The 461,373-nt window shown below is 35.2% G+C and carries 409 protein-coding genes, 1 tRNA gene, 1 pseudogene and 1 riboswitch (2 of these 412 cut by a window edge); of the genes and pseudogenes, 221 read left to right on the top strand and 190 right to left on the bottom strand.

All coding sequences use genetic code 11. From position 1 onward, the window contains the following. From BMY56_RS02520 to BMY56_RS02490, 7 genes are all read left to right on the top strand, one after another. Positions 1-259 carry the 3' portion of a GNAT family N-acetyltransferase gene (locus BMY56_RS02520; protein WP_091619414.1) on the top strand. Its footprint begins 188 nt before the window's first position, so the window shows 259 of its 447 coding nt (coding positions 189-447); the start codon falls outside the window, past its left edge; it ends in the stop codon at positions 257-259. Between the two features lie 13 nt (positions 260-272). Continuing rightward, entirely contained in the window at positions 273-947 is a 675-nt protein-coding gene (gene trmD, locus BMY56_RS02515) for a tRNA (guanosine(37)-N1)-methyltransferase TrmD (protein ID WP_091619412.1), read from the top strand. Positions 948-1,082: 135 nt separating this feature from the next. Further along, positions 1,083-1,433: a 50S ribosomal protein L19 gene (gene rplS, locus BMY56_RS02510; RefSeq protein WP_091619410.1), complete on the top strand. Its 351-nt coding sequence runs from the start codon at positions 1,083-1,085 to the stop codon at positions 1,431-1,433. 620 nt (positions 1,434-2,053) lie between these two features. After that, a complete protein-coding gene (locus tag BMY56_RS02505) occupies positions 2,054-4,270 on the top strand; it encodes an NADP-dependent isocitrate dehydrogenase (RefSeq protein WP_091619408.1) in 2,217 nt (738 codons plus the stop codon). Between the two features lie 113 nt (positions 4,271-4,383). Next, the gene (locus BMY56_RS02500; RefSeq protein WP_091619406.1) at positions 4,384-6,780 is read left to right on the top strand and encodes a TonB-dependent receptor; all 2,397 of its coding nucleotides are present in this window, start codon (positions 4,384-4,386) and stop codon (positions 6,778-6,780) included. 3 nt (positions 6,781-6,783) lie between these two features. Beyond that, entirely contained in the window at positions 6,784-7,701 is a 918-nt protein-coding gene (locus tag BMY56_RS02495; protein ID WP_091619404.1) for a DUF4249 domain-containing protein, read from the top strand. After that, a complete protein-coding gene (locus BMY56_RS02490) occupies positions 7,688-7,927 on the top strand; it encodes a DUF6095 family protein (RefSeq protein WP_079513915.1) in 240 nt (79 codons plus the stop codon). The genes BMY56_RS02495 and BMY56_RS02490 overlap by 14 nt, the downstream gene beginning before the upstream one ends. Here BMY56_RS02490 and BMY56_RS02485 read toward each other — a convergent pair. Then, entirely contained in the window at positions 7,924-8,613 is a 690-nt protein-coding gene (locus BMY56_RS02485; RefSeq protein ID WP_091619401.1) for a DUF4294 domain-containing protein, read from the bottom strand. The two genes, BMY56_RS02490 and BMY56_RS02485, sit on opposite strands and share 4 nt — an antisense overlap. 104 nt (positions 8,614-8,717) lie before the next feature. Between BMY56_RS02485 and BMY56_RS02480 the strand changes: the two genes are divergently transcribed. Then, the gene (locus BMY56_RS02480; RefSeq protein WP_091619399.1) at positions 8,718-9,809 is read left to right on the top strand and encodes a M42 family metallopeptidase; all 1,092 of its coding nucleotides are present in this window, start codon (positions 8,718-8,720) and stop codon (positions 9,807-9,809) included. A gap of 48 nt (positions 9,810-9,857) precedes the next feature. Beyond that, positions 9,858-10,406: an NUDIX hydrolase gene (locus tag BMY56_RS02475; RefSeq protein ID WP_091619397.1), complete on the top strand. Its 549-nt coding sequence runs from the start codon at positions 9,858-9,860 to the stop codon at positions 10,404-10,406. On the opposite strand, the gene hisS is transcribed toward BMY56_RS02475, so the two are convergent. From hisS to rpsF, 5 genes are all read right to left on the bottom strand, one after another. Next, positions 10,398-11,777 (bottom strand): histidine--tRNA ligase, encoded by a 1,380-nt coding sequence (gene hisS, locus BMY56_RS02470; protein WP_091619396.1) that lies wholly within the window; start codon positions 11,775-11,777, stop codon positions 10,398-10,400. The genes BMY56_RS02475 and hisS overlap by 9 nt on opposite strands. 81 nt (positions 11,778-11,858) lie before the next feature. Beyond that, on the bottom strand, positions 11,859-12,335 hold the full coding sequence (locus BMY56_RS02465) for a DUF6495 family protein (RefSeq protein ID WP_091619394.1): 477 nt from the start codon (positions 12,333-12,335) through the stop codon (positions 11,859-11,861). A 136-nt stretch (positions 12,336-12,471) separates the two neighbouring features. Continuing rightward, positions 12,472-12,924, bottom strand: coding sequence for a 50S ribosomal protein L9 (gene rplI / locus BMY56_RS02460; protein ID WP_091619392.1), 453 nt, complete (start codon positions 12,922-12,924; stop codon positions 12,472-12,474). A 13-nt stretch (positions 12,925-12,937) separates the two neighbouring features. Continuing rightward, entirely contained in the window at positions 12,938-13,234 is a 297-nt protein-coding gene (rpsR, locus tag BMY56_RS02455; protein ID WP_027067300.1) for a 30S ribosomal protein S18, read from the bottom strand. Positions 13,235-13,239: 5 nt separating this feature from the next. Then, positions 13,240-13,584, bottom strand: coding sequence for a 30S ribosomal protein S6 (rpsF, locus tag BMY56_RS02450; RefSeq protein WP_079513901.1), 345 nt, complete (start codon positions 13,582-13,584; stop codon positions 13,240-13,242). A 228-nt stretch (positions 13,585-13,812) separates the two neighbouring features. Between rpsF and BMY56_RS02445 the strand changes: the two genes are divergently transcribed. Continuing rightward, positions 13,813-14,505, top strand: a complete 693-nt coding sequence (locus BMY56_RS02445; RefSeq protein ID WP_091619390.1) for a LytR/AlgR family response regulator transcription factor — start codon at positions 13,813-13,815, stop codon at positions 14,503-14,505. Positions 14,506-14,558: 53 nt separating this feature from the next. Here BMY56_RS02445 and priA read toward each other — a convergent pair whose 3' ends face one another. The 4 genes from priA to nadC are packed head-to-tail and all read right to left on the bottom strand — an operon-like array spanning position 14,559 to position 19,281. After that, a complete protein-coding gene (gene priA / locus BMY56_RS02440; RefSeq protein WP_091619388.1) occupies positions 14,559-17,015 on the bottom strand; it encodes a replication restart helicase PriA in 2,457 nt (818 codons plus the stop codon). A 2-nt stretch (positions 17,016-17,017) separates the two neighbouring features. Continuing rightward, complete coding sequence (locus BMY56_RS02435) at positions 17,018-17,458, bottom strand: DUF2147 domain-containing protein (protein WP_091619386.1); 441 nt, start codon at positions 17,456-17,458, stop codon at positions 17,018-17,020. Next, positions 17,455-18,423 (bottom strand): YihY/virulence factor BrkB family protein, encoded by a 969-nt coding sequence (locus BMY56_RS02430; RefSeq protein WP_091619384.1) that lies wholly within the window; start codon positions 18,421-18,423, stop codon positions 17,455-17,457. Before BMY56_RS02430 ends, BMY56_RS02435 begins: the two co-directional genes overlap by 4 nt. Next, positions 18,424-19,281 carry a carboxylating nicotinate-nucleotide diphosphorylase gene (nadC, locus tag BMY56_RS02425; protein ID WP_091619382.1) on the bottom strand — a complete coding sequence of 286 codons (858 nt, stop codon included), beginning with the start codon at positions 19,279-19,281 and terminating at the stop codon, positions 18,424-18,426. A gap of 64 nt (positions 19,282-19,345) precedes the next feature. Here nadC and rlmH point away from each other — a divergent pair, with 64 nt between their 5' ends. Further along, positions 19,346-19,819 carry a 23S rRNA (pseudouridine(1915)-N(3))-methyltransferase RlmH gene (rlmH, locus tag BMY56_RS02420; protein ID WP_091619380.1) on the top strand — a complete coding sequence of 158 codons (474 nt, stop codon included), beginning with the start codon at positions 19,346-19,348 and terminating at the stop codon, positions 19,817-19,819. A gap of 30 nt (positions 19,820-19,849) precedes the next feature. On the opposite strand, the gene BMY56_RS02415 is transcribed toward rlmH, so the two are convergent. The 6 genes from BMY56_RS02415 to BMY56_RS02390 all read right to left on the bottom strand — a co-directional run bounded on the left by BMY56_RS02415 (position 19,850) and on the right by BMY56_RS02390 (position 25,529). Further along, positions 19,850-20,668 (bottom strand): type IV pili methyl-accepting chemotaxis transducer N-terminal domain-containing protein, encoded by an 819-nt coding sequence (locus tag BMY56_RS02415; protein WP_091619378.1) that lies wholly within the window; start codon positions 20,666-20,668, stop codon positions 19,850-19,852. A 176-nt stretch (positions 20,669-20,844) separates the two neighbouring features. Further along, entirely contained in the window at positions 20,845-22,737 is a 1,893-nt protein-coding gene (gene serA, locus BMY56_RS02410; protein ID WP_091619376.1) for a phosphoglycerate dehydrogenase, read from the bottom strand. A 136-nt stretch (positions 22,738-22,873) separates the two neighbouring features. Continuing rightward, a complete protein-coding gene (locus BMY56_RS02405; RefSeq protein ID WP_091619374.1) occupies positions 22,874-23,662 on the bottom strand; it encodes an alpha/beta fold hydrolase in 789 nt (262 codons plus the stop codon). 11 nt (positions 23,663-23,673) lie between these two features. After that, on the bottom strand, positions 23,674-24,369 hold the full coding sequence (locus BMY56_RS02400) for a DUF3307 domain-containing protein (protein WP_091619372.1): 696 nt from the start codon (positions 24,367-24,369) through the stop codon (positions 23,674-23,676). A gap of 1 nt (position 24,370) precedes the next feature. Beyond that, positions 24,371-24,976 (bottom strand): SatD family protein, encoded by a 606-nt coding sequence (locus BMY56_RS02395; RefSeq protein ID WP_091619370.1) that lies wholly within the window; start codon positions 24,974-24,976, stop codon positions 24,371-24,373. Between the two features lie 100 nt (positions 24,977-25,076). After that, on the bottom strand, positions 25,077-25,529 hold the full coding sequence (locus tag BMY56_RS02390; RefSeq protein ID WP_091619368.1) for a methyltransferase family protein: 453 nt from the start codon (positions 25,527-25,529) through the stop codon (positions 25,077-25,079). Between the two features lie 60 nt (positions 25,530-25,589). On the opposite strand from BMY56_RS02390, the gene BMY56_RS02385 reads away from it, so the two are divergent. From BMY56_RS02385 to BMY56_RS02365, 5 genes are all read left to right on the top strand, one after another. Next, positions 25,590-26,177, top strand: coding sequence for a non-canonical purine NTP diphosphatase (locus BMY56_RS02385; protein ID WP_091619366.1), 588 nt, complete (start codon positions 25,590-25,592; stop codon positions 26,175-26,177). After that, positions 26,164-26,808, top strand: coding sequence for a DUF4337 domain-containing protein (locus BMY56_RS02380; RefSeq protein ID WP_091619364.1), 645 nt, complete (start codon positions 26,164-26,166; stop codon positions 26,806-26,808). The genes BMY56_RS02385 and BMY56_RS02380 overlap by 14 nt, the downstream gene beginning before the upstream one ends. A gap of 159 nt (positions 26,809-26,967) precedes the next feature. Beyond that, positions 26,968-28,809, top strand: coding sequence for a DEAD/DEAH box helicase (locus BMY56_RS02375; protein ID WP_091619362.1), 1,842 nt, complete (start codon positions 26,968-26,970; stop codon positions 28,807-28,809). 75 nt (positions 28,810-28,884) lie between these two features. After that, positions 28,885-29,655, top strand: a complete 771-nt coding sequence (locus BMY56_RS02370) for a carboxypeptidase-like regulatory domain-containing protein (protein WP_091619360.1) — start codon at positions 28,885-28,887, stop codon at positions 29,653-29,655. A gap of 51 nt (positions 29,656-29,706) precedes the next feature. After that, positions 29,707-31,398, top strand: a complete 1,692-nt coding sequence (locus tag BMY56_RS02365; RefSeq protein WP_091619358.1) for an alpha-amylase family glycosyl hydrolase — start codon at positions 29,707-29,709, stop codon at positions 31,396-31,398. 12 nt (positions 31,399-31,410) lie between these two features. On the opposite strand, the gene BMY56_RS02360 is transcribed toward BMY56_RS02365, so the two are convergent. Genes BMY56_RS02360 through BMY56_RS02350 form a run of 3 tightly spaced genes read right to left on the bottom strand, consistent with a single transcriptional unit; the run spans position 31,411 to position 33,004 of the window. Then, positions 31,411-31,776: a VOC family protein gene (locus BMY56_RS02360; protein ID WP_091619356.1), complete on the bottom strand. Its 366-nt coding sequence runs from the start codon at positions 31,774-31,776 to the stop codon at positions 31,411-31,413. Next, positions 31,773-32,306: an SRPBCC family protein gene (locus tag BMY56_RS02355; protein WP_091619354.1), complete on the bottom strand. Its 534-nt coding sequence runs from the start codon at positions 32,304-32,306 to the stop codon at positions 31,773-31,775. Before BMY56_RS02355 ends, BMY56_RS02360 begins: the two co-directional genes overlap by 4 nt. Before the next feature lie 41 nt (positions 32,307-32,347). Next, complete coding sequence (locus tag BMY56_RS02350) at positions 32,348-33,004, bottom strand: TrmH family RNA methyltransferase (RefSeq protein ID WP_091619353.1); 657 nt, start codon at positions 33,002-33,004, stop codon at positions 32,348-32,350. 48 nt (positions 33,005-33,052) lie between these two features. On the opposite strand from BMY56_RS02350, the gene BMY56_RS02345 reads away from it, so the two are divergent. Then, positions 33,053-33,739 (top strand): SIR2 family NAD-dependent protein deacylase, encoded by a 687-nt coding sequence (locus BMY56_RS02345; protein ID WP_091619351.1) that lies wholly within the window; start codon positions 33,053-33,055, stop codon positions 33,737-33,739. Here BMY56_RS02345 and BMY56_RS02340 read toward each other — a convergent pair. Then, positions 33,708-34,181 (bottom strand): heme-binding domain-containing protein, encoded by a 474-nt coding sequence (locus BMY56_RS02340; RefSeq protein ID WP_091619349.1) that lies wholly within the window; start codon positions 34,179-34,181, stop codon positions 33,708-33,710. The genes BMY56_RS02345 and BMY56_RS02340 overlap by 32 nt on opposite strands. 34 nt (positions 34,182-34,215) lie before the next feature. Here BMY56_RS02340 and BMY56_RS02335 point away from each other — a divergent pair, with 34 nt between their 5' ends. Both BMY56_RS02335 and purB read left to right on the top strand, forming a co-directional pair. Continuing rightward, a complete protein-coding gene (locus tag BMY56_RS02335) occupies positions 34,216-34,782 on the top strand; it encodes an adenylosuccinate lyase (protein ID WP_091619347.1) in 567 nt (188 codons plus the stop codon). A gap of 128 nt (positions 34,783-34,910) precedes the next feature. Then, a complete protein-coding gene (gene purB / locus BMY56_RS02330) occupies positions 34,911-36,254 on the top strand; it encodes an adenylosuccinate lyase (RefSeq protein ID WP_091619345.1) in 1,344 nt (447 codons plus the stop codon). An 81-nt stretch (positions 36,255-36,335) separates the two neighbouring features. On the opposite strand, the gene BMY56_RS02325 is transcribed toward purB, so the two are convergent. The 6 genes from BMY56_RS02325 to BMY56_RS02300 all read right to left on the bottom strand — a co-directional run bounded on the left by BMY56_RS02325 (position 36,336) and on the right by BMY56_RS02300 (position 40,071). After that, complete coding sequence (locus BMY56_RS02325; RefSeq protein ID WP_091619343.1) at positions 36,336-37,145, bottom strand: mechanosensitive ion channel family protein; 810 nt, start codon at positions 37,143-37,145, stop codon at positions 36,336-36,338. Positions 37,146-37,313: 168 nt separating this feature from the next. After that, positions 37,314-37,853, bottom strand: coding sequence for a DUF4252 domain-containing protein (locus BMY56_RS02320; protein ID WP_091619341.1), 540 nt, complete (start codon positions 37,851-37,853; stop codon positions 37,314-37,316). Between the two features lie 67 nt (positions 37,854-37,920). Further along, positions 37,921-38,463, bottom strand: coding sequence for a DUF4252 domain-containing protein (locus BMY56_RS02315; protein WP_091619339.1), 543 nt, complete (start codon positions 38,461-38,463; stop codon positions 37,921-37,923). A 117-nt stretch (positions 38,464-38,580) separates the two neighbouring features. Then, positions 38,581-39,135 (bottom strand): DUF4252 domain-containing protein, encoded by a 555-nt coding sequence (locus tag BMY56_RS02310; RefSeq protein WP_091619337.1) that lies wholly within the window; start codon positions 39,133-39,135, stop codon positions 38,581-38,583. Between the two features lie 5 nt (positions 39,136-39,140). Next, complete coding sequence (locus BMY56_RS02305) at positions 39,141-39,575, bottom strand: hypothetical protein (RefSeq protein ID WP_091619335.1); 435 nt, start codon at positions 39,573-39,575, stop codon at positions 39,141-39,143. Next, a complete protein-coding gene (locus BMY56_RS02300; protein WP_091619333.1) occupies positions 39,562-40,071 on the bottom strand; it encodes an RNA polymerase sigma factor in 510 nt (169 codons plus the stop codon). Before BMY56_RS02300 ends, BMY56_RS02305 begins: the two co-directional genes overlap by 14 nt. A 218-nt stretch (positions 40,072-40,289) precedes the next feature. On the opposite strand from BMY56_RS02300, the gene BMY56_RS02295 reads away from it, so the two are divergent. Together BMY56_RS02295 and BMY56_RS02290 are read left to right on the top strand one after the other, a co-directional pair. Next, complete coding sequence (locus BMY56_RS02295) at positions 40,290-41,813, top strand: S41 family peptidase (protein ID WP_091619331.1); 1,524 nt, start codon at positions 40,290-40,292, stop codon at positions 41,811-41,813. Between the two features lie 27 nt (positions 41,814-41,840). After that, positions 41,841-43,310, top strand: a complete 1,470-nt coding sequence (locus BMY56_RS02290; RefSeq protein ID WP_091619329.1) for a S41 family peptidase — start codon at positions 41,841-41,843, stop codon at positions 43,308-43,310. 49 nt (positions 43,311-43,359) lie between these two features. Here BMY56_RS02290 and BMY56_RS02285 read toward each other — a convergent pair whose 3' ends face one another. Beyond that, positions 43,360-45,231, bottom strand: a complete 1,872-nt coding sequence (locus BMY56_RS02285) for a TonB-dependent receptor plug domain-containing protein (RefSeq protein ID WP_091619327.1) — start codon at positions 45,229-45,231, stop codon at positions 43,360-43,362. A 70-nt stretch (positions 45,232-45,301) separates the two neighbouring features. Continuing rightward, positions 45,302-45,558: riboswitch (cobalamin riboswitch) on the bottom strand. A gap of 70 nt (positions 45,559-45,628) precedes the next feature. Between BMY56_RS02285 and BMY56_RS02280 the strand changes: the two genes are divergently transcribed. The 6 genes from BMY56_RS02280 (at position 45,629) to BMY56_RS02255 (ending at position 51,152) form a co-directional block, all read left to right on the top strand. After that, the gene (locus BMY56_RS02280; RefSeq protein ID WP_091619325.1) at positions 45,629-46,777 is read left to right on the top strand and encodes an ABC transporter substrate-binding protein; all 1,149 of its coding nucleotides are present in this window, start codon (positions 45,629-45,631) and stop codon (positions 46,775-46,777) included. Beyond that, positions 46,778-47,809 carry a FecCD family ABC transporter permease gene (locus tag BMY56_RS02275; RefSeq protein WP_091619323.1) on the top strand — a complete coding sequence of 344 codons (1,032 nt, stop codon included), beginning with the start codon at positions 46,778-46,780 and terminating at the stop codon, positions 47,807-47,809. Between the two features lie 18 nt (positions 47,810-47,827). Next, positions 47,828-48,610 carry an ABC transporter ATP-binding protein gene (locus BMY56_RS02270; protein ID WP_091619321.1) on the top strand — a complete coding sequence of 261 codons (783 nt, stop codon included), beginning with the start codon at positions 47,828-47,830 and terminating at the stop codon, positions 48,608-48,610. Between the two features lie 113 nt (positions 48,611-48,723). Then, the gene (gene rmuC / locus BMY56_RS02265) at positions 48,724-50,073 is read left to right on the top strand and encodes a DNA recombination protein RmuC (RefSeq protein ID WP_091619319.1); all 1,350 of its coding nucleotides are present in this window, start codon (positions 48,724-48,726) and stop codon (positions 50,071-50,073) included. 124 nt (positions 50,074-50,197) lie between these two features. Next, positions 50,198-50,563 (top strand): 6-phosphogluconate dehydrogenase, encoded by a 366-nt coding sequence (locus BMY56_RS02260; protein WP_091619317.1) that lies wholly within the window; start codon positions 50,198-50,200, stop codon positions 50,561-50,563. Positions 50,564-50,606: 43 nt separating this feature from the next. Further along, entirely contained in the window at positions 50,607-51,152 is a 546-nt protein-coding gene (locus tag BMY56_RS02255; RefSeq protein WP_091619315.1) for an acyl-CoA thioesterase, read from the top strand. Here BMY56_RS02255 and pgl read toward each other — a convergent pair. Continuing rightward, positions 51,133-51,858 (bottom strand): 6-phosphogluconolactonase, encoded by a 726-nt coding sequence (pgl, locus tag BMY56_RS02250; RefSeq protein ID WP_091619313.1) that lies wholly within the window; start codon positions 51,856-51,858, stop codon positions 51,133-51,135. The two genes, BMY56_RS02255 and pgl, sit on opposite strands and share 20 nt — an antisense overlap. A gap of 29 nt (positions 51,859-51,887) precedes the next feature. After that, on the bottom strand, positions 51,888-53,420 hold the full coding sequence (zwf, locus tag BMY56_RS02245) for a glucose-6-phosphate dehydrogenase (RefSeq protein ID WP_091619311.1): 1,533 nt from the start codon (positions 53,418-53,420) through the stop codon (positions 51,888-51,890). A gap of 183 nt (positions 53,421-53,603) precedes the next feature. Here zwf and gndA point away from each other — a divergent pair, with 183 nt between their 5' ends. From gndA to BMY56_RS02215, 6 genes are all read left to right on the top strand, one after another. After that, a complete protein-coding gene (gndA, locus tag BMY56_RS02240; RefSeq protein WP_091619309.1) occupies positions 53,604-55,004 on the top strand; it encodes an NADP-dependent phosphogluconate dehydrogenase in 1,401 nt (466 codons plus the stop codon). 10 nt (positions 55,005-55,014) lie between these two features. Next, the gene (locus BMY56_RS02235; RefSeq protein ID WP_091619307.1) at positions 55,015-55,554 is read left to right on the top strand and encodes a DUF3124 domain-containing protein; all 540 of its coding nucleotides are present in this window, start codon (positions 55,015-55,017) and stop codon (positions 55,552-55,554) included. Between the two features lie 45 nt (positions 55,555-55,599). Continuing rightward, entirely contained in the window at positions 55,600-55,935 is a 336-nt protein-coding gene (locus BMY56_RS02230) for an avidin-fold protein (RefSeq protein ID WP_091619305.1), read from the top strand. Between the two features lie 16 nt (positions 55,936-55,951). Next, positions 55,952-56,758: an SDR family NAD(P)-dependent oxidoreductase gene (locus BMY56_RS02225; protein WP_091619303.1), complete on the top strand. Its 807-nt coding sequence runs from the start codon at positions 55,952-55,954 to the stop codon at positions 56,756-56,758. A gap of 72 nt (positions 56,759-56,830) precedes the next feature. Beyond that, positions 56,831-57,181, top strand: a complete 351-nt coding sequence (locus BMY56_RS02220) for a ribose-5-phosphate isomerase (RefSeq protein ID WP_091619301.1) — start codon at positions 56,831-56,833, stop codon at positions 57,179-57,181. Between the two features lie 222 nt (positions 57,182-57,403). After that, positions 57,404-59,032 carry a long-chain fatty acid--CoA ligase gene (locus BMY56_RS02215; protein WP_091619299.1) on the top strand — a complete coding sequence of 543 codons (1,629 nt, stop codon included), beginning with the start codon at positions 57,404-57,406 and terminating at the stop codon, positions 59,030-59,032. A 46-nt stretch (positions 59,033-59,078) separates the two neighbouring features. Here BMY56_RS02215 and carB read toward each other — a convergent pair whose 3' ends face one another. Together carB and rpmH are read right to left on the bottom strand one after the other, a co-directional pair. Then, positions 59,079-61,931 (bottom strand): carbamoyl-phosphate synthase large subunit, encoded by a 2,853-nt coding sequence (gene carB, locus BMY56_RS02210; RefSeq protein WP_091619297.1) that lies wholly within the window; start codon positions 61,929-61,931, stop codon positions 59,079-59,081. Positions 61,932-62,020: 89 nt separating this feature from the next. Continuing rightward, positions 62,021-62,188 (bottom strand): 50S ribosomal protein L34, encoded by a 168-nt coding sequence (gene rpmH / locus BMY56_RS02205; RefSeq protein ID WP_027067351.1) that lies wholly within the window; start codon positions 62,186-62,188, stop codon positions 62,021-62,023. Between the two features lie 254 nt (positions 62,189-62,442). On the opposite strand from rpmH, the gene BMY56_RS02200 reads away from it, so the two are divergent. Next, the gene (locus tag BMY56_RS02200) at positions 62,443-62,958 is read left to right on the top strand and encodes a hypothetical protein (RefSeq protein ID WP_091619295.1); all 516 of its coding nucleotides are present in this window, start codon (positions 62,443-62,445) and stop codon (positions 62,956-62,958) included. Between the two features lie 2 nt (positions 62,959-62,960). On the opposite strand, the gene BMY56_RS02195 is transcribed toward BMY56_RS02200, so the two are convergent. Both BMY56_RS02195 and BMY56_RS02190 read right to left on the bottom strand, forming a co-directional pair. After that, entirely contained in the window at positions 62,961-63,917 is a 957-nt protein-coding gene (locus BMY56_RS02195) for a lytic transglycosylase domain-containing protein (protein ID WP_091619293.1), read from the bottom strand. 64 nt (positions 63,918-63,981) lie between these two features. After that, complete coding sequence (locus tag BMY56_RS02190; RefSeq protein WP_091619291.1) at positions 63,982-64,644, bottom strand: alpha/beta hydrolase; 663 nt, start codon at positions 64,642-64,644, stop codon at positions 63,982-63,984. 175 nt (positions 64,645-64,819) lie between these two features. Between BMY56_RS02190 and BMY56_RS02185 the strand changes: the two genes are divergently transcribed. Beyond that, positions 64,820-65,116, top strand: coding sequence for a GNAT family N-acetyltransferase (locus tag BMY56_RS02185; RefSeq protein ID WP_091619289.1), 297 nt, complete (start codon positions 64,820-64,822; stop codon positions 65,114-65,116). A gap of 34 nt (positions 65,117-65,150) precedes the next feature. On the opposite strand, the gene mtaB is transcribed toward BMY56_RS02185, so the two are convergent. The 3 genes from mtaB to BMY56_RS02170 form a co-directional block, all read right to left on the bottom strand. Further along, positions 65,151-66,479, bottom strand: coding sequence for a tRNA (N(6)-L-threonylcarbamoyladenosine(37)-C(2))-methylthiotransferase MtaB (gene mtaB / locus BMY56_RS02180; protein WP_091619287.1), 1,329 nt, complete (start codon positions 66,477-66,479; stop codon positions 65,151-65,153). Between the two features lie 77 nt (positions 66,480-66,556). Further along, on the bottom strand, positions 66,557-67,732 hold the full coding sequence (locus tag BMY56_RS02175; RefSeq protein ID WP_091619285.1) for a GlmU family protein: 1,176 nt from the start codon (positions 67,730-67,732) through the stop codon (positions 66,557-66,559). 151 nt (positions 67,733-67,883) lie between these two features. Next, positions 67,884-68,171 carry a type B 50S ribosomal protein L31 gene (locus tag BMY56_RS02170; RefSeq protein ID WP_091619283.1) on the bottom strand — a complete coding sequence of 96 codons (288 nt, stop codon included), beginning with the start codon at positions 68,169-68,171 and terminating at the stop codon, positions 67,884-67,886. 192 nt (positions 68,172-68,363) lie between these two features. On the opposite strand from BMY56_RS02170, the gene BMY56_RS02165 reads away from it, so the two are divergent. The 7 genes from BMY56_RS02165 to BMY56_RS02135 all read left to right on the top strand — a co-directional run bounded on the left by BMY56_RS02165 (position 68,364) and on the right by BMY56_RS02135 (position 75,089). Next, the gene (locus BMY56_RS02165; RefSeq protein ID WP_091619281.1) at positions 68,364-68,891 is read left to right on the top strand and encodes a DUF4199 domain-containing protein; all 528 of its coding nucleotides are present in this window, start codon (positions 68,364-68,366) and stop codon (positions 68,889-68,891) included. A 47-nt stretch (positions 68,892-68,938) separates the two neighbouring features. Beyond that, positions 68,939-69,901 carry a glycosyltransferase family 2 protein gene (locus BMY56_RS02160; RefSeq protein ID WP_091619279.1) on the top strand — a complete coding sequence of 321 codons (963 nt, stop codon included), beginning with the start codon at positions 68,939-68,941 and terminating at the stop codon, positions 69,899-69,901. A 37-nt stretch (positions 69,902-69,938) separates the two neighbouring features. Then, entirely contained in the window at positions 69,939-71,648 is a 1,710-nt protein-coding gene (locus tag BMY56_RS02155; protein WP_091619277.1) for a phospho-sugar mutase, read from the top strand. Then, on the top strand, positions 71,648-73,474 hold the full coding sequence (locus tag BMY56_RS02150; protein WP_091619275.1) for an ABC transporter ATP-binding protein: 1,827 nt from the start codon (positions 71,648-71,650) through the stop codon (positions 73,472-73,474). The genes BMY56_RS02155 and BMY56_RS02150 overlap by 1 nt, the downstream gene beginning before the upstream one ends. 102 nt (positions 73,475-73,576) lie before the next feature. Beyond that, positions 73,577-74,119, top strand: coding sequence for an RNA polymerase sigma factor (locus BMY56_RS02145; protein WP_091619273.1), 543 nt, complete (start codon positions 73,577-73,579; stop codon positions 74,117-74,119). Positions 74,120-74,152: 33 nt separating this feature from the next. Next, on the top strand, positions 74,153-74,659 hold the full coding sequence (locus BMY56_RS02140) for a hypothetical protein (RefSeq protein ID WP_091619271.1): 507 nt from the start codon (positions 74,153-74,155) through the stop codon (positions 74,657-74,659). Continuing rightward, positions 74,652-75,089 (top strand): hypothetical protein, encoded by a 438-nt coding sequence (locus BMY56_RS02135; RefSeq protein WP_091619268.1) that lies wholly within the window; start codon positions 74,652-74,654, stop codon positions 75,087-75,089. Before BMY56_RS02140 ends, BMY56_RS02135 begins: the two co-directional genes overlap by 8 nt. Before the next feature lies 1 nt (position 75,090). Here the strand turns inward: BMY56_RS02135 and BMY56_RS02130 are convergent, their stop codons facing one another. Continuing rightward, a complete protein-coding gene (locus BMY56_RS02130) occupies positions 75,091-76,113 on the bottom strand; it encodes a WD40/YVTN/BNR-like repeat-containing protein (RefSeq protein WP_091619266.1) in 1,023 nt (340 codons plus the stop codon). Positions 76,114-76,268: 155 nt separating this feature from the next. Between BMY56_RS02130 and BMY56_RS02125 the strand changes: the two genes are divergently transcribed. Beyond that, the gene (locus BMY56_RS02125) at positions 76,269-77,483 is read left to right on the top strand and encodes an RsmB/NOP family class I SAM-dependent RNA methyltransferase (RefSeq protein WP_091619264.1); all 1,215 of its coding nucleotides are present in this window, start codon (positions 76,269-76,271) and stop codon (positions 77,481-77,483) included. A gap of 123 nt (positions 77,484-77,606) precedes the next feature. Here the strand turns inward: BMY56_RS02125 and BMY56_RS02120 are convergent, their stop codons facing one another. Next, positions 77,607-79,199 (bottom strand): zinc-binding metallopeptidase family protein, encoded by a 1,593-nt coding sequence (locus tag BMY56_RS02120; RefSeq protein WP_091619262.1) that lies wholly within the window; start codon positions 79,197-79,199, stop codon positions 77,607-77,609. A gap of 172 nt (positions 79,200-79,371) precedes the next feature. Then, on the bottom strand, positions 79,372-79,737 hold the full coding sequence (locus tag BMY56_RS02115) for a winged helix-turn-helix transcriptional regulator (RefSeq protein WP_091619259.1): 366 nt from the start codon (positions 79,735-79,737) through the stop codon (positions 79,372-79,374). Positions 79,738-79,999: 262 nt separating this feature from the next. Here BMY56_RS02115 and purL point away from each other — a divergent pair, with 262 nt between their 5' ends. The 7 genes from purL to BMY56_RS02080 all read left to right on the top strand — a co-directional run bounded on the left by purL (position 80,000) and on the right by BMY56_RS02080 (position 93,807). Next, positions 80,000-83,716 (top strand): phosphoribosylformylglycinamidine synthase, encoded by a 3,717-nt coding sequence (gene purL, locus BMY56_RS02110; RefSeq protein WP_091619257.1) that lies wholly within the window; start codon positions 80,000-80,002, stop codon positions 83,714-83,716. A 442-nt stretch (positions 83,717-84,158) separates the two neighbouring features. Next, a complete protein-coding gene (locus tag BMY56_RS02105; RefSeq protein ID WP_091619255.1) occupies positions 84,159-85,928 on the top strand; it encodes an AMP-dependent synthetase/ligase in 1,770 nt (589 codons plus the stop codon). Between the two features lie 373 nt (positions 85,929-86,301). Further along, entirely contained in the window at positions 86,302-86,754 is a 453-nt protein-coding gene (locus BMY56_RS02100) for a MarR family winged helix-turn-helix transcriptional regulator (RefSeq protein WP_091619253.1), read from the top strand. Between the two features lie 15 nt (positions 86,755-86,769). After that, positions 86,770-89,175 carry a 3-hydroxyacyl-CoA dehydrogenase/enoyl-CoA hydratase family protein gene (locus tag BMY56_RS02095; protein ID WP_091619251.1) on the top strand — a complete coding sequence of 802 codons (2,406 nt, stop codon included), beginning with the start codon at positions 86,770-86,772 and terminating at the stop codon, positions 89,173-89,175. A 4-nt stretch (positions 89,176-89,179) separates the two neighbouring features. After that, positions 89,180-90,370, top strand: a complete 1,191-nt coding sequence (locus BMY56_RS02090) for an acetyl-CoA C-acyltransferase (RefSeq protein ID WP_091619249.1) — start codon at positions 89,180-89,182, stop codon at positions 90,368-90,370. Between the two features lie 81 nt (positions 90,371-90,451). Beyond that, positions 90,452-92,263, top strand: coding sequence for an acyl-CoA dehydrogenase family protein (locus tag BMY56_RS02085; RefSeq protein WP_091619247.1), 1,812 nt, complete (start codon positions 90,452-90,454; stop codon positions 92,261-92,263). 101 nt (positions 92,264-92,364) lie between these two features. Next, a complete protein-coding gene (locus BMY56_RS02080) occupies positions 92,365-93,807 on the top strand; it encodes a pyridoxal phosphate-dependent decarboxylase family protein (protein ID WP_091619245.1) in 1,443 nt (480 codons plus the stop codon). Between the two features lie 109 nt (positions 93,808-93,916). On the opposite strand, the gene BMY56_RS02075 is transcribed toward BMY56_RS02080, so the two are convergent. From BMY56_RS02075 to BMY56_RS02065, 3 genes are all read right to left on the bottom strand, one after another. After that, entirely contained in the window at positions 93,917-94,804 is an 888-nt protein-coding gene (locus tag BMY56_RS02075) for a PorP/SprF family type IX secretion system membrane protein (protein WP_091619243.1), read from the bottom strand. Positions 94,805-94,828: 24 nt separating this feature from the next. Further along, the gene (locus BMY56_RS19015) at positions 94,829-98,317 is read right to left on the bottom strand and encodes a thrombospondin type 3 repeat-containing protein (protein ID WP_091619241.1); all 3,489 of its coding nucleotides are present in this window, start codon (positions 98,315-98,317) and stop codon (positions 94,829-94,831) included. Positions 98,318-99,186: 869 nt separating this feature from the next. After that, positions 99,187-100,989 (bottom strand): glycoside hydrolase family 15 protein, encoded by a 1,803-nt coding sequence (locus BMY56_RS02065; protein WP_091619239.1) that lies wholly within the window; start codon positions 100,987-100,989, stop codon positions 99,187-99,189. 103 nt (positions 100,990-101,092) lie between these two features. Here BMY56_RS02065 and BMY56_RS02060 point away from each other — a divergent pair, with 103 nt between their 5' ends. The 8 genes from BMY56_RS02060 to BMY56_RS02025 all read left to right on the top strand — a co-directional run bounded on the left by BMY56_RS02060 (position 101,093) and on the right by BMY56_RS02025 (position 111,816). Beyond that, positions 101,093-103,306: a bifunctional alpha,alpha-trehalose-phosphate synthase (UDP-forming)/trehalose-phosphatase gene (locus tag BMY56_RS02060; protein ID WP_091619237.1), complete on the top strand. Its 2,214-nt coding sequence runs from the start codon at positions 101,093-101,095 to the stop codon at positions 103,304-103,306. 25 nt (positions 103,307-103,331) lie between these two features. Further along, a complete protein-coding gene (locus BMY56_RS02055) occupies positions 103,332-104,855 on the top strand; it encodes a nuclear transport factor 2 family protein (RefSeq protein ID WP_177170907.1) in 1,524 nt (507 codons plus the stop codon). Position 104,856: 1 nt separating this feature from the next. After that, positions 104,857-106,026, top strand: a complete 1,170-nt coding sequence (locus tag BMY56_RS02050; protein WP_091619233.1) for an MFS transporter — start codon at positions 104,857-104,859, stop codon at positions 106,024-106,026. Positions 106,027-106,255: 229 nt separating this feature from the next. Next, positions 106,256-107,587, top strand: a complete 1,332-nt coding sequence (locus BMY56_RS02045) for a M28 family peptidase (RefSeq protein WP_091619232.1) — start codon at positions 106,256-106,258, stop codon at positions 107,585-107,587. A 60-nt stretch (positions 107,588-107,647) separates the two neighbouring features. Next, complete coding sequence (locus BMY56_RS02040; protein WP_091619230.1) at positions 107,648-109,258, top strand: M1 family metallopeptidase; 1,611 nt, start codon at positions 107,648-107,650, stop codon at positions 109,256-109,258. An 89-nt stretch (positions 109,259-109,347) separates the two neighbouring features. Then, positions 109,348-110,463, top strand: coding sequence for a DUF2914 domain-containing protein (locus tag BMY56_RS02035; protein WP_091619228.1), 1,116 nt, complete (start codon positions 109,348-109,350; stop codon positions 110,461-110,463). 183 nt (positions 110,464-110,646) lie between these two features. Next, positions 110,647-111,252, top strand: a complete 606-nt coding sequence (locus BMY56_RS02030; RefSeq protein WP_143057769.1) for a YkgJ family cysteine cluster protein — start codon at positions 110,647-110,649, stop codon at positions 111,250-111,252. A gap of 93 nt (positions 111,253-111,345) precedes the next feature. Next, positions 111,346-111,816, top strand: a complete 471-nt coding sequence (locus BMY56_RS02025; protein WP_091619224.1) for a GAF domain-containing protein — start codon at positions 111,346-111,348, stop codon at positions 111,814-111,816. Between the two features lie 78 nt (positions 111,817-111,894). Here the strand turns inward: BMY56_RS02025 and BMY56_RS02020 are convergent, their stop codons facing one another. Beyond that, complete coding sequence (locus BMY56_RS02020) at positions 111,895-115,290, bottom strand: ThuA domain-containing protein (protein WP_091619222.1); 3,396 nt, start codon at positions 115,288-115,290, stop codon at positions 111,895-111,897. 125 nt (positions 115,291-115,415) lie between these two features. On the opposite strand from BMY56_RS02020, the gene BMY56_RS02015 reads away from it, so the two are divergent. The 4 genes from BMY56_RS02015 (at position 115,416) to BMY56_RS02000 (ending at position 119,624) form a co-directional block, all read left to right on the top strand. After that, positions 115,416-115,997: a YdeI/OmpD-associated family protein gene (locus BMY56_RS02015; RefSeq protein WP_091619219.1), complete on the top strand. Its 582-nt coding sequence runs from the start codon at positions 115,416-115,418 to the stop codon at positions 115,995-115,997. A 136-nt stretch (positions 115,998-116,133) separates the two neighbouring features. Further along, entirely contained in the window at positions 116,134-116,901 is a 768-nt protein-coding gene (locus tag BMY56_RS02010; RefSeq protein WP_091619217.1) for a CDP-alcohol phosphatidyltransferase family protein, read from the top strand. Positions 116,902-116,992: 91 nt separating this feature from the next. Continuing rightward, positions 116,993-118,366, top strand: coding sequence for an amidohydrolase family protein (locus tag BMY56_RS02005; RefSeq protein ID WP_245737119.1), 1,374 nt, complete (start codon positions 116,993-116,995; stop codon positions 118,364-118,366). A 13-nt stretch (positions 118,367-118,379) separates the two neighbouring features. Further along, the gene (locus BMY56_RS02000; RefSeq protein WP_091619213.1) at positions 118,380-119,624 is read left to right on the top strand and encodes a metal-dependent hydrolase family protein; all 1,245 of its coding nucleotides are present in this window, start codon (positions 118,380-118,382) and stop codon (positions 119,622-119,624) included. Between the two features lie 75 nt (positions 119,625-119,699). Here the strand turns inward: BMY56_RS02000 and BMY56_RS01995 are convergent, their stop codons facing one another. From BMY56_RS01995 to BMY56_RS01955, 9 genes are all read right to left on the bottom strand, one after another. Further along, a complete protein-coding gene (locus BMY56_RS01995; protein ID WP_245737130.1) occupies positions 119,700-120,239 on the bottom strand; it encodes a DUF998 domain-containing protein in 540 nt (179 codons plus the stop codon). 138 nt (positions 120,240-120,377) lie between these two features. Beyond that, on the bottom strand, positions 120,378-121,277 hold the full coding sequence (locus BMY56_RS01990; RefSeq protein WP_091619209.1) for a sterol desaturase family protein: 900 nt from the start codon (positions 121,275-121,277) through the stop codon (positions 120,378-120,380). 39 nt (positions 121,278-121,316) lie between these two features. Next, on the bottom strand, positions 121,317-121,724 hold the full coding sequence (locus BMY56_RS01985; protein ID WP_091619207.1) for a VOC family protein: 408 nt from the start codon (positions 121,722-121,724) through the stop codon (positions 121,317-121,319). Between the two features lie 51 nt (positions 121,725-121,775). After that, positions 121,776-122,321: a pyridoxamine 5'-phosphate oxidase family protein gene (locus BMY56_RS01980; RefSeq protein WP_091619205.1), complete on the bottom strand. Its 546-nt coding sequence runs from the start codon at positions 122,319-122,321 to the stop codon at positions 121,776-121,778. Between the two features lie 100 nt (positions 122,322-122,421). After that, a complete protein-coding gene (locus tag BMY56_RS01975) occupies positions 122,422-122,865 on the bottom strand; it encodes a hypothetical protein (RefSeq protein ID WP_091619203.1) in 444 nt (147 codons plus the stop codon). A gap of 245 nt (positions 122,866-123,110) precedes the next feature. After that, positions 123,111-123,557 carry a nuclear transport factor 2 family protein gene (locus BMY56_RS01970; RefSeq protein ID WP_091619201.1) on the bottom strand — a complete coding sequence of 149 codons (447 nt, stop codon included), beginning with the start codon at positions 123,555-123,557 and terminating at the stop codon, positions 123,111-123,113. 381 nt (positions 123,558-123,938) lie between these two features. Further along, positions 123,939-124,601, bottom strand: coding sequence for a CPBP family intramembrane glutamic endopeptidase (locus BMY56_RS01965; protein WP_177170906.1), 663 nt, complete (start codon positions 124,599-124,601; stop codon positions 123,939-123,941). Between the two features lie 125 nt (positions 124,602-124,726). Next, positions 124,727-125,563 carry a LytR/AlgR family response regulator transcription factor gene (locus BMY56_RS01960; protein ID WP_091619199.1) on the bottom strand — a complete coding sequence of 279 codons (837 nt, stop codon included), beginning with the start codon at positions 125,561-125,563 and terminating at the stop codon, positions 124,727-124,729. A 118-nt stretch (positions 125,564-125,681) separates the two neighbouring features. Next, positions 125,682-128,912 carry a S41 family peptidase gene (locus BMY56_RS01955; RefSeq protein ID WP_091619198.1) on the bottom strand — a complete coding sequence of 1,077 codons (3,231 nt, stop codon included), beginning with the start codon at positions 128,910-128,912 and terminating at the stop codon, positions 125,682-125,684. A gap of 157 nt (positions 128,913-129,069) precedes the next feature. On the opposite strand from BMY56_RS01955, the gene BMY56_RS01950 reads away from it, so the two are divergent. Next, a complete protein-coding gene (locus BMY56_RS01950) occupies positions 129,070-129,666 on the top strand; it encodes a methyltransferase domain-containing protein (RefSeq protein WP_177170905.1) in 597 nt (198 codons plus the stop codon). 21 nt (positions 129,667-129,687) lie between these two features. Here the strand turns inward: BMY56_RS01950 and BMY56_RS01945 are convergent, their stop codons facing one another. Further along, a complete protein-coding gene (locus tag BMY56_RS01945; protein ID WP_218144542.1) occupies positions 129,688-130,725 on the bottom strand; it encodes a glycoside hydrolase family 43 protein in 1,038 nt (345 codons plus the stop codon). 211 nt (positions 130,726-130,936) lie between these two features. On the opposite strand from BMY56_RS01945, the gene BMY56_RS01940 reads away from it, so the two are divergent. From BMY56_RS01940 to BMY56_RS01910, 7 genes are all read left to right on the top strand, one after another. Then, positions 130,937-134,173, top strand: coding sequence for a WD40/YVTN/BNR-like repeat-containing protein (locus tag BMY56_RS01940; RefSeq protein WP_245737118.1), 3,237 nt, complete (start codon positions 130,937-130,939; stop codon positions 134,171-134,173). Positions 134,174-134,191: 18 nt separating this feature from the next. Further along, entirely contained in the window at positions 134,192-134,917 is a 726-nt protein-coding gene (locus BMY56_RS01935; protein ID WP_091619194.1) for a DUF2490 domain-containing protein, read from the top strand. 28 nt (positions 134,918-134,945) lie between these two features. After that, positions 134,946-135,587 (top strand): YceI family protein, encoded by a 642-nt coding sequence (locus BMY56_RS01930; protein ID WP_091619191.1) that lies wholly within the window; start codon positions 134,946-134,948, stop codon positions 135,585-135,587. 150 nt (positions 135,588-135,737) lie between these two features. Beyond that, positions 135,738-136,325, top strand: a complete 588-nt coding sequence (locus BMY56_RS01925) for a superoxide dismutase family protein (protein WP_091619189.1) — start codon at positions 135,738-135,740, stop codon at positions 136,323-136,325. A 74-nt stretch (positions 136,326-136,399) separates the two neighbouring features. Beyond that, positions 136,400-136,936 carry an RNA polymerase sigma factor gene (locus BMY56_RS01920; protein WP_091619187.1) on the top strand — a complete coding sequence of 179 codons (537 nt, stop codon included), beginning with the start codon at positions 136,400-136,402 and terminating at the stop codon, positions 136,934-136,936. A 1-nt stretch (position 136,937) separates the two neighbouring features. After that, positions 136,938-137,732, top strand: coding sequence for an anti-sigma factor (locus BMY56_RS01915; RefSeq protein ID WP_091619185.1), 795 nt, complete (start codon positions 136,938-136,940; stop codon positions 137,730-137,732). 68 nt (positions 137,733-137,800) lie between these two features. Further along, complete coding sequence (locus BMY56_RS01910; protein ID WP_091619183.1) at positions 137,801-137,986, top strand: hypothetical protein; 186 nt, start codon at positions 137,801-137,803, stop codon at positions 137,984-137,986. A gap of 14 nt (positions 137,987-138,000) precedes the next feature. Here BMY56_RS01910 and BMY56_RS01905 read toward each other — a convergent pair whose 3' ends face one another. Beyond that, the gene (locus BMY56_RS01905; RefSeq protein WP_091619181.1) at positions 138,001-139,050 is read right to left on the bottom strand and encodes a VOC family protein; all 1,050 of its coding nucleotides are present in this window, start codon (positions 139,048-139,050) and stop codon (positions 138,001-138,003) included. Then, complete coding sequence (locus tag BMY56_RS01900; RefSeq protein ID WP_091619179.1) at positions 139,043-139,747, bottom strand: glycosyltransferase; 705 nt, start codon at positions 139,745-139,747, stop codon at positions 139,043-139,045. Before BMY56_RS01900 ends, BMY56_RS01905 begins: the two co-directional genes overlap by 8 nt. 213 nt (positions 139,748-139,960) lie before the next feature. Here BMY56_RS01900 and BMY56_RS01895 point away from each other — a divergent pair, with 213 nt between their 5' ends. Continuing rightward, entirely contained in the window at positions 139,961-140,749 is a 789-nt protein-coding gene (locus tag BMY56_RS01895; protein ID WP_091619177.1) for a DUF547 domain-containing protein, read from the top strand. Positions 140,750-140,984: 235 nt separating this feature from the next. Further along, complete coding sequence (locus tag BMY56_RS01890; RefSeq protein ID WP_177170904.1) at positions 140,985-143,141, top strand: efflux RND transporter permease subunit; 2,157 nt, start codon at positions 140,985-140,987, stop codon at positions 143,139-143,141. A gap of 341 nt (positions 143,142-143,482) precedes the next feature. Here BMY56_RS01890 and BMY56_RS01885 read toward each other — a convergent pair whose 3' ends face one another. The 3 genes from BMY56_RS01885 to BMY56_RS01875 all read right to left on the bottom strand — a co-directional run bounded on the left by BMY56_RS01885 (position 143,483) and on the right by BMY56_RS01875 (position 146,418). After that, on the bottom strand, positions 143,483-144,760 hold the full coding sequence (locus tag BMY56_RS01885; RefSeq protein WP_091619173.1) for a tetratricopeptide repeat protein: 1,278 nt from the start codon (positions 144,758-144,760) through the stop codon (positions 143,483-143,485). A 130-nt stretch (positions 144,761-144,890) separates the two neighbouring features. Further along, complete coding sequence (locus BMY56_RS01880) at positions 144,891-145,685, bottom strand: DUF4331 family protein (RefSeq protein ID WP_091620045.1); 795 nt, start codon at positions 145,683-145,685, stop codon at positions 144,891-144,893. Between the two features lie 22 nt (positions 145,686-145,707). Next, a complete protein-coding gene (locus tag BMY56_RS01875; protein ID WP_091619171.1) occupies positions 145,708-146,418 on the bottom strand; it encodes a DUF4331 family protein in 711 nt (236 codons plus the stop codon). 216 nt (positions 146,419-146,634) lie between these two features. Between BMY56_RS01875 and BMY56_RS01870 the strand changes: the two genes are divergently transcribed. After that, the gene (locus BMY56_RS01870) at positions 146,635-147,840 is read left to right on the top strand and encodes an LETM1-related biofilm-associated protein (RefSeq protein WP_091619169.1); all 1,206 of its coding nucleotides are present in this window, start codon (positions 146,635-146,637) and stop codon (positions 147,838-147,840) included. Between the two features lie 28 nt (positions 147,841-147,868). Here BMY56_RS01870 and BMY56_RS01865 read toward each other — a convergent pair whose 3' ends face one another. From BMY56_RS01865 to BMY56_RS01820, 10 genes are all read right to left on the bottom strand, one after another. Beyond that, the gene (locus tag BMY56_RS01865; RefSeq protein WP_091619167.1) at positions 147,869-148,633 is read right to left on the bottom strand and encodes a LytR/AlgR family response regulator transcription factor; all 765 of its coding nucleotides are present in this window, start codon (positions 148,631-148,633) and stop codon (positions 147,869-147,871) included. 27 nt (positions 148,634-148,660) lie between these two features. Beyond that, on the bottom strand, positions 148,661-149,026 hold the full coding sequence (locus BMY56_RS01860; RefSeq protein ID WP_091619164.1) for a 2TM domain-containing protein: 366 nt from the start codon (positions 149,024-149,026) through the stop codon (positions 148,661-148,663). Position 149,027: 1 nt separating this feature from the next. Continuing rightward, complete coding sequence (locus tag BMY56_RS01855) at positions 149,028-149,366, bottom strand: 2TM domain-containing protein (RefSeq protein WP_079513674.1); 339 nt, start codon at positions 149,364-149,366, stop codon at positions 149,028-149,030. Continuing rightward, positions 149,357-149,647 carry a 2TM domain-containing protein gene (locus BMY56_RS01850; protein WP_091619162.1) on the bottom strand — a complete coding sequence of 97 codons (291 nt, stop codon included), beginning with the start codon at positions 149,645-149,647 and terminating at the stop codon, positions 149,357-149,359. The genes BMY56_RS01855 and BMY56_RS01850 overlap by 10 nt, the downstream gene beginning before the upstream one ends. A gap of 18 nt (positions 149,648-149,665) precedes the next feature. Next, positions 149,666-149,950, bottom strand: a complete 285-nt coding sequence (locus tag BMY56_RS01845; RefSeq protein WP_091619160.1) for a 2TM domain-containing protein — start codon at positions 149,948-149,950, stop codon at positions 149,666-149,668. A 267-nt stretch (positions 149,951-150,217) separates the two neighbouring features. After that, complete coding sequence (locus BMY56_RS01840; RefSeq protein WP_091619158.1) at positions 150,218-150,670, bottom strand: pyridoxamine 5'-phosphate oxidase family protein; 453 nt, start codon at positions 150,668-150,670, stop codon at positions 150,218-150,220. A 20-nt stretch (positions 150,671-150,690) separates the two neighbouring features. Next, complete coding sequence (locus BMY56_RS01835; protein WP_091619156.1) at positions 150,691-152,013, bottom strand: 2TM domain-containing protein; 1,323 nt, start codon at positions 152,011-152,013, stop codon at positions 150,691-150,693. A gap of 206 nt (positions 152,014-152,219) precedes the next feature. Beyond that, positions 152,220-153,350: a Gfo/Idh/MocA family oxidoreductase gene (locus BMY56_RS01830; RefSeq protein ID WP_091619154.1), complete on the bottom strand. Its 1,131-nt coding sequence runs from the start codon at positions 153,348-153,350 to the stop codon at positions 152,220-152,222. Between the two features lie 9 nt (positions 153,351-153,359). Beyond that, on the bottom strand, positions 153,360-154,220 hold the full coding sequence (locus tag BMY56_RS01825) for a sugar phosphate isomerase/epimerase family protein (protein ID WP_091619152.1): 861 nt from the start codon (positions 154,218-154,220) through the stop codon (positions 153,360-153,362). Positions 154,221-154,246: 26 nt separating this feature from the next. Then, positions 154,247-157,741, bottom strand: a complete 3,495-nt coding sequence (locus tag BMY56_RS01820) for a PVC-type heme-binding CxxCH protein (RefSeq protein WP_091619150.1) — start codon at positions 157,739-157,741, stop codon at positions 154,247-154,249. A 170-nt stretch (positions 157,742-157,911) separates the two neighbouring features. On the opposite strand from BMY56_RS01820, the gene BMY56_RS01815 reads away from it, so the two are divergent. The 5 genes from BMY56_RS01815 (at position 157,912) to BMY56_RS01790 (ending at position 163,732) form a co-directional block, all read left to right on the top strand. Then, positions 157,912-158,781 carry an AraC family transcriptional regulator gene (locus BMY56_RS01815; protein WP_091619148.1) on the top strand — a complete coding sequence of 290 codons (870 nt, stop codon included), beginning with the start codon at positions 157,912-157,914 and terminating at the stop codon, positions 158,779-158,781. A 161-nt stretch (positions 158,782-158,942) separates the two neighbouring features. After that, a complete protein-coding gene (locus BMY56_RS01810; protein WP_091619146.1) occupies positions 158,943-159,263 on the top strand; it encodes a hypothetical protein in 321 nt (106 codons plus the stop codon). Between the two features lie 318 nt (positions 159,264-159,581). Beyond that, complete coding sequence (locus tag BMY56_RS01805; protein ID WP_091619145.1) at positions 159,582-160,337, top strand: YoaK family protein; 756 nt, start codon at positions 159,582-159,584, stop codon at positions 160,335-160,337. 158 nt (positions 160,338-160,495) lie between these two features. Continuing rightward, positions 160,496-161,455, top strand: a complete 960-nt coding sequence (locus BMY56_RS01800) for a leucine-rich repeat domain-containing protein (RefSeq protein WP_091619143.1) — start codon at positions 160,496-160,498, stop codon at positions 161,453-161,455. Positions 161,456-162,580: 1,125 nt separating this feature from the next. Then, positions 162,581-163,732, top strand: a complete 1,152-nt coding sequence (locus BMY56_RS01790; RefSeq protein WP_091619139.1) for a hypothetical protein — start codon at positions 162,581-162,583, stop codon at positions 163,730-163,732. Positions 163,733-164,293: 561 nt separating this feature from the next. On the opposite strand, the gene BMY56_RS18790 is transcribed toward BMY56_RS01790, so the two are convergent. Continuing rightward, positions 164,294-164,506 carry a hypothetical protein gene (locus tag BMY56_RS18790; RefSeq protein ID WP_245737117.1) on the bottom strand — a complete coding sequence of 71 codons (213 nt, stop codon included), beginning with the start codon at positions 164,504-164,506 and terminating at the stop codon, positions 164,294-164,296. Here BMY56_RS18790 and BMY56_RS18785 point away from each other — a divergent pair. From BMY56_RS18785 to BMY56_RS01770, 4 genes are all read left to right on the top strand, one after another. Further along, positions 164,480-165,013 (top strand): integrase core domain-containing protein, encoded by a 534-nt coding sequence (locus BMY56_RS18785; protein ID WP_262493763.1) that lies wholly within the window; start codon positions 164,480-164,482, stop codon positions 165,011-165,013. The two genes, BMY56_RS18790 and BMY56_RS18785, sit on opposite strands and share 27 nt — an antisense overlap. Positions 165,014-165,076: 63 nt before the next feature. After that, positions 165,077-165,850: a DUF6090 family protein gene (locus tag BMY56_RS01780; protein WP_091619135.1), complete on the top strand. Its 774-nt coding sequence runs from the start codon at positions 165,077-165,079 to the stop codon at positions 165,848-165,850. An 18-nt stretch (positions 165,851-165,868) separates the two neighbouring features. Continuing rightward, a complete protein-coding gene (locus BMY56_RS01775; protein ID WP_091619133.1) occupies positions 165,869-166,642 on the top strand; it encodes a DUF6090 family protein in 774 nt (257 codons plus the stop codon). 150 nt (positions 166,643-166,792) lie between these two features. Further along, positions 166,793-167,665, top strand: coding sequence for a DUF6090 family protein (locus tag BMY56_RS01770; protein ID WP_143057768.1), 873 nt, complete (start codon positions 166,793-166,795; stop codon positions 167,663-167,665). 156 nt (positions 167,666-167,821) lie between these two features. Here BMY56_RS01770 and BMY56_RS01765 read toward each other — a convergent pair. After that, positions 167,822-168,595 (bottom strand): annotated as a pseudogene (locus tag BMY56_RS01765) (IS110 family transposase). Positions 168,596-168,993: 398 nt separating this feature from the next. Between BMY56_RS01765 and BMY56_RS01760 the strand changes: the two are divergent. After that, positions 168,994-169,737 carry a DUF6090 family protein gene (locus BMY56_RS01760; RefSeq protein WP_177170903.1) on the top strand — a complete coding sequence of 248 codons (744 nt, stop codon included), beginning with the start codon at positions 168,994-168,996 and terminating at the stop codon, positions 169,735-169,737. A gap of 180 nt (positions 169,738-169,917) precedes the next feature. Here BMY56_RS01760 and BMY56_RS01755 read toward each other — a convergent pair whose 3' ends face one another. Continuing rightward, positions 169,918-170,391: a transposase gene (locus BMY56_RS01755; RefSeq protein ID WP_143057767.1), complete on the bottom strand. Its 474-nt coding sequence runs from the start codon at positions 170,389-170,391 to the stop codon at positions 169,918-169,920. A gap of 333 nt (positions 170,392-170,724) precedes the next feature. Here BMY56_RS01755 and BMY56_RS01750 point away from each other — a divergent pair, with 333 nt between their 5' ends. From BMY56_RS01750 to BMY56_RS01740, 3 genes are all read left to right on the top strand, one after another. Further along, on the top strand, positions 170,725-171,915 hold the full coding sequence (locus BMY56_RS01750) for a PQQ-dependent sugar dehydrogenase (RefSeq protein WP_177170902.1): 1,191 nt from the start codon (positions 170,725-170,727) through the stop codon (positions 171,913-171,915). A 292-nt stretch (positions 171,916-172,207) separates the two neighbouring features. Beyond that, positions 172,208-173,065 (top strand): hypothetical protein, encoded by an 858-nt coding sequence (locus tag BMY56_RS01745; RefSeq protein ID WP_091619123.1) that lies wholly within the window; start codon positions 172,208-172,210, stop codon positions 173,063-173,065. A gap of 51 nt (positions 173,066-173,116) precedes the next feature. After that, on the top strand, positions 173,117-174,082 hold the full coding sequence (locus BMY56_RS01740; protein WP_091619121.1) for a carbon-nitrogen hydrolase family protein: 966 nt from the start codon (positions 173,117-173,119) through the stop codon (positions 174,080-174,082). A gap of 126 nt (positions 174,083-174,208) precedes the next feature. Here BMY56_RS01740 and BMY56_RS01735 read toward each other — a convergent pair whose 3' ends face one another. Continuing rightward, positions 174,209-175,222 (bottom strand): LLM class flavin-dependent oxidoreductase, encoded by a 1,014-nt coding sequence (locus BMY56_RS01735; RefSeq protein ID WP_091619119.1) that lies wholly within the window; start codon positions 175,220-175,222, stop codon positions 174,209-174,211. A gap of 48 nt (positions 175,223-175,270) precedes the next feature. Continuing rightward, positions 175,271-175,540 (bottom strand): ArsR/SmtB family transcription factor, encoded by a 270-nt coding sequence (locus tag BMY56_RS01730; RefSeq protein WP_091619117.1) that lies wholly within the window; start codon positions 175,538-175,540, stop codon positions 175,271-175,273. A gap of 91 nt (positions 175,541-175,631) precedes the next feature. On the opposite strand from BMY56_RS01730, the gene BMY56_RS01725 reads away from it, so the two are divergent. The 4 genes from BMY56_RS01725 to BMY56_RS01710 all read left to right on the top strand — a co-directional run bounded on the left by BMY56_RS01725 (position 175,632) and on the right by BMY56_RS01710 (position 180,440). Further along, positions 175,632-175,916: a hypothetical protein gene (locus BMY56_RS01725; RefSeq protein ID WP_091619115.1), complete on the top strand. Its 285-nt coding sequence runs from the start codon at positions 175,632-175,634 to the stop codon at positions 175,914-175,916. Between the two features lie 362 nt (positions 175,917-176,278). Then, positions 176,279-177,811, top strand: coding sequence for a M28 family peptidase (locus BMY56_RS01720; RefSeq protein WP_091619113.1), 1,533 nt, complete (start codon positions 176,279-176,281; stop codon positions 177,809-177,811). Between the two features lie 364 nt (positions 177,812-178,175). Next, the gene (locus BMY56_RS01715; protein WP_091619111.1) at positions 178,176-178,787 is read left to right on the top strand and encodes an alpha-ketoglutarate-dependent dioxygenase AlkB family protein; all 612 of its coding nucleotides are present in this window, start codon (positions 178,176-178,178) and stop codon (positions 178,785-178,787) included. Between the two features lie 102 nt (positions 178,788-178,889). After that, positions 178,890-180,440 (top strand): NAD(P)/FAD-dependent oxidoreductase, encoded by a 1,551-nt coding sequence (locus tag BMY56_RS01710; protein WP_091619109.1) that lies wholly within the window; start codon positions 178,890-178,892, stop codon positions 180,438-180,440. 128 nt (positions 180,441-180,568) lie between these two features. Here BMY56_RS01710 and BMY56_RS01705 read toward each other — a convergent pair whose 3' ends face one another. Beyond that, positions 180,569-180,805 (bottom strand): hypothetical protein, encoded by a 237-nt coding sequence (locus BMY56_RS01705; RefSeq protein ID WP_091619107.1) that lies wholly within the window; start codon positions 180,803-180,805, stop codon positions 180,569-180,571. Positions 180,806-181,195: 390 nt separating this feature from the next. On the opposite strand from BMY56_RS01705, the gene BMY56_RS01700 reads away from it, so the two are divergent. After that, positions 181,196-182,491, top strand: a complete 1,296-nt coding sequence (locus BMY56_RS01700; RefSeq protein WP_091619105.1) for a DEAD/DEAH box helicase — start codon at positions 181,196-181,198, stop codon at positions 182,489-182,491. Between the two features lie 100 nt (positions 182,492-182,591). On the opposite strand, the gene BMY56_RS01695 is transcribed toward BMY56_RS01700, so the two are convergent. The 3 genes from BMY56_RS01695 to BMY56_RS01685 form a co-directional block, all read right to left on the bottom strand. Then, a complete protein-coding gene (locus BMY56_RS01695; RefSeq protein ID WP_091619103.1) occupies positions 182,592-183,386 on the bottom strand; it encodes a hypothetical protein in 795 nt (264 codons plus the stop codon). Positions 183,387-183,549: 163 nt separating this feature from the next. Next, positions 183,550-184,284, bottom strand: coding sequence for a LytR/AlgR family response regulator transcription factor (locus BMY56_RS01690; RefSeq protein WP_091619101.1), 735 nt, complete (start codon positions 184,282-184,284; stop codon positions 183,550-183,552). Further along, positions 184,284-186,245, bottom strand: coding sequence for a sensor histidine kinase (locus BMY56_RS01685; protein WP_245737114.1), 1,962 nt, complete (start codon positions 186,243-186,245; stop codon positions 184,284-184,286). The genes BMY56_RS01690 and BMY56_RS01685 overlap by 1 nt, the downstream gene beginning before the upstream one ends. Before the next feature lie 186 nt (positions 186,246-186,431). On the opposite strand from BMY56_RS01685, the gene BMY56_RS01680 reads away from it, so the two are divergent. From BMY56_RS01680 to BMY56_RS01555, 26 genes are all read left to right on the top strand, one after another. Beyond that, positions 186,432-186,968: an ester cyclase gene (locus tag BMY56_RS01680; RefSeq protein ID WP_091619100.1), complete on the top strand. Its 537-nt coding sequence runs from the start codon at positions 186,432-186,434 to the stop codon at positions 186,966-186,968. An 81-nt stretch (positions 186,969-187,049) separates the two neighbouring features. Continuing rightward, a complete protein-coding gene (locus BMY56_RS01675) occupies positions 187,050-187,745 on the top strand; it encodes a Type 1 glutamine amidotransferase-like domain-containing protein (RefSeq protein WP_091619098.1) in 696 nt (231 codons plus the stop codon). Between the two features lie 316 nt (positions 187,746-188,061). Then, positions 188,062-188,583, top strand: a complete 522-nt coding sequence (locus tag BMY56_RS01670; protein WP_091619096.1) for a hypothetical protein — start codon at positions 188,062-188,064, stop codon at positions 188,581-188,583. 291 nt (positions 188,584-188,874) lie between these two features. After that, complete coding sequence (locus tag BMY56_RS01665) at positions 188,875-189,285, top strand: nuclear transport factor 2 family protein (protein ID WP_091619094.1); 411 nt, start codon at positions 188,875-188,877, stop codon at positions 189,283-189,285. 24 nt (positions 189,286-189,309) lie between these two features. After that, the gene (locus BMY56_RS01660) at positions 189,310-189,828 is read left to right on the top strand and encodes a RidA family protein (protein WP_091619092.1); all 519 of its coding nucleotides are present in this window, start codon (positions 189,310-189,312) and stop codon (positions 189,826-189,828) included. A gap of 758 nt (positions 189,829-190,586) precedes the next feature. Then, positions 190,587-190,922: a hypothetical protein gene (locus BMY56_RS01655; RefSeq protein ID WP_091619090.1), complete on the top strand. Its 336-nt coding sequence runs from the start codon at positions 190,587-190,589 to the stop codon at positions 190,920-190,922. A 367-nt stretch (positions 190,923-191,289) separates the two neighbouring features. After that, positions 191,290-194,913: an ATP-binding protein gene (locus BMY56_RS01650; RefSeq protein ID WP_091619088.1), complete on the top strand. Its 3,624-nt coding sequence runs from the start codon at positions 191,290-191,292 to the stop codon at positions 194,911-194,913. Next, the gene (locus BMY56_RS18460) at positions 194,910-198,554 is read left to right on the top strand and encodes a two-component regulator propeller domain-containing protein (RefSeq protein WP_177170901.1); all 3,645 of its coding nucleotides are present in this window, start codon (positions 194,910-194,912) and stop codon (positions 198,552-198,554) included. The genes BMY56_RS01650 and BMY56_RS18460 overlap by 4 nt, the downstream gene beginning before the upstream one ends. Positions 198,555-198,560: 6 nt before the next feature. Continuing rightward, positions 198,561-202,169 (top strand): ATP-binding protein, encoded by a 3,609-nt coding sequence (locus BMY56_RS18455; RefSeq protein WP_143057765.1) that lies wholly within the window; start codon positions 198,561-198,563, stop codon positions 202,167-202,169. Positions 202,170-202,222: 53 nt separating this feature from the next. After that, the gene (locus BMY56_RS01635; RefSeq protein ID WP_091619086.1) at positions 202,223-202,597 is read left to right on the top strand and encodes a response regulator; all 375 of its coding nucleotides are present in this window, start codon (positions 202,223-202,225) and stop codon (positions 202,595-202,597) included. Between the two features lie 4 nt (positions 202,598-202,601). After that, positions 202,602-203,642, top strand: a complete 1,041-nt coding sequence (locus BMY56_RS01630; RefSeq protein WP_091619083.1) for an adenylate/guanylate cyclase domain-containing protein — start codon at positions 202,602-202,604, stop codon at positions 203,640-203,642. Between the two features lie 27 nt (positions 203,643-203,669). Continuing rightward, positions 203,670-204,296: a Pycsar system effector family protein gene (locus BMY56_RS01625; protein ID WP_245737113.1), complete on the top strand. Its 627-nt coding sequence runs from the start codon at positions 203,670-203,672 to the stop codon at positions 204,294-204,296. Positions 204,297-204,556: 260 nt separating this feature from the next. Beyond that, the gene (locus BMY56_RS01620) at positions 204,557-206,062 is read left to right on the top strand and encodes a M28 family peptidase (protein ID WP_091619081.1); all 1,506 of its coding nucleotides are present in this window, start codon (positions 204,557-204,559) and stop codon (positions 206,060-206,062) included. A gap of 26 nt (positions 206,063-206,088) precedes the next feature. Next, on the top strand, positions 206,089-209,370 hold the full coding sequence (locus BMY56_RS01615; RefSeq protein ID WP_091620033.1) for a S41 family peptidase: 3,282 nt from the start codon (positions 206,089-206,091) through the stop codon (positions 209,368-209,370). Between the two features lie 90 nt (positions 209,371-209,460). Further along, positions 209,461-210,642, top strand: a complete 1,182-nt coding sequence (locus tag BMY56_RS01610) for a dipeptidase (protein WP_091619079.1) — start codon at positions 209,461-209,463, stop codon at positions 210,640-210,642. Positions 210,643-210,685: 43 nt separating this feature from the next. Beyond that, complete coding sequence (locus BMY56_RS01605) at positions 210,686-211,438, top strand: DUF6090 family protein (protein ID WP_091619077.1); 753 nt, start codon at positions 210,686-210,688, stop codon at positions 211,436-211,438. Next, positions 211,431-211,643, top strand: a complete 213-nt coding sequence (locus tag BMY56_RS01600; RefSeq protein WP_091619075.1) for a hypothetical protein — start codon at positions 211,431-211,433, stop codon at positions 211,641-211,643. The genes BMY56_RS01605 and BMY56_RS01600 overlap by 8 nt, the downstream gene beginning before the upstream one ends. A gap of 66 nt (positions 211,644-211,709) precedes the next feature. Continuing rightward, complete coding sequence (locus tag BMY56_RS18740; RefSeq protein WP_091619073.1) at positions 211,710-211,919, top strand: hypothetical protein; 210 nt, start codon at positions 211,710-211,712, stop codon at positions 211,917-211,919. Positions 211,920-211,928: 9 nt separating this feature from the next. Continuing rightward, positions 211,929-212,135 carry a hypothetical protein gene (locus tag BMY56_RS01590; RefSeq protein WP_091619071.1) on the top strand — a complete coding sequence of 69 codons (207 nt, stop codon included), beginning with the start codon at positions 211,929-211,931 and terminating at the stop codon, positions 212,133-212,135. A 76-nt stretch (positions 212,136-212,211) separates the two neighbouring features. Continuing rightward, on the top strand, positions 212,212-212,721 hold the full coding sequence (locus BMY56_RS01585; protein ID WP_091619070.1) for a hypothetical protein: 510 nt from the start codon (positions 212,212-212,214) through the stop codon (positions 212,719-212,721). Between the two features lie 237 nt (positions 212,722-212,958). After that, positions 212,959-214,899, top strand: a complete 1,941-nt coding sequence (locus tag BMY56_RS01580) for an adenylate/guanylate cyclase domain-containing protein (RefSeq protein ID WP_177170900.1) — start codon at positions 212,959-212,961, stop codon at positions 214,897-214,899. 377 nt (positions 214,900-215,276) lie between these two features. Beyond that, positions 215,277-216,320 carry a methyltransferase gene (locus BMY56_RS01575; protein WP_091619066.1) on the top strand — a complete coding sequence of 348 codons (1,044 nt, stop codon included), beginning with the start codon at positions 215,277-215,279 and terminating at the stop codon, positions 216,318-216,320. Positions 216,321-216,348: 28 nt separating this feature from the next. Beyond that, positions 216,349-217,110: a hypothetical protein gene (locus tag BMY56_RS01570; RefSeq protein ID WP_091619064.1), complete on the top strand. Its 762-nt coding sequence runs from the start codon at positions 216,349-216,351 to the stop codon at positions 217,108-217,110. Positions 217,111-217,403: 293 nt separating this feature from the next. Then, positions 217,404-217,787 (top strand): hypothetical protein, encoded by a 384-nt coding sequence (locus BMY56_RS01565; RefSeq protein ID WP_091619062.1) that lies wholly within the window; start codon positions 217,404-217,406, stop codon positions 217,785-217,787. 2 nt (positions 217,788-217,789) lie between these two features. Then, positions 217,790-219,325, top strand: coding sequence for a GMC oxidoreductase (locus BMY56_RS01560; protein WP_091619060.1), 1,536 nt, complete (start codon positions 217,790-217,792; stop codon positions 219,323-219,325). Between the two features lie 292 nt (positions 219,326-219,617). Continuing rightward, a complete protein-coding gene (locus tag BMY56_RS01555) occupies positions 219,618-220,838 on the top strand; it encodes a PQQ-dependent sugar dehydrogenase (protein WP_091619058.1) in 1,221 nt (406 codons plus the stop codon). 202 nt (positions 220,839-221,040) lie between these two features. Here BMY56_RS01555 and BMY56_RS01550 read toward each other — a convergent pair whose 3' ends face one another. The 3 genes from BMY56_RS01550 to BMY56_RS01540 all read right to left on the bottom strand — a co-directional run bounded on the left by BMY56_RS01550 (position 221,041) and on the right by BMY56_RS01540 (position 222,754). Beyond that, a complete protein-coding gene (locus BMY56_RS01550; RefSeq protein ID WP_091620030.1) occupies positions 221,041-222,027 on the bottom strand; it encodes an SDR family oxidoreductase in 987 nt (328 codons plus the stop codon). Positions 222,028-222,074: 47 nt separating this feature from the next. Beyond that, positions 222,075-222,455, bottom strand: a complete 381-nt coding sequence (locus BMY56_RS01545; protein ID WP_091619056.1) for a glyoxalase superfamily protein — start codon at positions 222,453-222,455, stop codon at positions 222,075-222,077. A gap of 98 nt (positions 222,456-222,553) precedes the next feature. Beyond that, positions 222,554-222,754: a hypothetical protein gene (locus tag BMY56_RS01540; protein ID WP_091619054.1), complete on the bottom strand. Its 201-nt coding sequence runs from the start codon at positions 222,752-222,754 to the stop codon at positions 222,554-222,556. A 164-nt stretch (positions 222,755-222,918) separates the two neighbouring features. On the opposite strand from BMY56_RS01540, the gene BMY56_RS01535 reads away from it, so the two are divergent. Further along, positions 222,919-224,946, top strand: coding sequence for a S9 family peptidase (locus BMY56_RS01535; RefSeq protein ID WP_091619052.1), 2,028 nt, complete (start codon positions 222,919-222,921; stop codon positions 224,944-224,946). Between the two features lie 8 nt (positions 224,947-224,954). Continuing rightward, the gene (locus BMY56_RS01530; protein ID WP_245737112.1) at positions 224,955-225,791 is read left to right on the top strand and encodes an endonuclease/exonuclease/phosphatase family protein; all 837 of its coding nucleotides are present in this window, start codon (positions 224,955-224,957) and stop codon (positions 225,789-225,791) included. A gap of 88 nt (positions 225,792-225,879) precedes the next feature. Here the strand turns inward: BMY56_RS01530 and BMY56_RS01525 are convergent, their stop codons facing one another. After that, complete coding sequence (locus BMY56_RS01525) at positions 225,880-226,713, bottom strand: alpha/beta fold hydrolase (RefSeq protein ID WP_091619050.1); 834 nt, start codon at positions 226,711-226,713, stop codon at positions 225,880-225,882. A gap of 127 nt (positions 226,714-226,840) precedes the next feature. On the opposite strand from BMY56_RS01525, the gene BMY56_RS01520 reads away from it, so the two are divergent. Further along, positions 226,841-227,449: an FMN-binding negative transcriptional regulator gene (locus tag BMY56_RS01520; RefSeq protein ID WP_091619048.1), complete on the top strand. Its 609-nt coding sequence runs from the start codon at positions 226,841-226,843 to the stop codon at positions 227,447-227,449. Positions 227,450-227,826: 377 nt separating this feature from the next. After that, the gene (locus tag BMY56_RS01515; protein WP_091619046.1) at positions 227,827-228,321 is read left to right on the top strand and encodes a CIA30 family protein; all 495 of its coding nucleotides are present in this window, start codon (positions 227,827-227,829) and stop codon (positions 228,319-228,321) included. Between the two features lie 50 nt (positions 228,322-228,371). Here the strand turns inward: BMY56_RS01515 and BMY56_RS01510 are convergent, their stop codons facing one another. Next, a complete protein-coding gene (locus BMY56_RS01510; RefSeq protein WP_091619044.1) occupies positions 228,372-229,424 on the bottom strand; it encodes an NAD(P)-dependent alcohol dehydrogenase in 1,053 nt (350 codons plus the stop codon). Positions 229,425-229,659: 235 nt separating this feature from the next. Between BMY56_RS01510 and BMY56_RS01505 the strand changes: the two genes are divergently transcribed. From BMY56_RS01505 to BMY56_RS01495, 4 genes are all read left to right on the top strand, one after another. After that, positions 229,660-230,166 (top strand): DoxX family membrane protein, encoded by a 507-nt coding sequence (locus BMY56_RS01505; RefSeq protein WP_091619042.1) that lies wholly within the window; start codon positions 229,660-229,662, stop codon positions 230,164-230,166. Positions 230,167-230,203: 37 nt separating this feature from the next. Next, positions 230,204-230,443, top strand: coding sequence for a hypothetical protein (locus BMY56_RS18780; protein WP_245737111.1), 240 nt, complete (start codon positions 230,204-230,206; stop codon positions 230,441-230,443). A gap of 40 nt (positions 230,444-230,483) precedes the next feature. Next, positions 230,484-230,690 carry a DUF2141 domain-containing protein gene (locus tag BMY56_RS18775; protein WP_245737129.1) on the top strand — a complete coding sequence of 69 codons (207 nt, stop codon included), beginning with the start codon at positions 230,484-230,486 and terminating at the stop codon, positions 230,688-230,690. Positions 230,691-230,772: 82 nt separating this feature from the next. Beyond that, the gene (locus BMY56_RS01495) at positions 230,773-231,708 is read left to right on the top strand and encodes a LysR substrate-binding domain-containing protein (RefSeq protein WP_091619040.1); all 936 of its coding nucleotides are present in this window, start codon (positions 230,773-230,775) and stop codon (positions 231,706-231,708) included. A gap of 480 nt (positions 231,709-232,188) precedes the next feature. Here BMY56_RS01495 and BMY56_RS01490 read toward each other — a convergent pair whose 3' ends face one another. After that, entirely contained in the window at positions 232,189-232,386 is a 198-nt protein-coding gene (locus BMY56_RS01490) for a hypothetical protein (RefSeq protein ID WP_091619038.1), read from the bottom strand. 139 nt (positions 232,387-232,525) lie between these two features. Here BMY56_RS01490 and BMY56_RS01485 point away from each other — a divergent pair, with 139 nt between their 5' ends. After that, entirely contained in the window at positions 232,526-233,794 is a 1,269-nt protein-coding gene (locus BMY56_RS01485) for a D-alanyl-D-alanine carboxypeptidase/D-alanyl-D-alanine-endopeptidase (RefSeq protein ID WP_091619036.1), read from the top strand. On the opposite strand, the gene BMY56_RS01480 is transcribed toward BMY56_RS01485, so the two are convergent. After that, entirely contained in the window at positions 233,795-234,295 is a 501-nt protein-coding gene (locus BMY56_RS01480; protein WP_091619034.1) for a peptide-methionine (S)-S-oxide reductase, read from the bottom strand. 23 nt (positions 234,296-234,318) lie between these two features. Further along, entirely contained in the window at positions 234,319-234,900 is a 582-nt protein-coding gene (gene nudK, locus BMY56_RS01475) for a GDP-mannose pyrophosphatase NudK (RefSeq protein ID WP_091620024.1), read from the bottom strand. Between the two features lie 262 nt (positions 234,901-235,162). Between nudK and BMY56_RS01470 the strand changes: the two genes are divergently transcribed. After that, complete coding sequence (locus BMY56_RS01470) at positions 235,163-236,890, top strand: amidohydrolase (RefSeq protein ID WP_091619032.1); 1,728 nt, start codon at positions 235,163-235,165, stop codon at positions 236,888-236,890. A 7-nt stretch (positions 236,891-236,897) separates the two neighbouring features. Here BMY56_RS01470 and BMY56_RS01465 read toward each other — a convergent pair whose 3' ends face one another. Continuing rightward, positions 236,898-237,494, bottom strand: a complete 597-nt coding sequence (locus BMY56_RS01465) for a gluconate 2-dehydrogenase subunit 3 family protein (protein ID WP_091619030.1) — start codon at positions 237,492-237,494, stop codon at positions 236,898-236,900. A gap of 3 nt (positions 237,495-237,497) precedes the next feature. Next, entirely contained in the window at positions 237,498-239,198 is a 1,701-nt protein-coding gene (locus BMY56_RS01460) for a GMC oxidoreductase (RefSeq protein WP_091619028.1), read from the bottom strand. Positions 239,199-239,531: 333 nt separating this feature from the next. On the opposite strand from BMY56_RS01460, the gene BMY56_RS01455 reads away from it, so the two are divergent. Continuing rightward, on the top strand, positions 239,532-241,103 hold the full coding sequence (locus tag BMY56_RS01455) for a M81 family metallopeptidase (RefSeq protein ID WP_091619026.1): 1,572 nt from the start codon (positions 239,532-239,534) through the stop codon (positions 241,101-241,103). On the opposite strand, the gene BMY56_RS01450 is transcribed toward BMY56_RS01455, so the two are convergent. From BMY56_RS01450 to BMY56_RS01440, 3 genes are all read right to left on the bottom strand, one after another. Beyond that, complete coding sequence (locus tag BMY56_RS01450; RefSeq protein WP_091619024.1) at positions 241,104-241,757, bottom strand: DUF2461 domain-containing protein; 654 nt, start codon at positions 241,755-241,757, stop codon at positions 241,104-241,106. Between the two features lie 99 nt (positions 241,758-241,856). Continuing rightward, positions 241,857-242,654, bottom strand: a complete 798-nt coding sequence (locus BMY56_RS01445) for a TIGR00266 family protein (protein ID WP_091619022.1) — start codon at positions 242,652-242,654, stop codon at positions 241,857-241,859. 162 nt (positions 242,655-242,816) lie between these two features. Next, positions 242,817-243,272, bottom strand: a complete 456-nt coding sequence (locus BMY56_RS01440; protein WP_091619020.1) for a DUF4442 domain-containing protein — start codon at positions 243,270-243,272, stop codon at positions 242,817-242,819. Positions 243,273-243,466: 194 nt separating this feature from the next. On the opposite strand from BMY56_RS01440, the gene BMY56_RS01435 reads away from it, so the two are divergent. The 8 genes from BMY56_RS01435 (at position 243,467) to BMY56_RS01400 (ending at position 250,228) form a co-directional block, all read left to right on the top strand. Beyond that, positions 243,467-243,949, top strand: a complete 483-nt coding sequence (locus tag BMY56_RS01435) for a DUF4870 domain-containing protein (protein WP_091619018.1) — start codon at positions 243,467-243,469, stop codon at positions 243,947-243,949. Further along, a complete protein-coding gene (locus BMY56_RS01430; RefSeq protein WP_091619016.1) occupies positions 243,949-244,401 on the top strand; it encodes a nuclear transport factor 2 family protein in 453 nt (150 codons plus the stop codon). The genes BMY56_RS01435 and BMY56_RS01430 overlap by 1 nt, the downstream gene beginning before the upstream one ends. 163 nt (positions 244,402-244,564) lie before the next feature. After that, positions 244,565-244,900 (top strand): PadR family transcriptional regulator, encoded by a 336-nt coding sequence (locus BMY56_RS01425; protein WP_068484071.1) that lies wholly within the window; start codon positions 244,565-244,567, stop codon positions 244,898-244,900. A 2-nt stretch (positions 244,901-244,902) separates the two neighbouring features. Next, the gene (locus BMY56_RS01420; protein ID WP_091619014.1) at positions 244,903-246,690 is read left to right on the top strand and encodes a PspC domain-containing protein; all 1,788 of its coding nucleotides are present in this window, start codon (positions 244,903-244,905) and stop codon (positions 246,688-246,690) included. A 96-nt stretch (positions 246,691-246,786) separates the two neighbouring features. Next, entirely contained in the window at positions 246,787-247,518 is a 732-nt protein-coding gene (locus BMY56_RS01415) for a head GIN domain-containing protein (protein WP_091619012.1), read from the top strand. A gap of 88 nt (positions 247,519-247,606) precedes the next feature. Continuing rightward, on the top strand, positions 247,607-248,617 hold the full coding sequence (locus BMY56_RS01410) for a dipeptide epimerase (protein ID WP_091620022.1): 1,011 nt from the start codon (positions 247,607-247,609) through the stop codon (positions 248,615-248,617). Continuing rightward, entirely contained in the window at positions 248,617-249,663 is a 1,047-nt protein-coding gene (locus tag BMY56_RS01405; RefSeq protein ID WP_245737110.1) for an aminotransferase class I/II-fold pyridoxal phosphate-dependent enzyme, read from the top strand. The genes BMY56_RS01410 and BMY56_RS01405 overlap by 1 nt, the downstream gene beginning before the upstream one ends. 118 nt (positions 249,664-249,781) lie before the next feature. After that, positions 249,782-250,228: a hypothetical protein gene (locus BMY56_RS01400; RefSeq protein WP_091619008.1), complete on the top strand. Its 447-nt coding sequence runs from the start codon at positions 249,782-249,784 to the stop codon at positions 250,226-250,228. A 70-nt stretch (positions 250,229-250,298) separates the two neighbouring features. Here the strand turns inward: BMY56_RS01400 and trxB are convergent, their stop codons facing one another. Beyond that, positions 250,299-251,282 (bottom strand): thioredoxin-disulfide reductase, encoded by a 984-nt coding sequence (trxB, locus tag BMY56_RS01395; RefSeq protein ID WP_091619006.1) that lies wholly within the window; start codon positions 251,280-251,282, stop codon positions 250,299-250,301. Positions 251,283-251,510: 228 nt separating this feature from the next. Here trxB and BMY56_RS01390 point away from each other — a divergent pair, with 228 nt between their 5' ends. Then, positions 251,511-252,206, top strand: coding sequence for a LytR/AlgR family response regulator transcription factor (locus BMY56_RS01390; RefSeq protein ID WP_091619004.1), 696 nt, complete (start codon positions 251,511-251,513; stop codon positions 252,204-252,206). A 14-nt stretch (positions 252,207-252,220) separates the two neighbouring features. Here the strand turns inward: BMY56_RS01390 and BMY56_RS01385 are convergent, their stop codons facing one another. The 5 genes from BMY56_RS01385 to BMY56_RS01365 form a co-directional block, all read right to left on the bottom strand. Beyond that, a complete protein-coding gene (locus tag BMY56_RS01385) occupies positions 252,221-253,354 on the bottom strand; it encodes a formylglycine-generating enzyme family protein (RefSeq protein ID WP_091619002.1) in 1,134 nt (377 codons plus the stop codon). 53 nt (positions 253,355-253,407) lie between these two features. Next, the gene (locus BMY56_RS01380) at positions 253,408-256,602 is read right to left on the bottom strand and encodes a beta-galactosidase, LacZ type (protein WP_091619000.1); all 3,195 of its coding nucleotides are present in this window, start codon (positions 256,600-256,602) and stop codon (positions 253,408-253,410) included. A 209-nt stretch (positions 256,603-256,811) separates the two neighbouring features. Continuing rightward, entirely contained in the window at positions 256,812-258,374 is a 1,563-nt protein-coding gene (locus tag BMY56_RS01375; RefSeq protein WP_091618998.1) for an arylsulfatase, read from the bottom strand. Between the two features lie 99 nt (positions 258,375-258,473). Beyond that, positions 258,474-259,607 (bottom strand): amidohydrolase, encoded by a 1,134-nt coding sequence (locus BMY56_RS01370; RefSeq protein WP_091618996.1) that lies wholly within the window; start codon positions 259,605-259,607, stop codon positions 258,474-258,476. Between the two features lie 94 nt (positions 259,608-259,701). Beyond that, on the bottom strand, positions 259,702-260,268 hold the full coding sequence (locus BMY56_RS01365; RefSeq protein WP_091618994.1) for a hypothetical protein: 567 nt from the start codon (positions 260,266-260,268) through the stop codon (positions 259,702-259,704). Positions 260,269-260,848: 580 nt separating this feature from the next. Between BMY56_RS01365 and BMY56_RS01360 the strand changes: the two genes are divergently transcribed. After that, complete coding sequence (locus BMY56_RS01360) at positions 260,849-262,027, top strand: right-handed parallel beta-helix repeat-containing protein (RefSeq protein ID WP_091618992.1); 1,179 nt, start codon at positions 260,849-260,851, stop codon at positions 262,025-262,027. Between the two features lie 158 nt (positions 262,028-262,185). Here BMY56_RS01360 and fsa read toward each other — a convergent pair whose 3' ends face one another. Further along, positions 262,186-262,839: a fructose-6-phosphate aldolase gene (fsa, locus tag BMY56_RS01355; RefSeq protein ID WP_091618990.1), complete on the bottom strand. Its 654-nt coding sequence runs from the start codon at positions 262,837-262,839 to the stop codon at positions 262,186-262,188. A 25-nt stretch (positions 262,840-262,864) separates the two neighbouring features. Further along, positions 262,865-264,895: a transketolase family protein gene (locus BMY56_RS01350; protein ID WP_091618988.1), complete on the bottom strand. Its 2,031-nt coding sequence runs from the start codon at positions 264,893-264,895 to the stop codon at positions 262,865-262,867. A 400-nt stretch (positions 264,896-265,295) separates the two neighbouring features. Here BMY56_RS01350 and BMY56_RS01345 point away from each other — a divergent pair, with 400 nt between their 5' ends. Further along, on the top strand, positions 265,296-266,225 hold the full coding sequence (locus BMY56_RS01345) for an alpha/beta hydrolase family protein (RefSeq protein WP_091618986.1): 930 nt from the start codon (positions 265,296-265,298) through the stop codon (positions 266,223-266,225). 7 nt (positions 266,226-266,232) lie between these two features. Here BMY56_RS01345 and BMY56_RS01340 read toward each other — a convergent pair whose 3' ends face one another. The 4 genes from BMY56_RS01340 to BMY56_RS01325 all read right to left on the bottom strand — a co-directional run bounded on the left by BMY56_RS01340 (position 266,233) and on the right by BMY56_RS01325 (position 269,411). Next, complete coding sequence (locus BMY56_RS01340) at positions 266,233-266,922, bottom strand: VIT1/CCC1 transporter family protein (RefSeq protein ID WP_091618984.1); 690 nt, start codon at positions 266,920-266,922, stop codon at positions 266,233-266,235. Between the two features lie 3 nt (positions 266,923-266,925). After that, positions 266,926-267,603 carry a ribose-5-phosphate isomerase RpiA gene (gene rpiA, locus BMY56_RS01335; RefSeq protein ID WP_091618982.1) on the bottom strand — a complete coding sequence of 226 codons (678 nt, stop codon included), beginning with the start codon at positions 267,601-267,603 and terminating at the stop codon, positions 266,926-266,928. A 163-nt stretch (positions 267,604-267,766) separates the two neighbouring features. Beyond that, positions 267,767-268,639, bottom strand: a complete 873-nt coding sequence (locus tag BMY56_RS01330) for a universal stress protein (RefSeq protein WP_091618981.1) — start codon at positions 268,637-268,639, stop codon at positions 267,767-267,769. Between the two features lie 82 nt (positions 268,640-268,721). Then, a complete protein-coding gene (locus tag BMY56_RS01325) occupies positions 268,722-269,411 on the bottom strand; it encodes a Crp/Fnr family transcriptional regulator (protein WP_091620019.1) in 690 nt (229 codons plus the stop codon). A gap of 122 nt (positions 269,412-269,533) precedes the next feature. Between BMY56_RS01325 and BMY56_RS01320 the strand changes: the two genes are divergently transcribed. From BMY56_RS01320 to BMY56_RS01275, 10 genes are read left to right on the top strand one after another with little or no spacing between them, the layout of a single operon-like run. Next, a complete protein-coding gene (locus BMY56_RS01320; protein WP_091618979.1) occupies positions 269,534-271,930 on the top strand; it encodes a heavy metal translocating P-type ATPase in 2,397 nt (798 codons plus the stop codon). 3 nt (positions 271,931-271,933) lie between these two features. Beyond that, a complete protein-coding gene (locus BMY56_RS01315) occupies positions 271,934-272,362 on the top strand; it encodes a hypothetical protein (RefSeq protein WP_091618977.1) in 429 nt (142 codons plus the stop codon). A gap of 59 nt (positions 272,363-272,421) precedes the next feature. Beyond that, the gene (gene ccoS / locus BMY56_RS01310) at positions 272,422-272,616 is read left to right on the top strand and encodes a cbb3-type cytochrome oxidase assembly protein CcoS (RefSeq protein ID WP_091618975.1); all 195 of its coding nucleotides are present in this window, start codon (positions 272,422-272,424) and stop codon (positions 272,614-272,616) included. 16 nt (positions 272,617-272,632) lie between these two features. Next, the gene (gene ccoN / locus BMY56_RS01305; protein WP_091618973.1) at positions 272,633-274,831 is read left to right on the top strand and encodes a cytochrome-c oxidase, cbb3-type subunit I; all 2,199 of its coding nucleotides are present in this window, start codon (positions 272,633-272,635) and stop codon (positions 274,829-274,831) included. 5 nt (positions 274,832-274,836) lie between these two features. After that, positions 274,837-275,025: a CcoQ/FixQ family Cbb3-type cytochrome c oxidase assembly chaperone gene (locus tag BMY56_RS01300; RefSeq protein WP_091618971.1), complete on the top strand. Its 189-nt coding sequence runs from the start codon at positions 274,837-274,839 to the stop codon at positions 275,023-275,025. A 2-nt stretch (positions 275,026-275,027) separates the two neighbouring features. Further along, a complete protein-coding gene (locus BMY56_RS01295) occupies positions 275,028-275,984 on the top strand; it encodes a cbb3-type cytochrome c oxidase N-terminal domain-containing protein (RefSeq protein WP_091618969.1) in 957 nt (318 codons plus the stop codon). Positions 275,985-276,030: 46 nt separating this feature from the next. Further along, positions 276,031-277,449, top strand: coding sequence for a cytochrome c oxidase accessory protein CcoG (ccoG, locus tag BMY56_RS01290; RefSeq protein ID WP_091618967.1), 1,419 nt, complete (start codon positions 276,031-276,033; stop codon positions 277,447-277,449). Between the two features lie 17 nt (positions 277,450-277,466). Further along, positions 277,467-277,913, top strand: a complete 447-nt coding sequence (locus BMY56_RS01285; protein WP_091618965.1) for a FixH family protein — start codon at positions 277,467-277,469, stop codon at positions 277,911-277,913. Between the two features lie 7 nt (positions 277,914-277,920). Beyond that, a complete protein-coding gene (locus BMY56_RS01280; RefSeq protein ID WP_091618963.1) occupies positions 277,921-278,625 on the top strand; it encodes a sulfite exporter TauE/SafE family protein in 705 nt (234 codons plus the stop codon). A gap of 27 nt (positions 278,626-278,652) precedes the next feature. Continuing rightward, positions 278,653-279,144 (top strand): GTP-binding protein, encoded by a 492-nt coding sequence (locus BMY56_RS01275; RefSeq protein WP_091618961.1) that lies wholly within the window; start codon positions 278,653-278,655, stop codon positions 279,142-279,144. Positions 279,145-279,319: 175 nt separating this feature from the next. Here the strand turns inward: BMY56_RS01275 and BMY56_RS01270 are convergent, their stop codons facing one another. Next, on the bottom strand, positions 279,320-280,141 hold the full coding sequence (locus BMY56_RS01270) for a universal stress protein (RefSeq protein WP_091618959.1): 822 nt from the start codon (positions 280,139-280,141) through the stop codon (positions 279,320-279,322). 52 nt (positions 280,142-280,193) lie between these two features. Next, the gene (gene hemN / locus BMY56_RS01265; protein ID WP_091618957.1) at positions 280,194-281,555 is read right to left on the bottom strand and encodes an oxygen-independent coproporphyrinogen III oxidase; all 1,362 of its coding nucleotides are present in this window, start codon (positions 281,553-281,555) and stop codon (positions 280,194-280,196) included. Between the two features lie 184 nt (positions 281,556-281,739). Here hemN and BMY56_RS01260 point away from each other — a divergent pair, with 184 nt between their 5' ends. The 9 genes from BMY56_RS01260 to BMY56_RS01220 all read left to right on the top strand — a co-directional run bounded on the left by BMY56_RS01260 (position 281,740) and on the right by BMY56_RS01220 (position 289,355). Further along, the gene (locus tag BMY56_RS01260) at positions 281,740-282,129 is read left to right on the top strand and encodes a DUF983 domain-containing protein (protein ID WP_091618955.1); all 390 of its coding nucleotides are present in this window, start codon (positions 281,740-281,742) and stop codon (positions 282,127-282,129) included. Between the two features lie 7 nt (positions 282,130-282,136). Continuing rightward, entirely contained in the window at positions 282,137-282,769 is a 633-nt protein-coding gene (locus BMY56_RS01255; RefSeq protein ID WP_091618952.1) for a Crp/Fnr family transcriptional regulator, read from the top strand. A gap of 68 nt (positions 282,770-282,837) precedes the next feature. Next, positions 282,838-283,638 carry a sulfite exporter TauE/SafE family protein gene (locus tag BMY56_RS01250; RefSeq protein ID WP_091618951.1) on the top strand — a complete coding sequence of 267 codons (801 nt, stop codon included), beginning with the start codon at positions 282,838-282,840 and terminating at the stop codon, positions 283,636-283,638. Positions 283,639-283,718: 80 nt separating this feature from the next. Beyond that, the gene (locus tag BMY56_RS01245) at positions 283,719-285,134 is read left to right on the top strand and encodes an MBL fold metallo-hydrolase (RefSeq protein ID WP_091618949.1); all 1,416 of its coding nucleotides are present in this window, start codon (positions 283,719-283,721) and stop codon (positions 285,132-285,134) included. Between the two features lie 132 nt (positions 285,135-285,266). After that, entirely contained in the window at positions 285,267-286,676 is a 1,410-nt protein-coding gene (locus BMY56_RS01240) for an MBL fold metallo-hydrolase (RefSeq protein WP_091618947.1), read from the top strand. A 206-nt stretch (positions 286,677-286,882) separates the two neighbouring features. Then, positions 286,883-287,545, top strand: coding sequence for a peroxiredoxin (locus tag BMY56_RS01235; RefSeq protein WP_091618945.1), 663 nt, complete (start codon positions 286,883-286,885; stop codon positions 287,543-287,545). An 83-nt stretch (positions 287,546-287,628) separates the two neighbouring features. Continuing rightward, on the top strand, positions 287,629-287,973 hold the full coding sequence (locus BMY56_RS01230; RefSeq protein WP_091618943.1) for a rhodanese-like domain-containing protein: 345 nt from the start codon (positions 287,629-287,631) through the stop codon (positions 287,971-287,973). 101 nt (positions 287,974-288,074) lie between these two features. Beyond that, positions 288,075-289,082 carry a c-type heme family protein gene (locus BMY56_RS01225; protein WP_091618941.1) on the top strand — a complete coding sequence of 336 codons (1,008 nt, stop codon included), beginning with the start codon at positions 288,075-288,077 and terminating at the stop codon, positions 289,080-289,082. Between the two features lie 3 nt (positions 289,083-289,085). Beyond that, on the top strand, positions 289,086-289,355 hold the full coding sequence (locus BMY56_RS01220) for a cation transporter (RefSeq protein ID WP_091618939.1): 270 nt from the start codon (positions 289,086-289,088) through the stop codon (positions 289,353-289,355). A gap of 36 nt (positions 289,356-289,391) precedes the next feature. On the opposite strand, the gene BMY56_RS01215 is transcribed toward BMY56_RS01220, so the two are convergent. Next, a complete protein-coding gene (locus BMY56_RS01215) occupies positions 289,392-290,267 on the bottom strand; it encodes a sterol desaturase family protein (RefSeq protein ID WP_091618937.1) in 876 nt (291 codons plus the stop codon). A 238-nt stretch (positions 290,268-290,505) separates the two neighbouring features. Between BMY56_RS01215 and BMY56_RS01210 the strand changes: the two genes are divergently transcribed. Together BMY56_RS01210 and BMY56_RS01205 are read left to right on the top strand one after the other, a co-directional pair. Beyond that, positions 290,506-290,712: a YgaP family membrane protein gene (locus tag BMY56_RS01210; RefSeq protein ID WP_091618935.1), complete on the top strand. Its 207-nt coding sequence runs from the start codon at positions 290,506-290,508 to the stop codon at positions 290,710-290,712. A 146-nt stretch (positions 290,713-290,858) separates the two neighbouring features. Further along, the gene (locus tag BMY56_RS01205) at positions 290,859-292,169 is read left to right on the top strand and encodes an NAD(P)/FAD-dependent oxidoreductase (RefSeq protein ID WP_091618933.1); all 1,311 of its coding nucleotides are present in this window, start codon (positions 290,859-290,861) and stop codon (positions 292,167-292,169) included. 53 nt (positions 292,170-292,222) lie between these two features. On the opposite strand, the gene BMY56_RS01200 is transcribed toward BMY56_RS01205, so the two are convergent. Both BMY56_RS01200 and BMY56_RS01195 read right to left on the bottom strand, forming a co-directional pair. After that, complete coding sequence (locus BMY56_RS01200) at positions 292,223-293,560, bottom strand: OprD family outer membrane porin (RefSeq protein ID WP_177170899.1); 1,338 nt, start codon at positions 293,558-293,560, stop codon at positions 292,223-292,225. 4 nt (positions 293,561-293,564) lie between these two features. Beyond that, positions 293,565-294,602 (bottom strand): c-type cytochrome, encoded by a 1,038-nt coding sequence (locus tag BMY56_RS01195; protein ID WP_091618928.1) that lies wholly within the window; start codon positions 294,600-294,602, stop codon positions 293,565-293,567. 207 nt (positions 294,603-294,809) lie between these two features. On the opposite strand from BMY56_RS01195, the gene BMY56_RS01190 reads away from it, so the two are divergent. Both BMY56_RS01190 and BMY56_RS01185 read left to right on the top strand, forming a co-directional pair. After that, the gene (locus BMY56_RS01190) at positions 294,810-295,337 is read left to right on the top strand and encodes a DsrE family protein (protein WP_091618927.1); all 528 of its coding nucleotides are present in this window, start codon (positions 294,810-294,812) and stop codon (positions 295,335-295,337) included. A gap of 11 nt (positions 295,338-295,348) precedes the next feature. Beyond that, positions 295,349-295,942: a class I SAM-dependent methyltransferase gene (locus tag BMY56_RS01185; RefSeq protein ID WP_091618926.1), complete on the top strand. Its 594-nt coding sequence runs from the start codon at positions 295,349-295,351 to the stop codon at positions 295,940-295,942. 35 nt (positions 295,943-295,977) lie between these two features. Here the strand turns inward: BMY56_RS01185 and BMY56_RS01180 are convergent, their stop codons facing one another. Continuing rightward, the gene (locus tag BMY56_RS01180) at positions 295,978-298,278 is read right to left on the bottom strand and encodes a TonB-dependent receptor (RefSeq protein WP_091618925.1); all 2,301 of its coding nucleotides are present in this window, start codon (positions 298,276-298,278) and stop codon (positions 295,978-295,980) included. An 85-nt stretch (positions 298,279-298,363) separates the two neighbouring features. Continuing rightward, complete coding sequence (locus BMY56_RS01175) at positions 298,364-298,741, bottom strand: hypothetical protein (RefSeq protein WP_143057761.1); 378 nt, start codon at positions 298,739-298,741, stop codon at positions 298,364-298,366. 245 nt (positions 298,742-298,986) lie between these two features. Here BMY56_RS01175 and BMY56_RS01170 point away from each other — a divergent pair, with 245 nt between their 5' ends. From BMY56_RS01170 to BMY56_RS01105, 15 genes are all read left to right on the top strand, one after another. After that, complete coding sequence (locus BMY56_RS01170; RefSeq protein ID WP_091618921.1) at positions 298,987-299,466, top strand: Dps family protein; 480 nt, start codon at positions 298,987-298,989, stop codon at positions 299,464-299,466. Positions 299,467-299,663: 197 nt separating this feature from the next. Beyond that, positions 299,664-301,019, top strand: coding sequence for a cytochrome ubiquinol oxidase subunit I (locus tag BMY56_RS01165; RefSeq protein ID WP_091618919.1), 1,356 nt, complete (start codon positions 299,664-299,666; stop codon positions 301,017-301,019). 9 nt (positions 301,020-301,028) lie between these two features. Continuing rightward, positions 301,029-302,066 carry a cytochrome d ubiquinol oxidase subunit II gene (gene cydB / locus BMY56_RS01160; protein WP_091618917.1) on the top strand — a complete coding sequence of 346 codons (1,038 nt, stop codon included), beginning with the start codon at positions 301,029-301,031 and terminating at the stop codon, positions 302,064-302,066. Positions 302,067-302,487: 421 nt separating this feature from the next. Beyond that, complete coding sequence (locus BMY56_RS01155) at positions 302,488-303,942, top strand: NAD(P)/FAD-dependent oxidoreductase (protein ID WP_091620016.1); 1,455 nt, start codon at positions 302,488-302,490, stop codon at positions 303,940-303,942. Positions 303,943-303,985: 43 nt separating this feature from the next. Next, complete coding sequence (locus BMY56_RS18560; RefSeq protein WP_177170898.1) at positions 303,986-304,126, top strand: hypothetical protein; 141 nt, start codon at positions 303,986-303,988, stop codon at positions 304,124-304,126. A gap of 315 nt (positions 304,127-304,441) precedes the next feature. Continuing rightward, positions 304,442-305,086 (top strand): DUF2202 domain-containing protein, encoded by a 645-nt coding sequence (locus BMY56_RS01150; RefSeq protein ID WP_091618915.1) that lies wholly within the window; start codon positions 304,442-304,444, stop codon positions 305,084-305,086. Positions 305,087-305,287: 201 nt separating this feature from the next. Continuing rightward, positions 305,288-305,950 (top strand): DUF6799 domain-containing protein, encoded by a 663-nt coding sequence (locus BMY56_RS01145; protein ID WP_091620013.1) that lies wholly within the window; start codon positions 305,288-305,290, stop codon positions 305,948-305,950. A 69-nt stretch (positions 305,951-306,019) separates the two neighbouring features. Continuing rightward, positions 306,020-306,928: a hypothetical protein gene (locus BMY56_RS01140; protein ID WP_245737109.1), complete on the top strand. Its 909-nt coding sequence runs from the start codon at positions 306,020-306,022 to the stop codon at positions 306,926-306,928. A 292-nt stretch (positions 306,929-307,220) separates the two neighbouring features. Then, entirely contained in the window at positions 307,221-308,525 is a 1,305-nt protein-coding gene (locus BMY56_RS01135) for a TolC family protein (protein ID WP_091618914.1), read from the top strand. Between the two features lie 58 nt (positions 308,526-308,583). Further along, positions 308,584-309,666 (top strand): efflux RND transporter periplasmic adaptor subunit, encoded by a 1,083-nt coding sequence (locus tag BMY56_RS01130; protein ID WP_091618912.1) that lies wholly within the window; start codon positions 308,584-308,586, stop codon positions 309,664-309,666. A 125-nt stretch (positions 309,667-309,791) separates the two neighbouring features. Next, positions 309,792-313,025, top strand: coding sequence for an efflux RND transporter permease subunit (locus BMY56_RS01125; RefSeq protein WP_091618911.1), 3,234 nt, complete (start codon positions 309,792-309,794; stop codon positions 313,023-313,025). Positions 313,026-313,035: 10 nt separating this feature from the next. After that, positions 313,036-313,341 (top strand): hypothetical protein, encoded by a 306-nt coding sequence (locus BMY56_RS01120; protein WP_091618909.1) that lies wholly within the window; start codon positions 313,036-313,038, stop codon positions 313,339-313,341. A 17-nt stretch (positions 313,342-313,358) separates the two neighbouring features. Then, complete coding sequence (locus BMY56_RS01115) at positions 313,359-313,544, top strand: YgaP family membrane protein (RefSeq protein ID WP_091618908.1); 186 nt, start codon at positions 313,359-313,361, stop codon at positions 313,542-313,544. Positions 313,545-313,810: 266 nt separating this feature from the next. Next, positions 313,811-314,371 carry a YeeE/YedE family protein gene (locus tag BMY56_RS01110; RefSeq protein ID WP_091618907.1) on the top strand — a complete coding sequence of 187 codons (561 nt, stop codon included), beginning with the start codon at positions 313,811-313,813 and terminating at the stop codon, positions 314,369-314,371. Between the two features lies 1 nt (position 314,372). Next, positions 314,373-314,786 (top strand): DUF6691 family protein, encoded by a 414-nt coding sequence (locus BMY56_RS01105; protein ID WP_091618905.1) that lies wholly within the window; start codon positions 314,373-314,375, stop codon positions 314,784-314,786. 1 nt (position 314,787) lies between these two features. On the opposite strand, the gene BMY56_RS01100 is transcribed toward BMY56_RS01105, so the two are convergent. The 14 genes from BMY56_RS01100 to BMY56_RS01035 all read right to left on the bottom strand — a co-directional run bounded on the left by BMY56_RS01100 (position 314,788) and on the right by BMY56_RS01035 (position 334,853). Beyond that, the gene (locus BMY56_RS01100) at positions 314,788-316,542 is read right to left on the bottom strand and encodes a hypothetical protein (protein WP_091618903.1); all 1,755 of its coding nucleotides are present in this window, start codon (positions 316,540-316,542) and stop codon (positions 314,788-314,790) included. Next, positions 316,535-318,754, bottom strand: coding sequence for a tryptophan-rich sensory protein (locus BMY56_RS01095; RefSeq protein WP_091618901.1), 2,220 nt, complete (start codon positions 318,752-318,754; stop codon positions 316,535-316,537). The genes BMY56_RS01100 and BMY56_RS01095 overlap by 8 nt, the downstream gene beginning before the upstream one ends. Beyond that, on the bottom strand, positions 318,754-320,049 hold the full coding sequence (locus BMY56_RS01090; RefSeq protein ID WP_091618899.1) for a BatA domain-containing protein: 1,296 nt from the start codon (positions 320,047-320,049) through the stop codon (positions 318,754-318,756). Before BMY56_RS01090 ends, BMY56_RS01095 begins: the two co-directional genes overlap by 1 nt. A gap of 1 nt (position 320,050) precedes the next feature. Next, on the bottom strand, positions 320,051-320,950 hold the full coding sequence (locus BMY56_RS01085; RefSeq protein WP_091618897.1) for a DUF58 domain-containing protein: 900 nt from the start codon (positions 320,948-320,950) through the stop codon (positions 320,051-320,053). 95 nt (positions 320,951-321,045) lie between these two features. After that, the gene (locus BMY56_RS01080) at positions 321,046-322,050 is read right to left on the bottom strand and encodes an AAA family ATPase (RefSeq protein ID WP_091618895.1); all 1,005 of its coding nucleotides are present in this window, start codon (positions 322,048-322,050) and stop codon (positions 321,046-321,048) included. 10 nt (positions 322,051-322,060) lie between these two features. Continuing rightward, on the bottom strand, positions 322,061-322,681 hold the full coding sequence (locus BMY56_RS01075) for a DUF4159 domain-containing protein (RefSeq protein WP_091618892.1): 621 nt from the start codon (positions 322,679-322,681) through the stop codon (positions 322,061-322,063). A 92-nt stretch (positions 322,682-322,773) separates the two neighbouring features. After that, positions 322,774-324,090, bottom strand: a complete 1,317-nt coding sequence (locus tag BMY56_RS01070) for a TldD/PmbA family protein (protein ID WP_091618890.1) — start codon at positions 324,088-324,090, stop codon at positions 322,774-322,776. A 27-nt stretch (positions 324,091-324,117) separates the two neighbouring features. Beyond that, positions 324,118-325,758: a TldD/PmbA family protein gene (locus BMY56_RS01065; RefSeq protein ID WP_091618888.1), complete on the bottom strand. Its 1,641-nt coding sequence runs from the start codon at positions 325,756-325,758 to the stop codon at positions 324,118-324,120. Between the two features lie 373 nt (positions 325,759-326,131). After that, positions 326,132-326,881 (bottom strand): LytR/AlgR family response regulator transcription factor, encoded by a 750-nt coding sequence (locus tag BMY56_RS01060; protein WP_091618886.1) that lies wholly within the window; start codon positions 326,879-326,881, stop codon positions 326,132-326,134. 6 nt (positions 326,882-326,887) lie between these two features. Then, positions 326,888-329,920: a sensor histidine kinase gene (locus tag BMY56_RS01055; protein ID WP_177170897.1), complete on the bottom strand. Its 3,033-nt coding sequence runs from the start codon at positions 329,918-329,920 to the stop codon at positions 326,888-326,890. A gap of 41 nt (positions 329,921-329,961) precedes the next feature. Further along, positions 329,962-330,993, bottom strand: coding sequence for a hypothetical protein (locus tag BMY56_RS01050; protein ID WP_091618882.1), 1,032 nt, complete (start codon positions 330,991-330,993; stop codon positions 329,962-329,964). 9 nt (positions 330,994-331,002) lie between these two features. Then, positions 331,003-331,893 (bottom strand): SH3 domain-containing protein, encoded by an 891-nt coding sequence (locus BMY56_RS01045; protein WP_091618880.1) that lies wholly within the window; start codon positions 331,891-331,893, stop codon positions 331,003-331,005. Between the two features lie 21 nt (positions 331,894-331,914). After that, positions 331,915-332,478 carry a hypothetical protein gene (locus BMY56_RS01040; protein ID WP_091618878.1) on the bottom strand — a complete coding sequence of 188 codons (564 nt, stop codon included), beginning with the start codon at positions 332,476-332,478 and terminating at the stop codon, positions 331,915-331,917. Positions 332,479-332,696: 218 nt separating this feature from the next. Further along, positions 332,697-334,853 (bottom strand): VIT and vWA domain-containing protein, encoded by a 2,157-nt coding sequence (locus tag BMY56_RS01035; protein ID WP_091618875.1) that lies wholly within the window; start codon positions 334,851-334,853, stop codon positions 332,697-332,699. Between the two features lie 196 nt (positions 334,854-335,049). Between BMY56_RS01035 and BMY56_RS01030 the strand changes: the two genes are divergently transcribed. Beyond that, positions 335,050-335,511: a pyridoxamine 5'-phosphate oxidase family protein gene (locus BMY56_RS01030; RefSeq protein ID WP_091620007.1), complete on the top strand. Its 462-nt coding sequence runs from the start codon at positions 335,050-335,052 to the stop codon at positions 335,509-335,511. A gap of 77 nt (positions 335,512-335,588) precedes the next feature. On the opposite strand, the gene BMY56_RS01025 is transcribed toward BMY56_RS01030, so the two are convergent. Then, entirely contained in the window at positions 335,589-336,347 is a 759-nt protein-coding gene (locus BMY56_RS01025) for an RNA polymerase sigma factor (RefSeq protein WP_091618873.1), read from the bottom strand. 155 nt (positions 336,348-336,502) lie between these two features. Between BMY56_RS01025 and BMY56_RS01020 the strand changes: the two genes are divergently transcribed. Further along, positions 336,503-339,004, top strand: coding sequence for a cation-translocating P-type ATPase (locus BMY56_RS01020; protein ID WP_091618871.1), 2,502 nt, complete (start codon positions 336,503-336,505; stop codon positions 339,002-339,004). Positions 339,005-339,016: 12 nt separating this feature from the next. Here the strand turns inward: BMY56_RS01020 and upp are convergent, their stop codons facing one another. The 4 genes from upp to BMY56_RS01000 all read right to left on the bottom strand — a co-directional run bounded on the left by upp (position 339,017) and on the right by BMY56_RS01000 (position 341,692). Further along, on the bottom strand, positions 339,017-339,670 hold the full coding sequence (gene upp, locus BMY56_RS01015) for a uracil phosphoribosyltransferase (RefSeq protein WP_091618869.1): 654 nt from the start codon (positions 339,668-339,670) through the stop codon (positions 339,017-339,019). Between the two features lie 112 nt (positions 339,671-339,782). Then, entirely contained in the window at positions 339,783-340,544 is a 762-nt protein-coding gene (locus tag BMY56_RS01010; protein WP_091618867.1) for an SDR family NAD(P)-dependent oxidoreductase, read from the bottom strand. Between the two features lie 17 nt (positions 340,545-340,561). Continuing rightward, positions 340,562-341,188, bottom strand: coding sequence for a WG repeat-containing protein (locus BMY56_RS01005; protein ID WP_091618865.1), 627 nt, complete (start codon positions 341,186-341,188; stop codon positions 340,562-340,564). Between the two features lie 102 nt (positions 341,189-341,290). After that, positions 341,291-341,692 (bottom strand): hypothetical protein, encoded by a 402-nt coding sequence (locus BMY56_RS01000; protein WP_091618863.1) that lies wholly within the window; start codon positions 341,690-341,692, stop codon positions 341,291-341,293. A 90-nt stretch (positions 341,693-341,782) separates the two neighbouring features. Here BMY56_RS01000 and BMY56_RS00995 point away from each other — a divergent pair, with 90 nt between their 5' ends. The 5 genes from BMY56_RS00995 to BMY56_RS00975 all read left to right on the top strand — a co-directional run bounded on the left by BMY56_RS00995 (position 341,783) and on the right by BMY56_RS00975 (position 346,664). Further along, the gene (locus BMY56_RS00995; RefSeq protein ID WP_091618860.1) at positions 341,783-342,934 is read left to right on the top strand and encodes a PAS domain-containing sensor histidine kinase; all 1,152 of its coding nucleotides are present in this window, start codon (positions 341,783-341,785) and stop codon (positions 342,932-342,934) included. After that, the gene (locus tag BMY56_RS00990; RefSeq protein ID WP_091618858.1) at positions 342,934-343,983 is read left to right on the top strand and encodes a response regulator; all 1,050 of its coding nucleotides are present in this window, start codon (positions 342,934-342,936) and stop codon (positions 343,981-343,983) included. The genes BMY56_RS00995 and BMY56_RS00990 overlap by 1 nt, the downstream gene beginning before the upstream one ends. A gap of 95 nt (positions 343,984-344,078) precedes the next feature. Next, positions 344,079-344,924 carry a universal stress protein gene (locus tag BMY56_RS00985; protein ID WP_091618856.1) on the top strand — a complete coding sequence of 282 codons (846 nt, stop codon included), beginning with the start codon at positions 344,079-344,081 and terminating at the stop codon, positions 344,922-344,924. A gap of 17 nt (positions 344,925-344,941) precedes the next feature. After that, on the top strand, positions 344,942-345,784 hold the full coding sequence (locus BMY56_RS00980; RefSeq protein ID WP_091618854.1) for a universal stress protein: 843 nt from the start codon (positions 344,942-344,944) through the stop codon (positions 345,782-345,784). Positions 345,785-345,821: 37 nt separating this feature from the next. Continuing rightward, on the top strand, positions 345,822-346,664 hold the full coding sequence (locus tag BMY56_RS00975) for a universal stress protein (protein ID WP_091618853.1): 843 nt from the start codon (positions 345,822-345,824) through the stop codon (positions 346,662-346,664). Between the two features lie 43 nt (positions 346,665-346,707). Here the strand turns inward: BMY56_RS00975 and trxA are convergent, their stop codons facing one another. Continuing rightward, the gene (gene trxA, locus BMY56_RS00970; protein WP_091618851.1) at positions 346,708-347,007 is read right to left on the bottom strand and encodes a thioredoxin; all 300 of its coding nucleotides are present in this window, start codon (positions 347,005-347,007) and stop codon (positions 346,708-346,710) included. A gap of 112 nt (positions 347,008-347,119) precedes the next feature. Here trxA and BMY56_RS00965 point away from each other — a divergent pair, with 112 nt between their 5' ends. The 6 genes from BMY56_RS00965 (at position 347,120) to BMY56_RS00940 (ending at position 353,243) form a co-directional block, all read left to right on the top strand. Further along, positions 347,120-347,956, top strand: coding sequence for a universal stress protein (locus BMY56_RS00965; protein WP_091618849.1), 837 nt, complete (start codon positions 347,120-347,122; stop codon positions 347,954-347,956). A gap of 805 nt (positions 347,957-348,761) precedes the next feature. Beyond that, on the top strand, positions 348,762-349,601 hold the full coding sequence (locus tag BMY56_RS00960) for a universal stress protein (protein ID WP_091620004.1): 840 nt from the start codon (positions 348,762-348,764) through the stop codon (positions 349,599-349,601). 22 nt (positions 349,602-349,623) lie between these two features. Beyond that, positions 349,624-350,034, top strand: coding sequence for a hypothetical protein (locus tag BMY56_RS00955; RefSeq protein WP_091618847.1), 411 nt, complete (start codon positions 349,624-349,626; stop codon positions 350,032-350,034). Between the two features lie 250 nt (positions 350,035-350,284). Continuing rightward, positions 350,285-351,130 (top strand): ATP cone domain-containing protein, encoded by an 846-nt coding sequence (locus BMY56_RS00950; protein ID WP_091618845.1) that lies wholly within the window; start codon positions 350,285-350,287, stop codon positions 351,128-351,130. Between the two features lie 4 nt (positions 351,131-351,134). Then, positions 351,135-352,505 (top strand): MBL fold metallo-hydrolase RNA specificity domain-containing protein, encoded by a 1,371-nt coding sequence (locus tag BMY56_RS00945; RefSeq protein ID WP_091618843.1) that lies wholly within the window; start codon positions 351,135-351,137, stop codon positions 352,503-352,505. A 99-nt stretch (positions 352,506-352,604) separates the two neighbouring features. Then, positions 352,605-353,243, top strand: a complete 639-nt coding sequence (locus tag BMY56_RS00940) for a hypothetical protein (RefSeq protein WP_177170896.1) — start codon at positions 352,605-352,607, stop codon at positions 353,241-353,243. A gap of 9 nt (positions 353,244-353,252) precedes the next feature. On the opposite strand, the gene cls is transcribed toward BMY56_RS00940, so the two are convergent. The 5 genes from cls to BMY56_RS00915 form a co-directional block, all read right to left on the bottom strand. Then, a complete protein-coding gene (cls, locus tag BMY56_RS00935) occupies positions 353,253-354,659 on the bottom strand; it encodes a cardiolipin synthase (RefSeq protein ID WP_091618839.1) in 1,407 nt (468 codons plus the stop codon). 208 nt (positions 354,660-354,867) lie between these two features. Then, a complete protein-coding gene (locus BMY56_RS00930; protein ID WP_245737108.1) occupies positions 354,868-357,132 on the bottom strand; it encodes an alpha-L-fucosidase in 2,265 nt (754 codons plus the stop codon). A 184-nt stretch (positions 357,133-357,316) separates the two neighbouring features. Then, a complete protein-coding gene (locus BMY56_RS00925; protein ID WP_091618837.1) occupies positions 357,317-357,991 on the bottom strand; it encodes an ABC transporter ATP-binding protein in 675 nt (224 codons plus the stop codon). Positions 357,992-358,002: 11 nt separating this feature from the next. Then, complete coding sequence (locus BMY56_RS00920; protein WP_091618835.1) at positions 358,003-359,265, bottom strand: ABC transporter permease; 1,263 nt, start codon at positions 359,263-359,265, stop codon at positions 358,003-358,005. Beyond that, a complete protein-coding gene (locus BMY56_RS00915; protein ID WP_091618833.1) occupies positions 359,262-360,344 on the bottom strand; it encodes an efflux RND transporter periplasmic adaptor subunit in 1,083 nt (360 codons plus the stop codon). The genes BMY56_RS00920 and BMY56_RS00915 overlap by 4 nt, the downstream gene beginning before the upstream one ends. Positions 360,345-360,906: 562 nt before the next feature. Between BMY56_RS00915 and BMY56_RS00910 the strand changes: the two genes are divergently transcribed. Both BMY56_RS00910 and BMY56_RS00905 read left to right on the top strand, forming a co-directional pair. After that, a complete protein-coding gene (locus tag BMY56_RS00910; protein ID WP_091618831.1) occupies positions 360,907-362,583 on the top strand; it encodes an ABC1 kinase family protein in 1,677 nt (558 codons plus the stop codon). A gap of 18 nt (positions 362,584-362,601) precedes the next feature. Beyond that, positions 362,602-363,876, top strand: coding sequence for an MgtC/SapB family protein (locus BMY56_RS00905; protein ID WP_091618829.1), 1,275 nt, complete (start codon positions 362,602-362,604; stop codon positions 363,874-363,876). Between the two features lie 274 nt (positions 363,877-364,150). Here the strand turns inward: BMY56_RS00905 and BMY56_RS00900 are convergent, their stop codons facing one another. The 12 genes from BMY56_RS00900 to BMY56_RS00845 form a co-directional block, all read right to left on the bottom strand. After that, positions 364,151-365,974 (bottom strand): AMP-dependent synthetase/ligase, encoded by a 1,824-nt coding sequence (locus tag BMY56_RS00900; protein WP_091618827.1) that lies wholly within the window; start codon positions 365,972-365,974, stop codon positions 364,151-364,153. A gap of 82 nt (positions 365,975-366,056) precedes the next feature. Then, entirely contained in the window at positions 366,057-366,521 is a 465-nt protein-coding gene (locus BMY56_RS00895; protein ID WP_091618825.1) for a MaoC family dehydratase, read from the bottom strand. An 11-nt stretch (positions 366,522-366,532) separates the two neighbouring features. Continuing rightward, entirely contained in the window at positions 366,533-367,270 is a 738-nt protein-coding gene (locus tag BMY56_RS00890; RefSeq protein WP_091618823.1) for an SDR family NAD(P)-dependent oxidoreductase, read from the bottom strand. Positions 367,271-367,305: 35 nt separating this feature from the next. After that, complete coding sequence (locus BMY56_RS00885; protein ID WP_091618821.1) at positions 367,306-368,280, bottom strand: NADPH:quinone oxidoreductase family protein; 975 nt, start codon at positions 368,278-368,280, stop codon at positions 367,306-367,308. Positions 368,281-368,320: 40 nt separating this feature from the next. Next, the gene (locus tag BMY56_RS00880; protein ID WP_091618819.1) at positions 368,321-369,325 is read right to left on the bottom strand and encodes an NADP-dependent oxidoreductase; all 1,005 of its coding nucleotides are present in this window, start codon (positions 369,323-369,325) and stop codon (positions 368,321-368,323) included. Between the two features lie 17 nt (positions 369,326-369,342). Beyond that, entirely contained in the window at positions 369,343-370,113 is a 771-nt protein-coding gene (locus tag BMY56_RS00875) for an enoyl-CoA hydratase/isomerase family protein (RefSeq protein ID WP_091618817.1), read from the bottom strand. Positions 370,114-370,122: 9 nt separating this feature from the next. Beyond that, positions 370,123-370,878, bottom strand: a complete 756-nt coding sequence (locus BMY56_RS00870; protein WP_091618815.1) for an SDR family NAD(P)-dependent oxidoreductase — start codon at positions 370,876-370,878, stop codon at positions 370,123-370,125. A 19-nt stretch (positions 370,879-370,897) separates the two neighbouring features. Beyond that, on the bottom strand, positions 370,898-371,296 hold the full coding sequence (locus BMY56_RS00865) for a hypothetical protein (RefSeq protein ID WP_091618812.1): 399 nt from the start codon (positions 371,294-371,296) through the stop codon (positions 370,898-370,900). Positions 371,297-371,298: 2 nt separating this feature from the next. Beyond that, positions 371,299-372,378 (bottom strand): phosphotransferase family protein, encoded by a 1,080-nt coding sequence (locus BMY56_RS00860; RefSeq protein WP_091618810.1) that lies wholly within the window; start codon positions 372,376-372,378, stop codon positions 371,299-371,301. A 1-nt stretch (position 372,379) separates the two neighbouring features. After that, on the bottom strand, positions 372,380-373,597 hold the full coding sequence (locus BMY56_RS00855; RefSeq protein ID WP_091618808.1) for an acyl-CoA dehydrogenase family protein: 1,218 nt from the start codon (positions 373,595-373,597) through the stop codon (positions 372,380-372,382). A 12-nt stretch (positions 373,598-373,609) separates the two neighbouring features. Beyond that, the gene (locus tag BMY56_RS00850; protein WP_091618807.1) at positions 373,610-374,386 is read right to left on the bottom strand and encodes a glucose 1-dehydrogenase; all 777 of its coding nucleotides are present in this window, start codon (positions 374,384-374,386) and stop codon (positions 373,610-373,612) included. A 58-nt stretch (positions 374,387-374,444) separates the two neighbouring features. Further along, positions 374,445-376,256, bottom strand: a complete 1,812-nt coding sequence (locus tag BMY56_RS00845; protein ID WP_091618805.1) for an acyl-CoA dehydrogenase family protein — start codon at positions 376,254-376,256, stop codon at positions 374,445-374,447. A 220-nt stretch (positions 376,257-376,476) separates the two neighbouring features. Between BMY56_RS00845 and BMY56_RS00840 the strand changes: the two genes are divergently transcribed. Continuing rightward, positions 376,477-377,427 (top strand): S41 family peptidase, encoded by a 951-nt coding sequence (locus BMY56_RS00840; RefSeq protein ID WP_091618803.1) that lies wholly within the window; start codon positions 376,477-376,479, stop codon positions 377,425-377,427. A 263-nt stretch (positions 377,428-377,690) separates the two neighbouring features. Continuing rightward, positions 377,691-378,350, top strand: a complete 660-nt coding sequence (locus tag BMY56_RS00835; RefSeq protein WP_091618801.1) for a lysoplasmalogenase family protein — start codon at positions 377,691-377,693, stop codon at positions 378,348-378,350. A gap of 191 nt (positions 378,351-378,541) precedes the next feature. Here the strand turns inward: BMY56_RS00835 and BMY56_RS00830 are convergent, their stop codons facing one another. The 5 genes from BMY56_RS00830 to BMY56_RS00815 all read right to left on the bottom strand — a co-directional run bounded on the left by BMY56_RS00830 (position 378,542) and on the right by BMY56_RS00815 (position 381,555). Continuing rightward, positions 378,542-379,141 (bottom strand): Crp/Fnr family transcriptional regulator, encoded by a 600-nt coding sequence (locus BMY56_RS00830; RefSeq protein ID WP_091618799.1) that lies wholly within the window; start codon positions 379,139-379,141, stop codon positions 378,542-378,544. A gap of 147 nt (positions 379,142-379,288) precedes the next feature. Beyond that, entirely contained in the window at positions 379,289-379,471 is a 183-nt protein-coding gene (locus BMY56_RS18440; RefSeq protein WP_245737107.1) for an Arm DNA-binding domain-containing protein, read from the bottom strand. A gap of 217 nt (positions 379,472-379,688) precedes the next feature. Next, a tRNA-Pro gene (locus BMY56_RS00825) sits at positions 379,689-379,762 on the bottom strand. Between the two features lie 66 nt (positions 379,763-379,828). Further along, positions 379,829-380,740 carry an alpha/beta hydrolase gene (locus tag BMY56_RS00820; RefSeq protein WP_091618797.1) on the bottom strand — a complete coding sequence of 304 codons (912 nt, stop codon included), beginning with the start codon at positions 380,738-380,740 and terminating at the stop codon, positions 379,829-379,831. A gap of 14 nt (positions 380,741-380,754) precedes the next feature. Continuing rightward, complete coding sequence (locus BMY56_RS00815; RefSeq protein WP_245737106.1) at positions 380,755-381,555, bottom strand: M15 family metallopeptidase; 801 nt, start codon at positions 381,553-381,555, stop codon at positions 380,755-380,757. A gap of 78 nt (positions 381,556-381,633) precedes the next feature. Here BMY56_RS00815 and BMY56_RS00810 point away from each other — a divergent pair, with 78 nt between their 5' ends. Further along, positions 381,634-382,758 carry a glycoside hydrolase family 130 protein gene (locus tag BMY56_RS00810; protein ID WP_091618795.1) on the top strand — a complete coding sequence of 375 codons (1,125 nt, stop codon included), beginning with the start codon at positions 381,634-381,636 and terminating at the stop codon, positions 382,756-382,758. A 36-nt stretch (positions 382,759-382,794) separates the two neighbouring features. Next, complete coding sequence (locus BMY56_RS00805) at positions 382,795-384,582, top strand: arylsulfatase (RefSeq protein ID WP_091618793.1); 1,788 nt, start codon at positions 382,795-382,797, stop codon at positions 384,580-384,582. 7 nt (positions 384,583-384,589) lie between these two features. On the opposite strand, the gene BMY56_RS00800 is transcribed toward BMY56_RS00805, so the two are convergent. The 5 genes from BMY56_RS00800 to BMY56_RS00780 form a co-directional block, all read right to left on the bottom strand. Beyond that, on the bottom strand, positions 384,590-386,206 hold the full coding sequence (locus BMY56_RS00800; RefSeq protein WP_091618791.1) for a sulfatase family protein: 1,617 nt from the start codon (positions 386,204-386,206) through the stop codon (positions 384,590-384,592). Between the two features lie 94 nt (positions 386,207-386,300). Then, on the bottom strand, positions 386,301-387,122 hold the full coding sequence (locus tag BMY56_RS00795; protein ID WP_091618789.1) for a sugar phosphate isomerase/epimerase family protein: 822 nt from the start codon (positions 387,120-387,122) through the stop codon (positions 386,301-386,303). A gap of 14 nt (positions 387,123-387,136) precedes the next feature. Continuing rightward, positions 387,137-387,859, bottom strand: a complete 723-nt coding sequence (locus BMY56_RS00790) for a gluconate 2-dehydrogenase subunit 3 family protein (RefSeq protein WP_091618787.1) — start codon at positions 387,857-387,859, stop codon at positions 387,137-387,139. A gap of 3 nt (positions 387,860-387,862) precedes the next feature. Further along, positions 387,863-389,584: a GMC family oxidoreductase gene (locus BMY56_RS00785; protein WP_091618784.1), complete on the bottom strand. Its 1,722-nt coding sequence runs from the start codon at positions 389,582-389,584 to the stop codon at positions 387,863-387,865. A gap of 131 nt (positions 389,585-389,715) precedes the next feature. Beyond that, entirely contained in the window at positions 389,716-391,095 is a 1,380-nt protein-coding gene (locus BMY56_RS00780) for a sialate O-acetylesterase (RefSeq protein WP_091618782.1), read from the bottom strand. Between the two features lie 142 nt (positions 391,096-391,237). On the opposite strand from BMY56_RS00780, the gene BMY56_RS00775 reads away from it, so the two are divergent. Further along, positions 391,238-392,611: a Gfo/Idh/MocA family protein gene (locus BMY56_RS00775; protein ID WP_091619997.1), complete on the top strand. Its 1,374-nt coding sequence runs from the start codon at positions 391,238-391,240 to the stop codon at positions 392,609-392,611. A 1-nt stretch (position 392,612) separates the two neighbouring features. On the opposite strand, the gene BMY56_RS00770 is transcribed toward BMY56_RS00775, so the two are convergent. The 7 genes from BMY56_RS00770 to BMY56_RS18555 all read right to left on the bottom strand — a co-directional run bounded on the left by BMY56_RS00770 (position 392,613) and on the right by BMY56_RS18555 (position 401,439). Then, positions 392,613-393,629 (bottom strand): LacI family DNA-binding transcriptional regulator, encoded by a 1,017-nt coding sequence (locus tag BMY56_RS00770; protein WP_091618780.1) that lies wholly within the window; start codon positions 393,627-393,629, stop codon positions 392,613-392,615. Between the two features lie 158 nt (positions 393,630-393,787). Continuing rightward, positions 393,788-395,104, bottom strand: a complete 1,317-nt coding sequence (gene xylA, locus BMY56_RS00765; RefSeq protein WP_394332489.1) for a xylose isomerase — start codon at positions 395,102-395,104, stop codon at positions 393,788-393,790. A gap of 10 nt (positions 395,105-395,114) precedes the next feature. Next, positions 395,115-396,602, bottom strand: a complete 1,488-nt coding sequence (locus tag BMY56_RS00760; protein WP_091618776.1) for a xylulokinase — start codon at positions 396,600-396,602, stop codon at positions 395,115-395,117. Between the two features lie 237 nt (positions 396,603-396,839). Then, positions 396,840-397,481, bottom strand: a complete 642-nt coding sequence (locus BMY56_RS00755; RefSeq protein WP_091618774.1) for a response regulator transcription factor — start codon at positions 397,479-397,481, stop codon at positions 396,840-396,842. A gap of 675 nt (positions 397,482-398,156) precedes the next feature. Further along, positions 398,157-399,845, bottom strand: a complete 1,689-nt coding sequence (locus BMY56_RS00750) for a PorP/SprF family type IX secretion system membrane protein (protein ID WP_091618772.1) — start codon at positions 399,843-399,845, stop codon at positions 398,157-398,159. A 68-nt stretch (positions 399,846-399,913) separates the two neighbouring features. After that, positions 399,914-401,140 carry a TolB family protein gene (locus tag BMY56_RS00745; RefSeq protein ID WP_091618770.1) on the bottom strand — a complete coding sequence of 409 codons (1,227 nt, stop codon included), beginning with the start codon at positions 401,138-401,140 and terminating at the stop codon, positions 399,914-399,916. A gap of 155 nt (positions 401,141-401,295) precedes the next feature. After that, positions 401,296-401,439 carry a hypothetical protein gene (locus tag BMY56_RS18555; protein WP_177170895.1) on the bottom strand — a complete coding sequence of 48 codons (144 nt, stop codon included), beginning with the start codon at positions 401,437-401,439 and terminating at the stop codon, positions 401,296-401,298. A gap of 241 nt (positions 401,440-401,680) precedes the next feature. Between BMY56_RS18555 and BMY56_RS00740 the strand changes: the two genes are divergently transcribed. From BMY56_RS00740 to BMY56_RS00730, 3 genes are all read left to right on the top strand, one after another. Then, positions 401,681-402,133: a ferritin-like domain-containing protein gene (locus tag BMY56_RS00740; protein ID WP_091618768.1), complete on the top strand. Its 453-nt coding sequence runs from the start codon at positions 401,681-401,683 to the stop codon at positions 402,131-402,133. A 139-nt stretch (positions 402,134-402,272) separates the two neighbouring features. After that, positions 402,273-402,737, top strand: a complete 465-nt coding sequence (locus BMY56_RS00735) for a (2Fe-2S)-binding protein (RefSeq protein WP_091618766.1) — start codon at positions 402,273-402,275, stop codon at positions 402,735-402,737. A gap of 51 nt (positions 402,738-402,788) precedes the next feature. Continuing rightward, the gene (locus BMY56_RS00730; protein WP_091618764.1) at positions 402,789-404,993 is read left to right on the top strand and encodes a xanthine dehydrogenase family protein molybdopterin-binding subunit; all 2,205 of its coding nucleotides are present in this window, start codon (positions 402,789-402,791) and stop codon (positions 404,991-404,993) included. Between the two features lie 370 nt (positions 404,994-405,363). On the opposite strand, the gene BMY56_RS18735 is transcribed toward BMY56_RS00730, so the two are convergent. The 10 genes from BMY56_RS18735 to BMY56_RS18430 form a co-directional block, all read right to left on the bottom strand. Beyond that, positions 405,364-405,468: a malate:quinone oxidoreductase gene (locus BMY56_RS18735; protein ID WP_143057759.1), complete on the bottom strand. Its 105-nt coding sequence runs from the start codon at positions 405,466-405,468 to the stop codon at positions 405,364-405,366. A gap of 147 nt (positions 405,469-405,615) precedes the next feature. Further along, positions 405,616-406,941 carry a DUF3570 domain-containing protein gene (locus tag BMY56_RS00725; protein WP_091618761.1) on the bottom strand — a complete coding sequence of 442 codons (1,326 nt, stop codon included), beginning with the start codon at positions 406,939-406,941 and terminating at the stop codon, positions 405,616-405,618. Between the two features lie 17 nt (positions 406,942-406,958). Continuing rightward, positions 406,959-407,171 carry a DUF4266 domain-containing protein gene (locus BMY56_RS00720; protein WP_091618759.1) on the bottom strand — a complete coding sequence of 71 codons (213 nt, stop codon included), beginning with the start codon at positions 407,169-407,171 and terminating at the stop codon, positions 406,959-406,961. Continuing rightward, entirely contained in the window at positions 407,168-408,148 is a 981-nt protein-coding gene (locus tag BMY56_RS00715) for an FAD:protein FMN transferase (protein WP_245737105.1), read from the bottom strand. The genes BMY56_RS00720 and BMY56_RS00715 overlap by 4 nt, the downstream gene beginning before the upstream one ends. Before the next feature lies 1 nt (position 408,149). Then, the gene (locus tag BMY56_RS00710; protein WP_091618755.1) at positions 408,150-408,590 is read right to left on the bottom strand and encodes a thioredoxin family protein; all 441 of its coding nucleotides are present in this window, start codon (positions 408,588-408,590) and stop codon (positions 408,150-408,152) included. 99 nt (positions 408,591-408,689) lie between these two features. Next, positions 408,690-409,832 carry an efflux RND transporter periplasmic adaptor subunit gene (locus BMY56_RS00705; protein ID WP_091618753.1) on the bottom strand — a complete coding sequence of 381 codons (1,143 nt, stop codon included), beginning with the start codon at positions 409,830-409,832 and terminating at the stop codon, positions 408,690-408,692. A gap of 10 nt (positions 409,833-409,842) precedes the next feature. Beyond that, complete coding sequence (locus tag BMY56_RS00700; protein ID WP_091618751.1) at positions 409,843-414,180, bottom strand: CusA/CzcA family heavy metal efflux RND transporter; 4,338 nt, start codon at positions 414,178-414,180, stop codon at positions 409,843-409,845. 77 nt (positions 414,181-414,257) lie between these two features. Further along, positions 414,258-414,656 (bottom strand): hypothetical protein, encoded by a 399-nt coding sequence (locus BMY56_RS00695; protein WP_091619995.1) that lies wholly within the window; start codon positions 414,654-414,656, stop codon positions 414,258-414,260. Between the two features lie 72 nt (positions 414,657-414,728). Then, a complete protein-coding gene (locus BMY56_RS00690; protein WP_091618749.1) occupies positions 414,729-415,673 on the bottom strand; it encodes a L,D-transpeptidase in 945 nt (314 codons plus the stop codon). A gap of 174 nt (positions 415,674-415,847) precedes the next feature. Beyond that, positions 415,848-416,081, bottom strand: a complete 234-nt coding sequence (locus BMY56_RS18430; RefSeq protein WP_143057758.1) for a hypothetical protein — start codon at positions 416,079-416,081, stop codon at positions 415,848-415,850. A 231-nt stretch (positions 416,082-416,312) separates the two neighbouring features. Between BMY56_RS18430 and BMY56_RS00685 the strand changes: the two genes are divergently transcribed. From BMY56_RS00685 to BMY56_RS00645, 9 genes are all read left to right on the top strand, one after another. Further along, positions 416,313-417,116 carry an MlaE family ABC transporter permease gene (locus tag BMY56_RS00685; RefSeq protein ID WP_091618747.1) on the top strand — a complete coding sequence of 268 codons (804 nt, stop codon included), beginning with the start codon at positions 416,313-416,315 and terminating at the stop codon, positions 417,114-417,116. Between the two features lies 1 nt (position 417,117). Beyond that, positions 417,118-417,915, top strand: coding sequence for an ABC transporter ATP-binding protein (locus BMY56_RS00680; protein WP_091619992.1), 798 nt, complete (start codon positions 417,118-417,120; stop codon positions 417,913-417,915). A gap of 4 nt (positions 417,916-417,919) precedes the next feature. Further along, a complete protein-coding gene (locus BMY56_RS00675) occupies positions 417,920-418,897 on the top strand; it encodes an MlaD family protein (protein ID WP_091618744.1) in 978 nt (325 codons plus the stop codon). Positions 418,898-419,102: 205 nt separating this feature from the next. After that, positions 419,103-421,196 (top strand): phosphate acetyltransferase, encoded by a 2,094-nt coding sequence (gene pta / locus BMY56_RS00670; protein WP_091618742.1) that lies wholly within the window; start codon positions 419,103-419,105, stop codon positions 421,194-421,196. 12 nt (positions 421,197-421,208) lie between these two features. Beyond that, the gene (locus tag BMY56_RS00665; protein WP_091618740.1) at positions 421,209-422,393 is read left to right on the top strand and encodes an acetate/propionate family kinase; all 1,185 of its coding nucleotides are present in this window, start codon (positions 421,209-421,211) and stop codon (positions 422,391-422,393) included. A 204-nt stretch (positions 422,394-422,597) separates the two neighbouring features. Continuing rightward, positions 422,598-422,927, top strand: a complete 330-nt coding sequence (locus BMY56_RS00660; protein ID WP_079512682.1) for a YtxH domain-containing protein — start codon at positions 422,598-422,600, stop codon at positions 422,925-422,927. A gap of 5 nt (positions 422,928-422,932) precedes the next feature. Beyond that, positions 422,933-423,277, top strand: a complete 345-nt coding sequence (locus BMY56_RS00655; RefSeq protein WP_091618738.1) for a phage holin family protein — start codon at positions 422,933-422,935, stop codon at positions 423,275-423,277. 2 nt (positions 423,278-423,279) lie between these two features. Continuing rightward, positions 423,280-423,537, top strand: coding sequence for a DUF6327 family protein (locus BMY56_RS18770; protein ID WP_091618736.1), 258 nt, complete (start codon positions 423,280-423,282; stop codon positions 423,535-423,537). A 134-nt stretch (positions 423,538-423,671) separates the two neighbouring features. Beyond that, a complete protein-coding gene (locus BMY56_RS00645; protein ID WP_091618734.1) occupies positions 423,672-424,490 on the top strand; it encodes a patatin-like phospholipase family protein in 819 nt (272 codons plus the stop codon). 72 nt (positions 424,491-424,562) lie between these two features. On the opposite strand, the gene BMY56_RS00640 is transcribed toward BMY56_RS00645, so the two are convergent. The 11 genes from BMY56_RS00640 to BMY56_RS00590 form a co-directional block, all read right to left on the bottom strand. Continuing rightward, positions 424,563-425,648, bottom strand: coding sequence for a site-2 protease family protein (locus tag BMY56_RS00640; RefSeq protein WP_091619989.1), 1,086 nt, complete (start codon positions 425,646-425,648; stop codon positions 424,563-424,565). A 332-nt stretch (positions 425,649-425,980) separates the two neighbouring features. Further along, the gene (locus tag BMY56_RS00635; protein WP_091618732.1) at positions 425,981-427,285 is read right to left on the bottom strand and encodes a TolC family protein; all 1,305 of its coding nucleotides are present in this window, start codon (positions 427,283-427,285) and stop codon (positions 425,981-425,983) included. A 1-nt stretch (position 427,286) separates the two neighbouring features. Then, positions 427,287-430,367 (bottom strand): efflux RND transporter permease subunit, encoded by a 3,081-nt coding sequence (locus tag BMY56_RS00630; RefSeq protein WP_091618730.1) that lies wholly within the window; start codon positions 430,365-430,367, stop codon positions 427,287-427,289. Continuing rightward, positions 430,367-431,446, bottom strand: a complete 1,080-nt coding sequence (locus BMY56_RS00625; RefSeq protein WP_091618728.1) for an efflux RND transporter periplasmic adaptor subunit — start codon at positions 431,444-431,446, stop codon at positions 430,367-430,369. Before BMY56_RS00625 ends, BMY56_RS00630 begins: the two co-directional genes overlap by 1 nt. Positions 431,447-432,022: 576 nt before the next feature. Then, complete coding sequence (locus BMY56_RS00620; RefSeq protein WP_091618726.1) at positions 432,023-432,433, bottom strand: response regulator; 411 nt, start codon at positions 432,431-432,433, stop codon at positions 432,023-432,025. Between the two features lie 144 nt (positions 432,434-432,577). Then, entirely contained in the window at positions 432,578-432,976 is a 399-nt protein-coding gene (locus BMY56_RS00615) for a DUF7793 family protein (RefSeq protein WP_091618724.1), read from the bottom strand. Positions 432,977-433,042: 66 nt separating this feature from the next. Then, positions 433,043-433,384 (bottom strand): hypothetical protein, encoded by a 342-nt coding sequence (locus BMY56_RS00610; protein ID WP_091618722.1) that lies wholly within the window; start codon positions 433,382-433,384, stop codon positions 433,043-433,045. A 200-nt stretch (positions 433,385-433,584) separates the two neighbouring features. Continuing rightward, complete coding sequence (locus BMY56_RS00605; RefSeq protein ID WP_091618720.1) at positions 433,585-436,941, bottom strand: sigma 54-interacting transcriptional regulator; 3,357 nt, start codon at positions 436,939-436,941, stop codon at positions 433,585-433,587. Between the two features lie 3 nt (positions 436,942-436,944). Then, the gene (locus BMY56_RS00600) at positions 436,945-437,316 is read right to left on the bottom strand and encodes a response regulator (RefSeq protein ID WP_091618718.1); all 372 of its coding nucleotides are present in this window, start codon (positions 437,314-437,316) and stop codon (positions 436,945-436,947) included. A 92-nt stretch (positions 437,317-437,408) separates the two neighbouring features. Next, positions 437,409-440,078, bottom strand: coding sequence for a PAS domain-containing protein (locus BMY56_RS00595; RefSeq protein ID WP_091618716.1), 2,670 nt, complete (start codon positions 440,076-440,078; stop codon positions 437,409-437,411). Between the two features lie 278 nt (positions 440,079-440,356). Next, complete coding sequence (locus tag BMY56_RS00590) at positions 440,357-442,087, bottom strand: APC family permease (protein ID WP_091618714.1); 1,731 nt, start codon at positions 442,085-442,087, stop codon at positions 440,357-440,359. A gap of 219 nt (positions 442,088-442,306) precedes the next feature. On the opposite strand from BMY56_RS00590, the gene BMY56_RS00585 reads away from it, so the two are divergent. From BMY56_RS00585 to BMY56_RS00575, 3 genes are read left to right on the top strand one after another with little or no spacing between them, the layout of a single operon-like run. Then, positions 442,307-443,692: an MBL fold metallo-hydrolase RNA specificity domain-containing protein gene (locus BMY56_RS00585; protein WP_091618712.1), complete on the top strand. Its 1,386-nt coding sequence runs from the start codon at positions 442,307-442,309 to the stop codon at positions 443,690-443,692. Between the two features lie 39 nt (positions 443,693-443,731). Next, positions 443,732-445,234 (top strand): thymidine phosphorylase family protein, encoded by a 1,503-nt coding sequence (locus BMY56_RS00580; RefSeq protein ID WP_091618710.1) that lies wholly within the window; start codon positions 443,732-443,734, stop codon positions 445,232-445,234. 5 nt (positions 445,235-445,239) lie between these two features. Further along, positions 445,240-446,139, top strand: coding sequence for a ribose-phosphate pyrophosphokinase (locus BMY56_RS00575; protein WP_091618707.1), 900 nt, complete (start codon positions 445,240-445,242; stop codon positions 446,137-446,139). Between the two features lie 156 nt (positions 446,140-446,295). On the opposite strand, the gene BMY56_RS00570 is transcribed toward BMY56_RS00575, so the two are convergent. Further along, positions 446,296-448,230, bottom strand: coding sequence for an amylo-alpha-1,6-glucosidase (locus tag BMY56_RS00570; RefSeq protein ID WP_091618705.1), 1,935 nt, complete (start codon positions 448,228-448,230; stop codon positions 446,296-446,298). A 1,081-nt stretch (positions 448,231-449,311) separates the two neighbouring features. On the opposite strand from BMY56_RS00570, the gene BMY56_RS00565 reads away from it, so the two are divergent. The 3 genes from BMY56_RS00565 to BMY56_RS00555 all read left to right on the top strand — a co-directional run bounded on the left by BMY56_RS00565 (position 449,312) and on the right by BMY56_RS00555 (position 451,109). After that, positions 449,312-449,845 carry a hypothetical protein gene (locus BMY56_RS00565; RefSeq protein WP_091618703.1) on the top strand — a complete coding sequence of 178 codons (534 nt, stop codon included), beginning with the start codon at positions 449,312-449,314 and terminating at the stop codon, positions 449,843-449,845. Between the two features lie 210 nt (positions 449,846-450,055). Next, on the top strand, positions 450,056-450,565 hold the full coding sequence (locus BMY56_RS00560; RefSeq protein WP_091618701.1) for a ferritin: 510 nt from the start codon (positions 450,056-450,058) through the stop codon (positions 450,563-450,565). A 49-nt stretch (positions 450,566-450,614) separates the two neighbouring features. Next, positions 450,615-451,109: a hypothetical protein gene (locus tag BMY56_RS00555; RefSeq protein ID WP_091618699.1), complete on the top strand. Its 495-nt coding sequence runs from the start codon at positions 450,615-450,617 to the stop codon at positions 451,107-451,109. A gap of 251 nt (positions 451,110-451,360) precedes the next feature. On the opposite strand, the gene BMY56_RS00550 is transcribed toward BMY56_RS00555, so the two are convergent. Genes BMY56_RS00550 through BMY56_RS00540 form a run of 3 tightly spaced genes read right to left on the bottom strand, consistent with a single transcriptional unit; the run spans position 451,361 to position 452,500 of the window. Continuing rightward, positions 451,361-451,726, bottom strand: a complete 366-nt coding sequence (locus BMY56_RS00550; RefSeq protein ID WP_091618697.1) for an arsenate reductase family protein — start codon at positions 451,724-451,726, stop codon at positions 451,361-451,363. A gap of 5 nt (positions 451,727-451,731) precedes the next feature. Then, complete coding sequence (locus BMY56_RS00545) at positions 451,732-452,082, bottom strand: hypothetical protein (RefSeq protein ID WP_091618695.1); 351 nt, start codon at positions 452,080-452,082, stop codon at positions 451,732-451,734. Positions 452,083-452,092: 10 nt separating this feature from the next. Beyond that, a complete protein-coding gene (locus BMY56_RS00540) occupies positions 452,093-452,500 on the bottom strand; it encodes a hypothetical protein (RefSeq protein WP_091618692.1) in 408 nt (135 codons plus the stop codon). A 240-nt stretch (positions 452,501-452,740) separates the two neighbouring features. Here BMY56_RS00540 and BMY56_RS00535 point away from each other — a divergent pair, with 240 nt between their 5' ends. Further along, positions 452,741-453,940: an MFS transporter gene (locus BMY56_RS00535; protein WP_091618690.1), complete on the top strand. Its 1,200-nt coding sequence runs from the start codon at positions 452,741-452,743 to the stop codon at positions 453,938-453,940. Between the two features lie 73 nt (positions 453,941-454,013). Here the strand turns inward: BMY56_RS00535 and BMY56_RS00530 are convergent, their stop codons facing one another. Next, the gene (locus tag BMY56_RS00530; RefSeq protein WP_091618688.1) at positions 454,014-454,328 is read right to left on the bottom strand and encodes a response regulator; all 315 of its coding nucleotides are present in this window, start codon (positions 454,326-454,328) and stop codon (positions 454,014-454,016) included. 230 nt (positions 454,329-454,558) lie between these two features. Here BMY56_RS00530 and BMY56_RS00525 point away from each other — a divergent pair, with 230 nt between their 5' ends. From BMY56_RS00525 to BMY56_RS00505, 5 genes are all read left to right on the top strand, one after another. After that, positions 454,559-455,770, top strand: coding sequence for a glycosyltransferase family 4 protein (locus BMY56_RS00525; protein WP_394332488.1), 1,212 nt, complete (start codon positions 454,559-454,561; stop codon positions 455,768-455,770). Between the two features lie 12 nt (positions 455,771-455,782). After that, positions 455,783-457,009, top strand: coding sequence for a glycoside hydrolase family 57 protein (locus BMY56_RS00520; RefSeq protein WP_091618686.1), 1,227 nt, complete (start codon positions 455,783-455,785; stop codon positions 457,007-457,009). Continuing rightward, a complete protein-coding gene (gene glgP, locus BMY56_RS00515; protein WP_091618684.1) occupies positions 457,010-459,547 on the top strand; it encodes an alpha-glucan family phosphorylase in 2,538 nt (845 codons plus the stop codon). It begins immediately after the preceding gene. Positions 459,548-459,820: 273 nt separating this feature from the next. Then, positions 459,821-460,276: a pyridoxamine 5'-phosphate oxidase family protein gene (locus tag BMY56_RS00510; RefSeq protein ID WP_091618682.1), complete on the top strand. Its 456-nt coding sequence runs from the start codon at positions 459,821-459,823 to the stop codon at positions 460,274-460,276. 138 nt (positions 460,277-460,414) lie between these two features. Next, positions 460,415-460,867 (top strand): pyridoxamine 5'-phosphate oxidase family protein, encoded by a 453-nt coding sequence (locus BMY56_RS00505; protein ID WP_091618680.1) that lies wholly within the window; start codon positions 460,415-460,417, stop codon positions 460,865-460,867. A gap of 60 nt (positions 460,868-460,927) precedes the next feature. Here BMY56_RS00505 and BMY56_RS00500 read toward each other — a convergent pair whose 3' ends face one another. Next, positions 460,928-461,373, bottom strand: partial view of a F0F1 ATP synthase subunit gamma gene (locus BMY56_RS00500; protein ID WP_091618678.1) — the end only. Its footprint extends 451 nt past the window's final position; 446 of the gene's 897 nt are visible here — the last part of the coding sequence; its start codon lies beyond the right edge, outside the window; it ends in the stop codon at positions 460,928-460,930.

The raw sequence follows: 461,373 nt of genomic DNA, 5'->3' as shown, positions 1-461,373 counted from the left end.
GCAATTATTCTATACCTTTTCTTCGGTGAGTTTAGAAAAGTCATTAATTCTAAATGATCTTTATGTAGATGAAGCATATCGCAAACAATCGGTCGGGCAACTATTATTAGAAAAAGCCCAACAATTTTGTGCTCAACAAGGGTATAAAGGTCTTGCCTTAGAAACAGCTATCGATAACCCTGCGCAAAAACTTTATGAGAAATTAGGCTGGGAGAAGGATTACCACTGTTTTCATTACTTTTGGCAGGTTAAACGATGATGAAAATCAAAAGATGAGAATAGATATTATTACCGTATTACCAGAATTACTTAGGAGTCCGTTTGAAGCTTCCATTTTAAAGAGAGCTATAGAAAAAGGCTTGGTTGAAGTACATTTTCATAATCTTAGAGATTATACCGATACCAAATATCGGAATGTTGACGACTACCAATTTGGCGGTGGCGCTGGTATGGTTTTGATGATCGAACCAATAGACAAATGTATCACTGATCTGAAGGCTCAACGCCATTACGATGAAATCATATATATGACGCCTGATGGGGAAACTCTAAATCAGAAAATGTCTAATCAGCTTTCAATGATTGATAATATGATTATTCTTTGTGGTCATTATAAAGGTGTCGACCAACGTGTTAGAGATGCATTTATAACTAAAGAAATTTCTATAGGCGATTATGTGCTTTCAGGTGGTGAATTGGGCGCAGCAGTACTTTGCGATTCTATCATAAGATTGATTCCTGGTGTTTTAAATGATGAAACTTCTGCCTTGACAGATACTTTTCAAGACGGATTGTTAGCTCCGCCAGTATACACAAGACCTGCGGAATATAAAGGAATGAATGTGCCAGATATATTGCTAAGCGGTAATTTCGGTAAAATTGAAGAATGGCGAGAAAGCAAGGCCTATGAGCGCACAGAAAAGCTTCGACCCGATTTATTACAATAGGCAAATCCGTTTCAAGTAAAAAAGTCTCTAAAATACTTGTATGTTTTAATTTAAGGATTAATTTTGCAGCCTGTTAGAATAACCTCTGACGATAATCGTGAATGTTACTCTAATTTAATTCCAATTAACTATTCAATGGAATCATTAATAAAATTTGTACAAGACGAATTCGTAACTAAAAAGGAATTCCCAAAGTTTTCATCTGGTGACACAATCACTGTGTACTACGAGATTAAAGAAGGCGAAAAAACAAGAACTCAGTTTTTCAAAGGAGTTGTTATACAACGAAGAGGTACTGGTTCAACAGAAACTTTTACTATACGTAAAATGTCAGGAACAGTTGGTGTAGAACGTATCTTCCCAATTAACTTACCTGCACTTCAAAAAATTGAAGTGAACAAGAGAGGTAAAGTACGTAGATCTAGAATTTACTATTTCCGTGAATTAACTGGTAAGAAAGCTAGAATTAAGGAAATAAGAGGATAAATTTCCCTCAAAAAATTTATAAAGCACCGTTTCAATTTGATACGGTGCTTTTTTTATGAACAAAAGTGAATAACCTATGTTTATAACATGTTGATTAATAAATATTTACAAAAATCTTTTGTCAATTGATATTTTTTTGTAAATTTAAATGTGATTAATAAATCGGAAACGACGAAGTATCCATTTAGAAGTCATTACAGAGCTTGCGTTCTTTGTATTGTTATTGAACCTTTAGGGGTGAATTTTAAAAATAAAGGCTGTCGCTTTAATTTTTAATTATTTATTAAACATCTAAAATTCTAAAATATTAGTTTTTAGAGATTAATGAAATAACAAAAAAGAAATGTTGATTAAAGTTTGGACACCCGTTTAAATTTCAAAAACATTTTAAACGTTGAATTAGTGAAGCGGGTGCAATCAAGGGTTGCCGTTTTAATGAAAAATTAAAACAAACTGTCCGTAAACTTTTTCTAAAAAGCCATATCATTGTATACGTACATTGATATGGCTTTTGTTATTTAACAAATCTTCACGCATGCCTGAAATATTAGCGCATTTCCTGTCTTTTTAGCCTATAGAAAATTGTATCTTTGTTCCGCTTAAATTAAAACAAACCGCAAATGTCCAAAATTTTTTATACCAAAACAGACGAAGCCCCTGCATTGGCAACGGAGTCTTTTTTACCTATTGTAAAAGCTTTCACAAAATCTTCAGGAATTGAAATAGAGACAAAAGATATCTCACTAGCTGGCCGAATTGCAGCTACTTTTCCCGAATTTTTAACTAAAGAACAACAGGTGTCCAATGATTTGGATGAATTGGGCAATATGGCAAAACAGCCAGAAGCAAACATTATTAAATTACCGAATATTAGTGCCTCAATTCCACAATTGAAGGAAGCTATACAGGAATTACAGTCTAAGGGATATAATTTACCTAGTTATCCTGATGAACCTAAAAATGATGAGGAAAAGGAAATACGATCCAAGTACGATAAAATAAAAGGCAGTGCCGTTAATCCAGTTTTACGTGAAGGAAACTCTGATCGTAGAGCTCCAAGAGCAGTTAAAAATTACGCAAAACAGAATCCACATAGTATGGGTGCTTGGAGTTCTGATTCTAAAACCCATGTCGCCACTATGGCAGAAGGTGATTTTAAAGCTAATGAAAAATCCTTAACCCTTACCAAAGCTACCTCAATACAGATTAAATTGGTATCTGATTCTTCAGAAACTATACTTAAGGACAAAATAGAGCTGCAGGCTGGTGAAATTATTGATGCCACGGTATTGAACAAAGAAGCATTAATTAAATTCTTGAAAAAAGAAATTAAAGATGCGAAAGAAAAAGGAGTTCTTTTCTCTGTTCACCTAAAGGCAACTATGATGAAAGTTTCCGATCCAATTATATTTGGTCACGTTGTGGAAACTTTCTTAAAACCTGTTTTTGTAAAATACGCAGATACTTTTGACACCTTAGGAATTAGCCCTAATGACGGATTAGCCAGTTTATATCAAAAAATTGAAAAGCTTCCTCAAACAGAGAAAGACGCAATTACCAAAGATTTAGATGCTGCTTTGGCTAATGGTCCAGATTTAGCAATGGTAAATTCAGACAAAGGGATTACCAACCTTCACGTACCAAGTGATATAATTATTGACGCATCTATGCCTGCAATGATAAGAAATTCAGGTAAAATGTGGAATGCTCAAGGTAAAGCTCAAGATACTAAAGCCGTTATACCAGATAGTAGTTACGCTGGTATTTATTCTGCTACAATCGATTTCTGTAAGAAACATGGAGCATTTGACCCGACAACAATGGGTACTGTACCAAATGTTGGTCTTATGGCCCAAAAGGCCGAAGAGTATGGCTCTCATGACAAAACGTTTGAAATAAAGAAAAACGGGGTAGTACAAGTAATAGATTTGGAAACTGGTGCTATTTTAATCGAGCATAAGGTGAGTAATGGAGATATTTGGCGTATGTGTCAAGTTAAGGATGCTCCTATTCAAGATTGGGTTAAACTAGCGGTTTCTAGAGCTAAGGCAACCAATGACCCTGCTATATTCTGGTTAGATGAGAAAAGGGCCCATGATGCAGAACTTATTAAAAAAGTAAAGACTTACTTAGCCAATGAAGACACAAAAGGATTGGATATTCAAATCATGTCCCCTACTGCGGCTACAGAATTCACTTTAAAAAGAATGAAAGCCGGTAAGGATACTATTTCTGTTTCTGGTAATGTTTTACGTGATTACTTAACTGATCTTTTTCCAATACTAGAAGTAGGTACTAGTGCAAAAATGCTTTCTATCGTTCCTTTGATGAATGGTGGTGGTCTATTTGAAACAGGTGCCGGTGGTTCAGCCCCCAAACATGTGGAACAATTTTTAGAGGAAGGACATTTAAGATGGGATTCTTTAGGTGAGTTTTTAGCATTAGGGGTTTCCTTAGAGTTTTACGGAGAAAAAAATGGAAATGCAATGGCTAAGGTTCTTGGCGACACTTTAGATAGTGCTACTGAAAAGTTTTTATTAAACGACAAATCCCCATCTAGAAAAGTAAACGAAATTGACACTAGAGGAAGTCACTTTTTCCTAGCAAAATATTGGGCAGAAGCACTAGCGAAACAAGATAATAATGCAGAATTGAAAGCAATATTTTCGAAAGTAAGTACTCAAATAAACGAAAAAGAATCTCAGATTCTTACTGAATTAATTAATGCTCAAGGTTCAAAACAAGATATAGGTGGGTATTATAAGCCTGATGCTTTTTTGGTTGAAAAAGCAATGAGACCGAGTTCTACGCTTAATGAAATTTTAAAAGCTATTTAATTACAATATTTTAAATTAAAATACCCTCGATAATTATCGAGGGTATTTTTTTTGGAACATGATTAACTTTTAGGAGTGTCATGATTTTCTGACTATTTTTACTCAAAAAATTGATGAAAGGATATTTACAACTTATTCTTGTCACCCTTCTATGCTCTTCAAATTCATGGGGTCAAGAAAAGTTTACTTTAAGTGGAACCATATCTGAGAATAGTAGTAATGAGACACTTATTGGCGTTACTGTATCAATACCAGAATTAAAAACCGGTGTAACAACTAACGAATACGGTTTCTATTCCATAACATTACCAAAAGGTACTTATTCTGTTTTAATTAGCTACTTAGGTTTTAAAGATGTTCTACAGGAAATTAACCTAAACGAAAATAGAAGAATAGATTATTTACTTGAAGAGGAAGCTGAACAATTAGAAGAAGTCGTGGTTACAGAAAATGTCGAAAAGATGGACATTCGAAAACCACAAATGAGCGTAAACACCCTTTCTATAGGCACTATTAAAAAAATACCTGTAATTCTGGGGGAGGCCGACGTAATTAAGTCCATATTGCTTTTACCCGGTGTTACAAATGCTGGTGAAGGTGCTTCAGGTTTTAATGTGCGAGGTGGTGCCGCAGATCAAAACCTTATCCTTTTAGATGAAGCAATAATTTTCAATTCATCTCACTTATTCGGATTCTTTTCTGTGTTTAATCCTGATGCAATTAAAGACGTTAAACTATACAAAGGTGGCATTCCTGCTCGATATGGTGGCAGAGTCTCCTCGGTTTTAGATATTTTTCAAAAAGAAGGCAATAGTAAAGAGTTTAAAATGAATGGTGGCATTGGTGCTGTTGCCAGTAGGCTTTTAGTTGAGGGACCCATTAAAAAAGATAAAGCAGCTTTCTTAGTTGGTGGTAGAGCATCTTATGCACATCTTTTTTTACCCTTGTTCGATGTTGACAATACAGCTTATTTCTACGATTTAAATACCAAATTAAATTATAGATTAAATGATAAGAACAACATATTCCTATCTGGTTATTTTGGTAGAGATGTCTTTGGCATCAATGACAGTTTTGTAAACACCTATGGTAATACAGTGGGAAATTTTAGATGGAACCATTTATTCTCAGATAAACTATTCTCCAATCTATCACTTATTTATTCAGATTACTACTATGGTTTAAAGCTTGATTTTGTTGGTTTTAATTGGAATTCAGGTATTAGAAATTTCAATATAAAATATGACCTTAAATATTATATGAATGATAAGCTGCAAATAAATTACGGCCTTAATAATGTGTACTATCAATTCAATCCTGGTAAAATTGAACCTAGTAATGCTGAATCGGGAATTATCGAAGAACAACTTATTCAAAAATACGCTAATGAATTTGCTGCTTACGTTGATGTTGAGCATAGAGTAACAGAAAATTTAAGTCTTAGCTACGGATTACGTTTTAGTCAGTTTATGCGTTTAGGTCAAGATGAACTGAATGTATATGCAAATAATAATCCCGTTGAATTCGACCCATTTCTACTCATTTATCAAGAAGCAGAACCAATTGATGTTATTAATCCAGGTAGAGGAACTACACTGTCAACTTTTAGTAATTTTGAACCTAGAGCTTCCTTATCATATACCTTAAATGAATCTAGTTCAATCAAAGCAAGCTATACGAGATTAGCTCAATACCTTCACCTTTTATCTAACACCAGTTCCCCAACCCCATTAGATGTTTGGACACCGAGCGGTCCGTTTATAAAACCACAACTGCTCGATCAATATGCCCTTGGATATTTTAAAAATATTCAAGACGGTGATTATTCTGTTGAGGGTGAGGTTTTCTATAAAAATGTTCAAAATAGAATTGATTACATAGATGGTGCCAACTTAATTGCAAATAATGCTATAGAGCAAGTTATATTAAACGGTGAAGCTCGTGCATACGGATTAGAAGTTTTACTTCGCAAGAGCGAAGGTAAACTACAAGGATGGCTAGCATATACTCTATCTAAATCAGAGCAACGTACACCTGGCAGAATGCCCTTTACAGATAACGGTCGTAGCAATATTGAATCTGGAATTAATTTTGGAAACTGGTACAACACTCCCTATGATAAAACACACGACATTTCTTTGTTTTTAAGTTATGATTTAAATGACAAATGGAATTTCAGCAGTAACTTTACATACCAAACTGGCCAACCTACCAATTACCCAATTGGTCAATTCGAATTCCAAGGTTTAACTGTCCCTTATTACGGATTACGTAATACACAAAGACTACCTGCTTATAATCGACTTGATCTATCAGCTACGCTAACTCCAAAAAAGAATATAAGTAGAAAAATCAAAGGTGAATGGGTATTTAGTTTATATAATGTATACAACAGACGAAATGCTGCTTCTATTAGCTTTAGACGCAATGATGATACTGGTGCAAATGAAGCGGTTAGAACTTCTATTTTTGGCTTTGTACCTGCAGTAACCTATAACTTTAAACTGTAATCGATGAAACGTTTTATATTGACATTATTGACAATTTCAATAATTATTTCTTGTGAAGATGTAATTGATGTGGAACTACCTGATAACGACACCAGGCTTATTGTAAATGGCGTCATAAGGGTAGATGAAACTCAAGAGTATTTACCAATCGAAATTATAGTGTCAAAAAGTAGTTCTTTTTTTGAAAGCAATAATATTGCTGCTTTAGAAAGTGCTGTTATCTATTACGGTACAACTAACCCTGATGCTCCAGAAATACTTGAAGGTGGTGGCATTTCAAATTTAACAGAACTTGAACCTGGTAGCGGTAAATGGGTGCCAGATCCAACATTTGATAGTGATCAAAGAATTAGGGTAAGCAATATAAACGAAGGTGATGTTTTTCAATTACTTCTTACAACAAGTGAAGAGCGATATTTCGCCACAACTACCTATGTAAAATCAGTTCCTATAGAATCCTTAGAACAAGGAAATCAAACTTTATTTTCTGGTGATGAAACTGAAGTTATCGTCACATTTACGGATAATGGCGAGCGTGACGATTTTTATATTTTAGATTTTGATTTTAACGAGTATTTGGTTACTGAAGATGAATTCTACCAAGGTCAAACTTTTGTGTTTTCTTATTTTTATGATTCAGATTTGGAATTGGATACAGACAGAACCATAAATATAGGCCTTTTTGGTGCAGATGAATCGTTCTACAATTATATGAATCAAATAATAGTACAATCCGGTGGAGACCAAGGGCCTTTTCAAACTCCCGCTGCCACCGTTAGAGGAAATATCACAAATATTACTGGTATTGATAATTCCGAAGTATCAGACAATGTTTCACGTAACGATAATTTTGCCCTAGGTTATTTTGCCATAGTTCAAGAATATAAAAAAAGTATAGTCATAGATAATGAGAAGAACTGATAAAGATATGCTCGTAACTGGGCTAAAACGTTTGGGAATTACTGTAGTTTTAATGTTTACAGCTCCATTAGTATTATGGCAAGCATTTAAAAATCAAGAGCATTTTCTATTTTGGCCAGTATGCATTCTCGGAATTATATTAGCCTCATATGCCATTTTCATGGGATTCAAGGGAATAAAAACTATTGTAAATTCTGTGTTCGGGGTTAAAACTAAATCGAATTAGTTTTTAAGTTTTTTTGTAGTTTTCTTCCACTTATTATACAATTTGTCATAGTCATAGTCTAATACCGTCGCCTGTCGCTCTAATTTACCATTTGAAAATGCACGTTGAAGAATGTCTTCAATTAAATAATCTTCTTCAATCACATCTGGGTGAAATTCTTCTTTAATACTAATCTTAAAGAATTTGGCTGTAGTATTATACCAAAAGGCACGCCAACCATTACGAAGGTCCTTTACCAAATCGAATGCAGTAGTACCCGTTTGTCTGTAGATTAACTTTACTAAAATCTGTCCCTCAGTTCTAGTAAGTTTTTTTAATTCTTCTGAAAATTCTTCCTCAATATACTTTTGAACCTTTTTTGTATACTTCCTTCTTTTTCTAGTATTCTTGATGTCGGCAAGACTATCATTAAGTTCTACCAACCTTTCTGCGGCCAATTTTGCATACGGATACACTTTTTCTGTCTTTCTACGTAATATATAATACCTCAGTTTGTCATCATAAGACGAGAACTTTAGCTTTCCAAAAACATAAGCTTCTTCTAATGCAATAGAATTCTGTAGTAAAGAATCACCAGAAATAATTATCATTTTCTCCGATACAGAATCCAATTCCTGTTCTTCTATCTGAGCAAAAATAGAATAACTGGTCAAGAATAAAAAAATGAGTAAATAGTTATATTTCATTAATATAGGCTAAGCAAATGTCTTGCCAAAATTAACGATAATTATAAAAGGTTATTATTAATACAACGCTAATATTGTTAAGTTTGTATCTTAAAATTACATTGATGGCTGATAAAAAAATTATTACTAAAAAGTCTCTAGACTTTTTTGAAAAATACTTGAATAATGCTGCTCCGACCGGTTATGAATTGGAAGGGCAAAAATTGTGGATGGATTACCTAAAACCATATGTAGATACTTTTATTACAGATACGTATGGTACTGCAGTTGGTGTAATAAATCCTGATGCAAAATACAAAGTTGTTATTGAAGGACATTCTGATGAAATTTCATGGTATGTCAACTATATAACAGACAATGGATTGATCTATGTGATACGTAATGGTGGTAGTGACCATCAAATAGCGCCTTCGAAGTGGGTAAATATCCACACGAAAAAGGGAATTGTAAAAGGGGTATTTGGCTGGCCAGCAATCCATACTCGCAAAGGAGAAAAAGAAGAATTAGCTCCTAAACTAGATAATATTACTATCGATATAGGTGCTAAGGACAAAGCGGAAGTTGAAAAGATGGGGGTTCATGTTGGCTGTGTTATCACCTACCCAGATACATTTCAGGTTTTAAATAAAGATAAATTCGTTTGTAGAGCTATAGACAACCGTGCAGGTGGATTCATGATTGCTGAGGTTGCCCGTTTATTACATGAGAATAAAATAAAATTACCGTTCGGACTTTATATCACCAATTCAGTTCAAGAAGAAATTGGTCTTCGTGGTGCTGAAATGATTACCCAAACCATTAAGCCTAATGTTGCTATCATTACTGATGTTTGTCATGATACGACGACACCAATGATTGAGAAAAAAACACAAGGACATACTGAAATTGGAGCTGGACCTGTAATTTCTTATGCCCCTGCTGTACAAAACAAATTACGTGAACGTATATTAGAAACAGCTGAGGAGAAGAAAATTCCTTTTCAACGCATGGCGGCATCAAGAGCTACCGGTACAGATACCGATGCTTTCGCGTATAGTAATGGCGGAGTTGCTTCTGCATTGATTTCTTTGCCTTTGCGTTATATGCATACTACTGTTGAAATGGTTCATAAAGATGATGTTGAGAATGTTATTCGATTAATTTATGAGACACTCCTAACGATTAAAGAAGGAGAAACCTTCAGTTATTTCGATTAAAGTATAACAGTCCCTCCAATTTTTTAGGAGGGATTATTTTTTAGTACTATGGACGAGCTTATTGACATTTTAAATGCTGATGGAGTACCGTTAGGTAAAACTACAATGAAATCTGAAGCCCATAAAAAAGGCCTCTTTCATGCCACGGTTCATATTTGGTTTTATACAGAAGACGGGAAACTACTTATACAAAAACGAGCTTCAAATAAAGATACCCATCCTAGTTTATGGGATATTTCGGTTGCTGGTCATATTGGTGCTGGAGAATCAATTTTAGATTCTGCAATTAGGGAAGTGCAAGAAGAAATAGGTTTAACGATTACGGGTAAAGAACTGAAGAAAATAGGTGTATTTAAATCCATCCAAAAACATTCCGATCAACTCATCGATTGTGAATTTCATCATACGTTTTTATCTAAACTAAAGATACCCCTAGAAAAACTTATCAAACAAAAAAGTGAAATTGATGACCTCAAATTAATTTCGATTATTCAATTTGAAAAAGAATTAAACGATAAAGAATTAAGCAAACAATACGTGCCGCATTCAATAGAATATTACACTAAAATATTAAATGAAATTAGACGATTACTCTAAGGTTGCAACAAATTTGTCTACTTCAGAGAGTGCATAAGTTATTTGATTACCACTCTCCATATATTTCACCACAAAACTGTTATTTTCTAATTCTTCAGCACCTAACAATATTACATAAGGTACCTTTCTATTATTGGCATATTTGAATTGTTTCTGGATTTTTACATCAGAAGGATATAAATCTGACATTACACCTCTTTTACGAAGTTCCGTTACTAGTTTTAAAGACATTAGCGCTTCTTTAGTCCCGAAGTTAAGGCAAAGTACATCTAAAGACTTATCGACGGACTCAGGGAATAAATTCAATTCTTCCAATACCAGGTAGATTCTGTCCAACCCAAAAGAAATTCCTACCCCACTCACGTCCTTTAATCCAAAGATTCCCGTAAGATCATCATAACGACCACCGCCACCAATAGACCCCATAGATACACCTTTCGGAGCTGAAACTTCAAAAATTGCTCCTGTATAATAATTGAGACCACGAGCCAATGTAACATCAATAGCCAATTTAGCAGATTGCAAACCTAAAGTTGAAATAGTCTCCATAATAAAACGAAGCTCTTCCAAACCTTTTTGCCCTTCTACAGAATCTTTCAATAAGCTATCTAAACGATTTAACTGATCTACATTACTACCTTGAGGTTCAAATAATGGTGCTGCTTTTTCGATTGCATCGGCCGAAATACCTTTAGCCAACATTTCTTTTTTAACGCCTTCCTCGCCTATTTTATCTAATTTATCTAAAGCTACCGTGAAATCGATTAATAAATGCTTTGCTCCAATAACTTCAGCAATACCTGCTAAAATTTTTCTATTATTCATTTTAATAGTAGCACCTTCTAATTTTAAATCAGAAAATACCGCATCATACAATTGAATCAATTCTACCTCTTGCAACAATGAATCTGAACCTACTACATCAGCATCACACTGAAAGAATTCTCTAAAACGACCCTTTTGTGGTCTATCTGCACGCCAAACGGGTTGAATCTGATATCGTTTAAACGGGAAATCTAGCTCATTCTGATGCATTACAACATACCGGGCAAAAGGCACCGTTAAATCATATCGCAACGCTTTCTCTGTAATTTTAGGGGCTATACTAGTAGAATTTTTAGAACTGTAGGTTATATCATCAACCTTACTAATAAAATCACCTGAATTGAGAATTTTAAAAATTAAACGGTCACCTTCTTCACCATATTTACCTAACAACGTTTCTGAATTCTCAAAAGATGGAGTTTCAATAGGTTGAAAACCATACGTTTGAAAATTTTTCTTGATGGTGTCAAAAATGTAGTTACGCTTTGCAATTTCAGATGGAGAAAAATCGCGCGTTCCTTTAGGAATAGAAGGTTTCTGTGCCATTAATTTTTTATTGTAATGCAAATATAGCCTTCAAAAGGTAAGACTACAATTAGGAATTAATAATATGAACAACCAAGAGCTCTACGAGGTTTCAATTACCTTTTCGAACCACTGGTATAAATCGCCTTTAGTAATCACTGCACCTTGTTGCAGTAGTAAGAACTTGTCTACATTTTTATCATCGGTATAGGCTTTTGAAGCTGTCAAATATTCTACAAAATCTGATTGCCAATTCTTCTTAAACCATTCAAATCCGATTTTAGTAGTTAAATCTAAATCTGGGTTCATCACTTTCACAGAAATAAGCTTCATTTCCTTTTCAGTAAGAAAGAACAAATGCATTTGATTGCTTGAAATATTCTCTAGGTAGGAAACCTTACTCAAAACACCTTCCCATACCAAATCGCTAAAAACATCTAATTCTTCTTCCGCTACTTTAGGCTTATCTTTTTTAATGGCATCCCATTCATCTCCTGTAATTGATTGGGTAGCCAAAAAGTTAATAAACTCTTGGTGTAGTTCTTCTAATTGTTCTTTTGTTAGCCTTGTGTATTTCATCGATAGATATTCTTTTAATAATAATTAAATACAACGTGTCAATTTCATATTGGCACTCTAATAATCCGTTTCATGACCAATCAAAAAAAAGCCCTCCAGTAAACTGAAAGGCTAATATATTTAATAATTTGAAGTATTATTTTTGCTCCGCAATAACTTCAAATCCGAAATCAACTATAACCTCACGGTGTAATCTGATTTGTGCATTGTAAGGGCCAGTTCTCTTAACTGCACCACCTAAAATACTAATGAATTTTTTGTCGATAGCATGACCTTCTTTAGCCAAAGCCTCTGCCAAATCACCGTTAGTAACTGAACCGAATAATTTATCGCCAGCACCTGTCTTAGCAATGATCTTCAATTCTAAAGCTTTTAATGCTTCTTCAGTTTTCTTAGCGGCATCAACAACTTTTTTCTCTTTATGTGCTCTTTGCTTCAAGTTTTCAGCTAAAACCTTTTTAGCAGATATAGTTGCCATTGCAGCTAAGCCTTGAGGAATAAGGAAGTTTCTTCCGTATCCGTTCTTAACATTAACTACATCGTCTTTAAAACCTAAATTTTGTACGTCTTCTTTTAATATAAGCTCCATGATTCTTTTCTTATTATTTTAATAAATCAGCAACATATGGCATTAATGCCAAATGACGAGCTCTTTTTACCGCTTGGGCTACTTTTCTTTGATACTTCAATGAAGTTCCTGTAAGTCGTCGTGGTAACAATTTACCTTGCTCGTTTACCAACTTCAATAAAAAATCTGCATCCTTATAATCCACGTATTTAATACCGGACTTTTTAAAACGACAATACTTCTTTTTAGTGTTGGTCTCAATGTTCAATGGAGTTAGATACCTGATCTCTCCATCTTTCTTTCCTTTTGCCTGTTGTTGTAATGTTGCCATAATACTTAAGCTTTAGCGGTTTTTTTGTTTCTTGTTCTTCTTCTTTCTGCCCATGAGATAGCATGCTTGTCCAATTTAACGGTCAAGAAACGCATAACACGTTCATCTCTTCTAAACTCCTGTTCGTAAGGTGTAACTACCTCACCAGTGTTAGTGAATTCGAACAAGTGGTAAAATCCACTCTTCTTGTTTTGTATCGGGTAGGCCAATTTCTTTAGCCCCCAATTCTCTTTAGCTACCATTTTGGCGCCATTGTTAATTAAGAAATCCTCGAATTTCTTAACTGTTTCCTCTATCTGTACATCTGATAGAACGGGATTCAAAATGAAAACAGTTTCGTAATGGTTCATATTATATTTGTTTTAAGGAGTGCAAAAATAGATATTATTTTAAAATAATTATAAGAAATACGAATATTCTTCGTTATTAGATGGTAACAACATGAAAAATAGACCAAATCTTAATCATATCATCATTACCAAATACACGATCAACAGTGCATTGTTCACATCTTTTGTTGCAGTTCAGCATGTTTTTTCGGTTATTTGTCGATGATTTAACCCCACAAATCAGCCCTTATGAAGTTAAGAAGTATCATCGTTGACGATTCATCCATGCAAAGGATGGCCGTTGCAAAGTTGGTAAACAATCATCCTAATTTAACTATGGTAGCAGAATACAGTAACGCTATCGAAGCTAAAAATGGAATCAAGAACCATGAGATAGATCTTATATTTCTTGATGTTGAAATGCCAATTATCACAGGATTCGACCTACTCGAGTCATTAGAAAACAGTCCTCAGGTAATTTTGATTACCGGTAAACCAGATTATGCACTCAAAGCATTCGACTATGATGTAACGGATTATTTACATAAACCGATTACTATGGCACGTTTTGATGCATCTGTTAAAAGAGCTGTTGCCAATTACGAACAATTGCACCGAGTAAATGAAGATGAGGAGCATATTTTCGTAAAAAGTAACCTTAAGAAGAGAAAGGTTATTTTAAATGATATTAAGTGGATCGAAGCACTTGGAGACTATATAAAATTAGTAACTGATGAAGCTAATATCGTAATCTTATCAACAATGAAATCTTTTGAAAAGCAATTACCAGAAGATAAGTTTTTAAGAATACATAAATCGTACATCATTAACCTTGAGAAGGTTGAGAAATTCAACAGTAAAAATGTTGAAGTTAGTGGTAGATCTATACCCTTGAGTAGAAATAAAAAGTCAGAACTTGCCGAAGCGCTTAGTAATGTATAATATATGATATAATTTTACTTTCAAAAAAGACCGCTAAATAGCGGTCTTTTTTATTATATATGGTCTACGTTATATATTACCCTAACACTTCTATACATCGCTACCGCTTTAAATGATTTCTCTATACGCCGAATGTTGGCTTTTGTTTGCGCCAAAGATTGTACTTTTTCAACCTTAACCACAATATGCTTTAAATACTGATTTCGAATTCGAGCTACCGGTGGATATTCAGGACCTAATACAGTACCGCCGAAATTAGAACGTAATGCTCCTACAAACCAATCTGCCGCTTCATTTAAAACATTATAATTTTTATGTTTGAAAGTAACTTTGATAATTCTATTTACTGGAGGATACTTAAATTGCGCTCGCTCATCTAACTGTTCTTTATACATACCCTCATAATCACTTGTAGTAACCTGTTTTAAAATCTGATGATATGGATTATAGGTCTGTATAATAACTTTTCCTCTTTTTTTAGTACGCCCTGCCCTACCCGATACTTGTGTCAATAACTGATATGTTCTTTCATGAGCACGATAATCGGGAAAATTCAATAGAGAATCTGCATTCATTACCCCAACTAAATTTACATTTCTAAAGTCTAGGCCTTTGGTCAACATTTGTGTTCCTACTAAAATATCAAGTTCTTGTTGCTCAAATGCAGTAATTATCTTTTCATAACCATGCTTACCGCGAGTTGTGTCCAAATCCATCCTACCGACTTTTGCGTCTGGGAACAGTCCTATTACTTCTTTTTCAATTTGTTCAGTACCAAATCCTTTTGTATCTAAATCGGGACTACCACAGGCAAAACAACTTTCAGGCAATGCCGTATGGTGACCACAATAATGACAACGTAACTGATTTCTAAATTGATGATAGGTAAGACTCACATCGCAATTTGGACATTGAGGCGTATGCCCACAGGTTAAACATTCCAATAAAGGTGCAAATCCCCTTCTATTCTGAAACAATATTATTTGATTACCTTCTATAAGTGTTTCTTGCATTTCCAATAGAAGCCTTTCAGAAAAATGACCTTTCATTCGTTTTTTACGCGTGGCCTCTTTAATATCTACCAATTCCATCTCGGGCATCAAAACATCACCATAACGTCTAGTAATTTCTGTAAAACCATATTTACCGGTTTTAGCATTATAATACGTCTCAACACTAGGTGTTGCTGAGCCTAATAATACATTGGCGGAATGTAAATTACCTAAAACAATAGCGGCATCTCTTGCATGATATCTAGGAGCTGGGTCAAATTGCTTGAAAGAGCTTTCATGTTCCTCATCTACAATAACCAAACCTAGTTTACTAAAAGGCAGATACATTGCCGATCGTGCCCCAATAACTAACTGTGCCTTAGGTTTAGCTTGCAAAACATTTTGCCAAACCTCCACACGTTCTTGAACATTATATTTAGAGTGGTAAACTGCAATTTTCTCACCAAAGTATTCTTGTAACCGACTTATCAATTGTGTGGTCAATGCAATCTCAGGAAGTAAATAAAGAGCCTGTAAACCCTTTTCTAAACATTCTTCAATCAACTTTACATACACCTCGGTCTTTCCTGATGAAGTAACTCCTTTTAATAGTGTTACTTTCTTTTCTTTAAAAGCCTTTTTAATATCTATTAAAGCAGATGTCTGATATTCATTTAAATCTTTGGTTTCAGAATCATCAGAACTTCCACCAAAATTTACACGGTCAGTTTTGATGAAATATTCTTCTAAGACTACTTTATCTACCAATGACTTTATTACGGCTTTAGATGTATTGCTTGCCTTTTCTAATTCTGAAACTTTTATAGGCTTTTGACTTCTACCCTGAAGTTGAAAAAGTGTAAGTACTACCTGACTTTGCTTAGGAGCTCTTTTCAATGAATTTAGAAGTTCTTCTAATTTCTCATCTGCGTCGTATTCAGCACCTAACTTAACATACCTCACTAATTTAGGTCTATACTGCTCGTAAACCTCTTCTTTAAGTACTATGATTTTTTTCTCCAATAATCTTTGAAGAATAGGCAGAACATTTTTACGTTCTATAATAGCAGATACTTCTTGAACCTTAAGTATTGACTGATGCTGTAGCGCTTCAAACACTAAAAATTCATCGTCTAAAAGTTCATTTTCATCAACCTCGTATTCCGTATTACGTACAACTAATGTTTCGCTCTCTAACAAAAAAGCACTTGGTAATGCACTACGTACAACTTCCCCTAATGTGCACATATAATAAGAAGCAATCCATTCCCAGTGTTTGAGCTGAATTGGATTTATAATCGGGTAATCATCTAATAGCTGATGTATTTCTTTTGCTTCATAGGCTTCAGGAGGTTTTTGATGAACACTATGAACAATCCCAGTATATATTTTTGTTTTGCCAAAAGGAACTGCAACACGCATGCCTGGCTGCAAAAGTGTTGCTTCCTCTTCTGTAATACTATAAGTAAAACTTCGCTCTAGAGGAATTGGTAATATTACATTAATAAAATTTCCCATAACTATCCTTCCACTCGCAACCAAGTCTGGGTTCTGAAGATGAATGCTAAATATCCTCTTACTTTTAATTCATTGTGATTATCTGGATTCAACCATATTTTGAATCTAAACGTCATCGCTTGTTGTGGATCAAACAATCTTTTCCCTTTCCATTCACCATCTTCATGCTTTTCACCTGCAGTAATTATTTCCATACCTTCAACAGGCTTATCCTTTAATTCTCCATCACATTTTACACAGGTTACACCTTCCATTCCTTCTTCTAAAATTTTAATCACCTTACCATACATTAACCCATCTTTCTTATAAATCTCGATTACGCCTTTAGGCAATCCAGTACGGTCGTCAATAGTTTTCCATTTTCCAAAAACAGATTGTGCCGAAACATTCATAGCTAGTAAAAGGAAGAATAGAATACTTAATTGAATAGTTTGATTTATCATTCTTTTTTAGTGATTTTTCTTAAGGTATTTAAGGATGCGTTTAACTCGAACCCAAGTAGCAATATATTAGAATTTAACCAGATGTAAACCATTAATATCAATAATCCTCCAAGAGCCCCATATAATTCATTGTACCGAGCAAATTTTTCAACATAGATCCCAAAAAGATAAGATGTAATCAAAAATAAAATAGTCGTCATCAATGCTCCTATAGAAAAGAAACGGGCTTGCTTTCCTTCCCTTGTTCCAGAATAATATAAAATTGCGGTAGTAAAATACGAAAGAATTATAAAAAACAGCACCTTGGCAATCTGAACGCCTACTAACTCTTCTTCCTCCAAGACATATCCACCTTGTCTTGCTGCAAATTCAGAAAGATAGCCAAGCACATAAAACTCAAAATATATAAAAGCTACAAAACCTAAAATTATCAATATCGCCAAAATGAGACCTACCAATAAAGCATATAAATATTGTTTAAAAAAATTACGAGTCAATTCAATATGATAAGACGTTTCAAAACCCCCAAAAATAGAATGTACGCCATTTGCCATTAAAAAAATAGAAAGTATAAAGGCCGATGAAAGTAATCCACCACTTTTTTGATCTTTAATTTGTTGAAACACTTCACCGAAATAGTCACCTGTTGCACTTGGCAAAAAAGATTCTAAGAACAATTGAAATTGAACGTCAAAATCACCATGTTCAATACTAATATAGGATACTAAAAAAGGTACAAGGGTTACCATGAAAATTAACAATGGAAACAATGCCATAAATAAACTAAATGCGATAGCGCTGGCACGCGTGGACAATGTTCCTCTTAAAATACCAAAAACATACATCTCTAACAGATCATATACTGAAAGCCCCTCCAAACCGGGTAATCTGACTTTTTTCAGAAGCCTGACACCCCAATTTATAATAGGAATCTTATCTAGTTTTTCCTCGACCTCTAGAGACATTTAAACTGCTTTTAAACTTAAATCCATATTGTAGACCGAATGTGTCAGTGCACCTGAAGAAATATAATCAACACCACATTCCGCATATTCCCGAATTGTTTTCTCGTTAATTCCACCAGAAGATTCTGTTAAACAAGTATCGCCTATTAATTTTACAGCCTTTCGGGTATCCTCATAATTAAAGTTGTCTATTAATATTCGATACACACCAGTAGATTCCAATATTTCCCTTATCTCATCTAAATTTCTAGCTTCAACTATTATTTTTAAGTCTCTTCCCGTTTCTTTTAAATATCTTTTAGTCTTGTCTATTGCCTTTGTAATACCACCAGCAAAATCTATGTGGTTATCCTTTAGCATTATCATATCATAAAGAGCAAACCTGTGGTTTTCCCCTCCACCGATTTTTACCGCCCATTTTTCAAGAGCTCGTATACCTGGTGTTGTTTTTCGTGTATCTAATATTTTTGTTCCAGTACCTTCTAGTAAATTAACGAACATATTGGTCTTTGTGGCAATTGCACTCATTCGTTGCATTGCATTTAGCACCAAACGTTCAGCTTTCAAAATACTTTGAGCGCTACCTTCTACATAAAAAACAATATCTCCATGATTTACAGGTGAGCCATCTTTTATACGTACATCAATTTTCAATTTAGGATCAACAAAATAAAATACCAACTCCGCAAAATCTACCCCTGCAATAATACCGTCATCTTTAACCAACAATTTTGCTTTACCAACAGCCGTTTCTGGTATACAAGCCATAGAGCTGTGGTCGCCATCGCCAACATCTTCACGAATGGCATTCGCTATGATCAATGTAATCTCTTCTTTAAACTGTTCTTCTGAAATCATATTATATTATCTAATGCTTTGCTAAATTACAAAGACATTTGCGAAATTGATTTACTTTTGAAATATGACTATAAAACTTTTAGCCATTGGTAAAACTGACAGCTCTCAACTACAAGAGCTAATTGAAGTTTATCAAAAAAGATTACAACATTATATCAATTTTGAAATTGAGCTTATACCTGATTTAAAGAAAACTAAAAATTTATCCGAAGAACAACAAAAGGATAAGGAAGGCCAATTAATTTTAAAAAAATTGGCACCAACCGATGTTCTAATTCTTTTTGATGAAAAGGGAAAACATTTTACTTCAATTGAATTTTCACAATATCTGCAGAAGAAAATGAATTCTGGGATAAAACAAGTAGTCTTCTTAATTGGGGGTCCTTATGGTTTCAGCAATGATGTTTATGCTAAAGCATCGGGAAAAATAAGTCTTTCAAAAATGACTTTTTCCCACCAAATGGTTCGTTTATTTATTACCGAACAACTTTATAGAGCATTTACCATACTAAAGAATGAACCATATCATCATAATTAAAAATAGCCATAAAATAGGATATTATTGATACTACTGTTCCTTTTCTAAAGATTTGACCATGTTATTTGAAACATCTTCTAAATCTTTAAGCTCCTTCATTAAAAATGATATTATCTCTTTTTTATGTTCCATATTTTTCTCAATTCCTAAAACATGGTTAAAGTTTTTAATATTGGTCATATGAGATTTAAAAGCATGGGTTTGATGCCATGAAATCTCTTTTAGCTTTTTATTCTGAACAGTTATTTTTTTTATGGAAGGATTTATGAAAAAGAATATCTCAACAATAAGTATTACCAAAGAAAATACAGCCAATTCTAATTCAATAATCATTAAGGCTTTGATATCTTTCTCGGATGCTTTTTGAAACTGAGTCACAATAGTATCCATTATAAACAAAAATTGGTCTACCTCGGCCGACAAATCTTCTATAGAAACCTCCTCTAACTGATTAAAGTTTTCTAAAGTGTCAAGAATATAATATAAGTGAGGCTGTAATTTATCAAAATTATTTTGAATTTCAACATTGTCCAAAGGCTCTAAACCCATAGCATCACTACCTTTTTGCAATGCATCATTTACGGAAGATAACTTATTGATCGCTAATCGCATTTTGCCATAATCACAAGTAGCATACTTGCATTGGTATACATTTTTTACCAGCATTTGAGATAACATTCGTTGTCTACCTGCAATATTAATTCTTAATGCATCACGTCTTTGTTGTGCTAAAGAAAATTGAATTATTGACTGTATGGCAATAGTCAATACGATTACTGTAAATACTAATAAATAATAGTTATTAAAACTTTTGCTCTGTTTTAATTTTTTAAAAAGGTTTTTTACCATTAATAAAGATATTTCCTACAAAATTCGAAAATACAATAATGTATGGTTGTAAAAATACTTATGTTGTGATTACGACTTAAACTATGGTGTACGCACTAATAACACTAGTGTAGTTATAAACTCTCAAGTTTTATAAAACCTAATATTTTGAATGGAGAATATCTAAAAACACACTTCTAGTACAATACTCTGAACTTAATCGTATTATCTACCTTTTTCAGTGCTTTTAAAACATCTTTATTATATTCTTTATCTAAATCTGTTATCACATAACCAACTTCATTATCAGTAGAAAGATATTGACTAGAAATATTTAACTCGTACTCCGCCAAAACCTTATTGATTTTAGCCATAATACCAGGTACGTTCTTATGAATATGAAGAAAGCGGTGCGCTTTATTCTGTTTCGGCAAACGAATATTCGGGAAATTTACAGCATCAACTGTATTACCACTGTTGATATAATCCATAATCTTATTCGGTACAAAGTCCGCAATATCACGTTGTGCTTCTTCTGTGCTTCCACCAACGTGCGGTGTCAAAATCACATTTGCAAAACCTTGTAATTTAGTGTGAAACTCACCATTACTAGCAGGCTCATCAGGATATACATCAATAGCTGCACCACCAATATGTCCGCTTTTTAGACCTTCAGCAAGTGCATCAATATCTACCACAAAACCTCTTGAAAGGTTAATTAGCATTGCACCTTTTTTCATTTGCTTTATTTCACGCTCACCAATGAAGTTCCTATTCGCTTTATTATCATCTATATGTAAGGTAACAACATCTGAAACGTTCAATAAATCTTCAAGTGTTCCACATTTTACCGCATTACCTAGAGCCAATTTATCGTCGACATCGTAATAGTATACACGCATACCCATAGCTTCAGCTAATACAGATAATTGTTTACCTATGTTACCATAACCAACTATTCCTAAATTTTTACCACGCACCTCTCGGGATCCTGCAGCTGTTTTTTGCCATTGTCCCTCATGAATCTCTCTACTACGGTCAAATACACTGCGCATTAGCATAATAATCTCACCTATCGCCAATTCTACAACCGATCTTGTATTGCTATAAGGCGCATTAAAAACAACAACACCCTTTTTCTTAGCGTTCTCTAAATCTATCTGTGTTGTACCAATGCAAAAAGCACCTACTACCAAAAGTTTGTCGGCAGCATCTAAAACTTTTTGTGTTACTTGTGTTTTTGACCGTATACCTAAAACGTGTACGCCCTTTATTTTTTCAATTAGCTCATCTTCAGATAAGCTGTTCTTAATTAATTCAACGGAAAATCCATCTTCTGAAAGATTTTCAAATGCAGCTGTGTGCACGTTTTCTAATAGTAGGACCTTAATCCTATTTTTTGGGTACGAGATATTTCTTGGCAATTTGTTCACAAATAAAAATTCATCTAAACTTGGTGTAACATAATCCGCATTATTAGCGGCCTTTTCTCTATGTACGTTTTCAGTATAAGCAAAAAACTTATGGGCTATACCTGCTTCGCGCATTACATAATCACTGTAACCATCCCCAATAACTTGAACTTCTCCTTCCAAGTCCATTTGTCTTAGGCAATCTATTTTGCCATTATGTTGGGACAGCACATTATTCTCATCGAAACCGATGATATTTCCTTCTTCGTCGAACTTAAATGTATTTGCATACACGCGATCCGACGGAATATTATATTCTTTAACTATTGGGTCAATGAACTCTTTAAAACCACATGATATTACATAAATATCATCCGCATACTTTTCAAAGAATTCTTTATTAGATTCTATAGACTTCGATATTTTACTACGAAGCTCTTTTACAAGACCCTCTAAATCATCTTTGTTGGCATGTAAAAGTTTAATTCTGCGTTCTAAAGATTCAGTAAAAGAAATATCACCATCAATACCGAGATTAGTGATTTTTTGAATTTCCTTTATAATCTTCTCTTTGTCTGACTTTCCATTTAAAGTCATTTCCGCAAGCACATCTAAGGCTTCTACCCTAGTTAACGTACTATCAAAATCAAAAACGTATTTTCTACTCAATTCGACCATTTCTACCTTTTGTTTTGTATTCTTGCGATTAAAATAAGAAGCAAAAGTAAAAATTTAATTTATCCTGATTAATGTTATCTCGTAAATAAAACAAAAATGATCGGTTATGATGTAAAACAATCAAATGCTATTCGAATTAGAGCAAAAACCGAAGTACCTCGTCAGAAAAATCTGCTGTTTTATATGTGCCATTATGATCTCCTGGCACTCTTACTAATATTCCATTAACAAATGCATTACTCAACTCTTTGGCATTTCCATTATCCAAATCCTCATCTCCACAAATCACTATGATGTCAATCTTAATTTTTCCTAATTTCTTCTTTGAGGTTACAGGTTGATATTTTTGCTGCAAATGCAGCGAACGCAAATCCGCATATATAGATTTTGCATAGTCTACCGCATCTTTGGTAGTTTCATTAACCTCGCCATCAAAGGCTTTGGCGAACATAATTCTCCTATCCCAATCTGGATTCGTAAAATCTATACCCATACCCCCTAAAACCGCTTTTTCTATTCGCTTATCAGTAGTCAATAGTTTTGCTAAAACAATACTCCCTCTAGAATACCCTACGGCCTTATAACTTTGAATATTCAAATGGTTCATTAGTAGTTTTAAATCTTTAACTTCTGCATCATTTTCATAGGCTTCTTTATCTTGGGGTTTATCAGAATCCCCGTTACCTCTTAAATCTGGCACAATCACCCTATATCCCTTATCAAGTAAATCTTGTTTCAATTGTGTGTTATCCCATGATTTTCTTGAATTTATGAAACCGTGAATCAATAATACCGGTTCACCTTCTCCTTCATCTGAAAAAACAATTTTTACATCATCGAAAGACTTGAAATTTTCGGATTGAGAAAAACATATTGATGTGAAAAATAATAGGAATATGCAAAATGAATAGTTCTTTTGTACCATAGATAAATGTATTAAGAAATGTATAATAGTCCGGACAAAATAGCCAATCCGAAACTAACTAACGTACCTATCAATATATATTCAGTAAGCTTTCTGTTATTTCGCTCCTTTAAGTCATTAAATCTAAATACAGACTTTGCAGCTATTAAAAGTCCGATAACTTCCCACCTACCAATTACTATAAAAATTAGCACGAATAACCTTTCTATTATGCCGATATATTTACCTGCATTTGGTAAAGATTTATGATCTGTTTCTATCTGGTTGGACATACCCTCGAGAATTACACCCATAATAATAGACGCTGGGTAGGTCACAAAAACAATTGCCGTTATCAGAGACCAATCTAAATTTCGAAAAAGTGTTAGGGTATGTTCAAATAAATTATCATAAAAAACACAACAGTATATAAGCACTATATGCAAAGCCTGGTCTATAAAAAACGGAATACTTTTTTTTTTAAATAATGAATCGGTATAAAGTTTTAGTAAGTCGATGAAGTAATGACCTATAGTTATAATTAATGCTATTTTCCATAAAGACAAATCCCACAAGAAGAGCATATAAAGTGCAAAATGCAGTATTACATGGATATACAAATATTTTGATGCAATCTTATGTGATTGTTTGTGTACCACCCATTTAATAGGCTGAAGAATAAAATCACCTATTAAATGTGCTAAAATTAGTTTGATGAATATCAACATATTAATTATCTGTTATTATTTCTTCATAATAAGACAATACATCTAAAACCAAGTCTAATCTAGCTCTTTTTAATCTTTGACTTACAGCAGATTGTTTTATTCCTAATTTTTGTGCAATTACTTTTTGTGAATACGTAGGATGGTCTAAAACCAAAGTAACAATTTCGGCAGACACCACACTCCAATCATCCATAAAATCAAGTGCCAATCGCAAAATCAAATTAAGTGTGCGGTCTTTTTCTTCGATTCCTGTTGTAATGCTAAGATTAACCTTACTTTCTTTAAGCGATTCAAAATTTCGCCCTGATCGTTGGTATGCCGGCCCGTTCGATTCGGTAACTCCTGCACCAACATAAGTCTCTAAACCTATACCTATACCCATTCTTACATCTAAGCCTCTTATAGCTTTTAACATTGACTTAATACGGATTGCAGAAAACAAAGCATTCTTCTCAGTTACCTTTAGTTGAAATTCATCGCCACGGTAAATCTCCCAATTCATTGGAGAAGCACCAAACTGGTTAAAGTATTCCTTCAATAAATCTATCCATTGAGAACTAGGATGATCTTCAGAATTTATAATATCTCCGGTAATTATTGCTATCATGATTATTAATTAAAAAACTAATATATCAAATTATAAGCTAATTACATAATATTTTAAAATATTAGCTTTAGTGTTAATATGTAGATTCAACCATAAATGTCTAAAACCAACGTCTAGTCAAGGTACAATATTCCTTATAGGACCGTCCAAATTTATTTAAGAGAATACGCTCTTCTGGTATTATCTGAAAACGATTCATGTACCCTACAAAAGCGGCGGCTATTAAGGTATTAAAGGCATTTCCTAAAACAACCCCTAAAGCTAATAAAGAAATTAATAGGGCTAGATACATTGGGTTACGAGTAAATTTATAAACTCCGCTACTTACCAAATTAGAAGTCTTAACAGGTTTGGTAGGATCTATAGTAGTTTTAGCCCTAAAAAATTGAATAAGAGCTATAATACCTATTAAAATAGCAAGTCCTATTAAAATTTTTGAAAGTAACAACCTACCAAAAAAGTCAAAATAACCAAAAGGCAAAAATTCTGATAACAAATACATGATAAATCCAAAGAGCAAAAACACTATAGCTGGTGGTAACTTTAATTCCATTTTATAAAATTACTACTTTTGAGATTCAAAACTCAATAAACCAGTTCCCAAATTAAGAACATGAAGCTTGTATTCGCAACACACAATTCTAATAAATTAAAAGAAATTCAACAACTACTGCCCGAATTCATCGAACTGATTAGTTTAGATATGTTAGGATGTATGGATGAGATACCTGAAACAGCAAACACTTTAGAGGGAAACGCCAAGCTTAAAGCCGATTTTATAACCAACACCTATCAACTACCTTGTTTTGCTGATGACACAGGACTACTAGTGAACTCACTAAATGGTGAACCCGGCGTATATTCTGCACGTTATGCTGGTGAACAAAATGATTCACAAGCCAATATGGCAAAATTATTAAACAACTTAAAAAACAAAGAAGATAGAACCGCACATTTCAAAACAGTAATCGCTTTAAATATAAACGGAGAAACACATATATTTGAGGGTAAAGTAATCGGAGAAATTACAACTAGCCAAAAAGGTAATCATGGTTTTGGTTATGACCCCATATTCAAGCCGAATGGTTATAAAGAAACATTTGCCGAACTACCATTATCTATAAAAAACAGCATAAGTCATCGTGGTCAAGCAGTTCAAAAATTGATAGCATATTTAAACAACATTAATGTTTCAGAATAAAAATAATAGAGAAACGGTAGAAGTATCTGTCGCATCAGAAAGAGCTGAAGCTGTTGGTGGTGTATTAATTGCGCTATTTGCTGCACTCATGGCCATATCACAAATGGTTAATGGCGAGCTAGAAGAAGAAATGATGATTGCTCATAATAATGTTGTTAGTTACTCTAACTGGTATCAATCGAAAAGCATCAAAGAAAGCTTAAAGGAAAGTGAACTTGATTATTTAACCGCACTAATAAGTAGTGGAATAGTAACTGATGATAAGGTTCAGGTTATTGAAGAAAAAATAGCTTCGGTTCAAAAAAATATTAATAAATATAGTGCAGAAAAAACCGAGATTCTAAATGGTTCGGCTTTTGTCGGTAAAGAAAATTGGAAACAAGACATAGAAGGTGAAATGGGTATAATTACCGGTGTCAAAGAATGGCAACAATTAGCAGCAACTTACGATTATGCTACTAAAAAATTTGACTATGGTATGCTTTTTTTCCAAATCTGCATTGTACTGGGTGCTGTTTGTATCATTATTTATGATAACCCAATTCTACAAAAAATCCTGATTATTTTGATGATTATCTTTGGTATTACGGGCACAATCCTATCAATATATGGCTATTTATTGGCCCCATAGCATTACTTACCATTTTATTATACCAGTCCAATTATTAGCAGTACCTTTGCAAATTAATTAACGCCGCTGGTATAGCATGTGTTGCGCTGAGTCTAACTAGGTTATATATGATAATCGCTCTATGCAACATTCATATTTGCGATTTAGTATAATATATTTATGACAAAGTTTGAAGCACTAGGACTCCAGAAGTCCTTATTAGATGCTGTTGCTGATTTGGGTTTTGAAACCCCTTCAGAAGTACAGGAAAAAGCAATCCCTATTTTATTGGAAAGTGAAACCGATTTGGTTGCCTTGGCGCAAACCGGAACAGGTAAAACTGCCGCATTCGGTTTTCCATTAATTCAAAAAATTGATAGTAACAGCAGAACCACACAAGGTTTAATACTATCCCCTACTCGTGAGCTTTGCTTACAGATTACCAAAGAAATGCAAGCGTATTCAAAATACGAACGTAATATTAATGTAGTTGCCATTTATGGCGGTGCTAGTATTACAGACCAAGCAAGACAGATTAAAAAAGGTGCTCAAATTATTGTAGCTACTCCTGGTCGAATGAAAGATATGATCAGTAGACGTCTTGTGGATATCTCTAAAATCGATTACTGTATTCTAGATGAGGCAGATGAAATGCTGAACATGGGCTTTATGGAGGATATTAAAGATATTCTTTCGGGTACTCCTAATGATAAATCTACATGGTTGTTCTCTGCAACTATGCCTAAGGAAGTTTCAATAATTGCAAAAAAATTCATGCACTCCCCTCAAGAGATTACAGTTGGTGCAAAAAATTCAGGCGCATCAACTGTACAACATGAATATTATGTTGTTGGTGGTAGAGATCGTTATCCTGCTTTAAAAAGATTGGCAGATACCAACCCAGATATATTTTCAGTTATTTTCTGTAGAACTAAAAGGGATACCCAAAAAGTTGCCGAAAATTTAATTGAAGATGGTTACAACGCAGGAGCCTTACATGGCGATTTAAGTCAGAACCAACGCGATTTGGTGATGAATTCTTTTCGAAAAAGGCAGATTCAAATGCTTGTCGCAACTGATGTTGCTGCACGTGGTATTGATGTTGATGATATTACCCATGTAATAAATTATCAATTACCGGATGAAATCGAAACCTATACACACCGTAGCGGTAGAACAGGTAGAGCTGGCAAGTCAGGTATCTCAATGGTAATAATCACACGAAGCGAACAACGTAAGATTAAAGCTATTGAAAACAAAATCAATCAGAAGTTTATTGCCAAACAAATTCCTACGGGAATGGAAATCTGCGAAATTCAATTGTATCACTTGGCTAACAAAATTAAGGATACACAAATCAATGCAGACGTAGAAAATTATTTACCCGCAATTAATGATGTTCTACAAGGTATTGATCGTGAAGAACTAATTAAAAAAATTGTATCGGTAGAATTTACGCGATTCTCTAACTATTACAATAAGTCTAAAGATTTAAATTCTTCTGATGGTGGTAGAGATAGAGATGGCGATAGAGATAGAAGTGATGGCCGAAGAGGTGGCGAAACACCAACTAGTGGTGCAGTTCGTTATTTCATAAATGTTGGTGAAAAAGATGGTTATGATTGGATGTCACTTAAAGATTTCATTAGAGATACAGTTGGCCTAGGGCAAGAAGATGTTTTTAAAGTTGATGTAAAAGAAAGTTTTTCATTTTTTAATACTGAATCAGAATCTACCCAACAAATTCTTGACAAGTTTACCGAGTTTAAAGTTGACGGACGATTTGTAAATGTAGAAGTATCCAAAAACCCTGGCGGTGGCGGAGGCGGTAATCGCAGAAGCAGCGGCGGAGGCGGCGGATTTAAAGGAAAAAGAAGCGCCAGAAGAGATGATGACCGTGGTGGTAAAGGAAGAAAAGATGTCGATCGTGAATCTAAAGGAAGAAGTCGAGGTCGAAGTGAAGCTAGCAGTCCTAACTCTGGAAAAAGACGCACCACTAAAAGAAAGGGAGATTTCTTTTAGTTAATTGTATATTAAAAATACGCTTCGGCGTATTTTTTTTATTTTGTTTGCATCCCTAAACTTGGCGTTAACAACATGAAATATTTTTTATCAGTCTTATTTACCTTCATTTCCCTTTTAGGTTTTTCGCAAGAAACAGAAGAAAATCAACGCTTAAGTGCAGTTGTTATTAATGCACAAACCGAAGAACCGCTTGAAAGCGTTCATGTCGTTAACTTGAACCAAGTTTTCGGTACTATTACCAATGAAAAAGGAGAATTTTCGATTGCAGCTGTAGTAAATGATACTCTTTATTTTTCTTTTCTTGGGTTCAAGTCCCAAAAAATAAGGGTTACAAACGACATGTTCAAATTTGAGAATACTGAAATAGCCTTAACCGAACTAGCGTATGCTTTGGAGGAGGTTATTGTAAGACCATATCAGCTTACCGGTTATTTAGAAATTGACGTGAAAAACCTTCCTATCAACAACGCTTATCAATATAGTATTTCTGGTCTAGGCGTTAGTTATGAGGGTGGTAATAAAAACCCTAGTGCTGTTACAAAGGTGCTAGGCGCTATTCTTAACCCAGCAGATTTACTACGAAACCTCTTTGGCAAGAAACCTGCACAAATGCGTAAACTTAGGCAAATGAGAGAAGACGATGAAATTCGTAATTTATTGGCTTCTAAGTTTGATCGTGAAACTCTAACAGAATTTCTTCAGTTGGAAAAAGTTGACATTCAAGATATACTTAACAACTGTAATTACTCTAAATCTTTTATTACTACAGCTAATGACCTTCAGATACTTGATGCCATTAGCAGTTGCTACGAAGAATACAAAGTTCTAAATAGAAAAAAATAATATTTTTTAGATTGATTTCCTTGTTATAGCTTTAGAAGAAATATTTAGGAAATGAAAAATTTATACTTTTTAGCACTGTTTGCTGTTGTACTGGCATCTTGCCAACCGAACGCAAAGAATACTTCCAAAACTACACCTTCGGTTACAGACACCGTTGTAACAGCTAAAAAGAATCCTAATTTTCAGTGGGAAGCCGCTACAGTATATTTTCTACTTACTGACCGTTTTAATAATGGTAACCCAGAAAACGATTTAAATTTTGAAAGAGATGAGGTAACCGGAAAGCTAAGAGGCTTTATGGGTGGTGACATTCAAGGTATAACTCAAAAAATTAAAGATGGTTATTTTACCAAGCTTGGCGTAAACGCTATATGGTTTACTCCAGTTATAGAGCAAGTTCATGGTGCCACAGATGAAGGCACAGGCAATACTTATGCCTACCATGGGTATTGGGCAAAAGACTGGACGGCATTAGACCCTAATTTTGGAACCGAAAAAAATTTAGAAACTCTGGTTAAAACAGCTCATGAAAATGGTATTCGCGTTCTATTAGATGTGGTTTTGAACCACACTGGCCCAGTTACTGAAAAAGACGCTGTTTGGCCAAAAGAATGGGTACGCACCTCTCCTACTTGCGAATTCACTACATACGAGAATACCACAAACTGCACCTTAGTGGCAAATTTACCAGATATATTAACAGAATCTGATACGGCAGTAAATTTACCTGACGCACTTCTTGCCAAATGGAAAACTGAAGGCAGATTAAGTGAGGAATTGGATGAACTTGATTTATTTTTTGATAGAACAGGACACCCCAGGACTCCAAGGTTTTATATCATGAAATGGCTTACCGATTACATTAATAAATATGGGGTTGATGGTTTTAGGGTTGATACCGTAAAACATGCAAATGAAAATGCTTGGGCTGAACTCTATAAAGAATCATCAGCGGCATTCGATTTATGGAAAAAGAAGAACGCTGATAAGGTTTTGGACAACAACCCTTTCTATATGGTTGGTGAAGTATATAATTACGGAATTTCTGGTGGTCGAGAATATGATTTTGGGGATAAAAAAGTAGATTATTTTGCCAACGGTTTCAAAAGTTTAATAAACTTTGAATTAAAGACAGACGCTGAAAAGGACTACGAATCCATTTTTTCTAAATATAGCAAACTGCTGCATACTACTTTAAAAGACAAAAGTGTTTTAAACTACCTTACATCGCACGATGATGGACAGCCTTTCGACAAAGAACGAACAAACCCAAAAAGAGCCGCAAATGTTCTTCTTTTAACTCCTGGAGCTTCACAAATCTATTATGGCGATGAAACGGCAAGAGACTTAACGATTGAAGGAACTGAGGGTGATGCCAAATTAAGGTCTTTTATGAATTGGAATGAGCTTGATAGTTTAGCACAAACAAAAGAAATTTTAAATCATTGGCAGCAAATTGGTTCTTTTAGAAATGACCACCCGGCCATCGGAGCTGGTATTCATAAACTAATTACTAAAGAGCCCTATGTTTTTAGTAGGTATTTAAATAAAGAGGAGTATGTTGATAAAGTTATTATTGCACTCGACTTACCAAAAGGAAAAAAGTCCATTTCGGTAAAAGGTGTATTTGGAGATGGTACAAAACTTTTTGACAGATATTCTGAAACCGAAAGTACAGTAGTCAACGGTATAATTGTTCTTGAAAATGATTTTGATATCGTTTTATTAGAACCAAAGCACTAGAGAAATAGCATACTAGGCATTAGAATGGAGGGCAATCCTATTTCCCTCCGTATCTTTCAGCAGACCCATAAAACCATGACCATCACCAATTTCTGTTTTTGGCTGTAATACTTGTCCGCCTGCTTTCTCCACCTTGTCCAATACAGTGGCCGTATCTTCACAGGCAAAGTATACCAAAGCCCCTTCGGTTAAACTTGGCACATATTGATCATGCTGTACCAAGGCACCATTTGCCTGACCTATAATAGGCTTATCAGGAAACAGTCCCATTACAAATTGCCCAAAATTATTGACTGTTATTGTAATGTCTAAGATAGTTTCGTAAAACTTTTGAGCTCGTTGCATATCTGCAACCGGAATTTCAAACCATGCTATCATATTTCACTACTTAAATTATGTTTAAGATTCTGTAATCCTTGTTCAAAATCTTTTCCTACCATTTTATCCATACTCATAAATAGCATCATAATACTCATAGGAAATTTATTGGTTCCTGTAAACCCCCAAGTCACTTTACTCCTATTATTATCTAGTTCCTCCAAGTCCATATAACAATCAGATTCCGATTTAATCGGTTTTAAGAATCTTAAATCTTGTTCAATTCGCTTACCTTCAACTATTTTAGTTATTTCTTGCTCGCCCTCACCTACTTCTTTATTGCCGTTCCAATAACTTACGGCGCCAACCTCGCCGTCTATACCAGTAAATTTTTGGTCCATATTCGGGTCTTTTCTTGCCCACGGCGACCACTCTTGTTGTTTCTTTAAAAATTTTAGTTGTTCCCAAACTTTTTCCGTGGGATGTTCTAGTTCTACCGACCTATAAACATGATAACTCTTTGGGGCAATAAAGGATAGAATAATTAGTATTGCCAATAACACTCCTAAAATTATTAATACGTAATACATCTGTTTTTCAAATAGTTATTAGACAACAAGTTAAGTAAAATTTAATTATCAGAATCATACCTAATCAAGATATCATCGATACTTTTTATAGATTTTTTGGTCCAATCTAATCGTTTCTCCATCATTTCTGCTTGGGTCAGCTTCCAGTCAAAATTGGAAGACTTTAATTTAGATGTTAAGTGTTGTAGAATAATCGCTGCTGAAACTGAAATATTCAAACTTTCGGTAAAACCTACCATCGGTATTTTCAAATAAGCATCAGCATTTTTCAGCACGTAGTCGCTTAAACCCTTATTTTCAGTACCAAAGAATAAGGCCATTTTTCCATCTAATTCATAATCTTGCAATAATGAGCTATCGGCATGTGGGCTGGTAGCAACAATTTTATACCCTTTATTCTTAAGTACATCAACCGCATCATTCGAATTTTTATATCTTTTTACATCTACCCATTTTTGGGCACCCATAGCAATTTCCTCATCTAAACGTTGGCCATATTTACCTTCTATTAAATGTGCTTGCTGTATGCCAAATGATTCACAACTGCGTATTACAGCACTAGTATTATGCATTTGAAAAACATCTTCTATAGCAACGGTTATAAAATTGGTTCTATGACCTAATATATCATTAAACCGCTCAATTCTTTTTTCTGAAATAAATTCTTCTAAATATGCCAAAAGCTTCTCATCCATCATGCTTCCAAGATAAGAAAAGTATATTTTTAAGTTTAATTTTAAAAAACCATGAAGAACATTGTTGTATTAACCGGAGCAGGAATATCTTCCGAAAGCGGATTAAAAACGTTTAGGGACGCAAATGGTTTATGGGAAGGTCATGACGTTATGGAAGTTGCCACTCCTCAAGGATTTTATAACAACCCACAATTGGTCTTAGAATTTTACAATCAACGTAGAAGAGAATTATCAAGCGTGTATCCGAATCAAGCGCACCTAGCTTTGGTTGAACTGGACAAGCACTATAATGTGCATATTATAACCCAGAACGTTGATGATTTACATGAGCGAGCCGGAAGTTCTCAAGTACTTCATTTACACGGCGAATTATTAAAAGCCAGAAGCATGGCTTCAACTGATGATGTATTTGATTGTAAAAACGATATACGCTTAGGAGACAAATGCAAAAATGGATATCAAATTAGACCTCATATTGTTTGGTTCGGTGAAGCTGTACCTTTATTAGAAGAAGCCATAAATATTACCGAAAAGGCCGATTATCTTATAATTATAGGAACCTCAATGCAAGTTTATCCGGCGGCAAGCCTAATAGATTACGCTAAAGCAAATACACCTATATTCTTCATAGATCCAAAACCAGCAATTAAAGGTGTTGTGAATGGAAATTTAACCGTTATTTCAGAAAACGCAGTAAAAGGTGTTCCTACTTTGGTTGCTTCCCTAATTGGTAAATAATTCTTGTTTGTTTCACCCACGCTACAATTTCACCTACTTCCTTATCTGATATTTTAGAATTGCTGTGCAAATATGTATACTCGGTTAATGGCATATTTTCTTGAACAACCATTTCTTCAATCTCTTCTAAAAGATGGTCTTTCTTATCTATTGAATAATTTTGCCACTCAGAAAAATTTAAATTGTTCTTTCCTTCTTTAACGTGGCTATCAATCCAATATGAAATTGGCGCTACATTATTGTACCATGGATAGGCCGTATTATTACTATGACAATCATAACAAGAGGTTTCAAATAAAGCTTTCAAATTGGGAGAGGGATTAGTCTCTTTAATAAAAATTTGAGTATGGTTACCAGGGGAAATATTCTTTGTAGGACTATAAAATTGCATGGCTATCAATACTAAAACCACACCTAGGCTATTTTTTTTTAGTAATTTCATATTTGGGGGAAATATCGAATAAAGATACAATTTTATGACCAAGGAAGAGCTTTGCCATGCATTGAATTATGTTAATGCAACTCGAGAAAATCGTAGTAAGATGGTATTTAAAATTGAAGAAAATGCCCATCTCATTCCTATTTTAATAGAAATTTTTAAAGATGATATAGACCCTATATCTTGTAAAGCAAGTTGGGTTTTAGAATTTCTTATAAAGAAAAAGTTAGAATTTATTTTCCCTTATATCGATTCATTTTTGTGCTCACTATCTAGTTTAACCTTAGAATCATCAATTCGACCTGCCTCAAAAATATGCATGCTTCTAGTTGAACATCATTATTCTGTCAAGTCATCTCTTTCAAAAAGAATACTTACCAAACAACATTTAAATACTATTGCTGAAGCAGCATTCGATTGGCTCATTGGCGACCATAAAGTTGCCCCTAAAGCCTATTCAATGACAACCCTTTTATTGCTTGGTGAAAATATAACCTGGATTCATCCCGAACTAAAACTTATTTTAAATCAGAATTATGAAAATGGGAGCGCTGCATATAAAGCACGCGCAAGAATGACTTTAAAGGCACTTGAAAAAAGCTAGCCTAATAGTATTACAACTCCGTTTTTCTTTATTTGAAAATCACTTTTTGACTGCAACTTAAAGCGAATAGTGTTTTAATCTATGGTATGAATAGGTATATTTGCCGCTTATTAATTCAACCATTAATTATGTCTCTTAACGCATTAAATGCCATTTCTCCAATCGACGGTCGCTATAGTTCAAAAACCAATTCATTGTCTCCTTATTTTTCTGAAGAAGCATTGATTAAGTATAGGGTAAGAGTAGAAATCGAATATTTTATTGCTCTTTGCGAGATTCCTTTAAAGCAGTTATCTTCTTTTGATTCTTCTAAGTTCGAAGATCTGCGTAAAATCTATACTGAATTTACTACAGCAAATGCTCAAGAAATTAAAGAGATAGAAAAAGTAACCAATCATGATGTTAAGGCGGTTGAGTATTTTATAAAAAAGGCTTTTGATTCTTTAGGGCTTTCAAAATTTAAAGAGTTTATCCATTTCGGATTAACATCACAAGACATTAATAACACAGCCATTCCGCTTTCTATTAAAGAAGCGATGAATGAGGTTTATGTTCCTCAATATTTCGAATTACTTGAAAAGCTAGATGTTCTAACATTAGAATGGGCAGATATACCTATGCTAGCAAGAACACATGGTCAACCTGCGTCTCCTACGAGATTAGGAAAGGAAATTATGGTTTATGTAGTTCGATTAAAAGAACAATTTAATTTATTGAACGATATACCAAGTGCTGCAAAATTTGGTGGTGCTACCGGTAATTTTAATGCCCATCTGGTTGCCTACCCATCTATAGATTGGAGAGAATTTGGTCAAAATTTCGTTCAAGAAAAGTTAGGTCTTCAACATTCTTTTCCAACAACGCAGATTGAACATTACGACCATTTGGCCGCACTTTTCGATGCTCTTAAACGTATTAATACTATCGTTTTAGATTTAGACCGAGATTTTTGGACATATGTATCCATGGACTATTTTAAACAGAAAATTAAGGCCGGTGAAGTTGGTTCGTCTGCAATGCCTCATAAAGTAAACCCAATCGATTTTGAAAACTCAGAAGGTAACCTTGGTATTGCTAACGCTATTTTCGAACATTTATCCGCAAAATTACCAGTTTCAAGATTACAACGGGATTTAACAGATAGTACAGTGCTTCGTAATGTAGGTGTGCCATTTGCCCATACTATGATTGCTTTTCAATCTACTTTAAAAGGATTGAACAAGTTATTATTAAATAGAGATAAATTTGAGCAAGATTTAGAAAATAATTGGGCGGTTGTTGCCGAAGCCATTCAAACTATTTTAAGGCGAGAAAGTTATCCAAACCCATACGAGGCTTTGAAAGGACTTACACGTACAAATGAAAAAATAAATAAAGATTCTATTTCTAATTTCATCGATACCTTAGAAGTTTCTGATACTATAAAGAAAGAACTTAAACAGATATCACCTAGTAATTATACGGGTATATAATATTTGTAGTGTATTAATTTTAAAATTACCTTATATAAAAAGACCACCTTTCGGTGGTCTTTTTTCTTCCTATTATTATTATTACTTATTAATTTGAACTTCGTGTGGATAAGGAATTTCAATACCTGCACTATCCAGGGCTTTCTTTGTACCTTCTATAGTTGCAAAATATACATCCCAATAGTCTTCTGGCTTACAGTAAGGGCGTACGGCAAGGTTCACAGAACTATCTGCTAATTCAGATACATTAACCGATGGGGCTGGATCCTTTAATACTTTAGGGTTTGCCACTAACATAGCTAATAAAGCATCTTTCGTTTTTTGAAGGTCAGAATCATAACTTACGCCTACAGTGGTGTCAACTCTCATTTTACCTTCTGCCGTATAGTTGATTATATTTCCATTTGCCATCGCACCATTCGGTATAATAGCCAATTTATTTTGAGGGGTAATCAATTTAGTTGTAAAGATTTCGATTTCTTTTACATTACCTAAAACACCTTGTGCTTCAACTAAATCTCCAATTTTATAAGGTTTAAAAATAATTAGCAAAACACCACCAGCGAAATTGGATAGTGATCCTTGTAAGGCCAAACCAATTGCCAAACCAGCAGCGGCTATTACAGCAGCAAAACTTGTAGTCTCGACACCTAATGTTGATATAACGGTAATAATTAGAAAGATAGTAAGTGCCCATTTTACTAAGCTTAATAAGAACTTCTTGAGTGATTCGTCATATTCTTGTTTGGTCATACCTTTTCTGGCAACACCAACTAACTTCTTTATAACCCAAGAACCAATAATATAAATTAGAATCGCACCAATTATTTTTGGTCCAAATACCATTATAAAATCAATTCCTTTTTCAATCCATACTTGTGCATCTTCCATTCTAAATAGTTTTTTATTTAGGTTGTTATTTAATTGTCCTCAATTATTAGGACACAATCTTTTTTTATAGGTCACATTAAAAATACATTTAAACCACAATTTAAAACAAAAAAAACCTATTACATATTCGTAACAGGTTGTATTTAAAACTAATATGATGAAGGATGATTAGCCTTTTATTAAATTACCAAGTTGTTCAAGGCCTTTACCGTTAAAATCAGATTTTTCCATAGCCTGTATCAATTGCACGAAACTAGCTGGGTTCATATCATCACCCAAAACACGAACAAGAATTAATCCCTTTTCGTCATTATCGCCATAGATTACAATTTCGTCTATAGTATCATCGTCTCCTTTCAATTGAATTGTAGCTTTTCCAAAAGATGTATTCATCTTCATTAATTCGCTAAAATCTGAACTTTTTAAAATAGTCTTAATAGCTGCCTTTTGCACTTCATAATCGGCAGTGTTATGCTCCTTTTTCTGAAAAGCTAGAATGTTTAACTTCTTAAGGGAACTTGCCGCCTTTTTTTGAGTTTCACTTAATTCTGCCTTTTCTAAATTCAAAAGACTAGAAGGTAAATCGAAAGACATAAAATTCGGATTTTCGGCACTTGCAATAAAATATTGCTGTAAACTTTGTTCTGAAGAACAAGATGAAATGGTAAAACCTAATACCATTACTAAAACCCAATATACTTTTTTCATAATGCATTTTTTAAAATTGAAGAAAAGAACCCTCCGGTTTTACGAAAGGTCCTTTTCTAAAAATTAGTTACTTACCAGAAGCTTTATTCAAATCTTGCGGTAAATTCATTTTGTTGGTAATCGACCCAATTTTATTCAAATCAATATCTCCAGTTAGGCTGACCAAAACGGTTTCCAATTTTCTACCATGATCACCTATTTCTACATTATCCAATCCCGACACAAACATTAATAATTCTGTCACATGGTCCTTTTTTGCGCCATCTCTAACATAGAACTTAACATTAACATCTTTGTCCTTTACACGCATTAATTCTTCTAATTTCGAAGACTTAAGATATTTCTTAACTGTTGCAGACATATCCGCCGAAACCGATGCGTCTTCGGTCATAAAAACTTTTATATTTTTAAGTCCGCTAGCTACATCCATAAATTCCTTCGCTTCGGCATCATCACTCATTCCTCCTAATTTAGAGACTAAGTCTATCATACCTTTGTTCACGATTACTGAACCTACGTTATCCATATCCTCATACTTATCGAATACAGACTGTGAGAAACCCAATACAGGTAAAATTGCCATTAAAAATACTACTGCTACTTTTTTCATGATTGTTGTTTTTAGTACCTCTACCCTATTTTAGGATAAAAGTGATTGATGAATTGATGAATACTTGTTTATGAAAAGCGTTAATTTAATTGGGGATTAACGCTTATTGATTATTATTTAATTCCCCTTTTTAGATGCTTTCCCTAATTGATCACCTCCAGGTAGATCCATTTTATCGGTCAATTTTGAAACTGATCGTAAATTAATATCTCCTGTTAAGGATAGTAAAACCGTTTCTAATTTTTTACCATTAATGTCTATATCCATATCTTTCATACCGGTTACGAACATTAAAAGTTCTTTCACATGATCACTGTCTTTACCTTCCTTTACATAAAATTTAACATTTGAACCACCATCTCTAACTCGCATTAACTCTTCAAATGATGAACTTTTTAAGCGATTGGTCACCCAATTATCTACATCTTTAGAAATAGCCGCGTCATCAGTGGTAATGACTTTAAAACTTGTTATGGAATTTACGAGTTCAAAAAACTCTTTTGCTTCTGGATCATCTGAGCTTACACTCATTTTACCTAACATCTGAAACATCTTAGGTTGCATGGCAACAAAGGTTACCTTGTCATTATCTTCGTATTTATCGAAAATATCTTGAGCTCTTGAAATAATCGGAGCCAAAACCAACATTGTTAATAGTACTATCTTTTTCATTTTAATTATTTTTTCGTTAAAAATTTATTTGTTGTTTTTTCGAATTTTTCTAAATGATACAGTTGCTCAGTACCTTTATTAAAATTCATTGCTAATAAGGCAAAAGCCTCTTGTGCAGACTCAATTTCTTCTTGTGTATACTCGTCTGCTAAAGTAACTGGGGCTGGTGTTGGTTGATAAAAATACAACCCGAACATAAAGACTGCTATTGCCGCTACAGAAACCCATTTCAAATAATTTATTCTAGGTTTTAATGGGACCTGTTTGGTAAAGCGTTCTTCTTTTGCTTTGGTGAAATAATTAAACAAAGGCGCATGTTGCTCTAAATGAGGTGCAATACTCTCTTTTGAAAAATACTCCCTTAGTGTTTCTTCTTCAGCAACCGTGGTGGTAGCCTCAAAATATTTCACTATTAATTTTTCTATTTTATACAATTCCATAATTGTGCTTTTCCATTAATTTTTCCCTTACGGTTTTTCGAGCTCTGGACAAAGCTACCCGTATGGCTGTAGGTTTCATATCCAATAATTTTTCTATTTCTTCATATTCATATTGTTCTACATCTCGCAATTGTAATACCATTTTTTGTTGTTCTGGTAATTCGTCCATAATCCGTTCAACCCAACTAATACTGTCCTTTGCTTCTAACTCACTTTGTAGTGACGTACTAGAATCGGTATAATTACTATGTACTAATTTTAAATTACCGGCTTGTTTAGATTTCAATCTGTCCAGACAGAAATTTTTAGTCATGGTCATCGCAAACGCTTCTACATTATTATAGGTCTCCATTTTATTCTTCTTATCCCATAACTTTATAAGAATCTCTTGCGTTGCATCTTCAGCTTCCTCCGTTGAAACCAATAACCTTTTGGCCATACGGAATAATTTATCCTTAAATGGTAATACAATATTTAAAAACTCTGTTTGTTTCATTTTGGTTTGGCTGTTTGTAAGCTTGCTAACAGGTTTACAAAAAGAAGACGAAGTTGAACGATTTTTGTTACAATTAATTTTTAATTTGATTGCTTGTTCCTAAATTTAACATCCTTACGACAAATATATCCGTATTTAAAATGATATATATTATTGCATTCTTATGAGTGTTCTATAAATTGGAATGTTTATTGTTACAAATAAAAATAAAAAAAACTATGAAAAATTTTTTCTTGTCCCTCCTATGCTTAGGCTTCGTTGTTATTTCTTGTAATAAAAATGATGATGACCCTATACTTGAAGAAGAAGTAATCGAAGTTCCTGAGGAGGAAGTACCAATTGTAGTTGACATTGAAGTTCAAAACTTTTTTTGGCAAACTTTAAACCTCTATTATTTTTGGCAAGGTGATGTGCCAGATTTGGCAGATGACCGTTATGATACTCAAGCCAGTTATGAAGAATTTCTTACTGCCAACCCAGAACCAGTAGATTTTTTAGAGAATAAACTGCTTTTTTCTGAAGATAGATTTACTTTTTATAGTAATGATTATACAGATTTAGTAAATAATTCTGCAGGTGTTTCTAAAAGTAATGGTCTGCAATTCGGATTATCATTAATAGGTAACACTGATGATGTTTTCGGATATGTTGAATATATTATTAAAGATTCTGACGCATCTAATAAAGATATTAAAAGAGGCGAAGTATTTATTGGGGTAAATGGCACAAGCTTAAATAGAACAAACTATATAGATCTTCTGTTTGGTGATAACGACACTTATACTTTAAACATGGCAGAAATAGTAGATAATACTATTAGCCCAATTGATAAGGAGGTTACTTTAACTAAACAGGAAGGATTACAAGAAGACCCTATTTATGTAACTGAAGTTATTACATCGGGAGATAAAAAAATTGGTTATTTCATGTACAACCAATTTGTATCCGGTTCAGAAGATGCCATGAATGCCGTTTTTGCCGATTTTATGTCTCAAGGTGTAACCGATTTGGTTTTAGATCTACGATACAATTTAGGTGGTAGAGGTACTACTGCTACCATTTTAGCTAGTTTAATAAAAGGCACTAGTACTTCAGATTTACTTTTTAGAACTACTTATAATGCAAAATTACAGGCAGAAATCGCCAGTAGTTCAACCGACAATTATTTTGTGAGCACCACCGGTACTTTCGATGGTAATTCGAACGCTCCTTTAAATACATTAAATCTAAGCCAAGTATATATTATCGCTACTTCAAGTTCGGCTTCGGCAAGTGAATTAGTAATGGTCGGTTTAGAACCTTATATCAATGTAGTTCATATCGGCTCTACAACAGTTGGTAAAAACCAAGGTTCCCTATTATTTGTTGATGATCCAGAAGGTGGCAATGTTTATGATGAAACTAGAGTAAATAATATAAATCCTAATGTACAATGGGGTCTTCAACCTATTATTAGTAGAGTGGAAAATAGTGCAGGCTTTTCTGATTATGCTGACGGATTAATTCCTGATATTGAACTTGATGAAGATATTACCAATTTAGGGGTTCTTGGTGATGCTAACGAACCTCTTCTAGCAAGAGCAATTCAAGAAATTACCGGTATCGGAGCTAAAAGAAGTTTCGATGTGATGATTCCTGCGCGTGTTATTTCGAGTTCTAAACTACATGATCCTAGAAATGCAACATTACTATTAAACAACAGCGTATCTACCTCAAAATTTTCACTTAACCAAAAGAAATAAAATTAAAAGATTTTAGTTTCCCTATTTATGAAGAAGATTTTAGTATTACTTTTTATAACGGTTATTTTTTCTTGTTCTAAGGACGAAGATTTGATCTTAACCAAAACCATTGACCCAGATGGTTCTGCTGATGTAGAAGTTCAAGATTTCATGTGGAAAGCCATGAACTTTTGGTATTTCTGGCAAGCTAACGTTGATGATTTGGGCGATGATCGTTTTGTAAATACCAAAGAAGGTCGCGCAGAATACACTGCCTTCTTGGATTCAGAAGATAACCCTGCAGCTTTTTTTGAAAACAAACTACAGTATATTGAAGATCGTTTTAGTTTTTATAATGAAGATTATCGTGAACTCACCAACTCTTTAGCCGGTATATCTAAAAGTAATGGTCTCGAATTCGGACTAGTTCGTTTTCAGGATAGTGAAGAATTATTTGGCGTTGTTCGATACATCATACCAAATTCAAATGCTGCTACTGCAAATATTTTACGAGGAGATTTGTTTACTGGTGTTGATGGGCAAACTTTAACATTGTCAAATTATGAGGAACTCCTTTTTACAGGAAGCGATACGTATACCCTAAATATGGCAGATTTTGTGAACGGTACTATTGTTCCCAATGAAGAAGAGGTAACACTTACCAAAGCGCAAGCTCTTGCAGAAAACCCAGTTTTAATTTCCAAGTCCTTCGAAATTGGTGGTGAAAATATAGGTTATATTATGTATAACCAATTTACAAATGAATATGACGATGACCTTTATGCCGCTATTGAAGCTTTGAAATCTGCCGGAATAACGAATTTGGTAATGGACTTGCGCTATAACCCTGGTGGTTCGGTAAATACTACACGTCTATTAGCTAGTATGATTTATGGTACAAATACATCAGATGTGTTTTTAAGAAAAAGATACAATGATAAACTTCAAAATCAATTTAACGATAGCCAATTAGAAGTGTATTTTGCTGATAAGGTTAATGGAAAAACAATCAATTCATTAGGCTTTACTAAATTATATGTACTTACTTCTTCTAGTTCTGCGTCAGCTAGCGAATTATTGATCAATAGCCTAGAACCTTATATCGATGTTATTCAAATTGGGGATGTAACGAGAGGTAAAAACGAGTTTTCCACTACATTGGTCGATGATCGTGATAACTCTTACTTGTACACACCGTCTAGAGTAAATAAAATTAACCCAAATAATCAATGGGCCATTCAACCATTAATTGGTAGGAACGAGAATGCAGATGGTTTTTTTGATTTTACTAGCGGTTTACAGCCAGATATTATCTTGAAGGAAGATTATGGTAACTTAGGCATTTTAGGGGAACAGAACGAGCCATTATTAGCCAGAGCCATAGAAGCCATTACAGGACAAACCGGAAAACGTGATTTTACCGTTTTAAACCCGATGGAAGTTTTTATAAGTTCTAAAGTTCGTAATCCTATCTATGATAAAATGATTGATGATACGGTTTATAATTTAGAATTTTAGACCATACAAAACGAAAAAAAAAGGACAGCTAAATAGCTGTCCTTTTTTTTTATAAACTCATTTTAAATCCTAGTCGTAAATTCCTTCCTTTAGTCGTATAATCCACTAGCTCTATATATTCCTCATTCAAAATATTATCAACGGCTATAAAGGCTCCAAATCTATTCGAGAAATCATGTTTCAATTGTAGGTTAGCTAAACTAAAACTACCTAAAGTAACTTCTGAGAAAGTCGCAAAATCAGTATCTGTTCGGTCAGAAACGTATTGATACGTAAGTGCTACATAGGTTTTTACTCCAATACTGTATCCTAAACTTACATTAGCTTTATTTTTTGGTACTCTTAATGCCAAGCCTTCTTTAGAACTTGTAAGCGTATAGTTCGCATCCAATGTAAAGTATTTAAAAGGTTTTGAACTAAAGCCTACCTCCACTCCATTAAAATGAACTGTATTTGCTGAATTACGATATTGACTTTCAAATGTATTTGGATCAATCGTTACGTATTCGATTCTATCATCTTCAGCCCTATTAAAATAAACAGCGTTAAGTATAAACTTTTCTGACAATTTATATTCTAAACCAACTTCTATAGTAGTATCTTCTTCAGGATTTAAATCTTGATTGGCTCCAAAAGGACCGTATAATTGTGATAAATTTGGTGCTATGTACGAAGTAGCGTATGAGCCCATGAACTTTAAATACCCAGAGTTTATATTCATCCTGTAAGATGGATTAATGTTATAAATAAAATTAGAGCCATAGTTACTATGATTATTTAAACGAACTCCTGCATTTAAATTTATGCCATCATTGCCAACATATACCATGTTCACATAGGGGTCAACAGTGTTCGAATTTTGCTCCTCTAAAAACAAGGTTTGATTATCAATATAATTTAAACCAACTATCGTGTAAATTTTTTCTGCAAAAGTATATTTGTTAAAAACGTCTAATACATAAGAACGAGAATTGTAAGCAGCAGGAAAACTAGAAATAAAAAATCTATCTATTTGATTGAATGCTGTATTGACATGTATACTACCCTTCTCATAACTATACTTAGAAGCCAATGAAAATCGTGACTGTTCACTAGTAAATGAAAAATCGGCATCTTCTATTGGAAATCCGTTATCATAATCACTGTTCAACTTATTATAATATGCAGAAGCGGATATGTCAAAACGTTTAGAAATTTGATAACCCAGCTTTACATTTCCATCTATTCGTGACAATGCATCTGATTCAGTACCTACAGCTGCAGATAATCCATCTGTAAACTGATGACCTCCGGAAGCCAAAAATGTTATCTTCCCCTTCTTAGCATTAAGGTTCACCGTGTTTGAAAAATCAGAGATATTATAATTTTGGTCATCCTGAGATTGGTTGGTACCCATACTCGAAATCACTTCCATAGAAAGTCCTTCTTTTTTGGCTTGTTTGGTTGTAATATTTATAACCGCTGTTGCTGCAGAATTACCGTAAAGTGTACTTGCTGCTCCTTTTAAAATTTCAATGCTTTCTATTTGAGAAGTATTCAATAGTCTTAAATCATATTCTGCACTTGTACCAGATGGGTCAGAAACCTGAATACCATCTATAATTACTAAAACTTGGCGATTGTTACCTCCTCTAACATAGGTAGATAAGTTCTGCCCCGCAAAACTTCTAGTTCCGTTTATTTCAATCCCACTTTTAGTATTGATAATTTCGGCAATAGAACGACCTTGGTTCTGTTCTAGTTCTTTTTGAGAAATGGAAATGACCGTCTTTCCAGAGTTTTCACGCTTTAATTCAAAACGTGAATCGCTGACGACAACCTCGTCTAACTGTAATGTATTAATGGAATCTTGTTTCTCCTGTCCACCAACTTTGGCGCATAGTAATATTGTGACCGTTGGCCACAAAAAATAATTTTTCATTCGTTTAAATTCATAAACGGGAGCGTAGTATGTCTGTACCCATACGCAAACCTTTATCCCGAAAGTTTAACATTGTTGTTTGAATAAGGCAGGTCTCCTGACTTGTTTTATGTTATTTCGCCTTCCCATGTTTTCTGAACCGGTTCAGTTGACAAAGTGGCTTTGAAGTAAATAACATCTTCTCTACAGAAGTACCAATCGAAATCTATTTGCCAATAGATGTAGTTGACATAAACTTACAGTTGCGGGAACAGTTCCAGATTTGCACCGGATTCCCTTTTAATTTCACCACCATAAGCAGCGAAAACCAAAATTCACGGCGAAAATAAACATTTTGTTTAATCTTTCTAAGTAAACTTTTATAATACTACTTTTGAAAAATAGAAGTAAATCAAAGATGTTTAAACACGTACTCTTTTTAAGTTTCCTACTTTTTTTATGCGGATGCAAAGAACAAAAAAAGGATTCATCACTATTACAAACACCCATCAATAGTTCTTCGATAACTTATGCAAAAGGGTTTACAATAGAATATAAGGCATCAGGCATAACCATAATTAAAGTCTTGTCACCTTGGCCGAACGCAGAGGCAACTTACACTTATGCTTTGATCCCTAAAGAGAACCTAGGACTTATAACCTTAAACAAAGATGAATTCGATGCTATTATTATGGTACCCATAGAAAATGTGGTGGTAACTTCAACAACACATATACCCGCTTTAGAGGAATTAGGTGTTTTAGATAAGCTTATTGGATTTCCAGATACTAAATTTATTTCATCAAAGGCGGCCAGAGCACGTATTGAAAATGGGCAAATAAAAGAATTGGGAGTCAACGAAAGCCTAAATACCGAAGCTGTTTTAGCATTACAACCGAAGATGGTGGTTGGTTTTACAATTAATGGCGGAAACAGTGCTTATGAAACGCTACAACGTTCTAATATACCTGTTATTTATAATGGTGATTGGGTAGAAGAAACTCCTTTAGGAAAAGCAGAATGGATAAAATTTTTCGCTCCATTTTTCGACAAAATAGAGGAAGCAAATACCTTTTTTGAGAACATTGAATTGTCATATTTGAATGCTAAAGAATTGGCCGCAACTGTAACAGTAAAACCAACAGTACTTAGTGGTGCGCTTTATAAAGATGTTTGGTACTTACCTGGTGGCAAAAGCTGGGCAGCAAATTTTCTAAAAGATGCCAATGCTGATTATCTATGGAATAATAACCCAGATAATGGAAGTCTCTCTTTAAGTTGGGAAAGTGTTTTAGACATAGCCAAAAATGCTGAATATTGGATTGGCCCTGCTCAATTCGATTCTTATCAGGAAATGGAATTATCAAGCAAACATTATTTACAGTTTGATGCCTACAAAAGAAGAAAGATATTCACTACGGCCAATACTATGGGTGATACTGGTGGCACGCTATATTACGAACTGGCACCGCAAAGACCCGATCTCGTATTAAAAGATTTAATTCATATTTTACATCCTGGTTTATTACCAAACTATGAACCGTTCTTTTTTAAACCCTTACTTTAATTGTCTAAACACCCTACATACGCAATTCATTTTTTAGTTCTACTCCTTGGGCTAATTGTATGTTTTATAGTAAACATAAGTCTTGGTTCTGTAAGCATATCGGTTATCGACACGCTGAAAGTTATTTTCGATTCTGATTTCGGTCAATCTTCAAATTCCTATATCATATGGAATTATAGAATTCCAAAAGCCTTAACTGCTGTCTTGGTTGGTAGTGGTCTCTCTTTAAGCGGACTCTTAATGCAGACATTGTTTCGAAATCCGTTAGCAGGTCCTTATGTTTTGGGCATAAGTTCAGGTGCTAGTTTAGGTGCGGCACTTTTAATAATGGGCTCTTCTTTATTTTCAGGGTTTATGACATTTTCCGCTTTTAACGATATTGCTTTGGCCGTTGCATCAAGTGTTGGGAGTTTTCTAGTATTACTTATCGTTTTAACTGTGGCGGTGAGAGTAAAGGATACCATGGCACTTTTAATTATAGGTTTAATGTTCGGTAGTATTACCGCGGCTCTTGTGAGTGTACTTTCTTATTTTACAAAAGCAGAAAAACTACAACAATATGTGTATTGGTCCTTTGGAAGTTTAGGTAATCTTTCTTGGACGCAATTAGCGATTCTATGTTTATGTACTTTTATTGGAATTATATTAAGCATACTCTCCATTAAGTCACTTAATGCCTTTTTACTTGGTGAAAATTACGCCAAGAGTTTAGGAATTCAATTGAAAAAATCGCGCTATATAATTATTATAGCGACTGGTCTTTTAGCCGGATGTATTACTGCATTTTCTGGACCCATAGCTTTTATAGGATTAGCTGTGCCCCATTTAACCCGGCAACTATTCCATACTACTGATCATAAGATTCTTATACCCGCTTCACTTAGCTGCGGAGCTATTTTAATGCTAATTTGCGATACCATTGCACAACTGCCAGGCTCAATGAGTATACTTCCTATCAATGCGATAACTAGTATTTTTGGGGCACCCGTGATTATATGGTTATTAGTGCGCAAAAAGAAAATGATGTTTTAATCTAAACCAGATAAAGTTATCAAATACGAAAAACAAAATAGCGTACTAAATATTAGTGATTTATCCGTTGGATATGACAAGAAAGTCGTCGCCAAGAATATTTCATTTGACTTAAAAAAAGGGGAACTTGTTGCTATTGTTGGCATAAATGGTATTGGTAAATCTACATTGCTACGAACTATAGGCGGATTTCAATCCAAGATTTCTGGCTCCATTCAAATTGAAGGAAAAGAATTAGCATCAATCGATACCTTAGATTTAGCCACAAAGATTAGCGTTGTACTTACAGAACCTATTGCTTCAAAAAACATGTCAGTTAAAGAGTTACTGGCTTTAGGCAGACAACCGTATACCAATTGGCTAGGGAAATTATCTGCCGATGACATTTCATTCATTACTAAGAGTGTTTCATTATTGGAGCTTGAACCATTTCTAGATAAGAAATGTTATGAATTGAGTGACGGACAATTACAACGTGTTATGATCGCGAGAGCATTAGTTCAAGATACGAGTATTATACTTTTAGATGAGCCAACCACTCATTTAGATTTGTACCATAAAGTTCAAATTTTAAAACTCTTGAAATCTATAGCACATAAAACCGAAAAAACAATTCTTTTCACCAGTCATGAAATTGAATTGTCAATACAGTTATGTGATAAAATGTTGATTTTAGACGGGCAAGCTAACCCTTTTGAAGAACCTTGTAAACTGATCGAACATAAAAATTTTGAAACGCTATTTCCTGCGGATATGATTTCATTTGATGCCAACTCTGGTTCTTTTAAAATTAAAAACTAAAACTATCCTCAGTGTAATATACCAGTACCATTTATATATTTATTAAATCTGGAAAGCCATTTTAAAATTTAGTAGGTGATGCAGTATCTTTACGTTATCGCAGTACAACACTCATGAACGAAATTTATATTTACTTCCTCATTGGAATCCTATGCCTTGCTATTGGCTTTTTTCTAGGTAATTATATACGGCACCTAAAAACAAAATCGAACCAAAGTGCCTTAGAAGAACGTGAACAGCAAATGCATACTAATTTATCTGTTTTACAAGAACGGTTAAAAGAGGTAGAGCAAAGTAGACAAATCCTTCAATCTGAAAAAGAACAACTTGGCAATAGAATTGTACGAGCGCAAGCCGATATGGAGCATTTGCACGACAAGAACCGAGAACAGAAAGAAGAGGTTGAAAAACTACAGGAAAAGTTTACCAAGGAGTTTGAAAACTTGGCCAATAAGATTCTAGAAGAAAAAAGCCTAAAATTTACCGAGCGGAATGAAAAGAACATAAAGGACATTCTTACTCCACTAAATGATAAAATTCAGCTATTTGAAAAGAAAGTAGAAGCAAGTCAGAAAGAAAATATAAGTATTCACTCTGCGTTAAGAGAACAACTTTTAAATCTGCAATCTCAAAACTTAAAGATTACCCAAGAGGCTGAAAATTTAACCAAAGCCCTAAAAGGTGATAGTAAAATGCAGGGGAATTGGGGGGAATTGGTTTTAGAACGTGTTTTAGAAAAATCGGGATTAGAGAAAGACCGTGAATACACAGTACAACAAAGCTTTACTAGAGCTGATGGAAGTCGTGTGCTTCCCGATGTCATTATCAATCTGCCCGATGGAAAGAAAATGATAGTCGATTCAAAAGTATCCTTAACGGATTATGAGCGCTATGTAAATGCTGATGAAGAGCTAAGAGACAAATACCTAAAAGACCACATCAATTCATTACGCAGACATGTCGACCAGTTATCTGCAAAAAAATATGAGGATCTTTATGAAATGGAGAGCCCCGATTTCGTATTAATGTTCGTTCCTATAGAACCTGCATTTGCGATTGCTATTAACGAAGATAATTCTTTATACAACAAGGCCTTTGAGCAAAATATTATTATTGTTACTCCTTCTACCTTGCTAGCTACATTACGAACTATAGATAGTATGTGGAATAATGAAAAGCAACAGCGAAATGCTATTGAAATTGCAAGACAGGCTGGTGCACTTTATGATAAGTTTGAAGGGTTTGTAAGCGACCTTATGAAAGTAGGTAAGAAAATGGATGAAGCCAAAGGAGAATATAGAGGTGCCATGAATAAACTGGTCGATGGTCGCGGCAATATTGTCAATAGTATCGAGAAGTTAAAAAAGATGGGGGCCAAAGCAAAAAAATCTATTCCAGAATCTTTACTAAAGCGCGCTTTAGATGATGCGGATTATGAAGAAGAACCTAAATTGAAACTTTAAAATACTTTCATATAAAACGTATAACATCTTAAACGTTTATTAGTATAAATGAATATTCGTCAATATATTGACCCCATCTTACACTTGATGATTCATTTACATTAGAACATAGAATATTTAAATTATGAAAAAGATTATATCCTTACTATTATTAAGCTTAATACTCATAGGAGGTATTTATTATGCTTTTATTTACTTCGTCTCTTTTAGTGAAGGAGTACGCTCTGGAGAGTTAATAAAAGTTAGTCATAAAGGGGTAATTGTCAAGACTTGGGAAGGTGAAATCAGCCAAGGTATTTCTGGTGCTCAAATATTTGCATTCTCGGTATTAGATAAAGACAAAGATGTCATAGAAAAACTAAAAGAATATCAAGGTCAATATGTTAAAGTAAATTATATCGAAAGATACGCTACATTCTTTTGGCTTGGTGACACCAAATATTTTATCACTGCGGTAGAACCGGAAAAATCTCCCCATTTCAGAAATTAAGTAAAATCAGAATTATTTTTCAATAGGTCAAAAGTACAAGTACATGGAAAAATTTAAAGGGTCAAGAGAATCAAGAGTTTCAATAACTGAGTTAATGCTTCCCTCCCATTCTAATTTTGGTGGCAAAGTTCACGGCGGTCATATTTTAAGCCTTATGGACCAAATTGCATTTGCCTGTGCTTCTAAGCATTCACAACAGTATTGTGTTACTGCTTCAGTAAACCGAGTAAACTTTCTAAACCCTATCGAAGTTGGAGAGTTAGTTACATTAAAAGCCAGCATTAACTATACTGGGCGTACCTCTATGGTTGTTGGTGTTCGTGTAGAATCTGAAAACATAACTTCTGGAAAACGAAAACATTGTAACTCCTCTTACTTTACCATGGTAGCGAAAGGATCTGATGGTAAAAATGTTCCTATACCGGGCTTAATTGTAACGGATGATCAGGGCGTACGACGTTTTGCCCGTAGCAAGTATAGAAAATTAGAAGCTCAAGAACGTGATACTAAATTTGAATCTAAAACTTTTATTTCTAATGATTATATTCTCGAATTAGAAAGTGAAAATATTAAGATTGATTTGAAGTAATTTGCTCAGCGGCATCAGCATCTAAAAACCAAATTAAATCTTTTGTTTTAGGAGATACATGGCTTGCAGGATATTTCAAGTACCCTTCTTCCCTATCTATTATGATTCTTACCTTTTCAGCTTTGCTAGCACCCGTAACCAAGAAAGCAACTGTTTTAGCATTGTTAATAATTCTGCCGGTAAGTGAAACTCTTCGTTGACCTGACTCTGGGTGAATAGCTACTTCGCAATTATCAGGCGATTTCCATAATTTCAATTCATGAGGAAAAATTGATGCGGTGTGCCCATCATCGCCCATACCTAATATAATCATATCAAACTGAGGCAAACCTAATTCTTTCGGTAATTCTGACTCTAGTAATTCTCCATAACGCTTGGCTTCCAATTTAGGGTCATTCTCCCCTTTTATGCGATGAATATTTTCTTCTGGTATATCAACCTTAGAAATAAGGTGTTCTACCGTCATTCTATAATTACTTTCTTCATTATCTGGCGCAACGCAACGTTCGTCTCCCCAATATAAATGAATAGCACTCCAGTTTACATCATTCGAGAACTCTTTAGCTAAAACATCAAATACAATTTTAGGAGTACTACCGCCTGACAATGCAATATGAAATGCTTTTTTGTTCGATGATTTTTTAATCAAGAACTTTGAAAATTCCTCGGCAACCTTAACCTTATTCTGATATACTTTTACTTCCATTTTTTAAAATGTAAATTGATTTTTTTAACTTAACAAATAACACAGAATCCAGGATCATCTGATAAATTCTCGCTCGGATTACGCCATTCAGCAACACCTTCAATTAAGTCATTTGCATTCTCAGGGCCCCATACACCAGCAGCATATCCATACATTTTAACATCCTTTCCATTTTCCCAATAATCTAAAATAGGGTCAACAAATGCCCACGCCGCTTCAACCTCATCTGCCCTTGCATATAACGTTGCATCGCCTTGCATAGCATCAAGTAAAAGACGCTCGTATGCTTCCATTACACGTGTTTCTGTTAAACTTGAATAATAAAAATCCATATTGGCACGCTCTACTTCAAAACCTTGACCAGGTACTTTAACACCAAATTTTATCAATATTCCTTCATCTGGTTGAATACGAATAATTAATTTGTTATCCTTATTGCTCATGCCTGATTCTTTGAAAATCTGATGGTGGGGTGTTTTAAAATGAATTACCACTTCGGTTACTTTGGTAGGCATACGTTTTGCTGTTCTCACATAGAAAGGCACATCTGACCAACGCCAATTATCTACAAAGAATTTTATAGCGGCGAATGTTTCCGTTTTTGAATTTTCATCAACTCCGTCCTCTTCCCGATATCCATTTACTTCTTTGCCATCAATTTTAGAGGCTACATATTGTGCCCTAATGGTATTATTGTAAAGTGTTTTTTTATCAGTCATTATTCTAAGAGACTTCAATGCTTTAAGCTTTTCATTTCGTATCTCCTCTGCATCTGAACTTAACGGTGGCTCCATGACAATTAGAGCTACAATCTGCAATAGATGACTTTGAAACATATCTCTCAATGCGCCAGATTTATCATAATACCCACCTCTTTTCTCAACACCAACACTTTCTGCATTGGTAATTTCTACATGATGAATATAATTTCTATTCCAAAGTGGTTCAAAAATACTATTGGCAAAACGTGTAACTAATAAATTTTGTACTGTTTCTTTACCTAAATAATGGTCTATTCTAAAAATTTGACCTTCTTTAAAATAAGTATGAAGACCATCATTTAATTCTTTAGCAGAATCTAAACTATAACCAAATGGTTTTTCTACAATTAATCTTTTCCACCCTGTATCCTCATCATTTAATCCTTGCTCCGACAAGTTTTTTGCTATTGGCTCATATAAGCTAGGTGGTGTAGACAGGTAAAAAATATGATTACCATCTGTACCATATTTTTGGTCAAGATCACTAATACGCTTTTCTAAACGTTCGTAAGATGTATCGTAATCAGACCCTAAATCTTCATAAAATAATTTATCAGCAAACTTTTGAATATATTCTTCGTCATTTTGTTCACGGTGTTCATCAAAATATGGACTTTCTAAAACCGCTTTATTACGGAATTTTAAATCGCCCAAATCACTTCTACTAACTCCTAGTACGACAAAATTTTCAGGTAGATGATTTCCTTTATATAAATTAAATATTGCAGGTATTAATTTTCTCGCTGTTAAATCTCCAGATGCTCCAAAAATGATAAGCATTTGATTGTCTGTATTCTTCATAAACCCTTTCTATTCTTTATTCTTCAAATATCTTAAAAAGAAAGCCATTATACCCTGCTTTTGAGATGGAATTTAGAAATAAAGTCAATATTTTAAATTATTTTTGATTTGCATTAAGTCCATCAAAATTTAATAAAATCAAGGTGCGGCTTTTATGTATTTTAATTTTAAAACATTGAATTTATGTATGATTTTGGTTTAGTAGGTCTTGGGGTAATGGGACGTAATTTTATCCTTAATGTAGCAGATAATGGATTTTCTGCTTATGGATATGATTTGGATGATGAAAAAGTAAATTCTTTGAAAACTGAAGGTGGAGATTTAAATAAAGTTGATGCGTCAACAAATATCAAAACCTTTGTGAAAAATTTAAAGCAACCACGTAAAATTATGTTGCTGGTACCTGCTGGTAAAATTGTTGACTCAGTTATTGAATCATTACTTCCTCATATTGACAAAGGAGATATAATTATTGATGGTGGAAATTCTTTTTTTACCGACACCGATCGTCGAGAAAGTGAATTACAGAATAGAGCAATTAACTTTTTTGGTGCTGGCGTTTCAGGTGGTGCAAAAGGTGCTCGTAGAGGTCCAAGTATTATGCCTGGTGGTTCAAAATCTGCATATGAACATATTAAGCCGATTTTTGAAGCTGTTGCCGCTAAATACGAAGGAGAACCATGTGTTGCCTATTTAGGCCCTAAATCTGCCGGTAACTACGTAAAAATGGTTCATAATGGCATTGAGTATGGATTAATGCAATTAACCTCTGAAATATATGACGTTCTTAAAAAAGGAGGTAACTATACTAATGATGAGTTACATTCCACTTTTGCAAAATGGAATTCAGGAAGGTTGCAATCCTTTTTAGTCGAAATAACTTCTGAAATTTTTGAACAAGAAGATGACCTGACCAAAGGTCGCTTGGTGGATCAGATATTAGATAAAGCAAAACAAAAAGGTACTGGAAAATGGACAAGTCAAAATGCAATGGATTTAGGCATACCTGTACCATCAATAGATGTTGCCGTTAGTATGCGTGAACTTTCTGCTTTAAAGGAGGAAAGAATAAAAGCAGATGCACTATATGGTAGACCTATAGTCGCACATATGGATAAGGCTAAATTGGAAGAGCTTTCTGAAAAGGCGTTGTATTTCTCTTTTATCATTACATATTCTCAAGGTCTTCACCAATTAGCAGATGCTTCAAAAGAATATGGCTATAATTTAGATATTTCAGTAATAGCCAAAATATGGCGTGCTGGTTGCATTATACGCGCTGGCTTATTGGCCGATATTACAGAAGCGTTTAAAGCTGAACCTACATTACCAAATCTATTACTATCACCAAACTTTGTTAGTAAAGTACAAGATTCGGTCGGTGCCGCTAGAGAATTAGTTGCTTTTGGAGCACAAAACGGAATTCCGCTTCCAGGATTATCAAATTCGTTAACATATTTTGATGCGTACACATCAAGTAAATTACCTTTAAATCTAATTCAAGCTCAACGTGATTATTTTGGTTCACATACTTATGAGCGATTAGATAGAGAAGGCATTTTTCATACTGAATGGGAAGCATAAAAACTAAAGTTTGAATAAATCAAAAATTGTAGTATTTAGTGTTTGTTTATCGGTGTTATTTTTAACATTTCTTGGTTCTTGCAAGGACTTAAAGAATGAAGAAATACCTGTAGAAATACTCGACGAGCATATGCTTGACAGACGTGTAAATACAGCTATAGTAGATTCACTGATAAGACAGGTATATGTGCCAATCTATTCTGATATTTATAATCAGACTAGAGATACTAGAACAATGCTAACAGCTACCTTGAGTATTCGTAATACGAGTATTCGAGATAGTCTGTTCGTGAGTACAATTGATTATTATAATACCCAAGGCGATTTAGTGAGAAGCTATATAGATTCTCCTATCTACCTTAAACCAATGGAATCTATTGATTATGTTATAGAACAACAAGATAATTCTGGTGGTAGTGGCGCTAATTTTTTAATAGATTGGTATTCTAAAAAGCAATTAAATCCATTATTTCAAGCGGTAATGGTTGGTGGTTTAGGAGCGCAAGCATTCTCTTTCACGACAGATGGAATTGAGTTAGAACGAGAATAATCGAACTGCCTCATTCTTTGTAGCATCATATTTTACCCATCTCTAATGAATTACAATAACAAATATTTCAAACCAGTTCAAACCTCTATAAACGGAGAAACAACAGATGAAACTATTTTTCATTACAAGCAATCCGGCTCCATTATAACGGCTAATTACCAAGGAGGTAAAATCCTCAAAGGGCATTTAATAGGAATAGTAGATTCTGAAGGCCATATTAGTATGCGTTATCACCAAGTCAATACTAAAGGAGAACTGATGACAGGGGTATGTGAATCGACTCCTGAGGTACTTTCTAATAGTAAAATTAGACTTCACGAAGAATGGAAATGGACCTCAGGAGATTGTTCTCACGGAAAATCTATTGTGGAAGAGATTTAAAACAGCTGTTTAAATTATGAAAAACTTAAAAGACAAAATAGTATTAGTTACTGGTGGAGCTTCTGGTATTGGTGAAATCATGTGCCGATTGCTATTAGAACGGGGTGCAAGTATTATAATTTGGGATATTAACAGTGATAATTTAGAGAAATTAAGATTAAAGTATTCCTCATTAGGAAAGCTTACGATCATGAAAGTTGATGTTTCCAGTATTTCTGAAATTAATAACGCTGCCAAAGAAGTAATCAATAATTTTGGTGGCATAGATCTATTGATTAATAACGCAGGTATTATCGTAGGCAACTATTTTCATGAACATTCAGAAGCTGATATTACGAATACTTTGAATATTAATTCGAATGCACCGATATATATTACCCATGCTTTCATTAATAACATGTTATCTAAAAACTTTGGACATATATGCAATATTGCCTCTTCTGGCGGATTACTTTCTAACCCAAAAATGTCTGTTTATGTAGCTACTAAATGGTCACTAATAGGCTTTTCAGATAGTCTACGTTTGGAAATGGAACAGTTAAAGAAAAACATTAATGTTACTACAATAATGCCCTATTATATAAATACCGGTATGTTCAATGGGGTAAAGTCTAAAATTCCTATACTCGACCCAGAAACTACTGCTTTAACCATTATAAAGGCTATTGAAAAAAATAAAAAAATGGTTTCTATACCTGGGTATATTTATAGAGTTACTCGGTTTGCACAAGCCATTTTACCTATTTCAATTTTTGATTGGTTTACAGGAGATGTTTTAGGGGTTTACAAAACGATGGAAAATTTTACGGGTAGAAAAGGGTAAATTTCTATTTTGAATCTTAATTTAAAGGTAGTAAGTATATTTTACGCTTATCCCAAACAAATAAAATAGATTATGCCTAATTATAAATATTCGATTTACGTAATTGAATTATCTAAAAAGGTGTACTCTGAAAATAGAAAATTCAGGGAAGCTAACCCGCAATTTAATGGCGTTTTAGAATGTCTGTATGTAGGAATGACGAGTAAGGAACCCAAAGAACGTTTTGAGCAACATAAAAATGGTTCGCTTAGTAAAAAAGGACATAATCTATCTTCCTCAATTGTGTATAAATATGGCTTATACCTTCGTGGTAGTCTATACAATCATATCGGACCTATATCAACGAAAGCGGAAGCTTTAAAAATGGAAGAGCAATTAGCAATCGAGCTAAGAAGAAAAAGGTATGCTGTTTGGTTCAATTAAACTTCATAAACCTAGCTAGATTAAATTAATCTAACATAAGTCAGGTTATTATTCTGATAACCACAATGCGCTTTAGCGATATAGTTTTTATAATAATGGCAAGCATTATTAAATCATCGCCTTTGCGCTATCTTAATTGCTTAAAATAAATTTTAATTGAACCTCTTCATTAAATGACTAAATTTAAGCGACAAGCTTTTGCTTAACTTAAATACTCTTCATATGAACGGATTAATAATGGATTACCCACTTACCACAACTACTATTTTAAAGTATGCTAAAAGTGCTTTTCCTCATAAGAAGTTAATCTCATACTTACCCAATGGAGACCGACATGAGTATACTTATGATGAACTTGAAAAACGCTCATGCCAATTAGCAAATGCACTTAAAAACAAATTAGGAATTACCAAGGGTGATATGGTAGGTACTTTTGCTTGGAATCATTATCAACATGTAGAACTATACTACGGAATACCTGGTATCGGAGCTATATGCCATACTATAAATGTCCGATTGTCTTCTCAACAGACCGAATTCATTATCAATCATTCTGAAGACAAAGTAATTTTTGTAGATGCCACGTTAATTCCTTTACTAGAAAAAATAGCACCCAAATTAGAAACTGTAGAAAAGTATATCATCATAAACGCTCCAGAAAATTTTAGTACTACCCTTTTAAATATCATTCATTATGAAAATTTAATTGAAAATCAACTAGATACTATAGATTGGCCTATTCTTAGTGAAAACGATGCTTGTGGCATGTGTTACACAAGTGGAACCACAGGTATGCCAAAAGGCGTACTTTATTCCCATAGGTCAACTTACCTTCATGCTATGACTATTTTATCACCCAACGCAGGTAATTATAGCAATGACGATGTAATTCTATTAATAGTACCTCAATTCCATGTGATGGCATGGGGTTTTCCATATATGTGCCTTTTAACAGGTTCAGATATGGTAATGCCTTCATTACATCTACAACCTAAAGCGATAATAAAAATGTTGGAAAGCGAAAAGATAACCAAGGCTAACGGTGTTCCTTCCATTTGGATGGGTGTTTACGAGGAAATGAAACAGAACCCTCCAAGTAAAAAATTAGCACTAAAAGAGTACTTAGTTGGCGGTTCTGCATTACCAGCTAGTTTAATTGAGAATTTTGAAAATGATTTTGGTATAAGTGGTGTTCAAGCATGGGGAATGACCGAAACCTCACCCCTTGGTACCGCTAGTAGACTACAAAAAAAACACAAAGCGTTATCTCATAAAGAACAAATTAAAATACGAGCAAAACAAGGCATCGAATTTCCAGGTATCGAGATGCGAATTGTCGGGGACAATGGAAAGGTAGCCCCTCGTGACGGCAAAACCATGGGAGAGTTACAAGTGAAAGGTGCTTGGGTCATAAAATCATACTTTAAGACCAATAACAGAGATAATTTTACAGATGATGGTTGGTTTAGAACAGGAGATGTAAGCACTATTGATGCCGATGGATATATGGAAATTACAGACCGGACCAAAGATTTAATAAAAAGTGGGGGCGAATGGATTTCAAGTGTTGCGTTAGAATTAGCATTAATGGCACACCCTAAAATTAAGGAAGCAGCAGTAATAGCCATACCTGATAAAAAATGGTCTGAACGACCATTGGCGGCTATTGTTTTGACGGATAATTCTACGCCGATTTCTGATGATGAACTAAAAGAATTTTTATCATATGATTTTGCCAACTATCAAATTCCCGATAATTATGTGACCATAGATTTAGTACCGAAAACCAGTGTTGGAAAATTTGATAAGAAAGAAATTAGAAGACTATATGCAGAAGGAAAACTTAATTAAGTTCAAAGTTTTCCTTCTAGATATAATACTGGTCTAATAATTAGACTTATTTACTCAAATACATTTTACGTCTTGCATAAAGGTTGTAAAATTCATCATCTTTCAAGCTATCTATAAAGAGAATACTTTCTCCTGTACTCTTCATTTCTGGACCTAAATTCTTATTCACATTAGGAAACTTATTAAATGAGAAGACCGGCTGCTTAATAGCAAAGCCTTCAAGTTGAGGATTAAAAGTGAAATCTTTCACTTTCTTCTCTCCTAACATAACTTTAGTAGCATAATTTACATAAGGCTCTTTATATGCTTTTGCAATAAAAGGTACCGTACGTGAAGCTCTTGGATTTGCTTCAATTATATAAACCACTTCATTTTTTATCGCAAATTGAATATTGATAAGTCCCACTGTATTTAATGCCAATGCTATTTTCTTGGTATGATCCTTAATTTGCTGCATCACCAATTCCCCTAAGTTAAATGGTGGCAAAGTTGCATTAGAATCTCCTGAGTGAATACCACAAGGCTCAATATGCTCCATAATACCAATGATATAGACATCTTCACCGTCGCAAATAGCATCGGCTTCAGCTTCTATTGCCCCATCTAGATAATGATCAAGTAAGAGCTTGTTATTAGGTATTTTACGAAGCAGGTCCACAACATGTTCCTCAAGCTCTTCTTTGTTGATAACAATCTTCATTCCTTGGCCACCTAACACATAAGATGGTCTTACCAATAATGGGAAGTCTAACTCATCTGAAAGCGCCAATGCTTCCTCTGCTGTTTCAGCAACTCCAAATTGAGGGAATGGAATATCATTTTCCTGCAAAAGCTTTGAGAAACTGCCTCTATCTTCTGCCAAATCTAAAGACTCGAAACTAGTCCCTATTATTTTTATTCCATACTTAGATAACTTCTCAGCTAATTTAAGTGCCGTTTGACCACCTAGCTGAACAATGACACCTTCTGGTTTTTCATGACGAATAATATCATATATATGCTCCCAGAATACTGGTTCGAAGTACAACTTATCAGCCGTGTCAAAATCTGTTGATACCGTTTCTGGATTACAGTTAATCATAATAGTCTCATAGCCACATTCCGCAGCTGCCAAAACACCATGAACACAACAATAATCAAACTCAATACCTTGTCCTATTCTATTTGGTCCAGAACCTAATACTACAATCTTTTTCTTGTCGGTTACAATACTATCATTTTCAACATATCGAGTGCCATCAGGTTTTTCTATTTCTGCCTCAAATGTCGAATAATAATAAGGTGTCATCGCTTTAAACTCAGCGGCACAGGTATCTACTAATTTATAAACCCTATTTATATTAAGCTCTGTACGCTTATTATAAACTTCACTTTCATAGCAATCTAACATATGGGCTATTTGCCTGTCGGCAAATCCCTTTTGTTTTGCTTCAAGTAACAAATCTTTGGACAAGGTAGCAATGGTATATTTTGAAATTTCTTTCTCTAAGAAATGTAATTCCTCATATTGCTTAAGAAACCACATATCTATTTTAGTGATTTCATGAATTCTGCTCAATGGAATTCCCATTTGAATAGCATCATAAATTACAAAAACGCGGTCCCAACTTGGAATAGTTAGTTTACTAATTATTTGTTCATAATTCTTATACCCTTTACCATCTGCACCTAAGCCATTACGCTTAATTTCTAATGACTGAGTTGCTTTGTGTAATGCTTCTTGGAATGAACGACCAATACCCATTACTTCGCCAACAGATTTCATCTGTAGCCCTAAGGAACGATCAGACCCTTCGAATTTATCGAAGTTCCATCGTGGTATTTTTACAATTACATAATCTAAAGTCGGTTCGAATAATGCTGATGTAGATTTCGTAATCTGATTATCTAATTCATCTAAAGTATACCCAATTGCCAATTTGGTCGCTACTTTTGCAATAGGATATCCTGTGGCCTTAGAGGCTAAGGCCGATGACCTTGAAACTCGTGGATTTATCTCAATGGCTATAATATCTTCATTTTCATCTGGACTAACTGCAAATTGTACATTACATCCTCCTTCAAAATCTCCAATACTACGCATCATATGAATTGCCATATCGCGCATTTTCTGATACGTTCTATCCGATAGAGTCATTGCTGGTGCAACGGTTATTGAATCACCTGTATGAATACCCATAGGATCCATATTCTCAATCGCACAAATAATAACTACGTTATCATTTTTATCCCTTAGAAGCTCAAGTTCATATTCCTTCCAACCCATCAGGGCTTTATCAATCATAACTTCGTGAATTGGGGAAATTTCCAATCCATAGCTTAAAAGCTCATCAAAATCTTCTGGCTTATAAACGATAGAAGCTCCCGCCCCTCCTAAGGTATATGATGCTCTAATTACTAACGGGAAGCCAAATTCTTGTGCTATCTCTTTCCCTTTCAGAAAAGAAGTGGCAGTTGCCTGAGGTGCCATTCCAACGCCGATTTTTAGCATCAGTTCCCTAAACTGTTCTCTATCTTCTGTTATATTGATGGCATCGATATCTACACCAATCAATTCAACTCCAAAATCTTCCCAAATTCCCTTTTTATCAGCTTCTATACATAAGTTCAATGCAGTTTGACCACCCATGGTAGGTAAAACAGCATCAATTTGTGGATGAGCTTTTAAAATTTCTACAATTGATTTTGTAGTCAACGGTTTTAAATAAACATGATCCGCCATTGTCGGATCCGTCATTATTGTTGCTGGGTTACTATTGATTAATATAGTCTCTATACCATCTTCACGCAATGAGCGTAATGACTGACTACCTGCATAATCAAATTCACACGCCTGACCTATCACTATTGGGCCAGATCCTATTAATAAAATTGATTTTAAATCTTTTCTTTTTGGCATTTTTGAACTGTGTATTTTGGGAATTGGTCAAAAAAAAGGTGCTACTTTCAGAAAAGTAACACCTATATATTTTAAAAACTATGCAATCATTATTTTTTATGTCTTGTTTCAGAGGAAACAGTCAATTTCTTTCTTCCTTTTGCTCTTCTTCTTGCAAGAACCTTTCTACCATTTACGGAAGCCATACGCTCACGAAAACCATGTTTGTTCTTTCTTTTTCTTTTTGACGGCTGATATGTTCTTTTTTGTCCGGGCATCTCTTAAACCTTTTCTATTATATTTGATATTTTACAGAATCCTCTGTGAAACTGGGCGCAAATATACAAAGAGTTTTTTCTTTGGCAAGGGTTATGAAAAAAAATTTTTTTATTAATCCGTACGTCTGAAAACCTAGCTTTTAACTAATTTTGCCAGAATTACAATTAAACGCTATAGTTGCTTATTTCAATAGAGTTTCTATAACCTTAAGTATTTCACTACATTTTTTCAATCAGATATAAATATACATTATATGTTCAATAAAAATTTAAAATTGGTTATCGCAGGACTAATAATAGCCTTTGCTATCTATCAATTTATAGAAGGTAACATTGGAAATGGCATTTCTCTTATACTTTTATCCACGATTTTTATCTTTCTTTATTTTAGAAATGAAATTATTCTTTTAGCATTTTTAAGAATGCGAAAGCAAGATTTAAACGGTACAAAAAATTGGTTAGATAAAATCAAGAACCCAAAAGCAGCTTTAACTGTAAAACAACAAGGTTATTACAATTACCTACATGGCATCATTTTTTCTCAAACCAACTTAACACAAGCAGAGAAGTATTTCAAAAAGGCATTGAAATTAGGTCTTACAATGGATTATGATGTGGCCATGGCTAAACTTAGCCTTGCTGGTATCGCCATGCAAAAGCGTCGCAAAAGAGAAGCTACCACGTTATTGAACGAAGCTAAAAAATTAGATAAGAATAATATGTTGACTGATCAAATTAAGATGATGCAGCAACAAATGAAAAAGATATAAATCTATTTCGTTTCTCGGTAATAACCTTTATTAGGAATTTCAACTGTGTATTTTTTACCAGAACCATTGTTTAAATGTGGTTCTCGCAACCATGGATTATGGCGTTTTAAAATCTTGTAATTGATCTCATATTGTTGTGCGAAATCTGCAAAGTCGCTAACTGGCTTGTCGATTTCAACTGTAAAGGTAGGTACGGCTTCGTACATATCTTCTTTCTCGATATGAAAACCATACTTTTCAGGATTAGCTAAAATCTCTTTGATAGCCATAATTCTAAACACATATCTACCTGTTTCATCACCCAACAACAAATCCCAATAATTATCAACTTGCTGAATACCCATATATTTATTAATTGCTCCTGGCCCTGCATTGTATGATGCAGCTGTTAAAGCCCAACTTCCATATTTTTCTTTCCATTTATTCAAATACTTACAAGCTACTTCAGTTGACTTTTCCAAATGATAACGTTCATCGACATTTGAATTTACCTCAAGACCATATTCTCTGCCTGTTTCTCTCATAATTTGCCAAAATCCTGTAGCTCCTGCAGGTGAAACAACGTTTGTTAAACCACTTTCAGCAACCGCTAAATATTTAAAATCATCAGGAATTCCGTTTTTAGCAAGTATAGGCTCAATAATCGGGAAAAATTTATGTGCTCTTTTCATTAATAACAAAGCATTCGATTGCCAGTAAGTATTGACCAAAAACTCACGATCAACACGCTCCATAATTTCTGGATCCTCTTGAGGAACAACTTCGCCTGCAAAATTTAAATTCTCAGGTATATCTATTGACGAGATTTTATAGGATTTAGCCACATTTTTTTGAACACTATCATTAACAACTGTATTATTACTTACAGAAACAGCATCAGTACTCTGAACTGCAAATATTAATGTTCCCGCAACAAATACTACTCCTAACAGCATCAATATATTCTTAATGATTTTCATGACTTATATTTTTTAAATTATCTCTTCCTTTATTCTTACAACCAAAGGTATATATACAACTTTCTTATTCCAAAATAATTGTTGATAAGTTCTCGTTAAACCATTTAGCACGATGTATTATCATGGTATGTGTTCCATTTGCCACCGGTAAACAATCGGTAATATTAGAAATTGGAAAAACGTTATCTTTTTCACCATGTATATGCACTAAATTGTCGCAAGGTTTTTCACATTCCCAATTCACTAATTGATCAATACACCAATCTATATAACTTTTATCTCGAATTGATAAGTATCGTTCATATAATGATAGTCTTTTGGTAACACTTTCCCCAAAGGCATATTTAGCTAACAACTCAACATTACTTATCAACCCAGTTGGTAGTAATTTATGCACCTTGGTGTAACGCGCAAACAACATTCGTTTTGGAAGTTCATATCGAGTTTTAACGCTTGATATTATTATCACTTTTCTTACAATAACAAAATTTGACATTTCCTGTACTAAAAGTCCGCCTAAGGAAACCCCCAACAATACAACATTCTCATGCACTATATTTGAGCACATATTTTGCGCATATTCCGTAAAGGAAATACCAACAATAGGTATTGTCCATTCCAAAAAATGAAGTTCAAATCTATCCGGTGGAAGATTAATATACTCAAAAATAGCAGAACTAGCTGCCATACCAGGCATACAATACACATGAATTCTATTATCAATCATAGTTATGAAACGTAGTAAAAGCTAGGAAATTAGGGATTTTTTAACTACTTTTGGAATAGAATGAAAATCACCTAGCAATATTAGGCAATAATATTTAGAGCATTTCAATCACGACAAATTACGATATGAGAACATCGTAATTTTTTTGTCTAGTAGCAACACTAAAATAATCTATATGAACGATGTTATTATTAAAGACAATTCTTTTCTGCGCCAATTTGAAACTACAGTAAACGGGCATCTAGCAAGAATAGAATACTCTTCTCAAGAACGTAAAGTGTTCCTTACAAAACTAGTAGTTCCTGAAGAGATTACAGATGAAAATTTTAGAGAAAATTTCATCAAAGCCGTTCTAAGTACAATTCAAGAAAGAAACCTTAGAGTTGTTCCAACAAGTCCACACATTGCAGGATTTTTAAGAAAAAATCGATTACAGTACAAAGAAATGTTACCTATCGGTATTCGAATCTAAAAAATTAAAAAGCCTTTCATTTGAAAGGCTTTTTTTATACTTCTATTGTCTCTTTTGAAAAGTCAAATCTGACCAAACCATCTTTATCTATTTCTTTGAGTTTCACCTTATGAAGCGAATTCACCAATTCAGGATTCCAAGGAGTTTTAACTTTCACGTAATTCTCCGTAAAGCCATTAATATACCCCGCTTTATTTTCACTTTCAAACAATACTGTCAACTCATTGCCTAATTGACTTTCATAAAAAGATCTTCTTTTCTTCACAGAAAGGCCGCGTAACATTTTACTTCTTTTATTTCTAACTTTAATCGGCACTACCCCATCCATTGTAGCCGCCGGCGTATTATCCCTTTCTGAATACGTAAAAACATGTAAGTAGGATATATCTAAATCATTCAGAAAATGATAGGTCTCTAAAAAATGCTCCTCGGTCTCACCAGGAAACCCGACGATGACATCAACACCTATGCAGCAATTTGGCATTACTTCTCTAATTTTCGAAACACGTTCTTGGTATAAATTGGTCATATACCTTCGCTTCATCAATTTTAGTAATGAATCACTCCCGCTTTGCAAGGGTATATGAAAATGTGGAACAAAAGTTTTGCTTTGCGCTACGAATTCTATAGTCTCATTCTTTAAAAGATTAGGTTCTATCGAAGATATTCGTAAGCGATGAATTCCTTCTACTTCATCTAAAGCTTCTACTAAATCTAAAAAGGTATGTTCGTGCTTTTTATTTCCAAATTCACCCTTACCATAATCACCAATATTAACACCCGTTAAAACGATTTCCTTAATGCCTTGTGCAGAAATATCAGCAGCATTTTTCAAAACATTATTCAAAGTATCACTTCTAGAGATACCTCGAGCCAGTGGAATTGTACAATAGGTACATTTATAATCACAACCATCTTGTACCTTTAAAAATGCCCTAGTTCTATCGCCAATTGCATAACTACCAACATAAAAATCGGCATCGGCAATTTCACAAGAGTGTACCTTACCATGGTCATTCTTAGTAAGGTCATTGATATAATCGGTAATCTTAAATTTTTCAGTAGCACCTAGAACTAAATCTACACCATCAACATCAGCTAGCTCTTCTGGTTTCAGTTGTGCATAGCAACCAACAGCAGCTACAAAAGCATCAGGATTTATTTTTTGTGCCTTTTTTACAATGGTCTTGAATTTCTTATCTGCATTATCGGTTACCGAACAGGTATTAATAACATACATATCGGCCTTTTCTGAAAAATCGACACGGTCAAAACCCTCATCTGCAAAACTACGGGCTATTGTTGAAGTTTCTGAAAAATTCAACTTACATCCTAACGTGTAAAAAGCCACCTTTTTCTTCATCTAATCTTTTTTTTGAAAGCACAAAAGTACTCAAACTTCATTAGGCCTAAAAAGACCCAACCAATTGAATTACTGTTTTAATATTTTCTCCATTTTTTAGTTATTTCAAAAACTTGGGTTAGTATGTTCGCCTCAACTTCATCAAACTCTACTCCTCTTCTTGCCATCATAACCCTAGCTGCCTCAAAAGCCTTCTCTGGCAAATAAGCCGTAAATCCAGATGCACCACCCCAACTAAAACTAGGAATAAAATTTCTAGGGAACCCTGGCACATAAATATTCGAATTTACCCCAATTACCGTTCCTGTATTAAACATAGTATTAATTGCTGTCTTACTATGATCACCCATCATAAGCCCGCAAAATTGCAAACCAGTTTGTTCAAAACGTTCTGTTGCATAGTCCCACAATCGAACTTTAGCGTAATTATTTTTAAGGTTAGAATTATTTGAATCCGCACCTATGTTACACCACTCACCTAATACTGCATTACCTAAATAACCTTCATGGCCTTTACTAGAATACCCGAAAATTACCGAGTTACTAATCTCACCACACACTTTACTATATGGTCCTATTGTATTTGCACCATAAAGTTTACCTCCCATTTTCACAATCGCATGTTCACAAAGTGCCAAACCACCTCTAATTAAGCTTCCTTCCCAAATTTCAGAGTCTTTCCCTAAATAAATGGGTCCGTCGGTAGCATTCAATATGCTGAATTCAACTTTTGCCCCTTCTTCAAGAAATATTCGCTCTGGATGTATTAAATGATTGGTCTTAGAAATTGGCTGACTAGTTCTTCCATTAGTAATAAAATTAAAATCGGACTGCAGAATTTCAGCATTTTTATCAAAAATATCCCATGTATTTTTAATCTGCAGAAAATCACCAGTAAATTCAATTATATTGAACTCATTTATTTTTTCTGAGCTTTTTGGTTCATCGCTAGAATATGCTAACACAAGCTCATTCGACATTAACTTATCACCTTTTTGCAATGAATGAACCGCCTTCACCAATTCAACAGTAGGTAAAACCGATGCATCTATAAATACATTAACATCTTCTAAACGAATTGGATATTTAACACTTAAATAATCTTCGGTAAATGAAGAGGTGGAAACTTTTAAAAAGGCGTCCCAACGTTCCCGCAATGTCATAATGCCTACACGAATTTCAGCAACTGGCCTAGTAAAGGTGAAGGGTAATAAATGATTCCTACGTGGACCATCAAAAAGAATATAGTTCATACAAGACAATTTTTATCAAAATTAACAAATATCTCTAGAGCACATATATTTTATGGCTAAGCATCCTCAAAATCAAGTTGAATAAAAAAAAGAAACGCCCTCGAATATTTTCGAGGGCGTTATATTCTATGAAAGAATAGAAACTAAAATACTACTTCTCTTCTTCTTTATCTTCTTCTACTTTATCTTCCTTAACAAATTTCTTGTACTTGTTCTTAAACTTATCGATACGACCTGCAGTATCCAAGAATTTAGCTTTACCAGTGTAAAAAGGGTGAGAAGTTCTTGAAATCTCCAATTTTACCAATGGATACTCAACACCTTCAACCTCTAAAGTCTCTTTAGTGTCTGCTGTTGATTTTGTTAAAAATACTTCTTCATTGGACATGTCCTTAAAGGCTACTATCCTATAATTTTCTGGGTGTATATCTTTTCTCATTTTAAAAACTTTAACGCACCCATTCCGACGGGCACTCATTTTAAGGGTGCAAATTTAGTAAAAATCTACAAATTTACTATCAGAAACATCAAAAAATATAAAAATAATATTTCGTCACATTTGTAACAATGTCTTATATTAACATACTAATAAGAAAATCAACCTTTATTTAAACTTTAATCAATAAATATCATGGAAGAAAATCTACCTAAAACAGGAAAATTTGCAAGAAATTATGGCATTATTTTAGGTTTACTTACTGTCGTTTTTGCGATAATGTTATATATAGCCGGTCTCCAATATGAACAGAGTATTGCTCTTTTTGCTGTAAATTTAAGCATTATGATAGGGGTTATCATGTTTGGTATTTATAAATTTCGAGAGGCTAACGGAAATATATTAACTATTAGCGAGGCTATAAAAGTTGGTATTGGAATTTCACTAATTGGAGCTATTATAGGTATTGTTTATCAAATGATATTTATAAATTTAATTGAACCAGATTTCATGGCTAACATGATGGAAGCTCAAAAAATGGAAATGATTACACAAAATCCAAATATGAGTCAAGAAGAAATAGACAAAGCAGTTTCTATGATGGAGAAATTTTCTGGACCTTTCTTAAGTGCTGCTATTGGTTTAATCGGAGGCCTATTTCTGGGCCTAATAATTTCATTTATCGGCGGCTTAATTTTGAAAAAAGAAGAAGCCGCTTATTAATACCTAAGTAATTGTAGTATTTTTGGAAGCAACACCAGAAGTCTCACATGCAATTATCAATAGTAATTCCATTACTTAACGAAGAAGAGTCACTTAAAGAACTTCATGATTGGATTGTATCCGTAATGCAATCCAATCATTTTTCTTATGAAATACTATTTGTAGATGATGGTAGTACTGATAAATCTTGGGATATAATTACCGAATTATCAAAAAACAATTCATCCGTTAAAGGAATTCATTTTTTACGGAACTTTGGAAAATCACAAGCATTGCATGCTGGTTTTAAAGCCGTAAGCGGTGATGTAATCATTACCATGGATGCTGATCTACAAGACAATCCTGAAGAAATACCAGAGCTCTACCATATGATTGCCATAGAGGGATATGAATTGGTTTCTGGATGGAAAAAGAAGCGATATGATTCTATCATTTTCAAGAACACACCTTCAAAATTATTTAATTGGGCAGCAAGAAAAACTTCAGGCGTTCGTTTACATGATTTTAATTGTGGTCTAAAAGCATATGCTAAGGGTGTTGTCAAAAACATTGAGGTTTCTGGTGAAATGCATAGATACATACCCGTACTGGCGAAAAACGCTGGTTTTTCAAAAATTGGAGAAAAAGTCGTTAAACATCAGGCACGTAAGTATGGTAAAACTAAATTCGGAATGGAGCGTTTTATTAATGGCTTTCTAGATTTACTGACTATTTGGTTTGTATCTAGATTCGGTAAACGCCCCATGCACCTTTTCGGCGCATTGGGTGTATTAATGTTTTTAATCGGATTCGGATTTGCCATCTATTTAGGAATAGATAAATTATTTATTAATCCATTTGGGAGATTGATTACAGATCGACCACAATTCTTTATATCACTAATAGCCATGGTAATAGGAACGCAATTATTCTTAGCTGGTTTTCTAGGTGAAATATTAATCCGTTCAAAAAAGGAAGAAAAAAGGTATATTGTGTCGGAAGAAATCAATACCACTCTTTCAGAAAAGTAAAATTCTCATTAACTTAATAGCATAAAAACTCTACCATATGGATAATATCCTCGATACTGCCAAAACCTGGCTAACCGATTTTTTTGACCCAGCAGTTAAAAAAGAAGTTGAATATCTTATTGCAAACGATCAAGAAGAACTTAAAGACCGTTTTTACAAAAATATGGAATTCGGCACTGGTGGTATGCGAGGTGTCATGGGTGTTGGCACAAACCGGATTAACAAATACACTTTAGGAAAAAGCACACAAGGTCTAAGTAATTATCTTAACAAAGTCTATAAAGATGGGGAAATCAAAGTTGTAATTGCTTTCGATTGTCGCCATAATAGTGATACTCTTGCTCGAACGGTAGCAGAAGTTTTCTCTGCAAATAATATTAAAGTATACCTTTTCTCTGATTTGCGTACAACACCAGAACTTTCATTTGCGGTTAGGTACTTAAAATGTCATGCCGGTATTGTATTAACGGCATCGCATAACCCACCTGAATATAATGGATACAAAGTGTACTGGACAGATGGCGGACAAATTGTTCCACCTCAGGATGGTGCAATTATAGCTGAGATCAATTCACTTGATTTTGAAGATATTAAATTTAAAGCAAATGAAGATCTTATTCAAGTTATTGATAAAGAAGTAGATGAAGCCTTTATTGAACAATCTGTTCAAAATGGGAACTTTAACGCCGATGGGAAAGATGATTTTAAGATTGTTTTCACATCACTCCATGGAACTTCAATTACAGCCATACCAGAAGTACTTAAACGAGCTGGGTATAAAAATGTAACTATTATAGAAGAACAGGCTAAACCAGACGGTAACTTCCCTACGGTGAAATCGCCAAATCCTGAAGAACCAGAAGCATTATCTATGGCTGTTAAAAAGGCTGAAGAAATTGGCGCAGACATGGTTGTCGGTACTGATCCTGATAGTGACCGTTTAGGAATTGCGGTTCGTAATCTTGACGGTAAAATGGAAATTGTTAATGGTAACCAGGCAATGGTGCTTATGACAAAATTTCTTTTGGACAAAAAGAAAGCTAAAGGATTTAAAGGTAATGAGTTTATAGCCACAACAATTGTTTCTACCCCAATGATGGAAGAAATGGCGAAGGCTTATGGAGTTGAGTTTAAAACTGCCTTGACCGGATTCAAATGGATTGGTAAAATGATAAAAGATTTTCCACAATCTAAATTTGTTGGTGGTGGCGAGGAAAGTTTTGGATATATGGTAGGTGATTTTGTTCGTGATAAAGATGCGGTCACCTCTACCCTATTAGCATGTGAAATTGCCAGCCAAGCAAAAGCCAACGGAAGTTTTTTTTATAAAGACCTAATTCAATGCTACGTTGATTATGGTTTCTACAAAGAGCATTTAGTATCTATAACAAAAAAAGGTATTAGCGGAGCTGAAGAAATAAAGCAAATGCTGAAAGATTTTAAAGAAAACCCAGTGGAATCTGTTGCGGGTTCTAAGGTTAAATGGATAGAAGATTATAATACTTCAACCGCCAAAAATGTGCTGACAGGTGAAGAGAAAATTATTGACATCCCAAAATCTAACGTTTTAATTTATGAAACCGAAGATGGAACAAGAATCGCAGCTAGGCCAAGTGGTACCGAACCTAAAGTGAAATTTTATATTAGCACTAATACAAAACTGGATAAAGCAGAGAATTATAAAAAAGTTTCGGCTGAACTTGATGCAAAAATCAAAAATATACTTGCTGAGCTTAAATTAGGTTAATGGATTATTTCAAGAAGATTCTTCGCTTTGCGAAGCCTTATCGTAAATACGGTTATTTAAATATTTTCTTTAATATACTTTATGCCTTGTTTAGTGCACTTTCTTTCGCTGCACTGATTCCTATGTTAGATGTATTGTTTGATAAAACCAGAAAGGTTTTTGAAGAACCGAAATATACTGATATTGGCCATCTTAAAGATTACTTACAGGAATACATCAATTATAGGGTTACTGCATATTCTGGAGATGATGAGATGAAAGGCTTAGTTTTGGTTATTGGACTAATTCTCATCTTATTCTTATTAAAGAATCTGTTTAATTACCTAGCCATGTATTTCATAACTTTTTTACGTAATGGTGTACTTAAAGATATTAGAAATAAGCTTTATAAAAAGGTTGTCGAACTACCGATTTCCTATTACTCAGAAAAACGAAAGGGAGATGTTATTGCAAGAATCACTTCAGATGTTTTAGAAATTCAACATTCCTTTCTATCTGTTTTAGAACTTATTGTAAGAGAGCCATTGACGATATTTTTTACAATTATTATCATGTTTGGTATTAGCACTAAATTAACCTTGTTTGTATTTTTATTCATCCCGGTTGCTGGTATGATTATTAGCCGAATTGGTAAATCTCTTAAGAAAAAATCTGATGATGTACAAAGAGAGCAAGGTGAATTCTTATCCATTATTGAGGAAACTCTTGGCGGACTTCGAGTAATAAAAGCATTTAATTCAGAATCACGATTTTACAAAACGTTTTCTGAATCAACCAAACGCTTTTTCAACTACAGCAACATACTGCTTAACCGACAGAATTTGGCTTCACCAACGGGTGAATTTTTAGGTATTTTAGTTATAGGTATTTTGTTATGGTTTGGTGGTAAAATGGTTTTAGTAGATGGAACTTTAGATGCCTCATCCTTTATTGCTTACATGGGACTGGCATATAATATTTTGACTCCTGCGAAAGCAATTAGTAAAGCTTCTTACGGAGTTAAAAAAGGTAATGCTGCTGCTGAACGTGTTTTAGAAATCTTGGAGACTGAAAATCCTATTTCAGAAATTGATAATCCGATTGAACAAACTTTATTCAAAAGCGAAATAAACCTTCGAAATATTTCTTTTAAGTATGAGGATGAATTTGTGCTCAAGAATTTTAATTTAACCGTTAAAAAAGGAAATACAGTTGCTTTAGTAGGACAATCTGGGAGTGGGAAAAGTACCATTGCTAATCTAGTTACACGTTTTTACGACGTTAATGAAGGTGACATTAGTATCGATGGCAACAATATTAAGAATCTTAGTAAGAAATCACTTCGCGGTTTGTTAGGTCTCGTAACCCAAGATTCCATCCTGTTTAATGATACTGTAAAAAATAATATTGGTTTAGGTAAGGAACATGCCACCGAAGAAGAAATTATTGAAGCTGCAAAAATAGCCAACGCACACGATTTCATAATAAGTTTACCTAAAGGTTATGAAACCAATATAGGTGACAGTGGCAACAAATTAAGTGGCGGACAAAAGCAGCGTTTATCTATCGCGAGAGCAGTATTAAAGAACCCTCCAATCATGATTCTGGATGAAGCAACTTCTGCCTTAGATACGGAAAGCGAAAGATTAGTACAAGATGCATTAGAAAAAATGATGCAGAATAGAACGTCAATCGTTATTGCGCATCGCCTATCTACCATTCAAAATGCCGATACCATTGTGGTGCTTCATAAAGGTGAAATTGTAGAGCAAGGTACTCATGTAGAGCTTTTAGATTTAAATGGAAAATATAAAAAATTAGTTCAAATGCAGTCATTAGGTTCTTAATCTTCATTTTTTTGCACTCCTAATTATAGCTTAAACTTTGTTAAAAGATTAAACCTTTGGCTAACTTTATCGTCTAACCACCTAAATAAACCTCAATTCAAATTGATTGTAGAGGAAGCACTAGTACAAGATTTAAAAACCAAGAACACACAAGCGCAAGCGTTTAAAATATTGGTTAACACTTACAAAGAACGTTTGTATTGGCAAATTCGTGGTATAGTATTAAATCATGATGATGCAGATGATGTTCTGCAAAATACCTTTATTAAAATTTACAAAAACATTGATGGGTTTGAGGGAGACAGTAAACTCTTTTCTTGGATGTATCGAATTGCTACCAATGAAGCCTTAAGTTTCATAAAACAAAGAGCAAAATTACAAGGGATAACCGATATAGATTATCAAGAGAAATTAGTCTCTAATTTACAAGCAGACGTTTATTTTGAGGGTGATCAAATTCAATTAAAGCTTCAACAAGCAATAGCCACCTTACCAGAGAAACAGAAACTCGTATTTAACATGAAATATTTTCAGGAATTAAAATATGAAGAAATTTCAGAAATATTAGACACTTCGGTAGGTGGCCTAAAAGCTTCTTATCACTTAGCAGTTAAAAAAGTGGAACAGTATTTGAAAACAGATTAAACCTTTTATGTCTTTGAAAGTCAAATTAGTATCATGAAAAAGAATATCAAAAATCCGTTTAAAACTCCTCAAAACTATTTCGATAGTTTTGAAGATAAATTAATGGATAAATTATCAACTAAAGAATCAGTTATGCCGAAGGCTAGAGGATTTACAGTTCCTGATAACTATTTTGATACGTTTAATGATAAGTTGACCAGTAAACTTAATAAAGAAACTAAAGTAATACCTCTTTATCCTATAAAGAAAATCATGGCCATTGCCGCATCTATTGCTGCTATTGCCATAATCTTTTTGGGTTATAATTGGAATAGAACAGAAGAACTGAGCATTAGTGATTTAGCAAATACCGACATAGAAGCCTATTTCGAAAACAATGAATTTGATTTAACATCTTATGAGATTGCTGAAGTACTTCCCTTTACAGATACTGAATTTTCGAATATGTTGAATTCATCCATAGAAAATGAAAACATTTTAGATTATTTAAGTGACAATACGAATGATTTTGAAGAACTAAATTTACAAGAAAATGAATAAGTATATACTATCACTATTTATGCTTTTTACCGCTATATCGTTTGGCCAGCACAAAAAAGATTGGGAAAAAATAAAATCCTTAAAAGTGGCATATATTACGGAGAAATTGTCTTTGGACAGCAAAGAAGCTCAAAAATTCTGGCCTATCTACAATGAGTATGAAGAAAAAAGGCATGCGTTAATTCGTAAAGAACATAGCCAAATAAAAGATAAGCTTGAGAATAGTGACGATTTATCCGAAGAAGATGCTAAAAAATTATTGACACTTAAGATTTCTATCGAAGAAGATGAAGAAGAATTGGACAAAGCATTTTTAATAAAGGTTAGTAAGGTTACATCTTCCAAAAAAGCATTGTTATTGTTAAAAGCGGAAGAAGATTTTAAGCGTGACCTAATTAAGCAATACCGTCATAATAAAGGTGGCAAATAGTTTATTTAAAAACTAGCTTTGAAATTCTATTTTTACCTGCTGCATAGGCTACGGAATCATTTTGAAATCGTAGGGTATAAAAGGAATCTTGAGATAATTCCTTCCAATTCAAACCCATATCCGAAGAATAGGAAATACCCTTAAAACCCACAGCTACCATACCTTTTCCGCTAGACCCAGGTACAAATTGAATACAACTCTTATAACCTGGGGCATTACCATCGGCTAATAGTTCCCAAGTTTTTCCGCCATCTTTAGTTATTGCCTTATTTGCTGAGGCATTATTAGGATTTGTATAATCACCGCCTATCACAACTCCTAACTGATTATCATAAAAATCAATAGAATAAATTCCCTCGGTAGGCTCATTACTACGTAAAGGAGTTGTATAAACATCCCACTTCTTACCCTTATCTGAAGAATAAAGTATACGACCGCTTGTGGTCGCTACCCAAATTTCATCTCCAACAGTAACTATGTTCGTATTACTGGCAGCAAATGCTCCCTCACCTTCTATACCTGCAGGCAATTGCGAACAAGGTATTTTAGACCATGTTGTGCCACCGTCCGAAGTTATGATAATACTTAAACATCCATCTACAGAATCTCCAACTGCAATACCGTCTTTATCATTCAAAAAGGTCAAAGCATCATAAAAAACTCCCTCTCCCTCTTCTTTATAGACAAGCTCCATTCTCCCATTTCCTCCTGTTTTGTATAACAAAGCCGGCGTACCGACCGATAACATAAAGAAATCTGATGAGGTATGTGCCACCGCCCTAAATTCAGGTATAACGACATGATACTTTTGTATATTAGCGCGTACTTTACCTGTACTTAAATCTACTGTACCAAAGGTTCCTTTATTTGCTGCAAAGGCCAAGCTATTACCCATAATCTCTATCGCTCTGATACTTAACGAATCAGTATAAATATCACTTACAGCAACAGAAGTGAAATTAATAGGCTTTACATTCTTAGAACATGAAACCATTAGAACAATAATTAGAAAGGCATATCGCATAGTGAAAGGTATAAAGTTCATCAAAAATAAATGGAATCACTTCTAAAACAATACCTTTGCAGCCACAAATTTTGAGGACTACCGCCATTTTACAATAGATAGTATATCAAGTAACGGCAATAATCTTCTAGCCAAGTAAATTAATATCACTTTAAATGAAATTACACAGAAATCTGGTGTTTGCCGTAATTGACGCATTAAACCTCATATTCAATGAAAATGAGTACGCCGATAAAGTCGTTCAAAAAGTACTTCGGTTCGACAAACGATGGGGAGCACGTGATCGTGGCTTTATCGCAGAAACGACCTATGAAATGGTTCGTTATAAAAGATTATATGCCGAAATAGCAGAGGTAAAAGCACCTTTCAGCAGACCAGATTTATTTCGTATGTGGGCTGTTTGGGCTGTACTTAAAGGAATTAATTTACCTGATTGGAAGCAAATTGAACCAACGCCTGAAAGAAGAATCAAAGGAAAATTTGATGAACTTTCACAAATAAGAAAGTTCAGAGAAGCAATTCCTGATTGGATTGATGAATTAGGAGAAAAAGCATTGGGCGATAAGTTATGGACAGAAGAAATTGCTAAACTTAATGAGCCAGCCGAAGTCATCTTACGTACCAATACTTTAAGAACGACTAAAGAAGAATTACGTAAGGCATTATTAGATGAAAATATTGTTGCAGAACCTATAAGGGGTTACGCTTCTGCTTTAAAACTTGTGGAAAGAGCAAATGTTTTTGTAACTGAAGCCTTTAAAAAAGGGATGTTCGAGGTTCAAGATGCATCTTCTCAATTGGTTGCAGAGTTTTTAGATATTGAACCAGGGCAAAGAGTTGTAGATACTTGTGCAGGTGCTGGTGGTAAATCATTACACTTGGCTGCCTTAATGGAAAATAAAGGCCAATTGATTTCTATGGATATTTACGGAAGTAAATTGAAGGAATTAAAAAGACGCGCCAGACGTAACGGAGCTCATAATATTGAAGTACGTGAAATCGATTCTTCTAAGGTTTACAAAAAGTTATATGGCAGTGCCGATAGAGTTTTAATAGATGCCCCCTGTACAGGATTAGGTGTCTTAAGAAGGAATCCTGATTCTAAGTGGAAAATGCAACCGGAATTTCTTGATAAAATTGTAAAAACACAACAGGAAATTCTTAGGAATTATAGTAAAATAGTTAAACCTGGCGGAAAAATGGTTTATGCAACTTGCTCTATTCTACCGCAAGAAAACAGTAATCAAGTAAAATCATTTTTAAGTTCTGAGGAAGGAAAAGATTTTAAATTAGTGAAGGACAAAAAAATATATGCCTCAAAAAGTGGCTATGACGGCTTCTTTATGGCCTTATTAGAAAAGAGTATCTAAACATAATAATTTAGTATTCTTTGATAAGGAGTTAATAATAAAAACCCTTTCAGTTTTGAAACTGAAAGGGTTTTTTAAATGAATTTATTAAAACACTTTGTGCTACTAATTAAGCAAAGTTCATTACTTTTTTAAAGTAGGATATTCTATTCCCAATTGCTCTAAATAGGTATCATACTTCGTTTCATCGTAGTAGTATTTTTCTAATGCAGGTCTAAATTGGTCTTGCTTATCCTTATTTAAATAAATAGGAGGCATATCGCTCTCAGAAATCATAGGTTGATACTTGGTTTCTTTTTGTTGCTCGTTATTAAAATAACTCCAAGCTCCTTTTAACAAGTCTGGCTTCAATAAAAAGTCTAATATTGTCATAGCTTCTACCTTTGCTCCTGCCACAACACCCTTATGCGCTATTGGTGTTGCCATAGCAATAGCATTACTCCAATGATGGCCTTGCAGCCCAGGGATGTTTGAAGGATATCTCAACGTTACCGTAGGCACTTTCCAAGAAATATCACCTATATCATCTGACCCACCACTAATTGGATCTATTACAGGAAGCCCTATAGTATCCAACTTCAGTGGCAAACCTTCTATCTTTTCAGAGTTTACCTCTGTCTGAACGGCCTTTGCTAATATTTGATCCGCATCAGACCATTTAGGCAAACCGACTTCTTTTATATTAGAATACATCGTTTCGGCAATCACCTTATTATAATGTCGAGGCCAAGCCGTACCCAATACTTTCGAGGTCATCGTTGTACCTGTCATCAAGGCTGCACCTTTGGCCATATCGTTTGCCAAAGCATACATTTCCATGATTCCCTCATATTTAATATCTCTGAAATAAAACCAAATAGCTGCTTTTGATGGAACAACATTAGGTTGGTCACCCGAATCAGTAAAAATTGAATGTGATCTTTTTAAAGGATGCAAATGTTCTCTTTTATAATTCCATCCAATATTCATAAGTTCAGCGGCATCTAAAGCACTCTTACCACGCCAAGGTGAACCTGCCGAATGGGCTGCTTCCCCTTCGAAAGCATATTCAACCGATATTAATCCCGTACCTCTTGTTGGTCCGTAAGAAACCCCTAGATTATTACCGACATGCGTAAAAATGCACATATCGATATCATCAAAAAGTCCGTCCCTAACATACCATGCTTTTGCCGCGACCAACTCTTCTGCTATACCAGGCCAAATTACAAGCGTACCTCCAATATTCTCGCGCTCCATAATTTGTTTTACAGCCAATGCAGATGAAATATTCATCGGTATACCAGAATTATGACCTTCGCCATGCCCTGGGGCACCGTCTACAATAGGTTTATGGTAAGCAACACCAGGATATTGGGATGCTTTCGGAATACAGTCCACATCACTACCTAAAGCAATAACTGGTCCCTCCCCATTGCTCCAAGTAGCAAACCAAGCTGTTGGAATCCCGGAAATGGAATTTTCAATTTCAAATCCGTTTTCTTTTAGAATTCCAGTCAGGTATTTAGAAGATTCAATTTCTTGAAACCCAAGTTCAGAGAAACTGAAAATCTTATCAACCATCACTTGAGACTGCTTCTTATTGTCTTCAACAATTGCGGCAACCTCAGATTTTAGGTTTTCAATTTGTTTGTTTGATTTTTTCTTTTGCGAATAGATGCCGTTTAGCGTGAGTAGACAGCATGCAATAGTAAATAGTGTAGTTTTTTGTTTCATATTGGTTTTGAATTAGTTAGTAAAAGATACATAAAATCAACCTTAAAAAAGAGGTCAACTTCAATTTTTACGTAATTCAAAAATTGAACGAAACAATTTAGATTAATAAGACTTTTATGGTCACATTTTTACCTATTTCAAAAAATACGAAGCTTAGAAGATAAATATATCGTTACTCAAAAAGTGTTACCTGTTGCGTATCTTTCTTTTTTGAAACCTTCACCTCTTCTTGTTGTTTTAGCCCCCAACGATTCATCGCCTGAACAACGGTCATAAGTGATTTACCTAAAGGTGTTAACGTATATTCTACTCGTGGTGGAATTTCAGGAAATAGCGTACGTTCTAAAATCCCCGATTTCTCAAGTTCTTTTAATTGCTTGCTCAACATTTGCCTGTTTATACCTTCAATCTCATTAAACAATTTATTGAATCGATTTATCCCTTTTGAAATATGAAAGAGTATAATAGGTTTCCATTTGCCTCCTATTAAATCCATGCAGTATGATAATGCGTTCGTTTGTAATTTTTGCTGCGCCATAGTATTCGTTTTACTTCTTATTACAATGTTTGTTAAGTTCAAATGTAGTAAAATAATCAAATTAAACTAAGTATTAAATACATACTTTAATACTATTTAAATAATTAATATGATTATCAGACTACTTAATAATTTCAAGTACTTTTCTTTCGAGTACTTTAATTTCATTAACAATCCTTGTTTAAAAGTGTTTCAATTTACCGTTAATGATAACAGGTAAAACCTTAATTTTGTACTTTAAAATCAATACCAGACACATTAAATGATTCACTTTTTTGGGGAACCTAGCACAAAGGTTTTTGCGGTACAGACCGCTAAGGGACTTTCATCAGAAGATACAAGTAAACTTATATGGTTGTTCGGCAACCAACCTAAAATAAATGCGGCGTCTCTTGACGCCTTTTTTGTTGGTCCAAGGGCTGCCATGATTACCCCATGGAGCACGAATGCTACTGAAATTACTCAAAACATGGGTATTATTGGTATCATTAGGATTGAGGAATTTAATGCGATTGAAGTAAATCATGTTGGGTTTGACCCAATGATTTCGCAAAAATATACTTCGCTGAATCAAGAAATGTTCACTATTCAGGTTGAACCAAAACCAATTTTGAACATTGAAGATATTGCTGCATTTAACAAACAAGAAGGTTTAGCCTTAAATAATGAAGAGGTTGATTATCTCGAGAATCTTAGTGAAAAAATAGGCAGAAAATTAACCGATTCAGAAGTATTCGGATTTAGTCAAGTTAACTCTGAGCATTGCAGACATAAAATATTTAACGGCACTTTTGTTATTGACGGTAAAGAGATGCCGACTTCACTTTTTAAGCTCATTAAAAAAACATCACAGGAATTCCCTAACGATATAGTTTCGGCTTATAAAGACAACGTGGCTTTTGTAAAAGGCCCAACCGTTGTTCAGTTTGCACCTAAAACTGCAGATAAGCCCGATTATTATCAAGAGAAAGAATTTAATTCGGTAATTTCTATAAAAGCTGAAACCCATAACTTCCCTACCACCGTTGAACCTTTCAATGGTGCAGCAACTGGTGCTGGTGGAGAAATTCGTGATCGTTTGGCTGGTGGCAAAGGGTCTTTACCCTTAGCGGGAACAGCTGTTTATATGACCGCTTATTCAAGATTAGAAGAAGAGCGACCTTGGGAAAAAGGAATGAAAGAAAGAGATTGGTTGTACCAAACTCCGATGGACATATTAATCAAAGCATCTAACGGTGCATCAGATTTTGGAAATAAATTCGGACAGCCATTAATTACAGGTTCTGTTCTTACGTTTGAATATGATGAAGCTTCCATTCCGTTCGATTCATCTGAAGAAAACAAAACAACATCAACCAATACCCGTAAACTTGGCTATGATAAAGTAATTATGCAAGCTGGTGGTATTGGCTATGGAAAAATAGAACAGGCCATTAAGGATAAACCAAAAACTGGAGATAAGATTGTTATTCTTGGCGGTGATAATTACCGAATAGGCATGGGCGGTGCAGCAGTTTCAAGTGCCGATACTGGAGAATTCAGTTCGGCAATAGAATTGAATGCTGTACAACGCTCGAATCCTGAAATGCAAAAAAGAGCAGCCAATGCGATACGTGGTATGGTAGAGAGTGATGAGAACACCATTGTTTCTATTCACGATCATGGTGCTGGTGGTCACCTTAATTGTTTGTCTGAACTAGTTGAAGAAACCGGTGGTAAAATCGACTTGGATAAATTACCTGTTGGTGACCCTACCCTATCTGCCAAAGAGATAATCGGTAACGAATCTCAAGAACGTATGGGTCTTGTAATCGGTAAAAATGATATTGATCTTTTGAAACGTATAGCAGACCGTGAACGCTCACCTATGTATGAAGTTGGTGATGTTACGGGTGATGACCGTTTTACTTTTGAATCTAAAACTAATGGTGCTAAACCAATGGATTTGGCACTATCAGATATGTTTGGCAGTTCTCCAAAAACAGTAATGACCGATAACACCATTGAACGTAACTATACTAACGCGGAATATTCATTAGAGTTTTTCCATGATTATTTAGATTCCGTTCTTCAACTTGAAGCGGTAGGCTGTAAAGATTGGCTTACCAATAAAGTTGACCGTTGTGTTGGCGGTAAAGTTGCCAAACAACAATGTGTTGGACCATTGCAATTACCATTAAATAACTGTGGTGTAATGGCCTTAGATTTTAAAGGAAAGGAAGGAATCGCTACAAGTATTGGCCACTCCCCTATCTCAGCTTTAATAGATCCAGCAGCAGGAAGTAAAAATAGTATTGCCGAATCACTTACCAATCTTGTTTGGGCACCCTTAAAAGAAGGTATGAAATCAGTTTCACTTTCTGCGAATTGGATGTGGCCCTGTAAGAATGAAGGTGAAGATGCCCGTTTATATAAAGCAGTGCAAGCAGTTTCTGATTTTGCTATTGAATTGGGTATTAATGTACCGACCGGAAAGGATTCACTTTCCATGAAACAAAAATATAGTGATGGAGATGTAATTTCTCCAGGCACTGTAGTGATTTCAGCAGCAGGTAACTGTAACGATATTACCAAAGTTATTGAGCCGGTTTTACAAAAAAATGCCGGATCGATCTATTATATTAATTTATCAAAAGATAGTTTTAAACTAGGTGGATCATCATTCGCACAAACTAGAAATAGTATAGGGAATGAAACACCTACTATTAAAGATTCAGCATATTTCAAAACAGTTTTTAATACAATTCAGGATTTAATTAAAAAAGGTAAAATCGTTGCTGGGCATGATGTTGCTTCTGGCGGATTGATCACCACCTTATTAGAATTATGTTTTGCAGATACGCAGTTAGGTGCCAATTTAGACCTATCTGGTTTAGGTGAAGCCGATACCATCAAAGTATTGTTCTCTGAAAATAGTGGAATCGTTTTTCAAGCAAAAGACGATAGTATTGAAGCTTTACTTTCTTCAAAAAATATCGATTCCTTAAAAATAGGAACCGTTATTTCTGAAGCTACCCTTACCGTTAAAAATAATGGTATGGAAATGGGTCTGAATATTGAGACTTTACGTGATACATGGTTTAAGACCTCTTACTTACTAGACAACAAACAAACTGCAAAAGGCTTAGCAAAAGATAGATTTGAAAATTATAAAATACAGCCATTAAACTATTTATTCCCGACTTCCGATTCTATTAGTCTTCCAGTTCGTTCTAGTAATGATGGCGCAAGACCAAAAGCAGCTATCCTTCGTGAAAAAGGAAGTAATTCGGAGCGAGAAATGGCAAATGCCATGTACTTAGCCGGTTTTGATGTCAAAGATGTGCATATGACCGATTTAATTTCTGGTCGTGAGAATTTAGAGGATATTCAGTTTTTAGGAGCTGTTGGCGGTTTCTCAAACTCAGATGTACTAGGAAGTGCAAAAGGATGGGCAGGAGCTATTAAATACAATGAAAAAGCAAATACCGTTATTAAAAACTTTTTTGCCAGACCAGATACTTTATCTGTTGGTATTTGTAATGGATGTCAATTGTTTATGGAATTGGATTTAATTAATCCGGAACACGAATCCCATGGCAAAATGACCTATAATGATTCTCACAAGCACGAGAGCAACTTTACTTCTGTAGAAATACAAAAGAATAATTCAGTTATGCTCTCAACTTTAGAAGGAAGCAAACTTGGTGTGTGGATTTCTCATGGAGAAGGTAAATTTAAACTACCACTTTCGGAAATAAATTATGAAATTGTTGCTAAATATGGTTACGAAGAATACCCAGCCAACCCCAATGGAAGTGATTTTAACACTGCTATGCTTTGTGATAAAACAGGTCGTCATTTAGTGACAATGCCACATATTGAACGTTCTATATTTCCATGGAACTGGGCACATTATCCTTCTGATAGAACCGATGAAGTATCGCCTTGGTTAGAAGCATTTAAAAACGCTAAAGAGTGGGTTATTAATCAAAAATAAACCAATATAAATAACATAGTTGAAAATAAAAGCTGTGTATTCCAAGATGAAGTACACAGCTTTTTAATAACCAAAAAAACAATTATCTAACCAATAACCTACCACTCCAAATTTTATCTTTTGAGTTTTGAAGTTTATATATGTAAAGCCCTGGTACCATTTCTTTTCTTTTTATAATTATCTCATTGTGTAATGTTTTCAGAAAGCATTTTGATTTTGTAAATGTAGAGTTAAATAATTCAGAATTTTCCTACAAAAATGTGAATTGCTTACATAACACGTTCAATTGCAATTTATTGTAGACGAGTAGTTAAAATTTGAGAAGTAAATTGACTAGATTAATAATTAGGAATATTATAATCATTACCTATTTTATTTATTAATACAATTTTAAATAACCGAGTTCTTTCATTATTTTGCAATCAAGTTTTATATATCAAGTATGCAAAAAGTTACCCGACTGTTCGATTTTCCATATTATCAGCTAGAGAGAAATGCTTTGAAAGAGGCACTTGTTTCTAAAAAAGGTGATAAATGGATAAGTATTTCTACTCAAGAATATATAGATAAGGCAAATGCTATTAGTCGTGGTTTACTGCGTTTGGGTATTCAACCAAACGATAAGATCGCTCTTATCTCTAAAAATAATAGAACCGAATGGAATATTATGGATATTGGCATATTGCAACTAGGTGCTCAAAATGTACCTATTTATCCTACTATTTCAGAAGGTGATTATGCTTATGTCTTAAACCACTCAGAAGCTAAATATTGTTTTGTTTCCTGTGCTGAGGTTTATGAAAAAGTAAAATCTATTCAAAGCCAAGTGCTATCCCTAAAGGAAGTATTCTCATTTGATGTTTTGAACAATTGTAAAAACTGGGAAGAAGTTTTGGAGTTAGGAAAAGACACCTCTAATCAAGATGAAGTAGAAAAATCAAAAGAAGCAGTTAAGCCAGACGATTTAGCTACATTAATTTATACTTCTGGAACAACAGGAAGACCTAAGGGTGTAATGTTATCTCATGATAATTTAGTGAGTAATGCCTTAGAAAGTTCTAAAAGAATTCCCATTGAAATTGGAAATTCAAAAGCATTAAGTTTTCTACCTGTATGCCATGTTTATGAACGCATGCTTATCTATTTATACCAATATTGTTGTACTAGTATTTACTTTGCTCCTATCGATCAAATTAGTGAATACGCACAGGAGGTTCAACCTAATGTTATGACAGCCGTTCCACGTTTATTAGAAAAAGTGTATGATAAAATTATAGCTAAAGGCACATCCTTGACCGGAATTAAAAAGAAATTATTCTTTTGGGCGGTAGAAATAGGGTTGAGATATGAACCTTATGGTCAAAACGGTTGGTGGTATGAACAAAATCTCGCACTCGCACGTAAACTTATTTTTAGTAAATGGAAAGCAGCTTTAGGAGGTAATTTATCAGTGATGGCATCTGGTAGTGCCGCTCTACAACCACGTTTAGCCCGTATTTTTAATGCTGCTGAATTCGGAGTAATGGAAGGTTATGGCCTTACGGAAACTTCTCCTGTTGTATCTGTAAATGATATGCGAAATGGTGGTTTTAGAATAGGTACGGTTGGCAAACCTTTGGATCGCACTGAAGTTAAAATAGCCGAAGATGGCGAAATTTGCATAAAAGGTCCTCAAGTAATGTTGGGCTATTATAAAGATGAAGCCAAAACTGCAGAAGTTATTATCGACGGTTATTTTCATACTGGTGACATTGGAGAAATCGATGCTGATGGTTTCTTAAAAATAACTGACCGTAAAAAAGAAATGTTTAAAACTTCTGGAGGTAAATATGTTGCCCCTCAGTTGTTAGAAAATAGATTTAAACAATCTCGATTTATTGATCAAATTATGGTCGTGGGTGAAGGTGAAAAAATGCCCGCTGCTTTAATTCAACCTGATTTTGATTTTGTGAAAAATTGGGCTAAAATTCACAATATTGAAATTGGCACCAATAAAGAACTTGTACATAATGAACAAGTAATAGCTAGATTCGAAGAAGAGGTCACCATCGCAAACGAGAACTTTGCTAAATGGGAAAAAATAAAACAATTCAGACTGACACCTGATGTTTGGAGCATAGAAGGAGGTCACCTCACCCCTACCATGAAATTGAAAAGAAAAATTGTAAAGGAAAAGTACATTGAACTTTACAATGATATTTACGAGCATTAAGTAACTAAGTTTAATTACTAAAATGATTTTCGAAAAATATAGAGTGCAATTCAACTTAAATAATATCGAAAATTATTACTTGTATTTGGTATAGTAGAACTTGCAATTATGTGCTTTCTTTTAAGGTATAGGTTTATACCATACTATTCACAATCAAGGAAGTATGATAATATTCATAGTCCCAATAACAAGCCCTCTAGTAATAATCTCGTTAGTTCTTAGTTCAAAAATCGATAAAGAGGTTAACAAAACGGAAGGCACCGTTCTTTAATTTGATGTGAATTAAAGAAGACATTTCCAATTCTTAAAATTTATTCAATTTATTATGCATGCATAATAAATTTGTTTATATTTGAGGACCAACTACCACAGTATGAAAGAAACAACTATTGATTATGCATTACGAGCTACATGGCAAGCAGTAGCTAGAATGTATAACGAAGAAGCCAAAAACTTCGATTCTACTATGGCCGTAGGTTTTACTTTATTGAGTATTGATCCAAAAAAGGGTACTCCTTCCACTTCCTTGGGCCCTAAAATGGGAATGGAAGCTACTAGCCTCTCTAGGATATTAAAAAGCATGGAGGAGAAAGGTCTCATTTTAAGAAAGCCTAATCCTAATGACGGTCGAGGTGTTTTAATATACCTAACCGATTTTGGTTTAGAGAAAAGAAACGACTCGAAAAGTACCGTTCTTAGATTTAATGAGGCTGTTAAACAAGAGGTTTCAGAAGAAAAGTTATCTAGTTTTTTCGAAGTTACTGATATCATCAATAAACTGATTTCAGATAAAAAATTATTTTCAAAAGATATATCAAATCACTAATACAGTTTAAAGTACATGAACAAGCACATTAAAAAAGTAGCGGTAATTGGTTCAGGAATAATGGGTAGCGGTATAGCCTGTCATTTTGCCAATATTGGCGTAGAGGTTTTATTGTTGGACATTGTTCCGCATGAACTTAATGATAAGGAAAAGGCAAAAGGTTTAACCTTGCAAGACAAGGTTGTTCGTAATAGAATGGTGAACGATTCATTAGCGGCAGCATTAAAATCTAAACCATCTCCTATTTATCACCAAAAATTTGCTGATAGAATTAGTACTGGTAATTTAGAGGACGATATTTCTAAAGTATCTAAAGTAGATTGGATAATTGAAGTGGTTGTTGAAAGACTTGACATTAAAAAGATTGTCTTTGAAAACTTAGAGAAGCATAGAACACCAGGTACTCTTATAACATCGAATACATCAGGTATTCCTATCCACTTTATGAGTGAAGGCCGTAGTGAAGATTTCCAGAAGCATTTCTGTGGAACTCACTTTTTTAACCCTGCGCGTTATTTAAAGCTTTTTGAAATAATCCCTGGACCAAAAACTTCACCAGCAGTATTGGAATTTTTAAATGGCTATGGGGAAAAATTCTTAGGTAAAACTTCTGTAGTAGCTAAAGATACTCCAGCATTCATTGGTAATAGAATAGGCATTTTCAGTATCCAAAGTCTTTTTCACATGGTGAAAGAAATGGGTATGACCGTTGAAGAGGTCGATAAATTAACCGGGCCTGTAATTGGTAGACCAAAATCTGCCACTTTCAGAACTGTAGATGTTGTTGGCCTAGATACACTAGTACATGTTGCTAATGGTATTGCAGACAATTGTAAGGAAGATGAAAAATTAGACCTATTTAAACTACCGAGCTTCATCAATACCATGATGGAAAACAAATGGTTGGGTAGTAAAACAGGGGAAGGATTTTATAAAAAATCTAAAGACGCTAAAGGTAAAACTGAAATTTTGACCTTAGATCTAGATTCCATGGAGTATCGTTCTAGCAAAAGAGCAAGTTTCGCTACGTTAGAATTGACAAAGACTATTGATAAAGTAGCCGATCGTTTTAAGATATTAGTTGCCGGAAAAGATAAAGCTGGTGAATTTTACAGAAAAAGTTTTGCTGCATTATTCGCTTACGTTTCTCATAGAATTCCTGAAATAACCGATGAGCTATATAAAATTGATGATGCCATGAAAGCTGGGTTTGGATGGGAACATGGACCTTTTCAAATTTGGGATGCAATTGGTTTAGAAAAAGGGTTAGAAATTATGAAAGCTGAAGGTGAAACTCCTGCTGCTTGGGTTAATGATATGATTGCTGCAGGTAACAAATCTTTTTATTCAGTAAAAGATGGTGCTACCTTTTATTATGATATTCCTAAAAAATCAGTTGAAAAAATACCTGGTCAAGATTCATTTATAATCTTAGATAATATTAGAAAATCTAAAGAGGTATTTAAAAATAGCGGTGTTGTTGTTGAAGATTTAGGTGATGGTATTTTAAATGTAGAATTCCAATCTAAAATGAATACCATCGGTGGTGATGTTCTTGCAGGTTTAAACAAAGCAATAGACATTGCTGAAAAAGATTTCCAAGGTTTAGTCGTCGGTAATCAAGCTCCTAATTTTTCAGTAGGTGCTAACATCGGTATGATATTTATGATGGCCGTTGAGCAAGAATATGACGAATTGAACATGGCTATCAAAATGTTTCAGGACACTATGATGCGTATGCGCTATTCTGCAATACCAACAGTATCTGCCCCACACGGTATGGCATTGGGTGGTGGTTGTGAATTGTCTTTACATGCCGATAAAGTAGTAGCTGCTGCTGAAACCTATATTGGTTTGGTTGAATTCGGTGTTGGAGTAATTCCTGGTGGCGGTGGTTCTAAAGAATTTGCTTTAAGAGCTCAAGACTTATTCCATAAAAATGATGTAGAGTTGAACGTGCTTCAAGAGTACTTCTTAACTATAGGTATGGCTAAAGTTTCTACTTCTGCTTATGAAGCGTTTGACTTAGGAATTTTACAACATGGAAAAGATATTGTTGTTGTGAATAAAGATAGACAAATAGCAACAGCAAAGGCTCATGCAAAATTAATGGCAGAAGCAGGTTATACGCAACCTGTAAAACGTAAAGATATTAAAGTACTTGGTAAACAAGCATTAGGTATGTTTTTAGTAGGTACAGATGCTATGGAAGATAGTAACTACATCAGTGAGCACGATAAAAAAATTGCTAACAAATTAGCCTATGTAATGGCTGGTGGTGATTTATCAGAACCAACGCTTGTTACAGAACAATATTTATTAGACCTAGAACGTGAAGCATTTTTATCACTTTGTACGGAACGCAAAACCTTAGAAAGAATTCAACATATGTTGAAAACTGGAAAACCATTAAGAAACTAGAAAAATGAAAACAGCATATATTGTAAAAGCATATAGAACAGCAGTTGGAAAAGCACCTAAAGGAGTTTTTCGTTTTAAAAGAACTGATGAATTAGCTGCAGAGACCATCCAGTACATGATGAAAGAGCTGCCGCAATTAGAAAAAAAACGTATTGATGACGTTATTGTGGGAAATGCAATGCCAGAAGGCTCTCAAGGCCTAAACATGGCTCGATTTATATCATTAATTGGGTTAGATAGTGTTGACGTTGCCGGGGTAACAGTAAATCGTTTTTGTGCATCCGGTATTGAAACCATAGGTGTTGCTACAGCAAAAATACAATCAGGAATGGCAGATTGTATCATCGCAGGTGGTGCTGAAAGTATGAGTTCTGTTCCTATGACTGGTTTTAAACCAGAATTAAATTATGACACCGTTAAATCTGGACATGAAGATTATTATTGGGGAATGGGAAATACCGCTGAAGCAGTAGCCAATCAATTTCATGTTTCTCGTGAAGATCAAGATTTGTTTGCTTATAATTCTCACATGAAAGCACTAAAAGCTCAGGCAGAAGGTAGATTTAAAGAACAAATTGTTCCGATTGATGTGGAACAAATTTATGTAGATGAAAATGGCAAAAAAGCAACCAGAAAATATACGGTAACTGAAGATGAAGGTCCAAGAAAAGGAACTAGCCTTGAAGCTTTAGCAGGATTAAGACCTGTTTTTGCTGCTGGTGGTAGTGTTACTGCAGGTAATTCTTCTCAAATGAGTGATGGTGCAGCTTTCGTTTTAGTAATGAGTGAAGATATGGTTAAAGAATTAAATCTTGAGCCAATTGCTAGACTAGTAAATTATGCTGCAGCTGGAGTTGAACCACGAATTATGGGTATCGGTCCAGTAAAAGCAATACCAAAAGCATTAAAACAGGCAGGATTAAAACAAGAAGATATTGAGTTGATTGAATTGAATGAAGCTTTTGCCTCTCAATCAATAGCAGTAATGCGTGAATTAAACTTAAATCAAGATATCGTCAATGTAAATGGTGGTGCTATTGCTTTAGGTCACCCCTTAGGCTGTACGGGAGCTAAACTTTCTGTACAATTATTTGATGAGATGCGTAAGCGTAACATGCAAGGTAAATACGGCATGGTAACTATGTGTGTTGGAACAGGCCAGGGCGCTGCTGGAATTTTTGAATTTTTGAACTAAAAAGAATTTTTGTAATAGGTATTACAGGTTTTAAAAGAAAACTTAATACTTCTTACTTTATATACGTAATACAAGTTAAACATGAGTACAGATACCATAAATAAAGATATTCTTAGAGGAGGGCAATTCCTTGTCAAAGAAACTAATTGTGAAGATGTTTTCACCTTAGAAGATTTAAGCGAAGAGCAACGCATGATGCGCGATAGTACAAAAGAGTTCGTTGATAGAGAGCTTTGGGCGCATTGGGAGCGATTTGAGAAGAAAGATTATGCCTATACAGAAGAATGCATGCGTAAGGCAGGTGAATTAGGCTTGTTAAGTGTTGCAGTACCTGAGTCTTATGGAGGTATGGGAATGGGCTTTGTTTCTACCATGTTGGTATGTGATTATATCTCTGGAGCTACAGGTTCTTTTAGTACTGCCTTTGGTGCTCATACAGGGATAGGCACGATGCCTATTACACTTTATGGAACAGAAGAGCAAAAACAAAAATATGTGCCTAGACTAGCTTCTGGTGAATGGTTTGGAGCTTACTGCCTTACTGAACCTGGCGCTGGTTCTGATGCAAATTCAGGAAAAACTAAAGCTGTTCTTTCTGCAGACGGTAAATCGTACAGTATAACAGGACAAAAAATGTGGATTTCAAATGCAGGTTTTTGTAATATGTTTATCGTTTTTGCTCGAATTGAAGATGATAAAAATATTACAGGTTTCATTTTAGAAAATGATCCTGCTAACGGAATCTCTATGGGTGACGAAGAGAAAAAATTAGGTATTCACTCCTCTTCTACTCGTCAGGTATTCTTTAATGAAACAAAAGTCCCAATAGAAAATATGTTATCCGAAAGAGGTAACGGATTTAAAATAGCAATGAATGCCTTAAACGTTGGTAGAATAAAACTTGCAGCTGCTTGTTTAGATGCTCAACGTCGAGTGATTGGTGAAGCCACTAAATATGCGAATGAGCGTATTCAGTTTAAAACTCCTATCATTAATTTTGGAGCTATTAAATCTAAAATAGCCACAATGGCTACGAACTGTTATGCCGATGAATCTGCTTCGTATCGAGCTGCTAAAAATATTGAGGACAGGATTAAAATGCGTGAAGCAGCTGGAAATACGCATCAAGAAGCCGAATTAAAAGGTGTTGAAGAATATGCTATTGAGTGTTCAATACTTAAAGTTGCTGTGTCTGAAGACGTACAAAGTTGTACCGATGAAGGTGTACAAATATTTGGTGGTATGGGCTTTAGTGCCGATGCTCCCATGGAAAAAGCATGGAGAGATGCTCGTATCGCTCGTATCTATGAAGGTACAAATGAAATCAACAGAATGTTGGCAGTAGGAATGCTAGTTAAAAAAGCAATGAAAGGTCATGTAGATCTTTTAGGTCCTGCAACGAAAGTTGGTGAAGAATTAATGGGAATTCCTTCTTTTGATACTCCTGATTTCTCTCAGTTATTTGCTGAGGAGAAAGATTTAGTAACAAGATTGAAAAAAGTATTTTTAATGGTTGCTGGTTCAGCAGTTCAAAAATATGGTCCAGAGTTAGAAAATCACCAACAATTAATGTTAGCTGCTTCTGATATTTTAATTGAAGTGTATATGGCAGAATCAACAATTTTAAGAACGGAAAAAAATACCAAACGCTTCGGTGAAGCTGAACAAGCTACACAAATTGCAATGGCAAAATTATACTTATACAATGCTACCGAAACTATAATTCAGAAAGGGAAAGAAGCAATTATTTCTTTTGCTGAAGGTGACGAGCAACGCATGATGTTAATGGGACTTAAACGATTTACTAAATATACAAATAACCCGAATGTAGTAGCTTTACGCACGCAAATTGCCGACAAAGTTGCTGCCGATAACGGGTATACCTTTGACTAATTCAGATTACCTTTTGTTGTTTGGTAAATTGAATTTAAACCGCCCTCAATAAGGGCGGTTTTTTATTTGGTAAACATTGCCATAGCAACTAATTTTAACCCATGCATAAAGAAATACTTGAACAGGTTTATAGCGTTAGTGATTTTAATAAAAATGGGCATTTATTAATAGAAAAATTGACCTCTCATTTAGAGGATAAGATAAATGCTAAATCACGAAACGCAATCAATTGGAACGAGCCAGAACAAGAATTAAAATTTTGGAAAGATTTCTTAATTCATGGTGATGAAATAGATTTGTTTCAAGAAATTACGAAACGTACCACCCATATTCATCATCCTAACTACTTAGGTCATCAAGTAAGTCCACCTGCTCCTATTACTGCACTTACCTCTTTAATTAGTTCATTATTAAACAACGGAACTGCTGTTTATGAAATGGGCATGGCATCAAACGCTATTGAGCGTATCGTAATGGACATCATTTGTAATAAAATTGGTTATGACACCGATTCTAGCGGGTTCTTAACCTCGGGTGGAACTTTAGCTAATTTAACCGCATTATTAAGTGCACGTAAGGCCATTACCAAAGTTGATATTTGGAATAAAGGAACACAAAACCAATTAGGAATAATGGTTAGCGAAGAAGCTCATTACTGTGTAGATCGTGCGGCTAGAATAATGGGATTAGGTGATCAAGGGATTATTAAAGTACCCGTTACCAACAAATTTAGAATGGATACCGAATTATTAGAGGTGAAATTCAAGGAAGCAAAAGAAAAGGGAATTGAAATTTTTGCTATTGTCGGTAGTGCCCCTTCAACAGCAACTGGTATTTTCGATGATTTAGAAGTTATTGGCACTTTTGCCGAGAAACAAAAAATTTGGTTTCATGTGGATGGAGCCCATGGAGGAGCTGGAATTTTTTCAAAAAAGTATCGACATACTTTAAAAGGTATTGAAAGAGCAGATTCAGTGGTTATTGATGGACATAAGATGATGATGATGCCTGCACTAACTACAGCTTTACTGTTTAAGAATGAAGTAAACGCAAAGGCAACATTTAGTCAAAAAGCCGATTATTTACTGTCAGATTCTGAACATGAAGATTGGTATAATTCTGGCAAGCGAACTTTTGAATGTACTAAAAACATGATGAGTATTCATTGGTTTACTTTGTTAAAACTATATGGCGAAGAGGTCTTTAATGCGAATGTAACTCAACTCTATGATCTGGGTGCGAACTTCGCCAAGCTTATAGAAGAGGAACCCAATTTTGAATTGGCCCTTCAGCCTATGTCTAATATTGTTTGTTTTAGATATTGGAAAGCTGGCTTAAATACTGAAAACCTTAATGAATTAAACATAAAAATTCGCCAAGCTCTTTTAGAGGATGGCGAATTTTATATTGTACAAACGAAATTAAAAGGTATCCACTACATGCGTATTACTGTTATGAATCCCTTTACTAAGACAGAAAATTTACAGCACTTATTGAACAAAATAAAAATAGAAGCAAAAGATTTATTGTCTAATGACCAATAATTCTATAATAATCGCTTTAATTTACTTTGGATTAAGTACAAAAAAGAGAGGTATTTAAAACACCTCTCTTAATTCTATGACTAATAAGTTATTGTTAACTATATAACTATCAAAATTTAAACCTAAGTAACAGTTCATTCGTATTACCTATATCAGCCAATTGCTTTCTAGTACTCACTTCATAAGCATAGCCTAACAGGAGTCGCTTCTTAATGCTAAAATTTATCAGACCTGCAAAGGCTGAGTCTGTTCTATAGGTAGCACCAATTTCAAAATCATTATCAAAGGAAAGCATGGTGTTGATATCCAAGGATACTGGTGCGCCGTTTACGTAACGCAATAAAGCGGATGGTTTAAGGGAAATCTTGTTCAATTGATTCAACAAAAAATCATACCCTACAACGGCGTACATATGCGGCCTTGCCTTGGCCAATGTAACCAGACCGTCCTCATTGTCTGCGCGGTCTGTAGACAACATACGTGGGGCCGCCAAAGAGAAGTGCCATTTATCGACCTTAAGAAGGGCCCCGATTCCTATATTCGGATTAAAATTCGATATAGATGAAATATTTGGGTCGGCCATTTGATTATAGGTCATTAAACCTTCCGTATTCACACTATAAAAATTGCCTCCCGCTTTTAAGCCCATGTAAAGATCTGCTTTTTCAGAAATTTTTAATCTATAGGAAAAATCGATTGCTGTAAAGGTCTGTTTCTCAACAAAGGTCTGTCTGTTCAATATAGAGACGCCCATCCCTAAGTTATTGCCCAAAGTGGTACCAAATGAAACTAATTGAGCACTGGGGGCATCCTCTATCCCAGTCCATTGTTGCCTAAATGTACTTGTAATAACTGTTTCACCATCTACTCCCACATAAGCGGGGTTAAAAGCGTTCATATGGTACATATAGTTAGTAACCACGCCTTCTTGTTGTGAAAACAGTGCACTACAGCCAAGCAGTATTACCCCTAAAATTGTATTTTTTATGTTCTTCATGTTTTTTTGTAATTGGTTGTTCTATTAAAGACCGGTTATGTAAAGCCATCCATCTTGATCCACGCTTCCATTACCATCAAAATCTATCTGAAAATAATACGATCCCGCATCTGGCAATTTGTTGTTTAAGCTCTTGAATTGACCGTCCCAATCGTTTTGGTAGTTCCTTACAGAGAATACTTTTTTCCCCCAAGAGTTGTATACACTGATCAAAGAATTCGGATAGTTCTCTATATTATAGATAACCCAGGTATCGTTGATGCCATCACCGTTCGGAGTAAAGGACTGGGATACGTTGAGTTCAACGGTATCACATACATCACCCAGACCATCACTATCCCTATCTTCCTGACCAGGATTGTATTGGTTTGGACAATTGTCCAGAGAATCTTGAATACCATCCTCATCTGCATCTATTTGACTAACTGAGCAACCATTACTGTCTACAGCTTCATCTTCTGGAGAATCAGAACACATGTCTAAAGCATTACTAACACCATCAAAGTCACTATCCTTTTGACTATCTGAACATCCATTGGTATCTACTGTTTCTCCACTTGGAGTATTCGCACAGGTATCAACATTATCCATGACACCATCATCATCTGCATCTTTATGAGAGTCTGAACATCCGTTAGGATCTACGGTTTCCCCTGTTGGAGTATCGGCACAGATATCAATAGCATCTGAAACACCGTCGTTATCCCCATCTTTTTGAGAGTCTGAACATCCGTTTGCATCTACCGTTTCTCCTGTTGGAGTATCGGCACAGGTATCAATAGCGTCTGAAACACCATCGTTATCCCCATCTTTTTGAGAGTCTGAACATCCGTTTGCATCTACCGTTTCTCCTGTTGGAGTATCGGTACAAGTATCAATAGCATCTGAAACACCATCGGCGTCTCCATCTTTTTGGCTGTCCGAACATCCGTTAGCATCTACGGTTTCCCCTGTTGGAGTATCGGCACAAGTATCAATAGCATCTGAAACACCATCATTATCTGCATCTTTTTGAGAGTCTGAACATCCGTTTGCATCTACCGTTTCCCCTATTGGAGTATCGGCACAAGTATCAATAGCATTTGAAACACCATCGTTATCTGCATCTTTTTGAGAGTCTGAACATCCGTTTGTATCTACCGTTTCCCCTGTTGGGGTATCGGCACAGGTATCATCAGCATCAGAAACACCATCATTATCCCCATCTTTTTGGCTGTCCGAACAACCGTTAGCATCTACGGTTTCTCCTGTTGGCGTATCGGCACAGGTATCATTAGCATCTGAAACACCATCGTTATCTGCATCCTTTTGACTGTCTGAACATCCATTAGCATCTACCGTTTCTCCTTCTGGTGTACCTAAGCAATTATCTAAACTATCTTTTACCCTATCGCCATCTTCGTCAGGACTAGCCGTACTTCTCTCATAACTAAAACCACCACCCATACCACCATCTTGCCATGATAGAATTTTAACATCAATATAGATATCATCTGTAATAAGATGAAGTACAAAATCTCTATTTTCAAAACAAGGTGGACACCATTCTATAAATGACATATCATATGCCCAAGGTGAAAAAGTAAGTGCTCCAAAATCTGCAGTGGTACCCTGTGCCCATTCGGTATCTATAGGAGATTGATAATCAAAATCATCGTAACTAGCTTCTTTGGCAATATTGAACAAGCTATTATTATCAGCTCTTGTAAATATTACATTATTAGTTAAAAAATCTTGATTCTCCGCTTGTGTCCAATCAGTATTGGATATTTTTTCTACAATTATTTTTGGTCCATCCCAAATAAAGGGTAGGTCAGGTTGATTAGATATAATTGTACTGGACACACTTTCATTACCAGCCAAATCATAGGCCTTTAGGCTATAATAATAAGTAGTATTGGCAGTTAAACCCGTATGGTTAAATTCATAATAACTAAAATGGGAAAGGTCTGCAACCAAAGGCAAGGAGTTTTCATCGGTACCTCCATATAAGTGATATCCTACTGTATCTTCTGTATTAGAATCCCATTCTAAATGAATTTTATATGGACCAGAAGTACTTTTGAATCCAATTGGAGCAAGTGGCTTAGTTACATCGGTACAACCATCGGCTTCAACAACTTCTCCAGCTGGTGTATCTGGACAAAGATCTTGGTAATTGGCAACTCCATCCTCGTCATCATCCAAAAAGCTTAAATTGATTGTACCATTATTCTGTGCAATACTTGCTCTATTCACATCCACATCATAAATAGAAATCTCATCTAATGGGGATATAGTTAGCTCCTCCGTTCCGTAAATAGTGCCCACAATATCTATTCCTAAGACATATGTATTGCCACTAATAGATATACTAGTCGGTGAAGAGGAGCCTAAGGTAGCATTGCCACCAGAAAGTGCAAATTGAAAGTCATTGGCTTCCAATGCACCAGACCCTAAATCAGAATTAAAAACGGGCCTGCTCATGGTTACCGATACCGTTCCATCATTAGGTGAATGGATAATGGATGTCATAAAATTTGACAATAAATTTCCAGAAACTACAATCGGATTCCCACTATAGTTATTTCCATTATTTTCAAAAGTATTATTGGAAATGGTTGTTTTATTGTCATATTTTGAATTCCCACCCGGATTGATAATGGTTCCCGTATTCCCGATAAAGGTATTGCCGTCAAAAAGCGTGTTATTGGTTCCTAGTGTTCCTTCGCCCCAACCGTTATTTATCGCACTATAAAAGGAAAATAATTGATAGCCCGTATTGTTTGTAAACGTGGAGTTTAAAACCTGATACCTATTAAGTCCTCTAAAATATCCTATTTGATTGGTATTATCAGTAAAAATACAATCATCTATTTTTACATATCGCTCTGTATAAAATATGATACCCGTATTGGAGCTAAAGGTAGATCCCGTTACAGTAATCCTATTGGTATAGTCCGATTCAGTATCGGAGGTTGTATTAGGCGTAGAACCATGGTCACTTCTAAACAAAGTGGCTGAATTGTTACTAAATGTAGAATTGGAAATATTTAATGCAGAAGTGCCTTCCCTAGACACAAATGGTGTGCTATTGGTTATGCCGGTAAATACTATATCGCTAGCATTTACAGTTGATCTAGAGACATGGAAAATGTTTCCCGAACTAGTAGGACCACTTGCGCTACCGGTCAATGTAAATCCAGAGATATCCAAAACAAAACCAGTATTGACAACAAACATTTTAAACTGATTATCACCCGAAATAATAATATTGTTCGCTCCGGTACCTGAAATTGTCAGGTTACTACTGACATTGGGAAGGTTAGAGGTTAAGGTAATTGTACCAGTTAGCCCTTTACCAAAATTTATCTCATTGATATTGGGATCGGTATTGGCAATATCCATCGCCCAACGCAATGTTCCTGAAGTGTTATCATCGGTAAGTGAAGTTACCGTGACCGTACTTTGACCCCAAGATGCCGAAAAACATAATAGGGCAATTACAAAAGTTAAAAAAGTGTTTTTTTTCATTCTTTACGATATTTAAAATATTGGTTGGTTTAAATTTTGTAGTATATTTCTTTACTATGTTATACTCTTAAACTTATAAATTCTTACAAAATCAAATGTAGTATTATGCCTACATAAAACGTATTATGTTTAATTTAAAGATGTATAAGTGCTATAATTTGTTGTGTAAAGATCAATTTGGGAAGATTGTGCATTCAAATATTGTATATACGATTAAAAAGACAGTTCTTTTTAGTTGATAATTTTTTCAACATTTCTTGCCAAGACCTTAATTCTATTCTTTTTTAATTATTCTTATCTTAAACTGAGACGTACTCAAAATTTATTTTTTTTACTACCCGGTATAACTATAAAGTGTCATTGAATTTGCTATTTAATGCTAAAGTTTATATAACCAGCAATAGTTGTGTCTTTTTTATAGTTGGTTATGATTCCAAAATCATTATCATAGTAAAACATGGTATTGATACCCGAATATACTGGTGCCCCGTTCACGTAAGGCAAAAAATCATATGGTTTAAATACCAGTTATTTGACAAAAATCATATCCTGTAAAAGCATATATATGCGACCTTGCGTTCGTAAATGTAACGGGTCGTTTCATTGTCCATAAGGACTATAGACAACAATCCTGTAGGAAAAACAACAGGATACAAAGTGTTTATTTAATAAAAAAAGATAAATGATGTGTAGGAATTTTCAAATTACACACAAGTAGTTAAATCAAAATTATAAACTAAAATCAGCTATTATGCGTCATGTACTCAAATTTGTCCCTCATCATATTCATGTCATAAACTCGTTTACTCCTACAAATCTCTTATAGGAGTTAACGTAATAAATAAGAGCTCTTTAAAATTCAAACTACGTTAGTCCCTTAATGATTCCAACATTTGATCTTCACTTTCTTTTTTTGAAAAGTTGATTGCACATTCAATCAATGCCAAATGTGAATAGGCCTGAGGGAAGTTTCCCAATAATCTTTTGGTCTTAAAATCAATATCTTCACTAAAGAGACCTAAATGATTACTATAAGTTAATAGTCGTTCAAAATACTCTAGTGCTTTTTTACGCTCTCCAATTTTAAACAAGCTGTTTATATACCAAAATGTGCATACGGTAAAAGATGATGACGGTAAACCAAAGTCATCTTCGTTCTTGTATCGATATAGCAATCCATCATTATTTAACTCTTTACCAATTGCATGTACGGTGCTAATGTACCGTTCATCTTTGGCATTCACACAGCCATAAGATTCCATTAACAATACAGAAGCATCTAACTCTGTAGAACCATAAGATTGTGTGTATGCTTTTACCTCCTCATTCCAGGCATTATCATAAATATCTTGCCATATCTCTGCACGAATAGGTTCCCATTTCTCAATTTTATGTTTTTTTCCTAACATTTCTGCTACTTTGATAGCTCTATCCAAAGCGGTCCAACATAATACCTTAGAAAAGGTAAAATGTCTGTCCTCTGTACGGAACTCCCATATTCCCTTATCAGCATCTTTCCAATTGTTACTCACAATCCAAACGATTCCTTTTGTAATCGCCCAAAGGTCTTCTCCATTATCAATGTCGATACTAAATTTCACCATTTGTTCATAAATCACATCCATCAATATTCCATAGATATCATTCTGTTTTTGGTGATAGGCAGCATTACCAACACGTACCGGTTTAGAACCTTTATAACCTGCCAAGTGATCTAAAGTTTCCTCAGTTAGCTTCTTCTCCTTATTAATACCATACATGATTTGCAGTTTCTCTGCCTTATCGGGTATTAAATCGATAATAAACTGTAGATATCGCCGTGCAATATTTTTATGACCTAATTCTGAAACGACCTTAATAACCATAGAGGCATCACGAATCCAACAGAAGCGATAATCCCAGTTTCGTACTTCGCCAATAGTTTCAGGCAAGGATGTTGTCGCAGCAGCTAAAACCGCCCCTGTCTTGTCATAACTTAAGAGTTTTAAGGTAAGGGCACTTCTAGATATTTCTTCGTTAAACTTTTTATAGGTTGGCGTTAAATTTGACCAATTTAACCAGTATACCTTCGTATTCTGCAAATCAAGATAAGCTCTGTCAGTGGTTGGCAATAACAGCTTTTCATTGTATCCTATTAAAATATAACCATCTTCTTTAAGTTTAATTTTACCGCTATTTACAATTGTTTCTTTATCGAAAGATGAATACAGAAAAATAGTGTCGAATTTCACATCATGGGTTAGACTTGCAACAAAGTCCTTTTTGATAAAAGATTCAGTTTTTCCTATTGCGTATTCAAGCTTGGGATCATATGTAATTGAAAACTCAGGCGTACCTGATATATGTTTAAAATATCTAATTAATTCCGGCGGGGCATGATATAATTTTTCTTCCTTTCTATACCGTGGCATAAAATCATGTATTTCAAAATGATTTTCTCCCGATTTAAACGAGGTTATTAAAATATTAGTAAAAGGCTCATATTTTTGAGATATGTTATACGTAGCATCTACATTAATTTCAAAACTCCCTCCTATTTCTTCATCTAACAATTTTGCAAAAACAGACGGACTATCAAATTCTGGTAAACAGCACCAATCGATGCTACCTGTCTTCGATACTAACGCCGCACTTCTACAATTTCCTATTATTCCGTAGTCTAAATTATCCATTCAATAAAAATCTTAATTCATATGAGGTTTGAATTGCTATTGGCCTCCTTTTTTCCGAAATTTAGAGAAATAAATATCAAGAAGTAGCAAAAAAATCTCTTTTATGGCTAAAACTATCATTATCTCAAATAGACTACCCGTTCAATTGCAAATTAGCAATGGCGGCATTACTGCGGTGCCTAGTGTAGGTGGTTTGGCAACCGGAATGAAATCTGTTCATTCGGGTGGTGATAGCCTTTGGATCGGTTGGAGCGGACTAACGGACGAGGAAATTCCTGAAGAATTAATTTCAAAAATAGATAGTGCCTTGGCCGAACATGGTTCTTCTAAAGTTAACTTGACCGAAAAAGAAGTTGATGGTTTTTATTATGGATTTAGTAATAGAACCATTTGGCCCTTATTCCATTACTTTTTAGAATATTCAGAATTTGAGCTAGAAAGTTGGGAAATCTATAAAGCAGTAAATCAAAAATTTGCAGATGCTATTTTAGAAAAAGCAGATAACGAGGATACTATATGGATACATGACTATCAGTTAATGTTGGTGCCACAAATGGTGCGGGCCGAACGACCAGATATTTCCATAGGTTTCTTTTTACATATTCCTTTTCCATCATACGAGATATTTAGAACACTACCTTGGCGTAAAGAAGTCCTATTAGGACTTCTAGGTTCAGATTTAATAGGATTTCATACCTACGACTATGAACGTCATTTTCTTAGTTCTGTACGTAGGCTATTAGGTTTAGAGGTAAGTTTTAATGACATTTATTTGGACGAAAGAGTCATTAAAGTTGATTCTTTCCCGATGGGAATAGATTATAAAAAATTCAGTGAAGCAGCAAAAGAGCATTCACAACGTAGTGAAGAACAAAAATCTGAATTACAAAAACGATTGGACACGCATAAAAAATCTGCTCCGGATGCCAAATTCTTTTTATCAATTGACAGATTAGATTATACAAAAGGAATTGCTAAACGCCTTAAAGCTTTTGAGTACTTCCTTAATAAATACCCTCACTATAAGGAAAAGGTGCGTTTAATTATTCTTGCTGTACCATCTAGATCCAACGTACCGCAGTATCAATTATTAAAAAGAGAGATAGATGAACTAGTAGGCCGTATTAACGGAGAACTTTCTACAGTAAGCTGGACACCAATTTGGTATTTCTATAGATCTATGCCTTTCGAAAATTTAATAGACCTTTACACATCGTCTGATATCGCATGGCTGACACCAATACGAGATGGAATGAATTTAGTAGCCAAAGAATACATTGCAACAAGAACCGATAAAACTGGTGTATTGATTTTGAGTGAAATGGCCGGTTCTGCTAATGAAATGAATGAATCACTTCTAATCAACCCCAATAATTTTGAGCAAATAGCAGATTCTCTAAATGAAGCTATCAATATGCCAAAAGAAGAACAAATAGCAAGAAATACGGTATTACAAAAGAGATTGGAACGTTATAATGTTGAAAAATGGGCCAATGACTTCATGAATTCTTTGATTAATCAAAAACAAAAAGACCAAACATACCAAACGAAGCGCCTATCTATAGACTTAATGAATACGGTTATGACCGATTACAAGAAAGCTAAAAGAAGATTGGTATTTTTAGATTATGACGGTACCCTTGCAGGTTTTCATAATGACCCTCAAAAAGCATCGCCAGATGAAGAATTGTATCGACTTTTAGACGAAATATCTTCGCAAGAAAACACTGATATGTATTTAATTAGTGGTCGAGACAAAGAAACATTTACAGAATGGTTCTTACCTAAAAAATACAATATGATCGTAGAACATGGTGTATGGATTTCTCAGGGTGGCGAAGAGTTTAGAATGCTCGAAAATGTAAAGAAAGATTGGATGGAAAAAATATTACCTGTTCTTGAGTCTTTTGTAGATCGCACACCAGGTAGTTTTATTGAAGAAAAAAACTACTCTCTTGCATGGCACTATAGAAAAACAGACCCCGATTTCGGTCAGAAGAGATCCGTAGAACTAAATACCGTACTTACCAGTCTAATCGCAAATGATGACCTGAGTGTTTTAAATGGAAATAAAGTGATGGAAATTAAGAGCAGCAATGTCAATAAAGGTCGTGCTTCTATGCGGGTTTATAGCGAACACGATTATGATTTTGTTTTTGCAATAGGTGATGATTGGACTGATGAATTTATGTTTCAAGAACTACCCAAAGAATCAGTTACCATAAAGGTTGGTCGGCAGAAAACACAAGCAAAATACTTTGTAGACAACACTAAAAATGTTCGTTCAATTTTGAAACGTTTTGCCGAAAAACGCTAGTTCCATTCGTATGAATCAATTAGAAATGAAACAGAATTGTTTTACAATTCTCTTAAGTATTTTTTGCTGTCTAACTGCTTTCACGCAACAAAGCACAGAAGTATACTTAGCAGAACTAAAACAGGAAAATGATTACTTAAGAATTGACTCTATTATCAATATCTCTAATAATGAAGGCTATGATAACCAGCCTTCATTCTTTGATAATGATAAAATTATTTTTTCCTCTAGTAGAAACCTGCAAACGGATATTGTTCTTTATACGATTAAGGATGGTACCTCTGTATGGATAACCAATACACCTAAAGGAAGTGAATATTCCCCATTAAAAATTCCTGGAAAAGAGGCGATTTCTGCCATTCGTTTAGATGAAGATGGATTGCAACGCCTATATGAGTATGATTTAAAGACCGGTAAATCAAACATAGTTTTAAATGATTTAAAAGTAGGTTATCATGTATGGTATTCAAATAATATTATAGTGTGTACGGTTTTAATAGATAACCGAATGGATTTGGTGGTTTCTAATTTAAAAGACAATACAAACTATACTGTTCAGAAAAATGTAGGTAGGTCATTACATAAAATTCCAAATAGCAATCTGATAAGTTATATTTCTAAAGCCGAGGAATCTACGATGGTAAATTCGTTAAATCCAATATCATTGGAAACAAAAGCAATTATACCTTTAATTGATACTTCTGAAGACGTATGTTGGACTAAGAATGGAAATTTAATAACAGCTTATGATAAATTTCTAATATCATTCAATCCATTAAGGGACAAAGAATGGAAACCTTTATTTGAATTTAAAGAAAAGGAAGTACTTGGAATAACTAGGTTGGCAATTAGTCCAAATGGCAAATACTTAACCTTCGTTTCTAAAGATGTACCTGATAAAATCATAGAAAAACAAGTAGAAACATTCAACGCACGAGATTTGGAAGCATTTGCTGCATGCTTTTCTGAAGATGTAGTGGTCAAAAATTTCCCAAGGGATACGCTGTACATAGGAAGAAAAAAATTGAAAGAGAATTATAAGGCTTTCTACAAAAAAACACCCGCAATAGAAGTCAAAGTAGCCTCGAGAATACGTATCGGATCTACCGTTATTGACCAAGAGGTAGTTACTATAGATGGAAAGCAAAACCAACAAGTGGCTATTTATGAAACTGACGGACTCATAAAAAGTATGTCTTTCATTAGAGATTCAGAAACAACTACGAACCCAGAAATTATAGTCCAAAAACAACTTGATGCCTACAATGCCAGAGATATCAACGCATTCTTAAATTTTTACGCAGAAGATGCAAAAGTATATGGACCGTCGAGTGAGTTAAGAACAGATGGTATTGATAAAATGAGAAAAAGTTATACAGATTATTTTGAATCAACCATCGATTTAAATTGTGCAGTAAAGAATAGAATCGTTTTAGGTAATAAAGTTATTGATGAGGAATATATAACTGCCAACGGAAATTCGTATAGTGCTGTGGCTATTTATGAAGTAGAGAATGGTAAAATAGCTAAAGTCACCTTTCTACACTGATATGGTGAAGCAAAAATCGCATATTCTCCCCATAATAATACTTTCTCAATTTGCCTGTACATCGACTTGGTTTGCTGGTAATGCCATATTAGAATCATTAACAAAAAAATTAGATTTTGGTGCTGACATAATTGGCTATGTATTATCCTCGGTTCAGTTTGGTTTCATTATCGGCACCTTGTTATTCGGTATATTAATGATTGCCGACAGATTTTCGCCATCTCGAGTATTCATGCTTTGTGCATTTTTAGCATCGCTCTCTAATTTGTTATTAATTTTACCTAATCTTAGTGTTTTCGAACTTATGCTTGCGCGATTTAGTACTGGTTTTTTTCTTGCTGGCATATACCCTGTAGGGATGAAAATAGCTGCTGATTACTATGAAAAAGGATTAGGAAAAGCATTGGGCTTTTTGGTGGGCGCTTTAGTTTTAGGTACTGCTTTTCCATTTTTAATTAATGGAACCTCTTGGGGTAATCACCCTGATAGTGTTATAAAAATAACTTCGAGTATTACGGCAATTGGAGGTTTACTGCTGTATATTTTAGTTCCTAATGGTCCGTTTAGGGTCATAAGCCCCTCTTTAAAGTTAGATGCAGGACCTAAACTTTTTAGAAATTTAGAATTCAGAAAAGCGGCATTCGGGTATTTCGGACACATGTGGGAATTATATGCTTTTTGGGCATTTACCCCGGTAGCTATCTTTTGGTTTAATAGACAAACAGATAGTGAAATTTCTGTACCGTTATGGACAGGTATTATAATAGCTCTCGGTGGGGCATCTTGTGCCTTTGGCGGGTTGGTATCACAAAAAATAGGCAGTAAAAAAGTAGCGACGATTGCGTTATCGACATCTGGGTTACTATGCTTAGTCTCTCCTTTTCTATTAGCGTTGCCTACGCCTATTTTTTTATTAGGATGGTGTTTATGGGGAATTGCTGTTACCGCCGATTCACCCCAATTCTCTAATCTCGTTGCTTCTTCAGTCACACCCGAACTAAAAGGAACAGCATTAACATTGGTGAACTGTATTGGATTTGCTATAACAATTTTAAGTATTCAACTCTTAGGATTACTTCAAAACATCATCCCTATTTATCTACTTTTTATTCCCTTGGCCATAGGTCCAATTCTGGGAGTATATAACCTAATAAATAAGAAAATTTGGTAATTCATGCCATAGCCTTTTTTGTGCCCATAATCAAAGAGAAAATGTGATGTATTTATTGTTCTATAAAATTCATTTCCCGATTTTTGTTTCTGTATGTTTAATACCTTTAACAATTATTCAATACTCAATATGTTATTTACAGTGATTACCAAGCAATAAAAAATAATATTTTTGTCCATTTAGTGGACTTCACACTAGTTACCATTTTAAAATTATAAACCAAATTGAAATGAAAAAATTACTTCTTATTGGTCTTCTGACCTCAGCGTTTGTTATGTCTGCCCAAACCGACCAACGTATTTACGATATTATCAATTCAGTTTCAGCAGAGCGTATTGAAAATGATATTACAAAACTTACCAATTTTGGCACTAGACATACCTTAAGCGATACCGTTTCTCAAACAAGAGGTATTGGAGCCGCAAGAAGATGGATTAAAAGTGAATTTGAAAAAACATCAAGTGCTTGTAATGGTTGTTTGAATGTTATCTATCAAAAAGATTTAATAAAAAAGGGAGCTAATGACCGCATCGTAAAAGATGTGGAAGTAGTTAATGTACTCGCTATTCAAAAAGGCTCTACATATCCTAATCGCTATATCATCATGAGTGGTGATATAGATTCTAGGGTGAGTGATCCAACAAATTACACAGATGAATCTCCAGGTGCGAATGATAATGCTAGTGGCATGGCAGGTACTATTGAAGCAGCAAGGGTGCTTTCCAAATATAAATTTGAGAACAGTATTATTTATATGGGTTTATCTGGCGAAGAACAAGGGTTATTCGGCGGTGGCGGCGTTGCGCAGTATGCAAAAGACCAAGGTTGGGAAGTTATCGGAATTTTCAATAATGATATGATCGGTAACATTACAGGTGTAGATGGTATTGTTAGTAATGTTGATTTCAGAATTTTCTCTGAACCAGTACCTCCAACCGAAACTGAAGAGCAACGTAAAGCTAGACGTTTTTATGGTGGCGAGGTTGATGGTATCTCAAGACAACTGGCGCGTTATGTGCATAAAAATGTGAAGCAATACATGCCCGAAATGAACCCTATGATGATATATCGTTTAGACCGTTTTGGTCGTGGCGGTCACCACAGACCGTTTAACGATGCAGGCTTTCCTGGTATTCGTATTATGGAAGCACACGAAAACTACACGCAACAACATCAAGATATTCGTGTTGAAAATGGTATTGCCTATGGTGATGTTCTAGAACATGTAAATTTTAAATACGCCGCTAAATTAACTGCTGTAAACGCTATTAATCTAGCATCTTTGGCTTGGGCTCCACCTTCACCAACCACGGTAAAAATTGGCGGAATTGTTCAACCAGCAGCAAAGTTTCAGTGGAGTAAAGTAGACGGCGCAAAAGGATATAAAATATATTGGAGAGATACTACATCCCCTACTTGGGATTATAGCCGTTATGTAGGCGATGTAACTGAGTTCACTTTAGAAGGTATAGTTATCGATAATTTCTTTTTCGGAGTTTCTGCCGTAGGTGAAAACGGATTTGAAAGTCCTGTAGTTTTTCCTAACGGGATATTTAGATAAAATCGGCCATTTTAATCTAATGTTGATATTTATTACAAGAATAATTTAATTCATTATAGGATGAAAAATATAGTAATTGCCCTTGCCTTAGGGTTTTTCACTTTTGGTCAAGCTCAAACATTTACAGAGCAAGACACCCTCAGAGGAAGTATTACTCCTGAACGTTCTTGGTGGGATTTGAATTACTATCATTTAGATATCGATGTAAATCCTGATAACAAATTCATAAGCGGTAGTAATACCATTCGCTACAAAGTTTTAGAACCTCATCAAGTATTGCAGGTTGATTTACAATCACCGTTGCAAATTCAAAAAGTAACACAGGATGGTCAGGAATTAGAGATTACCCATAATGGAAATGCCCATTTTATTCAATTAGAGAAGCAGCAAAAACTTGGTGAGTTTAATGAAATTATAGTGACTTATTCCGGTCACCCAAAGGAAGCGGTAAGAGCTCCTTGGGATGGTGGGTTTTCTTGGAAGAAAGATGAAAACGGTAAAGATTTTGTGGCAACTTCATGTCAAGGTTTAGGTGCTAGCGTCTGGTGGCCGAACAAAGACCATATGTATGATGAAGTAGATAGTATGCTTATCAGTGTAAAAGTCCCTAAGGGACTTATGAATGTATCTAACGGAAGATTAAGAAAGATAAATAAAGAAACAAACACGTACCATTGGTTTGTATCGAACCCAATCAACAATTATGGTGTCAACGTTAATATTGGCGATTATGTTCATTTTGGTGAAATGTACGATGGCGAAAAGGGAGACTTAGACATGGATTATTATGTTCTAAACTATAATTTAGAAAAGGCTAGAAAGCATTTCAAAGATGCCCCGAAAATGATGGAAGCCTTTGAAAACTGGTTTGGTCCCTACCCTTTTTATGAAGATTCATTTAAGTTAGTTGAAGTGCCTTATTTGGGCATGGAACATCAAAGCTCTGTGACCTATGGCAACCAATATTTAAAAGGTTATTTGGGTAGAGATTTGTCAGGGTCCGGATGGGGTTTAAAATTTGATTTTATAATTATACACGAGGCTGGTCATGAATGGTTTGCCAATAACATCACATACAAAGATGCAGCTGATATGTGGGTTCATGAAGGTTTTACCTGTTATTCTGAAAGTTTGTTTTTAGATTATCATTATGGCACCGAAGCTGCAAATGCTTACGTTCAAGGAATTCGTAAAAACATTAAAAATGACCGGCCAATTATTGGTATTTACGATGTTAATCATGAAGGTAGTGGTGATATGTACTATAAAGGTTCAAATATTTTGCATACACTACGCCAAGTAGTTAATGACGATGATAAATGGCGAATGATTCTTAGAGGGCTAAATAAAGAGTTCTATCATAAAACGGTAACAACAGACCAAATTGAACATTATATTAGTGTACAAATGAAACGCGATTTAAGACCTTTCTTTAATCAGTATTTACGCACTACCAAAATTCCAGTTTTTGAGTATACTATAAACGGAAAAAAGCTAATGTATCGATATGCAAATGCAGTAGAAGGCTTCACCCTTCCTTTACGTATTTATATTAATGAGAAACCTATGTGGCTAGAACCCACTACTACATGGCAAAAACAAAAAATTAAAGGAGACTTAAAAACTATTACGCTAGACCCTAATTTTTACATGGATTCAAAACCGAATTAATTAATTGTATTGGGCTCATCATAAATAGTATTAGAGCAATAACCTCTTCTTATTTAATTTACATTTAACGATTATTACCCTAGTGCTTCATGAAAAGAACAATCGTTAGATTTAAAAACAGTGACTTCAGATATTTCATTCGAAGACACTCTAAGTATGTGCCAATAATATTCTTTATTGGCGGTTTTATTTTTGACACTCTAACCTTAGGCCGCATTGACCGTACTTATGATTTAACGATATTATGTTTGCACATGACATCATTATCTATAGTACTATATCTATATAATTTAGTTGATGATGGTAAATGGAAAAATACGTTCTTAGAACGATATGAAGAGTATTTTCCATTGGCCATACAGTTTTTCTTCGGTGGACTTTCAAGCGCATATGTTATCTATTTTTCTAGAAGTGTTTCGCTTTCAAAGACTGCATCTTTCTTCATCATACTAGTCTTGTTGTTGATTGCCAATGAGTTTTTAAAAAAGAGAATCTCGAATAAATATTTGCAATTTGGAGTGTATTATTTTATCAGCTTTACTTTTTTCGCCTTCATGATCCCAGTTTTTTTAAAGGAACTAAATACCACTATTTTTCTAATTTCGGGTGCAGCCAGTCTTGCTGTTACATTAGTTTTATTGATATTTATTTATGGTAAAAGTCCAAGTACCCGACAAGAAATAAATTTAGGTAAGATGATTACTATTATACTAAGTATCTACGGTATAATTAATCTATTCTATTTCTTAAAGCTTATTCCTCCTGTACCATTAGCTTTAGACAAAGGTATTGTAGCGCATAATGTAACCATGAAAGACAATAGGTATCTGGTAAGTTATGAGTCTGAAGATTCCTTTGTTTTTTGGAGGAAACATAAATTAGATTTCCTTTATCAACCCAACGAAAGTGTATATATATTTTCATCTATTTTCGCACCTACCGATTTAAAAAAAGCTGTTTTCCATAGATGGAAATGGTATAATGAAACTACTAAAGAATGGGAAACCACTGAAGATATCGGATATAATATCACCGGAGGTCGCGATGGTGGTTTTAGAGGATACACCTATAAAAACAATGTTAAACCAGGTGAGTGGGAAGTACAAGTTTTAACTGACGAGGAACAACTATTAGGAGTTATAAAATTTGAAATTAAAGAGCATTTGGCTGGTAAACCTATAGATTTAAAGACGGAACAATTTTAAAATAATTACTACACTTTTTTACTTAAAATTCATTCTTAATTAGAGAGAATTATTCAAATCTAAAAATTTGATTTTCAATCTATTAACACCTTATTATCTAAAATTATATATTGACAAATAAAACTTTGTGCTTTTGTTCGGTGTATGTAAACTTAGTCTACCTTCGTCTTCTTAAATTAGACTTTGTCGATATACCTAAAAGTTCGAGCGGTAGAACGTGTTTTCAACCAATTGGAAAAGGAGGTGGGCTCCTTTCAAAAATCCACAGGGCTGGGCTGTATGCCCAATTGCGGTAAATGCTGCACTAAACCCGATATCAATGCCACAGCCTTAGAGTTTCTACCTTTGGCGTATTCACTTTTTAAAAATGGTGAAGCAGAACAATGGCTTGACACTTTAAACAATGACAAGTCCACTACTTTATGTCCTGTTTTAAATACTATTCTGGCGCCTGGTGCAATCGGTTTCTGTTCTGACTATGCACATCGCGGTCTAATCTGTAGATTGTTTGGGTTTTCAGCAATGCTTCATAAAAATGACAAACCAACTTTGGTAACTTGTAAACCCATAAAAGAGGGAATGCCCGTTGCGGTTGCTAAAGCGGAGTCGCATATTGCTGCAAAAAAAGAGTATCCCTTAATCAGTAATTATTATATGCAATTACGATCTATTGATGAATCTTTAGGAGAAGAGCTATTTCCTATCAGAATAGCCATTGCAAAAGCCATAAATACTGTCTTAGGATATTATGCCTACAGGAAGCCACCAAGAGGGACAAAAGTTGCTTAGCGAGACTGTTATCGAAAAGAGATAAAACGTACCTTTATCATACGATAACTTAAATACCCTCTTAATTAAATGGTATTTTAGAATTGATAAAAAATGAACAACACCTTAGAAATACCAAATACGTTAAAAGTTGAATTATCGAAAGATGCTCCGAACTGGGGAAATCTACTAAAACTAACCTTAGAGCATTTCAATTGTTCTACAGGAACATTACACTTTTTAGATAACGACTCCTTACTACAACTACAAGCTCAAATAGGTATTCCAGAATTTTTAATTCCTAAGCTATCCACAATTCCTATTGGAAAAGGTATGGCGGGTATAGCCGCTGAACGCAGAAAACCTGTAGAAATGTGCAATCTACAAACAGATGATTCTGGAATTGCAAGACCTTCTGCAAAAGACACCAAAGTCGAAGGTTCATTAGCTGCACCATTACTTTATAATGAAAAGCTATTTGGCACAATCGGTATTGCAAAACCGGTATCTTATGATTTCACAGAAAAAGAAACCAACTTATTGATGAAAATTGGCGAGTCGATAAGTCAAAAATTAAACCGATAGTTTATTATAAACCTAAGTATCTAAAATAGAAAAGCCCGCTCGAGAGCGGGCTTTTCATTTCAATGTAATCTTATTCTACTATTTGAAAATAGCACTTGTAAGCGCCAACTGAGAAAGCTCTTTTCCTTCTTCACCTTTAAAGGTGATGTAGTAAGGCCCTTCACTAGTAACCGTTTCAGTAATTGGAATCGTGAACATTGTTCCTTGAGTACCTCCTGCTTGTGCCGGAAGTTGTCCTTTACCTATTAAAGGACCATTAGCAGAGTTCTCATGAATTTCAAAATCAAAGAACATTGTCGGTGGTGCTTGCCATCCCGCAGTTAGCGATACGGATTTCACGCCCTTTAACGACATATCCTCTAAGATAAACCATCCTTTTGATTTGTTTATTAATAGAAGATCCCTTCCACCAAAGCTCATTGCTTGCATTCCATCAACTTTCATTTTATCAGAAAATTTAACTGTGCTGCTTGGTAAAGCTATTGATTTAGATCCCGTAAGTGGTATTGTACCTTCTGCACCTGCGTCTGTGTAACTAGCTGTAATTACCAACATGTTACCAGGAGCGGATGATTCTGCAGTTATAGTACCTTTTGCCGGTAATGATTTTACTTTTTTATCATCTTCGTTCAATGAAAGTATATACAATCCGATCTGTCTAGATTCATCAGAAGTTACATTAGGATGCGCAGGCATAGTTACCTCTCCCCATACACCAGTACCACCAGTGACTATTTTACCTTGTAAATAAGTTAAAGCATCGCGACGTTCTTTATATTTAGCTGCCACATCTTTGTAATTCGGACCAATAGATGCTTCTGCTTCCTTATGGCACGTTTTACAATCCATAGTCTGTGTTAAAGCTTTACCTGTAACTGCTGCAGAAACTTGTTGGTGCCCCATATTCATAGCTACCTTATCCATTCCTTCTAAATAATCGACACTTACAAAAATGTTTTTTGGGTCGATAACTGTTCCGTCTGGATCTGTAACTGTTACATCATAAGCAATTTTCTGACCTGGTAAATAAAATGCCGGAGTGTTTCCGCCTAAAGAGATTGCAACTTCTGGTCTAGAGTTACCCGCTACTATACTTGTACTTTCACTAGTTGCCGAAGCTCCTTTATCATCCTCTACCGTTACATTCAATTTAAATGCACCTGCATTAGCATACGTATAATTTACATTTGGCTCAGAAGTCTCTTTGGTGTCACCATTACCAAAATCCCACAAGTACTTAATCGCATCACCTTCACGGTCAACAGCTTCTGTGCTTGCCGTAACCCCTAATGGAAGTTTTCCTGATGTGTGATCTACAATTAGGTTATCAATTACCGGTGGTCTATTACCTCCATTATACTCGATGTAACTTAAAGCAGAATTTGAATTCTGTGAGAACCAACCACTTCCATATTCCAATAGGTAAATTTTACCATTCGGACCTACTTCCATGTCAATTAAATTATTCAATTTTACATTAGGTGCAAATGGCTCCATTTTACTAAAACTACCATCTTCGGCTAAATGAACGGCAAACATCCATCCACGCATCCAATCATAAATAATCACCTTACCATCATAATAACTTGGCAACTTTTCATCACCTTGATATAAATCTGAATAATAGGTAGGTCCCGCCATTGCATTTCTACCTCCTGTAGCAGTTTGTGGAAAGCTAGCTGATTCATCATAAGGATAATAGACATAAGCTGGCATTGCAGGTGGTAATTCTGTTAAACCAGTATTGTTTCTTGAAGTATTCATCGGTTTCTCTGGATCAAATGTTGGTCCGCTTTCACCTGTTTCATAATTATATGCATTGTAAGCATAGTTATCACCGATAAATAAAGGCCATCCGAAGTTACCTGCCTTTCGTGCTTGGTTCATTTCGTCATAACCTCTTGGCCCTCTAGTACCTAAACTATCTGCTCTTGCATCTGGCCCAACATCTCCCCAGTATACATATCCTCTTTTGATATCAACAGAAATTCTATATGGGTTTCTATGACCCATAGTATAAATCTCAGGTCTTGTTTTATCGGTACCTACCGGGAACAAGTTTCCTTCAGGAATATCATATGTACCATCTTCCTTTACCTTAATTCTTAAAATCTTACCACGAAGATCATTGGTGTTTCCTGAGGTTCTACGTGCATCAAATTGCTCATGACCAGGTGTATCGTTTAATGGCGCAAAACCATTATTGACATATTTTTGATTCTTTTCATTAAATGGGGTTGAATTGTCTCCTGTAGATAAATACAGTAAGTTATCTGGACCAAAAGCTATTGAACCACCTGTATGACAGCATATTTCTCTCTGAGAATCAATTTCTAAAATAACCTGTTCAGAGGCTAAATCGAAATTTCCATCCATATATTTAAAACGTGCCAAACGGTTTATCCATTTATCACCAGTTGGTGCATAATACAAGTAAATCCAATGATTATTGGCGTAGTCAGGATCTTTTTGTAATCCCATTAAACCTTCTTCTGCATTAACACCAGGCGTTTCCAATGTTTTCCAGTATACATCTAATTTTGCTACTTCCTTTAATTCTTGAGTTTCATTGTTAAACAAAACCACTTCACCTCTTCGTTGTGCTATCAATACATCTCCATTTGGCAAAACAGCCATTTCTGTAGGCTCAAAAAACTGACCCTCACTCAAAACAACTTTTGCAAAACGATCAGCATCTGGTGGAATTTGTGATTTTACTTTAGTATAATCTAAATTCAAGTTATCACCAATGGCATATTGAATTCCTCCTAAAAGATGTTTTAAAAATAAATCTTCAGAAAAACTTTCATCCGTATGACCTGCACCTGTATAAAATGCACGGCCACCATCAAAATCATGATACCATGCTATCGGATGAAAATCACCGTTCTCTCCTCCTTCATAAGAAGATTCATCTAATGTCATTAATACTTTAATATCTGGATTGATGTTTTTGTAGTTGTACAATTCATCCGTTCGGTTCCAAACACTATCGGTGAAAAATTTTGTAGCTATAAAGTTTTTATCCTTAATGATAAAATCTGCAGTTGGTGTACCTCTAGGGTGGCTTAAAAATTGCGCACCGGCTAAATTATTGTACCATCCCCAATCGTATTCTGTATCTGCTGCGGCATGTACCCCAACATAACCTCCACCAGCTTGAATATATCGCTCAAAAGCAGCTTCTTGAAATTGGTCAAGTACATTACCAGTTGTACTCATGAATACAATGGCAGAGTACTGTTTTAAATTTTCGTCGGTAAATAGCTCTGCATTTTTAGTCGTATCTACGGCAAAACCGTTTTCTTGACCTAATTTTTGAATGGCAGCAACCCCTGCAGGAATTGAAGCATGTTTAAAACCCATGGTTTTTGAGAATACCAAGACCTTGGGTTCCCCTTCTCGTTTATTGCCACCACAAGAGACAATAGTAAGTACAAAGCCCAAAAGCAGCGCATTAAAAAGTTTTTTCATACGTAAAATATTGTTGTTTAGTTGATTTAAGAATTTATAAAAATAGTGTTCGAATCTTTATAAACCAATAGTTTATCTATGAAACATTGTATTTTTACGAAATATTCATCTACAAATAATGAATAATGACAAAATTACCAGAGTTATATTTCAGAAATGATATAGAATTTAAAGAATGGTTACACAATAATCATTCTAATTATTCTGGTATTAATATTATTTTCTACACTGTAGCCCATGAAAATGATAGTATGCGATGGGAAGAAGCTGTTCGTGTTGCCCTTTGTTATGGCTGGATCGATAGTACGGTTAAAAGTTTAGGAGATGGCAAGAGACGTCAATATTTTTGTCCGCGAAAACCCAAAAGTGTTTGGAGTAAGGTTAATAAAAATCATATAAAAGATTTGAAGGCCAAAGGATTTATGCATGCTTCAGGGTTAGCATCAATTAAAATCGCTAAGGAAAATGGTTCATGGACCTCTTTAGACGATGTTGAAAACGGTATCGTTCCGCCAGATTTAAAGTTGGAGTTTGTTAAGCATCCTAAAGCCTTTTCAAACTTTACAAATTTCACAAAAGGTCAAAAAAAGAGCTACTTGTATTGGCTTAACCAAGCTAAAAGAGAGGAAACCAGACTAAAAAGAATTGCCGAAATCATTCGGTTATGCATAGAAAATGAAAAATACAGAAATGGAGGTGGACGATAAAATAGAAAATAAATTGCTAAAACACCACTCTATACCTATTTATCTAATTGTTAATTAAACCTTATTTTTACACTCGCTTTTGTGGTGTACCAAGCCAACGTGTTTCCGTTATTGGTTTTCCCGAAGATGTCTTAAAATGTCTAAATTACCTAAGGAACATCAGTTCCTGGACCTATCTGATTATGGTAGGCCCTTTGCCGTATTTATTGCCAACCGTTTAAAAACAACTATATTTACACCAATACACGTTACACTGGCCTTTACAGTCTGCGGACTTTTGGCAATTGCTTTTATCCTAAACGGCTTTTATTGGTCAGCTTTATTTTTTCTTATTTTAAAATCGGTTCTCGATGCCGCAGATGGTGAACTGGCGCGAATAAAGAATACTCCCTCACATACAGGTCGTTACTTTGATTCGATTTCAGATTTTATGCTTAATCTACTTTTCATAATTTCTATTTGGTATATTACAAATAGTGATATCTTCTTAGCCCTGATAGCTTTCGTTGGACTAGAATTACAAGGTACACTCTATAATTATTATTATGTGATTTTAAGAAATAGACATAATGGCGATACAACAAGTCGCGTATTTGAGAATAAAACTCCCACAGCCTTAAGAGATGAAAATCAACAAACTGTCAATATACTATACCGCATTTATTCATTTTGTTATGGCCCATATGATCGTATCATTTATGGTCTAGATAAGAATGCTATTAAAGGAAAATACCAACCCAATTGGTTAATGACAGCGGTCTCTACATTCGGCCTAGGCTTTCAACTACTAATCATTGGCCTCTTTTTAGTATTTAATTTAAAAGCATATATAATCCCTTTTTTTATAGGATATAGTCTACTGATTTTTGTTTTTATCCTAATAAGACAAGTATTGAATAAGTAATTATTTTTACCTTTCTAAACGAACTAAAAGCAATATGTCCATTTCAATAAGAATCAAAAAAATTAGCCTAAGCATATTTTGCTTTGCTATTATGTTATCATGTAAATCAGAACCAGATATAACCTATGATGTCGTCATAGAAAACGTCAACATCATTGATTTGGAAACAGGACAAATCGATTTATCGAATATTTATTTAAAAGATGGACTTTTAGCTCATATAGAAAATACTGTTGAAAAATTAAACTCAAAAGCAAAAGAGACTATCGATGGTTCTGGTAAATATGCCTTACCTGGTTTTTGGGATAACCATGTACATTTTAGAGGTGGTGACTCTTTAATAGCTGCTAACAAAAACTTTTTGAACCTTTTTATAGCAAATGGTATTACCACTGTACGTGATGCTGGTGGCGATCTTACCTCGTCTGTTATGAAGTGGCAAAAAGCAATTGCAAATAATGAATTGGTCGGACCTACAATTTTCACATCAGGACCAAAAATTGATGGTCTAGGTGCGACATGGGCAGGATCTTTAGAAGTGGAAAATGATGTAGATATTTCTAAAGCCTTAGACTCTTTGCAGTCAATTCCTTCAGATTTCGTAAAAATATATGACAGTAAAATTACAGGTGAAAATTACTTAAAGACCATTAAAGAAGCAGAAAAGAGAAATCTTATCACATCGGGTCATATGCCATTTACCGTCGAACTTGACGCGACTATTAATGCTGGCTTAGATGCTGTCGAGCATTTGTATTATATAATGAAAGGTTGTTCTGATAACGAAGTGGAAATCACGCAAAAACTGATAAGAAAGGAAATTGGTTTTTGGGATGCCATGCCTCTTTTACAAGCCTCCTTTTCAGATTCAACAGCACTTAATACATTTAAAAAATTAAAAGCACATAATGTTTTTGTTGTGCCAACCCTTCATATCGGAGGTGTATTAAGTTATTTAGATGAAGTTGACCACACAAAAGATGAGTACCTAAAATATATGAGTTCAGATGTACAAAAAACATATCAAGGTAGAATTGACCGTGTTAAAAATGCATCGGAAAAGCAGGTTGCTAACCGCAAAGCATTAGATCAGTTTTTTGGCCAACTCGCTTTTAAATTAAATGAAAACGGAGTATCACTTTTGGCTGGCTCAGATAGTGGTGCATACAACAGCTATACCTATCCTGGCATTTCAATTCATAAAGAAATGGAAGCTTTGGTCGCAACCGGAATTTCTCCCCTTGACGCCTTGCGAGCATCTGCCTACAATGGAGCTAAATTTTTAAAGAAAGAGGCCAATTACGGTTCTCTTTCTCAAGGTAAAATTGCCGATATCGTTTTGCTAAATGGTAATCCGCTAGAAAATATCAAAAATACGCAAGACATTTATATGGTGTTTACCAAAGGCACTGCACATTCTAAAACTGATTTAAATAACCTATTAAAGGCTGCTATTTTAAATTAATTCCATCACTTCTATGAAATCCATCTTACTTTTCTGTTTTTTCTCTATACACCTTGCTTCTTCGCAAACACTCTTAAAAGCAGACCGTGTATTTGACGGTACCGAAATGCATGAAAATTGGGTGGTTCTCGTTGAAGGAAATCAAATAACATATGCAGGAAATAGTAACGGGTTAACGAAACCTGCCAACACTACCGAGATTGAATTACAAGGCACCACTTTAATGCCAGGAATTATTGAAGGGCATTCGCATGTTTTATTGCACCCATACAATGAAACAGATTGGAATGACCAAGTCTTGAAAGAATCACCCGTTGAACGTGCCATAAGAGGAACCGTACACGTTAAAAATTCACTTTTGGCAGGAGTAACGACCATGCGTGACTTAGGTGCCGAAGGTGCAGGATATAGCGATGTATATTTAAAAAAGACCATTGATGATGGTATCATTATCGGACCACGTCTTTTGGTTGCAGGCCCAGCCATTGTAGCTACTGGAGCGTATGGCCCTAAGGGATTTCATGATGGCGTTTCCGTTCCCTTAGGCGCAGAACCTGCAAGTGGGGTTGACCAGTGTATTGAAACCGTACGCAGACAGATGGGGAACGGAGCGGACCTTATTAAAATATATGCAGATTACAGATGGACACCTGGTGCCGATTCTCAACCTACTTTTCTACAAGAAGAAATTGATGTTATGGTTGCTACTGCTAAGAGCGCCGGAAAATATGTGGTGGCACACGCAGGTACTCCTGAAGGGATGAAAAGAGCGATACTTGGTGGTGTTGAAACCATTGAACATGGCGATGGTGGAACGCTTGAAATATTTAAGATGATGAAAGATAAAGGAATAGGTCTATGCCCTACCCTTGCTGCTGGTGATGCCATTACACAATACAGAGGATGGAACAAAGCTACCGACCCAGAACCCGATAGAATTCAACAAAAACGTAAATCATTTAAAATGGCACTAGATTCTGGTGTGCAAATTGTTTTTGGTGGTGATGTCGGAGTTTTTACACACGGAGAAAACTATCGGGAAATGGAACTCATGGTAGATTACGGAATGAAGCCATTAGCCGTATTAAAATCTGCCACTTCTGGCAACGCCAACATGTTTCATTTAAATCAACTAGGGAAATTAAAAGAAGGCTTCCTAGCCGATATCATAGCCATAGAAGGAAATCCGGTTAAAGATATAACTATAGTGAAAAATGTTTCTTTTGTAATGAAAGATGGGCTAATCTATAAAGACTAGTCAGCGGTTGTTTACTTAGGCTCCATTCAGTACAAGGATTAATCGAAAATAAAAACCTTGAACGCATGTTTCCATCTAATTGCTATTCCTAATATTTAACGTACTTGAAATAATTAAAGTAATAAAAGATGTTTCGATAACCCGTTGCAATATTCCTCGATAACCAGATTCAGGATTAGAAAACAATACTAATATGAAAATGGCACTAATAATTCCCAAAGCCATTGAAATTTGAGATAAACGTTGATGAGTTTTAAATTTCTTCAATCCTAGACCAATACCAAGAATACAAATAGGTAGAAAAATATAGGTTACTGAAGCGGCAGCATTATGAATTAGTTGTGCGGTACTAGAATGTATCATTTTGGTGGGGCATCCTGCATCGCACGGAAATAACCCCACAAGTATGGTTCCTAATCCATTGAAAATGGCGAGACCAAAAAATCCGGCTTTTATAAGTTTTAAATTAGGTAGATATTTGGGAGCGAAAACACAAAAAGCAGCAATAAGAATTCCGCTAGGTACATATCCGAAGTATTGTAAATACCATCCATATTCGGTATTAGAAGCGAACGATTCACTTAAGTACTGACTAATAACACTATAATCTTCAATTAATAACGGTCCTACAATAGCAGCAATTGCAAATAAACTTACTCCTAAAATGCCTATATAGGCTACAGTTTTATTACTAATTTTAAAAGATCGGTCGGTAATATTTCTTTTAGACGATACTATATTGTTTTTGTTACGCTACATTTCCATTTTGTTTTTCTCTTTCCATTCTCGCCTTAAATCTGAAGAAAGTACACTATTTCCATCATGTCGCCAACCTGGTGGTTTTATGAGATACTTAAACCTATTCACTACAGAAGTTTTAACCGTAATGAAATCTTTCAACATCATATACCACTCAGTAAAGGCAATTTTAAGGGGATTATAAGTATCTATATTTTTCACTAGACCGTAAACAGGTTTATCTACTTCGGGCTCGAAGGTGCCGAAAAACCTATCCCAAATGATAAAAATTCCCGCATGGTTTCTATCTAAGTATTGCGGATTCGTAGCATGATGAACCCTATGATGACTTGGCGTATTAAAAATGAGTTCGAACCATTTTGGCATTTTACGAATCATTTCAGTGTGAATCCAATATTGATATATTAAACTAACGGACATTTGAACCAATACCATAACCGGGTGAAAGCCTAAGATTATTAAAGGAGTCCAAAAGATAAACGTATAAAATCCACCAGACCACGTTTGCCTTAGTGCTGTACTTAAATTATATTTTTTTGAAGAATGATGCACTACATGGCTTGCCCAAAAAAATCGGCTCTCATGACTAATTCTATGAAACCAATAATAGCAAAAGTCTTCCGCAAAAAGTAATAATAACCAAGACCACCAAGCAAAAGGTATCTCGAACAGATGATAAAAATTATATAATAGATAAAATAAACCTAATGCTATGCCTTTAGTAACCAAGCCTATTGCAACATTACCCAAACCCATAAGAATAGAAGTGCCTGCATCTTTATACTCATAGTCTTCAAGCTTTATTTTTACCGTTAAAATCACCTCAAGGATTACGGTTGCTGCAAAAAAAGGAATGGCATAATGTATTAAATTGGGTATTTCTGGTACTTGCATATCAGGATATTATGTTCTTAGTTTTCCTAATTTACAAAACTAATCACTTCCATTTGTGGTATTAGGCTCTAATAGATCCCACATATTACCGTACAAATCTTTAAAAACGGCAACCATGCCGTATGGCATCTTTTCTGGTTCTCTACTAATTTTTATACCTCTTTCAACCATCTTATAATAATCTCTCCAAAAATCGTCGGTGTACAGAAATAGAAAAACCCTGCCACCAGTTTGGTTACCAACACGAGATTCCTGTTCTTCGCCGTCTGCTTTTGCTAAAACCAAAGAACATTCACTCGTACCTTGTGGCGCTACCACCACCCAACGTTTACCATCACCTAAATCAGTGTCTTCAACGAGTAAGAAGTCTAATTTTTTAGTATAAAATTCAATGGCTTTATTATAGTCATCTACTACTATGGCTATACGTGCTATGGCTTGCTTCAAGGTTTTACGTTATTTGATGAGAAGATATCGATTTAAAATATGGGCTGGCTTTTAATCTTCAAGAATATTGGTTTCAAAGCCATCTATACTTTGGGTATTTCTATTTTTCCAATAGTCTTCAATTTTGTCCTCTCCTTGTTTTACCGCCCAATTATTTAGTGTTGTTCGCTCCTCCTTAAAATCCATAAAGGGTACGGCAAAACCACACGAGGTTTGCACCAAATCTACTTTCATTTCAATTATTTGCCTAGCCCCAATATTTTCTGGAAACAAGTGAGATAAATCATTAAATGCGCTATCACGCTTATGGTATATTTTGGCTTTACCATACAGCCTTAATATCATTGGTTTTCCTTCAAACGCGCAGAACATGATGGTCATCCTAGTATTCTTCAACAAATGTGCGGCTGTTTCATTGCCGCTCCCTGTTAAATTCAACCATACGATTTTATTCTTATCGATTACCCTAAAAGAATCTGTGCCTTTAGGGGACACATTTACATTGCCTTCAGCTGCAGCTGTCCCTACAAAAAAAATCTTTTGCTCTCCAATGAATCTCATCAATTCAGGAGTAATAAATTCTAATTTCTTTCCCATTTTTATTGATTGGCAAGTGATTGGACTAATTTACAAAGCCTAAAATTGTTTTTACAAATCGGTAGTCATTTTTCCTGTTAAAATGGCAAGAGGTCAGAATCTAAACATTCAAATTATTGAAGTCTAAATTAATTGGTTTCTTATTTCCGTTAATCCATTCTCTTCTTGCTTTTTTAGAAAACAATACTTCATTACTATAGTATGCTGAAGTTGTACTTATATCAGCTTCCCTAGTTTTCAAGAATTCATTGATGGCGTTATCTATTTTATCATGAAAATTATAAGCAAGAAAATTTTTAGTAAGAGTCATCCAAAAAACTGTTAGAGTTTCGTGATAACCAGAAATTTCTGTGTTTGGAGTTCCAACAGATTCGTTATAGGCTTTTATATTTGTTCTCACTATTTTCAAGGCTTGCTCAAAAGTATAATGCCAATTATACCAAATTGCCACAATTATATGGGCCTCATGATTCCATTCTGGCTTATTTAAAGATGTGTTTTTAAATTTCAGAATTAGGTTTTCAATTTGTTGTTGAGAATACATTTTATTTTTTATTCATAAGAACCTTTTATTTATGAACAGTACGGTAGCAAACTAGCGTTTGATTTCCGCCATGCACTTAGCGAAATCTTTTGGTTTTGGTTTTGTTTTTTCTTTTTCTATCCAAAGAAAAATCTTTGGGATTTTTCGGACTTCATAAAAATAAGCAAACCCAGCGATTAAGTCCGAACCTCGTATTGTTTGAGGTTGTATTTAGCGAACGCTATTGTTTTACAAAACTCCTAGCCTTATTTATTTTTTCTAGTTATTTCCGATGATTGTCTGGCAATCAATTGCCAACTCTTACCTTTTCTAATCCAAACATTGGTAAACCTTCTTGGTATCCATTCCTCAAGGTTAGTTGTCAAATCCTCGGGCTGTTGTAACTCTTTTCCCATAACAATCGCGATATTCTGATTGAATGTAATTTTTTCTATTATTCTTTCAACAGCAGGAAATATATGACCACTTTTCATAAGTGAGACAATTTCTTTCGGTGTCACAATTTTTCCATTAGGATTGTTTACTACGTAATCCTTTGACCATATCTTTAATAATGAATTTGTGTCCCCCTTATCAAGTAATTCTGTCCAATGTTTTTCTAATCGTCTGATTTCTATTTCATCTTTTGATTGAGCAAATACTAGTGTAGTAATTAAAAGGAAACTAATTAAAACGAGATTAAAGGATTTCATAATTTAAATATTTTGGGTTAAAAAAATGGATATTTTTAAGTGACTGCCAACGGTTAGGCTAAGCGTAGTGCGGAGGCAAGGAAACTTTTCGTTTCCGTCTGCGCACGAAGCTAAAGCTTATTGTTTTGCTTTTTCTTTTTTTGTCCAAAGCTAAATCCATAAGATTTAGCGACATTATAAATATACGCAGACCTTTCGATTTTGCCCAAAAGCCCGCATTACGTTTAGCCATTGTTAGCTGCTGTGGTTTTGTCCGAGTAAGCAAGAAACATTGCGTTTTTAACACTAATTCCGTAACAAGTCCATCGGCGCAACTATTGCGCAAGAGTTAAATCCATTTAAGAAAAAAGTCTATCTGTTTAATGTTATCTCTTATTGTAGTTATGCCAAACCAAAGTAAAAACTCAAAATACCTAATGTGTTAAAAATACCATGTATGATAATCATAAACCACAAATCGTATTTGCGCATGTAGAATATTATAGATAAGAGTGCTCCGATGATTACTACAACAAGTTGACCTGTAATTCCTTGCTGCATGTGCATGTATCCGAAAAAACCACAAATTATTATAATATTAATAGCAAGACTGATTTTACTGTCTCCAAAGAATTTGACGAACTGTCGCATAAGATAACCTCGAAAAATAATTTCTTCTCCAAATCCCGCAGTAGCCCACACTATTAATAGCCAGACGATGGTGATTTCAAGGTTGCCTTCCAATTGGCTCATGCTTGAATAATCAATAGGAACCCCTGTTAACATCTCGATTCCAGGAACAACTGCAAAGACATAAAAAATAAAGAGGCAAAGTGAAACTAACGGAGCATGGAAAAGGAGATTTTTTGCATTAAAATTTACACGTTTAAATCCAAGCGCTGAAAATGGTTTTCCCTTGTATTCTATATAATTAGCTATAATTATGATAATAGAGATAATTATATTTTCAAAAGGTGTTCTGGTGATTGGCCCAAAGTACATTAAACCAATAATGGCAATGGTGACTAATGGAATTACTATTTGTCGTAAGGTCATCTTTTTCATCGTTTTTGATTTTAAATTCTAAGACGAAGTAATGAACTGGACTCCCCAAAACCCCTTTAAATAGTAATGTTTTTACTGAATGGTAGTAAATTGATAACTGGATGGTCGATATCTTTTAATTTATTTTATTGAAACCAAGTCATAAATGCTTTTCGTTTATAACGACTGATGTTGATTTCGGTAATCGCATCATTTTGAATAGAAGTTTTTAACGTAATCCGCAACTTGCCATTTGCAATCTTTTCAATTTGGTCTACCGAATCTTTATGAATGATAATTTGACGATTGACTCTAAAAAACAATTGGTCGTTTATTTTTTCTTCGAGTTCATTCAATGTAAAATCGGTGGTAATTGTGGTGCCATCATTTTGAACAGTATAGACAATTTTGTTTTCGCTATAAAAACATGCAATATTTTCGTAGGTAAGCTTGGTTATTTTAGCACCACTTTCAATAGTAATTTCATTATCTTTAATAGATAGCTTATATAAATTGTATACGTCTAGGGAATATGCTAACCCTATGAGAATAAAACTTAACAACAAGGTAATTAGCAATCCAATTAATAAATAATAGAATTCAGTTTCTCCACCCACAATTTTATTTAAAACAATTCCTAATGGAATATACATAATGGTAATATACCCAAGAGTAGAGACCATATACCATGAGATAGAAGCGATTTCAACTTTTTTAGAGAAATATTTTTTCCTGTAAAATTTAAAATTGAACTCTGCTATGATTCCAATAAGAATACACAAAGCAATAGTGGATAGAAAACCTTCTACAGGGAATCTATACGATTTGCCATCTGGGAAACTCTCGGGAGTTGATAGATGATTTACGACTAAAGAGAAAATTATAAATACAATTAATTTCTGAAACCAACTCCATCCAGAACTATGATTAAATTTAAGCGAACCTGTTGTTAATACATTCTCGGTTGGTTTTGAAGTACTCATTAATTAGAAGTTTCTATTGTAGTAAGATGTGTTTTTACCATTGTAGCTAACAATTGGATATAGTTACTAGTAACTATATCCTTATTTTATTTTTTAAAATTAAATTTTAAAAAGCACCCTACTCCACCTCCTTCATCAAAACCTCAATAGATTTCTCTAGTTGTTCATCGGTACCTTTTGCGATTAGCTCAGGTTGATTTTTAATCAAAATTTCTGGATTAGTTTCATTGTTCTCCATCCACTCCCCTGCTTTGTTCTTTGAGCTTACCGGTACAACACCCCAACGGCCACCATTCGGCAAGCTTTCCCATCCTGCCCAACTGCAAGTACCTGGTACCGGCATACCTACCGTTTTACCGATTTTTAAATCTACATAACCACTGGCGAAACATGATCCATCACTATACATCGATTCATTGAACATGGCCAAGGTTGGCTTTGTCCATCGTGAGGTTGGTTCACCACCTACTACCCTAGCCTCCGTTTCATACGATAGAAAGGGCACTCCGGTAAAGAACATCGCCAAATCGGCAACCAAATCACCCCCTCCATTAAAACGGGTATCTACGATGATTCCTTTTTTATCATTGAACTTACCTAACATTTCTTCATATATAGTACGATACGGACCATCGCTCATCCCAGGAATGTGCACATAACCTAATGTTCCATTACTCTTTGCTAAAACCTCTTTTTCATTGTTCTTCACCCAACGATCATATAACAAACTGCCTTCATCTCTAAGAGAAATAGGCTTTACCGTAATTTGCTTTCGCTTATTGTTTTCATCTACCATATCCAATAATGTAAAATCACCTTCTATACGATTTAAATAGAAAGCAGCATCCATAGTACTACCAATAGGTACTCCGTTAATTTTTTCAATAATCATACCTGGTTTCACATCAAAGCCAGATTTATCTAACGGGCCGCCCTTAATCACTTCCGTTATTTTTAATCCATCGCCATTGTGGGCATAATCAAAGAACACCCCTAAAGAGGCTGTCTTATCACCATTGTCAATGTTGTCTGAAAACCGCCCAGCAGCATGACTCACATTCAGTTCCCCCAACATTTCTGAAATCATTTCTGCAAATTCATAATCATTGCCAATATGAGGTAAATACTTTTCATATTCGGTACGCATTGCTTTCCAATCGATGCCATGAAAGGTAGAAGTATAGAATATACCATTGGTACGTAACCAAATATGGTCGAACATATATTTACGCTCTGCATCGGCATCTAACACCATTTCTGAATTTAATTTCACCGGCTCTGTCTTAGCAGCGGTTATATCGACCTTTGCAATTTTACCATCCGCCAATAGAAAGAGATTTTCCTTTTTAGCATCCCACTGTAAGTTCCCCTTTTTAGCATCTAATGAAATCAACATTTTAGTGCTTTTTGTACGTATTTCGGTTTCCCATAAATTAAGGTCCTTCTCAAAACGAGTCAGGTAGTATAATTTTTCTCCATCTTTAGAGAGTACGGCATCAGCCAATAATGAGGAGTGAATAGTTAGACGGGATTTTCTTCGTTCCACATCTTCCAAATCGAATTTCAATGGTTTTACTTCTGCCTCTTTCTTTTTATCGTCTTTCTTCTTTTTATCCACTGATTTGGCTTCATCCTTTTTTTCTTTGGCGGTCTCCTCTATCATTTTCAATAAATCATATTCGGCTTTCGAGTTATTGAATTTATCCCAAGAATCTTGATTTAAGAACATGCTATACACATCTAATTCTGACTTTCCACTGGTCGCATAACTTTTTAATCCGTCTCGATTTGAAAAGTATAGAATTTGATTGCCCTCATTTACCCATTTAGGAGAGCCATCGTAATAGCCGCCTTGCGTAAGATTTTTACGTTGTTTACCATCTTTCGAAATCAGTAACACCTCAGAATTACTTAAAGAAACTCCCCAATCTACCAAAAGCCAATTACTATCTGGGCTCCATTGAAAGTACTGATCACCGTCTTGCATATGTATAAGCTCATTAGGCGTCAATAAAGTGGTTATATCATTGGTTTTAAGATTCTTGACCTTTAACGTTCTTCTGCCTTCTATATAAGCAACATACGTGCTATCTGGTGAGAATTCTGGCAGGTATATATCTTCTTTTGATGTTACCAAAGTATCTTCTTTAAACACGGTTGCCGCAAAGAAATATGGTTCTTGTGAACGTACTTTTGAGGACTTAAAAATAGACCATTTACCATTTCGTTCACTGGCATAGGCAACCCCTTTACCATCGGGCATGAATTTCACAAAACGTTCTTGTTCGGGTGTATCGGTAATGCGTTTGGTGAGCGAACCATCGAAAGAGGTAACGAATACTTCCCCTCTACTTATAAAGGCTATCTCTTTACCATTTGGCGCAATATCCATTTCTTGAACTCCACCATTTACAGATACATATTTTATAGGATTACTGTCTTCTTGTGTTCTAATAATTATCTCCACTTTTTTGGCTTCTTCACCTGCTTCAAGTGTATAGATTTCACCATCATAGCCAAATGCTAATGTATTATTCCCGATACTCAGGGAACGTATTGGGTGTGTTTTGAAATTGGTTAGCGCCATAATTTTTGGCTCAGCCGTCAATGACATTGAAAAGACATTAAAAGAACCTTCTTGCTCACTTAAATAATAAATAGAACTGCCATCTTTTGAAAATACCGGGTTACGGTCTTCTCCATTAAAATTGGTTAATTTAATGTGCTTACCTGTGGCAGGTTCATATGACCAAATATCTCTTGTAATGGCAGAAGTATGGTGCTTTCTAAAGGTATCTTCATATCCTTTTTTATCATGATATACCATTTTAGTGCCATCGGTATTCACCTGAACATCTTCTGCAGGTACGGTCAACACTTGGTCTACACGACCACCATTCACAGGAACACTATACAATTCTGGTTGTGAATCGTCTGGGTATTGCCTATGCGCTACGGCATCTAAACGGTTTGCCCCAAAAAGTACCATCGTATCATCAGCAGAAAAACTGAAAGGAGTTTCATCGTTACTGTGATAGGTTAACCTGGTTGCCGGTCCGCCTTGGGCATCCATCACATACACATCAAAATTGCCATATCTATTAGAGCTAAAAGCTATTTTTCCGCCATTTTTACTCCACACAGGTGCATAATCATGCGCTGAATGAAACGTTAGCTGTTTTGCTACTCCGCCGTTAGCCAATACCGAAAAGAGATTTCCTTTATAGGTGAATGCAATTGTTTTGCCGTCTGGAGAAATAGAAGGGTATCGCGCCCATTTCGGATTTGTTTGTGCGGAACCGATAAAAGTTAGACATACTGTTAAAACGGTGAAAATCGAATATTTCATAAACTTATTTAGTTGGTGTTTAGTCGTTTCGAAAGATAATGATTTGGTTTCTTCGGTACAATTAATGTATTACCATTGGTTAGCATTTTTACATACGCTACCAAAACTCACTAAATCTGCATAAATTTACTATAGTTAAAAACCCAAAGAGAGCATTTTGAAGGAAGAACAGAACTATTGGACTCAACGTTACCAAAACCAACAAACAGGTTGGGATATTGGCTATGCCTCTACGCCCATAAAAGAATATGTTGACCAATTAAAAGATAAGTCCATCAAAATTTTGATACCAGGTGCAGGCAATGCCTATGAGGCCGAATATCTATGGAAAAAAGGATTTAACAATGTACATATTCTTGATATTTCTGATGTGCCTTTAAAAAAGTTCAAAGAGCGAAACCCAGATTTCCCCGATGCACACATTCATAAAGCTGATTTTTTCAAGTTTCAGGGTCAATACGATCTAATTATCGAACAGACCTTTTTCTGTTCATTCGTGCCTACGCATACGAAAAGAAAGGAGTATGCCAAACACATGGCAGAACTATTAAAACCAAAAGGAAAATTAGCGGGTGTTTGGTTCGACATTCCCTTAACAAGCGATATGGAAAAACGACCCTTTGGTGGAACTAAAGAATTGTATTCCAAATTTTTAAATCCATTTTTTGAAACGATCACTTTCGATCGCTGCTACAATTCAATTCCGCCAAGGCAAGGCAATGAGTTATATGGGATTTTTAAAAAAATGAGTTGAGTATTTCATACCTATTTAGGATTAAAGTGGCCTTGCCTCTACCCCTTCATTGGTAATTTGAACTGGCTTTATTGAGCCATCATTTCTAAATTCTAATTTATCCATACAAGTTACTCGATGATCTCTACCTTCATTAGGAATCGGTCTTCTATGATACACAATGATCCATTCATCAGAATTAGGAACATTGATAACAGAATGATGACCGGCACCAGTGGCAATTTCGGGGTCAGATTCTAAAATGGTCCCCATTTCTTTATAAGGTCCAGAAATATTATCGGCCATGGCATAGGCTACTTTATACGAATTGTCGGTCCAATTTCCTTCAGACCACATAAAATAATATGTTCCATTTCTTATAAATACAAAAGGGCCTTCTACATAACCTTCGGGTGTAATCTCCTTAAATAAAGATCCATCATCCCAAGGTGTAATTCCTGTAAAATTAGCATTCAACTTGCCCAAATTACAGTGGCCCCAACCACCATAAAATATATAGAAAGTACCGTCAACATCCTTAAAAACAAATTGGTCGATTGGCTGGGCATCATTATGAAAATCGGAAATTAAAGGCTTTCCTAAATAATCCTTAAAAGGTCCTCCCGGGGAATCGGCAACGGCAATACCAATGCCACCATAATGGTTAATATCGTTATTGGGGTCGAACGAATCTCGGCCCGGTCGCTGAATATCATTGGCTCCAAAAAACAAGTAATACTTGTCTTCTTTTTTAATAATAGATGGTGCCCATAACGCTTGTCGTACCCATTTTATCTTAGTAGTGTCCAAAATACGTTCATGTTTGGTCCAATTCACCAAATCGGGACTAGAAAAGGCATCAAAAAATAGTTGCTTTTCGTAAGCATCTGAATATGTCGGGTATACCCAATAATTATCTTCAAACACCGCCGCCTCTGGATCTGCATACCAACCATTGAAAATAGGGTTGCCAGATTTCTCCAAAACTTTTACTACAGGTGGTGTCTTTTTCTCAGTTTTACAGGAAACTACGACCAATGTAAATAACAACAATCCAATAACATTGACTTTAAAGCTCATAAACATTCATTTTTTCAAAAGTAAAATAATATTATATATATTTAATTTTATCATTCTTTAATTCTAAAAACCTGATTGCCAATCAACTTCGGTGTGTTGATTGCATTCTAGTTACGCCAAATCAGTTTTTGTATCCTTGTCTTAACACCACTTTAAGAAATCTACCCATCCTTTTCTAGTATATTTAAGCACATAACTAACAAACCAAAAAATGACAAGAAGTTTACTCTCCCTATTGGTGCTTTTCGCATCGTTTTTCGTAACCGCCCAAGAATTTAAAATGGACCTAGTTCAGGACCTGAAACCCCGAAACATTGGTCCTGGTGGCATGAGCGGTCGTGTAACGGCTATTGATGTGGTAAATGACAATCCTGATATTATGTATGTAGGTACCGCTTCTGGCGGATTATGGAAATCTACTTCTGGTGGTATAAAATGGGATCCAATTTTCGATAAAGAAGTTACCGCTTCAATCGGTGCAGTTGCCATTCAACAAAGTAATCCGTCCGTAATCTGGGCAGGTACAGGTGAAGGTAATCCTAGAAATAGTTTAAATGGTGGCTACGGCGTGTACAAATCGTTAGATGGCGGTAAAACTTGGAAATCGATGGGTCTAGAAAAGACAAGACACATTCACCGTATAAAAATCGACCCAATGAACCCAAACACCGTTTATGTTGGAGCTATTGGATCCCCTTGGGGCGAACATCCTGAACGTGGAGTCTTTAAAACTACCGATGGTGGCGAAACTTGGGAAAAAATACTTTTTGTAAATAATAAAACGGGGGTTGCAGACCTTATTATGGACCCCACCAATCCGAACAAATTAATAGCTGCTATGTGGGAACACAAGCGTGATCCATGGTTCTTTAACTCTGGTGGTTCAGGTAGTGGTTTATATATGACCCATGACGGTGGCAAGAATTGGAAAAAATTGACCGAAGAAGATGGCTTGCCCAAAGGTGACCTAGGTAGAATCGGTATTGCCATAGCTCCTGGAAAACCTAATATTGTTTATGCTTTAATTGAGGCCAAAAAGAACGCGCTATATAAATCTGAAGATGGTGGTTTTAAATGGGAAAAAATTAATGACAAAGATGATATTGGTAACAGACCTTTTTATTATTCTGAAATCTATGTAGATCCTGAAAATGAAAATAGGGTTTTTTCTGTTTTCACTTACGTTAACGTATCACAAGATGGAGGAAAAAACTTCTCTGAATTAATGCCTGCCTATGGCGTGGATAACGGGGTACACCCAGACCACCATGCGTTTTGGATTCACCCAGAAAATGGTCAATTTATGATGGATGGTAATGATGGTGGACTCAACATTTCTAAAGATGGTGGAAAAACATGGCGATTTATCGGTAACCTTCCTGTTGCCCAATTTTATCACATAGCTACGGATAACGAATATCCTTATAATGTATATGGGGGAATGCAAGACAATGGCTCTTGGAGAGGCCCTGCCTATGTATGGAAGGCACAAGGTATTCGAAACAGCTACTGGCAAGAAATCAGTTTCGGTGACGGGTTCGATGTAGTGCCCGACCCAGTAGATTCTAGATATGGTTACACGATGAGCCAACAAGGCTACGTACAACGTTTTGATTATCTAACAGGCGATAATTACATTGTGCGCCCTACTCCACCAGATGCTACTACGGAACTCCGTTTTAACTGGAATTCGGCCATTAGCCAAGATCCTTTTGATAACAGTACCATATATTTTGGTAGTCAGTTCGTGCATAAAAGTTCGGATAAAGGATTATCATGGAAGGTGATTTCTCCAGATTTGACCACTAACGACCCAGAAAAGCAAAAACAAAGCGAAAGCGGTGGTCTTTCTATGGATGCCACAGGGGCAGAAAACCATACCACCATATTGGTCATAGAACCATCTACGGTTGAAAAGGATATGCTTTGGACAGGGTCTGATGACGGTCGCGTACACTATACCCAAAATGGTGGCCAAACTTGGACAGAAGTAACCGCCAATATTAAAGGGTTGCCAAAAGGAAGCTGGATTCCACAAATAAAAGCATCTACACGTAATAAAGGCGAAGCACTTTTAATTGCCAATGATTACAGAAGATTTAACTATACCCCATTTGCATATCGAACCAAAGACTACGGTAAAACGTGGACAAGAATTGTTGATGCTACTGATGTTAAAAGCTACGCGCTTTCGATTATTGAAGACCCCGAGAATCCGAATTTAGTATTCTTGGGTACTGATGACGGATTGTATATTTCTTTTAATGCCGGGGAAAAATGGCAAAAATGGACGGAAGGTTTTCCAACTGTTTCTACCAAAGATTTAGCAATTCACCCTAGGGAACATGATTTGGTTATTGGCACGTTTGGTAGAGCTGCTTGGGTATTAGACGATATTCGTCCGTTACGCGCATTGGCATCGGATAAAACTATTCTAAATAAAGACATTGAATTATTCACTCCGCCAACCGCTTATCAAGCTTCTTACCAACAACCAACAGGAAGCCGTTTTGGTGGTGATGCTTTGTACCAAGGAGAGAACAGAAAATCGGGCGCTATGATTACGTATTACCTTAAAGAGGGTAAGAAGGATACCAAAAAAGAAAAAGATGCTGACGACAAAAAAGAGGATGCCGCCGAAGATAGTTCTGAAGAAAAAACAGAAAAAGTTGAATTAACGGGAGTTCAAAAGAAAGATTCTGTACAATTTGATTTTTATGAAGGAGATAGACTAATTCGCACTTTAAAATATAAGACTCCAGAAAAAGCCGGGTTCCATAGAATTTTCTGGGGAATGGATGAAAAAGGAGCCGATAGGCCTACAAGAAAAGTTCAGACTAAAAAGAACGAATCTGGTGGTGTAGATGTGCAACCTGGGAAGTACACCATAAAAATGCTTTATGGAGATTTAACAGAAGAAACTCAAATTACCATAAAATCTGACCCGCGTTTAGATGTATCTACAACAGGTATTAAAGAAGCATATGTAAACGGAAAGGTTTTAGAATCATACATGCAAAAAGCTGCTGATGCTGTACAGCAATTAGCGCAAAGTAAAGAGACAGCTGAACAATTTCAAAAAGACTTGAAAAAGAAGGATGAGAAAAAGTTTAAAGAACAGATTGATGCATCAAAGGAGATTGTGAAGAAAATAGATTCTGTTACTGCCATTTTTATGGGTAAAGACGATAAACGTCAAGGAATTACACGTAATAAAGAAATGACCGTTATGCAGCGTTTACAAATAGCCAGAGGTTATGTTGGTTCGCGAAAAACAGGTATGACAGTTACCGAAAAACAATTAATGCAATTTGCAAAAGATGATTTAGAATCAGCTTTAGAGAAAACTAATTCGTTCTTTTCTACAGATTGGAATTCGTATCAAACATCGATGGAAAGTTTAGAACTATCACCGTTTAAAGAGACGGAAGTTTTTAAATTAAACTAATACACAAGAGGACAAATAATGAGGAAGGTTTTTTTCTTAGTAGTAGTATTTACTACAATATTTACTACAAATGCCCAAAACGAAGTAACAGGTGAAGATGAATTAGGTAGTTGGTTTATGTATTTTGGCACCAATAAGATAGCCGATAATTGGAGCCTACATACCGAAGCACAGTTTAGATACTATGAAATAGCATCGAACTTTAATCAACTGTTATTGAGAACGGGTGTTAACTATCACATTAACCCAGATGCTATTGTAACATTGGGTTATGGTTTTATAGAAACTGACCCGAGCTATACGGAGTTTGATATTATTGCTGGTGATATTTTGATTTCCAATAATTCTATTTCTGAGCACCGGCTTTTTGAACAGTTTATACTAAAGAATAAAGTCTGGGAATTTAAATTTGAACACCGATATCGATTGGAACAACGCTTTGTGCAAAATAATTACACTGGTACAAGCAATACCTTACACCGAGCTAGATATAGACTTCAAATGACCGTTCCGTTAACAGATATTTTCTTTCTGAACTTTTACGATGAAATTTTTATCAATCTTCAAAATGAAGCATTTGGCCAAAATCGTTTGTATGCGGCCATTGGCGTTAATGTCACCGATAACTTAAGTATGCAATTCGGCTATTTAAAAAATCATTTTAGAAATACTGATTTTGACCGTTTGCAAGTTGGGCTGTTTTATAACCCCGATTTAAGAGGCATTTTTAAAAAGAAGGAGTAACTTTATTTTATAAACAAAACACCTTATCATGAAAAAAATAGCTTTTACTTTCGCTAGTGCATTATTAATTTTTTTTATTAGTTGTAAAGAGGCAAAAAAAGGTCAAGAATCAACTAATCTTGAAGCGACAAGTGAGTCCTCTGAAATGTTCAGTATTGTGCAAGATTCAACAAAAGTGAGTTTTACTGCCTATAAGACAACAGACAAGGTTCCTGTTGGTGGAAAATTCGAGAAAATAAATTTCACGAAAACCAGTAGTGGCGATACGGCTATGGATGCCTTAAACGGTACAGAATTCAGTATACCTGTAAGTAGCTTATTTACTAATGATGCTACAGGAACCAGAGATCCGAAAATTTTGGAATTTTTCTTCGGAGTGATGAAAAATACTGAATTGATATCAGGTGTATTCAAAGTTGAAAACGACAAAAGTTCTATTGACATTACCTTAAATGGCGAAACACAGAATATTCCACTTTCATACGAGATGGATGGAGATACTAAAATTACTTTTAGTGGTATTATGAACCTTGAAAACTGGAATGCAATGGATGCTGTAGCGTCTATTAATAAAGCGTGCGAAGTTTTACACACTGGTAAAGATGGGATAAGTAAAACTTGGAGCGAAGTCGCTTTACAAGCAGAAGTTTTACTTCAAAAAAACAACTAACTTTGTAAATCAAGTTTTTAATAAGGAAGGAGTTTTATTTACAGTTCATTTTTAACTTTAAGCATTTAAAGAATAACGTATATCAATAGTTCATTTGAAATTAGCAGTTTAAATGATTAATTTGAATTATAATTAACAAATACATACACAATGAAAAATATTAAAATATTAGTTCTTGCTCTAACGGTGGTAGGTTTTTACAACTGCAAAGATGCAAAGAAGGAAGCAGACAAAGTGAATACCGAGATGGATAGCGAAATGGAAAAAGTAGCAGAAGTAGTTACGACGAATCGTATTTCTATGCTAATGGAACCGAAAAGTGATAGTGAGGTATCTGGAGAAGTAAGTTTCGTTGAGAACGATGGAATAGTTACCATGACCGCTACATTTACTGGACTTACAGAAGGTGAACATGCTATTCATATTCACCAAACTGCAGATTGCTCTGCAGCAGATGGTTCATCAACTGGTGGGCATTGGAACCCAACAAATGAGCCACATGGTAAATGGGGTGATGCAAAAGGATATCATAAGGGAGATATCGGTAATTTTACGGCAGAATCTGATGGTACTGCTACTGTTGAATTTTCTACTGACCAATGGTGTATTGGTTGTGATGATGAGAACAAAAATATAGTTGGAAAAGGACTTATTGTACACCAAGGAGCCGATGATTTCACTTCACAACCAAGCGGAGCTGCCGGTGCGCGAATTAGTTGTGCGGGTTTAATTCAATAGGATTAAAAATATATTCTATAAAAGCTGTTCTAAAAACAGCTTTTTTTATTTTTAACTGACTATAAATTTTCCATATGCAATTAGACCTATTGGTTGAACAATTCAAAAAGAAAGACCCTTCAGCTTTTGAGAAGTTATATGGCATGTATGCCGATAACATCTGTGGTGTTATCAATACCATTGTAAAAAATGATAGTATTGCCCAAGAAATCTGTCAAGATGTATTTATAAAAATCTGGAACAATTCTGAAAGCTACAACTCATCTAAAGGAAGATTTTTTACATGGATTCTGAATATCGCAAGAAATGCCGCCATCGACGAAATACGCAGTAGGTCGTATAAAAATGAAAAAAAGAACCTTTCGGCCGATTACTTCGTAGGTATTTTGCAGAACAAGGAAGAAGAGGAAAGTTCTAATGTAGATACGAATGGATTGAGGAATCTTGTTAAAAATCTAAAAGAAAAATGTGTTCAGATCATTGAACTATTATATTTTAGAGGATACACTCAAAAAGACGCTGCAGAAGAATTAGATATTCCTATAGGAACGGTGAAAACACGTAATAGAAGTTGCATTTCCCAATTAAGGGAGAATATGGAAAGTAAGTAGCATGGATGTACAAGAATACATAGCATCAGGAATTTTAGAGCTCTATATAGCTGGTATACTTTCAGATAAGGAAAATCTGGAAATAGCTAACTATGCAAAAGAATATCCAGAAATACAGAAAGAAATTGAAGCTATAGAAGCTTCTATTTTAACTTTGTCTAAAAAAGCTTCGCCAGGTTTAAAGTATTCCTTTAAATCTATCATGGACAGAATCAATAATGATGTTAAAATCATTTCAATCAATGATAAACGAGGTGTACCAATATCAACTTATGTTGGTTGGGCAGCTTCGGTTTTACTGGCAATTGGCATGTTCTGGCTGTATCAGCAAAATCAAGAATTAAAATCTGAAATTCAAGTTGTAGAACAACAAAATTTTAATTTAGAGCAGGAGATAGCTGATTCAGATTCTTCATTAGAAAAAACGCAGGAACTTTTAAGTTCTATTAGAGATAAGAATATAAGCGTTGTACCATTAGGTGGTCAAGATATTTCACCTACTTCTTATGCTAAAGCGTATTGGAACAAAGAAAATAAAAAAGTATTTATAGATGCCAAGGGATTACCTGAACCTCCAGATGGTTTTGTTTATCAGGTCTGGTCTTTGAAACTTTCACCGCTTACCCCTACCAGTATGGGGCTACTTGAGAATTTTGATATGGATGAGAACAAAATATTCGCCCTTAACAATCCTAATGAATCTGAAGCATTCGGTATTACTTTAGAACCAGCAGGTGGTAGTGAATCACCAACATTAGAGCAATTATATACGCTAGGTGTAGTATCTGCCTCCTAGAGAATAAAAATTTATAGTATACATGGACAGTTTTGAAAACTGTCCATTTTTTTTATTATTTTTCGTACATGGATTTAAAGAAACTTTTTGGCACCGCTTTGACCTTGTTAGGTATTGGCGGACTTATTTACACAGCTATATTATTTGGCAACAGTTCAGGAACCACGAAACAACTTATTGTTTATGGTGTGCTTGGCGCCATCTTTTTCTTTTCTGGCATAGGGCTAATTAGAACTACTAGTAAAAGTTCATAGAAATTTTTAAAGACCTAAAGGTCTTTCTTTACTTTATGCAGACTTAGGCTTTTCACCAACCATTTTGGTAAAGTTTTTCGTGGATTTCTATTTTTAAGGTTTAGAAATAAACCTAAAGATTTTAGAATGGGTACTTTATGCGTTTCTACCAACTCTATTAACGTACCATCGGGATCTTCAATATAACTGAAATGTCCTGCGGCATCGCCCATATCAAAACTATTAGAACTATCTACAGTAAAAGAATGCTTCATCCTTCTTGCCTTTTCCCTAATACTGGCCATACCGTAAATATCAAAGCAAAGGTGAATATATCCTAAATCACCCCAAAGTCTATCTTTAAAAATTTTTACAGGAACGCTTTCCATAACCTGAATTAATTCTAAATGAGTAGGTCCGAGTAAATCTCCGAAACCACCGACGTGTTTACGTTCTTGTTTTAATATTACTTTTCTAAATCGATTCCTAGAATTTTGGTTTAATGTTTCTATACCGTCGTAAAGAACAACCGTATAATCTAACATATTTTTATAAAAATCCACAGAACTTTCCATATTACTTACACCAATGACCGCTCCCATTACTCCACCATTATAAGTAGGTTGAGCACTAAACACATAACTATCTTCTACCATTTGCACCTTGTTACCAAATGGGTCATCAAAATAAAAGCTTGAATTATACTTATCTGAGATTATAACTTCAGATAAATTATCGACCATCAACTGCTTTAGATATGCATGCATATCATAGAGATTCTTACATCTAATTTTCATAGCATAAATACCTAAGTCGCCAAACTTGATAGGTATTTTAGATGCAGAGGGAATACGGTCTTTAAACTGCCAAATTTCAAGTCCGCCACCACCAACCATATTCAACGACAAATAGGCATCTCTTCTTTCTGCCTTACCATTGGTGTATTTGGTCATTAATGAAGCGACTGCCTCATCTTCAAAAAGTAAAATATCAAAACCTAAATGTTTTCTATACCAGTTAAAGACTTTTTTGACATCTTGAACTCCAATCCCAATTTGCTGAATTCCATTAATTATTTCAACCATTATATGGGGTCCGTATCAATTTATTATGAAGGGTTTTTAACTTATCACCTGGGCAACCAAGTTTAAATAGAATTACCAAAAGAAGGTTAGATAGATTAACCCGAAGGTATGAATTGCACTCATACTTACGTGCAGATACTAAAAGGTCATTTTTAACAATGGTATAAGAAACTTTCTGTTTTTTCATTCTACTGAAAAATTCAAAATCTTCCATTAAAACTTGATCTTCATTAAACCCACCTAATTCATTAAAACTATCTTTCTTAATAAAAAGACATTGGTCTCCGCCACCGGTAAACAATCCGTCCTTGGCAGTAAAAGAAGCATTTATACGTAAATACCATGTATCCTTATCAAACCGGTAAGAGAAAAATCCTGCATCATATCCGTTTTGTAAACTATGCAGAATATCATTAATAAACCCTGTTGGCGGTACTACATCGGCATGTAAAAAAACAAATATACGACCCAATGCTATTGTAGATGCCTCGTTCATTTGTGCTGCCCTTCCTTTATTTTTGCATCGTACTATTTTAACTTTAGGAATATTGTCTAGCAAATTCACCATGTCCGAATTCATAGGTGAAACGGCAACTATAATTTCTAATAGCTTGTCATGCTCTAAAAAACAGCCAACTTTAAAGAGTTGTTGCAAGTTTTTAAATTCATTATGCACTGGTATTATAATACTAATCATAGCAATAGGCAAGGCGTAGTTAATAAAAAGTAAAAACTACGACCCAAATAATATTTAGGTTTACGTTTTACCTACGCAAATTCATGAAAATAGTTTTAAAACCATAGTAAATTTAAAAAAAAGGTTAGCGTAATCAATTAAAGATAATTTCGACAAAGCATTTATGAACCTTATGGATACATTTACGTAGATAAGGTAACCTTAAACATACCTATGAAACTAAAATTATATTTTATCGCTACGCTTTTTGCTTTATCCTGCTCTGCAAAAACTAACCTACAGGCTAAAGTAGATATAAAAACCAAAACTGATTTCAACGAGTTGTCAGAATCGTTTTTAAAGCAAATTATGGACAAAAAAGATACTCAAGAAATTCAAGATATATTGGCGAACACCTCTATTGAAGAATTAGATAATGCACTTGACACCAATGATAAGCGATTGGCATTTTGGTTGAATATCTACAATGCCTACATACAGGTTATTTTGCAAAAGAACCCAGAGTTATATGATGATCGCGGCACTTTTTTCAAATTAGAACAAATAAAAATAGCCGGCGAAATGGTATCGTTTGCCAAAATTGAACACGGACTTATTAGAAAATCTCAATGGGAATATGGTCTTGGCTATATTAGAAAATGGTTTCCGAATAAATTTGAACGGAAGTTGCGGGTAAACAAACCTGTTTTTAATGTGCATTTTGCCTTGAACTGCGGAGCTAAAGATTGCCCACCAGTAGCCATATATGAATGGAAACGATTACCAGAGCAATTAAAGATTGGTACAAAGAGACATCTTGATAAAACCAGTGAATACAATAGTGAAACCAATATAGTTAAAGTTACATCTCTATTCAGTTGGTTTAGGGGCGACTTTAGTGGCAAAGGTGGCATAAAGAAAATTTTGAAAGCCAACGAAATTATTCCTTCTACAAAAGGTGTTGATATTGAATATTCGAATTATGACTGGACATTATATCTTGATAATTTCATTGATTTATAAAATAGGTTATCAAATTAATTTAAAATAAACCTATTGGGATTTATAGCTAATAATGACGAACATTTTCTATTTATATTCTTTTACTATAAATACTCACGAGAGTAGTAAATTTGCATTTGAAATAAATAAATAGATTTCGCCCCGTTAAATGAAGGCCAATTTAGGTTCCCTAAAAAAAATATGCATAGTTGTTTTCGTTCTTTTTGGCGTACTTTCTGCTACAAAATTGGATGAATTGAAATTTTCATTTGATTTCAGTCAATTTTTTCCAGAGGAAGACCCTGACTTAGCATTTTATGATTCGTATGTTGAAGAATTTGGAACCGATGATAATTTTTTGCTCATTGCAGTAGAGAATAAACCGAATGTTTTTCAGAAAGACTTTCTTAATAAATTTCAGGCATTTTCTCAAGAAAGCAAGGATTTTGAGCATGTGTTAGAAAGTAATTCTTTGACGACACTCTCCTACCCTTTAAAAACTTCTTTTGGATACACTACATTACCAATAGTTCATATAAAGGACTCTCTTCAATACCAGGAAGATTGGCATAAAATTCAAGAAGATTCCCTTTTCATTAATGTCCTAATAGATGAAAAAGGAGAATCTTTGGTACTGGCTTTACGGACCGAAGATAACTTAGATTATAAGCAGTCTGAAGTTTTACTACATACGATACGAACTTCATTAAAAAGTCACGACTTAACTAATTATCATATATTAGGTAGGGCGTTTTTTTATGAAGCCATAGTAGAAATGCAAAGAAGTGAAGTACTCACCACTACTATTGTTGCTTCAATATTAGTTTTCATTATTCTTCTATTAGTTTATAGGAGTATGCCCGTAGTTTTGATTTCAGTTTTTTCGATAGCTATGTCATTATTACTTTTTATGGGATTATTAGCTGCCTTAGGAAAAGAACTGAATGCCATGGCCGCATTTTACCCAGTTTTAATGCTCATAGTAGGTACTTCAGATGTTATTCATCTCACCGATAGTTATATTCGAAAATTACAAAGTGGTATTTCTAGATATGCCGCAATTATTTCGTCACTAAAAGAGGTTGGTATGACTACCCTACTTACCTCTATTACCACTGCCGTTGGTTTTGTTACTCTTCTTTCTTCTAGACTAGTAAGTATTCAGGAATTCGGAATTAATGCGGCAATTGGGGTTCTAGTGGCCTACACCACTGTAATTTTATTGACTGGTTCTCTCTTAATAAGTCTACCGGAGAAAAAATTGATCGGACGTAAAAGTATTTCTGAAAATTGGGTCAACTACCTTTTAAAGGTAAATACGTTTACTAAAAATTATCCTAATCAGATTATATGGGGTACCGTGATTTTTACGTTATTCTGTTTTCTTGGAATTTATCTTATAAAAACCAACCACGAGTTTAAACAGACCCTACCAGCAAAAAGTGAAATTGCTATAGATTTCGAATATTTTCAAAATAACTACGCTGGCTTTAGGCCTTTAGAGATTGCGGTAATGAGCACTGATGGCCATAAGGTTACTGATTTCGAGATTGCTCAGGAAATTGAAAAACTCCTTACCTATTTAAAAACTATTAAAATTATCGGGAATATACAGTCAGCCAATTTGCCGTATAAAATTATAAATAAAGCTAATAATTTAAATAATGCTGCATTTTTCACTTTACCAAACGACAAAGTAACATTTATAAAATATCAAAAAGATACACGTAAACTAGCTCGAAAACAATTGGCTCGGTTTATCAATGGTGACGAAACCGTTGCGCGTATTAATGGAAAATTACAAGATGTAGGCACTGATAGCTTAAAAATTGTTTATAACAGTATTGACAGATTTGCAAAAACTAATCTAGATACTACTCTTGTTACGGTTAAAGTGACCGGTAAAAGTATATTACTAGACAAAAACTCAGAATATATTAGGAGTAGTTTGTTAGAAGGTCTGTTGTATGGTCTATTATTGATTGGAGTAATTATGGCATTTGTTTTTCGTGATATTAAAATCTTTTTAATTTCTCTTGTACCGAATGTTCTACCTATTCTATTTGCAGGAGGAATTTTAGGATTTTTGGGAATACCTTTAGAAGCTTCATTATCTGTAGTGTTCGCAATCGTATTTGGAATCGCTGTTGACGATACTATACATTTTTTAGGAAAGTATAAATTAGGTATTACTCAAGGCTTGGATAAAGAGGCTGCCCTTGAAAAAACTTTTGCTCAAACCGGTAGAGCTTTGGTGATAACTACTATTATCCTATTTTTTGGATTCATGGTTATGCTATTTTCTATTCACCAACCTAGCATTACAATAGGGTTGATAATAAGCGTAACTTTGGTAACAGCATTAATACTTGATTTACTCTTACTACCTGTACTGCTAAGAAAATTGATTTAAATAGAACTATTTGTTCTGTGGAGTGTTCTTTGTAGTGATCTATAGGCAAAAACTGCTTTGCCAACTAATACAATCATTAAGCTAATCCATAATGTAAAGAGTAGGTATTCCATAACACTAATTAGTTTACTTGGTTACTTTTGGTTCAATAATTTAAGATGCTGGGGCATTTTAAATGTATTTGGTCGATAAATATATGTATTTCATCTAAACAAATCATAAAAAACGTTAAATTTTCGATGAAATACCTAAAAATAACAACGCCACGATAAAAACCGTGGCGCTGAAAAAAAACAATCCAACCTAAAACAAACCAGAAATGAAAATAATTGGGCAATCAATTACAGATCATGGACTTGCTTTTCCATATTGGGCCCTAATTCATAAAGGGCACCTATTAATTCTCCTTTTAGCGCTGCAACTTTTTCCTCTTCACCATTGGCCTTATACACTTCAGCAGCTTGGAATAATAATGCAGGTTCGAATGTTTTGCCATAAACATGGTCATCCATCACTTCAACCGCTTTATTAAGTTCTCCATTCTTCAGATAACTATATCCTAACCAGCTATATGATTCTGGTGTAGGTCTATTATTAACCTCTGTTTGAGCCAATAATATAGCCTTATCGAACTGCTTAGTTTCATCTATATATAATCCCAAATTGTACGCATTATACATATCACCGTACATTTCGTTATTTACCCTCGCAAAATATTGGTCTAAATTTTTTGTGCGAAGTAAATCATCACCCATATAATCTGCTATTTCAGCTTTGAGTAAAAAGTAGTCTGGCGCGTTATATGTTTTGGTTACTGAATCAAGTATTCGAATAGCTTCAACCGCATTCTTATCATTTGAAAATACGATCCAAGCAATACCTTTTTTAGCATAGGCATTATCCGCATCAATTTCTAAAGCTTTTAAATATTGATTGTATGAATCTTGTATTCTACCTGCATGGCCATAATAATCGCCTAAATTGGTATAACTCCATAACATCAACTCCCTATTTTTTGCTGATTCAGCCTTCGCCCTAGCCCTTTCCATAAAATTTATGGTGGTGTCTAAATCACCTTTATAATCATTCCATTTCGCTAAACGTATCATATAACCGAAATCGGACATATTTTTTAAACTATCCAGATATTTTTCTGCCAGTTGATAGTTACCCAGCTCCATATGAACATCAAAATACAAGCTTTGTGTTTCACTCTTATCTCCTCCTATGGTAGCGGCAGAATCCGCTAACTTCAACGCTTCTCTAAAGCGGTGCTGTGAAATATAATTTCTTGCCAATGCCCTATAATAACCAGGCTTACCGATATTGGCTATATCGACGGCTTTTTTAAGACTCTTTTCAGCTTTTTTTAAAAACCCAATATTCCCGGTTTGTTGGAAATATCGATTGTATTCACCGCCCACGATACCAAAACTGGTAAGCTGCATGCTATCGGGTCTAATTTTAGAATTCCAAAGTTCAAAATACTTCGATGATGTTTCTACTTCTTTAGAAACCAAATACTTGTCATAATCATTTTTTTGAGCAACTGTGTCCTGATTCTTTGTACCACAAGAGGATACAAGTATCAATACTATGAATAGCTTTATTAATTTCATTAGGTTTTGTTTTAATCGGATTGTTAAAAAAAGGGGAGCTTTTCAACTCCCCTAGCCCTTCTCTTTCATAAGCAATTAGGGTGTGCCAGTCTTACCAATTAATTAAAATCTGTAAGGTGAAGGCAACTTCTTATTCTGGTGAACCCAAGTATGGAAACGTAGTGCCTACAGTAGCGGTTAGCCCAACGCCATCTGAGGTTAATCTTGGTAAATCTGCCATACCATCATTATCGGTATCTTGACCGCTAAATCTAGCACCATCGCCACCACCGAATAACAATATCAATGAAACATCAATAACATCATCTTGGGGAGTTCTTCCTGTTAAACCAACTGCACCATCGTAATTTGGAGCACCACTACCGCCATTGAAATAAGTAGTAGGTAAGTTTGGAGCAACTTCTAGAACGTCATTAGATAAAACTGTAGTTAAAACAGTTGCTGTTACAGGGTTATTCGTATAACCGTCATCAGTAGGACCATTTAATATATCTCCCAAAATATTTGGCTCAAAGTTTACTGCAGCAGGATCGGCTCCTAAAATAGTTGCGTAAACATCATGATATGCTTCTAATCTAGCTTCAAAAGCAGCTTGAAAAGTTGCCTGCATTTCAGAAGGAATTGACATGTTGTGAGAATTTTTGATATCTCCGTCTGCACTCAATACTGTATTGATACCTGGTCTGCCCATAAAATCAACTTGTGCATATGTTCCCGTAAAATCAGGCATTGTAGGTTGCATAGCATCTTCACATGGCGTACAAGTACCTCCACAATCAATACCAGTTTCATCACCGTTCATTATTCCGTCATTACAAGTAGGTGTCATTACTATTGGCATATTATCATCGTCGTTGTCACAAGAAGCTAAAGCGGCTATTGCACAAAGTGATAAAAATGTATATTTTATATTTTTAAATTTCATCTTAGTTATTTTTATAAGGTTATTATTGTTTAACATTTGTAGTTACCCAAGTTTTGTACACCGGTAATTGCAAAACGTTTACTGCAGTTGTTTCTCCTAATAGACTGTTTGGAATTTCAATAACAATAGACATGGTGTTAGCACCATCGAAAGTATCTACAGCAGTCGTATCATCATCGTCAGTAGTAGAAGGATCACCCGCTGGTTTAAAACCCAATGGAGCTTCACCACCAATTACAGCGTTAAATTGAAAGAAGTCGAAGTAAAAAGCATCTTGTCGTGGACCTGCAAAAATAGACACTCCGTTTGTTGTTGTTTCAACAATCGCTGTTTCAGCAGATATATCTACCGAACCTAATGGTGAATCAACCATTACGGTTCCGTTCAAACCTGTTTCGTTTGGTGCAACCGGACCAAAGAAATACATTTTACCATCTCTAGGTATCGCTTGTATTACCAAATCTTCTACCAAATCGCCATCTTTATCGATATTGATTTCTAACAATACATTCTCATCGAATGTACCATAGGCCAAATCTGGCAATACATTAGATTGAAGGTCTACCGCAAAAACGGTGTTATCTGAACCAAGTGACGGTTCAAATGCATAAAAATCGGCAATATCTGCCGATGTTCCCATAGAGCCTGGCGCATCAATATGATCTGCCGCAACTAAAAGAACTCCTACTAGAGCTAATGCCCCTAGTCCCATAAATAATTTTGATTTTTTCATTATCCTTTTTTTTTAGATTAGAATCACCCTTACTTACGCAGTAAAAAACGAAAGGTTCATTTTTGTCCAAAAAAAATTAAAACAACTATTTTACCTTTTTCATAAAAAGATTCTTGTTAAACTATTCTTTAGCGTAGAAGTAACCTTTTATACATATCATTTCGTTTAGCATAAAACAATAATTAGCTAACTTTGCAGACATAAACTTATTTAGATATGAACCCGTCTGCCTCTGGTTGGATAGAAAAGTATGGCTCGGTCGTTCAAAAACACCAAAATGCTTTCCCCGATTTTGACGCCTTGTATAATACACTGAAAAAGAGTGGGTTCGTGTACGGATTAAATTCTGGAATTCCAGACTTTATACATCCTGAACATATTTTGTCTGAAGATGAAAAGGCAAAAATCAATTTGCTTAATGCTCTTTATTTTACATATCTGCTAAAAGATGGAGGTGATTTTAATGACTTTATAGAGCAGGTTTATAAGTTCTATGAAGTTTTAAAAATTGATACTTCTGGATTTTTCGGTAAACTTTTTACTGGTAAAAAAACTTCAGCCAAGCTAGAAAAGTTAATGGCCTCTCGAATTTATATTGAAGATAATATTTTCAGCAAAACTTTTAATAGCCTTATAACCAACTCCTTATTATTTGTAGATGTATTACTTTTTAAACGGTACCTAAATAATATTGAGGACCTAAAAACTAAGGCTGAGGAAATTGAATATTTAGCTATAAATATAACATATCACGCACTTAGTTCGAAAGAACAAAATAGAAAAGACAATAAGCTTTCTCAATTATTGGCTTCATCATTGACTTATATAAATTGTGCAGATAACACCTTTGATGGTTCTTATCGAGATAGGTTACTAGCAAATAAAGAAACCTGGGAGAATAGATATCTATTAGATATGGCCTGTTTGACCGTTTGGGAAGATCACTCGTTAGATTATACGGAGTCTGAATTTATATTTGGGATTGGTAAGGATTTAGGAATTGAAAATCACCTTATTTCTGAATCTATAATGCATGTTACAGAATTCTTTAGGCAAAACCTTGATACCATACCCTACTTAAAGGAAAAGAACCTTGCCCATCAATTTTACGATAGCATGGGAAAAATTGTAAAAAAATTAATTTTAAGAAACAGCAAGCGTTTACATAAAGAGCTTTCCCAAAGTGCAGAATTGGTCGCTTTATTATCAAAATCTACCGTAAGAGACCTTAGCCGAGATGAAAAGAAAAAAGTACAAAATCAACTAATAGATATTTTTAAAAGTATACCCTCTTTGGCTATTTTTATATTACCTGGTGGCGCAATTTTGCTTCCGATTTTCATTAAACTTATTCCTAAGTTACTGCCTTCTGCTTTTGATGAAAACAGAATTGATGTAGAAGAAAAGTCAATAGATGATTAACTTATGGATTTACAAAAATTTAAGTAAACTACTCTAACCAAAGCTTAAAGTCTTTCACCTTTTCCCTACTTACGATTATCTCAAGCTGTGGGTTATTATTTAGTTTAATTTGAAGTCTTGAATTTGTATAAGAAATAATGTCTTTTATATAATCGATATTGACAAAAAACTTTCTACTTACCCTAAAAAACACCTGTGGTTTTAACTCACCTTCAAGTTGCTCTAAGGTAGTATCCAACAAATAATCTCGTCCGTCTTTTGTAGCGGCATAGGTCCCTTTATTTTCACTGTAGAAACATTCCACATCCTCAGAGTTAATAATTTTTATATGTTGCCCCACTTTAGCTGTAAAACGTTTTTTGTATTCACGCTCTAAGGGATTTACCAATAATTTTTTAATGTCCTCAAAATCTAGAGCTATCTTATTGGGTTCTGTCTTCGATTTAAATCGTGTTTGATATTTATGTACCGCTTGCTCTAAATCTTCATCATCTATCGGTTTTAATAGATAATCAATACTATTTAATTTAAAGGCCTGTAAGGCATATTCATCAAAAGCAGTGGTAAATATAATGGCACTATGCACTTCGATAACATCAAATATCTCGAAAGAGAGTCCGTCAGATAATTGAATATCTAAAAAGATAAGGTCAGGATGCTCATTATTCTGAAACCAGTTTATTGCCTCTTCGACCGAGTGTAGCATGGTAGATACGTTCAAATCTAAACTCTCTAACATTCTGCTCAATCTACGAGCGGCAGGCTTTTCATCTTCAATTATTATGGTCTTCATGGTTTGGTCTTTACTTTCAGTACGTTATTAATTGCTATTCGAATTCATATACTTTTGAATTTGGCGTTCTTCCCATATCCTTACACGTAACGAAAATTCGCCAAGTACTCTTATACCATGTATAGCAAGAATAATTCCCCAAACTATGGTGGTACCAAATACATTCCAGTCTATCCATTCTAAAAATTCAGGATTACCGAGCGCACTTTTATTAATCAGAATAAAAGTGAATTTATGTCTTAATATGAATAGCATGAGGTTTATAAAAATAAAAACTATGGAGTGATAGTAAAAACCCCTTATGGAGGCCACCTTTATTTTTGCTCTTTCATATTTAGATAATACACTATTTTTCATCGCTTTACGGTCATCAAAGCCTTGATTCTGTTCCATATTATCTATACTTATCAGCTTCTTCCTTTTCCTTCTCTACGTATTTCTTTATTTGTCGCTCTTCCCAATCTTTTGAAAAGAACGGACTATAATTAAACACTTTTGCCGCGTGGAACGCCAAACCTATTCCCCAGAAAAAAGGAGTTGACAGCGTTCCTAAGTTAAAAAATGCCTCGCTGAAAGATTCACCGCTACTCATTCTTGCCATAGTGGTAACCGTGCATATGAAAGCGTTCACCAATATATAGACTAAAAGGTGAATATAGAATCCCTTTAGTTCTTTTACTTGCTTTTGTGCTCTAGCTAATTTATCTGATTGTTCAAATTCGTTTAACTCCATCGTTTTGTATTTTCTTCTTGTTTCATAAATTCTTGAATCTTTCGCTCTTCCCAATCCCGGTTCATAAACGGATTCAAGTTAAAGATTTTATTTGCTTTTATAAATAAACTGATTCCTAATCCGAATACTACCCACAGAAACCAAGGAGACTGCCATTCATTTAGATAATAGTTTATAGAGGCAACAATAGCAATGGTAAATAGTGCCGATGATACCTTTCCGTAAAAAATCTTAATTTCGTTTACTCGCTCTCGTGCTTTTAAATATTTCGTGTTATCCATGATCTTCAGTTTAATAGGTTATGATTCTTGCATGAATTCTTTAATCTTTCTTTCTTCCCAATTCTTTCCGAACAATGGGCTGTATCCGTAGGCACAAAAACCGTTTATCAATAGGCCGAACCCCCAACCTAATGCAGGAAATATTGCCCAAGGAAAATCTGTAGTTCTATAATTAATATACGCTAGAACTGGTATTACTATACAGTATGCCATTGCATTTCCGTAGAAGCCCTTTATTGCATTTACCTTTTTTTTTGCTTCTTGATATTTATAATTCTGGTCGTTTGTGAAATTTGATTCCATCTTTAACTAAATTTAGGTTACTACTATTTGATTTCTATACTTCAAATTTCGGTAGATACTCTTGGTTTTAAAAAATTGAACTACCCAGTTGTAACTTTTTGTGACTGAATTGTAGGTTTATATATCTCTGGGATTATTTCAGTGATTTCCCATCGAATTTATGTGTCACGAATTGTTGTCGACACCCTACTTTCGTAAAGAAGGCTATTTTAATTTATCGTTTCACTTTACCTTAAAATCACTCGAAGGGACAAGCTTATATAGGTATTAAATACCATACATTTTCTTGGCACTTTCAATTTGTTCCGCTTCGGTTGTTTCAGGGTAAAACAGATATTTAGGCGCAATAATGGATTTAGTAGCGCTAACCTTAATTTTTGTGATGGTTGCAAACGGAAATTTACCCTTGGTCATCGTTTTTAAAATATTTTCCATTCTAGAGAATTCTGAAGAAGATTTCTCAATGATTTCAGCCGTTCCTTTCAATTGAAAGCCTTTCTGTTTTAATATGTCAATAAAGCTAATACAGACGTTCTTGTTCTGTTTTATGTTACGAAGGGTTTGTGGGGATGCAATATTTGCAACTATAATACTATCGTTTTCAAAATAGCTAAAAATTTCTTTAGGAGAAACATTAGGTATGTTCTCAGCAGATGATGTCGCTAACCAGCACAATACGCTTGTATTTAATGAATCTTTAATCTCTGCAGTTAGCTTCATTTCATTTCAGCTTTAAATAATTAGAAGTTATCTTTTTCCATGAACTCCCTAATTTTCTTTTCTTCCCAATTCTTACCGAAAAGAGGGTTGTATCCATATGCTTTTAAACCATGCCCCAACAAACCAAACCCCCAACCTAGTGCCGGAAAAATAACCCACGTAAAACTTGTTGTTCTGTAATTTATATAGGCTAACACAGGAATTACAATGCAATACGCCATAAGATTACCATAGAAACCTTTAATAGCCTCTACCCTCTCCTTTGCCTTCTCATACCGTTTAGAACTTATAAATGTTTCTTGAGTTTCCCTAAACGAAACTGCACTGGTCAACATCGGTAAACGTACCTTAAATTCTTTTGCCGTTTTAAAGATTTGCATTTCTTTCTTAGTTAAAATTGCATAGCGCTGGCGTATATTTTGTAAGCCTACACCGCTGCTCTTTTTCACAACTTGCTTCTCTTGTAAATTATTGGTTACGTATAAATAATTATCTTCCTCATAAATCTTTATATGTAATGGTTTAGAGGATGTTACCACGTTGTGCTTAACAGCATTTTCTAATAATAACTGAAGTGATAAGGGTACTATTTTGGCCTCAGGATTTAATGCCTTATCAGGAATTTCAAATATAATACTGTCCTCAAAACGCATTTTCAATAAGCGTACATAGGTCTTCGCAAACTGAAGTTCTTCATCTACAGAAATTAGATTTTTACTTTTCTGTTCCAACACATACCGATATACTTTAGATAATGACGTGGTAAACTTTTGTGCTTGTATTGGGTCTTCTTCAATTAAACTGGTCAATACATTTAAGCTATTAAATAAAAAATGAGGATCTAGCTGATTCTTTAAAGCATCGAATTTAGCTGAAGCTGAACCAGCTATTATTTTTTGCTCTTTAACCTTGGTGTCTTGTAATGCTTTGTAGAAATAGAATGCGTGTAGAAATAGCGAGACTATTAAAGTGATTACCAATGCAATTACGTAATACTCCGCTTTTTCTGTGGCGATAAATTTATTAAAATCCATTCCAAAAAGTACCACTTCTGTAAACCACCGTACCACAGCAAATGCGAATATGGTTAAGACGATAGATCCCAAAGCACCATACCATAATCGCTTTTGAGTCTGCTTGTCCCAACTATAAATCTTTGATATATATTGGTTGTAATAGGCATTTACACAAGTAAGTACAAAGGCATAAATAAAGCTAACACCTGTAAATTGAAGTTCTCTATAAAGGGTTATGGTATTCCAATCTGCAAATAACAATCGAAATATCACCATAATTAAAGTGATGACGATACTCGCTCTTAAAACCTTTAAAAAACTACCCATGTATTATACTATTTTATTCAAATTGCTAAATGCTGCCTTCTGATGCTTAAAATTAGGGATTTCCATTAACAACTGTAAAATCAATATTCAAAGGCTAACGTATCAGTGAATTTGTAGTATTCACTACGGAATAAAAAAAATACAGTCCGAAATGTCAATTAAGACATCCGAACTGTATTTCACAATATATAAAGGTTGGTTGTTTTCTATTTTGAAAAAGTAAACTCAGGTAATTTTATAATTTCACCTCCTTTTTCTGCAGATTCATGCGACAATATACCTACACAGGTGATATTGGCAGATTGTTTTGCATTCGGGTAGGGTGATGTGCCCTTTACCAAGCCATCAACGAAGGCATGCACCAAATGTGGATGCGAACCGCCATGACCGGCACCTTGGGTAAATGACAAATGCTGATTGTCGCCTTCATCATAAACACCATGGGTTGTAAAGGATTGAATTTCTTTTGGTAATAACTTTGCGAAATCTGGGCTCTCAACTTCCTCCGGAATTTCTGGTTCAGGTTTTTTAGCCGTATGTACTACTAAGGGCTTTCCTTCTATTAAAGGCCATTCTACCGACTTCTTAGAACCATAGACTTCAAAGCTTTCTCGATATTGTCGGGCTACATCGAACAAAGAGCGATATACTTGGGCACTCAAATCTGAATTCCTGAATTTAATATGCGTAGTTTCTACTGCATATGGTGAATTGTATTCTTTAATCAATTCTTCTCGAATTGTTCCTGAACCAAAACACGAAACATATTCTGCTTCGTCTCTAGTTAAACCAAGTACAGGCCCAACGCAATGGGTCGCATAATGCATTGGTGGTAGCCCAGGCCAGTAATTAGGCCATCCGTCCATATCTTGTTGATGACTTGCTTTTAAAAACTGAACCTTACCCAATTCGCCATTGTCATATAACTCTTTCATATATAGAAACTCCCGTGCATATACTACAGTTTCCATCATCATGTACGTAAGTCCGGTTTTCTCGGTAAGTTCTACAATCTGCCTACATTCATCAACCGTTGTCGCCATAGGTACGGTACATGCAACGTGCTTCCCGGCTTTAAGTGCTTGAATAGATTGTTGGCCATGATTGGGTATCGGTGTATTTATATGTACCGCATCTATCTCATCATCTTGCAAAAGCTCCTCATACGAAGTATATCTTTTTGCGATGTCAAAAGCATCTGCAATCTCATTTAATTTTTCTTCGTTTCGTTGACAAACCGCAACCAATTCTGCATTCGGATGTTTTTTATAAATGGGTATAAACTCCGCTCCAAAACCAAGCCCTACGATAGCTACTCTTATATTCTTCTCGCTCATTATATACTCTTAATCGTTAAACGTTTGTTTTAAAAATTCTAATCCTTGTTGGGCAAATTCATCTTGACTTTTGGCCATGGTATTCCAAATACATACCGCAGCGGCCAATTCTTTTATTTCCGGAGTAAAGCTTTCTATGACCAAACCTCCGGTATAGTTTATATCGTCAAGTCCCAACTTAAAATCATTCCACGGCGTAAGGCCTGTACCTGGCACACCTCTGTGGTTTTCAGAAACCTGTACATGTATTAGTTTATCACCAACGGTGTTAATTGCCTGTCTTATATTCTTTTCTTCAATGGTCATATGAAAACCGTCTAATAAAACTCGTGCAGAAGGGTGATTGATATCGTTTACCAATCGCATTACATCTTCTGCCGAATTGACCATATCAGATTCAAACCTATTTAAAGGTTCCAAGGCAATTGAAAGTTCGTGGCCCTCGGCCATGGCACATACTTTTTGCAAATTGCTTACGGCTAAATCCCATTCTTTTTTACGTTGCTCCGAGGAAACAAAACGAGCTTTACCAACAGCAGAATACATTGGTCCGGCTAAAAAATCAACTTCCAAAACAGTACACAGCTTAAAACATTCTTCCAAATAATCAAAACACTGTCTATGCACTTTAGGGTCATCATGCGTTAGGTCTTTTGTGGGGCCAAAAGCACCACAGACAGAAACACGTAATCCATTATCCTCAAGTGCATTTTTCACCACTTTTGCATCGATCAATTGTGGGTCTTCTACAGGTATTTCAACCAAATCATACCCTAACTTTTTTATTTTTGGAAATAAGTCTATACTATCTGTTGAAAATGGAGATTGCCATAACCATGTACTTACCCCGAAATCTATTTTATTGCTCATTTACTCACGTGCTAACTCGTTTGAATTTATTTGACAATCATCACCCCTTGCATAATACGCCAGTGCCCTGGGAACGTACAGATAAACGGATACTCACCAGGAGTTGTCGGTGCCTTGAATTTCAAAGAATAGGTATCATCTGGATTCAGTAATGCCGTTGCGAATAGTACATCGCTAGTTTGCGGCACATAACTAAGGTCTGCCGCATTTGGATCCGCTGCCATTTTATCGGCTGCTGTACCTACTGCTTCTTTCTTACCTGGTTTGGTAATGACCAAATTATGCTGCATAAAATCAGGATTCTCTAAAACCAATTCTACTTGCTCACCAGCTTTAACTTCAAACTTGGTAACATCGAATTTCATTTCATTGGTGATTGTTTTAATCGTAATCACTTTTGCATTAGAAACTTCTTCAGTTTTTAGTTCTGAGGATTTATCAACGTCTGCACCATAATATTTCATTAAAAGTCCCGCAATATCAGCATTAGAGTAGGTTTTCGTTACTTGATTCGTATAGTTTTTCTCTACTTTATATTTCCAAATGCCATGTATCCTGATCATTTCTTCTCCTGACTGCAAATACAACTGCCAAAAATTCCCATAAATTCCGCCTTCACCACCAGTATCTTCTACCCTAACCGCTATGGTATTTTTACCTGCCTTTAATACCCCTACTGGAATATCATACTTTCTGTTTGAACTAAAACTTGAAGTCATACTACCTACTTCTACTCCGTTAACATAGGTTATATCAGAATCGTCAATTGGGCCTAACGCTAATACATTGGCTTTATTTGCCATACTTGCTGGCACTGTCACTTCTTTTCTAAACCAAACTACCCCATCAATCTCTAAACCGGCATCTTCCATATGTTGAGGAATTTCCATAGTTTCCCAATTTGTGTCATCATACGTATTAGAACTCATATCGCTAACCTCGTCAGATGGTTTTTTGTAATCAGGATTCGCTACCATAAACGCATTTAAGAATCCGTCTACATGCTTCGCCGATGCCGCATATAAAGCTTTAAACAACCACAGATCACTTAAAACTGCATCGTTCTTACCAAGGTCATGCAATAACGAACCTACTTTTTGAGAAGATGGTCGTTCTGAAAAATATATGAGGGCAGACAATTGCACATTTGGGTCACGATCATTTAAAGTGTTCGCTTTAAACAAGGCATCATCGGTGTCGTCATTTCTCGGCAATATTTGTATTGCCGCTTTACGTACTGCCGATGCCTTATGAAATAATGCTCCTTTTACCACCCCTAATGCATTACTGTCTGTTTTTAAAGCATCTAGGCCTTCAATAGTCCAAAGGGCATGCATTGCCGCATTGTTCAAGCCATTACTATCGACGTCTTTTTTATTCACTAATTTGTACAAATCGTTCAGCACATCGGTATCGCCTCTTTCGACCAATAATCTTTGGGCCGTAAGTCTCCAAAACTGATTATCGCTGCTTAAGGCTTCAACCAATGCTTCTGGGTCTTCTTTTGTTAATTGTTGTGCTTCATAGGTATAATCATATTTCGGCACTACACGCCATATTCTACCATGACCTTTATCACGCAACGGATTCACATAGGCATTACCTTCACCATTTTCAGCATCGTAGCCACCTCGCCCTGCATTAGGGGTCGGATTATGCTGTACTATGAAATTGTACCAATCGGCAACCCAAACCACACCATCAGGGCCTGTTTTAGCTTCTACCGGCGAAACCCATTCATCAGAAGAGGCAAAAAGATTACCTGCATCTTCTTCTACATAACCGGCTCCGTCTTTTACAATTCGCGCTTGGTGTACCAAACCACCTGTTGGCTCACACACAAAGGCAATGGTGTTCCAGTACGAACTTGGGTATGCTCTTGCAGTGTAAAAATGGTGACCCGCTGCAGCTGTAAAGCCTCCAAAGACATCTACCTGTCTAACATTCGGAGTAATTGGTTGCATAAAATAATGACCATCGATTTTGGCACTTCCATCAGTACCAATTCCCTTTACATCTTCAAAATTAGCGTTGGGTATACCTACAAATACGCTATGGGTATTATTAGCGGTTGATGCAAAAATGGAATTATCCTCTGTTAACCCTAACCCCCATGTATTGTTACTGGTATTCGTCAACACTTCAAATGTTTTACGCTTCGGATTGAATCGATATACATTTTGATTGAATTTAAATCCTTGTCCAAATATGTTTCCTTCAAAGCCTGAGTATCCTACAACGCCGTACAAATTATTATCGATACCATATTGAAGGTTAGATGGCCCTGCATGGGTATCGAACGTGCCCCAGCCATCGATAAGAATCTCTTTTACATCTGCCTTGTCATCACCATTGGTATCCTTTAGAAAAATAAAATGTGGCGCTTGAGAAACCACGATACCACCGTTATAGAAGACAAAACTTGTAGGTATGTTCAATTTATCCGCGAAGACGGTAACCTTATCAGCCTTACCATCACCATCGGTATCTTCTAAAATCTTTACTTTATCATCACCTATACTATTATCATTACGCACCGTATTAGGGTAATCGACAGTTTCAATAACCCAAAGCCTACCTTTTTCATCCCAATTCATGGCAATCGGGTTTATAATATCGGGTTCAGAAGCAAACAGTTCAACATCAAAACCTGCGGGTACCTGAATTAATTTTTTAGACTCCTCAGGTGATAATGGCAATTGATATTTTGGTGCCGGATCTCGCCTTTCATAGTTAGGTATATTTGCGCGCTCTTCATATTTTAAGGTTGGCATATCTACCATAAACGCTTCCCAGTTCTTTTTCACCTGGTCGTCTACGGCCCAAAGAATTCCTGATTTCACCAACTCTTGAAAGCCTTTGTTCTCCCATGTACGTTCGTCATGCCCATAAGCGGTATAAAAAACTTTTCCTTCACCAACTTCCTTTACCCATGTCCAAGGTTCTCTATGATCACCCTCTACACGTTCCATTAAAACGGTAATGTCATCAGCTATCTTATCATGTACATAAGTTTCGTCCCATGTTTCAAAAGATTCTAAATTTTTGGTGATGGGATGTTCCATGTTGGTAATTTCTGCTGTGAACGTACCCGTTTCGTGACTCATAAATTGAGCTCCGACCAAATTTATATACTCGGGCGAATTCTTAAAACAGAAACTTGCGGAGTGTATGGGAATAAATGCCTTTCCCCCCTTTACAAAGTTCAGTAATGCCTTTTCTTCATTCTTATTTATTTCTTCATGATTGGCATAAACGATAAGTCCATCATACAACTCTAGATTATCTGAATTCAAATCAGATGGCTTTTCAGTGTATGTTATATTAATGCCGTCTTTAGTTAAGGCCGATGCTAAAATGGGAAAATATGCCCTTGAATTATGGTGTTCAATTTCATGCCCTAAAAACAATAATTCTATTCTACGAGGTGCATCGTCTAAACGTTCCTTTTTAGCTGGTGAACATGCTGCAAAAAGAAGAACAATAAGGGTGATTTTGATAAATGATTGACTAAGTTTCATAAAGAGCGTTGTTTTCTACTCTCAATATTACTAAAAATAGTCCCTTAAAATTTACTCTCACTTATCACATACTGACTGTATTTTATCATTTGATTACAAATTATTGCCAATATTTGATAAATTAGTATGCAATTGGTCTTTAAAACTAGAATAAAACTTGTTTACCCATCATGAAATCTGCGCTTCAAAAATCACCTATACCCGAAAATAGAGCCTATTTGGCCCGGTCTTTAAACGAACCTGTTTTTGACCCTCATTGGCATTTTCACTCAGAGCATCAACTATTTCTAGTACAAAAAGGCAGTGGTACCCGTTTTATAGGTGATAGCGTAAAGCCTTTTAAAGCGGGAGACATCACCTTTACCGGTCCAAATCTTCCTCATATGTGGCGTAGTGAGAATGAGCAAGAACAGGAAAAAAATATTGCATGGTCTGAAGGGGTCGTTATTTATTTTCACGAAGATTTTCTAGGAGAAAACCTTTTGCATAAAGATGAAGCCATACGCTTGCGACAGGTGTTTCACAAGAGCCTTAGAGGAATGGAATTCACTGAACAAACAGCGCTAACACTAAAAGAACTAATGCTAGACCTTGTTCATATGGATGGTTTTGAAGGTATTCTTCAATTACTAAAAATATTAGATTTCATAAGCAGGACGAAAGAATATACGTTGCTGGCCAGCCCTGGTTATACAAATACGTTACGGGTAGCAGATACCGAACGTATGTTTCAAGTGTATGCTTACGTTATGAAGAATTTTAAAAGAAAAATGGCCCTGTCAGATTTGGCTGAATTGACCAATATGACCCCGACCTCTTTTAGTAGGTATTTTAAATTGCATGCCAACAAATCGTTTTCTGAGTTTGTAAGTGAAATACGAATTGGTCATGCCTGTAAATTGCTCATAGAGCAAAAGATGAATGTTTCACAAGCCTGCTATGAAAGCGGATTTCAAACCCTGTCTAACTTTAACAAACAATTTAAGACCCTAACCGAGCGTACTCCCCTAGCCTATAAAAAAGAATACGAGGTATATTAACTGATATAAAACGTTTGTAAACACCTATTATACCGTTATTTCCCTCTAATTATTACTGCTCCTTAAGATTTGATTAAATTACGGGTAAAATAGGGATATAGTAACTTGTTACTATATACAATTGTTGTAAAACATTTTGAACAAAAATAAGATTTATCCAAATGATGAATTTGAAGTTATATGTTAAGAAAAATTGGTCTTCCTTGATTGCCAATGGGTTAATGTTTTGGATTCTTATAATGATTTTTGCTCTATTTGCCTTGCTCCAAAAAGACGGACACATAATGAAATTCTCCGAAAATCAAAACCAAATTTATTCTACACTATGGCAACCAATTTATGAAGCAGGAATGATTTTAGTTACGGGATTATTTATAATGCGCATCGTTAAGTATTTCAAAAAAGACATAGTTGTGATAATAATAGGCGTATTAACTATTCTAATCTATTATTGGAAAATGAAAATAGGAGGAATTAGTTAAATCATTAGTATATGGACTAATTACTCAAACGCAACTGTCCGTAGATGGACTTCCCATTATATTGTAAAAACAACTCTGACGGAAAAAACGTTTTACAACAAAGCCTAAACGTAATGCGGACTTAAGGGCAAAACCGAATGCTCTGTGTATATTTATGAAGTCGCTAAATCTTATGGATTTAGCTTTGGACAAGAAAAGAAAAAGCAAAACAATAAGCTTTAGCTTCGTGCGCAGACGGAAACGAAAAGTTTCCTTGCCTCCGCACTACGCTTAGCTAAACCGTGTGCAATTAGAAAAATAGAACTAAATAGAAATTGAGTGTTTAGACATCAAGGAAAAAGCAGGACGTTAAAACATAATCTACGAATTGCAACTATTCTGTCTTTTGTTGCAGGCATTGTTAACGTTACAGGATTCTTATCTTTTAAACAATTAACTACAAATGTTACTGGTCATTTTGCTCTATTTATTAATGATGTAGCTGATTTTAAATTTTGGAAAGGCACAATATATTTTCTTTATATTTTTTCGTTCCTTTTAGGTTCATTTTTATCCAGTTTTCTAATTGAACAATTCAGAGAAAATAAAAAACTAAATGTTTTCTTTCTGCCAACATTAATTGAATCTCTGATTTTAATATCAATTGGACTCTTAAGTAATTTTATCGAAATGAAATATTCCGATTTAATAGTATGCTCGCTGCTTTTTTCAATGGGACTTCAAAATTCTTTTGTTACCAAAATTTCAAATGCTGTAGTAAGGACAACACATCTAACCGGACTTTTCACAGATTTAGGAATAGATATTTCGCAAATGTTCTTTCCAAAGTTACATCCACATAGAGAAAAATTGAAAGCCAATATTAAACTACGCATTTATATTATCTTATTCTTTTTTGCAGGTGGATTAATCGGTGGATTTTTTTATTCCAAACTAGATTTGAAATTAAACACTTTAATTTTTGGTGCTTTAATTTTACTCATAAGTTTATTTTATGATGATTTGAGATATAGAATAATAAAAACTAAAAGAAAATATAATCAAAGGAAAAAACTGAACGCAACAAAGAACTAAGATAAAAGACCAATGATTCCATTTAGAATTTGATTGAGGTCGTATTTGAAAATGATGCAGGTCATATTATAAACGAATTACTATAGCTTTCTTTATTTACTCTATAGACACTTTTCTATAAGATTTAAAAAAGGTGTATTAATTTAAAATTGGTAATTATGGAAAATACTGTAAAAATTCGAAATTTAAAATTCTATCTATTACTACTAATTAGTGGTTTTATTTTCTCTTTATTTAGTTGTGAGAAGGATGAAATGACCATGTCTAGAGAAGGGCTTTTAAATGATTCTTCAGAAGCCAATTTAAAAAAAATTGATCTCAGTTCGAAAAGTGATAAAATGTATCCAATTTTTGATTCAAATTTTGAGTTAGCATTAATAGAAAAAGGTTTGGATGATCATCTAGATGGTCAGGTTTTAAAAGAAACTGTTTTAAGTATCACTGAATTAGATATTAGTGCATCAGGTATTTCAAGCTTAAATGGAATAGAATATTTTGTGAATTTAATTAAATTGAATTGTAATAATAACAACTTAACAACGCTGGATTTGGGTAAAAATAAGGCATTGGAAGAATTAACCTGCAATACCAATCAACTTGAATTCTTAGATGTTAGAAAAAATAAAGATTTGAAAGTATTGCATTGCAATACCAATCAGTTACAAAGTTTAGATTTAAGAAAAAACACTTTATTGGAGCGCTTGTTTTGTAATCATAACCTATTGGAAAGTATTGATTTAAGTGAAAATAAAAGCCTAATTGAGTTATATCTCAATAATAATAAACTTACAAGTTTAGATTTAAGTGAAAATTCTGTTTTGGAACGTTTATTATGTAATAAAAACAACTTAGAAAGTTTGGATGTAAGCAATAACAATTCTTTACTATTTTTTAGATGTAACAATAACAATATTAGCTGTATTCAGGTCAATCAAGAACAGTTAGATAATATTCCAAGTGGTTGGCCTGGAGGTCATGGCGAAGGAGAAGCACCTGATGACGGAGGTGAACACGATGATGGAGGAGAACATGGAAATGATGGCGAAAATGGAGGACATGATGACGGAGGAGATGAAGGAAACACTCAATTCATCTATTCATTAAATTGCAACGAGTAATTTACATTTGTGTACATAATTACATATAGTAGTAAGTTCTAGGTAATTTAAAAAAATATCCAGTGTAAACTGTAAGCACATACGATTTTAAGTTCTTGGAGTCTTCATAATAACCTTTGGACTATTGATTTGGTTTTTAACACCAAGTGTTATCTCAAAAAAGATTACTTGGACTTTAAAAAAACTTGAATTTAAAGTAACTATATCTGAAAATATTGAGGAATATTCAATTCATGGGAACAAAATATACTTAAAAAATGCACCTGAATTAATCGTGGATAGCGTATTATTAAGAGCTGACTATTGATTTAAATTTTGGTGCACTAAAACTTGAAGGGCCTTACTTTGAACTATGTAAACTGCCTCTGGTAACCAAAGGCCCATAGGTTGTTTATCGCCATAGCAACATATCATTTTTGCATCACTTCTTTTTGCTTCCCGCTGTGACTGAAAGCTCTTTTTTACTAATGGTAACGTTACGTTACCCTTTATTTAATCTCGGGTTCCTGGTTTTACGGTAAGGCTCTTCTTTATTCATGGCTCTGATTACCCATATCCTCATTAAATGTTCCTTCAGATTTTCCTCAGATACTTTTAGATTCAAGCTCTCCATATTTATCGCTGCTTTTATTGGGTCCGAATCAATGCCTGTATATGTCAACTTGCCATTCCCTTCTCTATGAACATTGGTAAAGCCTTAGTGAACACCTGTTCAAAAAAAGATTCCAGAAAAAGCTGGCGTTTCCTACGTATCGAACTAAACTATGGCAGTTCTTCATCGTTATCGCAGCCAATGAAATAAAGGATATCCAAAATCAGTACGGGTGACCTAAGTCATTCCACAATGGTATACAATCCATTAATTTTCAATTATTCAACAAACAAAATTCAATTAGTAATGTTAATCATAAGTCTATTTTTATTGGAATTGGAATTTTTAAATAGGTTGATCAAAAACCTTGACCTTCTCCTTTTCCAAAAGGAACTAATGATCTATTTCAAAGGGCAAAGTCCATAGTATTCTTGACCCCAATAAATTGAACGAAAATACTCCAACCTAACATGCAATCACATTTTAAGTTGAATGCTTTGGACAAAATCTATAACCTTTAAAATTTTTGTAAGATGAACAAATATAATTTACCCTTAAAAATGGGCCATTTGGCTTTACTTTTAATCTTTTTCACAGGGTGTGAAAAGAACGAGATCGAGCTCAAAAACATGGAGGCCAATGCTTTGGTCAGCACTACGGCCAAAGCCAAACCGCCCGCTGCGGAAAAAGTAGGCAACAACTTATCTTTTCCCGTTATTTGGTCTGATGGCATATCCAAAACACTACCGGGTACTTTCGGAGAAGAATCCTTTGGTGGAATTTATTTTACAGCCACAGATTTGGAAGGAGGTACTTTTGACTATTACATACAGGGCGATCCAGCCAATATTTGGCAAGCAGAATCATTTGATCCCACCCAAGCTGCTCCCGGTGACCCTACGAATCCAATCGATGCTCTTGAAGTCAACATAAACAGTATAGACTGGGGAGATAACCTTGAAGCCAGGGCTTGGCCATTTGGTGCCCAGATTAGGGTGGAAGTTGTTTTATTCAAGGAGTTGACGAACGCTATGTTGGGTTATGATATGAAAATTGAGGATGAATCACAATCTGGATTAAGTGAAGTCTGGGGGGCCAAAACCGTAAATGGTTCTGAAGGACCGGTAGGCGCCACCATTGAATCCGAGTTGGCAACCGTATATTCCGGTATGGCCAAAATGGTTATCCAGAAGCTTGACGAAGTTCCCGAAAACGAAACTCCGAATCTAACATGGGACTCCAATCTTTCCAAATGGGAAGGAGACGTTAGTTTACCCTTGTTTGAAGGCGGCGTATGGGAGAATGTAGATGGCCCATCGGGATATAGTGCAGAAACCAATGTACAGGGAAAAGTAATTTATGGCTACAACTGGGTGACCAGAAAAATTGGGGACGGGCCTGGCACCTATAGGCTTACTTTTGTTCTGGACAATAATTTCACTGGAACAAAGAATACTTCTTTTGATAGTAATACCGTTATTCTTCTCAATGAAGAGGAGGAAATTATAGTGGCAGAAGAACCTGAATTGGGTGGCGGCACCGCTGTAATTCTTCATGAATACAACCTTACCTACATAGATGTTCAACTAGTGCCTAAAAATGGCCAAGGAGGTGGAAACAGTGGCGGCGGAGGCGGAAACGGTGGTATTGGTGGTGGAAATAATGGCAATGGACCAAAGGGATAAATTACCCTATTAAAAACACCTAATGAACAAAAATCCGGTTCACTTATTTAAGAACCGGATTTTTTATATCTATTGGTGTCCAATCATTTATCAAAAATTTTATCTATATCCCATTGAACTATGAAGCACAAAATAACAGTTACCTTAGTACAAGCCTTTAATTTCAAAAATATAGATTGAATATAAGCTCCACATTATAGGGTATTTTTCTTTTCGCATCAATATTGGAAGGCTGACTTTTGACATCTTATGTATAAAAAAATGGATTTTAAGCCATGCTATTTAGAAGGACCTTAAAAGCAAGCTGCACTACCCCACTTTTGGTATATTTTAAGATAAAATTCAGGTACTTTTTGACATTGTAAGCGATTTCGAAAAGGTTCATTCTATTACATTATTTCATAAGAGATATTCCCATCTGTGGTTACCGTTCACAATATCCTTTCTAGGCATGGCCTGGTCAAACCTCAGAAAAGGTGCAAGGGAGTCAAACCCGTATTCCCTGTTTTCGACCAAAAACAGTGCAATGAAGTTTGGAGTGCAGATTATTAAGGAAAGTTTTTAATGGGCAATAAAATCTACTGTCATCCACTCACCATTGCCGACTCCAAAAGCTGGTTCCTGTTCACCGCTAAAGGACATTACCATGAAAACCTGAAGTCTGCCAAGGCTGAATTTACCAGGGTCTTTATAACATTTGGAATCTCCGAACAAATACATACGGACAATGGTAGTCCCTTTGGTTCGGTGCGTACCATCCAACGATTTACACAACTATCCTATTGGTTTATCGAACTGGGTATAACACCTGTCTTTTCAGATCTCGCCCATCCCGAACAAAATGGTAGGCATGAACGTATGCACCGCGATCTAAAAGCAGCTTTCGCCAAACCTTCGGCCTATTGCCTAAAAGTGCAACAAAGACGTCTGAACCACTTTGTAAAGGAATATAACAACATTAGAACACATGAAGCTTTGAGTATGAGGACACCTGCAGATATGCATGACTTTTCTACCAGACCGTTCCCTGAAAGAATACCGGACTTTGACTATGATGCCAAATACAAGGTCCTTAAAGTAACCCAGAATGGATCTATCAGATGGAAATCTTATTACTGGGTATATGTGACCGCTTCATTAATAGGTAAATATGTTGGTATACAGGAAATGGGAAACGGCATTTGGAGGGTGTTTTATAGAAACGTATTTTTAGGTTTCTTTGATGAAAGATATCTAAGAAATAAAGAACAGGCAACAAGATTAGAAATTAATTTAGTGTAAACCTTAATCTTTAACTTGTGTAAACTATGTGCCTTAACGAACATTATGACCAACCAATAACCAATGATAAAATTCTTCAGACAAATTAGACAAAACTTACTTGTGGAAAACAAAACTGGAAAGTATCTGAAATATGCTATTGGAGAAATAGTTCTTGTTGTTATTGGAATTTTAATTGCACTTCAGATTAATAATTGGAACGAACAGAGGATAGAACGCATTCAAGAAAAAATATTCCTTAAGCGTTTTGAAGTTGAGTTAAACACCAATCTAGAAAACATTTTGACCGCTATTTCTTTAAATAAAAGCCGTATTCATCGTGCTGATTTTTTGTTGAGGACGATAGATAAGCCACAGCTGGCCGTAGATTCTTCCAGTTACTTTATGAAAAGTATCGAACATGCTAGTTATACTAACATACCACTTATTTCCGACAATGCATTTGAAGAACTTAAATCCAGTGGAAATCTTTCTCTAATTAGCAACGAGGCTCTCAGGGCAGCACTTCAAAAATACTACTCTTGGACATCATCCGAAGGGCAATATAATTTTCTCCAACAAGACATTCAGCTTAATTATTCTCACCTTAAACAGGGCATTTTTACTACAAGTCAAGTTATAGACATGGGCGATTATTATATTACCAAAAATTATAGTGCGATTGAGGCAAAAGAAACATTTGAACGCATGTTGAACAAACCCAAATTTTTGCAGTTCATACCCTATGTTATTCAAAACAAGTTGGGGGCTGAAGACAGTTATGACAATATCTATAATCAGGCCAAAGCCTTAAGAATATTGCTTAAAGCAGAATTAGATAAACAAAATGATCATTAAAATCTTCAGCAAAAGCCAATGATAAAATTCTTTAGAAAAATTCGACAAAACCTACTTTCAGAAGGTAAAACCAGAAAGTATCTCAAATATGCTACAGGAGAAATAGTCTTGGTGGTAATTGGAATTTTGATAGCGCTTCAGATTAATAATTGGAATCTTAATAGACAAAATAAAATATTAGAAACAGACTATCTTAAAGGAATTAACATCAACCTTAATGATGACATAAGTGAATTGGAGAAATTATTTTATAAAGACACTATCAAACTCAATGCGTATACTTATTTAATAAGAACATTTAACTCTGAACCAATAACTTCTAAACATCAAGAAATAATAACTAACCTTTATAATGCTTCAGGTTATAATTGGTTTGAAGGTCAGAACGTGGTATTTGAAAATATTAAATCTTCAGGAAATCTGAATTTAATTGAGTCCGATTCAATTAAATATTCTATTCAAAAATATTATAAATTCTTTGAAGAAGTAATTAAACAAGAAAACCTTTACAACTCTTTTGTTGAAAAATATACAGACCGAAACAGCCAGTATTTTGATGTGAGTAGCTTTATAGAGAATAAGGCGGAATTACAATGGAATGGTAATACAGGACCTCCTGACCTTTCCATTATTAATGAACCAGAATTTCAATTATTCAAACCAAACTTAATTAAAAACTTTAGTCTAATTAAGGACAGCAGAACACATGCACACGAGGTACGAAAGGTTTTATACAATAAGGCTAAAAACCTTAAAAATATGATTGAAAAGTATTTGAAAGACAAAAAATAACGAAAGCACAACAATAGCTATAAGTAATGCAGGGTTTGGTGTACAATCCAAAGTAAGCGTATATTTACTATGTCCGCAAAATATTTTCTCCCGAAGCGTCGGGATTGCTCTAACGAAAAAATATAAATCAAAACAAAAAGCTTTTGCTACGTGCGAAGACAGAAACTAAAAGGTTTCCTTTCCTCCGCACTACTCATAGCTGAAACTATGTGCCTTAATGAACATTATGACCAACCAATAAACATGATAAAATTCTTTAGAAAAATTAGACAAAAGTTAGTAACTGAAAATAAGTTCAGTAAATATCTACTTTATGCCATTGGTGAAATTGTGCTAGTGGTTATTGGGATATTAATTGCGCTTCAGTTAAATAATTTGAATGAGATTGACAAGGTTAAGGATGCAGAAATATTATATCTAAATGCCCTTCATGATGAATTCTCAAATAACCTCATAGAAGTAGAACGAGTAATGAAACAAAATGCGAAAGGTTTGGCGTACGCCAATGCACTTTTAGATAAAATGGGAACTTCTGATCTAGATTTGACTGAAAAGGTATTTGATTCTTTAATGTATCGCACAATTGTGGCTGAAATTCAATACCGTCCTAGCCCAGGCACTCTTATTGAGTTGGTCAACTCTGGTAAATTAAGTATTATTTCTAATAGGGAGCTGCGACTAAAACTGGCCTCATGGGATGGAATTCTTACCAGCATCTTGTTTCAGGAAGAAGAACATTCCAAACCTCGGTATAAATTGATTGATTTAATGAACAAATGGGGTAATGGTAGAAAGTCCTTAAAAAATGCATTAGCAAATAATAGATTTGCTTTGGAGATTTCTAACAGCCCTTTTAAGCTATCTAGTAAAGTGCTGCTAAAGAATATTGAATTTGACAATCAGCTAACCTTCTTTTTTATTACCGGATCTTTTCTGAATGCACATTTTTATTCTGATTTGAAGGATAATATAGAAAATACGCTGAAACAACTCCAAAGTGAGCTTGATCAAAGTACTAACTGAGGCTATTAATTGGGATTTAAACCAATAACGAAAGCAAAACAAAGAACTGAGGTAAAAAACAAGTAAGTTCTTCCTTAATCTGAGACAATACTATTCTAGCCCATAGATTCAAAAAAATAGATTCTTTAAGCTTTTTTCATGGTTTTTATTCTCTGGTTATCTAGACAATAGTGAAATGTAAGTTTCATCATATGGCCTTCCTGATTTCGCAATAACAAAGGACTGTTTAAGTAGTTTGTTGGCAACTGCTATCAATGCTTGTTTCTTACTCTTTCCTTTGTTCACGATTCGCTCATAAACTTCCTTGCACGCCTTGTTGTGTTTACAAGCATTAAAGGAATATAGAAATAAAAGATTCCGAAGCTTTCTATTACCGACCTTACTTATTCGTGCACGACCTGTTACGCTGCTCCCCGACTCACGTATCGTTGGGGTTATACCAACATAACTACAAAGCTGTGATGCCGTTTCGAACTTGCTAAAACCATCAGTTACCACTATTAAAAATAATGCAGTCTTTTGCCCTATTCCTGGTATTGACGTCAACAAGGTCAATTGTTCTTGTTGATCCACTTTCACCGATGACAAAATCTTCGATTCGATAGCTTCTACCTCCTTATTAAGCTGCTTCTTGTTACGTATCAAAGAACGATGAACAAACTTTGAGGGTATGCCCAAAACAGCTTCTCCAGGTATTTTGTTCTTAGTTGCGGTACGTTGTTTTAAATACGTATCCAATAATCTGAACAACTGTAGACACTTACTCTACGTATCTGTCAAAGCATTGTAAAGAGATACTTCATTGATCAAAGCATATTCGCAGATAGCCTTCGCATCGTTCTTGTACTGGTTGTGACCTATGGTACTACCATACACATCAAAGACATCCTTACTGATGTCAACTCCAAAAGTTTCTTTATATTTATTCATAAGAAATGATTTATGAAAGAACTAGCTACCGGTATCACAACAACTTGAAAACGAGATCTAGGTCTCACAGAACTGAACGTGATTATAGTAGTAAAAGAGTGAGGATTATCAATGTTGTCGAAGTCTAAAGCTTCACCGTGTATAGTAACCTTAATTCTCTCTTTTGTTCTTTCTGATTATTCTATCAATTTAATGAGAATCAAACTTAAGCCGTGTATAATTAATTGCTGGTACTCGCCTACTTACGAAAATCCTCGCGGATTTTCTATTCGGTTTGTATTTGCTAAATTAGTTGCTGAAACACGCAACGAAATCATACACAAACACGTTGTGCCCAATATTGACCAACCAAATAACCAATGATAAAATTCTTTAGAAAAATTCGACAAAACTTACTAATGAAAAACAAAATAGGTAAGTATTTTACTTATGCCCTTGGTGAAATTATACTTGTGGTTATTGGGATTTTAATTGCTCTTCAAATCAATAATTGGAATGAAGAAAGAAAAAATTCTATTGAGGAAAAAGTTATTTTAGAAAATTTATTAGAAAATTTAAATTTATCGAAAACACAATCTGAATTATTAATTTCTGGAGAGAACATATTAAAGCAGAGCCTAATCCAAATTCTTGGAATTGAATCCGATAATAATGGATTAAAATCAATAACCATTAGTGATTCTATTTTCAAGAATACAGTTTGGGATTTACAAAGTGACATTCCAACTTTTAACGCTTACAATAATTTAAAAAGCACAAATAAATTAAGCCTAATTAAGAATAAAAATATAAATGAAAAATTTACCGAATTAGAGTTTCGTCTTAAAAAACTTAATGATATTCTTAACGACAGATTAAGTGTTCATCAAATTCGTATAGATGATATATTAGAAAAAGACATCAATTTCATCCCTTTAGTAAAATCTAACTTACCAAATATTAATATTGAAAATGAGACAGGCAACAACTATTCGCAATTACTTGAAAATAAAAGAATAAGAAATCTTCTTGGTATGAAATTATCATTTACCCAAGATGTGATTGATTATCGAAAAAATCTCGATACTGAAATTAAAGATTTGATTATCTTAATAGAATTGGAATTAACTCAAAAAAATAACGAAAGCAAAACAAAGAACTGAGCTGAAAAACAAGTTTTTTCTTTAAATCTTCAGGAAACAGGTTGAGCAATCAATTTGTTATCCCGCGCAGCAATAGCTTTATGCTTTTGCTGTTTTTTGTTTCAAACACTGCATCACTGACTTCTTCATTTTTTTTCCATAACGTAAACATAAGTATCAATAATTTTCTTTGAACGGTTATTAAGGCACCAATTGCTTTTCTTTCTTGGGCTTAAATCTGTCATAGAATTGTTTCAATGTCGTATTACAGCATATACCGGTCATAGAGGGCATAAGTAATACCGCTCTAATGTGGCTGTCCTTTCTTTTACTGATCCTTGTTTTGCCGGACTCCTTTAAAACTATGTCAAAACTAGCATAGCTTGTATGCTGCTTTGTATTCACTATCGATCCAAAACCCAATATCTCCCCAACTACCGTAGCTGCCAATATGAAAGAGACACCAGGTATACTCCTTAGATAGTCGATTTTCCGTTTAAGCACTTCATTTTTGAAAATGATTTCTTTCATCTCCTGTTCTATCATTTTTATTTGCACGTTGAGAAGTTTTAATCTATTCCTATGTCTTTTCAATGTTTGGGTATTACCGTAAACATCCGAATCGATAGCTCCTTGACGATCGGTCAATAAACCTAGGGATAATGATAAACCCAACTTTTAAACATCAATACCTAAACCCTGTTTTAACCGCTTTTACATTTCATTGTTTTTAAGGCTATAACTCTTGTTAGCTTCCTTGCTCGCGTTTGATTCGACTTCTGTAATCAGAATTTAGGTTCTGTGCAGATTCCATGAAAATTACTAAATGACGGAGTTGCTATAACACGATAGCCTACTCAAGAATCTAGCCGGATCTCGAAATCACTCTTCCCATTAAATTATTTAGTCTCCCAAAATATCTTATCTTCAAACAAAGAATCAAACATACCAGCAGAATCGTTGTGCTTCATTATAATCAACCACGAACAAATGATAAAATTCTTTAGCATGGGAACACTTTTTCTCAAATATCAAAAGGGCACATTTACGCTACCACAAGGGATTAAAATTTTGAAAATTGTAGTCTTTATTCCAATCACCTTACTTTTCTGTTCTTGTAATGAGGTAAAGACGCAAACCACAGCATCAGGCTTAACATTAGATTTGGAGGTTTTGGCAGATGGCTTTGAAATACCCTGGGCCATTGAAGTAATTAGTGAAGATGATTATCTTTTCACCGAAAGAATGGGTGCACTATACCGCTACCGAAATGGTAAGGTTAACAAAGTGGATGGTTTGCCCGAATCCAAGACGTTTACGACAGACAGACCTTATGGGGGAATGATGGATATAAGTCTTCACCCAGAGTTTGAATCGAATCAAATGGCCTATCTGACTTACGTAAATGAGGACTACCATCTTTCGGTAGCTCGATTCAGACTGAAGGAAAATTCAGCACAAGATATCGAGATAATTTTCAAGTCAGATCAGTTCGCTATTGGTTCACGAATAGCCTGGCAAGATAAAACACATTTCTTTTTGTCGTTTGGATCAGGCGGGGCACCGCTTCCCGATCCTGGGCCACAAGACCTAAACGACCCAAGGGGGAAAATCTTTAGGCTAATGGATGACGGGTCTATCCCCGAAGACAATCCTATCTTTCCTGGTATGAGCAAACCCTCGGGTATTTGGACTTATGGGCACAGAGATCCTCAGGGACTCTTTTATGATACGGATAATACAACTTTATATTCCAATGAACATGGGCCATTGGGTGGTGACGAATTCAACATAATTGTCAAAGGGGGTAATTACGGCTGGCCCTTATTTTCATACGGAGTAAATTATGACCTTTCTAAGGTATCCGATATGACCGAGGAGGAAGCGGCAAAGAATACGATTTTGCCCGTAAAACACTGGACACCAGATTTTCGCCTGGCGCCTAGCTGCCTTATAAGACTTAAAAACAGCAATTTTGAGCCCTGGAACGGTTCTTTTCTTATGGGGGCCTTAACGTACCAGCATCTTGTACTTTATAATCTTGAAACAGATGACACTGAAATTGTTTTACCTAAAGTTGGCCGGGTGCGCGATATTGCACAATTACCGAGTGGAAACCTTGTCATTTTAATCGATCAAAAAAGCCCGAGTCTTTTTTCTAAAGGACGATTAGTGAAAATTACATTAAAAACAAATTAGTCGCGAAAATCAAATGAATACAAAGGTTAAAGCACTAGATGAGAAAAACTAACTTTTTTGTGGGTTTATCGTCTCAATATTTTAAGAATGAAAACAATATTAGAGATAAACAAGTATCATTAAGGTTAAGTCAAAATATGGTGTGAACTATGTCCCTTTAACTCTGTAAATAATCTGCCTTAACGAACAAATTCGCTTAGCTTTTTTTTAAGAATAAATTTGCTAATTTAGGTGATGCAATCAGTAACCTTTCACAGTAATACTTGTAGCATTAAAGTTGAATTAAATTCGAATGAAAATCAGGTACTTTTTTCCTCTACTGCTCTTCATTGCAATAACTTCTTGTAAACAAAAAGTCCATAACCAAATTACCTCGCAAAAGGAATACAATTATGGTACCCAAAATGATTCAGCCCTTTTTCATTTTAATAAAGGCTGGGAATATATTATGGATTATGGCCAATGGTCTTTATCTGAAAATGCATTTCGAAAAGCGGTAGCGTTCGATTCTTCTTTTGTAATTGGTAAAAGCTTGGTGGGTAAAATATCTGATGACCTTAATGAACGAATACGGCTCTTAAATGAAATCAATCTAGAAAAAAGTAAGGAAAATAAAGACAACCAGCTATTATTGGAAGTTACGCTCGCTACCTTAGAATTGTTTAATGCGCGCGACCAAAAACAAAAATTAGAAACTAATTTCTATTCGAATTTCAAGAAAATCGCAGAGAACAACTACAGGGAGTTTATACATAAATACCCTAATGAAACCTTTATAAAAGCCGAGTATATTGAAATCTTACAGTCTAATTACGGGTCAAAAATAGCATTAGATTCCCTTCATCTACTCACAACAGAAAAACAAAAAGAAATCCCTTTTTTCATTAGCTATGCTGCCACATTAGAGTCCGATTTAGGAAATTATAAAAAGGCATTATTAATTGCTGATGAGTTTAATACCAAAATAAATAATAAGAATATTCCTCAACCCTATGTGTTATACGCAAGCATTTATTTAAAGATGGATAGCTTGTCATTGGCTAAATCTCAAATAGAAAAAGCCCTTGAATTAGACCCAAAACATGTTTTTGCACAAAGGTTCAAAAATGAGATTGATAGTAAACTAAACGCTAATAAAGACCGGCTATAATGCTTTAGTTAAGCTCAATAACCTGAACACTCTAAAATCAGAAATTTAAAAATGATACCAACCGATACCAAGAATACACTTAAAATAGGAATGGCTCAAATCTCTCCGGTTTGGCTCAACAAACAAAAGACTATTGATAAAATAAAAACATATATCAATAAAGCTGCTGATGATAATTGTGAGCTATTGGTATTTGGCGAGGCATTGCTGCCTGGCTATCCGTTTTGGGTATCGTTAACCGATGGGGCCAAATTTAATTCGACCACACAAAAAGAAATACATGCACATTATGTCAAGAATTCTATTCAGATAGAAGCTGGCGAGCTTGATGAAATTTGCGCATTAGCGAAAGAGCATACTATGGCCATTTATTTAGGTATTATGGAACGCGCCAAAAATAGAGGCGGTCATAGTATCTATTGTTCGTTGGTATATATCGATGCTAATGGCGACATAAAATCGGTACATAGAAAATTACAACCTACGTACGAAGAACGATTAACTTGGGCAGCTGGTGATGGTAATGGACTGAGAGTTCATGATTTAAAAGATTTTTGCGTCGGCGGATTGAATTGCTGGGAAAACTGGATGCCATTATCAAGAACAGCACTTTACGGTATGGGTGAAAATCTACATATTGCTGTTTGGCCAGGTTCTGATTATAACACCCTAGACATTACAAGATTCATAGCAAGGGAATCTCGTTCTTTCGTTGTTTCCGTTTCAAGTTTGATGAGAATCGAAGATTTTCCTGAAGACACCCCACATCTCCAAGAAATACTTAAAAATGCCCCTGACACTATGGCGAATGGCGGTTCTTGTATTGCTGGACCGGATGGCGAATGGATTATTCCACCAGTTGTCGACAAAGAAGGTCTAATTACTTCTACTATTGATTTTAATCGCGTTCTAGAAGAACGACAAAACTTTGATCCTGTTGGGCATTATTCTAGACCAGACGTAACTAAGCTTACTGTTAATAGAGAAAGACAATCGGTAATAGATATTATAGATTAGTTTGGTGAAGAACTTGAGCTAATAATCGAATTAATTCAACTGTATTTTCTAAAAAAATGAAGGAAGATTTTCCTAAGTAATTCGGTTACCATTTTATTTCAATTATTAAAACACCTACCTATATAATTAAGAATCCTCATTATTCAATTCACGCATAATAGCTGCAAAAAGTTGATATGATTTAATACGGTCTTGTCCATCATAAATATTAGTTACCGCAATTAGCTCATCTACCTGTGTGTCTGCAATAAATTGTTTTACTTCCCTTTTAACGGTCTCTTTACTCCCAATAAATGAAAACCTAAGCATTTGTTGTACAGAAGGGTTTTGGCTTAATGCACGTAATTCATCCGTCATTTCAGTTGGGGCCTGCATAAATCCTCGTTTACCCGTCAATAAGCCTATAATCATTCTATAAAGCGATGTTGAAATTCGCTCAGCCTCTTCATCGGTATCTGCAACAATAATATTGACTCCGGCTAAAGTATATGGCTTCTCTAATACTTCAGAGGGTTGAAATTCTTGATGATATATTTTTAGAGCATTCATTAAATGTGTCGTTGCAAAGTGACTTGCAAAAGCATACGGCAAGCCTTTTTTAGCCGCAAGATGGGCGCTATCGGTACTTGAACCTAAAATGTATATCGGCACCTCTACTCCTTCAGCTACAGTAGCCCGAACCTTTGCATTGGCATTTTCACTCGAAAAATAATGCTGTATTTTTTGAACTTCATCAGGAAAAGACATGGCAGCTTGGTAAAAATCGGATCGGATAGCTTTTGCTGTTTCTTGATCTGTCCCTGGGGCTCTCCCTAAACCTAAATCTATACGATTAGGATATAGAATACCCAACGTACCAAATTGTTCTGCTATAATTAAAGGGGAATGATTTGGTAACATTATACCTCCTGATCCTACGCGAATCTTTTTGGTGCCTTCAGCAATATTACCAATTAAAATAGATGTTGCACTGCTACCAATAGCTACCGAATTATGATGCTCGGCCAACCAATAACGGGTATAACCTTCAGCCTCTGCTGCTTGAGCCAATGACAATGCATGATCAAAAGTATCTTTTAACGTGGTTCCTTGTGATACTATAGCAAGGTCAAGTATGGAATATTCTATTTGTTTTTTCAAACTAAATTCATTTATACATTTAAAAATTTCAATATATTTTAAAAAATATTACAGATTTTTCAATCGAAGCATATAGTTATCCCACACCTCATGATTAAGTGAATAATGATAATTTCGCCCAATCTTATGCTGATTAATCAATCCTGATTCCACTAACTTTTTAATATGATGACTGATGGAAGGCTGGGCTAAATCTAATAAATCGCAAGCATGGGTACATTCTACCTTACCCTGATTCTTCTGCATGTACTGTAATATTTTTAGCCGATTAATATCACTTAACGCTTTTGATATTTTTTCTATTTGTTTTAGCTCCATGATGTTTTAATATATCGATATATACAAATGTATCGATTAATTTTTACGTATTATTTTAATAGTATGTTAATATCTATCAAATGAGAATTATGTGTTCTTTAAATCAAAAACAAATGAAGTATTTAATCAGCAATATGTTGATTTAACTACAATAAAAACATGTGAAATAGCGAATATTGGTAAATCATATGCACGGAAAGAAAAAATCATCGACCGATTAAACCTAAACTTCTTTCCTGTTAATAGTAATCAACCCAACACGGTTTTTGAATTTTACAATGCTGATATCAACTACCAATTAAGTGGTGAACTTCAGTCTATAGAAAAATGGAATACGTTGATTAAAAATATGCTGAAAAATAAAGAGCAAGCATAGTAGTTACTGTATTTTTTGAATAATGGCAGATGCATTACGCTTTATAAAATTAGTGTTCGAAACCTTCCATTTCTATTTTACATATTCAAATGTTTAAACTCACTATGATATTTTTACTTGGTTGCCGTAAGGCTGATTCTAAATGAAAAATTACCTGTAATCTTATCGATGATTATACAGTTGAGTTTTAAAGATAAAGTCACGCGTAAATTCTAAAAAGAAATTACGGGTTTTACCTATCATTTTAAGCGCAGAAGAATAGTATTTCAAATACACCTAGAAATAGAGTAACTTGTTATCATTTACTAATGTCACTGGTGCTTACACTAACGATTAACATTCAATAATCATAACTTCTAATTATGAAATTAAAAACAAGTATTACTTTATTCCTTTTTCTAGGATTTACTATCAACAACTATTCACAAGTAACAAGTAAGGAAAAAGTATTGTCAGAAATTCGAAATGAAGGATTCAATAATTCTGAAGCCATGAACATGTTAAGTCAGTTCACCGACATTTACGGCCAGAGGCTTACAGGTACTAGAGAGTACTATAACGCTGCTAATTGGATTTCTGATGAGATGAAAAAAATTGGTCTTCAAAATGTACATTTTGAAAATTATTGTTCTGATTGTCGAGGCTGGGGTATTAAAACTTTTACTGTCGAAATGGTCGCTCCAAACTATATGAATATTTCAGCGTATCCTTTGGCGATGTCTAAAAGCACAGATGGCTTTGTTTCTGGCACCATCATAAGTATAGAGAGTTTTGCTGATATGAATAGGGTGCAAAGTGAATTTTCAGGTAAACTGAAGGGGAAAATAATCCTTTTAGGAAATGAACCTAGAAAGAAATCACTTTTAGATACTATTGAATCTAGATATTCAGAGACACAATTGAAACAAATGGAGAAAAAAGTAACCGCAAAGGTTAAAACAACTCCACTACCTAAACTTTTTGAGCAATGGAAAACTGACGATTTTTCGGATGAATCGTTCCTTAAGTTTATAGAAGCTGAAGGCGCTATAGCCGTATTGACTACTATGCCTATGTATTTAGGTGTTTTACACCCTCAAGGAACATATTATTATAAAGAGGGTGATTTAAAACCTTTGCCATATTTCACAATCATGCCTGAACATTTTGGAAGATTGTTCCGTATGACAAAAATAAATGCAACACCCACTTTACGAATTAATTTGGAAACTGAATTTTATAGTGAACCCGAAAATAATGTAAACATCATAGGGGAAATTTCGGGTAATGATGCTAAACTAAAGTCAGAAAGCATCCTATTAGGAGCTCATTTCGATTCTTGGCATTCTGCCACAGGTGCAACCGATAATGGTGCTAATTGCATAGTTTTAGTAGAAGCTTTACGCATTCTTAAGCAGATTGGCTATGAACCCAAAAGAACTATTAAAGTTGGGCTATGGGGAGGTGAAGAACAAGCTTATTTAGGGTCGGCTGCCTATGCTAAAAAACACTTTGGAGATTTAAATGAAAATCCGAATATCGCATCTAAAAAAATTACAGCTTATTTAAATTTAGATAATGGTGCCGGGTTAATAAGAGGTGTTTTTTTACAGAATAATGAATTGGCAAGACCCGTTTTCGAAAAAGTATTTGAGCCAATTTCTACTATAAGTTCTGGAGCTATTGCTATTGAAAACACACTATCTACCGACCACGAAACTTTTGATCATTATAATATCCCATCATTTCAATTCATACAAGATGATTTAGCTTATGGGTCTGCAACTCATCATACAACTCTTGATTTCTTAGAATATGTTCCTGAAAATGACATTATGAAAAATGCTGTGATTTTAGCTTGGACAATTTATTCTTTGGATACCATGCAAGAAAACATCCCTAGAAAGCAAAAATAAGTACCCGTTAAGCTATGTAAAATGGTTTGCTGGTTACCCCTATTCATGAAAATCCTCACAGATTCCCCTTCGTTTTGTATAGGCTTTAAATTAATTGCTAAAACAGGTAATACATCTTACATGTATGGTCTAAAACACTAAAAAAACATTCTTTATAGAATCAAAGTTAGAAATTCAATCTTTACTATTCTTAGAAATTTATCCCTATTTTTATTTCTGATTATAAGTATTTCTTGCCAAAACTCTGCAAACAAATAGAGCACTACTAAAAGTGAATCTTTAGGTTAAAAAACTGAAGAAGCTATTGAAAGTAATTTTTGACCTTGTAGACATTGTATGAAGGAAGCTTATAAAAAATGGAAAAATGAAATTGTTTGATTTAAAAGTAGACTCTAGTAAAAACCTACTCCCACAAGATGGAACAGTTAATTATTATGGTAAGATTCTGATTTTGCCAGAAGCAAATGATTTTTTAGACAAGTTGCTAAACCAAATTGAGTGGAAAAATGATGAGGCCGTAATTTTTGGCAAGAAAATAATTACCAAACGTAAAGTGGCATGGTATGGCGAAAAACCATTTGAATATACGTATTCAAAAACAACAAAACGAGCACTACCTTGGACCACCGAATTAGTAACCTTAAAAAACAAAATAGAGCAAGAAACAGGTGAGACTTTTAACTCATGCCTGCTCAATCTTTATCACGACGGAAACGAAGGAATGGCCTGGCATAGCGATGGCGAAAAAGATTTAAAAAAGAACGGCGCAATTGCCTCTTTAAGTTTTGGTTCGGAACGAAAATTCGCCTTTAAACATAAAGAAACCAAAGAAAAAGTTGAATTGATTTTAGAACATGGTAGCTTATTGATAATGAAAGATGAAACCCAAACCAATTGGTTGCATCGATTACCTCCTACAAAATTAAGCACGCAGCCCAGAGTGAATTTGACTTTTAGAACTATTATTGAAAAATAAAGACCAAATTAATTACACTAAGTATTACTTTCTTAATACCACTTTCTCAGCAATTTTAAAAATCTTGAAATATCATCGTGTATTTTACTTTAATTTTGCAACATGGTCAGAAATATACAGTTACGATTAACGTTAAAGGAAGAAGCTACTCCTAATGGTTTAGAAATACGTACGGCTAAGTATCTTGGTCTTGTAGAAGGCACCTTTAAGATAAGGGTACTTCGAAAATCTATTGATGCACGTAAACCTAAAATCGTATTCAATTACAAACTGGCTGTTTATATTAATGAACCCGCCCCTAGCAATGCTATATCTTTTAATTATAAAGATGTTTCTAAGGCAAAACCGATTCATATTATAGGTTTCGGACCTGCAGGAATGTGGGCTGCACTTCGTTGTTTAGAAATGGGATACAAACCTATTGTGCTAGAACGTGGCAAAAATGTAAAAGACCGTAGACGCGATTTAAAAGCAATCAACCAAGACCATCAAGTTAATCCAGAAAGCAACTATTGCTTTGGAGAAGGTGGTGCTGGCACGTATTCTGACGGAAAATTATATACCCGAAGCTTAAAACGTGGCGATGTACGTCGCATATTCGAAAGCTTGGTGTTTCATGGTGCTACAGAGCAAATATTAATAGATGCGCATCCGCATATCGGAACTAACAAACTCCCGAAAATTGTTCAGAACATAAGGGAAGTAATACAGCATCACGGTGGTGAAATTCATTTCAATACTAAGGTGACCAATTTTATTATAAAGAATAACACGTTAAAAGCTATCATTATCAATGAAAAGAATGAAATGGCCGTAGACCGAGTCATTCTAGCTACCGGACATTCCGCACGTGATATATTTGACCTTTTACATAAAAAGGATATTGCCTTAGCAGCAAAATCATTTGCCATGGGTGTTCGTGTTGAGCACCCTCAACATATTATTGACAGTATTCAATACCATTGTTCTGGTGAGCGAAGCGAGTTGTTACCGGCAGCATCGTATAGCTTGGTAGAACAGATAAAAGAACGTGGAGTCTATTCTTTTTGTATGTGTCCTGGTGGATTCATCGTTCCTGCGGCAACGGCACCTGGTGAAGTTGTAGTCAATGGCATGTCGCCATCGAAACGAAATAACCTGTATGCAAATTCTGGTATCGTTGTAGAAATCAATGTAGATACCGATATTCCCAAATACGAAAAATTCGGTGCCCTTAAAGGATTGGAATATCAAAAGGATTTAGAACGTTTGGCTTTTACTTCAGGTGGAAGAACACAAACTGCACCTGCACAACGGTTAACTGATTTTGTGGAAGGCAACTTGTCTGCAGACTTAAACCCTACTTCCTACCAGCCAGGTCTAAAGTCAGCTCCCCTACACTCTTTATTGCCAAAACTAATTGGAGGAAGACTACGCCTAGGCTTTAAAGTCTTTGGTGATAAAATGCATGGATATTATACTGCAGAAGCAAATATAGTTGGGGTAGAATCAAGAACCTCATCACCAGTAAGCATCCCTAGAAACGAACAACTAGAACATCCAGTAGTCAAAGGTCTTTTTCCATGTGGTGAAGGTGGTGGCTATGCTGGTGGTATTGTATCAGCAGCTATGGACGGCGAACGCTGTGCCGAAGCAGCCATGAAGGGACTTTAAAAGTTTAATAAGCAGGTTCAAATTCAAGCGCAAAGTTCAAAACCCAAATTCTATTCAAGATTAAGAGAAAGCAGATACGAGTGTAAGTAAAAACTGGTAACTGGTAACTGGCAACTGAAAACCGAATATTAAGCCATTTTAGGCTTGTTTGCTTTAGAGATGAAGTTTAACTCTTTTTTGATTTTTGAATTTTTGAATTTGTATAAACGAGCTACTTCAGTTTTAGTCTCAAGGTTTAACTCATAAGTTGTTTCAGTAACGATTGTCATTTCAATAGTTTCAACCTTAACTTCGTTAGTAGCATTTTGTGCTTGTACAGTAAAGCTTAAGAAGATGATAAAGATGATTGTTAGTATTGTTTTCATGACTTGCGTTTGTTACACTTATAGAACGCAGCAGACCTTGTTGTACTAGGTAGTGAATCGCTGAAAAACACATATTACTCGTTAGTTTACACGTGTTAGGTTGAAGTGTAAAATCTTGTCGATAAACGACATTGCACCCAAAATCACCTTACCGAGATTTGATGTCGTTAATCGACTATTAGCTCTGTACAGAAAGCCTTTACATCATTATTAAAGTATCTATTTTCACTTTTCTATATTATGACCTTGCTTCACATGGGATACTTTGCGCTAATTACTTTCTAATAAACACTAAAAACTAGTTCTAATCCCTATTTCATGTTTCCTATCTACTAACAACTTTATAATTACTTCCACATTAAAGCGTACCTTTGCCCCTTATTAAAAATTATGACATTTAAAGAACTCGGCATAGCCGAACCAATCCTAAAAGCCTTAGAAGCTGAAGGTTATACCCACCCTACTCCAATTCAAGAACAATCTATTCCTATATTACTTAAAGGCAAAGACCTTTTAGGTGTTGCACAAACAGGTACAGGAAAAACAGCTGCCTTTGGTATTCCTATTCTTCATCATTTGTATGAAGGTATTAGTTTGAGCCAATCGAAACGAAAAGTTAAAGCGTTAGTAGTTACTCCTACTCGTGAACTTGCCATTCAAATAGGCGAAAGTTTTACTGCATATGGTAAACATACCGGACTTAGAAATACCGTTATTTTTGGTGGTGTTAAACAAGGTAAACAAGTAAGCGCCTTAAGAGGTGGTGTAGATATATTGATTGCTACTCCCGGGCGTTTATTAGATTTAATGAACCAAGGTTTTATTTCTTTCAGAGATTTACAACATGTTGTTTTAGATGAAGCTGACCAAATGTTGGATATGGGTTTCATACATGATATCAAAAAAATAATTGCGAAACTTCCTCCAAAGAGACAGTCTCTTTTCTTTTCGGCTACCATGCCAAAAGATATTGTAGAGCTTTCGCGTAAGATGTTAGGCGATTTCGAACGCGTTACGATTAAACCAGAGCAAGCTACCGCAGAGAAAGTAGAACAAGGTGTTTACTTTATAAGTAAAGGAAATAAGCCTAAACTGTTGGTGCATTTATTAGAACAACAGCCACAAGCTTCTGTATTGGTGTTTTCTCGTACAAAACATGGTGCCAATAAAATTGTAAAGAAATTGGCACAGGCCGATATTCGGTCTGCCGCTATTCACGGTAATAAATCGCAAACTGCACGACAAAAAGCCTTGGGTGATTTTAAAGATGGTAAATTAAAGGTATTGGTTGCCACTGATATTGCCGCTAGGGGTATCGATGTTGAAGATTTATCTTTGGTGGTAAATTATGACTTACCGAATGTATCTGAAACCTATGTGCACCGTATTGGTAGAACAGGTCGTGCCAGCGCAAGTGGTACCGCACTTTCTTTTTGTGATAAAGAAGAAAGAGCTTACCTACGTGATATTGAAAAACTCATTAAGCAGGCTGTTCCTCGTATGCCAGAGCATCAGTTTATGGATGAGGATACGAAAGATGATGATGATGAAAGACCAGCACGTAGTCCACGAGGACCAGGGAAATCTGGCAATAAAAACAGAGCTGGTGGTAACAACTTCCGTGGAAAAAATAATAGGAATACCAGTAAACCAAAAAAGAGAAACGATTCTAGCAGTAGAAACTAGTATAAATTGAAATTTTACTAAATAAATAAAAAAACCCATGTATAGTCATGGGTTTTTTTAGCTAAAATAATTATAAACACATAAAATCGAATATATTTTATTAACGCACCATTCTAATTAGTTGCGCCATATAAACATATTTCAAATCCCTTGCTGCAATACCTTCTTGCATCTGCTTGGTTTTAGCAGGTGTAGCACCCTCACTATAGTTTATATTCTGATTTAATGCCTGGTTATAATCTTTAAACATACTTACCGTCATATGTGATGCATAGGTATCACTACCTATAGGATTCATAAACCCGATCAATCCCCAATTTAACTTCTTACCTGAATCTACCTCTTTTTGATGTAAAGGTTGAAACACCTCTTTCTCTGCATTTTCATAGGTATTATAATGCTCAAGGTCAACCTTCATCATATCTATTTCGGCAACTGTGCCCAAAACCATTTCTGCTGGTGAAAACCCTGTTGTTGTGGCAATTTGTTGGGCATATATTCGTGCTGCCAAATCCCTTGTTTTTGCTGAACCATTAATTTTTGCGGTAAGTTCGGTTTCTGTCATATTAGGATAAGCGGCCTTTACCCTATCCATAATATTACCCCAACTACTACCATCCATCATTTTTACCGGATCACTATAAAGTGACACCGTTAAGTATTGAAACCCTTGCATTTCTCCTCCAGGTTGTAAACTCCATAAATCCCAACCAAGTATATCACCTGATTTTACCCGCTGTTGTTGTATTTTTTCCCAGAATGATTCGGTTTCGTCGTAAGCAGCAGATTGTTCGTTATCTACCTTCATAAATTCAAAAACCAGATATAGTGTTTCTTGTGCATTGGTCATAACACCAAATAGCATTAATGCGATAATTAATATTCCTTTTTTCATGTTCTTAAAATTTAGTGGTTATATCAAATATGATTCCCATGAACCATTGTAATACTACCCTATTATTTTGAAGAAGAAATTGAGAACAGGACGAACTTATATAAAAAGTGTCCTAATAGAGGTTATAAACTATCCAAAATATTTTTAGAGAGAACACAACGAATTAAACAGTACGTATCCGATTCAATAATAGCTCTTTATAAGATTTCCCTATAGGAATCACCTTTCTGCCGATTTCTAAATGACCATCGGCCAAAACGTCTAATTTTGAGATATTAATAATAAAGGAACGGTGTACACGAACGAAACTAGATTTTGGAAGCCTTTCTTCCATCACCTTTAGTGTGCATGTCAGTATATGCTTGATTTTAGGAGTAATTAGAATGCAGTAATTGCGATCGGCCTCAATATAAAGTATGTCTTGCAAAAGTAATTTCTCCATCCTTCCATTATGACGTACGAAAATCCGGTCTTCAAGTACTTCAATATGCTGCGCATTTTTACTCGATTCTTTCTCATCTTTCATTTGCTCAACAACTAAAGCGATGGTACGTTGCAAGTTTAATTTATTGAAGGGTTTTGTAATAAATGCCTTAGGATGGGTTTCTTTGGCCTTATTAAAAGTAGCATCGTCACTATTAGCAGTTAGGTATATAATAGAAATGTTATTATCTTTTTTAATTGCTTTGGCGGTTTCTATACCACTTAGCTCTCCTTTTAGATTAATATCCATTAACAATATATGTGGTCTATTCTCTCTGACATGCACAATGGCCTCTTCTCCCCTAGGTAAAATACCAGTAACCTCATAGCCCAGACTTGTCAACTGAATAGACAGATTGGCCGCTATGATCATGTCATCCTCAACTATCAATATACTAATCTTTTCTTTTTCCATTAAGCAGCTTTTGTATTTTGAAATTGTATACGTACCGATGTACCCTGATCCGTTACCAAAATCATTTTTCCATCCAATTGTTTTACCAACAAATCAACTAAATGTGTCCCAAAACCGGTACCATCAACTTGTGTATCCGTTGGCATACCAATACCATTATCCCTAACCTCTAATACAAATAAGTCTGCTTTCTCTTTTAAAGCCAAATGAATAATACCCTTTCTATCATCTGGAAAAGCATATTTTAAAGAGTTAGTAATTAACTCATTGGCAATAAGGCCTATAGATATTGCCATATCGACATCAAGTTCAAGTTCTTCCATTTCTAAATTAATCGTTACCTGATCGTTCTTACCATAGGAATGGATGATATAATCGGATAGATCAATAAAATAATCCTTCATTTCTACAGTCGCCAGTTTTTCCCCTAGATATAATTTTTGATGAATCATACCCATACTATGAACACGTTGCTGACTTTGCTCCATGGCATCCAAAATTTTAGGATCTACAATTCGTGCTGCCTGCAGAGATAGTAAGCTAGAAACGATCTCAAGATTGTTCTTTACACGATGGTGTATTTCCTTCAGCAAGAATTCCTTTTCAGCATTTTTGTTTTGCAAAAGTTTGTTCTTTTTAATATTGTTTGAAATAGCTTTATACGCCAATAGCAGCAACAATAACAACAAAATCGTGATTATGATAATAAGATGTTGACGTGTCTGCTGCTTTTTTATCTGTGTTTGTTGCAACACTATCGTACCTTCCTTTTGTGCCACATCAAATTCTGTTCTTAACTGTGAAATACGAAGATCGGCCTCGGCGGTAAAAACTTCATTTTTTAGTGAATCATATACAGAAAATGCACTATAGGCATTTTTATAATCATTGTTTTTAGCATAAGCCCTTCCTAATTCATTGTACGCTTGACTCAAATAATAGGCGTCTCCAAAATCTTCAGTGGCAACTTTTATTGATTTATTGAGCCCCTCAATAGCTTCTGCACAGTTTCCTTTCTTATTTTGCATTTTTCCAATGGCTAACCAAGAGCGCATAATCATAAAGTTATTTTCTAAAAGCTCGGCATATTTAACTGCGCTTCGGCCAGCTTCCATCGCCTTTTCAAATTCACGTAAATAGGTATATAGATCTACCAATGATATATATACATCACTCAAGTTATTATAAAACCCATAGCGCTCACCAATGATTATGGAGTGCTCATAATATTTCCTAGCCATATCATAGTCCTCTAAAGCCAGGTAATTATTGCCTGTTACATATAACGTAAAGTCGTAGTCCAAATCTGTAATACCCCTAGCTTCAAATAATTTCAAGGAACGTAGACCATAATCTAGCCCAGATTCATATTTTGCCTGTTTCCAAAAAATATTACTTAAATCACTATAAGCAATTGCCTTGGCTTTACTATCATTTTGGGCTTCACCTAAATCGAGCGATTTTAGGGCATAGTCCGCTGCTTTATCCAATTGACCCCTGCGTTCATATACATAACCTAACTGAGTGTTTAAAAAGGATAGATCAGACTGATGAACCTTGGCTTTTGCCAATTCTAAAACGTTTTGGGCACTGTCTAATTTCTCCAAACGTAGAAGGATGGCTCCTTGGGTGATTTGAAATCTACCGTGCCAGACAAGATCATTTTTCAAAGTAGTAAGTTCCAGACCTTTTTTGGTAAAGTCCATGGCCCTATTTAAGTTTCTGGTATGCCAATAATAAGCCAAATCATTTAGCATGGAAAATTGAAGCGAATCAGTTTTAACCTTTTGATATCCTAGCTCTAAAGAATCTAGATAGGAGGCTCCAAAGTTATCGCTGTCAACAAATACCCTTTTATAAGGATGATCACTGTTCAAGTCAACTATTTGAGCAAAGCTAAAGCTTAGTCCCAAAAAAGACAGCATAAATGCGTATTTGATATGTCTATAAAAAGCACTCATTTTGCAAGTTGATTCTCATTGAGGGAAAATGAGCTTTCACTAAATGTACAACATTCTAGTCAGTAACTCTCGATCGATAAATTAGCTCGTTCGGACAAGATATGCTACTACTTATCCATTATTACCTATTAATTCAATTGTTTATCCTTTCCTTTAAAATAATGAAGTTTTTGGAAAAAGTCCATCATGGAAAAACTTAAATTCAACTTGTTCGCAATACTAGTATCATTATTCTTTTCATGTAAGGATACAAATTCCCTTGAAACTAAGGAGGGTTTATCCAAAATCAGCACTTCAGAAACATCTTTAAAAAAGGCCACAAAAACCTATTTAAGTGCATGGAGTGATAATGATACTGTTTTGCTTAAGATGATTACCATAGATAAATTGGTACGTAATGTAAATGGCGAAATACTATCGGCAAATCAGCGCGAGCTTTTCGAATCGATGCAGTTTTGGCATAGAGCAATGCCAGATTTTAAAATGGTGGATAAAGAAATAAACGTGGTTGGAAATAGAACATACGTTAATTGGATAGGCACTGGTACAAACACAGGAATGTTTGGAGACATACCCCCAACCGGAAAAATTGGACATACCGAGGGTATAAGTATCTTAACTTTTGATGATAAAGGCCATATTGTACACGAGTCAATTTTCTTTGATAATTTAGGTCTATTGGAGGAGTGGGGCTATTCGATTTCCTCCCCAATTATGGAGTAAAAAAATATGTCAATTCAAAAAGTTTAAAAAAATAGTAGTTGTATAGCATCCTTTTAGTTTTGAATGAATTAATTTGTCTTTATGAAAAGACAGCTTTTAATTTATGGTAGTGGTAGACATACCGTACCTTTTTTAAAGTACATGGCAGAGACTACAGGTAAGAACAAACCGAACCTGTGTTTTATTCCTACCGCCAGTGGGGAAGATCAAGATTACATCAACTCATTTTATGACGTCTGTTCGCAAATTAACGTGGTTCCACATGTGATGAGCGTATGGATAAATTCTTATGATCAAAAAGAATCGTTCAATGAGATCATTTCAAAAATGGATGCTATTGTCGTTGGCGGCGGAAACACCCTAAACATGTTGGCAATATGGAAAGCGCAAGGCATTGATATTGCCCTCAAAAAAGCATATGATGATGGCGTAGTAATGGGTGGCGGTAGTGCTGGTTCTTTATGTTGGTTTAATGGTGGGACAACAGATTCAAGACCTAAGGAATTAAGCATCGTTGGTGGTATGTCATTTATTGATAAAAGTCATTGTCCGCATTATAATTCAGAAACTTCTCGAAGACCTTTATATCATAATAATATTGTAACAGGTAAACTATCCGATGGTTATGCGTGTGATGACCGTTCTGCCATTCATTTTATTGATGAGGTTGTACATACCTCTATTTCTTTAGACAGTCAAAATCATTCCTATTACGTGCATATCAACGGTGATGGCAAAATCGAAGAGCAACTTTTACCAAGCACTATTTTAACTTAAAGTAATTAAGTAAATCTAAATTAATTTTTAGGAGTAGTAAATCGTGTTACAATACCAGAACAATTAATATGTATCTGGTACACTCCCCTATTTTGTGTACTGATTAATTTCCGTCGCTCTATTTTATTATAGAAAACCATCATTTAATTATTATACATAAAATCCATTCGCCGAAAGCCTCGATAAATAAAAAGAGCTATTCGGACTGTTTAAAATCATATCCGTCCAAAACCAATTGTATTTCAAACGGAATATTGATTTCTTTAAAACGGCTCCTCCACTTAATATTTAAAAAAGTAGTATTAATCAATAAATTATGAAAAGATTAAAAAGCACCTTGTTTTTGGTTGTCATAACATTGACTCTATGTATATCTAATGCACAAGAGCCAAAAGTGTCTTTAGAATTCGACAATGGGAAAACCGCAACCGAAACAATAAAAAAGTACGTAACGGCGCTACAAAATGCCGATGCCGAAGGTATTACGGCTTTAATGAACAAAGGTGCCATGGTTTATGGTCTTGGTGGTGGCTTGGATTCTTTGAATACTACGAAACACAAGGCTTACTGGATCAATAGCCTTGCCAACTACAAACATAGTATTTCGAATGACCTGTATCTACCGGTAAAAGTTGAAAATAATTGGAACGAAGGGGAATGGTTGCTTACCTGGGGCGTGAACACCCTTGAAAATAACAATACCGGAATTGTAACACCTGTACCTTACCATATTGCATCATTAATAGTCGACGGTAAAATTACGACCATGCGTTATTATTTAGACTATATCGGCTTATTGACAAAACAAGGGTATACGGTAACTCCGCCCACTAAATAATTTAAACTACCCGAACTTTTATAAACAATTAAACTTAAACCTACCTAACATCAATTTTCTACAAGCAGAAGTATACCTATTACCTGTTTTTCTTGCTAGTAAAACTGATGAATCAAAATACCAATAAATAAAAATAATCACAGGCAGACAAATAACGGGGGAATCAATTATGTTACTATATGAGTTTCAATTTTAGTATTATTATAAACAAACCACTTATCTATTGACATATAAAGTCTGCCTGTTTTTTTACCAATACAAGAATCAATATTATAACCAAAAGAAAATACCATGAAAAATAATATGCAAAATATAACTATTATAGACAGTATGTACAAAGCATTCGAAAAAGGTGATATCCCAATAGTATTGGGTTTATTAGATGATAAAGTGGTATGGAACGAAGCAGAGGGCAATGCCATGGCAGATGGCAATCCATATATAGGTCCGGAAGCCGTTTTGAATGGCGTATTTGCTCGACTTGGGGAAGAACATGAATACTTTAACCTCAAAGAAATTGAACTACATAACATGTACAATGACAAAGTACTTGCAACTTTACGATATGATGCTAAAAGGAAAAGTAATGGCGCTCTATACGATGCCCAAGTAGCACATCTTTGGACCATGAAAAATGGAAAAGTGGCAGCATTTCAACAATATGTTGACACTAAGCAATTGGCAGATGCAGCGAATAAATAGGGTGACCTAAAAAGAAAAGCAAATATGAAAAAAACATCATTTTTAAAGTTTGGGATTATAGTAATTCTGATCTCAATCAATCTGGTTGGTTGTAACCAACCACAAAAGGAAAAAGTAACGGAAAAAGTGGTAGAAATAGTAGAAGATGAATCTGAAGCCCCCGAATATTTCCTGCTTCGGCCAAAGGTAGAAAAAGCCTATGGTTATTCACATGCCGTTAGAATAGGAAACGATATAAAAATCTCTGGCGCTGTAAGTATGGACGATGAAGGAAATCCAACAGCTATAGGAAATTTTGAACAGCAAATGATTAATTGTTATACAGATTTGGAAAAAATCTTAGCGCATTATGACTGTACATTTGATGATGTCGTCGTAGAAAATGTATTTACTACCAATATGCCTAAATTTTTGGAATCTGCCATTTATAGAAATGAAATCTATACGAAACAATTCCCAACAGGATCTTGGCTTGGAGTAAAAGAATTGGCATTGCCAGAATTGATGATTGAAATAGAATTAGAAGTATATAAAGCAGAGTAAAAGTGGTGTCAGGAGATTTTTTAAAAATCAAATTCCCTAAAGCAGATGTCATTACCATGGGCAACATTCATCTTGGTTGGGGCACTGAAAATAAAAAAATGTAATTAACAAGGCATATGCCGTATTTCCTAAAATTGGAGCATTAATTACATTTGAAAATAAAATTGATGATAATCGAAATAAAAATTCCTTTAGATTGCTGATGTCTTTAAAAAGGCTTATCGAAATATCAGAAGGGTACTATTTTTGGCTGCAGATTTTAGCATATTATCAAAAGAAGTTTGTTTTCAAGAAATCTCTAGTATCAAGCTTACGGGGCCAACAAGTGCAGTAATTACATGTAAATGATTTAAAAAAATTAAATTGATTTCAGTATTTGTTTGAATTAACTATTTACCAAACTGACCAATATTTGTAAGACCCAAATGTATATTTTCGGGTCTTCTTTAATAAGAATTCAATAATATAAATTAATTTAGAGTATAACAAAAATCTTTAAAACGGGATTCTTAGCACATCGACTTTATAGCAATTTAATTTATATGGCAATTGATGATTTTGGTTTTTTAACAATAGTATTTTTAGTTCTTTCAAATACTCCGGCAAGTAAAACCAAAGCAAACATTTTGGTATATATAATTGATTCTGTATTTCTCTATTTTGATCTATGTCATAGAAGATACATGTTATAATTAATAATCATGTAATATTGGAGCTCTCGAAAAAAACAATAATCAAAATAAAAAAAAAACAAAACAATGAGTAACTCAAGTAAAAATTGGTCAAAGAATGAACTTAAGGTCTATCTGTTATTATTGTGTGCGCAGGCAGATTCAGAACTGACCCAAATAGAGATTGATATGATAAAGCAAAAAACAGATAGCGCCACGTTTGCATCACTCTACCAAGAATTTAAAAAGGATGATGAGGATACCAGCTTTGAAAAAATAGAAGCTTCAATCGGTGTGCTCGAATTTAGTCAGATGGAATTGTCGGATTTAAAAAAGGAACTCTATGAACTCTTCCGTTCAGATAAAAAATTCACAGCCTCAGAACAATATTTGAATAAAATACTTGACAATATCTTGTATTAAATATTTAAATGAATTTATAGATCTCAAATTATTTTAAGAGAAGAGCTATATGCATCTTCAAAGCTAAAGCATTCAAATAAAATCATATCCTGTAGTATTTTTCGCCAATTTATCAAATAACCCTTACTCCGTATAAAAATCTCCTGTACTTAAAGTAAAACTTAAAGCTAATTTTCTTAATTTAAACAGGTACAAAGTTCCCCCACTAGTAATTTAAAAGGTCAAGTTATGCCGTGTCATCAAATGGATCATGAATAATACGTATTGATTTTTTAGTTTTTTTTTAAAATTAGAAACGCCCCCTAGATAACTATACGTATGTTTTTAGTTGGCATTTTTCTATTTCAACAGCAGTACCGACCAAACTATGAAACCAACCAAAACGATTGAGGCCACAGTATTAGATGTTTATCATAAGTGGCTGCATAGTTACTTAAATGGCGATGTTAAAACCTATGACTCCTATTTTGACAACTCCTTTCGTTTTATTGGCTCTACCAATAATGAAGAATTTCTAACTAGAAAAGACACCACAAATTTCTTTAAAGCTACTGCCGAACAATTAGCCGGAAAGACCCAACTACGTAATGAAACTAAAATCATAGAACAATTTGGGGAACTGGTATTTATTACCCACTTATTCGATGCCTGGTTTTTAAATGGAAACGATTGGAGTTTTTACGGTCGATTTCGTTTCAGTAATATACTAGAGCAGAATGAGGACGGTTGGCATTTTGTATATCAGCATTATTCTACGCCAGATAGTAAAGCTCAAGACGGAGAAACCATAGGCTTTAATCAAATCACTAAAGAGAATTTAGAATTACGGGAAGCCATTCAAAGACGAACCGTAGAATTAGAAGAAAAGAATAAAGAACTTGAAATTGAGGGATCCTTAGAACGTATCCGTGCAAAGGCTTTGGCGATGACTAGTTCTGAAGACCTGTTAGATGTAGTGGTGACCTTACGAACTGAATTTCTAAAATTAGGTCACGAGGCACAATATTTCTGGCATATGATGTGGTTAACTGATAAATATGAGAAAGCCATGACCTCGGGCGATGGTACCCGCATTGGTATGGTGATGGAACTACCGAGGCATATTCATGGGAAAATTCCCTTGTTGGCCAATTGGGAAAAAAGTACCGACCCCATGGTCATCTATACAATGGATGCAGAATCTGCAATAGACTATGTGGATAAGATGATTACCCTTGGTGATTTTAAACAAGTAGACCCTCAAGCCCCCACTCATGATGATATTCGGCATATTGGCGGTCTAACTTTTATCATGGCACGTACAACTCACGGAGAAATAGGTTATAGTCTACCGGGTGTTGTTGAAAATCCACCGAAAGAAGACCTCGAAATATTGGTAAAATTTGCGGGTGCGTTTGACTTGGCGCATCGTCGATTTTTAGACTTACAGAAAGCAGAAAAACAAAGACGTGAAGTAGAGATTGCACTTGCTCTAGAAAAAGTGAGAAGTCGTACAATGGGCATGCAACGCAGTGATGAGTTAAGGAATACTGCTATGCTTCTATTTCAACAAATAGAAGAGCTAGGCATAAATTCATTTGCTTGTGGCTTTAACATCTGGGATGAAGATAAAAAAGCCGCTACTGCGTGGATGGCCAGCACATATGGACTTCAACCGCCTTTTAAAACAAATTCTGCCGAAGATGTATATCTCCTTTTTTTCGAAGCAGAAAAAAGAGGAGAATCATTATTTATACTAGAACAGAAAGGAAAGGAACTTGAAGACCATTATAAGTATTTAAAAACTATCCCAGAAGTAAAAAATTTAAGTGACGCCGGGGTTTCTTTTCCTACGTATCAAATTATTCATTGCGCCTATTTTTCAAAGGGTTACCTCATGTTCATTACTCTACAACCGGTTCCCGATGCGCATGATATTTTCAAGCGCTTCGCCAAGGTCTTCGAACAAACCTATACCCGTTTTCTAGACTTGCAAAAAGCAGAGGCCCAAGCTAGGGAAGCTCAAATTGAAGCTGCATTGGAACGGGTAAGAAGCAGAACAATGGCTATGCAGAATAGCACAGAATTGGCTGATACAGCCATTGATATGTTTAAACAAATGCAAACTTTAGGTATGCGTCCTTGGGCCTGCGGATTTAATATTTTTGAGAAGGATGAAAAAGCCGTAACCCAATGGATGAGCGCAGTTGATGGTGCTCTTCAACCTCCATTTACAACACCACTCACAGAAAATCCATTCTTCATAAGAATCTCCGAAGCCAGGCAGCGTGGCGAAGAGCTGTTTGTGATGGAGTCAGGCGGACAAGAGCTTGAGGAAACCTACACCTATATGTTTAACCTTCCCGGCTCTAAAAAAACATTGGGAAATATTTTGACTTCCGGGTTTGAAATGCCAAAATTTCAAATTTCACACTGTGCCTTTTTCTCACAAGGTTACCTAATGTTCATTACTTATGAGCCTTATACTGAGGCTCATGATGTTTTCAAACGCTTCGCCAAAGTCTTCGAACAAACATATACAAGATTCCTAGACCTCCAAAAAGCAGAAGCTCAAGCTAGAGAAGCTCAGATTGAAGCAGCACTGGAAAGAGTCAGATCGAGAACCATGGCTATGCAGCACAGTACTGAATTGAACGATACATCTGCTCTGTTGTTTCAGCAAATACAAATGTTGGGGGTACCGCCATGGAGCTGTGGGTTTAATATTTGGGAAAAAGAGGATACTGTTTTTACTTCTTACATGGGCAGCCCCGATGGGGGTATTCTGAAAGGTTACAAAATACCGCTCACGGAAGAAGCTGCCTTCATTCACTTTAAGGAATCAAGGGACAGGGGCGATAAGCTTTTTATAGATGTGCTTGAAGGAAACGCATTGGAAACACACTATCGATATTTCCAAACCCTTCCCGGGATTAAAGAAATCTTCGAAAAACGGGCTCAGGCTGGCTACCCAATTCCAACCTTCCAGATTCACCATCTTGCCAATTTCTCGCATGGCAATCTTATGTTTATCACTTATGAACACTGTCCTGAAGCACATGATATTTTCATTCGCTTTGCCAGAGTATTTGAACAGACGTATATCCGTTTTCTAGATTTGCAGAAAGCCGAAGCCCAAGCCCTACTAGCAGAGCAAAACCTCAGCCAACTAAAAACAGAGAAACAACGTGCCGAAGAAGCTCTTTCCATTCTCCAAGCTACCCAAAAGCAACTCATCCAATCTGAAAAAATGGCAAGTCTGGGTGAGTTAACCGCAGGCATTGCGCATGAAATACAAAACCCGCTCAATTTCGTCAATAATTTTTCTGAAGTAAGTAACGAACTTATTGATGAAATGAACGAAGAATTGGATAAAGGGGATCTTGAAGAAGCCAAGGCTATTTCGCTGGATATCAAACAAAACCTAGAGAAGATCAACCACCATGGCAAGCGTGCTGATGGTATTGTAAAAGGGATGTTGCAACACAGCCGAAGCAGCAGTGGCACCAAAGAACCCACGGACATCAATGCCTTGGCAGATGAGTACTTACGACTAGCCTATCACGGTTTACGGGCAAAAGACAAAAGCTTTAATGCCACTCTAGAAACCGATTTTGATGAAAGCATAGGCACTATTAATGTACTACCACAAGATATGGGCAGAGTAATCTTAAACTTAATCACCAATGCCTTTTATGCGAGCAACGAACGGAAGCAAGCATCTAAAGATGAGGTCTTTAAACCTACCGTATCCGTTAGCACTAAAAAACTAAAAAGCACCATAGAAATCTCTGTAAAGGACAATGGTAACGGCATCCCAAAAGAAATAGTGGATAAAATATTCCAACCCTTTTTCACCACCAAACCTACCGGCCAAGGCACTGGCTTAGGACTGAGCTTAAGTTATGATATAGTAAAAGCACATAGTGGGGAGATAGGAGTAGAAAGTGAACAAGGTGAGGGAACAACCTTTATTATTTCCTTACCTTTTAAAATCAATCAATGGTCATGATATCAAGAACGAAAACCATACTATTCCTTTCCTTACTTACGGCCATTTTTGCGGTATCCTGTAATGATGATAAAGTTCAAAAAGGCGCTCTTGACCCGACCTCTTTCCGAACGCCTATTACCAAAGCATTTGAGTACACCGAAACCAAACCCATCGAATGGCAAGTTGTTGACCCGGATAGTATTGACCTTCCTCAAACATACTCGTTGGACATTGACAAAATACCCTCTCAGCCATTCATTATCAATGATTTCAAACCTCTAAATTCTCCGATGGAGGAATCTCCCTTAGATTGGGATCCCAAAAATCGGATTGAGCTGGAGTTTGAAACCATTCCGATTGAAAAGAAAATTTCCATCCTTCCCACGCCTGTCGTCACCAAAATGAACCAACCAAGTGTTCTGACTGGAGTCTCTTCGGGGATATTACAACTTTCCATGAGTGAGGGGCTGCCCTCTAACGAAATCAGAAAAGTGCTTCAGAACGAGGACGGGAGCTATTGGATTGCCACATTTGACGGTGGACTATCTCTCTACAACGGGAATGAGTTGTATACTTATGACTACAGAAACATCTGGGATATTGTATTAGATCAGGATGGTAAATTATGGGTGGCCACGGGAAATAATGGGGTCTTCGTACTAGATTTCAAAAAAAGAACGCAAACCCATTTTCTGGCAACGAAGACAATACTTTCCCTTCTTTGTGATCATCAAAATCAAATATGGATGAACCATTGGCAAAATGCCAACTATGTCATGGATAGTGAAATGAAGCAGTTGCGACAAATTACCAATCCCGGCTTTGAAGGTGGGTTTCGGATAATGGAGGATCATAGGAACAATATTTGGCTCACTCATAATAGTGGTGGTCAAATTGTATTAAGCGTTATCGGGGAAGACCGTGAAGACTACGTAGAAATCTTGAATGATCGGGTTTCATATTTTTTTCAAGACTCAAATCACAGTATGTGGCTGGCCGCCGAAAAGGGTCCTATGGCCATTTCATTAGAAGAAAAAACAGCTGCTACCATTGACAATAAAAAGGGGGGTCTTGGGTGGCAAGTTTTATTTGAGGAAGATCGTCACGGAAGGTTATGGGTCATAAAAAATGATACTATAGAGGTGCTCAGTAAAGATCGCAGGCAGATGAAAACAATTGTCACCAATAGTGCTGTAAGATGGGGAAATGCGATAAAAGATAACAGGGGCGTAATCTGGATTGGTACTACGGAAGGAATCCTTCTTTTGGATCCGGATGGACCTTTGCCCGAGTTCCTAGACGAGTCTGATGGGCTGATCGATAGTGAAGTCAGGAGTTTGGAGGAAGATCATCGAGGGGATATCTGGCTAGGCACACCGGACGGCATCAATATTTATAACCCTTCCAGCAAGACCCTCAAAGCGATCGATGATGCAACGCTACAAAACCCAAATTCAAGAAATATTTTTTTCATCAAAGAAATTGAAAAAGACAATCTATTCGTTGATGGAGATCTGCAGGGTTTTCTCATTATCAATCGCGAGGAAAAAGTACTCACCCAGTATCTAACAACGCAACACATTGCGCAACGGGTTTTCGGCGCCCTCAAAGACGAAGAGGGCTTCTATTGGTTAGCCACCGATAATGGACTCGCGGTATATAATCCGGTATCAAATGGATTAAAGATCATCCCAAAGGAGTCTCCCCAATTAGGTTCTGATCGGGTAAGCTGTATTCTGGATGATGGATCAGGTCGTTACTGGCTGGGCACAAGCAATGGATTGGTTATCATAGATCCGGATAAAAATACGATCCAATATTTACGGGAACAGGAAGGATTGGCCAATAACAACATCTGGAAGATCATGCAGCGAGAGGATGGCACATTGTGGGTGGCAACAGATGGTGGCATCTCGATTATAAATCCTGTCAGTCAAACCATCACCAATCTGGGTGAAGCAGAAGGACTCGTACCGGACGCCGTGTACAACTTACAGGAAAAAGATAGTACCCTATACTTAGGGATGGTAGATGGTCTCCTGATGGTAAATCCTCCCGCTGATCTAAACAAGCCCTGGAATTTCTTCAAATACAGCGCGGCTCAAGGTTTTCTCTCAAATGACTATAACCGAAGAGCAAGCTTACTTCTGCCTAACGGGCAACTTTGGTTTGGTAGTGGGCCTAATTGGAAATTGACCATTCTGACACAAAATCCGGTGATTGACACCTTGTCCGGTCCGGTTTTCATCACCGGACTAACAATCATGGATGACGAACGCTCTTTTGATCGTATGGCAGATTTAAGGCCCCTTGTTGAGACGGGAGATACCCTGTGGTCCAGCGATGTCAATCAACTCTTCACCAAAAATACGCTGCCGAAAGACTCCGGATATGTATTTGATAATCAAATCCAATGGGACAGCCTTTCAAGTCCTTACAAATTGCCCATCGGGCTGCAACTGCCTTATGATCAAAATTATCTACAGTTCAGTTTTGCCAATCTGAGTGTCTTGAACAGAGACAAAATCTCATTCAGATATATGCTGGCAGGCGCTGACGATCGCTGGATCTATGCAGGTCAGGAGCCTCAAAGCAAAAATTACTTTAATCTCCCACCCGGTGCCTACACCTTTCGCGTCGCAACCAGAGGAATCAATGGCCAATGGGGTGAACCTGCTGAATTCAGTTTTCGAATTTTTCCTCCCTGGTGGCTTACCTGGTGGGCTTACTTGGCTTATGCAATCCTAGTCTTCGTGGGCATCTGGGCTATCGTTCAATACCGCTCAAGGCGATTAAAGAAGGAAAACCGTTTGCTCGAAGAAAAAATAACTCAAAGAACCGATGACCTTCGGGAGACCATTAGCAACCTTAAATCAACCCAAAGCCAACTCATCCAAGCGGAAAAAATGGCAAGTTTAGGAGAACTTACCGCTGGCATAGCCCACGAAATTCAGAACCCGCTGAACTTTGTCAACAACTTTTCCGAGGTCAGTAACGAACTGATTGACGAGATGAACGAGGAACTCGATAAAGGCGATTTGGAAGAAGCGAAAGCTATATCGGCAGACATCAAACAAAACCTGGAAAAAATAACCCACCATGGCAAGCGTGCCGATGGTATTGTAAAAGGGATGTTGCAACACAGCCGAAGCAGCAGTGGCACCAAAGAACCCACGGACATCAATACCTTGGCAGATGAGTACTTACGACTAGCCTATCACGGTTTACGGGCAAAAGACAAAAGCTTCAATGCTGAATTGGTAACCGATTTTGATGAGCATATTGGGAAAATAAATATTATTCCCCAAGACATGGGAAGGGTCATTTTAAACTTGATTACCAATGCCTTTTATGCCGTGAACGAAAAGAAGCAAAAAGACACAAATTTTAAACCTATTGTTTCTGTCAGTACTAAAAAGATAGATAACCTTATCACGATAAATGTCTCAGATAATGGAAATGGCATTCCAGAAAAAGTTGGAGAAAAAATCTTCCAACCCTTTTTTACTACCAAACCTACGGGGCAAGGTACTGGGTTGGGGCTAAGCATGAGTTACGACATTGTAACTAAAGGCCATGGGGGGGAATTAAGAGTAGAAACAATAGAAAATAAGGGCACCACATTTATAATAAAATTGCCCTATACAACCAACAATTAGACAAGTATGAAAAACACACTATTACTAAGACCTATACTTTTAATCAGCATCTTATACTGCCTATTTTTAGTTTCTTGCCAGAACCAAAGCAAGTCTGAAACTGAAACAACAGTGGGAGATTTTAAAACTCCAGAGACCATACCACTTACATTTACAGAACAAGAACCTTTTGAATGGGAAACCATCACTTCAGACACGCTTAAAACACCGGTAACCTATTCCTTGAATGTGGATGCCCTGCCTAGCAAACCCTTTGCTTTAAATGACTTCAAACCACTTAAATCTCCCATGAAGGAATTTGATATGGATTGGGAAAATTATCCCACGGAGCAATTGAAATTTGATTCGGTTCCGTTTACGGTTACAACCGCTCCAATAAAAAAACCCACCATCACGAAAATGAAACCGCCAGGGATTATGGAGGGTACCAATGCTAATCTCCTACAGCTTTCTACAAATGAGGGGTTAACATCAAATCTTATTAAAACTATAATAGAAAATAAAGATGGTACCACTTGGATTGGAACATCCCAGTCACTTATTCTATATGATGGGGAAAATAGTTTTTCCTATGATTATACCAACATTAATGATATGGTTTTTGATGATCAAGGGAGACTTTGGTTGGCGACTTTTCGAAATGGTTTATATGTTTTAGATTTTAAAAAAAATGTCCAATATACTATCAATGTTTTTGGTGACCAACTAAGCCTAGTTGATATTCTTTATGATCAATCTGGAGTTATTTATCTTTCATCATATAGAGATGGTATTTATTCTATAGATACCAAATTTGAGAATTTAAAAGAACTAGTAACCAAGGGTACAAAATTACCGTTAACACTTTTTGAAGACCACAATGAAAATATCTGGCTAAGTTTTGAAGGCGGCATAGGTTGCATTGGTAAAGAAAGGCATGTTTTAAAGTTCTTACCAGAAAACTTGAAATTGAACTTCGCTTTAGATATAAAGGAGGATGCATCTGGGACCATTTGGATTTGTAGCCCTGAAAAAAACGAAGTCTTAAATCTATCCTTACAACAGAAAAAGGCAAGAACGCTTACTAAAGAAAATGGCTATGATATAGAAGGGACGAGGTTACAAGAAGATGAAAATGGGCGAATGTGGATTGCGGCTAATGAAAAGGTCTTTATTTTGAGTGAAAACAGAAACAGTTTTAAAAGCATTTTTACCAATAGTAAAATAAGACTTAATGGTAGGGGTAGTATCTTAAAACGAAAAGATGGTTCCATTTGGATTGGCACCTTGGACAAAGGAATTATTATGACCAATCAATTTACCTTAAAAACAGAATATTTTGATACTTCCCGAGGTTTGATCAATGACCAAGTCTGGGAAATTGAAGAGGATTCTAGAGGTGAACTTTGGCTCGGCACAAACAATGGAATTAATATAATTGACATAAAAAATAATTCTATAAAAGCAATTAGTACCGAACAATTGAATAGCAGGCCCAATAATACTATCAATTTTATAAAAGAGATTTCTAAGGATATTTACTTTTTAAACACAAGGCCTGGTTTTTCTATTCTTGATCGTCAAAAAAATACGATTACCCATTATGACACTTCTTTAGACCTTTTTGGAGCGGGTATTTCAGCTATAAATGAGCACACCTTTGCTATATACACAAATCAAGGTCTATTTGTATATGATATTAAGGATAATACCTTAAAAAAAGTCGTGTCCAAGAATGACCCAGATATTCTAAAAGCGGGGAGCGGTTCTGTAATGGTTTATGACGAAGAAGCACTTTGGATTCCTACTACTGATGGTTTGGCCAAGGTAAATTTGAAAACGAACAGCATTTATTATCTCAGAGAAGAACAAGGCCTTATTGATAACGACACAAACGCAGTTTTATTTTCAGAAGAAGGTGAATTATGGGTAGCCACATTAAACGGAATGGCAGTCCTAAATCTGAAAGAAAATACCCTTACCAATTTAAAACAAGAAAACGGCTTAATCCCTGCTGAGCTCTTTGACGTAGTAGAAAAAGGAAAATTCATGTATGCTGCTAGTTTAGATGGCCTTATCCCTATTGAAAAAGCTACTTTCAAAACAACCAATAAAGGTTTCTATACTTTTAATGGGGGCCTTGGTTTCAAATCGAACGACTATTTGCAAGGATCACCCCGATTTTTAAAGAACGGCCAATTTTGGTCTGGGGCTGCAAATCCATCAAGTGTATTTAAGCTACTGGTACTGGATGCTGCACCACAACCCGATAGTCTTGAAAGTTCTGTTTTTATAACCAACTTGTTCGTTATGGATGAGAATCCGGGCTTTAATGAAAAAACTGGCATTGACTCTTTAAACAATAAGGTTTCATCCTATGCAATTAAAAATAATATAACGTGGAATTCCATAAAACACCCCTATAGTCTTGCGGAAGGGCTTGTCCTCCCGTTTGACCAGAACAGTTTAAGTTTTAGTTATGCCAGTGGGGACTTGTTTAATAAGGACCAATTGACCTACAGGTTTATTCTTGATGGAGAAGATGAAGATTGGACCTATGCCGCCGCCACAACGAAGACCAAAAATTACTACAACCTAAAACCGGGCAACTACACCTTTAAAGTAGCTGCTAGAGGGTTTACCAATACATGGTCGGTTCCAGATGAGCTGTCTTTTACAATTAATCCTCCTTGGTGGCAAACTTGGTGGGCCTACCTCCTATTTGGGCTCCTATTTGTAGGTGCAGTTTGGTCTTTTGTTTCTTACCGTTCGCGTTGGTTGAAGAAGGAAAATCGCATTCTTGAGGAGAGCGTAGCACACCGCACATCGCAGTTAAAAAATAAAATCGATGAGTTGAAGGCTACCCAGTCGCAATTGATACAATCCGAAAAAATGGCTTCACTTGGAGAGCTTACGGCCGGTATTGCGCACGAGATTCAAAATCCGCTAAACTTTGTAAATAACTTTTCTGAAGTAAATAAAGAACTTCTTGAAGAATTAGAGGAAGAAATAGAAAAGGGTAATTATGACGAAGTAAAAGCCTTAGCAAAAGATGTATCTGCAAATGAAGATAAAATTATCTTTCATGGCAAACGTGCCGATGGTATTGTAAAAGGTATGCTACAACACAGCCGCAGCAGTACAGGTCAAAAAGAAATGACCGATATCAACACGCTTTCAGATGAGTACCTTCGCCTTGCTTACCATGGTTTGCGTGCTAAAGACAAAAGTTTTAATGCTACTTTGAATACTGATTTTGATAATAGCATAGACAAAATAAATATCGTTCCTCAGGATATGGGAAGGGTAATTTTAAACCTCATCACCAATGCCTTTTATGTAGTTAAAAAGAAAAAGGAACAAAACCCTAAAGGCTACGAACCCACCGTTTCTGTGAGCACAAAGAAACAGGGGAATATGGCTTTAATTAAAGTATCTGATAATGGCAATGGTGTGCCTAAACAAGTACTTGATAAAATCTTTCAACCTTTTTTCACCACAAAACCATCGGGAGAAGGCACCGGACTGGGACTATCATTAAGTTATGATATTGTAAAAGTGCATGGCGGTGAATTAACTGTAGATACGAAACAAGGAGAAGGTACCACCTTTACTATATCACTACCAATGAATTAAAACACTATAATGTTCCCTCATTATACTATTTAAAAACAAAAAACGAAAAGATTATGAAAATATTAGTTGTAGATGATGAACAAGATGTGAAAGTACTTTTTCAACAGCGTTTTAGAAAAGAAATACGAAAAGAGGAGCTAGAATTTGTTTTTGCCTTCTCAGGTGAAGAGGCACTAAAAATAATGAAAACCATGGAGCATGAAGCAGTTCTTATTTTATCGGATATAAATATGCCGGGCATGAGCGGACTAGAATTGTTAGAAAACATCAAAAAGAATTATGTGAAACCACCCCCAATGGTCATGATGATTACTGCCTATGGTGACGATGAAAATAGAACTATGGCAAAAAACTTGGGTGCTGATGATTTTCTTACCAAGCCTTTAGATTTTTCATTATTAAAAAATAAGCTGATAACCTTAAGTTAAAACTATGGCGAAAATAATGGTAGTAGATGATGAAACGGATTTAGAAATACTCATCAAACAAAAATTTAGGAAGCAAATTCGGCAGAATGAATATGAGTTTGTTTTTGCAATAAATGGTCGTGATGCACTAGAGAAATTAGTTGAGCATCCAGGTATAGATATTGTTTTAAGTGATATCAATATGCCCGAGATGGATGGTCTCACCCTACTCTCAGAATTGCATGAATCTAGTCCATTGATTAAATCAGTAATCGTTTCGGCTTATGGTGATATGGAAAATATTCGTGTTGCCATGAACCGTGGTGCTTTTGACTTCATTACCAAACCCATCAACTTTGAGGATCTTACCTTGACCATGGAAAAAACCTTAAAACATGCCAGAGAGATTCGAAAAACCTTGCAGGCGATTAAGGAGAATAATATTCTAAGAATGTACGTAGATGAAAACGTACTTAATTTTATGGGTGGCCAAGAATATGAATCTAAAATTATGGCTAATGAAAGTATTGAGGGTACTGTAATGTTCGTAGATGTTTGTGGCTTTACGAAAATTAGTGAAACTACCAGTCCAGATATCGTTGTGACCATGCTGAACACCTATTTCGACGCCATGGTCAAAGAAATAATGGAACAAGATGGTATTATCGATAAATTTATTGGCGATGCTGTAATGGCCGTATTTAGAGGAGAATACCATTTAGATCGCGCCATTGATGCCGCTTTGGCAATAAGAAACCAAGTAAATGGATTTCCTAACGTAGAGAATAAAGAAAATTTTAAACCCAAGGTATCCATAGGTATAAAAAGCGGTGAAATGATTTCAGGTAATATTGGATCGGCAACCTTAAAACGACTCGATTACACTGTAATTGGTGATACCGTAAATACAGCTGCCAGATTACAGGACGCCGCAAAAGAAAATCAAATTATTATTTGCGAGGGTTGCTATGAACAAGTTAAAGAGGCCTTTAAATGTGAGAATTTAGGTAGTATTACCATGAAAAACAAAGCACAGCCATTAACAGTTTATAATGTATTAGAGTAACTATTTTGAAGTCTTAAATTTTATAGCATGACCAAACCATTAAAAACTAAAAACCAAGCAAATACCAAAACCAAACAAGAACAAAATCCGTTGACCGCTTTTGAAAAAGGGCTTCTTGACGAACTTAAATCTAAGGGGCATGCTGAAGAATTGGTGGATCACTATTGGGGTACCATCAACTACGTTTCTAGTCTTATAAAGGCTTCAGAACTAAAGGCGGGACTTATTTTATCTTTTTATGGTATTATTCTAAACTTCATTTACCAAAGTGCGGCACCTGTTATGCATTCTGTTTCTAATGCCATATTATTCTATGTCTTTATCGGACTTTGGGGTGTCGCTACCACCGTCTCCATTTTTTATAGTGTACGGTGTTTTATTCCAAAATTAGAAGGTGACTACAGTGACAATGTATTCTATTTTGGAGATGTCATCACAAAGTTTGGAACCATCAAAGAATTCTCAAAAAAATTCTATGATGTTAGTTTAGATGAGCAACAGGTTTTTGAGCAATTAGGGGAACAAATATATATCAATTCTAAAATTGCCGCTTGGAAATTCAGAAACGTTCAACGGTCTATTCGGTTTTTGGCAATAAGTCTTGTTCTATTGTTAGTAACGGCAGTGTATTATGGAGTGCTTAGAATTGAATAATTATGGTAAAATTCTTTATAAAAACTAGACAAAACCTTCTCAATGAAGACACAACTAGTACGTATATTAAATATACTATAAAAGAAATTTCACTCGTTGCGCCTTTGTTTTATTAATTTGATTATCAAAACTTAACACAAAAAATACAATTATGCAGTGCGTTATTTGTACACGAAATTAAAGAACAATTTAAATTAGGGAATTGGTAAAAATCAAAACCTTTCTTTCAAAAAATAACGACCGACCTAAACCATTTAAATATGAATAGAATAATATTCAAAAACCACTGTTTAACGCTTGTTACACTTATTGTAACAAGCATAATTACAGCGCAAACCGACACAGAAAAAGCATCTGAAACCGTAAGTAAAAGTGAAATTGAAGGTCATATTTATTTTTTAGCCGATGATGCATTAAAAGGACGAGCTACTGGGTCACCAGAACTAAAAATTGCCGCATCTTATTTGGCCAATACCTTTCGAAGTTATGGGGTAAAACCCAATCCGGCTAGCGGTGATTACTATCAAAAAGTGGAAATGTTTCGGTTTTATTTAAATGAAAAAATAAATCTTTCACTCAATGGCGTAAGTTTCCCAGAAGTAGTTGCTTTCGATATAGATGCTATAAATAGTGAAGAGGATGCAATATACCTAAATTATGGCCTTAAAAATGATTATGAAGGTAAAGATGTAAAGGATAAAATAATTATAGTCAAAGCAGGTACTCCCGATGCCTTAGAATTAAGACCCGCACTTGGCAGTAGAGCACAAAAAAGGGAACTAGCTATAAAAAATGGCGCAAAAGGTTTAATAGAAATAGGTGCTTTTGAAGATGCCATTTGGCCACGTTTTAAACATGCATTTGAAGAACGTGTTAGTCTTACCGAAGGTGAAAAAGAGCCTTTACCACTCTATGCATGGGTTCAAACCAGTCAAGAGGAATTAGATAAATTGGGTGCTGAAACCTTAAAAATTAAAATTAAGAGTAATGGTATTCAAAAGGCAATTATCCAAAGCCAAAATGTAGTTGGAGTTTTAGAGGGAACGGATTCTAAACTTAAAAACGAATATGTGATATATTCAGCACATTATGACCATATTGGAATCGGCAAACCCGATGCTAAAGGAGATAGTATTTACAATGGAGCCCGTGACAATGCCATTGGCACTACTGCTGTTTTGACCATGGCGGAAAACTTGGCTAAATATCCCACAAAACGCTCAGCCCTTTTTATCTTGTTTACAGGGGAAGAAATGGGGTTATTGGGAAGCCAATATTATGTTCAGCACCCTGTTTTGCCTCTAGAACAAATGATATATTGTTTTAATACTGATGGTGGTGGTTATAATAATACCAGTTTGGCCACTATTGCCGGGTTAAACCGTACAACAGCAAAAGATAAAATGATTGAAGGCGCTAAGACCTTTGGCTTAAAAGCCTTGGATATTGATGAGGTAGCGCCAGAAGAAGGCCTTTTTGACCGCAGCGACAATGTAAGTTTTGCTAAAATTGGCATCCCTGCCCCCACCTACTCTACAGGTTTTGATGCCTTTGATGACGAAATCAATAAATACTACCATCAAGCCGCTGATGAGGCTGATAGTTTAGATTATGATTATTTGGTAAAATTTTATCAAGGATATATACTTTCAGGACGGTCTATTGCGAATGACCCAGAAAGACCTTATTGGATAAAAGGTGACAAGTATGAAGCCGCGGCCAATGTCTTGTATAGTAAAGTACCTGAAGTTCCTATTAAAAATTGAATCAAACCAAAAAATCAAACCAAAAAATGAACCAATTGGACTCCCTAAAACAACGCAACCTTAAACTACTATTTACACTTATCGCAATCCCATTTTTAGCAATTGTAACCCTAGAAGCACAAGGCACTAGATTATTGCGTCAACCCGATATCAGCAGTTCACATATTACATTTGCCTATGGTGGTGATATTTGGATGAGCAACATAAATGGTGGCGAAGCGAAAAGAATTACAAGTACACAAGCGGTGGAATCCAATCCGTATTTTTCGCCAGACGGTAACCGGATCGCTTTTTCTTCCAATCGTACGGGATATCAAGCGGTCTATGTAGTGCCCACGGAAGGTGGTGAGGCCAAACAAATTACATGGCACCCTAGCGGTTCTTTGGCAAGGGGATGGAGCAACGATGGTACACGTATTCTCTACGCTAGTAATCGAGATACCGCACCAAGTCCTTATAATCGTTTATGGACTACTGGCGTTACGGAGAATATACCTTCGTTGGTTCATCCACAATGGGGTTTTGATGGTGCTTTTGCCCCTGAAGGGGAGCACATGATTATCGATAGGGTAAGCCGTTGGGACAGCGAATGGCGTGGGTACAGAGGAGGTCAAAATACACCTTTGATTATTTTGAACACCTCAACATCCGAAGAAGAATTATTGCCCAACGAGAGCACAACTGACATTCAACCACTTTGGTTGGGCGATGTTGTTTATTTTATATCGGATCGTGACTTGGTTGCCAACATTTGGTCTTACGATACAAAAACCAAAGAATTACAGCAAATTACCGAATTCAAAGGTGCAGATGTTAAATGGTTAGCAGGAAATGAGAACGCACTAGCTTACGAACATGAAGGTTATCTGCACCTTTTGGATTTAAATACGAAAACAACAAAACAATTACAAATAGATATTATTGGAGATTTTCCATGGGCCGCCACCCAATGGGAAGATGTAAGTTCCTCAGCAAGCGCTGCATCCTTATCCCCTAATGGAAAGCGGATGATTGTTGAATCACGAGGTGATATTTTTACGATACCCGTAGAGTTTGGCGATTCAAGAAATATAACGGAAACTGCCAATGCCGCAGATAGAGCACCCATCTGGTCACCAAAAGGCAATCAATTGGCTTGGTTCTCGGATATAGAAGGAAAAGAATATAGTCTTATGTTGGCATCACAAGACGGGTTGGATACACCTACGTCAATCGCTATCGGAGAATCTAAGATGGCATGGGATCCTAGTTGGTCACCAGACGCAAAATATATTGCTTTTGTAGATGACGACGTGCGTTTACGGGTATTAAATTTAGAAACAAAAGCCATACAGACCATCGATGTTGGGGGTACTAATATAGAACGCGGTAGCATTACCTTGAACTGGTCGCCTGATTCCAATTGGCTCGCATATGCCAAAGCTGGTAGCAATAACTTTAGACAGATTTTTATCTGGTCGGTCAAAGACGGACAAAAAAGAGCGATTACCGATGTTTTTGCAGATTCGTTCTCCCCCGCTTGGGATCTAAACCACAAACAATTTTACTTTTTAGCCAGTACCGAAGTGGCATTGGGCTCCGGTTGGGCAAATACAAGTTCGATGTCTGCCAGTCCCTCGTATGCTGCCTATATTATTAATTTACAACAAGATGACCCCTCCCCTTTTAAACCAAAAAGTGATGAGGAAACCCCTGATAAGGAAACCGACGACAAAAAAGAGGGCGATAAAAAAAAGAATAAAAAAGGAAAGGACGAAAAGGCTCCAAAAAAGACCGTAAAAATAGATTTTGAGAATTTAAGCCGACGTACTTTATCACTCCCTGTTCCTGAACGAGAATACAGCTTTATTGCAGCGGGGCCAGAGGGTGCTATATTTCTTGGAGAATATGTACCCAACGAAAAAGGTCTAGCCCTTAAAAAGTTTACACTGGAAGATCAAAAAAGTAAAGACTTCATTTCCGGTGTAGAAAAGGTATCCATTACCGGTAATGGAGAACATCTATTGGCGAATGTAAACGGGCAATGGAACGTAATGGACACCAAAGGAGATAGCGGTGAAAAAGGAAAAACGGTAAAAGTAGATCTTCAAATGAAATTGGATCGTTCCATGGAATGGAAGCAGATGTTCGAAGAAGCATGGCGATATGAGCGCGACTATTTTTATGACCCAAATCTTCATGGTCGTGATTGGAACACTGTTTATGAGCGCTACGCACCTCTTGTTCCTTTTATAAAACATAGGGCAGACTTAACCTACGTTCTTGATCAAGTTAACGGTGAACTATCCGTAGGCCATAGTTTTGTATTCGGAGGCGATTATCCAGAAGTGGCCGACTCTAAAATGGGAATGCTGGGAGCGGATATGACGGTTGAGAATAATCGTTGGAAAATAAAAAGAATGTATACCACCGAAAGCTGGAATCCGGGTTTATCTGGGCCCTTGGATGCCCCTGGCCTCAATATAAAAAACGATTACTATATAGTAGGTATCAACGGCGATGAACTGAAAGGTACCGACAATATCTACAAGCATTTAGATGGCACGGTAGACAAGCAAACCATAGTACACATCAATAGTGAACCAACTTTTGAAGGAGCATGGAAAGAAATTGTAAATCCGATAAAAAGTGAAAACTCGTTACGGCAACGTACATGGGTAGAAGATAATCGTAGAATAGTAGATTCGCTTTCCAATGGCAGATTGGGCTATGTTTGGGTGCCCAATACCTCGGGTCAAGGCTACGTGTCCTTTAACCGCTATTATTTTGCACAGCAAGACAAAGATGGAGCAGTCATAGACGAACGTTTTAATGGCGGCGGACTGCTAGACGATTACATGGTAGACCTTATGACCCGAAGCTTACGGGCAGGTTTAACGAACGAAGTACCCAATGGAAAACCCATGCAATTGCCCGCTGGTATTTTGGGACCAAAGGTGCTATTGATCAACGAAATGGCCGGTTCTGGAGGAGATTTCTTTCCATGGGTTTTTAGACAGCAAAAAGCAGGTAAGCTTATTGGTATGACCACTTGGGGCGGATTGGTAAAATCCTCCGTTCATTATGCTTTGGTAGATGGTGGTGCACTGACCTCTCCAGATAATGCGGTATTTGATCCTATTAACAACAAATGGATTGCAGAAAACATAGGGGTTTCCCCAGATATTGAAGTGAGGCAAGATGCATTATCCTTGTCCAAAGATAAAGACCCACAACTAATACGCGCGGTCCAAGAATTATTGAAACAATTAGAAGTAAAAACGACTATTGTTCCACCAAAATTTTCAAAACCAGCAACAGGGAATTAAGAACTTAGAAAGATGGACTAATGATTAAATTCTTTAGAAAATCTCTTAGAAGAAAATAACGAACTATCTAAACCAGATAATAAACTAAAAATGAAAATAAAACTTCTATTCTTCAGCCTAATTGTAACTGTTCAACTAAGTGCCCAGAACTATGAAAACATCCATAAAAAAGCCATTTTCGTGGATACGCACAACGATTTTCTTACCCAAACGATGGAAAAGGGTTTCGTTTTCGATACTGATTTAAAAGGTAAAACTCACAGCGACCTCAATAGGATGAAGAAAGGTGGTGTTGACGTACAATTCTTTTCGGTTTGGAGCGATGGAGACCAGCTGAATCCGTATGCATTTGCCCATAGGCAAATAGATAGTTTGGATGCCGTTATAAAGCGAAATCCTGATAAAATAGTAAAAGTTGGTAATTCAAAGGAACTTCAAAAAGTAATAAAACAGCATAAAATTGCCGCATTAATCGGACTGGAAGGCGGCCATCAATTTGAAAACGATTTGGACAAAATGGAAGCTCTTTACAATCGGGGTGTTCGGTATATTACGTTGACATGGAACAATTCAACACCTTGGGCAACTAGTGCTTCAGATGAGACCAATCCGGAAGGTGTAATGAATTCCGAAGGTAAAAAAGGACTCACAGCTTTTGGAAAAGAAGTGGTTAAAAAAATGAATGCTTTGGGGATTATGGTAGATATCTCTCACGTTGGCGAGCAAACGTTTTACGATGTTATTGCAACTACCAAAAAGCCCGTTATTGCCTCACATAGTTCGGTGTATACGCTTTGTCCGCACAAACGAAATCTAAAGGACGACCAAATAAAAGCAGTTGCCAAAAATGGTGGGGTAATCCAGATCAATTTTAATTCAGGGTTTATAGATCCTTCAGTTGAACCAAGAGAAACTGCATTTCTTGAAAAGCACAAAGCGGAAATAGACTCCATCGTAAAAACCGGTATGCTTTCATATCATGCGGAAGAATCTATGTATAGAAAGTATGCCGAAGAGTCCTTTGAACTACGTGCGCCTTTTGATTGGGTTATTCAACATATAGAATACGTAATAAACCTCGTAGGTGTAGATTATGTGGGAATAGGTTCTGATTTTGACGGTATTTATCAACCGCCAAAACAATTAGACGATGTTACCGATTATTCAAAAATCACAAAGGTTTTGGTAGAAAAAGGATACAGTGAAAAAGATATCTATAAAATACTTGGTGCTAACCTGTTACGGGTTTTGAAGGCCAATGAATCGCAATAAAACCCACTCCTAACCCCTCATGAAAGGTGAATAACTTATAGTTATGATAAAACTCTTCCGAAAAATCCGCCAAAACCTGCTCTTAGAAGGTAAAACTACCAAATACTTTAAATACGCCGTTGGCGAAATTGTACTAGTTGTCATTGGTATTTTGATTGCCTTATCTATAAATAATTGGAACCAAGAACGACTAAATGGATTTGAAAAAAGAGAGTTACTTTCTAAACTATATATAGAGTTTAAATCCAATAAAAATGTCGTTGCAAACTTTAGAATCGCTGAGGAACGAGCCATTAATTCCTCCATGGAATTAATGAGTTTAATTGGTGCTTCAGAAAAAGAACTTCTGCGTCATAATTTAGATAACTTACTTTTTCAATCCTTTCCTTCTAACGAATTAGCATTTGCAGACAATGCAGTTAATGGCATCGTCCAAAATGGACGTCTCAATCTTTTTGAAAACGACTCCATAACCTCCCTTTTAAACCATTGGAATTCGCTCTCTGAAATCAGAAAAATACGTTTCGAAAAATTAGATGCATGGAATAACGAGCATTTTTTACCTTTTTTGTTGTCACATATTTCTTTTAAGGAAATGGACAGTAATGCACATTATAAATGGGCGGGAACCTCTAAGGTAAAACCTAGCTATTATCCCTTATTTCAAAAGGTTGAATTTGAAAATTTTTTGGATAATGCATTGTGGTTACATCAACAAATCATTGAAAGACTAGATGAAACCGATCTTCTTATTGAAGAGGTTATTCAAGCAACAAAACCTTATAGCAATGATTAAATTCTTTCGTAAAATTCGTAAAAACCTGCTCAACGAGGGTAAGACAACCAAATACTTTAAATATGCCCTAGGTGAAATTGTCTTGGTAGTTATTGGGATTTTGATAGCACTCTATTTAAATAATCAACGAGAAGCATACACCATTCAAAAGCAACAAGAAAATTATTTGGGGCAAATTAGAGGTGAGATGATCAACAACCTTTAATCAATTGAGATAAAAATGGACGCGTTATCCCAAAAGATAGAAAATGCTTAAAAGGTTCTGCAAATTATGAATGACGAAAGTCTCATAACCAGCTTATCCGAACCTGATGTGTCCCAGCTACTTTATGAGCTTCAAAGAACAGATAACATACTATTTTATGAAAACGGCGCCTTAAATCAAATCATTTATTCTGGAGGATTAAAAGAAATAAAAAATGACAGCATCCGAGCTTTATTAGCCTCTTGGGAAGGAAAGATAAATCGTGTAAGGCTGTAAGAAAGCCAGGTGGCCGAAACTCAAGAAAACCTAGAAACCTTTCTTTATAAAAATGGCGATTTTAGAAGTTTATCTAACGATTTGGGGTATTCCAAAAAAGCAAAAATAAAACTTTCTGACAACAGAATGGGAAATAAAAGCTTAATGCGATCCAAGGAATATGAAAATTATGTCTTTCAATTGATTGCCTATAGTGCTTCCTTAAGGGAATCTTAATATGCAAATTTTAAAAAAGATATACAATCGCTCATTGCACTAATAGACCAAGAATTGAATGATAAAAATTAAAACGATGACAAAAACTATAGTAATCTCAATTACACTGCTGGTTTGTACTTCAATTTTTGCACAAACAACTGCTGAAAAATACGCTAAAGATGTACAATCTATAAACACCATCATATTTGCCTATTATGACGTTGTATCCGGTTCTAGCAATGAACCTTGGGAATTCGAGAGAGATCAATATATCCATTCCAAAAATGCGGTCATTACCCGATTAGATGACAATGGCAAAGCCGAATCACATGCTTTAGAGGCAGAGTACATACCGCTAGCATTAGCCCCAAAAGAAAATTTTTACGAAAAAGAACTCAAAAGGAACGTGACCCATTTTGGAAATATCGCCCAAGTTTGGAGTGCTTTTGAAATACGTACAGACCCAGAAATAGCCTCAAACATTAGAGGATTGAACAGCATTCAACTTCACTATGAAAATGGCAGATGGTTTATTGACAGTTGGACCTGTGAAATGGAGTCAGAAAAAAATGACTTAGTAACCCGTTTTATAAACAGGGAGTGAAGACTGTAAATGTGAGAATTTAGATAACTACTATGAAAAACAAAACTTAACCGATAACATATCATATTGTTTTAGATATTTACTTAAAAGTTACTATTACTTATTAAAAAAAATAGAACTACCCATTAAAACTACAAATATTGAGTATTTTAAGGAATTATCTAACCATCAACACTTTACTCATTAGCAACTTTAAAAAATATGAGATTGCACAATTAAAAAGTGAAAATGAAAAAAATGAGGTTATTATTCATTTTATTATGCCTTCAAAGTTCAGTTTATTCACAAACTGATCTTGATTCCTTGTATAGCACTTGGGAGAATGAAAAAATTTCTGATAGTATCAGAGCTTTTGCATTAACCGATTATATCTACGATGGTTTTTTTTCATCACAACCCGATAGTGCTTTAATCCTAACGCATCAATTATACCAATTCACTAAAGAAACTAAAAACGAAAAGGGACTTATAGAAGCCCTTACCCTTAGAGGGTATATTCAATTTAGAATGGGAAACTATTCCAAAGCATTGGCATCGTATGAAGAAGGATTGGAAATTGCTGAAAAAATAGACGATAAACTGAGTGCTGCCGATATTCTCGTAAAAATGGGATATATCTATCATGACAATGAAGATATAATCAACGCATTGATTTACTATCAAAAAAGTTTGAAGATTTATGAGGAAGAAAATGACTTAGAGGGTAAAGGAAATATTTACAATGAATTTGGAAGCATCTATTTATCTAAAGGAGATTACGACAAAGCCCTAGATTATTATAAAAAGAGCATAGACATAAACAAAGAATTAAATTATGAAGAGGGTAATTCTGCCATGTACATAAATATAGGTGGGCTATACTTAACAAAAAATGATTTTCAACAAGCGCTAGATTATTACGAAAAAGGCTTGGTAATCGAAAAAAAGAAAGAAGATAAATTAGGAATAGCATCAGCACTATCGGGAATCGGAAATGTTTACCTTGAGCAAGGGGCTTCCACAAAAGCATTAGATTTTCTACAAAGAAGTTTTGATATCAGTGAAAGTATAAATGATATTCAAGGTGGGACCAATACACTTTTAAGTATAAGTGATATTTATCTTGATAATAAAAACTACACAAAGGCAATAACATATTGTAAAAAAAGCCTTTCTATGGCAAAGAAAGTCGGTGACTTAGGAGGTCAAGAATATGCTTATGAATGTTTATATGAAGCCTATCGAGCATTAGGTAATCCTGAAGAAGCCTTAGTGTATCATGAGCAAATGATTTTCATTGGCGATAGCATAAAAACAGAAGACTTAGCCATAAAATTGCAGCAAATAGAATTCTCAAAGAAAATTTTGGCCGATAGTTTAGTGCAAATTGAGAAAGATATAAAAGTGCAATTACAGCATGAATCTGAAGTACAGCGAAAGGATAAAAATCGAAATCTGGCTATTGCAGCAGGAATAATCTGTTTTATATTGGCAATTGGCTTTTTCTCAAGATGGCAATACGTTAAAAAATCTAAAAATGTTTTGAAGAAAGAAAAAGACCGTTCAGAAAGTCTACTGTTGAATATTCTGCCAGCGGAAATTGCTGAAGAACTGAAAGAGAAAGGGGAAGCAAAGGCTCGCGATTTTGATTTAGTTTCTATATTATTTACCGACTTTAAAGGTTTTACAGAAAAGTCTGCAGAACTTACTGCAGCAGAGTTGATTGGTGAAATAAACCATTGCTTTAAGGCATTTGACCATATTTGTGAGAAGTATGGTATTGAAAAAATCAAAACAATAGGTGATGCTTTTATGGCTGCCGGTGGTCTACCAGTACCTTCAACCGATTCAGTTCAGAATACGGTTATGGCCGCGCTTGAAATGCAATCTTTTATGACCCAAAGATTTGCAGATAAAGAAACAGCAGAAGGATTTACATTCGAAATGCGCTTGGGCATCCATACAGGTCCGGTTGTTGCAGGAATAGTTGGAGTCAAGAAATTTCAATATGATATTTGGGGTGATACCGTAAATACGGCAGCGAGAATTGAAAGCAGCGGAGCTGTAGGCCAAGTAAACATCTCTCAACATACGTATGAGCTGCTACAGGACAATAAAAAATTCACATTTACACATAGAGGTAAAATACAAGCAAAGGGTAAAGGAAAGATAGATATGTATTTTGTTACCAGAAACTAAAAACGAACATAGTATTATTTAATTTGAGCACACCTTCATCATATTTATATCCATAAAACAGCTAATTCAAATGTTATCAATGCATAACTAGCTACTATCCCTTTTTTCCCTTACGTTGATATTGCATCCCATTTCGATAGTTGTCTTGGTATAGTTTTATACCCCACCAAATTCTTCAGATAATTAAACTGGTGCCTAGGGACATCATTTGTGGCTGTTCGTCCATAAAAAAAAATGTATCTACTACAAAATAGGTTAATTGTATGTGATTATAGCTCCCCCCTTTTTGACAGATACTTTCAAATAATAACTGGCAGATTACAACCAAAGTATAAAAAAGCCAATTATCAACTTTTAGACCACTAAAAACAATTAAAATGGAAACAGTAACGGCAATAAAAAAACAAGTAGACCCCTCAAATATCATGCAAATAGGTATGGGTTTCTGGGCCTCTAAGACCTTATTATCAGCAGTTAATATGGGTGTTTTTACCCTTCTAGCAAAAGGTGCGTTATCAGGAAATGATATTAAAACTAAACTTGGCTTCCATCAAAGAGGTCTGTATGATTTTTTGGATGCACTAGTAGCCTTGAATTTTTTAAATAGGACCGGGATAAAAGAAACCAGTTGCTATAGCAACACGGAAGATAGTGCGCTTTTTTTAGATAAAAACAAACCAAGTTACATGGGTGGACTATTGGAAATGGCAAATAATCGATTATATCCTTTTTGGAATGATTTGGAAGAGGGACTCAAGACCGGATTACCACAAAATGAATCCAAAACTGGTGACAAAAGTCTTTTCGAAGCAATATATAGCGATGAAGAAAAAGTTCGTGAATTTGTGAATGCAATGGCCGGAGTTTCAATGGGGAATTTTATCTCTTTATCCAAAAAGTTTGAGTTTTCACCCTATAAGACCTTATGTGATATTGGTGGTTCCGGTGGCCATTTATGTGCTCAAGTGGCTATAAACAATGAACATATGAATTGTTTTTCATTTGACCTACCTGCAGTGGCACCCGTAGCACAGGAAAATATTAATACAATGGGCCTCAATGAAAAGGTAAAGATTATTTCTGGAGACTTTTTTACCGATGATTTCCCCAAGGCGGATGTAATTACCATGGGGATGATTTTACACGATTGGGGTGTTGACGACAAAAAAATGCTAATAAAAAAGGCCTATAATGCCTTACCAAATGGTGGTGCCTTGATAGTTGTCGAGAACATCATCGATGATAAAAGGAGCGAAAATGCCTTTGGATTATTAATGTCATTGAACATGCTCATAGAAACTCCAGAAGGTTCCGATTTTACCGCATCAGATTTTAATGAACTGGCTAAAGAAGCCGGTTTTACAAAAATGGATATTATACCATTAACCGGCCCATCTAGTGCTGTGATAGCGATTAAATAAGAATAGTAACCAATAAATAATAGAACAAATGAAAAAATTATTGTACACCTTAGTTTTAGTACCACTAATGATGGTAGCCCAGACCAATGAAAATTTGGTCATTGAAAATGTAATGTTGACCGTAAAGCCTGATAAAATAGCCGAATTTGAGGCAGGTATAGCGGCCCACAACAAAAAATTCCATGCTTCTGGACCTTATGGGGCAAGAGTCTATACTATCCTTAATGGAAAAAATGCAGGGAAGTATATGCTGATTATGGGGCCACTACCATGGAGCGCTATGGATGGAAGACCGGCAAGTAAAGAACATACCGATGACAACAACAAGAATATTAACCAATATATAGAGTCTGAGGTAGAAGTTAATTACATGAAAATGCATCCCGATTTATCAAATTTCTCCAAAGATTTTGAAATCAATAAAGTCTCGGTTTTTATGATCGATATCAAACGATTTAAGGATATGGATTTTATGGAAAAAGTAGTGAACAAAGTAGTGAAAATGTATAAGGAAAAAATGCCAGACCAAATCTATGGCATTTATACCAATGAGATGCCTAATATGGACGGAATGGATTTTGCCTGGGTAGATTTTTTTGATAACTCTTCTTGGATGGCCAAAGACGATACGTTCATGCAAGATTTCGAAGATGTTCATGGGGCGGGTAGTTTTCAACAATTCATAAAAGATGTAGAGGCTACTACAGATGGTGATAAAGGTGAGATATGGTCTCTTCGAAAAGATTTGAGTGGCCCAGATGCTAAAGTAATAGCCTTGGAAAGGAAATAATATTGATTTTACAAATTTAAAGCTAATATTCAAGGCTTGGGTATTATTTCTAAGCCTTGTTATTATCGTAACTGATATAATCTTAATTGGCTTCCATATAATTAAAACTTAACTCTTTTGATAAGAAAATAGTTAGAGAAATTGGTTATTGGAATCCTACTGAAATTCAACAGTCTTTGCAAGCTGCAGAGCTAATGACAGAAAAGAATACTATGGAATAGTTTGTGAAAAATTTATATTAATCAACACATTTGACCGAATTTAAAACATCAAACCAACAAAAAAATTGATACATGAAAAGAAGAAGTTTTGTTCTAGTAGCAGGAATTGGAATTTCAGTAATCGCAATTCCAACTTGGTATTATATATATGGAAAGACAGAATTGGAGACATCATTAACCAGTCCTGAATTATTATCCTATATATGTGATGACAAAACTATTAATGATATTGGCAGTTTATATCGTAAGGAATTTTCAGATGAAAACAGTGAACAAAAACTTTTAGAACTTTTATTTAATCATGGTTCCACTACCCCTTATCCAAATAACGAACTATTAAATAAACAAATCATTGATGATTACCATACAGAAAATACAATAATGATAGATGGCTGGGTCTTATCTAGGACAGAAGCTCGCCAATGTGCTCTTTTTTCATTATCCCAAAATAACTGATCATGCATATAGACGCAAGAGAATTAGAAAATAACTCAGTTATTGAGGGTGATATTTGCATAGTTGGCGCAGGAGCTGCAGGAATAAGTATAGCTTTGGATTGGATGGATTCTGCATATAAAGTAATCTTACTTGAAGGAGGCGGATTTGAATATGATGACAAAGTTCAAGAACTTTATGCTGGGAAGACAACTGGCCAAAAATACTTTCCGCTAAAATCTGCCCGACTTCATTATTTTGGTGGCACCACAGGTCATTGGGCTGGCATGTGTGCCCCTTTTGATCCAATTGATTTTAAAAAACGGGATTGGGTACCAAATAGTGGTTGGCCAATCTCCAAAAAAGATTTTGATCCATTTTATGCAAAAGCAAATAAAATTCTAAAACTGGGACCTTATAATTATGAATACGAATATTGGTATAACGAACTACCAAACTTAACTGCTTTCCCTCTTGACGACAAAGTAGTCTGGAACAAAATATGGCAATATAGTCAGGCGCGATACGGGGACTTATATAAAAAGGCTATTGTCGAATCAAAAAATATTCACCTTTACACATATGCAAATGCGGTTGATATCAAAGCTGATGACAACATATCTAACGTTAAAGAAGTAATTGTCAAAAACTATGCAGGAAAAACACATAAAGTAAAAGCAAAACACTTTGTCATGGCATGCGGAACTATTCAGAATGCTCGTATACTACTGGCTTCAAACTCGCAAGCACCTCAGGGTTTGGGTAATGATAATGATTTAGTGGGTAGATATTTCCAGGAACATTTAGAAGTAGCTTCTGCAGAATTGTGGTTGGTGAAACCATTTTCTACGAATTTATATTCGTGGGAATACGGAGTAACAAAGGCAAGTGCAGAGTTGGCAATCACCGAAGAAATACAGACCAAAGAAAAAATACTAAACGGGACAGCCTCCCTTACCCCTCTTAGTTTGGCCAAATATCAAAAACCTAGAATGGAAACCTGGCAAAACAGTGACCCAAGAAAAAGTTTAGAAAATATGTTTGCCAACTGGGGCGAAGCTGCAGAAAAAGCCAAAGTAGAAAAAGGAAACATTGAACGAGCCTTTCAACTTAATACAAGAATAGAGCAAGCTCCCAATCCAAGTTCTAGAATTACACTTGGAGGGGAAAAAGATGAACTTGGTGTACGGAGGGCAAACTTACACTGGGAACTTACCGCCTTAGATAAATATAGTGTTCGCAAAATTTATCAAATTCTTGGGCAACAATTAGGCATTGCAGGGATAGGCAGAATAAGACTAAATGAATTTCTGAGGGATCCAAATGACAATACGTTCCCTGATAGCACCAACGGAGGATGGCATCATATGGGTACCACAAGAATGGCAAATGACCCAAAGAAAGGAGTTGTAGATTCCAATTGTCAAGTTCATGGCATCTCAAATTTATTTATTGCCGGGGCAGCATGTTACCCAACTTCAGGGGCACCTAATCCAACCCTTACCTTGACCGCATTATCACTTAGACTATCAGACTTTTTAAAAAACAAAATGATATAAAATCGTCATCAGAAAAAATTTCAGTGAATCATTTGAAGTGTTTACAATACTGTAAATAAAACAAGAATATTACAAAACATTGTACTACTCGATAATTATGGATATTTGGTTTTAAGGTTTGTTTATGACCAATGTTTCAATCTGACACTAAGTTAATAGGTGTTCCTATTAATAGGGATGCCCAATATTAATAATCCTCTGGAGTACCAGAAAAACGTAGCAATAAAACACCCTTAGTATTGTTCCAAAGGGTTAATTGATTTGTATAAGGTAACTACTTTAAAACACTGATATGAAAATCAAACTAATTTACGTAACACTTATACTTGGTTTTTTAAGCTGTAATCAGACCAAGAAAAAAACTTCAACACAAGAAAACGTCAAAACTTCTAATCCAAATTCAATTCGGTTTGAATTACTAACTGATGCATTGAATACTCCTATACAAATGAGTATTCCCGATGATAATACCCACCGCAAATTCTTAACAAATCGGAGCGGTCAAATAGTGATATTAGAAAATAAAACGATCTCACCCATTCCTTTCCTTCAATTAAACACAGCGCAAGATTCTCTTGGGCTGGAGGGACCAGAAGGGATAGGAACCATTAATGGAATGGCTTTTCATCCACAATTTAGTGGCAATCACAAATTTTATGTATGCTATAATGCGGCACCTTCTATTGCTAGCGATCCAGTAAAACTTGTTATTTCAGAGTTCCTGGTAGATAAGGAGAATCCAAACCTAGCAAATAAAGAAAGTGAAATTAGGGTTCTTGAAGTTAAAGGTGCCCAGGTTTCACATAATGGGGGCAAAATTACTTTCGGACCAGACGGCTATCTGTATATATCTATTGGAGATGATGCCATGGGCGATGAAAACTATGTACATCATGCACAAGACTTGAATCATTTCTATGGAAAAATATTACGTATCAATGTAAACACCATGCCTTATACCATACCATCTGATAATCCATTTATAGACATAACGAATGCTAAGCCCGAAATATGGGCATATGGTCTACGTAAAATGTGGCGGTATACCTTTGATCCAAAATCAAAACAATTATTTGGCGCCGATGTGGGCGAAGGGCAACAAGAGGAAATAGATATTGTTACAAAAGGTCCTAATCTTGGTTGGCCCTATATGGAAGGAGAAAGTATTTATTTGGAAGATAATAGTATTGATAAAAGTGGTTTTAAACCACCTATCAACACCTACTCCCATAAAGATGGTGTATGTATTATAGGTGGTGACTTCTATTATGGAAAGGAAAATCCCAATTTACAGAACAAACTTGTTTTTGGAGATTTTAGAGGGAGTATTTTTTCGCTATCCCAAGAAAGCAATGGAAAATGGACAAGGGAACTTTTGGAAATTCAAAACAAACCAAAAGATGTTTTTATGATTTGTGGGTTTGATACCGATGAAGATAATGAACTCTATGTGATGGGATTTTCGAATACAGATGCGGGACCTAAAGGTGCTGTTTATAAAATTATGCATTAGCTTGTACTTGTAAGTTGGTCAAGAACTAATTTTGAAATTATACCGTGCTGATAGTACAGAATTGTTTAAAATTAATTGTTGACCATTTTTCCTTACCATTACTTTTTACTAAGAAATAACAAGTTTCTATGTATTATTTTGAAGAAATTATCTATCAAGAAAATGGCTTATTGTTCCTATTAAAATCCTACAATATTTTAGATTAAGAAAGCGATTTATAAACCTTCAACACATTCTCAATCTTAGCCTCTGTCTCCTTATCAATATTTTGGTGTTCTGGGTTTTCCTGTAACCATTTAATCGTTCTTTTAATACCTTCAGAAAAAGGAATTGTTGCCTTAAATCCGGGTACAAAGGTTTTTATCTTGGTATTATCGAACAAGACACTTTCAGCCTTATCTGCCAATAGCGTTCCTGTAAACGATGGCTCAACGTTGCATATGAAGTCAGACGCTATATGAACAACTTTAGCTTCCTTGCCTAAGGCATCCGCCAAAATCTTATAAATCATATTCCAGCTCAGTACCTCATCTGATGTAATATGAAAAGCATGTCCAATAGCTGTTGTTAATCCTAATAAGCCAACAAAGCCTTTAGCAAAATCATCGGAGTGTGTCACCGTCCAAAGTGAAGTGCCATCACCATGAACAATAATTTCTTTCCCATCTAAAATTCGCTGCGCCGTATTGTATTTATTAAATCCACCAATGGCAATTGGTATTACTGTATCATACGTTAATGAAGGACGAACAATCGTAATTGGAAAACCTTCTTCACGATAGGCTTTTTGCAAACGGTCTTCACAGTGTATTTTTCCTTGAGAGTAATCCCATAAATTATTGCAAAGCGGTGTAGATTCGGTAATTACAGGATAACTCAAAGGCGTTTGATAACACGATGCAGAACTGATAAAAATATATTGTTTGGTCTTACCCTTAAACAGTTCAATATCTCGCTCAATATCATCAGGTGTAAAGGCTATCCAGTTAACAACTACATCCCAGTCGTGCTTTTTAAGCTCAGTCAATTCTTCGGGTTTGTTAATATCCCCAATAATAGAATGTGCTCCTGCAATATCAACTTTGGCCTTTCCCCTATTCAGTACATATAAATCCATTCCCTTTGCTACTGTCATTCTACTACTTGGTGTGCTAATGTTACCTGTTCCTCCTATAAATAATACTTTCATTTTCATTTTTTAAATTACTGATTATCAATCAATTAAATTTAATAATCTTAAACATCCCTATAGAATGTTAATCCGTTTTTAAAAGGGTCATAAAACGCAAATTCTTTGGTTCCCCAAGCGGTTTCACGCAGTAAGGTATGCGGATTAAAGATATCTTTTTCTCCATACTCCTGAAACAAAGCTTCTATATTTTGGGTAACAATACGCAACATGGGTCGGTCAATTTCTACCTCCCATTGCTTAGCATCATGCCATTGCAAATGTATTTCTACAGCATCTTTAATTACTCCCGCATACTTGGGGTTTTTAGCATCATCTGCAAAAGCAATCTTGAAACCTAATCGGTTTACATAAAAGTCCAACGCCTCCAAAACATCCCAAACCGGTAATACGGGATGTATTTGATGCAAATATCCTCTAACTTCCATACCTCAAAAATACGAAAGGCCATACATATTGATAGCCCATATAAAATAATTAAGGATTAGGTTAAAAGGCTATCGATACCGTTAAATTCATGATTAACCTATTTTTTACCTCCAACCAACGATACGGCTAACGCAATTATACCCAAAACTATAGTAATATAGGCATTGGTATTATTTTGTTCCTCCACTTTGACTATCCCAAGATCTAAGGACGCCTCGGGCATTATAAGCGTGTAAATTCCATAAATTAACAAAACTACACCCACAATAAGAAGAATTGATTTTACCTGCTTGTTCATGATTATTTGATTTATTGTTGACCGTTAAGGTAACTAAAATAGTATTTCAAAAACAGTAGCCCTTACCAATAAACAAATTTGAGTTATTCACTATTATTAAGCCTATAGTTCACCACATTACAATTCATTTATGTACTTTCATATTATAACCAAAAAAGCAAACAATGAAGATAAAACTACTCTTACCTATTCTCCTTTTTGTTTCAATCCCTCTTTTCTCACAGAACAAAAGCACCTTAGAACTTACCGATATTTTTAACATGGAGTTTGTATCTGACCCTCAGATATCACCAGATGGAAGTAAAATTATTTATGTTCGGAATTTTAAGGACATTATGACCGACAAAAATTTATCGAACCTTTGGATAGTAAATTATGATGGTTCAGAAAACAGACCTTTGACCACTGGCAACCAAAACGACTATTACCCACGCTGGTCTCATAATGGTGAGAAAATCATTTTTAAATCGAATAAAGAAGATGAAAAGATGAAGTTGTATCTCATGTGGATGGATACTAAGGAAATTGCTCCGTTGACCAATACCCCAAAAGCACCTGGTTCAGTAAGTTGGTCTAATGATGACCGTTATTTAGCTTTCACCATGTTCGTGCCCGAAGTAGAGGAGTCGATTGTTAAGTTACCGGCCAAACCAGAAGGTGCAAAATGGAATACTCCCCCTACTTACATTGACAAATTGAATTATAGAGGTGACGGACAAGGATATATAAAAGGCGGTCACGACCAAATTTTCACTTTATCTATTGATGGCGGTACACCAAAACAACTGACCACAACAACATTTGACCACGGTGCACCTGCTTGGTCTAAAAATGACCAAACATTGTACTTTTCCGCTAATTTTAATCCGGATGAGGCTTTTGAACCAGCAAATAGTGAGGTATATGCCTTAAATATTTCAACAGCTGAAGTTTCTCCTTTAACTACTAGATATGGTCCTGATGGTTCGCCAGTGGTTTCTCCAGACGGTAAAATGATTGCTTATACGGGCTATGACGACAAATTACAGGGTTATCAGATTACGGAATTATATGTAATGAATTCCGACGGTAGCAACTCAAAATTACTTTCCGGAAGTTTCGATAGGGACATTGCCAATGCCCAGTGGGCTAATGATGGTAAAGGTCTTTACTTTCAATATGATACAGAAGGTGCTACTAAAATTGGACATATCACCTTAGACGGAAAAGTAACTACCCTTGTTGAAGGTCTTGGCGGATTATCGTTAGGAAGGCCATACAATGCTGGAGATTTTACAGTTTCAAAAAATTCAAGATTTGCATATACGTTAGGGAACACGCAACACCCTTCTGATTTAGGTGTTGCCGATAAGAAAGTTTCTAAACGTTTGACCTTTGTAAATGATGATCTTTTCTCTTTTAGAGATTTAGGTAAAACTGAAGAAATTTGGTGGAAGTCTTCTTATGACCAAAAAGACATTCAGGGTTGGGTGGTTACGCCGCCAAACTTTGACCCAACTAAAAAGTATCCGTTCATTCTAGAAATTCACGGTGGGCCATTTACAAGTTACGGTTCTGTGTACAGTGCTGAAATACAAGCATACGCAGCGGCAGGTTATGTAGTATTATACGCTAACCCAAGAGGTAGTACAAGCTACGGAGCAGAGTTTGGAAACTTAATTCACCATGACTATCCCAATCACGATTATGATGATTTAATGAGTGGTGTTGATACCGTACTAGAAAAAGGATATGTAGATACCGATAATCTTTTTGTGACCGGTGGTAGTGGTGGCGGAGTGCTTACGGCATGGATTGTTGGTAAGACAGATAGATTTAAAGCTGCCGTAGTTGCCAAACCCGTTATTAACTGGACAAGCTTTGTACTCTATGCCGATGGTGCCGCATTCTTCTCTAAATATTGGTTCGGCAAAAAACCGTGGGAGGATCCAGAAAACTACTTTAGACGTTCACCATTAATGTATGTAGCAAATGTGACTACTCCTACCATGTTACTAACGGGAGAAGAAGATTATAGGACACCAATTGCAGAATCTGAACAATTCTATACCGCCCTAAAGTTAGAAGGTGTGGAAACGGCTATGGTGCGTATACCAGGAGCAGGACACGGCATTGCTAATAGACCTAGTAATTTAGTTGCTAAAATTGCAAGTGTTTTGGCATGGTTCGATAAGTATAAGACTAAAAAATAAACAAGATTATGAGATTTTTAAAACTAATAGGTATTGTATTAGTAATCCTTATGGCCAACAAAGGTTTTAGTCAAGACATATCGGTAATGACCTATAATATTAAATGGGACAATACCAATGATACCGTTAACAATTGGAACGATAGAAAAGAAGCTATGGTTGATTTACTAAAGCATTACCAACCCAATATTATCGGTATGCAAGAAGTGGTGAACGGGCAACTGAATTATTTAGTTACGAATTTGCCAAATTTTTCTTCTATTGGCGTGGGTCGCGAAGATGGAAAAGAAAAAGGTGAGTACTCCCCTATTCTTTATGACACCAAGCTATTAAAGGTAGTAAAGAGTTCAACATTTTGGCTGTCGGATACTCCCGATAAAATTTCTGTTGGTTGGGATGCGGCCTTGGAACGTATCTGTACCTATGCCTTATTTGAAGACCTGAAAACAAAAAAACAATTTTGGGTTTTCAATACTCATTTTGACCACATAGGGGTTATGGCCCGTGAAAAATCTGCCGAGCTAATTGTCTCTAAAATGAAGGATATAAATGTGGATAACCTGCCTGTGGTTTTAATGGGCGATTTAAATTTGACTCCGGACGAAACTCCAATTCTATATTTGAAAGATGCCTTAACGGATGGTCAGTCTATTACCGTAAAAAAATTTTACGGCCCAACTGGGACCTTTAATGGTTTTGACCAAGACCGGGTATTAACAAACCGAATCGACTATATTTTCGTAGACAGTTTTAAAGTTCTAGAGTATATGCATATTGATGATAGAATGGAAAACAACAAACATATTTCTGACCATTTGCCGGTATTGACTACGATTTCATTTTAAAAATAGGTATTATAGAAGTCCTTAGCATAAATAAATATCCCGATGCATTTACGCAATCGGGATATTCTGTTTGTTTGAATGAAACAAATTACTTCTTCAAAAAAGAAATCAAAATTTTATTCAATTCATCTGGGTGGGTTACATTAAGTCCGTGCGGAGCGCCCTTAATGACTTCATAAGTGCTGTACTTTATACCTTCTGCGGCTTGTTTCGCTGAAGTTTCAATGGGCACTGTAGCATCTGCATCACCATGAACTATTAAAGTAGGTACAGTAACATTTTTTAACTCCGATCTAAAATCGGTATGCATCCATGCCAATGCTGTTTGTATCGTTGCTCTTGGCGATGCAAATGAAGCGATTGTAAAATCATAATCAAGTTGCGCTTCACTTACCCTTTCACCTTTATTTTTATCATAATTGTAAAAACCTTTACTGAATTCTTTTAAGAAACCAACTCTGTCTTTTTGTAGCGCATCAATAATTCCGTTTAAAGCATCCTCTGGTACTCCATCGGGATTATCCGATTTTTGTTTTACTAGTGGAATAATAGAACTAATTAGTGCCGCTTTTGCAATTCTGCTAGAACCATAATTGGTTAAATAGCGAACAACTTCACCACCACCCATAGAAAATCCGACGATAATTGTGTCTTTCAAATCTAACTCTTCAATAATGGCATTTAAATCACCGGCCAATGCGGAGTAATCATACTCTCCCCAAGGTGAAGAAGATGTACCAAAACCTCTACGGTCATAGGAAATACAGCGAAAACCTTCTTCCACAATTTTCCAAACTTGTTGTTCCCAAGATTTACGGCTCAATGGCCAACCGTGAATCAATATCACTGGTTGTCCAGATCCATAATCCTCATAAAATATATCTACGTGTTCCTTTGCTGACTTATTTGTTATAAATGGCATATTTTATCTTTTAAAAGTTACTTACAAGATATTAATCATTAGGTAGTTAAGTTAGCCCAATGCGTTAAATAATTGGTTCATAACCGAATGTTTAAAACCATTATATTTACCAACAAAACGAAATTATATGTTTATACCAGAGCACTATAAAAACAACGACATACATGAAATTCATAGTTTCTTAAAAAAAAATAGTTTTGGTATTTTAATCAATACGATTAAGGGAAAACCTTGGGGTACCCATATACCATTAGAACTTGGAAAAAATAAAGAAGGTAAAGATGTATTGGTTGGCCATATTGCCAAAGCAAATCCACAAAGCGAACATCTTATTGACGAAGATGAAGTACTTTGTATCTTTAATGGTCCACACAGTTATATTTCCTCTTCATGGTATCAGAAAGAGGAAGTCCCAACATGGAACTATGTTGCCGTTCATGTTTATGGAACGGTTAAAATTCAAAAAGCAGACGAATTACTCTCCTATTTACATGAATTGGTAGATAAGTATGAGCAAAATTCAGAACATCCTATTTCAATAAATGATATGTCTAAAAAGACCATGAGACAGGTTACAGGTATAATTGGTTTTGAAATTATGATTAACGATATACAAGCCGTTAACAAACTGTCACAAGGTAGAAGCCATGACCATCCAAAAATAATTTCAGAATTAGAAAAGCAGGGTTCAGCTGAAAAAGCGATTGCCGAAGAGATGAAAAAACTTAAAAAATAGGCTAAGGTCATAATTCTAGTAAAAAAATTAATCGACGAACTACATTTTAGTTTCATAATTAAATTTCAAAAAACAACTCAACCACTTCTAATTCAATTGAATACATAATAAATTAAGGCTTTCGACAAACGGTAAAACCTACCCAAGTTTACAACGTAAATAAGGTAACTTTTAAATTCGAAAAAGATGATTTATATACTTTTCTGTTTTTACATGACCTTTGTTAGCGTTCTATTAGCGATTTCTTATCTAGCAAATAAAGATTTACAACAAGAATTGAAGTCGATCAAGTCAAAATAATATCGTTTAAGATGTCTTTTGGTGAAATCAATCATTTAATTTTATGTATTAAATTTTAAGACATTCTTTAAATCACTATGGCTGAAGCTAAAAGCATTTATAACTTTTCTAAATCTTCTAAGATTGAAGAATGGCAAATTGTCAACGATGAAGTTATGGGTGGAATGTCAATGGGTCTAATCCAAATAAACTCAGAAGGAAATGGAGTTTTTAATGGCCATGTTTCACTAGATAATAATGGAGGATTTTGCTTAGTAAGGCACGATTTAGAGCCTATTAAAGTGGAAGACTATTCATCTTTTGAAATTCGAATGAAAGGGGATGGTAAAAAGTATCAATTCCGATGCAAATCAAGTGATCATCAAAGACATTCGTATATATACTCGTTTAGTTCTGGAAAAGATTGGAAAATAATTACAATTCCATTCCATAAAATGGAACCTTATTTTAGAGGAGATTCTCTTAAAATGCCAAACTATCAAGGCGATTTTCTTTCGCAAGTTGCCATTTTAATAGGAAACAATAAAGAGGAAGATTTTAAACTTGAAATTGACTATATTAATCTAAAATAAAAAAGGAGCCCTTTAAAGGGCTCCTTTTTTATTTTTTTTAAAAGTAGTTTTTAACTGTCTTTCAAAGATTTCATATCAATTACAAATCTGTATTTCACATCAGATTTTTGTAGCCTATTATACGCTTCATTAATATTTTGAATATCTATCATTTCAATATCTGATACTACATTATGCTTACCACAAAAATCTAACATTTCTTGAGTTTCTTTAATACCACCAATTAATGAACCTGCAATACTCTTTCTTCCCATAATTAAACTTCCACCATGTAATGGATCTAAAGGTTCAACTGCACCTACTATCACCATTGTTGAATCCCTTTTCAACAATGCCGCATAAGGATTCATATCATGACCAACCGGTATCGTATTCAATAAAAAGTCGAAAGAATTAGCATGCTTTTTCATCTGCTCTTGATCCTTCGATATTAAAACTTCGTCTGCACCTAGTTTTTTAGCATCTTCACTTTTAGAAGGCGAAGTGGTAATCATTACTGTATGCGCACCCATTGCGTGGGCAAATTTTACTCCCATATGTCCTAAGCCACCTAAGCCTATAACACCTACTTTATCACCTTTTTTCACTCCCCAATGTGCTAGTGGAGAATATGTGGTAATTCCTGCACATAATAACGGAGCTGCAGCCTTTGCATCTAAATTCTCAGGAACTTTTAATACAAATTCTTTATTTACTGTAACGCTTTCAGAATATCCACCGAAAGTATGTCCGCCAGAATGCTTGTCCTCACTATTATAGGTAAACGTTGCTCCTTTTTCACAAAACTGCTCTAAATCATCTTTACAAGCACTACACGTTTGACAAGAATCGACTAAACAGCCAACACCTACTAAATCTCCTACTTTAAATTTCGAAACACCCTTGCCTACCTCTAATACCTTTCCTATAATTTCATGACCAGGTACTACCGGATAAACAGAATTTTTCCAATCGTTTCGTACTTGATGCAAATCACTATGGCACACGCCACAATAAAGTATATCTATTTTAACGTCATCTTCTAAAGTTGCTCTACGTTCTATTTCGTATGGTTTTAAATCAGCATCCTTTGAATCTGCTGCATATGCTTTAATTTTTTTCATAAATTTTTCTTTTGTTACCAATATTAAAATTACAACAAAGAATAGCCTTGTTCTACAATTTTACTGCTTTAACCCAACTTTAACGAAGTCGTATAGTATGAAGTTCATAGAGCAAAAAATAAACTCGAATGAGTAAATTATTAATATAAAAATTATTTCCTGTTTGAGAATTATGATAAAACTGACATTTATCATCTTCTTATTCTGTTAAAAAGATTAAGTATTAATAATACCAATGAACCAACTACTTCCAACTTTTAAAAAACTAATTGTTCCATTTAGGGTAGATGAGTTAATACCCAATATTTTAATTTTAATACCTAGGATTCTCACAGGCTATCTGCTTTCTTTTGTATTTGCTGTTAATAAATTTGGCATCCCTTGGACACCAAAATTGATGGGACTTGAATTATTTGAAGTCTCAGATTGGTTTGTTAAATTGGTAGAACAGTTCGGAACACCATTTTCTCTAATGCCAGAATTGTTTGCGTGGTCGGCCGGTTTTACTGAGGCTTTAGGTGGCATTCTCTTGATTTTAGGATTAAACACCAGAATTACCGCATTCTTTATTACAACTACTATGTTTGTTACTATTGCTTTTAGACCCTGGGATGCAACATGGAGTATTATTCCCACATTCATTTTCTTTTGTCTTGGTCTATTTTTTATGGGATTTGGCTCTGGTAAATTTGGCCTAGATTATGTTTTAACTAAAAGAAATCTATACCGATTGCATTTTTAAAAGTTGTTAGCTACAATTCAGTCTCACATTACGCCAATTGAGTAACATCATTTTTATATTAGTTTTAATAATCAGCATTTTTGAAGTAATCTATAAAACTTTAAAAAAGAAAAAATCACTATTTGTAATCAGTGTATTAGCATCGATTCTTACTGCAAAAGCCCAAGAAAATGATGGCATTACTTTAACTGTAATTATAGAAAATATTCTCAATAATGATGGCCATATCTTAAGTGCTTTACACAACGAAGAATCATTTTTAAAAGTGATGGACTAATCATGAACCGAGAAAAAGCTGAAAAGGAAAATTAACTCTAATATTCAAAAATGTTCAACCTGGGGAATATGCCGTTTCAGTCTTACATGATGCAAATGAGAACCAACGAATGGATTTTGAAGCGAACGGTATGTCAATTGAAAATTATGCGATGAGCAATAATCCTATGCTAATGGGCCCACCAAAGTTCGACGATGTAAAGTTCACTGTAGGTACTGATGATATTGAATCTATCTTAAGATTTTAGTAGCGAACTTTACTTCACAGCAGGCCCTCATAATAGGTTATGATAATCGTTTTTAGTAATTTTATAGCTACAAACTATACGAATGACTATTACACAATTACAATACGTGCTCGCGGTTGCAGAATACAAGAATTTCACCCTTGCGGCTGAAAAAAGTTTTGTAACACAACCTACCTTAAGTATGCAGGTTCAAAAGCTTGAAGATGAACTTGATATACTGTTATTTGACCGTAGTAAAAAACCTATTACTATTACAGAAGTTGGAAAAAAAATAGTTGCGCAAGCTAAAAATATAGTCAATGAAGCGGCCAGAATCAAGGACATTGTAGAACAAGAAAAAGGATACATAGGCGGTGATTATGTGTTAGGTATAATACCAACGATTATGCCAACACTTTTGCCAATGTTTCTTAAAACCTTTATACAGAAGTATCCGAAAGTAAACCTTATCATAAAAGAACAGAATACAGAAAATCTAATTCAGAATATACAAGACGGTCATTTAGATGCAGCCATTGCTGCAACACCATTAGAAGTAGATTTCATTAAAGAAAGACCACTGTATTATGAACCATTTGTTGGATACGTACCTAAGGAACATCGTTTAGGAAATAGTACTCAAATTACGCCTGAAGATTTAAATATTGAAGATATTCTACTTTTACAAGACGGACACTGTTTTAGAGAAGGTGTTTTGAATTTATGCAAGACTCCTAAATTAGGTGGTGAACATTTTAGTTTGCAAAGTGGAAGTTTTGAGACTCTTATCAATCTATCCAATGAAGGATTAGGCATGACCCTTCTACCCTATTTGAATACAATTGAACTTGATGATATCAAGAAAAAGAACTTAAAGTATTTTAAAGATCCGTCACCAGCTAGAGAAGTAAGTCTAATCTATCATAAAAAAGAATTAAAGGTTCAGATAACCGAAGCGCTCAAAGATGTGATTACAAGTGTAGTACGTGGCGCAATAGCTTTTCAAGATGTGAAAATTATAAGTCCGTTGAATAAATAAATTTTATTGCTTCTTGAAACGATACAAGCAGCCCTCAATACATATAGAAAGATAAGACGGCGACAGTGTTAGTTCTTTACGCTCTTCGTTGAAATCAGTGCTGTAACCTAAGGTATCTTGAAATACAAAGAAAGTTCACTTTCCTTTATTTGATAATCACCTCTTTGCTTTATCTCTTTATTGAAATTGGTTTTACTTTACCTACCGTCATTATTAAAAATATATCGAAATTCTTTTTTGGCATCTTGCCATTCTGAGGCTCCACCAGAACTTAAATAAGTTTCTTTCGATAACCATTCACCTAAGATTCAGTATCGTCGATTGATTTTTTCCTTGTTTATATCGTTACTCTCACAACCGAGTAAGAATACTAGAAATATGGAAAGAGAAAATTTGATGGCCATCTTGTTATTTATATTAAGATGCCAAAATCACCTAATGGATGCTCAATAAAAAGAGCCACTAATTAGTGGCTCTTTTTTATACTTTTAAATAGATTAAACTTTGCTGTAATTCTGGTTTGTCTGTTATAAAATTCTCTAACCAAACTTTTAATTCTTCTACCTCATCGGGTAGTAATGTCAAGAGGGCTTTTTTTAACTCCTTGCAAAATAGAAGGGTATCAAAACTCACTTTTTTAAGAACTGTTTTACTATACTCAAGCATTGAATTTGCCATGAACTATATTGATTAAGTGGTTGTTCAATAAAGGTAAACAGAAATGTAGATTGAATATTGCATACAAAAAGTTAAAGTAATACCATCGGTGTTAAAGTTTTGGATCATGCAAAGACGATAGTTTTGTACTTTAGAAGTTATGAAAAAAATAACATCAATACTTGCCATTTTCATAGTACTCTCTGCCTGTAGCTCAAAGAAATCCATAATTAAAAAGCAGCTGAATAGCAATCTCTCTTCATCTTTTTATAAAAATCAATTTACAGGAGTTTTGGTAATCGATGCCAAAACGAAAGACACCATCTACGATCAAGACAGCCATAAGTACTTTATACCTGCGAGTAACACTAAAATCTTCACCCTTTTTGCTGCCTTAAAGACTTTGCCGAAAAAAGCACCGACATTACGATATATAAATATTAATGACACCCTTTATTTTGAAGGAACTGGAGATCCCTCTTTTTTACATCCATATTTAAAAGATTCTACGGCATTCCATTTTCTAATAAACAAAAGCAACCTTGTATTTGTTTCCGGGAACTTTCAAGATGAAAAATATGGTGCAGGTTGGGCTTGGGACGATTATCAATGGTATTATTCTCCTGAACGAAATGCACTTCCTATAAACGGTAATGTGGTATTGTCGTATAAGAATACTGAACTGGTGGTATCTCCTCCTTATTTTAAAGACAGTGTTATAGAAATTTTGCATAAGGACAATAGGAATGAATTTTCAAATATTTTCTATTACCCACCCCAATCTACAGACACCTTAGAAACTCCTTTTATTACAAGTCTACAAACCACAACTTCTATTCTAGAGCAAGCATTGGGCAAAAAAGTTTCAACAACTTTTACCATGCCTTTAGGAAATAAAGAGACCTTATATGGTATTGAAATGGATACGCTCTATAAACGAATGATGCATGAGAGCGATAATTTTATTGCTGAACAACTATTGTTCATGGCCGCTTCTGAATTAAAAGACACATTGAACAGTAATTTAATTAGAACTCATATTTTAGAAAATGAGTTGCAAGATTTAGCGCAACTACCTAGGTGGGTCGATGGGTCTGGACTATCTCGTTACAATCTTTTTACACCACAGAACATGGTGAATGTATTAGATAAACTCTATGCAATGGTTCCACAAAAACGACTATTTTCTATTTTTCCTGCGGGTGGTTTATCCGGTACCTTGAAAAAAAGATTTGCCGGAGATGAACAGGCATACATCTATGCTAAGTCTGGCAGTTTAAGTAATAATTATTGTTTAAGTGGGTACCTGCTGACCAAATCTGGTAAAACACTGATTTTTAGTTTTATGAATAACCATTTTAGGGAATCGTTATCAGATGAAAGATTACGCCTTGAACAAATGCTACAAACTTTACGAGACAACTATTAGCTAAGACACTATTGTAGAAACGTGTTTTGCATATTTCTCTTTAAGCAGTTTAATCTTAGGTGAAATATGAGTCTTACAAAAGGGTTTTTCCGTATCGTTGAAATAATAATTAATAAACTTCTCTTCAGATGATTTAAACCGACCAAAGGGAAGAATAGCGGTGATTATAGGAGTGCTCAACTCTTTTTGAAATTCAGTCATGATTGATTTTAAGAAATCTTCATCTTGTTTCTTAAAATAATATGCTGCAGAACGATATTTATGCCGCATAGAATGGTTTTGACTACTTTGATGCGTGTCTAAATGAATGGCCACCAAATCTTTTAATTCAATTACCTCAGCGTTGTAATGAACAATAACAGCTTCTGAAAAGTTATCGGTATCACCTTGTGGTGCTATGAAACCCTGCTCTACTTTCGCAACACCTTTAAGAGCCATAAAAACAGCTTCAGTACACCAGTGGCACCCGCCGCCAAATCCTATTTTTCGCAAATTTTGCATACCATTCTGTCGGATGAATCAACTTAAACTAACGCATTCAATTTTGCATATTGTAGTAACATAATAGTTTTTGAATCATTAATCTCACCCGTAGAAATCATATCCATTGCCTTTTCGAAATTTAATTCTAATACTTCAATGTTTTCCGTTTCATCTTCAGCACCACCACCTTCGCTCACTTTCATGCTTTCATCATATTCACCAACAAATAAATAGAGAATCTCTGTTACAGAGCCAGGTGACATATACGTTTGCATCACTTTTTTAACGTTGCTGATTTTATATCCTGTTTCTTCTTCGGTTTCTTTACGTACACAATCTGCAGGATTATCACCGTCTAGTAGTCCGGCACAAACCTCTATCATCATTCCATCATCATTACCATTCACATAGGTGGGCATTCTGAATTGCTTTGTTAGCACAACAGTGCCTTTATTAGCATTGTACAAAAGAATGGCAGCACCATTACCACGGTCATACGCCTCTCGTTGTTGGGTTTCCCAGGTGCCATCTGGTTTTTGGTATTCAAAGGTGTATTTATTAAGCGTATACCAGTTATCCGATAGAATTTCTCTTTCTATATTTCGTACTTTATTATTTGGCATAGGTAATTTCATTTATTTTAAAATACTGTATTAATTTTAATTGAAAATGCTTCCTAAATCTTAAACAACAATTACTAACCGATCTCAATACTATGGCAATGTAATGAATGTCGTTCTAAGATGCATTTTTATATATACCAAGATATAAGCTACCAGAATTATCCGTCATATTATGTAAGTATCGTTCATAAATACTTGCATAATAAGAACCTAATTATCAATTCAACTTTTTAATCGTATCTTAAATTTTAAAACCAAACCAATGAAATTATCAAATTCAATTTTTTGGAGCTCCATAATAAGTTTCCTCTTCTTTACTTCATGTTCTGGTCCGAAAAAAGAAGCGGCAACTTTACTAATACATGGAGGTCCCATTTACACCGTTGATTCGGTTCAAACATTAGTTGAAGCTGTAGTTACGAAAGATAGTATTATTCTTTTTGCGGGTAATCTTGAAGAAGCGGAAAAATACAAAAACGAACAAACCCAAGTCATTGATCTAAATGGAAAAACCATGACCCCTGGTTTAATAGAAGGGCATGGCCACTTTATGGGATTGGGTAATGCTGAACTAGAAATTGATTTACTCAGTACAACAAGCTACCAAGAAATTGTAGATATCGTCGCGGAAGCAGTAAAAAAGGCAGAGCCTGGTGAATGGATTATTGGAGGAGGCTGGCACCAAAGTAAATGGGATTCAATACCAGCAGATGCTGTAAATGGATTTCAAACACATGACCTGTTAAGTGCAGTAACTCCAGATAACCCTGTATACCTATTTCACGCTAGTGGTCATGCGGGTTTTGCAAATGCCAAGGCAATGGAAATTGCCGGTTTACAAGTCTTATCAAAAGAAGGTATCGATAAATTTGAAATTGAAGGCGGTGAGGTTATGCGAGATAAAACAGGAAGACCTACAGGCATTTTTAATGAGCGCGCACAACAACTAATCTACCAACATATTCCCGAGGACACTCCAGAAAAAAAAGCTAAAGCTTTTGATTTGGCTATAAAGGCCTGCCATAAAAATGGTATAACAAGCTTTCATGATGCTGGTATTGGAAGGGGAACTATAACAGATTTTGAAAACGCTAAGAAAGCGAATAAAATGAACGTAAGAATATACGCAATGCTTTCTGGCGATGATAAAGACCTATTGAATGAATGGTATGAAAAAGGACCTTTTATAGACCCTAGCCATCGCTTGACCATACGGTCAGTAAAATTATTTTGTGATGGTGCCTTAGGATCTCGAGGTGCTTGGTTGCTTGAACCTTATACCGACCGACCTGGACACTACGGACATGAAACCCTACCCATGGAAATGGTCCTAGAAACTGCATTAAATGGTTTAAGAAAAGGTTTTCAAATTTGTTCCCATGCCATTGGAGATCGCGCCAATAAAGAAATTTTAGACCGTTATGAAGCGGCCTTCGAAGAGTTGCCAAATTTGAAGACCAATCACCGATTTCGAATTGAGCATGCCCAACATTTACATCCTGATGATATTCCTCGTTTTGCACAACTTGGTGTAATACCGGCAATGCAAGCTATTCACTTATCTTCTGATAGGTCATGGGCTATTGACAGGTTGGGGGAAAAACGAATTAAAGAGGGCGCCTATATGTGGCAAGACCTTTTAAAAAGTGGCATACCTATTGTCAATGGTACCGATGTACCTGTAGAGCCTCTAAATCCGATTGCTAGTTTATATGCCAGTATCAGTCGTAAAACACTAAAGGGTACTCCTGAAGGTGGTTATGAACCTGAACAAAAAATGACCAGAGAACAGGCCTTAAGATCCTATACGCTCGATGCTGCCTATGGTGCTTTTGAAGAAAACATTAAAGGTTCAATAACTGCTGGTAAACTAGCGGACTTTACTATCTATAATCAAGATATAATGACCATACCCGAAGATCAGTTCTTAAAAACGGAAATAGCTATGACCATTTTTAATGGCGATGTTGTTTATAAGAAAAGTGAATAACTTAGGTTTATCCCAAACTCCACTTATTTCCAACTTCTGACAAAGGTTTACAAGGCTCGTATTTGCCTGGTATTGGGTCGTAGCTAAGTACATTTTCACCTATTTCCTCTGCAGTGAAATAGGCCCAAATAGCCATAGATTTCATTGACCGGTAAAAACCGATGGTTTCTTGAGGACCTACCCCCGTACCCCAAACTCCCGAACCGAACTTGCCCGAATTCTTTTCGGCCTCATTCAATATAGTAGTTTTATCGGCTTCGTTCAAATCATAGAAAACATCTCCATATTTTGATTTACAATTTTCATTAAAAGCTGCTATTTCAGCTCTCATGTTTTCTTGCCCTGATTTATCGTAAGTTTTAGCGATTACCTTATCTATGAAGATATCAGATTTAACATCCAACCCGCCGGGTGTATCTGTTCTTGGTAAAATCATATCTATTAAAGATGCAATTGTTTTGGCTTCTACCTCAGTAAAAAATAAAGGTTCCCAATCTAATCTATTTTCCGATTTACAAGATTCAAATAACGAAAGCATGGAAGGCATCAAAATTGTTGCTCCTGCAAAAAGTCCTGTTTTTCGTAACGCTTTTCTTCTGTCCATTGCTTAGATATTTAATTTTTTTAATTCAGATACCGCATAGTCTGCTGCTCTTGCAGTTAATGCCATATAGGTCAATGAAGGATTCACACAAGATGAAGATGTCATACAGGCTCCATCGGTAACGAATACATTCTTAGCAGCATGAACCTGATTAAATTCATTTAAAACAGACGTCTTTGGGTCACGACCCATTCGTGCCGTACCCATTTCATGAACACCATATCCTGGTGGATGCTCATTATCAAAGCCCAAAACATCTTTAATACCAGCCTTCGTTAGCATTTCAACAGCATCTTCCTGTATTTGTTTGTTCAATGCTTTCTCATTGGCTTTAAACTCTGCATCAATGGTTAATGTTGGCTGTCCCCATTTATCCAATACATCCGAGTTCAACGAAATTTTATTATCGTGGTAAGGTAAACATTCCGCAAATCCTGTTATGAACATTTCCCAGCCGCCAGGTTTTAAAATACTGTCCTTATACTCAGCTCCAAAGGCTTCTATATTAGCAGGATTACCACCTCTGTAAGCACCACCTTGATAACCGAAACCACGAACGAATTTATCTGATTTACTTTTCTCATCGATATTTACATATCTAGGAATATAAATGCCATTAGGCCTCCTTCCTTTATAATACTTATCCTCAAAGCCCTCCACTTTACCTATGGCTCCTACTCTATACGTGTGGTCCATAAGGTTATGTCCTAATTCACCACTATCATTTCCTAATCCGTTTTCAAAACGGTTCGACTTCGAATTCATTAAAATTTGAGTGGTACTTAATGTAGATGCGTTCACAAAAATAATTTTGGCCGAATATTCTATATCCTCGTTTGTTTCTGAGTCTATAATTCGAACTCCTGTAGCTTTACCTTTTGCTTCGTCATAAATTAACGATTGAACAATTGAATAAGGCCGTATCGTCAAATTACCCGTAGCATTCGCTGGCGGCAAGGTTACTGCATTGCTACTAAAATAAGCGCCATAAGGGCAACCTCTACTACATCTATTTCTATTTTGGCACTGGCCCCTACCATTATGTGGTTGGGTTAAGTGTGCAACCCTACCAATAATCATATTTCTACCTGCAAACTGCTCTTCAATTCTACCTTTTACATGTTTCTCAACACAATTCAATTCCATTGGTGGTAAAAAATGACTATCCGGTAATTGTGGTAATCCTAATGCTTCACCACTTATACCTGCAAATTTCTCTACATACGTATACCAAGGCTCAATATCTTTATATCGTATAGGCCAATCTACCCCATGACCATCTTCCGCATTTGCTTTAAAATCAATATCGCTCCATCGATACGTTTGCTTACCCCATAAAAGTGATTTCCCTCCCATTTGGTGACCGCGCAACCATAAAAATGGCTTCTCTTCTGTATACGGATTTGCGGCATCATCTGCCCAAAAATGTTCGGTATCCGTACCTATCCACCCAGAACGAATTGCTTTATAATGTTTTTCTTTTTGGTCTGGAGTCAAACCTCCTCTGAGTTCCATATCCCATGGGTCTAAATTCATGGTAGGATAATCCACTACGTGCTCCACAATTGGTCCACGTTCTAGCACCAAGACTTTTAATCCCTTTTCACATAATTCTTTTGCTGCCCACCCGCCACTAATTCCGGATCCGATTACTATGGCATCATAGGTCAGTTCCTTCTTAGCATCAATATTAAAATTTGCCATTATAAATGTTGCGTTGATTTTCAAATCCTAATTTAGCTATTTATATGCATAAGTCAACTATTGGGATATACCCGAACGTATTTCAATAATTATTTCAAATAATTAAAAAGCTCAAAACATAATTGTAAGTACCACACATGTTACTTTAGATTAAAGTTTTATGGGTAGATAAAGCTTTGTGATTTTTCCGAAAACCTTTTCGTTAAAAGCCTAAATTAAACCTCATTATTAGGCAACATTGATAGCTTTAAACAAGTTATCGGGCAAAAACTTTTGTTTTATAAAATGCTTTTTCTCTATCTTTTCAACACGAACAGTTAATTACCAACCAATTTGAAAAACCTATACATTTACGCCGTAATTATTTTTGTTTTCATTTCCTCTTGTAAGGAAGACAAAGCTTCAAATGAGAAAAAACAATTACCAAGAATTGCCATTGCGGGCTTAGGAATTGAAAGTAGTACTTTCTCTCCCGCTCTTTCTACGGAAGAAGCCTTTCATGCAAAAATTGGAGATTCGGTATTTAACCGATATCCATTTCTTCAAGTTGATTCTTTGCAAAGACAACGAGCCGATTGGGTACCTACATTGGTTGGAAAATCACTTCCCGGAGGAACAGTGACTAGAGAAGCTTATGAATCATTGGTCACTAAAACCTTAAAGCTTCTTGAGGAGAATGGCCCGTATGACGGACTTTTTTTTGATATTCATGGAGCTATGAGTGTTGTTGGTCTCGATGATCCGGAAGGTGATTTGATAGAACGCATACGTGCCGTTATTGGTAATCATGTGCTTATCTCTACCTCTATGGATTTGCATGGAAATGTTTCGGAACGATTGGCTAAACATACCGATTTAATAACCTGTTACCGAATGGCACCTCATGAAGATGCAATCGAATCTAAAAAAAGAGCGGTTACCAATCTTATAGATAGACTTGAAAATGGTAAAGAAAAACCTGCTTATAAAGCTTACGTACCAGTGCCTATACTATTACCTGGAGAAAAAACAAGTACACGAATAGAACCAGGTAAAAGTTTGTATGCGAAAATACCGGACATCACTAAGCAAGATGGAGTTATCGATGCTGCAATTTGGATTGGCTATGCATGGGCAGATGAGCCAAGAAACCACGCTGTGGTAATGGTTACTGGTGATAACAAAGAGCAAGTTGAACAAGGAGCAGAAAAATTAGCGCAAAACTTTTGGGACGTTCGAAAGCAATTTGAATTTGTTGCCCCTACAACAACGTTAGATGAGAGTTTAAAATTAGCATTGGCCAGTGATAAAAAACCTTATATGATAAGCGATATGGGCGACAACCCTACCGCTGGTGGAGCAGGTGATGTCACATGGACGTTACAAGAATTGCTCGCTAGACCTGAATTTAAATCTGAAAAAGGAACCTCTCTAATTTATGCCTCTATACCTGGACCAGAATTTGTAGAAAAAGCATTGGAGATTGGAATTGGCGGAAAAATAAAAGCGGAAGCAGGTGCTGGCGTTGATAATCGATTCGCAGGACCTTTGATGCTAGACGGAACCATTACCGCTATTAAAGAAGGTGATGTTAATGCCGGAGTTGAAGTTGTTGTAAAAGTTGGAAGTATACACGTAATTGTTACCAAAAAAAGAAAACCATATCACCATTTGAGCGATTTCACCAACTTAGGATTGAACCCTAAAGAAACGGATATCGTCGTAGTGAAAATAGGCTATTTGGTACCTGAATTATATGATATGCGTGGTGATTGGATAATGGCATTGACACCTGGCGGGGTTGACCAAGATTTGAATCGATTGGGCTATAAACGTATTCAAAGACCGATGTTTCCTCTAGATTCGGATATGGAAAACCCTGATTTATCTGTACGATGGATTTCGGCTTCAGATGCTAAAGAATAATTAAACGGTAATCGCCTTGTTTAAATAACGCCTAAAAGGCAGCATTTCTTTGTACACTTCAATTAATCTTTCATCGAAATTATCTTCGAAAGTTAGTTTTGTAGAAAAGGTTGTTTCTACGCCAAAAGTTTTATTGCGAAGCAGTTCTATGTATCTGTGGTCATTAGAAAATCCTTTTGGGGATTTGGATAATTTCGCATCGTCATATAGTGCGCCAAACAAATGCTTGAAGGATTTTTTATTTAGAATTTTCTGAAGCTCCTCACCATCATAATCAATGGCCTCACGAACGCTTCGCAACACTTTGGGTTCTGGTCGCCAGAGCCCACCTGCGAAAATGCATCTATCAATTCCTAACTCAAAATAGAAGTCTGCTGTTTGCGGTTTTTTGTCAAATCCAGCTCCAAAATGGTCTTTATAAACAGGTTTATTCGGATGAAACATGAGGTTATTATTGATACGGTTAATTCCCTTTTTACCAGGCGTGTCATAATATTCATCATCTATAGCAGATAGTCTTATATTCACACTATTTAACCAGCCAATATATTCATCACGGACTTCTTTATACCATTTCCGGTTTGCATCCATCCATTCCTTATTGTTATTTTTCTGGAGTTCTTTAAGGAATTCAATTTGGTTTTTGAAACTCATACTTTTCAGTTTCAAACTCAAGTATCAAACTCAAATACAAAATGTTTATTTTTTTTAATTTGAGCTTGTGCCTTGAACTTGAGTTTAAATTTTTATTTATTAAAATCGATTATCACCACCAACAATATCACCAAGAGTACCTAGAATACTGCCTTCTCCTTTGTCCTTCCCTCCTCTTGGTATCGAGGCTAACACACGACCAGCCAAACGACTAAAAGGTAATGACTGAATATATACGGTACCAGGACCTCGTAAGGTTGCAAAGAATAATCCTTCACCACCGAACACGGTATTTCTGATTCCACCTACAAATTCAATATCATAGTCGACATCTTTTGTGAACCCAACAATACAGCCTGTATCAACTTTTAGAACTTCACCAGCACCTAATGTCTTTTTAGCCAATGTACCTCCGGCATGTATAAAGGTCATACCATCACCTTCTAATTTTTGCATAATAAAACCTTCTCCACCAAAAAGTCCGCGGCCCAATTTTTTTGAAAACTCTATACCAACTGAAACTCCTTTTGCTGCACATAAGAAAGCATCTTTTTGGCAAATAAATCGTCCGCCCATTTCAGATAAGTCTATAGGAAGAATTTTACCGGGATATGGAGATGCAAAACTCACTTTTTTCTTACCATGGCCAATATTTAAAAATGCGGTCATAAAAAGACTTTCACCAGTTAACATACGTTTACCTGCGGAAAATATTTTACCCAATACGCTATTATCTTGATTACTGCCATCACCAAAAATGGTATTCATTTTTACATCGGTTTCCATCATCATAAAGCTGCCAGCTTCAGCAACAACTGCTTCTTGAGGGTCAAGCTCTATTTCTACATATTGCATTTCTTCGCCAAATATCTCGTAGTCTATTTCGTGTGCGTTCATATTTATTAAGTTTTTGATTGATGCTTATTAGTTGTACGAAGAAGTACTTTTGTTACATCTAATCAGTAATTTTCTGAAACAATATTTAATTTGAAAGCACATCAGAAGCATTTTATGAATAATTCAATTGCCATAATTTTCTTACTGAATAACATACCTAAACTACTTCTTCAATCGAACCGTCCATTCAAAGTGAAAGGTACTTACCACTACTCCATTTTCATTTACTCCAACAGATTTCATCCGGATGGTTTGCCCTTCACCTGTATCAATGGATTTATCTAAAGCTTCTTTTATTAAATACCCATCTTCACATGTAAACGTTATTTTACCGGTAGCTTTCTTTGAAAAATTCGCTTTGTTATTGGCCACCAACATCGATATTTTCTTTCCTGTTGCTTCTATTTGGTCAATTATCATAGCACCTGTTGACAATTCTGCCGCCATACCTTGTACCGCCCAAAACATCGAATTAAACGGGTTCTGATTGATCCATCTATGTCGTACGGTGACAATTGCCATGTTTTTATTTACTGTTTTTAAACGCACTCCGCACCACCATGCTGCTGGTAGTTTAAAAAATGAGAACATATTGAATTTACTAGCGGTTACGGCCATATTAACTTTAATTTTCGCTAAAAATAGCCATTATTTATAGTATACTAAAATGTTAAAATATTGTTAAATATTAGTACTATGTGTTACATAGTACCTTTTTTTAGCCATATATTTGCATAGGAAGTTAATAGGTTATCAACGTAATTAGCTTTTACATAGTAATAAAATCAATCATCATCAACATCGAACCAATCATGACAGAATCAGTAACAAAACACGAACGAAACCTCTCAGCACTCATACATGCGAGTACGTTTTCAAAATTCTTTATTCCATTCGGGAATTTCATCATACCTCTTGTCTTATGGACAGCGAACAAAAAAGAATATGAATTTGTAGATCACAATGGCAAACAGGCCTTAAATTTTCAAATTAGCCTTCTACTCTATTCCATCCTTGTAGGTATGATTAGCATACCTTTTTTCTTAGGCGGGTTAATTCCGAATATTTTCGACTTTGATCACTTTGGTTTTTCAAACCTTCAGAGTTTCAATTTTGTTGACTTTCATTTTAATAGTGATGATTTTTTTGGTCCTTGGATGATACCCGTTGCATTACTTGGCCTTGCCCAATCAGCATTGTTCATTGTTAATATTGTCTACACCATTTTAGCTACTATTAAAACAAATGAAGGCGAACATTTCGAATATCCATTAACTATTAAATTCATTAAATAATGAGCCTATTTAAAATAGTAATAATTATAACTCTTGTATTGGTATCAAACATACTTAAGGGTCAAGATGCAGAAAACAAAGCACTATACGATACCATTATGGATTTAGATAAAACTTATTTCACAGCGTATAATGATTGTGATATGAAAACACAAAGCGAATTCTACGATGATGATATTGAGTTTTATCATGATATGGGTGGTTTGGCAACCGACAAAGCCGAACTTTTAAAAAGTATAGAGAAAAATATCTGTGGTAAAGTAACGCGAACCTTAATTGAAGAGAGCGTAGAGGTTCATCCCATTAAAGATTTTGGTGCCGTACAAATTGGAATGCACAAATTTTATAATAATCAAGAACCAAATGCCATATCAAAGCCAACAAAATTTATTGTTATCTGGAAAAATACCGACACTAAATGGCTTATGAGCAGGGTAATAAGTTTACATTAAAAGTAGGGTATTCATCACACCCGTAAGAGTTTATTAATCAATCAAAAATCAATCAGGATGTTTATTCATCAAACAAAAAACGAACAGTTAACCTATGCAGACAACAGACACCATGGAGCAAACCCCTCCACAAAGGGGACTGCATAAAAAGCAAAAAGACATTATGAATGTAGAAAACACAAAAGCGCAAATGCGAAAAGGGGTTTTGGAGTATTGCATCCTGTCCATTTTAAATGGACACGATAAATATGCTTCAGAAATCTTGGAGACGCTAAAAGATGCAAAAATGCTAGTAGTTGAAGGCACTATATACCCACTACTTACAAGGTTAAAGAATGCAGGTCTTCTAAACTACCGTTGGGAAGAATCTACTTCTGGACCACCAAGAAAATACTATACCTTAACCGAGACCGGTAAACTTTTCCTTAAAGAATTAGATACCACTTGGGATGAATTGAGAAAAGCCACTAACCTGGTAACCAACACAAAAAACAGCTAATCATGAACAAAACAGTAAATATAAATCTAGCGAACATGCTCTTCCATATTGATGAAGAGGCATATAATAAAATGGGCAAGTATTTAGAATCGGTTAAACGATCATTTGCCAATACCCCAGGTAGTGATGAAATTATTGCCGATATAGAAGCACGAATTGCCGAACTTTTCTATGAAAAATTAGAAAATGAAAGGCAAGTAATCACTCAAAAAGAAGTGGATGAAGTCATTACCATTATGGGGCAACCAGAAGATTATATGGTTGATGAGGACATCTTTGAAGATGAGCCAAAAGCAAAAACTTCTTCTAGAAAGGATAGCGTCAAAAAACTATATAGAGATACAGAGAAAAAATACGTTGCTGGAGTTTCTTCTGGTTTAGCACATTACTTCGGTATTGATCCTTTATGGATTCGTTTACTTTGGATTTTCTTGACCATTTTCACTTGGGGTGGTTTCATATTCATCTACGGATTATTATGGATCCTAATTCCTGAAGCGAAGACAACGGCCCAAAAATTAGATATGAGCGGTGAAACCGTAAATATTAGCAACATCGAGCGTAAAGTTAAAGAGGGTTTTGATGACGTTGCGGATCGTGTAAAAAGTGTTGACTATGAAAAAGTAGGCAATACCGTCAAAAAAGGAGGTAAAACCATCTTTGACACCTTTGGTGATATTGTCATGTTTCTTTTCAGAATATTTGGCAAATTCATAGGTATTCTATTGGTAATTATAGGAGCTTCAACTTTAATAGGATTGTTCGTTGGTCTTTTCACCGTAGGTATACTAGACGTAATACATGTACCTGGTATCGATTTCTATAATGTAGTTAACTCTACAGACCTGCCAATTTGGGTAGTATCGTTATTAGCCTTTTTTGCTGTTGGTATTCCGTTTTTCTTCTTAATGTATTTAGGATTAAAAATATTGGTCAACAACTTGAAGTCTATTGGTAATATTGCAAAATTCTCACTTTTGGGTCTTTGGTTAATTTCTATAATTCTTTTAATAGTCTTTGGCATTAGAGAGGCCGCTTCTCATGCCTACACAGGTAGTACGTCTGTAGAAAATGAAATCACGAATGTCATTCCTTCAGATACCATTGCTATTAAAATAGTGACGACCGATGAGTTTGACTATGAAAAAGACATGCACATGGGAGATACCTTTATTTCATATGATGAAGCTGGTAATAAGATTTTGGTTTCAGATGATGTAAGGTTCCGCATAAGAAAATCACAAGATAGCATAGTTCGTATTCAAGTGCGAAAAGAAGCTGATGGCCCATCTAATAAGGAAGCAAAAGAAATAGCTGACCAAATTATTTACGCCTATGAAGTGAAAGGAAATACTATTTCTTTGAACGATTACTTAACTACTCAAGGTCCGAAGTTTAAGGATCAAGAAGTTCGTGTAAATGTATTTCTACCTGTCGGTACTATTCTTACCTATGAACAGGCAAGTAGTAGAGATTGGATTACTACCATAACAACTGATAAGGAAGTTGATAATCTTGAAGGGTATACTTGGAAAATGGCGGATAACGGTGAATTGCAATGCTTAGACTGTCCTGAATCTATGAATGAAGCTAATGACGATGATGAAGAAAATCGCTTTAACATCAATGGAAAAGGTATTGATATTAACATTAACGGTAATGGGGAAAAGGGTAAAATTAAAATCAATGAAAACGGTATTGATATCGATGTCAATGATAATGGTGAATCCTTTAAAATGAAATTAGACGAGAACGGCGTAAAAATCGACGCTAACGATAGTATCAACTAATTACAGTTCATATACCAATATCTACAGTTGAGTAATTATTAATCGTAGAAAAATTATAAAACAATCATTTTTACATCAATCTAAAAACAATCAATCATGACAACACTAGTAAGAATTACAATCGCACTTGTTCTGGCCCTTTTGCTTAACTCTTGTGGCTTTGACATTAACTTCGGAGATTTTGGCTCCGGTGAAAAAGGAAACGGCGTAGTCGTTGAAGAAACTCGAGAAATTACTGAAGAGTTTACAGAAGTATCAGCATCTGAAGGTATCGATGTTTTTGTAACCCAAGGTTCTGATTTTGACATATCAGTTGAAGCAGACGAAAATATCATGGATTTAATCGGTACCGATATTAGAAACGGTAAATTAAAAATTCACGCTATAGAGAACATAGGTAGAGCTACAAAAAAAGTGTACGTGACCTTGCCTAAAGTTTCTGGTCTAATCGCTTCTAGTGGTTCTCATCTAACTACAGAAAACATGATACAGGCTGATAAATTACAAGTTGATGCAAGTAGCGGTGCCATTATAGATGCTAATGTTAAAGTAACGAATATGGAAATCGATGCAAGTAGCGGCGCAAACATTTCACTTGAAGGTACGGCTAAAGAGGTTTTTGTAGATGGTAGTAGCGGTGCCAATATTAAAGCAAATGAATTACAGACATTAGTTTGTAATGCAGATGCCAGTAGTGGTGCAAATATTAGCATCGATGTTACCGATAACCTTACCGCTGAAGCATCTAGTGGTGGCAATATATCGTACAAAGGCAACCCATCGGTTCAGAAGAACAAATCGGTTTCTGGTAGCGTACATAAGTATTAATATTCATCAATCAACTTAACTTTAAAACCCACTGAATTATCAGTGGGTTTTCATTTTTTAGTCAAACCCTAATATGTATATTAGTACCATGCTAGTACATTTAAAGAAATTCATATTACCATTGAAGCACACTTTTAGCATCTCAAGAGAATCACATGATTTTCAAGATACTATGATAGCTTCGTTAACACTAAATGGCCAAACTGGGTTCGGTGAAGCAACCTCTAATCCATATTACAAAATCACCATCGAAAGTATGATGGATGAAATTGGGGCTATCTCACAAGAGATTGAAAAGTTTGAATTTTCTACACCAGAAATTTTTCATTCCTTTTTGGTAAACAAAGGCTTATCGAACTTTGCCATTTGTGCTTTAGATTTAGCTGCCCACGACCTTTACGGAAAGCTATTAGACAAACCATTATATGAAATTTGGGGTACAAGCATTGAAAATTATCCTATTACTAACTATACCATAGGTATAGCCTCTGTTGACGTTATGTTGGCCAAAATGCAAGAAATGCCTTGGCCCATTTACAAAATTAAGTTAGGTACGGCCGATGATGTGGCTATTGTACGAGAACTTAGAAATCATACCGATGCCATTTTTAGAATAGATGCCAATTGTGCATGGACCGCTCAAGAAACTATTTTTAATGCGCCTCTTTTGAAAGAACTTGGTGTTGAGTTTTTAGAGCAACCATTAAAAGCTAATGATTGGTCGGGTATGGAAGAAGTTATGCACCATAGTGTTCTACCGGTAATGGCCGATGAAAGTTGCATTGTAGAAAGTGATGTTGAAAAATGCGCACTGCATTTTAGTGGTATTAATATTAAACTGACTAAATGTGGCGGACTCACTCCTGCCCTTCGAATGATTAAAAAAGGAAAGGATTTAGGCCTTAAGGTTATGGTAGGTTGTATGACTGAATCTACTGTTGGCATTTCTGCCATTGCACAATTACTTCCACAATTGGATTATGTGGATATGGATGGAGCGCTGCTTTTAAAAACTGATATTGCAACAGGAGTTCGTATTGAACCTAGCGGAAAAGTTATTTTTCCTAAACTAGCCGGTACTGGTGTACAATTATTATAATGATTACTATTGATGAATTTCCTGGTAGAGCGATTACTAAAGATGGTAAAGACTTTCTATATTTTGGTGGTACCTCATACTTAGGTCTGCAAACAGATCATGAATTCCAAGAACTTTTCATTAAGAACATAAAAAAGTATGGCACTTCATATAGTGCATCACGAAAATCCAATATTCGTATTTCAATTTTTGATAAAGCTGAATCATACTTATCAAATATGGTAGGCAGTGAAAGTTGTATTACCATGTCATCAGGGTATTTGGCAGGGCAACTGGTCTGTGATTATTTCAATAATGAAGACTATAAATTATATTATGCACCTAATACTCACTCTGCGTTATTTAGAGGACAACAAGAAGTGTATCAAAGCTGGCAGCAACTTGAAACTGATATTTTAAATAACCTGAAGGAAAAGCAAGTCCTATTTTTAGATAGTATTGATTTTAATGGCAATAATTACCCCGATTACATACCACTACAGAAATTACCGCTAGAAAATATAATTCTCGTTATAGACGATTCTCATGGCATTGGAATCACTGGTAAAGATGGTGGAGGTAGTTTCTCTCACTTACAATCATTAAAACCAAAAGAACTCTTAGTCACTTGCTCTTTAGGAAAAGGTTTTGGTATACAGGCAGGCGCAATTTTCGGCAATCATCAAAGAATTGAAAATCTAAAAGATACCCAGTTTTATGGTGGTTCAAGTCCAGCTACCCCAGCTGCTTTAGCTACGTTAGTAGATGCACAACCTACTTTTTCATTTAAAAGAGACCTATTACATCGCAATACAGCCTTATTCTTGAAAAATTTAGCTAACCCTTTATTCTTTTCAACTTCTAAAGGCCACCCTACATTTAGCTTTAAAAATGAACAAATAGCAAAAATACTAGCCGAAAACGGTATTCTGGTCACCAATTTTCGCTACCCTACCGAAGATGATGATTTAATGAGTCGTATTGTTCTGAGTTCTTCCCATCAAAAAGCAGATATTCTCAAACTATGTAAAATACTTAACAAAGCATCAAACTTTAATAATCAATAATCATTTCATATTATTATTAAATTCATAATATTTTAATTAAAATTTTAACATATTATAAATTTATTTCGTATCTTTTTAGTAGATAATCAATTGTATTATTAACTAAAAAAATACCACCATGAAAAAAATTATAGGATTGGTTTTATTGATGCTTGTCTTGGTTTCAGCTGCCTCGACTAATTCAATCAACAAGAATTATATGCATACCATTCAAGGCACATGGGAATTAGAAAGTTTCTATAATTATGATGGACAACAAATTATAGATACCGTGCCGACTACTGACGGTTATCGACAAGTGAAAATGTTTTATAATGGAAAAATCATGTGGAGTCGTTATGTACCTGTAGATAAAATAGGTAGGTTTGGATACGGCACCTATAGTATTACCGATGATAGGCTTATTGAAACATTAGAATATGGCGATAATGAAATGATAATGGCCATGGACACCATGCGCATTTTCACTTTCGAACTTCAACTTGGTGATGATAAATTCAGTCAAATAAGCTTAGATGAAGACGGCAATAGAACGTTCTCAGAAAACTACAAAAGAATTGATTAGCTTAAATTCAATTGTAATTAAAAAACGCCGTTTCTATGAAACGGCGTTTTTTTTTATAATTATTTTAAGCCTATAGATTATACTGACCGGCAATCGGCTCCTCTACAGAACCTATCGTAGCTAAATATCGTTCAGCATCTAAAGCAGCCATACAGCCTGTACCAGCTGCAGTTATCGCTTGTCTGTATTCTTTATCTTGTGCGTCACCGCTAGCAAATACACCTGGTAAATTGGTTTTGGTAGACTTACCTTTAGTAATTAGATATCCTGTTTCATCCATATCTAACTGACCTTTAAAAATATCAGTGTTTGGTTTGTGACCAATGGCAATAAATAAACCAGTAATAGCAATATCTTCTTTTTCACCTGTTTGATTGTTCACTACTCGTAAACCTTCTACAACCTGCTCACCAAGAACTTCGTCAACTTCTGTATTGTAACGAATCTCAACATTCTTTAGGCTATTAACTCTATGTTGCATTGCTTTTGACGCTCTCATTTCGCCTTTTCGCACCAACATGGTTACTTTTTTACAAATATTTGCTAGGTAAGATGCTTCTTCTGCAGCTGTATCTCCTGCCCCAACTATGGCAACATCTTGACCTCTATAGAAAAAACCATCACAAACTGCACAAGCAGAAACACCACCTCCACGTAAACGTTGCTCACTAGGGATATTTAAATATTTAGCTGTAGCACCGGTAGAAATAATAACGGTCTCAGCCTCTATTTGTTTTTCGCCATCGGCAACTACCTTATGAATTCCTCCTTTTACTGTTGAAAATTCAACCGAGGTAATCATACCTATTCTAACTTCAGTACCAAAACGCTCAGCTTGCTGTTGCAACTGTACCATCATGGTAGGCCCGTCGATACCATCTGGATACCCAGGAAAATTATCTACTTCAGTGGTAGTTGTTAATTGTCCGCCTGGTTCCATACCGGTATACATAACAGGTTTCAAATCTGCACGTGCAGCATAAATAGCAGCAGTATAGCCTGCTGGGCCAGATCCTATAATTAATGTTTTAACGCGTTCTATTTTATCAGACATAATATCAAGTGGTTCTATTTTAATTCTCAAATACAAAAGTAGGTTTTTGAGTAAAAAACTTATAATTAAGTTATCAAAAGTTTTAATCGAATCATTAGATAATCACATAGCCTATCTTTAATTTTAATTAGATCATCATAATTATAATAATATCATAAAATATGTAAATAAATGAACTTTCGCTATATACCACACGTACGTATTCTGCAACCCATGAAGTATTGACATATGAAAAAGTTAAAATGTGCCATAGTTGAAGATTCAAAAGTACAACGTGCTTTATTGGAACAGGTCATAGATAAAACTTCAAACTTAGAACTTTCATATTCATTTACCAGTAGTACCGAGGCCTTAGAAAAAATTAATTCATCTCATATCGATTTGTTATTTTTAGACATTGAAATGCCCGTTATGAACGGATTTGAGTTTTTAGCAGGATTAAAAACAATTCCACAGGTAATTATTACCAGTCAAAACCCTAAGTATGCATTAGAAGCATTCGATTATAATGCAATTGATTTTCTATTAAAACCTTACAGTAAAAGAAGATTTGAATTAGCAGTTAACAAAGCTATTAGCAAAATTAAAACAACTGCCAAAAGCAAAACCGAAAACAAATTGGTCATTAAGCATAATTTGAAACAGATTGAACTTAACATTCATAATATTCAATGGGTAGAAGCGCTCGGTGATTATGTAAAAGTTATTACCCCAGAACGTAATTACGTAATTCTATCTACATTAACCACTTTTCATAAAAAGCTTGGCGATGATAAATTTTTAAGAATACACAAATCGTATATCGTTAACTTAAGCATGGTTGAACGATACAATCATGAATTCATTGAAATAAAGGACAAAAAAATACCTATTAGCCGTTCTAAAGGCATTGAGCTAGACCGACTTCTAAATTGTGTGGAGTAAATTCCCTTACCCATTTATTTAATTAACATATCTACGCTAGCTACTGTTCTAAAACCTGTATGTTCTAAGGAAGAATCCATACTTGAGCCCATACGGGAAGAAACTCGATAACTAGCACAATAAGAATCACTACATAAAAATGAACCTCCTTTAATAACTTTCTCTTTGGCAAGCGGATTATTAGGTGTAAACGGACTATTTGCACCCATAGGATTGATTAAGACAGTATTTTGACCGTTCATCTCTTTATAATAATTGGCATTGTACCAATCGCTCGTCCATTCCCAAACGTTACCTGCCATATCGTAAAGACCATAAGCGTTTGCAGGATATGATTTTACAGGTGCACGTAATTCAAACCCATCATCCTTGCTATTATTAACCGGAAAATCACCTTCCCAGGTATTTGCCATTTCACTCAAAACAGAAACATCATTACCCCAATTATAAATTGTACCATACGAACCCGCTCTTGACGCCAGTTCCCATTCAGCCTCTGTCGGCAAACGCCTATTTGCCCATTCACAATATGCCAAGGCATCTTCATAAGCGATTTGAACAACAGGGTAATTCTCTTTCCCTTTAATCGTACTTTTTGGCCCGTTTGGGTGTTGCCAATTAGCTCCGATGGTCCAGTTCCACCATTGAGAAAAATCATATAGATCTACAACCGGAGACTTAGATTTTTTAAAGGTCAATGCACCAGGTTGCAAAATAGAATCATGTGGCTTTGGCGTGCCTGGGGGTACTTGTTTTTTAAGTTCTTCCCAATCAATCCCTCTTTCCGCGATAGTTATATAGCCAGTAGCTTTTACAAATTCAGCAAATTGTTTGTTGGTCACTTCTGTAGCATCCATAAAAAAGCCATCAACCAAAACACTTAAAGCAGGTTTTTCATGGTCCATAGCCATCTCATCGCTAACAACAGCACCTTGTTTAAATGTGGCGCCCGATACCCACACCATGCCTTCTGGGGTATTTAATCCATTGGGTTGGTTAACTATAATAATATGCTTCTCATCTACCGAAGTTATATTCTCCTTTACTGTATGTGTTTCCAGATTTTTCTTTTCCTTTGTTTCCGACTTACAATTTATCAGCGTCACCAAAAGTATACCCAATCCTAGAATGCTGAATCTATTCTTCATACTTATATTTTTCTACGTACTCTCTTTTATAAATTGATGCTCTCTTTAACGAATTATCGTATCGGACTAATCACATATTGAAAAGAAAGGTTTTCTGGTTTAATCTGATATTCTTCGTGTGGAAGTAATCCCCAGCTGTTATCACCACCAACACCCATTTGACTGTGGTCTATATTGATATTGATTAAATCCCTTTTTGGAATATCGAAAGTATGCTGTTGCCTTTTTTCCATACCTTCATCAAAATCTGAATTCAGTTGATGGTGTGCACTAAAAGCAAACAGTTTTGGGGCGCTAATCTTAATACCTTTTCCTGCTGAATTAGCAAATGACAATGTTCTTATATCTGTTCTATTCCCGTTTTCTTGCGGACGGATATATTCAAAATACAAATCGGAAACACTAGCATCATACAAACCAACCAATGCAGATGTTTTACGATCTTGATAATTCTCATGCTCTCCCCTACCATACCATGTTACTTGGTCATAGCTATTATCGATGATAAAGTTATTTCCAAATCTAGGTAAAATGGGTAAGTTGTCTTGAATGCCCAATAATTGAGTGCTTACCAAAATCTCACCTTTATTGTTAATGGTATAGGTGATGTTCACCTGGCCATTAACTGCTGGTAAATCATAACTTGCCATTAACTTAAGGTCCTTTCTAATTTTAAAAGGATTCGCAGAAAGCTGTACCGCATCAATAATTTTCTTACCCTCGTTAGAATTTACTTCTAAGCTGATGATGTTTTGAGTTTCTGTCGCCTGTTTCCATTTTTGTAAAAGCTCTGGCATATTATAGCCATAATCGTTATCTATTGGAGCGCGCCAAAAATTTACACTTGGTCCTTTCTGTAATAAATTTCCGTGTCCATAATCAATAGACATCAACATACCGTCGGCACTATTAAAACCTATTTCAAAACCATCGCCCTTAACAACAACAATAGCATCAGCTTTGGTTACTTCAAGTCCGTCAATATTATCTTCAAATATCGTTGGTATGTAATCTGTTAATTGAAATTGCTCATAGGCCAACAAGAAATGTTCTGGAATAAGTACACCTTCTTTTTTAGTAGTCATGTAAACGTTCAAGTGATATTCAGAATCTGAATTAAGTAGTTCTGGTAAATCTATCTGAATTTCTTTGGTTGCATACGGTGCTATATCTACATCTGCTAAATTACCTTTTGACACCTCTACTCCGTTTTCTAATACGCTCCAAGAAAAGGCATATTCAGATAAATTCGTAAAGTCGTACATGTTCTTTAAACTAATCTTGCCCGATTTCGGATTTTCAGACCTGAACTTCACATTTTGATATACTTTTTTCACCTCATATAAAGAAGGGTGTGCTGAACGATCAGGGTTCACTAATCCATTTAAACAGAAGTTATTATCATTCTGTAATTCAGCTCCTCCTAAATCGCCACCAAAGGCATAAAATTCCACTCCGTCTTCATTCGTTGTCTTCAAACCTTGATCTACCCAATCCCAAATGAAGCCACCTTGCAACACATCATACTTTTCAATAACATCCCAATAGTCTTGTAAATTACCTACACTATTACCCATTGCATGTGCATACTCACATTGAATTAAAGGTCTTTTAGGGTCATTTTCGGCATACTCGATAGTTTGTTTAATTGTTGCATACATTGGTGCTTGTATATCTGAATTTGAGAAGTTAGTCGCGCCTTCGTATTGTACTGGTCGGGTATTATCATGTGCCTTTAACCAATCATACGTATCAAAAAGGTTTTGACCATTACCTGCTTCATTTCCTAAAGACCAAGTTACTATCGAGGTGTAATTTTTATCGCGCTCGAACATACGAATGGTTCTATCTAAATGCATTGCATTCCACTCTGGCCTGTAAGCTGGGTGAATTTTAATTGCTTCTTCATCACCATCTAAACCTTGATTGGTAGTACCCATACCATGAATTTCAATGTTTGCTTCATCAACTACATAAAACCCATATGTATCGGCCATTCTGTAGAAAAACTCATTCTTTGGGTAATGACTGCAGCGAATCGCATTGATATTGTTGCGCTTCATTACCTCCATATCTTTTAGCGTAACCTCTTCACTTATAACATGACCGGTAACTTCATCGTGATCATGTAGGTTTACTCCTTTAATCAAAACCGGTTGGCCATTCACCAAAAATTGATTGTTCTTGATTTCAATTTTTCTGAATCCGATTTTTGAACTTATCGCTTCTGTAACATTGCCTTTCTTGTCTTTTAATGTGAAGAGCAATGTATACAAATTCGGTTTTTCAGCATTCCAGGTTTTTACATCTTTAATTTCTTGAGCAAACTTCACTGATGTATTACCCGTATTTAAATCTAAATTTTGATCTACAGAAAAAACTTCGGTCGCACCGTCTAACAAGGTTACTTCTACTTGATAACCTTTTAATTTCTTACCAGTATTCGACAATTCTAAATCTAAATTGAATTTACCGTTGGTGTAGTTTTCATCTAAATCTGCAACAACCGTGTAATCTTTCATGGTTGCTGTATTCGTAGCGTATAAATAAACATCACGGTCAATACCACTTAAACGCCAAAAATCTTGATCTTCCATATAGCTAGCATCCGACCAGCGTAATACTTGCACCGCCAAAGAATTTTCTCCTTCTTTAAGGTATTTTGAAATATTGAATTCTGCGGGTGTTTTACTGCCTTCGCTATAGCCAACCATTTGCCCGTTAACATACACATACATGGCTCCGCTTACGCCTCCAAAATGGAGATAAACATCTTTTCCATTCCAATTTTTAGGAGTTTCAAAATCACGTTTGTAACTACCAACGGAATTAATATCATGAGGAATAAATGGAGGATTTTTAGGATAAGGATACACAACATTCGTATAAATTGGAATACCATGACCTTTCAATTCCCAGTTTGATGGTACAGCTATTTTATCCCATCCTGATGTATCAAAATCGGTATTAAAAAAAGTGGTCGGGCGCTCTGGCACACTAGCTGCATACTTAAAATCCCATTCACCATTTAACGATTGATAAAAAGAGGAATTCTCCCAACTCTCATTCTCCAATGCCATTTTTGCATTTTCATATCGGTATAAGGATGCTGTTGGTTCTTCTCTATTAATCTGAAATATTTCAGGATTCTCCCACTCTGCATTCTCCCATTTCGGTGCTTGAGCCTGAACTAACATTGCTGTGAAAAATAAAAGATTTAGTATACTACTCTTAATTCCGTTTTTCATTTTCGCTTAATTCTATTTTTTGTTTTGAATGATCTTATAAAATACCGTTTCATCCAGTTCAATGATGATATAGCAAGTATTAAAGAATTTTTAATGTGTATTGATAATTAGAGCAATATAAATTTTCGAATACTACCAATTATTCCATTCGTGCAAAATACAATTAAACTTAAGAATGCGAAAAGAAGCAACAAAATTTTCTAGTTCATTTACCTTTGTAACAACCCTTGTTCTATAAGAGGAATTTGAAAGCGTTCTGTTTCTGCTGTAGTATGCTCATTCTTGAAGATGACCGCTGCCTTTTCTAATATTTCAGGATGCTGGGCTGCAATATTTACTTGCTCGGTAGGATCATCTTTAAGATTATATAATTCTAACGTGGGTTCTTTGTCATCATTTAGGTGTTGTCGAATAACCTTCCACTCGCCCATTCTAATGGCTACTTGCCCTCCATATTCAGGAAACTCCCAATACATAAATTCATGTTCGGTCTGCTTTTCCTCACCCAATAAAGTTGGTAAAAAACTTATACCATCGGTTTGCTCTGGTAATTGAATATCAACGACATCTGCAAAAGTGGCTAGCATATCATAATGTGCCGATGCAAGGTCGCTAGAAGTACCCGGCTTTATCTTACCTGGCCATGTAAAAAATGTAGGTACCCGAATTCCACCTTCATACACAAAACCTTTTCCTTTGCCATATTTTCCATCAAATGGTTTAGCACTATCAAAGAATTTAGGGTCGGCACCACCAGCGTAGCTAGGGCCATTATCTGAAGTAAAAACAATTAAGGTATTATCATAAATACCTTCGTCTTTTAATTGGTTCACCAACTTACCTACATTCTCATCAAAATAAGAAACCATGGCGGCATAGGCAGCATGCGGGTGCTGATGTGAAAAATACCCATTGCCTTCACCTGATAAATAAGGCTCTTCTGGACCGAATTTTTCAATGTAATAATCCACCCATTTTTGCGGTGCTTGCAATGCTACATGCGGAATCGGAGTTGCCCAATACAAGAAAAACGGATTGTCTTTATTCTCGGCCACAAAACCAGTCAACTCTTTGAACATTAAATCTGGCGCGTAGTCTGTCAACGTATAATCTTTGTAGCTTTCTGGGTCCTTCGGGTCCGCGCCTTTAGGGAATGGTGAACTTGGTGCAATGGTGTCATTGGCTAAATGAACCCTATTCCTGTTTTTATATAAGTGTAACGGATAATAGGTATGTGCCTGTCTTTGACAATTAAAGCCGTAGAAAAAATCAAAACCCATTTCATTGGGTATCGAATGCGTGTGCGGGGCGCCTAAGCCCCATTTACCAACTAGGGCCGTTTTATAGCCGTCATCTTTAAGATAATTAGCGATAGTCTTCGTTCCTTCAGGAACTGGCCTTTGACCTTCTAAAGTGGAGTCTTTTGCCATGGCCTTATAGTTCCAAACATCACCACGGTCGTTCCACTCATCATTGCCACGTATAAATGCCTTCCCTGAATGTTTTCCTGTTAAAAACATATACCGTGCTGGTGCACATACAGGTGCACTAGAATAATGCTGGGTAAAAATCATTCCCTCTTTTGCAAGAGCATCTATATTAGGAGTTTCAATTTTCTCTTGTCCAAAAGCACCTATTTCGGCATATCCTAAATCATCTGCCAAGATGTATATGATATTTGGTTTTTTAACTTCGGGGTCAATTGCCTTCTTTTCTTCTTGACATGAAAAGAGGAGAATTGTTATTAGGTTTAAGAAAAATAGATTTTTCATGGTGGTTTGGTTGGAAATATTTGTCTTAAAGATATCTTTTTACTTATTTCGAAGGCAAGCCAATACCAATAATTACATATTTTAGGTTAAAGTAATGGTTTAATCCCCTAAAATTTCCGTTATTAGGCCCTTAAACATTGTTGTTCCTGTATCTATTAAATCATCGGGAAAGTCGTAATCGACATGATGTAAGGAAGGATGTTGTTCTCCTGCACCTAAACCGAAGATGGCACTTTTATAGTGCTGAGAAAACCACCCAAAATCTTCTCCAAATCTTAATGGGGAATTTATCCTCTTTAATTCTAGCCTTTTTTGCGCGGCAACCTTTTCGACCCATTTAACACATTCAATATTGTTGTCAGAAGCAGGGAAAAATTCGAACCAGTCGATATCATATTTCAGTTGATGCTTTTTAGCTACAACATCAACTGCCTCTTTAATATTGTCTTCTAACTCGATCATTATCTGTCCGTTCCATGTGCGTATCGTATAATGGATTTCTGCATTTTCAGGAGAAATACCATAATTTTTTTCGCCTATATCAATACAAACGGGAGTTAGCAAAGCAAAATCATCACTTTCAAAATTTGGATTAGCAAACGTAGCCAGCAACTGAATCAATTCTGCCGTTGCTAGTGTCGGATTCACGCCATTTTCTGGTTCAGAAGCATGTGCTTTTTTTCCTTTCAATTGAATGCACAGACTTTGCACCGTTGCTGTAAAATAGTCAGGCTTAACTAATATGGAATGCATTTTCTGACCTGGTAAATTATGAAGCGCAAAAACATAATCTGGAGCAAGCTTTCTGAACTTAGCATCGGCTAACATCTTAGCTGCCCCTTTCCCTGTTTCTTCTGCGGGTTGAAACAATAGTACTACGCTTCCTTTTTTGAATTGAGCTTCTGCCAACCACATAGATAAACCAGCCACAATGGCCATGTGCCCGTCATGCCCACATTTATGGGAAATGCCTATGTTTTTTGATTGATATGAAAAGGTATTCTCTTCTACTATTGGCAAAGCATCTAGCTCACAACGTATGGCAACGGTTGGTCCGTCATTTCCAAACTTATAGATTACCGCGACCCCTTCCCCACCAATATTTTCAATGATATCGGTTGGATGAAACTCCTTAACAAATTCAACAATGCGTTTTGCTGTGGCCCGCTCCTCACCAGAAAGTTCAGGGTGTTGATGTAACTCTTTTCGAAGTCGGACCAATGTTTCATTCATAGCGTTAAATATACCATTTCTATAGACTAATCATCAATGTTATAAAAAACATAAACTATGGAATAACCCAAAAGCGCAAGTAATTTGACTTTGACTACAATGCCTTTTTATCATTTTCGTATAACTCAATCGCCTTTACATAATTTATGGAACCCTTCATGGTCATATCATATACAAAACCATCTAGTTCAGGGTGATTTTTACTTATCCAATTTACTAAAGAATCTCTTTGATTTGCCCAGCTATCCCAATCAGTACCTATGTATTCATAATCCTCGATTTTTGAAATTTTCCCAGATTCGAATGAGATTTTGAACTTGCACGTTAGCGGATTGTTTTTTAAAAACTCATTCTTAATAGACTTTGAAGCTACAGTGGCAAAAACCTGATTATTTTTCTCTTCTAATTCAAGAATGTTATAGGTTGTTTTAAAAATGGAATCCCATTTATAGTGTTCATAAAAACTATCATCATTAAAGGGCATGACGTAATCTCCTCCGACAATGGTTATACTATCGTTGATAACTGTTTTTATGTAATTGAAGCTCCCTGAATCGAAAGCCTTATAATAGGTAGTGACGGCTTCTTTATGCGTTAATTCTTGATCGTTGCATCCCGTTACGAAATACAAAAGAAATAGTAAGATATAGCTGATTTTCATTGGAGGTTTTGTTGTCGTGTCGTTTTACTTTTCTTAAGTTTTATTTTATCCAAACATAATCAGCCCGATTCCTATTAACATAAATCCAACAGATATAATTCCAAAGCCAATCCAAGTAAACTTTTCATTATTGTTGATTCCATAGAGCATAAATCCAAGTCCAAAGCATTGTATTACAAGTCCAATTATGGAAATAATAAGCAATTTTTTTTTATAAAATAATCGTTATTAAGTTTTTCCTTTTTTTAGATTCGTTTGTTTTAATCAAGTAATTGAAAATAAATTTTATATTAAAATGAGAAATGCACCACAACGGTCGGTGTAAGGATAGTTGCGAATGCAAGTAACTAACTTACTAAAAATGAAACGAACCAGAGGAAAAAACTATGAGTTTTCAAGTAGGTAAGAACCAAGTAATTATTTTTACAAGATGTTGGCATTAGTATTTTCTTCTAAAAAAATATTTGATTGTTAAAATAATAATAATTAATTTCCAATTCAAATTACTAACCACAAGGGAAATTTAATCTTCATCTCCCCCATATTGGATGATTAAAAATCTTTTTTTTAATTATTTAATATGAAAAAAGTTATCGCAGTATCACTTTTTAGTTTTCTATTATTTTATTCATGTACAGAAGAATCACAATTTCAAGAAGACCAAACAAACAGTTTTAATACTGATGCTATAATTACAAAGCAAAGGTCTTTAATGAGTTTGGATATAATTGAGTCGATTTCTCAAAAAATGGATGAGATAAAGACAGCACAACTAAATTCTTTAACAGCAAAGAAGAAGAATTCGGATTGCCAGAAAACGGTTTTCGTGCCAGATGACTACCCTACAATTCAGGAGGCCTTATTTGCGGTTTGTGAGAACGGTAAAGTATTTGTTCGGTCTGGTGTCTATAATGAATCTCCAGGAACTGACAAGGAAGGATTATTTATAAAAGCAATTGGCGATGTGACCTTAAATGGAGGTTTCGGATTATTAGCCAACAACATTAAAATTCATAACTTCAAGATAGACAATACCACATCAATCTGGGGTGAGGTTGGCATTGCTTCTGAGTCGGGTAGTAACGGTTTTGATATAAAAGGTAATACAATTTATGGATCCGGTCATTTAGGCATTTATTTACCTTATTGCGACAATGCCAGTATTGTTCAGAACCAAATATCTGGTGATATGGAAGCCGGTATATTTATAGATGCTTTTATATTTGAATTATTTGGTATTGAACATCCATTTGGCGGAAATACCAACAATACCATTACAAACAATACCGTTACCAATCTAATCGCTGATTTGGACAACTTCTATCCAGCTTATGGTATTGTAATTAGAGGGGATACAGATAATACCCGAATTCAAGGAAATACTGTGAATACAACAAATGGTTGGGGTATTAGCCTTGAGAGTTGGGCTGAATTTGATTTGTATTGCGATAATAACATAGTAAAAAACAATGTATCTACTAACAATGCACTAAACGGTCTCGAAGTCTTTGGTGGAGGTTCCAATAATGTCATTGGGCCCAATAACGAGTGCTATGATAATGACGAAATAGGTATACATCTTTACGCTGCAAAAGATTTTTTCAGTGATTTTTACGATTTTGATGGAGATGAAGGCCCAACAAACAATTCTGTTTTTAATAATTCGGCTTTCAATAATGGGATTTGTGATATTGTAGATGAAGGTTCAGGCAATAGCTTTAAAAATAATAACGCTGATTGTACCGTAGGTTTAGAATAAAGACTCAGAAATAAATAAAATGGTAGTTACTTAAATTAGTGCCAACAATAATATATAACAACAAGTTACTATACACAATTTGTATAGGTACCAATATACCACAAAAAAAAGCATCACTTTTCAGTGATGCTTTTTACTAAAACTATAAAATTATAAGCTTAGTTACCCTTATTGTAATCAGCTAAGAATTTCTCTAAACCGCTATCAGTTAATGGGTGCTTCAAAAGTCCAGTAATTGAACTTAAGCCACCAGTCATAACATCAGAGCCAATTTTAGCACAGTCGATAATGTGCATTACGTGACGTACCGATGCCGCTAATATTTGAGTTTCATATCCGTAGTTATCATAGATCAAACGAATATCTGCAATAAGACCTAAACCATCTGTTGAGATATCATCTAAACGGCCAATGAAAGGAGATACATATGTTGCACCCGCTTTAGCAGCCAATAATGCCTGACCTACAGAGAAAACCAATGTACAGTTAGTTCTATACCCTTTATCTGAAAAATATTTGATTGCCTTTACTCCTTCTTTAATCATAGGTACTTTAATAACGATCTGTGGGCTAATTTTAACCAACTTCTCGCCTTCTGCTATCATACCATCAAAATCGGTAGATATTACCTCAGCACTTACATCACCGTCTACAAGGTCACAAATTTTCTTGTAGTGCGCCATAATGTTTTCTGCACCTGTAATACCTTCTTTTGCCATTAAGGAAGGATTGGTAGTTACACCATCTAAAATACCCATATCCTGAGCTTCCTTAATCTCGTCTAAATTTGCCGTATCTATAAAAAATTTCATCTGTTATCTATTTTAAAATGATTACTTAGTTTAAAAAATCCATTACTTCTTTATACACTTGATCTCCGGTGAATCCGAATTTCTCATCCAATACACTTGCTGGTGCAGAATAACCGAAATGCTCTAATCCGAATACTTTTCCGTTAGCTCCTGCTAATCCTTCCAAGTTTACAGGTAAACCTGCCGTAAGTCCGAAAACTGGTTTGTTCGGCGGAATTACTTTTTCTTGGTATGCTTCAGATTGTTGTCTGAATATACCTTCTGATGGTATAGACGCTATATTTACTTTAAGACCTTCTTTTTCCTCCAACAATTTCGTTGCAGCAACCAATGTAGCTACCTCAGAACCATTTGCAATTAAGATAACATCTGGATCAGTAACTTCTTGTATTAAATAACCACCTTTTTCAGCACCTAAAGCTTCTTGGTAACGGTTACCGCTCTTAGCAGGAACATCTTTGATACCTTGTCTAGATAGAATAAGGCCGGTCGGAGTTTTCGTGTTTTCCATCGCCATTTTCCAAGCTACATTAGTTTCTTGAGAATCTGCAGGACGCAAAGCAACAAAACTTTGCTCATGACTGTGGTTCTTCAATTTCTCTAACAAACGTATTTGAGCTTCTTGCTCAACTGGTTGGTGTGTTGGACCGTCCTCACCTACTCTAAAAGCATCGTGTGTCCAAACAAATTTCACAGGTAATTCTTGTATACAACTTAACCGTATGGCCGGTTTCATATAATCGGAGAATACGAAGAACGTTGCAACTACTGGAATAACACCCCCGTGAAGCGCAATACCGTTAGCCATTGCTGTCATAGTCAACTCTGCTACACCTGCTTGTAAGAAAGCACCAGAGAAATCACCTTTCTTTAAAATGTGAGTTTTATTTAAAAAACCATCCGTTTTATCACTGTTCGATAAATCGGCAGAAGAAACAATCATGTTCTCAACATTCTGTGCTAAATATGCTAAAACATTAGATGAAGCGGCACGTGTGGCCTGACCATCTTTTTGCGCTATAGAACTAAAGTCAAGATTAGGTAATTTACCTTCTAAGAAACCTTCTAATTTTGCAGAAAGCTCCGTATTCTCTGAACGCCAAGCATCTATTTCTTTCTTTTTATTTTGAACCTCGTCTTTCTTTCTATTGATAATATCTTGGTAGTACTCTTCTACTTTTGAATAAATATCAAAAGGATTCGCTACATCGGCACCTAAATTCAATAAGGTTTTTTCATAATCTGCACCTGTATCGCCAATTGGCTTACCGTGTAGTTCCGTATACCCTTCATATGGTGAACCATCTGCAGTTACACAACCTTTACCCATTATCGTTTTACCAATAATCAAAGTAGGCCTTTCGGTTTCTGCATTAGCATCTGATAGTGCTTTTCTTATTTGCTCATGGTCATGACCGTCGATAGTAACAACATTCCATCCCCATGATTCATATTTCATAGCCGTATTCTCAGAAGTAACTTCATCTGTTTTAGATGAAAGTTGAACATCATTAGAATCGTAGAACATAATAAAATTGCTTAAACCTAAATGGCCAGCAATTCTACCTGCACCTTGTGATATTTCTTCTTGTACACCACCATCAGAAATAAAACCATAAATTTTATGGTTCATCCAATCTCCAAAACGAGCTTTTAAGAAATTTGCAGCAACTGCAGCTCCTACTCCCATTGTATGTCCTTGACCTAATGGTCCAGATGTATTTTCAATACCTCTTGCCACATCAACTTCTGGGTGACCCGGAGTTACTGAACCCCATTGTCTAAAATTAGCGACATCATTTTTTTCGTAATTACCCAATAGATAATACTGAGCATACATTAAGGTTGATAAGTGCCCTGCATCCATGAAAAAACGATCACGAAAAGGCCACTTCATATCTGAAGGATCGTAGTTGAAAAATTCAGAGTATAAAATGTGCATGTAGTCTGCGCCTCCCATTGGTCCGCCTGGGTGTCCAGAGTTTGCCTTTTCCACCATGGCTACTGCTAATGCCCTTATATTATCAGCTGCTAATTGATCTAGTTCCTTATTCATGTATTGTAATATTGTTTTTAAGGTTTGTGTTTGCTTTAAAACTACTGAATTCTCCTCAAAGATACTTTATATCAAGCGCTAATTAAAATTAATGGAGCAACATAATTCTATAGCGTTCAAGTCATAAGCCCAAGTACTCCCATCGGTATACTATCAAAACTTTCGAAAGGGTTTTCGAAGACTGCATAAGAACCCGAACCCATCTATTATTTCATTAATTACTAGATTTTAAGGACTTACAGAGTACATTTGCCTGATTTTAGCATTAGTAGCTATAAAATCAATTTATATGTGATGCCTAAATCAATCAAATAAGATTTTCATTGATAAATCGATTTATAACGTTTTAATATTATTCTGTTTACTTTAAATGTACCTAGTAACAGCTCAATCACCCCATATGAATTTGAAAATCTTTGAATTTTATAAATACCTTCTTTTAGTTGGTTTCTTTCTAATTATGAATCCTATCATTGGGCAATCTACCGATTCTATGAAAGGAAACGTTAAAATGAAAACTTATAATTACGCAGATACGCTGTTACTTGACTTTTATACAGTACAAACAGATACTTTTAAGATGAAACCAACTATAATTTTGGTTCATGGTGGTGGTTTTACAGCAGGTCAACGTAACGGTGGTGATGAAAAAGGTATTAGTACCTACTTGGCGAAATTAGGATTCAATGTTGCTTCTATAGATTATAGACTATCACGAAAAGGAAAATCTTTCGGTTGCGATTGTGCTGCTTCTATTAAAATGAACACCTACACAGAAGCTGTTGCCGACCTTTCAAAAGCGATAAATTATCTAACAAAGGAAGAAAAACCTTTTCAAGTAGATTCTTCAAAAATTTTCTTAATTGGAAGCAGCGCCGGAGCAGAAACGGTATTGAACTTTCTTTTTATGCGGTATGATTATCGTTTTAAAGACCTACCCTACCCAGACGCAAACATACTAGGGGCCATAAGTATATCTGGCGCAGTCGTTGATGAAAACAATATTTATAATGGAAACAAAGTACCATTGCTTTTTTTTCATGGTGTGAAAGACTCAGTTGTGCCTTACGGTACCAATGCTCACCGTTACTGTGCTACAACCGATGTGGGATATTTGAATTTAAATGGACCTAAATCGATTGCTGAACGTTTATCTGATTTAGATGGAAATTTCAAGGTGTATAATAGTGAAGAAGGCGGGCATGAATGGGCTTCACTAGGATTTGACTTCCCAGAATTGATAAGCCAATTTATTGAGCAAGTTTTAAACGGTGAAGCTACAATGAGAGATTTTGAAACCATTAATTCTACCGTTGAAATTAAAGAGTAAGTTTATACTAAGCTAAGTTCACCTCAAAAAAATGTCCTATCAAGGCTGTAATTGCCATGGCCACAGTACCCCAAAAACTGATTCTTAAAATAGCTTTCCAAATATTAGACCCTCCAGCTTTTGCTGCTATTGCACCTAATAAAGCCAAGAACACAACTGCGAAAATATATTGAACATATTCCATGTATTCAAGCGAACCAAAATAGGCTACCAAAACTGGCAATAACCCTCCAAAAATGAAAGAGGCTCCTGATGATAATGCAGCGACTAATGGTTTTGCTTGCGTAATGTCGTTGATACCCAATTCATCTCGTGCATGAGCTTCTAGGGCGTTATGTGCTGTTAATTGTTTGGCAACCTGTAATGCTAAATTAGAATCTAACCCTCTTTCTTTATAAATCTGCGCAAGTTCCAAAAGTTCTTCTTCGGGCATCTCTTCAAGCTCTATTCGCTCTCTATCCAAATCTGCAGTTTCTAAATCGGTCTGTGAACTCACCGAAACATATTCACCTGCGGCCATTGATAAAGCGCCTGCCACCAAACCTGCAACACCCGCTAAAATAATAGGTTCTCGTGTTGTACTTGCCGCAGCAACACCTATGACCAAACTAGCCGTAGACAAAATACCATCATTTGCTCCAAGAACAGCTGCCCTTAACCAACCGCTTCTAATACCATAATGTTTTTCGTCTTGCATAGTTTATTTTTTCTCTAGTATTGCTTGTGCTCCTTTACCAATAATCACCAAATCGGTAGATGTTAAAAATAATCCTGTTTCTACGATGCCTGGTATGTTTTTAAGCTGATGCTCTAAGTCGGTCAGTTTGACATCTGTATTCCAGATATCAACATCTACGATATCATTGTTTTCATCCGTTTTGTAATCATCTGTCCCTCGCATTCGCTGAACCGGATGAAGATTCATTTCTTCAAGTTCTTTTATAATTAGTTGAGTAGCGAACGGTATTGTTTCTATTGGTAATTTAAATTTCCCAAGTCTTGAAACTTGTTTTGAAGAATCGGCAATGATAATATTGAAATCAGAGTTATGGGCCACAATCTTTTCACGAAGCAAAGCTCCGCCACCACCTTTAATTAATTGAAATTGGCCGTCGACCTCATCTGCCCCGTCAATAGTAACATCTAACCTTTTGGCTTCTGCTAGGGTAATCACATTTATACCTAACTTCTTCGCCAATTTTTCTGTTTCATAAGAGGTAGCGACCGCTTTAATTTCTAATCCATTTCGAACCATTTCACCAATGGCCTCTATCATAAAAAAGGCGGTAGACCCTGTTCCTAAACCTACTGTCATTCCGTCTTTAATATACTTTACAGCTTCTAATGCCGCTACTTTTTTTTCGTTTACCGCGCTCACGTTATAAATGATCTATATTAATATTTATATTTCTTAAGCGCTAAAGATATTTATAATTAACTGATGTAAATATCATAAGGAGGAAGTAAAATCAAAAACATCGAAGTGATTGCAGTAGAAATTGGCAAATAAAAGTGAGTTTTGATGTTTTTCTATCTCTAAGCTAATGACCTACAGTTACACTATTCTCTGCACCTTGAATCAGTACAATCGGCACCTTTAAAGAAAATTTTGAACGCTCTACTACAAAATTGCTACATAAATTCTTCATGTAACTATTGGCACTGTTAGACATGACCAACAATTGACATTTAGCCTGATCAATAAAATGGTCTAATAATAACGATAAACTGGCATCTATGGTTATTTGATGAAAGGTATGTGGTACAGTTTCTAACTTTCTCTCAAACAATTTATGATTTAGTTTCTGTAGTTCAGGTAATTGACCTTTTTCATGCTGAAGAGTGACCATACATACCGAACTATTAAAAATTTTAGCCATAGTTAAAATCGGGTCTAATTCATCACTATTAAAAAAATGATTGGAATCTGACACAAAAGCAATATTTAACGGCTTTGTAAATTCAAAATTAAAAGGTATTGCAAATACCGGACAGTTTTTTACGGCATTTAATATTCTAACTGTATTTCTACCCAAGTATATAGTTTCATTATTAGAAGAACCAATGGCTCCCATAATTACAAAGTCAATGTCATGCTCAACAATCGTTTCTTTGACCTCATCTTTTAATAGCGAAAAAGAGGAAATTGTTTTATAACTATGACGTGGATTTTTAAATTCTTTCTTTACTCTTCTTACAAGATCTTTTAACCCTTTTTCTGAAGTTTCGGCTGCCCTAGAGTTTTGTGAAAAACCTGAAACACTACCAGCCATTAAACGATTACTATGTAATTCTGGCGTGTAGGTATTTAAAAAGTAAAAAACGCATGGGCTACCCTCAAATAGATGCAAAGCAAATTTGACCGCATTATACGCAGATGCTGAAAAATCGGTAGGTACAAGTATATTTTTCATATAAATGTTACAGGTCGTTTGATGATAAAATTAGGTGGACTATAAGTTTGATACTATGACATTTATCAGAATGGAAATTTATTTAAAAACCGTCGGCCAATTCTTGTAAAGTTTTCTCTTCTACTACTCCAATTTTCTTACCCGATGTTTTAATAAGTCCCTTCTTCTTAAATTCAGATATCATACGAATTAAAGATTCTGTAGCGGCACCCACAATATTTGCATAATCGTCCCTACTTAAGGTCAATAATAAAAAGCCAAATTCATCTTCACCATAGTTTTTCTTTAAATAAACAAATGCCTCTGCCAATCGCTGTTTAACCGTTTTTTGAGACATATTTACAATTACATCATCGGCCTCTTTTAAATCATGAGCCATGTGGCGTAATACTTCAAGAGAAAAATTAGGATTTGTATTTAATGTATTGGAAATTATTTCTTTAGGTATAAAACAAACTTCCATATCATTTATGGCCGTAGCGCTTAAATTGGTAAAATCTTCGGCCACAACTGAACGTTGCCCCATGACTTCGCCTTTATTGGTCAATTTTACTATTTGTTCTTTTCCGTTACTACTTAACTTCGATAATTTTGAGACACCTTTCCTTACACAATATACACCATCAAGTTTCTGTCCTTCTACAAATATAGAATCACCTTTCATGATTTTTTTAGATATCTTAGAATCAGAAACTTTTTTCAACTCTTCTTTGCTTAATGCGCGGAGCGAATTAAACTGCCGAACAATACAATTCTCACACTTACTTTCCATGGCCATTTACTTTATACCTAACACTGCAAAACTACTTAAGCTAAGAATTGTAAAAACTGATAATTATCATGTTTTTTCATATCATTGGTACTCACCTTTGCTGTAGGCCCAAGTTTAAAAATATGCACGATTCTAAATGCTATCATTGTGGAGATTCTTGTGATAGGCAATCTATAAGCTTTGATGAAAAGCTATTCTGTTGTTCAGGATGTAAAACGGTATATGAAATTTTCGCCAGCAACGATTTATCTCATTATTACGATATACAGGCAGCAGCAGGCTCTACCCCTAAATCAATAAAAGGAAAATATGATTTTCTTGACAATGCTGAAATAATAGAAAAATTAACTGAATTCAATGATGGTTCTATTCAAATCATTAATCTATATATACCTAATATTCATTGTAGTTCGTGTATTTGGATTTTAGAGAACCTAAATAAACTAAACCCTCATGTAACGAACTCTCAAGTCGATTTCCCTAAAAAGATGATTCGAATTACCTATCGCCACGACCAGTTCAGTTTAAAGAATTTGGTTTTGTTATTGGCCAATATTGGGTATGAACCTTATATTTCTTTAGATGATTTTGAAGGCAAAAAAAAGGGGATAGATAGAAGTTTAATTTACAAGTTAGGTGTTGCAGGCTTTGCTTTTGGGAATGTTATGTTTCTTTCGTTTCCAGATTATTTTGATTTAGGCTCGAGTGCAGCTACCGGAGGTGAATTTTGGCTCAACAAATACCAACATATTTTTCGTTGGTTAATGTTTATATTCTCGTTACCCGTAGTATTCTATGCAGGATGGGATTATTTCGTATCGGCATATAAAGGGCTAAGGGCAAAACTTTTAAATATTGATGTCCCTATTGCTCTCGGTATATTAGTCTTGTTCTTACGAAGTACATTTGAAATAGCTTTTCATTTAGGAAGCGGTTTTTTTGATTCGCTTACAGGATTGGTGTTCTTTCTTTTACTAGGTAAATTTTTTCAACAAAGAACTTATAGCTTTCTCTCTTTCGAACGAGATTATAAATCATACTTTCCAATAGCGATTACAAAACTAAACTCTGATGGTAAAGAAGAAACGGTTCCTGTTCAAAAAATTAAAAAAGGCGATAGAATATTGATTCGTAATGAAGAAATGATACCTGTTGATGGAACTTTAGTTTGTGGCAATGCACAAATCGATTATAGTTTTGTATCCGGTGAATCCGAACCGGTTAATAAAGACGCTGGTGAACTTATATTCGCAGGGGGAAAACAGTTAAATGGTGTCATTGAAATGATTGCCCTTAAATCGGTTTCTCAAAGTTACCTTACACAGTTATGGGGTAACTCCATTTTTAAAACGGATAAGTCAACTTCTTTTCAAAACCTAACCGATAGTATTGGTAAACGATTTACCATTTCGGTACTTTCAATTGCCTTAGTTGCAACTACATTTTGGCTGTTTTACGACCCATCTAAGGCAATGAACGTTTTTACAGCAGTTCTTATAATTGCATGCCCTTGCGCTATTGCGCTAGCCTCACCATTTACACTAGGTAATATGTTGCGCATTTTTGGTAAGAAAAAATTCTACATAAAGAACACTCAGACTATTGAACAATTGGCCAAAATCGATACAGCAATTTTTGATAAAACAGGCACGATAACAACTACCCAAAAAAGTACCGCACATTATGAAGGTATGCCCTTAACTGCCGAAGAAGAATCAATTTTAAAAAACACGATTAGAGCTTCTAACCACCCTTTAAGCAGATCTTTATATGATCTGCTTAAAGAACAGAATATCATAACCTTAGACGAATACGAGGAACATATTGGCAAAGGATTGGAAAGCTCAAAAGACAACATAAATATGAAAATAGGTTCTGCCAATTTTGTTGGTAAAGCTAGAACTGAAGACCAGCTAGATACTTCTATTTATATTAGTTCAAATAACGCCTACAAAGGCAGGTATGTATTCCAAAATCAATATCGCGAAGGGGTGTCTTCTGTTTTTCGCCAAATGTCTGAAATGCTTAGCCTAGCTATTTTATCTGGAGACAATGAAGGGGAAAAAGAACGATTAGAAGGCCTTTTACCCAAATTGACTCCCCTATACTTTAACCAGAAACCAGAAACCAAATTAGAGTTTATTAAATCATTACAAGAACAAGGTAAAAAAGTATTGATGGTCGGTGACGGATTAAACGATGCTGGTGCTCTTGCCCAAAGTGAAGTTGGTATTGCCATTTCAGAGAATATCAATGTATTCTCCCCTGCTTGTGATGCCATTCTTGATGCTTCTAAGTTTCAGCAGCTTTACTCCTATATTATTGCTTCAAAAAAAGCGGTGCGAATTATTAAAATGAGTTTCGTACTATCATTACTTTATAATTGTGTTGGATTATATTTTGCAATAACCGGACAATTAGAACCTGTTATAGCTGCTATTTTAATGCCACTAAGTTCAATAAGTATTGTTGTTTTCACTACTATTATGACCAACCGTATTGGCAGAAAACTTCAATAAAATATGAATTTTAAAAGTTTTAGGAAAACCAATCGTAATGAAAACACCCTACTTTCTATTGCAATAGGTATAATTTATCTATGGTTTGGAGCTTTGAAATTTTTCCCAGAACTAAGTCCAGCTGAAGATTTAGCTAAACGCACCATTCAACTATTAACCTTCGACATTATACCCTCTACGATATCAATTTTAATTTTAGCTTTTGTAGAAGTTGTAATAGGGCTATGCCTTATTTTTAGTTTTTGTCATAAGCAAATAGTGAAAATTGCCATAGTGCATATCATTTTCACCTTTTCCCCATTATTCTTTTTCACAGAAGAATCTTTCACTATAACGATTTTAACACCCACATTATTAGGGCAATATATAGGTAAGAATTTGATAATTATTGCTGCTCTTTTTACAATATTAAAAGAAAAAGTTAAAGTATGACATTTGTCATTTTTTAGGGTATACAACCCACTTAAATTTACAGCTTAATTCAATTTAGCATGAGTGTAATTTATGTGTTATTGGCCATCAGTATTTTTGTTGCGGTCATATTTTTCATTGCTTTCATCGTTTCTGTGAAGAGCGGTCAATACGATGATTCTTACACTCCGTCTGTACGTATGCTATTTGAAGATGAACTGGTGACAACAAAGAAGAGTAGCACTAAAGAGTTCAAAGAAAAAAAAACCAACTAAATAAACAAGTATAATTATGGAAGTACAGCAGTTTTATTACGATAACAAAATCGTGAAAAATTTCCTCTACGCGACCATGTTCTGGGGTATAGTAGGTATGACTGTAGGCTTATTATTAGCCTTTATGTTCATGTTTCCCAACTTAACCGACGGTATTTCGTGGTTAAGCTTTGGTCGTTTGCGCCCGTTGCATACGAATGCGGTAATTTTTGCATTCATAGGAAATGCTATTTACGCAGGAGTCTACTACTCCACGCAACGTCTGTTAAAGGCACGTATGTTCAGTGACTTTCTAAGTAAATTCAATTTTTGGGGCTGGCAGGCTATTATTGTTGCTGCTGCAATTACCTTACCATTGGGGTACACAAGTTCTAAAGAATATGCTGAACTTGAATGGCCAATAGATTTAGCCATTGCTGTAGTTTGGGTAGCCTTCGGTGTCAACCTTATTGGTACCATGATAAAAAGAAGACAACGACACCTTTATGTTGCTATCTGGTTTTATCTTGCAACTTTTGTAACTGTTGCAGTACTTCACATATTCAATAGTTTAGAATTACCCGTTAGCGCATTAAAAAGTTATTCGGTTTATGCTGGGGTTCAAGATGCTCTAGTACAATGGTGGTATGGACATAATGCTGTGGCATTTTTCTTAACTACACCGTTCTTAGGTCTAATGTATTATTTTGTGCCTAAAGCGGCAAACAGACCGATCTATTCCTACAGACTTTCAATTGTGCATTTCTGGTCTTTGATTTTCATTTATATATGGGCAGGACCTCACCACTTGTTATATTCTGCTTTACCCGATTGGGCTCAAAACTTAGGTGTTGCCTTTTCTATTATGCTTTTAGCTCCATCTTGGGGGGGTATGATAAACGGACTTTTAACATTACGAGGTGCTTGGGATAAAGTACGTACCGATCCGGTTCTAAAATTTATGGTTGTTGCGATTACCGGTTATGGTATGGCCACCTTTGAAGGTCCTCTGCTTTCACTAAAAAACGTAAACGCAATTGCTCACTTTAGTGATTGGATTATTGCTCATGTACATGTTGGCGCATTGGCTTGGAATGGTTTCTTAACCTTTGGTATGATTTACTGGTTGGTACCTAAAATGACTAAGAACAAATTGTTCTCGACCGGTTTAGCAAACTTCCACTTTTGGATAGGAACTTTGGGTATCATTCTATATACATTACCTATGTATGTCGCTGGGTTTACCCAGGCTTTAATGTGGAAAGATTTTAATCCTGATGGTACTTTAGTTTATGGTAACTTTTTAGAAACCGTACACGAAATTATGCCGATGTATTGGATGCGTGCCATTGGTGGTAGCCTTTATATTGTAGGAGCGTGTGTGATGATTTATAATGTAGTTCGTACAATAAAATCTGGTAGCACTATAGAAGATGAATTGGCAGAAGCGGCTGCACTTACCCGCGTTTCAAAACACAGAACAGCAGGTGAAACTTTCCATACTTGGTTAGAGCGTAAGCCTATTCAATTGACCATTTTAGCTACTGTAGCTATTTTGATTGGTGGTATCATTCAAATTGTACCAACTATTTTAGTGAAATCGAACATTCCAACTATCACAAGTGTGAAACCATATACACCCTTAGAATTAGAAGGTCGTGACCTTTACATTCGTGAAGGTTGTGTAAGCTGTCACTCACAAATGATACGTCCATTTAGAAGTGAAGTAGAACGTTATGGTGAATATGCCAAAGCGGGTGAATTCGTGTATGATCACCCATTCCTTTGGGGTAGTAAGCGCACGGGACCAGATTTACTAAGAATCGGTGGCAAATATTCTGATAACTGGCATTTGAACCATATGTATGATCCACAGAGTACATCATCTGGATCCATTATGCCTTCATATTCTTGGATGGTACGAGACAAGCATGACCGTAGCGATATACAAGCCAAAATGGAAGCTATGGTAACATTAGGTGTCCCCTATACCGATGAGGATATTGCAAATGCCGAAGACTCAATGGATGCTCAAGCTGAAAAAATCGAGAAAAACTTATATACCGATCCCGATTTTGCTAAAAATTATGAGGCTGATAAAACTTACGCTGCTGAAAACGGCGAAGAGTTTATAGAAATGAGAGACCGGGAAATTGTTTCTTTAATTGCATATCTGCAACGATTAGGAACAGACATTAAGGTAAAGGAAACAGGCGAATTAGTATCTGAAAAATAAAAATCATGTTCAAATTTGTAAAAGGTTACATGGAAACAATTGATGGGGTAGCAACCTACCCCATGATATCATTACTTATCTTCTTTGTGTTTTTCACATTGCTATTTTGGTGGGTTTTAACAGCCTCTAAATCATACATTAAAGAAGTAAGCGAATTACCATTAGAAGAAGACGATAACCAACAACTCGATTAATTATGAAAAACAATACAGCTTGGTGGCTTAGAATAACGGTGGCTTTTTTCTTGGTCGTTATACTTATGGAAATTTTTGTTGATGGTGGCGATAAACCCGCTTTTCTAGCCTACCCATTAATAATGTTTGCCTTTATGGCACTTGTTCTGCTACTATTAATAGCTATAGCATTTATAGTTCAGGCAATTGAAAACGTGTTATTCCATACACTTGATGATGAAGCAAAAGCTCGTTATTTAGCTACTAAAGAAGAAAAATGGGAATGGACGTGGGGTAAAAATCTTTACAATAAAATGCTTGGCTCCAAGCCTATGGAAGAAGAGGTTGAGATTATTCTTGACCACAATTATGATGGTATACGTGAACTAGATAATAAGTTACCACCATGGTGGGTATATCTGTTCTATGCCTCAATAGTATTTGCTGTAGTTTATTTAGCGCGTTTTCACATTTTTAACGACTATACACAAGATGAGGAATACGCACAAGAAGTTGCAACTGCACAATTAGAAATCGAGGAATATAAGAAAACCGCTAAGGGGCTTGTTGATGCGAACACAGTAGAACTTTTAACAGATGCTTCTGATTTAAATGCGGGTAAAGCCATTTTTGAAGGAAATTGCGTTGCTTGCCATATGACAGATGGTGGTGGTGGTATCGGACCTAATTTAACCGACCAAAACTGGATTTTAGGTGGTGGCATTAAAAATGTTTTCCATACGATTTCAGAAGGTGGTCGTGATGGTAAAGGTATGATTGCTTGGAAACAGAACTTAAAGCCAGTGGAAATTGCACAAGTAGCCAGTTATGTGTTGAGCTTTCAAGGTACTACTGCTGCGAACCCTAAAGCTGCTGAAGGTGATATTTGGGTAGATCCGAATGCGGCTGAACCAGTTACTCCTGAGCAAGAACCTAATACCGAACAGGTAATAGACTCTACGTCGGTTACAATGAACTGAATAAAACGAGGTCTTAACGCTTCGCAAGCCAATAAAGAAAAATAAAATGGCACAAGATCAAGATAATTTCAGGGATTCAATTGGCACCATTAAAGAAGATGGAAAACGAGCGTGGGTCTTCCCTAAAAAGCCCAGTGGCAAACTTTATGAGTATCGTAAATACGTAAGTTACATTCTTCTTACCTTCTTGATTGCGTCTCCTTTTGTAAAGATTAACAGCAACCAGTTTTTAATGTTTAATGTCCTAGAAAGACGTTTCAACATCTTTGGTTTTCCATTTTATCCACAAGACTTTCACCTCTTCGTTATTTCAATGATTATTGGCGTAGTTTTTATTGCCCTTTTCACCGTAGCATTTGGTCGTATTTTCTGCGGATGGATGTGTCCTCAAACCATTTTCATGGAAATGGTTTTTCGTAGAATTGAATATTGGATAGATGGTGATCGTGGTGCCCAAATTCGACTAGACAGACAAGAATGGGATGCCGAAAAGATTCGTAAACGTGTACTAAAATGGATTATCTTTTTTATCATATCATTTATCATAGCTAATGTTTTTCTGGCCTATTTAATAGGTAGCGACCGCTTAATACAATATGTTACAGATGGCCCAACTCAACATTATAGTACGATGGTGTCTCTATTAATATTCACTGCCGTCTTTTATTTTATTTTCGCTTGGTTTAGAGAGCAAGTATGCATCATTGCCTGCCCTTATGGCCGTATGCAAGGTGTACTTCTTGATAACAAATCTATTGTAGTTGCTTATGACTATAAAAGAGGTGAAGCTGAAAATGGAAGAAAAAAATGGCGCAAAAACGAAGACCGAGAGGCTTTGGGTTATGGCGATTGTATCGACTGTTTTCAATGTGTGAATGTGTGCCCTACAGGTATAGATATTAGAAACGGAACTCAGTTAGAATGTGTAAACTGTACTGCCTGTATTGATGAGTGTGATTCCATCATGGAAAAAGTAGATCTCCCAAAAGGGTTGATTCGTTATGCCAGTGAAGATGAAATCACAAAAAAAGAAAAGTTCAAATTTACTCCTCGTTTAAAAGGATATACTGCAGTATTGGTTATTTTAACCGGTGTTCTTGTAGGTATGATGTTTTTAAGAAATGATCTTGAAGCAAATATTTTAAGGCTACCTGGTCAACTCTACGAACATAAAGAAGGAAACATTATCAGTAATGTATTCACTTACAAACTTTTGAATAAAACCACCAAATCGGTAGATAATGTTCATTTTGAATTGATATCACCTAAAGGAGAGATTAAACTAGTGCGAACAGATAATTTTGATGTTCAGCCAGAAGCCTTGGCAGAAGGTACATTGTTCATCGAAATCAATGCTTCAGCATTAAGCGGTGATAAGAACGACTTAAAAATTGGCGTCTATAGTAATGACAAATTAATAGAGACCACAACGGCGCGCTTCTTGGCACCACGTAGTTATAAATAGTATTTAAGTAAGAGATTATGAAAATAAATTGGGGTACAGGTATCATAATTGCTTTTGTCGCTTTCATCAGTTTCATTCTGTTTTTCGTGATACGAATGACTACAAGCCATAATGCCAATCATGATTTAGTTACTGAAGAGTATTACAAGGCCGAACTCGGTTTTCAAAAAGAAATAGACGCTGAGCAAAATGCTATAAACGCATTTGAACAAATACAGATTAAAAAAGAACCTAACGGGTTGATGGTAATCTTTCCTGAAAGCTATGACAATACTGAAGTTTCAGGTATAGTGTCGCTATATAGACCATCTAATAAGCGTCTAGATTTTAACCTACCTATCAATTTATCCGAATCACATTTGCTGATACCCAATGATAAATTATTAGAAGGTCGTTGGGATATCAAGGTTACTTGGAATCATTTAGGAAAAGAATTTCTACATAAAGAAAGTATAACGTTTTAAAAAGAACATGATTCTATCTGCCATCATATTGGGTCTCATGGGTAGTTTGCACTGCGTGGGCATGTGTGGCCCAATAGCCTTTATGCTTCCGGTAGATCAATCTAATAACTATAAAAAATTCGGTCAGATATTCATTTATCATTTTGGTCGATTGATGGCATATGGTATCATCGGTCTCGTATTTGGCTTTCTCGGAAAAGGATTGTCCATTTTCGGAGCACAGCAAAAACTGTCGATAGTTATTGGTATCACAATGATTCTTGTGATTTTGATTCCGTATAAATCTTTCAATAAATACAATCTATCGAAACCTATCTATAAAGTCATTTCTAAAGTGAAGAACCAACTCGGTAAAGAACTGAAGAAAAAATCACCCGACACCTTTTTAACCATTGGCTTCCTAAACGGTTTTTTACCATGTGGCTTGGTCTATATGGCACTTTTTGGGGCCATTGCTATGGGCAATGCTATACAGGGCAGCCTTTATATGATGCTTTTCGGTTTAGGCACAGTCCCCTTAATGACTACTGCTATTTATTTTAGCGGATTATTGAAAGGTGGTATACGACAAAAAGTACAAAAGGCAATCCCCATTTTTGTAGTTGTCATCGGCTTACTTTTTATACTAAGAGGTCTTGGTTTGGGTATACCATATGTATCACCTGCACCTGTTACAGAAATAGCTTCAAGTGCAATAGAATGCCATAACTAACGGCCACGGCCACTAAACTAGTTTTCTATGAAACCGTTACCAAACGAAATTATTCTTCGCCCAAGGTTTCAGTTAGATATGGTAGAAACTAAAGAAAATTTGCTTAAAAAATTTGAGACTGCTGGGTATGATCCTTTTCTTGTCAAACGCTTAGATGAGCATGTCTTTATAAAATTTAACGCTAAAAACAATCATTTTTGGTCGCCTCAACTTCATTTAGAAATCGATGAAATAGATGCTAACAAATGCCGTGTTTATGGTATATTTGGTCCAAATCCTACCCTATGGACTTTCTTTATGTTCGTACATTTTGTAATCGCAACATTGTTCATCATTCTAGGAATATGGGCCTATTCTAGTGCGAGTTTACATAAACCTTACAGTTTACAGTTGGTTTTAATGTCTATAATAGTAATGATGTGGTTTGTTCTATATTTTTTCGGCCGCAGTGGTAAACGGAAAGGGAAACCTCAAATGCACGAACAATATAGCTTTATGATGAAGGTCCTTAATTCATAAACAAAAGAGTATAATTTTTTTAAAAAATAGTACAGTTATTAGTTAAAATACATAACGATATAATGTTCTTCACTATCCCTTAAAAAAGCTGCTATTTATGCATATCATAAAAACAAATGAACCCAAGGTGATTGCCTTGGGTTCATTTGTTTTTATGATGATATTTTGAAATTTACTAAATCTTAAATGTAATTACAGGTATTCTAGAATGGTTTACAACGTCTTCCCCTATGCTACCATTAAACAAATGCGAAAGACCTTTTCGACCATGTGTTGGCATGGCAATGGCATCTGCAAGTATTGTATTACCATAATTGAGTATGCCTTGTTCTACACTATAATCATTATAAATTTCTACTTGCTGACCAGAATTAGCTTTCGTTAAAAATTTATTGATTTTTTGATACGCATCTCTATTACTTAAAAATTCATCGTTTGGCGTATTTATAAAGACTAGGTCCATTTTGGCATTGACCAATTCTGAAAATTCCCTTGCTTTTTGAAAAGCTGGTAAATTGTCATCGTTGAAATCGCATGCAAACACAAATCGATCTATTTTAAATTCGTCAACTTCACCTTTAATAACCAGAACAGGAGTTTTTGAATTTCTAACAACTTTCTCAGCATTAGAACCAATTAAAACTTCCTCAAGGCCTTTAGCGCCATTAGAACCCATCACAATTAAATCTGCATTATGTTCTTCTGCAATAGCATCTAGCTCGCTAAAAACTTTATAATGCTTAATAACGGGAGTAACAGTTAATCCCTTTAAAAATGGTTTGTCTAAGAATTCTTTTAAATTCTTCTCGGCCAATTTCACTAAAAATACCGTCTGTTCTATGTAAATTCCATCAGGCGAAGAAATCATCGCTTGATTGAGTTCTAACATGTGAACAACAAGAAGCTCTACTTTATGTTTTTTAGCTAAATCTGCAGCAGCTTTTAAAGCAAAACCAGATTGCTCTGAAAAGTCTGTAAGTACAATAATTTTTTTCATGATAATTTTATTTAGAATTTAATAAAATAAAGAACTTCAATATTTCTAATAATTAGACAGTCATTGAAAATAGCTTGGTATCAGGTGATTTTTTCTGTAAAGGCAAATCAAAAGCCATACATACATTTCGTACAAAGGGTCTTCCATTTTCAGTTATAAGCAAATTGCCTTCCGTAATCTTAACTATACCATCTTTCTCCATCTCCCCTAGCCTTTCTAGTATACTTTCCATCTCCGGTATATATAACTTAAAGTCGCTCCAAGAAGTTTGAAATCTGCACATTAAATTTAAGATATGTCTTCTTATTATTTGATCTTCGTCTGTTAAAATATGTCCCCTATAAAGAGGTATAATATCATTTTCTACTAAATTTTGATATTCTTCAACATTCTTTACATTCTGTGTAAAACCATACCAACTATCACTTATACTAGAAGCACCTAACCCAATCATTAGATGGGTATTAGAGCTCGTGTAGCCCATGAAATTTCTATGTAAAACTCCACTTTCCATAGCCTTATATAGACTATCGGTCTCTAATGCAAAGTGATCCATGCCTATTTCTTGATAACCGTAATTCAACAATAGCTCTTTACCAATTTCATACTGTGCTCTTTTATCATCTGCAGTTGGTAAATCAGCATCTTTGTAACCTCTTTGTCCGTTACCTGCAAGCCATGGCACGTGTGCATAACTGTAAAAAGCAATACGGTCTGGCTTTAACTCTTTGGTTTTTGCTATAGTATTTTTTACATGTTCCAATTTTTGATGCGGCAGACCGAAGATAATATCGTGGCTCACTGAGTCATACCCTATTTCTCGGGCCCATTCGGTAACATTCTTTACATTTTCAAATGGTTGAATTCTATTAATTGCCTTCTGTACCGTTTCATTGTAATCTTGTACGCCGTAGCTAACCCTTCTGAAACCAACGTCATATAAAGCTTGTAAATGTTCTTTTGTAGTATTATTTGGGTGTCCTTCAAAACTAAATTCTGCATCATTGGCTTTGTTCGCAATTCTTAATATACCATCAACTAGAAATTTTAAATTTTCTGGCGTAAAAAAGGTTGGTGTGCCACCACCTAAATGCAATTCCTTAATTATTGGTTTTTCAGAAAAAAGAGCCCTATACAATCTCCATTCTTTTAAAACAGATTTTAGATAAGGTAATTCTAAATCATGCCGTTTTGTTATTCGCTTATGACATCCGCAGAACGTACACATACTCTCGCAAAAAGGTAGATGTATGTAAAGACTTATTCCTGTAGTTGAATTACTAACATGAAAACTTTTCTTTACAGAATCTTCCCACTTCTTTCCTGAGAAGGTATTATTATCCCAAAAAGGTACGGTTGGATAACTCGTATACCGAGGACCAGGTACATTATATTTTTGCACAAGCGAACACATAAACTTTAATTTAATCACAAACTTACACGTCAAAAACAGTAAATAATATGACAAATGTCAGTTCATGGTTTTATGATTAGTTTTAAATTTCCTAAATAAATTGATACATACTGTTTGCCTTATGTAACTAATGTTACCCTTTAAAAAGGGATGAAATAATAAATTTGTTTCAAATTTTTAAGTTATGTTTTCAAAAGGTTCCAAATTGTATAGTATCATTTTTCTGAAATGCCCAAGATGCCATAAAGGAGAATTCCTAGAAGCGAATCCTTATAAATTAAGTAACTTCAACAAGGTAAAAGAACGTTGCCCTAAGTGCGATCTAAAATACAGTATAGAACCCAGTTTTTATACAGGATCCATGTATGTTTCGTATGGTGTAGGTATAGCTGTCGCGGTAGCTGTATATGTATTGACGTTGATATTCGGTTTACAACTTAAGATTTCAACTTTGTTTGCCGTAATCGTTGTCTGCCTAATACTTGCTATGCCATGGATAGCTGCCGTTGCTAAGTCTATTTGGGCGAATATATTTTTTAAATTTGATAAAAAAATAGCACAAGAAGTTAATTGAAAAAAGAATGATCCAAGACTTAAAAGAGCAATACGGGAATATTTTTGAAGAGGAACTAATTAATGAAATTGTTCAAGTAGGTACATTTAAAGAAGTGCCTGAAGGTTATAAATTAATAGAAATAGGCGAATACCTAAGAGGAATGCCATTATTAATATCTGGTGTTATTAAAATTCTTAGAGAAGATGAGGATGGCGACGAACTTTTGCTGTATTACTTAGAGAAAGGTGATACCTGTTCAATGACCATGGCGTGTTGTATGGGTGATGCTAAAAGTGAAATTAGAGCCATTGCAGAAACAGATGCAAAACTTATTATGGTTCCCATTCAGAAAATGGAAGAATGGACCACTAAATATAAATCATGGCGAAATTTTGTCTTCAACAGTTACCATGTTAGATTAAATGAGCTTTTAAGCACATTAGACAATATCGCTTTTCAAAAAATGGACGAGCGCTTAATTGGCTACTTAAAAGAAAAAGCTAGGGTAAATCAAGACGATATTATTAATAATACCCATCAAGAGATTGCTTATGACCTTCATAGTTCTAGAGTAGTAATCTCCAGATTATTAAAAAAACTAGAAGAGATGGGTAAAATAAAACTTCATCGTAATTACATTAAAATTTTAGACTTATAGTACTTCTGTAACTATTGTTACTGCACACGTTTTCATACAACTTTACTTTTGAGGTATAAAATACCCTTATGGAAATGTTGCATATTTTTGGATATTTAAGTGCCTTAGTAATAGGTATTTCATTAGGCCTTATTGGTGGTGGAGGTTCAATTTTGGCAGTACCCGTGCTAGCATATCTTTTTACAATAAACGAAAAAGCGGCAACTGCATATTCTTTATTTATCGTTGGCGCAAGTGCCTTGATAGGTGGCTGGAAACAGCATCTTAAAGGATTTGTAGATTGGCGAACGGCATTAGTTTTTGGCGTTCCTGCTATAGTAGGTGTTACCTTGGTAAGACATTATGTAGTACCTGCATTGCCAGATATTTTGTTTCAAGTAGAAGATTTTCAATTTACCCGAAGAATGGCCATGTTTGGCCTGTTCGCTGTATTAATGATTCCGGCAGCATATTCTATGCTAAAAAAAGAAAAGAATCTTATTAAAACAGGTGATGTTGCTTATAATTATCCCCTTATTTTATTAGAAGGATTGATTGTTGGTGGTATAACGGGTATGATCGGTGCTGGTGGTGGATTCCTAATTATTCCCGCTTTAGTCATATTGGCAAATGTAGAAATGAAAGTAGCTATAGGTACATCATTAATTATTATTGCTATTAAATCTTTAATGGGATTTTTTCTGGGAGATGCAATGACCATGGAAATAGATTGGGATTTTTTAGCTCTATTTACAGGTCTTTCGTTCATCGGTATTTTTATTGGTAGCTACTTGAGCAACTTTATAGACGGCAAAAAATTAAAGAAGGGTTTCGGCTATTTCATTCTAGTTATGTCCGCCTTTATTTTCTACATGGAATTTTTCAAATAAAATTTTCCTTATGTGACAAAAGTCACTGTACAGCTCATATACAAAAAGTAATTTTATGGTATTAATCAAAATTTATAATCATGAAAGTTGAACAAATATATACAGGATGCCTGGCACATGCCGCTTACTATATTGAAAGTAAAGGAGTCGCTGCGGTATTTGACCCATTACGCGAGGTACAGCCTTATTTAGACCGTGCCAAAAAAGACAACGCTAAAATTAAATATGTTTTTGAAACACATTTTCATGCCGACTTTGTTAGTGGTCATTTAGATTTACAAAAAAAGGCTGGTGCAGAAATAGTTTTCGGTCCTGGTGCAAAACCTGCCTATAAGGCAACCACAGCTAAGGATAATCAAGTCTTTGAAGTAGGTGATTACAAGGTAAAAGTAATTCATACTCCAGGTCATACTATGGAAAGTACCACCTATCTTTTAATAGATGAAAAAGGTAATGAACATGGTATCATTACTGGTGACACATTGTTTATAGGTGATGTAGGCAGGCCAGATTTGGCACAACATGTTGTAGCTGATTTGACCGAAGAAAAATTGGCAGGTTATTTATTCGATTCCCTTCGAAATAGAATAATGCCCTTAAGTGATGATTTAATCGTCTACCCTAATCATGGTGCGGGTTCTGCTTGTGGTAAAATGATGAGTAAAGAAACTACGGATACCTTAGGGCATCAAAAAAAGGTGAATTATGCCTTACGCCCAGACATGACCAAAGAAGAATTTATTAAAGAATTGTTGACAGGACTTACAACACCGCCAGGGTATTTTCCTAAAAATGTTCTTATGAACATTCAAGGATATGAAAGTTTAGACAAAATTATGGATAGGGCTACCACACCATATTCTCCAGAAGCTTTTGAAGCTGTTGCAAATGAAACAGGTGCATTAGTATTGGATACCAGGGATGCAGAGGACTTTGCAAAAGGGTTTATTCCTAATAGTATCAACATTGGTCTTGATGGTAGTTTTGCCCAATGGGTAGGTGAAATGATTCCTGATATAAAACAAGAAATACTTTTAGTTACTTATAAGGACAAGGAAAAAGAAGCTATTACAAGATTATCAAGAGTAGGTTATGATAATACGGTTGGCTTTTTAAAAGGAGGATTTGATGCATGGGAAAAATCTGGAAAAGATTTTGAGGTTACCAAAAGAATTGATGGTTCAGAATTAGAAACTCTTTATAAGAATAAGAAACCTTTAATAATTGATGTAAGAAAAAAGAGTGAGTTTGACTCAGAACATGTTATCGGGGCCATCAATGTTCCCTTAAATGAAATCAATCAACATTTGGCACAATTTCCAAAAGACAAGCCATTTGTTCTACATTGTGCAGGTGGCTATCGAAGTATGATTGCCGCTTCTATTCTAAAACAAAGAGGATGGCAAGATTTTACAGATGTTAGAGGTGGCTTCGATGCCATTTCGAAAACTACAATTCCGAAATCGGAATATGTTTGTCCTTCTACCCTATTATAGTTTTTTTAAAACAGTAAAATTAAGCCTCATTTTTTATGGGGCTTTTTTTATGACCGTATGCGAGTGTAACCTAAGTTACTGTATTACACAATTTCTTAGTGTAATTTTGACCTTAATATTAAATGTGAACTTATGAAGGTAGAACAAATATATACAGGCTGTCTTGCGCAAGGTGCATACTATATAGAAAGCAAAGGAGAGGTTGCAATTATTGATCCCTTGAGAGAGGTAACACCTTATATAAAGAAAGCAACATCTGATAATGCTAAAATCAAATATATTTTTGAAACCCATTTTCATGCCGATTTTGTGAGCGGTCATGTAACCTTGGCTAAAGAAACCGGAGCAGATATTATTTACGGTCCAAAAGCAAATCCATCTTTTGACGCTATCATTGCAAAGGATAGCCAAGAATTTAAATTAGGTGATGTAACCATAATTGCACTGCACACTCCAGGTCATACAATGGAAAGTACTACGTACCTCTTAAAAGATGAAAAAGGTAAAGATTATGCCATTTTTAGTGGAGACACCTTATTTCTTGGAGATGTGGGTAGACCAGATTTGGCTCAAAAAATGGGTGAATTAACCGAACGTGACCTTGCTGGGTTTTTATACGATAGTTTACGTGAAAAGATAATGCCCTTGGCAGATGATGTAATCGTATATCCGGCCCATGGTGCTGGTTCTGCTTGTGGTAAGAATATGATGAAAGAAACGGTAGATACGCTAGGCAATCAAAAGAAAATGAATTACGCGTTACGTAAAGACATGACCAAAGAGGAATTTATAGATGAGGTAATCGATGGTCTACTTCCACCTCCTCAATATTTTCCGTTGAACGTTAAAATGAACAAAGAGGGGTATGAAGATATCAAAACAGTATTGGAGCGTGGTACAAGAGCACTTTCCCCAAAGGCTTTTGAAGCTGCGGCAAATGAAACGGGAGCCATTGTATTAGATGTGCGTCATCAAGATGATTTTGCTAAAGGTCATATACCACGCTCTATATTTATTGGTCTTGACGGTAGTTTTGCCCCTTGGGTAGGTGCCTTGATCGCTGATGTGAAACAACCCATCTTATTGGTTGCGCCAGTAGGATTAGAAGAGGAAGCTGTAACCCGACTTTCTAGAGTTGGTTTCGATGGTACTTTGGGATATTTGGAAGGTGGGTTTGAGGCTTGGAAAAAGGCATCAATGGAATATGACACCGTTAGCCAAGTTGATGCAGATGAGCTTAAAAAAAGTATTGAAACCGAAAATGTTCCTGTCTTTGATGTACGTAAAAAATCTGAATATCTATCTGAGCATATTTTAGAAGCCGTTAATACACCATTAGATTTTCTAAATGATCACTTAGCGGAATTTCCTGAAAATAAAATATTTTATGTGCACTGTGCCGGTGGTTATAGAAGTATGATTGCTTCCTCCATTTTAAAAAGTAGAGGTATACATAACCTTATTGATGTTAAGGAAGGATTTAAGGCCATACAGGAAGCAGGTATTCCGGTAACTGAATATGTTTGCCCAACAACGTTATAAATAAAATATCAAATAGACATTTTAATCATTTAAGAACAACACATGATTTAGTTTTTGAATCTGCCTAACGGCAGGTTGGTTGATATAAAGAGGAGTATTTTTCTAAAAAGTATTCCTCTTTTTTTTATGCTTTTTTTAGCGTTATGTAACTAGGGTTACTGTAGCTATTACACTGTAATAGTACCTTTAATTAAAATTAGAAGAACATGGAAACAATAAATAATACCGAAGTAAATAGTATGCCAAGAATTGGAGATATTGCTCCAGATTTTGAGGCTGTTACTACAAAAGGAAAAATTAAATTATCAGATTTCGCTAAAAATAAATGGATAGTGATGTTCTCGCATCCAGCAGATTTTACGCCGGTATGTACTACTGAAATGAGCGGGTTTGCAGTTCGTAAACCAGAATTCGATGCACTTAACACAGAGTTACTAGGATTAAGTATCGATAGTGTTCACGCACACTTGGGTTGGGTTCAAAATGTTCGCCAGAATACAGGGGTATATTTCGATTTTCCTATCATAGCAGATATAGATATGAAAGTTTCCAAGAAATACGGAATGTTACAACCTAATGAAAGTGAAACTTCAGCTGTACGGGCCGTATTCTTTATTGATCCTAAGAAAAAAATTCGTCTAATTATGTATTACCCATTAAATGTAGGGCGTAATATGGACGAGATTTTAAGAGCATTAGAAGCCTTACAAACTTCTGACAAATATAAAGTAGCAATGCCTTTAGATTGGAAGAAGGGTGATAAAGTAATTGTTTCTCCACCTAAAACTTTAGACGAACTAAACGCTCGAATTGCAGATGATACCTTAGAAAAAGTTGATTGGTATCTAGCTAAAAAAAGTATTAATTAAATTTTTATTGGTTGGTTCAAGAAGCGGTCTTGAAAAAGGCCGTTTCTTTTTAGTATTGAATATTAATTTTAAATAAAATAATTATGTCATTTTTAGACGCCATTTTTGGCAAGAAAAAAGAAACTTTAGGTCAGATTACCATTTTAAATAAAAATGAATACGCAACGGCCATTGTTACAAACAAAATAAAACCTATTGACGTTAGAACAGCTTCTGAATTTAATAGTGGTCATATTAAAAATGCTATAAATATCGATTTTTTCAATCCTAATAATTTTAAAAATTATTTTGAAAAGGTAGATAGAAATAAGGCAATATATGTGTATTGCAGATCTGGTGCAAGAAGCCAAAAAGCTGCTCGTAAATTATTAAACATGGGCTTTCTTGAAGTTTATGATTTAAAAGGTGGGTATTCTTCCTGGATTTAATCATCGTAATAGTTTTATATACTGACAAATGAAAATGGAGAATTCATTCTTTCAAAAATTTGGCAGTTAATAAATGTGGAAATCTTTAAACTCTTAATTATATGAAAAATGCACTACTAATTTTATCAGTCATGTTAATGGTTAGTTGTAAAGATTCGCCAAATAGTAAATTTAAGGTAATCGCTGAAAATGAGAGTGATGCTGAAACTCAACAACCTGCTAATGAAGGTAAAAAACTTCTAGAGGCTAAATGCTATGTATGTCATAATCCTGAATCGGATGAAAATAATGCATTGGCACCGCCCATGGCCGCTATAAAAGCCCGATATAGTAAAGACCACTCTACAAAGGAGTCTTTTTCAGATGCCATATGGAACTTCGTAGAGAAACCTACCAATGAAAAGGTTAAAATGAAGGGAGCGCTTAATCGTTTCGGTTTAATGCCATTTCAATCATTTGACGAAAAGGAAATACGTAAAATTTCAGATTATATATTCGATTACCAAATTGAAGAACCTGAATGGTTCAAACAGCATTGGGAACAAAATCATGGAGAAAAAAACTATCATCAAAAAGGTAAAAAGATGAATGGTAATTTTAATATGAGTAAAGAAAACTTAATGGAAAGAGGTATGACATATGCTCAGAGTACCCAGAAAGTTTTAGGAAAAAATCTGATGTTAACGCTACAGAAAAATGGTGCGGTAAAAGCAGTAGAATTTTGCAATGAAAGAGCTTATCCAATAACCGATAGCATGGCAATTATTCATAATGCAAAAATTAGAAGGGTGACCGACAAGCCTAGAAATCTTGAAAATCAAGCGAATGAAAAAGAGCTTGAGTATATTGAATTTTTTAAATCAAAAATCAAGAATAAAGAGACCTATGAGCCTATTCTAATTTCTGAAAATGGTACGACACATTTCTATTCCCCAATTGAAACTAATACCATGTGCTTAAATTGCCATGGTACGCCAATAACGAATATAGACCCAATGGTTACGCAGATTATAAACGATAAGTATCCTTACGACAAAGCTATTGGTTATAAGGAAAATGAAGTAAGAGGTATTTGGAGTATAACTTTCAATGATGAAAAAAATAAATAAAATATGACTTCAGTAATTCCGATACAAAATCTAAAGTGTGGCGGCTGTGCCAAAACGATAATCTCTAAATTAGAAGAAATACCTGCGATAACAAATGTAACTGTATCCGTAGAATCGTCATCGGTTAAATTTGATATATTAAATCAAGAGGCTATTTCCACAGTAAAAAATACGCTAAAGTCAATTGGGTATCCGAGTATTGACCAAGACAATTCTGTTTTATCAAAAGCAAAATCCTTCGTTAGTTGCGCTTCTGGAAAATTATCTAATTAAAATCTATTGATAGGTCAAAAAAGAAGTGGATAATCATCACTTCTTTTTTGGCTTAAACCCATGTATTACTTGTCCAAAAAAGTCCTTTGGTAAATTCTCATCACCGGGGTAACCTAACTTAACATCTCCACTATCTTCAGGAATGTAATTGGTCTTGAAAATATAATCCCAAATACTTAAACTGATGCCGAAATTTACGCCGTAAGTTCCTTTAGGTAATTCATAAGCATGGTGATATAAATGCATAACAGGATTATTAAACAAATACTTTAAAGGTCCCCAAGTAATCTTAATATTCGAATGGTTAAAATGCCCAATGGCAATTGCCGCAAAATGAACAATATAGGCTTGTTCTGGCTCAAAGCCGCCTAAAATCATAACCCCAAAAGTTTTTAATGGTTTGTAGAAAATATTTTCCATCCAGTGGTACCGTAAGTGCGCTGCAAAACCCATTTCCTTAACACTGTGGTGTACTTTGTGAAAATTCCATAGAAAAGCATACCTATGCAGTAAAATATGGGTAAACCACTGTACAAAATCTAAAATAACAAAAAACAGCAGTAATTGTCCCCACATTGGCCATTTAGATATATTTATAAGCGCCAAACTGTTTGCAGTAATACCCAAATCGGCAAAGAACACATTTAGCATTTTATAAATACCACTTATAGCTATGGCAAACAAAAAGAAGTTGAAGAACATGTAAAAACCATCTAACCAAAAATCTTTTCTAAAAACACCCTGCTCCTTTCTCCAAGGAAAAACGATTTCTAAAAACCAAACTAACAAAGAAATAAAGATTAAACCCCAAAAATAGTTGAGATACCATGGCACATTAAACATGATGGATTTTATAGTCCAATTAAACGTACCTGATATCGCATTTATAAATGCATCTAAATATGCTTCCATTCGTATTACGAATTTTTGTAAATATACTTTTAATAAAAAGCTAAATCTGTAACTCTTGTTACATATTACATTTTAATAATCTTATGTTTAAAACATGACAAATGTCATACGCTAGCTTATAGGTTAATATTACTTTGCAGTATAATTTGAACATAAACTATAGCGCTAATCTGTTTGTCTATAATAAACAATCATCATTACAATCTGCGCTTTACATCTTAAATTAAATATCATTATCATGAAAAAAAACATGGGAAGTACAGACCGGTTTATTAGAATATTTATAGCCGTAGCTCTTTTAACTACATTTTATACTGATACCGTTACCGGAACCTTGGGTTATGTATTGGCAGCTTTAGCTGGTATTTTAATACTAACAACCTTTATTAGCTTTTGCCCGCTTTATACCTTGTTCGGTATTAATACTTGCAAGATTAATAAATAAAACAACTTTAAATTTTCAAATCATATAGACCTAATTCCAAATTATGGAATTAGGTCTATTCCTTTTTATAGCGTTATGTAACTTTTGTTACATATTTAGCAACTTAGAACAACTATATTTAATAAATTCTAAAAAATAATTGTAAAATGAGCTCACATCATCAGGTAATCGTTATTGGAGGTGGTACTGCTGGTATTATGGTAGCAGCCCAGCTTCTCACTCAAAAGAAAGCAAAGGACGTAGCAATTATTGAACCAGCAGATACTCATTATTACCAACCTGCATGGACTTTAGTAGGTGCTGGCACGTATGATTTTGAAAAAACTGCCAGACCAATGTCATCTGTAATTCCTAAAAATGCAACGTGGATAAAAGATAAAGCGACAGGTTTTGATCCCGAAAACAATATTGTACATACGGCATCTAAAGGAGATATTACATACGATTATTTAGTGGTCGCACCAGGTTTGGCTTATGATTTTAGTTTAGTGCCTGGTTTGGGTGAAGCTATGGATAAAGGTGTTGTTTGCAGTAATTATACGGACCCACAGCATACTTGGGATGTTATTAAAAATTTCAAAGGAGGCACTGCCCTATTCACACAACCGACAACACCAATTAAATGTGGCGGAGCACCACAAAAAATAATGTATTTAGCCGAAAGCCATTTTAGAAAAAGTGGTGTACGCAAAAAAACAGATGTTATTTTTGCCACTGGAGGAACGGTTATTTTTGGGGTAAAAGAAATTGCCAAAACCTTAATGGAGGTAGTTGATAGAAAAGATATCAACCTAAGATTTCATCATAAATTGGTCGCTGTAGATGGTGAGAAACAAATTGCATGGTATGAAATGGGTAAAGAAATTACAGCTGGTGGTTGCGTAGTAATTTCTAGTGACAAGGTAGATGATTTAAAACTAGACGAAAAGTTTCAGTACAATTATAAAGATGTAAAGGTAACTGTTGAGGGTAACCGCTATGGCATTCATTATGATATGTTACATACCGCACCACCATCAGTAGCCCCTAAGTTTGTAAAAGACTCTACTTTGGTAAACCCGGCGGGCTGGTTAGATGTAAACCATCAAACTATGCAACACAATAAGTATCCAAATATTTTTGGCTTAGGAGATGTATCCGCATTGCCAACAGCCAAAACAGGAGCCGCTATACGTAAGCAAGCACCCATCGTAGTCGATAATATCGACCGTTTAATGAACACCCATAAAATGGGAACTCAATCGTACAATGGATATTCTTCTTGTCCGTTAGTTACTGATTATGGTAAAATGGTTTTGGCCGAATTTGATTACGATAATAATTTTACCCCTGATCCAAAACTGAAGCAGATGCTAATCTTTGATTCTTCTAAAGAACATTGGAGATTGTGGATGCTTAAAAAATATGGCCTTCCTTATTTGTATTGGAATAAGATGATGAAAGGCAAAAATGTCTAATGTATTTTCAATAAAAAATCCCCATTGAAGTGGGGGTTTTTTATTGAATCTTTTTAAAAGTTATAGTTGAGTATTAGATCAACATGAAATAAATCTACTTTATTAAAATAGATATTAGGATTATCTGGAATATCACCATTGCCTAATTTCGAGGTAAGTAAAAGCTCTGGTTTTAAGCGTTTTAATTTTTTAATTTTAAAGAATATATCTAAGTTGATATGCGTGTAATCTGGCATGGCATATTTATTTAGCGAGGCATCGGTTACTTCTGGTTTCCAATGCTTACCAATACTAAGAATTGTAGTAAGATCAAGATTCTCTTTCAATACATTGAACTCATTTTTATAATTCAAAACCAGAGCGTGATTGTCTGCTGTGCCTTCGCTACGTTCTCTTTTTTGAAAGCTGAACAAGTCTTCCCTTCCCCATTCCCGTGGTGATAAAAATTGACCATTTGGCAATATTCTATCATAGGCTAAGGTCATTAACCCAACTTTACTTTTATAAGCAATCTTCAATCCTAAGACATCTGCTGTATTTTGATTGAAATAACGGAGAGAATCTACACTGCTTCCGCCTTCACCTAACTTATTCTGATGCAACCACTCTCCTTCTAATTGTACAGATTCGGATATTCTTAAAGAAGGTTTTACATAGAATGAATTGAAAATATTTTCTACGTACTGATTCCATATCTTAACATTTAAATTTTCAGTTACCTCAAAATCGACATTTGCCATTATAATATAATCCGATTTGGTATTGTTGGCATAATGGGAAGCATTACCATATATATTTCTACCCACGGGATATGTACCTATACTTTCACCGATACCGTAAAACTTGCCCATAGACCTTGGTGCTATTTCATTTAATATTCCAAGTTGAAGAACTGTCTTTTGTCTTTTGTAGTTATACCAAAACCCTTGAACTAAAGTCGGTATCATTCTACCGTCTTGAGGATTTAAAAGTGGTGTATTTATTTTCATTCGTCCAAGCGTAAATGAATGCTGAGCCAATTGATATTTCGCGTATAATTCACCTAATAAAAAAACAGCATCATTCTCTAGGTCTAATCTATCAAACAATCCTTCTTCATACCTACTCAATCTACCTGTTGTACTATCAGGAACGGTTAAATCTTGTAATCCTAAATTGGTGGAATTGTATACAGCTGCTCCTATTTCTAAGTTTTCGAGCAGAGTATATTGATATTTTAATTTACCGCCGGTTGCCAAGGCATTGAAATCTTTTAGGCCATCTTTATTAGATGTCATCATGCCATACGTACGCCATTGACCAGAAAGTGTTCCTTTTTTGTTTACATCGACAGAATCTTGTGCAACAGAAAATAAGGGCAGAATAATAAATAGTATGTATACTAATCGCATGCGCCTATTTCGTTTTGGTAATACCATATTCCTGTTTGTAGTATTCCATGATTGGAGGAAAAGGACCATATTTGTGTTGCTCAGGTGAAAAATCATCGGACCACGGACCATAAGGTGTTGAAACTGGTTTTAGTTTTTTATCGGGATAATCGTTCTCTGAATTCAACTTGTGAGGTCTTGAAAAACTGTTGATATAACCCGCTACGTGATAAGCTTCCTCATCTGTTAATTTAGGATTGTCCCAAGTTGCCTGTAAATATGGCATGTTGCTTTTTATAAACTCTGCTGCAGTTATTACCCGATGCATACCTGCTCCATCATTAAAACTATCGGCTCCCCATAATGGTGGATACGTATAACTTTTACCATCTGCGGTATTGAGCACTCCTCCACCATTTTCACCGTGGCAGATTACACATTCTTTTTTATACACCTGATTTCCTTTTTCTAAATTGACCGCAACATTCGGAATCTCAATCTTTGGATAGCCTTTAAATTCTGCCTTTCTATTCGCTGGCAAATCTTCTCCCAACCAATCCATATAGGCGACAATAGCTTCCATTTTATCAGAATCTATAGGAAGCATCTTTCCGTTCATACTCCGTTCCATACAGCCATTAATTCGGTCTTCAATTGTACCTATTTTATTACCACGACCACCAAACTGAGGAAAACGTTCTATAACACCCACCCAAGAACCAGAACCTGCTTGAGCCCCTTTCTGTAAATGACAATTGGCACATGCCAAATTATTTCCACTATATCGGTCTTCATCATTCTCTGCATGCGGACCCATAAACTTAGAAGTCTCTGCAATCAGGTAGTACCCTTTTTTAACCTTATCTGGCATGCTAGACAATTCTGATATTGCATCCTTAGGTTTCCAAATATCTTTAGCCGCTATTTCTTCAGTTACAACTGGGACATAATCTTCAGATTTTGGCTCATACGTTAATAGCAAAATAAAGACAATACCAACCAAGACAAATACCAGTGCAAATAGCTTAAAAAGTTGTTTCGCCAATGTTCGTAATTCTTCCATGCTTGTTGTACTACTACCTTTTAAAAAATTCGCACTACTAAATTAGTCAACCAATCTAGAAATTCAATTTAATATTGACAGTAACATGAGTTACAGTTGCGTTAAATAACCTTGCTTACTTTTATTACTTTAAAAAATAACGGACATTAGTAGCATTCATCACATATTTCATAACCAAACAACAATTATTTTAAACTCTACGAACACATGAAAAAAGCACTATTAATCGTAATTGTACTCATGACAACACATCTTACTACTGCCCAAGAATGGACAACCCCGATTATTGATGGGTATGGAAAAATTAAGGAGTTCAAAGAACTAGCCACACAACCAGACAAAAATTTGACATATAATCTCGTTTTTGATGTAAAAGATGATCGCGAAATGGATGGAGTAAATATTGGCCTTTGGAAAATAGCCAGAGTAATTAATATGCTGGGCTCTGGTGGAATTCCGCAAGACAAAGTACACATTGTCGCTGCTATACACGGTGGTGCTACATTTGCTTCTTTAAATGATGCTAAATATCAAGAAAAATACGAGAAAGCCAACCCTAATGCCGAGTTATTGAAACTCTTAAAAGAGTATGGAGTTGAGTTATATGTTTGTGCCCAGGCAACTGCTGCAAGAGGAATCACTAAAGAAGATTTAGATCCAAATACAGAATTAGCTCTTTCTGCGATGATGGTGCTTACCAATTATCAATTAAAAGGTTATGCACTATTACCTTAAAAGCTATTAAGGTGAAAGACTTTTGGAATAATCGATACGATGAAGAAGCCTACTCATATGGGTTATCTCCCAATATCTTTTTCAAAGAGCAATTAGACCTATTGCCCAGAGGCTCCATATTACTACCTGCCGAAGGTGAGGGTAGAAATGCCATATATGCCTTGAATGAGGGTTGGGAGGTGACTGCATTTGATTTTAGTGAATCTGCAATGCGAAAGGCAAAAACATTAGCTGAAAGCCACGGATTGAATCTCGATTACCAAGTTGCGGACGTATTAACCTTTGAAACAGACAAAAGGTTTGATGTACTTGGTTTAAGTTACGCTCATTTTCCAAGTACAATAAGAGCTATCGCGAATAAAAATCTACTCCATTTTGTAAAACCGAACGGTAAGGTAATTTTTGAAGCATTCTCAAAAGAACAGATGGGGAAACCCTCTGGTGGTCCTAAAAATGAAGAAATGCTTTTCTCTATCGAAGAAATAAAAAACGAATTCAAAGGATTTGAATTCCAAATTCTTGAGAAAAAAACGATACATCTTAACGAAGGTATATACCATACCGGCGAAGCCTCGGTTATACGTTTTTTAGGAAATAAAATATAATGGGGGCCTTTATTAGCCCCCATTTACTTACTGTTTTAAAACTTAAACTGAGCAAAAGCTGTTACATTTCTGCCAGGATCATTAATAGGAATAGTTCCGAATTCTGCCTGATTATTGAAAGAAAAGTTTAAATGATTGTTATACGTTTTATCAAAGACATTTAACATGGCAACACCTAACGTCACATTTTTAATAGGTACTATGCCCAAACGAAGATCCAAAACTTCATAGCCTGGGGTACTCTGTTCACCAAATGAGATTGCAATATCATCTTGTTTAGAGGTAATCGTATAATTTGCATTTACCCAAAATTTCTCCTTTTCAAATTGAAGTTTAAACCGAGTAGTTAGCGGCGGTACTAAAGGCAAAGACTCATGTAAATCCTTATTTTTTGCATATACATAGGCTAATGCAGTTGTGAAATTAAAACGATTCCAAAAATCAATTCCTCCACTGAGTTCAAACCCTGTTTTATAAGCACCATCTAAATTTTGAAACACTTTGGGGTTAACTGGTTCAAGCATAGGCATATATTTTCTAGTTTGTGTCTCGTCAATTACAGCAACTATATAATTCTCATATAAAGAATAGTAAAAGGAGGTACTATAATTGAACCTATCTGTATTCGCATTAGACAGTGGTAAACTTCCCTTTAATCCAATTTCAAATTGATTGTTAACCTCGGCATCTAAATTTGGATTACCAATATATTCATAAGCATCTTGCCCAACAGTGAAATGATTTATTACGCGTTCTATCATATTGGCAGAACGAACTCCCCTACCATAGGCAACCTCCATAATAAATTGATTGGATAGCGCATATTTTATAGATGCGGTTCCACTAATATTATGTTCTGTTCGCTTATCTAAATTTGGATATAACGCTTCAAAATCTTCTGCTGGGTCTTTTATTTCAGATCTAACGTTGTCATATCGTACCCCTACTGTAGCCATTGTTTTTGAAGTTAACGGATATTTGCTTTCTACAAACACTCCTAAATCATTGATATAAGAATCTTGCCAAACCTTATCTATAAACTGAACTGGTGCAGCCAATACAACACCCATCGCATTTCTTTTAACCAACCTGGAGCGATTTCCATCCCTGGCAATAGCTAAAAAATCAACACCTGTGTAAAGTGCCATTTTTTCATTAGGCTTTAATTTCAATTCTAACTTACCTCCCGCTGTGGTAGCATCTATTTCTGACAATGCATCGGTCATCATAAAACTTGGGCGTTCTTTATTACTCATGATATGGTCGACATAACTGTAATAGATTTTGGCATCTATATTTTCAACCAAACCGGTTAATCCTTTTAATTTATAATCCAAAGAAAGAATGCTACTGTTATCCTCTTCGGTATCCATAGGTAAACCTGCATGTAAAACGTCGCGACCATATGATTGCCTCCAATGTGCTTGTAGACGTTGGTTTTCATTAAAATTGACGCCAGCTTTAATTCCATAATCCAAGCTTCTAAAAGAGGAAGGTATCTCGACGCCTTCACCATCTTCATAATTACCAAAATCACGAAAACCAACATTACCGACAATATCATACTTCTCTGTGGCCTGCTGTAATCGCGCCATTGATACAATAGAGCTGCCATTACTTTCATACCCTCCATCTATACTACCATGAAGCCCGTAATCTTCGGTTGTAGGTTTTTGGGTTACCATATTAACAATACCACCAAAAGTAGCACCGTAACGTACAGTGTAAGGTCCCTTTATAATTTCAATTTTCTCGATTTCTTCAGGAATAACATGTGTAGTAATGGGATCCATACGATTGGGGCAAGCATTCATAGCTTTAGTACCACCATCGAATTGAACATTCAACTGCTCATATTGTGTAGCCCTAAAACTGGGATCAATAGCATAATTTCCCCTTTTTATCAATGAAAATCCGTTAATATCTTGAAACAAATCGGCTACATTTCTCGGCTGTACTATTTTCTTGACATAATCATTAGTCTCTAAGAAAAGTATAGGGTCTGTTTTCGAATTACCGGTAACCATAACTCCATTTATAATTATAGGAGCCTCTTCCATTAAAAAAATAATGCGTTCATTACTTGTTGATACCTGTTGTTTAAATGTTTTATACCCCATAAAGGAAATGGTCAACGTGGTATTTTCTTCCGCTATATTTATTTCGAAATTACCATTAGTATCGGAGTAGGTCGCCAGTCCATTTTCGGTTAGAATGTGAGCACCTGCCAATGGTTCCTTATTTATTTCTGATATAATTTGACCTTTAAAGTTTTGTGCGTTTACAAGGTGCCCCAATAGTAATACTGAGAGCACCCAAAAATATTTTGGGTTCATTTATGAATCTTTTTATGATATATAGGAATACTGCCAAAACACCGTAAATAATGGTATTGGCTAAATTAAATCACGATAAAAATTCCTAAAATTGGGGAGGATGAATTATGCGTTCCGAAAAGTGAAAATCATAAAGAACACTATACTGTAGTTCATTTAATTCTGTTTGGGGTAACTGCAAAAAATCAAAAGAAATCAGTGGAGCTACAAATAAAACTGTTTCATTTTTTAACCAATCGATACTAACCGGTGTCTTCTCATCTTCAGCTTCTTGTAGTAACATTTTTGACAAAGCACATTTACCATCACATTTCATTTCTGGTCGAGCCGTATTTTCACAGAATCGTTCTACAAAATCATCGGTAAACAATGCGTAATAACCCAATACACTAGCCGTCTTAAGACTACTCGCCAGAGAAATGATTATAAACAAAGTAGATATGGTAAAACTAGACAACTTCACAAGGTAAAATTAATGACCTAAACTGTTTCTAAATGTGACTTTAGTCACATAATGGAAAATTTTTAATTTAAATACATTTTACAAAAGGTTCATTCGAACTACCAATGATTGGTTAAAAAAGTTAAAAGGACCTCTATGTAACTTAGGTTACCGGATAGTTTAATACTATAGATTAAATTTATCGAAAATTAATTAATATATAAACACAATCTATTATTAATCATAAATTTTTAAATATAGGAAACATGACAAATACAAATTTATCAAACATCGGATTAGACAAAAAAAGCTCAGACGAAATAGCAAATCATTTAAATGATTTGCTATCTAACTATCAAATCTTCTATGTGAATCTTAGAGGTTTTCATTGGAACATTAAAGGAAAGAACTTTTTTGAACTACACCTTAAATTTGAGGAATTGTACAATGATGCATTGTTAAAGGTCGATGAAATTGCAGAACGTGTTTTAACATTGAGCAAGACCCCTATTCATACCTTCGAAAAATATATAGAAAACTCAGAAATTAAAGCCATTGAGAATGTGGTTGATGGAGATAAAGCTGTAGATAATATATTAGCAAGCTTAACTATTCTACTGAAAAAAGAAAGAGCGACACTCAAAATTGCAGCCGAGGCCGAAGATGAAGGTACCGTTTCTTTAATGAGCGATTATATTGTACAACAAGAAAAATTGGTATGGATGCTTTCTGCATATAAGCAATAATCATATGCACAAAAATCAACATTTCCTGAAATTTATTTCAGGAAATGTTTCAGGGATTTCTTTTGATTAAAACATACTTTTCTAAAATATTTTCACCACTAAAATTTAAAGTGATTATTTGATTTCTTTTTTCTATTTGTAACCAATGTTACCTGGCTGAAAGAAGCATTTGAATAGTTTTGTAAAAAATTCGCCTTATGGATGTAGAAATTCTTGCACGTATCCAATTCGCTTTTACTATTGCCTTTCACTACATATATCCGCCGTTAAGTATCGGAATTGGTCTTATTATGGTAATAATGGAAGGTTTATACCTAAAAACAGGAAATAAACAATATGAAATCTTAACCCGTTTTTGGTTAAAAATATTTGCTATAACCTTTGGTATTGGTGTTGCTACCGGTATTATTATGGAATTTGAATTTGGTACCAATTGGGCCGTTTATTCAAGGTACGTTGGCGATATTTTTGGTAGCGCTTTAGCAGCCGAAGGTTTGTTTGCTTTTGGTTTGGAAAGTACCTTTTTAGGTATATTACTTTTCGGGTGGAACCGCGTATCGCCTAAGGTTCACTTCTTATCAACTATAATGGTTTTTTTGGGCTCAATGTTTTCTGCAGTTTGGATTGTTGTAGCGAATAGCTGGCAGCAAACACCTGCAGGTTATCATATTGTAGGCGAAGGTTTTAATGCCAGGGCGGAAGTAACAGATTTTTGGGCAATGGTATTTAATCCATCTAGTGTTGATAGGGTTATTCATGTGTGGCAAGGAGCCCTTTTAGCAGGTGCTTTCTTAGTATTAAGTGTACATGCCTATTATTTATTGAAAGGTAGATATGTAGAAATCTCAAAAAAAGCTTTTAAAATTGCTCTTGCGGTAGCAACCATCTTTTCATTAACTCAACTACTTTCAGGGCACAGTTCTGCTGATGGTGTTGCGGTAAATCAACCTGCAAAATTGGCTGCTATGGAAGGGCATTACGAAAAATCTGCCCCTGCCGATCTTTACTTATTTGGTTGGGTAGATAATGAAACGCAAGAAGTTACAGGAATAAAGCTACCTGGTGGCTTATCGTTTCTCGTTCATCAAGATTTTGAGGCTCCTATTACGGGTTTAAATGCCTTTCCTGAAAATGAACGTCCAGGTCAAGTAAATGCTGTCTTTCAGTTTTATCATATAATGATTTCAATCGGAATGTTTTTAATTGCCTTAACGCTGTATGCCAGTTTTTTATGGTGGCGAGGTACTTTATTCGATAAAAAATGGCTTTTACATATTTTTGCGTTCGCCGTATTGTTACCGCAGATAGCAAATCAAGTAGGCTGGTTTGCTGCAGAAATGGGAAGACAACCGTGGATTGTTTACGGACATTTAAGAACAGATGAAGGGTTTTCGCAAGAAGTATCGGCTAACCAAATTCTATTTTCGTTGATACTCTTTTTAATCGTTTACGCCGTACTATTCCTATTGTTTATTTATTCGGTAAATAAAAAAATAAAGAACGGTCCGTACGATGAAGCTAAAAATCCTGATGAATTTTTAAAACACGTTTAATCGCAAATTATGGAAACTTTTTTAGGTATAGATTACCCTACCCTTTGGTATTTAGTCGTTGGATTATTATTTTCTGGTTATGCAGTTTTAGAAGGATTCGACTATGGTGCAGGTTCGTGGCATCTTTTTTTCAAAAAAGATTTAAGCAGGCGTATTGCCATCAATGCCATTGGTCCGTTATGGGATGCTAACCAAGTGTGGCTTATTATAGGTGGCGGGGCATTGTTTGCAGGTTTCCCGGTAATGTATGCCACCATGCTATCTGCCATGTATATTCCGTTCATGTTGTTTTTACTTTTGTTGGTCTTGCGTTCTTCTGCAATTAAGTTTAGAAGTGCTGAAAAGATGTTATGGTGGCGAAAAACATGGGATATTGTTTATTTCGTGTCTAATGTTTTAATAGCTTTTCTACTAGGTGTTGTACTAGGAAATATATTACAAGGATTTGAATTAGGTGAAAACTTCAGTTATAAAGGAGGCATATTCTTTTCTTTCCTAAGTCCGTATGCAATTATGACCGGCTTTACAACACTTTCTTTGTTTATGACACAAGGGGCTATTTTCCTACTCTTAAAAACGGAAGGACGGTTACATGCCAGATTAACCTTCTTACTAAAAAAAGGAATGATTTTTTTTATTACAAGTTTCGCAATAACTTCTTTGTATACCTTAATATTCATACACGGTGTTACCGATAAATTTAAAGAACAGCCGTTGTTTTTTGTTTTACCCATTTTAGCATTTTTAGCAGTAGCCAATGTTCCAAGATTAGTCTCCAAGAAAAGGTATTTTCAGGCATTACTGTTTTCATCTATGACAATGGCGTTTTTATTAATGTTGGTGGCCTTTCAGTTATATCCTGTTTTATTGCCCTCAACTATAGACCCAACTTACAGTGTTACCATATATAACGCAGCATCTTCTCAAAAGTCTTTGGGTATTATGTTAACCATGGTTGTTGTAGGTGCGCCATTATTAGCGGGTTATCTTATTTTTCTTTATAAAACTTTTAATGGAAAAGTACAATTAGACGATACCAGTTACTAGCTACTAAACCCTAGCTAAGGAATTCAAAAACCTCTTGATTTGCCATTAGTTACGTGTTAATGTTGGGAATAAATAAGAAAAGTATATATAGTATACTGCTCTTTTATGTCATCCACATGACATAATCAATAAGGTTTAGATTAGGTCTATAATAAATTAATCTTCTTTTTCTTTTTTCTTATTTAGCTTATATATAAGCCAAATGAAACCAACAACAAAATGAAGCAGAACAATGCCGGCAATAATATAGATTAGGGTATTTGAATTACCTCTCATATGTAATCTATTTTAACTAGTATTCTCAAAGCTAAGCTTCTCTATAAAATGTATCTATAATTTTAATCAATAGTACAATGGAATGATTTAAATCATTTAATAATAGTGATTGGCCTTTTATCTTATGCCAGTAAACCAAAATAAAATGTCAAAAATAGTTATATTGGGTGCAGGTATTTCAGGGCATGTAGCCGCAGCTCACCTTCGTAGAAAGTTGTCTAAACAACATGAGGTATTAGTTGTTTCACCGAACAGTAACTATCAATGGATACCTTCCAATATTTGGGTGGGAATAGGTAGAATGAAATCTGAAGAAATACTATTTCCATTACAACCTCTGTACAAGAAAAAAGGTATTGGCTATAAGCAGGCGAAGGTTTCAACTTTCCATCCCGAAGGGGATAGTGAAACCGAAAAGCCCTTCGTAAGGGTAGAATACGTTGCTGGTGAAAAAAAGGGACAAACCGAAAAAGTTACCTACGATTATTTAATAAATGCTACTGGCCCAAAACTGGCATTTGACATGACAGAAGGTCTAAACCCTGGAACGAACAAAGCGTATTCAGTTTGTACCTATACACATGCAGAGCACGCTTGGGATGCTCTGAATGATTTGATTCAACAAATGAAACAAGGTAAAAAGGCTAAAATTTTAATTGGTACAGGCCATGCGAAATCCACATGCCAAGGTGCAGCTTTCGAATACATTTTAAATGTTGAACAGGAACTAAGACGACATAATGTGCGCGATAAGGCAGAAATAGTGTGGATTGCAAACGAGCCACAGTTGGGTGATTTTGGTATGGATGGTATGTTGCTCAGTTATGGTAACAACATCATGAAATCTAGCGAAATGGTTGAAATGGTCTTCGAAGACCGCGGAATAAAATGGATTATTGGTGCTGGCGTTAATAAAATAGAAGATGGTGTAGCTCATTATGAAACACTAGATGGCGAATACAATTCTGAAACATACGATTTTGCCATGCTTATTCCGGCATTTTCAGGGCATGGTTTTAAAGCATTTGATAAAAACAATCAAGACATTACAGAAAAACTCTTTAAAGGCTTTATGATAGTCGATGCCGATTATACACCAAAATCTTATGAAGAATGGAGTGTGCAAGATTGGCCTGAAACTTATCAAAATCCATCATATAAAAATATTTTTGCTCCAGGCATTGCGTTTGCTCCACCGCACGCGATTTCTAAACCCAGGGTAAGCAAGAACGGAACTTCCATTTCACCTTCTCCACCAAGAACAGGAATGCCATCTGGCATTACAGCTAAATTGGTTGCTGATAATATTATTGATGCAATCAACGGAAAAAATAATTTACAACACAAAGGTTCTATGGGTAACATGGGAGCGGCATGTATCGCCTCGGCAGGATACGGAATGACTAAAGGAAGTGGTATCAGTATCACAACATTTCCGATAGTGCCCGATTATAATAAATATCCTGATACCCAAGGGCGAAAACTGAGCAAGACCTTTGGTGAAATTGGTTTGGCAGGACATTGGCTGAAATTAGCTTTGCACTACGCGTTTATCTATAAGGCGAAAATGAGACCTTTTTGGTGGTTGATTCCCGAATAGTCAAAAGTTAATAGAAGCTACCTTAATTGCAAAACAAAGTAAAATGACACGAAGAATATCGAAATCGAAACGCTTTTATATGATGAACCCGATAATTCAATTTTTTAAGTTCATTTATTTGAGTATTAAAATAATGCTCATTGTGGCTGGTGGTCATGGAGGAACTCGAAAAGCAAATTATTAATGCCGATAAAAGTAATCATTTTAACCGCAATCGTTGTCTTAATCGGTACCATTGCAGCGTATATTTTATTCTGAAATTGGTTGTATTAGTGGTACCTGTGTAATTACCTCTAAACCTCTATACGGCAAATTATGTGGTGGCTTAATGGGCAGATTGTTATTCATTATGTTCATAAAATCTCCTAAAAAATAACTCAATTTCACGTCTACAAATTTGATGGTTTAAAGTATAAGCAAGTCTCTGTTTATGTAACTAAAGTAACTGTGTCCCTTTTTGTATTTCAAGAACTTAGTTCTGAATTAAAATATAAAGGTTATGAAAAGTTTAGGTAAAACAAGAATATCATTAGCTGTGATTACACTTTTTACGGCAAGTTGGTTTATGTCATGTGAGAATGATGAAACTAATATGGAATTAGATAATCAACAAAATACAGCTATTTCAATTACAGATCAAGAGGCACTCCTTTTTATGTTGGAGGAGGAAAAATTGGCTCGAGATACATATATCTATTTGGACGAATTATGGGGTATCAATCAATTTGCCAATATTCAAATCAGTGAACAATCACATTTAAACTCAGTGGCCAATTTATTAGACGCCTTTGATATTAATTATACTATTGAGCCTAATGGGGTATTTACAAACCAAGAAATTCAGAATCTATATGATGAGTTTATCGTCGACGGAACCCTAAATGTAACGCAAGCACTAGAAGTAGGTGCCGCAATTGAAGATTTGGACATTGTTGATCTTCAGAATTATATAAATGCCACTTCGAATACAGCTATAATTTCGGTTTTTGAAAGTCTTCAATGTGGCTCACGTAATCACTTGAGAAGTTTTGTTTCGGCATTAGAAAATACCGGAAATACATATACACCCCAATTTTTGACAGTTGAAGAATACGAGCTTATCATAAGCGACCCCAATGAACAATGTGGGCGACAAACATTCTAAATATTTTATAATAAATCATTGATTTCCTACTCTGATCCATTGTTATATTCTTATCAATGCTCTTTCAATAATGAAGGAGCATTTTTATGTAACAAATGTTACATAAAGCCCTGTATCTATTGGCTTTATATGACCTAGGTCATTTTGGGTGTTATTTCTGTACAATACTTTTATCCCATGATAAATTTAAAATATAGTATAATGAAAAAAGCACTTTTTTTAGCTGCATTTATGGTTCTAGGAACTACTGTGTTAACCGCTCAAGATCAAGATAGAGATCAGGACCGCTTGATGTTGGTCGATGGCGATGTACTCCAAATTCGTGATCGTGATCAAATACGATTGCAAGATCCTTTAACCTTAAATGATGGCACACTTGTAAACCCTGACGGGTCATATATAACTAGAGATCGAGATCGCTTACGTCTTAAAGATGGCGAATGTTTAGACAATGATGGGGTGAAATACCGCAATGAATATCAATATAGGTATAAGGTAAAACAAGAGAATAAAGGCTTGACAGACTCCCAAATTCAGGAACGCAACCAAAATAGGTTCCAAATAATGATGATTGATGGAGAAGCCTTTCAAATTCGAAATCGTGAGCAAAATCAGATTCAAAATCAAGTTGCTCTTGGAGATGGAATTGTCGTAAACCCCGATGGTAGTTACCAAAATGCCCAGCAAAAACAATTGCGACTTCAAGATGGCGAATGTATTAACATGGATGGTGCAAAGTTCAAAAATATGTACATGCATCGTAAAATGATGGTTCAAAAAAATATGAATGCGAATAAAATGATGAAAAAGGGGACAAAAAAACCTAGTATTAAAAAAAAAACAGGTAAAAAATCCTCTAAATAATAATGAAAAGGGTCTTTGGCATCTTAATAATGTTAAAGACCCTTTTTAAAAATATAATCAGTAAGAGCTATGAAAACAAGATTTTTACTTAATTTACTTTTCGCCTTCTTTATAACTACAGGTCTTGTGGCACAAAACAATCAACAGACCGTAAAAGAAAAATCTGATAAAGACGAATCTTATGTTTTGATAGACGTCAGTTATATCAACGATGCAGTTTTTATGGGAAGGCGTGATTCAATCGCCGCACCTTACATTTTTCCTTCTATAGGCTATTTTGATAAGTCAGGTTTTTTTGTGGATGCCTCAGCATCTTACCTTGTAGGTTCTGAAGAGAATCGGGTAGATTTATTTTTAGGAAGTTTAGGATATATGTCACATACTGAAAACCTAAACGGTGGAATTTCTGGAACAGCGTATTTTTTCAATGAGGCTAGCTACAATGTAAAATCTTCAGTCGTGGCCGATATTTCCGGTTTTCTTAGCTATGATTTTAAGGTGTTGGAATTTTCTCTACTGGCGAGCACCTATTTTAATGATGGTAGTTCTGCCGATATTTTTACCGGGTTAACTTTAAATCGCGTTTTTTTCAGCAATGACCAACAGTTTTTAATCAATCCTACAATCGCGGTGTATGCAGGTTCACAACATTTTTATCAAGAATATTATAGTACCAGTCGCCTGGGAAATCGAAAAAGTAAGGGTAAAGGTCAAAGTATAAATGATTCCCCAACAGAGGTTTCGACCTTGGTAGAAATTCAAGATGTCTCTCAGTTCAATATTTTAAACGTTGAACTCAGCCTACCCCTACAATACTACTATAAACAGTTTATTTTTTCACTTACCCCAGTTTTGGCCATACCCCAGAATAGCGCGACCATTACAACCGAAGATATGGTTATCACTGAAGATTTAGAAAGTACCTTCTATTTTTCAGCCGGCATTAGTTACTGGTTTAATACCAAAACAACAAAATAACCTGTTCTTATTTCAGCTTTTTGGTGGGTTGTAAAAGGCATTTCTGCAATGGGAATACCTTTTTATATCATATAATATCGCCAAACCATAGTAAAACTATCAATGAAAGCTAAGGTTTCCTGACCGTTGTCATTTAAGGCTAAATAATACCCCTCTATATTTGTTTCCTTAGTAATAATTGGCATAAATGAACATTAAGTTGGCTACCAAGCGCTATTTAAATTCATCGGTAACATTTGTTACTGTGCAGCCTGTTTTACAACCTTAATTTTGCCTTAAATAAATGAATACGATGAAGTATAAATTAGGATTAATATTATTACTCGTCCTTTATTCGGGATTAGCACAAGAAACTAAGTCTATTACAAAAGTTGAAGTGTTAGCCAAAGTAAAAGAGAGTAATAACACGATAAAAATGGCACAACAAGATGTGTTGTCCGCAAAGGGTGATTATAATCAGACCAATGCTATTTTGCTACCCAATATCAGCGTTTCACATACAGCTATAGCTACTACGAACCCTTTAATGGCTTTCGGCTCTAAACTAAATCAGGAAATTCTGACCGCTGCAGATTTCAATCCTGATTTATTGAATAACCCTAGACAAATTGAAGATTACGCGACTCGTGTTGAAGTTCAACAACCGCTTTTAAATTTCGACGGAATTTTTCAACGTAAAGCGGCAAAGGCAAAATGGAACGCTACCGAACTACAGTCTGGTCGCACTGAAGATTACTTAGCTCTAGAAGTTGAAAAAGCCTATATGCAATTGCAACTAGCTTACAAAACAGTAACAGTATTACAGAAGGCCCATGAAACAGCATTAGAAAATAAGCGCATCGCTGATAACAGTTATAAGCAGGGTTATTTACAAAAATCGGATGTATTGGCTGTGGAGGTAAGAGTTACCGAAATTGATAACCAGTTACAATACGCTAAGAGTAATATTTTAAACGCCAGTAACTATTTGTCGGTTTTGATGAATTCTGATGAAAATGAAATTTTAAAACCAACCGACTCATTGTCAATAGTGAACTATACATCGAATACGTCTGAAAACTTATCCGAAAATAGAAAAGATATTTTGGCTATGAACTCAGCAACCGAAGCGTATCGCCAGATGCATAAGGCAGACCAAATGGCATTCTTACCTCGTTTAAACGCTTTCGGCACATACGAACTTCATGATGATGAAATTTTTCAAGGTCAAGCTCAAGGTTATTTATTCGGAGCAGAATTAAAATGGAATCTTTTTGAAGGCAGTAAGCGTTTTGGAAAATCGCAAAAAAGTAAAGCCGAATATGACAAATCTAAATTACAGTTAGAACAATACAAGTCTGAAAGTCAATTAGAACTTAATAAGGCAAAAAGAGGACTTGAAGATGCCAAGAACAAATTAAAGCTTACGAAACTAGCCCTTGAACAATCTGGAGAATCACTGCGCATTCGCACCAACCGATTTAAGCAAGGCTTAGAAAAAACTACAGATTTATTAATGTCAGAAACCCAATTCTCACAAAAACAATTAGAGTATTACGGTACAATTTTTCAACATAATTATGCCTTGGCCTATTTGAAATTTTTAATGGAAGAATAGAAACGATTATAAAGAACAATCACCAATACTTTAACAAATACATAATACCAATTAAAAGATGAAAAATAAAAAATATATAATCACAGCAATTTTAGGGGCAACAATCCTAATCTCTAGTTGTGGTAGCGAAGATAAAAAAGTGGTAACCGATAATTCATCCGCCATAACCGTTAAAACAAAGACGGTTTCTGAAAATAATAATAGTCCGTTTTTATCGGTAAGTGGTAAAATAGAAGCTGTTAAGAGTGCAAACATCAGTACTCGAATGATGGGTTATGTAGATAATATATATGTTGGCGTTGGTGATAAAGTTCGTAACGGACAATTATTAATGAGTGTCAATAACGCAGATGTTTCGGCTCAATTAGCCCAAGTAAATGCAGGAATTACCGAAGCTGAAGCCGCTTTCAAAAACGCTGAAAAAGACTATAATCGCTTCACCACTTTATTTAAAGAAAACAGCGCCTCACAAAAAGAGTTAGACGATATCACTGCCAACTATAAGATGGCGAAAGCACGATTAGAGTCTGCTAAACAAATGCGGAACGGGGTAAACGCACAAATGGATTATGCGAATATTCGTGCTCCATTTGATGGAGTGGTTACTAATAAGTTTATCAATGCTGGGGATATGGCAAACCCAAGTATGCCTTTACTTGAGGTAGAATCTCCAGGTAAATATCAAGTTTTGGCCATGGTACCAGAGTCTGAAATTCTGGCTATAAAAAATGATAGCGAAGTTACCGTAGAGATAAAAGCATTGAATAAGAATGTACTAGGTAAAGTTACCGAAGTTAGTACATCTTCTAAAAATACCGGAGGTCAATATTTAGTAAAGGTGATTATCGATAAAACTGATGCACAGCTACTATCAGGTATGTACGCAACCGTACAATTTCCTGTTACTCGTAAGACAACTAGTTCGGCTGTCATGATTCCTATCGAATCTATTGTAAAGAATGGTCAGTTAACAGGCATTTATACGGTTAGCCAAAGCAACACAGCTCTTTTACGTTGGTTGCGTTTAGGACGAACTTTCGGTGACCAAGTAGAAGTACTTTCCGGTCTTTCTGCCGATGAGCAATATATAGTATCTGCGGAAGGAAAATTATTCAACGGAGCTAAAATCGCGAACCAATAAACGAATCTGCGTTAGGGATTGAAGCGGTTACTCAACAGGTACTTTTGTACCGAGGAGTAGTAGTGAAAAGCCCGACCACCTGTCTATCGACTGGTGGAAAAGCACAAACAAAATAAATAGAAATAATGAAGGAAGGTTTAGCTGGCAAAATTGCCAAATTATTTATAGGCAGCAAGTTAACGGTACTTTTAATGATCGTATTCATGGTCATTGGGGTGTACAGTTCGTTTTTAATTCCAAGGGAAGAAGAACCTCAAATTGACGTGCCTATGGCCGATATTTTTGTTGGCTATCCTGGTGCAAGCCCTGCAGAAGTAGAATCGCGGGTGATCAAGCCCTTAGAGAAGTTAATATCAAATATCAAAGGTGTTGAATACGTGTATTCAACGTCGATGAAAGAACAAGGAATGGTCATCGTACAGTTTTATGTTGGTGAAGATATTGAACGGTCGTTCGTGAAATTGTACAACGAAATCAATAAGCATATGGATATTATGCCACAGGGTGTAACGTTCCCTTTGGTAAAAACCAGAGCTATAGATGATGTGCCAATGCTTGGACTTACGTTATGGAGTGAAAACTATGATGGGTATCAGTTGAGCCAAATGGCACAGGAGTTAGAAAGTGAGATAAAGAAGGTAAATGATGTAGCGATTACACATAAAATCGGTAATCAAGACCGCCAGTTGCGTGTGGTTCTAGATAAAGATAAACTGGCCGCTAGCGGATTAGATTTCCTGTCGGTTTCTGAAATGATAAAGGCGAACAATGCGCAATTAAGTTCAGGTAGTTTTGATAAGAATGATACCGAGTTTTTAGTAAACACGGGTAATTTTTTGGCGTCGGTTACCGATGTTGAAAATCTTGTGGTTGGCGTACAACAGAACCAACCGATTTATTTGAAACAAATTGCCAGTATAATCGATGGCCCTGAAGTTCCACAAAGCTATGTTTCTTTAGGTTTTGGACAGGCTAGCGATAAAGTTGCGGATTACAAATCTGAATACCCTGCAGTTACGATTTCTGTAGCCAAAAGAAAAGGTGCCGATGCGATGAAAATTGCAGATATCGTTATTGATAAGGTTAACCATTTACGCACTACACTTATACCTGATGATGTACATGTAGAAATTACCAGAAACTATGGTGAAACGGCATCTCATAAAGTGTCTGAATTATTGCTTCACTTGATTGGCTCCATCTTTGCCGTAACACTTGTTGTGATGTTAGCAATGGGCTGGCGTGGTGGTTTAGTGGTATTTTTATCGGTTCCAATTACATTTGCTTTAACGCTGTTAAGCTACTACATGTTAGACTATACGCTAAACAGAATTACGTTGTTTGCATTAGTTTTTGTTACGGGTATCGTAGTGGATGACTCCATTATTATCGCCGAGAATATGCACCGACATTTTAAAATGAAACGCTTGCCGTTTAAGCAAGCTGCACTTTATGCCATAAACGAAGTAGGTAACCCTACTATTTTGGCAACATTTACGGTAATAGCCTCTGTATTGCCAATGGCATTTGTTTCTGGCTTAATGGGACCTTATATGGCTCCAATGCCAATAGGCGCATCAATCGCCATGATTCTTTCTTTATTTGTGGCATTGACCATTACTCCTTACTTAGGTTATATTTTCTTAAGAGAAAAGGATAAGAAAGGTGAAGAAGCGAAGCCACAGAAACCTTTAGAGGAGACCTTTATTTATAGGATTTACAACAAATTTGAAAGACCGTTAATTGAAAATAAGAGTAAAAGATGGTTGTTTTTGGGATTGACATTTTTATTACTCATGGGATCAATGGTGTTGTTTTTTACCAAATCAGTAGCCGTAAAAATGTTGCCTTTTGATAACAAAAATGAATTTCAGGTGGTTATTGATATGCCAGAAGGTACTACTCTTGAACGTACTGCAGTGGTAGCACAAGAAATATCTCAGTACCTGTCTACTCGGCCAGAAGTAGTGAATTACCAAAATTATATTGGCACTTCTGCACCAATAACGTTTAACGGTTTGGTACGTCATTACGATTTACGTGGTGGTAGTAATATGGCAGATATTCAAGTTAATCTTATTGACAAAGGCGAACGTTCAGCCCAGAGTCATGACATCGCAAGGTTACTTCGCCCTGATATTCAAAAAATAGCAGCTAAATATAACGCCAATGTAAAATTGGTTGAAGTTCCGCCAGGACCTCCTGTATTATCTACGATTGTTGCAGAGGTTTATGGTCCTGATTATGCAGAGCAAATAAAAATTGCCAATAGTGTTCAAGATATTTTAAAAAACACCGATGATGTAGTTGATATCGATTGGTTTGTAGAAGCAGATCAAACCGAATATCGATTCGTAATCAATAAAGAGAAAGCAATGCTCTATGGTGTGGCACCACAACAAATAGCCTATACCATGAATATGGCATTATCCAATAGAGCAATCACAAATTTATACGATGAGAATGCAAACAATCAAGTTGGTTTGATATTGGCTTTAGATGAAAAGGAAAAATCGACCATTTCAGATATTTCGCAATTGAAGATTACTTCTAAGCAAGGTACCATGGTGCCAATTGCCGACTTAGTTGACATTAAAGAAACCATAAGCGCAAAAAGCATTTATCATAAAAATCAAAAGCGTGTAGTTTACGTGATGGCCGATATGGCCGGAGAATTGGAGAGTCCTGCTTATGCCATTTTAGGTATGGAGGAAAAGCTCAAAGAAATTGCCTTGCCAAAAGGTTATGAAATCAATGAAATGTACCTAGGTCAGCCTGAATTTGAAGATAACTATACCGTTAAGTGGGATGGTGAGTGGCAAATTACGCTTGAGGTATTTCGTGATTTAGGAATTGCCTTTATGGGAGCTATCATATTAATTTATATTTTGATTGTAGGATGGTTTCAAAACTTTAAAGCACCTATTGTAATGATGGTTGCTATACCGCTTTCCTTAATCGGAATTATTTTAGGCCACTGGATTATGGGCGCATTTTTTACCGCTACTTCGTTTATCGGAATGATTGCATTAGCAGGTATCATGGTACGGAACTCCGTACTACTAATCGACTTTATTAATTTGCGTTTGGCAGAAGGTATACCAATTAAACAAGCAGCCATTGAAGCTGGTGCAGTTCGTACTACACCTATTCTATTAACCGCAGGTACGGTAGTAATTGGTGCATTCGTTATTTTATTTGATCCCATATTTCAAGGGTTAGCTATTTCATTGATGGGTGGGACTATCGTCTCTACTGTGCTTACTTTATTGGTTGTCCCATTGGTCTATTACATGATCGAGCGGAAGAATTATCCAGAAACTGAAATGGAAGAAGAAACAGATAGAATTAAAGACTAAAATCAATAAAATGAAATTACTAATTGTAACGGTCGTAGAAGAATTCGAGAAGGATATTCTTAGGCTATTTAAAAAAGCTAATATTGAAAGTTTTAGTGAAAGTCGTATTGATGGACATAAAAATCTAACATCTATGGTTCGTACAGCAAGTTGGTTCCCTAGTGAAAAAGGAGGTGTAGAATCAAGTTTATTCTTCTCATTCACCTCAGACGAAAATATAGATTCGCTTTTTGAACTTATTAAAACGTTTAATGAAAAGTTGGAAACAAACAACCCAATAAAAGCAGTTGTTGTACCTATTGAAAAATCAATTTAATCTTAAAAATTATCAAAATGCTAAACACATATTTTAGAGTTATCGTAGGTATAATGGTTTTACTGAGCGTAGTCTTAGCGGTATATGTAAATATCAACTGGTTATGGTTTACAGTATTCATAGGAGTTAATCTTATACAGTCAGCATTTACAAAGTGGTGTTTGTTGGAAACTATACTTATAAAATTAGGAGTCAAAAAATAATACTCTTTTACCATTTAGTTTGTCCTAAATAGGTTGTTCTAGATATTCTATCTAATTGTATTGTCCTTGACTTGATTTAAAGTTAAGGACAATACATTACTGATATTCAACATCTTACGAATACAAAAGTATGGATTTGAGGTTATTACCCTACTGAAAAGTTGGTATGTCCTGTAAGTTAATATCTTGCCAATGTGATAGTGATTGCAAAAGAATCAGTTTCTTTGCGCTTTTATAATTCACTTTGAACAAGAATTAATTAGAAAATGAATTTATTATATAACCCATGGCCATGGTATGTAGCCGGACCGTTAATAGCCTTAACCATGTTTATTCTGCTTTATGCAGGGAAAAAATTTGGCATGTCGTCTAACTTAACAACGATGTGCTCTATTGGTGGTGCAGGAAAATATTCCGATTACTTTAAATTTGATTGGAAATCACAACGTTGGAACCTAATAGTTGTTGTAGGAGCTATTATCGGGGGATTTATTGCATCCCAATATATGTCTGATAATACCGTGAAGATTAATCCGGAAGTTGCGCAACAGCTTTCTAATGATTACGGAATTGAAAGTGCCGGGGAAGCCTATTTACCAACTGAACTTTTCGCATCAGAACAACTTACAAATCCTTTTGTACTTGTAATTTTAATTCTAGGCGGATTCTTGGTGGGCTTTGGTGCCCGATATGCCGGTGGTTGTACAAGCGGTCATGCCATTTCTGGACTTAGTAATTTACAGTTGCCTTCTCTTATTGCCGTCATTGGCTTCTTTATAGGTGGGCTTGTAATGATTCACCTTTTATTCCCCCTAATTTTTAGTTAGTATGAAGTATTTAAGTTATTTGACTATAGGTATATTTTTCGGAATCATTATGTATAAATCTGAAGCTGCTTCTTGGTTCAGAATTTATGAAATGTTTCAATTCGGTTCTTTTCACATGTATGGTATCATTGGTTCTGCACTTGTTATTGGAGTAATTGGTGTGCAAATCATTAAAAAGTATAACATAAAAGCTATTGGAGGTACCGAAATGAATTTACATCCTAAAAAAAAAGGTGTCACCAATTATCTAATCGGAGGTATTATTTTTGGTCTTGGATGGGCTTTAGCAGGTGCTTGCCCTGGACCTATGTATGTACTTGCCGGAGCTGGGTATTATTCCATTTTAGTGGTGATTGCCGGAGCACTTTTAGGAACTTTTGTATACGGAGTTGTAAAAAACAAATTACCTCATTAATTTACTTGTCCGTTATCAACTTAGGCGACAACCACAACCATCCTATTCCTATTAGAAATAGAATGTAAAAAGATATTGGTGAAATGGGACGGTCATTAGTAACCGTCCTGTTTTTGTTTAGGGTATTTTTGAATCGCTTTTGGTTTGCCGCTATTGATTCAGTAGTTCTTAACGATTTCCAATTTACATCATCGTATACATAGTATGAAAACTGCGAGGTACTATCACTTTCGATTTCTAGGGTATTCCAACCTTTTTTCTTTGGATAAATTATACCAGAATATTTGTTAGATATCATAGGTTTTTGAACTGTAGCTACCAGCCCTCCATTTTCATTGACTATAGAGAACCCTTTTAAATTTGTGTAAAGATTAAAATCAAAGGGTGCGTCTACTATAGGTATGTGAGAAACTGCCTTCCATTCTACAGCCATATTATTCTTTTTAATAATGGCATCTAAAATTTGGGTCCAACAATTTTTATAAGCTTCATCCGAACCATTTAACAATAACTGATAACTATTTGAAATTGTGGTAGTTGCTACTCTCCCCAAACCCATTTGTTTATATGCGGCTATAGTAAGACCGTCCCCTTTGAGTATGGGTTGTACTAAAAATTGTTCATCAAAATCATAAGGGTATTTCTCTAAGGAATTGGAAGAATTAGGTAGTTGTACCTCATCTATAGCATCTCGTTTAAATTTAAAATAAGATGAACTTTCACGAAGATTAAAAAGGAATTCACTTGGTTGAATGAACACTCCTAATCCGCTTTCCCGAATATTCTTTTCAAAACGATTTTTTAGGCTAGCGCTAAAATTAAAATAGGTATCTGCATCTGAAATTATGAGATCAAACTGATTCAAAACAGCATCGGTTAATTCATATACGGGTGAACTACTGGTATTGAAATATTCAAACTTAAATTTACCTTTTGTAAGTTGACTTCTAACAATTACTTCGTGACCCTCTTCAGCCAAAAAATTCTTTAAATATTTTGTTTCGAAAGTGGGAAAGTTATTCAAAATCAAAACGCGTAAAGGTTTCTTTTCTTTAATTTCTATAGGTAAAGGATTCCCATCTAATAAAACCCCAGTACTGTCCTTTACAGTTAGTTGATACACATATGTTCCACTAGTTTTAGGGCTACCCGATAATGAAAAGTCAGGATTTCCATTCTCACCAAATTGTATGGAGTCCAGCCCATTTCCTCCGGAATCCTCAAAAACCAAAAATGCCCCCTTTATCGGTTGATTATAGCTACCAACTATTTCAACCTTTTCTCCTAAGTTAATATGATTTGTATATGATAATCGGTTGATTCCTGATGGGTTTTCCTTTGGAATATAGTCTACAGACAAATCATTAAATAGCGAAAAATCATATGATGGTATGCCCTGCCCTATTACGTAAATACTGGTTAGGGAATCCAGTTCATTTCTAATAGATTTTCCAGAATCATAATTCAACACTTTTATACCTTTGTTTAGCGAAACTAGGCTATCATTTTGCTGTTCATCAAATCCGTCGGTTAGTAAAAGTCCTTTTTGGTCATCTACCTCCACTTCCTTTGTTGGTTCTAACACCAATAGTACCAATGCGGCAATCGTTACAAATGCCACAACCGCATTCAAAACAAAATTCCTTCGATTTCTAGTTACCCATTCCTTATAGAAAAAAATAGCAAATAAGACCAGCCCTGCAATAAGAACCGGTATTAAAACATCATTATGTACAAATGAAAATCTGTTAATCATAGGTTTCCAAATGTTTTAGGAATAATGAATTGATTTCATCGGTATACGTATTGCGAGCACCTGGTATTTGTTTTGTTTTTGGTAAAGCGGACAATAAGCCTTTCTGAACAGTTTTATAATTACTGATTGTTCTCCCCGTATTATTTTCAATCTGCTTTAATCCTTGAAGAACACCTAAATACTTACCTGGATTCTCTATAGCCAAGATTGCCAACTCATTACCTGCATTAGCAAAAACCTCCTTATCACCCTCTAGAAAAACAGCTTGTTGCTGAATAAGTTTTTCTAACCTCTCTACCGCTTTATTCATTGATTTAAATGGTTGATCCAATTCAAGATTTTCTGTCTTCCTAAAATTATCAATAGCATCTATTGAACCTGTTAGCCTGCTTTCTTCCTTTATTGGTGGTGGGTCAAAACCTATTCTATGCACATAAATTCGCGCACTATTTTTTATTTCTTGAATCAATTTCAAAGCATCATATTGAAATGGCAATGATTTTTCAGGCTCATACAATCGCAAATACAATTCGGCATCCCACATAATACTTAGGGCCTTTCTTAATTTTGTTTTCAGGGATTCCTCAAATAAAGTGGATTCTTCTGGGTCATCATGATTATGAAGGTAATCGCGCAAAGGGTCTTCCGCTTCTTCAGATTCTTGTAAAGGAACCAGGTTATGTTCGTTATCACCATCATGGTCATGCGAGTATTCTTTCAATATATTTTCTTGATCTTCAGCATGATCATGATCCTCACCTGCTTCATCGGTTTCGATCTCACTTGGTGCTTCTGCCATTTCAGATTCATCCCCCATAAATTGACCGTATTTTAATCGTAACGCTTTTTGATCAAAACCTAGTTCGTTACTTCTAGATTTGAATTCTTGGGTTGATATCGTCGGTTTATCCTTTATCAGTTTTTCAGTATCAATAATCAACTGACGTTGACTTCTAAAATAATCGGGCATTTGATCAACTCCCAAAGTACCTTCTACTGCGAATTGGTCGGTTACCGTATCTTTTATGACAGCAAAATAAGTCTCGCTACGAGCTACATTCCGTTTGGGTTCTTTTTCATCGTAAGCTTCAATATAGAAATACAGCTCGTCTCCTACTTCCATTTTCAAGGCATCTAAATCAATGTTTTTGGTAACATTTAAGTTGCGCTTCCCTTTTTGAATTGCTTCATTAAAATTTAATTTCTCTTCCCTAAACTTTACGGATTCTCCCGACCCTTTACTCACCGTAGCAATTATGTATGCTTCATCTATGCCGTAATCATCGGTTATCGTACTTTGCAACTGAATCTTCTTAGTATCTAAAAAATCAAAATAGGTGTATTGTTCCAAACCTAAAATTTCTATTTCAGGTGTATTGTCAGGTATGGCTTCTAAGGAAAACAAATCAGAGGTAAATTCAACTCCATCTTCATTCTTGAATTTAAAACTGTAAAACCCCGATTCTTTAAGTGATTGACGAATGGTGTACCCATCATCAACCTTTTGTAACGGGAATGATTCGCCCATGCGCTCCATAAAAACACTTGAAACCGGATTATCGAATTGTAGCCTCCAATCAATTTTAGAATTCACTACAGCTTTTACATTAGGCTCAGCCGTGGTTTTATGACCTAGACGCGTATATGCTGGATAGGAAACCGTAATAACCTGCTCCGTTATTTTTGGTAGTACCAATTCTATTGCAAGAGTATCTGTAGCTACAAATTGAATATGCTCTTGATTTGAATTAGAATTGAAAACATCATCTACTCCACTGAACAACCCTAGCTTACTTAATAAAAACCCGACAACTACTAGGACAACTAAAACTGCACTGGCTTGCTTTATCTTATTGGGAGGATTAATGGCACCTAATCTTGTCTTAAGTTCGTGAGATACTTTATATCGTTGTAACCTGGCAAGGTTGGATAATGATTCTTCTGGCTGTAATAAAAGTCCGGTGCTAAACGAAGCTTCGGCTACATGTGCATCGATATATGAACTGGTAGTATTTAAATTGTGAGACCATGGGTGTTTTATTAAAAGTAGTAGTAATAAAGCAAGTGTAAAAACCGCCAATGCAATCAAAATATTACTGGCTAAGAAATAAGCGAACAAACCAACACCTAAAGCGTATAAAAACACTTCTAGATACCCTAACAGTTGCCACCGTTGGTTGAATTTCATCAAATGTTGTTTGCCCAATTCCATTACTGTTTTCTTAAATAAGCCACTAGGCGTTCAACTAGTAACAAGGCAAATAACAACACCCATAAATAGGGAAGTAAATTAAAACTCACCAATTGAGGTGTCTTTGCAGTACTCTTCTTAAAATTCGTTTGTAATTCGGTTTCTGTTACTTGGCGAATGTCTGCTTCAGAAACTAATTCATCCAACTCAGTATTGACATCTAAAATGTTCAATAAATTTTCTACCAACCGTTGTTCCATGGCATTCTCAGCACTGATTCTTTTTGTCAAAACAAAGGTGTTCGCTTCTGAATCTTCTTCAATTAGGGAATTTGCTACGGAATCCTTTTTATAAACCAATAACCTATTAAAAGAATCTGGTACAGGTTTTTCACTTAGCCAAATCGTTAAATCGCTTGGCATCTTTTTTGACACAACTGTATCTAGCTTGCTTTCTACATTTATTTCTCGATCAAGATATTCTTCTAGTGTCGCAAATGCAGCCTCAAAATATCTTTTATCATTCGCTAAACTATCTGTATAAAAAATGGCTATTTCTATTGGTTTTTGAATAACAAGTGGCACCTTGCCTGCATTTTCCTTATCATTTATCCTAAGGCTGTCCCCAGTAGAATTTAATACGTATTCAGAACCAAGTGTAATTGGCGATCTATAAACCTCAACTTTATTCGATGTACCAACAGCTGAGAATAATTGCACATCCTTTTCATTTTGATACGCAATCAATGGCATATCTACCGTTTGTGGCGAATCAATTACCACCCATTTAATTTGATGATTGGTTTCTGGTCGTGCACCTCTTACTCCCTTAGCATATCCATTTGTAAAAACAACAATACTATCCGTTTTTAGCATATCCGTTTCCGATGCTAAAGACCAATAATCTGGCATTATTTCAACTTGTGAATTGTACTTATCATACTCCCAAATGGGAAACCCTTTTTTGAAAAGACGTATTTCTTGTCCGTCGACAAGACTATCTAACCGAGCCATGAAATTCTTATTTTGACTTAGTTCTGGTTCTACTAAATAGGTTAACGAAGAAGTATTAGTTCTTGAATTCCATTTAGGTTTTGCCAAAACAAATGTCAATACGCTTATGATAAGCATTCTTATGAGCAATAGCCAAAACTCATTTAATTGAATACTACTCGATTGTTTTGATTTTGATTCTGATAACAGCTGAACACTCCCTATTTTAATAGTCTTCGCCTCCTTCTTACTCCATAAATGGATAGCTATTGGCACAGATAGTCCCAATAAAGCCCATAAATACAAAGGATGTGCAAATGACATATTAGTTGAGTCTTTTACGTTGTTTTAAAAATAATTGAAGCGCTTCACCTAAATGGGCATCCATACGAAAGACATGATGATCAATTCCGTTTGAGAGTAACTCTTCCTTAATCTTTTTCAATCGGTTTTCAAGGGTAGCTAAATATTCGATTTTGGCATTTTCGGTATCTACCTTTACCCGTGCTCCTGTCTCCCAATCTTCAAAAGTTATATTTGATGCATAATTGAAATCCATTTCTGCAGCTCCCATAATCTGGAGTACAACAACTTCATTTCGGGAAGATTTCAATCCTTTTATAAAATTTGAAATTTCCGTATTCGATTCGTACATATCCGTCAGGAAAAAAATCAATTCTTTTCCACCTCTATTGGGTATTCGCTTATCAGAAATATGGGTTTCCGGCCATTTCCCGGTATTTGAAAGATTAATCAGTTCTAACAACAGTCTATTGTAATGCTTCTTGTCTGCCTTTGGATAAATACTAAGGACATCCGTTTCATTTAGAGCGAATAATCCAACAGCGTCTCCCTGTTTATGAGCCATATACGCCAATGTTGCCACGAGAACACGAACAAAGTCCATTTTGGATAAATCCGCTTCTTTATGCAGCATTGAAGCACTTGAATCGATTATAAATTTAATGGTGACCTGACTTTCTATCTCTGATTGCTTGATATAATACCGACCGGAACGTGCCAGCATTTTCCAATCTAATAGCCTTAAATCATCACCAGGTTCATAGCCGCGATATTGACTAAATTCCATTCCAGGACCAACGCTTACACTTCTATTTAAACCTGAAGTAAAGCCTTCAACCACTATTCGAGATATCAATGATAACCCCGAAACGGTGTTGATGACTTCTGGTTTTAATAAATCGTGATAGTCCTGTTGTGCCATTTACTCGATAATAGAGATTTAAATGATTCGACGCTTGCGCCGAAATCTAAATTAAACTTATAATTTAATACCTCGCGGGCTTTCCCCGAGATTGTTTACTTGCCTTTTAGTTCAATGACATTCAATAAATGAGTTGCAACTTTATCTGAAGTTATCCCTTCTGACTCTGCCCTGAAATTGACCAAAACTCGATGACGAAGCACTGGTAATGCCACACTTTTAATGTCATTTAAAGTGACGGCTAACCTACCTTCTAACAAGGCATTAGCCTTTGCCGTTAAGATCATTGCTTGACCTGCACGCGGACCTGCGCCCCAATCTACCCAGTCTTTCACATAAGAATCCATAGTCGTTTCTGGTCGTGTAGCACGAATGATATCACTAACAAAACTGATCAATGCATCACTAATGGAAACTTCACGAACCAATTGCTGTAATCTAACGATATCGTCACCAGATATGACTTTATTCAACTTTCTTTTTACGGCGCCTGTAGTCGCTTTTAAAATTGCTTCTTCATCTTGTTTTGTTGGGTATCCTATTTTAATGTACAGTAAGAAACGGTCTTGCTGTGCTTCCGGTAAAACAAAGGTTCCTGATTGTTCTATGGGATTTTGGGTAGCCAAAATAAAGAAAGGTTTATCTAACGGATAGGTTTTATCCCCATAAGTAACCTCAAATTCTTGCATAGCTTCTAATAAAGCAGCTTGTGTTTTTGGTGGTGTACGGTTTATTTCATCTGCCAGAATAATATTCGAAAAAATGGGACCCTTGTTGAACTTGAAAAACTTCTTTCCTGTGGTATGGTCTTCCTCTAAAATCTCTGTACCTATAATATCCGAAGGCATTAAATCTGGCGTAAACTGAATTCGTTTGAATTTTAAATCTATAGCATTTGCCAAGGTCCTGATCATTAGAGTTTTTGCTAAACCGGGCACTCCTTCTAATAAGGCATGACCACCAGCTAAAAATGTAATCAGTAATTGAGATACCGTTTCTTCTTGCCCAATAATTACCTTTCCTATTTCTTGCTTTAAGGCTTTCAACTTATCGGAAAGCATTTCTACCTCATCTGCTATGCGTTGTAATTCTTTATCCATTCAAATATGTTTATGAGGTAAGGGCATATAATACTATATTAACCCCAAACCGTGTATTGTCTATTTTGTACCAACGTTTGTTTCTAAAATCGTAATCCCATTCGCAGCCGTAGTCCTTATTACTATAGAGTACTCCTACTCTGCCATTGATTTCTATTGCTTTCAAATAATCGTGTACCAAGTCGTCTCCCCAACCATTTAATTCTTGTGATGTGGTTGGTGGACCATCTTCGAAATCAAAGAAAATAGAATATATTTCGTGGTCGTTAGGAATTTTTTTTAATTCGGAAGGACCAAATATTTCTTCCATTTGGCGCTCAAAGGACTTGGCGAAGAGTCCGTCAATATCGTGATTGCAATCATCGGCAAAAACGAAGCCTCCATTGCGGATATACTTCTCGAAATTCTCTTTTTCCTTTTTGGTAAACTCTACTAGTTTGTGTCCGGATATATAACAAAACGGACTCTTAAAAATATCATCGCTAGCTAGGGTTATTATCTTTTCTTGTGGATCTACTTTTAATGTGGTGTATTCCACTAACGAATTTAACAAATTGGAAGGCATGCGCTGATCTACATCCCAATCTCCGGATTCATACTGTAATCTTGTAAAGAAAAATTCATTGCTCAATAGTGAAAAACTTATTTAAAATTCAGCTGCAAAAAGAAAACTGGTTGTCGTGAAAGATCACAAACAACCAGTTTAAAGATTCAAAATATCATTTATACCGCATCGGAAAGACTGGTGAACGTAAAGTCACGAACCTTCATATATGGTATTAAATTACCATTGATACGTACTTGCTTACCAAGGGTTTCCAAATTATTCAACATGATGATTGGACTCTCATTAAACCTGAAGTTTTTTACTGGGTATTTAATTTCTCCGTTTTCAATATAAAAAGTTCCGTCTCTTGTAAGTCCTGTATACAGTAAGGTTTGTGGGTCAACGCTACGTATATACCATAAACGAGTAACCAAAATTCCTTTTTTGGTGCTCTTAATCAACTCCTCTAAGCTAGCATCACCACCTGCCATTATTACGTTCGATGGAAAAGGAACAGGATCAACTCCTTTTTCCTTTGCCCAAAACCTATCATATGCCAAATTTTTAACCACTCCGTTTTCTAACCAAGTTGTTTTTTTTAAGGGTTGCCCTTCTCCATTCCAAGTAGATGTCGGTACTTCAGGATTCAAAGGATCTGACCAAATACTTACACGTTCATCTACAATTTTCTCTCCTAATTTATTCGTACCATCAGCGCCAGACATAAAGCTTCTACCCTCATCGGCCGAACGTGCGTCTAAAGACCTGAACATATTTCGTAATAGATCAGATGAAGCTGCAGGTTCTAAAATAACGGTGTACTTACCCGGCTCAATTGCTTTTGCCTCTCTAGACATTACAGCTTTATCGATTGCCGTTTTCGCAGCCTCATCTGCATCAAACTTAGTGACATCGTTAAAATCCCTTGATACCCATCCTGAACCTGTACCATCATTGGTACGCATAGTCACAGTAAAATCTACGTCGGTTGATTTGTTATAGGCAAAAAGTCCCTTAGAATTGATCATGGCACTAAAGCCGGCAGAATCATTTAAAAATCCTGCAGCGGTAACATCTTTAGCTGCTGCTGGCACAATACTACTACTGGCTACCTCGGCCCTGTATTCTGGCGATATGCTTGCCGTTGATTCACTAAAACTTATAGATTCATCATACATCTGTGGACCTAAAGGCTCCATAAACTCAGAATTCTCAGGTGACAGATTTGCCAATTCCTCAGCTCTTCTTACCACCTTTTCCAATGATGCATCATCGAATTCATCTATAGTTGCAGTACCTGATTTTTTACCAAAACTAGATTGTACCGCCAAGCTTTGATTAGAACTGTACCCAGATGTAGATACTGTATTACGAGCGTACCTTATATTACCGCTATTGTAGCCGTTTAAATTTATTTCACAGGTATCGGCTTTGGAAAAGCTTAATGCCTTCTCCAAAATTTTTCTTGCTTCTTCTTTTGTATAAATTGCCATTGTTGTTCTGTTTTTGGGTGAACCTAATTAAATAGTTCTACCTGTGTTTATTACGTTTACATCATTGAACCTAGCGGTAGAACTACCGTGAGATACGGCACTCGCCTGAGAAGGCTGTCCTTTACCGTCAAAGAAAGTACCAAATAATCGGTAATCACTTTCATCGCAAATCTTAACACATGAATTCCAAAATTCTTGGGTATTGGATTGGTAAGCCACATCTTCTAACATACCTACAATTTCACCATTTTTAATTTCATAAAACACAGTACCACCAAATTGGAAATTATAACGTTGTTGATCAATTGAATAAGATCCACGACCAGCGATATAAATTCCCTTCTCTACATCTTTGATCATCTCAGAAATGGAATACTTTTCCTTTCCTGGTTCTAAAGATACATTTGGCATACGTTGAAACTGAACATCATCCCAACTTTGTGCATAACAACATCCATGAGATTCGTTTTGGTCGATCATATGTACTTGATCCCGTATAGCTTGGAAATTGGTTAAAACACCATTTCTAACCAAATCCCATTTCTTGGTCTTAACACCTTCATCGTCAAACCCAACAGCACCTAATGAACCTACTTGAGTTTTATCGGCAACAAGGTTTACGATATCACTACCATATTTAAAATTACCAGATTTAAGTTTATCCAAAGAGGCGAAACTGGTACCCGCGTAATTGGCTTCGTAACCCAATACACGATCCAATTCTAATGGGTGACCAACAGATTCATGAATTGTTAATCCTAAATGATTTGGCTCTAATACTAGATCATATTTACCAGCATCAACCGATTTGGCGGTTAATTTTTCTTTGGCCTGTTTTGCAGCAATGGTAGCATCTTCTACCATATCATAACTATTTCTATACAATCGTAAGCCAGCAGGACCTTCTAATTTTTCAGATTCTAGACCGTCCATATATTCATACCCCATACCTACAGGGGCACTCATGTTCTCTCTGGTCTTAAAGTTACCTTTAGCCTTATCTATTGCAGTTACCCTAAATGTTGGCCATAACCTATGTATATCTTGATCTATGTAAGAACCGTCGGTAGAAGCAAAATATTTTTGCTCGTTTACCATGAATAAGGCTGAGTTCACATAATCAGCACCATTATCCAAAGCAGCGGCGTTAGCAGTCAATAATAAGTCTACTTTTTCAGAAACAGGTACCTCTTTAAAGTCTTTAGTAATCGGCGTTTTCCAAGAAACTTCGCCATAAGCGTTTACTGGTGCAAGTTGAACTGGATCTGTTTGTATTTTTGAATTTGCCTTCGCAATTGCCACTGCTTGTTCCGTTGCTTTTTTAATTCCGTCTTCTGTAACACTATTGGTTGAGGCAAAACCCCAAGTACCATTTGCAATGACACGGATACCAACACCGAAAGATTCTGTATTGACTACATTTTGTACTTTATCTTCCCTAGTAAAAACATATTGATTTAAATACCGACCTATTCTAGCATCTGCATAGGTTGCCCCTAAAGATTTCGCCGTATTTAAGGCTACATCTGCCATTCTCTTTTTCACTAGGGCATCCATACCCGGTTCTAGTAAAGCTTCCGTCGGGATGTCATTTCCTAGCAATAATGACGGCATCATTAGTGCTCCGGCACCCAACCCGGCGTACTGTACAAAATCTCTTCTTTTCATCTGTTAGTTTTAAATTGGTTTTTTAAGGTTATATCTACCATAGGCATATCTAACCATTACATATATCGTATTCTAAGAATATTACGTTCGTATAAACTTGGTTTGCAACTATTCAAGTTTTTACAAGAAAACTACTGCAATTAATCAGATTATTTTTTACAATCTTATAATCACAAAATTTGTGATTATAATTACAGCCCTCTAAAAATAGAAAGGGTTTTTTAACAATTATGTTAACCTTAACATAAAATATAACTTATTATGGTCTTTTTATGAATAACCTAAAAATGGCAACAGTATTTTCTGTTTATTCCATAACCAGAATAGAAATTCTTTAATTGAGTATTTGAAGATGTAAATCTCAATTTTTACTTTACCGATGCATTTTATCCAAAATCTCAATAATCTCGGTTTTTTTTCGAACCGAAACGGGTACATTCTCTCCGTTCTTGAGCATTAAATAACCACCATCGGTTTTTATATAGGCACTTATGCATTGAAGATTTACTAAATGACTTTGATGCACTCGTATAAAATCGTGACTACTTAAAAGCTCTGCAAAGTACTTTAAGGTCTTTGTTACGAATATCTTACGCTTATCTTGAAGGTGAAAAATAGTATTATTACTATCAGACTCACAACGTATAATATCATCTAAACTGACAATGATAATTTGATCTAAGGTATGTAATGATATCTTATTGGGTTTTTTCTCCGGTGCAGAAATGGTTTCCTTTAAAATCTGAAGTCGTTCTTTATTAGGCTGTAGTTGTTCCTTTGCGCGTGAAATAGCTAAGCTTAAATCTTCGTTCGAATACGGTTTTAATACATAGTCGATAGCAGCAAACTTAAAAGCACGTATGGCAAACTCATCACTTGCGGTTACAAAAATGATTTTGGATTTTAAATCTGGGAAAATCTCTAAAATATCAAACCCTGTACCATCACCCAGCATGATATCCAAGAACAAGATGTCCGGTTGATTTTTACGAAGCACCTTGGCAGCTTCCACTACACTCTGCGCCGTTGCGATAATTTCAATATCTGTATGCTGCGTCTCTATATCCTTCTTTAAAAGGGTTAATGCATCAATCATATCTTCTACTATTATCGCTGTGGGCATAGGTCTTTAATAATCTGTTAGTAAAGGTATTTTAAAGGTAATCTTGGTACCAGCAATACTACCGTTTTCATTTTTGATTTCACCGATATACAAGATATTTTTACCTGCAATAGATTCTAAACGTTCTTTGGTCACTGTCAATGCCATAGATTGATGGTCTGTTTTTGGCTTTTCATCTTGAGATTTAAAAATACCTAATCCGTTATCAATTATATTACAATGCAAATGCGTTTCGTCAGTGCTGAAACCTATTTCAAGCTTGCCCGGTTTATCGCCTTTTAAAATTCCATGTCGTATGGCATTTTCTACAAATGGTTGAATTAACATAGGCGGTATCAAAATCTCTTCTGCATCAGGGGTTGTTTGTATATTAAAATTGTATTCAAAAGGTTTCTGCGCCATTAACTGCTCCACTTCTACATAATGCCGTAACGCTTTAATTTCTTGGGCTAAACTGATATGTCCCTTTCTTGAATTCTGAAGCGTTTCCCTTAATAGAATAGCAAAACTATTGATAGTAGCATCCATCTTTTCTGGCTTGTTACCTGCCATAGCTTTAACGCCATTCAAAACATTAAATATAAAATGCGGATTCATTTGTAACTGAAGTGCTTTCTGTTCTAAGGTAAGCAGGTAATGCTGCGTTTTCAATCGCTCTTGTTCCACTTTATTTTTTGCTTTTATTTTACGGATATAAAACAGACCAAAACCTAACAATATCAAAATCGCCAATGCTAAAACCGACCATTGAAACCAATCTTTCTGATACAGCGGACTATCAATAAAAAAACTGAATTTTATCGGTTTACTTTCTTGCCATCTGAAGTTTCTAGATTGCACCGAAAAATTATGTGGACCATACGCCAGACCTGCGTAATTTTGCTTGTTCTCTTTTACCCACGGGCTCCACTCCGTTTCATCCAATCTTGTTCTATATCCAATTTCATTTGGGTGGTCTAGATCTACCGTTCTAAATGAAAAACCTAATTGCGTTTGTTCTGGAGTAAGCTGAAGTATTTTATTACTATTTGTCCAGTCTTTTAAAACTAAGGAATCTATTTTTTTATAACGTTCCTCTACTCCTGTAAAATAAACTGTTGGAGGCAATGACGCTTTCTTGCTTTCAGTTGGTATATGCTTGGTCAAACCATAAATAGCCCCGAACCAAAGGTTACCTTGGTCATCCTTATCTACGGCATTTAAGCACGTTTCTATTCCTAAAAAACCGTCATTTCTGCCAAAGTGATCAACGTCTACAATCTCGTTAGTAGGATTTAATTCTATTTTATCGACTCCTCGCTCAGAACCTGCCCACAAATATCCTTGGTCATCAAAAATGAGTTGGTAAATGTTATTTGATGATAAGTTTTTAGCTCCCTTAAGTTGTTGGAAATTTGTCGGATTACTACTATTTTCAAACCAAATACCTTTACCTGAAGTACCTAGATAGATGTTCTGTTTGTCAAAAAGAATAGTTCCAATAGAAGTTTGCTGTTCCAGACCTGTTTCAACAGCTGTAACTTTATTATTCTCAATATAACCTAGATATCCGTTTTGAGTTGCGTACCAAAACCTACCATTATTGTCTTTTACAAAGACTCTCATCAGCATGTCTGAAATACCATCTCGCTTTGTAAATGCCTTTCTAACTACTAAACTATCGTTATCTGAATAGTAATTAAATTTTACGATACCTTGAGCATATGTTGCTGCCCAAGTGTAATCATCTTCGGCAATTACAGAACGAACCCAATCTGAAGGAAAGCCTTTGCTTTCATCAATAATATGATTGCTAGTCTTTTCTACCGAAACGGTATCAATTTGTATTAAATAGGTTTCGCTAGATGAGAACACTAAGCTATCGACCATCTTAGTCTCTCTAAAAAGCATGCCTCTATTATCTGAACCAGCCCAAATATTGCCATTGGTGTCACTGGTAATCGTCTTAATTTTTACATCGAAAAAGGAACCGTCGTTTGGTAAGGGATGAATACCCGCAGAATCAATTTTTGATAAACCAGCTTCTGAACTAGAAAACCATAGTCCGTCTGGGGCATTATGAACCGCATAAATACGATTGCCTTTTAAACCTGTTCGTTGGTCATAATGCTTAAAATTATTCTGAAAATATTTATAGAATCCGCCACCAGAAGTTGCAATCCAAAGGTTGCCATTGTCATCATTTATAACCTTTCTTATATGCGGAGTTGCTAATCCACTAGAGGTATTCAAACGTTTTATCTCGGAAAATTTATTGGTCTCTACAATCGTAATTCCTTCGTTATCAGTAGCTATCCATAACTCATTTTCATTTTGAATTGACATCGAATTTATACGTGACGGTTCTGGCATTAAAAACTGATCATCAATGTTTTCTTGGTCCATTATAAAAACCCCGTCATCAAAAGTTGCTGCAAGTATCTTGTTGTTATGTGCTAAGACGGACTTAAAATTATTAACCTCAACCTTAGTTTTTTCAGTGGCAGATCCACTTAATTCATTAAGTTTCCATAAGGCGTTATTGGTTGCCAACCAATAATAATTACCATCAAAAAGTATGGAATTGATTTCACTCCCATCTATCGCTGGGTTGATGGTGATTTTCTGAAGTTCTTTATTTTTAGAATAGCTATATACTCCGTTTTTGGTTCCTATGAATAGAACGTTTTCTACGGAATAGAATTGAAGTATTTGAGGAGATTCCAAATTGACAAAACGGTTCTTGACTTTTATAGAAAGTCCTTTTCTACTCCCAACAAAAAGCGAATCGTTAGATGTGTATAAGGCATCAATGTAGTTGGATAGTAAACCATTATTTTCATTCCATACTTCAAATGTATTTCCGTCAAAATTTGCCAATCCGCCACCTTGAGTTCCTAACCACAAGTAGCCCATTTCATCTTGTACAATATCATATACTTTAGACTGGGGCAAACCATCTTCAATAGTGTATGCCCTTAACTGACTGTTTTGCGCAATCAATTGCATTGTTCCTAAGAAACAACAGAAGCATAAAAAGTATTTAAAAAGTACATTCAAATATGGATACTATTTTAAGTAATTAGTTAACGCTATAATGACTATAATATTTGATATAAAGAGCTGTCTTGTATGGTTATATTTTGATACTCACTGCCACCATTAGACTGCAAAATAGGTGCCAATACACAGAGTACCGTTGTTTTTCCTTTTATTATTAATTTATTGCCTAGAATAGAGCTCCTCCAACGGAATTTCTCAATGGGAATGTTCAATTTAAACAGCACCTCAGCCATTTCTGGAGATTCTGATATCCAATCCATAATTGCATCTTTATCTTTCAAATTAGGCATATCATTAACAGAATCAAAAGTAAACTCCCAATCTATCGGTATATTAAATTTGAAACTATAGGCTTTACCGAAGGAAGATTCTTGTCTCGTTTTTAACGCAGTAAACCAATCGATATTTACATCTGGGTAATCAAATTCAAAACCTTTCGCAAGATAATCAGGTCCTTGAGATTCTGCGGTAGGGTAATATCCGTAATACGGTTTCGCTAAATAATGGTCTGCATATTTACCCCCGAATACATTAAAATAAGCAGATGCATACACTTGTTTTGCACCAAAAGTGATTTTTAGTTCTTGCAACAAATCTTGATTTTCTCCTAAACCACAGGAATGAAATATAATTTTTGAATCTGAAGTCGCACCGTTCTTAATTGCCTGAATCCTATTTTCCTGAATAGCAATTTGTAAGGTCTTGACAGTTATTCGCTCACCAGAATTTGTTGTCTTTAAGGACATACCTAACCAAGCATTACTATGATTAACCACATGAATTTCTTTAAAACGAACTTGCCTATCACCTGCCCTATTTATATAATTCAGTATCTCATCAATAGAATATAATCCTTCAACTATTTTCATTTCCTTTTTTGTGAAATAGTTTTTAGCATTCGTATAGTAGGTATTATCACCTTCATCAAAACCAGCAATAAATACTATAGATTCTTCTACGTTCTCTATTTTTAAAGGCGTAGCAAGAGCCGTTTCTAATATTTTCGAAAACGGCTTCTTACTGACTAGCATTAGAACACAAACCAATACTATGATATTATACTTGCTCATTTTATTTTTTTAAAAGTCAGCAGTAACAACGGCATCTTTTGAAATTGCGGGAGCCCCTTCCTTTTTTATCAACTTAGACCCATTCCATACATACGGCGTAGTAATGAATTCTACATTGTTCTGTCCCAAGGCATCATCAAGGGTTTTGATATTCTTGGTAATGGTTGTTTTCAATAAAATTGTACTCTTAACTCCTTGCATATCCGATGGAAAAACAAAAGACTCGGTCTTTAAATAGGATGTGTCAGCATAGTCAATTAAATTGGCAACTTTCTTAAATCTTCCATTATTCCAAAATATATAACTCTTACCAACTTGATAGCCAGAGTCAGCATCGGCTAAATCTACCGTGATTACATCTTCTACATTAAAAAGACCTAAGCTGCCATGGTTTTCTATATGTATAGGAATTGCGGAAAGACTATCCAAAACCATCTTGTCTAATTGTTGTCCGTTTTTAAAGGCACGTAACTGGTATTTTACTTCTTTAATACCTGATGCATTTTTGCCACTACTTTCATAACCATACACAAACTTCACTTGGTTGTCGGCTATACTACCGAAGGATTTTTGTGCGATCATTCCTCCCCAAACCCAACCGGTTTCATTTTCTGTTGTTACGCGATACCAGTGACTACTTATGCCATCTATTTCTTTGGCGTACAGGCTCTTTTCCCACAATACCATTTTGGTTCCAATATCTAGAAGTGTTACTTTTTTACTTCTTACAGATGGCTTTTCTCTAAGAAATACTTTGTGGGCGAGTAGATACTCATATGTTAGCTCTTCAACTGGTATTTCTTTGTCCATTATTTCAAACTCAACTTGCTCTGTTTGAGCGATTACATTTACCAATGCGAATAAGCATAGGAATAAGGCACTTTTCTTTACATTTCTCATAATTCTAAATTTTATGGATTATTAATAATTAATTGCTGTTATAGCATCTTCAGCATCAAAATCATCATCGTTCCAAGCAATGCTGCGAAGCACTTTAATGTCTTTGATGGTATATGTTTCTGTGTATTGTAATGCAGCTCTTAGAATGGTTCCTTCCTTACCAAATGGCTGATTTGGAAAAATGTAGTGGATGTCTGAAATAGGTTCGTAGGCATACTCATTTTTGACACTTAGCAATGCAATGAAACTGCTATCATTGGTTACCATATAATAAAACTCTTCTATACTTGCACAACAAGTATTGTATTCTATGGTAATCTTCAATATTTCGGTTATGTCCTCTAGACCAGGATTCGATAAAACCGAGATGCGTATTTCATCTAATAAGCCATAATCTTGGATATTTAATGTTGCCAAATGATGTTCCGGATTATTGGTAACAACTACATCTATTGCCCATGTGTCTTCTTCCTCTTGACCAATGCTTCTTTGATTAGTTACATTATATTTATCAGTTAATTGAAATTCTTGTGCGTTAGTCACGCAAACACCTAGTATAAAGGCAAAAAGGATTAAATTTTTCATGATATTTATTTTAGTGATTTTGTTTCTATACCTCTAAATTACTATAGACATACAGGGTTTTAGGTGGTATTCTAGTATTCGTAGCATCTCATCTAGAATTCGTTGAAGCACTCGTAATTATTCAACTTTCACATGTTCTATCTAGGAATTATTGCAAAAGAAAAACCTGCAAGATTTTAAAAATCTCACAGGTCTTTTTCTCCTAATGGAGACACCAACTAACTAACTATTTTTTTTAAAGTCAAGGTCAATTCTTTTTTGACAGACTTTAATTCGATTTTCTCAAATTCCGATTGCATGTTCTTATCTACGGTCCAGGTAGCATTTTCTAATTTTTCAACGCTAATAACTTTACCTTGCGCATTGAATTTTAAGCGTAGGCTTTCATACTTTTTCAAGTATTCGGTTACTAATTGGGTATACATCACCTTAAAATCCATCGTCAATTTTCTTTTTATATTTTTCTCTATATCTTCTTCAAAATTCATGATGAAAGTGTGATTGAATTTGCTACTTTCTTTTATCGCAGCTTCTGCACCTACTGCCGAATTATTTACAGTATTGGGCATAGGCAACGGCTGTCTTACTTTGGTCAATGTTCCGTCTTTATTCACTATTGCTTCATCTACAGCTACAAAAGAGGTGTAATTGGTGAGTAAATTGTACTTTACTCCTAACGCTATTACCTGAGCTTTTACATCTTCATTAAATAGTTGGTTGTAATCATCTAACTCCCCTATTCTTTTTCTTGCCCACAAGTAACCTAATGCTTTGTTCGATTTGCTTAAATGCCCATCAGATACATTATATACTTCTCTAAATCGCTTTTTACCTTGATAGCCGGTTACAATAATTCTCCCTTCGGCTTTTCCACGGTATTTACCGTATATTAACACGGGTCTTGCCGCAAATACATCTGGTATACTTTTCTGGGCTAGATCATACATATCAAACCCTTTGGATTCAATTTTAATTCGCGTTACTAAAGGTTTGGCAATATATACCTCAAAATCCTTGGCTACTTCTTGGGCTTCTTCAGAAGTAGTGGCAATAAATGATTCGCTATTAGATACTTTAGCCATACCTTCAATTAAATATCTGTTTACGCTAGAGCCTATTCCAAAAGTGAAGACATTTGCCTGGTCAAGGTTATTGCCTATAAGCTCGAAAGCTTCTTTTTCAACACTAACATATCCATCGGTTATAATGACCATGGAGCGGGAAACACCCATATCCTTTCTTGGTAGTTTGTAAGCAAAATTCAATGCGCTTAGTAATCGGGTACCTCCACCTCCTTGACCATCGGACAGAAAGCGTATGGCTGCTTCAATGTTCTGCTCATTGATTTCTACCGATACCGGACTAAATACTGTGGAGCTAGATGCAAATAATTGAACGTTGAACGTATCTGTCATTCGTAATCCACACAACAGATTTCGCATCAATTCTCTGGACACTTCTAAGGGATAGCCGTTCATAGATCCTGATACATCTACAATAAACAAATACTCACGTGCTGGGATATCATCTAAAACCACATTGTTGTTGGGTTCCATTTGATAAGTAAAGAAATTTTCATCCTTACCTTCATATAGTAACATCCCTGTATTTATTTGATTTCCACGAAGGTTATAATCCAAGATAAAATCTCTATTAGAAGGATTTTCATTTTCCTCAGATAAAAATACCTCAACGGTTTTTGCATTTGGATAATTGACATTGACCTGATGTGTTTTGCTATTGATATTCTGAATAATCATACCCGCATTTAAAGTAACGGTGATATCAAAATCAAAACTGTCCGCAATTCCCTTAACCGTATAGGGCATTTTAAAACTGTCTTCATTATTAGAACTTTCGCCCTTAAATCGTGGACCCACTACTGCCGGTGCTACAAATTGATATTCGCCATTTACAGGTATCAATGTTTCTGTGTAATAGATATCTATTGCAATCTCATCGCCAGGCATAATATTACCAACGTTCATTTTAAACACATTGGGTCTATCTTGGTCTAATTTTGCTGCACGTTTGCCTTCGTTCAGCGCAGTTTCATATACCTTTTGGGCTTCTTGTTTTTCAAATATTTTAGCATTTACAATTCTATTGCCAATGGTCATTTGCATTTTATGTACTGCAGCTTGTGTAGAGAGTGGAAATACATATCTAGCTTCTAGAGGCTGAGCTCCTTTATTCTGATACACTTGTGTAACTTGAACATGAGCAATAGTGCCCGATATATTCACAGCCGTTTTTGAAGATTTTAATGGAATTAACGCATTTTCGGTAGACACCAATAAATACGGACTATTATCATCTTGAGCAAAACCTGTGAAGAAGGTTAAGCATAGTAAAATGGAGTAAAGTAATTTCATGATCGTTGTTTTTAGATTAGTATTATTTAAAGTCAAATCTAAATGTGAATAATCAGTAATTACAAGGTCTTTTAGTATTCGTCGGCTATGAGCTAGAATTCGTTGATTACTATATCTTGGCTACTACTGACCAATATCATATGCCACTACTTCAATGATTTATATATTTATCGAATTATTAAACATAAAAAAAGTCATGAGAAGAAATTTGGATGAAAAGGAATGTACAGCACTCCTTGAACATAACTACATAGGGCGACTAGCTTATATTTCAGGAGGATGTCCACATATTGTTCCCATTACTTATTTCTATGATTCTGAGACCAATAGTATTACTAGTTATTCTTCTGAAGGTCATAAAATTCGGGAGATGAGAAAAAATACTGCCGTTTGTTTAGCCATTGACGAGATAGCTTCTATCTCGAATTGGAAGTCGGTACTCGTACAAGGTACTTTTGAAGAACTCTCACGCATTGATGCAAAATATATGCTTCATGAGTTTTCTGAGGGAGTAAAGAAAGTTATTAAAAACAACTACGGTGAGCATCCAAAATACATAAGCGAGTTTTCCGCTAAAATTGATGCTGAAGATATACCCATTGTATTTCGTATCAATATCTCTGAAATAACCGGAAAGTTTCGAAAAAACGATTATTAGGATTTAGTCCTAAAAATAAAAACAACTTAAACTATAAAAATGCTCTCATTGTTTAATGAAAGCATTTTTATTATAATCTAATTACTATCAATTAAGAATCGCTTTTCAATACTGTTTCTAAGTATTTTACGTGCCTCCATCAAATCTTTCTCCACTTCACTGAGCTTGGCATCTCTAATATTTGCAATCTCATTTAAAGTAAAGCCCTCATTTGTAAAAAGCTGAAAAATTGTTCTCATACGCGTATCCATCTTATCAAGCACCAACTGCACATGGCGTGCAACGCGATCTTTATTCAAAGAAGCATCTAATTTTTCTGCAAGTTCTTTTTCTTCATCCGTAATAAAAACATGGTCAAGGGTATAATCATGCTTATTTAAGGATTTATCATCCATTTCTTCTAACATTACAAAATCACCATCACCGTCTCTGCTATATTTTTCTTCCATTGCTTCCCACTCTGGTTTTGAATAAGTGTCTATATTATCAAAGAACGCATGATCAAACTCCTCTTCTACCAAACTGTCTTCCAATAACTGATCTACTTTTTTATAGAGAAAAGTATGTAGTTCATTTTCATTTTTTATTTCCCCTAAATTGTCATAGACCTCAATAAATAATTGATCCGTGAAATCATTCGGCTTAAACATGCCTTTATTCAATTTTCCCTTAGATACTGCGCTATTTAATCGTTTAGCTACATACCGATATATTTTTGGAAGAATTTTTAAAAGCTCTTTATTAAACGACTCTTGATTATTCTCACTTTTATATGAGACTAATCTAGAATACGTTTCTTTCATTATAACTCGCATATCATTTATTTCTATATTCATAATTCTAAACTTAAAGGATTAATACCAGTATAAAAGTGCAACCTTATTCGTGTAATTAATATGATAAATATCAGTATATTCAAGTAGGCTTTAATCTAATTTAGTCTTAACTATGGTTCATATCAGCCCCATATATACTACATTAATAACAGTTTATGAATAGCCCAAAAGATTTCGGAATAACTGGTCTTACGGATAAAGAAGTTAGTATTTCACGAGAAAAATATGGCTCAAACACCTTCAATTATAAAAAAGAAAATAGCTTTTTAGATGCCCTTAAAAGCATCGCTAAAGAACCCATGGTTCTATTATTACTAGTTGCCTCCTCTATATATTTCATAACCGGTAATTGGGGAGATGGTATTTTTTTAGCTTCTGCCATTATTCTTGTAGGATCTATATCACTATATCAAGATTCTAGAAGTAGAAAAGCGTTAGAAAACCTTAAAAATCTAACACATCCAAAAAGTAAGGTGATCCGTAATGGTGCGATTGTTGAAATTAATAGTCAAGACATAGTTGTTGGTGATTATCTTATGGTAGAAGAAGGTACCACCATCTCTGCCGATGGAACCATTGTACACTCAAATGATTTTTCGGTTAATGAATCCGTTTTAACAGGAGAATCGCTTTCCATTTATAAAGACTTTTCTAGTTCAGATAATTCAATTTTTACAGGAAGTACGGTCGCTAGCGGATTAGCCATCGCACAAATTACCGCTATTGGAAATTTAACGAAACTTGGAAAAATAGGAAAAAGCCTTGAGGGAATTACCGAAGAAAAAACTCCATTAGAACTAAAAATTTTCAACTTCGTAAAATTGATGTCTTTTTGGGGAGGCGCTATATTTTTGTTGGTATGGACTATTAACTATCTGCGTTCAGGAGTAATACTAGACAGTCTATTACAGGCCCTTACCTTAGCTATGAGTATTCTTCCTGAAGAAATTCCTGTTGCATTTACCACTTTTATGGCTTTAGGTGCTTGGCGACTTATGAAAATGGGAATAGTTGTAAAGCAAATAAAAACGGTAGAAACATTAGGTAGCGCAACAGTTATCTGTACTGATAAAACCGGTACCATTACCCAAAACAAAATGGCCTTGGCCAAACTTTTCACCTTAGAAACGGGACAAGTAATAAATGCCGATGAAAATTTAGAAACCAAAGAAAAGGATTTAGTTACTATGGCTATGTGGTCCAGTGAACCTATACCTTTTGACCCAATGGAAATTGCCCTCCATAATGCCTATGGCAAAATATCACTTAACGATGAGCGTCCAAACTATAAGATGGTTCATGAATACCCATTAGGTGGTAAACCGCCCATGATGACCCATCTCTTTGAAAATTCAACTGGCGAACTAATCGTAGCCGCCAAGGGTGCTCCTGAAGCTATAATTGCAGTATCTGACCTGACTCCTTCGGAAATAGAGATACTGCAAGAAACTATTTTAAATTTAGGAAAAGAAGGTTATAGATTATTAGCGGTGGGCAAAGGCAATTTTACGGGAAAAGAATACCCCAAACAACAACAAGATTTAAAATTTGATTTTAAAGGTATCGTTGCATTTTACGACCCGCCAAAAGAAAACATTTCTCAAGTACTTAAAGAATTTGAAAGTGCGGGTATTCAGGTAAAACTGGTTACAGGAGACAATGCCAGTACAGCTATGGCCATTGCTAAACAAATCAATTTTAAAGGTTATGAAAAATGTATTTCGGGCGATGAATTAATGCAACTAACAGATGTAGAATTACAAGAGAAAGTAAAAAATATTAATGTTTTCTCCAGGATGTTCCCCGATGCAAAATTGCGAATTGTAAATGCGCTTAAGAAAAATAACGAAGTAGTTGCCATGACCGGCGATGGTGTCAATGACGGACCCGCATTAAAAGCTTCTCATATTGGCATTGCCATGGGAAAAAAAGGAACCGAGATAGCGAAACAGGCAGCATCTCTAATTTTAGTAGATGATGATCTCTCTAAAATGGTAGATGCTATTGCTATGGGTAGAAAAATTTACACCAATTTAAAAAAGGCTATTCAGTATATTATTTCTATTCACATTCCAATAATTCTTACCGTGTTTATACCGTTAGCCTTACGATGGATCTATCCGAATATATTCTCGCCCTCTCATGTCATCATACTCGAATTGATTATGGGACCAACATGTTCTATCATATTTGAAAATGAACCTTTAGAAAGGAATTTGATGTTCAAAAAACCCAGACCATTTTCTACAACTTTTTTTAACTACAAAGAATTGGCTACTAGTATTATACAAGGTATATTTATAACATTAGGGGCTCTATTTGTATATCAATATTCGGTTGCTGTCGGTTTTTCAGAAAGTATCACTAGAACAATGGTATTTATGGTTTTGATATTTGCAAATATCTTTCTAACCTTAGTCAATCGTTCTTTTTATTATTCCATTTTCACCACCCTAAATTACAAGAATCCCTTGGTTCCTTTAATCATTGGAATCACCCTAACACTTTCACTACTTTTACTATATATTCCGGCTTTTACACACTTTCTTGAATTTGAAAGTTTATCCATTAATCAATTGGGTATATCTTTATTAGCGGGTGGTGCCTCGGTACTATGGTATGAATTTGTAAAATTGGTAAAACGCTCTAAAAATTAGAGTTAGGGTTTATTATAATTTTTCACCAAAAGCTAAATCACCAGCATCGCCAATACCTGGTACTATATAACCCCGTGAATTTAATTCTGGATCAATGGCGGCAATCCATAAATGGGTATGCTCTGGAAAAATTTCATTTATATACTCAATACCCTGCTGAGACCCTATCACTGAGATGATATGAATAGCCGATGGAGTGCCATGTTGTTTCAATGCCAATAGTACATTTTCTAAAGTTCTACCGGTTGCTAACATAGGATCTGTGAGTACTAATATTTTACCTACTAAAGATGGAGCAGCAAAATATTTTACAATTACCTCAAAATTATCGCTATTGCCGTCATGCTTTCGAAAAGCAGAAATAAAGCCATTCTCGGCGGTATCAAAATAATTAAGAAGTCCTTGATGAAGTGGTAAACCAGCCCTTAGAATAGAACATATTACCAAATGATCCTGATTAAGATTCATTTCTTTAACACCTAAGGGTGTTTTCACCCTTGCCGGACTATACCCTAATTCTTTACTGAATTCATAACCAAGAACCTCCCCTATTCGTTCAATATTTAGTCGAAAACGCATAGCATCTTTTTGAACTTTTGAATCACGTATTTCTGAAATAAACTGATTAAGAATTGAATTTTTCTCTCCTAAATTATGAACTATCATGAAGGCTGATTTTATTTCTAAAGTACTATTTTTAAATACAAGACTTGAATATATGAATGATATCATTCATATATTCAAGTCTTGTATTATTTTGCTTTTGTAGCATTACTGTTTAGGCATTCAGCATACCACCATCAATTATATGTGTACAGCCGGTAATGAATTTACTTTCATCAGACGCCAAAAACAATGCACATTCACCAATCTCTTTTGAAGTAGCATAACGACCAAAAGGGACGGCTGCGATAAAACCATCTTTAACAACCTTTGGACTATCAGGAGACATATCGCTTTCTATTCTACGCATCATATCATTATCAACCGGACCAGGGTGTATTGTATTCAGCCGTATTTTTCTTGAAGCATTCTCAACAGCAGCAACTCTCATAATACCCACAACTGCGTGTTTAGTAGCTACATATGCACCTAAACCTGCAAAACCTTTTAAACCTGCGACTGAAGATGTGATAATGACACTACCCCCATTTTCCATCTTTGGGATAATATATTGACAACCCAACCAAACTCCTTTTAAATTTACAGCAATTACTTTATCGAATACATCTTCAGGGTATTCTGAAATAGGACGTGAAACTCCTTCAATACCTGCATTGGCAAAGAAAATATCTATTTTACCAAAGGTTTTTAAAGAATGGTTTAAAAACTTAATTGTATCCTCCTTTTTAGAAACATCTGCCTGAAAATAGGAGATGTTCTTGTTATTTAACTTTGCACGTGCTTTTTCAATAGCTTCAGAATTTTTATCAACTAAAACTACCTTGGCACCTTGCTCTAAAAATAGGTTTGCTGTAGCTAAACCTATACCTCCTGTACCTCCGGTAATAACAGCAACCTTATCTTTTAATCTTTCCATGTGTATTAATTTTTTACTTACAATTTGTTAATTGACCAACCTTTTCCTGCCTTTTGAGTGGCTACCAAATTTTCACTTATAATTTTAGCTCCGATTTCAGGCATTTCATAACGCTTAATCGTCATTTGTATATGGTCTCTTTTTTCAAAATAATCTGTTATCTCACCCGCCGTATTTAAACGGACATCAAAAAATTTGTACTCATAAATCTTTAACTTAAATTCATTTTCCCCCTTAAAAGTTTTATCGAAAAGCACGGCGGTAGTAAACCCATTTTTAAAGGGGAAAACATTTAAAAACTGAGGTTTTATAACCACAGCTCCAGTTTTATCAATGAAACCAAATACAGGCACCCCATCCTCTACGGTATTCTTAATAAGGCACAAACCTTCATTAAACATTGGGTATTTTACACTTAACACGTCTGTTTTAGTTACGTCAACTTTTGGGCTTGTATAAATGTCATCTCTAAATTCAATGACCAGTTTGCCCTCTTCGTTAATGAAACCCCATTGTTGACCTTTACGTACCGCTGCCAAGCCTTCACTAAAAGGAGCTATTTCATCAATATTTTGTAATACTTGTGCCGATATGGGTAATGCCACCAATATGGTGAATACCCATAGAAATATTCTTTTTTTCATAATTTTTATATTTTAATTGTTTCACCAAAGTAGGCTGTTCATTATCAAATTACTATGACCCAAATCAGTCTTCAAGATTGAATAAGTAGTGATTGTTTTGGTTTATCTGAATAAAATTTCAATTTTTGAAAGAAGTATCAACTCGGCCTTATTTTTACCTGCAAAGGCGTTTGCCATTGCTGTGGCTGTATCTAAAGTCAACCTTTTTATATCAGGTGTAAACATCTTTACATGTTCCTTATAAAACTCCTTAAATTGTTTAAAACAATCCTTAGCTTCTTTCTCATACTCCAAACACCAGTCAAATGTAGTTTCGATTCTAAATGCGGCATCTGAACCATATTCATCTTCAATAGCATCAATATCTAACCAATAACTACGAATGTAGGATCGTAAATGATCAACTTCTTTTGTATGTACAGTGCCATCTGTACTAGCCATGGCATAGAATAACTTTCCTAAATTCTCATAAAGCTCGATACCAAATTTTTGTGAGTTTAACATATCTTTAAAATTGAAATTAATATTTAGAAAAATTACTTTTATAACACCAACTTTACTATGATAATTATCAGTTAAGGATTATATTTAAAAATGAATGTTTTTGAAAAAAATAGTAATATTTTCAATCTATTATCAGAAGGAATTTCTGAGGGTATAATTCTCGTAAATACGAAACAAGAAATTGTAGCTACCAATTCTTCTGCCGAAGAAATGTTTGGTTATGATAAAGACGGACTCATTGGTAAATCATTAGACTGCATAATACCTAAAAGATTCCACAATAAACATTCAGATCATTTTTCTAGTTTTATGGAGAAAAGTGAAAAAAGAAAAATGGGTAATGGTCTCGATTTAAGTGGCCTTAGAAAAAATGGGGTAGAATTTCCTGTTGAGGCTGGTTTAAACCCTTTCGTATTATATGGTAATAGGTATGTAATGGCATTGGTTACCGACATTACAGATCGTAAAAATTACACACAAAATCTCGAACAAACTGTTCAAGAACGTACCAAACAATTGACAGATGCACTAGAAAAGGAAAAAGAGCTCAATGAGCTTAAAACGCGGTTTTTGTCTTTGGTTTCCCATGAGTTTAAAACTCCTCTTAGTAGTATACTCACCTCTGCAACCTTGCTCTCAAAATATAAAGAAACCGATCAACAAGAAAAACGTGACCAACACGTAGAAACTATAAAATCTAAGGTTCGACAGTTAGATACAATTCTTAACGATTTTCTATCTGTAGAACGTTTAGAATTGGGTAAAGTAAATTATGCAGTTGAAGATTTTCCCCTAAGTAGAGTAATTAACGAGGTAGTTTACGATGCTAACATGCTTCTTAAAACCGCACAGCAAATTCGTTACCCGGACAATATAGATGAAGTAGTGATAAAATTTGATGAGAAAACCTTAGCCTTGGCATTGTCTAATTTACTCCAAAATGCCATTAAATATTCTCCAGAAGATTCTACCATTAAAATACTTTTCACAATTGAAAAAGAATTTTTGATCTTAGAAGTTATAGATCAAGGATTAGGTATACCCGAAGAACAGCAGAAGTATATTTTTGATCGTTATTTTAGGGCTGAAAATGCATTATTGAACCAAGGTACAGGCATAGGTTTAAATATAGCCAAGCAACACCTTGAAAATTTGGGTGCAACACTCACATTTGAAAGTAAAGAAAATATAGGCTCTACGTTTATAATTCATATTCCAAAAAATATAAAAACCAATTATTAATGAAGACTATTTTATTAATTGAAGATGATAAAATTTTACGAGAGAACACAGAAGAACTTTTAGAAATTTCTGGTTATCAAGTTTTTACTGCAGCAAATGGTAAAATTGGAATAGCAAGTGCAATAGAAAAACTACCCGATTTAATTGTTTGTGATATTATGATGCCCGAAGTTGATGGCTATGGTGTTTTAGAGGCACTATCGAGCGAAGAAAGTACCTTACATATTCCATTTATTTTTCTTTCAGCGATTACAGAACATAAATCTATTCGAAAAGGAATGGACCTTGGTGCCGATGATTATCTAACCAAACCTTTTGAAGAAGAAGAATTAATAAGTGCCATTGAAAGCCGAATGGCTAAAGCTAAATTACTTCACGATATTAACGTCAATAAAAAAGAACAAGTTGACGACCCTGATGAAATCGGGAACCTTAATCAACTTAAAAATTACTTTGACGATAATGGCGAAGTAATTAAAATAAATGAAGGAAATACCATTTACCAAGAAGGTATACGTTCTACCAATGTATATCTTATTTTAAAAGGTGTCGTAAAATGCCATACCATGGATCAAGATGGTAAAGAACTTATCACCTCTTTATATCATGCCGATGATTTTTTAGGTTTTACCTCATTGATGAATAATGTTGTAAATCAAGAAACCGCTACAGCCTTAGAACCAGTAGAACTAGCTTCTATTTCTAAAGAGCAATTACTACAAATTGTTTCTGAAAACCATACTATTCCCTTAGAGTTAATGGCTCTTTTATCTGATAATATTTCAGACATTAAACATCAACTTTTACAAATGGCATATAGTTCGGTTCGCAAAAAAACAGCGCAAACCTTATTGCAATTTGCCGAAATCATGAATAATGATGCCTCTGAGCCTATTAGAATATCTCGTGCCGATCTAGCCAGTGTTGCAGGTATCGCTACCGAAAGTTTAATTAGAACACTTTCTGGCTTTAAAAAGGAAGGGCTTATTGAAATTGAAGGTAGAAACATACGTATAAAAGAACTTAAGGTTCTTAAATATGTTACCTAATCTGTTCTAGTTTTTCTTATTTTAAATAGACTGCATGATAAATATCATAGGTTTTCTTTTTGCACTCAAATACTTTTAGAGAGCAAAAATAAACTATGAAACATATTTTAATTCCTACCGATTTTTCAAGTAATGCAAATCATGCTATTTCGTATGCTTTACAACTTTTTAAATATGAGCGTACGAATTTTTATTTTATTCATGCTTATGCAGATGAAGTATATGGCCCTTTTCATAATGAAAATAATGACGCTTTTGAGGACGAAAAACAAGCCATTGAAAAAAGTTCTGAAAATGAATTAAGCAAGCTTGTAAAGGAAATTAAAGAGCGAACCCAAAATCCTAAACATCATTACGAGGCGATCACATCTTTTGAATCATTGGTAGATGCTGTCAATAATTTTGTGAACATCAAAAATATTGACCTCATGATTATGGGCACAAAAGGTAAAACCGCAAACTCTAAAATAACGTTCGGTAGTAATACAATTCAAGTATTTAAATATGTGAAGTGTCCGGTTTTAGCAATTCCAGACGGGTACGAATACAGTCAACCAAAAAAGATTCTTTTTCCTAGCGACTATATGTTACCTTATAAAAGAAGAGAACTTCAACTTTTAGATACGTTGGCAGCACAATTTAAAGCACAAATATTCAGCTTGTATATATCTGATTTTGAAGATTTAAGTTTAAGACAATCAGATAATAAGAAGTTTTTAAAAGAATCACTACCTAACGCTAAACTATCGTTTGTTATAAAGCCTGTAGAGAATAGAGCAAAAGCTATTATGACCTATATTAAAGATAATGATATAGATCTTTTGGTTATGGTTAATTCTAGACATTCATTTTTAGAAGATATGCTATACCGTTCTACGATTGATGAAATCGGACTAACACCTACTGTTCCATTTTTAGTAATGCAAAATTTACCAAGGTAATCTTAAAAAAAAATCAAATGAAGAAGATAGTATTAACAACAGATTTTTCAGAAAATGCCTGGAATGCAATTTTTACAGCTTTAAAAATATATGCAGATGTAGATTGCCATTTTTACCTATTGCATGCTTATGAGCCTTCAACATTAAACCTATTAGGAACTAAAAGCCAACAACGGTTAGGTGTAATTTATGATTCACTTTCAAAGCATTCTGAACAAGAATTAGAAGAAATGCTCAGGTATTTTGAGATTAACCATAAAAACCCTAAGCATAAATTTACCACGGTATCCAAATCAGAGACTTTAGAAGAAGCTGTCAAGAATATAGTTCGCCAGAATGATATTGATGTATTAATGATGGGTACACAAGGGGCTACAGGTGCTAAAGAGGTTTTCTTAGGAAGTAATACAGTTAAAGTATTAAAAACTGTAAAAAACATTCCAATTTTTGCCATACCGGGTGGTTTCAATTTTCAAAAACTACAAACTATAATTTTCGCTACAGATTTCACTAAACCCTTCAAAAAAAACGAATTAAACACAATCATAGAACTTGCCAAACTTTGGAAAGCTCAAATTGAAATTGTTCATGTGGCCATAGAATTTAATTTGAACGATACCCAAAATACTAACAAGACCACATTAAAGGAAAGATTTGCAGGATTAGATTATCAATTTAAAAATGTACCATTTGAAATAAATATATCTCATAGTATAGATGCATATGCTGGGAATATAGATTCTTCTATTCTAAGTATTATTCGTCATCAACATACCTTCTGGGAAAAAATTATAGGAGAAGCCGTAATTAAAAAAATAGCCTTTCATTCTAGTATTCCCGTAATCTTTTTACCTCAATAAATTTTAAAATATTTTTTTATTTCTAATAATCATTATAATGAAAAACATACTAATCCCTACTGATTTTTCAGAAAACGCATGGAATGCTTTACTTTATGGAATTTCGTTTTTCAAAAAAACACACTGTGCCTTTTATATTGTTCATGTAAATTCTGTTAACACCAATACAAGTGGAGAAACCGCTATGTTTCTATCACCAGATATTTTAGAAGAAAGTATATTGGTAGAAAGTAAAGAGAAGCTTAACAAGCTAATGAGTAAAATAGAACATTTACCCTTAAATGTAAAACATGAGTTTAAACCTATTGCACTCTATGGTTTTTTAACCGACCATATAAAAACACAAGTCAAAGAAAAAAAAATTGACCTAATTATTATGGGTACCAAAGGTTCTACTGGTCTAAAATCGGTGTCTATTGGTAGCAATACCGGTGATGTAATCACAAAAGTACCTTGCACTATTTTAGCTGTACCTGAACACGCCGTTTATTCTGGCATTAAGGAAATAGGCTTCCCATCAGATTTTCAATTAACGTATGACCATAAAATTTTAGAAACTCTAAAAGATATTTTATTGCTTAAAAAATCTACCTTACGTTTACTTTATGTGTCGCTTAACAATGAAAAATTGAGCCCTATTCAAGAAAACAACAAAAGAATTTTAATGGAACATTATAAAGATATTGAATGTTCATTTCATGTGGTTACCGGTAAGAAAATCGATGAATCAATTCAGTGTTTTACAGAGAGTAGAAATCTAGATATGTTGGTTATGGTTGCTAAAAACCTTAATTTCTTAGAACGTATTCTCTTTAGACCTACAGTAGAAAAAATAAGTTATCACACTAAAGTACCATTTCTCGTTATTCACGAATCATAAATTTAATTAATCCTAAAAAAGTATATTAAAAACATATGTTGAATTAGGTAAATTCAATTATGGCTTTTTTGATATCGTCTTTTTGTATCATGCCAGATTGTCGCCATAGTGGCTCCCCATTTTTAAATATCAATAGTGTAGGCAAACTTTTGATTTTATATCTGCGAGCAAGCTTTTTTTTGGCTTCAACATCTATTTCTACCACGTTTAGACTTTCTCCCATTTCCTCTTCAATTTGTTCAAGAATTGGTGTCATTAATTTGCATGGGGTGCACCAATTTGCATAAAAATGGACTAACGAAGGAATATCTGAACCTATATTTTTTTTGAAACTCTTTTTCATAGGGCACTTTTTGATGATTAATAATAAGTAATTTCTTAAGCAATGAACCTGACGAATATCATACAATAATTCATCAACAGTACTTAATTTCAATTCATAAAATAATAAGACTATGACACGTATTTTATTACCTACAGATTTTTCTGAAAACTCCTTAACTGCAATTCGTTACGGACTAACGTTGTATCAGGATATAAAATGCACTTTCTATCTTTTGAATTGCTACATGCCACCTGTTTACTATACAGAATACCTAATGGGTAGTCCTGCTCAAATTGGTCTAGGAGACATCGTTAAAGAGAATTCTATGAATGATCTTAAAGATTTAAAGAAAAAACTGCTAAAGGATTTTGAAAATCCTTTACACACTTTTATAACTCACTCTGCATTAAACGTACTTTCTAGTGAAGTTACCAGAACTGTTGAAGCTGAAGATATCGATATAGTAATTATGGGTACACAAGGCGCAACTGGGGCAAAAGAAATATTATTTGGCACCAATACTGTACACGTAATCAAAAATGCTAAATGTCCTGTTTTAGTTGTTCCTTCTGGCTTTGATTATGAAGTGCCAGAACAGATACTTTTTCCAAACGACTTTGAAATCGAGTTAGACAAAAACAGTTTATCACAGCTATTGAAGATTGTGAATACACATGTATCTCAAGTAAATGTTATGCATGTTTTTACGGGTGAAGAACTTAACCCTGTACAACAAAAAAATAAAGAAAAACTAGCAAAGATTTTGACGAAAAATGCCTTGTTTCATGAAGTTTCCAGCAATGAAATTATTGCCGCAATAAATGAGTTTCAAGTAAAGCAAAAGATAAATATGTTAGTCATGGTTCAAAACAAACATACTTTTCTTGAGCGTTTATTCATTGAACCAATTATAAAGAAAATTAGTTTTCATGTTACCATTCCTTTAATGGTAATACCACAATTATAATTATGGAAATTAAAAACATTTCACTTTAACCAGACTTTTTAATGAAACACAAAATGCACGCTTTTACGCTACACAAATTTTTGAGTAGTAACCATGCTCTTTTCACATCATCCCTATTTATGATAACCTTAGGTCATTGTAAGGCACTAGAAAAGTATTTTTTTTAGGTAAAAAAGAATTATTAAGATTGCTAAACATATACAGAGAAAATCTAAAAGAAACAGTTCACAAAATTGTTCTTGACACAGGCATAAAAAACACAAGTTTAATACCATATTAAGCAAAGAAATCATATCTAGTATAACTTTTCAAACTATTGACAGTATTCAAACAGACCTTATAATTATGGGTGCCAAAGGTAAAACTGGTGTAATAAAATAAGAATATTTAAAACTATTACGCCCTGTTCTATGCTAGCAATACCAAGAGAGATAGCCAACCCTACCAAATGACAAAATTACCTTTATCACCGAAGAAGAAATAATGGACTCAATTAAGATTTCAAATAATAAATTATTGAAAAAATATCAGTAAAAACGCAACACAGTTTTCATGATTTACGGAATTATGCCAATAAGGTCCATGTTATTCAAGATTTTTTAATTCAATAAGATAAAAAATGTTTGCAATGGCCTATTATCACAAAAAAACTTTTTTGATAGGCCATTGCACGGACCGATTGATATGGTTAAGTATTTATGGATTACCATACCCTATTAAATTGTGCTTATTCATGACTGATATTTATCATAGTTATTTATTTGATTGAAATATATATTTAACCAACAATCTAATTATGTTAACTATGAATAAGCGTATTCTTATACCAACAGATTTTTCCAAGAATGCTTTGAATGCCATTCGTTATACCATTGATTTGTATGCTAAATTAAATTGTGATTTCTATTTTTTGAATGTATTTAATTTTGAAAAATATACAACCAATAGTTTAAACATTCCTGAAAAAGGAAGCGCTGAATTTGAACTGGCAAAAGCAGCTTCTGAAAAGAATTTTGTGAAATTATTAGATAGCATTGCATTGCATAACGAAAACCCTAAACACAATTATTATACTAAATCTACATACAATTTCTTATCTGAAGCCATCAAAAAATTGATAGCGGAAAAAGATATTGAATTAGTTGCCATGGGTACAAAAGGAGCTACAGGGTCAAAAGGTGTGCTTTTTGGCAGCAACACGGTATTGGCTATGGAAAAAATAAGAGAGTGTCCTGTTTTAGCAATACCAGAAAATATTTCATTTAAAGCTCCTAAAGAAATAGTTTTTCCAACAGATTATAAGGACACCTTTAAAAGAGCAGAACTAAATTATCTTTTAGAAATAGCAAAGATGCACAACGCTGAAATCGCCATCTTATACCTAAATAAAAAGAAAGAACTTTCTGAAAATCAGCTAAAGAATCAGCAGTTGCTTAAAACCATTTTAACCGAGGTTAATTATAGTTTCCATACACTTTCTGAAAGTCACTTGGGAAAAGGAATACAAACTTTTGTTGAAAGTAGAAATAGTGATATGGTCGCTTTTATTAATCGTAAACATCTATTTTTTGGTAGTGTATTTTCAAGACCACTTGTAAAAGAAATTGGCTATGATAGTAAAGTGCCCATATTGGCACTTCACTAATATTAATCTTAAAACTTAAAACATGAAAAAAATAGGTATTTGGATGGATAGTAAACATGCACAGATTATTCATCTGGCGAAAGAAGAAGAAACATTGGAAACCATAAATTCTGAAATTGAATTCTTCAATAGAACAAGTACAGGTGGTTCTCGTATAAAATCTGGCGTTACACAAGATGTAACCCATGAAAGAACATATTTAGAAAAAGAAAAAGCCCAGTTTAAAAACTACTTTAATTCTATAGCTAAAGCCGTTGCCGATTGTGATGAATTAATGATTTTTGGACCCGCAGATATTAATGAAAAATTTAAAAAAGAATTATCACAAAATCACAAATCGTTATTTGGTAAGCTAAAAGCAGTAGAAAAAGCAGATAGCATGACCGAAAACCAAACGAAGGCCTATGTTAGAAATTTTTTTAGACATAAATAGTTGGTTGGTTAATGTCTAAAAACGAAACCGTCAAAGAAGTTATTTCATTGGCGGTTTTTTAAAATTTAAGTATGGGTTCAATTAAATATAAGATACATTACAGATTATAAACATAGAAGAAATACAAAATATACCCTTTTGCAACATATTGAAAAGGCAATATTAAAAACGAATGACAAAGTAAACTTGGCTTCTACTACATTACAATTACATCAAATACCACCTATAGATATTAATTTAAAAAAGTAATATGGATACCCACAATACTATCGATATCATAAAATCTTCAGGACAAAAAGTAAAATTTTCGTTAGATAAGCTTCGTAATTCTTTAAAACATAGCGGTGCAAATCATGAGCAGGTTGAGGAAATTGTCAGTAGAGTAAATGATGAACTTTATGAAGGTATAACAACTAATGAAATTTACAATAGAGCTTACTCACTACTTAAAAAAACTAAATCTGTTTTTGCATCAAAATATAAGCTCAAGAAGGCTATTTATGAACTAGGACCTACAGGTTTTCCCTTCGAACGTTTTGTGGGTGCAATTTTACAATATTCGGGCTACACGGTCAAGGTTGATATTGTTTTGAACGGCGTTTGTGTTACTCATGAAATTGATGTTGTAGCAGAAAAAAATGATACGGTCACCATAGTAGAATGCAAATTTCATAATGAAGAAGGTCGAAATTGTAATGTAAAAGTTCCACTTTACATTCATTCTAGATATAACGATGTAAAAGCACATTGGGTAACTAATAGTAATAATACAAAACCTCTCAATAAAGGCTGGGTAGTAACAAATACTCGATTTACAGAAGATGCGATTACGTATGGAAAATGTGCTGACCTCTACCTTTTAAGCTGGGATTACCCTACCAAAGATGGACTTAAAGATAGAATTGATAGGCTTGGTCTTTACCCTATTACGGTCTCTGGCCTTTTAACTAATAGAGAAAAGCAATTTTTATTGAGTAGAAATGTTGTTCTATGTCGACAACTTATAAAAGATAAATTCTTTCTGGATCATTTGGGTATTTCTAACTCAAGAAAAACTAAAATTTTAGATGAAATAGAACAACTCTGTAAAGCTTAATACTATGAGAAAAGTTAGCATAAAATTTTTAGGTGCATCAGGTACCGTAACTGGCTCTAAATTCTATATAGAAACTCCTGAAATAAATATACTTGTAGATTGTGGGATGTTTCAAGGACTAAAAGAGTTACGTGAAAAAAATTGGCAACCCTTACCTATCGATGTTAGTAAAGTGGATGTTGTTCTATTAACACATGGTCATTTAGACCATACTGGTTATCTGCCTAGATTAGTAAAAGAAGGTTTTAAAGGACAAATTATCGCCACGGAACCAACATTATCAATTGCACGTATTATTCTGTTAGACAGTGCCAAAATTCAAGAAGAACAGGCCAACAAAGCTAATGAAGAAGGATATTCTAAACATCCTGTTGCACTACCCTTCTATAATTTAGAGGAAGCCGAAAATACTATAAAGCTTTTCTCTGGTGTTAAGAAAGATGAATGGATCGAACTTTCTAAAAACATTAAGTTTAAGTTTCAATTCAATGGTCATATTATCGGCTCAACATTTATTCATCTAGAGATATTTGAAAAGATTTTTATCTTCTCAGGAGATGTTGGCAGATTAAATGATGAACTATTAGACCCACCTGAAAGGCCAAAATGGGCAGACTACCTTTTCTTAGAGAGCACTTATGGAAATAAACTACACCCTGAAGAAAACATAACAGAGATTCTAAGTAATCTTATTCAAAAAACTATAAATGATAGAGGTACATTGATTATACCTTCATTTGCGGTTGAACGTCTACAATTGCTAATGTATTTATTATGGCAAATGTATAAGAAGAACAAAATACCCAATATCCCAATTTTCATTGATAGTCCCATGGGTAATAATGTGCTTAACGTATTTCAAAAATATCCAGATTGGCATAAGTTATCGATGAATGCATATGAAGCTATGTGCAATCATTTTACTATTATTACATCTTATGCAGATACATGGAAAACAATAGATGACCCGAGACCTAAAATCGTCATTGCAGGCAGTGGTATGGTTACTGGCGGTAGGGTACTCACCTATCTTAAACAATTAATTGATGAGCCAAAAACCAATGTGTTACTCGTTGGTTATCAATCTGAAGGCACAAGAGGTAGACAATTATTAGAAGGTACACATGAACTTAAGATGTTTGGAAAATTTTATCCTGTAAAGGCCAGTATACATTTTATAGAGAGTTTATCTGCGCATGCAGATCAAGCTGAACTTTTACACTGGATAGATAATATTAAAAACATACCTGAAAATGTTTTTTTAATTCATGGTGAACCAGGTGCCTTAGATGCTTTCAAAGTAAAAATTAGAGACACTAAGGGTTGGGAGTGCCACATTCCTAAATTGAATGAAATTGTAGATTTATGGTTATAACTTATTCAGATTAAGTAATAATGAACAACTGACCATTATCATATGCATGATATTTTCTAAATCATAACTTTGTTTTATATTATTAAAAATACCAGTAGCATGAAAAAGATATTCATAGTATTCTCATTTTTATTAATGGGTTGCTCTTCTATAAGTTTAGTAGAAAATTGGAAGAACCCAGATATAGTTATATTCAATGCCAACAAGGTTTTATTGGTGGGTATGACGCAAAGTGAAGAAACTAGAGAAGATTTTGAAAGTCAACTGAAAAAAGAATTCACAAATCGAAATGTCGAGGCATGGCGTAGTATTGATGTTTTCGATTTATCACTAACTGATTCAAGAAAAACCGAGAAAGAATTAGATGAAGTTGAACAAAGTCTTTTGGACAAAGATTTTGATGCAATTTTATTGACTAAAGTTACAGGTTCTGAAAATCGTGAAAACTTCATGAAATCTATTTCTCGCTGGGATGATCATCAATCTCGTTTTAATGACGACTATTTAGAACATCAAGGTATTTACTATGATGATGAGTATTATGAAAAATTTACCGTATATCATGCTGAAACTACTTTATACTGCATTTGCGAGGGTAAAGAAAGAGCTATGATATGGAGAGGAGTTATTGATATCGCTGACCCAAATAATGTTGAAAAAGCCATTAAAGACTATATAAAATTAATCATTTCAACTTTGGAAGAGCAAGATTTAATTTTCACCTCACAAGTTGATTAATTAGCTCAATTAAAACAGGGGACTCAAAACTTTACCAAAACCTTCTTTTAACTTTTTGCCCCAAGACCTTTTAATAAATTCATTATAACGTAGTTCATTACTTACCTTACAATCGTTTAGAAAGTCTTCTTTTAAAAGCTTGGCAAACTCCTTATGATACATAATGGCATTTACCTCATAATTCTGTTCAAAACTACGGTCATCTAAATTTGCCGTACCAATTGAAGAAATGGCATCATCACTCACCATAATTTTACTGTGTAAAAATCCGTCAGGGAAAAGATATATTTTAATGCCCGATTTTAAAAACAACTCAAAATAAGAATGAACAGCCCAGCTAACCACTCTGTTATCAGCATTTTCAGACACCAGTAAACGTACATCAATACCGCTTAGTGCAGCTGTCTGCAATGCACGTATAAGAGATTGACCAGGTATTATATAAGGGTTGGTTATATAAATATACTTTTTCGCCATGTTTATCAAAGAAAAATAGGTCTGTTCTAGAACTGGAAAATCATCATCAGGACCTCCTGCCACTATTTGTACCAATTCATTCGAAACAGAATCTAAATTGCGCGGCGAGAGTTCTAATGGCTGTAATAGTTTTGTACTCACTAAATACCAGTCTGTCATAAAAACTTGATCGAGTTGTTTGGCCGAAGGCCCCTCTAACCTTAAATGCATGTCGTGCCATTTACCAAGGCCAACTTGGCCTTTAAGGTATTTATCAGAAATATTAATTCCTCCAGTGAAAGCTATTGCACCATCGACAACTATTATTTTTCTGTGGTTTCGATAATTAAGTGAAGAGAAATATCGCCCAAATTTAAAAGGAAGAAATGAATAAACTTCAACACCAATATCAACTAATTGATTTAAGTATTTTTTGCTTAAAGAAAAACTACCAATACCATCATAAATTAATCTAATAACAACGCCTTCCTCTATTTTTCTCTTGAATAATTCAAACAACTTAATGGCCAACTCACCATCTTCAAAAATATAATATTGAATATGAATTTGAATCGTTGCATTTTCCAAAGCATAAAATATAGCTTCAAAAGTAGTTCTACCATCTTTCAATAAAAGTAGTTCATTGTTGGATGTAGGTGGAAAATGTGAGCTCTTATAGCAAAGCGTCATCAATTTGCTATACCTGCCATTGAACACATTTTTTTGTGCTGTATTAGGCCATGGTAGCCTGGAGAACATGTTTTTCTTAAGGCGAATTAGCTTACGCTTTCTTCTATTTCGACCTAACAAAAGATAAAATATCATACCACCAACAGGTAATGCGAAAATCGCTAAAAGCCATGCTAAACTCTTAGTTGGTTTGGCACCATAAAGAATAATAGATAGCACTATAAATAAAGTTAATAGAACATATATACCAACAAAAATTGTGGTCCACATAGGCTTATTGATTCGAAAAGAACTCTTTATAAAACTTTAAGATACACTAAATTGTTCAACATAAAATAACTACAATTAGTCAAAAAACCAACACTACGGTAAATTCAATTAACGAACCATAATAGAAGGCTGCAATTAAATTGAAGCCTTAATTACTTAAACTATTTTGATGTTTATGGAAATGTCATTAACTAAACCATTAAAAAGCTTATTGCATATAAAAATCTAGCTCTGCTATGGCAGCTGAATTACCATTACCTGCAATCTCATCAGCCTGTAATTTAACGAAGCGGGTAGAAAAACTTTGCTTAAACTTATGCATGCGTTGTGTTGGGTCATTGATCAGGTTTCCAAAGATAAAGGTGTCTTGTATGGTCCAATTTTCACCGTCATTACTTGAGAAAATAGTTCCTTTTTGAATCATTCCGTCAGCAGTTGAATTTGGTGGTGTATACGCGAATGATTTGATTACTATTCTCTTGACCAAGTCAAGAATTACAAATTGGTTCTTGCTCTTCAATTGTGACTTCCAGTAGGTTTTTGGGTCTTCATCAAAAAGTAAATTGGCAGCATGCTTTTCCTGTGCACTACTCGTTGAAACCAATTCCCATGATATTTTAGAAATTCCAAATTTAGCACTCGCCACACTTCCTTTTTCTTCATTTTTGATAGCGATAGCTTTTAACTCTCCTTCACCAAATAAAAATGGTTCTATAAACAAACTAGATTCAGCAGTAGGTTCTTGACCATCTGTAGTATAAAATATCTGCATTCCCTTATTTAGATTAGCACCTGCATTTTCACCATTAGGATTCCATCCAAAATCAGACATCTTAGGTACGATAGAAACTTCTCCGATGCTATTTCTAGTAAATTGTAATTGTGGTGGCCTACTTTCAAAATAATGTGCTGAAACATTTTGTAGCACAGGAATATATCTTATTTCAAGAATGCGTAAGCGAAGTTTAGTTGTCGTTACTTCTGGAAAACGTAATATTCGCTTATACCCTATATTAGTAGCAATAGCTACTTCTTTCCAAGTACCATCTATCCAAGCATCTAATGCGTGTTTAGACACACGTTCACCAGATATTTTTACGTTCTCTTGAATAAGAAATCTGTTGATCTTCGTTGCTTTAGGTAACGTTAGCTCAACCATCGGTTGTTGCCCCTGCAGAACCAAATTGGTTTCTTCATCATTATCTAAAAGTTCTTTTGGACCCTTTGCACCTTCCAATAAGTTAACTCCGTATGTTTCCTTAATTCTTTGACCAGTTTCTTTTAATACCTGAACATCTTGATCTGAAAATTTACCTTCACGATTAGGAGGAATATTTAATAGAAAAATAGAATTTCCACCAACAGATCTTTCATAGATATCAAAAACATCATCTGTAGTTCTTACTTTTTGATCAGTGTCATCTCTATAAAACCATCCTTCGCGTATTGATGTGTTGGTCTCGGCAGGCTGATAATGTAAAAACTTACCGGCTGCCAATTTCTCCAAACTTCCAACATCTTCATCCGTAATATCTGCGAACAAGTTCATTGTTCTAGGGTCGTCCTCATAAGGTACCACGTTCCACTCGGTATCTCTTGTGGCCCCAGCTTCATTACCGCACCAACGTGTGCCCTCCTTGCCAAATACGACAGCATTGGGTGCCAACTTTGTAATCAGTCTTTTCCAATCTCTATATTTATATTGCTGATTTCCCTTACGCTTAGGATGGGCACCATCAAACCAAACCTCATCTATAGGGCCATACTCAGTTAGCAATTCAAATAATTGATTTAAAAAATATTCATTGTAATCATCCACTTCAAACTCAAAGGTTGTATTATTCTCAAAGGGTCTACCTTCTATTTCTCTAGGTATGGTACGTTTGGTGTATTCGCTTAGATTGCCATAGAGCCCATCTGCATTTTCAATTTGAAATAAATCTGCTGGGGAAAGATAAACTCCCAATTTAATTCCATATTCATTACATGACTCTGATAATTCTTTCAATACATCACCTTCTCCATTTTTGTATGGCGAGGACATTACTCCATGCTTTGTATACCTACTTTGCCATAATACAAAACCATCGTGATGCTTGGCTGTAATGATGACTTTTTTCATACCAGCATCTTTCATGGCCTTACACCACTGATCCGTATCGAGATTTTGAAGGTTGAAAATAGCAGGGTCTTCCATACCGCTACCCCATTCCATTCTGCTGAATGTATTTGGGCCAAAATGAACAAAGGCTATAAACTCGTCTTTTAAAGCATCGTACTGGTTTATGGTAGGAACAACATGAGATGCCTTAAGTTTAATGGAATCTTGGGTATCATCTGCATCGAGCGCAATCGTATTTTCTGTATGCATCACTAAACTCTGTTTAGCCTCATTTGCACACGAAGCAAATAGCAAACACAAAACTGAAATACGTAGAAAATAGCTGTAGCTTTTTGAAGCTTTTTTAGTCATCCTGTTAAATTATGAAAATGAAAGAAAATAAATTTAGTGTTGATAATTTCAAAACCAAATTTATTTTCGAATAAAAACCTACCAAGAGCTGACTATAATCAAAACAATTTATAATAATCAATGAAACTATATACATTAATCACTAGTTAACCACTAAAATTAGATAGCCTTAAAATATTTAATTTTAACTAATAATTCGACCGTCCTCCATTTCAATAATATAATCGGTTCGCTTCGCAAAATCTTCATCATGGGTAACAACTAAAAGTGAAAGCCCTTCTTCCTCTTTCAATCGTTTAAATATGTTAAAAACATTATCAGAGTTATAGCTATCCAAATTCCCTGTTGGTTCATCTCCCATAAGTATAGAAGGATTATTTATTAATGCTCTTGCAATGGCAACTCGTTGTTTTTCGCCACCAGAGATACGGGAAGCTTTCTGTTTTGCCAGATTTTCGATACCCAACATTTTTAATTTTTGAATTGCATCAAACTCAATCTCTTGATTCGTTTTTCGAGCCAACTTTTTTGCAGGTAACATTACATTCTCTAGAACACTGAATTCAGATAATAAATAATGGAACTGAAATACAAAACCAATATGCTCATTTCTAATTCGTGATAATTCACTTGGCAATCTACCGGTGACCAATTTTTCATTTAAATATAACTCGCCGGTATACTCAGTATCCATAGTCGAAAGTATATAAAGCAATGTAGATTTACCCGAACCTGATTTTCCCATAATAGAGGCAAATTCTCCCTTTTTTATTGCAAAAGAAATATTTTTCAAGACATGAAAGTCCTTAGGTTTCAGAAAGTGCTTATTTATGTTTTTGGCTTCTAATACTTTATCCATTTTCAATTCTCTTAAGTACCTCTAATAATTTTTACCGGATCTATACGCCTAGCTTTATTAGAGGGTAGCCATCCAGCAATAAAGGTTGACAGTAAGGCAAAGACAATTCCTATTACATAATAGCCTACACTGAAATTAACGGGATACGTTGTAATTGTTGGTAGTGCTTCTGTCTCAAAAGGAACTCCATCAATAATTACAGAAAGTACAAATCCTAAAATCAATCCTAAGATTCCACCCACAATACCAATTATCATGGCTTGACTCATAAAAATGAACTGCACATCTCGGCCTGAAAATCCGGTTGCTTTCAAAATAGCGATATCTTTCATTTTTTCATAAATGAGCATATTTAGAATATTATAAATTCCAAATCCTGCAACAATTAGCAATGTTATGGAAACTGCGTATGTTATTAAATTTCGAATATTTGTACCTGTTTCGAATTGGGCATTCGCTTCATTAATATCCGTAGCGGTTACATCAAATTGTTTTTCTAATATTTTAGCCATGGCAGGGGCATCTTCTATTGCATTAAGTTTAATATTGATATCGGTGACGTAATTTTGTGCCTCTCCTAATATTTGTTGTACTGTTTTTAAATTACAGAAGCTTTGTACATTATCAATATCTGCAATTCCGCTTTGATAAATACCGACGATTTTCAAAGGAAAAATACCGCCTTTCACGGTGCTTATTTGGACTCTCTCACCTACAGATAATGACATTTTACTTGCTAGCCCAGACCCTAATAAAATACCATTATCGGTACTTTTCAATGCTTCAGGGGTACCATCGACAATATAGTCTCGCATATTCGATAATCTGGTCTCTTCCATAATATCTACCCCAATCAATGTACCACCTAAGTCAATGGCACCAGATAGGTAAAATATTTGTGCCCGTACTTGTGGTGTCGCCCCCTTTACATTATCCTTTTTTTTTAAATAGTTGAGAATAGGTAGGGCATTATGAATTTTCTTTTGCCCTTGCTTAGGTTTTATAGAGCTTATCATATATACTGAATTCTCGAAACCTTCAAATAACGAAATTGGTTGATTAACGGTTGGCTCTATTTCATTATATAGATGAATATGGGGAGTTTGGTTTAAAATAAGACTATCTAACATATTATTTAAACCTGTCATAAAACTAACCATGGTTATGTAGGCACCTATACCAAAAGTGACACCTAAAGATGCGGTAGCAGTAGATTTCATCTTAGTAAGAAGATGTGTTTTTGCTATATTCAGTATGACCCTCCAGTTTATCATTCTTTTGGCTTTAATAGCAATGTATTCTCTGTTATACCTGAAACAATCTCTACCCTTTCTAAATTTTGAAAGCCTACCTCAACATTTACTAAACCTTCTTCTGTTTCTACTTTATCGCCCTCTATTAAATATTCTATGGGAATGGTAAGTGCATCTTCTTTTTCCGCAATTACAATATTACCCTCACCAGCTAACCCGGGGTATAATATAGCAGGGGATTCTGTAAAGCGTGCTTCAATTGTAAAAGTCTGTGAACGTTCATCTTTTTGAGGGTATATTTTGCTCACCTTTGCGGTAAATACTTCTTTAGGGTAAGCATCTAAAGTTATAAGTGTAAGCTGGTCTATTTTTATCTTAATGATATCTACCTCATCTATTAGCATTACTATTTTAAAGTTAGTGGCACTACCTATTGTACCTAATGGTTCTAAGGTATTTACAAGTTCACCAGGCTCTTTAAATAGGGCATATACCCTTCCTTTAATTTTGCTGTTTACCGTGTAATCATCAGTGATTATTTTTGAGGAAGAATAGCTGTTTTTAGCTTGGGCCATTTTTGTTTCCAAATCGTATTTGGTTCGAACATATTTTGCATTCTGTTGTTTTAGCTGATTTTCTGAAAGCTCATACGCCAACTTTCTAGCATCAAATTCTGCCTTAGATCCTATATTTTGTTCCCAAAGCCGCTTTTGTCTACTAAAATTGATAGAATCATTCTTGAATCTTAACCTTGTTGCATAAATTTCATCTTCAATATCCTTTAGTATGGCGGCATTGCCTTGCACATTTTCCTTAGATTGTTGCAATGATAAATAGGCATTTTCAGCATTTAATTTAGGTGCACGATTATTAATCTGTAGAATGGCATCTCCTTTTTCTACCAGATCTCCTTCTTCCACTAAATTATCATCAAGAATACCAGCAACAACAGCAAAAACTTGATACAAACTATCTGGCTGTATCGTTGCAGATGCATATACCGAGGATGTTAACTTCGTTCTTTGAGGGAAAATTTTTTCCCGTTCTTGGTTACAAGAAAGGCAAAGCAAGAAAAGAATACTAATTTTCAAATTTTGCATAAAATATAGATTGTGAACCTTCAAAATAAATTTAAAATCTCAAGTAATACTATGAGTAAAATCATATCTACTAAATTTTAACCAAAGAAGTAATAGTACATATATTACAGATTTAAAATTTGATTAAGACTAGCCAATCTTTGAATCTACTTATCTATAATCACCCACCCCTTTTAGCTTTATTTTATTGAAGTGATGCGTGTACTAAGTTAGGGTAGCGATCAGGGTTTCAATTAGAAAGATATCATTCATCACTTTAGTTTTCTTATGCTTTTAAAAGATGCCATTCGGCTTTTCAGATGCTGTGACAATTCATAAAAAATGTGATAACAATTAAAAGACATCATTACAAATTAACCTAAAATTCGCAAATTCAGTTACAAACTATGAAATATGACTATTATCATAAATCACGTTCATTATTTCAAATAGCTTTGAAGTAATAAGTTATTTTCAAGGTAAGAAATCGTGAAGGGATGCACCTATCCATAAAGAATCTGATAGTAAATTTTAAAACAATTTTCATCGTTTCATTCTAAATGCAAAAACATTCAAATCATAAATGGCCATTTTAAAACTTCCAACACAAAAAGAAATTAAAAGGTATGCTACGTTATTAAACGTACTGGTTAAATATGGTTTTGAAGATGTTTTGTCGAATAGTGCATTTAGCAAAATAATACCAAAGAAGTATTTAGAAAACCATCCTGATATAGAACAAAACTTATCTTTTTCAAAATACGAACGTATTCGAATGGTGTTGGAAGAGTTAGGGCCAACCTACGTAAAATTAGGACAGATATTCAGTACTAGAGAAGATATGCTTCCCGCTGAATTAATTACAGAACTCGAAAAATTGCAGGATCACGTGCCTATGCTAAAAAACTTCGATGTACTAAAAACTATTGAAGCAGAACTCGGCACAGAAAACTTTCGGTATTTCGCAACTATCAACATAGAACCATTAGCAGCAGCTTCTCTTGCACAGGTACACCGTGCACAGCTAATAAATGGTGATGAAGTTATTCTAAAGATTCAACGACCCAATATTGAAGAGATTATAGAGTCAGACCTGCTGGTGATGAAACAACTTGCCAACAGTCTTGAAAAATATAGTAGTCAAGCAGAAGCGTTGCAACCGCTACGGATTATAGAATCTTTTGAACGCAGTATAAAAGAAGAACTTCAATTTTCGAGAGAATTGAAAAACACTGTACAATTCACTGAAAACTTTGAAGGCAATAAGCATATACACGTACCAGATATTTATGAGGACTTATCTAATGATAAGATTATTTGTATGGAATTTATCGACGGTATTAAAGTATCTGAAATCGCGACACTCAAAGCTGCTAATATTGACCCTAGAGCGGTAGCAAAAATAGGGGTTGACCTATATTTAGAACAAATTTTGGAACATGGTTTCTTTCATGCCGATCCTCATCCTGGTAATATTTTTGTACTACCAGAATTAGGGGAAATCTGTTTTTTAGATTTTGGTATGATGGGCACTATTATGCCAAACGAGAAAGAAGTCTTAAGTGACCTACTACTCTACTTTTTAAGTAAAGACATCAAGAAAATAATTTCTATACTTGAAAAGATTGCCATAAAAACTAATATACCAGATTACCTAAAACTAGAACAAGATTTATACGTTCTAGTCGAGGGAGTTAGTAATACGGCAATTCAAAACATTAAACTAGGTCCTACCTTGACACAGTTTAAGACCATTTTATATGAAAATAGAATAATTATGCCACACTATCTCTATATGCTGATTCGTGGTATTATTATTATAGAGGGCGTAGGTCTTAAACTAGACCCTGAATTTAATATAACAGATAATTTAAAGCCTTACACAGAAAAGATAGTACGCAGTCGATTCAGCTTAAAATACCTTTTCAAAAAGAGTCTAAACCGTATTAAAGACATCAATAATTTAGTTGACACCCTACCAGATGATATCAATATCATCCTTAAAAAAATAAAGGAAGGAAAACTAGAAGTAATACATGAACACAAAGGATTTAAAGAATTTCAACTTGCTACAAGTAAAGCCGTTAACCGTTTGGTATTTGCAGTTATCATTGCAGCTTTATCAATTGGGTCATCTCTTTTGGTCATGGCCAAAATGCCTCCCTTAGTGAACGGGGTACCCCTATTAGGTGCCATAGGTTTTGTATTGTCTGCTCTATTAGGGTTTTATATTGTCATTTCCATATTTAGAAACGATTGATTTTAATGGTAAGAAAAAATGGATGAATTTGAGAGCATATTAACAACACTAGACCCATACATTTTAGGAGTGTTCATTAGCTTAGGTATTGGTCTTATTTTAGGATTGGAACGAGAATACAACAATATTAAGGGCGATTATGGCTTTGCTGGTATACGTGCATTCCCGATAGTTACTATTTTGGCATTTTCATTAGGTAGTCTTACTGAACTATTTTCTTTTTGGTTGTCAATTATAAGTTTGGGTACTTTTATTCTTTTTCTAGGGTTCAATCACTTTTATAAAGAAGAAAATAGCTTTGAACGAAGTTTCACGACCAATTTAGCCCTTATTGCCACATTTATGCTTGGCCTTATGGTTTCTGCGGAATACTACCGTAATGCAGTGGCAACGGCAGTTATAATTGTCACATTACTATCGCTTAAGACACGATTTCATTCAGTCATTAGTAACATTACATCTGAAGAACTTTTTGCTTTTGTAAAGTTTTCTATCATAGCTCTTTTAATATTGCCTTTTTTACCAAATAACACCTACGGACCAAATGATTTGATAAATCCGTTTGAGATTGGATCTATCATTGCTATTGTCTCTTTCCTGAATTTCATAGGCTATTTTTTAGTCAAATTTGTAGGTTCAAAAAAAGGGATTTTACTGACAGCAATACTTGGCGGATTGATATCTAGTACTGCCGTTGCATGGAGTTATGCTTCTAGAAGTATTGAATCTCCAGAACTGTCACGAAAATACGCTGCAGGTATTATCATCGCCTCGGCCATTATGTTTCCAAGACTTGCCCTATTAACATATATCTTCAATAGTTCACTTCTCAACTATTTGATAGTACCTTTTGGAATTTTCACCTTGATATGTCTAATAGTAGCATTGTTTTTAATAAAAGAAGATACCCATAAGCTCGACACAGAGATTAAATTAGGAAACCCTATGAACCTTCTTAACGCTATAGGATTTGGGTTTATTTATGTTATAATTCTATTGGCTGTTTTTTATAGTAATAATTTTTTTGGAGAAAGTGGTTTGTATTATTCTGCTATAATAGCCGGGTTAGCAGATACAGATGCCATCACTATAAGTTTGGCCAAATTTGCTTTAGATGGAGAAAAGCTAAAACTAGCTTCATCTGTTATTGTAGCAGCAACCATGAGTAATATGCTGGTTAAATTAGGAATTACCGTATTTAAAGGTTCTAAAATTACCAGAAAATTGGTTGGCTATACTTTTGGAAGTATTATCGCAATCGGAATTTTATACTCTATAATTACGAACAGATAATTAAATTTATCCATTATCAAAGCTTATATATAAATACAACATTTTACGGTCTAACATACGTAAAATTTGAAGCCTTTATGATTATTTTAATTCGCTCGGAATGCCATAATTCAACAAATCTTATACAAACAACTTGAAATGAAAAATTCGGAAGATTTACTCAAAAGTAAAATAGTTAGTATAGGCTCCAAAATAAGACGTTTGCTACGTTAAATCATTGCTAATCTTAATACTTGGTCTCCTTAAAAATTCAAATGCTTATTAAGTAGAACTTTTATAACTCCTTATAAATTGCGGTAATTTCCTCACTGTATTTTTCTCTTATTACCCTTCTTTTAAGTTTTAATGTTGGCGTTAGTTCGGCCAAAGAGCCATCTTCATGAATAGGCAGCCAAGGTTTAGCTATTAGCCTAAATTTCTTTATCTGTTCTATATGACCAAATTCCGGATTATAACTATCAATCACTTTCTGATATTTACGAATCACTTTTTCATTTCGTATCATTTCCTCTAAAGTGGTCCACTCCATTCTTTTATGGAGGCACCAATTTTTCAATGCTTCTTCTGAAGGTATAATCAAAGCCGAAACAAACTTTTGTTTATCACCTATAACCATCATCTGTTCAATTAAAAAATCTTCCTTTATACGGTTTTCAATGGGCGCTGGGGCTACATACTTTCCTCCAGATGTTTTTAATAATTCCTTCTTTCTATCCGTAATTTTAAGAAACTCTCTTCCATTAGGTCCTTTAATCAGTTTTCCGATATCACCAGTGCAAAACCATTTTTTACCATGGATTGTTTGGAATACCTGTGCATTTATCTCCGGTTTTTTATAGTATCCTAACATTACGTTGGGTCCGTGGGCCAAAATTTCTCCCTCGTCTTCCTTATATTCTCCAGAAGTTTTATCAATATATAACTCAACACCATCAATAGCATACCCAACGGTTCCAATCATGGCTCCATTTGGAACCAAGCTATTGCCTGTTAGGGTCGGTGAGGTCTCCGTTAATCCGTATGCTTCTCGAATAGGAATGCCCGCTGCACAAAAAACCCGTAATATTTTAACGGGACAGGGTGCGGCACCAGTAATGACCTGCCTTACATTACCGCCTAAAGCTGCCCTCCATTTACTAAAAATCAATGTATCGGCCACTTTCCATTTCAAACTTGCCAGCATAGAAAGCTGCTGGTCTATCTCGTAATCATCGGTTAGTTCCAAAGCCCAAAAAAATAGTTTTCTTTTAACACCTTCCAATGCCAAACCTTTATTATAAATGGCTTCATAAATTTTTTCCAATAATCGTGGAACTGTTGTAAAAGCAACTGGACGAACCGCTGCCAAATCCCCATTCGGTCCACTTAGGTTGTTTGTCCCGCAAAAAAATACCGAAACTCCCTTAAAGCAATAACAAAAAGAAACGGCTCTTTCATAGATATGGCATAGTGGAAGAAAACTTAATACGTTTTCTTGGGGTTTAGCATCTATTAATTCTGAGGTGGCTGTAACAACATGCATAATATTGGCATGGCTCAGCATCACTCCTTTCGGTTTTCCCGTAGTTCCAGAGGTATAGATAATCGTTACTAAATCATCTCCTTTTATATTGGATTGAATGCTTTTTACGCTTGAAATACCTTTAGAATCAAAAATAGTTTCCCAAAAAGGATTACCATTCAATCCATCAAAAGTGTAAATATGTTTTAAGGTTGCTACGGCTTTTTGAGTTTCAGATAGCTTATCATATAAATCCAATGCCCCACAGAAGGCTGCCTTCACTTCGGCCTCATTTAAAATGTATTCATATTCCGATACGCTGATGGTAGGATATAAGGGAATACTAATCATACCAGCCATTTGCACGGCATAATCCATAACAATCCATTCTGGCCTATTTTCATAGGCAACAATTGCGACCTTATCGCCGGGTACAAGCCCTAATTTCAACAATCCTGCTGCTGCTTTTTCTGCAGTATCCTTTAATTTCTGAGTACTGTACGATTCCCATTTCCCATCTTTATTCCTTCCGCTGATGGAAGCTTCTAACGGATTATTTTTTAATTGGTAGTCGATTAAATCGAAGAGTCTGGTCATTGGTATGGTTTATTATGATAACCTTGAAAATACAAAATAAAACTCGCTAATTCACAAAGGCGGTTAAGGTATTAATTAAGTATTATTCAAACATGATACTCATAAATTCAGCCACGCAGGCCGGTTTGTCGGCACCCTCAATTTCTACCGAACAGTGCCATGTGACTTTGACACCGTTTTCTTGATACTCCTCAATAGCAGCAACTATACCATTCAATCGTAACTTACTATCCACCAAAACCGCATTTGGAAAACGAACTTTATTCAAGCCATAGTTAACCCCCATTTTAACCGATTTAATCTGTATAAGGTCTCCAAGCATTTTAGATAGTAGGGAAACCGACATAAAGCCGTGTGCAACTGGCTTTTTAAACGGAGAATATTGGGTCGCCTTTTCTACATCTACATGTATCCATTGAAAATCTAAGGTAGCCTTTGCAAAATCATTTATCATTTCTTGAGTAATGGTAATCCATTCACCTGACGGAAGTGCTATTCCTTCGTAGGTTTTAAATTCCTTTAAATCATCTAAAACTAGTTTAGTCATTTTTCTATCGTTTATCTTGAAGTTCCACCATCAATGGTCAAGCAAATTCCAGAAACAAAACGTGCCTCATCTGAGGCTAAGTATAAATACCCGTATGCTATATCGATGGGCTGTGCAACCGTATTTAAAGGTATGCTTGCCTTAATCGCTTCAAAATGTTCTTGCGGAATTTTGTCGACCATATCGGTCATAGTAAAGCCAGGAGCTATGGCATTTGCTGTTATACCATATTTACCAAGTTCCATTGTCCAGGTCTTGGACATCGCAATGACACCTGCTTTGGTAGCCGCATAATTAGTCTGTCCAAAATTACCTCGTAACCCTACATTGGATGCGGCACTAACTATTCTTCCATATTTATTTGCCTTCATGTAAGGTGCAACTGCTTGCGTACAAATAAATACCCCCTTCAGATTCACTTCAATCACAGCGTCAAATTCATCTTCAGTCATTTTCTCTAAGGTGCGATCCCGAGTTATGCCAGCATTATTAATTAGGATATCAATTTTGCCATATTTTGAATTTACCTGTTCAAAAAGTTTTTCTACGGACGGTTTGTCGGTTACCGAAACGGTATGGAATTCTGCCTTGCCACCTGATGCACCTATACTGTTGGCTACTTCTTGACCTTTGGGCAATAAATCCATAATAATCACCGTAGCACCCTCCTTTGCGAACAGCTCAGAAATTGCCTTTCCAATTCCCTGTGAACCTCCTGTTACAATCGCTATTTTATCCTTTAATCTCATATCGTTATGTTTCAATAATTGTTATCGTTATTTTATCAGATTTCCACAACCATTTTCCCTTTCACCTTTCGGTTCATCATTTCTTCTAAAGCCTCTTTAGCATCTTCTAAGGGGACTATTTTATGAATATGAGGTTTAAGCTTGCCTTCCGCATGCCATTTCATTAAAGTCATGGTGTTGTCCATATTTTCCTTAGGGTATTTCATCGCGAAACCGCCCCAAAAAACACCAACAATGGATGCTCCTTTTAGCAAGGGCAGATTTAACGGAATCTTAGGTATCGTACCGGCCGCAAACCCTACAACCAAAAATCGTCCGTTCCATGCGATAGCCCTAAGCGCTTGTTCAGAAAAATCACCCCCTACTGGATCATATATCACATCTACCCCTTTACCATCCGTTATTTTTTTTAGGGTGGATTTCAAATCTTGGTTAGTGTAATTAATAAGTTCATCGGCACCATAAGCTTTACATAGTTCTAATTTTTCTTGAGTGGACGCTGCCGCAATTACATTGGCTCCCATTAATTTTCCTAGTTCAACAGCAGCCAAGCCAACCCCTCCCGAGGCTCCCATAACCAATAAAGTCTCCCCTTCCATTAATTTTGCCCTATCTTTTAATGCATAATAAGACGTACCATAGGCCATCATAAAAGATGCTGCCACCGGAAAGACCATTTGTGTTGGTTTTGGAAAACATGCATTTCCTGGTACGATAACTTCTTCCGCTAAGCCTCCATGCGTTACAAAACCAAAAACTTCATCTCCAATTTTCAAGTGTTTCACCTCTTTACCAATTTCTTTGACGACGCCCGCAATATCGCTTCCCGGAGTAAATGGTAGCTCTGGTTTAAATTGATACAAGCCTTGAATGATTAGCGTATCCGGAAAATTTAATCCACAGGCCTTTACCTGTACGACTACTTCCTTTGGACCTGCATGTAAGGAATCTATTTCCTCTAACTTCAAATTAGATGGAGGACCGTAAGTTTTACATCGTATTGCTTTCATTTTCTATATTTTCATTTTATGAGATGAATCTCGAATTGCATCAATCCTCAATAACCTTTAACACTAATTTACCCAATTTATCACCAGAGAAAAGTCGATTATAAGTCTCTGGGAAGTTCTCTATTCCCTCATAAACATCCTCACGGGTTTTCAACTTCCCTTCTGCCATCCATTTACCCATTTGTTGACCGGCTTCCCCATATCTTTCGGCCCAATCAAATACAACCATCCCTTGCATACTAGCCCTGTTGACCAATAAAGAAAGATAATTGGCTGGCCCTCTCATATGTTGCTTGTTATTATACTGGGAAATTGCACCGCAAATAACCACTCTTGCGTGCATTCGTAATCTTCCCAAAGCTGCGTCCAAAATCTCACCTCCAACATTATCAAAATAAACATCCAATCCCTTTGGACATTCTTGCTTTAATCGCTCCTTTACATCTTCATTTTTATAATCGATACAAGCATCAAATCCTAAATTATCAACTACATATTTACACTTATCCGCGCCACCGGCAATGCCAATTACGGTACATCCCTTTATCTTTGCTATTTGTCCAACAATACTGCCCACTGCACCAGCTGCACCAGAAACCACGACAACATCTCCTTCCTTAATTTTGCCTACTTCCAAAATTCCGAAATAAGCGGTCATTCCTGGCATTCCCAAGGTGCCGATATAGGTAGGTAGTGGCGCTAACTTTGGGTCTACTTTATAATATCCCTTTCCATCCGTCGCAACATATTGCTGTACGCCTCCATGACCTGAAATAAAATCACCTACCTTGAATGTTGGATGATTTTTTACTTTTATGACCTCACCCACCGAACCTGCGCGCATAACAGCGCCAATTTCTACCGGTGCGATATACGATTTTCCCTCATTCATCCATCCACGCATGGCGGGATCAAGAGAGATATAATGATTCTTTACTAAGACCTGCCCCTCCTCTAGTTCCGGAATAGGGTTCGTTTCTAAGGACCAAGTGGAAGCATCTGCCGCTCCTACCGGTCTCTTTACAAATATGAGTTGTTTGTTCATCTTATGTTATTTAACAATTATTTATTTTTATTGGTAAAACTTTCTACATAAGCCTTCATCTTGGACCTAATTTCGGGTTTCCACCACAATATGGTTGCTTCTTTCAATGAGTTCTCCGCATTTGGATCTAGTTTATCCCATAGATGCTTTCTCAATTTTTTCTTGGTATTTATCAGGATTTCCTGATTTGCTTTCAAATAGAGCTTCATTTGTTTTTCTGAACGTTCCAAAACTTTATCCAAGGGAACCAGTTCATCTACCAAACCAGCAACCAACGCTTCCTTTCCATTCAATAATTTCCCTTCCAAAATATAGCGATGTGCTAACCCATCACCCATCCAGAAAGCATAAATTTCTGTCAGGTTTTGACTGATTTGAATATTAACGGCCACCTCGTTCAGGCCAATGACATAGGTATCACCTTCCGCCATAAAACGATTATCGCTAGTAACTGCCAAAACACATCCCCCAGCTGGAGAATGCCCTGTTATGGCTGAGATAAAAGGTTTTTTAAACTGTACCAATTGTAGATACAGCCCTCCAAAAGCGGTAAAAAATTCCTGTATTTGCTTTTCGTCGTATTGATAAAATTCAATTAAATCTAAGCCCGCAGAAAAATAATGTGGTTTTCCTGTTAAGATTACACCCTTTACTTCTGGGTCATTTTCCAATATGTTGAAAACCTCACTCAGCTCGTTCACCATTTCATGATTGATGGCATTTACCTTCCCACGGTTCATCTGAACAATCGTATAGCTCTCCTTTTTGGTAAGTACTAATGTTTTCATAGTCTGATATTATAATGAGGTGCCGCCATCCAAGGTTATGGTCTGTCCAGTTATAAATTTTGAATTTTCAGAGGCCAGCCAGCAGATAGCTTCAGCAATTTCCTCTGCCTGCCCGAACCTGCCCATTGGTATAAATCGTTTTAACTTATCACCCATATCGGGACTTACAGCAAGTAATTGTTCTAACAATGCCGAATGGGTAAACCCAGGGCAAACCGCATTGATTCGAATATTTTTTCTTCCATACTCCAAGGCGGCAGATTTTGTCATTCCTACTACTGCAAATTTACTAGCTGAATAAGAAAGGTTATTTCCTGAAGCCTTTAATCCCGCCAAAGAAGCAACATTCACAATGTTACCATACCCTTGTTTTCGCATCTGTTGTATGGCAAGTTTCATACAATAGAATACTCCAGTTTGGTTGACCGCAATCACATTATGCCAGTCGTCAATAGAGTGTTCCGCAGTCTTTGCTTGGTGTTTGCCTCCTATTCCGGCATTGTTCACCATAACATCTAGACTGCTATATTTTTCTATTACTTTCTGTAATAATTCCTTCACCTGTTCAAACTGGGTGACATCCGTTGCCAAGGCCAAGGCCCTACCCCCATCATTTCGAATTTCACTTGCCACCTTCTCAGCACTTTCCAGATTGATATCAGAAACAATGACATTGGCCTCATGTGCGCCAAAAAGCTTTGCAGTGGCAGCCCCTATACCGCTACCAGCCCCGGTAATTACCACTACTTTGTCTTTTAAATTCATTTTTTTGTTTTTGGTTGATTTATTTTTTTTGATTAGGTGTACAATGAATTAATCGTGAATCTAATAATGCTTGAGCTCTCAAATTTGATGGATATCCTTTATCCATTATCATGCTCATGAAATCAGTTACAGAATTATACTTTACGATAAGTACATCATCCCATAAAATATCCTCTTCAGGACCAATTAACATATGCTTGGGCGAACCGTAAAACACTATTTCTGCATTTGCCTTTAAAAAAAAAGGAGTCGCTTGTCGCATATATTCCTTGTAGGATTCCTTTCCCGTCATTCCCGTTTCAGGCACAACAGCTTTATATTTCACCATATTTAGCATGACCACAGAATCCTTGGATTGGTTATTTGCAAAGTCTGATACCTGCTCTGTATTCATGTTTACATAATGTTGCTCACCCATAGTTAGTACAAATTATCTATTTGATTTTTTTGAATGGCCTGCCATGCGGTATTGCAACATAAAGCAGAAGCCTTATTCAAATTCGCAAACTTAGGGTCACTTGTATGGCCATGGTTATATCGGTAATAAATCTGTTGGGCAATAACCGCAATCTTAAAAAGTCCGTAAGCAAAATAGAAGGTCAGATTATCTATATTTCGGCCACTTTTCAAAGCATATTGCTGTACAATTTCCGTCCGTGTGGGATTACCTTTCATTACCGTTGGAGAAGGAAGTCCTTGTTTCATAAACTCTGGGTCACCTGCCGTTGTCCAATAGCCTAATGAAGTGCCCAAATCCATTAAAGGGTCACCGAGCGTACACATTTCCCAGTCTAAAACAGCTGAAATCTTCTTCCAACTATCATCTGTAAAAACCACATTGTCATATTTAAAATCGTTGTGGATAAGAGTATAATCATATTTTTTGGGTTGGTTTTCACTCATCCACGTCATTACCTTTTGTGCTGCTGGCACTTCATCGGTTACCGCGGCCAGATACTGCTTACCCCAATTATGCACTTGACGTTCTACGTACCCTTCAGGTCTTCCCAGTTCTGAAAGTCCTGCTGCCTTGTAATCAATATTATGAAATTCTACAAAAGCATTCACCCATGTATCTGAAATGGTTTTAAATTGCTCGGGAGAAACTTGCATACTAAAGGCAGACTTAGCCGATAGAATCTCTCCGTCGACCTTCTCCATAATATAAAATGGAGCTCCGATAATTTTAGGACCCTCATTAAAGACGTAGACTTTAGGGCTCTTACTATACACAGGGTTTAAATGCTGTAACACCTTAAATTCACGTCCCATATCGTGCCCGCGTTTTGGCGCCGCAAAGGGTGGTCTTCGCAAGACATATTCCTTGTCCTCAATTTGAAGTAGGTACGTTAGGTTGGAATACCCATTAGTGAATTGTTTTACTTTTAATTCGGTATCCACCCGGGTTATTAACCCTTTTTCTAACAAAAAATCCTTGAGTTTGACCTCATTGATTTCTTCCCCTTCCCGTATCGGTTTTAAGTTTTTTTCGTTAGACATTCTATTTTTTTACATACTTGTTTATTGTACTTTTCCCCAATTGACTCATATGAACTTCATCTGGGCCATCGGCCAAACGTAATGTCCGTGCCGCAGCATAGAAATGTGCCAATGGTGTGTCACTCCCAACCCCTTTTCCACCTAAAATCTGAATAGCTCGGTCAATAACCCTTAAAGCCATTTGAGGTGTGACAATTTTTATCATGGCAATTAAATCCTTAGCTTCTTTATTTCCTACTTTATCCATTTTATCAGCTGCGGACAATACCAACAAACGGGTCTGTTCTATCTCACAGGCAGAAAGGGCGATATCTTGTCGTATACTACTAAAAGTGTCTAAGGTTCTACCAAAAGGTTTTCTTTGTACAGTACGTTTCGACATAATTTCCAAAGAACGTTGCGCCATACCAATCAATCGCATACAATGATGAATACGGCCCGGACCTAAACGGCCCTGTGCAATTTCAAAACCTCTACCCTCACCCAATAGTAAATTAGATTTGGGTACCCGAACATTATCTAAAATGATTTCAGCGTGACCCTCCGGAGAATCCGTATAGCCAAAAACACTCAGTGCTCTTTCAATCTTTAGGCCTGGGGTATCCATAGGCACTAATACCATGCTCTGTTGAACATGTCTCGGCGCATCAAAATTGGTCTTACCCATCACGATAGCAATTTTACAATTGGGATCCATAGCACCAGAGGACCACCATTTTCGACCATTTATGACATAGTCATTTCCGTCAGAAATAATAGAGGTTTCAATGTTGGTGGCATCTGATGAAGCTACGTCGGGTTCCGTCATTAAAAAAGCCGAACGAATTTCACCATTCAATAAAGGCTTTAACCATTTATCTTGTTGATCTGGATTCCCATATTTGGCAAGCACCTCCATGTTTCCCGTATCAGGAGGGCTACAGTTAAAAATTTCTGACGACCAGATTATTCGCCCCATAATTTCTGCCAATGGGGCATATTCCAAATTCGAAAGGCCTGGACTAAGTTCTCCATACGCAGATGGAAGAAAAACATTCCAAAGTCCTGCGTTCTTAGCCTTTTGCTTTAATGCTTCCATACCAGGCCAACGCTTCCAACTATTTTCCGGATTTTGATGAAATAACTCCACCTCCTTTTCAATAGGGTGAACATAAGTTTCCAAAAAATCCTTCAATTTTTCTTGAAGTGCTATAGATTTATCACTGTAGTCAAAATTCATAGTTCTTTTTTATTAACCTGATATTAAATAACCTCCATCTGCTGTATACACACCACCTGTCATATAGGAACCTGCATCAGATGCTAATAACATGACTATTCCGGCCATTTCATCAGGTTCAGCCACTCTTTTCAAAGGAACGACACTAGTATATTGTGCAGCCAATTTTTCATCCGACCACAGACTTTCACTGAATTTTGTTTTTATCAATCCGGGGCAGACCGCATTGGAACGGATGCCGTATCTGCCCCACTCCTTTGCCTGGTTCTTAGAGAGCATAATCACAGCAGCTTTCGTCATACTATAGAGTCCCAATCGAAATCCGGGATGTATACCTTCTACCGATGCAATATTGATAATACTACCACCACCATTAGCTTTCATATGCGGTTGTGCTAAATTAGAAAGTAACCAAGGTGCCTTAACGTTTACGTTCATGATTTTATCGAACACTTCTTCCCCTGCAGATTCTAATGGTCCGTAAAACGGATTTATGGCAGCGTTGTTAACCAAAATATCTATTCTGCCATAGGTCTCCATCGTTTTGGCTATCAGTTGTTCCCTTTGGGTGGTATCCCCAATATGACATTCGATTCCTATGGCTTCCAACCCGGCTTCATTAAACTCCTTCGATACGGCATCAACAGCCTCTTGTTTTCTACTACTAATAATCACTTTGGCTCCATTTTCAGCCAACCCTTTAGCGATGGAAAGTCCTATACCTTTGCTTGATCCCGTGACGATAGCCACTTTTCCTGTTAAATTAAATTTTGATTTTATACTACTCATATTTCGTTGTCGGTTGTTCGTTTTTAAAAGTATTTCTTTTACTCTTTTGTCTTTTTAATCAAGCGAATAAATGCTTTTCTGTGTTCAGTGTCAATGCCTGTTTATCCATCAATATTTCAGAAAGTCCTGTTGTTTTAGGAAGTTCGTATTTAAAATAAAACTGCATGGCGTGAATTTTGTTTTCATAAAATTCAGTACTAAAACTAGTATCAGCAGAGACCAATGCTTTTTGTGCTTCACGGCCTATATCCAACCATTGCCATGCCATGATGATTGTACTGAAAAATTCCATAAAAGGTGTGGCATCCGCCAAGAATCGCTGATAATCGCCCTTCATTGCATAACCCATAAGTGATTGAAGTACTTTTTGGGTAAGTTCCAATTTACTACCTAATTTTTCTGCCAAAGGTTTCAACGATTCGTGCGCCATACTTTCTTTGATAGAATTCATAATTTCCTCAGAGAGCAATTTCAGTGCTTTTCCATTTTCCATGGTGATTTTTCTTCCCAAAAGATCTTGAGACTGTATGCCAGTAGTTCCTTCATAAATGGCCGAGATTCGGATATCTCGCAAATACTGTTGTAAAATATAATCGGAACAAAAACCGTAACCCCCTAGTACTTGCACCCCATTATTTACAGAAGTAATACCCATTTCAGAAGGGTAGGTCTTTACTACCGGAGTCAATATTTCTAATAATAATTTATATTTCGCCCTACTTTCTGCATCTGGAAGCGATTGCGATAGGTCTTGGTATCGAGAGGTCAAAAAGACCAAGCTTAAAGATCCTTCTGTAATTACCTTTTGCAAAAGTAGCATTCTACGTACATCGGGGTGATTGATGATAAGAGTTTGTTCTTGAGAGGCATCTTTTTTTCCCGTACGTTGCAGCTCACGACCTTGAGGTCTTTCTTTAGCATAGCTAACCGACGCATGATAAGCTCCCGTAGCAATTGCAGCAGCACCCCGACCAACCGCGATTCTAGCGCCGTTCATCATCAAAAACATATATTTCAAACCTTGGTTAGGTTCACCAACCAACCAACCGGTGCAGTCTTCCTTATCTCCAAAAAACAGGTGCGTGGTGCAATACCCTCTTTGACCCATTTTTTGAAAATCACCAACCGTAGTAACATCATTATATTCTAAATTACCGTCTGCATCGAATCGGTTTTTAGGCACAACAAAAAGTGATATTCCTTTGGTTCCGGCAGGTGCTCCTTTAATACGTGCCAAAACCAAATGAACGATATTTTCAGCTCCTTTATAATCCCCTCCGGAGATGAATATTTTTTGTCCGTTTATTTTATAAGAATCTCCATTAGGTACAGCAGTAGTCACAATATCCGAGAGCGAGCTACCTGCCTGTGGTTCTGTGAGGCACATGGTACCACTCCATTCTCCGGCCATCATTTTGGGCACGTAGGTATCCTTAAGAAATTGATTTCCAAAATGCACGATTAATTCGGCAGCACCTACGGTAAGACCAATGTAACCAGGGAGGTGGTTATTTGCCGTTTCCTGAATAAAGGCAGAGGCATGTACCACCATCGAAGGCATTTGCATACCCCCAGCTTCATAGGAGAATGGACCGGATAAAAAACCCATTTCACCCCCAGCTTTCATATACTTTTTTACTTGTGGATGAACAATAATTTCCCCATCCTTAAAGTGTGCTGGGTTTTCGTCCATCTCCCTATAATAAGGATAGAGTTCCTTATCCGAAAAATCCTTTACCGAATCGAGCATCATAGCAATAGACTCTTCATCATATTCCTCAAATTGTTCTTGCTCTAGTACAGTTTTAAGATCGTGTACGTTAAACAATAAAAATTTAAGGGTTTCCATCTCTATATAGGTATTGGCCATAACATCTGTTTTTAAAAAATTAGTGCCATTGAAGTTAGGATTTATTAAAAGGAAACTCGTTAAACTGGTTTAATAAAATGATTGTAGATCTCGTAAGATTATGGTAAATCGTAGCTGAATATAAATCGTTTATTAAAATCCCTTAGTTTAGTACTAGTTTAAAAGCGCTAAACGTACTATTACGTTTAGCAAATTGTTATATAGCATTCCTAATCAAAAAATGAAATTTACTTACCTAACTATATTTCTCTTTATGTCAATCCTTTCATGTAAAAAGGAGAATAATCAAATTATTGAAAAGCAGTTTGATGATATTTATACTTTAATCAAAGAAGAAAGCATTTATAATGAGCATGTTAACTGGACCTCTATTTATCTAAATGTTAAAGACTCAATTAAAGCATTTAACTCACTTAATGATAAATATATAGCCATAGAATATGTACTATCTCAATTACCTGATCAACATGCATTTTTTCTACATCCTAATGATTCTATAAGGTTTTTATCAACTAAGAATAAAGAAATCCCAAAGGTTCATTACAAAATAATTGATAAAACCATTGGATATATAAAAATTAATGGATTTGCAGCAAATGACAGTTTAAGCAAAATTTACTCTTCAAATATTAGAAAAGCGCTTCTTGAAATTGATCAAACTTCTGATTTAGATGGCTGGATTCTTGATGTTAGAAATAATCAAGGTGGGAAAGTAGGAACTTTCGCCTTAGGTATCTCACCTCTTTACTCTGATTCAATAATCGGATACTCAAAAACAAACAAGCTTGAATATAAACCACATAAAATTTCAAAGAATAGTTATCACTTTGGGAGCGCAATTATTAATTCAATTAGTCAAAAAAGCACTCTCAGCAATTCTAAGGCTAAAATTGCCATACTTGTAAACAAAAAAACAGCTAGTTTGGCAGAATTCTTAGCCCTGACTCTTAAGTCTCAAAAAAATACACGGATTTTTGGTCAAAAAACGACCGGATTTACTACTGATTTAATGACCTACCAATTTGTTTCTGGTGCCGAGTTTGGCTTTAGCACATCGTATATGTGTGACAGAGACAAAAAAGAACAAATTACTGGACTAATACCTGATGTGACATGCAGTGATGGAGAGGAGGTAAATTTCGCAATTAAATGGATAAAAAATGCTATATAACAACACCTATAATTAATTGTGGGCGGATTTTCCCTTCGGAAAATCCACGCATATTCAGTATGTTTAGTTCTCGGTACGAAATCCTGTCGGATTTCACACCGCAACTAATCATAGCTAAACGTTGGCATTAAAACAGCAAATAGACTAGTGAAAAATAAAAATTCTGCTCTTTTTTAATCCGAAAAATTGAGTGTTCGGTTGCAAGAAGGAAAGAATAAAAAAATAAGTATCACTTAGGCATGACTTATAAATACTAAAAATAAATGAAAAGTATGTGGATAAAAAACAATTGGATCTATGGTGTTTTATTTTTATCAGTTATATCGGCCATATTTGCGTTACTAACTTCAAACTTTATTTTTAAATCAGGAACAGCTGGTATAGGGATTTTAATCGTTCTAATTCTCAATTTCAAAAAAGAAAAACCTTCCAAAGATACATGGCTCATCATCGGTGCTTTTTTGTTTTCAATTGCAGGTGATTGGTTTATGTCTAATATGAATGGCGATAGTACAATGTTTAGTAAGGGTATTGCTTTATTTTTCCTTGCACATTTAGGCTATTTATTGTTTGCCACACTTAACGGACAAATAAAGTGGAGGTTTACAAGCATATTACTAGCATTGTTTTTATTGTTTTATTTCCTAGTGTTATTCCCAAGCATTAACGATAATATACTTATGCTTGCAACATTAATTTATTTACTTATTTCTTGTTTTTCCTTAGGCGCATCTGTTGGAATTAAAGGTGATTATATAGTAAAATGGACTTATGTCTTTGGAATTTTTTTAATTCTTTTTTCCGATACAATAATTTCACTAACAGAATTTTTGGGATATAATAGGTTGGATTTTTTGATTTTACCAACCTATTATCTAGCCCACATAAGTATCACATTTTCGTTAATAAGAAAGCAGGGTTAAGATTTAAATATTAGTGCAACGAAAAGTCTTTAAGAATTTTACTAGAGCAAAAGGCATCACTACGTTTTATAATTTATAATTTGCTTTGGTTATATATTTTTTTTGTCATAAACCATTTAGCTTAGTATTTTTTTAAAGATTATCGGCCATTTGTAAAAGCAATTCATATGCTGATAACAACCGTTAAAAAACTATCCCTTTCCCAATCGTTTCCGAAGTTTTGAAAGCCCCACTGGAGTTAGTCCTAAATATGAAGCAATCAAATATTGGGGTACACGTTGAAATAGGTCTGGTCGTTTTTTTATTAAACGTAAATAACGTTCCTCGTTGGTGCGACTATTAAGACGCTCGACTCTCGTGAAAATTTTTATAAATGCTTCTTGCATCGATAATCGTCCAAAACGCTCCAATTGGTGGGACCTACTAAAGGAGTTCTCTGCATCCAATTTTTTTATGGCATAAACTACCGTGGCCTCTGAAGCTTTTAAGTAGTAATTGGATGGAGTGCCCTTTACATAGGCGGGTAAATCTGTGAAAAAAATATCATCCGTATAAAATTCCAATACTTTTTGCTCGCCTTCGTCCAACTTATAATAGTAAATACACCCTGTTGCCACATAATAAAAGTAATCGACCAATTGCCCTGGGGTTACCAAAGTATCGCCTTTTTTCAAATCTATTCTTTGATAAAATTGCATCTGCTCTTCTACCATCTCATCATCTACCTGAGTATACGACAAAATCTTTTTTTTCAGATTCTCAAGATGTAAGGTTTCGATTTTTGTTTTCAAGGGTTATCGTTTAACTAGGAAAGAAATTCAAGATAGGAAATTTTAGATAATAGTTTCTTCAACTTATGGCTTTGTTTTATAATACTACATATGAACTAATTTAAAGGTTTTCTATATTCTCAATACCATTATACAAAAATTGGATGATTAAGAATCAACTATGACCTTACCTTTTGAAACGTCCCAAACATTCACCGATGTGTACCGTTTTAAACTGATTTCGGCCCGTTTTCCATCGACGGTTATTCGGGCATAAATCGTAAGTTTTTCAGGATTGTAAGTAATGTCCCTCGTAAAAATGAGTACTGTTAATGTACTGTTGTTCTGCATGATACGTGTCTTTTAAATTAAACAAACTTGTTTGCAAAGACGACACTAAATAGTCTTATACACTACCAAAATTATGAACAACAAACGTACCAATCCATTAACCGAACTCTACACCTTTTATATGATATTAGATGATATCATATAATTACAGAAAAAACGAAAAGCACTGCTAACCAACTGGTTGACAGTGCTTTGACACCCCTTGAAAAGTGGTTCGTCGGGATGACAGGATTTGAACCTGCGACCACTCGACCCCCAGCCGAGTGCGCTACCGGACTGCGCTACATCCCGAAATCGGATTGCAAAAATATAAAAGTAAACTAGAATAGCTTCTATCTTTTTCTCTAAAAGCAAAAACTAATCTAGGCTTTCGATCCAATCATACATAAGCCCTGTCCAACCTTTCAAATACTGGTCGTTAAGCGCTAGAGAAAAACCATGACCTCCTTTCGGATATATATGCATTGTAACTGATACTCCTTTATTCTTTAAGGCATTATAAAAAAGCAAGCTGTTTTCAACTGGTACCGCAGTATCATCAGTGGCATGAAACAAAAATGTGGGTGGTGTGTTTACTTTTACCTGTTTCTCATTTGAAAAATGGTCTTGTAATTCTTGCGTCGGAGTATTTCCTAATAAATTTCGCTTTGAACCTTCGTGGGTCAAAGGGCCCATGCTTATTACAGGATAACCAAGTACCATGAAATCTGGTCTTGCACTTTCTTTGTCAGCAGCATCAAGTGGGTCATAAACCAGATCTTCAAAATGAGTACCTAAAGTAGATGCTAGGTGTCCGCCTGCAGAAAACCCGATAATGCCTATTTTTTCAGAAGTTATATTGAAATCTTTTGAATGATATCTTACCATTCTTAAAGCTCTTTGCGCATCTATTAATGGTACGTTATGTTTATTTGTTTGAGAAACTTCAGATGGTAATCTATATTTTACTACTATCCCTGCAATTCCCTTTCCATTTAAAAACTTTGCGATATCCGTTCCTTCCCAATCATAAGCAAGAATGCCATAACCGCCTCCTGGAAAAATAAGCATTGCCTCTCCGGTAGCATTCTGCTTCGCAGGCAAAAAAACTTCAATGGTAGGTACTTGAACGTTGCTTATTACTAAAATATCTCCCCGTTTATTGACCTCAGATTCATTAGATGATATTCTATTTGGAATTTCATTCTTTGGCCATAGCGGCAATATTGTGTCTTGTCCATTTAATTGACTCATGAAAATCAATGCAACTAGAAGTATTTTGTATTTCATATTTCTTAACTTTTTTAATCACACGACCATTTAAAATTCGCTATTGGGTCGTTTGAAGACCCTTGTAAGTTATAATGCCACCACTCTGTTCTAGTAGACCAAAAACCATGTTTCTCCATGGTCTCTTTCAGCAGCTTCCGATTATCTAAAATCTCTTGTGGCAAATCTAAATTATCATGATAAGCACGCTTCCCAAAATAATCAAAATCGGTTCCCATATCTAACTCTTCTCCATCTAAAGTAACTAAAGTAATATCTACTGCCCCACCCTTATTATGGATGGAACCCTTTACGGGGTTAGCCACATATTGAGGGTTAGGCACTAACTTCCACATTTTATACTGTACAGAATTCGGACGATAACAATCATAAAACTTAATTTTAACCCCAGCCTTTTTAAATTCCTCATTGGCAGTCATTAATGCTTTTGCAGTTTTCACCCTTGTATAACATTCAGCGCAATCATAAACCTTCTCCTTTAGAAAATTATTATCTGTTGCATACCTTAAATCATAAGCGAAATCATCACTATAATCTGCAAGCCGTATGAATGTGGTATCGATAAGGGAAGCTAATGGTATTACCTCTTTTATAGATTCAATTTCAATATTATCCTCTTTGGCTAAAGAATCTATTTGAATAATAGAATCACGTAAGGGATGCTTAGCCTCAACTTTTTTGTTGTTTTCTTTACAAGAACTATGTAATATTAAAATAAAGAATACTACCATTTTCAAATAAAAGCATTTTTTAAAATCTGTCATTAAAGTAGTAAGCTGTCTTATTTTTTCTAACATTCTGTAATTCAATATCATCCAAAATTCAAATTAAGTTATAGTAGAATAATTACTACCTTACCTAAAACTATCATTCTAGCAATTTAACCAAAAACAATGAACTACCGAATATCGTTATTCTTGACCTTAGCAATTTTATTCATTTCATGTAAAGGCGAAAAGAGCTCATCAACTGAGTCTGTCGAACCAACTGAATCTCCATGGTTATTAGGTTTTGAGAAAACCAAAAAAAATCCGATAATGCAGTCAGATTCCACTTATACGTTTCTGGACCCTATTTCAAATAAAGAAGTTCAATGGCAAAAAGCCGATGTTTTTAATCCTGGGGCAATTGTAAAAAATGATACCGTATTTCTATTATTTCGGGCTGAGGATAATCCTGCTGCTATTTTAGGCGGAAGAACTTCGCGTATAGGATTGGCTTATAGTACAAATGGGATTGACTTCACAAAATACCCAAAGCCTGTGCTGTTCCCCGATAATGATAAATTTTCACAATGGGATCAACCAGGCGGAATCGAAGATCCGCGTATAGTGGAAACTCCAGACGGCACCTACATCATGTTATATACAAGTTGGAACAAAGATATCGCCCGTCTTTCTAGCGCAACCTCTACAGATCTAAAAAATTGGACAAAGCAAGGTCCTGTTTTTGAAAATACCAATAACGGCAAGTTTTTAAATGAATGGAGCAAATCGGGTTCCATCGTTACTGAATTGGTGAATGGACGATTAATTGCGAAAAAGATAAACGGCAAGTATTTAATGTATTGGGGTGAGCTTTTTGTAAATCTTGCTACTTCTAGCAATGGTGTCGACTGGGAACCGACGTTGACCGAAACTGGAGAATTACTGCATAGTTTTAAACCAACATTGAATGATTTTGATAGTCACCTTACCGAGCCTGGGCCTCCTGCACTATTTACAGATGCTGGTATTCTTTTATTATACAATGGGAAAAACTTAAGTGGTGAAGGTGCAACAGATAAATTTCCTGAAGGCACCTACTGTGGTGGTCAAGTTTTGTTCGATAAAAATGATCCAACCAAAATGATAGAAAGGCTAGACACTCCTTTTATTTGCCCAAGTCTACCTCATGAAGTAAGCGGTCAGTATAAGGCCGGTACTACCTTCATTGAAGGGTTGGTGTATTTTAAGGATAAATGGTTCCTGTATTATGGTACAGCAGATTCAATGGTTGGATTAGCGGTCAAGGAATAACACTAATTTTAAAAATATAAATAAGTGAGGTGCGATATGAAATTATTAAAAATTTCAACCAATTTTATCTTAATGCTTCTACTACTTTCCTGCTCTGAAAAAGGAAAAAAAGATAATGCTGTAGCATCAGTAAAAAAGCCAAATATAATTTTAATTCTCGCCGATGATCAAGGTTGGGGTGATTTAAGTAGTAGTGGTAATACAAATTTAAATACACCTCATATAGATTCTTTAAAAGCCAAAGGTGCTTCGTTTGAAAACTTCTATGTTCAACCGGTATGCTCACCAACAAGAGCTGAAATTTTAACTGGAAGGTATTTTACCAGAATGGGAGTTTATGAGACATCGTCTGGTGGCGAACGTATTAATTTGAATGAAACTACGATAGCAGATCTTCTTAAAAATGCAGGATATAGCACCGCTGCATTTGGCAAATGGCATAATGGTATGCAGCCACCTTATCATCCAAACTCTAGGGGCTTTGAACATTTTTATGGATTCGCATCTGGGCACTGGGGCAATTATTTTAGCCCAATGTTAGAAGATAATGGTGAACTAGTAAAAGGTAATGGTTTTTTGGTTGATGACCTTACGGACATAGGAGTTGAATTTATTGAGGAAAATGTAAAAAAATCATTTTTTCTGTACCTACCTTATAATACGCCGCATAGTCCCATGCAAGTACCAGATAAGTACTGGGATAAAATGAAAAGCAAACCGCTAAACTTGCTATCCGAAGATAATTTAGAAGAAGATTTAAGATTTACTCGAGCAGCTTTGGCAATGGTTGAAAACATAGATGACAATGTTGGTAGGGTTACAGATAAAATTAAAAGTTTGGGCTTGGAAGAGGAAACCATAATAATTTATCTTTCTGACAACGGGCCTAATGCCTATCGATGGAATGGAGGAATGCGCGGCAAGAAAGGTTCTGTTGATGAAGGGGGTGTTCGTACACCTTTCTATATACAATGGGTAAACCATATTGAAAAAGGATTGAACATCAGAAATATTGCAAGCGGAATAGATATTTTGCCAACTCTATTTGGATTATTATCTCTACCGATAACGACAAAAAAACCAATTGATGGAAAAGATTTAAGTCCATTACTTTTAGGTGAATCTATGAATTTAAAAAAACGATTGATTTACAATCACTGGAATGGTAAAACAAGCGTTCGAAGTCAGCAATTTAGATTAGATGAAGAAAATAGACTTTACGATATTACTATTGATCGTAGTCAAAAAAATGATATTTCAGATAAATATCAGCAAATCACAGATTCGCTAATTATAGCAAAGAATAACTGGGAAAAAGAGACGATTCAAATAACCAAAGAAAATGATAATCGTGCTTTTACATTGGGTTATCCAAAAGCATTATATACGCAACTACCAGCTAGGGATGGTAAAGCTCATGGAAATATAAATAGAAGTAACAAGTGGCCAAATGACTCATTCTTTACGAACTGGAAATCAGTTACCGATTCTATTACTTGGAATGTTGAAGTGCTTACCGATGGTCATTTTCAGGTAGAATTATATTATACATGTCCTGAAATAGATTTGGGGTCAATTATTGAATTAAGTTATGAAAATAGCAAAATCGCCAAGAAAGTTACAGTTCCGTTCGACCCTCCCTTAACTGGAAAAGAAAATGATAGGGTACCAAGAATGGAATCCTACGTAAAGGAATTCAACATACTTGACCTAGGTGTTTTAGTTCTTTCTAAGGGTAACGGCTCGCTTACGCTAAAAGCCTTGGAAATACCTGGTAGTCAAGTAGGTGATTTTAGGCTTTTACAGTTTAAGAGGTTAGATTAATCTGAAGTTATTGCCAAATTAAAACTTCGCTATCTTGATACCCAATACGTTCTGCCTTGGCCTCAAATGATATGTCTTTGTTCAAAGGTTCTAAATAAATATTCCAAACAGAATCTTTTAATTTTCTCCAAACTATGGTTGCATCAACTATTGAATGCATAAGCTTAATAGTTTTATCTTTTTCCTGTAACTGTAATCCATTTAATTTCGGTTGTTTATCATCTACCAACCAATTGTGTAATAGTACTTTCTCTTCTATTTCTCCAAGATCTTTAGTTTCAAGAATCCATTGATTCAAAATATTGCGATAGTGATCAATTGAATCTTTATATTCTGGAACCTTTGAAAGATTATGTAGTTCTTTAGGGTCTTTTTCTAAATCATAAAATTCCTCATTTGGTTTATCAGGTTGCATCCAGGTAGATGTAATTTCGGTTAATTGATTTGTACTATCCAACCTTCTCAATTCTTTCATTATGCCCATTTGTTCTCTGTAAGCAATGGGTAATGCTCTACTTAAATTCGTATTAAAATTTTTAATATACTTAAATCGAGAAGAACGCACTGCTCTTAATCGGTCATATACCGCATCAAACCTATCTGAAGAATGGAAGGTTACTTTTGGTTTGCTCTTGGACTCAAACGTACCAAATTGTGCAACACCTTGCATAACTTTAGTAGGTTCTATGCCTGCTAATGAAAGTACTGTGGGCGCTAAATCAATAAAACTAAACATGCGGTCATCGACCGTACCTGCACCTTTATTTGCGGGAAACTTAATTACCATTGGCACTTTTAATCCCGTATCATACAATGCTCTTTTATACCTTGGAAAGGGTCCGCCGTGATCACCATAAAAAAAGATGTAGCTATTTTCATAAAGCCCATCGGATTTCAATTGATTTAAAATTTTTCCGATTTGCCTATCCAACCGTTTTAAATTACTGTAATTGACAGCCAAATCATGTCTTACTACATCAGTATCTGGAAAATAAGGTGGAACTTTAATTTCTTCCGGATTTACGTATAGGGTATCATTTGTTCGTGCCCAAACCTGCGATTCATGACAAACCGAAAAATTAAATACACTAAAAAATGGTTGTCCCGATTTTCGGTTACGCCAGTGATGCTCTTTACTTGAATCACTCCATGCAGCTTCCAATTTTTCAAAGTTGTAATCCTCCTTTGGTCCATTAGACGTATAATATCCAATTATTCGCAAATACTCGGTAAACATTTTCACGTCATCTGGCACTAATGGAGAATAACTAGGAATACCAATAGATGGTTCATTTTGCCCTTTAGCATACGCGTTATATGTACGCATATTATGCGTGCCCAATGTTGTGGGATACATGCCGGTGATAATTGCACTTCGTGCCGGAGCACAGACTGGTACAGGTGCAATAGCGTTTGTAAAAACAATGCCATCATGTGAAAGAGACTCTAAGTTAGGAAGAGACTGTATTGAATCGCCATACATCGGGAACCAGTCTGGTGATTGATCCTCGGCCACCAACCAAATAATGTTCGGTAGTGATTGCATGTCGTGATTAACATTCTCCGCCTTATCCTTACAAGAAAGAGAAAGTGTTAAAAGGATTGAAAGTAAAATCAATTTCATGAAGCATAAATTAAAGAATAGAATCTTATTAGCCAAATAATAAAAAAGCCCCTACTTCAAACATGAAATAGGGGCTAATGGTTGGTAATTGGTATTATTTTTCTAATTGACTTAGATATTCTAAGCTTTTAGGTACTTGTGAAACAACATCAGAAGATTCATCTTCAATAAACATATATTCTATACCTAACTTTTTAGCTTCGGCAACAATACCTGATATATCAACTTGGCCTGTACCCAGTACAACATTGGTATCGTCTTCTTCATGTCCTGTGTTATTACCTATAATACCCTTTTGCATATCTTTTAAATGTAGCAAGACAAACTTCTTTGGATATTTTTTCATTAATGCCAACGGATCTGCACCGCCATGATGAGCCCAAAACACATCTAATTCAAAAGAGAAATCCTTCGCGTTTTCAGCCATATAGTCGAATAAAGTACCATTCTTATAAGGTCTAAATTCATATCCATGCGCATGATAAGCTAGCGTAAGTCCATTCTTCTTAAGAATTTTACCTGCTTTATTGAAGACATCGGTTGCATGTTGGGTTTCTTCCAAATCCCATTTGTTACCATCATGAGGTACCCAAGCACACATTACATATGTAGCACCAAAATCTTTGGCGTTTTTAATGACTTTTTCGATATCACTCTCCAAGTCACCAAATTCTGCACCAACACTTACCATTTCTAAATTATTCTTGGCTAGTAGCGCCTTAAAGTCATTAAGTGGTAAATCATAAGTGCCTCCACCTTCAATTTTTGTAATTCCCCATTCATTGATTAAACCTAATGTATTTGCAACATCAACTTTAAATTGATCACGCAAACTATATAATTGCAAACCAACTTCTTGTGCCTGTGCTAGAAAACCACCACATATAAGCATAATGGCTAGGATAACTCTTTTCATTTTCTTTCTATTATCTATGTAAGTAAATTGCCGTTTTCATCCCATTCTGCAATGACATTTCTTTGGCTCTGATCAACACACTTCGCTATCCATGCCGGATCATATGCTACACCGTGCTGGTCTAGTACATCTTGGGGCACACCATCCCATACATTAGGTGAATTTCCTTTATAGCCTAACTCTGCTATTCCTACTTCAGAGGTGTAATAACCTGTCACGGTTAGACCTCGCATCATATAGAAAAATTGTATTTCTAGAGGTTGCTTTTCTAAAGGAATTTCTATATCGTGCCAACAGATTTCATCACAAATCTGTTTTTTCTGTTCTAAGGTCGCCGATTTAAACTCTGTTCCGAATTCTGTATTACTTTTATGATCCAACCACATTAAGCCACCTAACAGCGTTGGTGCCATTTCTGGGATGTCTTTTCCCATGAACTCAACTAAGTCGGGAACACCCGCCTCAATTGGTCCGCCATGTGGTTCTTTTGGCGGAAGAATAACTATGGCTAATGATGCAATAGTCTCCATTTCATGTTCATTGAATAATTGTTCTGCATTAATTTTCTCAATGCGCTCCAATTCTTCTGGCGTTCTTCCAAAATATTTATCACTTCCGGCTATAATTGCCTCATCGATAGTTTCAGCATTTTCTGTTCTACAGGAGTTGAATACTAGACCCGTACCGGCCGCAGCCCCACCAAGTATTAAAGTTTGTAAACTCTTTCTTCTATCCATCTTTTAAATATTTTGTGCCTTAAGTTGTTCGATAATATAATCAGAGGCTCTCCATGAAAGTGCCATAATCGTCCATGTGCAATTCTTATCTGCCTGAGAAACAAAAACACCTGCATCTACAATAAAAACATTATCAACGTCATGCAGTTGCTGAAACTTATTGGTCACAGACGTTTTTGGATCATTACCCATTCGCGTAGTACCAACTTCATGAATAATTTGACCTGGAGCTAAAAGACCATAATCTTTGTCCTTTCCAGGTTTTTCATTTAAAGGTATACCGCCCATATTATGAATCAGTTCTTCAAAAGTATCTTGCATATGCTTAGCCTGGTTTATCTCAAATTCAGAATGCTTATAGTTGAATTTTAAAACAGGAATACCAAATTTATCAACTGTTGTAGGGTCAATTTCACAATAGTTTTCTTTAAAAGCAATAGCCTCACCACGACCTCCAAAACCAATCACAGAGCCATAGTACTTTTTAACATCGTCACGTAGACTATCTCCATAACCTCCAGGTTTAAGACCAAAATATTTATTCATTCCGTTAGGGTCAAAGCCGAAACCATAATTAGGTTGACCCATACCACCCCAAACTTCGATGTGATATCCTCTTGGGAAATTAAGCTTAGAATTATCTCCCCACCATGGTGAATATACATGCATACCCCCTACACCATCTTCGTTGTATGATGTTTTCCTATTCATTAAATCGGGAATTACGCCCGCTGCGCTTGCACCTGTAGAATCATGAAGATATTTACCAACGATATTACTACTATTACCCAATCCATTAGGATGTTGCTTGCTTTTTGAATTTAGTAGAATTCGTGCTGAACTACATGCCGATGCCGCTAATACAACTACTTTAGCTTTAAGCTTATATTCCTTTCTATCGTCCTTACTGATATAGGATACGCCTGTTGCTTTTCCTTCGTCATTAGTCGTAATTTCACGAACCATTGAATTAACAAAAATCTTAACTTTTCCGCCACTTTTTTGGGCTGGAAATATTAAACAACTTCCCGCAGAAAAATCGGCATACACAGAACATGAACGAGAACACTGCCCACAATAAAAACAAACTCCACGATCATTATTAATCCTTTTGGTTAACATTGAAAGTCTACCCGGTATTACAGGAATATTAGATTTCTTTGCTCCATTGATATAAAATAATTCATGCAATCTCGGTTTCGGTGGAGGAAGAAAAAATCCATCAGGATCATTCTCACGGCCTTCATTGGTGCCAAAAACACCTATAAGCTTATCTAATTTATCATAGTAAGGTTTAACATCCTCATATCCAATCGGCCAATCATCTCCATGACCATCACGAGTTTTACCTTTGAAATCCTTTGGTCCGAATCGTAAAGAAATTCGACCCCAGTGGTTGGTTCGCCCACCCAACATTCTTGCTCTCCACCATTTAAAATCTGTACCTTCTTCATGTGTGTATGGCTCGCCTTCAACTTCCCAGTCACCCCAAGACATATCCCATTCACCAAAAGCACGATCTGTACCTGCTCCTCTACGAGGAGAATCATATGGCTGCTTTAATTGAGTCATCGTTTTAGGGTCAGCGGGATCAAAATAAGGACCAGCCTCTACAACGGCAACATTTAAACCGGCATCTGCCAACTGTTTAGTGGCCATACCACCACCAGCGCCAGAACCAACAATGATGACATCATATATTTCTGAGGATTCTTTTATCTGCATAATTTTGAATTAGTTATTGAATACAATTTATATATTTTATAAAAAAAAATACTTGTTTTTAGCTGAATGACCTTGATCATTGGATGGGCGTAAGCTTTTAAAGTTCATTCGTACACTTTACCTTACTATTTTCATTCGCTTGTAAATGTAGATGCAGGCAAACCTACCTCATTATATAAATTACCAATATCTGTGCTTTTCCAAGCGTATCGAACAGCTTTAGGGCTTTTCACATCTTTTGAGTTTGCCAATACAACACCATTTTTCAGTTTTGCTTTAGCTGCAAACCAATCCCCTTTTTCATTCGATATCTCAAATAACCCAATACTTTTTCCGTCACTTTTCAATCCCTTATTGTGACTAAATTTAATTTGAACTTGATCTCCAATTATTTCAGCAGAGTCGAACAACGGACCATAAACTTCCTGATCTTGTAACAGATTGTAGTGTTGTTTCAACGCTATATTCGCTAATCGCAAACCAACATCCTGTTTGTTCTGTGGATGAATATCCTCAATCGTACAAATATCGCTGGTCATTGCCATTCCTGTATTTTTTAACGCTAAAGTTCTGCGTTGTTGATCACGCAAGACTCCTCCTTCAAAAGGCCTACCATAGTTAAAAGGGGCAATTTGAACGTAGTAAAAGGGGAAATCATTATTCCACTCAGCGCGCCAAGAAGTAATCATTTCAGTAAAAATCTGCTGGTAAGATTCTGCATTCGCCGTGTTCGATTCTCCTTGATACCATAATACACCAGCAATATTAAAATTGGTGAACGGTGCAATCATAGCGTTATATAAAGTAGATTTTTCTATAGTCACCCATTGATTGGGTTGAATCAATTCATGTGCAGTAACCAATTCTGGGTATGCTTCAAAAACAGATTCTGGCGTCCAGACTTCGGCGCATGATGCACCCCATGAAGAATCGATTAACCCAATAGGAATATGAAGTTCTTTTTGAACTTTTCTAGCAAAGAAATAAGCAACAGCGCTAAAATCTTGCATGGTTTCAGGAGAGCAAGTTTCCCAAGCACCTATTACATTATCTAACGGATAGTCTGCTGTTCTTTTCTCAACGGTAAATAATCGAATATTGGGATGGTCGGCATTTTTAATTTCAAACTCCTTATTGTCAATGTTGCTGTTGGCACTCCACTCCATATTACTCTGCCCAGAACAAAGCCATACCTCACCAATCAAAATATCGCTTAAAACAATTTTGTTTTCTTTACCAATAAATCGTATCGTGTAAGGCCCTCCTGCTTTTGGCGTGCCTACCTGAATTTTCCATTTCGCATCATTACCAGTTTTCACTTGTACAGTAGCATCGTCCCAACTCGTATAAATGGAAAATTCCTCGTTAGGTCTTGCCCATCCGTAAAGTGAAACATCAGATTCTCTTTGCAAGACCATATTGTTCGAAAAGATATTAGGTAATGTAATTTCTGCCTTAACAATAGTAACTGCGAAAAAGCACAAGAAAAATAAGCTTAGAGGTAATTTCATATAATTAATAATAAAAATGATTTAAATATACCGAAATATGATTCATTTTGACAATTTCACAAACATTTACTATTAATTTTAAATGATTACCTATCTTAACTCTTCTAATATTGAAATACATAATCAACTAAAAACCAACACCATGTCAAATTTCTCTGAACCTATTAAAAGACGGAATTTCATTAAAGCTGCATCAGCATCATTATTACTAACATCAATAAGCTCTTATGGTTTTGAATTTTTTGAAAATGAAAAACCTAAAAAAGTGGGACTTATAGGCACTGGATGGTATGGTACAAGTGATTTAATGCGATTGATTCAGGTAGCTAATGTGGAAGTTGTTTCACTTTGTGATGTAGATGCAAATTTCTTGAGCGAAACAGCTCTTCTGGTTTCAAAGCGTCAAAAAAATGGCAAGAAACCGAAGTTGTATTCTGATTACAGAGACATGTTGAAAAATGATAATTTAGATATTGTTCTAATTGGAACTCCTGACCACTGGCACGCTTTAACATGTATTGCAGCTCTAAAATCTGGAGCGCACGTTTATGTGCAAAAACCCATAAGTGTTGATGTCATTGAAGGTGAGGCTATGGTCGCTGCAGCTCGTAAATATAATAGAACTGTTCAAGTAGGCACCCAACGCAAAAGCACACCACATTTGATTGATGTAAAAAAACAAATTATAGATACCGGTTTACTGGGTACAATAGGTCATGTAGATATGGCTTGCTATTATCATATGCGTGCAAATGGAAACCCTCCTTTACAAGAAGTTCCTGATTTTTTGGATTATGAAATGTGGACAGGTCCAGCCCCCTTTCGACCTTATGATGGAATACCACACCGTAGATGGTGGCGAACTTTTAGAGAGTATGGAAATGGAATAACCGGTGATATGTGTGTACATATGCTAGATACCGTTCGTTGGATGCTAGATCTAGGCTGGCCAAAACGAATTAGTTCTGAAGGGGGCATTTTTGTACAGAAAGATGGAAAATCGAATATTTCTGATACTCAGTCGGCTGTATTTGAATATGATGATCTTAACTGCAACTGGCAACATCGAACGTGGGGTAACCCAGCCGACCCTGATTACCCTTGGTCGTTTAAAATTTATGGGGCTAACGGTGTTTTAAAAGGAGATGTAATGAAGGCAGAATTTATACCTCTTGACGGCGGTGAACCAATTCGCTTTGATGTGCTATATGAGCGTGAGAAATACCCTGAAGATTTAACTGAAAAGGATATAGAATTACATGCAGCACCGGCAACTCGTGGTCATATGATCGATTTTTTGAACGCGATTGAAAACGGCACCAAACCTATTGCTGATATTGAAGAAGGACATATTTCAACAGCCAGCTGTATTTTAGCCAATCTATCTATGGATTTGAAAAGACCATTGGTGTATGACCCAAAAAGCAGAACAGTCTTAAACGACCCAGAAGCAACTGCGTTGTTACAACGATCCTATCGTGGTAATTGGGAACATCCACATCCTGATACGGTTTAACTTACTGGAGCTTTTTTGTAGAATCTCTAACTAATAGGCTGGTCTTTACCGTTTTGGTTTCATAAGGCAGACCAGGAGTTTTTATTCTATTAATCAATAGTTTAGCGGTAAGCTCACCTATGTATTTCCCATGCTGACTAACCATGGTCAATGACGGAGTTACATATTTAGATAATTGGCCATTCGTAAACCCGATGATAGATATATCATTAGGTACATTATACCCCCTAGCCTTTACAACTTCAAGTACTTTTACAGCTGTTATTTCATCTAAACCGATTATACCTCCTATTGTTTTATAATTGAGCAAAAACGACATTAACAAGTCTAAATCGTCTTTTGGTGAAAGGTTAATAATTAATTTAGTATCAAAAGGTATCTCGAATTCTTCAAGTGCCTTTTTATATCCTAAGAGCCTTAATTTACCAACACTAGAGCTCCCTGTAGGGTTGACTACAGCTATATTACTACAGCCGATATTAATTAAGTACTTCGTAGTTTTATATCCTGCTTCAAAATCATCAACTACCACTTTATCGCATTCTAAGGAATCTGTAACCCTATCGAAAAGCACTACTGGTATATCATTGTTAATGATATCTTTCAACGCTTCATGTTTATTATCATTCTGGGTTTCTTCCGCCAACGAAATAATAAGTCCGTCTACGGTTCCCGAATCAAAAAATTCTAAAGTCTTACTTTCCTTTGAGCTAGATTCATCACTAATACAACTGATGATATTATACCCATTCTCATTAGCTACTTTTTCTATACCATACAATACTTGAACAAAGAAGTAATTCAAAATATTAGGTACGACCACACCTATGGTATGAGTACTTCTATTCAATAAATTAAGCGCAAGTCTATTAGGCTTATAATGCTTTTCTTTCGCGTATTCTTGAATCTTTAATTTTAATTGAGAACTTATTTCATGACTGTCATTAACAGCTTTTGAAACCGTAGAAATAGAAACATTAAAATGCCCGGCAATATCTTTTAAGGTTACTTTTTTCATATATCATTTCTTAAAAGAAAATAGGTATATACCCATTTCTACCTTGTATTCAAACTAAAGCAAACTGTCCCTAATGGAAAACCAAGGGACAGATTACTTATCATTTTTGATAATAAAACTACCAACGTATTTTACCGATACAGTTAGAGCTTTAACAATTATATGTATTGATTGATGATATTCTCGAACAACTCTTGTTTACCACTCTGCAATTCTAATTCACCATTCTCTTTTGCGATAGTGTAAAGATCTTTTAAATCTAATTTGCCATTTTCAAAATCTTTTCCTTTACCTGCGTCGAAAGAGCTATATCTTTTTTCACGTAATTTGTTATACGATGAAGATGCTATTATCTTATCTGCGGTAATCAATGCTCTTGCAAATGTATCTGCCCCACCAATATGCGCGTGAAATACATCATCTAAGTCTGTACTGTTTCTTCTAATTTTAGCATCAAAGTTTACTCCGCCACCTTGCAATCCGCCAGCCGCTAAGAATACCAACATAGCTTCGGTTGTTTCTTGAATGTTGTTCGGGAACTGGTCTGTATCCCATCCATTTTGATAATCACCTCTGTTTGCATCCAAACTACCTAACATACCCGCTTTTGCAGCAACAGCTATTTCATGCTGAAAAGTATGTTGTGCCAATGTAGCGTGATTTACTTCAATATTCATTTTGAAATCGTTCTCCAGGCCATATTCTTTAAGAAAACCTATCGCTGTAGCAGAATCAAAATCATACTGGTGCTTCATTGGTTCCATTGGTTTTGGTTCAATAAAGAAATTACCTTTAAAACCTTGGCTACGAGCATAATCTCTTGCCATTGTCAAAAATTGACCCATGTGGTCCAATTCGCGCCCTAAGTCAGTATTCAAAAGTGACATATAACCTTCTCTACCACCCCAGAATACATAATTTTCACCACCTAATGCGATAGTCGCATCTAAAGCCAATTTAATTTGACCACCTGCTCTTGCCAATACATTAAAATCTGGATTGGTAGCCGCCCCATTCATGTACCTTGGATTAGAAAAACAATTGGCTGTGCCCCAAAGTAATTTCTTACCGGATTCTTTTTGCTTTTCTTTTATATAATCGGTTATTATAGATAGTCTTTTTTCAGATTCTGCAAACGTTGAGCCTTCTTGAATTAAATCAAAATCATGAAAGCAGAAATAATCAAATCCTATTTTATCAAAAAATTCAAAAGCCGCATCTGCCTTATCTTTAGCTGCTTGTATAGCATCTGAAGATTTATCCCACTCAAAATTTTGTGTACCAGGGCCGAACGGATCAGAACCTTGCCCACAGAAGGTATGCCAATATGCTGTTGAAAATTTAAAATGATCTCTCATGGTCTTACCTGCCACAACCTGATCAGGATTATAATATTTAAAGGCCATAGGGTTATCAGATTCCTTACCTTCAAATTTAATTTTATCTATTCCTTTAAAATACTCCTTGTTTGCCATTATGTTGATTTTATTTGTTGTTTAAGATTAAATCTAATTCATTTTTCCAAGTGGTATAAGCTTCTTGGTATGCTTTTTTATCTGCTTGCGGACTAAAGGTCATTACATAATCATTATCCAATATTGTTTTACCAAATGCTTCAAAATCACCTTTATGCAAATTCGCTGCTCTGGCTGCGCCAATTGCGCCAGTGGTATTGTAAATTTCTATATCGTATCCTATTAACGTAGCAACAGTCGTTGAGAAAATTTCAGAACGAAAAAGATTGTCGTTACCTGCTCTCATTACATTGACTTTTATTCCATCAGATTCCATGATTTCCATGCCATAAACAAAGGAGAATGCAATACCTTCTAATGCTGCCCTACACAAATGACCTTTACCATGATTATTTAAGTTAAGGTTCACTATACGTGTACCAACCTCCTTGTTTTTAAGCATTCGTTCTGCTCCATTACCAAATGGAATTAGTGCAATACCATCTGAACCTATGGACACATCATTTGCCAAGGTGTTCATTTCATCATAAGAGTCAACATCAAGATTATTCAATAACCATCTATATTGAATACCTGCCCCATTTATACATAATAATTTACCTATTCTTGTAGGTTTACCGGGCGTATAATTTACATGTGCAAAGTTGTTAACTCGAGAGCTTTCTTTCACCGATAGATTATCAGTTACAGCATATACAACACCTGAGGTGCCTCCTGTGGCGGCAACTTCACCCGGTTTAAATACGTTTAACGTTAAGGCATTATTGGGTTGATCCCCAGCTCTATATAAAATAGGTGTTCCAATTTTAAGCCCGCTCTCCCCTGCTCCTTTTTCATCTACGTTCGATTGTATTGAGAATGTTTCGACTATGTCTGGAATCATACTTTTTTCCAAGCTGTAGTATTCTAATAAAATGTCTGCGATTTCATCCTTCTTAAAATCCCATAATATACCTTCTGAAAGTCCGGATACAGTGGTATTCACAATACCGGATAATTTAAAAGCGATGTAATCGCCAGGCAGCATCATTTTATATATCTGCGCGTAGATTTCGGGTTCGTTCTCTTTTACCCATTTTAATTTAGAGGCGGTGAAATTTGCTGGTGAGTTCAGTAAATGTGTATCACAAAGTTCAGCACCTATTTCATCGTAAGCATTTTGACCGATAGAAACTGCCCTACTATCGCACCAAATTATTGACTTTCTCAGTGCATTACCTTCTTTATCGATTAGCACTAAACCGTGCATTTGATATGAAATTCCAATACCCGAAATATCGGTAGTTTTTATAGAATACTCTGAACTTAATCTTTTGATACCGCTACACACATAACGCCACCAATCTTCAGGACTTTGTTCTGCCCAGCCATTTTTCACAGCTTCCATAGACATTTCTGTCTCTGGCTCTGTTACCACTCCTATACTCTTTCCTGTTGAAGCCTTCACCAGGGCGATTTTTATAGATGAGCTTCCTATGTCTAATCCTAAATGGTACATAAATAGTATGAATTGATTTATAGCTGTAATAAGTTAAACCAAAAATAACTACTATGCGCCCTATTCCTTATTTACTCAACGAAAATTTATAGTAACCTTATAAAATTTAAAATAACTTCTTACTAAGAATACACTCAAATTACTGTAAATCAATATTTTATATGTTAAATATATTATCGATAATTTTCGAAAAGGTTTTCGTAATACCATTTAATTCAGTATTTAAAAATGATTAATCTAATATTCTTCGAGTTGATCTTGCAGCTGTTCAAGTTTAGAAAGCGCTTCGGATTTCGAATTGACATCTAGCTTTAGATAGATATTTTGAATATGAAAATTTACTGCACTTGTGGTTACGAAAAGCTTTTGTGCTATCATCTTATAAGTGGCGCCTTGGCACAAATAATCTACAATCTGATTTTCTCTTTCAGAGAAAAATGCAAAAGTTTTCTTATGAAAATTATGAATGATTTTTTTAACAATATCATTACTCATTGCAGCACCTTCTTTTTCCATACTGCGTAAAGCATGCTCTAATTTATCTAAAGTTAAAGGCTTTGTCAAATAACCATTCGCACCTCTTTTAAAAGCATTTTTAATAATATCGAAATCATTTATTTCACTGAACATTATAATTTTAATGCCCCATTCCTTTTTTCTGAATAATTTAATAGCATCAATACCACTAGTTCCATTTAGTTCTATTTCAGATAAAATAATATGTGGTCTTGTAAAACTAAAATCTTTTATGGCCTCATTAGCAGAAGTGTAACTACCAACTAATTCATAATCTGGTATTTCGTCAAAGTGATTTTTATAAACAGTGTGCAATGATTTATCACTTTCCAATACGATAATTCGAATGATAGAATTTTTCATAATTTCCAAAGTTTGGCGATACCCTTTCCAAAACGGAAGAATATCAAATGTTAGTTTTAAGTATTTTCAAAAAGCTTTTGGCTCTTAGATAACTAAACAAATAGGACAGTATTTATGAGCCAATAAATCAAACTATTGGTTCATTAAAGCATACCAAATGGGGGTACTTTGAAGATTAATCGTTGTAATTAGATTATTCTTTGTCCTTGTCCAGTTATAATTTTTAAATCAAATAGTGGTGGTCGCTAGTGATCTAAATTTAGAATACCGAAACAATCGCTAAACTTTGGAATTAAGAAATTTCGTTTTGTTAAAAAATTAGTAATCTCATTAGAATTAAGATTAAAATTAATACAAAAATGTAGTAGGTAAAATTTTGTCATAATAGTGGGGGGATTTGGGGTTAAACATTCAATTACAATATATTTGGTTCGAGAAATATATATATTAATGCCATATACCCGTCAAAAACATCAGATTTTTCGTTCAAATACAGTTTTTTGCCAAATAAAAAGGTAGTTCATCGATTGTTAACCTTATGTTAAACCGAGAACTACCTTCTTGAAAAAATAAAAAAAAGGAGGGAACCCAGTCATCCCCCCGGATAACGCCCCTCCTTTATAGACAATTCAAATCAACCATAAAATCGTAGAAAATAATGGTTCAATCTTACCCCTATTCTCTACTTATATCATCATCTTCAAAAGTATTCGATGCAGTAGCCGTAGTTTCATTTACTTGCATAATCCATTTCTCTTGATTGTATTTTCCATTTAAATTGGTACTTGCAGCCATTTGTGCATCATTTTTATAATCGTAATCTGCTAAATACACATAGTATAAACCATTTTCTTTATTGTAGAATTGTTTTGGATCTAACCCTTTTTCCTTAAGGTCTTTCATAAAAGCATTTAAATATTTTGTATTGCTATATACATTAGCTATTACATAATAACCAGAATTCATATCTATTACATCAGAATCTACTAGCATTTTAACCGGTAATTCTTTAAAATTATCTCTTCGTGAAGATGATGATGAAGATGCAAAAGCATTTGCCTGATCTGATTTAAATTTTATATCATTAGATACATACGATGAGTTCTCTTCTACACTAAAATCTTGTAATGAACTTTTTATCGTGGTATCAATATCGTTACGCAGCATTCTAACGATTAGCTCGAAACGTTCTTCAAAAGCAGCAATTCTCTCACTCTCTATGGAGTCTTGACGAAGAATTAATTCGTCTAAAATAATTTTGTTCTCGTAAGCCAAATCATTATCAGCTACATCAATGTGTTTTCTTTTTTGATTTGATTTTCTCGCATTATCACGTTCTTCTATCAAATGAGCTATTTGCTCCTCATAGTTTCTTACAATATTGTCTATTTGATTATCTGATGAATTGTCTGCTACTGTAATATTTAAATCATCATCTTTAAATTTATATGCCAAAGTTATTTCATGGTTCCATCCTAAGTTAGCCTCATTACTAGACAAATCCTTTTCCATTAAATAACCCAATGACATTTTTTCACTTAAGTTAAAGCCTATACCAGCAGCTACTCCATATTCTTCATCTACTGTCGTTTGTAGCCATCCATAGTTTGGCAAGTCTAATAATAAAGACCCAAAATAGTATAAGCTACCATCTAAGTTTTGACCCACTTGTGCCATTGGCATTAATCGGGCATCTTCAAAAAGACCTCTAGAATTTTCGAACGAATGAGTATACTGCACCGATGCTTTCACACTTTTTGTAGATAAATCGGTTAAAAATTCATTTGTCGTTTGGTTATATTTTAAAAGGTCTTCAGCGTAAAAACCAAAATCAAATTTCCCTAAAGAAAGATTAATACCCGGTTGTACAGCAATTTTACTTTCCTTTCTAGCATCTGCAATTTCTGGGTCATCTTCACTCGTTATAATTCTATTTTTATCTAAGCCTTGATTGAAATACGTAATGTTCGTACCAAAGGTTAAAACAGATTTTGCACCTAAACGCACCGAAGAAGCATAATTGGCATTAAATCCAAATTCTTGCACAACACCAGACCATTGACTATAAACTCCTATACCTACAGCTGTATGGTCATTTAATTTATTACTAAAGCCTAAAAAGTAGTTTTGACTATTGTCATCGAACGTAGCATATTGATTTCTATGTAATATGTTCAAATACGATTTGTTTTCGCGCACCAATGAAAAAGTAGGATTGATGAAAAAACGATTGAAGAATAATTGATTGTGGTAGGTACTACTAGAACCTAAATTAGTATTGGTTTCTTGGCCATTAACAGTTTGGACAAGGGCCAATAAAAGTAATGCAATAATTAAACTATTGATTTTTAACGGACTTTCCATAACGATTGAATTTTATGATTAGTAAACGATTGTCTTTTACTTATTGGGGGATAATGAATAATGGGTGGTTATTCATCTTCAAAAACAGAACTTGAATACTGCGTATGTCTTTCACTATTGAATGCTTCTAAAAAGCGGTCATCCCTATTTTTATCATTAATAGGCTTATCATTTAAATTAAATGCAACATTTTGGGCACTCTTACCCTTCGCCATTCTATTAGACACTACATAGCCAGACCCATTACTTTGTAAAAGGTTTACCGAGTATTCATCAAAAGAACTATTAATGGTATTTCCCATATTTACTGCAAGGCCAACTTTTCTCTGACCTACTTCTACCATAAATACATCTAGGCCACCAAAACCTTCTCTACCTTCGGAAGCAAAAACAAGTGTACCATTGGATATAGGGTTTGGGTGTAAGTCATTTTTGGCTGTGTTTACTTTTTCACCAAGATTCTTAGCCGTACCTAATGATCCGTTTTTTTGAATAGTAGCGACATAAATATCGTATTCACCGAATGTCCCAGGCATGTTTGAAGCAAAGAATAGTCGGCTACCATCTGGAGAAACTGCTGGGTGTTTTGCCGAGTAATCACCAGGGCAAATAGGAAGCTCAGTAATTTTCTTCCATTCGCCAGCTACCTTATCAGCCTTATAAATTTTATGTACTTCTTTTCTTTTCGAAAAAATACCTGTTACAGGTTTACGGTAAGTAGTTTTACTGAAATATGCCGTGTTACCACCATTTGTAAGTGCTACTGGCTGAGAATATTCACCCGTTGTATTAGACGGACTTTTAAGATTCGAAGCTAATTCATCATTAGTTTCTTCTTTCTCCCAAGGCAAAAATTTACTCCTATTGTTCGACGTGATACGATTAGGTATAACCGTTTGCGTCATTTTATAGTCGTCCTTGACCAACATGGTCCAGTTTTCATCAGCAATTTCGTTTTGAACTTGCTTACCTAGTTTTGTTACGGCATGGTCAAATCTTTTTTGATAACTCTTGGTTAAAGACCCATCTTCTGAAATTTCCATTAATTTACCATACCAGTACAATGCGTTTTCATACTTCTTAGTTAAAAAATTAGCATTGCCTAAGTCTTCGAAAATCTCCTTATCGGCATAGCCAAGAGATTTTAACTTCTTGTAATTTTCTGCTCGTTTTGTTACTTCGGTAATTTTCCTCTCTTGAAAATTTGTAGAGGAATGATTGAAGGCCAAATCTTGGCCGTAGCCCATGGTCGCCATACAGGCAAACAAAAGGGTGCATTTTAATGAATTGTTCATGTTACTAGATTTTGGGGATTAATACCACAAAGTTCTAATAACCGATTCGATCTGTTATTAATAAAAATTCATAGGTTTTACATCAATGTGTAAACTAACTTATTGAAAATGATTCCTAAACAACTAAAAACCAGCATTTAACAAAAACAGATAGCTTATTTAGCTACCTGTTTATTTTTTCTTTTATCAGAAATATAAGTATATCCTAAATATGCGAGTTGCAAACCAACTGCAACCATTTTCAATTTTCGACTTCTTACTATCAGCTTCGCTACCCCAAATAGTGGTGATAATCCCATAATATTTTGGTTTTTAAATTTATATCAAAATACTAGTTAACCACTTGTAAGTTTAACTCAATCCGATGAAAATGTAAACGAAAACCTAGATAATCATTAAGCGTAATAAATTATATAAAATAACATCAATACAGCAAAAGTCCTACTCATTATAGTCAACCATACTTATGAAATAAACTTAACTTACAGTTATCACTATTATTTAACCGTAGACATAAGTGTCTACATAAAATTTAATACTATGAACAAGGATATAGAGAAAATAGAACACAGACTAAAAGATTTAGTAAGTAAAAATGAAGATGCTATCAAAGGTTTTGAACAGGCTTCAAAAAATTCTGAACAAATAGGCATTAAGAATTATTTTGAAAAGAAAGTTATTGAAAGAATGCAATTTTTAAGAGAACTTAGAGCTTCCGTGCCAGATTTAGATTTAGGTAGTGTAGCTATTGATGGAAGCGCTGCTGGTGCCGTACATAGAACATGGATGGATGTAAAAGCATTTTTTGCAGGAGATAATGACGAGGCAATGTTAGAGGAAGCTGTAAGAGGAGATAAATCTGCCATCGAAGATTATGACAAAGCCTTAACAGAAACGATGATGCCATCAAGATTAAAAAAAATTATTAGAGCCCAACGTGAGAAACTGCACAATGATTTACAAACAACTGAAATCTTAGAGGATTATAAATAGTATAACCTTATGGATTAAAAAGCCCTTGCAATGTAAGGGCTTTTTTCTTTGCTTAATCTATAAAAATTTATGAAAAACTCACTTAATAAGTATAAAATTTTACCTAACTTCAAGGGACTCAATTTAATATCAAAAACTAATGGCGAATTTCAGTTTAAAAGTTAATGGAAAAACAGAGCAGATAGACGTAGATCCAACCACACCAATGCTTTGGGTACTAAGAGACCATTTAAAATTAGTAGGAACAAAGTTTGGTTGCGGTATTGCACAATGTGGTGCGTGTACCGTACATCTTGGCGATAATGCCGTTCGGTCTTGTCAATTGCCAGTATCGGCAGTAGGCGAACAATCAATAACCACAATTGAAGGGTTATCTGAAAACGGAGATCATCCTGTTCAAAAAGCTTGGATAGAAGAAGATGTATACCAGTGTGGTTATTGTCAAGCAGGTCAAATAATGAATGCAAGCGCGTTTTTAAAGAAAAATCCTAATCCATCAGATGTGGAAATTGAAGATGCTATGAACGGTAATATCTGTCGTTGTGGCACATATACGCGAATTAAGAAAGCGATTAAAAACGCCGCTAATTCTTCAAATGCGTAAAACATGTAGCCCACAATTTTGGGATTTTAACCTTTATTAAAAAACAAACAGATGACACTCATAAAAACAACATATAATAGACGTTCCTTTATAAAAAGCTCCGCCCTAGCCGGTGGGGGCATGGTAATAGGTTTTAGTTGGCTAGCTTCTTGTAATCCAACCCCGGAACAAGTAAATAATATGCCTAAAGAATGGTTTGATATAAATGGCTTCCTTAAAATAGGTGATAATGGCATGGTAACTATCATGTCACCAAATCCAGAAATTGGCCAGAATGTTAAAACATCCATGCCTATGATCGTGGCAGAGGAATTAGATACAGATTGGGATAATGTGATAGTAGAGCAAGCCCCTTTAAATACTGATATTTTTCAAAGACAACTCGCTGGTGGTAGCCAATCTATTCGTGCCGGTTGGCAAGGTTTACGTATGGCTGGGGCAACTGCTAGGCATATGTTGATTGCCGCTGCTGCAGAGGCATGGCAAGTTCCTGCATCAGAAATAACTACAGCTGCTGGTACCATAACCCATAAGGCTTCAAATAAATCTGCCGGTTATGGTGAAATGGCATCTTCGGCAGCTACCATGACAGTACCTGAAGAAGTATCCCTAAAAGATATAAAAGATTTCGTAATTATAGGAACGGATAGAAGAAACGTAGACGGACCAAATCTGGTTACCGGAAAATCTTTATTCGGAATTGATATTCAAGAGGAAGGTATGTTGATTGCCATGATAATTCATCCGCCTGCTTTTGGTTTGACTTATAAGTCAATGGATGCTGACTCTGTTAAATCAATGCCAGGCATAAAAGATGTTTTTCCTATTGATGTGTACCCTGAAGGTGTTGAAAAACAATGGTCAGATGGTGGTGCTATAGATAAATTAGTGGCTATTGTCGGTGAGAGTACTTGGCAATGCATGCAAGCTAAAAAAGCATTGAATGTTGAATGGGAAAAAACTTCTACGTTAGAAAGTACAGAGGGTCATAATGAGGCTATAACAAAATTACTAAATACTTCTTCTAAAGAACCAGCTCGTAAAGATGGTGATGTAGCCAGTGCATTCAAAAAATCAGCACAAATTATAGAGCGCACATACAGTGCTCCATTTTTAGCCCATAATACTATGGAACCTATGAACTTTTACGCCGACGTGACTGGTGAAAGAGCTATTTTGAACGGTCCCGTTCAAACTCCTGAGTTTCTAGAAAAAACCCTTGCATCTAGATTAGATTTGCCTTTAGAAAAAATTGATATTAAAATGACCCGAATGGGCGGTGGTTTTGGTAGACGACTTTATGGAACATTTGGGGTAGAAGCAGCTGTTATTTCACAAAAAATGCAAGCCCCAATAAAATTGGTGTATACTCGTGAAGATGATATGACGCAGGGTACATACCGTCCAACCTATAAAGTGAAATACAAGGCCGGTTTAGACAAAGACGGTAATTTAATTGCTTGGCATGTTAAAGGTGCCGGTTCAAACGATGATCTAATTTTTGAAAATAGATTCCCTGCCGGTGCGGTAGACAATTATTTGGCGGAAAAATTCACTTTAGAAACGAATGTTACTACCGGCGCATGGCGTGCACCACGATCTAACTTTATAGCGGGTGCCGAACAAGCCTTTTTAGATGAAGTTGCAGAAGCGGCTGGTAAAGACCCTATAGAATTTAGACTTGAACTATTTGATAGGGCAATAAAAGACCCTGTAGGCGATCCAAAGAATAATGATTACGACCCAGAACGTTACGCAGGAGTTCTTAAATTGGTAAGAGAAAAATCTGGTTGGGATGGAAATCAAAAAAATGGTACAGCTAGAGGTGTTTCATCATACTATTGCCATAATTCTTATGTTGCACAAATACTAGATCTTTCGACCGATGTATCACCACCTAAAGTGAATAAGGTATGGTGTGCTGTTGATTGTGGAATTGTGATTAACCCTATGGCAGCAAAAAATCAAATTGAAGGGGGTATTATTGATGGTATTGGTCATGCAACTTATAGTGAAATGACCTTTGAAGATGGTAAACCTCAACATTCTAATTTTGATACCTATCGATTAATACGACATAAAGAAGCACCGAAGGAAATAGAAAGCTTTTTTGTAGATAATGGTATAGACCCTACAGGATTGGGAGAACCATCTCTTCCTCCAGTTATAGGTGCATTAGCAAATGCACTATATAGGGCAACAGGACAAAGACATTACAATCAACCATTTATTACAGAGAAATCTGTAATAGGATAACGCGCTTATGCTATTGTAAAACGAAAGCGCCGGAAAATTTCTTCCGGCGCTTTCAATTTTATAACGGTATATTTAAATCTTAAACTTTAGCACCGCCCTAAAATAGCTTCTAGAATCATTATCAATAGTGAACAGAGTATTATTACTTCCATCTTTAAGCTTGTTACTAAGACTAAAATTATACGCCGCACGCAAATCTAATTGCAAATGATCCGTGAAATGGTACTCATACTGCAGACCTCCATTGATTAATGAGATATTTATAATCTCTTTATTTTCAGTTACATGGGCTAAATGACCTGTTCCTGCATTGTTACAAGCGGTAGAACTTTACTGTGCCACTTTATCTAATCGTTCAACGATCAGCACATTAAGATCTGGCTTTATCTATTTTTACCAGCAATGCTAAAGTGGCACTCATGATACCTACACCTACACCTACACAAATAAGGTAATACTCCTTTCTCAGTTCCATTATACTCAAATTTAAATGCTGCTAAATATATTTGAAAACACCCCAAATAAATCATTACTCTCCAATGATTTTATTTTTTCAAAACGTTTTGAAACATTAAAAATCAGGTCAATTAACCTGCTTGTATTAAATTTTAATGTTCAATTCTTAGTCCATAACGAACTTAAAGCCTGCTGTTATGATACTTGAACTAAAAGTTGTATCTCTATCATATTTATAAAACTTTAAGTCAATACTTTTAAGCCCTAGTTTCCAGATATGTGCCTTTGTGAAAATATCGGTGTAGGAAACTCCCATCCCTAATTGATTTGCTGTATACTCAGATAAATCATAATCAGAAGTGTAGAATGTATCGGTTGATAAGGCTTCTTCATAGCCATTGAAATAATCTGCAGCTGTCTGCCGATAATATCTATAGGAGGGATATATAGTAAACTTATCAGATAATTTAATAGGAACCTCTATACTTGCCGTGTGCGAATTTATACCCCAGTCGTCGTAATAATACCGATAGAATGTTCGTACTACAAATGTTTCATTAATATACCAGTTCAATCGACCACCTGCTGCCACCTTAAATCGGCTATCTGGTAATTGTTCTATAGCATCTGCCAATTGAAAATTCTCAATAAAAGAATCTGCTACATCAGCAAAATATACCCGTTGAAACGGAGTAGACAATAGTCCTTGTTGTTGAACAAAATCTAAGGCCAAAGAACCTTGCACGTTTTTACTCAATATCTGCGAAAAACCAAATCCTAGAGAATAGGAATTTCTTGATTCATCAGAAAATTTATCGAAAATTGGGCTGTAGTTAGCATTTCCAGTTATTGTTTTATTTGAAAAGAAGCCGTTAGCTAAACCATTGGCACCACTTGCAAAAGGTCTTAACTCCGATGGGTATATCGAATTCCACTTGTCTAAATATACGTTGGCATTCACACTTATCTCCGTATTTTTCTCATTGTACAATTTGGTTAAACCTCCACCAAAACCTAAGGAGAAATAATCATATTCAGATGAAACAGATAGTTTACCTGAAACAATGGTATTTCTATCATTAGAACTATGGCTATACGAACCCGTTAAATTTGCCCAAGTATCTGAACTTGATGCACCAGAACTAGCTACGAAAGGGTCGGCAGGCTGACCACCATCAAATGGGCCAACATTACTTGACGACGCAGAAGTATACGCAGATACACCCGCATCAATCGTTAAAACATCATCATCGTTCAACGGAATAGAAACTATAAAAGTTCCAGTAACATCTGTTAGTTCTTCTGTACCTAGGCCTCCACTCACTGCTGCATTATCTCCATCTTGCGAATAATAACTCGTAAGAAAATCTACCTCGGTCGTCTCTAATACACGCTTTTTATAGGTACTAACAGAATCTTGACTTTGTTGCGCATAACTAGCAACAAAAAAGAATGTAAATACAATAAAGCCTGTTGTTTTAAATATATTCATTTTAAGTTATCCCTTTATTAATTACAGCCGCAACCACCACCTGTTTTACCTCCATTTGCACCTACAGCCGCTTCCCTATACGAATGCATTGTAGTTAGGTTACGGTCTGCCTTTTTATCTTGCAAAACCATATCTGGATCGTTAATGTTTATTTTCTCGTATTCCTTCAAAACTGTACAACTACTAAATGAACCAGCTATCAAGGCAAAAATTAAAATCTTCTTCATCATGATTTCTCTATTTCAATATTCTTCGATATGGTAATTTGTCCTTTATCGTCAATTATTATACACTCTACTTGAGGTAATTGCTCAATTCTATTTAAGCCTACTTCTATGCCCATTACAAAAATAGAGGTTGCCAAGGCATCTGCCAATTCAGCTTTTGGAGCAAATACGGTAACACTTATGATACCGGTAGCAGGATACCCAGTACGCGGGTCGATGATATGTGTATATCGTACATCATTGAACGTTACATATTTTTCATAATTTCCAGAAGTAACCACCGCTCCATTATTTATGGGTAGTAGCGCGAATACTTTGTTCTTATCCATAGGGTTGGTAATAGCAACCTTCCATTCAGAACCGTCGGGTTGTTTACCCCAGGTATTCATATCTCCAGAGGCATTTATAATACCTGCCACTACACCTTTAGAAATCAACAGATTTTTGGCTTTATCGGCTGCATAGCCTTTGCCGATAGCACCAAATCCAATTTTCATTCCTTTAAGTTTCAAAAAAACAGTATTATTTTCTTTATCTAGAATTATATTACGGTACCCTACTTTTGACACAGAAGCTTTTATAGAATCTGTTGAAGGCATCTCGGTCATAGAACCGTCAAACTTCCAAATCTTGTCCATCGAGGCGTAGCTTATATCAAAAGCACCATCGGTCAGTTTAGAAATACCTATTCCTCGCTGTATTAAATCGAATAGTTCGCTATCAACCTTTACGGGTTTTATACCTGCGTTTCTATTGATTTCAGATGTTTGTGATTTTGGATCCCACGAAGATATTAGCTGTTCAATTCTTGTTATCTCATTGATAGCCAAATCAATGTATTTATTTGCTTCAACAGGATCTTTAGCTACGACCGTAATATCAAAACGACTACCCATTAATTTTAGGGTACGTTTATAAGGCTCTTGGGCAAAGAGTATACCAACAGAAAAGAAAGTCAATATGAATAATACGTTCTTCACACTATTTTATGAATGAATTCATTTCATTTATGTATTCTTTCGGAGTGAGCTTTTTATAACTCGTTTCCCCATAAACCTCACCATCACTATTCATAACAACCACGAAAGGAAAAATACCATTTCTATTATATTTTTCCGCTAAAGCTTTGTTCTTATCCGTTTGTTCAGGAGATAATGCATTATTTTTTCTTCGAGGAAAATCTGCCTGCAACATTACATAATGATTTTTTGCATACGTCTTAAATTCATCTGTAGACCAAACTTCCCTATCGAGTTTAATGCAAGGTGCACACCAATCTGAACCCTGAAACACTAAAACAATCGGAAAGTCTTTTGATTTCGCTACTTTCTTTGCGGAACTTAAATCGGTTTGCCATTCTTGTGCAAAAGATGAAACCATTCCTGCTACTATAAATAATACTAACAATATATACTTTTTCATATCTTTTATTAAATAGACTTAATTTAAGTCAATTATTATACCATTACCTTTCTTTTTAGAACACATTATTTTCTTAAAATTAAAGATTCATTATTCAACTTACTCTCCTATCAGGCTAAACGCACCTTTCGTCAAAAATTGTGCTCCTTCCTTAAAAGTTGTTGTTTTATCTAAAGCAGTCATATTCTGATAACTACCTAGGGTTTTTACCGCCATCTGTTTAAAATAATAGGTATTGTCCTTTGTTTCATCTAAAAGAAGTACATACGATTGGTCATCAATAACTCCGATAGCATCTGTAGGCACTGACATTTGAGTTGAGGAATCGATAATAATATCAGCCTCAACAAACATTCCTGTCAGAAAATTATTAGCCTCTTCATTTTCTAAATGAGCATGCACCTTAATTGTTCTGTTTTCGCCAATAGAGGTACCAACCAAATGTACTTCTGCCTTGTAAATCTCTGTAGAAGCTTCGGGAATTCTAAATTCTACCTCTTGCCCTTTTTTTACTTTCATGATGTCCTTTTCAAACACCGATAATTCTAAATGAATATGGTCATTGTTAATTATCTCCATAATTGAAAAAGAAGGTGAAACAAATGTTCCTCTTGTAACATTAACCTCTGTTATGCTGCCATCAATAGGTGCATAAATAGATACCACAGAACTTATAACACCTTTTTCAACTTGTTCTGTTGATATATTCAACATGCCCAATTGCTTTCTCAGCCCATTATATTTTGCTACCGCTGTTTTGTAATCACTCTCGGCTTTTAGAAAATTTTTCTGCGAAGATATATTTTCGGCAACCATTGTTTGCTGACGATCAAACTCTGACTTCAAATAGCTTAATTGTCCATTTACCTCCATATATTCTTGCTGTAAAGCCACAAACTCCGGATTTTCTATAGTAACCAATAATTGACCTTTTCGAACTTTATCGCCAATTAACAAAGGAGTAGTTTTAATATAACCACCCATCGTGGCACTAACTACCGCCCTATTCTCTGGCGGTACATCTATCATACCTGATGCGGTTACCATTATAGGGAATTCACTTTCTTTAATTAACCCTAAACTCATGTTATTTTGCACAAATTGTTCTTGCGTAACTTGAATACGTTCATCACTATTAGTTTGAGAAGCACCGCTTTCTATTGATTGCTTTTCTTTATCCCCACAACTAGAAAGTATGGTGAAGATGAAAAAAATTACTATTTTATATATGTTTTTTTGCATGTTGCAGTATTTATAATGTTAAGAAATTAATGTCTGTTGCGGTTTCATTGTACTCTTTCAACTTGTTTAGATATCCTAATTTTATGTCATAGGCACTCTCTAAACTTTGTATGTATTGATAGAAATCAATTTCACCATTTTTAAAACTAATTTGAGCTGTTTTCAATATTTCATCTGCTAGCTCTGTCCCTTCGTTCTCATAATAATTCAATGAATTTTGAATCTGTGCTATCTGTTGTAGCAACACTTCTTGCTTTGACTTTATTTGAACCTTAAAAGCTATAGACTCGGTAACGGCTCTTTCTTTAGCAATTTTAGAAGCTTTAATTCTAGAAGCTTGTCCGCTGAACAGCAAGGGAATTTTTAAACCTAATTGATATCCTAAAAGATTATTGTTCAATTCTGAATTTGTTCCTTGAAAATACGCTAAACTGATATCGGGCAGTAATTGTTGTTTTTCTAAATTACTTTCTGCAGCCATTAATTGCATGTTATTTTCATAATATTCAATCTCAGGAGTAGTATCGATATTTATATCCTTTAAATCGATTTTGAGATTCAGTTCTTCGACTAGAACCAAACTATCTTCTACCTGTATTATTCGCATTAAATTAGCATATGCCATTGATACATGTTGAATGGCTTGCTGATAATCTAAGTTGATTTTTCGCTGTTTTGAAGCTGCCGTAATTTTCTCCAAATAATTGGTTTCTCCCAGTTCGAATTTCCTTGCAGCTACAGTTGAAAAATCAGCGTACAAACTATCTAACCTTTTATACACCCTAACTTTTTCACGTGCAATTTGATAGTCATAATACCCTACCGTAACTTCCTTTGTTATAGCCTTGCTTTGAATATCATACTCACTCTGTACCAAATTATTCTTAACCTTATTCACTCTCTTTTCAGAAAAATAGGCTGTTGGAAAACGAAAATCTTGCTGAACACCAAATACTTTTAACGGTACATTGTTTATGGCAAGATTATTTTCATCATATTCATAATATACATGGGTTTTATTGAAATTAAAGGCACTATTAATCAACGACTTAGATTCGTCCACTTTTAATCTACCTGCTTTTAGGCCCAAGTTGTTTTCAATAGCCAACGGTATCAATTGACCAAGGTTTTGGCTGCTCGATTCTTGTGCCGAAACTCCCACAGAGATAAGAAGGGCTATAAACGTAATACCTTTTTTTATTGATGTTTTAGACAACGATTTTGCCGAATTATCATGGCTTTCAAAGATGGAATATAGAACAGGCAAAACCACCAATGTTAATATGGTCGCTGTAAACAAACCTCCTATTACCACTGTTGCCAAAGGTCGTTGTACTTCTGCCCCTGCATTTGTAGATATGGCCATGGGTAAAAAACCAAGTGCCGCTGCAGATGCCGTTAATAATACCGCTCGTAAACGATCCTTAGTCCCCTGCTTTATCAACTCTTCCAAACTGTCAAACTGATGATTTTTCAATTCTTTAAAATGCTCTATTAAAACAATACCATTTAATACGGCAATACCAAAGAGCGCTATGAAACCTACCCCTGCAGAAATACTGAACGGTAAACCTCTTAGCCATAATAAGAGTACACCACCAACTGCTGCCAATGGAATAGCAGAATAGATCATAAGCGCCTCTTTTACAGATTTGAAAGCAAAATATAACAGTATAAAAATGAGTACTAATGCAATAGGCACGGCTATTAAAAGTCTGTCTCTAGCACTTTGTAGATTTTCAAATTGACCGCCATAGGTAATGGTATATCCGGTGGGTAACTTTACATTTTCATTAATCAGTTTTTGAACATCATCTACTACTGATTGTAAATCGCGGTTACGCACATTTACTCCCACTACCGTTCGTCTCTTCGTATCATCTCTAGATATTTTTGCAGCACCTTTTTTAAAAGTAATATCTGCCACTTCACTTAATGGTACCTTACCACCAATTGGCAGGTCTACATATAAATTTTTGAGGTCATCGATATCTTGTCTCTTAGACTTGTCTAGGCGAACTACAAGGTCGAAACGCTTTTCCCCCTCAAAAACACTACCTGCGGTTTTACCAGCAAAACTCATGGATACCATATCATTCAATTCTTGAATGTTCAAGCCGAATCGGGCGATTTTAGCACGATCATAATTAACGCTCATTTCAGGTAAACCGGCAATTTTTTCAACACTAATATCTGCCGCTCCTTCCACATTCTTTATCAATGCACCGATTTCGTTGCCTTTTTTAGCAAGCACATCCAAATCAGGACCAAAAATCTTAATGGCAATATCTGCCCGCACACCAGTAATCAGCTCATTGAATCGCATTTCTATGGGCTGGGTAAACTCTACTTCCATACCCGGTATTACAGCTAATGCCTCTTTAAACTTATCTGCCAACTCATCTTTGGAAGCAGCACTTGTCCATTCATCTTTTGGGGCAAGTTTGATAATAACATCACTCTCTTCCATAGACATAGGATCAGTCGGCACTTCGGCAGCACCAATTCTAGTAACTACCTGCTGTACCTCAGGAAAATTCTTCAAAAGTATTTTTTCTATTTCAGTGGTTATTTCTACGGTCTTGCTTAACGAAGTTCCTGTTTTTAAAACCGGCTGTATCACAAAATCACCCTCATCTAAGGTTGGAACAAACTCCCCGCCCATCGATGTATAAAGGAAAATAGAACATAAAAGTAAAATTGATGCTGTGCCCAATACCAGCTTTTTACTTTTTAATGCCCAATGTATAATAGGTTCATATTTATTGTTTAACCATTTCATTAAACGAACCGAAATATTTTTATCAGACTCTTTCGATGGTTTTAAAAAAATTGAAGCAGCAACTGGTACATATGTAAAACACAATATCATTGCCCCGATTAAAGCAAAACTAAAAGTCAACGCCATGGGCTTAAACATTTTTCCTTCTACTCCACTTAATGACAGAATAGGTATAAAAACGATTAAAATAATTAGCTGCCCAAAAATGGCAGAATTCATCATTTTAGAAGCTCCATTAAATGTAATTTCATCTTTAAGATTTTGCATTTCTAATCTACCTAAACTATTTAGAGCTTGCTGTTTTCTAGTTATTTCAAAAGCAATGAACTCTACAATAATTACCGCACCATCAATGATAATCCCGAAATCTATAGCTCCTAAGCTCATTAAATTTGCGTCTACTCCGAAAATATACATCAACGATAAAGCAAAAAGTAAACACAACGGAATTACCGAAGCTACTACCAAACCTGATCTAAAATTACCTAACAGTAATACAACCACGAAAATAACAATCAAACATCCTAAAACTAAATTTTCGGTAACCGTGAAAGTCGTTTTAGCAATAAGTTCACTTCGTTCTAAAAACGGATTAATATAGACACCTTTAGGTAATGATTTCGAAATTTCGGCAACACGTTCTTTGACCGCTTCTATAACTTTTTTAGAGTTCGCATCTTTTAGCATCATTACCTGACCTAAGACTTTTTCACCTTCCCCATTACCAGTTATTGCTCCAAAACGAATGGCACTTCCGAAATCAACCGTAGCAATATCATTTATATAAATAGGGACGCCGTCTTCATTTTTTACAACGATATTTCGAATATCCTCAAGCGATGAAACCAATCCTTCTCCACGAATAAAGAAAGCTTGATTCACCTTTTCTATATAGCCGCCACCAGAAACACTATTATTACTTTCCAATGCCTTAAACACATCGCTAGCAGTGATGTTCATGGCATTAAGCTTCTGCGTATTTATGGCAACCTCATATTGCTTTAAAAATCCGCCCCAAGTGTTGACCTCAACCACACCGGGTATACCAGACAATTGTCGTTTAACGATCCAATCTTGAATGGTTCTTAAATCTGTTGTAGTATACTCTTCTTTATACTCAGGTTCAACTTCAAGCACATATTGATAAATTTCTCCCAAACCTGTGGTAATCGGTCCCATTTGTGGAGTACCAAATCCTGCAGGGATTTTTTCGGAAGCCGATGCAATTTTCTCCGAAATGAGTTGTCTTGGTAAATATGTTCCTAAATCATCGTCAAAAACTATGGTGACTACCGATAAGCCAAACTTTGATACTGAACGAATTTCCTTGACCCCTGGCAAGTTTGCCATTTCTAACTCTACAGGATAGGTTATAAACTGCTCCATATCTTGCGTAGAAAGATTACGTGACGTCGTAATTACCTGCACTTGGTTATTCGTCACATCTGGTACCGCCCCAATTGGAATCTGTGAAAGAGAATACAAACCGTAGCCAACAATAAATACGGTAAATAATAGAATAATAAGCTTATTCTTTAAACTAAAATTAATGATATGTGATAGCATATTTTCATATAAATCAATGTTAAACGCCCTACTTCATTTTTATGAAATAGAACTTAAAAAATTAAAAATCGATTGTATTATGAAATGCGGGGTGGCTGTAAAATACCCTCTGTATGTATTGAAGAGGTCGGTGCCTGATAGTGAAAATTTAAAACTTTAAAATCCACTATTTCAAATTGATTTAATTCCGTTTTAAAAGGATTTATAACCATATCAGCTACCGAAGTAATTGAACTACTATGATTAAAAGGTAATTTTTCATGATCTTTCTTTTCCTCTTGATGGTCTCGTTGATGCTCTAATTTTAAGTCACCATAATGCTTGGAAAGAAAAACAATAATATTATCGCCATATTGAGCTTTGTGAAACTCTGCATGTTCAATTAATTCATCTAACTGAATTATATCATCATAGTGCACACCAAAACTCTGTAGCATGATTAATGAAGATAATAATATGGAAAATAGTTTGTTCACTTCAATAAAATTAAATAAAATTATCAATACGACCTATTTAAACTATTATCATAAACACAATTCATATTCATTCTAATCGATTAAATTATAAACATCTCTAAGTACGGAAATCACCTTACCTTCATCATAAGTTTCTAAATCATATCTTATTCTTAGCTTAGTGCCTAATGGTGCATAATAATAAATCATCCAAGCATCAGCTTCCCCTACTCCAATACAACCATTAGAATAAGCCTTTCCTAATGTATTAGGATTTGTTGTTGGGTGTATCATTTGACCATTTCTAACATTATTAATTTCAGTTTCTATCCAAGGAATTTGAGGCATCATTGTCGTTTTACCATCATCTCTTCTAGTTACATAAAAACGTTTTCCATCCACAGGATTATAAAAATCTGGATGCTTTACATGTTTCACAATACTACCTATTCCTGTTTTTGTTCTTAAGTCAGTTACTCGGTCTCCAAATTTTAAATATCGCTCCCTATACTGCCCTACTCTAACTGGAAAATTATATAACAATATCGAATCTTGAAAAATCCTTAATTTATATTCCGGAATATTAATGTCTAATTCTGTATTGAAAAAATTGTCAAGCAACTTACAGGCACTTAGAGAATCTGGAATATTTAATTGGCTTCCTTTTGGAAGTATAATCATTTGCCTTTGATCATAAACAAATGAATCACGAGCCATCATTCTATAATAATCAGTATTTGCCAATGTATCTATAATCCAAGAATTATTTCGAACCAATAGATGCTCAGTTAATTCATATGGTACAAGTGAATCATACTTACTTACTATAGAATCCATAAATTCAAAATACTTTCCAATCCTAATATTCTTAGTCACCATTAATTGATTTTGACTTGTCACCTCTTTAATGGTTGGTGTAGCAATTATAATCTTGGCTTGTTCTTTTTCTAAGCTTGAAGGATTACTGAAATTGCATGAAATAAAAAGAAAGAATGTGACAATAATAGATAAGTAATGGAAGCGTGTCTTTTTAATCATATATTATTTCATTTTACACATAAACATTTTATATAAATTTCGATTTCCTGGCTAAACATGTTCTTATTTTTTACACTAATAAACTAAACTTCAAATAGAAATATTTTCACTTAACTATCTATATTATAATGGTATAAATGTAATTTGCCGCTCTATAGAAAAGAATGACCTTGGTCATGTTCTTTTAGGTGTGGTTTCTCCAAACCACCATTTCTTTTTCAATAAGCCCAAATCTTTTACAGCATGTTCTTTAAGATGCCGCTCCATTTCATACACAGAATCGGTCAAGAACAATAAATTCATATCTTCTTTAGAAATACTTTTCCTTTCGCTCATAACCCTTAAATGAACATACAGTTCTTTATGATATTCCTTACTGAAAGGCACGAGCAGAAAGTAATGAATCATTTTAGTTTTTATTAAGGCTAATGCCTCTAATCGGCTTAGGGGTCCATCTAAAAAATCATGTTCCTCGCTTAGATAAAAAAAATAAATTCCTTTTTAATTGGTCTTGCAATTCATATTTATTTGTTCAACCATAAAAATAAACTTTACCTCATCCTGTAAAAATGACAATTCTCATAATACTGTCATGATATTGGTCATTTTTAAAGTAGTAGTTTCAATTTACTTTTGAGCATGGCCGATAGCACAAAAACTGTATTTGCAAAATCGAAATTGGTGGGGCGAATAAAACAATTCTTCATACAGATTGGAGAGCTGTCTTATTTTGCTGGACGCTTTTTTAAAGAAATCTTTACAGCTCCTTTCGAGTTCAAGGAGCTCTTACGCCAATGTTATCAAATGGGTAACCGGTCATTGGTACTTGTTTGTATGACAGGTTTTATTATCGGTTTGGTACTTACATTGCAATCGAGACCTACGATGATTCAATTTGGGGCCGTATCAATGATGCCCAATATGGTTGGCATTTCTATTGTCAGAGAAATAGGGCCGGTCATTACTGCCTTAATATGTGCTGGTCGTATTGCCTCTGGCATTGGCGCCGAGTTAGGTTCGATGAAAGTTACCGAACAAATTGACGCGATGGAAGTTTCAGGTACCAACCCATTTAAATATTTAGTTGTAACCCGAATTTTGGCCACAACTTTAATGATTCCGATTTTAGTAGTCTTTGGAGACTTGATTGCACTTTTTGGTTCTGCCTTAGTTGAAAATTTAAAAGGGCAAGTATCTTTTCAACTCTATTTCAATACGGTTTTTGATGCACTGAGTTTTGGAGATTTGGTTCCCGCCACCATAAAATCATTCTTTTTTGGATTTGTAATCGGATTAGTTGGATGTTTTAAAGGCTTTAACAGTAAAAAGGGAACTGCCGGCGTTGGCATAGCTGCCAATACTGCTGTGGTCATGGCATCACTATTGTTATTTGTTGTAGATTTTATAGCCGTCTTTATATCCGACATTTTCTATGAATTATAATATGGAAAAAGATACGACCAACATACAGGCCAAAGGTTTTAAAAAATCAAAAAACGGTACAGAGCGAAAAGCAGTTATCCGTATTAAAAATGTCATAAAAAGTTTTGGTGACAACCATGTGCTGAACGGTTTTAACATGGTACTTTATGAAGGTGAAAACCTAGTGGTCATGGGCAAATCAGGTTCTGGAAAATCTGTGATGATAAAATGCCTGGTAGGTTTAATGGCGCCCGATAGTGGTTACATAGAGGTGATGGGAAAAGAAATATCCACTTTGAATAGACAAACTTTGGATGAGCTACGTTCGGAAATTGGTTTCCTTTTTCAAGGTAGCGCCTTATACGATTCAATGACTGTTCGGGAGAATCTGGAATTTCCGATGCGGAGACACAAAGAGAAACTGGGTTTTGTTCAAGATACTACTCCACTTGTAATGGAAGCTCTCGAAAATGTAGGTTTGGCACATACTATAGATTTAATGCCCGAAGAACTCTCAGGAGGCATGAAAAGAAGGGTCGCTCTGGCGCGAACACTCATCTTGAAACCAAAAATAATCTTATACGATGAACCAACTAGCGGACTTGATCCAATTACAGCGAAAGAAATTATTGAATTGATGCGGAGCATTCAAAGGAAATATGGAACCAGTTCCTTAATCATTACACATGATGTAGACTGTGCACGAGTAATTTCGGAACGTATGATTCTTTTAGTAGATGGCATAAATTATGCAGAAGGCACCTACGCAGAGTTATCGGCATCAAGAGACCCAAAAGTAGAAGCATTCTTTAAAAAATAATATCATGGCTAAAACAAAATTGGAACATTTAAGATTAGGTATTTTCGTGATACTAGGTATTATCTTGCTACTCTTTGCCGCATACCTTATAGGTAACCGACAAAATATGTTCAGTAAAACTTTTGAGATAAGTGCCGTTTTCAAAAATGCAACAGGCCTTCAAAATGGAAATAATGTTCGATTTTCTGGAATTAATGTGGGTACAGTAAATAGCGTTGAAATGATAAATGATACTACGATTCGGGTACGCATGATCATACAAGATGAAATGCGGAACCATATTAAAAAAAATGCTATTGCCAGTATTGGCACTAACGGGTTGGTCGGTAGTATGCTCATCAACATTGTTCCCGGTTCAGGAAAAGGTTCGCTCATTACTCCGGGAGATGAATTACAATCTTCAAACAAAATAGGTACACAAGATATGATGAGCACCTTGAATGTGACCAATGAAAATGCCGCTTTATTAACGGCAGATCTGCTAAAGGTTACCCAAGCCCTTAACCAAGGTAAGGGAACACTAGGCAGATTACTCAATGATACAGTCATGTCGAATGACTTGCAGAAAACTATTCTAAATCTTAAGAACGCAAGTAACAGTGCAAATGTCACTATGATTGAAATGAACAAAATGGTAGAGCAATTGGATTTTGAAGAAAGTGCTGCCGGTGTTTTATTAAGCGATACTATATCTGGAGGGAAAATAAAAAATGTTATTGAACATTTAGAAACAACATCTATTGAAATAGAAAAAATGGCGCAAAACCTTAATTCAATAATTGGTGGAATAAATGAAGGGAATGGTGCTATTAACTATCTTACCAAAGACTCTATATTTGTCAACCAACTAGAACGAAGTATTGAAAATATAGAACAAGGTACTGAGCGATTTAATGAAAACATGGAAGCTTTAAAGCATAACTTTTTAACAAGGGGTTATTTTAGAAAGTTAGAAAAAAAGGAAAAGAAAAATTCGAATTAATACATAAGGCTATAGCACCAATTAGATTCAAGAGATTATTCCTGATTTTAGTATTACAAAAACGAAAAAAAATGATATAAATGATCAGATTCCTTTTCCTTGATTAATAATCTTACATATAAAGCTTTTATGTCTGTATTTGGTAAAGTGACCCTTTATCGCCAAAGAATCCTATAAATTTGTTAAACACAAACACTCCTTACACGTGAGCAAAGCTATTTATATCGTTACTACTGAGCCCAACAGTGGAAAATCTATTGTTGCATTGGGCCTAATGCACCTTTTATTGGGTAAAACTGCCAAAGTAGGCTATTTCAGACCTATTATAGATGATGTTCCTAATGGCAAAATAGATAACCATATCGATACGGTTTTGAGCTACTTTAATGTTGACATGAAGTCAGAAGAAGCCTATGCCTATACAAGAGGCCAGGTGGTGCAATTAAAAAATAAAGATAAAGACGATGAAATCGTTGGTCATATCATTCATAAATTCAAAACTATTGAAAATCGTTTCGATTTTGTACTAGTAGAAGGCACCGATTTCTCTGGAGAGGGTGCAATTATAGAGTGGGATATTAACGTACTTATTGCTAAAAATTTAGGTATTCCTGCCATTATTCTGGCAAGCGGAAAAAATAAGTCCTTAGAGGAACTTTTAGGCAACCTTTACATGGCTTATGATTCATTTATGGAAAAGGGTGTTGAAGTCTTATCAATTATAGCAAATAAAGTACAACCAGAAAATTTAGATTTAGTAACAAACGGACTAAAGGAAAAACTACCCGATAACATTTTGGTCGGAGCCATTCCCATTAACTATACATTAGGCAGCCCAACAGTAAAAGAAATTGCCCAAGAGCTAGATGCCAAAATTCTATTTGGCTTAAACTATATTAATAATCAAGTGGGTGGTTTTAGTGTTGGCGCCATGCAATTACGAAATTACCTAACACACTTAAAAAAAGATAGTTTAGTAATTACACCAGGGGATCGAGCAGATATAATTTTGGGCGCGCTACAAGCCAACATTTCTACCAATTACCCTAATCTTTCAGGTATTGTTCTAACTGGCGGACTTATTCCTGAAGAGTCTATTATTAAATTAATAGAAGGTCTTTCAGATATTATTCCTATTCTTTCGGTAGCTGGGGGCACTTATTCTGTGACCAATAAAATTGGTACTATAAGACCACGAATTTACGCCGATAACAAAGAGAAAATAATCACCTCAATTCAGGAATTTGACAAATACATTCCAACAAAAGAATTAGCTGAAAGGTTAATCACATTTAAAGCAAAAGGTATTACACCTAGAATGTTTCAGTATAATTTGCTTCAAAAAGCAAAGTCTACCAAAAAACATATTGTTTTACCTGAAGGGTTAGATGATCGAATACTCTTGGCTACTAAAAAATTAATAGATGCTGATGCGGTCACCATTACCTTGTTAGGGAATAAAGAACAGATAAAATCAAAAATTGCAGAATTAGATATCGATTTAGACCTTAATAAAATCAATATTATTGACCCAACCAAATCCGACCAATTTATTGAATATGCTACTACATTGTATGAATTACGAAAGCATAAAAATGTGAATTTAGCAATGGCCCAGGATTTAATGGAAGATGTTTCTTATTATGGCACTATGATGGTATACAAAGGCCATGCAGACGGAATGGTTTCAGGAGCTGTACACACAACACAACATACCATACGGCCTGCTCTACAATTTATTAAAACTAGACCTGATGTCTCTATTGTATCTTCAATTTTCTTTATGTGTTTACCAAATAGAGTCACCGTTTTTGGAGATTGTGCTATCAATCCAAACCCTACAGCAGAACAATTGTCTGAAATAGCTATATCCTCAGCAGCAACAAGTGCTGCTTTTGGCATTGAGCCAAAAATTGCTATGCTTTCTTATTCCTCTGGCGCCTCTGGTGTGGGTGAAGATGTCGATAGAGTACGAAAGGCTACCGAAATCATAAAGGAGAAAAGACCTGACCTTAAAGTAGAGGGGCCTATTCAATATGATGCAGCGGTTGATGCCAAAGTCGGACTCAGTAAATTACCAGATTCTGAAGTTGCCGGCCAAGCAAGTGTATTTATATTTCCAGATTTGAATACTGGTAATAACACCTACAAGGCTGTTCAAAGAGAAACAGGTGCTTTGGCAATCGGACCAATGCTACAAGGTCTTAATAAACCAGTAAACGACTTAAGTCGTGGCTGTACTGTAGACGATATTTTCAATACCGTAATTATAACCGCAATTCAAGCGCAGGGTCTTTAAAAAACTATTTTCATGAACATATTAATTATCAATTCTGGTAGTTCTTCCATAAAATATCAACTTTTAGAAATGCCTTCCGCCCAAGTTATTTGTACTGGAATGATAGAACGAATAGGTAGTACCAAATCTATTTCAACATTTAAATCCAAAGATTATAGAATCGAGAATATCTCCAAAATAACAAATCACAAAGAAGGAATAGAAAGAATAACAGCACTACTACTTGATTCTGAAAAGGGGGTTCTTTACAGTACTGAAGAAGTTGATGCCATTGGGCATCGAGTGGTACATGGTGGCAGCGAATTCACTGAAACTACTTTAATTGACAATGAGGTTAAGAATAAAATTAAACTATTCTCACCTTTAGCACCTTTACACAATCCTGCAAATCTGGTAGGAATCGAAATGGCCGAAAAAATATTTAATTCTGCAAAACAAATAGCTGTTTTTGATACTGCCTTTCACGGCACGGTACCTGTGAAAGCAAAAAAATATGCCATACCTAACGAATTTTATAACGAAAAAGGAATTCAGGGGTATGGGTTTCATGGCACAAGTCATAAATATGTTTCTGAAATAGCGACGGAATATTTGGAAAAGCAAAATGCCAAACTGATTTCTATTCATTTGGGTAATGGTTGTAGCATTACAGCAATTAAGGATGGAAAAAGTATAGATCATAGTATGGGTTTTGCTCCATCAAATGGACTTGTAATGGGTACACGAAGTGGCGATATTGACCACGCTATTATTTTTTATATGGTGAATACTTTAGGCTATAGTTTAGACGAGGTAAATGAACTCTTGAATAAAAAGAGTGGTATGCTTGGTCTTACCGGTTTTAACGATTTACGGGATATTGAAAGCGAAGCTAGTAAAGGAAATACCAGCTGTATTTTAGCTTTAGAAATGAACGCCTATCGAATTAAAAAATATATTGGTGCATATATCGCAGCTTTGAACGGATTAGATGCAATCATTTTCACAGCGGGTATTGGAGAAAACTCTAGTCTTATGCGCCAATTAGTTTGCAAGGATATGGACTATTTTAATATTCATTTAGATGATGCTAAAAATGATTTAAGGTCATCGACTATTCGAGAGGTGAACTCTTTAGATTCTAAGGTCAAAATATTGGTAATACCTACGAATGAAGAATTAGAAATTGCAAAACAAGTGTTCAACTTATTAACCTAATTAAAGTATACATTATCTTCTAATCTTAATGCTTCTATATAATTCACATAATTCTTGACTTGCATTTAGAACCAGTTTTACTTAAAAAAAGAATTTACATATAACATAAATTATAGTTTATGATGAAAGTCATTTCCAAAACCTTTTTAAGCACTTAAATTTAGGTTCAAATATAAATTTTACAATAACTTAAAAATCAATATTATGCAAAACGATAGCGGAAATGTATTATTAGCCCTTTTAACAGGAGCTGCAATTGGAGCTGGAATAGGTATACTTTATGCACCGGACAAAGGCATTGAAACCCGCCATAAAATTAAAAGGAAAGTTGAAGATACTAGTCACGATTTAGCTGAAAGAGTTTCACATGCTAAAGATGAGCTTACCAAAACTGCAAATGAAAAGAAAGATGCGTTTGACAGAAAATTAGATGAGGCAATTTCTACTATGAGCTACAAGGCAGATGATATCATTGATAAATTAGAGCGAAAATTAGAGGACCTTAAAGCGAAAAACGCTCAACTACAAAAATAGTCATTATGGCTTTTGAAGAATTAAAAAATGACCTCATGGGGCTGAAAAGCGAAATGAGGTCATATATAGAACATAGCGACGAATACTATAAGCTTAAAATTTTTAAAATATTATCGAAACATGCTACAGGCATTCTGAAGTTTATAGTGATTGGTACAAGCTCTATTTTTGCCTTGCTATTCTTATCATTTGCAGCCTGCCTAGGCTTATCTGAAGTATTCGACAGTTATTTTATCGGCTTTATTGTTGTAGCCGGTTTTTATGTTTTGGTCGCAATTTTGCTCTACCTTTTTAGAGCAAAATTAAATGCACCGGTACTTAAAAAATTATCTAAATATTATTTCGTCTGATTATGGTAAAAAGTTATTCATCTTTTGAAGAAATAGATACTCGCTTAAAGATATTAGAACTTCAACGTGAAATCGATCAAGAAAGCCTAAAACTTAATGTTCAAAACGCAAGGGTAGATTTGGTACCACGGTTGTTTCGTAATAGCCTAGGAACAAATTTCTCTCAAAACGATACATTAAAAAGCTTATTCATTACTTTCATTTCAAGCAAAGCATTGAATTTTATTCGTAAAAAACGTAGGTCGAGAAGTCGAGATTAGAAGTGATTTAATCTTTGTTTCTTCACTCATAAAAAAGTATCTCTACTACAGCAAAATTACACTCCCATTTTACTCAAGTAAATTATGGTGTAAAAAATTTAACCTCATTGAAATTAAGGCTTAAAACGATTTAAATGAAAACAGGATTAGTACTTTCTGGTGGCGGAATGCGTGGTGTGGCACATATAGGCGCTATCAAGGCTCTTGAAGAAAATAAAATTTACCCCTCGTATATAGCAGGAACTAGCGCGGGTGCTGTGGTGGGCGCGTTATATGCCGGAGGATGCAAGTGGAATAAGATGCTAGACTTCTTCAAAACGGTAGACTTGTTTTCTGTAAATAAATATGCTAGAAATAAACCGGGTATTATTGATACCTCTAAGTTTTATGACCTTCTGAAAGAGTATTTGCCAGAAGATAATTTTTCAGCTCTTAAGACACCACTTTATATAACAGCTACCAACTTACTGGATGGTACCCTAGAAATATTTCATGAAGGACAACTAATTAAACCAGTATTGGCTTCTGCAGCAGTTCCTGGATTTTTTGCGCCTGTTCAAATTAAGGATGGATATTATATAGATGGTGGCACATTAAATACTTTCCCCGTTGACTTAATTAAAATGTATTGTGATCAAATTGTTGGCATTTATGTAAACCCTTTCGAGAAAGTTGAAATAGAAGAATTAAAACATTCATATAATATTCTCGAGCGAGCATATCATATTAAAATTGCTAATGAATCGCTATCCAAATTTAATGATTGTAATCTGTTAATAAGTCCTAAAGGATTGGAGAATTTTGGCATGTTTTCAGTGAAAAATATAGATGCAATATTTCAATTAGGCTATGAATCTACAATTGAAGCATTAGAAACGAACCATTCCTTAAACAAATCAATGTCTCCTGCAGAATTAGAGCTGATGAACGGTTTTTCCGTAGATTCCATTTAAGATATAAATCCATATCAAATTCATCAATTTCCTTGTTTAAACAAAGATTTTGATTACACTATGATTGAAGCATTATAGGCTAGCAGTTTTTAAAAGAATAAACTCGCTAATGTTTGTTGTATCAATAGCACCAACAAGTTTCCCGTTTTCAACTACTGGATAAAAATCATTATTTTCTTTTCCTTTTATCTGTAATACTTTTATTATTTCCATTGATACATCAACGGTCTTAAATTTTTTCTGCATGATGTCACGAACCAAAACTGATGGTGTCTTTACATTTTTTATGATATCTTTTTGGGTTAGAATACCTATGATCTTCTGATTTTCGATAACAACAAAGTCTTTCTCCGTTCCTGCAAGCAGAATATCAATAACCTCTTGTAGATTATTGTCTGGCTGTAACCTTGTAATATTTGTAAGTGTAGCCTCTTTCACTAAATGACCTTTTAGTAAATCTCCTTGTTTCACCATTTGATTCTCACCATAGGCCCCAAGAAATATAAAAAGAGCAATTAGTATTAAAAAAGGATTAAAAAAGAGTCCAAGTACAAAAAATAAAAAGGCCAAACCTTGACCGATACTTGCTGCAATATCTGTAGCCGTAACACGACCAAGTTTAAAAGACAAAAGTGCCCGAAGTACTCGGCCACCATCCATTGGAAAAGCAGGAATCAAATTGAAAACCACTAACATCACATTAGCAATAAAAAGATAAAACAAAAAGTTTTGAAGCGTCGGCTCATAAAGCATTTCCTCTAAAACAATAGAATCGAAATTAAAATAACTTCGTACAGGCACAACAAGAAGCAATAGGACAGCAATAAGAACGTTCACTGCCGGACCTGCCAATGCAATCAATAATTCTTGTGCTGGCTTTTCTGGCATTTTTTCTAAAGTAGCAACTCCGCCAATCGGTAGTAACAAAATATTCTTCGTCTTAACACCAAACTTTTTTGCAGTTAGCGCATGCCCTAATTCATGAAGTACCACACAAATGAACAAGACAAATATTAGTGCCTCATTAAGAAGAATTCGATTAAGTTCACTTCCCTTCTGTATTTCTAAAAATGCAACCCAAATGAGTAACAATGTAAATGTCCAGTGAACTTCAATTTTTATCCCTGAAACGCTTCCTATTCTCAATGCACCTTTCATATTGATTAATTTTAAACTAAGGTATTTATCAACACGGTTTACACCAATGACATTGGTCATAGCAAAATAAAAGACATCAAATTATATTTAAAATATATCATGAATTTAAATCACCAAAAACAATATTATAACACGTACTGTAAACCTAGCTGTCGATTAAAGAATTATCGGTGCAGGCAAATAGTATAATGGCTACATATAGCGTTGCTTGTTGTACGGCTATAACTATGACAGAAGGTACATAATTGTGTGAAAAGAAAGATGTAGAAGAGCTTAATAAATAGAGAATTCATACTTGTAAAATGTATTCTCCAAAAACCTATTCCTTTATATTATATTTCAAGATTACCAGAAAGTTGCCTAAGAATAATTTCTGATAATTTTGCTTGGAACTTGGCATTGCTAAAGCGTACTTTGGCATTGATATAATTCAATTGCGCTGTTCTAAACTCTATTGTAGGAATAATACCTATTCTAAATTTATCGACAGTAATATCTAGATTCTCTTTAGCTATAGATTCATTATTACCTTCTAACTCTATAAGACTTATGTTGGTTAAATAGGTTTGATAGGTGGTTACTAACATCGACAATAATTGCTGTTCCTGTTCTTCAATAGCAACTTCTGCATTCTGCAATTCTATCTTTCCTATTTTCTCATTTCTATTTTGGTTGAAACCATTAAAGAGATTTAAAGAAGCACCGAAACCATAATTAAACCCCTGTGAATTTGAACTTGTTGTAAACCCCAGACTAGATTCTGAACGACCAAAATTATACCCTGTGGTAGCATAAAGTGTAGGATATCTTGCTGCTCGTATTTGTTTTAACTCTAATTCACTGATTCGCTTACCTATTCGTTCTGCATTTAATTGTGGATTATTGACAACTACCATCGTTTCTAGTTCTGGAAGCGATAAACTTTCATCCACAAAAATCTCAGGAACTACTTTAAAATCGATTTTTAAATCACGGGCCAACTGTTCATTCAATTGGGTCTTGGTATTTGCATATAATTCTTTCTGACGTTGCATTAAAGTTTGATCTGTATTCAAATCAACTTGCGCATTCAGCACTTCCAATTTTGATGCCTTACCAATTTTAAATCTATTTTGAGCCAGTTCAACTCTTTGCTTAGAAATATATATCGTACTATCTAAAGCTGAAAGTTGCTGCTGTTGTTGCACTAAATCGAAGTATGTTATCATTACCTCACCTACTTTAGTAAGAATAACTTGTTTTAATTCTGCTTCACCCAAGTTTTGATTTTCCTTCAACTGTTCGTAATTAGCAAACATTCGAAGTCCATCAAATAATGTCCAATCCATAGCTACACCATAATTAAGACTATTATTTTTTGCGTTATCACGTTCGACCAGGGTGCCGTCTGAACGCGTTTGTGAGAGATTCTGAACACTATTGTTATCTATAATACTAGCTTCAACTGAAGGAAGCATACCCGCAAAACCCGGACTAACAGATAGTGAGTCTATCTTTAAACTGTTGCCTGCAGTGATAATTTGATAATTATTTTCAACCGCCGTTTTTACCGCATTTTGTATGGTAAGCACCTCTTGCCCTGAAGTACTTAAAACCGATAGAAATATAAAAATCAATGTTAGCTTAGAATAGTTCATTTTAATAGGTTTCAAGCGCTTTAAATTCTGGTCTCTCGACCTTTTCTCTTGACCATAACATGTAAAGTGCCGGAATAACAAATAAGGTTAACATTAAAGAAAATAAGGTTCCACCGATAATAACTACACCCATACCTATTCGACTAGTAGAGGCAGCACCTAATGATAATGCAATAGGTAAAGCACCTAATGCAATGGTCAAGCTTGTCATTAAAATAGGTCGTAACCTAGATTCTGACGCTTGCAAAATTGATTCCCTTTTTCCCAAACCTTGTTCACGTAATTGATTGGCAAATTCTACGATTAAAATACCATTTTTGGTCACAAGACCAATTAACATAATCGTACCTATCTGGCTAAAAATGTTCCATGATTGTCCGAATAACCATAGTGAAAACATGGCACCGGCAACTGCCATAGGCACAGTCAATATAATAATAAATGGATCTATAAAGCTTTCGAACTGAGCAGCAAGTATTAAAAATATAAGTAACAATGCTAAACCAAATGCAAAAAGGGTATTAGAACTGCTTTCAATGAAATCACGAGATTCACCCCCTAAATCGGTAGTGAACGAATCATCTAAAACTTTATCTTTTATCCGCTCCATTGCTTCTATACCATCATTAATAGTTTTACCGGGTGCTAAATTCGCTGAAACGGTGGCCGACATATATCGGTTATTATGGTAAAGTTGTGGCGGACTACTATGTTCTGATGTTTGAACAAGATTATCTAACTGAATTAATAAGCCATCTTTATTTTTTACGAATATGGAAGTTAAATCCATAGGTGCATTTCTATCCTCTTTATCAAATTGGCCAATTACTTGGTATTGTTTCCCATTCATTAGAAAATAACCAAATCGCTGTCCGCTTAATGATAATTGCAGTGTTTGAGCAACATCAATTACCGAGACACCTAAACTTTCTGCTTTTTCACGGTCTATTGTTACATAGATTTCAGGCTTATCAAATTTTAAATTTACATCTACGAAAGAGAAAGTTTCATCTTTCTCCGCTTCAGCCATAAATGTGGGAATATGCTCTTCCAACTTTTTAAAGTTCTGTGCTTGTATGATAAACTGAATTGGAGGACCACCTCTTCTATTTACTGAAATTGTAGGTCGTTCAGATACATTTGATTTTCCACCAACGTATGCTTTTGCCCACCTACCAAGATCATTCGCAATTTCATGCTGTGATCGTTCTCGCTCACTTGGATCAACGAGTGCAATATTAGCTCTACCACTATTTACCGAAGAAGAACCAAACCCTGGGGAAGTAAGTACAAGACTCACTTTTTTTTCGGGTACCGAATCGTTTATTAATTCAGTAATATCAGTCATTAAACGATCCATATATTCATAAGATGATCCCTCTGGAGCATTTACGTTTAATCGAACAAAACTACGATCATCATATGGTGCCGTTTCTTTTGGAAGTAATATATAGAACAAAGCTATAAGACCTAAACACCCAATAAGAATTGGAAAACTCAACCATTTCCGTTTCATAAAAACCCGTAACGATTCGGCATACGAATGATTCATTTTTAAGAAATACTTTTCAGTGAAATGATAAAATTTAGACTGCTTTTGTTTACCTGGCTTAATAAGGTATGCATTAAGCATCGGTGTCAATGATAATGATACAAAAGCCGATACTAATACTGCAGCACCCAGTACAACGCCAAACTCACGAAAGAGCCTACCAACAAATCCTTCCAAGAAAATTACGGGAAGAAATACAGCGGCCAAGGTTATAGATATAGATATTACCGCAAAGAATATCTCGTTAGAGCCCTTTATAGCGGCTTCAATTGGACTCATCCCCTCTTCTACTTTCTTATAAATGTTTTCGGTAACTACAATACCATCATCTACAACAAGGCCTGTTGCCAAAACTATCGCCAATAAGGTCAATACATTTATAGAGTAACCGAACAACCACATGATAAAAAATGTAGCAATTAAAGAAACAGGAATATCTATTAAAGGGCGAAGTGCCATTGACCAGTTTCTAAAGAAAACGAAAATCACAAGAATTACCAATATTATAGATATGAGCAACGTTTCTGCCACCTCGGTAACTGCACGCCGTACAAAAACTGTGTCATCAATAACTACATTCAGCTTGAACCCTTCTGGCAAGTCTTTCTTGAGTTTTTCATATTCCTCATAAAAAGCATCGGCAATTTCTAAATAATTCGTACCAGGTTGAGGAACTACCGCTGTCGCGACCATTGGCTGACCAGAATCACTCATCTTGGTTTCCATATTCTCACCTTCTAAAGTTGCCTTTCCAATATCACTTAAGCGGACTAATTTTCCGCCATCGGCCATAATAATGATATTGTTGAATTGCTCTTCGGTATTTAAATTCCCAATAGTTTTAACTGTTAGTTCGGTATTGGCACCTGTTAACTTACCAGATGGTAATTCAACATTCTGAGCCAATAGTGCAGTTCGTACATCTGCGACAGTTAATCCGTAGGATGCTAATTTTAAAGGGTCGATCCAAAGGCGCATTGCGTATCTTCGTTGGCCCCAAATTTGAACACTACTTACCCCTGGTATAGTCTCTATGCGCTGTGCAATGACATTTTCAGCATAATCAGAAAGTTCCAAGATATTTTTACCATCACTTTGTACGGTCATAGAAAGAATACGCTGGGCATCTGCATCTGATTTTGAAACTACAGGTGGTGCATCTAAATCATCGGGTAAACTTCTTACGGCTTGCGAAACTTTATCCCGAACATCATTGGCGGCATCCTCCAGATTTTTATCAAGGTTAAACTCAATACTTATAGAACTTGAACCTTGTACACTTGAAGAGGTTATATTACGAATTCCATCAATTGAATTTATCGCTTTTTCTAAAGGCTCAGTGATCTGGGACTCAATAATATCTGCATTAGCACCTGAATAATTAGTACGCACAGAAACTTGTGCCGGATCAATCGAAGGAAATTCACGAACGCCTAAATATGTATACCCGATGATACCAAATAAAACTATGGTAAGGTTCATTACAATTGTTAGAACCGGTCGCTTAATACTTAAGGTTGATAAATTCATTACTCTGCAGAAATTGTTTCAATTTTTTCAAAATCGATAGTAACAGGCGTCCCATTTTTTAAGGCCATTACGCCATAAGTCAAAATAGTGTCTCCTACTTTCAAACCAGATATAACCCGCACTTCATTGCCGGTACGTGCACCGATTTCAACGTCTATTTCTTTTGCTTTTCCTCCTTCAGAGATAAAAATTCTTTTTCCATTTTGAACAGGTATTAAAGATTCAGAAGGCACCATTAATGCATTATCGATACTTTCTAACGGTAAAATTACATTTGCATAGGTTCCTGGATATAACTTACCATCTTTATTTTCTGCTATAGCTCTCATTTTAAGCGTACGTGTTGCAATCTCAACTTCTGGTTCTATTGCATAAACCTTTGCTTCATGCTCTTGCTTGGAATCTGACGTTGTAAACGTTAACTCAGAACCGATAGATACTTGAGAAGTATACTTTTCAGGAATTGAAAATGTGATTTTAATTTTGCTTGTATTCACCAATTTAGCTATAGGAGTCACTGATGTCACATAAGTTCCTTTAGAAATAGAACGCAAACCTATAGTGCCTGAAAATGGCGCTCGAACTACTGTTTTTGAAAGTTGAGCTTGAATAAGTTGGGATTCTGCACTTGCAGACTGAAAATCTGCGCTAACAATTTCATATTCCTCTTGACTAATTGCTTGCTTTTCTAATAATAGCTTAGCCCTACGCTCATTTTCAGAAGCTAATTTTTGCGCTGTTTGCACTTTTGATAATTGTGCTTGCAGTTCAATATCGTTAACTTTAAATAATACCTGACCTTGCGATACTTTACTACCCTCTTTAAAATTAATGCTCTCTACTACCCCAGAAACCTCACTTCGAATTTCAATTTGTTCATTAGCCTCTATTGTACCAGACAATGAAATATTATCATTAAATTTCTGAGCATATAACACCATACCTTTTACCTTAGTTGCCTGGGCCGAACCTTCTACAGTTTTCGGTTCACCTATCTCACTATTTGAATTTACTCGGTAGACAATCAATGCTATAATCCCTACAATTAATAAACTATAGACTACGTATTTTATTTTCATAAGCGTTATGGAAAGAAATTATATAACGTGTTATTTCGAACACCGACAAATCTAATTCTAATAGCCTATTTTAAGTAAATCTTATACAATATTTAACACGGATTTAGCATGCTTTTATTGGATGATCATGTGCCATTCTTCAAATTAAAAAAACTCTCATTTTATATGACTGTATACTTTTAAAAAGGTTTAATCCTAAATAAATTTTAACATAAATACCAGTTTCGAATTTGGCGGCACGTACCCTTTAAATTAGATAATGTATATGACGAATATGAGAGAATATGTGAATTAAAAAATAGCCCCTGGTGGCTAAAGACCCTTAGATAAAGTTAAGCCTGATAATTTCGAAGATTCTGTCTCCTAAACTATTAAATATTTAAAAATCCAGCTTAGAAAACGAAATGAAAAAATTAAAACTAATTATCAATTATATTCAAATATAAAATTCTAGGAATATTATATTTTAACCAATTTTTCATCAATGGGGAAATAATAAAGAAAGCCCAGATTAGCGTCTTGCCAATACTGGGCCTTTCTAAGGGGGATTTTACTTAAAATGAGCACTAAAACAATTTATGAAGCCAATACTTTTACTAATTTATCGAGTTTATGAACTGTTAACGGTTTAGATATAAAACCACTACAAGCACTATGTTCTTCAGCTTTAATTATTTCATTCATACTAGTTGTAGAAGACAACAAGTAAATTTTTATTGAATTTAATTTCCCTTTGTTTATTGCACTAAATTCATTCAAGAATTGAAACCCATTCATTATTGGCATATTGATATCCAAAAAAATTATATCAGGTAAGAATGTTGATTCAGAATTCGAATGATTATTTATTGAACTTAAATAATCAATGGCTTCTTTTGCAATGGTATACGTTTTAAAGTTTGCATTTATAGCTAATTTCTCTATGACTTTTTGATTGATAAATAAATCAATTTCTCTATCATCAATCAACATAAAATTTATTTTCATAACCTATTTTTATCTGAATTTTGGTAAACTAATTATAAAACAAGCACCTTTAGTAATTTTGCTTTCAACTCTATTTTTTCCGTGTAAATTTTCAATTATACTTTTAATAACATCAAAACACATAATATTTATTGCTCTCATAAATCAGCTTTGATAGTTTAAACAATAAACTTTAGCAAGTTTCATGCTCTTGAAAATTGCATGAGGTAACTTTTTACTATACAACCGTTTATATGATTTAATCAATAGGTTTATTGAAAGGGAATTAACTAAATAAACCTCGGTCGATATTAACGACATACTTTCTATTTTTTTTGATAGTAAATGCCCAGCAGCTATAGAAAAAGTCCCCCTGACATCTCTTAAATCAATAATTATAGGCATGGGAACACCAGTATTTAATTCAGAAACAACTGCAAGGCATTCTTGAGCAATTTTATAATCTAGTTTTTGATCTGGATTCAAATTTGAAATTTTACAAAGAAGAACACTATTGTCCTCTACCCAAAAAGAAACATGTTTATTTATTACTTTTTTCTCCATAATATCAATTCCTAATTAGCATATTAAGGCTCCTAAACTTCTGATTATTGTGGTAATTTGCTCTTTCTATTGGTGTATGTTTTTTTTCCAAAACGCACTTCCTTTAGTTATACAAAATAGCGCTGATACAATTTTTATTGCGAATGATTGAAACTGAGCGGAAGAATTAATAATTGAAAAAGAAGAAAAATATTCCACTAAATTTATAGATTCAACTATACCTAATCCGTGTATTTTAATTCGTAAAGGAAGGTGTTTGCCTTTCGAAAGCTTAGGAATTACACCTGATATTTTTTTATAATTTTGACTCTTAACTGTCTGAAAAGCATACTCTTCATTATAAGAAGAATAAACTATGTTTTTATTTGCCCCTAAAAATGCTTCTTCTATATGAAATGTATTTTCCAAACTTATTTATTTAAATAATTAAGTTCAATAGATATGCCATAAAAATCAAAGCGATGTAATTACACACTTAAAATGCTGTAAAACAGGTACATAAGCGGATGACAAAAAATACTAAAGCGAAGATTATTCTTACAAAAATAACGGAATACCGTTTTCTGTTTCATTATAAAAGCAAATGCACGGTATCCCGTGTGTGGTGATTATTTTTTAATGCCAAGTTTTTTCATTTTGTCGCGAAGCGTACTTGGTTTTAATTCTAGCAATTCAGAAGCACTATTTGCTCCAGAAATTTTCCATTTACAAAGCTCTAATATATCTAATATGTGATTTCGTTGAATAGCATCTAAAGATATATTCTCATTGTGTTCTTTTATGGAAACTTTAGATTTCTGAAACTCAGACTCAAAACCAGGTATTAGTAAAGTTTCATCGGTAGATAAAATGCAAGCTCTCTCAATCAAGTTTTCCAGCTCTCTAATATTTCCTGGCCAATTATACGCTTTTAGTTTTTCCATAGCATCATCAGAAATGTATTTAATATCCTTGCTGTATGCTTTATTAAACTTGTCTACAAAATGTTCTACCAACAATGCTATGTCTTCTTTTCGTTTTCTTAAGGATGGAACGTTAATTGGAAAAACGTTTAATCTAAAAAACAAATCTTCTCTAAATCGTTTTTTTTCAATTTCTTCTTTTAAATTTCTGTTCGTTGCAGCAATGACCCTTACATCCAATTTTTTCACTCCTAAACCTCCCACTACTTCTATTTCACCTTCTTGTAAAAATCTTAATATTTTTGGTTGCATATCTATAGGTAATTCCCCTATTTCATCTAAAAATAAAGTGCCCCCATCTGCTAACTCAAATTTCCCGATTTTATCAGCGAACGCACCAGTAAAAGATCCTTTTTTATGTCCAAATAACTCACTCTCGATTAATTCTCTAGGTATTGCCGAACAGTTAACTTTTATTAATGGCTTATTGTTTCGCAAACTAATATTATGAACTGCCCTTGCCAATAATTCTTTCCCAGTACCAGATTCTCCTAATAATAAAACAGTCGCATTTGTAGCTGCTACTTTTTCAACATCTGAAAGAACATTACTAAAGACCGCACTGCCATACACCATTTCCTCATAATTGAAAACTAAATCTAGTTCGTTTCTCAGATAAACATTTTCTTGCTCTAGTTGATTCCTTAATAAGGTTAACTCTGCATTAGCTTTGTGAAGTTCCTCGTTTGCTAAAACTATCTTTTTTTCTGCTGCTTTACGTTCTGTACTCTCCACCATTAACGACACTAGGTTGGCAATAGAAGTTGCAAATTCTTCTTCATCCCTACTCCATAGGCGTTTAGGCCCTACATGTTCAAAACACAAAACCCCATACAAGTCATTTGACATTTGTATAACCACATCCATCATAGAGGAAATACCTATTGGTAAAAGATATTTATAGGTAAAGCTTTCTGTTACATTATCTTTTAAAGCATCATTTATACTTATTATTCGATTTTTAAGTAGTGCCTCAAAATATTTTGGATTCTGGATTTCTCTAAGTATTATTCCACTTTCAAAATTTTGCTTTTTTACATCGAACAAATTCTCACACTTAATTTCATTTTTATCGCTATTAAATGCCCACACCCCAACACGTGCAACATTTAATGTCGTTGCTGAGAGCATGGTGATTTTACTTAAAGCAGTTTTAAAATCACTACCAACAAGGGCTGTTAACTCTAATATTACATTTTTCTTTTGATTAGATTTTTCAGCATTTTCTTCTAGTAGCCTTTTCGCTTTTTCTTCTTCAGAAACATCCTTAATTGTCCCAAACAATGCAACCACTTCACCTTTGTCATCTTTAATATTCCCTGATAAAAATGAAGCCAAGAACTTCTCACCATTTTTTCGAATAAACTCTAATTTAAAATATGGGGCTTTTCCTTTTGCAACTTTTTGTTTAATCTTTAACATTAACTCAAAATCTTCCGTTTTAGCAAAGGGATAAGGAAGTTTAAGTCCTATTAACTCCTCCTTAGAATAGCCAAGCATGTCACAAGTAGAATCATTAATCATTATAATTTCACCTTCTAGATTAATAATCAATAATCCTTCTTGCATCGACATAATAAGTTTATCCGTAAATTCCTTTGCAAGTTTTAAGTCGATTTCTGCTTTTTTACGCTCCGTAACATCTCGCGCAATACCTAATATTTTATTATCTGTTTGAATTTTTGCGGATATTTCTACATCAATCAAAGATTTGTCTTTGCATTTAAACCTTCTTAGGAAAACTACAGCAATACCTTTAAGTAATTTTTTATGATTATCTGGATTTTGTATTATCTCACCAACAAGAAAATCTTGAATTTTCAATTTTGAAAACTCCTCTTTGGTATATCCTAAAGTTGTATAAGATGCCTTATTATAATTATGGATTGTGCCATCTAAAGAATACGTCATGATAGCATCACTTGCCTGATCTACTAATGCCTTATAAGATTCATCTTTCTTTTTAATTTCAGCAACTGTTCTTGTTTTTTCTATGGCTATGGTAGCCAAACTTACTGTAAAATTAAGCTCACGAATTTCCTCTAGCGAAGGCTTATTTATAGCATTACTATAAATTGCAAATGTTCCTAAAACATTATCATCCTTAGATATAATCGGCAATGACCAACATGACCTTAAATTGTGCTGTAATGCAATGTATTTCCAATTCACCCAACGTTTGTCATTATTTATATCTGAAACAACAATTGGTTTTTTAGTATATGCTGCGGTACCACAAGATCCAACACTTTTACCGATAGTAATTTGTTTCATCTCTAAATTAAATGCTTTTGTCATTGAGGGTGCAGATTCCAGATTAAGACATATGCCGTCTTCACTAAGTAAACTTATTGCCCCATAATAATCTTGGTGAATAGCTTCATAATTTAGTAGTAATTGGTCAAAAATCTTGTTCAAAGGCGTGTTTACCGCAATTAAATCTAAAATTTCATTTTTATGTATTAATAATTGCTCCGCTTTTTTACGTTCTATAACCTCATTGCCAAGATCTAAACTTTTTTGCTCTAATTTGTGAATAAGTCGTTCACTATAAAGCTTTAAAACTTCTCCATCAGAAATGTTGCCATTTTCAACATTTTTTAAATGAGGTATTGCATGAGGTTTTACCGAATCGAAAATTTCGTTAACTGTAAAAAGCACTTCATCATGATCTATTGGTTTTCTTAAAAACTTTGTTGCACCTAGTGTTAATGCAAAATCTTCGTCCAATTTTTCAGTGTAAGTTGATGTATAAAAAACAAAGGGAATTTTTTGAAATAATTCTTCTTTTTTGCATGCTTGACAAAACAAATACCCATCCATTATAGGCATTAATATATCTGAAATAATTAGGTCTACAGCACTATTTTCATATAGTTTATTAAGCCCTTCACTGCCATCATTGGCTTCTATGACATTATAGCCAGCTTCTTCAAGAATTACTCTTAACAAGTAAAGGTTTTCATAAGTATCGTCTACTATTAAAATAGTTTTCGTGTTCATTCCTTATTTTCCTTTAACAATACTTTCCATTTGCTTTACAAAAGTGTCTGGATTTATTGGTTTCTCTAAATAGCCATCTGCACCTGCTTCTAAGGCTTTTTCTTTATCCCCGCCCATGGCGTAAGAAGTTACGGCAATAATTACGGTACTTTTAGGCAGCCCATTATGACTTAATTTATTGCATATTTCGTAACCATCCATATCTGGCAATTGAATATCTATTAAAATAATTTCTGGATGGTTTTCATGTGCCAACTTCAAGCCATCTTTTCCATTATAAGCCTTAATAATGGTATACTTACTTTGCTCTAACAGATAAGATAACATGTACATATTTTGCTCGTTATCTTCAATTATTAAAATAGTTTGTTTCATAAATTTTAATGCATATTTTTTTTTAAACCATAAGGTTAATTCTTAAATATACTAAACTTGGCTAAACAATTTTCCGTTATACGTTTAATGCTTTACACTTTATCACCATAATCCAGTGGTAAAGTAAAAGTGAAATTGCTTCCTTTACCTACCTTACTTTGTACTTGTATGGTACCTCCTAATTTTTCTATTAAACTTTTACAAATTGCAAGTCCTAGTCCTGTACCTTCATGAGTTCTACTTAATCCTCCATCGAGTTGAATAAATGGCATAAATAATTTATTAAGATCTTTTTTGCTCATACCAATGCCTTGGTCAATTACTTGTGTTACGACTAAATTATCAACAATATCTACTTTTACTGTAATTGTACCTTGTTTAGAAAACTTAATAGCATTTGAAAGTAAATTGAGTAAAACTTGCTCTACTCTTCGCTCATCACTATTTAAAGTGATACTCAGTTCTGTAATTTCTGATTGTATATCAAGTTCTTTTTTAGATGCTTGTGGTAATAAGAAATCAATTGTTTTTTCTAGCATTTTTAAATAATCAAAATGATAGATTGATACCTTTAATTTGCCAGCTTCAATTTTAGAGATATCCAAAACATCATTAATTAAGCCTAATAAATGTTGCCCACTATTTTTCACCATGCCTAGTTGCCTTTTTTGCTCATCATTTAATGGCCCAGCTAATTCTTTTAATAGAATACCCGTAAAACCAATAATAGAGTTCATAGGCGTTCTTAGTTCATGTGACATGGTTGCTAAAAATGCAGACTTCATCAAATCGGCAGATTGCGCATTTATTTTTTCTTTTTCTAATTGATTTGTTCGTAATTCAACCAACTCTTCTAGGTTATTCCTATGTTTTTCTAATTCAATTTCTGCTTTTTTACGATCTGTAATATCTCTAATTACTCCAATCAGAAATCTATTACTACCACTATCAACAAATCGAGTTTTTTTGGTAGAAATTATCTTTATTTCCTTTCTACCTAACGTCAACGTTTCTTCATTAACATTTTCAATTCCTGAAGAAATAACTTGTTTATCAATACTTAAAAAACTCTCTCTTTCTTCTACAGGCACGTTTTCAGCTAAATTTTTTCCTATTACTTCTGCTCTGGAAAGATTAAAAAGAGAACAAAAAGCATCATTAACTATTAATAATCTACTTTTATCATCTTTTACAAATACGGGGTCACCAATATTGTTAATTATATTATCGAGGTATATTTTACTTTTTATTAATTCCTCTTCCGCAATTTTTGACTTAGTAATATCTCTTATTGTCCCAATTATAAATTTATTACCACTCCCATCGATAAACCTCGATTTTTTAGTTGAAATAAATCGTTTTCCTTTTCCTTCAGTATGTATACTTTCTTCATCAATATTCTCAATCCCCGTAGAAATTACTTGTTCATCAATTCTTAAATATCTTTCTCTTTCTTCTTGTGGAACATCTTCAGTAAAAGCTTTACCGAGTATCTCTTCTTCAGTACGACTAAACATATTATAAAAAGCACTATTTGCTTTTAGAAAATGACTTTGATCATTTTTTACAAATACTGGATCACCTAAGTTATTTATTATATTATCAAGATACTTTTCGCTTTCTTGCAAAGCAATTTCTGCTTTTTTACGTTCCGTAAAGTCTGTAAAATAAATAGTTAAGCCATTGGTAGATGGATAAATTCTGTTTTCAATCCATTTATCAAAAGCTTCGTAATATTCTATTAAATACTGTGTTTGTTGAGTTACAACGGCCTTAGAGTAGGCTTCATAAAAAGGTGAAGTAACAAGTTTTGGGAATTCAGTCCAAATATACTTACCAATTAAACTTTCGGGAGATCGACCTAAAAACTCACCTGCCTTATCATTTACATAGGTATAGCACCAATCGTTATCTAGCGACATAAAACCATCAGAAATTTGATTTAATGTAGATTCAATTTGTGAAACAAATTTTTTCTCTACTTGCTGTTTCTCAACCTTAAGATCTAAATATTTTTTTCTATAGGTGATTATTGAAAAAATTTCTCTGTCTTGCGTCGCAATAAAACTACCATTATCTTCCTCTTTTTCTATGAACTTTAAATAAATGTAAAGTATCAAAGAAAATATAACAGCTGAAAAAGATTTACCGATTATATGACCAATTAATGAAGAAGTGAAATTTGGAGTATTATACTTCAGAATAAAATTAAAGGCAAATGAATCAAAAACTAAAACAGAAAACAAAGAAATAAAGAGCACTAAAAAGAAATATAGCTTACTAATTTTAGAAATTAAAAACTGGAATATAATTACCAGTAAAAAAAAATCTATCAGTAATAGTATTGTACCTGTAATAAAATACGTGTAATTAATTTGAAAAACAGACGATGAATCTTCAACACTAATAATTTGCATTGCATTCTCTTGCACATAAGTAATAGCAAACAATGCCGATAAAATAATATTCGAAAGTAAAACACCAACAATAAGGGTTCTTGCACTGGCAACCCCTTCTTGAATATAAATTAATAATAATGCAAATAATACAGCGCTAAAGCTAATAACAGAGCCAGGATAAAAAGGAAATTCTCCAAATAAATTAAAACTGACCATGGTACCTGAAAGGGCCTGTAAATATTGTATAGAGCCCAATAGAATGTAAAGTGGAGCTAAACCAAGTTTAGCTCTATACTTAAACATTACAAGTATACTTGAAGATATAAGTAAAAACTCGATGAGTACGGCAGCATATATATTCATATGCTTTAAAGTTACTATTTTATTATAAAATTTAACATATAGAATTAATAAGCCAATTATTAACTAGGCACCAATTATTCACGTAATCCATATGTACTATTTTAATTAACAGCAAAGTACAAAATATTAAAATTGAATTTTTATCGCTCTAGGGTTTGAAATATTTTGTTGGGGTAAAAAACATAATGTAATACTACCAACTGAATTTATACTTATTTTAATTTTCTAATATAATTTATAGGCTAGTTCGAAGTATTTAAATATGACATTCACCCCCCTTATATTATCAATCTAACACCTCCCAATTCTGAAACTTCATATGGGAAATCGTCTCCTGGAGAACCAATAAACATAAAGTTTACGGGTATGTTCCATTGTTTCGATAACTTTTGAATAATTTTTGGCCCAAATGTACCCGACATTTTTATGTACTCGATTTTAATTTCCGGATATTCTCTATCAAGAACTTCAATATCGCTTTCTAAGCGGGCTGGTACCTTTTCTCCGTCTTTGACTATGGTAACTACTTTAAGTTTTCTGGTATGCTCATTTTTCGTAATGTAGAGCATCACTTTATTTAAGGCGGCTACATCATCTTCGTGGGTAAAAAAAACGAACTCTTGCGAGTTTATATCATCTATAGTATCCACAATCTTCTTATTCGCACGTTCTACAAATAACTCTATGGGCTTGAATAAATATTTAATTGCCTTTAAACCGAACCTCAAAATGATTGTTCTGTTCAGCATAAAAGTTACGACGAGTAAGGTGGGAATCAAATATTCCAAAAAAACGCCCAAATAATGTGGGTTCATAACTATATTTCCTACTAAGGCCGCAATTACGGCTCCCACCGCAAGTATTAGAGCTAGCCAAGTAGATTTTTCTGGTCTTCGTAAATTTTTACGTTTAATTTTTAGGAGAAAATTTCCAAAGCCGAACAAGGTCATCACAGATAAAAAAGCAATGGTATAGACCCCGGCCAAAGCATCTAATTCTCCTTTGGTAATCAACAAAACCGAAACACAGAGTAAAAAGAAGAGAATAGGAATACGAAAGGAGCTTCCGCGTTTATTTTTGCGTAACATGAACTGGGGTAATATGCGATCTAACGTCATTCGTTCCACCAACCCCGTTACCCCTACAAATGAGGTTAAGACAGCGCCGCTAAGCACTAAAGCGGCATCGACTGAAATTAATGTAGAGAGCCATCCACCACCCGAAATCTCACCCATATAAGAGAGTAACGTTTCCTTATGATCCGCCACTAATGGAATTGGAACCAATGACAATGCCAAAAACGCCATTAACGGATTGAAAATACTTACCACGACCCACATATTCCGAAGTGTTTTCCGAAAGACCCCCTTTTCCTGTTCTTCAACGAAATTTGCAGAGCTCTCAAAACCACTAATACCTAACATAGCGGCTGCAAAACCAAAAAAAAGTGCTGTTTTTATTCCACCTTCCACTGGTCTATTGAAATTCGCAGTTAATACTTCCAACCCGTTAGTGTAAATATAATAGCCACAGAACAACGATAAAACCACTAAAGAAACCATATGAAAAATAAAAATTACAGTAGCTACCAGTGAGGACTCCCGTATTCCAACGATGGTAAGTACCATAAAAAATACCAATAAAATAATGGTTGCAATGACAATTGGCCAAGCATCCCAAAGATTATGCACATAATGCATGCCTTCGCTGGCAGAAATTACGGCAGTTGCCATATATGACAAAATGGTTAAGGTTGCCGCAACCGAAGCAGTAGATTTACTAGTCGTATTCAACAAAGCATTATACGCCCCTCCGTTAAGGGGCAGTGCTCCCACAACTTCTCCATATATTTTCCTGAACAAAAAAAGAACAAGGGCAACCATTAACAACGAAACCCAAGCATACTGACCAGCATAAGCGATCGATAAGGCGGACACATAGAGACATGATGAACTAATATCATTTCCACAGATTGCCGTGGCGGATAGTTCCTTTAATTTTTTTGACATTTGTGATTTAAAAAGTTGATTTTGGGCATTTAAATCTTCAATTAATATTGAACCTAAGGGGTATTATAAATACTTCTATTCCATATATGTTAAAGGTATTATCTACTTCTAGCATCATGCATGACTTATATCATTCTATTGTAATAAAACAAAAAATAAGTTTGAAAGAATTACAGGGAATTTAAAAAGAAAAGACTTTTAATCAAAGTGCAATAAAAAATGAACGATTCAAAAATTAAAATCCATTTTTTAGGAGCTGCAGGCACGGTGACGGGTTCCAAATATTTAGTGGATACCGGCGATAAAAAAATATTGGTAGACTGCGGTCTTTTTCAAGGGCTTAAGGAACTCCGTTTACTAAATTGGAACTATCCCCCTGTAGATATTCCGAGTATCGATGTAGTGCTTCTTACCCATGGCCATATGGACCATACCGGTTATCTACCTCTATTAGTGAAATCGGGTTTCAACAAAACGATTTATGGTACCTACCCTACCTTGGATATTGCAAAAATAATTTTGACGGATAGCGCTAAAATACAGGAACAAGAGGCGGAACGTGCTAACAACGAAGGGTATTCCAAACATAGTCCTGCAAAACCATTGTACGACCTAATAGATGTTGAAAATACAGTTCCCCACTTCAAAGGTGTGCCTCAAGCCCATTGGCTGCAACTTTTTGATGGAATAAAAGTCCGGTTCCAATACAACGGCCACATACTTGGTGCGACTTTTATAGAATTGGATATACGCGGAAAACGTTTAGTTTTTTCAGGGGATATTGGCAGAAAAAACGATTTGCTCTTGTACCCTCCTTTAAAACCAAAAAAAGCGGACGTTCTTTTTATCGAATCTACTTATGGCGGAAGGTTCCACCCTGATGAAATAGAAACCTTGCCGATAATTGAAAAACTGGTAAACGATACCATATCCCGTGGTGGCATGTTCTTTATTCCAAGTTTTGCTGTGGAAAGGGCCCAACTCATGATGTTGATTCTATGGCGATTATTTAAAGAAAATAAAATTCCGAAGGTACCTATGATAATGGATAGCCCAATGGGAGCCAATATGTTGCAGCTGTTTCACACAACAAGAGATTGGCACCGATTGGATACAAAGGAATATACCGAGATGTGCTCCCATTTTAATATCGTTAGTAGCTATCGCGAAACAATGAAACTACGGGACGATAAAAAACCTAAAATTGTGATTGCAGGTAGTGGAATGCTTACTGGAGGTAGGATGTTAAGTTATTTAGAGACAGAAGCATCAAACCCTAAAAATACCTTATTATTTGTAGGCTATCAGGCAGAAGGTACCAGAGGAAGAAAATTATTGAATGGGGAAAAAGAATTTAAATCCTACGGTAAATGGATTCCATTTAATATGCAGGTGGAGGAAATTGAAGGCCTTTCGGCCCACGCCGACCAAACCGAACTATTGGATTGGTTAAGCGACATCATAGAAAGTCCAAAGAAAATATTCATTATTCATGGCGAAAAAGAGGGTGCCGAAGCTTTAAAAAAGGGAATTAAGGAAACCTACGGTTGGGATTGTCAAATACCCCAATTGTATGACATTTCTGAAATCAATATAAACGAATAGCAAGAAACCCATGACATTCATTTCCTTAACCTTTTTTAAATGAAAAAAGAACCAAGTATATTACGATATAAACATCTAGGTGTTCTAACCCAATATGCCAATGTGGTATTTTTAAAGAACGATAGCCATGTTTGTATTTCTGAGGGATTCACGGCACTTACGCGTATAAGGGTGTCCACAAAAAATACATCCATTGTGGCAAGTCTTAATGTTGTCACATCCAATATATTGCTTCCTGATGAAATCGGATTGTCGGATACCGCTGCCGAAAAATTGTCAATATCGGAGGGCGACACCCTTTCCGTTTCTCATTTGGAAACCATAAACTCTTTGGATCATTTAAGGTCCAAAATCTATAATCACACACTCGATTATAATGCTTATCAAGAAATTATTAATGATGTTGTAAAGGGCGATTATTCCAATATTCATCTTTCAGCATTTATCACGGCCTGCGCGGGTGACAGAATGGATATCAATGAGATTGCAGACCTTACGAAAGCGATGATTGTTTCAGGTGTGCAACTAAAGTGGAATAAAGAAATAGTCATGGATAAGCATTGTATTGGAGGATTACCAGGAAATAGGACCACTCCTTTAATAGTCGCGATTATCACTGCTTTTGGACTTACCATGCCAAAAACCTCATCGAGGGCCATTACCTCCTCTGCCGGAACTGCTGATACCATGGAAGTTTTGACCGATGTATCCCTCTCACCAGAACAAATAAAAAAGGTGGTGGAAAAAGAAGGGGGTTGTTTTGTATGGGGTGATGCTGCCCGGTTAAGTCCTGCAGATGATATTTTGATCAAGATTGAAAAAGCTTTGGATATCGATAGTGAAGGGCAACTTATTGCATCGGTACTTTCAAAAAAAGCAGCTGCTGGATCGACACATGTTATTATTGATATGCCCATTGGCGAAACGGCTAAAGTCAGAAATAGAAAAAAAGCTGAACAACTTAAAACACATATCGAAGTTGTAGGAAAGGAAGTAGGTTTGAATACCAAAGTCATAATTACCGATGGAAGCCAACCCGTAGGTAATGGCATTGGTCCTGTTCTTGAGGCCATAGATGTTTTGAGCATATTACGAAGGGAACCAAATGCACCCTTTGATCTCAGAGAGCGCGCACTACTACTTGCAGGAGCACTTTTGGAATTATCTGGAAAGGTTGCTGCTGGTGATGGAGTTAAAACTGCAAATGACTTGTTAGAATCTGGGAAGGCTTATACAAAGTTCAAAGCAATATGCATGGCCCAGGGCAGATTTACAGAACCAATAATTGCGCCTTTTTTCCATGAAGTCCATTCAGAAAATAATGGAACCTTGATACGAATAGACAATCGGAAGATTGCAAAATTGGCCAAACTGTCGGGTGCCCCTGAATTCAAGGCGGCCGGCATATTATTACATGTCCATTTGGGCAACACTATAAGGAAAGGACAACTTTTATATACCATTTATACCCAGGCAGAAGGTGAATTAAAATATGCCTTGGATTACTTGAAAATGCATACAGATATTATGACCATTATTTAAAAAGAATGGAAAAAACGATATTTTTTAGTCTTCCCGGAAACGAAAAGTTGACTGCACAATTGGCGAATAAGTTGCATGCAGAAATTGGAGCGGCAAACTTGCGAAGATTTCCAGATGGAGAATCATATATTAGAATCCTGTCGGATGTGAAAGGAAAAAGCGTTGTATTAGTCTGTACCCTGCACGAACCCGATGAAAAACTTTTGCCTCTTTATTTTTTGAGCAAGACGGTAAAGTCTTTAGGTGCTAAAAAGGTGTGTTTGGTAGCACCCTATCTCGCCTATATGCGACAGGATAAGATATTCAATCCTGGAGAAGCGGTTACTTCTACCTTATTTGGTAAGCTCATTTCCGAATTTGCGGATGGTATCATAACCATAGATCCCCATCTACATAGAATTAAATCACTTTCAAAAGTGTACCACATCCCCAATAAAGTTATTCATGCAGCGAACGCAATTTCTAAATGGATTAAGGAGAACATAAAAGATCCTATTCTTATTGGCCCAGATGCAGAAAGTGCACAATGGGTGTCCGTTGTTGCAAAATATGCGGACGCTCCTTTTACGATATTGACTAAAATTAGGCATGGTGACAATGATGTGGAAGTTTCCATCCCCTACTTTGAAAAATATAAAGATGCGACTCCTGTTTTGGTAGATGATATTATTTCAACGGCACATACCATGTTGGAAACCATCGGTCATCTTAAAAAGGAAGGCATGAAACCTGCCGTTTGCATTGGTATACATGCTGTTTTTTCTGGGAATGCGTATCAAGAACTAAAGGATGCAGAAGTTGCTGAAATTGTTACTTGCAATACGATTCCGCATGCCTCCAATGCAATTGATTTAACTTATATTTTGGCAGAAGAAATTAAAAATTTGATGTCTAACTTTAATTAAAAATATCGAATTGCTTGCTAACTATATTTTCATATGCCTTAAGAAGTTTTTTAAAAAGACATCTTTAACTAACAAATCAATGTCATTACCAAAAAACTTTGAGTTTTTATTTTATTTACGAATTCTACCATTTGTAGTTTGTCAAGTCAGTTCGTTTTACTCAACATTAAAAAGTTCATAATCCGTATATAAACGAATCAGTGCAGCTACAGACCATGCCTGGTGTATACACCCTTTCCCCTCCTTGGGGTCGTCTCCATCAAAAACTTCGGAGATACAATGTATTCCTTGTTGGTTATAGAAATGGTCTTTCAATAAGGCCAACTCTCTTACCACCTTTTTTTTGTTTTTAATGGTGGCTCCGTATAATTTAAAAAATACATGATAGTAATCAAACAATAAATACGGCCATACTGTACCTTGATGATAGGCCTGGTCACGCTGCAATCGGTTTCCTTCAAATTTGCCATGATAATTAGTATTCTCTTTATCAAGAGTCCTAAGGCCATAAGGAGTATAAAGCTTTTCGCGTATGGCTTCGAAAATTTTAATCTGCTGTACTTTTTCCAGTACTGAAAATGGCAAACTCAGACAAAACAATTGGTTGGGTCTAAAACAATTGTCATAGGTTACATTCGGAATAAGAACATCAAAAAGAGTTCCTTCGGGATTTGTGAACATCTTAGAAAAATTAGTCTCAAATCGATTACAAATATCTTCGTATTCAGCCCCAAATTCGATTTGGAGGTCCTTGCAGAATGCTTCATAAATCTTTAAGGCATTGTACCACAAGGCATTGACCTCAACAGGGCAACCGATGCGCGGTGTAATTACTTTCCCAGCTACAATGGCATCCATCCACGTGAGTTGTTCGCTTTCTTGCCCACCGAATAAAAAACCTTCTTCAGTTACATGAATGTTGTACCGTGTACCGCATATATGACCATCCAATAGCCCTTTTAAGATATTTATATGTTTTTTTACGAAGGGAAGATCATTAAATTTAAGTACATACTCGTAGGATGCTATAAAAAGCCATAATGTTGCATCGATGGTATTATAATCAATATAATCTTGACTTTGGTCCGGAAATTTATTGGGTATCAAACCTTGATCGATACTTCTATAAAAAGTCGAAAGAATTGATTTGGAGACTGCTTTATTACCGGTAGCTATGGTCAATCCGCGCATCGAAATCATGGTGTCTCTACCCCAATCTCCGAACCAATGGTAGCCTGCAATAATCGACATGCTATCGGTTGAATTCCTTTTGACCAAAAATTGTTTTCCTGAACGTAGTAGATTCCCATAAAAACCTTGCTCTTTCTTTATTTTACTTCCCTCCGATTTTCTCTTTTCTTTCGAATATAATTTTTCGATATCACTTGTAATTACATCTTCTTCTAAGCTAAACACTAGCGTCAATTGTTCGTTTGGCTTCAACTCATATTTTACATAGCCTATCCTATAATAATCACATACAAAATCATAACCCTGCTCATGCTCTTTAGGCAATTCAATATTCTTGTACCATGAGCGTGCCTCGGTAAATTCTCCTACGCTCCATCCTGTAAAAACGGGTTTACTACCATAATGAGCATATGTTTTTAGATGAGTCGGGGAGATTTCCGTATAAAAATCAGTGAACTGATTTTCATGAAAGGTAGCATGGTAATCGTTATTTTCATAAAGCGGATGGAGTTCTAAAAAAAAGGACGTTTTCCCGTCATTCTTATAGCTCACCAAAACGGTATTGGAGTCCTGCACCATAAAAATATTTTTTTCTAGTTTCCAATTGTCCATTGCATACTGCCAAGTTGGAAAGGGAAGGTTACCGAAATCATTTAAATACTTTGACCCGTTAGGATAAACGATTCCTGAATATTGATTAGTAGAAAGGTCATGGTACGTTCCATTGATAAAAACACGTTCCTCAATTTTGGCGACCACCACCCATCTATCCGTTGGTGGGTTCAATGCTGCTACTAGCAGACCATGATAACGCCTGGTATTTGCCCCACTAACCGCTCCAGATGCATAACCGCCAAGTCCGTTGGTTACTAGCCATTCCTGTTCAAATAAATACTCCATACTCCTACATTATCCCCTAAATTAATTGATTGACCAATAGAATATCCCTTTAACGCCGCCATATCTAAAACCAATACAAAAAAAAAGAAACAGTGGTTCTATAGTAATTATTTCTAAAAAGTAACACTCTAAGAAATCTTATTAGTAAAAGGCTCTTCTAGTTAAATTCATTTTTTTTTAAACCTTCCCGTTTTTTCGGTTAGTTTAATTCAATAAACAATGCCTTGCGTAACTTCTATAAAATTTCTGTGCACATCAGTTATTGCATTATGAACTGTGGTTTCGCCAGTAATTAGTGGCATTACACAATCTATTAGTTTTTGCATGCCGATTCGACACCTCGGGCTATTTTAATACCTCGAATTTCCATCAGGCGATTACACTTCACCAATTACTCATATTTTCTATTACATCAACTTCAAAACAGACCATTGGATTTTTACGCATCAAATCAATCTTCATTCCTTTCTTGGTCTGTACATAAACTTACTGACCATCATTGGTATAGGTGACCGGTACAACATAAGTCTTATTATTTGCGTGACAACCTATTCGCCCTATAATAAAACTGTGCAATACACTTTCAATTTGTCCATTACTTTAATCCCCTAACAATCTGGAATAATTTGTAGTTCTTCTGTAAGAAAGCATATCAAAGTAAAGAAGTATTCATAAAACCCAGAATGATTTAAATCATTTCTAGTGGATTGCTTTTAAGATAATTTTGCCAACTAAACGTTGAATCTAAAGTTTAGGGCTATGGTCAAAGATTTTCCAAAACACTATGAAGACATTATCACCTTAATGGGACAATTGGGGGTTCCCGTGATAAGATAAAAGCTTTTTAGACCAGCGATGAACACGAAAGTCCCTTGAATCAATTGTTGCTCTAATTGGATGGGTTCCGGGCTAATTACCGGTGTGATTCTATTGGTGGCTACCAATATAGCTGATATATTGAATAAAGTCCTTCTAGGCCCTGTACAGTTTAACCGCCATATTTAAACTGTACTACCCAACAAAGAAATGCAATAAAAAACGGTAAGCTAAAATAACTATTACGATATTAAACTGTATTTGAATGGTCAATTTAAGTCCGAGTATGTTCATAACACCAAGTATAGTTTTGGTCGTTATAGTAGTCATATACTTCTATTTTAAAAGAAAGGTAAAGGAAAAGCAGACCTACAGCCATGTACTTTATGCCACGTTCATTGTGGCCTATGTTCTCAACTTTGTTTGGGAATTGGCCCATGGTCCTTTGTACAAAGGCTTCCAATATGATGAAAAGCATATATATTTCTGTGCTTTGGCCACTTTGGCCGATGTGCTGATGGTTCTACTTTTATTTTTTGCATTTGGTCTACTTTTCAACGATGTGTTTTGGACCAGAAACATGAATACTAAGAAAGTAATACTCCTAATGCTAGTCGGAGGGTTGGGTGCGAATTTTTCGGAAATGATTCATTTGGAAAATGGTCATTGGATGTATACTAGCACAATGCCATTATTGCCTCTTACTGGTGCGGGGGTTACTCCGGTTCTACAATTTACCTTTTTACCTTGGTTCATCTTTCTTATAATCAGCAAGATTATTAAAAGGAAAGTTTCTTAATTGCTCGCCAAACTTTTATAAAAGCCTTCATATAATGATAACAAAGTTGCAAAAATTGGCATCGAATATAAGTTGGTTTTATTTCTGACTGATACAAATCATTTTAGCCTCTAAAATATCAAATTAGCTTTGTTAAACCCTTGATTCTTTGTAGGCTTCATTCTTATCAACGAATGATCTTACCAAATAAAAATTTAAAAAGAAAAATGCATGAAAACAAAATCAGAATTTTTGAACGAGGAAATAGTAGAACTTCTCAATTATCGTATAGAACAAGAAGAATTTTCTTCGAGAACTTACCTTTCCATGTCACTTTGGGCAACCGATAAAGGCTACTTGGGGGCTGGTAAACTGTTCAATAAATATAGTGAAGAAGAAATGGCTCATGCCGACAAAGCCAGGGTAATGCTTTTGGCCAACGGTATTCAACCCACAACACCAGCCCTGAAGAAACCGGAACAGGAATTTCAAAATTTGCCCAATGCCATAAAAGTGGCATTTGATCATGAAACCGAAATTACGAAACAGTGTTATGCACTTACCAAAGCTGCCTACAAAGTGGAAAATTATATGGTGGCGGAACTCGGGCTATGGTATTGCAAAGAACAGGCCGAGGAATTGGAAAAGTTTCAAAATCTATTGGATAGGTTCGAGGCATTCGGTGAAAAAACTGATATGCTGAGGGAACTCGATGAGGAAATGGAAGATCTAGCGGAATAAACCTTCAATATATCATAAAATTGGAAAAAACAATATAAAAATAGAACCCATGAAAAAAACGATATTATTCACGATGATAACAGGGTGTATGGTTTTGGCACTCTTTAGCAGTTGTAGGGAAAAACTGGAAAAAAAGCACATAGAAGATTCCGAAGAAAACTTAGAAGTGGTCGCAAAGGAGACAAAAGATGATATAAAGACTACCGTGAAAAAGGACTGGGAAAAGTTCAAAAATGAATCGGAGTTAGTCATTAAAAATACAGAAAATCGCGTAACGGAGCTTCGCGATAAGATTTCAAAATTCGATAAAAAAGAACAGGAAAAACTACATAAAACTTTGGATAGTTTGGAACAAAAAAATACGAGACTAAAAGAAAAGCTTGCCCAACGCGCTCATGAGTTCAAAGAAGATTTGATTGTATTCAATACTTCGACAAAGGAAAAAGAACAAAAGTTTGAACAGGAAATCAAGCATGATATAGACGAAATTAAAAAAGCATTAAAGAAAATCATCACACCAGATGATAGCATATTAGATGAATAAAAAAATAATGGAAACAAGGGTATTTGATTCGAAAATAAGCAGAATCAAGAACTGGTAAATTACATTAATACTCTATTTTTTTAGGCATTCGGATATTGTGAACTCCGCTGAAAAAACCTACGTCGCATCGAATATTTTTTTTAGTATTGTTAATCTATTATTATGATTGTTATAGCTTATGGGTTAAAGTAGAACTTGAGGTATTATCCTGTACCAGTAAGAACAAATCAACTTTATTGATTTTTTGCCTCTTATATCTTAATAATATCACTTGGGCTTTTAACCAATATGGTTTTATCGCCTCTTATAGCAATGGGTTCTTTGAGCAGTTCTGGGTTTTTTCTTAAAATTTTAATCCAATCATCTTCCGACAAATCCGGCTCACCAAAATGTTTATGGAAGTCTGGGTGCTCTTTGTTAACCAATTCCTCTAGCGGAACATGAAGCCGATCGGCCAATTCTTCCAATTGAGTGCCCGTAAAAGGGGTTTTTAATATATCTACATCCCTTACCGGAAAACCTTCTGCCTTGGCATATGCCAATGCTTTCTTGGCAATATTGGAATTGGGATTATAAAATAAAATTACCTCCCAGTTTGATGTTGCTATTTCTCCCATAGTATTTATTCAAAAAATTTGTTTAAAATGTCCACTTGCCATAACGCAACAACCGAAATTTTAGCATCGGCATTCAACAGCACTAAGCCATAGCCTAAGCGAGACAGTTTGCAATCGCTAATGATTTCGCTGCCTATTCCACTAAAAACAGGTCTAAAATGTTTACGCACATCGATTCCTGAAGATTTTGCGACTTTTATCGCTCTAGTAAAGGCATCAGAGATATTGTTGGGCGATAATCCTTTATTCAGCAAATCACTTGCAAGATATTTCATTTGCATACTGTTATAGAAATCCATAAAATGAACAATACTATCAGCTGTGTGGTAATCTCTTCTAAAAATGGCCATTTCCATATATATATTTTTAGAGATTCTTCATATGTTGGAAAATCACCCTCTTGAACCTTTGAAAATCCGCCTCAAATCTTTCCATTTGAAATTTAATATGACGGTGTTTATCTCGATAATCGCTATCTGATAAACCTTTTTCGCCCTTTTCCAATCTTGCTAAAATTTTTTCATGATTAGTAATATCCTCTGCCAAATCTTCATAAAGATCTGCATGTATTTTGTCCAGTTCTTTCAACATACTTCCATATTCCTGCTTATTCTCATCTGCAGACTCTTTTTTCTTAAGCAAATCGGCAAAGAATTTGGTTTCGTCTTTCCAGAAAGCTACGGTATTCATCCATTCTTTGCTTTCAAAATGAAGCACATCCAGACCTGCGCCGAGTAGAAATTCTGTTTTAACATTTGAAGTAGTTGTTTTCATTGTATTAATTTTAGGTATTGTAAATCATTTCACCAAAACCTAGTATATAGGCTTATTTTAAGATTTTTCATTGTTTAATCAAGTAGTTGTTCCTCTTCTTGATTATGGAGTCTATCATAATATTGTACTTACTTTATCTTAAGAAGTAAAAATGCAAACTAGAGTCCGCAGATAAAATGATTTAAGTCAGTATGATCTTGATTTTTAAAGGATATTTTTAACTCCATAAATTTATAAGCCATGAAATATATTTCGCGGACCGTTTGGACCTTATCTCTAATAAGCTTGTTCACTGACATGGCTAGTGAAATGCTCTACCCAATAATGCCTATCTATCTGAAATCTATTGGATTTTCCATTGTCTTGATTGGAATTTTAGAGGGGGTCGCCGAGGCAACCGCGGGTCTCAGCAAAGGGTATTTCGGTAAACGATCAGACGATTTGGGTAAAAGGGCACCTTTTGTGCAAATAGGTTATACCCTAAGTGCTATTTCAAAACCCATGTTGGCATTTTTCGTTTATCCCTTATGGATTTTCCTTACCCGCACCTTGGATCGTTTTGGGAAAGGGATACGGACAGGTGCAAGGGATGCCATATTATCAAAAGAGGCTACCACCAAAACCAAAGGGAAAGTTTTTGGCCTGCACCGTTCTATGGATACTTTGGGAGCTGTATTGGGACCTTCGCTCGCATTATGGTATCTATATTATTATCCGCAAGATTATGTAACCTTATTTTATATTGCATTTTTCCCTGGAGTATGTGCCGTTCTGATATCCTTGCTTCTGAAAGATAAAAATGTGAATATAACAGGAGAAAAGAAATGGAGCCCCTTCTTTTCTTTCTTGAGCTATTGGAAAACAAGTCCTTTAATATACCGCAAGGTTGTTATAGGCTTATTGGCATTTACTCTAATCAATAGTTCGGACGTATTTTTGTTGTTGAAAGCCAAACAAGCAGGACTAAATGACAGTGCGGTTATTGGCGTCTATATTTTTTACAATCTTGTATATGCGCTTTTTTCATTTCCCATTGGAGCAATGGCCGATAGAATAGGGTTGCGCAAAATGTTCGTAATCGGGCTTTCTTTATTTGCAATCGTATATTTTGGCATGGGATTGATTACTAATACCTATGGTTTGGCAAGTCTGTTCTTTTTATATGGAATATATGCCGCAACCAACGAAGGTATATCCAAAGCGTGGATCAGTAATATTACAGATAAAAAAGAGACGGCGACAGCCATTGGAATGTACGCCGGGTTTCAGAGTATTTGTACTATGATTGCAAGCTCATTGGCAGGACTTATTTGGTATGCATTTGGTGCAAACACGGCTTTTATTATCACAGGGTTGGCCACTATCTTGGTGATTTTGTATTTCTTGATTTTTATTGAAAGTAAACCCAGCAATAGGCTTTTATCTACTCCGAATCTTTAGATATCATCGGGTGCTTACGATTCTTTTAGACACTGTTCAATTTTTTGTCCCAGGTTATCTAAATCAAATGGTTTCACAATATAATCGATTGCCCCTGCATCAATTCCTCCTCGTTTGTCTTTTTTTCCGTTTTTGCACTAAAAAATAGAAAGGGTATAGTTTTGTAATGCGGATGTTCACCCAAGGTCCTCAATACCTCAAAGCCATCCATTTCTTGCATTAGCAAGTCACAGAGAATTAAATCGGGTACCAATTGAAATACTTTCTCCAATCCCATTTTTCGGTTGGTAGCGGTCATGGGTATATACCCTTCCAAGTCCAAAAATTCTACTGTGTTTTCTATAATTGTACGATAATCCTCAATAATTAGAATTTTATCATACTGCATAGCGGTTAAATTTAAAAGGTTAAAAACTCAACTGGGGCGTATTCAGATAATTATAAATATTAAAGGCCTTAATAAAACAAACGCTTAACTAGAGCTATATAGGTTATCAAAAAACAATTTACATAAACCCGAAATTTTCATAATTCTTAAGAATATTTTCAACTAATGATTTATATCATTCATAAAGCCTTTTCCCCTTTCTACATTTAGCATCCCATGAACTTAAAACAATGAAAATGAAAATATTAATGTTAGGCTGGGAATATCCGCCCCATATCTCAGGAGGGTTGGCGACCGCTTGTCAAGGATTGGTAGAAAGTTTATTAAAGAAAGGCCATGAAGTGTTGTTTCTATTACCCAAAGCAGTAGAAGAAATGCAATCGGAGCGATTTCGGTTGATAAGTGCGAGCAACGTTGAACTTCCTAAAAAAAAAGATTCAATTACTTACCCCTTACTAAGAAAGTTAATACCCAATGTTGATCCTACACAAATTCACAACTTAAGTGGCGACAAATATAATTTTTCTGGAGCCTACGGACCGAATTTAATTGAGGAAGTTTACTGGTTGGCGGTAGTGATCTCAAAACTGGCCAAAGAACTTGAGTTCGATATTATACATGCCCACGATTGGCTTACCTTTCCTGCGGGGATCATTGCTAAAGAAATAAGTCGCAAACCTTTAGTAGTGCATGTACATGCCACAGCATTTGATCGTTCGGCCAAGATCAACCACGAAATTTATGAAATTGAGCGGCAAGGCATGTTAGTTGCCGACAAGGTTATGGCGGTAAGCAACCTTACCAAAAAAATCATAATCGATAAATACCACATCGATGCCAAAAAAGTAATTACAACCTATAATGGTGTTAAGCAAAAGGATACATCTCAAAATCTTGATACTTCTAGATTCAAAGAAAAAATAGTCACTTTTCTGGGTAGAATAACCTACCAAAAAGGGCCTGAATATTTTATCGAGGCTGCTGAAAAGGTCTTAAAAAAAGACAAAAACGTAAGGTTTGTAATGGCCGGTAACGGAGATTTGATGACAGAGATGATAAAAATTGTAGCAGCCAAAAGATTGTCTTCCCATTTTCATTTCACTGGATTCTTAAAAGGCCGTGAAGTGGATCGCATGCTTGCCATGACCGATGTTTTTGTTATGCCTTCCATATCGGAACCATTTGGTATAGCACCGTTAGAGGCCATCCAGGCCAATATTCCAGTAATTATTTCAAGACAATCGGGAGTTGCCGAAGTGCTGCCTCATGCTTTTATCGTGGACTATTGGGATACGAATAGCCTTTCCGAGGCCATCTACGGGCTACTCAACCACAAATCATTCGCCAAAATGGTTAAAGGTCTGAATAGGGTAGCGTTGCAAAATTTGACTTGGGGCCATGCAGCAGAAACAGTATCATCAACCTATCAATCGGTAGCCTAACGTTAATCCATAATGAAAAATATCTGCTTTACCTTTCTAGTTCACCAGCCTTATCGTCTGCGCAATTTTCATTTTTTTGAGATAGGTAATCACTATAATTACTTCGACGAAGAAACCAATGCAAAGATTATGCGTCAAATTGTGGAAGAAAGCTATCTACCTACCAATAAATTGATGTTGAACCTAATCAACACTTTTGGCAACAAAATAAAAGTAAGTTTTGCAATTTCCGGCACTGCACTAAATCAAATGGAGCAATACGTGCCTGAGGTATTAGGAAGTTTTAAAGAATTGGCGGCAACAGGAAATGTCGAATTTTTAGGTCAGAACTATTCGACCTCATTATCTTCTTTGAAGAGCGAAAGTGCTTTTTACGAGGAAGTTTTAGAACATAAAAGGCTTATCTCTAGGCTTTTTAGGAAAAGGCCCAAAGTGTTTTTAAACACTGGACTTCTCTATTCAGATGAAATAGGAAAAATGATTTCCAATTTGGGTTTTAAAGGCGTCATTACAGAAGGTTCATCTGTGATTTTGAACGGAAAAAGCCCAAATAATCTATATAAAAGCACATCAAGGCCACCCTTAATCTTATTTTTAAGAAATACATCTCTCAGTGATGATATAGCGCTCAGGTTTTCTCAACGAAACTGGAGTGAATGGCCTTTGACTTCCGAAAAGTATTTAGGCTGGTTAAATGCGCTTCCGGCATCGGATGAATTGGTGAATCTGGTAATGGATTACGGTACTTTTGGAGAACACCATAAAAAGGAGTCTGGCATTTTTGACTTCTTAGAATTCCTATTCCGTCATATAGCTGAATCTAAAGACCTTAAATTAAGTACGCCCGTAGAAGTTTTAAAATCCGTTTCGGCCAAAGCCAAACTCAAAGTTTCAAAACCGATTTCTTACACGGGTACGGACAAGAACGCTTCTGCATGGTTAAAAAATGAGATGCAACAAGAAGCTTGCGATACCTTATATGCAATGGAGGATTTGGTCAAAAACACAAGGGACAAGTTCTTACATCAAGATTGGGAGCGACTAAAGACTGCGGATCATTTTTTGTATATGAACAATTTTGAAGAAGTCCTTGGCAATTTGTTCAATCCTTATGAAAACCCTTATGCCGCTTTTCTTAAATACATGAACGTACTTTCCGACTTTCAGCTAAAAGTCGAGGATAAAACAAAGAAAAGTTCAAAAAGAAAGAATACTCGGTCTCTCATTAAAAACAAATAGATGAAACAATTAATTAGCAATAATCAGGTATATGGTTTTTTACCCACGGATATTGAAGGGGTAGATACGCTTGCCGAACTTGCATTAGACCTACGATGGTCATGGAACCATGCGATAGATGAAATCTGGTACCATCTTGATCCAGATCTTTGGATGGAAACCCATAACCCCTGGGTAGTCTTACAGAATGTATCCCGGGACCAGCTTGAAAAGCTAATGAACGATCAAGACTTCAGACAAAAGGTAGATGAGATAATCAAATTGAAAGAAAAATCATTTTCAGATCCCGCTTGGTTTCAAAAAAACCATCTGAATTCTCCACTTAAATGCATTGCCTATTTTAGTATGGAGTTCATGCTTAGTGAGGCACTGCCTATTTACGTGGGCGGACTAGGTAATGTTGCGGGTGATCAATTGAAGTCGGCAAGTGATCTAGGGGTACCAGTCGTGGCCATCGGATTGCTATACCAACAAGGTTATTTTAGACAGGTCATAGACCAATACGGAACACAACAGGCCCTTTTTCCCTATAACGATCCTGGGCAACTGCCCATAAGCCCACTACGTCTACCCAATGGTGAGTGGTTAAGGTTAGCGATAAATTTAGCGGAGCATACGGTTTGGCTACGTACCTGGCAAGTTCAAGTAGGCAAGGTAAAACTATATCTAATGGACAGTAATGACCCGGCCAATAGCCCAATGCACAGGGCAATTACCAGTGAAGTATATGGAGGAGGGACTGACCTACGTATACAACAGGAAATCATATTGGGAATTGGCGGATGTAAATTACTTAAAGAGTTGAAAATAAACCCAGAGGTTTACCATATGAACGAAGGGCATGCTGCATTTTTAGTATTGGAACGTGCAAGTAATTTTATGAAGGAAACGGGAACCTCCTTTGAAGAAGCATTGACCATAACGCGCGCCGGTAATGTATTTACGACACACACTGCTGTTGCTGCCGGTTTTGATCATTTCCATCCTTCGTTGATGTGGCAGTTTTTTGGAGGGTACGCAAAGAATGATTTGGGTATTGACTTTAATGATTTGTTATCCTTAGGCAAGGAGAATCCCAATAATTCATTAGAGAATTTCAATATGGCTTTTTTGGCCATTCGAGGAAGTGGAGCAGTTAATGGAGTAAGTCGTTTGCACGCAGCAGTTAGCCGCCGACTTTTTGGTAATTTGTTTCCGAGATGGCCAGAAAAAGAGGTGCCAATAGGATCAGTAACAAACGGTGTTCATACGCCAAATTGGGATTCGGAATTTGCGGATAAAATCTGGACAGAGTCTTGCGGAAAAGAACGTTGGCGTGGAAATCTCGAAACACTAGAAGGTGATATTTCGGTAGTAACCGATACAGAACTATGGCAACTTCGAAACACTTCCCGAGCAAAATTAGTCAATTATACACGTGAACGTTTTGCAAAACAAATGAGGGCTATCGCGGTAGGACCTGAAATCGAAGATATTCTACCCGAAATCTTTGATCAAAATACGTTAACTCTCGGTTTTGCAAGACGTTTTGTCCCTTATAAAAGGCCAAACTTATTATTACATGATCCTGAGCGGTTTATTCGAATACTAACTAATCCCGAACGTCCGGTACAGCTAGTTCTTGCTGGTAAATCGCCACCGTTTGACGAATCTGGTAAAGCATTAATAAGGCAATGGATTGAGTTCATTCAACATCATAATTTATCCCATCATGTAATCTTTTTGAGTGACTATGACATGTTAATGGCAGAGCAGTTGGTGCAGGGTGCCGATGTTTGGGTCAACACGCCAAGGCGCCCTTGGGAAGCCTGTGGAACAAGTGGTATGAAAGTGCTGGTCAACGGGGGCATCAACCTATCCGAATTGGATGGATGGTGGGCCGAAGCCTACACTCCTGAAGTAGGTTGGGCACTGGGCGATACACAGGAACACGGCAATGACCCCAATTGGGACGCAGTAGAAGCAGATGCCTTATATCAAATACTCGAACAAGAAGTTGTTCCTGCATTTTACGATCGTAATAATAACGGAATCCCAGAGCTGTGGATAAAAAAGATGCGTAATAGTATGGCGACATTGACCCCAAAATTTTCAGCAAATCGCGCCGTAAGGGAATATACCGAGGATTATTACCTACCTGCCGCCAATAAATACCTAAAAAGAGCGGCCAAACAAGGTAGTATGGGAAAAAGAATTGTTAACACCAAGCATGATCTAAGAAACAAATGGGATGGAATACGATTTGGAGAAGTTTCGATTGATTATGTAGAGGGAGGTTTTCAGTATAATATATCCGTATCGCTGAACAATATGAATCCCGATACCATTTTGATTCAGCTTTTTGCTGACGGTCTGAACGGAGGGATACCTGAAATACTTAAAATGGAAAGAGATTCTGAACCAAAAGAAGAAGCACATAGATATCATGCCCATATTACCACATCACGACCTGCTAGTGATTATACGGTACGGATAATTTCGAACTACGAAGGTATTTCAGTGCCCTTAGAAGATAACCTGATACGATGGCAACATTAAATTTAAAAAAATCAATAATGAATCAGATACTCTCAGTGAATACCAATAAACTTATCGATTATTTTCAAATACAAATATTGATGGAAAACTTATCGAAAAGCGAAAGTATTGCGCTTCTTAAAGATAATTATAGGACACTTATCATACATTGCTCAAGACAGTCTTTTTACCTTACCCAATACTTATTTCTATGACCTAGAAAGTATTGCTATAATCAATTATTCGGCAGAGGGTCATAAAATGGATTTAGACTAAGAATTAAAAAAAATAGTTATGATCAAAGAATTAAATACTAAAGATTGCCTTAATATTCTTAAAAACAATTATTTGGGCCATTTAGGCTATATATGTAATGGTATACCTTATGTTGTGCCCATTACATATTACTATGACCAAGAGAACAATTGTTTAGTATCGTATTCTTCAGAGGGATATAAGATTAAAGCAATGCGAAAGAGGCGGACCGTTTCCTTACAGGTAGAAGAAATTGATTCAATCCATGAATGGAAATCTGTATTGGTACATGCCTCGTTTGAAGAGTTATTTCAAATCGATGCCAAGTATGAACTACACGAATTCGCAAAAGGCATAAAAAGTATTATTGAGAAAAAGGAAAACTATAAGCCTTCATCTATTGGTGAATTTTCAACTAAATTACATGGAGGTGGAGTCCCTGTAGTTTATCGATTAAAAATTGGCGAAGTTACTGGGAGAAAAAGGGAAGAATAAATAATAATAATAATAATACCATCTACTTCTCAATATTAACAAGCAGTAGATATCGGTTTTGTGGCCTATGGGTAAGATTGAATAACCCAGGTTTAAGATATTTAAGAAAGGAGTAAAAAAATATAAAATGTAGTAATAATGACAGATCTAAAAACAAACGAAGGTTTGCGTATTCTCAGGAACAATTATGTGGGTCATTTGGCTTTTATAGCTCAAAATAAGCCTTTCACTATCCCAATAACCTATTATTTTGATTCGAAAGATAATAGTATTATCAGTTATTCAGGGAATGGTCATAAAATAGAAGCGATGCGCAAAAACCATTTTGTTTCTTTACAGGTCGATGAAGTTCAATCCGTACACAATTGGGAATCGGTTCTTGTGCATGGCATATTTGAAGAGCTTAACGGTGATGATGCCAAAAAGAAATTACATCTATTTGCCGATGGTATAAAAAGTATTATCCACAGCAAAGAACGAAAAGAAGTTGAATTTATCAATGAGTTTTCTAGTAAGCGGTACTCAGGTGAGCATTCTATTGTATATAGAATAAATATACTTGAGATTACAGGAAAACGTAAAGAGACCTGAATACTAAATACAGCTTACAGCGTCGATTGCTTGAACTGTTGGACCTAGGAAATCCATAAGCTAATGAACGTTCCCATTTTTAAGAGCCTCGAACCCCGAGACCACATCAAAAAGTTCTTCATCGATAGAACTTTGTCGCAAACGATGGTAGGCATGGTTAACATTATCCAATAGCTCTTCTATGTTTTTTTCCGCCCGTTGCATGGCCGCCAAACGACTATAATTTTCACTGGCCAGGGATTCTGAGCAGGCTTTGAACAAGGTCACGAATAGATATTCGCTAAGGAGGGCTTTTAAGATGTTTTTATTTTTTCCTATGACCTGAGGTATTTTCTTGGAAGGCCATTGAAGTGTAGTCAGTTCTTGCCGCCATTTTTCGTCTAAGGGTAGCAGTCTCTGACTTTTTGGACCATACATCGTATCTGGTATCGCATGGTTGTGAAAAATATAAAATTCATGAAGGGTGCCTTTCGAATGACTTTCTTCTACATTTATCAAAATGGAAC

The organism is Maribacter orientalis, assembly GCF_900109345.1.
GTDB classification, from domain to species: Bacteria; Bacteroidota; Bacteroidia; order Flavobacteriales; family Flavobacteriaceae; genus Maribacter; species Maribacter orientalis.
Note: the sequence above shows the minus strand (reverse complement) of the source record. Positions and strands in the feature narration are given on the sequence as shown.

Coding starts and splice junctions, on each gene's coding strand:
- BMY56_RS01240 (WP_091618947.1), top strand. CDS start 285,267: ATGAAGGTAGAACAAATATATACAGGCTGTCTTGCGCAAGGTGCATAC.
- BMY56_RS01085 (WP_091618897.1), bottom strand. CDS start 320,950: ATGGCACAACAGGACTATCACGATTTATTAAAACCAGAAGTCATCAAC.
- BMY56_RS00560 (WP_091618701.1), top strand. CDS start 450,056: ATGAAAACAAAATCAGAATTTTTGAACGAGGAAATAGTAGAACTTCTC.
- BMY56_RS01445 (WP_091619022.1), bottom strand. CDS start 242,654: ATGAACGCACACGAAATAGACTACGAGATATTTGGCGAAGAAATGCAA.
- BMY56_RS01565 (WP_091619062.1), top strand. CDS start 217,404: ATGAAAAGAAGAAGTTTTGTTCTAGTAGCAGGAATTGGAATTTCAGTA.
- BMY56_RS01480 (WP_091619034.1), bottom strand. CDS start 234,295: ATGCAAAATTTGCGAAAAATAGGATTTGGCGGCGGGTGCCACTGGTGT.
- BMY56_RS00685 (WP_091618747.1), top strand. CDS start 416,313: ATGGCCGATAGCACAAAAACTGTATTTGCAAAATCGAAATTGGTGGGG.
- BMY56_RS01690 (WP_091619101.1), bottom strand. CDS start 184,284: ATGGAAAAAGAAAAGATTAGTATATTGATAGTTGAGGATGACATGATC.
- BMY56_RS02325 (WP_091619343.1), bottom strand. CDS start 37,145: ATGGAAGATGCACAAGTATGGATTGAAAAAGGAATTGATTTTATAATG.
- BMY56_RS00680 (WP_091619992.1), top strand. CDS start 417,118: ATGGAAAAAGATACGACCAACATACAGGCCAAAGGTTTTAAAAAATCA.
- BMY56_RS00770 (WP_091618780.1), bottom strand. CDS start 393,629: ATGAAAAAAGTAACCTTAAAAGATATTGCCGGGCATTTTAATGTTTCT.
- BMY56_RS01695 (WP_091619103.1), bottom strand. CDS start 183,386: ATGAAAAAAGGAATATTAATTATCGCATTAATGCTATTTGGTGTTATG.
- BMY56_RS00995 (WP_091618860.1), top strand. CDS start 341,783: ATGAATGTTTTTGAAAAAAATAGTAATATTTTCAATCTATTATCAGAA.
- BMY56_RS02300 (WP_091619333.1), bottom strand. CDS start 40,071: ATGAAACAAACAGAGTTTTTAAATATTGTATTACCATTTAAGGATAAA.
- BMY56_RS00635 (WP_091618732.1), bottom strand. CDS start 427,285: ATGAACTATTCTAAGCTAACATTGATTTTTATATTTCTATCGGTTTTA.
- BMY56_RS01700 (WP_091619105.1), top strand. CDS start 181,196: ATGACATTTAAAGAACTCGGCATAGCCGAACCAATCCTAAAAGCCTTA.
- BMY56_RS00865 (WP_091618812.1), bottom strand. CDS start 371,296: ATGGGTGAGCAACATTATGTAAACATGAATACAGAGCAGGTATCAGAC.
- BMY56_RS01520 (WP_091619048.1), top strand. CDS start 226,841: ATGTTTATACCAGAGCACTATAAAAACAACGACATACATGAAATTCAT.
- BMY56_RS01545 (WP_091619056.1), bottom strand. CDS start 222,455: ATGGAAGTTAGAGGATATTTGCATCAAATACATCCCGTATTACCGGTT.
- BMY56_RS00655 (WP_091618738.1), top strand. CDS start 422,933: ATGGCTTTTGAAGAATTAAAAAATGACCTCATGGGGCTGAAAAGCGAA.
- BMY56_RS02500 (WP_091619406.1), top strand. CDS start 4,384: ATGAAAGGATATTTACAACTTATTCTTGTCACCCTTCTATGCTCTTCA.
- BMY56_RS01000 (WP_091618863.1), bottom strand. CDS start 341,692: ATGTTAAACTCACAAAAATTTGGTATCGAGCTTTATGAGAATTTAGGA.
- BMY56_RS01840 (WP_091619158.1), bottom strand. CDS start 150,670: ATGAAGCTAACTGCAGAGATTAAAGATTCATTAAATACAAGCGTATTG.
- BMY56_RS18560 (WP_177170898.1), top strand. CDS start 303,986: ATGACACGAAGAATATCGAAATCGAAACGCTTTTATATGATGAACCCG.
- BMY56_RS02215 (WP_091619299.1), top strand. CDS start 57,404: ATGAACGGATTAATAATGGATTACCCACTTACCACAACTACTATTTTA.
- priA (WP_091619388.1), bottom strand. CDS start 17,015: ATGGGAAATTTTATTAATGTAATATTACCAATTCCTCTAGAGCGAAGT.
- BMY56_RS00705 (WP_091618753.1), bottom strand. CDS start 409,832: ATGCAAAAAAACATATATAAAATAGTAATTTTTTTCATCTTCACCATA.
- BMY56_RS01095 (WP_091618901.1), bottom strand. CDS start 318,754: ATGGAATTGGGCAAACAACATTTGATGAAATTCAACCAACGGTGGCAA.
- BMY56_RS01155 (WP_091620016.1), top strand. CDS start 302,488: ATGTCAAAAATAGTTATATTGGGTGCAGGTATTTCAGGGCATGTAGCC.
- rlmH (WP_091619380.1), top strand. CDS start 19,346: ATGACTATAAAACTTTTAGCCATTGGTAAAACTGACAGCTCTCAACTA.
- BMY56_RS02495 (WP_091619404.1), top strand. CDS start 6,784: ATGAAACGTTTTATATTGACATTATTGACAATTTCAATAATTATTTCT.
- BMY56_RS02045 (WP_091619232.1), top strand. CDS start 106,256: ATGAAAAAATTACTTCTTATTGGTCTTCTGACCTCAGCGTTTGTTATG.
- BMY56_RS01740 (WP_091619121.1), top strand. CDS start 173,117: ATGATACCAACCGATACCAAGAATACACTTAAAATAGGAATGGCTCAA.
- BMY56_RS01855 (WP_079513674.1), bottom strand. CDS start 149,366: ATGGAGTTAAACGAATTTGAACAATCAGATAAATTAGCTAGAGCACAA.
- BMY56_RS01530 (WP_245737112.1), top strand. CDS start 224,955: ATGAGATTTTTAAAACTAATAGGTATTGTATTAGTAATCCTTATGGCC.
- BMY56_RS00850 (WP_091618807.1), bottom strand. CDS start 374,386: ATGAGTAGTATAAAATCAAAATTTAATTTAACAGGAAAAGTGGCTATC.
- BMY56_RS02150 (WP_091619275.1), top strand. CDS start 71,648: ATGGATTATTTCAAGAAGATTCTTCGCTTTGCGAAGCCTTATCGTAAA.
- BMY56_RS00575 (WP_091618707.1), top strand. CDS start 445,240: ATGGAAAAAACGATATTTTTTAGTCTTCCCGGAAACGAAAAGTTGACT.
- BMY56_RS00910 (WP_091618831.1), top strand. CDS start 360,907: ATGGCCATTTTAAAACTTCCAACACAAAAAGAAATTAAAAGGTATGCT.
- BMY56_RS01750 (WP_177170902.1), top strand. CDS start 170,725: ATGGGAACACTTTTTCTCAAATATCAAAAGGGCACATTTACGCTACCA.
- BMY56_RS00870 (WP_091618815.1), bottom strand. CDS start 370,878: ATGAATTTAAAAGACAAAGTAGTGGTAATTACCGGGGCTGGTAGCGGT.
- BMY56_RS01090 (WP_091618899.1), bottom strand. CDS start 320,049: ATGTCATTTGCACATCCTTTGTATTTATGGGCTTTATTGGGACTATCT.
- BMY56_RS00600 (WP_091618718.1), bottom strand. CDS start 437,316: ATGAAACAAACTATTTTAATAATTGAAGATAACGAGCAAAATATGTAC.
- BMY56_RS01210 (WP_091618935.1), top strand. CDS start 290,506: ATGAAAAAAAACATGGGAAGTACAGACCGGTTTATTAGAATATTTATA.
- BMY56_RS00760 (WP_091618776.1), bottom strand. CDS start 396,602: ATGTACCATTTAGGATTAGACATAGGAAGCTCATCTATAAAAATCGCC.
- BMY56_RS01420 (WP_091619014.1), top strand. CDS start 244,903: ATGAACAAAACAGTAAATATAAATCTAGCGAACATGCTCTTCCATATT.
- BMY56_RS02055 (WP_177170907.1), top strand. CDS start 103,332: ATGAAACAGAATTGTTTTACAATTCTCTTAAGTATTTTTTGCTGTCTA.
- BMY56_RS02375 (WP_091619362.1), top strand. CDS start 26,968: ATGACAAAGTTTGAAGCACTAGGACTCCAGAAGTCCTTATTAGATGCT.
- BMY56_RS18770 (WP_091618736.1), top strand. CDS start 423,280: ATGGTAAAAAGTTATTCATCTTTTGAAGAAATAGATACTCGCTTAAAG.
- BMY56_RS01670 (WP_091619096.1), top strand. CDS start 188,062: ATGAAAAGATTAAAAAGCACCTTGTTTTTGGTTGTCATAACATTGACT.
- BMY56_RS01710 (WP_091619109.1), top strand. CDS start 178,890: ATGGTCAGAAATATACAGTTACGATTAACGTTAAAGGAAGAAGCTACT.
- BMY56_RS00595 (WP_091618716.1), bottom strand. CDS start 440,078: ATGAATATATATGCTGCCGTACTCATCGAGTTTTTACTTATATCTTCA.
- BMY56_RS01510 (WP_091619044.1), bottom strand. CDS start 229,424: ATGAAAAAAATTAAAGCATATGCAGCAGATTCAAAGGATGCTGATTTA.
- BMY56_RS02120 (WP_091619262.1), bottom strand. CDS start 79,199: ATGAAACAAAAAACTACACTATTTACTATTGCATGCTGTCTACTCACG.
- BMY56_RS01190 (WP_091618927.1), top strand. CDS start 294,810: ATGAAAAAAGCACTATTAATCGTAATTGTACTCATGACAACACATCTT.
- BMY56_RS02415 (WP_091619378.1), bottom strand. CDS start 20,668: ATGGTAAAAAACCTTTTTAAAAAATTAAAACAGAGCAAAAGTTTTAAT.
- glgP (WP_091618684.1), top strand. CDS start 457,010: ATGAAACAATTAATTAGCAATAATCAGGTATATGGTTTTTTACCCACG.
- BMY56_RS01350 (WP_091618988.1), bottom strand. CDS start 264,895: ATGAATAAGGAACTAGATCAATTAGCAGCTGATAATATAAGGGCATTA.
- BMY56_RS01010 (WP_091618867.1), bottom strand. CDS start 340,544: ATGGAAAGATTAAAAGATAAGGTTGCTGTTATTACCGGAGGTACAGGA.
- BMY56_RS01285 (WP_091618965.1), top strand. CDS start 277,467: ATGAAAATAAATTGGGGTACAGGTATCATAATTGCTTTTGTCGCTTTC.
- BMY56_RS01400 (WP_091619008.1), top strand. CDS start 249,782: ATGAAAAAAATTATAGGATTGGTTTTATTGATGCTTGTCTTGGTTTCA.
- BMY56_RS02075 (WP_091619243.1), bottom strand. CDS start 94,804: ATGAAGAACATAAAAAATACAATTTTAGGGGTAATACTGCTTGGCTGT.
- pgl (WP_091619313.1), bottom strand. CDS start 51,858: ATGGAAGTAAAAGTATATCAGAATAAGGTTAAGGTTGCCGAGGAATTT.
- BMY56_RS00880 (WP_091618819.1), bottom strand. CDS start 369,325: ATGAACAAACAACTCATATTTGTAAAGAGACCGGTAGGAGCGGCAGAT.
- BMY56_RS00920 (WP_091618835.1), bottom strand. CDS start 359,265: ATGATAAACTGGAGGGTCATACTGAATATAGCAAAAACACATCTTCTT.
- BMY56_RS18460 (WP_177170901.1), top strand. CDS start 194,910: ATGATATCAAGAACGAAAACCATACTATTCCTTTCCTTACTTACGGCC.
- BMY56_RS01560 (WP_091619060.1), top strand. CDS start 217,790: ATGCATATAGACGCAAGAGAATTAGAAAATAACTCAGTTATTGAGGGT.
- BMY56_RS02160 (WP_091619279.1), top strand. CDS start 68,939: ATGCAATTATCAATAGTAATTCCATTACTTAACGAAGAAGAGTCACTT.
- BMY56_RS00565 (WP_091618703.1), top strand. CDS start 449,312: ATGGTCAATTTAAGTCCGAGTATGTTCATAACACCAAGTATAGTTTTG.
- BMY56_RS00855 (WP_091618808.1), bottom strand. CDS start 373,597: ATGAATTTTGACTACAGTGATAAATCTATAGCACTTCAAGAAAAATTG.
- BMY56_RS01730 (WP_091619117.1), bottom strand. CDS start 175,540: ATGGAGCTAAAACAAATAGAAAAAATATCAAAAGCGTTAAGTGATATT.
- BMY56_RS01885 (WP_091619173.1), bottom strand. CDS start 144,760: ATGAAATTAATAAAGCTATTCATAGTATTGATACTTGTATCCTCTTGT.
- BMY56_RS01280 (WP_091618963.1), top strand. CDS start 277,921: ATGATTCTATCTGCCATCATATTGGGTCTCATGGGTAGTTTGCACTGC.
- BMY56_RS02100 (WP_091619253.1), top strand. CDS start 86,302: ATGAAAGAAACAACTATTGATTATGCATTACGAGCTACATGGCAAGCA.
- BMY56_RS00945 (WP_091618843.1), top strand. CDS start 351,135: ATGAGAAAAGTTAGCATAAAATTTTTAGGTGCATCAGGTACCGTAACT.
- fsa (WP_091618990.1), bottom strand. CDS start 262,839: ATGAAATTTTTTATAGATACGGCAAATTTAGACGAGATTAAGGAAGCT.
- BMY56_RS01630 (WP_091619083.1), top strand. CDS start 202,602: ATGGCGAAAATAATGGTAGTAGATGATGAAACGGATTTAGAAATACTC.
- BMY56_RS01110 (WP_091618907.1), top strand. CDS start 313,811: ATGAATTTATTATATAACCCATGGCCATGGTATGTAGCCGGACCGTTA.
- BMY56_RS02350 (WP_091619353.1), bottom strand. CDS start 33,004: ATGATGGATGAGAAGCTTTTGGCATATTTAGAAGAATTTATTTCAGAA.
- BMY56_RS02400 (WP_091619372.1), bottom strand. CDS start 24,369: ATGTTGATATTCATCAAACTAATTTTAGCACATTTAATAGGTGATTTT.
- BMY56_RS01245 (WP_091618949.1), top strand. CDS start 283,719: ATGAAAGTTGAACAAATATATACAGGATGCCTGGCACATGCCGCTTAC.
- BMY56_RS01220 (WP_091618939.1), top strand. CDS start 289,086: ATGACTTCAGTAATTCCGATACAAAATCTAAAGTGTGGCGGCTGTGCC.
- BMY56_RS00950 (WP_091618845.1), top strand. CDS start 350,285: ATGGATACCCACAATACTATCGATATCATAAAATCTTCAGGACAAAAA.
- BMY56_RS01580 (WP_177170900.1), top strand. CDS start 212,959: ATGAGGTTATTATTCATTTTATTATGCCTTCAAAGTTCAGTTTATTCA.
- BMY56_RS00820 (WP_091618797.1), bottom strand. CDS start 380,740: ATGAAATACAAAATACTTCTAGTTGCATTGATTTTCATGAGTCAATTA.
- BMY56_RS02505 (WP_091619408.1), top strand. CDS start 2,054: ATGTCCAAAATTTTTTATACCAAAACAGACGAAGCCCCTGCATTGGCA.
- BMY56_RS00630 (WP_091618730.1), bottom strand. CDS start 430,367: ATGAATTTATCAACCTTAAGTATTAAGCGACCGGTTCTAACAATTGTA.
- BMY56_RS01915 (WP_091619185.1), top strand. CDS start 136,938: ATGGATGTACAAGAATACATAGCATCAGGAATTTTAGAGCTCTATATA.
- upp (WP_091618869.1), bottom strand. CDS start 339,670: ATGATAGTTCATAATTTAGGAGAGAAAAATTCAATTCTTAATCAGTTT.
- BMY56_RS01165 (WP_091618919.1), top strand. CDS start 299,664: ATGGATGTAGAAATTCTTGCACGTATCCAATTCGCTTTTACTATTGCC.
- BMY56_RS18555 (WP_177170895.1), bottom strand. CDS start 401,439: ATGGGATTATCACCACTATTTGGGGTAGCGAAGCTGATAGTAAGAAGT.
- BMY56_RS18430 (WP_143057758.1), bottom strand. CDS start 416,081: ATGATTCATTACTTTCTGCTCGTGCCTTTCAGTAAGGAATATCATAAA.
- BMY56_RS00810 (WP_091618795.1), top strand. CDS start 381,634: ATGAACTACCGAATATCGTTATTCTTGACCTTAGCAATTTTATTCATT.
- BMY56_RS01430 (WP_091619016.1), top strand. CDS start 243,949: ATGAGCCTATTTAAAATAGTAATAATTATAACTCTTGTATTGGTATCA.
- BMY56_RS02295 (WP_091619331.1), top strand. CDS start 40,290: ATGAAAAATTTTTTCTTGTCCCTCCTATGCTTAGGCTTCGTTGTTATT.
- BMY56_RS01655 (WP_091619090.1), top strand. CDS start 190,587: ATGAGTAACTCAAGTAAAAATTGGTCAAAGAATGAACTTAAGGTCTAT.
- BMY56_RS01465 (WP_091619030.1), bottom strand. CDS start 237,494: ATGGACAGAAGAAAAGCGTTACGAAAAACAGGACTTTTTGCAGGAGCA.
- mtaB (WP_091619287.1), bottom strand. CDS start 66,479: ATGAAGAAAAAGGTGGCTTTTTACACGTTAGGATGTAAGTTGAATTTT.
- BMY56_RS02115 (WP_091619259.1), bottom strand. CDS start 79,737: ATGGCGCAGCAAAAATTACAAACGAACGCATTATCATACTGCATGGAT.
- BMY56_RS01050 (WP_091618882.1), bottom strand. CDS start 330,993: ATGAGCAAGTATAATATCATAGTATTGGTTTGTGTTCTAATGCTAGTC.
- BMY56_RS02305 (WP_091619335.1), bottom strand. CDS start 39,575: ATGGAATTGTATAAAATAGAAAAATTAATAGTGAAATATTTTGAGGCT.
- BMY56_RS00505 (WP_091618680.1), top strand. CDS start 460,415: ATGACAGATCTAAAAACAAACGAAGGTTTGCGTATTCTCAGGAACAAT.
- BMY56_RS01745 (WP_091619123.1), top strand. CDS start 172,208: ATGAAAATCAGGTACTTTTTTCCTCTACTGCTCTTCATTGCAATAACT.
- BMY56_RS02260 (WP_091619317.1), top strand. CDS start 50,198: ATGAAAAAGATTATATCCTTACTATTATTAAGCTTAATACTCATAGGA.
- ccoG (WP_091618967.1), top strand. CDS start 276,031: ATGGCACAAGATCAAGATAATTTCAGGGATTCAATTGGCACCATTAAA.
- BMY56_RS00895 (WP_091618825.1), bottom strand. CDS start 366,521: ATGACTAAACTAGTTTTAGATGATTTAAAGGAATTTAAAACCTACGAA.
- BMY56_RS01895 (WP_091619177.1), top strand. CDS start 139,961: ATGAAACTAAAATTATATTTTATCGCTACGCTTTTTGCTTTATCCTGC.
- BMY56_RS02365 (WP_091619358.1), top strand. CDS start 29,707: ATGAAAAATTTATACTTTTTAGCACTGTTTGCTGTTGTACTGGCATCT.
- BMY56_RS02290 (WP_091619329.1), top strand. CDS start 41,841: ATGAAGAAGATTTTAGTATTACTTTTTATAACGGTTATTTTTTCTTGT.
- BMY56_RS01450 (WP_091619024.1), bottom strand. CDS start 241,757: ATGAGTTTCAAAAACCAAATTGAATTCCTTAAAGAACTCCAGAAAAAT.
- BMY56_RS01040 (WP_091618878.1), bottom strand. CDS start 332,478: ATGAAAAATTTAATCCTTTTTGCCTTTATACTAGGTGTTTGCGTGACT.
- BMY56_RS01775 (WP_091619133.1), top strand. CDS start 165,869: ATGATAAAATTCTTTAGAAAAATTCGACAAAACCTACTTTCAGAAGGT.
- BMY56_RS01850 (WP_091619162.1), bottom strand. CDS start 149,647: ATGGATAACACGAAATATTTAAAAGCACGAGAGCGAGTAAACGAAATT.
- BMY56_RS01555 (WP_091619058.1), top strand. CDS start 219,618: ATGAAAATCAAACTAATTTACGTAACACTTATACTTGGTTTTTTAAGC.
- BMY56_RS02090 (WP_091619249.1), top strand. CDS start 89,180: ATGAAAACAGCATATATTGTAAAAGCATATAGAACAGCAGTTGGAAAA.
- BMY56_RS01875 (WP_091619171.1), bottom strand. CDS start 146,418: ATGAAAAAATCAAAATTATTTATGGGACTAGGGGCATTAGCTCTAGTA.
- BMY56_RS01970 (WP_091619201.1), bottom strand. CDS start 123,557: ATGAAATCCTTTAATCTCGTTTTAATTAGTTTCCTTTTAATTACTACA.
- BMY56_RS02190 (WP_091619291.1), bottom strand. CDS start 64,644: ATGATTGATAATAGAATTCATGTGTATTGTATGCCTGGTATGGCAGCT.
- BMY56_RS02050 (WP_091619233.1), top strand. CDS start 104,857: ATGGTGAAGCAAAAATCGCATATTCTCCCCATAATAATACTTTCTCAA.
- BMY56_RS01495 (WP_091619040.1), top strand. CDS start 230,773: ATGACTATTACACAATTACAATACGTGCTCGCGGTTGCAGAATACAAG.
- BMY56_RS00530 (WP_091618688.1), bottom strand. CDS start 454,328: ATGCAGTATGATAAAATTCTAATTATTGAGGATTATCGTACAATTATA.
- BMY56_RS02000 (WP_091619213.1), top strand. CDS start 118,380: ATGAAATCCATCTTACTTTTCTGTTTTTTCTCTATACACCTTGCTTCT.
- BMY56_RS01540 (WP_091619054.1), bottom strand. CDS start 222,754: ATGAACAAGCAGGTAAAATCAATTCTTCTTATTGTGGGTGTAGTTTTG.
- BMY56_RS01615 (WP_091620033.1), top strand. CDS start 206,089: ATGAACCAATTGGACTCCCTAAAACAACGCAACCTTAAACTACTATTT.
- BMY56_RS01425 (WP_068484071.1), top strand. CDS start 244,565: ATGAATGTAGAAAACACAAAAGCGCAAATGCGAAAAGGGGTTTTGGAG.
- BMY56_RS01870 (WP_091619169.1), top strand. CDS start 146,635: ATGAACCCGTCTGCCTCTGGTTGGATAGAAAAGTATGGCTCGGTCGTT.
- BMY56_RS00860 (WP_091618810.1), bottom strand. CDS start 372,378: ATGTCTAACGAAAAAAACTTAAAACCGATACGGGAAGGGGAAGAAATC.
- ccoN (WP_091618973.1), top strand. CDS start 272,633: ATGGAAGTACAGCAGTTTTATTACGATAACAAAATCGTGAAAAATTTC.
- BMY56_RS01575 (WP_091619066.1), top strand. CDS start 215,277: ATGGAAACAGTAACGGCAATAAAAAAACAAGTAGACCCCTCAAATATC.
- BMY56_RS01030 (WP_091620007.1), top strand. CDS start 335,050: ATGAGAAGAAATTTGGATGAAAAGGAATGTACAGCACTCCTTGAACAT.
- BMY56_RS02065 (WP_091619239.1), bottom strand. CDS start 100,989: ATGGATAATTTAGACTACGGAATAATAGGAAATTGTAGAAGTGCGGCG.
- BMY56_RS01845 (WP_091619160.1), bottom strand. CDS start 149,950: ATGGAATCAAATTTCACAAACGACCAGAATTATAAATATCAAGAAGCA.
- BMY56_RS02355 (WP_091619354.1), bottom strand. CDS start 32,306: ATGTATTACGTATTAATAATTTTAGGAGTGTTATTGGCAATACTAATT.
- BMY56_RS01470 (WP_091619032.1), top strand. CDS start 235,163: ATGAAATTATCAAATTCAATTTTTTGGAGCTCCATAATAAGTTTCCTC.
- BMY56_RS00900 (WP_091618827.1), bottom strand. CDS start 365,974: ATGACCAGACTCTTCGATTTAATCGACTACCAATTAAAAAATAATCCG.
- BMY56_RS02015 (WP_091619219.1), top strand. CDS start 115,416: ATGACAAAATTACCAGAGTTATATTTCAGAAATGATATAGAATTTAAA.
- BMY56_RS01255 (WP_091618952.1), top strand. CDS start 282,137: ATGATCCAAGACTTAAAAGAGCAATACGGGAATATTTTTGAAGAGGAA.
- BMY56_RS00720 (WP_091618759.1), bottom strand. CDS start 407,171: ATGATGAAGAAGATTTTAATTTTTGCCTTGATAGCTGGTTCATTTAGT.
- BMY56_RS01060 (WP_091618886.1), bottom strand. CDS start 326,881: ATGCCCACAGCGATAATAGTAGAAGATATGATTGATGCATTAACCCTT.
- BMY56_RS01490 (WP_091619038.1), bottom strand. CDS start 232,386: ATGGCAAATTCAATGCTTGAGTATAGTAAAACAGTTCTTAAAAAAGTG.
- BMY56_RS01135 (WP_091618914.1), top strand. CDS start 307,221: ATGAAGTATAAATTAGGATTAATATTATTACTCGTCCTTTATTCGGGA.
- BMY56_RS01800 (WP_091619143.1), top strand. CDS start 160,496: ATGGAAAATACTGTAAAAATTCGAAATTTAAAATTCTATCTATTACTA.
- BMY56_RS00965 (WP_091618849.1), top strand. CDS start 347,120: ATGACACGTATTTTATTACCTACAGATTTTTCTGAAAACTCCTTAACT.
- BMY56_RS01830 (WP_091619154.1), bottom strand. CDS start 153,350: ATGAGCGAGAAGAATATAAGAGTAGCTATCGTAGGGCTTGGTTTTGGA.
- BMY56_RS01380 (WP_091619000.1), bottom strand. CDS start 256,602: ATGAAAAACGGAATTAAGAGTAGTATACTAAATCTTTTATTTTTCACA.
- BMY56_RS18735 (WP_143057759.1), bottom strand. CDS start 405,468: ATGGAACTGAGAAAGGAGTATTACCTTATTTGTGTAGGTGTAGGTGTA.
- BMY56_RS01965 (WP_177170906.1), bottom strand. CDS start 124,601: ATGAAAAAGATGACCTTACGACAAATAGTAATTCCATTAGTCACCATT.
- trxB (WP_091619006.1), bottom strand. CDS start 251,282: ATGTCTGATAAAATAGAACGCGTTAAAACATTAATTATAGGATCTGGC.
- BMY56_RS02140 (WP_091619271.1), top strand. CDS start 74,153: ATGAAAAAGAATATCAAAAATCCGTTTAAAACTCCTCAAAACTATTTC.
- BMY56_RS01200 (WP_177170899.1), bottom strand. CDS start 293,560: ATGCGATTAGTATACATACTATTTATTATTCTGCCCTTATTTTCTGTT.
- BMY56_RS01940 (WP_245737118.1), top strand. CDS start 130,937: ATGACAAGAAGTTTACTCTCCCTATTGGTGCTTTTCGCATCGTTTTTC.
- ccoS (WP_091618975.1), top strand. CDS start 272,422: ATGAGTGTAATTTATGTGTTATTGGCCATCAGTATTTTTGTTGCGGTC.
- BMY56_RS00675 (WP_091618744.1), top strand. CDS start 417,920: ATGGCTAAAACAAAATTGGAACATTTAAGATTAGGTATTTTCGTGATA.
- BMY56_RS00570 (WP_091618705.1), bottom strand. CDS start 448,230: ATGGAGTATTTATTTGAACAGGAATGGCTAGTAACCAACGGACTTGGC.
- BMY56_RS01225 (WP_091618941.1), top strand. CDS start 288,075: ATGAAAAATGCACTACTAATTTTATCAGTCATGTTAATGGTTAGTTGT.
- BMY56_RS02255 (WP_091619315.1), top strand. CDS start 50,607: ATGGAAAAATTTAAAGGGTCAAGAGAATCAAGAGTTTCAATAACTGAG.
- BMY56_RS02280 (WP_091619325.1), top strand. CDS start 45,629: ATGTTTAAACACGTACTCTTTTTAAGTTTCCTACTTTTTTTATGCGGA.
- BMY56_RS01485 (WP_091619036.1), top strand. CDS start 232,526: ATGAAAAAAATAACATCAATACTTGCCATTTTCATAGTACTCTCTGCC.
- BMY56_RS01790 (WP_091619139.1), top strand. CDS start 162,581: ATGAACAAATATAATTTACCCTTAAAAATGGGCCATTTGGCTTTACTT.
- BMY56_RS01620 (WP_091619081.1), top strand. CDS start 204,557: ATGAATAGAATAATATTCAAAAACCACTGTTTAACGCTTGTTACACTT.
- BMY56_RS01610 (WP_091619079.1), top strand. CDS start 209,461: ATGAAAATAAAACTTCTATTCTTCAGCCTAATTGTAACTGTTCAACTA.
- BMY56_RS01195 (WP_091618928.1), bottom strand. CDS start 294,602: ATGGAAGAATTACGAACATTGGCGAAACAACTTTTTAAGCTATTTGCA.
- BMY56_RS01880 (WP_091620045.1), bottom strand. CDS start 145,685: ATGAAATTTAAAAATATAAAATATACATTTTTATCACTTTGTGCAATA.
- BMY56_RS00690 (WP_091618749.1), bottom strand. CDS start 415,673: ATGATTAAAAAGACACGCTTCCATTACTTATCTATTATTGTCACATTC.
- BMY56_RS02380 (WP_091619364.1), top strand. CDS start 26,164: ATGTTTCAGAATAAAAATAATAGAGAAACGGTAGAAGTATCTGTCGCA.
- BMY56_RS00620 (WP_091618726.1), bottom strand. CDS start 432,433: ATGAAAATAAATTTTATGTTGATTGATGATAGAGAAATTGATTTATTT.
- rplI (WP_091619392.1), bottom strand. CDS start 12,924: ATGGAGCTTATATTAAAAGAAGACGTACAAAATTTAGGTTTTAAAGAC.
- BMY56_RS00545 (WP_091618695.1), bottom strand. CDS start 452,082: ATGGAAATGGCCATTTTTAGAAGAGATTACCACACAGCTGATAGTATT.
- BMY56_RS02155 (WP_091619277.1), top strand. CDS start 69,939: ATGGATAATATCCTCGATACTGCCAAAACCTGGCTAACCGATTTTTTT.
- BMY56_RS00710 (WP_091618755.1), bottom strand. CDS start 408,590: ATGAAAAAGTATATATTGTTAGTATTATTTATAGTAGCAGGAATGGTT.
- BMY56_RS00725 (WP_091618761.1), bottom strand. CDS start 406,941: ATGAATATATTTAAAACAACAGGCTTTATTGTATTTACATTCTTTTTT.
- BMY56_RS01435 (WP_091619018.1), top strand. CDS start 243,467: ATGACAGAATCAGTAACAAAACACGAACGAAACCTCTCAGCACTCATA.
- BMY56_RS00740 (WP_091618768.1), top strand. CDS start 401,681: ATGAACAAGGATATAGAGAAAATAGAACACAGACTAAAAGATTTAGTA.
- BMY56_RS00960 (WP_091620004.1), top strand. CDS start 348,762: ATGAATAAGCGTATTCTTATACCAACAGATTTTTCCAAGAATGCTTTG.
- BMY56_RS00885 (WP_091618821.1), bottom strand. CDS start 368,280: ATGAAAGCAATACGATGTAAAACTTACGGTCCTCCATCTAATTTGAAG.
- BMY56_RS00785 (WP_091618784.1), bottom strand. CDS start 389,584: ATGCAGATAAAAGAATCCTCAGAAATATATGATGTCATCATTGTTGGT.
- BMY56_RS01180 (WP_091618925.1), bottom strand. CDS start 298,278: ATGAACCCAAAATATTTTTGGGTGCTCTCAGTATTACTATTGGGGCAC.
- BMY56_RS02105 (WP_091619255.1), top strand. CDS start 84,159: ATGCAAAAAGTTACCCGACTGTTCGATTTTCCATATTATCAGCTAGAG.
- hemN (WP_091618957.1), bottom strand. CDS start 281,555: ATGTGTTCGCTTGTGCAAAAATATAATGTACCTGGTCCTCGGTATACG.
- BMY56_RS02185 (WP_091619289.1), top strand. CDS start 64,820: ATGAACGATGTTATTATTAAAGACAATTCTTTTCTGCGCCAATTTGAA.
- BMY56_RS00805 (WP_091618793.1), top strand. CDS start 382,795: ATGAAATTATTAAAAATTTCAACCAATTTTATCTTAATGCTTCTACTA.
- BMY56_RS00700 (WP_091618751.1), bottom strand. CDS start 414,180: ATGCTATCACATATCATTAATTTTAGTTTAAAGAATAAGCTTATTATT.
- BMY56_RS00790 (WP_091618787.1), bottom strand. CDS start 387,859: ATGGATAGAAGAAAGAGTTTACAAACTTTAATACTTGGTGGGGCTGCG.
- BMY56_RS00510 (WP_091618682.1), top strand. CDS start 459,821: ATGATCAAAGAATTAAATACTAAAGATTGCCTTAATATTCTTAAAAAC.
- BMY56_RS00905 (WP_091618829.1), top strand. CDS start 362,602: ATGGATGAATTTGAGAGCATATTAACAACACTAGACCCATACATTTTA.
- BMY56_RS01715 (WP_091619111.1), top strand. CDS start 178,176: ATGAAATTGTTTGATTTAAAAGTAGACTCTAGTAAAAACCTACTCCCA.
- BMY56_RS01535 (WP_091619052.1), top strand. CDS start 222,919: ATGAAGATAAAACTACTCTTACCTATTCTCCTTTTTGTTTCAATCCCT.
- BMY56_RS01910 (WP_091619183.1), top strand. CDS start 137,801: ATGGATTTAAAGAAACTTTTTGGCACCGCTTTGACCTTGTTAGGTATT.
- BMY56_RS01525 (WP_091619050.1), bottom strand. CDS start 226,713: ATGCCATTTATAACAAATAAGTCAGCAAAGGAACACGTAGATATATTT.
- BMY56_RS01250 (WP_091618951.1), top strand. CDS start 282,838: ATGGAAATGTTGCATATTTTTGGATATTTAAGTGCCTTAGTAATAGGT.
- BMY56_RS01955 (WP_091619198.1), bottom strand. CDS start 128,912: ATGAAATATTCGATTTTCACCGTTTTAACAGTATGTCTAACTTTTATC.
- BMY56_RS02080 (WP_091619245.1), top strand. CDS start 92,365: ATGCATAAAGAAATACTTGAACAGGTTTATAGCGTTAGTGATTTTAAT.
- BMY56_RS00925 (WP_091618837.1), bottom strand. CDS start 357,991: ATGGATAAAGTATTAGAAGCCAAAAACATAAATAAGCACTTTCTGAAA.
- BMY56_RS01825 (WP_091619152.1), bottom strand. CDS start 154,220: ATGAGCAATAAAATAGATTTCGGGGTAAGTACATGGTTATGGCAATCT.
- BMY56_RS01070 (WP_091618890.1), bottom strand. CDS start 324,090: ATGGCAATTTATACAAAAGAAGAAGCAAGAAAAATTTTGGAGAAGGCA.
- BMY56_RS01835 (WP_091619156.1), bottom strand. CDS start 152,013: ATGGGTAGTTTTTTAAAGGTTTTAAGAGCGAGTATCGTCATCACTTTA.
- BMY56_RS00775 (WP_091619997.1), top strand. CDS start 391,238: ATGTCAAATTTCTCTGAACCTATTAAAAGACGGAATTTCATTAAAGCT.
- BMY56_RS01515 (WP_091619046.1), top strand. CDS start 227,827: ATGGCTGAAGCTAAAAGCATTTATAACTTTTCTAAATCTTCTAAGATT.
- BMY56_RS01295 (WP_091618969.1), top strand. CDS start 275,028: ATGAAAAACAATACAGCTTGGTGGCTTAGAATAACGGTGGCTTTTTTC.
- nadC (WP_091619382.1), bottom strand. CDS start 19,281: ATGATTTCAGAAGAACAGTTTAAAGAAGAGATTACATTGATCATAGCG.
- rpsF (WP_079513901.1), bottom strand. CDS start 13,584: ATGAACCATTACGAAACTGTTTTCATTTTGAATCCCGTTCTATCAGAT.
- BMY56_RS02010 (WP_091619217.1), top strand. CDS start 116,134: ATGTCTAAATTACCTAAGGAACATCAGTTCCTGGACCTATCTGATTAT.
- BMY56_RS01415 (WP_091619012.1), top strand. CDS start 246,787: ATGACAACACTAGTAAGAATTACAATCGCACTTGTTCTGGCCCTTTTG.
- BMY56_RS02485 (WP_091619401.1), bottom strand. CDS start 8,613: ATGAAATATAACTATTTACTCATTTTTTTATTCTTGACCAGTTATTCT.
- BMY56_RS02340 (WP_091619349.1), bottom strand. CDS start 34,181: ATGAAATTACTAAAAAAAAATAGCCTAGGTGTGGTTTTAGTATTGATA.
- BMY56_RS02125 (WP_091619264.1), top strand. CDS start 76,269: ATGAAATTACACAGAAATCTGGTGTTTGCCGTAATTGACGCATTAAAC.
- rmuC (WP_091619319.1), top strand. CDS start 48,724: ATGAACGAAATTTATATTTACTTCCTCATTGGAATCCTATGCCTTGCT.
- BMY56_RS02225 (WP_091619303.1), top strand. CDS start 55,952: ATGAAAAACTTAAAAGACAAAATAGTATTAGTTACTGGTGGAGCTTCT.
- BMY56_RS18440 (WP_245737107.1), bottom strand. CDS start 379,471: ATGCAGAACAACAGTACATTAACAGTACTCATTTTTACGAGGGACATT.
- BMY56_RS02390 (WP_091619368.1), bottom strand. CDS start 25,529: ATGGAATTAAAGTTACCACCAGCTATAGTGTTTTTGCTCTTTGGATTT.
- BMY56_RS01125 (WP_091618911.1), top strand. CDS start 309,792: ATGAAGGAAGGTTTAGCTGGCAAAATTGCCAAATTATTTATAGGCAGC.
- BMY56_RS02360 (WP_091619356.1), bottom strand. CDS start 31,776: ATGATAGCATGGTTTGAAATTCCGGTTGCAGATATGCAACGAGCTCAA.
- BMY56_RS00615 (WP_091618724.1), bottom strand. CDS start 432,976: ATGGAGAAAAAAGTAATAAATAAACATGTTTCTTTTTGGGTAGAGGAC.
- BMY56_RS02345 (WP_091619351.1), top strand. CDS start 33,053: ATGAAGAACATTGTTGTATTAACCGGAGCAGGAATATCTTCCGAAAGC.
- BMY56_RS02025 (WP_091619224.1), top strand. CDS start 111,346: ATGAACAACACCTTAGAAATACCAAATACGTTAAAAGTTGAATTATCG.
- BMY56_RS02005 (WP_245737119.1), top strand. CDS start 116,993: ATGTTATCATGTAAATCAGAACCAGATATAACCTATGATGTCGTCATA.
- BMY56_RS01960 (WP_091619199.1), bottom strand. CDS start 125,563: ATGAGTACTTCAAAACCAACCGAGAATGTATTAACAACAGGTTCGCTT.
- BMY56_RS01675 (WP_091619098.1), top strand. CDS start 187,050: ATGAAAAGACAGCTTTTAATTTATGGTAGTGGTAGACATACCGTACCT.
- BMY56_RS02445 (WP_091619390.1), top strand. CDS start 13,813: ATGAAGTTAAGAAGTATCATCGTTGACGATTCATCCATGCAAAGGATG.
- BMY56_RS01905 (WP_091619181.1), bottom strand. CDS start 139,050: ATGGTTGAAATAATTAATGGAATTCAGCAAATTGGGATTGGAGTTCAA.
- BMY56_RS02060 (WP_091619237.1), top strand. CDS start 101,093: ATGGCTAAAACTATCATTATCTCAAATAGACTACCCGTTCAATTGCAA.
- BMY56_RS01360 (WP_091618992.1), top strand. CDS start 260,849: ATGAAAAAAGTTATCGCAGTATCACTTTTTAGTTTTCTATTATTTTAT.
- BMY56_RS00985 (WP_091618856.1), top strand. CDS start 344,079: ATGAAACATATTTTAATTCCTACCGATTTTTCAAGTAATGCAAATCAT.
- BMY56_RS00795 (WP_091618789.1), bottom strand. CDS start 387,122: ATGAAAAGAGTTATCCTAGCCATTATGCTTATATGTGGTGGTTTTCTA.
- BMY56_RS01635 (WP_091619086.1), top strand. CDS start 202,223: ATGAAAATATTAGTTGTAGATGATGAACAAGATGTGAAAGTACTTTTT.
- BMY56_RS01370 (WP_091618996.1), bottom strand. CDS start 259,607: ATGAATGAAACATTGGTCCGACTTCGAAAAGAGTTACATCAACACCCT.
- BMY56_RS19015 (WP_091619241.1), bottom strand. CDS start 98,317: ATGAAAAAAAACACTTTTTTAACTTTTGTAATTGCCCTATTATGTTTT.
- BMY56_RS00745 (WP_091618770.1), bottom strand. CDS start 401,140: ATGAACAATTCATTAAAATGCACCCTTTTGTTTGCCTGTATGGCGACC.
- BMY56_RS01260 (WP_091618955.1), top strand. CDS start 281,740: ATGTTTTCAAAAGGTTCCAAATTGTATAGTATCATTTTTCTGAAATGC.
- rplS (WP_091619410.1), top strand. CDS start 1,083: ATGGAATCATTAATAAAATTTGTACAAGACGAATTCGTAACTAAAAAG.
- BMY56_RS02095 (WP_091619251.1), top strand. CDS start 86,770: ATGAACAAGCACATTAAAAAAGTAGCGGTAATTGGTTCAGGAATAATG.
- carB (WP_091619297.1), bottom strand. CDS start 61,931: ATGCCAAAAAGAAAAGATTTAAAATCAATTTTATTAATAGGATCTGGC.
- BMY56_RS02385 (WP_091619366.1), top strand. CDS start 25,590: ATGAAGCTTGTATTCGCAACACACAATTCTAATAAATTAAAAGAAATT.
- BMY56_RS00605 (WP_091618720.1), bottom strand. CDS start 436,941: ATGAACACGAAAACTATTTTAATAGTAGACGATACTTATGAAAACCTT.
- BMY56_RS00975 (WP_091618853.1), top strand. CDS start 345,822: ATGAAAAACATACTAATCCCTACTGATTTTTCAGAAAACGCATGGAAT.
- BMY56_RS01570 (WP_091619064.1), top strand. CDS start 216,349: ATGAAAAAATTATTGTACACCTTAGTTTTAGTACCACTAATGATGGTA.
- BMY56_RS01230 (WP_091618943.1), top strand. CDS start 287,629: ATGTCATTTTTAGACGCCATTTTTGGCAAGAAAAAAGAAACTTTAGGT.
- BMY56_RS01390 (WP_091619004.1), top strand. CDS start 251,511: ATGAAAAAGTTAAAATGTGCCATAGTTGAAGATTCAAAAGTACAACGT.
- BMY56_RS02165 (WP_091619281.1), top strand. CDS start 68,364: ATGGAAGAAAATCTACCTAAAACAGGAAAATTTGCAAGAAATTATGGC.
- BMY56_RS01600 (WP_091619075.1), top strand. CDS start 211,431: ATGATTAAATTCTTTCGTAAAATTCGTAAAAACCTGCTCAACGAGGGT.
- xylA (WP_394332489.1), bottom strand. CDS start 395,104: ATGGCAAACAAGGAGTATTTTAAAGGAATAGATAAAATTAAATTTGAA.
- BMY56_RS01325 (WP_091620019.1), bottom strand. CDS start 269,411: ATGGAAAGTAAGTGTGAGAATTGTATTGTTCGGCAGTTTAATTCGCTC.
- BMY56_RS01275 (WP_091618961.1), top strand. CDS start 278,653: ATGAAACCGTTACCAAACGAAATTATTCTTCGCCCAAGGTTTCAGTTA.
- BMY56_RS18740 (WP_091619073.1), top strand. CDS start 211,710: ATGAATGACGAAAGTCTCATAACCAGCTTATCCGAACCTGATGTGTCC.
- BMY56_RS18455 (WP_143057765.1), top strand. CDS start 198,561: ATGAAAAACACACTATTACTAAGACCTATACTTTTAATCAGCATCTTA.
- BMY56_RS01235 (WP_091618945.1), top strand. CDS start 286,883: ATGGAAACAATAAATAATACCGAAGTAAATAGTATGCCAAGAATTGGA.
- BMY56_RS00585 (WP_091618712.1), top strand. CDS start 442,307: ATGAACGATTCAAAAATTAAAATCCATTTTTTAGGAGCTGCAGGCACG.
- BMY56_RS01930 (WP_091619191.1), top strand. CDS start 134,946: ATGAAAAAAATAGCTTTTACTTTCGCTAGTGCATTATTAATTTTTTTT.
- BMY56_RS00660 (WP_079512682.1), top strand. CDS start 422,598: ATGCAAAACGATAGCGGAAATGTATTATTAGCCCTTTTAACAGGAGCT.
- BMY56_RS02480 (WP_091619399.1), top strand. CDS start 8,718: ATGGCTGATAAAAAAATTATTACTAAAAAGTCTCTAGACTTTTTTGAA.
- BMY56_RS01780 (WP_091619135.1), top strand. CDS start 165,077: ATGATAAAATTCTTCAGACAAATTAGACAAAACTTACTTGTGGAAAAC.
- BMY56_RS01900 (WP_091619179.1), bottom strand. CDS start 139,747: ATGATTAGTATTATAATACCAGTGCATAATGAATTTAAAAACTTGCAA.
- trxA (WP_091618851.1), bottom strand. CDS start 347,007: ATGAAAAAGAGTTTCAAAAAAAATATAGGTTCAGATATTCCTTCGTTA.
- BMY56_RS00520 (WP_091618686.1), top strand. CDS start 455,783: ATGAAAAATATCTGCTTTACCTTTCTAGTTCACCAGCCTTATCGTCTG.
- gndA (WP_091619309.1), top strand. CDS start 53,604: ATGTATGATTTTGGTTTAGTAGGTCTTGGGGTAATGGGACGTAATTTT.
- BMY56_RS01080 (WP_091618895.1), bottom strand. CDS start 322,050: ATGGATAAAGAATTACAACGCATAGCAGATGAGGTAGAAATGCTTTCC.
- BMY56_RS00580 (WP_091618710.1), top strand. CDS start 443,732: ATGAAAAAAGAACCAAGTATATTACGATATAAACATCTAGGTGTTCTA.
- BMY56_RS01345 (WP_091618986.1), top strand. CDS start 265,296: ATGAATTTGAAAATCTTTGAATTTTATAAATACCTTCTTTTAGTTGGT.
- nudK (WP_091620024.1), bottom strand. CDS start 234,900: ATGCCAAATAATAAAGTACGAAATATAGAAAGAGAAATTCTATCGGAT.
- BMY56_RS02430 (WP_091619384.1), bottom strand. CDS start 18,423: ATGTCTCTAGAGGTCGAGGAAAAACTAGATAAGATTCCTATTATAAAT.
- BMY56_RS00955 (WP_091618847.1), top strand. CDS start 349,624: ATGAAAAAAATAGGTATTTGGATGGATAGTAAACATGCACAGATTATT.
- BMY56_RS01920 (WP_091619187.1), top strand. CDS start 136,400: ATGCAATTAGACCTATTGGTTGAACAATTCAAAAAGAAAGACCCTTCA.
- BMY56_RS00990 (WP_091618858.1), top strand. CDS start 342,934: ATGAAGACTATTTTATTAATTGAAGATGATAAAATTTTACGAGAGAAC.
- BMY56_RS00835 (WP_091618801.1), top strand. CDS start 377,691: ATGAAAAGTATGTGGATAAAAAACAATTGGATCTATGGTGTTTTATTT.
- BMY56_RS01205 (WP_091618933.1), top strand. CDS start 290,859: ATGAGCTCACATCATCAGGTAATCGTTATTGGAGGTGGTACTGCTGGT.
- BMY56_RS01945 (WP_218144542.1), bottom strand. CDS start 130,725: ATGAGCTTTAAAGTCAATGTTATTGGATTGTTGTTATTTACATTGGTC.
- BMY56_RS01705 (WP_091619107.1), bottom strand. CDS start 180,805: ATGAAAACAATACTAACAATCATCTTTATCATCTTCTTAAGCTTTACT.
- BMY56_RS02315 (WP_091619339.1), bottom strand. CDS start 38,463: ATGAAAAAAGTAGCAGTAGTATTTTTAATGGCAATTTTACCTGTATTG.
- BMY56_RS01815 (WP_091619148.1), top strand. CDS start 157,912: ATGAAATCTGCGCTTCAAAAATCACCTATACCCGAAAATAGAGCCTAT.
- BMY56_RS01130 (WP_091618912.1), top strand. CDS start 308,584: ATGAAAAATAAAAAATATATAATCACAGCAATTTTAGGGGCAACAATC.
- BMY56_RS02285 (WP_091619327.1), bottom strand. CDS start 45,231: ATGAAAAATTATTTTTTGTGGCCAACGGTCACAATATTACTATGCGCC.
- BMY56_RS02395 (WP_091619370.1), bottom strand. CDS start 24,976: ATGATAGCAATAATTACCGGAGATATTATAAATTCTGAAGATCATCCT.
- BMY56_RS01720 (WP_091619113.1), top strand. CDS start 176,279: ATGAAATTAAAAACAAGTATTACTTTATTCCTTTTTCTAGGATTTACT.
- BMY56_RS01650 (WP_091619088.1), top strand. CDS start 191,290: ATGAAACCAACCAAAACGATTGAGGCCACAGTATTAGATGTTTATCAT.
- BMY56_RS01020 (WP_091618871.1), top strand. CDS start 336,503: ATGAATAGCCCAAAAGATTTCGGAATAACTGGTCTTACGGATAAAGAA.
- BMY56_RS00665 (WP_091618740.1), top strand. CDS start 421,209: ATGAACATATTAATTATCAATTCTGGTAGTTCTTCCATAAAATATCAA.
- BMY56_RS01925 (WP_091619189.1), top strand. CDS start 135,738: ATGAAAAATATTAAAATATTAGTTCTTGCTCTAACGGTGGTAGGTTTT.
- BMY56_RS02465 (WP_091619394.1), bottom strand. CDS start 12,335: ATGAAATACACAAGGCTAACAAAAGAACAATTAGAAGAACTACACCAA.
- BMY56_RS02020 (WP_091619222.1), bottom strand. CDS start 115,290: ATGAAAAAACTTTTTAATGCGCTGCTTTTGGGCTTTGTACTTACTATT.
- BMY56_RS00980 (WP_091618854.1), top strand. CDS start 344,942: ATGAAGAAGATAGTATTAACAACAGATTTTTCAGAAAATGCCTGGAAT.
- BMY56_RS02435 (WP_091619386.1), bottom strand. CDS start 17,458: ATGATAAATCAAACTATTCAATTAAGTATTCTATTCTTCCTTTTACTA.
- BMY56_RS01760 (WP_177170903.1), top strand. CDS start 168,994: ATGAAAAACAAAATAGGTAAGTATTTTACTTATGCCCTTGGTGAAATT.
- BMY56_RS01550 (WP_091620030.1), bottom strand. CDS start 222,027: ATGAAAGTATTATTTATAGGAGGAACAGGTAACATTAGCACACCAAGT.
- BMY56_RS01460 (WP_091619028.1), bottom strand. CDS start 239,198: ATGGCAAATTTTAATATTGATGCTAAGAAGGAACTGACCTATGATGCC.
- BMY56_RS02475 (WP_091619397.1), top strand. CDS start 9,858: ATGGACGAGCTTATTGACATTTTAAATGCTGATGGAGTACCGTTAGGT.
- BMY56_RS01605 (WP_091619077.1), top strand. CDS start 210,686: ATGATAAAACTCTTCCGAAAAATCCGCCAAAACCTGCTCTTAGAAGGT.
- BMY56_RS01005 (WP_091618865.1), bottom strand. CDS start 341,188: ATGAAAAAAAGAATATTTCTATGGGTATTCACCATATTGGTGGCATTA.
- BMY56_RS00640 (WP_091619989.1), bottom strand. CDS start 425,648: ATGAAAGGTGCATTGAGAATAGGAAGCGTTTCAGGGATAAAAATTGAA.
- BMY56_RS00550 (WP_091618697.1), bottom strand. CDS start 451,726: ATGGGAGAAATAGCAACATCAAACTGGGAGGTAATTTTATTTTATAAT.
- BMY56_RS01980 (WP_091619205.1), bottom strand. CDS start 122,321: ATGGGAAAGAAATTAGAATTTATTACTCCTGAATTGATGAGATTCATT.
- BMY56_RS01440 (WP_091619020.1), bottom strand. CDS start 243,272: ATGGCCGTAACCGCTAGTAAATTCAATATGTTCTCATTTTTTAAACTA.
- BMY56_RS02035 (WP_091619228.1), top strand. CDS start 109,348: ATGAAAAGAACAATCGTTAGATTTAAAAACAGTGACTTCAGATATTTC.
- purL (WP_091619257.1), top strand. CDS start 80,000: ATGATTCACTTTTTTGGGGAACCTAGCACAAAGGTTTTTGCGGTACAG.
- zwf (WP_091619311.1), bottom strand. CDS start 53,420: ATGAAGAATACAGACAATCAAATGCTTATCATTTTTGGAGCATCTGGA.
- BMY56_RS01680 (WP_091619100.1), top strand. CDS start 186,432: ATGGAAAAACTTAAATTCAACTTGTTCGCAATACTAGTATCATTATTC.
- BMY56_RS02220 (WP_091619301.1), top strand. CDS start 56,831: ATGCCTAATTATAAATATTCGATTTACGTAATTGAATTATCTAAAAAG.
- BMY56_RS01115 (WP_091618908.1), top strand. CDS start 313,359: ATGCTAAACACATATTTTAGAGTTATCGTAGGTATAATGGTTTTACTG.
- BMY56_RS02170 (WP_091619283.1), bottom strand. CDS start 68,171: ATGAGAAAAGATATACACCCAGAAAATTATAGGATAGTAGCCTTTAAG.
- BMY56_RS00780 (WP_091618782.1), bottom strand. CDS start 391,095: ATGAAATTACCTCTAAGCTTATTTTTCTTGTGCTTTTTCGCAGTTACT.
- BMY56_RS01405 (WP_245737110.1), top strand. CDS start 248,617: ATGATTACTATTGATGAATTTCCTGGTAGAGCGATTACTAAAGATGGT.
- BMY56_RS02370 (WP_091619360.1), top strand. CDS start 28,885: ATGAAATATTTTTTATCAGTCTTATTTACCTTCATTTCCCTTTTAGGT.
- BMY56_RS00555 (WP_091618699.1), top strand. CDS start 450,615: ATGAAAAAAACGATATTATTCACGATGATAACAGGGTGTATGGTTTTG.
- BMY56_RS01990 (WP_091619209.1), bottom strand. CDS start 121,277: ATGCAAGTACCAGAAATACCCAATTTAATACATTATGCCATTCCTTTT.
- purB (WP_091619345.1), top strand. CDS start 34,911: ATGTCTCTTAACGCATTAAATGCCATTTCTCCAATCGACGGTCGCTAT.
- BMY56_RS01140 (WP_245737109.1), top strand. CDS start 306,020: ATGAAAACAAGATTTTTACTTAATTTACTTTTCGCCTTCTTTATAACT.
- BMY56_RS00890 (WP_091618823.1), bottom strand. CDS start 367,270: ATGAGATTAAAGGATAAAATAGCGATTGTAACAGGAGGTTCACAGGGA.
- BMY56_RS02230 (WP_091619305.1), top strand. CDS start 55,600: ATGAATTACAATAACAAATATTTCAAACCAGTTCAAACCTCTATAAAC.
- cls (WP_091618839.1), bottom strand. CDS start 354,659: ATGTGGACCACAATTTTTGTTGGTATATATGTTCTATTAACTTTATTT.
- BMY56_RS01315 (WP_091618977.1), top strand. CDS start 271,934: ATGAATTTTAAAAGTTTTAGGAAAACCAATCGTAATGAAAACACCCTA.
- BMY56_RS01585 (WP_091619070.1), top strand. CDS start 212,212: ATGACAAAAACTATAGTAATCTCAATTACACTGCTGGTTTGTACTTCA.
- BMY56_RS02200 (WP_091619295.1), top strand. CDS start 62,443: ATGTTCAATAAAAATTTAAAATTGGTTATCGCAGGACTAATAATAGCC.
- BMY56_RS01105 (WP_091618905.1), top strand. CDS start 314,373: ATGAAGTATTTAAGTTATTTGACTATAGGTATATTTTTCGGAATCATT.
- BMY56_RS01385 (WP_091619002.1), bottom strand. CDS start 253,354: ATGAAGAATAGATTCAGCATTCTAGGATTGGGTATACTTTTGGTGACG.
- BMY56_RS00625 (WP_091618728.1), bottom strand. CDS start 431,446: ATGAAAATAAAATACGTAGTCTATAGTTTATTAATTGTAGGGATTATA.
- BMY56_RS01665 (WP_091619094.1), top strand. CDS start 188,875: ATGAAAAATAATATGCAAAATATAACTATTATAGACAGTATGTACAAA.
- BMY56_RS02085 (WP_091619247.1), top strand. CDS start 90,452: ATGAGTACAGATACCATAAATAAAGATATTCTTAGAGGAGGGCAATTC.
- BMY56_RS01860 (WP_091619164.1), bottom strand. CDS start 149,026: ATGGAACAGAATCAAGGCTTTGATGACCGTAAAGCGATGAAAAATAGT.
- BMY56_RS00735 (WP_091618766.1), top strand. CDS start 402,273: ATGGCGAATTTCAGTTTAAAAGTTAATGGAAAAACAGAGCAGATAGAC.
- BMY56_RS02490 (WP_079513915.1), top strand. CDS start 7,688: ATGAGAAGAACTGATAAAGATATGCTCGTAACTGGGCTAAAACGTTTG.
- hisS (WP_091619396.1), bottom strand. CDS start 11,777: ATGGCACAGAAACCTTCTATTCCTAAAGGAACGCGCGATTTTTCTCCA.
- BMY56_RS02310 (WP_091619337.1), bottom strand. CDS start 39,135: ATGAAAAAGATAGTACTATTAACAATGTTGGTTTTGGCTCCGATTATT.
- BMY56_RS00535 (WP_091618690.1), top strand. CDS start 452,741: ATGAAATATATTTCGCGGACCGTTTGGACCTTATCTCTAATAAGCTTG.
- BMY56_RS00525 (WP_394332488.1), top strand. CDS start 454,559: ATGAAAATGAAAATATTAATGTTAGGCTGGGAATATCCGCCCCATATC.
- rpmH (WP_027067351.1), bottom strand. CDS start 62,188: ATGCCCGGACAAAAAAGAACATATCAGCCGTCAAAAAGAAAAAGAAAG.
- BMY56_RS01810 (WP_091619146.1), top strand. CDS start 158,943: ATGATGAATTTGAAGTTATATGTTAAGAAAAATTGGTCTTCCTTGATT.
- BMY56_RS02195 (WP_091619293.1), bottom strand. CDS start 63,917: ATGAAAATCATTAAGAATATATTGATGCTGTTAGGAGTAGTATTTGTT.
- BMY56_RS01660 (WP_091619092.1), top strand. CDS start 189,310: ATGAAAAAAACATCATTTTTAAAGTTTGGGATTATAGTAATTCTGATC.
- BMY56_RS00645 (WP_091618734.1), top strand. CDS start 423,672: ATGAAAACAGGATTAGTACTTTCTGGTGGCGGAATGCGTGGTGTGGCA.
- BMY56_RS01935 (WP_091619194.1), top strand. CDS start 134,192: ATGAGGAAGGTTTTTTTCTTAGTAGTAGTATTTACTACAATATTTACT.
- BMY56_RS01100 (WP_091618903.1), bottom strand. CDS start 316,542: ATGATTAACAGATTTTCATTTGTACATAATGATGTTTTAATACCGGTT.
- serA (WP_091619376.1), bottom strand. CDS start 22,737: ATGGTCGAATTGAGTAGAAAATACGTTTTTGATTTTGATAGTACGTTA.
- BMY56_RS01975 (WP_091619203.1), bottom strand. CDS start 122,865: ATGTATTCTCAACAACAAATTGAAAACCTAATTCTGAAATTTAAAAAC.
- BMY56_RS00930 (WP_245737108.1), bottom strand. CDS start 357,132: ATGACTAAAAAAGCTTCAAAAAGCTACAGCTATTTTCTACGTATTTCA.
- BMY56_RS00840 (WP_091618803.1), top strand. CDS start 376,477: ATGAAATTTACTTACCTAACTATATTTCTCTTTATGTCAATCCTTTCA.
- BMY56_RS00755 (WP_091618774.1), bottom strand. CDS start 397,481: ATGAAAAATTCTATCATTCGAATTATCGTATTGGAAAGTGATAAATCA.
- BMY56_RS01065 (WP_091618888.1), bottom strand. CDS start 325,758: ATGAAAAGAAGAGATTTTGTACAGTACGCCGGGTTGGGTGCCGGAGCA.
- BMY56_RS00730 (WP_091618764.1), top strand. CDS start 402,789: ATGACACTCATAAAAACAACATATAATAGACGTTCCTTTATAAAAAGC.
- BMY56_RS02135 (WP_091619268.1), top strand. CDS start 74,652: ATGAATAAGTATATACTATCACTATTTATGCTTTTTACCGCTATATCG.
- BMY56_RS01375 (WP_091618998.1), bottom strand. CDS start 258,374: ATGAAAAATCTATTTTTCTTAAACCTAATAACAATTCTCCTCTTTTCA.
- BMY56_RS01170 (WP_091618921.1), top strand. CDS start 298,987: ATGACAAATACAAATTTATCAAACATCGGATTAGACAAAAAAAGCTCA.
- BMY56_RS01330 (WP_091618981.1), bottom strand. CDS start 268,639: ATGAAAAATATACTTGTACCTACCGATTTTTCAGCATCTGCGTATAAT.
- BMY56_RS01685 (WP_245737114.1), bottom strand. CDS start 186,245: ATGAGTGCTTTTTATAGACATATCAAATACGCATTTATGCTGTCTTTT.
- BMY56_RS00940 (WP_177170896.1), top strand. CDS start 352,605: ATGAAAAAGATATTCATAGTATTCTCATTTTTATTAATGGGTTGCTCT.
- BMY56_RS01270 (WP_091618959.1), bottom strand. CDS start 280,141: ATGAAAAAAATTATTGTACTTACAGACTTTTCAGAGCAATCTGGTTTT.
- cydB (WP_091618917.1), top strand. CDS start 301,029: ATGGAAACTTTTTTAGGTATAGATTACCCTACCCTTTGGTATTTAGTC.
- BMY56_RS00750 (WP_091618772.1), bottom strand. CDS start 399,845: ATGGAAAGTCCGTTAAAAATCAATAGTTTAATTATTGCATTACTTTTA.
- BMY56_RS01820 (WP_091619150.1), bottom strand. CDS start 157,741: ATGAAACTTAGTCAATCATTTATCAAAATCACCCTTATTGTTCTTCTT.
- BMY56_RS01045 (WP_091618880.1), bottom strand. CDS start 331,893: ATGAGAAATGTAAAGAAAAGTGCCTTATTCCTATGCTTATTCGCATTG.
- rpsR (WP_027067300.1), bottom strand. CDS start 13,234: ATGGCAACATTACAACAACAGGCAAAAGGAAAGAAAGATGGAGAGATC.
- BMY56_RS00800 (WP_091618791.1), bottom strand. CDS start 386,206: ATGAAATTGATTTTACTTTCAATCCTTTTAACACTTTCTCTTTCTTGT.
- BMY56_RS00875 (WP_091618817.1), bottom strand. CDS start 370,113: ATGAAAACATTAGTACTTACCAAAAAGGAGAGCTATACGATTGTTCAG.
- BMY56_RS00915 (WP_091618833.1), bottom strand. CDS start 360,344: ATGCAAAATTTGAAAATTAGTATTCTTTTCTTGCTTTGCCTTTCTTGT.
- BMY56_RS02175 (WP_091619285.1), bottom strand. CDS start 67,732: ATGAACTATATTCTTTTTGATGGTCCACGTAGGAATCATTTATTACCC.
- BMY56_RS01025 (WP_091618873.1), bottom strand. CDS start 336,347: ATGAATATAGAAATAAATGATATGCGAGTTATAATGAAAGAAACGTAT.
- BMY56_RS01340 (WP_091618984.1), bottom strand. CDS start 266,922: ATGCAAGACGAAAAACATTATGGTATTAGAAGCGGTTGGTTAAGGGCA.
- BMY56_RS00845 (WP_091618805.1), bottom strand. CDS start 376,256: ATGGCCAATACCTATATAGAGATGGAAACCCTTAAATTTTTATTGTTT.
- BMY56_RS02405 (WP_091619374.1), bottom strand. CDS start 23,662: ATGGTACAAAAGAACTATTCATTTTGCATATTCCTATTATTTTTCACA.
- BMY56_RS02040 (WP_091619230.1), top strand. CDS start 107,648: ATGAAAAATATAGTAATTGCCCTTGCCTTAGGGTTTTTCACTTTTGGT.
- BMY56_RS01410 (WP_091620022.1), top strand. CDS start 247,607: ATGCTAGTACATTTAAAGAAATTCATATTACCATTGAAGCACACTTTT.
- BMY56_RS00815 (WP_245737106.1), bottom strand. CDS start 381,555: ATGATATTGAATTACAGAATGTTAGAAAAAATAAGACAGCTTACTACT.
- BMY56_RS00540 (WP_091618692.1), bottom strand. CDS start 452,500: ATGAAAACAACTACTTCAAATGTTAAAACAGAATTTCTACTCGGCGCA.
- BMY56_RS01035 (WP_091618875.1), bottom strand. CDS start 334,853: ATGAAATTACTTTACTCCATTTTACTATGCTTAACCTTCTTCACAGGT.
- BMY56_RS01120 (WP_091618909.1), top strand. CDS start 313,036: ATGAAATTACTAATTGTAACGGTCGTAGAAGAATTCGAGAAGGATATT.
- BMY56_RS01865 (WP_091619167.1), bottom strand. CDS start 148,633: ATGAAGACCATAATAATTGAAGATGAAAAGCCTGCCGCTCGTAGATTG.
- BMY56_RS02335 (WP_091619347.1), top strand. CDS start 34,216: ATGACCAAGGAAGAGCTTTGCCATGCATTGAATTATGTTAATGCAACT.
- BMY56_RS01145 (WP_091620013.1), top strand. CDS start 305,288: ATGAAAAAAGCACTTTTTTTAGCTGCATTTATGGTTCTAGGAACTACT.
- BMY56_RS01625 (WP_245737113.1), top strand. CDS start 203,670: ATGACCAAACCATTAAAAACTAAAAACCAAGCAAATACCAAAACCAAA.
- BMY56_RS01505 (WP_091619042.1), top strand. CDS start 229,660: ATGAACCAACTACTTCCAACTTTTAAAAAACTAATTGTTCCATTTAGG.
- BMY56_RS01215 (WP_091618937.1), bottom strand. CDS start 290,267: ATGGAAGCATATTTAGATGCATTTATAAATGCGATATCAGGTACGTTT.
- BMY56_RS00590 (WP_091618714.1), bottom strand. CDS start 442,087: ATGTCAAAAAAATTAAAGGAACTATCCGCCACGGCAATCTGTGGAAAT.
- BMY56_RS01300 (WP_091618971.1), top strand. CDS start 274,837: ATGTTCAAATTTGTAAAAGGTTACATGGAAACAATTGATGGGGTAGCA.
- trmD (WP_091619412.1), top strand. CDS start 273: ATGAGAATAGATATTATTACCGTATTACCAGAATTACTTAGGAGTCCG.
- BMY56_RS02320 (WP_091619341.1), bottom strand. CDS start 37,853: ATGAAAAAAGTATATTGGGTTTTAGTAATGGTATTAGGTTTTACCATT.
- BMY56_RS01365 (WP_091618994.1), bottom strand. CDS start 260,268: ATGAAAATCAGCTATATCTTACTATTTCTTTTGTATTTCGTAACGGGA.
- BMY56_RS01320 (WP_091618979.1), top strand. CDS start 269,534: ATGCACGATTCTAAATGCTATCATTGTGGAGATTCTTGTGATAGGCAA.
- BMY56_RS02130 (WP_091619266.1), bottom strand. CDS start 76,113: ATGCGATATGCCTTTCTAATTATTGTTCTAATGGTTTCATGTTCTAAG.
- BMY56_RS01150 (WP_091618915.1), top strand. CDS start 304,442: ATGAAAAGTTTAGGTAAAACAAGAATATCATTAGCTGTGATTACACTT.